The organism is Vibrio astriarenae (genome assembly GCF_010587385.1).
Classification (GTDB): domain Bacteria; phylum Pseudomonadota; class Gammaproteobacteria; order Enterobacterales; family Vibrionaceae; genus Vibrio; species Vibrio astriarenae.
This window is the reverse complement of the sequence record NZ_CP047476.1, coordinates 1095757-1557129: the sequence shown is the minus strand read 5'-3', so window position 1 is coordinate 1557129 and position 461373 is coordinate 1095757. Positions and strand designations below refer to the sequence as shown.

The following is a 461373-nucleotide window of genomic DNA, read 5'->3' as shown; positions in this document are numbered from 1 at the left end:
TTTACTTAGCCGTTTAAGCCAAGAGCGTGACGATGCCGGATTCAATGTTCTCGTTTGCATGCGAGTTATCTCCATCTTGATCACCTACGCCGCTTTTTTCGCGTGTTGCATTTTTCTGTCATAGCCACGCAAACCTTCAGAATCAAGAGCGATATAACGGACATCTCCACGCATGATTTTAAGCTCATTGCATTGGCGAACAGGCATGTCGACATAAATCAGTGGGTGTTGGCTTGCATCTTGTAGGCGACATTCAACGCGACAGAACGCCCCCAGGAACTCCACAGCAACCACTTTCACTGGGATTGCATTGTTGTAATCGGTGACAAACCGCAGTTGCTCCGGGCGTACCGCGATATCAAGATAGTCGCCGCTAACCAACTCACGATTCTCCAGTACTGGTTTATTAATCAAGCGTTCAGCAATGCGAACTTGTGAATCGCTCACCACCGACGTTTCGATAAAGTTCATGCTGCCAACGAACTCTGCAACAAAACGTGTGGCTGGCTGCTGATAAATCTCTTCTGGTGTCCCTACCTGCTCAATCACACCATGATTCATCACAACAATCCGGTCTGCCATGGTTAACGCTTCATCCTGATCGTGAGTCACCATAATGGTGGTGATACCCAGTTTGCGTTGCAACTGACAGATCTCATCACGTAAGTGAGTACGCACTTTGGCATCCAATGCCGATAGTGGCTCATCCAGTAACAATAAGCCGGGTGACAATGCGAGAGCACGAGCCAGTGCGACTCGCTGCTGCTGACCACCAGAAAGCTGAGCGGGGTATTTTTGCCCTGAAGTCGGTAGGCCAATCATCTCTAGCCAATAGTCGACTTTTTCCAGCGCTTCTTTGTTTGCAATGCCTTGGTTTTTAAGACCAATTGCAATGTTTTCTTGCACTGTCAGGTTTGGAAACAGGGCATAAGATTGAAATACAATACCAAAGTCACGCTTTTCAGGAGGAAAAAAGGTGGTATCGACACCATCTTGAGCGATACTGCCAGATGTGGGTAAGTCCAGACCGGCAATAGCACGTAGTAATGTGGTTTTACCACAGCCCGATGGCCCGAGAAAACATACGAACTCACCCTTCTCGATGGATAGAGAGATTTGCTTCAATGCAGTGAATTGACCAAACTGCTTCACGACATTTTCAATATTCAGATAAGGTTGGATGGTCATCTTTCGACACTCCTTTAATGGTATATACCAATATTAGAAGTGTAATATTGCATCTAGGTGACAGATTTTTATCAGCTTTGTGAATTGATTTGAACGCGCACGTAAAAGCACAAATTGAGAATACACAAAGGCCAGTGCTGGGCACTGACCTTATCTTATTGCTTGTTATAGCCTCGAATTACGAGCGTGGCTCTGACTTCGCGTCAAACTTAGCTGCCCACTTTTTCAGAACGTCTGCACGCTCGTTACCCATGCGAGCAAAGTCCATCTCTGCCATGTTAGTTTCAACATCTGGGAAGTGCGCTACTGTCGCTTCTACCTCTTTGTGACCAACAACTGGGTACATCTCTACGTAGAGTTCATTCGCTGCTTTAGAGATAGACCAGTCGACAACACGCTTAGCCGCCTCTGATTCTTTCACTAGGCCAACCGCCTCTGACTCCCAACCGATACCCGCTGGTGTAATCACTTCAAGTGGTGCGCCTTGTGTCTTCAATTTTGCGCCACGGCTCGCCATTGAAATACCAATTGCAACTTCACCCATACCCGCTTCAACACATGGCTTCGAGCCTGAGTGAGTGTAGTGCGCGATGTTGTCATCTAGCTTCTGCATGTAGCTCCAACCTTGGTCTTCACCCATGTTTTGTAGCCATGCGGATACTTGCATGTAACCCGTACCCGATGATGCCGGATTCGGCATTGAGATATGACCTTTGTAAACTGGGTTTGTTAGGTCTTCCCAGCTCTTCGGCATTGGCAGATTGTGCTGTTTCGCGACGATTTCATTGAAGCAAATCGCGTTGAAGAACGCATCATTACCAAACCAAGCTTGCTCACCTTCAGGGTCATTAAGGCTAGCACGTAGCTCATCGACACCGTTTGGCGTGTAAGTCGAAAGAATGCCTTCATTTTTTAGGAGCGCCATTGAAGAACCCGCTAAGCCCCATACGACTTCAGCTTGAGGATTGTTTTTTTCCGCAAGTAGTTTCGCAGTCATGATACCTGTTGAATCACGAACCCATTTGATCGAGATATCTGGGTTTTCTGCTTCAAATGCATTTTTGTATTTTGCAAGAATATCTGTCTCAAATGCTGTGTAAACCGTCACTTCTTGTGCGGCAAAAGCATTCGTTGCTAATAGTGAAACGAGTGCTGCGATTGAACCTTTAACAAAACGGGTGCTCATTTTCTTCTCCAATAAAGAAAGATTTAATTTATTCGTCCGCAAACTTGGTCTGTACCAGATTTCGCTATTCAATCTAAATATCTGAGATGACGATTTTGTGAACACAATATGGCAGTTTTAAAACACTTGATGACAGTTATGTTAATCAAAAATCACGATGATATTGGATTATCTTGTATGAAAGTTTTGTTAAGAAGCACTTTTGACTATTTACCCCTCATCAATAGCGCTGATAAAGTTCACTTAAATTGGTATAGTCCAAAGGGCAAGATTAATGAGAAATGAATACCTACTTCTAACACCAGGACCTCTGTCTACCACTGAATCCGTTCGTTCAGCGATGCTCAAAGATTGGTGTACATGGGATGATGATTACAACAAAGAGATCGTTGAGGTCATTCGCTCCAAGCTAACTAAGCTTGCCACTGAGCAAAGTGGCTACACCAGCGTTCTAATGCAAGGGAGCGGAACCGCTTCTGTTGAAGCGACCATTGGCTCGGCAATGAAATCTGATGACAAGCTCCTTGTTGTCGACAATGGCGCGTACGGTGCTCGAATCGCGCAGATCGCCGAATACCTCAATATTGAATGTTGTGTTGTTTCTCCAGGGGAAACAGCTCAACCATCGCTTGATGAGATACAAGATGCACTCATCAATGATAAAGCAATCACACACGTTGCCATCGTACATTGTGAGACGACGACGGGGATGCTAAACCCAATTCAAGATGTCATCAGTTTAGCCAAGTCACATGACAAAATCGTTATCTTAGATGCGATGTCGAGCTTTGGTGGTATTCCAATGGACATTGGTGAGCTGGGTATCGACTTTATGATCAGCTCTGCTAACAAGTGTATTCAGGGTGTACCTGGTTTTGGGTTTGTGATTGCCAAGCAAACTGAGCTAGAGAAGTGTCAAGGGCGCGCACACTCACTGAGTCTCGATCTCTATGACCAATGGCACTGCATGGAGGCGAATTATGGTAAATGGCGCTTTACCTCCCCTACTCATACCGTTCGAGCCTTTTATCAAGCCTTGCTTGAGCTGGAATTAGAGGGTGGTATCACCGCACGTCACCTGCGCTATACCACCAATCAAAAGGCGCTCGTTGCTGGGATGAAAAAGTTGGGCTTCACCCCACTTTTGGATGAATCTTTACACTCTCCGATCATTACCTCTTTCTACTCACCTACTCACAGTGACTATCAGTTCAAAGAGTTTTACTTACACCTGAAAGAACAGGGGTTTGTGATCTATCCAGGTAAGGTTTCCAATGCCGATTGCTTCCGTATTGGCAACATTGGTGATGTGAATCCTGACGATATTGAGCGCCTGATTATCGCGATAGAGAAGGCGATGTATTGGGAGATGGCAGCATGACTTTGATAACTCCTGACATGATGTCTACCGAGCAAAGTACCCATTTTCGTAGCGAAGGGGACATCAATACTACACCAGCACGCCAAGCTTGGAATCAATCACTGCAAGATGAGAGAACTCAAACTCTACTTAAGAGGGACGAAGAGGTCTTTCTCCATCAAGCGATGTCAACTCCTTGCCTGGATACGCTAGAGGGTGCAGAAGGCATCTATCTTCAAGACACGACCGGTAAGCGCTACATGGACTTTCATGGTAATAATGTCCATCAATTGGGCTACGGGCACCCACATGTTATTAAGCGTGTGACAGAGCAAATGGCTAGCCTACCCTTTTCCCCACGTCGTTTTACTAACGAAACGGCTGTTGCTTGCGCAGAAAAGCTGACACAGATCTGTGGCGGTGAGCTCAATAGAGTGTTGTTTGCCCCTGGCGGCACCTCTGTTGTCGGCATGGCCCTGAAATTGGCGCGTCATGTCACGAATAACTTTAAAGTGGTTTCGCTTTGGGACTCATTTCATGGAGCCTCACTGGACGCGATTTCTGTTGGCGGAGAGGCTTGCTTTCGTGAAGGTATGGGACCTTTGATGGCGGGCGTTGAGCGCATACCTCCAGCCGTTTCATACCGTGGGGCCTTTCCTCGTCCGGAAGCCAGCGATGAAGAGCGTGACGTCCATTACGCTGATTACCTTGAATACGTCATCGAAAAAGAAGGTGGCATCGGTGCCTTTATCGCTGAAGCAGTACGCAACACTGATGTGCAAGTACCAAGCAAAGCCTACTGGAAACGCGTGAGAGAGATTTGTGATAAACATAATGTCATGCTGATCATCGATGACATCCCTAACGGCATGGGACGCAGTGGTGAATGGTTTACCTATCAAGCCTACGATATCGAGCCAGATATTTTATGTATTGGCAAAGGACTAGGGGGTGGACTCGTCCCAATTGCTGCCATGGTAACGAAAGACAAATACAACACTGCGGCCCAAGTTTCGCTGGGCCACTACACTCATGAAAAAAGCCCAATAGGTTGTGCTGCGGCATTAGCGACGATGGAAGCAATCGAACAAGAGCAGCTTCTAGCGAAAGTTCAAAAAGATAGCCAGTTTATGCACGAGCAACTAGAGCGCATGAAAGACACCTACCCAATCATTGGTGATGTACGTGGTATTGGTCTGCTTTGGGGAATCGAATTAGTCACCGACAGATCCACCAAAGAGCGTGCCTTCGCTGAAGCAGAGGCGGTGCTTTACCAGTGCTTAAACGACGGTATCAGCTTCAAAGTATCACAAGGCAACGTGATTCAGTTGAGCCCACCTTTGATCATCGCACGTGATGATCTGCAAATCGCACTCAACATTTTTGAATCTGCAATTAAACAAGTAAGCCAAACTTTTGGTTATGCAATTAACGATTAAGTCACTATCTCAATCAAATCTGACAGGATAAACACATGAACAATGCACCTCAAATTCAAGCCGTTATTTTCGATTGGGCTGGTACCATCGTCGACTTTGGCTCTTTCGCCCCGACTTCTATTTTTGTGGAAGCTTTTAAACAAGGGTTTGATTTTTCCATCTCGCTTGAGGAAGCGCGCGTGCCGATGGGGCTAGGAAAGTGGGACCACATTAAAGCCGTCGGGAAACTCGACTCGGTTGATCAACGCTGGAATCAATGTTTTGGTCGTTCGATGAATGATGACGATGTCGACCGTATCTATGAGATGTTTATGCCACTTCAAAAGGCCAAAGTCTCTGACCATGCAGAACCGATTCTAAACGCGATTGACGTCGTCGACGCACTGAAAGATAAAGGCATAAAAATCGGCTCTTGTTCTGGTTATCCACGAGAAGTCATGGATGTTTTGATCCCTGTCGCGGCGGACTATGGCTACAAGCCTGATTGTATTGTGGCGACAGATGATCTGCCGCAAGGTGGACGTCCTGCGCCATTTATGGCGCTGAAAAACGTCATCGAACTTGGCGTCACCAACGTAGCAGCGTGTATCAAGGTAGATGATGCGGTCCCTGGCATTGATGAAGGTCATAATGCAGGTATGTGGACCGTTGGTCTGCTACTCTCAGGTAACGAGGCTGGCTTGACGTTTGAAGAGTATCAAGCAGCCGACGAAACCACATTGTCAGTCGCTCGTGAAAAAGCACGCAAAGTGATGCAGAAAGCCACACCACACTACCTAATCGACACCATCTCCGACCTTCCTCAAGTTATCGAAGATATTGAACGCCGCTTAGCGGCTGGTGAGCGCCCATAAACCAAAAAAGCGCTTAACATTACGTTAAGCGCTTTTCCTAAGATATATTTGGTAATCTAAGCCGTTGCGTAAATCACACTACCATCTTTAATTAGATCAATAATGTCTCGAGCCAACTCAGGAGGTAGTGCTGGACAACCCCAGCTTCGTCCAAGATAGCCATTTTGCCTAATAAAAGACTCCGTAGCATAATCGGCTCCGTGAACCACAATATAACGCTCACGCGCTTTGTCATTCTGCCCTTTGCTCAAACCATCTAGACGCAAAGAGTAGCCATTGCCACCGTAGTATGTATCATCGGTCAAAAAAGTGCCCAAAGAGGTTTTACGAGAATTTACTACGTTAGAGAACTTGGTTGCCGTCTTGCCACCACTGTTCACGCCATGTGAAACGTAGGTGTTATACAATAATTCTTGCTTATCGAGATCGATAACAAAGAAGCGTTTTTCTGTAGACGGTCTGCTGTAATCAATAATGGTTAATAGTGATTTTCGTCTGTCCTTAGCGCTATCGTATGCAATGTAAGCATCTCGATAGACTTCAAAATCCAACTGTCCTTTCAATCCAACCTTGTTGTAAGTTTCCTTAATCAAGCTTTCTGTTGTTGCTTGTTGTTCCGTTTGCTTGTTTGATGTACTGGCGAAGACAGCCAGTGGCATGGCAAGCACAGCCCATACCAAAATATGTACAAATTTTTTCATTGTCAGTAAAACTAATATGGCAATAAAAAGTGAATAAATTTATATACTTAATTAAATATATAATCCCTCAAGTTCCTTTTGATAGGATAACGTCAAGCAGACCTCACCAAACCTATTGGTAGGACACTCAACACATAATTAATTATCTACATAAATATGAGCTCAAATTTTAATTAATAATAAAAAATGAAACTCACAACCACTTAAGTAGGTTAATTAATTGATCGCTTTTTGTTAAAAGCAAATCGATACTCTCCGCTGTTTTACCAGCGCATGAATAGTATATTATTTGATCTATCAATAAAACCACAAGATCGTAATTTTACTCGCTCCTGACAGAGCGAAACCCTTACCAAGCAAGGGGTGAGTTAAACTTTAGTATTTACTATCAGATACCTACAACAAAAATCAATCGATCAATATTCATTCAAAATTTGTGACAAAAGTTGTCATTATACAACTGATTTCAATGTAAAAATCATGGCTTCCTGGCTAAATCTCGAGCAATAATTAACGCTAACCCAAAGATCTGAAGAAACAGGGCAATATTACGATAGTGGGCAACCTTGTCTTGAATAGAGGTTATTCGCTCAGCAATTTCAAGGTTATTTAAGTAATGATCATCTATCCGCTCTCTGTATCTAAACTGAGCTTTATCGACAGCATCAAGAACCGTTTCAAGGCTCCTTTGCGAAAGATCCGTGACTTCAACCGCCGTCCATAAGCGCAGCTGCTCCATTAGAGCGACCTCTACTTCACTTGGTACAGAAACCAATGTACTAAGATGCATGTGCTGTAAAAGTGCTTCACGCTTACGCTCCAGCGTTTCGACACTATTCCAATCCAACTGTATCGAATACTGATTTTGAGCCTCTCGGGCACTGAGGTTTGAGATTTTTTGGTTGTAAGAATCCACCACCAAACTCGATATTAGTATCGCTAAAATATTGAGAATTAGGCCAGCAAGAACAAGAACCCAAGGAGGGGGGATTGAGATATAACGTCTGCCCATCGAAACTCCATATTGACTCGCCACATGAACAGAGTCTAGACGAGTTACACCAAGCTAGCGACAGATAGCAAAAAGGAGAGCATTTCGCTCTCCTTCTTTAGTATTCAACATTGAGTATCAATTACTCTTGGTTGTCACGACGGCCATGGCCACGTTCGCCACGGTAGTTACCACGGTTGTCGCCACCACGGTTGCGGTCAAAACGACGCTCGCCATCACGACGGCCACGACCACCTTCACGGTTACCATCGCGATTGCCACGGTATCCGCCGCGGTTGCCATCACGACCACCTTCACGATTACCGTCGCGGTTGCCGCGGTATCCACCACGGTTACCATCACGACCGCCATCACGACGACCACGAGGTTCACGGAAGTCATTGAAGTCAACAACAACAGCACCCGCTTCTTTTTGACGAATGCGTAGCTTGCTTAGCTTACCTGCAACGTCAGAAGGCATTGCTTTTGGTAGCTGAACGTAAGTTTCGCCACGGTCTAGCTTGATTGCACCGATAGAACCTTTCGTTAGGCCAAGCTCGTTTGCTAGTGCGCCAACGATGTCTTTCACCTGAACGCCTTGCTCACGGCCAACTTGAAGCTGGTAAGTATCCCAATCTTGGTTGCTGAAGTCACGGCCACCGCGCTCACCACGGCCACCATCACGACCGCCATCACGGCGATCACGACGACGCTGTTTGTCGCGCTCGATTGCAGCGATCATTGGGTCTTCGCCAATGTAGAATAGAGGACGCTTACCTTGCTGACGCTTAAGAAGAATCGCAGCCAGTGTTGTTGCGTCGATCTCTAGAGACTCTTGCAGTTTCTCAACTAGCTCAGAGAACTTCTCTAGTGACTTGTGCTCTTTCTCAGCTTCAAGCTCAGCACCTAGTTTAACTAGACGTGCTTCTGCCACTTTGTCACGCATTGGAAGTTGAATCTCTTCCATTGAAGACTTAGTTACACGCTCGATAGTGCGAAGCATGCGCATTTGGTTAGTGCGAACTAGAAGAATCGCTTTACCTTTACGTCCAGCACGGCCAGTACGACCGATACGGTGGATGTATGATTCAACATCGAATGGGATGTCGTAGTTAAATACGTGTGTGATACGTGGAACGTCAAGACCACGAGCAACAACGTCAGTCGCAACAAGGATGTCGATAACGCCTTGTTTGATGTTGTCTACGGTACGCTCTCGTTGAGACTGAGGAATGTCACCGTGAAGTGCTGCTGAACGGAAACCGCGAGCAGTTAGCCAATCAGATAGACGTTCAGTATCTTGGCGAGTACGTACGAATACGATAGACGCGTCTGTTTCTTCAGTTTCGAGAAGACGAGACATTGCTTCATCTTTCTCTACACCTTTAACAACCCAGAACTGCTGCTCTACTTTATCAACTGTGTGGTTTTTACCCGCAACGTCAACAGTTTCAGGATCACGCAGGAAGCGCTCAACAATGTTTTTCAGCATTGGAGGCATAGTCGCAGAGAAGAGTACACGTTGTGCAGATTCAGGAGCGTGCTCCATGATTGCAGTTACATCGTCAACAAAACCCATGTTCAGCATCTCATCCGCTTCATCAAGAACGAATGTTGATACTTCATCTAGGTGCAGACGGTCACGGTTAATAAGGTCTTGAACACGACCAGGAGTACCTACAACAATGTGTGCGCCATTTTTAAGAGCACGCATTTGGTCAACGATAGATGTACCACCGTAGATCTCAAGTACTTTCAGACCAGAGATGTTGCGACCTAGGTTTTTCACTTCAGCAGCAACTTGGATAGCAAGTTCACGCGTCGGTGCAAGAACGATAGCTTGAGGCTTACGCTGTGCAAGGTCTAGTTTGTTTAGAAGTGGTAGAGAGAAAGCGGCTGTTTTACCAGTACCGGTTTGAGCTTTACCTAGCGCATCAGCACCTTTCATTAGGTGAGGAATTGCAGCTGCCTGGATAGGAGTCGGTGAAACAAAGCCCATTTCGTTAAGAGCAGAAAGGATAGAATCATTCAGCGACAGGTCGCTAAATTTGATTTCAGAATCTTGCATTGGGGATCCCATAAATTAATAAAACAAAAGGTCCCACGAGCTCTACCAAATCCAATACCAATCCAAATAAAGAGCTGATTCCGTTCAGATGCGGACAAGTTTTAAATCGCATCAAGCACTAGGGACGTCATCAAGGGGCGGGATTATTCCCTAAATGCACAAAAAAAGCTAGAAAAAATTGAGTTAGGTCACAAATTTTCTTTACATTTCTATGAATTGGGACGTCTATTCATCGGATTTATAGGTTGATCACATCAATGTGGCCTGCATAGAAGCACCAAATTGAATGATATTTCAATATCAATGACTTTCAGTGTTGAGGTTGACTAACACTCAAGATTAACGCGTTTAGTATAGATATTGTCACGTTCAATCATTATAGTGTGCCGAGATTTCGCAATTTATTGTAAAGAGACCATGTTCCAAGACAACCCATTACTGGCCCAGCTCAAGCAGCAGATTCAAGAAACACTTCCAAAAAAGGAAGGCACGATTAAAGCGACCGACCGTGGCTTTGGCTTCCTAGAAGTGGACAACAAAACCAGCTTCTTCATTCCGCCACCATACATGAAAAAATGTATGCATGGTGACAGAGTGAGTGCGATCATCCGCACTGAAAAAGAGAAAGAAGTGGCCGAGCCACAGGAGTTGCTGGAACAAGGTATCGAACGTTTCATCGGTCGCGTAAAACTGTTCAAAGGTAAGCTCAACGTTGTGCCAGATCACCCACAACTGAAAAAGCTGTCACTGAAGGCCAAAACTCGTAAAGGTCTTAAACAAGATGAGTTTGCCGAGGGCGACTGGGTTGTTGCGCACTTGATTCGTCACCCACTCAAGGGCGACAACGATTTCTTTGTTGAGATCTCAGAAAAAATCACTGATGCCAATGACAAAATTGCGCCATGGTGGGTAACACTGGCACAAAACGATCTTCCAAAGACTGAGCCTGCGGGCATTGAACATTGGGAAATCAAAGACGATGCGGATCTTGAGCGCATCGATATGACAGCAGTGCCTTTCGTGACTATCGACGGCGAATCAACCAAAGATATGGACGATGCCCTGTACGCGAAGAAAACTGCCAACGGTGACTTTGAACTCACGATTGCAATTGCAGATCCAACCGCTTACATCACGCCAGATGACGAGATGGATAAGGTAGCACGCGAGCGCGGCTATACCATCTACCTACCAGGCCGCAACATCCCTATGTTGCCACGCGACCTCGCTGATGAGCTTTGCTCTTTGATTGAAGGTGAACTTCGTCCAGCGCTTTGCTGTAGCGTGACTGTATCGAAAGACGGTGTGATTGGCGAAGATATCCAGTTCTTCGCTGCGAACATTCAATCGCATGCTCGTTTGGCCTATGACCACGTTTCTGATTGGCTAGAAACAGGCTCAAGTGATAAATGGTCACCAAGCGAAGAGATTGCACAGGTTGTACGTGACCTTTATGACTTTTCACTTGCACGTGCTGATTGGCGTGAGAAAAATGCGGTTGTTTTCCCCGACCGTCCAGACTACCGCTTTGAACTTAGCGAAGATAATGATGTTGTGGCTATTCATGCCGACATGCGCCGCAGCGCAAATCGTCTCGTTGAAGAAGCGATGATCACTGCGAATATCTGTGCTGGTAAGACGCTGCAAAACCACTTTAACGCTGGCGTATTCAACACTCATGCTGGCATCAAAACTGAAAAGCTTGAAGATGTGGTTAAGCTCGTTAACCCAGAACAAGCCCTGCCATTTACCGTAGAGTCTATTGCCACGCTAGAGGGCTTTGCAGAACTTCGTCGCTGGTTAGCAGGACAAGAGACTTCGTACTTAGATAACCGTATCCGCAAGATGCAAGCGTACAGCGAAGTGGGCAACGCGCCGCTTCCTCACTATGCGATGGGTCTTGATGTCTATGCGACTTGGACATCGCCGATTCGTAAATATGGCGACATGATTAACCACCGCATGTTGAAAGCGCATATCCTCAACAAAGAGCCAGTGCAGCGCCCTGATGAAACCGTAGGTGAAGAGCTAGCACTACACCGCAAGCATCACAATATTGCAGAACGCACGGTGGGTGATTGGCTCTATGCTCGTACACTCACTGAAGAGCCAACCAAGCAAACGGTATTCACAGCGGAGATCTTCGATATCAATCGCGCAGGCATGCGAGTGCGTCTCCTTGAAAACGGCGCAGGTGCCTTTATTCCTGGCTCCGTTGTCATGGATAACAAAGAACGTTTGGCTTGTGACAGTGAGCAAGGGCTACTGTCTATCGACAAAGAGGTGGTATACCGCCTTGGTGACCAGCTTAAAGTGACTCTGATTGAAGTGAATCAAGAGAATCGTAGCTTGGTGGCAAAACCTGCTGAAGTATTTGCTGACAAGCCAGCACCAGAAGCAACTGCTTCATAGATATCTCGCGAACATGCACCTTTCAAAGCCGGACATTCAAGTCTGGCTTTTTTTGTGGGCTCGAGTCGGTTGTTCGTTAGCTTTTGCACCAAGAGTGAACTTGGATGCAAAGATTGCTTTACACTCCTGTGGGACATCAATCTCTGTGCCTGAATAGACAATGAAAGCGCGATCACTATCCTATGAACAAACGGATTTGGAAACACTCAAAATGGATACTGAACATTCTTTAACGGAAAACCTCTTTGCTTTAGTGCTAGGCTGCGCGCTGGTGTCACTTGGCGTACACTTCTTTAATCAGGTTGGACTCTTAACCGGTGGCACTGCCGGATTGGCGCTGTTTATCACGAAAGTCTCTGACTTCACCTTTGGTCAAATATTCTTTGCCATCAACCTGCCCTTTTACTGGCTATCCATTACTCGAATGGGTTGGCGCTTTACGCTTAATACTTTTATTGCCGTCTCTCTAGTTTCATTCATGGTAGACAACCTACACCACGTATTAGACTTTGCCGTGGTGAATGAGATCTATGGTGCGGCGATTGGCGGCGGTTTAATTGGTGTCGGGATGCTGGTGATATTCCGCCATAAAATGAGCTTAGGTGGCTTCAATATTTTAGCGCTATTTCTGCAAGAGCGTTTCAACATTCGAGCAGGCAAGGTTCAAATGGCACTCGATTGTACTATCGTCGCCATGTCGTTTTTCATCATGAATCTATGGGTCATTGGTTTGTCCATCGGCGCAGCCATCATTACTAATCTCATCATAGCGATGAACCACAAACCGGGTAGATATCAGCCGTAGCACTCACAAAGACGTGCAATCATAGTGACCAAGGATAATGCTTACCAAAAGTAGTCCTTGGGGTCTTTCTCGACTTCTCGAATCAAGGCAGTGAGATCGCTACTGCTTGATAGATAGGGGTATAAAATCCACTTAAGTAGCTCTTGAGTAGATTGCTCATTGGGAACGCGCAACTCCCACAAACGCGTGTCATGGTTCCAGGTGATACGCGCAACACCAACAGAGTAGTCACTGTATTTTGAATCCAGCAAGTAGTGTTTCTTAATGAACTCGACACCATCTGGAATCGTTTCAAAACAAGACACACCTAAGTCTACAGGCAAGTTCCGGTTGCGGTTATGACAGGCCGAGCTTGCCCGCGTCTCTACTTGCCTCTGTAACAAGTTCACCAAACTCATATCGACTCCCTGCGATAACTTCTTTGACCATCCACCCTCTGGCGATGATTAATCTTTATCCAATTTTAGACTACGTAGTGACTATTGATATAACTTTCATCAAGTCCTGCAAACTAGCTTGCCACGTCTTCCTGAACAACGTTAAGGTCTAGGTCAATAAATGCCTCAAATTCAGACAGCTATCGTTTCTAGTTCACAAAAATGTCATAAGAAAGAAATATAGTAACCAACGCTTCCCTTATATGGATAAACAACGGAGTTAATTATGTTTCGAGTCTTAATGACTTTGATGCTATCAACCGGCTTGCTCGCAAGCCATACCATGGCAAATGAAGTAAACGTGTCGGGTTCTACTTCCGTTTCACGCATCATGGATGTGCTCGCTGAAGACTACAACCAAACCCACCCTGAATCCTATATAGCCGTACAAGGAATTGGCTCAACTGCAGGCTTAACCCTGGTGCAAAAAGGCGTGATTGATGTAGCGATGACTTCACGTTACCTCACTGAGAGAGAGCAAAGCGAAAACTATACTGTTGCTCAACTCGCATTTGATGGTTTGACCGTCGTGGTTAACCCAGCAAACCCAGTCGATGACCTCACCCGTGAACAACTGTACAAAATTTACAAGGGTCAAATTACCAACTGGAAAGAGCTAGGTGGACAAGACCAAACGATTGCGGTCGTCACTCGTGAAGCATCATCAGGCACACGCTATAGCTTTGAAAGCCTTATTGGTCTGACTAAAGTGATTAATGACCGCTCGGTTTCTGACATCAATCCAAACAATCTGGTGGTGAACAGCAACAGCATGGTTAAGACGTTAGTTAATCACAACAAGCAGGCGATCGGTTTTATTTCAACAGGCTCTGTTGACCGTTCAGTCAAAGCAGTGACGTTTGAAGGCGTGGTTGGTGACAATGACACCATTGCCAAAGGACAGTACGCTTTATCGCGTCCATTTTTGTTGGTTTACAACCCAGAAAAGCTGACCAATGATGCTAAGGCATTTCTTAAGTTTCTGACAAGCAACCAAGCACAAGTGCTGATCGAGGAGTATGGCTATACACCGCTCCCATCCGAGAAGTAAGGCTTCGTTCTAAAAAGCACAACGCCGAGCAAATGCTCGGCGTTGTTGTATCTGAATGGCGGCTGTTTAAAAGTGCAACTGGATAACCGAAGTCACTACCGCACCAGGGCGTCGTACCCCTTCGATTTGCACTTTGATTTCACGCTCAATCTCCAAACCTTTTTTGATTGGCGTAACTTTGGTCAAGGTACTCACCGCTCGAACTTGATTGCCCGATTTTACTGGGTATGGGAAGCGAACCGAGTTCAGCCCAATATTCACCACCATTTTTGCGGTGGGGAACAGGTTGCTTTCTGGGTCAACCGAATCGGTAAGACGAGGTAAAAGTGCGAGCGTCAGAAAGCCGTGTGCAATTGTCGTCTTAAATGGAGACTCTTGCTCTGCTCGCTCTGGATCGGTATGGATCCACTGTTCGTCCTCTGTCACTACACCAAATTGATTGATTCGTTGCTGATCAACCATAATCCAGTCACCCGTATGCATCACTTCACCAAGCTGTGCTTGTAGCTCATGATACAACTGTTCAGCTTCTGGCTTCATCTCGATAGCAGGAGCTGCAGGCTTAACCTCAACGGATTCTGTTTGTTCCTGTTCAGTTCTCTTTTCTATTGGCTCAATGGATGGCTCATTGACCACCTGATCATTCACCTCCTTCAACCAAGTAAAGAAGGCGCGATTATTTGCCTTGTGACGGATTCCTTGCCAATATTCACGAACACTCGGAGAAACCTTTTGCATCAGCTCCTCTTGGTATTTAGAGACCGCTTCACTGCGATGTTTAAAGATGTCTACAACTTTCATAAAAACCTCGAAAAAATCCATGCCAGAAAACTGGACAGACCACAATTTTACTCAGTTAACCGCCAGGTGCAAAAGGTTTGTTGCGAACACGTGTAAACCGAACGCCAATTAACCTTTAATTTTCAATGACTTACCAATAAAACACTATTTTATTGGTATACGCTAAACACCGACACCGGTAAGTATAGTCGTTTTCACTTGCTTGATATAAAGCCAAAGAATAGTTTCAAAGTATGAAAAGCCTTGAATTTGCTTAAAATTCCGGCTATTAAGTGCCGTATTCCAGTAAAAAACTGCGCGAAGGCACACTATGATCACGAAATGGGCACAACGCTTTTATCAGATGGCAGAGCTGGTCGGCTCTTGGAGTAAAGACCCGTCCACACAGGTTGGCGCTGTCATCACCAAAAATAACCGTATCGTATCGGTCGGCTTCAATGGTTACCCGCATGGTATCTCAGATAGTGCTGATACTGACGATCGAGACATGAAATACCTTAAAACGCTCCATGCAGAAGAGAACGCGATTCTTTTTGCCAAACGCGACTTAGACAGCTGTGAAATTTGGGTGACTCACTTCCCTTGCCCGAATTGTGCAGCGAAGATCATTCAGACAGGTATTTCCGCTGTACACTGCCCAGAACAGAGTGAAGATTTCCTCTCACGCTGGGGAGACAAAATCAAAGTTAGCCAAGATATGTTCTTGCAAGCAGGCGTTAAAGTGAACTGGTTACCTATCGACCAGTTATCACCTAAAGACTAACGTTAAGCCAAGTCTAGAATTCGATATTAGCCTAAGCTCTCGCTTGGGCTTTTTTACCCCTCAAATAGTCATACTTCCTCGCCGACACATTCACTCACGCAATAACTGTCATCTTTGTTTCATCTAACTCTGTTCTAATTCCTCAGATATTAAGATAAATCCGTTTGAACGGATGTAATGATGTATACGGAGTCACCGTTGGCGAATACAACTCTTAGCGAACAGACACTAAGCAACCTCCAATCTGTTGAGTATCAATGGGTGCGTACCATGTATGTTGAGGGGTATAACGAAACTGAAATTAACCACTATATTCAGACTTGCTTTGGGGGAGATGACCTGTTTGCAGACCTATTCAGGCGTGTCGCACTCAATCAAGAGAGTCTCTATATTCTGTTGCAGCACCTAGGCTGTGCACCATCAAACAAGGAGATGTAAGTCTCCTTTTTTTGTGCACTTTTCTTAGCTTGCAATAAAAACCACTTACCTTATCGCAATGCAACCTATCTACTTTTTACTAAGTAAAAACATCATCTTACAATCAAAAGCGCATTAGACTGCTGTTTGAAACAGGCATAAAAAAAGCCCGAATGTTCATCGGGCTTTCGTTACAAATTTACTGTCGTAGCACGCATATAGTAAGGAATACTTCGACAGCCAGCTATGCGTAACACCAAACTGTTGCATTTGACTAACATGTCGGCGGCCAAACCAAAGTTTCTTCTCATCCCTATTCCACATAAGCCGAGAAGAGTCAGTCAAAACAACTGGGCGACCTTGCGGTCGCCCTTATCGTTATTATCCTTTAACACCGCCGGCGGTTAGACCACCAACCAGCCAACGCTGTGCAAGTAAGAATACGATAGTAATCGGGAATGCTGACAATACTGCCGCCGCCGCAAAATCACCCCATAGGTAGTTTTGTGGGTGCAGGTACTGCTGCATACCAACTGCTAGTGTGTACGAGTTTACATCAGAAAGTAGTAGTGATGCTACCGGTACTTCACCCACCACCATGATGAACGACAGGATGAATACAACCGCTAGTATTGGCACTGACAGTGGCAGTAGAACCAAACGGAATGCTTGCCATGGTGTCGCGCCATCTAGTGCTGCCGCTTCTTCAAGCGAGCCATCAATCGTTTCGAAGTAACCTTTGATTGTCCATACGTGCAGTGCAATACCACCCAAGTAAGCGAAGATTAGACCACCGTGTGTGTTCAAACCTAGGAATGGGATGTATTGACCTAGCTTGTCAAACAATGCGTACAGTGCAACCAGAGCCAGTACCGCTGGGAACATTTGGAAGATCATCATCGCTTTTAGGATTGTATTCTTGCCTTTGAACTTCATACGAGCAAACGCGTACGCAGAAGTGGTAGACAGACATACAATCAGGATAGATGAAATACCCGCAACTTTGATCGAGTTCCATAACCAAGTTAGTACTGGGAATGGAGGCGGTACGATGGTGCCGTCTGCTTTCTCAACCGAGAAGCCCAGAGCTAATTTCCAGTGCTCCAATGATGGATTATCTGGGATTAGGCTACCCGTTGCGAAGTTACCCTCACGGAACGAGATAGCGATAATCATCAGTAGTGGGAAGATAATCAGCGATAGGAATGCCCACATTGCAATGTGAGTAGCCCAAACGCGGTATTTAAGTGATTTACCTTGAACCATTGCCATTTTGAGCCTCCTTAGTCCTGAGCTACTTTAGTTACGCGTAGGTTAAGCAACGCTAGAGCACCTACAAGTAGGAAGATAAGCGTAGCGATTGCACTTGCTAGACCGAAGTCTTGACCACCAGAACCCTCGAATGCGATACGGTACGTGTAGTTTACAAGTAGGTCAGTGTAGCCAGCAGGTTCCGACGTACCAATCATGTTTGGACCGCCACCTGTTAGAAGCTGAATTAGTACGAAGTTGTTGAAGTTAAACGCGAAACTTGCAATTAGCAGCGGAGTTAGCGGTTTAATCATCAATGGCAACGTAATGGTCGTAAAGTTCGAGATGAAGTTCGAGCCATCGATAGCCGATGCTTCATATAGGTCATCAGGAATCGCTTTTAGTAGACCCATACATAGAATCATCATGTAAGGGAAACCTAGCCACGTGTTCACGATAACAATCATCAGTTTGGCCATGAACGGGTCAGAGAACCAAGCTGGGCTAATACCGAAGATGTTCTCAAGCACCATGTTCACTTCACCAAAGCTTTGGTTGAAGAGACCTTTAAAGATTAGAATCGAGATAAAGGCGGGTACAGCGTATGGAAGAATCAGAAGTACGCGGTAGATTGCGCGACCTTTTAGCGCTTCCCACTGCACAACGCTTGCCAAGACAAGACCGATGATCATAGTCAAAGCAACACTTAACGCAGAGAAGAGCATTGTCCAGATAAAGATGCTGATGAAAGGTTGCTTGATACCATCGTCTTTCCACACACGCTCAAAGTTGTGTGTACCGATACCAACGATAAAGCCAGGTGCCACTGTGTTACCAATGAACTCACCGTTTTCGTCGACTGGTTGGAAGAAACCAAGTTCCATGTTTGGACGTAATAAATCGCCAGTACGGTTATCAAGTAGACTCTCACCGTCTGCTTGAACTGTGTATAGAGGTTCAACCGCAGCAAACTTACGCAAGCCACTCATGCGGACCGCGTCACCTGATGGGAAAATTAGGTCGATACCAGACAGCTTCGAACGCAGTGCAATGATATCTTTAATCGCTGCTTTTTCACCTTGCTCTGCCGATACAGGCGTTAGGTCAAAGTCTTGGTCAGCCAATTCAGATTCTGTAAAGACTGGAGAAGCGAGCAGCTCACCGTCTTTGTTAATAACGATCTGATGGCCATCATCAACGTGGTAAAGGTTAAACGAATAACTGTCACCACTTTGAAATGTTCTGTCGAGAAGTACGCTTTGCGCACGCTCAAAAGAGAGTTGGTTCTTTGCACTGTAGTTAGTGAAGGCAAGACCAACGGTGTAAGCAAGAGGGAATAGGATGAAAAGAATCATCCCCGCAATACCAGGGTAAATGTAGCGGTGTGCGTATGTTTTCTTACTACCAAACACGTAAAGGGCAAGCGCCGTTAAGATAACGGTCAGCAGTGCAAAAGCCAACTCACCACGCGAGTACATTAGAATCGTCGCGTAACCATTAACCAGACCAACGGAACCGAGTAATGCCCACTTAATAAAGACAGTTTTACTTGACGGCATGCTCGTTGCTGGAGATGTCATAGCATCTGTACTTTGAACTGACTGCATAGAGAAACCTGCTAGCGAAATAAAATAAAAAATAGAGAAAATGAAGGAGGGGTTACCCCCTCCTTAAAAAGGTAGAACTTACTTAGTCATTTGTGCTTCTGCATCTGCAAGTGCTGCATCTACAGATTGACGACCATCAACAACGTTGATGATTGCGCTCTTAGCGCTGCCCCAGAATGCGTTCATCTGAGGGATGTTTGGCATGATTTCACCGTTCATTGCGTTGTCCATTGTCGCAGCGATACGTGCATCTGCGTCAAGTTCACGTTGGAACGAGTTAAGAGCAACCGCACCTAGTGGCTTGTCGTCGTTAACCATGCGTAGACCATCGTTAGTTAGTAGGTAGTTCTCTAGGAACTCAACCGCTAGGTCTTTGTTAGGAGACGCAGTGCTGATACCCGCTGTTAGAACGCCAACGAATGGCTTAGAAGCTTGACCTTGGAACTTAGGAAGCGTAGTTACGCCGTAGTTAACACCAGCAGTTTCGATGTTACCCCAAGACCATGGGCCGTTGATTGTCATTGCTACGTTACCTTGGCTGAATTCAGCTTCAGATACTGAGTAGTCCATATCTGGAGAGATTACGCCTTTGTCTACAAGACCTTTAACGAAGTTCATAGAGTCTTTAACGCCTTGGTTTGCGATACCTGCGTCTTTAACATCGTAGCCAGCTGAAGTGTATTTGAATGCGTAACCGCCGTCAGCTGCCATTAGTGGCCATGTGAAGTACGGTTCTTTTAGGTTCCACATGATCGCTTTCTTGCCATCTTTTTGAAGTTCTTTGTCTAGAGCTTCAACTTCTTCCCAGTTCTTAGGTGGGTTTGGCACTAGGTCTTTGTTGTAGATTAGAGATAGAGATTCTACTGCTACTGGGTAACCGATGAATTTACCATCGAACGTTACTGCATCCCATGCGAAGTCAACGATGCCTTCTTTGATTTCTTTAGAAGGTTTGATTTCAGCTAGAAGACCTGCTTCAGCGTAACCACCAAAACGGTCGTGCGCCCAGAACACGATATCAGGACCATCACCAGTCGCTGCTACTTGTGGGAAACGGTTTTCTAGACCATCAGGGTGAGCAACAGAGACTTTAATACCAGTTTCTGCTTCAAACTTCTTACCAACTTCTGCTAGACCGTTGTAACCTTTGTCACCGTTGATCCAGATAGTAAGTTGTCCTTCTTCGATAGCAGCATTTGCGCCAAACGAGCCAAGAGCAACAAGAGTACTTAGTGCTACTGTGCTTAGGGCATTTTTCATGTTCATATCCTTTTTATACTTGTGTTGTAGGGCTCGACCACAGAGAGGTTTCGCCTAATCCTCAGCTATAATCTGGCAAAATGACAATAACCTCATCATCCTAGTTTCTACGCCCTTTGTAGTATGGCGTAAATCCGTGATCCACATCCTTAGACGTTGGCGACGGCGATCACAAAACTGCAATCAAATGTGATCGGATTCACCTGTATGGCAACAATTTTTTTGAACTCGATCTCTCTACGCCACCTCATCCCCCTCCTTGCTCATCCCCTCCTACTCCCCCTACAAAAAGTTTACCTAGGAGGATGTGACTCTTGACAGAAATCGGGAAACTACAGCTATCCAAGAGTGGATGGTAAGAACCCTTTCCAGTTGCTTGTAACTGGCTTGCATTGCCGAGTTAGTTTGCTGTTATAGCAAAGACGTTCGTGGTAATAGTTGTTACTTACGGGGGAGACGTCTTCGCTATACGGGGGAGGCAAACTAGCCCTTTGGCTTTGGTGGGTGATGGAACACAGGACTTCCCATATGTGTTCATCACCCTTTTTCTTTAAGTTCTTACGAAAAATTATACCCAAGTAACTTCATATCTATGGATACCTTAGTACAATCCAATATAGTGAAATGTAGAAAGGCGCACACTTTTCGAGGTTACTTAGGTATAACACCTTACTAAAATTCCTACTTTTACTGCCTGGTTGCTAAAACAGTTAAAGCAGTAACTATGATAAAAATATTGATCGAGGACGAGCTAAGATGGCGAGTGTCACGTTAAAAAACGTATGTAAAGCGTACGGCGACGTACTGATTTCTAAGAATGTTGACTTAGACATTAAAGAAGGCGAGTTTGTCGTCTTCGTTGGCCCATCAGGTTGTGGTAAATCAACGCTATTGCGTTGTATTGCAGGTCTTGAAGACATCACTTCAGGTGACCTATACATCGGCGAAGAGCGCATGAACGATGTTGAGCCATCAAAACGTGGTGTCGGCATGGTATTCCAATCCTACGCTCTATACCCTCACCTAAACCTTTACGACAACATGTCTTTTGGTCTAAAGCTTGCGAAAGCAGACAAAGCTGAAATCGATAAGCGTGTTGAGCATGCCGCTGAAATTCTACAACTTAGTCATCTACTTGAGCGTCAACCTAAGGCACTTTCAGGTGGTCAGCGTCAACGTGTTGCTATCGGTCGTACTCTGGTTTCTCAACCGAATCTTTTCTTACTCGATGAGCCTCTATCAAACCTTGATGCGGCGCTGCGTGTACAGATGCGTTCTGAAATCACGAAGCTTCAGCGTAAGCTTGGCTGTACGATGATTTACGTAACGCACGATCAGGTTGAAGCAATGACAATGGCTGACAAGATCGTCGTTCTTGACGGTGGTTACGTTTCGCAAGTTGGTCGTCCTCTAGAGCTTTACCACTACCCGCAAAACCGCTTCGTTGCTGGTTTCATCGGCTCTCCAAAAATGAACTTCATGAGTGTATTCATTGAAGAAGCTGAAAAAGAGCGCGTGAAAGTTCAACTTTCTAACGGCACTTCTTTCTGGATTCCTGTTGACGGTACGACTGTGACTCGCGGTGAGCGTATGTCTATGGGTGTTCGCCCAGAGCACTTGCTAAAAGCAGGTGAAGGCGATGCAACGATCGAAGGCGCAGTGATGATTGTAGAGAAGCTAGGTAACGAAACTCAAGCTTATCTAAACCTAAAAGGCTCTGATTCAGATGTTATCTTCCGCCAGCCAGACACTCTAGAAGTTGAAGTAGGCGATTCATTGAGCATCGGTATTCCTGCACACCGCTGTCACCTATTCCATAGCGATGGCCGTGCATGTCGCCGCCTTTACAAAGAGCGTGGCGTAAACTTTGAAGAGCTAGAAGTCGCTTAATCAAAGTTCAATAAATAGACAAACGACCAGCAAAAGCTGGTCGTTTTTGTTTCTAGGCTGCGGGGTTGATTAAAGCTGATATGACGTTTCAAGCGTGTAGTCATTGCCATCCTTGGCAGTAAACTCTTTATCTTCACTGCGCGCCGCAGGTTTGCCTTTACGATCACTCTTAATCAAACTAATCCAGTGGCGCATACCTACTTCACACGGTTGATTTTGTTGCGATAGGGTCGAGCAGCACTCTATTTGAATATCGTCAATACGGGTGAGCTCTACGCAACCTGTTCCACGATGGCATCCCATCATCACTTCAACATGGCTACCTTGCCCGTCACGCAACAATATTGAACACGGCGTCTCTTTCTCACCGTTATAGGCCACAAAGTGCTTTGGATGACGTAAACCTGAATGTGTGCCATCTTTGAAGTAAGCAACCAAGTGGCGATAATCAATCATATAAGCCGTCACGTCTTGATGTGAGCCAGACTCTAAAGGAAACAGCTCATCTAAGATTTGTTTACTCTGGCAGCTTTTTTGGTCTGTTGCTTCTGCAGCGAGCGTTTCGACCGCGACAACAGCTTCAGCGATAAATGGCTTTTTCTTGTTCTCAAATGTTGTTGTATTCATCGTTAGCATATTCATGGTCATTCCCTCACACAGCACTCGTCATTTTGTTGTACAGCGAATATTTCAAACACACGTTTAAGTTTCGGTTAAATTTGTGATGTCGCTTACTTGGTAGATTAGCCGAAAACTAACTACAATTTCACAACAAAAATTTTACAATGTGAATTTTACAAAATGAGCCTGTCAAAAAGTTTAGTCCGCCAGTCCCACTTTCTTGGGACCAAAATACGCAACCTTCGTAAGCGCAATCACCTTACGATGGAAGATTTGTCTGCTCGCTGCATACGTATCGACCCCGACTATGCCCCCTCTGTGTCTTATCTTTCCATGATAGAAAGAGGTAAACGAGTCCCTAGCGTGGATATGCTATCGGTGATTGCCCAAGTTTTTCAAAAAGACCCCGCCTGGTTCCTAGATGATGAGCCAGAACAAGAGGCAATAACCCCAGACAAAGGGCGTAGAGGGGGGATTAGTGGCATGGCTCTAGAGCCTAGCTTTCTGTTTTCTAATGACATTTTACAGATAGCCATCCCTGAAATGCTCTCTCAGGCAGGAATTACAGGTCGCCAGTTTGCTCATTTGTTGATTCGCGCCCATCAAGAAAGCAATCAAAACCATTTCCCTGACCTTGAGAGAGCCGCGGAAGAGGTCGGTTTAAAGCGACTCAACATGAGCGTTGAAGATTTAATCGATATTGCAAAATCGTTGGGAGTCACTATCCGATGGATACAGCGTACTCCCCAAGACGTGGTGGATGAGCTAGGGGTGAGCAGTAAACAGGTAATTAGCTCCTTCTTTGAGCCACCGAGTACGATATACCTTAATGAGGTCCTAAAGGACTACCCAACCCGATTGAAGTACGATTTAAGTGTCTATATCGGTCATTGCGTTCTACATAACCGAGACAGCCTAAAAAACGTTCTTCTCGTAGGCAGCGCGAACACATGGGAGGACAACATCCATCAGAGCGCTCACGTCGAGTTGAACTCACAAGATATCCTTCAAGCATGGCGCGATTTTGAGTCGAGTTTCTTCGCTGGAGCACTTTTGTGTCCGAAAGTACCCTACAGACAACTCCTTGATCGTAATGGGTATGAAATCAGTGTTCATCAAAAAGCCGGCGTTTCTCCCTCTGTTGCAATGCGTCGGATGACCGTGGTCTCTCCCTACCCCCACTGGCACTACTTCGACGCTTACGGGCAGAACAAGCTAAAAGCGGTATATAGAGGAAATGGTATTCCGCTTCCGTGGGGAAATATGCGTCAGGTTAACGACCCCTGTCAGCATTGGGCGGTCTTCAGACGCTTATCCGAACCCCAGTCTGGCAGTTCGGCTCAAATCTCTATTTTACATGTTGGTGATGAACCACGGATCTATTGCTGTGAGTCTGCAAACATGATGGATTTAGCAGGCAATAATCGGGTGCTTTGTGCCGGAATAGACCTTAATCCTGCTATAGAAGCACAAGGGGGCGATGCTGTGAGTATGGCAGAGCAGTTGAAAAAAGTGTGTGTCCAATCTGGAGGCAGCGCCCAGATTCCTTTGACAATCCGTAAAGACCTCACCACTATCGCAAAGATACTCAACATCAATTGGATTGAACGTGGTTTGAATGGCCCAGCTCGCGTTATTTGTGCGCGCGGTGCCGCATGTCCACGAGAACCAAGTTGTTATGGGGACCCAATATCAGTGGTAGAAAAGCCGTGATAGCGAATTTTAGGCAAAAAAAAAGCCAATCACAAAGTAAGAGTGATTGGCGCTATATTTTTTGTGAACAATAAAGGTTCACTAACAACGTCAGTTGGCTAGGTGACCCTCGGCTTAATAAGGGTCACTGTCATTAATGCATTCTGTGTGCCAACTTTTAAAAACGGTCGAAAACACCTTTTTTGGTGACTATTCGACCACTTTAAGACCAACTCTGTGCATAAGTGAACCTCACAAATTGCACGCATTTGCTTAATGCAAATATTTTCGATTGCATTTTGCAACAAAATTCACTTTCGCAATACCTAAGATGCAACCAATAACCTATCAATATGAGTTTTGACAATCTACTTACAAGGCTCAATCCGGTGATGCTATATTTGATCAACGGAAGCAACGTTTTGCTCGGTCATATTTTGTCCTTGTTTCCGGTATCCCTAACCGAAGCAAATAGGGTTCAATATAAAAAGGAAATTTCAATGCCTCTGCAAACGGCCACATTGACTCAGTTTGCGACTCGCACAAACTGGTTTCTCTCAATCCTACTCTCTACCTTACTTACCACACCCTTAGTGCTCGCAGACAGCGGCCTTAGTGAGGCAGATACTGCTGAGTTAATCAAACTGACTTACGAAACTCGCCTAGATGAACTGCCGCAATTTAAAAAGGGGCATTATGGTCTTCGCCTTTACCGCCAAACTCATGACCCAAGATACATTTCAGCGATCGAGAGTGACTTAACTAGGATTGCTACTCGACTAAACCTGTTCGCCAATACTATCGACACTGACGAGGAAATTGCCCAATACTCACTCAAACGGTTGCTCGGCTATTTAGATGATTACGATGAAAGAAGTCGCAGACGCTATCACGCAACACAGTGGACACCAGAGTATCTTTATCTTGGGGTTGACCTACTTGGGTCAATGGCAAGAGCAAACGAGTATGGACTTAAGCACAAGCAGGACGAAAAGCTAAGGAAAATCCTCAAACAATACGACTTTCGCTTTTTCGTCACGGATCGCGACATGATTGAAGCCTGGGCGGCGCAGTTGGCAAACCAAGTCTATTGGCTCAAACAACTTGGCGAAGAAGACTACACACAACTGTTTGTGCAACGCTTTAAAGAGGTCTATCCCGACAACAAAGACCAAGAACTGACGAAACAGCAGTTCATGAACAAACTCTACGGTATGACACACATCATTTTGGCTGATTCGGAGTATTATCAACGCCCAGTGGAAGAATCTGACCATCAATGGATATTTGACTATTTTCGCGACAACCAGGATCAAATCCTAAGCGCCACCAAAGAAGATGTGATTGCCGAAGTGGGCATCTGCTTTTTGCTTGCTGGTCTCGAAGAAGACCCTTTCGTTGCACAAGCAAGAGAAGCAATCAGGCAATCCGTCGACCTTCAGCAGGGAATGGTGCCCTCCGAAACAGGCAGTTTTGATTTCGCTTATGGAGAACACCGTAATGTACTAGCAATAATGCTGCTAGACTGGCAACCACCGAGGGTCGGGCCGACGATCGACCATCACCCAGAGGTATTTATCAATCTTCCCAATGGTCTGGTTGCAAAATAATGGTCAAATAGAGTGTAAGCCGATCTAGTTTCACCCAAGCATGTACATGACCCACAAGAAAAAGAGTCCGGCAACACTAATCCAGATGGCATAACGAATGTTTTCAGATTTGTGTTTTTTTGAACGAACGACAGACATGAGGGCGACTTCCTTTACAATGTCATCTTTGGCATGATTCGATTTTACTGTAAGGTCGTCGTCGAAAGATTGTGCCTGGGAGCGACTGTCATCTGCAGCATTGGCCACCCTAGTGAAGCGATGCCATTGTTCAAGGGTCATATCTCCACGATATTGATCTCGCACTGGCTTATTGCCTGTATGTCTTGGTACAACTGCCATAACACACCTCCACGCTTCCCTGACTACTTACTAATAGTTTAGTAAGTATATTAGTGTTCGTGGTGTGTTCACTTCACTCAATTGTTTCAATGTATTGCCGAAACAAATCAATTACAGACCAAGCATTGATAACACTGACGTTTGGGGATGAACTTCATATTCATGTAGTGGAGTGGACACCGGAGAGTATCCGATTCTATGTTGACGAGAAGCGACATCATGAATTCGACATCAATGTGGTTGACAAAGAACTCAATCCATTTCACAAACCACACTACCTAATTATGAACCTCGCGGTCGGCGGTGCATGGGCTGGAGAACCAGGCTAAGGCTCATTTCCAGCCACTTTCGCTATTGATTATGTACGCGTTTATCAAAAGCCATCTGAGTTGTAGGCGTTATAAATACTCACATAAATACGCTGTTGAAACTTCGACTTTAAGGTCAAACGAGGACTCAGCAGCCACTTCAAACGCTTCACCAGAGTTGAATGTGACCCACTCTTCATCGTTGAGGCGTTTGATGGTTAAAGCCCCCTTCACTACCGTCATACGTTCTGCCGCAACCGTACCAAAGGTATATTCACCCGGAGCCATCACACCAACACTGCTGTCCGCTCCTTGTTGAGAAAAACCTAGCGACTTTACGCCCCCGTCAAAATAGGTGTTTTCTTTAATCATCACTCTTTCCTTGTGTTTACTATCAAAATATTAAGATATTGCATAATTTCAGATGTTTAACGATTTGTAAACCAAGTTATAATCGAGAGAGATTCACAAAGAAAAAGAGCACGCATGTTAGAAGAAATCGTCACTGAAGCGACCGTTCTATTGGGGGATTGGCAACAGAGTGTCCTTGCCATCACTATCGGAAGTTTAATCATATGGGGGCTTTGGCGGGTTCTATACCAAAGACTTGAAACCATAACCCAGAGTACTCGATTTAGTTGGGATGACAGCCTACTCCTTGCTGCAAAGTCACCTGTCAGTTTGCTCATTTGGTTCTGGCCAGCAACGCTTTCAATGGGTGTGATTCTCGACTACTTCTCAGATACGCCTCATGAATGGTTAGCCACCATCAAACACATTTTGCTGATCCTTATCTTTATCTGGTTCTGTACTCGTTTGGTCGGCGAGGTTGAGCAACATACACTGAAGTCAGAAAAACATGATCCGTCCACGATTGAGGCTATCGGTAAAGTCGCTCGACTATTTTTCTTTGTTATCGGGCTACTCACCATCATCCAAAGCCTTGGAGTTAGCTTAACCGGTCTTCTCACCTTTGGTGGTGTCGGTGGTCTGGTTGTGGGTCTTGCAGCAAAAGATCTACTATCCAACTTCTTTGGCGGCATGATGATCTATTTCGATCGTCCGTTCAAAATCGGCGACTGGGTTCGCAGTCCAGATAGACAAATAGAAGGGACTGTCGAGCGCATTGGTTGGCGAATGACGGTAATCCGCACCTTTGACAAACGCCCACTCTACATTCCGAACTCGGTATTCAGTAATATCGTGGTTGAAAACCCATCACGTATGCATAATCGCCGTATCTCAGAAAACATCGGCGTTCGTTACCAAGATGCTGCGCAGCTTGAAAACATCGTCAACGCGGTGAAAGCCATGTTACAAAACCACCCTGAGATCGACACCACACAAACCCTAATCGTCAACTTTAATGGCTATGGCGCCTCATCACTTGATTTGATGGTGTATACCTTTACCAAGACCGTCAACTGGGTTTTCTTCCATGAGGTAAAGCAGGACGTGCTACTCAAAATTCTCAATATCATACATGAGCATGGCGCAGACATCGCTTACCCAACCCAAACACTCAATGTTATCAACGACCGACAAGAGTCACCCCATTAATAACGCAAAACGGCTTCCGTAGTGACACGGAAGCCGTTTCCAATCATCTTAAATAAATGACTTAAGCGTTGCGACGCGCTTCAACCGCTGCCGCTAACTGACGTAGTACTTTTTCTGTATCATCCCAACCAATGCACGCATCGGTAATCGACTGACCGTACGTTGGTGCGCAACCATCGACTAGGTCCTGGCGACCTTCGACAAGATGAGATTCAATCATCACACCGAAGATAGCTTGTTCACCACCTGCAATTTGACCACATACATCCTCAGCCACCAGCATTTGACGCTGATACTGCTTAGAGCTGTTCGCGTGGCTAAAATCAATCATGACTTTCTGTGGTAAGCCTGACGCCTCAAGCTCATTCTTGATCGTAGCAACATGCTCTGCGCTGTAGTTTGGCTCTTTGCCACCACGTAGGATCAGATGACAATCTTCGTTACCTGCTGTCTCAATGATCGCTGAATGACCGTATTTTGTCACTGACAAGAAGTGGTGAGAAGCACTCGCAGAGCGAATCGCATCTGATGCAATCTTAATGTTACCGTCTGTACCATTCTTAAAGCCAACAGGGCAAGAGATACCAGATGCAAGTTCACGGTGAACCTGAGACTCTGTTGTGCGCGCACCAATCGCGCCCCAACTGATCAAGTCACCCACATACTGTGGAGAGATCATATCTAGGAACTCACTCGCCGTTGGCATGCCCATGTCTGTCAACTCAAGCAGAAGTTTGCGTCCCATGCGCAGACCATCATTGATCTTAAACGTGTCATTGAGATACGGGTCATTGATCAAGCCTTTCCAGCCCACTGTGGTGCGTGGCTTTTCAAAATACACACGCATCACAACCTCAAGCTTGTCACCCAGTTCATCACGAAGCTCCTTTAAGCGCTTACCATACTCAAGCGCAGCTTCTGGATCGTGGATTGAACACGGACCAATAATCACCAACAAGCGATCGTCTTCACCTTTTAGCATGTTAGAGATACTTTGACGGCTATTGAACGTGGTTGCTGCGGAAACTTCCGTCGCAGGAAACTTCTCTAAAACAGCCACTGGTGGCAAAAGCTCTTTTACTTTGCTAATTCTTACATCATCGGTCTGGAACATCGCTTACCTCATCCTTAAATCTTTAAGCTTTTAAAAATTATACTCAGCTCAAATACTGAAACTTTTTTCAATTATGTTTTGATTTAGGGGTAAGTTAACCATTCAAAAAGCGAACTTCAATCACTTTTTTAAACAAAAGGCAATATTAAGGATATTTTTACAAAAATATTGAGCCGTAAAAATATCCTTACACACATTGATGATGCTAGACGTCGAGAGTGTTCACTCCAAGAGCTTGCGCCTTGCAATAAATAGCTTCTAACTCATGTAGCGGTTTAGGTTTACTGTAGGAGTAACCTTGCAAGATGTCGATTCCGGTGCTCTTTAGAGCCATTGAGTGCGCTTCAGTTTCAACACCTTCAGCAACGACTTGATAGCCTAGGCTTTTACCCATGAGAATCATGGTGGCCACAAAATCTAAGTTCGCTTGGCCATCAACGATGTCGCGAATAAACGATCGATCAATCTTTACTTCATTTAATGGCAATCGCTTGAGAAGTGATAACGAAGAGAAGCCAGTACCAAAATCATCGAGAGAGAGAGCAATGCCAGCTGAGTGAAGTTGCAACAGCACCTGGCTACACTGCTCATAGTCAGAGATAGCCGCTGTTTCTGTAATCTCAAAACAGAATAGGGACAGAGGCAGCTTATGGTTAAGAATGGTTTGTATTGCAGAGGATGCAAAGTGATGGTTAACCAGCTCCTTCGCACTCACGTTAATTGAAATACGGTTGAGCCCCCTCAACCATTCGGATGAAGATAAGTCACGGCAGACTTGATTTAAGATGTACTCACCAAAGGAGGTCATCAAACCGCTCTCTTCTGCCACTTGAATAAACTGATAAGGTGGGACATCGCCTAATACAGGCGAGCGCCAGCGCGCCAGCGCCTCAACCCCCACCACGGTGTTATCATCAGCCCTAACTTGAGGTTGATAATGGACACCTATTTCGTCTCGTTTAAGCGCGCCTTTAAGGTGATGCTCCATCGTGACCAAATTCTGAGTAGAAGAGTCCATCTCTGAAGAGTAGACAACTGCACGCCCACCACCCGCTTGCTTGGCTTTATACATTGCAACATCAGCCTTTTTAATCAGCTCATCCGCCGTGCTGCCGTCTAGAGGATAAAACGCGACGCCGATACTCCCCTGAGCTTCCAACTCAATATCATCGAACACCAAAGGTCGAGCAATCCGGCGTAATATCTGGCTGGTGAGTTCATTGACCTGATCGTGGTTTTGCACATCGCAGAAAAACAAAAATTCATCTCCGCCTAGACGGGCAATTTGTTGGCGATCACCCAGCAGTTCACACAGCTGCTTTGATACGTGTCGCAACAACGCATCCCCAGTATGGTGGCCAAAGGTATCATTCACCATTTTAAACCGATTCAGGTCCATCAACATCACAGCGCGTCGCTTTTCTTGATGAGCGCCAATGAACAAATTAATGTCCTGCATAATTTTACGACGGTTAGCGATGCCTGTTAGCGCATCAAAATACGCCATATGATGGATTTTTTCGGCGCTTTCTCTTTGTTGCGTGATGTCAGTCAGTGAGCCAATAAAACGGATAGGACGACCATGGCTATTTTGCACTGCAGCACCGTTGGCTTGAACCCACAAGTAATCACCCGATGCGGTGCGCATACGAAATTCGGTCTTAAAAGGAGCATCATTGATCAGATGCTCATGGATCTTGTCTTCAATCGACGAAATATCCTCATGATGGATATAAGAAAACAAATCACTACAGTCTATGGAGTCTCGGACAATATCGGTCACACCAAGCATATCAATGAGTCGGCTATTCCAAGTCAACTTATTGGTAATTAAATCCCAATCCCAGATGCCATCATTGGAGGTATTAGACACAACTTTAAGCTGCTGAAGGATCTGTTGCAGGCTCTTTTGCCTTGTGTTCGCCGTCTCAAGCAGAGCATCGCGCTCAATGAACAGCGCGAGCATATCAAGGTAGTTAGAGAACATTGAGTATGAGCCCACCCCCTGATCGATAGACTGAGAATCATTAATACAAAGCAGTTTCCAGTGACCATCGAAGCCTGTTTTTACCGGAACAACCGTGGACACATAGTGCTGACTCGGCATTGCGGTGGGAAATTGGTCGACGCTAAAGGCTATCTTGTTATCCGTCGATAGGGGCTTTGCTCTTGTGCCATTAGCATAAAGGGTTTGTTCTACTTGATAATGCTGAGATTGACAGTGAGCCAACACTGCCTCATCAAAATGGTAGCCAAAGCAGTTTTGCGCATCAAGGATAGAGTCGAAGCCATCTTTTGCTTGAGAATAGAAGCTTTCAAACAACTCGGCCGGTGATTGCGAATCTGCTGACATCATTTGCTGTCGAACACTTTTTCTCACCTCATGGCTCGGCTTCATGTCGCCGCTACCACATGAGTTTCGTACCACCAGACGCTGTGGGATCATTACCGTATCAGCACTATAAGCGGCACCGCGAATACGCTCAACTGCTCGCAGAAGTGAGCTACGCCCAAGCTCTTCGAGGTTTTGATCGATCGTAGTGAGCGATACTGAAGCTTTTTCGCCCAAAAAGATATTATCAATACCGACAACAGCAACATCATCAGGCAAAGACAGCCCTTGAGATTTTAGTTGCTGAATCATACCGATGGCATTTTGGTCGGCGGCACAAATCACCGCAGAGCATTCGCTTTGCTTCTCAACAAAAGCTTTACCCGCTTCGCGTCCTCCTGCAAAGGAGCAGTCACTGACCGAGAAGAAATCACCTGAGATAAACTCACCGTGATGCTGCCGCACTTTCTGTTGAAATGATTTAAATCGCAAGCGTATGTCGTTGACACTTAAGTCTCCGCAAAACCCAATCCGCTCGTGACCTAAATCACACAGCCAATCGTAGAGCAAGGCGACCCCTTGGTTCTGGTCACTATAAAACTGCTCGACAGGAAGAGGACGATAACTTGCCCCAAGCGAAATAACAGGAATGTTGCGATCAATCGCTTTAGCAATGAGTTTATGAGCCGCACTATGCAGCACCACAAGCAGCGCATCAAAGCTGTCAAAGCCGATGGGCAACTCGTAGTTGCGGCTCTCACCGGAACGAATAAAGACGAGGTTTATATCTTGCTGCTTTGCCACTTGGCGCAGTGCGATACATAACTCTCCCATGTAGAAGCCACTGAGCAGTGGCATAATCACCCCCACCGTGGGGCGATGTGTATTACAGTGATTTATAGTTTTCATGTGTTGTTTGCAAGCGATAAGAGTCACTGTATTTCACCCTACCTTCATTCCGTTATTATGATGTATTCGAATTTAAGGGGATGAAAACCTAGCCAACCGGTTGTGATTCTATTAGTGACATGAATACTGGAAGCCACATCACATTCTGTTTTTATATTGAAGTAATCTACTGCGATTTCCCAACCATGAAACAATTAATGCATAAATACTCTATTAAGCGCACATTTTGTACACCATTAATCTTACTCATTGATAGTTTAATCACATTACTAAATAGTGGTCGAGCAACAAGGCGATAAATAGTCCCATCAGGTGATAAATGGAGAACTTAAAGGTCTCAATCGCCGATTTATCATGGCTAAAATACTTAAGTTGCAATGCGTAATAGATAAACCCAGCACTCAGGACCGTCGATACTGCGAGGTAGAGCGAACCACTCATACCGACCAAAACGGGCATCAAGACAACCAAGGCTAATAAAACAGTGTAAAGAACAATAGAGGTTTTGGTGTATTCAACACCATGAGTCACTGGGAGCATCGGGATATCAGCATTGGCGTAATCCTCTTTCCTATGAATAGCCAGAGCCCAGAAATGAGGTGGGGTCCAGACAAAGATAATCATCACCAATAGCCAAGCATTAGCGCTTAACTCGCCAGTTACAGAGGTCCAGCCAAGTAACGGAGGCATCGCCCCAGCAATACCCGCTATCACTATGTTCTGTGGTGTTGCACGCTTTAAATACAGCGTATAAACAACGGCATAACCCAGCAGACTTAAGAAGGTTAACCAAGCAGTTAACGTATTCACGCCAAACCACAGCAAAGCAAAACCAACGACACCAACTAACGTCGCAAATAGGCCAACACGAAAAGCCGAAACATCCCCTTGCGGCAGAGGACGTTTATGAGTGCGAGCCATTATCGCATCAATGCGTCGATCGATAAGGTGATTGAAGGCTGCAGCAGAGCCTGCCATAAAGCCAATACCCATCAATCCAAGAACCGTTTCCTGTAAGGGCAGCGCCCCCTCAACAGCAAGGCACATACCCACAATCGCAGTCAGCAACATTAACAGAACCACTTTCGGCTTAGTCAGTGTCCAATACACCCGCCACTGAACGGCAGCTTTACTGCTTGGCTGTACAACTAGTGTTTTACTCATGTATGACTCCCTTATATGCCCTTACTGCCCAACTGATTTTAGATAATGAATGGATAGTTAATCTCGAACGGCTGTAGTCCAAATTCGATAATTGGTATAAAGCACAGCAACCAGCAAGCTCGCCGCGCCTAAGTTGTGGGCGACCGCTACCCACAGTGGTAGATGAAACACCACATTGGCAATACCCAAACACAACTGCAGTGTTAAAACCAAAGCCACCAGCATGGCCTCGGACTTCAAACTCGACCAGCGCCAACATTTGGCAATCAACAAAACTAAACATAGCGTTGTGACCATCGCGCCAATGCGATGAACAACATGAATCGTCATGCGCGACTCATAGCCCAGAACCCCAAATTCATAATTGTCATGTCCAGCTTGTAACCAATCAAAGGCGCCAGAGAAATCAAGCATCGTCCACCACTGTCCCTCGCAAATAGGTAAGCGAGTACAGACTAATGCAGCGTAGTTAGAGGATGTCCATCCACCTAACATGACCTGAAGAATAACGATCACCAAGGCGATGGCCGCAATGGATTTCAGTCCATGATTGCTCTCACCGGTCAACCTTTGGAGACCATGTGGCACAGGTGGGTGAGAGAGCTTCCAATAAAGTAGGAATAAACTGGCTAATAAGGTGAACCCACCCAATAGGTGAGCCATCACTATCACAGGCAACAGTTTGAGGGTCACTGTCCACATCCCAAGCAGAGCTTGAAAAATCACGAGTCCGGCAATAAAAGTCGGCAATACTCGACTCACGGTGCGCTCTTTCCAGCATCGTACCGTGATCCAAGCAATTAAAACCCCCAGAGACCCTGCAACATAGCGATGGATCATTTCAAGCCATGCCTTATACGGTTCAACCGCCCTCTCTGGATAGGCTTGATTCGCGACTGCTATATCCTCTTGTGATTGCGGCACTAGGATCTTTCCATAGCATCCGGGCCAGTCGGGACACCCCAATCCCGCATCAGACAGACGCGTATACGCCCCTAGCGCAATCACAACAACAGCGAGATAAAGAGTAAATCGAACCAAATTAGTGGTACTCATGAAGCCTCCTTGCCCTTGGGCTCTATCCAACACGCGATAGCTTCAACAGCTTTTTGAAATCGCGCAGCATACCCTTCATTAATTGCGGTTGTGCGGATGATGGAACAAGCTCAAAGGAATAACGCATTACCCACTGACCAAGAGGGTCGATAATGATCACGTCCTCACCATCGGCAACACTATCGGGCAACGATTTAACCGCTTGAATGGGAATATCAAAACGCTGAGTCATAGATGTGTCACTGTTGCTCTGCATGATGAGAATAGGTTCAACACGTTCTGTATATTTTCCTAAGGCCAAGTAACTTTGTCTGAGCAGCGTAACCCGCTCTTGGCAAGCAGCCTCGCAGTGCTTGGGCACGATAAACGCGAGCTGCCACATCGGTTTTTCTGGTTGATAATCAACACCAAGGTTCTGATAGGTGAGCCGGGGTTCAATCAAGGTTCCCTGATTGGTCACGCCGGGTTGATACCATTGATTGTAAAGAATCACGTAAGCGGCAATCGCTGGAATCGCAAAGAACAACACCAACGCGATCAGTGTTAAACGCCCCTTCCAAACTGGGTTGTGAGTCAATGCCGCCATTTTATACACCTCGCTGTTTGCGATGTTTATTGAACGCTTTCACCGTTACCCACAACATGAGTCCAAGAAAAACAGCGGCCAACATGAACCATTGAGTCGCATAGCCGAAATGCTTGGTTGAGGACAAGGGGACGGGGACCCACGGTTGCGGGTAGGGCCAATCTTGAACTTGGGGTTGAATCACCACAGGCTGAATCTCAATCCCATACAGCTGAGAGATTTGTTCGATGTTCAGGTTTTGAATCCGATAAGGGGCAATAAATTCTGGATCAATATCATTACTCAGTGGGTTCTCAGAGCGTTGATAAACGCGACCTCGATAGACAAAATCACCATGTACCCAATTTACTTTAGGTAAAACAGAGCGCGAAGCAGGGGCTGCAACAAACCCTCTTTCCAACAACCAATAACGCTCTTGCGACTCAATCAACTGATAAGCCAAGTATCCTACTTTTCCTTTGTGCACTTGATTGTCCAATAACAAGTAGCCCTCTGGAATCGCTCTTCCTGAAACGATCACGGATAAACCCGTAGGATCAGACGTCGTGAGTGTTTCAATTAACGGTACCGCAGGCAGCGTGGCACGCTCTACCAAGCTATGCTCAAGGCGCTCTTTTTGATAACCACGATCTAATTGCCATAAACCTAATTTGAACAAAATGGAAAAGACAACCACAGTAATAACACTGAGTGACAATATTTGAAGCGGACTGAGTCTAGGTCTCAGCAATGCAGGAGTCTTTGATATGGAATTTTTGTTTAAAACGGCTTTAGTCATACTACTGCTCTTCATCATCCTTAATTTGGCGTTTGCTTTGGTCCAGCTCGTTCGACAAAGTGAAGACACTGAACAACAAAAACCGATGAGCCACTATCTCGGACGCCGAGTCATGTACTCAGCGATGGTGGTCATACTGCTCATCCTTGCATTAACCAGTGGGCTGATCGAACCCAACCCCACACCTCATTAGCTCCTCTTTAAAGCCTAGTCTATTCAGTGAGATGCGCCCAACATTTGTCTATCTCACACATTTTGCTTTGGGTTGAGCAGCACTAGAGAACATAAACAAACACAAACAGGCACAACCAGACCACATCGACAAAATGCCAATACCAACTGCCTGCCTGAAAGGCAAAGTGATTCTTAGGCGTAAAGTGGTCTTTCGCTATCCGTGCCAGCAAAACAATCAAAAACAGAGTACCAAGACAGACATGCAGCCCGTGAAACCCTGTCAGCATAAAAAATGTGTTGCCATACACACCAGACTGAAGTGTCAAACCCATTTCCTGATAGGCATGGATGTACTCTTCTGCTTGGTAATAAAGGAAAAACACCGCTAAAACGATGGTTATCTCCAGCCAAACAATCAAAGCCGTACGTTGATTACGCTCCAAGCTAATGTGAGCCATATGCAACGTGATCGAAGAAAGCAGCAATATAATGGTATTTTTGAGTGGTAAGCCTTGCCACGGCATGGCCTGGGTGGTATCGCCCGCAGGTGTAGTAAGCAGTGGCCACAACGCCTCAAAGCTTGGCCACAGCAGCTCATGCGTCATTGCATTGTTGCTCGCCCCACCAAGCCAAGGCACTGAGATCATACGCGCGTAGAACAGAGCACCAAAGAACGCCCCAAAAAACATCAGTTCTGAGAAAATAAACCAGCTCATGCCTTGTCGAAATGATCGAGACATTTGCTCAGAGTAGAGCCCGGATAACGACTCGGTAATCACATTGCCAAACCAGCCAGCAAGCATATAGAGCAATACACCAAAACCGATAAATAACACCGCCTTGCCAAACACGCCGCCAGGCCCATCACTACCCATGTTTTGAATAGTAAGCCCTGCTCCTACTGCCACTAAGAACAACGACACGGCACCGACAATTGGCCAGTGGCTCTGTGCAGGCACGTAGTACGTGCTAACCTTGCTTTCAGTTTTTGAATAAGCGGATTTTGAGTCTACGTTTGGCGAATGAGGCTCTGTGTTCATAAGGTCACTCCTTGTGACGATTCGGCGTTAACCTGTGGTTGTACCGCAGCTGTCTCAGCATCAGCTTGATTGCTAGCGCGGTCAGAGATGTCATAAAGCGTATAAGACAAGGTGAGAGTGTGTATGGAGTCAGGTATATCAGGCTCGATATAGAAAATCAGCCCCATTTCAGTGGAAGCCTTGGCAGAGAGAGGCTGCTGATTAAAGCAAAAGCACTCCATCTTATTAAAATAACTTGCACCAAGCCCCGGAGATACCGATGGTACCGCTTGACCCACCATATCCGAGCTTGAGTGGTTCTCAGCATAATACGCCGTTTGAATCACTTCTCCGGGGTGAACTTCCATTGAGGTCACCTGCGGCGTAAATGCCCAAGGCATGTTGGGAGTAATATGCGACATAAATTCCACTTTAACCGTACGGGTAATGTCGACCTGCATCCCCACGGGTGCCGACACTGAACTGGCGTTGGTTTTCCCGTTGATGCCAAGCACGTCGCACATCACGTCATAAAGGGGCACAAGCGCAAAGCCAAAACCGAACATCGCCACGACCGCGCCCAGCAGCTTTATCGTCAGTTTGCGGTTTTTATCTCGGTTATCCATCGCAGAACCTCCCTCTAATCAACCTTAGGGGGCGTTTCGAATGTATGATGAGGGGCAGGGCTTGGCACCGTCCACTCAAGTCCCTCCGCGCGATCCCATGGTTTCGCCACGGCTTTCTCACCACCGCGAATACACTTAATCACAACCCACAAGAAAATCAGCTGAGATACTCCGAAGGCAAAACCGCCAATCGACACAATTTGATTCACATCGGCAAACTGAATCGCATAGTCAGGAATGCGTCTCGGCATCCCCGCTAAACCCAAGAAGTGCATAGGGAAGAACAAAATATTGACGGAGATAACCGAGCACCAGAAATGCCACAAACTCAACTTGTGGTCATACATATGCCCTGTCCATTTAGGAAGCCAGTAGTAAGCCGCGGCCATAATTGAGAATACCGCGCCCGATACTAGTACATAGTGGAAATGAGCCACCACAAAGTAGGTATCATGATATTGAAAATCCGCAGGCACAATCGCCAGCATCAAACCCGACAAGCCACCAATGGTGAACAGCACTATAAAGGCAATCGCAAACAGCATCGGCGTCTCAAAGGTCATCGCCCCTCGCCACATGGTTGCCACCCAGTTGAACACCTTCACGCCAGTGGGCACTGCGATCAACATCGTACAGTACATAAAGAAGAGCTCGGCAAAAACCGGCATACCGGTTGTGAACATGTGGTGTGCCCACACTAGGAAAGACAGCAGCGCGATTGAGCAAGTGGCGTATACCATTGAGTGATAGCCAAACAGTTTTTTGCCGCTAAACGCAGGGATAATCGCTGAGATAATGCCAAACGATGGCAATATCATGATGTACACCTCAGGGTGACCAAAGAACCAGAAAATGTGTTGGAACATCACCGGATCGCCCCCACCCGCAGCATCAAAGAAGCTCGTGCCAAAATACTTGTCGGTGAGTACCATCGTCACTGCACCCGCTAACACAGGCATAACTGCGATGAGCAAGAAAGCAGTAATCAGCCATGTCCATACAAACAGCGGCATCTTAAACCAAGTCATACCCGGTGCACGCATATTCACGATCGTGACAATAACGTTGATCGCTCCCATGATGGAGCTAATACCCATAATGTGTACAGAGAAGACAAACAGCGCGGTACTGTCAGGTCCGTAGGTTGTTGAGAGCGGTGCGTAGAACGTCCAGCCAAAATCAGGACCGCCTCCTGGCATGAATAGAGAAGCTAATAAAATCGCAAAGGCAAAAGGTAAAATCCAGAAACTGAGATTGTTCATTCGTGGCAGCGCCATATCCGGCGCACCTATCATCATTGGAATCATCCAGTTCGCAAGGCCCGTAAACGCAGGCATAACGGCACCAAACACCATGATTAAACCATGAACCGTGGTCATCTGATTGAAGAAATGAGGCTCTATTAACTGCAGACCCGGCTGGAACAGCTCAGCGCGGATCACCATGGCCATGGCACCGCCGGTTAGGAACATAATAAAACTGAACCACAAATAGAGCGTGCCAATGTCTTTATGGCTGGTTGAGTATATCCAACGCGCTATACCCTTAGCAGGCCCATGACTATCGTGATCATCGTGGATGTGCCCGCCACCCAGAACTTCCTCTGAGGCGGCATTTTTGGTTGGCTTATCGATAGGCTGGCTCATTGTGCGGCCTCCATGTCTGATGCCGACTGGGCATTTTCCTTAAACTGATTGATGTCAGATGCCTGTATTACATCACCCGTATCATTACCCCATGCGTTGCGTTGATAGGTAATGACGGCAGCAATCTCTTGTTCTGTTAGCTGATTAGCGAATGCCTGCATTGCAGTGCCAGAACGACCATTGACGATAATATCGATGTGCGGATCAATATCACCCAGCGCAATCGCACTCCCTTTGATGGCGGGAAAGGCACCGGTCACGCCCTCACCGTTGGCTTGGTGACAAACAGCGCAGCGCGCGACATACACAGATTCCCCCTGTGTCATCAGCTCATCCATTCCTAACTCACTGGTCAACGCAGCAGCCGCCTCTTGCTCAGCAAGTGCTATCTCCGCTTTTTTGTCTGCTAGCCATTGATCGTAGTCATCTTGCTCCATCGCTTGAACCACAATTGGCATAAAGCCATGGGCCTTACCACACAACTCTGCACATTGGCCGCGATAGACTCCGGGCTTATCGATTTTGGTCCATGCCTCATTGATAAAGCCTGGAATGGTGTCTTTTTTGACCGCAAAGTCTGGCACCCACCATGAGTGGATCACATCGTCGGAAGTCAGTAAGAAGCGAATCTTCTTGGCAATAGGGACCACTAACGCGTTATCGACTTCGAGAAGGTAATGGGCTCCCTTCTCTTCTAGACCATCAATTTGCTTTTGGTCTGTCGCGAGTAGGCTGAAGAACTGGACACCTTCATCAAGGTAATCGTAATGCCACTTCCACTGAGAGCCGGTGACCTTGATAGTAATATCAGATTGGGACGTGTCTTCCATCGCTAGTAACGTCGTGGTGGCAGGAATCGCCATACCAATCAAAATCAGAACGGGGATCACTGTCCAGATAATCTCTACTTTGGTGCTTTCGTGAAAGTGAGCAGCCACGGCACCTTTGGACTTTCTGTGCTTAATAATGGAGTAGAACATGATGCCAAAGACAATAAAGGCAATCGCGCAGCAGATATAGAAAATAAGCATGTGTAGCTCATACACCTGCCCACTGATCTCGGTCACGCCTTGTGTGAGGTTGTATTGACTTGAAGAGGGTGTTTCTTCGCTCGCCCTTGCACCGAAGGACAAGCCTCCCCCTAAAGCAAAAAGATTTAGTGCAGCCAGTCTATCCATTAAACCAGCGCCACGCATACGCAATCGCATCCATTTAGCTCCTTAGCATTCCCACCAATCATTCCGATCGGAAAAGGCCAATGAGGATTCAATGCTTACTCAATCTATCCCTACGTCCCTAACAGCATCGAAAGCAAAACCTCAATGACAGCAACATCATTGCCAAAACAAGATGTTATTTTTATGTTAATAAACGCTAGTTAAAGATACGGAATTGCGCAAGGGGATGGGTCAAAAATGGAGAAGAGGAATGACTCAGATGTCGAGGGAATCACGAAGTTCAAAATGACGATCCTACCCCCTTTCGCGTCATGCTGAATTTGTTTCAGCATCTAGACGAAGGGACCTGTACACGTTTTGAGTAGATTCTGAAACAAGTTTAGAATGACGATCCTACCCGCTTTCACGTCATGCTGAATTTATTTCAGCATCTAGCCGAAGCGGCTGATACACGTTTTGAGTAGATTCTGAATCAAGTTCAGAATGACGATGCTCCCCCTTTCGCGTCATGCTGAATTTATTTCAGCATCTAGCCGAAGGGACTAATACACGTTTTGAGTAGATTCTGAAACAAGTTCAGAATGACGATACTCCCCCTTCCGCGTCATGCTGAGTTTATTTCAGCATCTAGACGAAGGGACCAGTACACGTTTTGAGTAGATTCTGAAACAAGTTCAGAATGACGATGCTCCCCCTTTCGCGTCATGCTGAATTTATTTCAGCATCTAGCCGAGGGGACCGGTACACATTTGGAGTCAATTCTGAATCAAGTTCAGAATGACGATATTATCGGCCTGAGGCATCCTTTGACACACGACCAAGCACCTCAAACAGAATAACTACACAGCCACCCACTCTGTCTCGATCAAAGTCTTCTCCCCTTCCTTTAGCCTCAATAGAAATACATCACCCGAATGCACCACACCCACACCGCTCGGTGTACCTGTCATGATGATGTCGTTGTCTTGCAAGGTAGTATACGTCTGCAGCTCTGACAAAATAGTCAAAGGCGGATAGAGCATTTGGCTTACGTGACCACATTGCACTCGCACACAGTTGATGAAAAGCTCGATTTGTAGGTTATTTACATCCATCGAATCCAATGAGAGAAAACGACTAAAAACCGCAGAACCATCGAATGCTTTGGCACGCTCCCAAGGTAGGCCCTTCGATTTGAGCTCACTTTGTAGACCACGCTTAGTTAAGTCTAAACCGGTAGCGACAGCGGAAAGCCGATTGTTCTGTACTAAGAAGCAGATCTCAGCCTCATAGTGCAGCGGCTCTTGAGAAAAAGCGTTGAGTTGTGAAGCAATCGACGTACTTGGTTTATTAAACACGACCATTTCGTCAGGGATAGCATTTCCTAGCTCATGGATGTGTTCTACATAGTTACGTCCAACGCACACAACTTTGCTTGGGTACAACTGCTGCTCTCCATAGCGTACTGAAGTCATTTCCTTGGTTACCTTGAAGTGAGTTTAGGGTGGAATACTAGAATGTGTATTTTAATGAAAATTAGTGACGTTTCAGTGAAGTTGTGGGCAGAAATGGGAAATGTTTTAGGGGAATTTTATTTAAGGTTAAAGCACGTTTAGTCGTGGGCACGGCGCTTAAAAATGGAAAGTGGAAAGTGGAAAGTGGAAAGTGGAAAGTGGAAAGTGGAAAGTGGAAAGTGGAAAGTGGAAAGTGGAAAGTGGAAAGTGGAAAGTGGAAAGTGGAAAGTGGAAAGCTTTGGGTACATTGAACTCGATGTCAATACAATAAACAAGTCATCCTGAATTCATTTCAGGATCTACTAACCACGCACGTTAAACCCAAACCACACACTCAAACTAGATGCTGAAATAAATTCAGCATGACGCACTTTAATGTTACTTACTTCCAACACCAACAAAAACGGAGCAGGTTTCCCCACTCCGTTTTTTAGTGATCTTGCTAAATGCTACCTATTATAGGTAAACACGTGCACCGATCATGAAGCGATCGTCGTCGCCTTCAAGGTCAAACTGGTAGCCACCGAAACCAACTACGTTTGAAGTGAAGTTGTACTCAGCTTGTAGAGCCATCTCTTCACGATCCGTTTCTTTAGAAGCGTTCTTATCTTGAGACTCAACTGTTTCGTAGTTGATGCTTAGGTTCAAGCTGTTTGCAAGAGCGTATGCAGCGATCAATTCGTAAGCATCGATATCTGTAACATTCTCGTCTTCAGTCATTTGGTATAGAGCCGCTAGGTATAGACCGTTACCGTATGAACCGTATGCAGCAGATACCGCGTGGAAGTCTAGAGAACGCTTGTTGTTAGACTCAGTTACATCACCAGTGCTGTATGCGTAACCTACTTTAGCACCCATGATTGAGTAAGAAAGAGCAATTTGAACGCGGTCATTGTAGTCAGCGAAATCACCGTCGTTCTTACCTTGCCAGCCTAGACCAAAGTCAAGAGCACCAGCGTCACCGAAATCAAAACCATTGCGGTAAGAAATCATTTGGTCAGCACGAGTTTGACCACTTAGAGCAAAATCACCACCGTACATGCCATCGTATAGGAAGTCATTGGCAAACGCGATAGGCATATCTGTCAGGCTAGCAACATCGTAGAACGGTGCCCACTGTGTACCAATTACACCACGACCCATTTCTTCGTGAGTAAGACCAATGTAACCCAAACGAGTAGAGAAAGAGTTGCCGCCGTTCTCTAGGAAGTTAAGAGACCACTCACCACGTGCATCAATTGTGAAACCGTTGCCCATGTCTTGAGTAGCAGTTACGTTGATACGTGGAGAAACTGCTTCAACAGTTGTATCACGCTCTTCACCGCCAGCTAGAGCTGCAGTAACGTGACCGCCCATAGAGAAAGTAGTGCCGTCGTTGTTGTATAGTTCAACAGCAACAGCTTGTGTGCCGAATGTTGCAGCTGCGATTGCAATAGCAAGGATATTTTTGTTCATTTTAAAGTCCATATCTTAATACTTGGTCCCTGACAGTCCGCTACAAAAGGAGAGCAAAGCGCCTTCACTTCCTGTCAGTTCGCGAAATGATAAATACCTAACACATTGAATTACACAAGATTCCATCAAGTGACTAGCACAAAGTGTTGTTGGTATTTAACCAGTGAGCTCGACTCTACACAGTAACTTCATAAAAGTTCCATAAAACGATCAAAAAGAAGCAAAAAGAAAATATAAAAAATATAAACCCAACAAAGACAATGACTTAAATAAAGATAAAAACTTTGTTCTCTTGGATAATTTAGAAGTCAGTTGACCTGGCGCACAAAGTGCGCGGGACTAAGATCACACTTTTAGATTCATTCTCGAGCCTGATCTCTTTTCTTTCCAACAAATCCGACCACAGAAGAACCCGTCACTGCCTATTTAGCAGGCAGAAAGTGTTGATAAGTTATTCATTTAAAAAAATATAAGTGCCACCAAAGTGTCACAAACTAGCCATGAAACTGTCATGCGCCACCTCTAACTTATGCCCCAACAGCAGAAACAAGTTTGAACTAATCGTCATTATTGCGGTCGGGTCAAATTTCAAACACTTAAGTTAGTTCGAGCAAGCAAGCTCACATTTAAAAAAGGTAAATGACAATGAAAACTTCAGCAGTGGCAAGCGCACTACTACTAGCACTAGCTTCTACTTCTACAGTAGCGGCAACGGTATACAGCAACGATGGTACTGAGCTATCTATCGGAGGTCGTGCTGAATTCCGTGGTGACTTCACGGACGCAGTAGAGGGTTCGATGGAAGATAACTCTCGTGCTCGCCTAAATGTTAAAGGTTCAAGCGAAATCACTTCAGGTTTAACTGCATTCGCTTTCTACGAAGCTGAGCACAAAACTGGTGATAAGCAATTCTCAAACCGCTACCTATATGCTGGTCTTGACACTGAAGTCGGTGCTTTCTCAGCAGGTCGCCAAGATATGGCAGCAGTTATCGTATCTGACATGACAGATATCACTGAGTTCTCTGGCCTACAACAATACACAGACGCTTCTTCTGATAAAACTAACAGTGTATTTGCTTACCGTGGTTCATTCGATGCAGTACAAGTTGAAGCGACTTACTCTGCAGCCGAAGGTAAGGATGAAGATCTATACTCTATCGCAGGTATGTACTCTGCACCATTCGGTCTAGATGTAGCACTTTCTTACTCAGCAGACGCTGGTGACGAGACTCAATTCCTTGGTGGTCTTGGCTACACATTCGAAAACCTATACGTTGCTGGTACGTTCTCTGTAGGTGACGTTGACAACAACACTGAATTCACAGCATACGAACTTTCTGCTGCGTACAAGCTAACTTCTGAGTTCTCAGTTGCACTTAACTACGGCTACGCAGAAGAAGATGAGAAAGGCGCTGGTAAAACAGATACTGTTGACCAGTTCGAAGTAGCTGGCTACTACAAGTTCAACAGCAACTTCCGCACTTACGTATCATACCTAGCTCAACAACTTAAAGATGAAGACGATGTTGTTCGCCTAGGTGTACGTTACGACTTCTAATCAGTCCTAACACACAACATAACTAATTATCCCATTCAAAGGTCGAGCTCAACTCGACCTTTTTTCTTTACTCCCCTTTTACCTTTTTCTAAATATTTGAAAGAAAAACTCCCGCCCCTCTTTCCTATACTCTAACTAACTCATTCAAAAAGGGACGTCACCATGACACAGCCAATCAAAATCACTCTTTATCGCTGGGCAGGAAGCTGGGGACCATTCAAGGTCAATATCCCATGTGGTGAGTGCACTTTAACCAAAGACATTCTGCAAGATACTTTCGCAACAGAGCTAGAGGGTATCCCTGTCGAGCTAGAGACAAAAGATTGGTTATCTCATTGGTGGGAGCCGCTAAAAGCGGGTGGCTGGCATGCGCCAATTATCATGGTGGAAGGAAAAATTATCAGCCAAGGTGAAGCACTAAACCGTGGTGTGTTGGTGCAATCCGTGATAACAGAATGGACAAAACGTGATGAGATTAAAGGTAATGTGGTGTTCGGTAAAGCGACTTGCCCTTACTGTGTCAAAGCGAAAAAAGCGCTCGATGAGGCCGGAATTGACTACACCTATCACGATGTGGTGAAAGACAGTGCTGCCTTGTTCCGGATGATTCCTGAAGTAAAAGCAATTATCGGTGAGAAAACGCCCGTCACCGTCCCTCAAATTTGGCTGGATGGCCAATATGTAGGGGGATTTGATAATTTGGAAAAGTACTTAGAGTCACATCAAAGCCAAACGCCTCGAGATAACATTGTCAGCCTTGATTCAAGAGCCAGCTAATAATCAAAAGCCTGACATCCAAGATCACAATACCTGAGCAATCGGGTATTTTTTTTGCTGATTGTTGAGATAAATATCAAATTTGGTGTCCTATACTGAGCTTAAAGGGACTTATTGAGGCAAGGTATTGGTGAAAAATAATAACAAAAACCAATCCTTAGAGAGCCTATCTGTCTTGGTCGTGGATGACTGCAGCACAACACTATTGCTGTTCAAACAACAACTCAAACAGATCGGTGTCGCTAAGGTTAATGTAGTGACAAACTATCAAGACGCGCTGCAGTCAGTGGGCGCACATCGCTACGATGTCATCATTCTCGACTATCATCTCGATAGAACGGTTACGGGGAGCCAACTCGCAAGCCTATTTTATCGGCGTAAGTTGATTAGTCGTAGCACTGGCTTATTGTTGGTCTCTGGTGACACAAGTCAAGAAGCGGTATTAACGGGTCTTTCTGGTCATGTGCCGCACTTTATGAAGAAGCCATTTCAGGCAAGTGATTTAGCCAAACGTTTAGTACAAGTGTATTTGGACCAATCCGCATTGCGTAAACTCGAGGACAAACTCTCTTTAATCGAGAGCTTTGATGAACGAGGCTTAGTTCATATCGTCACAAAAGCACCGACAGCCATTCTCGCAGAATCCTACGTTTTGCAAACTCTCGTCAGACAAAAACGTTGGGACTGTCTTAAACAGTGGTTATCCCACTCTCCTACACCTGTCCATGTGCAAAAACTGATTGCACAAGCACACTTACAAGCACAACAGGGCGACAAAGATCGCGCATTGCATGCTGTAGAGGACTACATTCGGGATAACCCTTTAGCGATCCACGCAATGGATTTAGCCACACAGTTCTATATTGAAGCCGATAACAATCACGAGGCCTTTCATTACGCTCATCTCGCGTTTAGAAAAACGCCCAGTATCAGTGCAAGAGCCATCACTGCCGCCCGTTTGGCGACCGAACTGCATAAATGGGATAAGCTACTAGAAATTGGGCGCGCCTATGCGAGCTCGCTTTCTGTTGCTGATGTCACCTGGATCAGCTCTATGTTGGTTTATGGCAAGTGTTTGCAAAGAGCGCTTACGAAAATACTGGCCGCGTCAAAGCGCGATGGCTTTGTCCTCTCGATACAAGAAATCTTTGATATCACCTACCAACGTCTGTCAAGCAGCCAATGTCGCTCGATGGATCTCTATAAACAACTCTTTTTAATCGGAGTGAGAAAAGAGCAACAACGACACAGAGAAGCAAAACTCATCCTCATCAAGACAGTGCTGCCTTACATTGATGACGTCGCCACCATCCCTACTTGCCTCTTAATTGAATCTTTCTTTCACTTACACTTCTACCAAGAAGCTTGGTTTGCTGAAAAAGTGGCCGATGAAATAGCGAAACGCAACATGTTTGATGAAGAAACCGAGGAGTTGCTGGGCGAATACCATCGCTACCGAGGTTTAGAAACAGAGCCAACCCCACAAGAGAACCGATTGAGTTCAATTGTCATCAGCTAAAAAAAGAAAACCCCAAGCACCTTTCGGAGCTCGGGGTTAGAATCCTTTTCATTTTGAAAGAAAAGTCAGCGATACCGTCCGCTTTTCGTTACTTTCTTTCAATTTGCTATCAATTACTTAGCAACTTTTTTGATCATGCGCTTCAGAAATGATGCTTTCTTCGCTTTGACTTTACCCGTCATCGCGTCTTCCATCATCTGTTTTGCAACTAGTTGACCCAAGTATGCTGAACCTAAATCGTTGTGACCCATCATGGCAGTGCCCTCTCGCAAAAATGTAATTAACTTTCAAAACTGTGATTATAATAACCTACTCACGGACAAAAACAAGACTTAAATCACACTTTTATCGGCTTTATTTCATTCTCACTTCTGCATTTCACACATTGTGTAATTAATTTTCACAACCATCAACCGTAGAGAACAGGCATTCCAGCGTAAGCGTATGTTTTAGTTATAAAAAAGAAGGCAAACATGCCTTCTAATTTAAGTACAATAATTTGTATTATCGTTAGCTACGCTTCGGCTGACGGTAAGTTTTGCCGGCGAGCTGATAGATATCTTTGGTTTTTATATCGAAGTGGCTTTCAAAGAACCACGCAACGAAGCGAACGATATCCTCGCCTTCGTTCATCACATGCTCGACAAACTCTTCTTCATTGCCCTCTGCATTTTCTTGCATGGTCACATGGTAAATACGCTTCTCACCTTCCACTTCAGCCAGTGCAAATTGGCCAGTTAATGCCTGTGCAGCCGATGAAATATCGTCATCTTCTGTCTCTTTAAGCGCAGCGAGTGCAGCTGGAAGATCGGCTAGTGTGCAAAGATGTTTGATCAGTGCTTCAAATTCGTTGTGCTGCATAACTACTCCAGAATTTCCCACGAGTGGGTCATTTCGACGCCTTCCCCTAGCATCAAACAAACAGAGCAGTATTTCTCTAGCGAATCTGCTGCTACTTTTGCAACAATAGCGGGATCTAGGTTGTCGCCCTTTACCGCAAAGTGAATGTTTACTTTGGTGAAAATACGTGGCGCTGTTTCACGGCGCTCTGTGCTTAGGCTTGCGACACACTCAGTCACTGCTTGCTTTGCCGTTTTCAGGCCATCAACCACATCAACGGAGCTACATCCGCCTGCCGCCATCAATACCATTTCCATTGGGCTTGGTGCTGTCGCACCGCCATTGCCGTCCATCACAACTGAGTGACCAGACTGCGAATGACCAAGGAACTTGAACTCCTCGATCCACTTTACTTCTGCTTGCATCATTGTTTCTCTTTGCTATTCGACATCAGCAGGGAACACTATTCCCGTCTGCTGGCGAATTTCGGTAATTACTCTTGCCACTTCCAGTGAACGGGTTTGGCAGTGCTCGTCAATAAACTGCTCATTCACTTGCCTTGCAAACTGGATGGCTTCGTAAAGCATCGGATTTTTATCCTGCTCTACGGTTAAATCTTCACGCTTCCCATCACGATTGATTCTTGTCACGCTCTCGCCATACGAGATCATCTCCACTAGCACGCTACCCGCTTCGCCCTGAATCTCACTGGGCAGAGCACTGTTGCTGGTTTTTGAATGGGAAAGAGTCACGTTAAAGTCAGGATAGGACAAAATTACGTTTCCGCTACTATCGACGCCAGAGCCCAGCTTGTGTGCGCTGGCCTGAATACTAACAGGTGCGCCAAATAATTCCACTGCTGCGCCGACGCAGTAAAAACCAATATCCATGATTGAGCCGTTTGAAAAAGCCGGATTAAACGTGTTTGGCTGCTCGCCATCGAGATATTTTTGATAACGTGATGAGTATTGGCAATAGCTTATGTGGGCCAATCGAATCGCACCAATCTCCTTGATGGCCTGTTGTACCACTTTGAAGTTTGGTGTATGTGGCGACATAAAGGCTTCAAACAGCACAACACTGTTATCCTTTGCCACCTCATACATTTTCTTGGCGAGCGCATAGTTAGACGCCATTGGTTTTTCAACAATGACATGTTTTCCCGCTTGCATCATCTGAATCGCTTGTGGGCCATGCAGAGAGTTCGGACTGGCGATATACACCGCGTCCATAACATCACTCGTGGCTAGACTCGATAGATCATCAAAGTAGTGCTCGACTTGATACTTTTCGCCAAACGCTTGAGCATTTGAAAGATCGCGTGAGTATACTGCTGTAAGGGCATACTCTCCTGTCTTTAAAGCTGCCGCAACAAATTGATCTGTAATCCAGTTGGTCCCTATTACCGCTAAACGAATCATCTCTTGTCCTTTTTAGAGCGTCACTAATACTCGAACCGCCAATCCTATCAATACAATGCCCGTAAGGCGATCAATCAACAGAGCCCTAGCGCGAATTTTCTCAATAAAGAGCGGACTAGAAAGTAAAAGTGTAATCAAGCTGTACCATAAACCATCAACAATCAGAGGTGTAGTCACAATCACAACTTGATTAGACAGTGAATCTGCCATGGCAACAAATTGGCTAAACAGCGCGGTGAAGAACACCATAATCTTGGGACTGAGCAGCGAAATCATCAAACCTTCTTTCGCCGCTTGTTTCAGAGAGGCTTGCTCGCCCTTCTCTAACTTTTCAACCACACCTCCTTTTGAGCGTAAGGAGTTCCAACCCAAGTAGGCGAGGTACAAAGCACCCAGCAAAGTAATACCTTTAAACACGGCTGGTGCTTGGACAAGCAGAACACTCAAGCCTGTAATAGTGATAAAGGCATAAAAGCCAATACCTAAGGCATGTGCCCAAGCGGTCGCTAAGCCATTGGCTCGCCCTCCCGCTAAACTGTGCTTGGCCACCATGGCCAAGCTTGGCCCTGGTGACATCGCACCAAGCAAGCAAACTGTAAATAATGACAACCAAACTGAAAATGTCATCCTAACTATCCTTATTCGTCACTCAGCCCATCTGAAACTGTTCTCAAGGTACAACTTTTTTATTTAACTATGAATTGATAATTCACTGTATTAAATAACAATATTATCAGTTAACTGCAAAGCAATCGTTTTACTTCACATTTTTGCATTGACTCTGATTTATATTTGACCATAATACCGCCCGTTTATCTGTCTTTCAGGCGAACTTTTCATCAAGTAAACGAATCTATTTTGGAGTGTATTTTGGCTTCTGACAACAACTACAGTTTGGGTCCCGTTCCCTCATCCGCACGTAAAGGTGTCGCATCGCTCACCATGGTGATGTTGGGGTTGACGTTCTTCTCAGCAAGCATGTGGACGGGTGGTTCACTCGGTGCAGGACTTAGCTTCAACGATTTCTTCTTAGCCGTACTCATCGGTAACCTTCTTCTCGGTATCTACACTTCTTTTCTTGGCTACATCGGCGCTTCAACTGGCCTCTCAACTCACCTTCTTGCTCGCTTCTCTTTTGGTTCAAAAGGCTCTTGGCTTCCTTCTGCTTTGCTTGGTGGTACTCAAGTCGGCTGGTTTGGTGTGGGCGTTGCCATGTTTGCGATCCCAGTTCATCATGCGACAGGTATCGATACCAACATCTTAATCATCGTATCTGGATTGCTAATGACGGCAACCGTTTACTTCGGTATTGCCGCACTGATGATCCTATCGGCCATCGCCGTTCCTGCGATTGCCACATTGGGTGGCTTCTCTGTATTGCAAGCGGTAGATAGTGTAGGTGGCATTGACGCACTGAAAGCGATTGAGCCACAAGAGCCGCTCGACTTCTCAATTGCGTTAGCTATGGTTGTAGGTTCATTTGTATCAGCGGGTACATTAACCGCTGATTTTGTTCGATTTGGTAAAAAGCCGGCTTCTGCTGTAGCCGTCACCATGATTGCTTTCTTCGTTGGTAACTCTTTAATGTTCATCTTCGGTGCGGCTGGCGCAGCCGTGACGGGTGAATCTGATATTTCACAAGTGATGATTGCCCAAGGCCTTCTAATCCCAGCAATTATCGTGTTGGGCCTCAACATTTGGACGACCAACGACAACGCACTTTACGCTTCAGGTCTTGGCTTCTCCAATATCACAGGGCTACCTAGTAAATATCTGTCCATGGTTAATGGTTTAGTTGGCACACTTTGCGCCCTGTGGCTTTATAACAACTTTGTTGGCTGGCTGACGTTCCTTTCTCTCGCTATTCCGCCAATTGGTGGTGTGATCATCGCTGATTTCTTCATGAACCGAAAACGTTATGCGAATTTTGAAGCGGCACAATTTAAGACTGTTAACTGGGCTGCTATTATTGCGGTAGCACTTGGTGTAGCAGCAGGTCACTTCTTACCAGGCATCGTGCCTCTCAATGCAGTACTTGGCGGCGCTGTAGTTTACCTTGTGCTTAATCCACTACTAAATAAAAATGCGGCTGAAACTCAGACTGCGTAGTAAGGCAAATTAATGTCATCGATGATTATTCAAAACGCACGCCTTCAAGACCGTGAAGGCTTGCACCAAGTTGTGATAGAGCACGGTAAGTTCAGCCAAATTCGCGATAATGACCATGCCATTGACTCTCAAATCGAGGTTATTGATGCTGAAGGTGGCTTAGCTGTTGCACCGTTTTGTGAGCCTCATATTCACCTCGATACCACCCAAACTGCTGGCGAGCCGAACTGGAATATCTCTGGAACACTGTTCGAAGGTATTGAACGTTGGGCAGAACGCAAAGCATTGCTCTCTATCGAAGATGTTAAGCAACGGGCTAAGCAGACGCTAGAGTGGCAGATTGCAAATGGTATCCAGCACGTTCGTACTCATGTCGATGTTTCTGACCCCACTCTCACCGCACTCAAAGCAATGGTGGAAGTGCGTGAAGAGATGAAAGAGTGGGTGGATATTCAAATCGTGGCTTTCCCACAAGAAGGTATTCTCTCTTACCCAAATGGTAAAGCTCTATTGGAAGAAGCGGTGAAGCTTGGTGCTGATGTGGTCGGCGCTATTCCACACTTTGAATTTACACGCGAATATGGCGTTGAATCTTTGCATATTGCTTTCGATATCGCACGCAAGTATGACTGCTTGATCGACGTTCACTGTGATGAAATTGATGATGAACAATCACGCTTTGTTGAGACACTTGCCGCACTCGCGCATAAGTACGAGATGGGTGATAAAGTCACTGCGAGCCACACAACAGCAATGGGCTCTTACAACGGAGCATACGCCTCTCGTTTGTTCCGCTTGCTGAAAATGTCTGGTATCAGTTTTGTAGCTAACCCTTTGGTGAACACTCACTTGCAAGGCCGTTTCGATGACTACCCGAAACGTCGCGGCATCACACGAGTAAAAGAGATGCTAGCGGCCAACATTAACGTCTGCTTTGGTCACGATGATGTCTTTGATCCTTGGTATCCGCTAGGCACTGCGAATATGCTGCAAGTGTTGCATATGGGTCTGCACGTGACTCAAGTGATGGGCTATGACCAAATTAACCAAAGCCTTGCGCTCATCAGTGATAACTCTGCAAAAGCGATGAATCTGCAAGAAAAGCACGGTATCGACGTCGGTAAACCTGGCAACTTGTTGATTTTGCCTGCTGAAAATGGCTTTGATGCCATTCGTCGTCAAGTTCCCGTGCGCTATTCAATTCGTACCGGTAAGGTCATTGCACAGACACAGCCTGCAACAACTCAAATCCACTTAGACTCCGAGAAAACCATCGACTTTCGTCGTTAGTCCTATTTCAAAATAAACAAAGCCGCAGCCTGAGGATTCAAGCTGCGGCTTTTTTGTCGTTTAAGTGTGATGCCTTGAGAGCGTTATTGCAGTTAGAGCCCTATTTTATCGGTATCTCAAACTGCATGAAGAAGTCGCCTTGATGCTTTTCATGCCAACGATAATCAAAGCGCAAACGAGGCTCGCCTGCACTTTTGTCACCCACGCCAAAGCTGAACTGAAGCCCATGACTCAATAACCACTCATCGTAAGACATCTGGTCGACCTCATCTTCTAACTCAGAAGGCATCCAAACACCTAATCCAAAATAGTTATTCGCCAGTCGCTGGGTTAAAAAAGGCTCTGATTGGCCCTTAATGAGCCACTGATCCCAATACGCGGTATCCACCATGTCTAAATTGCTGCTGCTCTCTAATGACATGAGTTCAGCGAACGTCGTCGATACATAGTCGATACTGTCCTGCACAGAAAAACACAGGCCACTGTGATTAACGACCAAAGAGTCGAGGCTACCATTTGTTGACGAGTTATATTTAGGGCTTTCAAATAGATCACAAGCGCGCGCAGAAAGACCGAGCGAGCTAAAACCTAGCACTATCCAAAAAACAGCTTTTCCAGCTGACATACCAACCCCAAAATCAGGCCATCTATCTTGATGGCTCAAAAGACAGAAATTCCAGTCTAAATCAGACAGACGCTGATTAACTTAACAAATATCGCAAAATATTATTGATACTATAGTAATATATCGACTAAAAAGTGACATTCTTTAATAATTTTGTCACTTTTGGCGTAGTAAGATGGCTAACATCCAGATTTTTCTGGAGATTATTACGTATATCAGTGCTGCGAACTTTTACCTTCTCTGGACAAGCAAGCACCGACCAACGAGAAACAATCTCCTCGGCTTTATAGAACTTGGCAAAATTAAACAAGTTATCCGGGCCCAGCACAAAGGTAAATTCATAATCTGGAAAACGTTGAGAAAGTGCCTCCAATACGGCATAGGTAGTGACACTTTCACCTGGCTTATGCAGTTGCTCCTCAATTCGTGAGCGTATCACCTGTGCGTGCCCCAAATCCGCAATAAAAGCATCAACTAATGCACAACGTTGGTCATAAGCGAGCATCGACTTGCCCCAAGCATGTGCAATACTGGGTAGCAGCCAGACCTCATCAAAATGAGTCAGTGAGTCGATAACACTTTTGTGCCCCAGACTTGGCGGGTTAAATGCACTGCCGAAGATAGCCACTTTCTTATTCATTAGAGGATTGTTCACTTATTTAGTCCGTTCTCACCTTATGGACAGATTTTTGCATCTTATACGGCAACAATCCACTGATATGATGTTCACACGTAGGCGCTTGCCCCTATCGCTAGGTGACTTGCGATAGCAACATCGCTTATCATAGTGGCAATACTATTTACCCAGAGAAGACCCTCAACCGGGTGTTCAAGGGTTATCTGCTTGCAAGAATCAAGGGAAGAACCATGGAACAACAGATTCGCGATGAAATGCGTGTTTTGCCTGAAATTGATGTTGATTTTGAGATCACACGCCGCGTTAACTTTATTAAAAGCAAACTGACTGAGTCAGGCTGTAAAGCCGTTGTCTTGGGTATCAGTGGTGGCGTTGACTCAACGACATGTGGTCGTCTTGCTCAACTTGCTGTCAATGAGTTAAACCAAGAACAAGCAACGGATGCTTACCAATTCATTGCCGTACGCCTACCTTACGGTGAACAAAAAGACGAAGACGAAGCACAGCTTGCACTGAGCTTTATTCAGCCGACTCACTCAGTATCAGTCAACATCAAACAAGGTGTCGATGGCATTCACGCTGCAACCAACACAGCGCTAGAGGGAACAGGCCTTGTTCCTCAAGACCCTGCGAAAATTGACTTTGTAAAAGGCAATGTAAAGGCTCGTGCTCGCATGGTGGCGCAGTATGAAATCGCTGGCTACGTGGGTGGATTAGTTTTGGGTACTGATCACTCGGCGGAAAACATTACGGGTTTCTACACTAAGTTTGGTGATGGTGCCTGTGATCTTGCACCGCTATTTGGCCTGAGCAAACGTCAAGTGCGTCAACTTGCCGCCAAGCTGGGCGCACCAGAACTGCTCGTCAAGAAGACACCAACCGCTGACTTAGAAGAGCTAGCACCCCAAAAAGCGGATGAAGATGCACTGAACCTAAGCTACGACCAGATCGATGACTTCCTTGAAGGCAAGCCTGTTGATGAAGAGGCAAAAGCGGCATTGATTCGTATCTACCAAGTTACCCAGCATAAACGCCAGCCTATTCCGACGATCTACGACTAGGTCGCTAGATGCTATGCATTAATTTAACCATTTAATGCGTTCTTTAAGCCTGCTTCTAACTAGAAATCAGAAGCGGGCTTCATTACACCTGGGTCTCGCTAGACAACTTTTTTCACCCAATTCGCAACAAGCTTTAGCCATGCCTGATGAGCTTATAACCCTAAGCATGCTTGCGCTCCATAATCGTCATACCACCCATCTGTTTTAGTTCCTGTCTTTGGCTTGGGCCTAACGGTGATTTCGTTTAGACTTACCCTCACCAAAGCTCATCATTTTACTGTTATGTACTCCACAACCTCTTGCTTTCACGCCTTTAACCAGCCGGCGGACCACATCACTCTCCCTGAAAGGTTTACCTTTCCTTTTTTCTATCAGCCGCATGAAATTGCAGTGATGGCAGCAAAAGAAGTAATGAACCAGTTGGAGCATATCGGCGATTCTTTTCAAGTTAGCTATCCACCTCAGGTAAATTGTGCATCAAACACAAGCCAGCAACACGATCACACCTTTGAAGCTAAGCAAGGTAGCGGCAAAATGTTTGGAGTGCTCGTTGTTAAGGACGCCAGTGGTCAGCTTGGCTACTTGAAAGCCTTCTCTGGCAAGATTAATGACAGCAACCACCACCAAGGTTTCGTCCCGCCTGTTTTTGATATGTTGAAGAATGATGGCTACTTTCGCAGTGAAATGGAGCGAATTAACACCGTAAGCAGTGATCTCAAAGTAGCCCAAAGCGATATTGCGATACCCGAGCTGTCTCAGCAGCTTCAGCAGTTACAACAACACGCTCAGCAAGAAGTAGAAACACTGAGACTTGAGACGGTGAAACGAAGAGCCGACCGCAAATCTCGCCGAGAAGAAGCCAACCAGTTGCCCACGGTTGAGCGAGAGAAAGAGCTCGAGATACTCGGTACTGAGAGTGTGGCTGATAAAAACCAGCTCAAGCACTTAAAAAACCATTGGCAATCGCAAATAGAGTCAGTGCAGCAACTTTTAGACGCCAAACTCAATGAGGTTGAACGCTTAAAACAATTACGCGCCAACCTCTCCCATCAACTTCAACATAAGCTATTCAAAAGTTACCGCTTTCTAAATGCCAATCGCGAGTCGAAGGATCTGATCGAGATATTTGCAAACACGACCTCACCTGTCCCACCGGCAGGTTCAGGAGAGTGCGCAGCACCTAAGCTACTGCAATATGCCTATGCAAACCAATTACAGCCTATCGCATTAGCGGAGTTCTGGTGGGGGATATCTCCGAAGTCTGAAATACGTAAGCATAAGCAATACTATCCAGCGTGTCAGAGTAAGTGCCAACCGATCCTAGGCCACATGCTACAAGGCTTGAGCGTGGATGAAAATCCTCTACTCATCAACCCGGCACAAAATAAACCACTAGAGCTCTTATACCAAGATGATGCCATTGTTGTGGTCAACAAGCCGGCCAATTTCTTATCTGTGCCTGGACGCCATATCAAAGACTCAGCATTGACTCGCCTTGAAGCCGATTTTCCTGATTGCGAGGGGCCTTTTGTTATACATCGACTCGATATGGCGACCTCTGGCATCTTAGTGTTTGCTCTTACACGCAGAGCGAATAAGAGCCTACAAAAACAGTTTATTTCGCGAAGTGTCAAAAAGCGCTATGTAGCAAAACTGGCGCGCAAAGACATCGCAGCCACTGGTAAGATTGACCTACCAATGCGCGGAGATCCCTACGATCGCCCAAGACAGTTGGTGTGTCATGAGCACGGAAAAAGTGCACTTACAACTTGGCAGGTCAAAACACAAGATGAGTCTGGCACGACACTGTACTTACACCCGCACACTGGCAGAACACATCAACTGCGAGTGCATTGTGCTCATCACGAGGGTTTAGATAGCCCAATTATTGGAGACACTCTCTATGGTGAGCCTGAGAAGCGACTCTATCTGCATGCTGAAAGCTTGTGTTTCAAGCATCCATACACAAATGAAACGTTACAATTTCAAGTGGATGCCGAGTTTTAGTCCTTGGTGAGTCCAGCATGATTATGAGACAATCATCACGGTATTGACTTAGGTGATGATGATGAAGTTTAAAGCAGCCATTTTTGATATGGATGGGCTATTGCTCGATACAGAGCAGGTCTGTATGAAAATATTTGAGCAAGCCTGCGACACCGTAGGCGCACCATTCTTAAAAGACACGTATTTATCGATTATTGGCTGCAACGCCCAGCGTATAAACCAAATTCTAACCGACGGCTATGCGCCGTATATGGATTATCAGATCATTCATAACGAGTGGCGCAAACGCTACAATGCAGTTGTTTTGCATGAAGCCATTCCTGTTCGTCATGGTGTCATTGATATGCTGGATTGGTTGAAGTACCACAAAATTCCATGCGCTGTTGCCACTTCGACTCAAAAAGATGTGGCGCAAGTGAAGCTCAAACTGGCGGGGCTTGATCACTACTTTGACAACATCACAACGGGATGCGAAGTCACCAACAGTAAGCCAGCACCTGAAATCTATGAACTTGCTGCGCAACGTCTCGATATCCACCCACATGATTGCCTTGCGTTTGAAGACTCTAACAATGGGGTAAAAGCTGCTGTCGCTGCGGGTATGGAAACCTTTCAGATCCCTGACTTAGTTCAACCTTCGAGTGACGTCATCGAGTTAGGCCACGCCATATTACCGACAATGAATGACGTACTCATTCACCTACAAAAGAAAGTCGCTTGATAAAAAAGAGGTTGAACGCAGATGTCCTTCAACCTTTTCCTTTCAACCTTCTACTTAAACTCATAAGTGTAAGAAAAGCCGACAAAATCACGCTTACCAAAATCATCATCGCTATACACCCCAAAGGTATTCAATGATTGATTGTCTGAGATTTTGTAACTTACGCCACCACCTAACCAGTAGCCACTATAGTCGTCTGAGCCTTTGTTCGCTCCACCAAAACCCATCATTGACCATTTATCGCTTAATGGGCGAAGGCCAAACATGCCAAGATATCCACCATGAGACGTTTTTGGCGCTAGTACATAGTCCTCAAGAAGATCGTCACCGCTCTCTTGATACTCAAAAAACTCACCGTCATTGTAGCTGTAGCCCGCCATGGGAAAGAGCTGAATACCGAACGGTTCAATATCAAAGTGACTCAGTGGAACAAAGGTGCCGATGCTGTAATTGTTTCGATAAGCACCGTCATCATAGTCGTTGCGACTAAAGTTGAAGTTAACGATACCAAGAGGAAGTAGCCAAGAGCCACCAACACGCCACTCATCGCCATCAGTGCTTACTCGGCCGTTGATCATACGCGCATCATCGAGACCAATAGAGCCAGATACTCGCCAAGCATCATCCGAATAACTGACGCCAGCCTTAGTTACAATTTTGGTTGGGTCTTCATGGTGTTTCTCCTCTGAAAACACAGACGCTGGCGCCAGCAAGGAGATGAGAGAAATTAAGATGGTGCTTTTTTGTAAATTAAGTGTCATACGAAAACATTCTGTTATTTAGCCAATGAATCACTCCGCTCGACACGTTAGCTTATTGTGACAATTGAAAATAAAATCCATCTCGTAACCACATTTTCGCAACCCAAGCTTATCAAATTTGACTATTCCAGTTAGAATATTCGTTATTCCATATAGCAGATTAAAAGATCACCAGAACGATTTGACATATTCATTTCGTTACATGTTTGATAGGTATATATGCAAGATCTCAATGCTCTCCATGTGTTTGTCGCGCTATTCGACACAAAATCTACGCAAAAAGCAGCGAAAAAGCTTGGTCGCTCTCAGTCTTATGTATCAAAAACACTGGCCCAATTACGAGAAGAGCTTGCCGATCCACTGTTTATTCGCAGTAGAAATGGCCTTATCCCGACGAGTTATGCCTCATCCATCGAACGCAAACTACGAGGCGCTCTCGAACAGGTTTCGATTTCGCTTGAGCCGGAAGACTTCAACCCTCGCAATATCGAGCGCATATGCATCCATATGGTCGAGCCTTACATTGTTCACATTGGTAAGAAGCTCATCGATAGAATTCGCCAAGAAACAGATGCGATGATTATCCTTAGGCACTGGACAAGAAACAGTGAGCAGTTACTTCTTGACGAAGATGTCGACATCGGCCTGCATATCCTCAGTGACAAGCCACAAGACTTTTATCAGAAGAAATTGCACTCAAGTGCAGGCTATTTGAGAGGCAACAGTGACGGTGAATATGTAAAATTCATTGTTGCTGGGGTCAATGAGTATAAAAATTTCTACCACCACTTACTTCCAGATACAGAAGCAAATATCATTATTGATAATCACGCACTGATGGAGCAGTTAATGGATAACTACTGCACTCTCTCCTATTACCCCATGGAAGAGCCAGATCCTAGATTCAAGATCAACATTGATGCTGCGTTAATCACCAAATCGACTCGTCGCTATTCCCATAAAATTCAGTGGATTTCAAAGCTGATTACAGAGCTCGTTGATGATTTTCTGGAGTCGAAAAAGCCGCTTTATCCACCGGTTCCAGAAAACTAAAAAACCAGAACTAAAAAAGAGAAGCCTAGGCTTCTCTTTTTTATAAATCACACTGTTAAAGCGCTGATAGATATGCTTTGTAAGATTTCAATCGAACGGTTGCGCCACCGATAATATCCATAAAGCCCAGTGCTGGATGAGGTTTAGCGGCTGAAACCCAACCAGAGCCTGTTGCACCGATAGGTACGATATAGTCCTCTGGCTCTTCGAATTCGATGATCACAGTACGGCCGTGTGACCCCATGTTATTACCAACATGTTGACGCACATGCTGGGTACCATTCATCACAGAGACTCGAGCTTCACCAGTACCCGCTGTCACACTGTGAACGCGGCCACGGAAAATCTCCCCCGGGTATGCGTCAACATAAAACTCAGCAAATTGACCGACTTTGATGCCTTTGTAGCTTTGGTCAGCGATACGCATTTCAACAAACTTCTTGCTCGTATCATACAGATGCATGTTACCTACACGCGTTCCGTCTGTAATATTCGCAATCGACATCTGCCCATCAAATGGTGCGCGGATTTCACGGCGCTCGTTTTGCCAGTTTGCCGTTGCTATTTGTGCTTCAATGGATTTGATTTGCGCGTTAGCCGAAGCAATTTTAGCGATGTGTGAATCAATGCGAGTACGAATATCGTCACGCTCTTGCTCTTGCGCGTAATCGTTCAAACGCTCGAGACGACTCAGCGTCTTTTTGTCATTTGAGATTTGGTGGTTCACCGCTAAAATTTCGGCTTCCGCCGCAGCACGCTGCGCCTCTAAACCACGGATTTGCGAATCGGTGTCTACATCTTTCAGCGTGTAGATCAAGTCACCCTTTTTCACCTGTTGGTTATGAGTCACATAGACGCGGTCAACTTCTTGACCAAGTAAAGGACTCAGTACCGCGTGTGGCGCCTTGACTGTTGTGCTGTCGGTCAAATCAGCAGGAGACCAGAAACGGTGCGCCGTAAACAGCATAAAGGCAAGGAAGAAACCAGAACCAATCATAATTGTGGCGTTTTTTAACGTCCAACGAACAAGGCCTGACTTAACCAGTAACCAGCAAATTAGGATATATGGCAGCATAATCTCTTTCATGTGATTACTCCTCTGTTACTGTTTTTGTTGTCGACTTGGTATCATTACTCTCTGGGTTTACCCCCTTACGAATAATGTTGGAGATGCTATCTGCGAGCACATCCCAGCGTGCAAACGCAATGATGATAGCCAGAACCCACCACGCTTTATTGATAAACAAACCACACAAAGAGAGGGCGAAAACAATTTGAGTATGTGCAGATGACATTTCGTGAGCTTTGTGTACCGCGACTTCATGCAACTGCCAGAGTAGGTAAACAATATAAACCACAATGGCAACGGTGACGAAGAACACAAAACCCATAAAGATTTCTGAGTCTAAAAGACGAAGAATCGTTGGGTAACCATTTGAGAAATACTCTGCCGGTAGGTCTTTACCGTGAATCTTACCCAACTTCGCAAGCAGCAAAGATGAGCCAACCAATGTACCAATCACGACCACTGCTTTAACAATAAACAGAATGATTGACTTAATCATCCCTAGAAAACTGAACTTACCTTCATCCCCTGAAGATTCGCCTTTTCTATTTTCAGACATGATGCGTTTCACCTTATTAATTAATACTGAATAATATTACCCATATGGGTAAGTAAAAATGGAATAATAAATATTCCAAATACGCTTTCTCTTTATATTTATCCGCAATCGCATTCACGCCAAGAATATGCACCAGTCACACCAACACGTTGGCAATTGAGCTTTGACCTAATAATCATGCACTTATCAATTGTGATTTGAATTAGCCTTATAAGAAGCAGGCTTATTTTACTTGATGGGAATACCGCATATGGAATAATGAATATTCCATATGGAATAATAAGCTGCTCTAAAATTTCGCACCAATTTAAGTTTCGGCTTTCTATCACTCTACACGCTAAAACTGCGAAGACAGTAAGCACTCAAGCCGATGAACTAGTCAACAATACAGCCAATTGAGGTTCCATGAAGTTTCGTACCAAAGTCATCGCTGCTGCTTCCGTTGTTAGCGCGCTGTCGCTTACTCTGCTTTCATCCATCAGCTACAGCTCACTAAAAGAAGAAGTTGAGCAAGCGAACTCGACCATTATCGACGTGTCACTTGAGCAAGTTGCCGATACGTTGAGCACTAGTATGGAAGGTAAGTTTGCCATCTCGAATTACCTAACTGAACTCGCCGCAACATCCACTCGTGACGAAGCGTACAACATTTTTAACCAGGCCTCCCTACGTGATGTCTTCGTTACCGCAGGTATTGGCTATGAAGGAGATGGTGCGATTGTTCACAATGATTCGAGCTGGACACCACCAAGCTCTTGGGACTCAAGAACTCGTCCTTGGTATATCGATGCCAAAACACTCCGCCAACGTGCAATTACAGATCCTTATGTCGACGAAGGCACCGGCAATATCTTAGTTTCTATTTCTCAGCCAGTGTACCGCTCAGGCTCGATGTATGGTGTCACTTTTTATGATGTTGATCTATCAAGTTTGTCTGACATCGTAAATGAAGCGGATATCCCTCACAGCACGCTGTTTATTGTAGATGACAAAGGCACCATTATTGGCCACCCAAATGAGCGCCTAAAAGGACAACCTCTAAATAGCTATATTGCGAATGCAGAGATCAGCACAGAGCTCACCACCATCGATATGAATGGCAGCAGTTACTACCTAGATTTTGACGTTGTACCTAACACTAACTGGTACGTTGGTATGCTTATCGATTACGACAAAACCAACATGCCTTTAGTAGAGATGCGTAATAGCTCGATCATGACAGCAGTCATTCTGGTTACCCTCTCTTTAAGTATCTTTTTGTACGTGACCACCTTACTGCTTCGCCCAATTAACGAGTTGAGTGAAGCGATGAAAAGCGTGGCAAGTGGTGACGGCGATCTAACAAAACGCCTTGATACCAACACCGATGAAGAGTTCAGCTTACTTGCTAAGAACTTTAATAGCTTTGTAGCGGCAATTCAAAACCTGATCAAAGAGAGCCAAGAGACGGCGAAAAACGTTACCTCTGTATCAGAGGCAACTCATGTTGCTGCCAATGACTCTCGACAGCTACTAAACACCCAAGTACAAGAGGTTGAGCAACTGGCAACAGCGATGAATGAAATGTCGACGACCTGTTCACTGGTTGCGGAAAATGCGCAAAACGCAGCGCAAGCGGCCCAAGCGGCAGATGCTTCTTCAGAAGAAGGTACGAATATCGTTTCAACAACCTCTGATTCGATTCAAACGTTAGCGCATCAAATGGAACAAGCCTCGAATACCGTGCGCCAGCTAGAATCATCAACCGAGAACATCGAATCAATTGTTGGCGTCATCAATGGTATTGCTGATCAAACCAACTTATTGGCATTGAACGCGGCGATCGAAGCCGCTCGCGCAGGTGAGTCCGGGCGCGGATTTGCTGTTGTTGCTGATGAGGTTCGTACACTGGCGCAGCGTACAACAGAGTCGACCACTGAAATTCGCAACATGATTGAGCATGTGCAAGCCGGTGCGAATACAGCGGCGTCTGCGATGTCACAAAGCCACAACCTAGCAATCGAAACAGTGGAGCAAGCGCATGCGGCGAACCAGTCACTAGTGAGCATTAAAGAAGCGATTTCGCAAATCACGGAGATGAACATCCAGATCGCTTCAGCCGCTGAAGAGCAAAGTCTCGTTGCGGAAGAGATCAATGGCAACACTGTGAATATCAAAGACCTTTCTAGTCAGGTCTCTGAACGTTCACAAGAAACATCTAGCCTAGTTGATGAGCAAACACGCCTAGTGGAACAGCAATCTGCATCACTTAACAAGTTCGTTGTTTAAATCAGAACGAGCAACTTAAAAAGACCCACAAAAAGAGGACTCCAAATTTGGGGTCCTCTTTTTTACTTTAACAATGAGCAACTAGCCTTGATGTGATAAGCAGTTATAGTCACCAAAACAGCAACTGTGCGCAAACCATCAACACCTGCCCGATAATCTATCGGTTTTCCCTGCATGTTTATTCCCTATTCACTCTCTCAATACTTAAGCGATCTATAATCAACTTTTGAACTAAGCATATCCCTATATTTCTTTGACTATGGCCTGAATTTTGACTGAAAAGCTGAGGCTAAGGCTGAAATCAAAAAAAGAAATGTAATGCACATTTTAAATCCAGTGACCGGAGCGTGATAAAAGTTACATCACCTTTAATGACTCGTTTGTACGCCGTAAAATACCCACTTTTTTGCATGACTTAGGTCACATCTTTTTTTTTCGTAACCCTCTTTGAGATTAACTGCTGCTAACCTCGGGCGCACTTTGAATGAATCAAGGTGATAACTATAAGGAGTGTTCTCGATGAATACCAAGCAACCAATGTCGCTTACTGGCCGTGTAATCCTGGGGATGGTTACCGGTATTCTTACTGGATTTTTTATTCAATCTTTTCTGGCTGATGTCAGCTTCGTTCACGAATACTTAGTGAATGGCCTATTTGAAGTAGGTGGTCAAATCTTTATCTCCAGCTTACAAATGCTGGTTGTGCCACTGATTTTCGTTTCTCTTGTTTGCGGTACAAGCTCTCTACAAGATATTACTACCCTTGGCCGTATGGGTGGTAAAACGCTTGGCTTCTACTTAGTCACAACCGCAGTCGCCATTACTCTAGCTTTGACAATGGGAACCTTGTTCCAACCTGGAGCAGGTGCTGACCTAACAGCAGCAGCTAGCTTCCAATCAGCTGAAGCACCCTCTCTTGGCCAAGTGATCATCAATATGTTCCCTAAGAACCCGATCGCTTCAATGGCACAAGGCAATACTCTGCAAATTATTGTATTCGCCATTTTATTCGGTATTGCTATTAGTGCTGCTGGAGAAGCAGGTAAACGCATCGCGAACGTATTCTCTGACCTCAATGAAGTGATCATGAAGCTGGTTGCGCTATTGATGAACATCGCACCGTTCGGCGTGTTCTTCTTGATGGCGAAGCTGTTCTCAGGTCTAGGCCTAGGCGCTATTTGGAGCCTTGGTGGCTACTTCCTAGTGTTGACAGGTACATTGTTACTGCACGGTTTCGTCACCTATGGCGTACTATTGAAAGGTCTTACTGGTCTAAACCCAGTGATCTTCCTACGCAAGATGGAAGACGCGATCATGTTCGCATTCTCGACAGCATCTTCAAATGCGACGATTCCAGTCACACTAGAAACAGTGAAAAACCGCTTAGGTGTTAAAAACCGCGTCGCTTCATTCACTGTTCCTCTAGGTGCAACTGTGAACATGGATGGCACAGCTATCATGCAAGGTGTCGCGACGGCGTTTATCGCTCAAGCATTCAATATTGACCTAACGATGGGTGACTACCTTGCTGTTATCCTAACCGCTACCCTAGCATCGGTGGGTACTGCAGGTGTCCCAGGTGTTGGTCTAATCATGCTGGCAATGGTACTTAACCAAGTAGGTCTGCCTCTAGAAGGTATTGCCCTAATCATGGGTGTTGACCGTCTGCTGGATATGATCCGCACCGCTGTAAACATCACGGGTGATAGTGCAGCATCGGTTATTGTTGCTAACTCTGAAGGCGCGCTGGATAAAGAGCGCTTCAATGACCCGCTAGCGGGCGAAAAAGAAGAAGAGGTTCACTTTGTTCCTGCAGAAGAGAACAAGTAAGTAACCTAGCAATAAAAAGAGCCCTAAGGTCCCCAGCCTTAGGGCTTCTTATTAGAGTTCGGTCAATTATTGATTAACAAAAGCTTCAATCTCACCTAGAGCCATATTTCCCGCCTTATCTAACTCTAAGCGGATATACCGAACACCACTCTCAGGCATATCTCCGATGGCAAATTCAAATAACTGCGCTTCACCTAGTGACTCAAAATGAAGAGACTCTTGTGACCATGCAGTGTTTCTATCACTATCTAACAAGCTAATCGTTGCACCATTGATCGTATTTGAGTCATACTTATTTCGATTGGTCAGTAGTAGTTGATCGATTTTAACTGATTGCTCCAAATCGATTTCTAACCAATGGCTATACCCCCACTTGGTATGATAGTAAGTACCCACATCCCCATCATTGATCTTACTCATAGAGTGTTTGTCACTGTGTTCTGATGAGGCTGAAACAGGCTTACCCAAAGCAACATTCAATCCCTCTATTTTCATACCATTCCAACGTGTGGAGCCATCGATAGGCAGTGTTTCATGCATGAGTGAATCACAGTATTGATCATTCTCGTAGCGGTAGTACTGGTCAGAATCCGCTTGAGAAACACCAAACGTTGCGATTTGATTCTTGGCTGCCTCGGTGACCGTCAGGCCCCAGCTCTCCATTACAGGAGTAAAGTCCAAGCCCGATGCATACGCTATCATTATCGCTAACCAATCATTTTGACTCAGTGCTTTTGCTTCTTCTCTAGCGAAGCTGCTTAAACCAATCTTGTCACGATACTGCACCCAAATGTCATCGTTCTTAATCGCCTCTTCGTACTCACGAAGTAATATGTGTAGACGAGGGTATAGATGCCAACCATTTTGCAGCAGCCCCCGCTCTTCAACTTGCATCATCATCTGCAAATAAAGTGCAGGTCCTGTGCGCCAGTTGCTGCCTAAGTTTAAACTCGCCATATAAGCTGAAGGATCATCTTGATTGAATGCCTCTTGCAAATAAGCAAAGTAATCATCACTATTTAAATTTTGGCAACTAGTTGATTTTCCCGTGTTCGCACGGAACATAGACTTGCTGTAATAAGAGTAAAAGTTAGTCGCGCTGTGCCCGGTAAAGCCTGTAAAGCGCAGTCGACTCTTTTCTAACCCATGCCCTAACTCATGAATATCACCATGACCAACAGGATCAAACGACCAAAACGCATCATAAGGGTTTCCTGAACAGCCGGAGCCACACGTGGCTTGGTCAGCATTCATGTGTTTCGCGTAATGCTGCGTTCGGACGTCCAATTCTTTTGACTTCGCCCAGTCGATGATTTCTGGGACCTCAGCAATACCTGGACCTTGGAAACCTGCCAGCACGTGCGGATAATTGTGGGTATATGTTTCAATGGCATCAATCAGCTCATTGCCATTATCAAATGCCGGATTCGCCATGGTGATGCCCATCTTCATTGCTGTTGAATGCACTTCAAAATGATCGGTCGAAATCTCAGCCCAATCGAACTCATTTTTACTGAGTGCTTCCTCAAAATAACGACTATCTCCCCAACCCGGGTAATGTGCGTGCTCACCAACGTTAGAAAATAGCAACGCTATCGGAGCCTCTTTGGTTCCCGACATTTCGACTTGGATTGGACCACCATAAGGAGTCGTAAATTGGATCGTTTCACCAGGTTCAATTGCAATGGCTGTGGAGCGCAAGAATTTTGGACGCTTGTAACCGTTCTGGTCAAACTCTTTGGTTGAGCCGCTGCGTTGCGTATTGACAAAAATCTTCGCTTCGATATCACTCGACCTGTCTTGGCGTGTAACCGTAACCGTCTGGCCAGGAAGGGCATAGGCGCCCGTAGACTTAAAACCACCATGATTAACAAGTTCGACACCTTTGTTGTCTGGGAATATATGACTAAAGTCACTGCGACTAAAGTTGCCCAGATCAGGTTGCGCTGGTGTATTGGTTCGATAATTATGAATCACATGATCAGCAAAATAAGCCTGTAAGAATGCTAAAGTTTCGGTCGTGTCATAACTCATTGGGTAGACGATGCTTTGGCGATAATCATCGGCTAATTGAATGATTTCTCTTTGGTAAGCAGGTAGATCACTCTCAAAGATATTGACTTTATTACTATCCAATTGATTTACCCAGCTGCGGATGTCGTCAACTCCTTGCTTGAATTCCACCTGATAAGCATCACTGCTGCAAGAGCCTTGGCATTCTGCAATATCGAAGCTAAAACTATTGTCTCGTAGATGTGTCAGCAGCTGATAAGTGGGAGCAATACTTGTGTCGATAACGTCATAATCTGCACTAGGGTCGTAGCTATTTAGTCCCGTTTTTGCCCAATAATTTTTGCTTACTGAGCGAATAGCATAGTGTTCAAAAATAGGTATGCTTAGCTCATTTTTATCTCTGTAGTGATTCGTAAACAACAGTGGTATACCCAAAGCTTCGGCTCTTTCTACCTGCTCGTAAACCGCGTCTAAATCATCTTCACTGTTATAGTGACTCGACAGGATCAGCAAGTCTGTATCAGCATCAATACATGAACTCAGTGCTTGCCCATCACAACTAAATGCCCCCTCATTAAAAGTAACGCTTTCACCAAACTCCTCAACTAACCACTCTTTGAGTTTACTGTCTTCTTTAAACCAATAGCTTTCATCATGATGGGCAATAACAACATTTATTTTGTCTGCGAGAATTTCTTGTCTGCTTTTACCAATAAGCCAATCAAAGGCATTACTGTAGAACGACCAAAAATCGTCATTCACCTCAAAGTCGAATCTTGCTATATTTTGCGGACTCGTCGCTAGGAATAAGTAACGTTGGTTATTATTTTCACCAATGATACCGACACTGTTATTTACTTTACCGTTACCAAAAGAGTAGTTACCCGGCAATATGGAGTAATTGACGCCATAGGTTGCAGCAAAGTTGACTGAATCATGACTCGGGTTCCAGGTAATGTTATCTAGGCTGCTCCCATCCTCTTTAGCCAGACCACCTTCGGTTAAATTAAATAGATTTCGCTTAATTAATTGAAAATTATAGTGATGTTCTTCAATCCCTAGTATTGCATTGAGCAGATGAGTATTTTCTTTTGCACCAGAGGTGCTTTGTGCTGGTAAAGCAACAAGCGCACTAAGCGCGATCGTACTTAGCGACATGACGTTTAATGATTTCATGAGACACCCTTTATTTATTAGAATATAAACTTCCTTTTCACTTAGGAAGTACAAAAACCTTAGGATTAGTTATGTATATATTCCAGGAAAATTAATTCTAATTGAACTAAAGTATCAAATTACAGCAAAAACCATTACCGACATGAATATTTAAATCAAATTTAATACCCAGGGCAAATATAAATATAAGCATATTTAATGTTATATAAAGTGATTGATTTAAATTGCCACCCTCAATCTAACATTGCAGTTTAGAAACATCTTTTTGACTCATTCGTCACACTTGAGCAACCGCAAAATGATTAGACTAGAGAGGTTGTCCCTGTCTCGCCATGGAGGAATCAATGAAGGCAGCTGCACTTACTTTGCTATCTCTACTCGGTTTGATGTCTGCGCCTGCGTGGGCAGCAACGTCAAGCACCCCATTAGACTTAACTCACTCTACTGTGGGCTATCTCTGCCTCATTATCTTTGGTCTGGCCTACACACTGGTCATGCTTGAGGAGGTATTGCAGTTAAGAAAATCCAAGCCAGTCTTGCTTGCTGCGGGTTTAATATGGGCAATTCTTGGTTACGTCTACACCCAACATGGCATAGCTGAACAAGCGCATGCGGCATTGGAGCACAATCTTTTAGAGTATGCAGAGCTGATGCTCTTTCTGCTTGTTGCTATGACTTATATTAACGCGATGGAAGAGAGAAACCTGTTCGATGCTTTGCAAGCTTGGATGGTGGGTAAAGGGTTCAACTTCAAAACCCTGTTTTGGCTGACAGGTGTTCTTGCCTTCTTTATCTCTCCTATCGCAGACAACCTCACAACCGCACTCTTGATGTGTGCAGTCGTGATGAAAGTCGCAGGGGACAACAAACGCTTTGTAAACATAGCCTGCATCAATATTGTTGTTGCGGCCAATGCTGGGGGGGCATTTAGCCCGTTTGGTGATATCACTACCCTCATGGTATGGCAGGCTGGGCATGTTGCCTTCACCGAATTCATACCCCTGTTTATTCCTTCTGTAGTGAATTACGTCGTGCCTGCGGTCATCATGTCGTTTTTCATTCCTAACACCCAACCGAACACTGTCCACCAGCATATTGAATTGAAGCGTGGCGCAAGACGCATTGTGGGTCTGTTTATCTTAACCATCGCGACCGCGGTTGCTTTCCATGCTGTGCTTCACTTCCCGCCTGTCGTAGGCATGATGATGGGTCTGGCTTACCTACAGTTCTTCGGCTTCTATCTACGCAAAACTCTGCGTGCGTCACTTACCAAAAAAGCCGCGCTTGCGATAGCTAACCGTGATGACTATGCACTAAAACGTTTAGGTAGCGTTGTTCCCTTTGATGTATTTAGACGTGTCTCGCATGCCGAGTGGGACACACTCCTGTTCTTCTATGGCGTCGTGATGTGTGTCGGCGGTTTGAGTCTGCTTGGCTATCTGGGCTTAGCGTCAGAGATCATGTACACCCAGTGGGATCCGATCTGGGCTAACGTGATGGTGGGGATCTTGTCAGCCATCGTGGATAACATTCCAGTGATGTTCGCCGTGTTAACCATGGACCCTGCGTTATCAATGGGTAACTGGCTGCTTGTTACGCTCACTGCGGGTGTAGGTGGTAGCTTGCTATCCATAGGCTCGGCGGCAGGTGTCGCACTAATGGGAGCAGCCCATGGTCAATATACGTTCTTTGGTCACTTGAAATGGGCGCCAGTGATAGGGCTTGGGTATGTGGCGAGTATTTTGATTCATTTGTGGTTGAATGCGGGGTTATTCTAGGCAAAAAGATTGGAGTACAGAATACAGAGGCGTTCGAATTCCGCTCTTTCTGTACTCTGTATTCTTCTTTCCTTCCCTACTCCGGCTCAACCCGCCCTGCTTGCTGTAATGTATAAGCCGTCAGCGGATCAATATCCCTCACCAACTCACACACTTGATTGATCGCTTCAACCGAGGAGCTGCCCTTACGGTAGCTCAAATAAATCGGGCGATACCAGTCTTCACTATTATCGACTCGGTGAAGTTGACCAGTTTCTAGGAAGGGTTTTACCAGTGAGTACGGCAGGTAAGCACTTCCTTGCTTATCCAAAATGAAGTCAAGTGCAATACGCGCAGTTGAGGTTCTTAGTAGCGGCGGGGCGGCTTTGCCGTGACGCTCAACATGCTCAGAGCCAAATTTCGTACCCCAATCGACATAAACGTAACCATTGTTAAACACCGTTTCAACGCTCTGTGGCGAGGTCGAAACCAAGACCAAAACTAAGTCTGCCACTTTTATGCACTCAAGCTCGTCCGCCTTAATTTGATCAAAGGCAAACGCCATATCTAGCGTGCGCTCCAGCAAATGTCGGTTTAACGCTTCGCGGTTGAGCACTTCAGCCATGAAGCCATACCCAGAAAAGGATTCTGTCACCACACTTAAACAGTTTTGCAGGTAGGCATCCCATATGTTGGGAGTACCACCCATTGTCAATTGCAAGGCTTGACCACTTTCCAACGATAGCTCCAGCTTGGCCTGTTGTAGCGTAGAAACCATCACCTCAGCATAACTCACTAGCCTTTCGCCTGCCGAAGTCAGCTTGATGTTGTTGCGATCTCGAGTGAACAGCTGTGTATCAAAATAGCTCTCAAGCTGTTTGATACGCGCGCTAACGGCAGCTTGCGTGATATAGAGATTCTCTGATGCTTTACCAAAATGCTTGGTGCGAGCCACTTCAAGAAAGGTACGAAAGACTTTTACATCCATTTATGAATCCTGCAATACAAATGACATCTTATTCCAACAGATTATATACCCAGAGCAGAGGGAACAAGAGAGAAAAAATGACGCTAAACATCGGATTATTGCTAATCGTCACGACAAAAACAATTTAGTTCTCTTTTCCACGCTTTACGAATATGTTTGCGAGGCACCACGGCACAAATAACAAGAAGTCGGGTGCCGCAGTTTGTTGAGTCTAACTCCTAACCCTGAACCCTACATCGAGGTCATCATGTCTGAAACACACTTTCGCTACGGCAGAAAACGTTTTTATGACAACATCAAGTTCCCACGCGGCTTTGCAAAATCTGGCGATTTTACGCTAGCTGAAGAAGAACTGTTGATTCAATTTGGCGACACTATGCTTGCTCTAGAATTAGGTGAGCTGACACCCGACAATAGCGAAGAGAAACACTTCATGAAGGTGCTAGCAAATCCACTGAAAGCAAAATCGAAGTTGGAGCGTACTTGGCTTAAGTACACTCAATTGGCTCGCGGTCGCAAACGATTCCATACTCTAAACGGCTCACGACGTGGCAGTGTGGTTGATACGAGCGATGAGTTTGACGCGGTGTTAGAAGACGAATAACTACCTACAGCTTTGCGGCTCCGTCATACCATGATGACGGAGCTAGTTTCCAGCACTAACCTACTTAGAAAACCATGCTACTCAGAAAACAAGCTATTTAGAAAGCAGTGCGACTTTCTTCAAGAAGCTCTCTTTGAGGTGAGCCTGGTCATACGACATGTGGTAAGTATTGTGAAATCCAATACTGAGCTCCACGCCGTTCCCTCTTAAGTAGATGTTGTATCCATCGTAATCAGATATGGCTTCCACACCCTCGTAAATCATTCCATCTTCCGTTGGCGTACCATTCGCCATGATTCGCTCATACGCATGAAGAATTTTGGTTGAATCCAGTTCATTTTTCATCGTGCTACCTCCGAGTCAGACTCGGTTGTGAACCTTATTTAAGTATGGTCTAAATCAGAAGCAAAGGTGTGAATCCAAGCAGGTTTTGCGGCTCTTTTGCCCTCCACTTCCCTTTCTCTCTTTCTTACCTCAAACCACATCAACACGATCAATTTAAAATTCAAATAGAAACATTTGCTTACATTCACCATCGACAACTATAGTTATTACACAAATCCAAGGTCCTAACAATGAAGCCCCTTGGTTCAAACTAAAATTTGTGTCGTCAGACTTACAAGGTTGTCATGGATAAGAATCGTCTATTGGTGCTGTATGCCCACCCTGCTCAGCACCGCTCTGAAGCTAATCGCCCACTGTTTGAAGTAGCTCACAAAATGCCTGGTGTCACCACCGTGGATCTTTATGCCGAGTATCCAAAGTTCAACATCAATATTGATCTTGAGCAGCAACGGCTGCTGGATCACGATATGATCATCTTCCACTTCCCTCTCTATTGGTACTCCACACCCGCTATTTTGAAAGAGTGGCAAGATCTGGTACTAGAGTATGGCTTTGCTTACGGAAAAGATGGCACGGCATTAAAGGACAAAATTTTACTGTGTGCGCTCACTGCCGGCGGTAAAAAAGAGGCTTACCACGCTGATGGTTACAACCACTTCACGATCAGAGAACTACTTCAGCCTATCGAGCAAATGGCACGTTTAACACATATGCGCTACCTACCGCCCTTTGCCTTGTTCGGTTCCAGAACGGCGTTGGAAGAAAAGCGAGTCGAGAAACATACAGCGCTCTACGAACAACTTCTCGAACTACTATTAGACGACAAAATCCAACTAGAAGATGTCGAGCAACTAGAAACACTTAACGCCTTAGTGATGCAGCTTAGCGAGGAGAAACCAGTATGACCGGATTATTCTTACAGGCTTTCATCTACCTGATCGCCGCTGTTATCGCGGTACCGATTGCTAAACGCCTAGGTTTGGGTTCGGTACTGGGCTATCTCATTGCGGGTGTCGTCATCGGTCCTGTCATTGGCCTAGTCGGTGAAGAAACCACGACCATTCAACACTTTGCCGAGTTTGGCGTCGTGATGATGCTGTTTCTGGTCGGTCTTGAGCTAGAGCCAAAAATGCTTTGGGCGATGCGTAATCGCCTCATCGGCTTAGGCGGATTACAGGTCGGTGGTACAGCAGCTATCGTCACGGGTATCGCCATGGCGTTGGGTCAACCCTGGACAATCGCCCTCACCATAGGTCTGATTTTCGCCTTGTCATCGACCGCTATCGTGTTGCAGACCTTTAATGAAAAGGGGCTCACCAAAACCGAAGGCGGTAAAAACGCCTTTTCTGTTCTGCTGTTCCAAGATATCGCTGTGATACCGATGCTGGCGTTCATTCCTTTGCTTGCACTACCAGAACTCATTGAGGCAGCTCAATCGGCTGCCACCCATGCGGCGGAACATCACGATGAGCTATCACTGGTGGCTGATTTGCCCGGCTGGGCATACGGTCTGGTTATTATAGGCTCTATCGTTGGGGTCGTCGTCGGTGGACACTTCCTGAGTCGTCCACTGTTTCGCTTTGTTGCTGACTCGGGACTGCGCGAAATCTTCACCGCGACGGCTCTCATGCTCGTCATCGGTATCGCAGCTTTAATGAGCCTCGTCGGCCTCTCACCCGCCCTGGGTACCTTCCTTGCAGGCGTGGTATTAGCGAACAGTGAGTTTCGCCATGAACTCGAGTCCAATATTGAGCCGTTTAAAGGGTTGTTACTCGGCTTGTTCTTCATCACGGTAGGCGCAGGGATCGACTTCTCTATCCTGTTTGGTGAGTTTACTACCATCATGTCACTCACCCTTGGCGTGATGATTCTAAAAGCAGCAGTGTTGTTTGCATTGGCTTTGATTTTCCGTATCAAAGACAGCAACCGTTGGCTGTTTACATTGAGCCTCGCGCAAGCGGGTGAGTTTGGATTCGTATTACTGAGTTTCTCGCTCCAAAATCACGTGATCCCATTCGAGTTGGCGCAAACACTGTCTCTCGTTGTCGCGATATCGATGTTCCTCACTCCGGGGCTATTTATCCTGTTCGATAAAGTCATTCTTCCTCGGTTTGAGGAAGAGTCGAATGAACAAGAAGCCGATACGATTGATGAGCAGGGCACGGTGATCATTGCTGGTATTGGTCGATTTGGTCAGATCGTGAATCGACTGTTGATCTCCAACGGCGTCAATACAGTGGTCCTCGACCATGAAGCTGGTCAAGTGCAGAACATGCGTGATATTGGCACTAAGACCTTCTATGGTGATGCCACCCGCCCAGACCTTCTGCACACAGCTGGAATTGAGCATGCCAAGGCTCTGGTTGTCGCCATTGATGATCGTGAAAGAGCACTAGAGCTCGTGGAGTATGTTAAACATACCTACCCGAACGTCACCATAATTGCGCGCGCGTTCGACCGTGGGCATGGTTATGAGCTGAAACAGGCAGGCGCACACATCGTCGAATCAGAAACTTATCACTCTGCCCTTGAAGTTGGGGGCAAGGCACTCCATGTAGTAGGCTTTCATCCTTTTGGTGTGGAACGCAGAAAAGCCACCTACCAGCGTGTCGAGGACAAAAAGTTCGAGACTCTTTATCAAGCGTGGCAAGGCGGCTCTGAAGGTGAGCGCTATGACAACAACTATCGCGATCTGTTTATTCAAGCTGAAGAGCACTTGGTAAATGAAATGTCGAGATATTTGAGCGACAAACACTCTCACACCGAGCGCGGTTGGACACCGCCACCAAAAGGTTATGCAGACCAATTTGACGACGCCACTGATGACCAAAAGTAACCAAAAAAAACTCGCCAAACAGCTGTTCAAGATGACTTGGCCAATGCTGTTTGGCGTTTTGTCCTTAATGAGCTTTCAACTGATCGATAGCGCCTTTATCGGCCAATTGGGGGTTTTACCTCTCGCAGCACAAGGTTTCACTTTGCCAATACAGATGATCATTATTGGTCTGCAAGTGGGCTTGGGTATCGCGACGACCGCTGTGATCTCAACAGCGCTAGGTGCTCAGCAAACACGCTACGCTCAGCAACTGGGCGGGCTGATCATCGTGCTTGGCAGCGTCGGTGTTGCACTGTTTGGTGTGATTGCTTATCTACTTAGAGCGCCTATATTAGGTGCCCTGAGCGCACCTGATGACATCATGCCGATCATTGATAGCTACTGGATTTGGTGGCTAATCAGCTCTTGGACAGGGGCGGTACTCTACTTCCTTTACAGCCTTTGTCGAGCCAACGGCAACACATTGCTACCAGGAACCATGATGATGGTGACGAGCCTTTTGAACCTCATCCTCGACCCCATCTTCATCTTTACCCTAGATATGGGCATCAATGGAGCGGCGATCGCCACTATTATCGCATTTGGTATTGGCATCCTCATTGTCGCCCCAAAAGTGATCGCCAAGGAGTGGATGTGCTTTAACTGGAGTGACTTAGATATTGGTAAGAGTATTCGTTCACTCACCAATATTATGGGGCCAGCCATGATAAGCCAGCTATTACCGCCACTCTCTTCAATGCTCGCTACCAAACTGTTGGCGGGCTTTGGCACTGCCGCCGTTGCAGCATGGGCGCTGGGGTCTCGCTATGAGTTCTTTGCCATTGTCGTGGTGTTAGCACTCACTATGTCTATGCCGCCGATGATAGGGCGCATGCGCGGATCAAAAAACTATCAGGATATCCGTGAGCTGACAAAAATAGCCGCAATATTCATTATGGTTTTCCAGCTTATTATCGCCCTCATCACGTATATGATGGCAACCCCGCTCGCCCAACTGATGACCAGCGAAGAAGGTAATGTTGAGCAGATCCTAATTTGGCACCTCACCATCGTCCCGCTGAGTCTTGGTCCTCTTGGCATTTGTATGTTGATGGTCTCTAGCGCCAATGCCATCGGCAAATCCTATCGCGCGCTCACCATCTCTGCGCTTCGACTGTTTGCCTTCTTCCTGCCTAGTTTATGGATTGGAGCTCAGCTTGGAGGCATTCAAGGCCTGTTTTACGGCGCCTTTGTGGGGAATATATTCGCTGGAATTTGTGCTTGGTTTATGTATCAAAAGGCGCTCAATCAAATAGAAGCCAGCATGACTAAAATCTAACTTTCATTGATGTATATCGGCCTGTATCCGTACAGGCCTTTATCACATCTACTAACCCTATTTTGATATTTAACCGCCTCCACTCCGCCAATAAAACTGACCCACACAAAATGCCAACCTGTGCACACAGTGGTGACAAACTAGAGCTCTATCACGAAGGCAGTCGCTATAATTTCGCTGCATTCCAATTTGTAATTTCCAGGAGCTTCCATGTCTTTGCCTTTTCTCTATCATGGACAAACCACTCAGTGGGTCAGCCTTCATCACAGTAAAATCACACTCACCTTAGTCACTGACAAACATACCCCCTATCACCAAGTGCTGATTCGTCACGAACCAGACAATGAAGAACACTTTGCTGAGATGACACTCGTCGAAGAGACTGAGCATTTACGCTATTGGCAGGGAGAGTTTGAGCTGCGTCATGACCAGTCACTCAATACTTACACGTTCAAACTTATTCTCGACAAGCAGCAATATTGGTTGAGTGCCTATGGCATCACCACACGCATGCCTGGGCTAGAAAAACACTTCAAGATAAACCCAGACGAGCAGCCACCAAGCTGGGTAAAAGAGCAAGTTTTCTACCAAGTATTCCCGGACCGTTTTGCTAATGGGAAGCCGGAAATCAGCACTCAAAGCGATGAGTACAAAATTGCCGATGAGAGTAAAACCGTTGTTGCAAAAGAGTGGGGAGAACCCGTTGACGGCCATGGTGGCAATGGGGGATATGAGTTCTACGGCGGCGACCTTTATGGCGTTGAGAACAAACTCGATTATCTTCAAGAGCTTGGGATCACGACCCTGTACCTCAACCCGATTTTCGCGGCGCCAAGTAATCACCGTTATGACACGATGGATTATTACAATGTCGATTCTCACCTTGGCACCAATGAAGATTTCGCCACACTGTGTGATGGCATCCACCAGCGCGGGATGAAAGTCGTATTAGATGCCGTGTTTAACCACACCTCAACCGAACACCCTTGGTTCAATCGTTTAGGCTGGCACCAAGAAACAGGAGCCTATCAATCAAGCCAATCACGCTATCGCGACTACTACTTTTTTGAGGGTACTACCGACCAGTACATCGGTTGGAAAGGGGTAAGCAGTTTACCTGTACTCAATTTTGAAAACCAACATGTTCGCAACGCGATTTACCAATCTGAAGATTCGATCATCAAGCATTGGTTGAAACCACCCTATAGCATCGACGGCTGGCGATTTGATGTGATTCATATGCTTGGTGAGGGAGAAGGTGCGAAAAACAATGCTCACTATGTAAAAGCGTTTCGAGAATCCGCAAAAGCGGTGAACCCAGATAGCTACATCTTAGGTGAGCACTTCTTTGAAGCCACCTCATGGCTGCAGGGCGACCAAGAAGATGGTTCGATGAACTACTATGGCTTCGCACACCCACTACGGGCTTTACTCGCGAACAAAGACATCGCGCTAGATCCAATCAGCATTAACATGCTCGAGTTTCGAGACTGGCTTGCGGAAGCAAGAGCAAAAGTGCCTTGGGAAAACCAATTAGCACAACTGAATCAGTTAGATAGCCACGACACCCCACGTTTCTTTACATTGATTAATGAAAATGAGGCCCTGTTTAAGATTGCAGCCACCTTCCTATTTACTTATGTCGGAACACCTTGTCTTTACTACGGTACGGAAATTGGGATGGCGGGTGGTGCAGATCCCGATAATCGCCGCTGTATGGAGTGGGATAAGGTGGAAGAGTCAGAACTACTGTCTTTCTTTAAGGAATTGATTGAAATGCGCAAAGCTCGCCCTGCACTTCAACAGGGTAACTTCATGGAGATCTATTGTGATGAAGAGTGCTTGGTGTTTGCTAGAACTTGTAATGAGGACACTGTCATTGTTGGCATTAACCTTTCACTCAAGGATAAAGAAATCTCTCTATCTGTTGAACAGAAAGCGCTTTTAGCGCTACCTGATAACAAAATTACGCTCACAAGTATGCAGAGCCTAGTTCTATAGCCAAAAATCATCTTGGTAGGCTTGAATATTCAAGCCTACCCGGTTCAATACCTATTCAACGATCATAAAGCGCCCTTCAAAAGGCTCTAAACTAATAGTAAATCTGCCATTTTCACTTTGTATGACTTCGTCAGAGATTAAGTCCTTCAATGCCCCCGAGACACCCAGTTGACTCTCTGTGTAACTTAAAGATTGGAGTTCATTACCAATATTCAGAGCAAAAACAATCTGTTCATCGCCTGACTGTTTTACATCGACGTACTTATCATCTGCTGATTCAATGTTGTTTCTAGAGCCACTGGATAAAGCAGGGTATGCCTCTCGCAAATCCATCAGCGTAGCAACGTACTGTTTTAGATCCGCTTGGTTGCTATCTAATGTAACGGTCACACCTTCAATTTTCGCACTGCTTCGAGCGACGTGATCATCACAAACCCCGCGAATTGCGCAGGTATTGTTATCCTCTTTCTCAGCAAAGCCATCCACTTGATCGCCAATCTCATCGCCATAATAGAGTGTGATTGGACCGGTGTATGCTGCCTGGAATGCAAATGCGGCTTTATGACGTAACCAATATTCTTCATCACTTGGATCGGCAATGTTGCCACGCTGTAGCAGGTCACCAAAACGCACTAAGTCATGATTGCCGATCATCAAATTTGGCTGAGCGTGAGAAGGGTATGCCTGGTGAGTCGTAAAGCCATTATCTAGCCAATCAGCGTTCCTTCCGCCTACACTACTTTCATTAACCGCAAGCGTTTCGACGATCCGATAGCGCATGGGGAAATCAAAAGCGGAACATAGCGCTGGGGTGTCTTTTGAGCCATAACCTGTTTCCGCGATATCGTCCTCACCTTTCCATATTTCAGCCACCATGTAGCCTAGTGGATTGACCTCTTGACCTAAATTATTGGTGTAGGTGACGCTCTGCGAAGCTTCATCAATCGCCTTACGTATTTGTGCCCATGATTCAGTCGGAACTTGATAGGCTTGATCGAGTCGCCAGCCATCAATCTTGAGCTCCTTGATCCAGTATGTGGCGACCTCTTTATAGAAATCTAAACTCTCAGGATAACTGACTGGGTTACTCTCCCCTGTCGGTAGTCGACCCGATGGTGAAGGCTTAATTAAACCATTTTTGTGGTGTCCAAATACCCCATCGAAAAAGACATACAGACCACGAGCATGCGCTTCTTCTACAAGCTCTCTTGCGGTGTCTAGATCACCAAACCTTGGGTCTACTTTGAAATAATCCGTGGCAAAATAACCAGTTGCATCAAGACGGTCTGCCCAATGGTCTTGACCATCTAGCGCTTCAGAGTGAAATATTGGAGTAAGCCATATCGCATTAACACCCAAGGATTGAATATAGTCGAGAGAATCTATGATGCCTTGTAAATCACCATTGTGATGACTTGTTCCATAACCCGTGCCATGCCCTATAGAGTCATCACCGCTCACAAAGCTTTCCACCATGATTTGATATGTTCTGAGTTGATTACTGGTCTCTACCACCTCAGTAGAACAAGCATAAGCCTCAACGACCTCTTCGTTACCTCCACTACCAGAGGACCCTCCACAAGCTTGCAGAGCCCCAAAAATAGCCACTGCGAGTAATGATTGGGTTACTTTTTTATTCATGAAAACTCCTTTTTTGAACAAAAAAAGGGAAGCTCGCAGGCTTCCCAAATATCTCATAAAGTAAGACTTAAAAATGAATTACTTGCTGTTTACTGCTTTTACGAAGGCTTCTTGGGCGCCTTCTACATTGAGAGCTTTCGCTTCATCTAATAGAGCTAGAGCTTTATCTAACATGCCTGCGTTAACGGCACTCTCGATACTAGTGATGTAGAATTGCTGTTGTTCCACCGATAGTGTCGTTTCATTTGAGTCAACAACGGCAACTGTCGGAACACTGGTTTTACTATCTAACTCAGCTTGCTTCTCACGTTGTTCGAGTTCGCGCTTGAATTCCTGATGAGCAGTGTCTGAACTGCCAACAACCAGTGGCTCATCAACAATGACTGCATCATCGACAGAGGCCACTATTGTCATCTCACCATACGGGGAGTGCGGAATAATAGGGTTTGGCACATCGGGCGGGTAATTGCCGCGAGCAATAGCATCGAGTTTTACTGGATGTAAAACCTCAGAGTCACCTTCAATCAACTCTGGCGTTGTATAAATAAGCAGTTTTACTCGCTGCTTACCAACAGGTTGTACTGTAACTTCAGATACTAATCGATCCCCTTCCAAGCCGTAAGCATGCTTGTACTCAAAATCATCAGTACCAAAAGCCTTTAGAATTTGGTTTTGTTCGTTTAGAAGAAGCGCATTGGGGTAGAATACTGACTTTTTAAAATGACTAACGATTTGTAGGTCAAGTTCCTTACCTTGTGTGTCTATATCAAATGCGGCTATGTAGCTCTTTCCTTCCGGAAGAACAAACTTTTGATTTGATTCATCGATTGAGAAGTTAATACGCTTTGTTGGTTCAACTTCTAACCACTTAACTTGAGAGTAGTTTTCCGCAACTCGCTCAACGTTCGTTGAATCAAAAACAACCGTTTCTGTTGTCGTACAACCCAGCAAAGCCATGCTGATCGCGCAACCTAAGACTAATTGTTTCATTCGCACCTCATTCTCTGATGAAAAAAGCCGACTTAACATAAGTCGGCTTGATTTATGGACTTATTAAATTTAGGAGCTTAGCTTACCACCAAGCTTCTGCTTGAATACCTACACTGAACTCAGTGTCGTTACCAGTACCAAACGCGTTGTCATTTTCGTGATCCATGAAGTATGAACCGTAGATACGGATTTCAGGACGAGCCCAGAAGCTTGAACCAGCAGACCATGCTTGAGCAACCGTTAGCTTAGAGCCAGCTGAGTCTTCAGTTGTACCACTTTGCTTAACTTCATCAGCGAAGTAACCCGCTTCGAAGATTGTCTTCATGTGGTCATCCCACTTGTACACTGGACGAACAACTGCATTGTACGCTGTGATGTCGCCATCAGCAGTATCTGAAGCTTGTGAGTACATTACAGTGTGACCAACTTCCCAAGATTCGCCGAAGCCAGTTACACCCCAGTTGATGATACGGAAGCCGTCTGCATCATTGTTGTCTTCACCACGGTTGTACCAACCGCCGCCACCGTATGTAGCCATTTGCTTACCGTACGCTTTAGTACCGTACTGTAGAACTGTTTGGTTGAAGCCGTTTGATAGACCTTGACCAATAACTGCTGTCAATAACAAACCATCGTCAGCACCTAACTTTTGATCTTGCATTTCATTCGCAAAATCGTAAGCAAGAGCTAGTTCTAGGTTAGCACCATCCCATAGATCGATTCCTGCGTAACGAGCATCAAACGTGTAACCGTTAACTGCTCCACCTTCGAAATCCTCTGCATCATCATGCATAATTGCAAGAGACAGTTTACCAGGGCCTACTGATAGGTTTTCAATACCACCACCAGCACCACCTGATGTATCTAGGAAGTAGAAGTCAGTGATGTGGATATCTTTACGTTGGTAGTAACGCTGACCTGCCCATAGAACTGCATCTTTGTCACTAAATAGGCCTTTCGCTTGAATGTTCATCACACGTAGTGCATTCGCGTTGCCTTCCCAGTTGTTGTTACCGTCTTGCCCGTAAGCAACTAGAGACTCTAGTTTGAAGCTTACATCGCCTTGTTGGTAAAGCTCTGCATTCAAGCCAAGCTCTGCGTATAGATCTTTCTCGTTACCTAGACGACCAACTTTAGCTTTGTTGTATTCAACGTTTTCACCGTTATCACCACTTAGACCAACGCCAGCACGCATGTAACCGTGGAAATCAACAGCAGCAGCAGAAGCGCCAGCAGATAGCGTCATAGCAACAGCAGCAGCAATTACACTTACTTTTTTCATTATTAACTCCGTTTAGGTTTTTTATTCTTTTCCTCTCTCATCAACCTAAAAGGCAGAAATAGGTGTAACTGAAAAGAGAGGTAAGATGGGAGAGCACTCTTTGGTGCATTCCCCGTTTTGTTTCAACGGTGTCTAGATTAAGCGCGATAGCCTAGGTTGACTTCCTCCACCCCCATTTAATTTAGGGGGGATGAGAAGGGATGAGAAAATGGGGCGTACGCCTTTATTTTCGGTTAGATCACAAAACTAAGGGGGAGGAGCAGAGGCATTGATCACAAGTCGAAATAGAAAGTGTTAGACAGATCAATATTTCATAAAAAAGACAATGTCTGACTTAAGTAAAATAAAAGTCAATTTAAATCAGAAAGTGGCTCTTGCATTTATATGGACAAAGTTTTCTACTATTAGTTCACATGGATGCACAAAAAAACGACGATAAAATGACCAATAGACGACCTGTACCACTACAACTTGGTGCTAGCCTTGATGATTCTGGATGCCTTTTTGCTATCCACGCACCAAACCAACCCTATTTGAAGTTGGCGTTGTTCAATGAAAACAACACATTTAAAACCTATACACTCGAGTCCGATTGCTTGGGTATTCAATCTGCCTATATTGAAGGCGTAAAAGCAGGCCAACGTTACGGCTATATTGGCCGTGTCGATAGCAAACCACATTTTATATCTGACCCTTATGCCAAAGCCTTAGAGGGTCAAGCCATCTACCCTCGCCCATTTGATTCAGAAAACAGCTTCTATTTACCGAAATGTCTGGTTGTTGATGATAGCTTCGATTGGCAAGAGACAGACCACCCCTATATTCCTCGTGAAGAGACGATTCTGTTTGAAACGCATGTCAAAGGCCTCACTAAGCGCAATGCCTTTGTCGATGAAAAAGATCAAGGCACCTATCTCGGTCTCGTTAGCCCAACCATGCTGGAGTTTTACAAGCAGCAAAACATCAATACGATTCAGCTACTGCCGATTGCCGCCTGTCTGGATGAGCCACACCTAGAACCGCTAGAGAAGGTAAATTATTGGGGCTATAACCCGTATGTGTTTATGGCACCGGATCCGCGTTTTGCCCGAGAGGATGCAGTCACTGAGCTTAAAACCGCAGTACGTGAGCTGCACCGCAACGGTATTGAGGTCATTTTAGATGTGGTTTATAACCACACGGCAGAAGGGGGGGATGGCGGCGCTGTGCTCAACCTGAAAGCCCTCGATCCTCGCTATTACCTGATGCATGATCACCACTTTGTCAACTACACCGGTTGTGGCAACACGGTTGATCTTGATTACCAACCTTCTTTAAATCTTGTCATGGATACACTGCGTCACTGGGTGACAGAATACAAGATTGATGGTTTCCGCTTTGATCTTGCCGCGACATTGGGGCGCAACGGTGATCAATTTAATCGAAAAGCGGCATTTTTCCGCGCGGTGGCACAAGATCCTGTACTGAGTAAGATCAAGTTGATCGCCGAACCTTGGGATATCGGCCCGAATGGCTATCAAGTCGGTCAATTCCCGCTAGGTTGGAACGAATGTAATGACAAACTGCGTGATATTACCCGAAGCTTCTGGCGTGGTGATCACGGTTATTTAAAAGAGTTTGCGACACGACTCATGGGCTCTCGTGACCTCTATAGCGCAGCGAGCTGGCCATACAACCTGACCGTCAACTACATCACTTACCATGATGGCTTCACCATGCAAGACTTAGTGTCGTACAAGCACAAGCATAACCAAGCAAATGGTGAGGATAACCGCGACGGCCATGGCGATAATCGCTCAGAGAACTACGGTATTGAAGGACCAACGGCAAATCATACGATTAGTGAGATACGTGAAAAGCAAAAGCGCAACTTCATGACAAGTCTGTTATTTGCTTTTGGTATCCCACATATTCTGACGGCCGATGTCCTGTCCCATACCCAACAGGGCAACAATAACGCCTATTGCCAAGATAATGACATTAGCTGGCTTGATTGGACGATGGATGAACGCAAAACCGCTTTCAAGGAGTGGTTATCGAACATGCTGACGGCACGCCTGAAGTATATGGTGCCATTTGTCAAAGCATTCAGCGGGCCAACACGCAACCTCAATCGTGTTTACTGGCGTAAAGTCGGCGGTGAAGCGATGTCACATGATGATTGGAATCAGCTGAGCTCGGTGGCGATGCACATGGGCATTGGCAAACACGGGAATGAGTTGTTGTACTGTATCAACCAAACCAATGCACCTGCGCGCTTCTCTTTACCTACCGACAGAGACCAGACTTGGAAAATGATCTGTAACACTGATTCTCACGAACTACATCGCAGTATCGATGAGAGGCAGGTGCTCGTCGAGCCTTGCTCGATTGCGATCTTCCATTTCGAAGCAAAATGATCTTCACGATCTCACGCTAAGGGCAGCCATCGCTGCCCTTTCTTTTACCCTATCCTGTGCCATTTACCTATTGATAACAAAACCATCGCCTTATTTTGGGTTGCGCATAAAGTGTGATCCAGCTAACATTCTGATTACTATAAAACCTAAAAGCCTGTAACAAAGTTGAGACTCATTGGGTGTTCGAGGGTGACTGTACCCTCAGGATATTTTGTAACAGAGCGAAAACGTCAGTTAGAGCAAGGAATGGCTTTACCAAAATTACTTATTCGTTTCTTACCACCTGCAATTCTTCTGCTCAGTGGTGGGCTATTTTATTCCGCTTATCAACAAATTCAGTTAACTGAACGGCAAGCGTATCAAGAATCAAAACGCAACCTGCAAATAGCCGAAGAGATTGTTGATTCGCAACTCAATTCGGCAATAAGCAAACTCTACATGCTTGCCAACGTGCAAGGTCAGCAAGCGATCTACGAACTTGGCCAAGCCATTTTAGATAAGCATATTGCCTATACCGATATTATGCTGGTTGCTCGTGATGGCTCTGGTTATCTCTCGATCAACGATAGAAAACACCATCCTATGCCTAATGCGGATTTAAGTTGGTTAGCCGTCAATCAGCTCACTCAACCGTTTTGGCTCTCCTCTATCTATCAAACACACGCGGGTCGCTGGGCTTTTGCTCTCAAATATCAGAATGATCAACATAAGGACTCTGATATTTGGGTGCAGTTTGATCTACAGTTTACTGCATCTCGCTTAGAATCACTTAAAACACTGAGTAATGGCTATCTGTTTATCGTGGAAGAAAAGTCGGGGTTAGTGGTGATTCACCCCGACTCCACACGAATTGGGACACGCTCTGTCAGTTATCAATCGGGAGTCGCTGACCGAGTTGCAAAAGGCGAAAGCGCTGGCCAACATGAGTATTACTACAAAAGCCAATTCAAAGTAACCGAGTTTGACCTCAATGAACAAACGGGCTGGGTATATGTCTCAGGGACGGATCGACAAGAGATCTTGGCGGCATCCTATCAATTTACCTTAGCCGGAATTGTATTGCTGGTATTAGTCCTCTCTGGTACTGCCAGAAGCTATTTATTGAGCCAACTCAACCAAGAGCTGAAAATGCTCTCTACCCAGCGCGATCTCAATGGATTCAAGCAAGCACTGAAGTCTCTGTTTGATCGATTTGTTTATCACCAAGGGCTGGCGTTTTGCATCTACGATAGCCACCATCACCAGTTTCAGAGTTTGGATTATCACGGAAATTTGCTCAACGTTATCCAGGATAAAGGATTAGCAGCAAAATTACGGCGCCGACCAATCCGTTTTTTAACACCCAGTTCGGCTGACAAAGTGGCTCGCGCTCAGAAACTCACACGCAGGCATTATGTCATTCCACTCTCCGGGTCAGAGTCTTTGCTTGGCGTTATCTATTTGCAAACTACACTTCCTCTTCCTTACACGCTGCTGTGTACGATTCAACGCTATTGTGAGGTCTCTTTGTGCAATCTATTCCTTGAGCAGAAGCTCAAGAGTAAGGATGTGATGACGCAGCTTGATAATAAACTGACAATCAGAGAGAAGATCAACGAGCACCTGACTCTGCCTCACGCCTACTTTGCCCTGTTAGATATTGATCACTTCAAGCACATTAACGATGTTCATGGACATCAATGTGGCGATAAAGTCATCATCCAAACCGCGCAGCTTATGGAGCGCTGTTTTCCAAAGCCAGGCACAATTAGTCTTGCTCGTTACGGTGGAGAAGAGTTTTGTATCTTATTCACTGCAAACAACGAACACGATGCCTACGACCAATGTGAACTGCTAAGGCAACGGATTGAGCAGTCTCCTTTGCTAATTAAAGAGCAAAGCGTACCCTATACCGTCAGTATTGGTATCACACAGATTCGAGATAGCCAACACATCACCATCGGCCGTGCTGATAAAGCCCTCTATCAAGCAAAAGGGCTTGGCCGTAACCAGGTCGTCCTCAATACCTTCAAGTGACGCATATGAGCCACTTTGGTGGCTCGTCCCTCCAATTTGCCCCAAGCGGCGTAAATCTGTACAATTGCCGCTTTTTTCACAATTACCTAAGCAAGCAACACTTTAAAGTTATCGATAGTTAACGACATTTAGCCAACGATAACCCAAAAATAGCTATATTTAAGCGAACTTATTAAATGTATCCAAAATTTACAGCGATATACAAATCGTAACGCGATTCTCTCAATTAAAGTGTCGGCTTGCCTGGTTCCAAGGATGGTACCTTTTTTACCTAAGGATATTCACATCTCATTCATCAATTGAGTGAGCTAAACATCAGGAGACACTATGCCTCAGGGTTTAATGCTATCTGACTTAGCCATCGCCGGCGCTCTACTCGTAGTCGCCAAGCTGCTACGCGTCCACATTACATTACTACAAAAGATCTACATCCCCTCAGCCGTGTTGGCTGGGTTGATGGGGCTCGCATTTGGCCCTGCTGGGTTTGATGTGCTTCCATGGACCGATACGTTTACAGCCAATGCAGGTCTTTTGACTGCCGCACTTTTCTCTGCACTTGGCCTAGCAACGGATGTCCCATCACCAAAAACCGTTGCGCAGCGCGCTGGCTCGCTTTGGGCATTCAACCAGATAGCCTCTGTGTCTCAATGGCTCTTTGCCGCTATGCTTGGCTGGTTAGTCACTTCTCTATTTTGGCCAGAAATAAACGCAGGATTGGGCGTCACTATGTCGGCGGGCTTTATGGGCGGTCATGGCACCTCAGCGGTTGTCGGTGATATCTTTGGCTCACTAGGCTGGGAAGATGCGTTCTCAATCAGCTTAACCTTCGCCACAGTCGGCATTTTTCTCTCTATCGGAATTGGCATGCTTATCCTGCAAGTCGCCTTAAAGCTGGGTTGGATAAAGAGCTTCACCAGTTTCAATAATATGGACGACTACGAGCGAAAAGGTTTAGTTAAGCCTTCAGAACAGCAACCTGTTATGAAAGATACGATGTCGTCGCTATCGGTGGATGCCTTTGCGATTCATGCTGCTCTAGTGGTCATCGTAACCGCTTTCTCGTATGTCTCTGCGGACTACCTTTCTTCGTTCCACGATAAGGTTCAAATCCCAACCTTTGTCACTGGTTTTCTTGGCGGTATGCTGATTCGTATTATTGCTCAGCAAACCAAAGCTTCGAAGTATCTGTGTGATGGTGCGTTTAACCATGCTTCAGGCATGAGTACCGACTACTTGATTGTCTTTGGTATTTCGTCAATCAAGATCACGGTTCTCGCCAACTACCTGGCACCTATGATTGTACTGGCGTTGGGTGGCGTGCTATTCACATTATGGTTGGTGCTCTGGGTTGCTCCACGTATCCTCGGAGAGAACTGGTTTGAAAAAGGCATCTTCTCTTGGGGTTGGCTGACGGGCACTGTTGCTATGGGGATCGCACTGCTGCGTATTGTCGACCCGAATATGCGCAGTAAAGTGCTCGATGACTATGCCATTGCTTATGTTCCTGGCTCAATCACAGATATCTTTATCATCTCACTGATGCCTTTCGCTATGTATCATGGCATGCAGTGGCAGGCTTTAGGTGTTGGACTCACCTATATCGCACTCGTGCTCTTTATTTGGCGTTTTGTGTTTAATCGCACATCAAAAACTGCAACACAATAATACTCATGAGGGAGGCACTAAGCCTCCCTCACTACTTTGTATCGTCTACTCATCCTTCCTTTTTTCATGAACCTGCACCTTCATGAGACTTCGGTATATACTTACGTCATTACATAAGTCACTAATAAATTAAACGAAAACCCACATGCTTAATCGTACTTGGCTTAGTACCTTCAAAACGCTGGTTGAAGTCGGCCACTTCACTCAAACGGCAGAAAAACTTTTTATGACCCAACCCGGGGTTAGCCAACATGTCAGTAAACTTGAGCAAGCCTGTGGTCATCCGCTTCTCACCCGATATCAAAAGCGCTTCGATCTGACTGAACAAGGTCGTTTGATGTATCAGTATGCCTGCCAAATTGAGCAACAAGAAAGCGATCTTGCAGAAGCGATGCAACTCGACTCACCACATATTGGTGAATGTAAACTCGCCTGCTCCGGCGCTATTGCTTTGTATCTTTACCCTAAGTTGCTCGATCTACAAAGCCGCCATCCGCAGCTGCAACTTCCCGTGGAGGCAGCACCAAACACAAGCATTCTTTCTGGCGTGCACGAAGGGCGATTAGATTTTGGTATCGTGACCACGATTGATCACCCTGAGTTGTATACGATAGCGCCGCTTGGTGATGAAGAGTTGTGCCTCATCTTGCCCAAGTCTCTCGCAATGAGCGGCTTAAGCTTCGATGATCTCAACCGAGTTGGTTTGATTGCCCACCCCGATGCCGAGCGCTATCTGAACCTGTATTTCTCTCAATGCGGTGAATCAGAGTTAGAACAGCTCAATGCCGATGCGTTCTATCGCTCTGGTTATATGAACCAAATCCATCAAATTCTATTACCAGTGTCAAAAGGACTAGGTTTTACGATTTTGGCGCAAGCAGCCATTGAAAGCAGTGAGTTTAGAGAGGATCTCGTGGTTTATCAGCCAAGCAAGCCCGTCAAGCTGCCACTGTCACTGGTTCATAAAGCTCAAAGACAGCTGCCAGCTCGAAAACGTTTGGTGAGAGACTACATCATTGAGCAGTTTGTGTCGGAGTAATTGCAACGTTTACATTGTAAATTGCTAACGACGAAGGCAGGAAGTACAGCCACGACATGCCGAACGTGTGTGTGTATCAAGCTGACCACGATGAATTTTGCAGAACGCGCCACGTAATGCTCTTCTTGCCTCAAACCAATCTTGCGGTTTTTGCAGTAGCAGATAACCGTTAAAGCGTTTGATAATTTCGATTTGATGTTGAACGAGAAACTGACGGTTAACGTCTACCTCAAAATACTCAAACAAGGCTTCGATGTTGGGAATTGAAGCCAGTTTATTTTGAAGTTCGCTAAAGCTCATCGCATCTTACTCGTTAGTTAACGTGTGCCGATCTTACCCTAAATCACCCTATTTTGGTGTCGATTATGTAACGGTTACATAATTTGACTCATTATTGATACTTTCGCACCGTCTTTTTCATCGATTTGTTTGAAGCGGTTTGACTCTTTTCCAACCTCACATATACCTACCAATGTGACATAAATCACAAATACCCCTAATTTATATGAAGCCTTGCTTCAAAACAAAAGGACAATAAAAATGAAAATTCTGATCACAACTCTACTTTTTGCTGTTTCGACGCTCTCCTTCGCCTCTTCGATGTCCGGTAGCACATCTCGAACGCCACCACCTGCACCTTGTTATGTGTCAGGAGAATACGTCGGAACAATGCCGATAACTGACTGTCTGCGCCAAGATGGGTCGCCATACAAAGATAGATAACTATTTTCCGAGCCAACCTGCAGGTTGGCTCTCACCTAATCCGGACTGTATGGAAGAAACACTTCCGCGAGCATACATCGGACACTGCCCCCGCCAATGGTTTCAATGGTAGTGACATCAAAAGGTAACAACTTTCCATGGGCTTTTAGCTGGGATTTTTGAACAGGCGTCAAGGCATCAAACGCACTTTGTGACATAGCAATAAACTTGTCCCCTTGCTGACTCTCAAGCTGTAAAATGTTGCCACAAAACTGCCCCATTTGTGCCTCGGTAATCGAAATTACTTGTTTGGTTTTCGCCAATGTTTTCTGCACTAAGCGACGTTCAAACTCAGGAATAACCTCATCACAAATAACAGCAAACCCCTCCCCTACAGACATCATGACATTAGTGTGGTAAACCGATGCTCCGGAACTTAACTTAGTGGCAAATGCCACTACCTCGTATCCAATCGTCGTTGCGTATGCATCTAGTACGGCTCTGTCACACCTTAAAGATAAGGCTGCATAGATGCGCTTTCCGATATGATCCATCACCATCACGCCAGTACTTTCTAGATACTTACCCTTTTCTAACCATTGGGTGAAATCTTGAGTGTTTCTGACGGGTCGGTTCGATTTTGCAAGCAGGTCGCTTAAGGCGTCAACACGGACTTCTGCCTGTCGATTGCAACAGGCCATAGGAAATGTTGTGAGCGTGCCACCGGGTTGTGTATTGAACCAATTGTTGGGAAAAACTGCGTCAGGGGTTTTGCTCGCTCCTGGATGGTAATCGAACTCAATCACATCGATTCCTTGGCTACGCAGCCCCTCAACCATGGTGTTGAACTCGTCCATGACTCGTTGTGTGAGTTCTGCAGGTGTTAGCTGTAAGGATGTTTGAAATTCATTATCAGCAGCCGTTTCTTGATTAAACTGAAACTCTTTAGGTGGCACCATCACGACACAGTTAGCATTTTGCTGTGACAATATCGTCGATTTAACTCGCGGGTTTAGTTGCATAATCCATCTCACTAAGTAACGACTTTTGTCGCTTTTCCTTTTTATTCGCCAATTGTAATCAGCATGTTACGAATAAAGTTTCTGTTTTAATCTCAGATTAGCGTCGTACACAGTCATTTTTCCTTCAATATAATGAAAATACAGTAAACATTTTTAGAAAAGCCCGACTATGACAACATCAGTCATGACGCCTATCTACTTTGAATCTCGATTAGAAAGTTGGGGTTCAATCTGTAATCGGTATATGATGGATACAACTGTTTACACTTAAATAACCTTAGTGATGTCAACTCATTAAGTGTTCTTTGAGTATGACTGCTCTATGAACCAAAGGGACGATCAATCACCATCGAATCACCTTATCGTGCTTTCTCTTCCTTTGGGAATCTCTAGTTCGCGCTCTTTAAGCCAGGAATAATTATGTTTAATAGATTTGAAGGGTTTACCAAGCCCTTTCCTGATAAGTCTCCACAGCCGCCACCGAGCGGCATTTTTGCCTTTTGTCGTCATTACACGCGTGGTTTTGAAATTCCGCTATTAGTAATGTCTCTGATGTCCCTGATCGTGGCTGTGGTTGAAGTTTCTCTGTTTGGTGCAATGGGTAACTTGGTCGATTGGCTATCAAACAGCGACCCTGCGACTTTTTGGCAGGACAATCAGAGTCAGCTATTGGGCTATGCATTTTTGCTACTCATTGTGATGCCCATCTTGATGATCATTTACTCGTTGTTAGTACACCAAACTCTACTGGGTAACTACCCAATGTCGATCCGTTGGTTGGCACACCGCTACTTACTCAAGCAAAGCGTCACCTTCTACCAAGATGATTTTGCGGGTCGAGTCGCGACCAAGGTGATGCAAACCTCCCTTGCAGTTAGAGAAACGGTGATGAAGACCATGGACGTTTTTGTTTATGTCAGCGTCTATTTCACCTCGATTGTAGTGCTTCTCGCGCAGGCTGACATTAGACTGATGATCCCGATGCTGCTGTGGCTCGCATCCTATATTTCAATTCAGCTCTACTATGTGCCGAAACTGAAGCGAGTTGCCTCTGATCAAGCTGATGCACGCTCTACGATGACTGGGCGAATCGTGGATAGCTACACTAACATTGCCACAGTAAAGCTTTTCTCACACACAGATCGAGAAACTGAATACGCCAAACACGGCATGCAAGGTTTTCTAAAAACCGTCTATCGTCAAATGCGCTTGGTAACTCAGTTCGATGTGCTGGTGGAAATTACCAACTATCTACTGGTCTTCTCCATTGGTGCCATCTCCATTTACCTGTGGACGCATAATGCGATCAGTGTGGGTTCTATCGCGATCGCAATCGCTCTTGCGCTTCGAATTAACGGCATGTCCAAGTGGATCATGTGGGAGGTAAGCTCACTGTTTGAAAATATGGGCACAGTAGTGGATGGCATGAAAACCTTGTCTAAGCCGATCTCAATTCAAGACACGCCAAAGGCACTGCCACTTAACGTGGAAAAAGGAGCGATAAACTTTGAGAACGTCAGCTTTCATTATGGTGAGAATAAGGGCGTCATTAATCACCTTAATCTGAATATCAAGCCAGGAGAAAAAGTCGGGCTGGTGGGACGCTCTGGTGCGGGCAAGTCTACGCTGGTTAATCTATTACTACGCTTCCACGATGTCGAGGCTGGTCAAATCAAGATCGATGGCCAAGTCATCTCTGACGTAACACAGGATTCATTGCGAGCAAACATCGGTATGGTGACGCAGGATACCTCTCTTTTGCATCGCTCAATCAGAGACAACATTCTATACAGCAACCCAAATGCTACCGAAGAGGATCTTCTCAAAGCAACGACACAAGCGCATGCCGATGAATTTATTCAAACCCTGACAGACCCATTCGGCAACGTAGGCTACGATGCACAAGTCGGTGAACGGGGGGTAAAATTGTCTGGTGGTCAGCGTCAGCGTATCGCGATCTCGCGTGTGCTTTTAAAAAACGCCCCAATTTTGGTGCTTGATGAAGCGACATCGGCACTCGACTCTGAAGTCGAAGCGGCAATTCAAGAGAGTCTTGATGAGCTGATGATTGGAAAAACCGTGATTGCTATTGCTCACCGTCTCTCAACAATTGCAGCTATGGATCGTTTGATTGTTCTCGACAAAGGAGAGATTGTTGAGCAGGGTTCGCATCAGGAGCTGCTCGCGCATGGCGGTATTTATGCGCACCTCTGGGCTCACCAAACAGGTGGCTTCATTGGTACCGATGAGGAACTGGAAAAAAGTAACGACTAATTCAAATCAATGCAATGAGTGACTAAAAGTTAAAGGGCCTTTGCTAGGTTAAAACTTCTCGAAGTTTAATCATAGCAAGGGCCCTTTTTACAGTGTAAATAAGCATTATTGGTTTGAAGTATACGGCGCTTTAACGATCACTTTAAGCGCATCCCCTTCTGAAAGATCATTAGCGGATTCCAGCCCGTTTAATATTTCCACGCCTCGGTTTCTCATGGGGGAATTTGAACGCTCAAGCAATTTGGCCACATCCTCGCCTTTTTGTACGGTCACCACTTTCAGCTCTCGCTGGTAAATAGCATCGCGCTGCTGCTGAGAAATGGGTTTGAAGCTGAAAGCGCTCTCGCTAGCAAGAACAACCGTATCCGCTGATGTCACGCTCATAAGCTGATAAGTCGCATCTTCAACATCGAGCCAATACTGATCTAAATAAACAGGCTTCCCACCTTTACTGTCTCGTATCTGCGCATGATATGTGTCACTTCCCCACTCATTCTCATACTGTGAGATATCGACCTTGTAATCAAAGTGCTGCTGCATATAGCTCGAAAACTGTTGAGACATCTGTTCGGCATTGTAATCTGCACTCACACGCGTTAAAGCAATCATTCCTGTCTGGGACTCATTCCCTGCTGCTACCACATTTGGCAGATTGACCTTCTGCCACTCGCTAGGAAATTGCATGCTAAAACCAAGCAGAGGATGCAAGAAATCATCTCCGACAAATACACCTTTATCTGGATTGTTGCCAATGAGCAATCCATTAAGACGCCTAACAAATCTATCGTCAGTAGCAGGTGCGTATTGATTCGTAAATTGAGCAGCCCACAGATTGACATGCTCCACACGTTCTGGCGTGTATGGGTGGCTATCAAAATAACTTTTTTGTGTTTCTTGCTGAGTTGTAAATTCAACTGCCGTGTTGAGACGAGTTAATATTAGCCCCATCGAATACGGGTTATAGCCTGCTTTGACCGCCAGTTTTACGCCAAGCTCGTCAGATTGCGTTTCGTGTCCGCGACTGTAACTTGCCATAAACAAGCCGCTACTGATCGCGATTGGAGCGTTGATCAGAGCGCCAAGGTCCTCGCTAATCACACTGCCCACGATATTGCCTGGTACTTGGCTCAAACTTGGCAGGATGCTGCGCTTCATCTGTTGTACTGAATGACGCTCAGTAACATGGATGATTTCGTGGGCCAAGACACATGCCAGCTCATCCTCATTGTTCATCAGTGCGAGTAAGCCACGAGAGATGTAGATATAACCTCCGGGCAGAGCAAAAGCATTGGGGGTGGTATCATCAACGATATGAAATGAAAACGTAAATTCTGGTTCGTCTAAATGAGCGACAAGCTTCTGCCCTACGTTATCGACATACGAATCTAGCTGGTGTTTTTGATAAAGGCCCATTTGCGCAGCAACGACTTGAGAGTTTTGCTCTCCAATCGACTTGTCATATTCAAGGCTGACACTGCACCCTACAAGCGAGCCTGAAAAAGCAATAGCAACAACGGTTTTTGTGTTCATTCTATTTCCAACGAATATCATCAATACACGTTCCCTGATTCTTATCATAAGAATACAACAACGCCCCTAAGCCACACATACAACCAGCGACATCAGTCGATTACTGCCCGAGCAGGAACTAATCACAATATCGTTAGTCTATATAGAGAAGTCAGTCACTCATTAACAAGTCTCTGAGTTACCGCTGATATTGGCGCGGGTCGCGCGGCTTAATATAGGTTTCTCTAATCTGTCACATAAGCGTCAAAATGGCGAGCAATTATAGATAGCTAATGAAGGTGTAGAGTGTGTGCTTTAGCCAAGTAAACGAAGCATGCATGACAAAACCGTGAGCTAAATCGCGGACAATCCCTGTAATTACGATTAAATTCGAAGTGTAAATAAATTCGATGCTCAATAGAAAGTATGGGCATCACCCGTTTCAGGAGGAAGCAATGAAGAAAATGAGACGTGCTCAGCTACATCGCATTCGTATTCAATACTGGAAAGACTGCGCTAAAGGCGTCAGCAACAATAAGAATTAATTTTCTTTACGCAACAAAAAACGCCCATTAGGGCGTTTTTTAGTTTAGACCAAGGTCATCCATCAAATTTCATCGCTAAACAAAGAGCGACGCTTTATCTGGTACTGGTCAAAACTGAAAATGCTCGCTCCATGCTCTTTCGACGTTGTCACTCTTTCATCACCAAACTGTATTGTGACGTAAGGATAAACTTTAGATTTCACTTCTACGGTATTATTTTCAAGCTTATCTTCAAACTCCAAAACGTGTAGCTCCAGCGCATTTTTCGTTGCCACTAAGTTGTTATCCACTTCAAGCTTGAACTGCTCAAGTGCCTTACTTTCATCTTCTGTGCGCTCAGCTTTAGGTATCTTCTTGAAAGCCATCTCTTTGCGAATAACCTCCATTGTTTTTTCTTGCGCGCGTTTGTATTCCTCTTTAAGCGACTCGGTTCGCTCTTTTTGCTGATGGTAATTATTGAATGCTTTCACTAGAGTGGGTGTGTTGCCCTCTACACCCAAATTAACGCACACAAGTTTGTTCCCAATATCAAGAGCACCGCCCCCAACGGTACCCTGGCGCTCAGTTCTATCAACCACAACCAAATCGTTGCCTGTAACAATATCGCTGTTCAAACAATGAATCTGTAACCTGATATCTTGCTTGGCTGTGACATCGCTGAACTGTACGTAGTGAGCATGAATTGAACCACCACTGGTGATACTACAACTTTTCGCCTCACCCTCTGATACGTTGTGTCCAATGATTCCTTTGCCAATGGTGACATCGCCTCCAGCATCAATAATTGCCGACTCAACAAAGCCACCAACAATGAGGTTGCCTGTCACCTTTACTCGCATGTCCGACTCTATATTGCCTGAGACGATCACGCTGCCATTAAACTCAACGTGCCCAGACTCAACACCAATGGCTGCTAGCTTCATGACATCATCAACTTCGACAGAAGACTCTCTTACCAAGGGTAAGCCCGCCTGACTAGCCACCAGTATGTCTGGATGACTTTTACTAAGTTGAGAGCCTTTACTCGCTTTAAGCTCAGTATTCTTGCCTGGTTTTGGTTGAATGATTTCACCCAGTACAGTTATACCCGGCCTCCCAGGTGTTGCGGGCTCTCTCTTCATTAAAGGCTGGCCAACTTCAACGGTTAAGGTAGCTCCTCGGTCATGCATATCAATTTTGCCAAGAGCATCGTTTGCTGCTTTTTCTGTTTTGGCTGTGTTGAGTAAAGAAGTAAACTTGGCATCTTTACCATTGATAGGTAGCCTTCCTTGAGCAATGGGTTGGGTGACTACCTCTCCGGGTTTTAGTTGCGCGCTCTTTAACAGTAACTTTTTAAGTGCGATCTTGTTGATGCCCTTTTTGATACCGGCAGATTGAATCACCTCTATCATCTTTTGTGGGTTTAAAGGCTCACCACCAAAAGCGCCTGTACACACCAAGCTCGCAACCTGAGCATCTTGAGTGATTGAGACTTCCAACGCTGCATCTATACGGCGCGCAACAGTGATACCAGCTCGGGCCTCTTTCTTGTCTTCCTTAGCGAAATTTATGAAGCTTTGCACGCCTGTCTCGTCAACATACAGCGTGTTTGCGTTAATCCCACTAAGGGCATCGTCAAGCCCCTGCTGGCTGAAGCTAGCAGGCACTCCCATAGAGTCATCAGGGAGTTTAGCCACGACTTGAGATTTATCACTAGTCCAACTGAGATATTCTGTCCACATACATCCGAGCATAGTCCATATAATTAGTACTTAGATATTAATCATTTATTGATTTGATATACATATCACTAATTGAAAAGTCAGCACTACGTCACGCGATAGAAACACAGGGAGTATAGAACGATGTTCGGTCAGTCGTAAATTTACACTGTAAAAGCGATATACGAGACCACTCAAGAATTAAGTGGGAATGAAAGGATAAGCATGAATTTGAATTCATCGAGAGTTTACAGTGTAAACGCAACATTTACACTGTAAATAGAGGGGTAACTAAAGAGACTCTAATATCGTAGCGACATCAACTCGAAGCCTATTTTCAAGTTGCTTACGGCCCGTCAGCGCATAATGGTTGCAACACTGTTCGACAGACATTCGACATAAAACAAACGACAACAGGAAGTCAGAGCAAGACTTGAGTTGGCTTTGAGAAAGAGAAAAAATCAAATCGTGAATCAGGAACGACGTCGACTCAACATTTGAACCGCCGAGCGTAAACCGTTCGAGCAGATTGAGATCGGTTGTAGACAGAGAATCTGACGTACCAGGGAGTAATACTCGAACCAATTGCGGAGATAACAACTCACCTTTATCGATTAACCAATGTGGAAGATGTCGAGCGAAACTATTCGTGACGACTTCACAACCCACTAACTCTTTGACCATTATCAGAGAATAGCTGCCACTTGATGAGTCACGCTGCGAACCTAACTTAACGGGAGTGAAGCCATTCTGCAGCCAAAATGTGACTAACTCAGGCGTCATGCCAAAACTGGTAGAGATGAAACTCGCATCCGTTACCCTACTCAATTTATCAAGCATTACCCCTCCGAAACCATTTCCCTGCCAATCTGGATGAACCGCTATACGCATAATTCGCTCGCTGCGATGCGTCGCTGCATTTGAGACGCCCAAGTGATTAATGAGTGATGACACGACCAACTGCCCTTTTGGTCGTCGCTTGCCGAGGGCGATATCGCTGATCAAAGTTTCGGATAGCCTCCCCTCTTCGACGGTGAGCATACAACCTACAATTTGTTTTCCGGAAACGAGTGAATAGAGATGGGTATTGCTATCAGACAACAGACCAAACAGGTCATTGGGTGATGTCTGGTAATGAGCACTAACGAGCAGAGCAAAGGCTTCTTTCAATCGCTGACTGTCAGCAATCAAATCCGACTTATGGTGTTTAACCAGTCGCATATCTTGTCGATGGTTATCGAGCTCGACACGATCAAGCTCAGCATCCAACAAGAAACTATCAAACACCCACGCCTCGAGCGGGTCTTGCTTTGCCCAACGGATGGGCTGAGTTAGGTGTATCTCTCGCATGCCAGAGCGATACTCTCGAAGCCAAGCAAGAAACTTAAGCGTGAAGCCTCGGCCAGAACCTTCATAACCATGTACTGTGCTTGAAAACACGATTCGATGAAACTTAGAGGCCATCGTTTGTAGCAATGGAAGTGGAATCGCAGCAGCTTCATCAACTAAAACCAGATCAAATGACTCTTGCGTTCTAAGTAACTCATCAGGGGCAATAAACTTCAAACTCGAAGCTTCAAAATGCAGTTCGCCCTTTGCATGACAAGCTGCATTGAGAACTCTACCGAGAACTCTTTCGAGAACTCTTTCGGCATGTTGGAAAACGGGTTGTACTGACTTTTGCAAAGGCGCTGTCACCGCTATATTGATACAGCGTTTAGACATCAGTTCTGCTGCTGCAATACCTAACGCACTACTCTTTCCGCGCCCTCTATCTGCGGTGAGAACTAACGGACGCTTTCTGTGCCCCTCACTAACCTTCACAATTGCCTGCACTGCGCTTTGCTGCTCGTTGAAAGGTGCAGGCAAAGCCTTGGTCTGAGGCGTGTGCTCGCAAAACTCACTATCAAAATTAGAATGACTGACTAAAACAAGTTTATGAAGGCAGCGCTCTAACCAAACATCAGCAAAGTTATTAGGATCGGGTTTCCAAGGTTTCACGATGAGAACACCGCCCCCTACAATGGCACCTAGCGCTGCAGTAAAACTATTAGCATCAAAACCATCCACCATGTCTACCACTAAAACATCGAGCTCTTGTCCAAGCAGTTGCTCGCCTTTTTTATACGGAATACACGGTGCGTTCTGTGAAACTTTACCGCCTAAGTAGGCAACATTCGGGTCGTTGTACTGTGCAATACAAGATTGAACAAAAGCATCAACACCGACGTAATCCGCTTGCAAATAAAAGCCGCGACGATGATTAGTGCCTTGTAGCTGTGAGATGATGGCCTGAATCTGTGAGATAGACTGTGACATGTTTATGGGACTTTGAGTAAACCTAACTGAAGTTTACCTCAAGCCGAACACAAAAAAAGCCGCGAATGCGGCTTTATAACGAATGAATAGCGTTGAACTAAAATTTACTTTCGATGAATGCGAGAATTTCGTTCAGTGTCTCTTCGTCGACTTTCTTCATGTTCAAAGAAACGGCATTGCCTTTGCGCGAGTAGGATACCTTACCCTTCACTAAATCGACTTTCTTCGTGGCCGGTTTTTGTGTTGGATTTAGCTCAGAAATCCAGTTTTCGATGGTTTCTGACACCTCTTTTGTTAGGCGAGCAACCCCTTGCGCTTCGCTGCGCTGCCATACTTGTTGGCCATCAGAATGGCATTTTGCCAATAGTTGACTCTGCTGATCGCTGCCCATTTCATTGAACTGTTTATGCAGTTTAACAATGGTCGGGCGACCAAGCTCAGCAACGTTTGGATACGCCTGTAACAGCTCTAGTGGTAAATCAGCCGCCTTCAGTGCACCACTCACTAAAGCCTCGCTGCATTGAAAGATTTTGGCCAAAGCTTTCTGGTCTTCTGCTTCCCCACTATCAAGCTTCGCTTGCATCTCTTTACCTTTCTCATACAAAGAGAGCGGTTTGTGTGCGTTTGCTACGTCTGACAGAAACTTAGCATGCTGCTCATTAATGCCTTCAGCAACATAAACAAGGAACTCTTTTTCAGCCAAGATACACGACATGCGTCGACGGCTGCCATCAAGAACTTCAATCAGGCCTTGTGCATTTCGACGACCTACAGCAGGGTATTGCTGCCCGCGTTCACGCAGTGTCGTCAATACATCCGAAAGCGCATGCTCGTTTAAGAAAGATTGCTCACGTGCATTTTCAGAAAATACCACTGTTTGAGCCTCTACCTCTGTCGCTGGAATACGAATCAGCTCAAAGGAAATCAGCTCTTCTCCTGCAACCGAAAGCTCAATCACTTGAGCCTGCTCTTTAGCGGCAGCTTGTGCTTCTTGTGGCGTAGTTGCACGGCGTTTATTTGCTTTACCGAACAGCTTTGCGTTGAGATCTGAGGTTTTAATCGCCATGTTTCATTACCCTTTGTTCAGTGAAGACCAGTGACCATGTAGGACACGTTCTAATTCTAATGCGCTCTTTTGAACCGAATCTTGCGCGGTTGCAAGGGTCTTTTTGCCCCCTTCAAAATCGCCCGTAGTAAGGTCAAATACCGTACTGTAAGTATCTGCACATGTTTCGAATGCACGGCTGCGAGGAATAGTTGCCATCATCACCTGGTCACCCAGCAGATAGTTCATCTCTGTGAGCACTGATACCTGTTTTTTGTTGTCATCTTCAAACATGGTTGGCATCAAGCGCACGAACTCAAGACCATTCCAATCTTCTGGGAACATTTCGTAAACGGTGGGTAAGTGCTGGAAGAAATTAACTGTTGATGCCCAGTCCAAGCGCTTCGCGGCGCATGGAATTAATAGTGCGTTTGACGCGTACATCGCATTCCAAACTAATGGGTCTACGTGAGGGCCTGTATCAATCATGATCACATCAAAGTCGTCAGCTATCTTATCAATCAACTTCTCTTTAAGTAGTTTTACGATATCGAGCGACTGGTTTTGCGACAAGCTTTGCCACGCTTCAGCATTAAACATCGCATCTTCAGGGAAAGCTGAAACCGTCTTTAGGTTTGGATACTGTGTCGGTAATAACACTGATTTGCGTAAGAAATCTAAGTCAACTTCTGTTTCTTCCGGTACGTTATCCAACATGATATCAACGGCAGAATAGATGTTATCGTGTTCTGCCACACTGATTTCAGGATTCAAGAACAGGCGTAATGAGCCTTGCGGATCCAAATCGATAAGACAGATACGGTAACGTTTATCGAGGTTTAGCGCCATACAAGCAGCCAAATGAACGGCCGTCATGGATTTACCCGTACCACCTTTTTGGTTTTGGACGTTAATAATCCAAGGCTTGTTGTCTTGGTTTTTTTTACGCTCATGAAACTTAGGTACACCTGCCGCATCCATAAGCATATGCGCTTCTTGCAAAGAGATAGAATAATGGTTGGCATTGTTTTTGGTAAACTGGTGCCCTTCCGCTTCCAGTTTTGTGATCGCCTCATCTAATTTACGTCGAGTAAGACCAGAGCGTGTTTCCATTAATGCCTTTGACATTGGAGGAAAATGATCGTCATTACGCTCTTCTAAGATAATTTCAATGCGATCCGCTTGAACTTGTTGCGTCTGTTCCGCTAGTTCGTACAAGTTCTCAATTGTTTGTTCTCTTTTCATCGCCAAGCTTCCGTAACAATATACTCTTCCTATTGTACAGCGAATTAGATTATTTTCAATTAAAAGGTGTACGAAATCATTGTGGTAGAAATCACATTAATTTAATGTCGACTACGTTTAATTATGATCAAGTGTCAAATATCCGTCAAAAATGACTTTTATTTGTGCTCATAACACCTGATAAAGTAGTAAACTTTTAAAACGTTACAGTATCACTTATTTACAATGTAAAGGCATTTAATCCATATTTTCATCGGAACGATTCAAACCTGATGAGATATTACGGCCAATGTCATTTCAACGAAAACATCAGGATATAGCTCACCTCTCATGTTATAACTCAAGTCAATTATGGTCATAGGCAGAACGACAAAAAACTGTTTCGCTACCAAACGTGTTGTATAAATTTTATGCATAAGTGGGAAAGGGAGCTTCCAATTCGTTGCTGTATAACAGTTAGGAAACATGATCAAGGTATTTCCTTGATCATGCTTTCACATAAAACTCCGAGATTAGGAACAATGATCAAGAAAAACTTTCGATTAAAACTTGCTTGATTTGATGCTACATACCATCCATTTGAGATCCATTACAGATGATCTTTTTCGGATCGATGATCAAGTACATAACGTCATCGGAAGCATGTAAACTTTTGGCTAGATTACGGATGAATGCTGATGAACACTAGGGTTTCTTGCTTGTAGATGAATAAAACGGTGAAATTGAACGACAACCATTGATAATCCTATGAAACGCACCATTACTTGATCATGCTTTCGTCATTTTCAACACCAACACATTGGTGACGAGCCGACGCCTGTTAGCTCCAATCTCTGCCTACACAGCGCAATATTGAGATCAAATCATGCGACTTGATCATCGTTCCGCTGTAAAATGCATCTAATAAAAGGCTGAAAATGGTCAAATGGCACATAATCCATCAAAATTAAATGGGCTTGCCACGAGAGTACCCTTCTCTTCTGTGGATAACCTGTTAAACCGTGATGATCATGCTTTCAAACGGACGTTGATCATCTTTCGAGGATTAACATGATCATGCTTACAAAACATCGTGATCATTGTTACGAGACTCAGATGATCACGCTTTCGATATCTACTTGATCATACTTCCGAAGTATCCAAGGTTTTTTACTTTTATTTTCAATTGCTTACAGCAAGAAAAAATGCCAGATCATAAGATCATATTAATCAATATATATCATTAAAAACAAAAAGATCAGTTTTATAAAACAACAAGATTTTTCTTTATTTATGATCTCTTTTTCTTTATCCTTTCGGAACTATGGCAAACTTACGGATAAAGATAGTCTGATACTATGAGCACTGACGATAAAATATTGATCAAACTTCCACGTACACACAAAGGTGGCCACCTCTTTCAAGTATCAGAATCTTCTATCGAATGGATTGAACAATACCCTCATTTCAAAGGGGTAACGAAAAGTATTGTCGAACTACTTAATCTAATCGCACTTCAAGGACTGCGAAGTAAAGATGGCTATGTATCAACAACAGAATTGATTGATGCCACAGAGGGTGCTTTAACTCGCGCAGCAATTCAACAAAGGTTACGTGCCGCCGTTGGTATTGGTTTGTTCACCCAGCATCGTGTTAAGTTTGAAGAAGGCTTGGCTGGGAAAACCATGCTACATCGATTTGTTAATCCCAACCTGCTGATCTCCGCTTTGGGAAGCACAAGCCTAATCACTGAAAGTGCTAAGCAAAATGAAAAGCAGAAACGCTCCAAAGCGCTAGCACAAACTCAAGTTAACCGACGTCTTTTAACCGAGCACGGCTTGAATACCCCACCAGCAATGAAGGACGAGGCGGATCAATTTGTGGTGTCTCCGACGAACTGGGCTGGGATCATTGATCAAGCTCTTGCCCCACCACGAACTCGTAAAAACTATCAAAAGTCCATGGTCTCGATCTCAGGCACACGTGCAGTGATCGAGACTCGATCGTCTAAAAACATCATGACCGTCGACGATCTAATGACTTTGTTTGCGTTATTTACTCTTACTGTCCAGTATCATGATCATCATCGTGAGGCTTACCAGCTTCATGGTGTTGCTGCGCCAAATAAAACGCCACTTTACATCACGGATATCTTGTCACTTCGCGGAAAAAAGGATAGTGGGCCCGCAAGAGACTCGATTCGTGACAGTATTGATCGTATTGAATTTACGGATTTTCAACTTCATGAACTCACTGGGCGCTGGTTGAGTGAGAACATGCCTGAGGGTTTCAAAAGTGATCGTTTCCGCTTTCTTGCCCGCACCATTACAGCTTCTGAAGAAGCCCCAACAGAGAATGCGGATGGAGAAATCCGGATCAAGCCTAACCTATATATTCTTGTGTGGGAGCCCTCGTTTTATGAAGAGCTCATGACGCGAGACTATTTCTTCTTGTTCCCACCAGAGGTGCTTAAACAGCATACCTTGGTATTCCAGCTGTACTCTTACTTCCGCAGTCGCATGTCGCGTCGTCATACTGACACTATGCTGCTGTCACAGCTTAACCAAAAGTTAGCGCGCAATATAGAGTGGCGTCGGTTCTCAATGGATTTGATCCGCGAGCTTAAAAAGCTGTCGAAAGGCAAGGGTAGTGACGAGCTGTTTGTTGTTAATCTTTGGGGCTACCATCTGACGATCGAAACGATCACCGAGAAGGACAAAGTGATCGACTATCAAGTAGATATCAAATGCGATGTTGAGGAAGTCTTACGTTACTGTCGCGCTCGCACAACCAACGCCGGAAAGCGTAATATGGCCCCGACACTACCAAACCCGCTGCGTAATGAGATGGTCACTAAACAGCAGCTCGATGAGTTATCGAGTGTGATTGATGGCGAGTTTGAGCCGATTCAGCGTAAGCCGGGTGCGAACAAGGGGAAATTAGGTCGTCGAGTTAAGCAGCGTAAGCACTTAGTTGAGATCAATGCGGATGAGATAACCATCACCCTCACGAAATATACCTCCTCAGAGGCTCTAGAACGCAGTATCACCGCTTTATCTGCAATGACCGGACACTCCCCTTCATCGATCAAAGAAGAGTGTGACGCGCTGTTAGAGAAGCTTGATTGGCTGAAAGTCAAAGATGAGGTCGTTCCTTACGAAACTTTGAGCCAGATTGTGGAACTTTATAACAAGCAATCTGAAGTTAAGCACCTTACCATCGAAAGACTGATCGCTGGTTTAGCGGTTAGACGTAAAGTCTGTAAGCAGGTGTTCGATGGGCACCTGGATGAGAATGTCTTTAGAGCTCTGGATGAGATGTCTGCCTAGTGGTCAATGTTACACCACTAATGAGTTGAAATGCTTGGTTACACTTGATGGGGAAATAGACAGTTTTCGCGCATTTCTCTGACACTTCACTGACATAGGTGGCTAAGTTGACCTCTAATATGAATCTCGAATAGACAACCTTTTGTCCTTTCTGATGAATTAGATTGGCTCATATTGTTACATTCATTCTGAATATTTTGCGAGTTCTTTACGGACTCGCTTTTTTTTGCCTATTGGCTGGGTAAGGTCTGTCTCTTACTTGGTTAATCCTTGATCATGCTTTCAGCTGCGACAGGGTAGCCAACAGCTTAGATGGCCACCGGTTTCACTGCTCGTACTTAACGCTCAATAATCTGTACCACTTCCTCTTGAGCGATGCTCATCTCTTTACCATCAACATCCTCGTACTCGTACATTCCGGTTTCTTCATTCAGTTCAGGTTCACCGTAAGAGGTGATGATCTGACCATCGTTGGTGGACATCAAATACTGAGTACTGCCGCATGCTGTGATGAATAGAGAGATAAAAAGTAAAGTTAATGTGCGCATAGCTAGGTCCTAAGTTGCTGTGAGATTGTCACATTTCAACTATAGCAGGGTTTGATCAAAGCGAAGGTCGAGAGTCGTTACCTTGATCATTCTTCCGATAAGAGTGCATTTGATTTGAACGTCAATCGCTAAGGAAAAGTGTGACGTAGAATCTCTAAATCTACGCCGCTATTTGACGTAACGCAAAGCAAACAGACGTGAACTATAAATAGAAATGACAATAAGCTACCCCTATCACAGAAAGGCAGAAAAATACTTAACAGTAAAAGAGGCCTTTGCTAAAGATTAGTTATTCCAACATGGTTTTATCGGGAGGAAATTATGTCGATTAATTCTATTGACCATGATGAAATGTCAACCATCACTCATAAGTGGGATCATGACAACTTACCTGACGAGATTCAGCCAACCAAGCAGGTTAAATGTGCTGAAGCACGTCGTCGTATCGAGATGCTAAAAGAAATTCGAGAAAGCGGTCTGACTATGGAAGAGGCCAAAGAACTCGGCCTGATTCATTAGATTACTATCTTAATTTGGGGAAAGTTTGTGGTTAACCTTCCCCAATCAAGTTCAATTGCTTAAATGTATTTGCTGATAATGTCAGCAATTTTCCCTTCGGCTTTGAGCTGAGCAAGTTTCTGATTTATATATTTTTGTAGATCTGCGTCCATATCTGGTGATAGCGCCAAATAGATCGAGTAATCAGGAATGACTGATGAAAATGATGTGATCGCAAATTTCGACTTTGCTAACCCGAGCTGATTTATGTTGTAGATAACGCGCGATTCCATTTCGACAAACACCGTTTCTCCAGGCGTGCGCTCTATTACTCGGTATGCTGCTTGATAATCCTTGACTCGCATTTCGTGCACTAAACCATCTTTGAAAAATGGTGTGAGACTTGGGTAATCGAATCCTCTGAGCAGTACGACAGACGCCCCCTCAATGTCCTGCATTTTGCTAAACTGAACCGGTTGTTTGCCGCTAGAAACCAGTACGTGTTTTACGGTGTAAACGGGTTCCTCCGAGAGATTTTCAGACTGAACTCTTCCCCAATTTGGACTACCATAAGTTAACCAGTTACTTTCGCCACCACTTTCTAATGTGGTGATCATTCGATTAAACGGAAATGTGTGAAACTCGATTGAATGATCAGAGTCTGCAAAGATCTCTTCAACAATGTCGGTAATGATCCCTGAGTGATTCTGTCCTTGTTCTTCAATCTGAAACGGCCTTGCTTGCTCCGATATCACGTAATAGTTGACGGTAGTGGCCTGAGCGGTAGCTTGCACAAACATAAGTAGTGCCGCCAAAATGCTGATGAGTCTTTTCACTGTAACCTCGACGTTAGTTTGTTCTTGCCTATAGTTAGTGTAGAGGACAACTAAGGTAAATATTGCATATGAGCTCATTACAAAGAAGCAAACATCGATTGAGCATAGTCAACCAGCTTGTATTTGCGATTGTCTTGCTCAGCATAGTTCTGACACTCATTGTGTCATCTGTGGACTTATATCGTGAGCTCAACAACGAGTTGGCTCGCGTTGACACGAATTTGGAACTGGTAGCGAAGAGCCATTTGGAGAGCTTGTCAGCGACACTGTGGGTGGAAGATAGAGAGTTACTTGCGACCCAAGCTCAAGGTATCTTAGACCTACCTTCTGTCGATTACATACAGATTCAATCTCATTCTGAACAGATTATTCAATTGGGCCAGGAACTCGAAGGGGGAGCGCGGGAAAAAGATTGGATCATGACGTATCAACTTGGTGAGAAAAGTTACGATCTGGCTATTTTGACGGTGAAATCTGATCTAGACACGATCTATCAAGGTCTATGGTACAAGTTCATGTACCTAGTTTTTGTGGAAGCGATAAAGATTGGGCTCATCATGCTGGGCTTTATCGTTGTCGCTTTCCGTCTGTTGATAAAACCATTGCAGCTCTTGTCAGGGGCTGTCAGTGATTTTCGTGGTGGCTACGTTCCCCAACAAGCGGTGTTACCCAAGCGTTGGTTTTTTGATGAGATCGGTCTTCTTACCTATCGATATAATCAGAGTTTACAACGAATTAAACAACATCAGATGGAACTTGAGCTAGAGCGTGATCGAGCTGAAGTGGCAAATCGCAAAAAAAGCGAGTTTTTAGCCACAATGAGTCATGAAATCAGAACACCGATGAATGGTGTGATTGGGATCAGTTCATTACTCCATGAGACGAAACTCGACCCTCAACAGCGTGAATATGTGGAAATTATCAATACTTCATCTTCTTCGTTGATGCAAATCATCGATGATATCCTCGATTTCTCAAAGATAGAGGCAGGGAAGATTGTTTTGGAGCCCACAGAGTTTGAGCTTATCTCTTTGCTCGACGATCTTTGCCGTCTGTATACACTTCGGGCTCAGCAAAAAGGCTTGCAACTCATTTGTGAGCTTGATAGTTCGCTTCCACAAGGGGTATTCGCAGACAAAGGACGTCTTCAGCAAATATTGAACAACTTACTCAATAATGCGGTTAAATTCACAGAGTCTGGGCACGTCAGGTTGCAGGTGGATTTGCTCAAAATAGAGAACGCGATTGCTGTCGTGAGTTTTAAGGTTGTTGATACTGGCATTGGAATAGCAAGTGAGCATCAAGAAGACATATTCGAGAAGTTTCAACAGGCAGATGGGAGTACGACCCGTAAGTATGGTGGTACTGGTTTAGGATTGGCCATATGCAAAAGCTTAGTCACAACGATGCAAGGGCAATTGTCTCTCACAAGTAAACCGGGTCTCGGTAGTTGTTTTGAATTTTCTATACCAATTGCCGTTGCTCAAAGCGACAAAACAGCGCTAACCAAAACGAGAATATTAAACCTTGCTGAACGAACTGTGGAAGATCAGCCCATTGCTGCGATACAGGCCCCGCTTAAACATACTGTTTTGGTCGTTGAGGATATCGCAGTCAATCAAAAGGTGGTGTGTTTCATGCTAAAAAACCTCGGCATTGGGGCCAGGGTTGCAGGTAACGGTCAAGAGGCGGTATCTGAGTGTGAAGAGCACGATATCGATCTGATCTTAATGGATTTACAGATGCCAGTTATGGATGGGTACACTGCGACGGAGCTTATCCGTCAAATGGGCGTTTGGGGAAAACAAGTCCCTATTGTTGCGTTGAGTGCAAACGTCACAACTGAAGATAAACAGCGATGTATTGAGGTCGGGATGAATGAGTTTATCTCCAAGCCAGTCACAAAGGATAAAATTCAGTTTATATTGAACCAATACTTAGAGGCGGATGATTGGGGAGGTCCGGTAGAAGGAGATTGCGTCACTTAGGTTGTTTTCGGTGTCATAGCGTTCATTTGTGATATAATTGCCAGCTTGATTGATAATTTCTGAGGTTGCTATGTCATTCAACTTGTCCCTATTGCCTTCTGATGAAAAGAATACCATTGAACTCGATAAACAAGCCTCTTTCATTGTTTGGAAAGTCAAAAATGGCAAGGGCACATTTGAGGAAGTACAAACTCAGCTGGACAAATTAACCAACCCTGCTGAGAAAGAGGTTTTTCAGTCATCGGTGATGAAGTATCGCCAGATGATGGGGCTGTAGGGCTTGTTATTAGTCAAAGAACACCGTTCTAAACGGTTTAGCTAATTGAAAAGGGCAATGGTTTTGCTAAACTCTTTGCCGTTAAAAGTCGAACACTAGAGAGAACATCCCGATGGGAAGAAGTTTTGAAGTGCGCAAAGCCTCAATGGCGAAAACAGCAGGCGCAAAAATTAAAGTTTATTCTAAGTACGGTAAAGAGATTTACGTTTGTGCGAAAAATGGTGGTTCTGACCCTGATATGAACCTATCGCTGAAGCACCTGATTGCAAAAGCGAAAAAAGACCAAGTACCCGCTCACGTCATTGATAAAGCCCTAGACAAAGCAAATGGCGGTGGTGGTGAAGATTACCAACCAGCGCGTTATGAAGGTTTTGGCCCAGGTGGTACAAGCGTGATCGTTGACTGTCTGACAGATAACGGCAACCGTACATTCCAGGATGTTCGTCAGTGCTTTGTTAAAACAGGCGCTAAAATTGGTGTTGAAGGCTCTGTCTCTCACATGTTCGCTCACCAAGCTGTATTCCAGTTCAAGGGCGAAGATGACGAAGTCGTGCTAGAAGCGCTGATGATGGAAGACGTTGATGTTACCGACGTAGAGCTAGAAGATGGTGTTATCACTGTATTCGCTCCGACGACCGAGTTCTTTAAAACTAAGACCGCTCTAGCTGCGGCGTTTCCAGACTTGGTTCTGGATGTTGAAGAGATCACTTTTGTTCCTCAGACTCACACGCCAGTTGCGGGTGAAGATGCTGAGAAGTTCCAGAAGTTCTTGGACATGCTAGATGACTGTGATGACGTTCAGCAGGTTTACCACAACGCTGAACTGTAATCTAAAGCACTCGTTGTTGTTTAAAAGCCGGTAGAAGTTTCAACGATGAAACTTCTACCGGCTTTTTTGTTTTCTGCTGATTTATCAGTGACATCCCCCTCCTTTAACGATAACTTGTCACTTTAAGTGAAAAACAGACGATAAAAGGATCGGCGATGAAAGTGACTTTTCTAGGCTTAGGCGTCATGGGCTACCCAATGGCTGGGCATCTTACCAAAGCGGGTTTTGATGTCACCGTGTTTAACCGAACTCAACAAAAAGCACAGACGTGGGCAGAGCAATACTCTGGTCGTGCATCTGAAACAGTGGGCGATGCAGTCGCGGATGCCGATGTCGTATTATTGTGTGTTGGTAATGATGATGACGTGCGTAGCATGACCACCAGCGAGGGTGGGGCGCTTGAGTTTATGAAAGAAGGCGCAATCTTAGTGGACCATACCACCACCTCGGCAAGCCTCGCAGAGGAACTCTCAGAGGCGGCTCAAGCGCGTGGTATTCGCTTTATGGATGCTCCGGTATCGGGTGGTCAAGCTGGTGCCGAGAATGGTGTATTGACGATTATGTGTGGTGGCGAGCAGGCCCTGTTTGATGACTTGCAGCCAGTTTTCGAAGCGTATGGTAAGTCCTCGGTGCTTATGGGCAGTGTAGGGCAGGGACAACGCGCCAAAATGGTGAATCAGATCTGTATTGGTGGTGTGTTGTCGGGCTTGTCAGAAGGCTTATTGCTTGCAGAAAAGTCAGGTCTAGACATTGCTACAGTGGTGGATTGCTTGAAGCATGGTGCGGCTGGCTCATGGCAAATGGAAAACCGTGGCGTCACCATGTCTGAAGACAAGTTCGATTTTGGTTTTGCCATTGATTGGATGATCAAAGATCTCGGTTTCTGTCTGGATGAAGCGCAGCGACAAGGTCTTAAGTTGCCTCTGACTGAAAAAGTGATTGAGCAGTACCGTGACTTAAGCCAGCAAGGTGACAACCGCATGGATACCTCAGTTCTCATTCGAGCGTTGCGCAAAGAGCAAGGTTAACTTTTACACTGTAAATAACCCAGTGATAAAAATAAGAGCGCCAAGTGGCGCTCTTATTTCATAAATTTAGGCGATTGCTGCCGGGTAGTCGGTATAGCCTTTCTCATCACCACCATAAAACGTTGAGTGTGCATCATAACCGATAGGGGTCAATCCGATGTTGTTCTCAATGCGATAGACAAAATCTGGGTTAGTAATGAACGGTTGTCCAAATGCCGCTAAGTCAGCGTAGCCTTTCTCAATCAGTTCTTGAGCGGTTTCCTTTGTGAGCTTGCCAGCCACCATAATTGGATTTGGATAAATAGCGCGAGCCTGTTGACGAAATGCCTCAGTTGCTTCGGTGTAGTTTGAGATGTTTTCACTGAAATGAACGTACGCTAGGTTTATTGGCACCATTTTTTTAAGTGCAGCAAGAGTAAGGTCGATAATTTCATCATCAGCCTCGGCGTAACCCTCTGTCACAAAAGGAGAGAGACGAATTGCTGTTTTATCTCCGCCTATTTCATCGGCGACTGCCTGTGTCACTTCAAGCATAAAGCGCATACGATTGTCTTTATCACCACCGTAGTTGTCTTGACGTTGGTTGCTTGCTTTGCGCATGAACTGGTCCAACAGGTATCCATGTGCCCCATGAATTTCAACACCATCAAAGCCAGCTTCCATTGCATTTTTTGCCGCTTGTACAAAGTCATCGATAGTCTGTTGAATGTCCTCCTGCGACATTTCGCGCGGCATGCCTGTTTCAATCATGCCAAAACCACCGTCAGGTAGCGGCCCAAACACCTGGTCAGCTTCTTTAATCGCTGAGGCTGACACAATGGTTTCACCAGTAATTGACTCGTGGCTACGACGTCCGACGTGCCAAAGCTGAATGAATACCTTGCCGCCTTGCTGGTGAATGGCTTGCGTGGTCTTTTTCCATCCATCAATGTGCGCTTGAGTGTAAATCCCTGGTGTCATGGAGTAGCCTCGGCCCACACAAGAGATAGGTGCTCCCTCTGTTATGATTAGCCCTGCGGTTGCGCGTTGGCCATAGTAGGTGGCCATAAGATCGTTTGGTACATCACCCGGTTGTGAAGTGCGTGAACGCGTCATGGGTGCCATAACAACGCGATTAGTTAGGGAAGTATTACCAAGATTGATTGGTGAAAATAGTGTCGTGCTCATAACTAGGCTCCTATTCGAAATCTGCGCCTAGTTTAATGGATACGTTTGTTGCAATTAATCTCGGTTTCGACATATTACTTTTGTCAAAAATGAAATAATGCAGGTAAAAACGCCCAGTGTTTGAAAGCAATCACTGGGCGTTTTGTGGAGAACGTCGCTGACTAGTACCCCATCAACTGCAACAGGTTCTCAGCGGTACGTATTGCTTCCTTGCGGTTGGCAATATTGAGTTTTTGATACAAGTTACGAATGTGCGTTTTGATCGTCGTTCCCGCGACATCGAGTTCTTGTGCGATCTGTTCGTTGCTAAATCCAGAGTAGATCAACCCCAATACCTGCCACTCACGCTGCGTCAGTGGACTGGTACGAACCAGTTCCGGAATATTAGGGTGATTGACTAGCTTCTCAACAAACTCCTCGTCAAAGTGCACGGAGCGGCTGCGCTGTGTTGTTGAGATGTCTTTCATCAACTGCTGAGCTCGGTGACGCTCTAGATCACCCAGTTCGGTTTTATGGATGAGCTTCTCTAGTAGGTGGCCAATTTTGCTGCCATCCACCAAGAAGTTGCCCAAAATACCGGTCTGGTTAGTCATCTCTAACGCGTATTTGAGCTTGGCACGTGCCTCATCGTCTTGGCCTTTGCTCGCGAGCAAGATGGTTTCGACAATCAAGTTGCGGTTTGTATCGGTGATTAGTTGGTGCTTGTCAGCTTCTTGCTGCAAGAATGACAGCGTTTTTTCTGCCTTCTCGAATTCACCAAGACTAATATAAGCACGAACAATGTTACGCCACTGCAGTTGAGTGAAGTGGTTGCACGCTTGGTCTGGTCGAGTCGCAGTCTCAAGCCATTGCTCTACGGCGCTGCTGTCGCCTCGAGCTTGCCAAAACAGCAATAGAGATAGCGAAGCATTGGCTGTCCAATCAACATGGTAGGTTGATTGCTTCATCATATGCTCAATCTGTTTGATGAACTTCGCTGCTTTGTCTAGCTCTCCACGGCCAATCGCAATACGAGCGAGCATGGAGTAGGAGTGTAGGTGGCGGCTATCGTTCGAATTACTGAGCACTTCAATCGCTTGGTAAGCACACACCTCAGCTTCATCCAAGCGGTTCCAGCACCAAAGCAGTTGCGAGCGAATGCGAAGTAGAAATTCATTCATTGGTAACTGCTGAAGTTGATGCTCTTCAATCAGCTTAAAGGCATTATCTTGCACTTCATATGCTGCTTGCACGTAACCTTGTGCAATCAGTATTTCGCTTTGCTGCAGCATTGCCCAAAGCGCTTGATGATACACTTGATATTGGCGTGCGAGTTTCTCAGTTTGCTGCATCATCGGCAGTGCACGGCTGAGATGACCCAATACGTGGTTCACTTCACCTACAACAGAGGTGGCAACGATACGGCTACGGTAGACAGTATGATCTAATTGACTTAGCGCCAATTCAGCTAACTCTAGAGCTTGCTCTGGCTGGTTGAGGTTGATGGCGACCTGCGCCTTCAGTGCATTCAACTCACCCTGCTCTTTGGTGGAAAGGATGACGTCGTACGCCTCCATGTGCTCAATGGCTTTGGTCAGCATATCGCCAACGTTGTTGTAACCATTTAAGCTCTGCTCAACCCAGGCTTGCAGCATACACAGTTTTGGCACAGTGTAGAGCTGCTCTGGCGCTAAGCTATTGATAGCCTTCTCAAGTGACTCAAGCTCGCCTTGGTTGAACATCTTCCAACCATGTTCTCTAAGGATAGAGGCCATCAGCTCAGTGTCGTTAGACATCTGCGCATGACTCAGTGCACGGTGAGGCATGCCTTGCTCTAGCCAGGCTTGGGCAGCAGCTTGATGCAGTTCCCCCTCTTTTTGCGGAATACGTGATTGACGCTCATGCGCCAAAAATTCTGCAAATAGATTGTGGAAGCGGTACCAGTTGTGCTCACCTTCGAGTGGGTAAACAAACAAGCCATAACGATTGAGAGACTCAAGCATGCTAAGCGCATCTTCACGCTTCGTGAGCGTGGATACGAGTGAGTCATTGAAGTGATCTAATACCGAGCACTCTAGGAGGAACTGGCGTGTTTCCTGATCTAAAAGGTCAAACACCTCTTCAATTAGATAGTCCCATAAGTGCGCGTGATTAAATTGTGACACTGACTCTGCAGATTGCACGAGTGTACGCTGGTGATGCTGCGCTTGCAGGGCGATCAACTGAAGAGCAGAAGGCCAGCCTTCGACATAGGTACGCAGGCTGTTTGCCGTTTGGTCATCGATACCATCATCCACACGTTGATTGAAAAAGCGCGTCGTTTCTTCAGTATCAAACGCAAGCAGTTCATTGCCGATCTCTATCATTAGATCACGCACGCGCAGATTTGCAGTGCCAAGCGGTGGGGCTGAACGACTGGTGACCACCAGCGTGAGGTTGTCAGGCATGTGCTTTAAGAAGAAGCGCATTGCCTCGTGAATTTCATCATCATTGATGAGGTGATAGTCGTCGATAACGATATAGCTCTCTTGATAAAAATCAGAAAGCTCAGTGAAGACTTCACCAAAAAGCGAATGCAATGATGAGAACTGACGTTTTTCGGCCAACTTTTGCGCTTTTGGGCAACTGTCGTCGGTCGCTTTGTTTAGCGCTTGCAGGAAGTAGTTGATAAAGCGGAATGGGTCATTATCACTCTCATCTACGCTGTACCAACCTACATGGCTTTTGTCTGCTAACCATTGTGCAGCCATGGTGGTTTTTCCGTAACCCGCGGGTGAACGGAATAACACCAACTTGTAGCAGTTAGCCTCTTGCAGCAAGTCTAAAACTCTTGGGCGTAGAATTGCGTTATGCAATCGGCCTGGTCGAGTTAGTTTTGATGGTATCCACATCTTATTCTTACCCTAATTTATCCTATGCACCGTTATACGGTGTCTCTATTTTATCAGTCATACCTTACTAAGACGGCAAGGATGACTTGGGTATGGTCATGTTACTGAAAGAGAAACAGGAATGGCATTGATCCAACCCTCTTTTTCACTCCCATTTCGCAATGTTGGGGTGACTACGCCCTAACTTTGTGGTTTGCGTCACATAAAGTGTTGATTTGATCTCTATGATTAAATCTCATTGCACTGGTTGTTGGCCCCAATATGCGGTTCGGAAAAATATTTGTGACCGAGATTAAAAAAATCTCGATAACTCAATAAAGGTTCATTTTTCTGTCATTGGGTCAAGTTGTATATAAAACGAGCATGAGTGTGATCCGGTTCAACTCAAAATGGCTCAAAACAGGCATGAGTGAGAGTTAGATCACCTTCTTTGCAGAGTAATAGGCTCTACGCCCTGTGCTCTCCTCCTATCCTCCACCCCTACCGGGAGGATGTTTTGCAATAGGGGAAAATGCACGATATGTCGTAGATGGATTAAAACCAATAAGTGAGATTTCGGTAATGAAACCTACTCAACAACAAAACTTCGATAAAGCTGCATTCCAAGCAGACGTGAAGAAACACCTTTCAGCGACTTACGCTACAACTGTAGAAACAGCATCACCACGCGCTTGGTACCTAGCAATGGGTCGCGCACTGGCTGAACTGACAACGTTTGACTTGCTAGAAACAGAGCAAGATCCAAAAATCAAGAACGCGAAAAGTGTTAACTACCTATCTTTGGAATTCCTTATCGGTCGTTTGACTGGTAACAACCTTATCAGCATGGGTCTGTACGAGCAGATCACTGAAGCAATGGAAGAGCTAGGTCAAAACCTAACAGACCTTCTAGAAGAAGAGCGTGATCCTTCTCTAGGTAACGGTGGTCTAGGTCGTCTAGCAGCTTGTTTCATGGACTCTTGTGCAGCGCAAGAATACCCAACGGTAGGTTACGGTCTACACTACGAGTACGGTCTATTTAAGCAATCTTTCGAAGATGGTCGTCAAAAAGAAGCACCAGACGCATGGCGTGGAGTTGAAGGCTACCCTTGGGAAGTTGCTCGTCCTGAGCTTGCTCAAGAAATCGGTTTCTTTGGTCACGTTGAAGTGATTAACCAAGGCGGTAAAGAAGTACGCAAATGGGTTCCAGGCATGTCTGTAAAAGCAATGCCATGGGATCTTCCAATCGTGGGTTACGAGTCAAACACGGTGTACCCGCTGCGTCTTTGGGAATGTCAGGCAATCGCTCCTTTCTCTCTAGAAAGCTTCAACAACGGTGACTACTTCGAAGCTCAGCACGCGCTGATCGACGCAGGTAACATCACAAAAGTTCTTTACCCGAACGACAACCACGAGAAAGGTAAGACTCTGCGTCTAATGCAGCAGTACTTCCACTCAGCAGCATCTGTACGCGACATCCTACGTCGTCACGAAGCAGCAGGTTACACGCTAGCGGATCTTCCTAAGCAAGAGACTATCCAGCTTAACGATACACACCCAACTATCGCTATCCCAGAATTGATGCGCATCCTTCTTGATGAGAAAGGCCTATCTTGGGAAGAGGCATGGGAAATCAGCTCGCACACATTTGCGTACACAAACCACACTCTACTGCCAGAAGCACTAGAAACTTGGTCTGAGTCGTTGATCCAGCGTCTACTTCCTCGTCACATGGAAATCATCTTCGAAATCAACCACCGCTTCCTACAAGAAGTTCGTGCAATGTGGCCTGGTGATGGTGAGAAGCAAGCTAAGCTTTCTATCATCCAAGAAGGTTTCCACCGCATGGTTCGTATGGCTAACCTATGTGTTATCGGTTCATACGCAGTGAACGGTGTAGCAGCACTTCACTCTGAATTGGTGAAAGCAGACCTATTCCCAGAGTTCCACGAGATGTACCCAACTCGTCTACACAACGTAACGAACGGTGTTACACCACGTCGTTGGTTGAAATTCTGTAACCCAGGCCTATCGGCTCTTATCACTGAGAAGATTGGTTCTGAGTGGCCAGCTAAGCTTGAGCAACTTGAAGGCATCGCGAAATACGCTGATGACGCTAAGTTCCAAAAAGAGTACATGGCAGTTAAGAAACAGAACAAACAGCGCCTAGCGGATTGGGTTAAAGAGAACATGGGTATCGAGCTAGATACGAATGCTATCTTTGATGTGATGATTAAGCGTCTGCACGAGTACAAGCGTCAGCAGCTTGATTTGCTACACGTGTTGTCTCTATACCACCGCCTACTGAATGACCCAACGTTTGATATGACGCCACGCGTTGTATTCTTCGGCTCTAAAGCGGCACCAGGTTACCACCTAGCGAAAGAGATCATCTTTGCAATTAACAAGGTTGCAGAGAAAGTAAACAACGACCCACGCCTAGGCGGTAAGCTGAAAGTGGTATTCATCCCTGACTACCGCGTAAGCATGGCTGAAATGTTGATCCCAGCCGCTGACGTTTCTCAGCAAATCTCTATGGCAGGTAAAGAAGCATCAGGTACGGGTAACATGAAGATGGCGCTTAACGGTGCTCTAACTATCGGTACGATGGACGGTGCAAACGTTGAGATCCGTGAAGAAGTTGGTGATGAGAACATCTACATCTTCGGTCTAGAAGTTGATGGTGTGAAACGCACGCAAGCGGCAGGTTACAACCCATACAACTACTACAACGCTGACCCACTATTGAAAGCATCTCTAGACCTACTGCTAGGTGATGAATTCACTCCAGGTCAACCAGGTCTGCTACGTGCGACGTACGATAGCTTGCTAGACGGCGGTGACCCATACCTATGTCTTGCTGACTTCGCATCTTACGTGAAGGCACATGAAGACATGGACGCGCAATACCGTGACCAAGCGGGTTGGGCGAAGAAAGCGATTCTTAACACGGCGCTAGTTGGCAAGTTCAGCTCAGACCGTTCGATTCGCGACTACGTGAACAACATTTGGAAACTAGAAGCGGTTAACCGTTAATTTCCAAATCGTTAAGACAAGCCAAGGCAACCGCCTTGGCTCTGTCACTTATGAAGATATTTTTAGACTAACATTTTGTTAGTCAAACCCTACAGGATGAAGGTTTGCAGTCCTTCGGAGAGAGCGATGAAAGAACAAAGTGCACTAAAACAAGTCGCTGAAATGGCGCGATTGGCTGATAGTTACGTCAGTGCTTGGGGAGACGAGGCGAAGGTTGAAGAAGATACCTTACGTCGTCTGCTTGCTTCCCTAGGTTACGACACGACAAATGATGAGACTTTGCTAAAGTCTGCAGAGAAAAAACATAAAAAAGACGTACTTGACCCAGTTCTAGTGCTACGCAGCGGAGAGCCAGTAGAAGTACCGTTATACCTAGGTACTAGCGCTCGTGAAAGCGAGTTTAGCTGGTCATTAACAACGGAAGAGGGTGAGGTTCTTGAAGGTTACCTACAGTCTCAAGTTGTTCGTGATGAGCGCGCTGAAGGCGGTCCTCTAGTATTTGCTCTACCAAGCAACCTACCTTGGGGTTACCACAAGCTAGAGATTTCGCGCAAACGCCGTAAATCTCCTTACTGCATGACACTGATTATCACACCTAAAGCATGTTATAAGCAGCCAGCAATGGATTCGGGCAAAAAAATGTGGGGCCCAAGTGTCCAGCTTTACACACTGCGCACACAGCACAACTGGGGTATCGGTGACTTCGGTGACCTAAAACAACTTGTTGCTGACATCGCTTCACGCGGTGGTGATTTTGTTGGCCTGAACCCAATCCACTCTCTATTCCCAGCGAACCCTGAAGGTGCGAGCCCATACAGCCCATCCTCTCGTCGTTGGTTGAACATCATGTACATCGACGTAAGCTCAGTGCCAGAGTTCTCTCTAAGTGCAGAAGCACAACAGAAAGTAGGCAGTGCAGAGTTCCAAAAACGTCTGCAAGAAGCGCGTGATGCACACTGGGTAAACTACTCAGAAGTATCAGTAATGAAGATGAGCGTTCTGCCACTTCTATTTGCTGAATTTAAGGCTCGTCACCTTGAGAAAGGCACAGACAGAGCGAAAGAATTTGAAGCGTTCGTTGCTGAGGGTGGCGATAGCCTTGTTCACCAGGCAGCGTTTGACGCACTGCACGCAGATTTGCACGCAGAAGACAGCAACGTTTGGGGCTGGCCAGTATTCCCAGAGAAATACCGCCGCTTTGAAAACAGCGCTGTTCAGAAATACATCAAAGAGAACCAAGATCAAGTTACTCTCTACATGTACCTACAGTGGGTTGCGGATACTCAAATCAATGAGGCGCAAACTCTGGCTGAAGAGAAGGGCATGTCAGTGGGCCTATACCGCGACCTAGCGGTAGGTGTTGCGGACTCAGGTTCTGAAACATGGGCAGACGATGGCAACCTCATTCTGGATGCAAGCATCGGTGCTCCACCAGATATTCTTGGTCCTCTTGGCCAAAACTGGGGTCTACCACCACTCAACCCTCAAGTGCTACAAGCAACAAGCTATGATGCCTACATCAAGCTGCTGCGCGCGAACATGAAGCACTGTGGTTCACTGCGTATTGACCACGTATTAGGCCTTCTACGCCTTTGGTGGATTCCTAAGGGTGAGAACGCGACGAACGGCGCTTACATCTACTACCCAGTAGAGGACATGCTAGCAATCCTAGCTCTAGAGTCGCACCGTCATGAGTGTTCAGTGATTGGTGAAGACTTGGGTACAGTACCTGATGAAATCGTTGGTATCTTGCGTGACGCTGGTGTTCACTCATACAAGGTGTTCTTCTTCGAAACATCGGAAGATGATGGCGGTTACATCTCACCAGCGCACTACGCTGATCAATCCATGTCTGCACTGTGTACGCACGATATGCCAACGCTACGTGGCTTCTGGCACTGTGATGACCTGAAAATGGGTCGTGAGTTAGGTCTATACCCGAACGAGCAGCAGCTAGAGGGCTTGTTCGCTGATCGCTTGAAGAGCAAACAGGGCATCCTGGATTCTGTTGCATGGCATGGTTACCTACCTGAAGGTGTCGGTCGTGATGCGCAGTACGTGCCAATGGATACGAGCCTTGCAGAGGCGCTTCAACTGCACGTTGCAGCGGGCTCTTCAACGCTATTGAGTGTACAGCTTGAAGATTGGCTCGAGATGGACAAGCCAGTGAATATTCCTGGTACTGTCGATGAGTACCCGAACTGGCGTCGTAAGCTGTCGATGAACCTTGATCAGATCTTTGGTCGCGACAACGTAAACCGTCTGGCTAAACGCCTAACGGAAGTACGTGCAGAGGCAAGCAAATAGGCTTTGTTGAACAGAAATTTCGGTTAGGTCACTCTAATGGTAGTATTAATTAGGTACACTGACTGAACGCTAATTTTAGACCCGCTTTTAGCGGGTCTTTTTTTTGTCCAAATTTGAATAAATACTCGAGTTTGCGGCACATTATAACAACGTAAAAAAGAACAAGGGCTTGCCACTACCATCGTAAACACTCTTTTGGGAAAAGTATTTACGTAGACCAAGGTAGAGCAGTATTAGGTCCTGTTCGACAGGTCTAGGAGAGAAAAAATTGAAGAGCGAAGGGCTTAAGGACATTGCGCTTGCATATAGTCAGTTAGAAGACGCATCGTATGCGGATCCATTTGCATTTATTGGACCGTTTCTAAGCGCAGAAGAGGGGAGTTTGCGCGTTTGGATGCCAGGGGCTAAAAGTGTAGAGGTTATCCTTGATGATGGCTCACGCTTGCCTATGGTGCGAGAAGAAGCGTCAGGCTTTATATTGCAGCAACCATTTGATCTTCACCTGCATCACTATCAATTAGCGGTTGATTGGGACGGCAACGAGCAAGTACTCGATGACCCATACCAATACCATTCACTGTATGCAGAGTTTGAAGAACTACACACACCAAAATCTATGTATCACCACCTAGGTGCTCAGTTTATTACGCTCGAGCGCGGTGGTGAGCAAATTTCAGGAACCCGTTTCCTCGTTTATGCACCGCATGCATCTGCATGTAGCGTCGTAGGTAACTTCAACCAGTGGGACGGCCGCCGCAACCCGATGCAGCGTCTTGACTACGGTATTTGGGGTATCTTCATCCCAGACCTTCCTGAAGGCTCCCAATATAAGTTTGAGATGAAAGGCCCTGATGGCAAAGGCTTACCGCACAAAGCGGATCCATGGGGTTTCCACTCAGAACAATATCCATCGTTTGCATCACTGACTTACGATCACAATCGTTACCAGTGGCAAGATAGCGATTGGCAGTCTCGCCCGATCACTGAAAAACGCAAAGAAGCGCTCTCATTCTATGAGTTGCACGCTGGTTCTTGGCGTCGTGATGAAAACGGAGACTTCCTCAATTATCGCGATCTTGCGGATCAACTGGTGCCATATTTGGTGGACCTGGGTTATACCCACGTCGAACTTATGCCAGTATCAGAGCACCCATTCTATGGGTCTTGGGGCTATCAACCGGTAGGCATGTTTGCACCAACCAGCCGTTTTGGCTCGCCAGACGACTTCAAATACTTCGTCGATGAGTGTCACAAAGCAGGTCTTGGTGTTGTACTGGACTGGGTACCGGCTCACTTCCCATCGGATGATCACGGATTAGCAAACTTCGACGGCACGCCTCTGTTCCATGATCCAGACCCTCGTCGTGGTTGGCACCAAGATTGGAACTCGTATATCTACGATCTTGGCCGTGAGCATGTGCGTCGATTTTTAGTTTCCAATGCACTTTACTGGTTCGAGCAGTTCCATATCGATGGTATTCGTGTTGATGCGGTAGCGTCGATGTTGTATCTCGACTATTCGCGCAGCCATGACCAATGGATTCCAAACATTGATGGTGGCCGTGAGAACTACGATGCGATTGCAACATTGAAGTGGATGAACGAAGAGGTGTACAAACACTTCCCGAATGCGATGACCATCGCAGAAGAATCAACGGCATTCCCAGGTGTTTCTGCACCAACGTTTGCTGGTGGTTTGGGCTTTGGCTTTAAGTGGAACATGGGTTGGATGCACGACAGTCTTTCTTACATTAAAGAAGACCCTGTTCATCGTAAATATCACCACAACACACTCACGTTCCCGCTCGTGTATGCGCACAGTGAGAACTATGTATTGTCGCTTTCTCACGACGAAGTGGTATACGGCAAAGGTTCGATCATTGACAAAATGCCAGGGGATGAGTGGCAGCAAACGGCAAACTGTCGTGCTTACTATGGCTACATGTATGGCCAGCCAGGTAAGAAGCTTAACTTCATGGGTGCAGAGCTTGGTCAAACGGCAGAGTGGAATCACGACGATCAACTGCAGTGGTTCTTGCTTGAGTTTGCTCGCCATAAAGGGATTCAAGACCTAACTCGTGATTTGAACTTACTGTACCGCAGTGAAAAAGCGCTTCACGAACTGGATGCTGACCCTAAAGGCTTTGAGTGGCGTTTACAAGACGAAGCAGACTTGAGCGTGATTGCTCACGAGCGCATCAGTGAAAACGGTGAACGTGTCTTAGTCATCAGCAACTTCACTCCGGTACCACATGCGACTTTCCGCTTGGGGATGCCAGTAGAAGGCACCTATGAGCTTGTGCTGAACACGGATGATACCAAGTATGATGGCAGTGGTTTCGATGTCGTGGCCAGTGCGGAGATAGAGCCTGTGAAATCCCAAGGTTTGAGTCAATCGATTGAGATTGCGCTTCCACCGCTATCGACACTGTTCTACAAGCTAAAGACTAAATAGTCAGTTAAATTAATAGACATCGCCCTTACTCGTTTGAGTAGGGGCGATTTTGTTTTTTTTGATAGGATGATTAATGACCAACAACCAACCGATCGAGTGCGTAATTTTTGATTGCGATGGGACACTGATTGATAGTGAAAAGCTCTGCCTTCAAGCGATATGTCAAACCATGGAAGAGCTCGATATTCACGTTGACTACCAATGGTTAAAAGAAAAGTTTCAAGGAATCAAAATCCACATCGTGTTTGATTATCTTCTAGAAAAAAATGGCAAGCGAGATGTGCAAGACCTTGAAGCGCTAATCACACGTTATCGCGAGCACTGTAATGCGCTATTTATACAACACCTCCAGCCCTTAGATGGCGTGCGTGACGTTATTGCAGAGCTCAATTCACGCGGGCTTGCTATGTGCATTGCCTCAAATGCCCCAATGGAAAAAATGGATGTGACACTGGCGATTACAGACCTAAGAAAAGAGTTTGAAGACCGAATTTATAGTGCCTTTGATGCTAAAGCATGGAAGCCTGACCCAAAGATGTTGCACTACGTTTTGGACAATATGGGCTTTGAGCCTCAGCAGTGTTTATTCATTGATGACTCAATGGCGGGTGTTGAAGCTGGGGTTAGAGCTCAAATCAAGACACTGTATTTTGCCCATGATGCTTCAGTGGATACAGAAAACCCGTTTGATGTGGATACAATTACCCATATTAGCGAGTGCTTAGACTACTTAGCTTAGAAAAATACCGCGCTTAGTCGGCGCGGTATTGCGATTTTTGCCAACGGATTAACTCGATTTACATTGTAAACAACTAGATGAGACCTAAGTTGGTGAGGATAAAAATACCGAGTGTGCAGGTAATGATAGAGGCGACGGTTGTCAATGCAATGACGTTGGCAGCGAGTGTCGAGTTACCTCCCATAGAGCGCGCCATCACATAGCTTGCTGCTGCTGTTGGTGCTGCGCTCATCATAAACAGTAGGCCCAGCTCAATATCACGATATCCGAAGAAGTAGCCCACGATAGTGACGACCAGCGGCGCAAGAATCAGCTTAATGGTTGCCGAGAACCAAGTCGGCTTTTGGTCGTGTTTAAGCGCACTGAGATTCAAAGACCCTCCGGTGCATAGTAGCGCCAAAGGCAGCGTCATATTGGCAAAGTAGCCGCCAGTATCCAACACCATGTTAGGGACAGGTATTTGTGCCACTTTGGCAAATACCCCACACATGATTCCAATAATGAGTGGGTTTTTGGTGATGTTCTTGAGCATGTCAGTTATCGTCGCCAAGCCACCTTTTCCACTGCCTTTTGGCGTCAGGATGAACACCGCTTGGATATTGTAGAGAATCGTCATGGTCGCGACGTAAAGTGCCGAAATTGCGATGCCTTCATCCCCATACAGTTTCGCCATGTAAGCCAGTGCGATAATCGCAGTATTCGCACGAAACCCTCCTTGTACGATGACGCCATGATCCGGATGTTTCGGTAACACCAGTTTGGTGAGAAAAATGGATGCGATAAAAACTATCGTATTGATGAACAGGCCAAAGAGGATCAGCATGCCACTGTCGGTCAGATCGAAATCGCCATTGACGATGCTAAGGAATAACATCGTTGGAAGGGTGATCTGAAACACCAGTTTTGAGGCACTCTCTATAAAGGCATCGTGAATCATACCAATACGCTTTAGGAAAACACCAAGTACCAACATTAAGCAGATGGGACCTGTGACAGAGGCGGAGAAGAGTAGCTGTTCGAGCATAGTTTATAGCAACCGAGTGATGATAACTTACGCTATTCTGGCATAGGTTTTTGTTAAAGAGTATGTATTTGTCATACAATTAAGCTTTGCTTGATCTAAATTAAAGCGATTTGCTTTATCAAAATAGATGTGTCGTAATTCACGCAATAAAAATGACAGCTCAACAGGCAAAAGGAAAATCGTCCATGAGCGACAAAATCTATTTCAATACCGGTAAGCAGTTTAATCTACGTCGTAGCATGGTGAATGTCACGACACGCTTACACCATACGCTTGCCCCAAATCATGCCAAAAAGACAGCGCAGAAGCTGTTTCTGACTCCCGCTCGCTCTGAGCCAAAGAATGCTGAGCCACAAGGCTTGATCAAGGCAAGTGTTGATTGCAACGAGGGTAGGCTAACGACTTACCAGTTAGGTACTGGGCCCCTATGGGTGTTGTCACACGGTTGGTCCGGTAGTGCCAGTCAGTTCTTTCCTCTCATGGAGTATATTGCGTCAAAAGGCTTTACAGCGCTAGCATACGACCATCCAGCCCACGGTAAGAGTGAAGGTGTCTTCGGCCATATCCCGGCATTTGTACGTGGCTTAGAGGCGATTTTAGATAGTGTTGATGAGGTCGCTGGTGTTATTGCTCATAGTATGGGTACGGCTTCCACTTTGGAGTGCCACCACGCGAAACTACAAAGTGTTCCACTGATCTTGATTGCTCCAGTGCTGAACTATGTAGAAAACTTGTTTGGTAGTGTTGCCCGTTCAGGCTACTCGATGCGCCTGTTTAACTCTGTCATCTCTGATCTTGAAGAGCAGTATCGCTACCCGTTGCAATCGGTTGACCCGTACCAAAAGCTTGCGGTTCGCTCTCCACAAACGATCATTGTGCATGATGAAAATGACAAGTTCGCCTCGTTTGAAGTGTCGCAAAAAGCGGCGAATGAGATGCCTAAAGTGAGCTTGGTGGCAACCCAAGGGCAAGGGCATGGCCGCGTAATGAATAGCAAGCAGGTTTTTGAGGCGTTTGATCAGGTCTCATAAGCTCGCCAAAAAATAAAGGGGTTCCCAAAAAGGAACCCCTTTTTGTATCTCTAAATCAACACTTTATTGAGCGTTGATGTAAGCCTTAAAGCGCGCTTGTGCGTCGGCATCGGCTTTGCTGTACCAGAAGTAGAGCATCTCTTCCGCTGTGCTAACGCCGTTCTCTGGCAGTTGTGCTGGCACTGGCTCTGGAAGTTGAGCTGGAACTGCACCAGTTTCAGGCAGTTGCGTTGGAATTGCAGCGGCTACACCAACAGCAGCAATGCCGCCAGCACGGTTGTAATCTTCAATTTCACGGATATAGTCGCGACCAATCTGCATGCCGTCTTTGATCAGCTGATCTTGAGTGACAGCGACGGCTTGGCCTGACTTATCAACGAGTTTCCACTCGAAGCTATCGATTTTCGATTTCGCATCACGCTCGTGACGGTAAGTTGGAAGATCAAACTTCAGCTCTTTGTTTGACGAGTCAAACTTAGCAATGGTTGCTTTGCTATCGATAATGATGCGCTCGTCACCTTTATCAAAATATGGGGAGTAGCGGAAAACCACTTGGTTTTCACCATCTGGCAGTGTCAACGTCTTAGTTGATGAAAAAAGGCTGCCGGATAGGTCCGCTTTTTCTTGGTTTACTGCCAGTACAGAAATAGTTTCTGGAACTTCGATTGTCACAGCCGCCATGCTGTGTGCGCTCACTGATAGGGCGATGATTGTCGCTAGAGAGTGAATACGTTTCATTACAATTATCCTAATTGAATGGTTTGACGAGCCAGCAAGGTTGCTGATTTGCAGTTAGATTGCCTAGCTATGTGTGAGATTGCAATAGGCGGATAGTCAGTAAGCACGAGTTTTTCCACTAAATTGACGCAATTTTATTTTTTACGGACTCAAGATTGCGCTTTGATTGAAACACGTACATTCCCCGAAGTGGTTTATTTAAAGTCTCTCGCAAAGGGCTTTAATTTTTTGCGTTAAAAATAAAGTCTCAGCAAATACTCTCCTCGATGCCAGCCCATGAGGCGCTGGGCAGTGAAATGAGTTTTTATTCAAGGAACACAAGGAATGAGAGATAACGCAATGAATCGTTTTACTTTCAAGATGGCTGCAATCGCAGCCGCTATCGTAGCAGGGAATGCGAGTGCTGCGCCCAGTGCGCCAAGCATTGATGTCTATGGTTCAAACAACTTACAGTTTTCAAAAATTGAGTTAGCGATGGAAACGACGTCGGGCTATCTCGATATGGTGAAGTATCATGAGCAAGCTGAGATAACGTTGAAGTTTAATCAGTGGAGTGGTGAGAGAGGAGAGACTTACAATATCTATTTTGATGGTAAGCAGGTAGCGACTGGCCCTATTACCAGCAGTCAAACCACAGCGAGTTTTCAATATGGTCAAGGGGGACGCTATCAACTCGAGATTGAAGCGTGTGATGCGACAGGGTGCAGCCGAAGTCGCCCTGCTGAGATTGTGGTCGCAGATACTGATGGTGCGCATCTAGCGCCACTGACGATGAACATTGACCCGAATAATGGTTCGTTCAACACCGACTCGAGTACCGTAGTGGGTACATACTTTGTCGAGTGGGGGATCTACGGACGAGACTATACGGTTGATAATCTACCCGCTGATAACCTCACTCACATTCTCTATGGTTTCATTCCCATTTGTGGGCCGAACGAGTCGGTGAAATCCGTCGGAGGTAATAGCTTTAATGCTCTGCAAACAGCCTGTCGAGGCGTACCTGATTACGAGGTTGTGATTCATGATCCGTGGGCTGCTTTTCAAAAAAGCTTCCCGCAAGCAGGGCATGAATATAGCACACCGATTAAAGGGAACTATGCCATGCTGATGGCTTTAAAGCAGCGCAATCCCGAGCTTAAGATCATCCCTTCGATTGGTGGGTGGACACTTTCTGACCCCTTCTTTGACTTTACCACTAAAGCGAATAGAGACACCTTTGTCGCTTCCGTGAAGCGCTTCTTAACCACTTGGAAGTTCTATGATGGTGTCGATATTGATTGGGAGTTCCCGGGCGGGGATGGCGCAGCTGCAGACTTGGGAGATCCAATCAATGATGGCCCAGCCTACATTGCTTTGATGCAAGAGCTGCGAGCGATGCTTGATGAGTTAGCACTAGAGACAGGCCGAGAGTACGAACTGACCTCTGCCATTGGGGTTGGCTACGACAAGATTGAAGATGTCGACTATGCCGACGCTGTGCAATACATGGATTACATCTTTGCTATGACTTACGACTTCTATGGTGGGTGGAATAATGTCGTAGGGCATCAAACGGCACTCTACTGTGGTTCATTCATGCGCCCAGGGCAGTGTGATGGTTCGGGCATTGATGAAAACGGTGAAGCGTATAAAGGCCCAGCATACACCACAGACAATGGTATCCAATTGCTTTTAGCGCAAGGCGTCCCGCCTGAAAAGCTGGTGGTTGGCACAGCAATGTATGGTCGAGGCTGGACGGGTGTCACACCTGAATCATTGAGTGATCCTAGCGAGCCGATGACCGGTGTTGGTGCTGGAAAACTCAAAGGCAGTACAGCTCAAGGAGTATGGGAAGACGGTGTGATTGATTACAAGGGCATAAAATCATTCATGCTAGGGGCTTCAAATACCGGAATTAATGGCTTTGAGTATGGCTATGATGAGCAAGCACAAGCACCATGGGTTTGGAATCGTACCACAGGCGATCTCATCACCTTTGACGATGAGCGTTCAGTAAAAGCAAAAGGGGCGTACGTTCGCAGCCTAGGACTTGCAGGGCTATTCTCATGGGAGATTGATGCGGATAATGGCGATATCCTTAATGCGATGCATGAGGGGTTAGCTGGCGGCACGACACCTTCTCTCAATCGAGCGCCAGTCGCTGACGCTGGTGGCATTCAAACAATTGAAGGAGCAGGGGTGGTAACACTTGATGGTAGTGCCTCTCGCGACAGTGATGGTCAGATAGTCAGTTATCAGTGGCACCAAGTCTTTGGTGCCTCTGTCATCCTGAGCAATGCAAGTTCAGCGGCGGCAAGTTTTGAGGTTAGTGCTGTTGAGCAGGAGAGTCAATTGGTGTTTGAGCTGACAGTAGTGGATGATCAAGGCGCAAGTGACACTGATAGTGTTGTCGTGATCTTGGCCCCTATCACCACAGAACCGACGAATACTCCTCCTGTTGCTCAGTTAACTGCACCGACCCTGGTTGAGGCTGGTACTAGCGTCGTCGTCGATGCTTCTGGTTCAACGGATGTCGATGGCGATGCATTAGCCTATTCGTGGCTGCTACCAGCAGGCATAAGTACGAGTGTGAACGGAGCATTAGTGACGTTCATCGCACCAGAATATACTCAAGACACAACCTTAACGATTGGTGTTGAGGTGAGTGATGGTCAGGCAGTAAGCTCTCGCACTGTCGATATTACCGTTAAAGCGGCTAGCACTGGTGGAGCACCCTGCGATAACTTGTGGGATACAGATAAAGTCTACACTGGCGGCGATCAAGTCACCTGGGCAAACCAAGTATGGCAAGCGAAATGGTGGACTCTCGGTGAAGATCCAAGTCAGTCAGGCCAATGGGGCGTGTGGAAGTTGGTGAGCGATGCGAGTTGTGTGACTCAATAAGTTGAACAGTGAGTGAATCGAAGGGCTGTTATCTGTGAAGGTGACAGCTCTTTTTTACGGAGCTGGGTGGTCAATAGACTGCAAGCACTTTAAGTCCTTGAACGTTTTGGTAATCGTGTACATATCTAGCATCACAGTTACCGACACCGAGTATGCTAGACCACTATATTTATCATGCTGAGTTTATCTTAGTATCTAGCCAAGAGGTCGATACACTACAGCCGTGTCATAAATAGATTCTGCGCCAAGTTTTGAATGGTCGTATCTTTGAAGGTGATAAACAAGGTTTTGCCCCTTTTCTGTTCTTCCCATGGCCGTGACATACTTCACCGAAAGTTCAGAGGCTGAGTGTCACCACCGAACGTCTGCTGCATCTCCCCAAACGGTTTTCCGCTCAGTTCAATCCTCCATTCCCAAATGATGGCACTTGTCTCCGCCGCACTATTTCTTTAAGCAAATCAGGCCTGCCAACCTAAGCTGAGCAGACCTGATGTTTGATTGAAGGACTATTTGTTGTCTAAGCGAACAAACATCATGGTCAGGACAAATGACAGAGCAAACACGCCAATCACACCCATCACAGCTTGAACAAAGTTCTGTGTGCCGCTCGCTAGGTACGCAGGAAGACTGAATACTGACGATAGAATGTAACTTGTTAGGTGCGTATCGATAGTTACTGAGATTGCGCCCATAATACCGGTTGCCAAGCTCGCCATGAACAGCGCTTTGGTGTATTTAGTCAGCGTACCGAACAGTGCTGGCTCAGTAATACCTAGAATCGCTGTTACGCCAGAACCTACCGTCATCGAAGACTGTTCTTTAGACACACTGTTGCGCTGCTTGTACCAAATCGCCATCGTCGCACCAGCAATTGCGAGATTACCCAGGCACATGATTGGCATTAACAGGTCTTTTCCGTAAAGCGCAAAGTTATTTAGGCTGATTGGAGTCATGCTGTGGTGAATACCAAACACAATCGTAATTGGACGAGTTAAGCCGAACACAAAACCAGTCAAAGTTGGGGAGATTTCTAGTAGGGAGCTAACCACCCAGCCAGCACCATTACTTACCCACATGCCAGCAGGCGCAACCAGAGAAAGGACAAGAGTTGATGTGACGGTAAAGGCTAGCAGTGGCGTAAATACCGGTTTAGCTGAGCTCGGAACCAGCTTATCCACGATCGGAGTGATCTTAGATAGCACCCAGATCGCAAGGATCGCTGGCACAATCGCACCACCGTAGTTCATTAGCTCAATCGGCACCACTCCAAATACATTAAGCTCAGCTTTGCTGCCTGCATCAGACAGTAAGGCAGCCTTTTCTACTAGCTTTGGAGACATCATTGCCGCCGCCACCGCCAATGCAATGTACTCATTCACTTTGAACACTTTGGCTGCTGAGAACGAAACCAGCATAGGCAAAAAGAAGAACACAGCCACAGAGATAGAGCGATAGAAGAACACAGTATCGGAAGATTCCGAAATCACATTGGTCGCAATAAGCCCTGATAATAGACCCATCAACATACCTGCACCGGCAATTGCAGGAACGACCGGACCAAAGATACCTGCGACGATGCGCATTGCGTTTTGGAACAGTTTACCTTTCTCCTGTTCCATCTCCGCGTCTTCTGGCTCTGCACCTGCACCGGATAGCGCTAGGTACCATTTCTCGACTTCAACGCCGATGATCACCTGAGTTTGACCTTGTGCGAGAACCACCCCCTTTACGCCCTGAATGGCTTCGAGTTTTTCTTTATTTGCTTTTGACTCATCGACCAATTTAAAACGCAGTCGAGTCATACAGTGAGTGATGCTTGCGATGTTTTCGTTACCGCCAAGGGCAGCAACCAGTTCTTGTAATTTCATGCTAAAGCTGTCTGCTTTCCCTGGCGAATTATCGCCGATAGCCATGTTAGTTTCTGTCAATTGCATCATACATTCCTATGTGCTGGTCTGCTCATTTACTGAGATAATCTTAGCGACTGAGCGTTTTTATCCAATCGACAAAACAGTGATGAAACTCACATTAAGACAGCTAAAAAATTAATTTTAGCCGTTTTTTAGCAACTGGTTCGTTTTTTTATCCTAATTCGAAACAGGAACGAACCAGTTCATTTTTAATATGATTTACCGCTTGAAATCTACATCCTTTCACGCTTATATAAAATAAATACTGTTGACCGAGCTAGTTTTAAAGTGAATGAAAATATTATTTCAAATATTGAGTGTGTGATAACCAAGCCTGACCGACACAATCTGATTGCCGTTATTGTGGAAACGGAATCAGGAATGAAAGGTTTTGGTTGTGCGACTTTCCAGCAGCGACCATTGGCGGTAAAAACAATGGTTGATGAATATCTCAAACCGTTATTAATGGGTAAAGACGCCAATAATATTGAAGATCTGTGGCAAATGATGATGGTTAACGCTTATTGGCGTAATGGTCCAGTAATCAATAATGCTATTTCAGGCGTTGATATGGCGCTGTGGGATATTAAAGCGAAATTAGCCAACATGCCGCTACATCAATTATTTGGTGGTAAAGCTCGAGATGCTATTCAGGTCTATACCCATGCAACAAGCGATACAATGGAAGGGCTGTATGAGCAGGTCGAAGAATACCTCGCGCAGGGTTACAAACATATTCGCTGCCAGTTAGGTTTTTATGGTGGTGTACCAGAAAACATCCACACGGCAAATAACCCAACTGAAGGATCTTACTACGACCAAGACCAGTATATGGAAAACACGGTTGGGATGTTCAAATGCTTGCGTGAAAAGTATGGCAATCAATTCCACATTCTTCACGATGTTCATGAACGCCTGTTCCCAAATCAAGCAATTCAATTTGCCAAACGAGTAGAACAGTACACGCCATACTTTATTGAAGATATATTGCCGCCAAACCAAACTGAGTGGCTGGATAATCTTCGCAGTCAAACCAGTGTTTCACTAGCGTTAGGGGAGTTATTTAACAACCCTGAAGAGTGGAAACAGCTGATCATTAATCACCGTATCGACTTCATTCGATGTCATGTCTCTCAGATTGGGGGGATTACTCCGGCATTGAAACTGGGTCACCTATGCCAAAGCTTTGGAGTGCGCATTGCGTGGCACTGCCCACCAGATATGACACCAATCGGCGCAGCAGTGAATACTCACTTAAACGTGCACCTACATAACGCTGCGATTCAAGAGCACGTCGAATATAATGCTAATACACAAGTGGTATTCCCTAATGCTGCCGAGCCTGTCAATGGTTATTTGTACGCATCAGAGCTGCCGGGGATCGGGGTTGAAATGAATCAAGAGGCTGCACAAGACTTCCCTGTCACTTATCGCCCACACGAGTGGACTCAGAGCCGACTGCCTGATGGTACTATTCATACACCATAACGTTCGACCTACTCTATCTAAAGAGAAAAACGACCGCTAATCGCGGTCGTTTTGATCTCGGTAATTCAAACTCTCAGGATTAAACTTGGTGTGGTAGGTACACTGGTAGTTGATATCAATAATGTCACTGATGACAAACACTTCACCAGACGTGAGGAAACCACGGTTGGTGATGTTCATTGCTGAACTCGAACGTTTACATCCCAACAAGTCTGCGTCGTCCTTTGAAACACTGATTGCTTGGTAGGTCGTGAGGTAGCTATCGATTTCCAACCCTAACGAAAGTGCATGCTTCTGAAGAGAGCTTTCGATAATAGTATCGTTTACCACTGGGAATAATTTCACGGGTAACCTCGCGTCTTCAATTTGGGTGACTTTGCCTTGAATTAACCTTAAGCGTTTCACATTCCAAATATATTCATCTTCTTCAATCGAGAATACTTGCACTTCATGTATGGTCGGTAATCTCTTATTCAATTTTATTTTCTTATAAGAAATTTCACCAAATTTATTCTCAGTTACCGAGTTGTATATTAATGGTGAATCTACACTCGACGTATTTACATAATACCCCGATCCTGCTTTAGATTTAACCATACCAATTGCTTCAAGTTTAGACATTGCCTTTCTCACCGAGAAGCGGGAAATATCGTATTTTTCAGCTAATTCCCTTTCTGAGGGTAGTTTGACATCAATAATATTTTGGCAGATCTTACTGATTATGTCTTGAACAAGTTCTTGGTACTTTTTCATGGAGCGCTTAGTGTTTGGCGATTCATTATAATCTAACGTATCTCTACCACTTTCTCCATGAACCAAGCAAAAATATCGGCTTAGTTCAGATGACCAACCCATGATGAGCTGCCCATTTAATTGATGGTTTGCTTGCACTTTTGCTAGAGAATCGCTGGCACAACTAAGAACGTAACCCCCATAACTACCATAGTGGATAGGGAAACTTGGCTAGTTACACGTAGGCTGGCCACAGACTTACAGCACTTGAAGTAACTCGAAAAGTTAGAGTGTCCCAATAGTCTTAACTCAGTTTTGTCCAAAAAAGTTCTAGGTGAAGTCGATATGTGGGTAAGCAAAAATGGTAGATAGTGTTCAGCCTACTCAAAATGAGGAGCTGAGTAGCTAGGTTGTCTATCGCATCCTCCATGATTTCGGCAAAGTCATTGTTTGTAACGTTGTTGAATTCAGAGAAACCGAATCGATTTGCCAAGCCCATGTTACGGCTCATTGATGGGATTGTTGGCATTTCCTTTTGGGCATCGCGCAACTCTATGGGAGATCAAACACAAAAAAGGCAGGTAAATCACTCTACCTGCCTTCCATCATCCTAAATTTTCGCGTTCACCCAGCAGCGTGAACGCCAGCGATAAGCCATGATAATTCCGCGTACCCACTCATCGAGTGCGGTTGCCATCCATGCGCCGATAACGCCGTAGCCCCAGTGAATGCCCAAGATGTAGCTCATTGTTACGCTTAAGCCCCACATGCTGAGCACGCCCATTTGCACTGGGAATTTCACATCGCCCGCGCCTTTCAGAGCTGAGATATAAATCAGGTTAAATACACGACCACCTTCCAAGATGATTGAACCTAAAAGCAGCGATGATGCAAGCATCAAAATATCTGGCTGATCGGTGAAAATTGGCAAGATAAGGTCGCGATTAAAGTAGAAAATCATCGTCATCGAGACGGACACAGCAAAACCAACAAAGAAGTATTGGTGCACTTTCTTATAAATCGAGTCAACCCAGCCACGGCCAATGTAATAACCCGCTTGAATTTGCGATGCTTGGCCTACCGCCAGTGCAAAGGCGAAAGAGAAGCGCGCGATATTCTGAGCATAGGTGAATGCGGCAAGCGATGAAGTGCCCATCTGCACAACGAAGTAGACGATGCAGATTTGTGCCATGTTATAAGACAGCACTTCACCACCGTTCATCCCACCGATCTTAAGAATACTCTTGTAGATCGACTTTGGTACCTCTTTGCCCTTACGCAGTGGCAGTTCAATCGAGCTGCGCATCACAATCACTATCAATAGCAGTGTACCAATGACCTGGCTCACCACCGTTGCCACAGCAACCCCTTCAACGCCATAAACCGGCAAGCCGAATGGTTGATAGAGAGCCACATAGTTACCCGCAACGTTGAGCACACCGCTGATTAGATTCACGACCATCGGCGAGCGAGAAAAGCCGTGGCTACGCAGAATGGTTGTCAATACGATGCCGATAGTGACGTTAAACGTCATCACGCCACTGATGAGTAGATACTCTTCCGCGTACTGTTCTACTTGCGCTTCTAGTCCATACAGAGGTAGGAAATAGAGCGCGACAATAAGCGCTAGCACACTCAAAAAAGCACCCACAGCAAAGGATAGCCAAACACTCGCTACTCCAACATGGGTTGAGTCTGCTGTTCGTCCCTCACCGTTGTAGCGTGCGATTAAGATCCCGGTACCGCTGCTGACAAATGTGGAGACGATGATTAAGAAAAACGTTATCTGAGTAATCACCCCAACCGCAGATACGGCTTTATCGGAGTAGCCACTCAGCATGAATACATCGCTGGTCCCTAGCGCAGTACGTAATAGAATTTCGATAAGAATCGGCCATGCCAAGGCGACAATGGACATTCTTTTATCGAGGTTTTGACCTTTTGACATCAATTTCTACTCGAAGCACTAATAATTGAAAAAACGCGGCAATATACTCGATCTCATTGAGTGATGCTATGACTATTTTATACACAATTAACAATAGTGATTGGCCGAGGTGATCAACGTTTACACTAGAAGCACAAGTAGTGATTGGTATAAGGGGTTTTGATAGTTTTTAACTATTGAATTGAGAGTGTATACCCATTTCTCTCGTGTCATTGATAGGCATAGACTATACACAACGAAACGAATTTGCCTGACAAAACATAAGGGGCTTGATATGACTAAGAACTTTATCGGACTTGACCAACAACAATCTGAGCAACTAGCCCATGAGCTAAATTCACTGTTGGCTCACTACCAAGTGCTTTACATGAATGCACGTGGCTATCATTGGAATATTAAAGGTGAAGCTTTCTTTGAATTGCACGTCAAGTTCGAAGAAATCTACACAGATTTACAAACGAAAATCGACGAAATCGCTGAGCGTATTTTGACCCTAGGTCATACGCCCGATCATGCTTTCACGCGCTATCTAGAGGTGAGCTCAATTGCTGAGCATCAAAATGCGACGCAAGGGAAAGATTGCGTCACTGGCCTGGTTAACGGCTTTACTCAACTTCTTGTGAAACAGCGTGACATCTTGGAGCAAGCAGGAGAAGCGGCAGATGAGGGTACGGCAGCGCTGATGGGGGACTATATCCGCGAGCAAGAGAAGCTGATGTGGATGTTGAACGCTTACTTGCAGTAACAGAGCTAAGTTAGATTGAATCTAAGGTTAGAAGGGGCTTGAAGCCCCTTTTTTGCTCCCTACTTTTATTATGGCTCACGTTGAGAAAGGTACTCGTGACGATATTGCTTGGGCGTCATCTTCATTTGGCGCTTAAATGCTCGGGTAAAATGTGCAGAATCGGAGTAACCCATTTTGCTGGCGATCGTTGTGATGGTGAACTCGGGATTGTGTAGCAGCTTTAACGTCTCTTCTAGCACCATGTCTTCAATCAGCTTTTTATAGGTGACGCCTTCGGCATCGAGTCGACGCTGAATCGTTCTAACATGTAAGTTGAGTATTTCTGAGGCCCATTTTATCGATAGCTTTCCCATCGAGAGGTAGGGTTTTATAACCAGCTTAAACACAGAAAGGAAGGTGCTTTCTTGCTCTAGTAGCGCGTTGTCACTCGCGGTTTTTTCTAATGGAGGCAGTTTGACTGTCGCTTGCATAAATTTGTCTGGTATAGAAAATGCCGTCACCGGACGTTGTGCATAGAACTGAGCATTACCCATCTCGGGAAGAGCCTTGAAGTCATCGATACTCTTAGCTTGAACCCCAACTTCTTCCGCTTTCCACTCTTTGCCCACAAGCGCAAGCAGTAGCTCATTCATAAAAATAACAGAGAATATCTCACTATAGTGGAACCAGAAGTCGTGACTAAACGCTTTTTCCCTGATTAGCCACCAACGTCCTCCTGCCTGTTGAATAGAGACTTTGGCGGCGGATGAGACACCCGGCAGATATTCGCAGAACTGACTTAGTGCATTATGGACGGTGGTGGGCGCATCCAATTTGGCAAGAAAACGCGGTACATACGTTTTCTTACACGCTAGCCAGATATTGATGGCAAAATCTTGTTGTGAAACTTCGTTACCCAGTATGGTGATCAAGTTCTTGATGGTGGATTCTGGCAGGTATTGATAGTTCGCATCGTCGTGTTTGATGGTGTTGGGTATGCGTGCCTCACGAAGGAGTTGATAGAGGTCTTTATTAATGTCCTTGAATAGGTCAATAAAGAACTCAACGTCTTCTTTTTTGACAATCGCAATGTCTTCGCTCACTTTGCTCATGCTAAACCACCGCTCCCTATGAGGTGAGTTATATAACCCTATGTTTTATATAGTAGAGCTTTCTAGAGTTGAGCGAAAGGAAAGCGGCAGAAACAGAGGCGCTAGTAACTCACTTTCTTGCGCAGTGATTTGGTAGTACCAGCGCGCTTTTTGGAGTCTAGACGTTTACGTTGTGAACTTTTGGTTGGTTTGGTTGGTCTGCGTTTTTTCTGTACTACCATAGCTGCCCAAATCAGCTCTTTGAGTCGGTTCAGCGCATCTTCCTTGTTCTGTTCCTGAGTTCGAAACTGCTGCGCCTTGATAATGATGACCCCTTCCTTGTTGATGCGCGAGTCAGAGAGCGCTAATAGACGCTGTTTGTACACATCGGGCAGGGCTGAGCGTTTGATGTCAAAGCGTAAATGGATCGCGCTCGATACTTTATTTACATTTTGCCCGCCAGCCCCCATCGCTCTGATGGCAGAGAGTTCAATTTCCCATTCATTGATAGTGACAGTGTTGGAAAGCTTTATCATGATTCGTCTTATTTACTTGAGTTGGGTTGAGTTTAGAGTAGATGTAAGGCCTTGGCTATGGTCAGGTTTGTTTGTTGAGCCTGTTTTATCTATACAAAGTGCGCTGCACATCATCTTTTACACTGTAAATAAGATTAGAAAATGTGGGCAGGAATTTGTCGCTTTGATGAGTTGATTTGCATCAACATAATGAAGCCTTTACCCAATAGGGTGATGTGAAAATGACATCAGGTTGCTAGCATGGTGGTAGTTTGACTCTACTAGCAACCCTCATGACCAAAAACCTCAACAAAGTCCTTCTTGATATTGCTTTAAACCTAAGTTCTAGCCTCGATAGCGACGCACAATACCAATACCTCATCGATGGTATTAACCAAGTCTTTCCTTGTGATGCCAGTGCACTTTTCATTCTCGACCAAGACGGTTTCCTTATGCCTGTGGCGGTGCAGGGCTTGAGTAGTAGTGTGTTGGGGCGACGCTTTTTCCCTAAAGCTCATCCGAGATTAGAAACCATTATGCAAAGTGACCTGCCTGTGCGTTTTGGTGCGGATTGTGATTTGCCTGACCCGTTCAGTGGTTTGTTGCTAAGTGAAGAGGTTGAGCTTGATGTCCATGATTGCTTGGGTTGCAGCTTGTATGTTGAAGGGCAACTTGTGGGCGTCTTGACGCTCGACTCATTAACTGTTGGAGCTTTTGATGCCATTGAATCAGTGACTATTGAGACATTTGCGGCGTTAGCGGCCGCCACACTGCGTAACATTGGTCAAGTTAAGGCGTTGAAAGCCCAGAATAACAAGCAGAAAAGTGTCACTCAAACCTTGATTCAGCAGGCGCGTTCTATGCAAGGTGAGTTGATTGGTTTGAGCCCTCAAATTCAACAGCTAAGGCATAACATTGTGACTGTTGCTAACTCGGACTATGCCGTGTTGATAACGGGCGAGACGGGCACTGGTAAAGAGCTGGTGGCACACCGTTTACATGCCCAATCGAGTCGTAGTGATAAGCCGATGATTTATGTCAATTGCGCGGCCTTGCCGGAGGGGGTGGCAGAAAGTGAGCTGTTCGGTCATGTTAAAGGGGCGTTTACCGGTGCGAATAGTTCACGAGCAGGTAAGTTTGAGCTGGCCGATGGTGGCACTATTTTCCTTGATGAGCTCGGTGAGCTCCCCCTCATCTTACAAGCCAAGTTATTGCGGGTTATTCAACAGGGCGAACTACAGCGTGTAGGTAGTGATAAGCACTTGTTGGTTAATGTACGGATTATTGCCGCCACTAACCGTAGGTTAGATAAAGAGGTCGAAGAGGGCCGATTTAGAGCCGATCTCTATCACCGACTGAACGTCTTTCCTATTTCGGTGCCGCCATTGCGTTGTCGAGAAGGGGACATTCCTGTGTTAGCGGGTTATCTGTTGGAAAAAGTGAGAAATCAGTTCCATGTGCCGAATCTCCACATTCACCCGAAAGCGCTTTCTTCATTAGAGTCGCAGCAGTGGCCGGGTAATGTCCGAGAGTTAGAGCATACATTGACGCGAGCGGCACTGCGTGCGATTCAGGCGGGAGAAACGATGATCCGTCACCAGTATCTTGGTGGGGTTGAGCTGGTTGATGTTAAAAACACAACGGACTATTTACCTAATGAAAGCCAACCAATGCGCGGGCTGGTTGAGCAGTATCAGAAAGACCTCATTGCACATGCTCTTGAAAAATCGGATGGAACTTGGTCAAAAGCGGCTGAATTTCTACAAATGGACCGAGGTAACCTATATCGAATGGGTAAGAAGCTTGGTGTGAGTTAGAAGAGTATGTTGTCAATTGTACATCGAAAGCGTTGTTTTTTTTACATCTTCGGCATTTGCGAATTGATGTTTTCTTCAATAAAAGCAGTTACTTAGATTTTGGCACGGCACGTGCAATACCAGTATTAACAAAAATAGCGGACCACCCCGCAAAATTGCTTAGACTGGAGAAGCGCAATGTTCTGTATTCAATGTGAACAGACTATTCAAACCCCAACGGTTAAAGGGTGTTCTTTCGCACAAGGTATGTGCGGCAAGACCTCGGAAGTATCTGACCTACAAGATGTTCTTGTGTATACCCTTCAAGGGGTTTCTTACTGGGCACAGCAGGCGGCTCAATTTGATATTGTCGATGACGAAATCAATCAATGGGCGCCTAAAGCCTTCTTCTCGACACTGACTAACGTTAACTTTGACCCTGAACGTATTTTAGATTTCACAGCGAAAGCAGCTGCATTTAAGTCTCGTCTAAAAGAGCAAACTCTGGCAGCGGCTAAGTTGGCGGATCAAGCCTTGGCGGATACCCCAGCGGTTGCTGAATTCCAACTGCCAGAGAGCGCTGAGGCGATCTTGGCTTTTGCTCCTCAAGTGGCGGTTAACCGCGGTTACGAGACAATCAGTGAAGATGTTATTGGCCTTCGCTTGTTGTGCTTGTATGGCCTAAAAGGTGCAGCAGCCTATATGGAGCATGCGCGCGTACTAGAGCAGACCAGCAATGATATTTACGCTGAGTATCACCAAATCATGGCTTGGTTGGGCACTGACCCTCAAGATCTCAATGCGCTGCTAGAGTGCTCGATGCAAATTGGTCTAATGAACTACAAGGTCATGGAGATGCTGGATCACGGTGAAACTAAGACTTTTGGTCACCCAGAGCCAACACAGGTCAATGTGAAGCCAGTGAAAGGGAAATGTATCTTGGTTTCAGGTCACGACTTGCACGATCTAGAGAAAATCCTCCAGCAAACTGAAGGTAAGGGCATCAACGTCTATACCAACGGTGAAATGCTGCCAGCACACGGCTACCCAGAATTGAACAAATATCCGCACTTAGTGGGCAACTATGGCAGCGCATGGCAAAACCAGCAAAAAGAGTTTGCTAACTTCCCCGGTGCAATAGTGATGACTTCAAACTGTCTATTGAACCCGAATATCGGCCAATACGCTGACAGACTGTTTACTCGTAGCATCGTAGGTTGGCCAGGTGTAGCGCATATTGAAGGAGACGACTTCAGTCAAGTGATCGAATGTGCTCAAGCGCTAGCAGGTTTCCAGCACAATGAAATCGAGCACATGATTACGGTTGGCTTTGGTCGTAACGCGCTAATGAACGCAGCACCAGCGGTTGTTGAGCAAGTGAAAGCGGGCAATATTAAGCATTTCTTCTTAGTGGGTGGCTGTGATGGCGATAAGGCTGAGCGTAGCTACTACACTGATTTCACAGCAAGCACACCTGAAGATTCACTTATCCTGACCTTGGCATGTGGTAAGTTCCGTTTTAATAAAAATGAGTTTGGTGATATTAACGGTATCCCTCGCCTGCTTGATGTTGGTCAGTGTAACGATGCTTACTCGGCTATCCAGTTAGCTATCGCCTTATCGCAAGAGTTCGATTGTGATATCAATGAGCTGCCATTAACTTTGGTACTGTCTTGGTTTGAACAAAAAGCAATTGTTATCCTACTGACACTGTTTGCCTTGGGTGTGAAGGGCATTTATACCGGTCCGACGGCCCCTGCGTTCTTGACAGACAACCTCATCAAGATCATTCAAGATAAGTTTGACATGCGCAGCATTACTAACGTCGAAGACGATCTAAAAACGATTCTTGCCGCCTAACCATTGATAGCCCAATCTTCGTGAGATTGGGCTTTTACCGAGTCCTTACCATGTTCAGTGAATGGAATAATAACCAGCCCCTGTTGTTGCAATGCGTCGATAAGTGGCAGGAAACAGCAGATACGGTCAGCATTAAGCTGGTCTACCCTCAATCTCCCGATACCCCTTTTAACTTCAAGCCAGGGCAGTTCATCTCTCTCGGTTTAGAGTTAAATGGAAAAATGGAGTATCGCGCCTATTCAATCAGCTCAATGCCTGGGGAGTGCTTTCTTAAGCTCACTATCAAGCTCGTGCCTGATGGTTTGGTTTCTACTTATTTTGTTGAGCAGTTAGTCACAGGTGAACGACTTTCAGCACTAGCGCCGACAGGGCCATTTAATCATGTCGACTGTGTAGCAAAGCCTAAAGTGTTAATGTTAAGTGCGGGTTGTGGTATCACTCCAGTGATGTCAATGGCTAAAACTTGGCTACGTGACAAAGCGCAAGTGGATATGACATTTATCCACATGGCGAAAACGCCGGAACAGACGATTTATTTAGAGGAGTTAGAGCTCCTCGACAATCAGCACTCTAACTTTAACCTGCAACTATTGTTGAAAGACAATCGTGGTACTCGTCATGCGCAAGGGCGTCTTGATAAGGACTGGCTGAAGTCTCTGTGCCCAGATATTGCTGAACGAACGGTGTATTTGTGCGGCCCAGCGCAATTTATGCAAGATATGGCTCAGTTTGCCGAAGAATTGGGTGTTGCTGCGGATGACTTTTTCCAAGAAAGTTTTACGCCAACACAAGCAGAAGCTTTGCCTGATGCCAGTGGTGTTGTGCAGTTTGACGTGCCGGCGTTTGGTGTGGCTAAAAAAGTGGCACAAGGTGCGATATTGGCTGATGTGCTAGAAGAGAGCGGTGTGCCGATCATCATTGCTTGTCGAAGCGGTATGTGTGGTTCGTGCAAATGCCAAGTCACTAAAGGTGAAGTCATTCGCACCAGCACCGAAACTCTGACAGAAGAAGAGATCGCACAAGGTTATACATTGGCTTGCTCTTCTCAAATTCAGAGCGACGTAGAAGTTGCCCTTTAGTTAAGTAATAGGCAGAACTAAAAACTCTGCCTACCCTTTTCTCGTCGATCCATCGCCAAGTCTAACTCGTACCTTACAAACTCCTGCTATCTTTAAATAACTCATTCGAGCAGCAAAAGGGATCACTATGAATAGATTTATCGTGGCGTTTGGGATGGTATTCGCTCTTTCCGCTTGTGAAGATTCAGCGAAAGCGATTGATGAGGCAAAAGAGTCTGCCACTCAGCTTGTGGGTGATATGCAAGAGAAGGTGGAGTCTTTTGATATGGAGAGTCTCAATCTAGATCAGTTCGGAAGTGCAGGGGAGCAGGTTGAGGCCCTTACCGCCTCTGTACAAGAGGTGCTTAACACCGATTTTAGTGACATGGAAGCGGTGGCAGCCGTCAAAGATAAGCTAGCGAATGCGTACAGCTGTCTGGTGGCTTCAACATCGGATGTCACTGCACAGGGTGTGATTGATAAGCTGCTGGCGTCAATTCAAAACGAGCAGGCCGCAGATGTGATTGAAGAGGGTGTCGAGCAGGGTGAAGAGTCGACAGAGTGCTCTATGTAAATTGAATGTTTAGCAATAATCGTAAAAGTGCTGGCGAAGGTCGGCACTTTTTTTATGCCAAAAATCCGATTGCTTATCGGATGCGTATAGATTCGGTAAGTTTATTCGCAAGGAGATAAGCATGAGCATTGATGCGGCGGAGACCTCAAGAATTATTGAGATGGCATGGGAAGATCGGACGCCCTTTGAGGCGATAGAGGCTCAGTTTGGTATGGACGAGCGCAGTGTAATTCAGTTTATGCGACTGAATCTCAAACCGAGAAGTTTTAAGCTTTGGCGCAGCCGAGTATCAGGTAGAAGAACGAAACACAACAAAATGCGCTTGTCTGATGTGGTAAGAGGCTACTGTCCGACACAATATAAACATCGCTAAATGAGGTCAGCATGAACAGAATCAACCCAAAGAAGTTACTTCATAGCAAATGGACGGCAGTGGAGCCGCAAAACAGGGAAAAACACTTTATGGTGACGGAGGTTGACTATGATGAGGAAGGGAAAGTGGTGCTGTGTATCTTGGAAGCAGTGCTGTCTGATCGTGAATATTCGATTGACTGGACGCAACTAAAGAGCCGAGATAACTGGCTACAGGGTTGGAAATAGGGACGCGCACCTTGTCTAAAGTGACGGGCGTCCCTTTAGACTTTCTTATACTTTGGCGGTACTCACTTCATCGACCAAGTAGAGAATGGATTGGTAAGGCACACCACTATGGTGGGATAGGCCTATTTCACACGTACGACTGTTGCTAAATCCGCGCGTCACCTCTTTAGGTACTTGCTCCCTGAGAGGGGTAAGCGCGTTGTTGTTGAGTTCCGGTGTGGTGAATCCCTTATCTCCCGCCCAGCCACAACACTCTATGTGCTCTGGAACGATCACATGGCTTACACAGCGGTTGGCGAGGCTAAGCATGTCATTGACGAGCCCCATCTTTCGAGCGCTGCAGGTTATGTGTAGCAGTACGCTCTCATTTTTTGGGGTAATCTCCAGCTCAGAGAGCAAGAATTGATTCACAAACCCCACCGGCTCGAATATGTTCAATGGGCGCGTAAACTGCTCTTTTGAGCGCTTGGAGCAGGGGCTGGTATCCATCAATATTGGGTATCTTCCTTGATCGCTTGCCTGCCACAATTGCGCTTCGAGTTGCTGCGATTTCGATTGTGCGATGTCGATCATTCCTTTGCTGTCATAAGGCATACCACAACACAATTCACTGAGCTGCTGTGGGATGATGATGTGATAGCCAGCTTTCTCTAGAAGCGATAAGGTCACTTGGGTAAGTGGACGTTGGTCTTGGGCATCCGTTTGCTGCCCCATGCTACGACTGGCACAGGAGGGCATATAGACAACCCTCTTCTCAGTGTCTTCCTGATGCTGATTAACGAGATGATTAGTGATGATGTGATGATTGGCCTGTGGCGTCTCTTTTAGCCAGCCCGGCGTGCGGTTACCCGTCCATTTCCTTAATCCATTGATCGTGCTGTCCATGCGTTTATCGCCTATCAGGCGTGTCAATACTCTGTTGATTTTCAGTCCAGTGGTGACCAGCTTTGTTGTCGCAGAGAAGTGCTGTGCTGTCCATCGGGCAATCGGTTGAAACTTTTGGTATTGGTCTTGACGCAACTGCTTCATGAGATCGCCGGTATTGATCCCAACTGGGCAGCGCTCGGCACACAACCCAGTGGCTGCACAGGTGTCTACTCCCTGATATTGAAAGGTCTTTTCCAGTTGAGTAGTTTCGTCGTTTTTCCGCTTACGCTCAGAGAGCTCTCGATAGAGGACGATACGCTGACGCGGTGTTAGCGTCAGGCCTTTCGATGGGCATACAGGCTCACAGAAACCGCATTCGATACAGCGATCAACAATGTCATCTGCTTGAGGCATAGGTTTGAGGTTTTTTAGGTGTGCTTGATCATCTGAGTTGATAATGACACCAGGATTAAGCAGCCCGTTGGGGTCGAAAATGCGTTTGATTTGCTGCATAAGCTGATAACCGTCTTGACCCCACTCCAGTTCGACATAGGGAGACATGTTGCGTCCCGTGCCGTGTTCCGCTTTTAACGAACCCTGGTATTTACCGGCGACGAGTGCAGCAATATCATCCATGAAGCGGCCATAGCGAGCGATTTCGCTCTCGCTCTCAAAGCCTTGTGTGAACACAAAGTGTAAGTTTCCCTCCAGAGCATGGCCAAAGATGATCGCTTCGTCATAGTGGTACTTTTCAAATAGTCGCTGAAGATCTCTCACCCCCTCGGCGAGGTGCTCAACGGGGAAGGCGACATCCTCAATCACCACGGTTGTTCCCACCTCGCGCACGGCTCCAACCGCAGGGAACATACCTTTGCGGATACCCCATAACGTAGCGACCGTGGTTGGATCTTGAGTGAAAGTGACCGACTCAATAATGCGGAAAGACTCAAGCTGAGCCGCCACCTGCTGGCGCTTATAAGCAAGCTCTTGTTCATCGCTTGCGTGAATTTCAATCAGCAGTGCCGACGCATCGATTGATAGGGTTGGCATAAAGTCAGGCATGCCCGGCTTATCAGCGACAGAGCGCAGCGCACGGCCATCCATCATTTCAACGGCAGCTACTGAGCTGTTTGCGAGCACACTGACGGCCTTCGAGGCGGTTTCAATGTCGCTAAACACCAAAAAAGTACTGGCTTTGTGACTATGTTCAATGACGGTGTTGTAGGTGACTTCGGCGATAAACCCCAGTGTTCCTTCAGACCCAATCATGAGGTGGGTTAATATCTCGATTGGGTCATGATAGTCCACAAGCGCATTGAGCGCATAGCCTGTGGTATTTTTGAGTCGGTATTTGTGTTCTATGCGCTGCTTAAGCTCTGGATTGTGGGCAACTTTGTGATGCAGTCCAGAGAGCGCAGCAAGGAGTTGCGCATGACTCACTCTGAAGTCAGCGATACTCTGCTCGTCGCCAGTATCGAGAAACGTCCCATCATGTAGAACCAACTTCATAGCCGCTATGGTGTGGTAGGAGTTTTGTGCGGTACCACAACACATTCCACTGGCATTGTTTGCTGCGATACCGCCCACTTTGCAAGTGTTGATGGAAGCGGGGTCTGGGCCGATTTTGCGCTGATAAGGTGCTAAATACTTGTTGGCGTCTGCGCCAATGACGCCCGGCTGAAGCCGAATCTGGCGTCCGGCATCAATGATTTCGTGATTGCGCCAATCATCGGTGAGGGTGATAAGTACCGAATCAGAGACTGCCTGACCCGATAGGCTTGTCCCTGCTGCACGAAAAGTATAGGCCACGCCAACGTGGGCACACATCTGGATGGTAAAAATAACCTCGTCGATGCTCGCCAAGCGAACAATCAGCTGTGGGATCAAACGATAGAAGCTTGCATCGGTGCCATAGGCCATACGCAGATTCGGGTCAGTGATGATCTGCTCTTTAGAAAGCTTCTGGCTTAGTAGGTCGGCTAAGTTTTGATAGATAGCGTTGCTCATAGAACGTCCTTTATATGCGTTATCAATCAACGAGTCATTAGTGCATCGGTGATGCCAATACCATAGATCACAGCAACACCAATTAATCCTGTCATTACAAGGTAGTAGATTGTTGGCAGAACTGTTTTGCGCAGCGTCGCACCTTCTTGACCAAGCAGCCCAACAGTCGCTGAAGCCGCCACCACATTGTGAATGGCAATCATATTGCCAGCCGCAGCACCAACAGCTTGTAGTGCGACAACGATAGCCGTTGATATTGATAAGGTCTGCGCGACCTCAAATTGAAATTGGCTGAACATCATGTTGGAGACGGTGTTTGACCCAGCAATGAATGCGCCAAGCGCGCCGATGGTGGCACTGAGCATAGGAAAAGCTTCACCCACTAAACCTGCAGCGAAATTTGCCGTCGTGACGGGCATGCTCGCTAAGTCGGCTCCATTGATGCCTGAGTTAATGAAAATACGGACCATTGGAATAGTAAATAACAGCACAAACCCCGCGCCGATGAGTGTCTTGCTTGATTCCGTGAAGGCCGATTTAAGATGTTGGAAGCGGCCTTTTTGAATCAGTATGGCGACCAATGCGACGAGTACCAATATGCCACCTGGTAGATACATAGGTTGAAGTGTGGTTGAGATGCCTGTCTCACCTAAAATGTTGCTAAAGGAGAGGCTGATTTGCTTGAGTAGGTCTTTAAATTCTGGGCTGACTCGGCTAGCGACTAATACGAGGGCAAGCAATAGATATGGTGCCCATGCAAGAGCCATGTTCATGGGTTTACGTTGGCTATCGTTCAAGTCTATTTTCAAAGAGCCGAGCCACTCTTTTGGCCATTTATCCTTTGATTCGAAGTCCCAAGCTTTTTCAGGGACGAGAAAGCCGGCTCTTGCGGCAGTAATGACGACCGCAAGCCCGGTCAGACCGCCAATCAGGGATGGAAATTCTGGGCCCAGCAGCACACCAGTGAAGGCATATGGAAGAGTAAAAGCAACGCCCGAAAATAAGGCGAACGGTAGAATGTCTAATCCTTCGGTCCAACTGCGGTTTTTACCAAAGAAGCGGGTCAGCATCATCGCCATCAACACCGGAATGAGAGTGCCGACAAGGGCATGAATGATGGCCACACTAGAGGTGATTTGCTGCAGGTAGACGTCCCAGTTGGAGCCATTTTGCGTCAACGTTGCGCTAATTCCATGGGTATCCAATCCTTTGTTCACACCAACGATGATAGGTGTACCAACGGCACCAAACGAAACGGGTGTAGATTGAATCATCATCCCCATTAGCACCGCTGCAAGTGCCGGAAAACCGATAGCCACCAGTAAAGGAGCGGCGATAGCAGCTGGGGTGCCGAACCCTGACGCCCCTTCAATAAATGAGCCGAAGCACCAAGCGATGATGATGGCTTGAACACGTCTGTCGGGAGATATGTTAATGAAACCGCTGCGTATGGTTGAGATCGCACCAGTCTGTTTGAGTGTATTAAGCAAAAAGATAGCGCCAAACACGATCCACAGCACTGCCGATGTAATTCCAAGCCCTTGTAGTGTCGAGGCAATCACTCGGGTGGCAGACATATCCCAAAAGAACAGTGCAATGATGACGGTTAATGTAAAAGCGACAGGCATCGCTCGCTTGGCTGGCCAGTTTAGACCGACTAATAATATGGCCGCGACGACGATTGGTGAAAACGCAATCAGCGCGAGTAGGGTGTCATTCATGAGTACTTCCTCGTACAAGCAAACGTCCATGGTTGTTATTATTGAACGCTATTGGTATGGGTGGTTTTTGTTAATGGTTTGTGACGGTACTCCTTTCTATTTTTGGAATATATGGAAATAATGAAAAAGATTAATTCCAAAATTGGACAAATAAATGCGCGCTGATGATTTGATTTTGTTTACCCAAGTCGTTGATCTTGGGAGTTTCACTCGTGTTGCTGAGCAAAATAACCTGACAAATTCAGTAGTTAGTAAACGAATCGGTAAGTTAGAGGATGAGCTTGGTATACAGCTTTTGTATCGAACAACCCGCAAGTTGAGTTTAACTGAGGCTGGCGAAACGCTTTATCAAGGTGCGAAGAATGTGAAGTTAGCCACGGAGGCGGTTCAAGAGGCGGTGTTAGACTTGGGACAGTCTATGACAGGGCATATTAAGATGTCTGTACCCACTATCTCTGGCGATTTGGTGTTAGCCGATGCTGTGGCGGAGTTTTGCAGCATGCATCCAGGACTGACCGTAGACATGTCTCTCAACAATCGCTTTGTTGATTTGATAGAAGATGGTTATGACCTGGTGGTTCGTACCGGGCATTTAGAGGACTCAACGCTGATTGCACGTCATCTTATTGACTCTCAGTGGGTGGTGTGCGCTTCACCGAAATATATCGCACAGCATGGACGCCCCTTATTGCCACAAGACTTGCTGGAACACAATTGTCTGCTCTACGCCTATCAAGCCACAGGTGCAGCAGATTGGCAGTTCAAGGACGGGGATAGGCACTACATTTTACGAATCTCGGGTAATTTTTCGACGGATACCGCGGGGGCATTGAGAAAAGCGGCGCTTGGGGGGTATGGCGTTGCGTATGTTCCACGGTGCTTGGTGTACCACGATATTCAAAAAGGTGATCTCGTCGATCTGCTGCCAGACCAAGTAGGTAAACGACTTGGGATCTATGCCGTCTACCCCTATAGTCGACATCCGCTAAAAAAAGTCACCAAGCTGATTGAACATATCAAACATCGATATTCACAGATTGGCGACTATTTTTAGCGTGAAAGCCTTCACCTTCTTAGTTCACTGCTCTGACTTTGCCGTTTTTCAGATCGTTGAGCACCTGTGATTTCGGACCATCCGCAATGATTAATCCTTTTTCCATCACAATAACCCGATCGACGATATCGAGCATCGACATCTTATGCGTAATCAAAATCAGCGTTTCGTGTGACTTGAGCTGCGATAATTGATGCTTGATCTGCATCTCAGAGCGGTTATCCATTGCGCTGGTGGGTTCATCCATCAGTAAAACAGGTGGACGGCCTAGAAGGGCACGAGCAATGGTCACAGCCTGGCGTTGACCTCCAGATAACAATGCGCCACCTTCACCGACTTGGCGCTCAAGACCGGCGGGGTCTTGTTGAGTAAACTGCGTCACGCCAGCGCGGTTTGCTGCATCCATTACGTCTCGGTCGTCAGAAAGAGGACGACCTAAGGTGATGTTGTCGCGGATTGAACCAAAAAAGAGCTGGCTATCTTGTGGAACACAACCAATATTGCGACGAATATCAATATGGTGAAGCTGCTCAATATCGGTATCATCGATACGAACACTGCCTTCTTTAGGTTTATATAGCCCCATGATCAATCGTTCTAATGTGGTTTTTCCTGAGCCTATTCGTCCGATAATCGCAACCTTTTCACCTGGTTCAATGATGAGGCTTACATCACGAATCGAGGCGACTTGTGCTTCAGGGTAGCTAAACGAGACTTTATCCAGCTCAATGCGGCCTTGAATAATCGGGCGGTGCACATAGCGTTTGCCCTCTTCTTGCTCATCTGGCATCTCCATGACCTGCTCGATAATGGTCATTGATGATTTGGCTTGATTGTAACGTGTAGAGAGAAGCGATAGTTGCACCATGGGTCCAATCGCACGACTACTTAACATGGTGGCTGCAATCAGTCCGCCCATCGTGAGGTCACCTCGGGCGATAAGATAAACACCCACAATGATCATACCTACACTACAGGCTTGCTGGACAAACCCAGCCGCGTTTTGAATGCCATCTGTGATACGGCGGCTTTTGATGTTCCAGTTCGCCATGTGGGCAACCGCTTCTTCCCAGCGATATTGATACTGACTTTGTGCGCCAAACAACTTGAGTGTTTCTAGCCCCGCGAGACTCTCGATCAAATTAGCGTATTTTTGTGAGGCGAGGCGCGATCCCTCTTCGATCGCACGCTTGAGTGGGCCTTGGATCAGCAGTGAATAGATCATCAAAATGATCACGCCAGCCAAAGGAACATAAACGAGATCGCCCGCCATTAGCCAAATCAAGATCAAGAAAAGGATCGCGAAAGGAAGATCGATTAATGAAGAGATGGTGGCAGAAGTAAAAAATTCACGAATAGATTCAAACTCTTGTAGATGACGAGCAAAAGCACCCACAGAGGCGGGCTTCGCTTCCATACGTATTCCCAGCACTTTGCTGAAGAGTTTGGAAGATATCAAAATATCCGATTTTTTCCCTGCAACATCAATAAAGTAACTTCTGAGTAGCTTTAAGAACAGGTCAAAGAAGAAGATAACAAACACACCACTGGCGAGTACCCACAAAGTTTCAAAAGCGAGGTTTGGGACCACTTTGTCGTACACGATACGGGTGAACATCGGAGCGGCAATGGCAAAAAGGTTAATAAATATCGATGCAATCAGCACGTCGCGATAGATTTTTTTTGATTGCCACAAAGTGCTCCAGAACCAGTGACCCTCTTTGGTGTTTAGTACCTCGGGTGAGCGCTCATCATAGCGAAACTGCTTTTTGACTAAAAAATATCGGCCGCTGTATTGCTCTTGTAAGTCTTCTAACGGAATAGAAATCGGCGCCAACCCAGACTCACTATTGATCACTTCCGCTTCGTTCTTCTCATTGTTAATAGAGTTAAGAACACACGCATCGCCTCCTTTGAGGAGCAGCACAACAGGCAGGACTAAGGCCGATATCTCTTGCAGAGAGCTGCGGTTTTCTCTTGCCACCAATCCGGCTCTTTCTGCCGAGCGAGGGAATAAGAAGGGAGTTAGACGGCCATCGGTAAGTGGCAGTCCATTGATCAGCGCTTCTGGTGAGTTGGCGAGCCCATAATATCGACTGACATAAATGAGCGAATTTAGTAGTGGGTCTTGCATGGTTAGCTTACCTTTTAATTTTGCTCATAACTTACTGACTATCCACAATAAAACCTTGGAAAACATCAACAAAGTGCTCTGATAAGAAGTCCAGCTGTGTTTGTGTTTCCACCCGAGAGGCAATCGTTTTTATGCCAAGGTTGTGTGCGGTTCTAGAGATAGAGGTTAGTGTGTATTTTTGCTGTTCATCATCAAGGTTATGGGTAAACAGGTAATCTAACTTGACATAGGACGGTGAGAACTCACTTAAATACTCTAAAGCTTTAAAGTTGCGCCCATAATTATCTACGCCAAAGTGAGCACCGGCTGCTTTCACAGCATTACAGAACAAAGCGGCAAAGTGAGGGGTTTGAACGAAACAGCGCTCTGGCAGTTCAAAGTGAAGTCGTGCTGCGACTTTTCTGTGCTTGCTGAGTTTGTGACTTATCCAGCGTAGGAAGCTTGCTTCTTCGACACTGGCTGGGGAGATATTAATGGCAATAGGCTCTTCATATTCACCAAGCTCAAGCTTTTCGACGACGGTCTCAATCACGTATTGATCGAATTTGCTCGTGGATTTAAGCTGCTCCAGCGCAAATAGGTATTGATTTGCTGTGTAGCGCTCTTCACCTTTGACAATGGCAGTGAACACTTCTCGGTGAAAAGTGTTACCCCAACTGTCATTGGCGGCTTGGAACCTAAAGTCAAACCACTCATTGTTAATGGCTTCCTCAACCAGAGTCTTCCACTGCAGCTTACCCATCGCACTGCCAGCCGTTTCTTGCTCAATTATATGGTAAGGCTGATCAGGGTGACTCTTGGCATTGGCTACGGCATTATCCAGTTGAGAGAGCACTTGAGTCGCGGAACGTTTGCTATTGCTTACAACAACCCCCAATGATAATGGCAGTGCTGCCGTTGCGGTAGGGTCGGGATTGACACTTTGTACGTAGTTAATGATGCTGTCGGCAAATAGGCGCAGTTCTGACTCGTCAGCGCTTGGGAAGATAAAGGCGAGTTCAACAGTGGAGAGGCGTGCAATCGTGCCATCATTGGTGGAGATAGAGTTGGATAATTGGTTGGCGACGGCGCGAATCATCTCGTCGCCTTCTTGGTAGCCCTTTTGATCGTAGATATCTTGGATAAACGTTGCTTCAAGCAGAGCAACGCCACCCACCCCACCTTCTTCTTGCCAACTATTGAGTTGGGTCATGAACATTTTGCGATTGCCAAGTTGTGATACAGGATCAACATATGCTTGCTCTCGCAGGCGCTGGGCCTCACGAACTTGCGATTTAAAAGACTCTTCCAGTTGAACCGACATCTTGTTGATGCCTTGGACGACATACTGTAGGTCTCTGGTATTAGGTTGTGGGAGCGGAGAACCAAAGTGGTTGTTCGCCACCTGCTCCATCTTCACTACGATCTGTTTGAGCGGTTTGAGTGCTCGTTTCAAAATCACGGCGATGGCAATTAGTCCGATGGCTAAAACAATAAAGAATGCAATCAAAATACGCTGAAACGCTTGCCAAAGCTGCTGATACGCTTCGCCTGGGTGACTGACGATCTCAACTTCGGCGAGCTGCATCCAGCCACTTGTGATGACACGTTGCTCGTGAATTTTTTCAAACAGTTCAAGGTTGATAAACCAGCTTGGGACAGAGGTGGGTTTGATTGGGTAAGAGCGCAGGACTTCCTCACCACTTTCGAGAAAGATAAGTCGCACTACGGAGTAGGTACTGCCATCAAAGAGCGCATTGATCACCGACTCTACAGCAACCGTATCCTCATTTTCTAAATAGGGTGCAAGAGCGAGGCCTACCGTATTGATAGTGTTGTAAACCTCGGAGCGTTGCTGCTGATCTAGATTGTTGCGCGTGGTTCTCAGCTCGATGATAGCCACTGAAACCAACAACAACATAAACACTGAAACCATCCCTGCTACTAGCTGTTTATAAAGTGTCATATTCCCTACTCATCATAGTTAATGATCGGTTTGTTTAACTTGTCTGCTCGTTCACGAGCACGTAAATCGTTCCATAACTTGAGGCGAGAGGCGTCTCCCGCCAACTGACTCTGCCGTGCCTTGACTAGCCACAGATTTTTACCGTTAAAACTATAAACGGGGAGTAAATCCGTCCGTTTAGAGGCGCGACGTATTGTTGGGTCTAAATTGTCTAATATTAATGGTTCAGCACTGGGCTTAGAGTAATAGGCAAGCACCATATGGAACTGGTCTAACTCAATCGCCTTGACATAAATGAGCCGCAGTTTCTTGTCGGGTACGCCTAGTTCCAACAACGAGAAATATTTCGCGATCGTAAAATCTTCGCAGTCCCCGCCGCTGCTACCAAGAAACTCAAGTGGGGTGGCCCAGTAATCTTTCTTACCCCATAAACGAATATCATCGACAAAATTCATTTGATTGAAAAAATGGTTAATTTCACTCAATTGAACCTGCTCGGGCTCTTGCTTGAGTTCTGCCATCAATGAGCGCCATGTCTCCACCCGTTTTCCAGCTCGCGGACCATAATGTGTTGATACGAGATCTACCCAATGCTGTTCCTCACGGTTAAGGGCTTCACTTGCCAGTGGTAGCAGGGTAAGTAGGCTACTAATGGCTAACCCTGATATCAGCTTGTGAGTGTATTGCTTCATTGCGTGCTCAATACTCTTGCCAACTACTCTTTGAGTGCATTTTGTTGTGCGCTCAAGATAGGCTTGAGTAGATAGTCCAGTACGGTTCTTTTACCTGTAATGATATCGACGCTCGCTGTCATACCGGGGATGATAGGAAGCTCGTTATCGTCACCTAATCCTGTGCTTTCGGTTCTTATTCTCACCAAATAGAAGCTGTTGCCTTCTTCATCTTGAGTCGTATCTGCACTGATGTGCTCGAGATGCCCGACTAAGCCTCCGTATTTAGTGAAGTCATAAGCACTAAATTTAACGGTAGCCGCTAAGTCTGGTCTTAAGAAGGCGATGTCTTGCGGGGCGATTTTTGCTTCCACAAGCAAGGTATCTTCGGTTGGAACAATCTCTACAATATCCATTCCGGGTTGAATTACCCCACCGACCGTATTCACGTTGATGGTTTTCACTGTTCCGGTCACCGGAGAGACAACAGTGGTTCGAGTGACGCGATCCTCAAGGCCGACCGCAGATTCTGTCATAGCCGACAAACGGTCTTGTGCTTCGTTGAGAGACTCTTGGTGCTCGACAATGAATTTTTGCGCCGCGTCGATTCGGCTCAACATGACCTCACGTGCCTCCGAGCGGATGACAGGGATTTTTAGCTCTGTAGACGTCATATCTCTGCGGGTATCATTGACCTGACGCTGAAGCTTTAACAGCTCTACGCGCGGCACGACACCTTCATCCGCTAAGGGTTTGGTGATTTCGAGCTCTTTTCTTGCGAAGTTGTAGCTCTGTCTGAGGTTGCTCACCCTTGCTTGCGCTTCAATAATATCTTGTTGCTTCTGTTTTACTTTTTGGTCGATTAAAGAAAGTTGGCTGCGTAGCTCATTTAATCCTTGGATATACTCGGCACGCTGGCGAGCGACTAGGTTGGGAGATTCAGTGACAAGTGCTTCTGGGTAATTGAGCTTGTTGGTGAAGATTTTCACATTGTCTCGCCAGTTCCTATCGTCAAACTCGCCGTTGATCTCAACGCTGGAAATAGAGGCAGAGAGTTGTTGGACCGTTGCACTGAGGTTCAATACTTGCTGCTCGCGCTCTTTAAAGTCAGAGCGAAAGCGAGTGTCATCAAGCAACAGCAATTGCTGCCCTTGCTGCACTTGTTGGCCCTCTGCAACGAGAATTTCTTTGATTAGACCACCTTCTAAGTTCGATACGACTTGTATTTGCGAGGAGGGGACGACTTTTCCTTGACCGACGGTCACTTTGTCTATTTCGGCCCAGCTAGCCCATGCCGCAGCAGCAATAAAAAACAGCACAATGACCCACAACAACACACGCGCGCTACTCGGCGTATTGAGCAGTAGAGCAGCGGTTTTGTCGTCGACATAATCGAGTTCCGTATTGGAGAGCTTATCAAAGCGGTCATTACTCATTAATCTTCAGTCCTTGAAATGAGCCTGTTTATTAGTGTAGTTGTTTGGCTAAGCCATGTTAAATATTTGATGAATATAATGTAAACCAGATGGTTAATTTTTGTAATCTACCACTAGTTAAGGACAATCTTTAAGGCTTTCCAAGGCGTATTGGTCAATGCCACTTGCAGTGGAACGATGATCAACGCACAATCAAAAAAAATTGTTAGAGAGTAAGCTCATGGATATAGCTGATATTCGTCGTGAGTACAGTCGTGATGGACTAAGACGAAATGATTTGAAAGATGACCCTATTGATCAATTTAACCTGTGGTTGCAACAGGCGATTGACGCAGGAATGACTGATCCAACGGCGATGACGGTTGCTACTGTGGATGAGCGCGGACAGCCATTTCAACGCATCGTGCTATTAAAGAATCTAGATCAGCAAGGTTTTGTTTTTTATACCAATTTAGGCAGTCGTAAAGCACAGCATATTGCTCATAATAACCGCGTCAGCCTGCACTTCCCTTGGCATCCACTCGAGCGTCAAGTTCATGTGACAGGTGTGGCAGAAAAGCTCTCATCGGTTGAAAACATGAAGTACTTTTTGTCGCGTCCGAAAGAGAGTCAGATTGCTGCGATTGCGAGTAAACAGAGCAGCCGTATTTCTGCTAGAGGCGTGCTTGAGGCGAAATACTTGGAGTTAAAGCAGAAATTTGAGAAAGGTGATGTTCCTGTGCCTTCTTTCTGGGGGGGATACCGCATCAAGCCAGAGTCGATCGAGTTTTGGCAGGGTGGGGAGCACCGTCTGCATGATCGGTTCTTATACTCATCTATTGAAAATCAATGGGGTATAGAGCGTCTTGCACCTTAAGCTCAAGTGTTATCCTCTGAAGAAGGTCACGATTGCAGTGACCTTTTTTATGCGAACTTCAAACATATCAAACTAAATTGGTGAAGCATTAACCGTAAATTGTGTGCTCTTGATCATCGTTCCGGGAGGTTTTGATCACATTTTTATTCAATTGATCTTTTTGTGTTGCGGCCGTTTACACGTGGCACAAGTGCTTACATGATCGACTATCCAATCCATCAGCCCTGATATACACTGCCAACGTTGTATATTTGCTCGTTAGGTTCATCGTGTCTAAGTCCATTCCTTCTACATATACCCCAAAGATACACATGCCTGTTCCGGCAGAAGTGGTGACCTTGCCATCTTTCATGGACTGCCATGATCATAGTTACACTCAGATTGTGATTGGATTGAATGGTGATTCCGAATTTGAAGTTTCTGGCGTCGGCAATATTGTCGGGCCTGGGCAGGGGTGCATCGTTAACTCCGGCGAGGGGCACGCGTTTGGTAGTGTGCTTAATCCCTCCGATATTTTGGTGTTGAACTTACCCGCCGCTCAAGACAATGACCCACTGTTATTGCAAAAACTCAATCAGGTTGCAAAAACCGAGCTTTATTTCCAGATCGATAGCTCTGTGCAGCAGTTGATTCAACTAATGACAAAAGAGATGCGTGCGCATCCTGACGATGTTCTTTTGCGCCGAGCCTGTAATGATACGGTGATCGCACTTCTTCACCGTCACAGCCATCAGTTTCAACTCACTGATAAATCAGCACGTTTCGATATAGAGTTGCTCAATCGTTATATTGATCAGCACATCAGTCACAAGATCTCAGTGGCGCAGCTTGCGGGTAGTGTCTTCTTGAGTGAGAGCCAGTTTCATCATCTATTTAAGGAACAATTTAAGATTACCCCACATCAATATGTGCTGAGTCGACGTGTTGATAAAGCGAAACGCTTGATGGAGCTTGGTCAATTTAATCTTGGTCAAGTTGCTGAACTAACGGGATTTTCCAGCCAAAGTGCGTTTGCTCATGCCTTCAGTCGTCTGGTGGGTCAAACACCTTCTGCTTATCGTAAGCGGTTTAAGAGCTAACAAAGACTCCGTTTTGCTGTAATACATAACATTCTGTGGCACATTGTTTGTGATATTGTTTGAAAATCGTTATTGATAGGAGTTTTTGAATAAAAAACCAGAGTTTTTGACAAGTTTTTACTTCCCCCTCAAAATAGACTGCTAGCCATTGTTAAATTCTCGATTTTCAATCGAGGCAGTCATAAATAGAGGGAAGTTATGTTTGCTGCATCAGATGTATTGACCCCTGCATTCAACGAGCAGTCGCTCGAGGTGCTTTGGTCACATATCTCTCCACTTTACATGGTGGATGAAACGCAATGGCTACAACAATTGATTCTATTAGCCACCCCTTCGGATCAAGAAAAACAGCAGATCCAATCCCAAACACATTCACTGATTGAGTCTATCCGCGCTGACAAGCAGTCAATCCAGATGATTGACGCTCTATTGTTGGAGTACAGTCTTGATACGCAAGAGGGCATTTTGTTGATGTGCTTGGCTGAAGCACTGATGCGCATACCCGACAGCGCGACAGCGGATGCCTTGATCAAAGATAAGCTCACGGTTGCGGATTGGAAGTCTCATTTAAAAAATTCTGACTCGGTTTTTGTCAATGCATCTACTTGGGGCTTGATGTTGACGGGTAAAGTGATTGGCTTGGATGAGGGTGAGAAACAGAGCCCGTCGGGTGCGATGAATCGCTTGGTGAACAAGATGTCAGAGCCTGTGATTCGTCGTGCGATGCATCAAGCCATGAAGATCATGGGGCATCAATTTGTTCTCGGGCGAACCATCAAAGAGGCACAAAAAAACAGCGTTAGCCTGCAAAAGCAGGGCTTTACTCACTCTTATGACATGCTAGGTGAGGCTGCACTGACCACGGCGGATGCACAGAAGTATTTCAAAGATTATCTGATGGCTATTGAAGCGGTTGGACGACAAGAAAAAGTGCCAGGCTGTCCACTTCCTTCAGTGTCTATCAAGCTTTCTGCGTTGCATCCACGCTATGAGGTGGCGCAAAGTGAGCGGGTGATGACTGAGCTCTATCAGACCGTTCTAGAGTTACTGACTCGCGCTGTTGAGCTTGACGTTCCCATCACGATTGATGCGGAAGAGGCTGATAGGCTTGAGTTGTCGCTGACCCTGTTTGCCAAACTGTATCAGAATGACACAGTCAAAGGTTGGGGGCGCTTTGGTTTAGTGGTGCAAGCTTACTCTAAACGTGCCCTCGCGGTACTGGCTTGGTTAAACCGATTGGCTCAAATACAAGGTGACACCATTCCCCTTCGTCTGGTTAAAGGGGCTTATTGGGATAGTGAAATCAAGTGGTCTCAGCAGTCTGGCTATACGGGTTATCCTGTTTTCACCCGCAAAGAAGCCACCGATGTTTCGTACCTTGCCTGTGCTCGATTCCTACTCAGTGATGCAGTGAGAGGCAATGTCTTCCCACAGTTTGCGAGTCACAATGCACAAACTGTCACTGCGATTGCAGCAATGGCGACTCACAGTGATTATGAATTTCAGCGATTGCACGGCATGGGTGAGGCCTTATATCAGCATGTTATGGCTCGTTATCGCCAGCCTGTGCGTATCTATGCTCCTGTTGGAAGTCACAAAGATTTACTCCCATACCTGGTTCGACGTCTGTTGGAAAACGGTGCCAACAGCTCGTTTGTTCATCGTCTAGTGGACAGTCGCTGCCCAATCGAAAGCTTAACCCACCACCCAGTAGACACCTTGCTGAGCAACGAACATCTTGCGAATCCACAGATACCGTTGCCGCCACAAATCTTTGGCGAGCGCATTAACTCACTGGGTATAAACATTGATATTGAAAGTGAATCTGCGCCGTTTGAAGAACAAGTCGCAAGCTATATGCACAAGCATTGGGTTGGTGCGCCAATCATTGAAGGCAAGATAATTTCCGAGAGCATGATCAAGGCTGATCCTCACGCTTTCCCCGTGACTGCACCTTATGATCGCGACAAACAGGTAGGAAGCATGTGTTTTGCTTCCCTTGATCATGTTTCCGAAGCGATTGCTTTTGCTAAGGCAGGCAGAGCAACATGGGAAGCGTTATCGCCTTCGCTGAGAGGGGCTCACCTAGAGCGGTTTGCGGACCTCATGGAAAAGAACATGGCGGAGTTGGTGGCACTGTGTCATCACGAGGCCGGTAAAACCATTCACGATAGTATCGATGAAGTGCGCGAGGCTGTTGATTTTTGTCGTTATTACGCCAAATTTGCTCCGATGTTTGAGGTGGAGAGTCGACAGGGCTTTGATGGTCAATCACGAAATTGGCAACGCAAAGGGCGTGGCGTGTTTGTTTGTATTAGTCCTTGGAACTTCCCATTAGCCATTTTCGTCGGACAAATCAGTGCAGCGCTGATGGCCGGTAACACCGTTATTGCCAAGCCCGCTGAACAGACGAGTTTAATGGCGTGTAAAGCGGTGGAGCTGATGCTAGAAGCTGGTATTCCTGGTTCCGCTATTCAGCTATTACCAGGGTCGGGGGCAGAGCTAGGCGCAGCATTGACGCAGCATCCCGATATTGCAGGGGTCGCATTTACAGGGTCGACACCAACGGCACAGCGCATCAATGAATCGCTAGCGCAAAGGGCAACGTTGCCGGTGCCATTCATCGCTGAAACCGGTGGGCAGAATGCGATGATTGTTGATAGTACGGCCTTGCCTGAACAAGTGGTGCGAGATGTTATTCGCTCGGCTTTTGCCTCGGCAGGTCAGCGCTGTTCGGCCTTGCGAGTACTATTCGTTCAACAAGACATTGCCGACCGCGTTATTCACTTGATTCAAGGAGCGATGGACGAACTTCAAGTAGGAAGTCCATATCTGCACAGCACTGACGTTGGCCCAGTCATCGATATAACCGCCAAGGCCAAACTGCAACAACATATTGAGACGATGCAGAAACAACACCAAATGGTCGCGCAGACAGCGTTATCTGATGAATGTGAGGTAGGGGACTATATTGCTCCAACCGCATTTGAGATTGATAGCGTGAATCGTTTAGCAGAAGAGCAGTTCGGTCCTATTTTGCACATTGTGCGCTATGAGGCGCAGGAATTAGCCGACGTCATTGAGCAGATTAACCGCAGTGGTTACGGCCTAACAATGGGCGTCCATAGTCGCAATGAGACCACTTATCGCTGGATAGAGAAACACGCACAAGTGGGTAACTGCTACGTGAATCGCGATCAAGTAGGTGCTGTTGTGGGTGTCCAGCCGTTTGGTGGACAAGGCCTATCGGGAACAGGCCCTAAGGCGGGCGGTCCGCATTATCTCTATCGCTTTTCTCAGTTCTCTTTGTTGGAGGCACAAGCATGATTCAGCACATTACCCAGTTTAAAGAAGCCTGTCTCGCTTTGGAGCAGTGGCGATTTATTGAGAACGAGAAGCGAAGTGAGTATTTACTGACTTTTCAGGCGCAGCTCGCTCAAAAAGTGCCGGCACTTGCCCCTGTCGCTGCCATGCAAATCGGTTATGGCCTAAATTTAGTTGGCAACCCGCATCTCCTTAGCGGCCCAACGGGCGAGACTAATGAGCTCTATCTTGCACCAAGAGGTGTCGCGCTGCTTGTGCAGCAAGAGGAGTGTCTTTCGGCTCGTATCGCACTTGTGGCGCAACTCGTTGCTGCAGTCGTAGCAGGCAACAGTGTCGTTGTGTGTAGTTGTGATCGTGAGCTTACCGATATTATCGATTCAGCATGGAGTTTGACGCAAGCAAGTACTCACTTAATTCAGACTAGCTCTTTGGAAAGCTACGCTGAATTCATTGATCTGGACATACGTACGGCGGGCTATGTTGGCAGTGAAAGTGGGGCCATTGAGTTTAATCGCAATGTGGCGAAGCGTGAAGGAATCATTGTACCTGTCGTTGCGGAGACTGATTTGACAGCTCTGCCAATGGCACAAGACCCGATGCTCGTTCTGCGTTTTTGCACTGAGCGTACACGAACCATCAATATTACAGCAGTGGGAGGCAATGCCACACTCTTAGAGTTAGGTAATCCGACCCACTAACTTTGATCACCGAAGCGGTGATGGGACGCTCGGCTTATCAAACCATGATTTGATAAGCCGAGCACAACAATAAAAAGGAAAATGCAATGTTCAATAGCTTTGCTATTACAACAACGTTTATCGCCTATTTGCTGCTGATGCTTGGCATAGGTGTCGTTGCTTACATGAGAACCAAAAATTCGACAGACTACTTTCTGGGTGGTCGTTCCCTAGGGCCTTGGCCAGCAGCGTTATCCGCTGGTGCCTCTGATATGAGTGGCTGGTTGTTAATGGGTCTACCCGGGTATGCATATGCGGCAGGTTTTGAAGCGATATGGTTGGCAGGCGGGCTATTGGTGGGTACTTGGGCCAACTGGCTGATTTCGGCTAAGCGATTGAGAACTTACAGTATTACAACCGATTCATTGACGATTCCAGAGTATCTAGCTCGTCGCTTCCAAGACAATAGTAAGTTGATTCAAACCATCTCAGCGTTCTTCATTTTACTCTTCTTCTTGTTCTATACGAGTTCAGGTTTGGTTGCGGGTGGCAAACTGTTTGAGACGGTATTCGGCCTTGATTACACGACGGCGGTGGTGATCGGCACAGTATGTGTGGTTTCTTATACCCTATTTGGCGGCTTCTTAGCGGTCTCGTGGACGGACCTGGTGCAGGGCTTATTAATGTCAGCGGCTCTGTTGATTGTGCCTATTGCTGCGCTAGAGGGTGGCTTTACCAAGCTAGGTAGCGAATTGACGGCGATTAACCCGGAATTATTGACGATTTGGAATGGTATTGATGGTCAGCCACTATCAGCGATCGCCATTATTTCCCTTGCTGCTTGGGGGCTTGGGTATTTTGGTCAGCCCCACATTTTGGCTCGATTTAAAGCGTCACGCAGCAATAAAGACCTAACGACAGCGCGTCGTATCGCTGTGACTTGGACTGGCCTATCTATGGCTGGCGCGATGCTGGTGGGTTTTGTTGGCTTGATTTATGTCACCAACACACCTGCCGTGACGTTAGATGATAGCGAGAAGATCTTCATGTTGTTGGTGAATGCGATCTTCCATCCAGTCATTGCCGGCATCTTACTGGCAGCGATTCTTGCTGCGATTATGAGTACGGCAGATTCGCAACTGTTGGTCTCTTCTTCAGCGCTAGCGGAAGACTTTTATAAACAGTGGTTCAATACGTCAGCGACCTCTGAACAAATTGTGAAAATGGGCCGCTTCGCGGTTATCGCGATCTCAATTTTTGCACTCGTGCTTGCTATGAATCCAAATAGTTCAGTGCTTGGGTTAGTGTCTTATGCATGGGCTGGCTTTGGTGCGGCGTTTGGTCCTGTGATCGTACTCAGTCTTTACTGGAGCCGAATGAATCGCCAGGGCGCGTTAGCAGGTATTGTGGTCGGTGGTGTGACTGTGGTCGTGTGGAAACAATTGAGTGGTGGCTGGTTTGATGTGTATGAAATTGTCCCTGGAATGGTGCTGGCATCAATAGCGGTGGTTTTTGTGAGCTTAATCACTGCGGAGCCAAGCACTGGCGTGGCTGAGCAACACGACAAATTCGAAAAATCTCTTAAAGAAATCGACTAGTTTCATGTCGCTAGTAGATATAAATCGAACTTTGGGATTATTTTCTGAACCTATATCACGAAAATGAATATGTTTGGTTATTGAGTGGAACTTTTTTAAGCAGAATGGCGTCTACATCGTAAACCCAGTCATTGTTTTGAGGATGAAAACCATGCCAACTGCTTACTGTTCTTGCTGCCGAAAAGAAACTGCTCACAAAGTTGTGATGCGAAGGTCAGAGGAAGAGTTGCCGACGATGTCGCATTGTCTGCGTGTGGTTAAAGCAGTGTTCACTGGCGATCATTACATGAAGATGGAAAAAGTCGTTTCATGTCGAGTGTGTGCGACAGAGTTTAAACCAGCTGTTGTTGTGGACTCTGGTTTATCACCCGCTTAACACTATTCGTTATTTATCGTGATTGATTAAAAGCGACGCTTTCATAAGCGTCGCTTTTTGCATTTTTGTTGATGAGAATGTTTAGATAGATTTGCTATTATGCGAGACAATTGATGAAGAACAGAAGATTAAGAGATGGAACTCGATCGCACTGATAAAGAGATTTTGCGGCTCTTGCACCTGAAGGGGCGCCTACCGGTTGTTGAGCTTGCCAAGCGAGTCAATCTGACGACGTCACCTTGTTCGGAACGTGTAAAACGTTTAGAAAAAGAGGGCTTCATTACTGGCTATCATGCTGAGCTGAGCCCAGAAAAGTTGGGTGTGGATGTTCAGGTGTTTATTCATATCCGATTAGATCAGAGCAGTTTTTCAATTTTTGAAAAGTTTGCCAAAGCGGTTGAGGATATGCCTGAAGTAGAGGAGTGTTATTCACTTTCTGGTGACTTCGATACGATGATCAAGATCAGAGTGAAAGACATGAAGGCGTATCAGGCGTTTATGTCGCGTAAGTTGGGTACGTTACCCGGTGTGATTCAAACGCGAAGTGAAGTGGTGATAGAAGAGCATAAAACGGGGTTTGGTGTGAACCCCGAATTACTCACATTGCTTTAAAGGAATGTGGCAGAGATAACACCGATCAGGCCGCCAAATACGCCACCCCATACAACCAACCAACCGAGGTGCTGCTTGATCATTTGTTGAACCAGTTCCTTCACTAGCTGTGGTGTTAGCTCGTTGAGGCGCTGAGTGATGATCTGCTCAATATTCGATTTAATGTCATCCATCATATCTTTCGATTCAAACTGCTCTTTAAGCGCATTTTTGACTGTGTCGCTTTGACCAATTTCGGCGACGGACTCACGCATCTTTTCAACAAATGGCTGTTTAAGTGGCTCTAATGCTTCAACGCCACCAAACATAGCAATCATTCCACCGAAAGAAGATTGGCTAATTACATCGACAAGCTTGTCGAATGTCGGATTAAAGTCAATCTTCTCAATCACCGGGACAAGATCGATTGCTGTAGAGCTATTCATCTCTTCATTTAAAAAGCGGTCAATATTCTCTTCGGTGAAGAACTGCTCCATCATCATGGTTCGAATAGCCGCTTTGAACTCCTCAAAGCGAGCAGGAATTACACCTGAGCCATATAAGCCTGGTACTTTTTCAAACAACATGTGAATGGCGAGAGAGTTGGTTATTGCCCCTGAAAAGGCAAATATCCCGGCAATAAATAGGAGTTGGATTTGGCCAAAATAGCCGACTGCAATCAAGCCAATGGCGATGCCATTAGTGAGAAAATTTTTGTTCATGGTGTCGTTTCATAGTCAATCGTTTCGCAGCGAATTTTAAAAGATAACCAAGAGAGATAAAAGACGAGATTGAGAGGTTCAGGTACAATGACTCGCTACAGTCGGGTTATTAGAGCTAAAGAAATTGGCTTTTTGGTCGTTAATTAGAGTTGGTACTGTATCACCTGCGTTGCTTTTTGATGATTGGGTGGGCAACTCTAGAGTTTAAATTTTACTGAGAAAAGTGATGAGTTTTATTGGCATTGCGGTAGGGCTAGCAGGCGTGTCGTTGATATCGATGTTTCTGTGGATGTTATCTTTGTCCCTACGCAAAAAAAGAATGGAGCAAGAGAAGAAGGAGCGTGATCGTCAGTATCGCCTTACCCTTGCTCGTGCCAAAGAACAAGAGCATCAAGAACGAATAATGAAGGCAGAGTATGGCCACATTCCAACCATACTCTACTTAGCGAAAGAGGCTGAACGCAAAAATACCAGAGAAGCACTCTACTGGTATGAGAAAGCCGCCGACCTGGATAATGTGCATGGCATGCAAGGAGTCATCAAGATTAGCCAGTTACATGCTGAGGATCTGGTTTTGAAAGAGAAAGCCAAGTTCTGGAAAAAGTGTGTGAAGGCATTTAATGGTGATTTGACATCAAAATATGAAACTGGTGTAGCGCTGATTTACGGCCAAGGTATCGCAAAAGACCCAGAGCGGGGCTTAGAGCACGTGATTTCGGCGGCAGAATTGGATCATATCGATTCAGTCCTCTTTCTAGGGCAATGGTTCCAAGCAAAAGATAACCCACTTTCAGAGCCGGAAAAGTCGTTACATTGGAATAAGGTTGCAGCCAAATTAGGTGACAAGCGCGGCATGTTGAGTTTGGGCAAGAATTACCTTAAAGGTGTGGGGACAGAAGTTAACTTTTTTCAAGGCTGTTACTGGTTAGAGCGTGCCGCGGAGAAAGGTAGTCCAGAAGCCATGTGCTTGGCGGGTGAGATTTGGATTGACAAGAAACCCAATGGCAATGCGATCGCTTATACTTGGTTGTTTATGGCTGCACACTACGGTTGGCAACCAGCAAGACAACTGCGCGATAAAGTGGGCAATAGTATTGGTGTAGACTCAGTCGTAGGGCTGCAGTCTCTGACCAAACCTCTTATTCGAAAAATTTCGGATGGTAAGGTGCCGAAACATAGTTTAATTCGAGCGTTTAACAAGCTGTATAAACGTAAGGTGCCGATTCCCAAGAAAGTGGCTATACCTGCAGATGATCTGGCTGTTGACGTTTTAGCAGCTGAAATGAGTCAACATCAACATTCACAAGATCAAGCTAACCCATCTAATTTGAATCAAGTACCGTCAATGTCTAGTGAAGACCTCGAACCTTCAAAGGCCAATACAGATCTAGACCAGCATCAGGCTCAACCTCTTGATTTCAGCCAAACTCCTATGGATAGCTCATTCAAACAATAATTATCAACAACAAGGGCGAGTCACAGACTCGCCCTTGTTGTAATTAAATGGTAACGTTTAGTGATGGTGATGCTTCATACCTTGCATCACTTTCTTCACTGGGGCGTCAAAGTTAATCTTTTCTCCAGTCAATAGGGTCAACTCTACCGAGAGTTGCTCACCCATTTTTAATGGTGCATCAAGGTTAAACAGCATGATGTGCTCGGCACCGGGCTTGAGCGCGAATGTCGCTTCGCTCGCGATAGTAAAGCTCTCTACTTGACGCATCTTCATGACGTCCCCTTGTTGCTCCACCGTATGCAATTCTACTGCCCCCGCTCTTTCTGTTTTGGCTGAAGCCACAACAACCTCTTTATCAGTAGTGTTGTGCAATTTGGCAAACACGGCACTGGTCGTCACATTGGGTGGCGTCGCGCGCGCGTAGGCGTCACTGATAGATAAAGATGGGGCTGCGAAGGCATGGCTAGCATAAAGTGTCATTAAGGCAATAGAGCTGACAAGAGTGCGCATATTGGTTCCTTAGGGTGTTGTCATTGTTTTAATGGCTGCGAGCACAGGTGCAGGAGACAAAGCGTGAGGGACCTTCGTCACCAATTGCCCTTGTGCATCAATGAAATAGAAATAGGAGTTGTGATCAAGCGTGTAATCTAGCTCTGAACCCTCTAGCTCAGTTTTTTGGAAAATGACGCCATAACGTTGAGCAAGTTGCTGTGTCACCTCTAAACTGCCACTCATTCCTTCAATCGCAGGGTGAAAATACTGGGCGTATTGATGAGCAAGGGCGGCGTCATCTCTGTCCGGGTCTAATGAGATAAATATTGGGCGAATCTGAGCCAGTTCTTGTGGCTCAAGTTGCTTGAGTGCCCCAGACAGCATGGCCAGAGAGGTAGGACACACATCAGGACAGCGAGTAAAACCGAAGTAGATAATCCTAACGCGGCTATCATTGGGGTCAAACAGCTCAATATTGTCGTTATTCGCGCTTGCGAGTGTGGCGCTAACGCTGTCTTTTTCTGAAGAGTCATGGAGCCAATACTGAGCTCCCAACCCAATGGCAAACGCCAATGGGAGTAACCAAATCCATTTCTTCATCGTTGCATCCTTATTCCAGCATAAACCCTGTGACTGCCATCTGACACTTCCCCATACCAAGTCATCTTCTCCAAGGTACAAACCGGTAAGATAACCTCTCCGGTAAAGATGTTATCGCCACGTGATTGTAGTAATAATCGTATCTCTCCCATTTCCATCTCGTGCCCTTGAAGGCGAACCGACAGAGTTTCAGCTTGAGTTGGCCAGTTCACTGTAAGCGTCGCAGGGGTTAATGGTGTAACGGAATCAACACTAAGTGTTACCGTCGTATCGTCAATTGAACATGGTGATGTCGTGGCAAAGCAGGTAGGGGGGGAAATGGAAAGCTTAGATTGTTGATATGCTTTGATGGCTGGCATCGTGAAGAAACCAGCCATCATGGTCAGTGCAATGACAATGAGCGAAATCCCTGCTCTCATGCATCATCCTTATATTGTGATCAGTGTTGTTGGCGGTCAGCCACCTTCTCTAAACCCAGTACCAGACCTATTGCTAATGCCGCAGCGACAATGGCATAGAGCAAGTGAGCGGGCTCGTTATAAAGTGCTTCAAAACTAAATGGACTTAGATTAATTTGCTCGAGGGGTACTTGCTCGCCACTAGAGTTTGTACGCCAGCTAACCGTCTCTTTCCATGGCCATATTTTAGGTAATGTCCCTATCATTAAACCAGTCAAGAAGGTTAAAGTGAGGTCTCGGTAACGGTTTAGTAACCAAGAAAGCAGGTGTGAGAAACAAAGCAAGCCCGTGATGCATCCGGTTAAAAATAGCGCAAGGACACCAAACTCTGCCCCTTTCACTGCAGCCAGTACAGGCGTATACATGCCAAGTAGCAGGAGAATGAAGCTGCCAGAGATACCGGGTAAAATCATCGCACAAATAGCAATCGCACCACAGATCAGAAAGTTGATGGAGGTAGGTTCAAGATCCAGTGGTTTTAATACTGTAATCACAAATGCAAATCCAACGCCAAGCAGTAGGAACAATCCGGTCTTGATATCGCGCTGTTTCACTTGCTGCATGACGTGGTAGACCGATACAAGAATCAGCCCGAAAAAGAATGACCACAGAGGGATTGGGTGTGTCTCCATCAACCAAGAGATCAGCTTGGCTAATGTCGCAATACTGGTGAGTACACCGCCGAATAGTGTCACGAGGAAGGTGCCGTTAATTGATTGCCACGCACCTTTCATTCCCTCTTGTTTGAGGGTTTTGATCAAGCTTGGGTTAATGCTACGAATACTGTTAAGTAGTTTGTCGTAAATACCAGTGATAAACGCGATAGTGCCGCCAGAGACACCGGGAACAACATCGGCTGCCCCCATAGCGATTCCTTTAAGAAACGTTGTTAAGTAATTCATATTGAGTTTGTTAAATCTTTTGATGCAGCAAGTATACCCAAGTGGTGGTACTCGGGTATAGGTAAAGTTTTTGCAAATGTGTATGTGAGAAGCTTGGCTTAACGTAATGTCAGCTTGCTGCCATTAAACTTAAGGTTGGCGAGCAGGAACTTGGCATTTTCTCGTCCTTTTTCATCAAACTGAACACCGTAGCGCGCATGAAAGCTGGAGCGCTGCAGGTTACATACCCGACCATAGAGAGGCGCGAAATTTTTCTGCTGTCCTTGAGGCATTAAAAAGGAAATTTCAACCATATCACCGACTTGGTACGGTCGTGCAAGCGGTGTGGTGATAAAGCGGCATCCGCCTTTCGATAGATCGCGCACCTCACATTCCGCTTGTTGGTCCTCAGAGCGCACTCGTCCAATAAGATTGACATCATAGCGCGGCTCTTTGCGCAGTTGCTGTACCTTCATTGTTCGAGGAACGGAGAGTGCGATGTAGGGTAGAGGGTCGCTGACGACATGCTCAATTTGTGCTCTAAAATGAATGACGGCACCTTCACCCCTGGGTGAAATTGCTCTGACGTTGACCCAGAAACCTTCTTGAAAATAGTTGGCTAAATCATCCTCAGACATCATCGGTGGCTCGATCATGACCATAGTGTCAGAGTGGGTACCGATAAAGTTGGCTGCGATTCTAAAGGTTGTTCCTACTGGTGTGGTAATGTTGATGGTCATCTCACTGCTGTGTTCTACCATCGCCAGCGCGTCGATACTGTTTAGTGTAGATACCTCATTTGCAGGTTTTCTCACTGATGTTGTAAGCCCCATTAAGCCTTCCCCGCTTATCGAGATATTTTTATATTTATATGTGTGCCTGTGTGATTCCACCAAGCCGTTATATGTGCGATACCCCTAGCCGAGTATGCAACTTGTAATAATGCCGTCATTCTATGTGGGATCTTTGTTCCAGAAAACAGCTTATTGAGCAATCAATGGTTAGATTTATTACATTTTGTAACATAGATCACGTGAATGCATGTTAATACAAAAAGCCTGACGAGAAAATAGCCAGGCTTTTGAGTGGGATGGTCTGTAGAAAGAGATTAGTGGTCTAAGTAGAGATAGTTTTGCCAACTCTTCATACGAATAAGCACTTTACGCATGATAGAAACATGTGAGAATTTATCTGAGTAAACAGCCACCTCAACCGCGGTACCCATCGGCAGGTCGAACTCGGTTAGATCTTCAGTCAGTTTTAGTGTCACGAACACGCGTCCATTGGTTTTGAGGGCATCGGTACCAAGCAGTTGCCCTCTCGCCTGAATCTGACTCTCGCCTATCGCAGGCAACACTTCTTTGACTTCACCTTTGAAGACACGTCCTGGTATTGCTCTAAATAGAAACTCTGCCTCATAGCCAGTCTTTAAGCGTTGCAGTGAGTTTTGACGAAACGCGCCAGTGTAGAGTACCTCTTCAGTGTGAATGAAGGTCATCACTGGTGCGAGTGGTAATGGGACAGCCATCACACCGGGACGCAAGGCAATCTGTGTCGCATAGCCATCGGTAGGCGCCGTTACGACGGTCTGCTCTAGGTTAAATTCTGCTTGTCTGAGTTCGGCAAGTAATGACGCGACTTGTGTGTTTTCTCCACCAATTTCAGAATCAAGCGCGATTTCGGCTTGTTCTTGGTTGGCATAGGCGACCTCAAGTGCCGCTTGTGATGCTTTGTAAGCTTGTCGACGAGTATCAAGTTGTTGCTCGGTAAACGCACCTTTATCGAAGCCACGTTGATAACGTTGGAACTCGCGTAGTGCTTTATCGCGCTCAGCTAGTGCTTGCTCAACAGCGGCTTTGGTTTCTACTAGATTCGACTCGAGCCCAAGCGCTCCTTGACTTGCCTCTTTAATTTTTGCCTTAACTTTTGCAACTTCAGCGGCAAATGGCTCAGGGTCAATTTTGAATAGAACATCCCCTTTCTTAAGTGGTTGATTCGGCTCAACTGGCACCTCGATAACACGACCACGTACGCCTGAGACAATAGGGGTTGTCGTAAACACCTGGTTACCAATTTGAGTGAATGGATGGTTGTAGTTCATCAAAAGGATGAGCGTACCCACTAAAACAACTCCGCCTAATACTGCCGTCGGGACTGTCCACTTATTAAGGGGAATATTAAAAATCTTGAATATGGCGATGCACAGCGCCGCGTAGGTCATAACGAGTAGTAAATCCATTACTGCTCCTCCTCGGTGTTTTTCTGTATAGACACGTCGGTGGTTCGACTTTTCTTAAGTTGCTCCACTTCTTTTTGCAGCGCGTCAACTTTATCAATGAGCGTGTCTACACGGTGGTGCATATCATGTTGCTCGGCCTCAAGTTTCTTAAAACCCCAACCTCGCTCTTTTCTCCACAGCGTCGCCCATATCCACAAAAATGGCCATATTGCATGCAGGGTAAAAAGGCTAACCCACCCTGCATAGTGAATCGCATCTTGATGTGGGTGTTCGCGATCTTTGGCGATTTCGTAGGGAATATCGTGAATGACGATGATGCCGTAGAAGATCACTAGTGCGACAAAAACCAGCAACCCTAACGCGAAGTAATCTAGAAACATGTGACTTCCTTGTTAATTGTCCTCAATGTTTAGTATTTGGTAAAAGGATTGTTAAAGCAATGACTTGTTGAACTTTTATTTCTGTTTCTGTTGCTTTGTGCACATAGGAAAGTCAGAGGCTTCTTACACAAAGAGAAAACAACCATGTTGTACAAAAAAAAATATTGTACAAATATGGTTTTTCCTACAATACTTATACAAAAATATAACTTGTACATGGAGTGCAGTATGGAAGCGGAAAAAGTCAGAATTGGTATTAGTTCGTGTGTATTAGGGGAGAAGGTGCGCTTCGACTCGGGTCATAAAATCAGTAATTTTGTCACGAAAGAGCTGTCCCCTTACCTTGATTTTGTTTCAGTGTGTCCAGAAGTCGGTATTGGTCTATCCGTCCCCCGACCGACTATCCGCTTAATATCCAACGAGGAACGCATTGCACTTGTGGAGACCAAGGATGAGACCAAGGACTACACGGAGAGCATGTTGTCTTTCTCACACAATACAGTCGATCAGTTAAGCCAAGACAAGCTTTGTGGGTACATCGTGTGTGCGAAGTCACCAACGTGCGGCATGGAACGCGTCAAAGTCTATAAGCACAAGCGTGCCGATAAAGAGGGCATTGGTATGTACACCGAAGTGCTGATGACGAAAATGCCCTGGCTGCCTGTTGAAGAAGATGGTCGATTAAACGACCCGGTTTTAAAGGAAAACTTTATTACGCGTGTCTATAGCCTTCAAGACTTTTACGATTCAATGGGGGATGAGGTCACCGCTGGTAAAGTGGTTGCCTTTCACTCACGTTACAAGCTCTCTCTTATGGCGCATGACCCTTCGTCATACAAAGAGCTTGGTCGTTTGGTGGCCAACGTGAAAGAGTATGACACGGAAGAGTTTTATCAGAAATACCGCCTCGGGTTCATGTTGGCGATGAAAAAGAGAGCCAGCCGCAAGAATAACACCAACGTACTGATGCATATTCAAGGGTACTTCAAGAAGTATTTGGATAAGCAGCAAAAAGCGGAGTTGGCCAAAGTGATTGACGAGTATCGCACTGGTATTTTGCCGCTACTCGCACCGCTCACGTTAATCAAACACTACATCAGTACTTACCCTGATGAGTATTTAGCTAACCAAAAGTATCTGGAACCTTACCCGCAGGAGTTACGTTTACGCTATGGGCTGTGAGAGTAAAAAATACGCGATTAGAGAGATATCAGAACTTACCGGAGTCAAGCCTGTCACGCTGAGAGCTTGGCAGCGTCGGTATAGTCTTATTCAGCCAGAGAGAACCGACAAGGGGCACCGTCTATATACAGAAGCACACCTAGATATCATAAAAGAGATTCAAGGTTGGCTGGCAAGAGGTGTAGCAATTGGCAAGGTGAAAGACCTTCTCGGCAACCCTGATATCGCCCCTAATATTGATGAGCCACCGCAAGCGCTTGAGCATGTGGAGCCTATATTGACGGCGCTTGCGGAAATTAAGGCAGCGAAGGTGGACTCTTTGGTGTCATCTGCTTTCAAAGATTATCCTTTGCAGCAGGTGGAAGATCTTTTAATTGCGCCAGTCATGGAAGCACTGATTAGAGTGAAAGGCAGCAGTCGGTCGGTACAAAAGGCGCTGTTTCAAAGCGTCATGCTTGGTCGTCTCTCCTCGATTATTGAGTCGGAGAACAAGGCTGCCCACAAAGGGCATACCTTAGTGGTTAATCTCGATATGGTGGGTAGCGTTTACGCTTGGTTGTGGTGCATGAAAATCGCTGAGACCGGCCAAAGGGTGACGATGCTCGATGGTGTTGATGATCCGGCGGGTTTGCTTGATATCGGTGTTAATTTCAGTCAATTGTCTTTGTTTTCTAACCGAGCATTGCCGGAGGCCACAAAAGAAACGATTGCTCAGCTCAAGCTTAATTGGGAGAATAAACTAGTCTGCTCTCCTATGATTGAGCATCTTATGTAAGGAGTTCACCATGGAGTTAGTTTGGTTTCGCCGCGATCTGCGGGTGGATGACAATCCAGCACTATTGCAGGCGATTCGTTCAGGTAACCCGGTGCTGGCACTCTACGTTGCGACTCCCTTACAGTGGCAACAGCATAAAATGGCACCGCGGCAAGCAGACTTAATATTTCGCCGTCTTGGCGAGCTACAAAATGATCTCAAAGATTTGGGTGTCCCACTTCTTTATGAAGAAGTCGATGACTATCAACAAGCCGTTGAGCAGATACAACGGATATGTCAGACACACTCAATAACCTCGGTGCATGTGAATAATGAATATGAACTCAATGAGGTGATTAGGGATGAACGGCTACGTGAGGCGTTAGCTGATGCGAATATGGTATTGCATCAATACCATGCTCGATGTTTGACTATTCCTGGTAGCGCGTTGAACAAGCAAGGACACTACTTCAAGGTTTTTACCCCGTTTAAGAAAGCGCTGTTGGCTCAATGGCAACCTAGCGCTATTGAGAAAATAGAGCCGTGTCAGGCTAACTCTGCGTTAGATATTGTTACTCAAGAGTGGGGCAACGCTCAGCACTCTTTTCGATACCCAAGAGAAAACAGTCAAGCTTGGCCCGTCGCGACTCGAGATATACGCCAGCAGCTACGAGACTTTTGCTCTGATACTGTGCAGATTTACCAACAAGAACGCGACTTCCCCGCTCGCTCCTCCACCAGTAAACTGTCCGCATACCTAGCGATTGGCGCTTTGTCTCCAAAGCAATGTGTGGCACGTCTATACGCCAATGGCGAGCATCTTTCTGAGGGAGGGAGCACATGGCTTAGTGAGTTAATTTGGCGCGATTTTTATCAGCATCTCATCTACTTTGAGCCCAAACTGTGCAAACACAAAGATTTTGTAGAATGGGCGCCGCGAATTCAATGGCTCTATTCACCAGAGTATTTACTGAGCTGGCAAGAAGGTCGAACAGGTTACCCTATCGTCGACGCAGCGATGCGTCAGTTGAATCAAACTGGATGGATGCATAATCGATTAAGAATGGTGGTGGCGAGCTTTTTGACGAAAGATCTACATTTGGATTGGCGTCTGGGCGAGGCGTACTTTATGTCTAAGTTGATTGATGGTGATTTTGCTGCCAATAATGGCGGTTGGCAATGGTGCGCATCAACGGGATGTGATGGGCAGCCGTACTTCCGGATTTTTAACCCGATAAGTCAAGGGGAAAGATTTGATGCTCAAGGAGAGTTTGTCCGACAGTGGATACCAGAGTTGAAGGAGGTGCCCAATAAGTTCATCCATGCACCATGGAAGTATTCAGAGTTTGACAATGTTGATTATCCACCGCCAATAGTTGATCACAAAGCCGAAAGAGAGATAACCTTAGCACTATATAAAGAAGCGAAGGATCTCTAATGAAGTTGCGTAAGTACTTGTCACTGTGCTGGTTATTGAGTGCATCAGCGTGGTCGACGACGTATAGCTTGCCCCCAGAGGGCAGTAACATTGTTGGCCGTACTCAATATCATGTTATTGAGCAAGGGGAAACGTTAGCAAATATTGCGAAGCAGTATGACGTTGGCTTTTTGTCTTTAATGGCGGCCAACAAAGGGGTCGACCCGTTCCTTCCTCAAGCTGATCATGTGCTGACGATACCGAGCCAAATTATATTACCCCAAGCGGAGCGAAAAGGTATCGTGATTAACCTGGCAGAGCTTCGATTGTACTACTTTGACCCTGACGAAGAAGTGGTCCACATCTTCCCGGTAGGTATCGGTCGAGTTGGGCGTGATACACCAGAGATGAAGACTCGTATCAGCCAGATGCGTGAAGCGCCGACATGGACACCCCCACAGTCGGTGAGACGCGATTACCTCGCGAAGGGTATCGAGTTACCTGCTGTTGTGCCGGCTGGCCCTGACAATCCGCTGGGAGAATACGCAATGCGCTTGGCCTATGGGCATGGCGAGTATCTGATTCATGGTACTAACAAAGATTTTGGAATCGGCTTGCGCGTCAGCGCTGGGTGTATTCGCATGGAGCCTAAAGACATTGAGTGGTTGTTTTACCAAGTGGATAAAGGCACCAATGTGCGCATTATCGATGAGCCGGTAAAAATGACTTTGGAACCCGATCGCAGTGTGTTTGTTGAAGCGCATGAGCCGCTGACTCGCAGCGATGGCACTAAGAAGGACTTAGAGATCCCATTGGAGTTGCGCTGGTGGTTAGATGAATATGGTTTGTCTGATAGCAAAACCAGAGCTGTACTAATGGCACAAAACGGTGTCCCAGTTGAGGTGGTGGAGTCTCAGCTTTAAAGTTTGTATCAATATTGATACCAAATGTTCAGATAAAAAAAGAGCCTGCAACTGCAGGCTCTTTTTATGGAATCTTGCTGTCTAACAAATTACTTAGTGTAAGACTGTGCAATGTTGTCGATACGCTCGTTAGCGCGTGCCGCTTCTTCTTGTGCAGACATAGCTGCGTCGTTTGCTTTCTGAACGTCAGCAGCGTACATAGACTTCAGTGAAGAAACGTCTTGGCTAAGTTGGTTTACTTGCGCGTTTAGCTCGTTCAGTTGAGCAGTTGTCTCTTCATCTGGACCTGACGCACAGCCAGCTAGTAGAAGTACAGAAGACGCTGCAGCTGCGATTAACATTTTGTTCATCATGAACTCCTTGCATATAGATTTAGGTATCAATTAACGCCCTATACATTCTTTTTATATAGTGACACAAGCAATTGTAGACATAATCTTGCTTAACACAAAGCATAGAAAAGCTAAAAAAACCAAGAATTTAATTAAAACGCAAATAAGTTGATCTTGATCTCAAAAATGATTAAAAAAATTAGCATACGAGTCGATCTTTTAACCTTTACTTGCTAAGGGTCGTTAAAACTATCGAAAATTCAGTAGCTAACGGATGTTGCGAGATTGTTTGAATTGTCAACAGGCAAATTTAGTCACCTTTTAGTGCGAGAGCGACTAAAATCGAACTAGATTTGGGTAGTTCACGCTTTTGTTGTACTATTACGCGCTTTTTTAAAATTCGTTGGAGACAGCTTTTGCAGTTTAAAGATTTGGGCCTAGACAACCGCCTACTAAAGACACTTAACCACTACGATTTCCGTAAGCCTACGGACATCCAAAAACAGGCTGTGCCTGTGGCGATTGCAGGTAAGGATTTGTTGGCTTCGTCGAAAACAGGCTCAGGCAAGACACTGGCATTTGTTTTGCCAATGCTGCATAAAGCGCTTAAGTCAAAAGCGTTCTCCGCGAAAGACCCTCGAGCTGTGATTCTTGCCCCTACGCGAGAGTTGGCTAAGCAAGTATATGGTGAGCTGCGCTCTATGCTGGCTGGCTTGTCATACGAAGCGACGTTGATTCTTGGCGGTGAAAACTTTAATGACCAAGTAAAAGCGCTGCGTAAATACCCGAAGTTTATCGTTGCAACACCGGGACGCTTGGCTGACCATCTAGAACACCGTTCTCTATTCCTTGATGGCTTAGATACATTAGTCCTTGATGAAGCTGACCGTATGCTTGATCTTGGCTTCGCACCAGAGTTGCGTCGTATTCATAAAGCGGCAAAGCATCGTCGTCGCCAAACACTAATGTTCTCTGCAACGCTCGATCATGCAGAGGTCAACGATATTGCTTCTGAGATGCTTAATGCCCCCAAGCGCATCGCGATTGGCGTGTCGAATGAAGAGCACAAAGACATCAATCAACGCTTCTACTTATGTGACCACCTTGATCACAAAGAAGCGATATTGAATCGTGTACTCGAAGAAGCGGAATATAAGCAGCTGATTATCTTTACCGCAACACGTGATGATACTGAGCGTTTGTGCGCTAAGTTGAATGAGAAGAAGCTCAAAGCGGTAGCACTGAGTGGTAACTTGAATCAAACGCAGCGCAATACGATCATGAGTCAGTTTGAGCGTGCAGTATTCAAGATTTTGGTGACTACCGATGTCGCATCACGCGGTTTGGACATTGCGAATGTCACGCACGTGATCAACTTTGATATGCCAAAACACACCGAAGAGTATGTACACCGTGTTGGTCGTACGGGTCGTGCGGGCAACAAAGGGGATGCGATTTCATTGGTCGGTCCGAAAGATTGGGCTAGCTTTAAACGTATTGAAACCTACCTGCAACAAGACCTCGCTTTCTCTGAGTTAGAGGGTTTGAAAGGTAAGTTTAAAGGCATTAAACCACGTAAGCCTGATTTCCGCGGAAAGAAGGTGGATAACACCAAAGCAAAAGCGAGCAAGAAACCAGCGCAGAAGAAGAAACCTGTTAAGCGCGACAAAAGCTTTTATAAGCATGTTGCGGTGGGTGACGCAGTGTTCGTACCTAAAAAGAAAATTGCACCGAAAGTGGATGATGAGTAGGTAGCACGCACGACTTATAAAAAGGTGACCATTGGTCACCTTTTTTTGTTCATCGATCTCTGTTCAATCGATATGTATTGGTGAGTTCTGATTTCGTTCGGACTGCCATTATCTAAATATTCGGACAACGCACTTAAGTTTGAGCAGATAAATGGAACAAAATGTTACACAGCAATCCTGCTCTATCGCATCACAAAGGCGCTTTTTGTGTTAGTGATATGTTTTAGTTTTGCTCATAGTCACTCGTGTTTACTGTCTGAACAAATAATGACGAATGATTGACAGTTAGTGGCTTTGCACCTGTTAAATCAAGCCTTCCTTCAAAGGAAAAGCAAATGAACAAACTTATTCTTAGTCATTTTTACGTTTATGTTACGACCAATGTTAATAGATACTTAAGAAACGTGACTCTAGTTCTATTATTGCAGGGTATTCTTGGGTGAGTCTCTCAAAAGAGGCGTCGGTAATTTTTGTGTCACATGTCATTGATGCTTCAATTAAGTGAAATATAACTGTCACATTAGCAGCCTAAAGTGGGCACCGTTCATGAAAACAACGGCAATGGTGCCAACAAAGGAAATTTGTGATGAAAAAGACAGTTATCGGTGCAATGGCACTTCTAGGCGCAATGGCAGTGACTACAGTTTCTGCTAAAGAAACAATCTCTGCTGTAGGTTCTAGCAGCGTAACTCCACTGATGGAAGTTTTCTCTGAAACATACATGAAGACTAACGACAACGTATTCATCGAAGTACAAGGTCCTGGTTCTTCTGCAGGTGTTCGTGCTGCTAAAGCAGGTACAGCTGACCTAGGTATGTCTTCACGTGCTCTTAAGGAAGATGAAAAAGAGCCATCTCTAGTTGAACTGACTGTTGCACTTGACGGTATCGCAGTTGTTGTTAACCCAAACAACAACATCGAAGGCCTAACTGCTGACCAGGTTACTGCTATCTACAAAGGTGAAGTATCTAACTGGAAAGAAGTCGGTGGCGAAGACAAGCCAATCGTTGCTGTAACTCGTGATACTGCATCTGGTACTCGTGGTGCTTTCGAAGACATCATGGATCTTAAGCAAAAAATCTCTGGCCAAACAGTAACGGCTATCTCTCAGCGTGCTCAAGTTGCTAACGGTAACGGTGCTCTGAAAACGATGGTTGCTTCTAACCCATACGCTATCGGCTACATCTCTCTAGGTACTGTTGACGCAACAGTTAACGCTCTACCAATTGACGGTGTTGAAGCATCTGTAGACAACGTTAAGAACGGTTCTTACAAAGTTGCTCGTCCTTTCCTAGTTCTTTACAAAGAAGGCAAGCCATCTGCTGAAGCTCAAAAATTCCTAGACTGGATGATTGATGCTGAAGCTCAAACTCTAGCTGAAGCTAAAGGCTACATCTCAGCTCAGTAATTAGATATACAAATTATTAGTTGCTCAGCCCCCATTTTGGGCTGAGCCTTTTCTGTCTCATCCGTTTTTACTTCGGAAATCGAGAATTCAATATGACCATCGCAACAAATAGTGAAAAGCTTATGAACACTGAAGCTAATGCTATCAATAACTCAGGTCTACGCGAGAAAAAGCGTGTAGATTGGAGAGAACGTATTTTCCACGGTCTGTTCTTGACCAGTGCTGTTATCGGTATTGTATCTCTAGCAATCATTGCTTATTTCATCGTTCGTGAAAGTATTCCTGCTTTCCAACAAGTAGGTGTAACTGGCATTGTATTAGGTCAAAACTGGCTTCCACCTGCACTATACGGTGTTGCAACCATGATTGTTGCTTCACTGGTGTCGACGCTAGGTGCGGTTGTCGTAGGCGTCCCAATCGGTGTCCTAACGGCGATCTTTATTGCTGAAATCGCGCCAAAGCGCGTTGCAAACATCATTCGCCCAGCGGTAGAGCTACTAGCCGGGATCCCATCGGTCGTCTACGGCTTCTTCGGCCTGGTTATTATCGTTCCACTCATTCAACAAGTATTTAATGTACCAGCAGGTAACACGATTCTTGCAGGTATCATTGTATTGGGTGTCATGATTCTTCCTACGGTTATCACAGTCTCTGAAACATCGATTCGTGCTGTGCCGCGCACATATAAAGAGGGCTCGCTTGCTCTGGGTGCATCGAAAATCTACACCATCTTTAAGCTCCTAGTTCCTGCTGCTCGTTCGGGCATCATGACCGGTGTGATTCTGGGTATCGGTCGCGCACTGGGTGAGACGATGGCAATCATTATGGTGATGGGTAACGCACCAGCAATGCCTGAGGGCATCCTTGATTCAGCTCGTACACTGACTGCAAACATTGCGATTGAAATGTCATACGCAAGTGGCGTTCACGCCAATGCTCTGTACGCAACTGGTGTGGTTCTTCTAGCGTTTATCATGATTTTGAACGCAGCACTGCTTTACCTAAACCGTGAGAAGGCGAAATAAGACTATGGATCGCGTTAAATTAAAGAAATCACGAGATTTTAAAGACCAAGTTCTCAATGCTTTTGTATGGACAGCCGCAGCGGCAACAGTCGGCTTCCTGTTCTGGATTATTTGGTACATCCTGTCTAACGGCTTACAGCACGTTAACTGGGAATTTATTTCAAGCGACTACACACGTACAGGTGCAACACAGGGTATCTTCCCTATGATTGTGTCAACTATCTACATGGTGATTGCATCGATTGCCGTGGCGGCTCCGCTAGGTATTATGACGGCAATTTACTTAACAGAGTACGCAAAGGTAGGTAGCAAGTTGGTGAAAGTGATTCGTTTCTGTACTGAATCACTGGCGGGTATCCCGTCTATCATCTTCGGTCTGTTTGGTATGACCTTCTTCGTGACTATCATGGGCTTTGGTTTCTCGATTTTGTCGGGTGCATTAACGCTAAGCATCTTGATTCTTCCGGTTATCATTCGTACCACGGAAGAAGCACTAATGGCAGTACCACAAACCTACCGTGAAGGCTCTTACGGCCTTGGTGCTTCAAAAATTTACACTATCTGGCGTTTGATCTTGCCAAGCGCAATGCCAGGTATCTTAACCTCGGTCATTCTAAGTATTGGTCGTGTCATCGGTGAATCTGCTCCAGTCTTCTTGACTGCGGGTATGGTTGCTCGTATCCCTGATTCATTAATGGATTCAGGTCGTACGTTAACCGTTCACCTATTTAAGCTAACCACAGAGCTATTCACTATCGAAGAGTGGAATCAAGCTTACGGTACAGCAACGGTTCTGATTGTCGTGGTGTTGGTCATCAACATGATCACCAAGCTCATCGCGAGCCGATTCAATACAGCAACTTACTAAAATGCACTCATAGCGCAATTGACACGAATTTAAGATTTAAGAGATTAAGAAAATGAACAAGTTTGATATTGAAAACCTAGACCTATTCTACGGCGATAACCAAGCACTTAAAGCAATCAACCTACCGATCCCGACTAAGCAAGTGACGGCACTTATTGGTCCGTCTGGCTGTGGTAAGTCGACGCTGCTTCGCTGTCTGAACCGCATGAACGATCTCATTGAAGGCGTAAAGATCACAGGTAAGCTAGACATGGATGGTACTGATATCTACGGTAACATCGACGTCGCTGACCTACGTATCAAAGTCGGTATGGTTTTTCAAAAGCCAAACCCATTCCCGATGAGTATCTATGAGAACGTTGCATACGGTCTGCGTGCTCAAGGTATCAAAGACAAAAAGCACATTGATGAAGTGGTAGAAAACTCTCTTCGTGGTGCAGCACTTTGGGATGAAGTGAAAGATCGTTTGAAGTCGCACGCATTTGGCCTATCTGGTGGTCAGCAACAACGTCTGTGTATTGCTCGTACAATCGCAATGGCACCAGATGTTATCTTGATGGATGAACCAACATCAGCACTTGACCCAATTGCAACGCACAAGATTGAAGAGTTGATGGAAGAGCTTAAGAAAGACTACACCATTGTGATCGTGACTCACTCAATGCAACAGGCTCGTCGTATTTCAGACCGTACAGCCTTCTTCTTGATGGGTGAGCTGGTTGAGCATAATGATACAGATGTGATCTTTAGTAACCCGAAAGACGACCGTACACAAGGTTATGTAAACGGCGACTTTGGTTAATCGAATTTACTGGCATATAACACTATAACTATAAGCGATGGTACTCTTGCCCTTCTTTATGAAGGGCTTTTTTACGTTCAAGGCTAGTGAAATGATCTGATTCTAGGCTAGCTTTTACGAGTACGAGCCAGTTGCTCGAAAGGCTTTGGGTCGAGCAAACTTCATTTCATACATATTCTGGTCGGCGAGGGTAAGTAGCTGCTCGATGTCATCGGAGTCTAGTGGGTAGCGAGCGATACCGATGCTAGTGCCAACCTTTACCTGTGTACCTTCTTCCAACCATACCGGTTGATTAAAGCAGTGATCGATGTGGCTGAGTAGTGGATTGATCTCGTAGTGGTGGCAGCTCGCGATTAGGATAGAAAACTCATCCCCTCCCATCCGATACACTTTAGCGTCATAGGGCTGAATAGTCTCTAGCAAGCGTGTTGCTATTTGCACCAGTGTTTCATCACCTGCCTGATGGCCATGGCTATCATTAATTTCTTTAAAACCGTTTAAGTCGAGGATAAGAAGGGTAAATTCACTGTTTTTCTGCATGTTTTTTAGCGCTTCAACAAACGCCAATCGATTCGGTATGCCGGTGAGTGAATCAGTCCGAGAAAGTTTACGATGATGACTTGCTTCTCGATAGAAGATATAGCTAATCAGCCCAGTGCAAATCAACATAGCAGCGAGTAAGAGTAACTGAACAATAGTTAATGTATTCACTTGTTCTACTCGAGCTAAATGCTTGGGGCTGTTTAGACGGTAGTTATGTGAGATAAATTCGGTAACCGCGGCATAGATGGCGTTAAGTCGGGTAGAAAGCTGCTCTGCTTCGTACTGAGTACTCACTTTTGCAAGATACGGTTCTATCTGTTTGAAGTTAGCAAATTGACGACTGAAGAAGTCTTTATAGCCGTGTTCAGTGACAAAAGTACGTGATTCACGACTGCTAAGAAGGATGTCAAAACGGCTCCATGTGAGCTCATAGTGGAGAATGACGTCTTCCTTCTTGTTGCCGGGCAGGTAGGAGTATGAACTTATTGCTGTGAGTTCGGTGAACTCCTTGACCAGTTGATAGAGAAACCACTGGGCTTCGTTTTGATGGTTGGTATAGCTTTTGGCGAGCTCTTTAGTGGTAACGAGCAGATAGATGTTCGCCGCAATTAATGTGATAGATAACACCATGAGGACAGATTTCGTTTTGAACAAGAACCCCTGCAACATTACTTTAGACCACTCAGCTTGTTGTGAAAGCGTATATCACTGATTTGCCACACCATCTTTTCGTAGTAAATGTGGTTATCTAGGGCAGGATAACGTTTTAAGTCAAATACAAACCAATAGGGGCCTTTTTCCCTCACTCTCATCTCACGCCCGTTCCTTTTATAGGCGATGATTGGATTAAAATGAGTGATGTCACTCCAATCAACATCTGCACGATAGTCGTTAAGGGCACTGAGCGTGATGTATGCCGGTGTGGCAATTTGATATTGCTGGATTAAATCCTGCAAACGAAAACCAACAAAGCTTTGCTCGTCTGCATACCAAGGCAGAGAAGTAGAGAAGCTGTATATAGGCAGGCGATTTTCTATCTCTGAATATGGCAGTTGCAGAGACTTTCCCTCAGCAAGATGCAGCGTTAAGGGCTTGGTGAGGGCGGGGGTTGAGATAATGAGGCATAAAATGAATAGCCTAATAGTCATGGCAGTCTTCCCTGATTACCTGCTAATTCAAAATAGGAGGTAGGAATTCTATCACTAAAGGTTACTTAAATGTTAACATTTGTTGTCTTCAGAATATCTATCTTTGATAGTCGTGCATTTCCACAATAAAAAAGCTCGAGCAGGACTCGAGCTTTCGAAGAACAGATAATATCGCTTTATCAGAATATTAGGTGAGCCACACCAGCAATAACAGGCAGTGTCACTAATGTACGTAAGATAAAGATTAGGAACAGTTCACCGATGTTTACCGGGATTTTGCTACCTAGTAACAGTGCACCCACTTCTGACATGTAAATTAACTGGGTGACAGACATTGCAGCGATGACGAAGCGTGTCATCTCACTATCAATTGAAGCTGCAAGAATCGCAGGAATAAACATGTCCGCGAAGCCAACCACAATAGTTTGTGACGCTTGTGCAGCCTCTGGAATACCCAGTAACTCTAAGAATGGGATAAATGGCTGACCTAAGAAGGCGAATACGGAAGTGTATTCAGCAATTACTAAAGCAATAGTCCCCAGTCCCATGACAACTGGAAGCACACCGAACACCATATCAATAGCATTTTTCACGCCTTCACTGGTCACAGATATCGGTGATTTTACTTGGCTTGCCTTAAACATGGCGAGCTTTAAACCCCAAGAGAAAGTGGTATGGCCTTCCGGTAGTAGGTTGTCATCTTTGTTTGGCGCTGTACCGTCGATAAACAGGTCTTTTTTACGACTTAACGGAGGCAGGCGTGGAACAATGACTGCTGCGACGAAACCCGCTAAACAAACCGCACCGTAAAACGGTAGGAAGAGGTACTCTAATTCTACCTGGGCAATAACCACTAAGCTGAACGTGATTGATACCGCAGAGAACGTTGTGCCAACAATAGCGGCTTCACGTTGGGTATAGAACTGCTGCTCGTACTGCTTACTTGTCATAAGAATACCCACGCTACCATCGCCTAACCACGATGCAATACAGTCGATTGCACTACGACCAGGCAAATTGAAGATAGGGCGCATGATCTTACTTAACATAGTGCCAAACAGCTCTAGAAGGCCAAAGTTGAGCAGCAGTGGTAGTAACAAGCCTGCAAAAATAAACACTGAAAACAGCGTTGGTAGCAGGCCTTCAAGCACAAGCCCACCGGTGTTCTCTTCCCAAATGGCTTCGGGGCCAAACTGGAAGTAGGTCATCACAACAGCAAGACCACCAATCACTCGCACCGCTAACCAAAGTGGTGAAGGGGACAGCAAATCATTGAGAAATTCGTTTCTAGCTATAAAAGCCGGCTTTACCACTCGGTAAAGTAAAGAAGCTATCGCCATAAATGCGATGATCGCGGTGACAAGTGGAACAATGATACCTTCCATTGCACCTTGAAGAGATTTTGCCAATATCGCCACAGGGATAGTCAGGTCACCGTTAAAGCTAACCGGAGCCATGAATAGAAACAGGCCGATAAGTGATGGGATTAAGAATACCCAAAATGTTGATTTAGTGTGTTTTTTATTAAGTATTGATGCTTGGTCTTGCATGGCGTGACTCATATAACTGCAAATTATTGTTGTTATCTGACGACGGAATATTTATGCACAAATGATTCGCTTTTAGTCATTGGCGCAGATAATATACGGAAATAGGGTTTTCTGGCAATAGATATTCACATCAATTTGCTAAATATGCAGTGATATATGTTGCAAAAAAGTAAATGTCTCACCTTTCTATTTTTCTTTGGCTAATGTAACGTACGGATTACTAAACCTTTATGAGGAAATGGCCATGGGGCGCCGTATTTTTAATATCCCGGTATTATTGTTCATTCCACTTGTGTTGCTTTTTATAGTGATTGTAGCGGGTGTCTATCGTTTTACATTAAAAGACCAAGAAATAATGGATAAGTTTGCTGCCGCCCAGGTAAGTGATCCGGTTGTTGAACAGTTGTTTGATCTAAGGTTGCCAGTTGCTTTGGTGATGCCGTTGCCCGAGACTCTAGCAAATGCGGTGTTTACCCAGTTTCACCAAGAGCACCAACTGGCGAGTGCCACCTATGATTCTGGGCAGGAGCGAGGCATCGTGACAATAAGCAAACACCCACAGTTGCCAGTGCCACTAAAGCTCGGCCAGGGTGTGTTGGCGATTGCCACGGTGAGCAATCAGGGCTCTGGTCTATTCTCTTACCTCGTCTCATTTGGCCTTGACCGTCAGCGTACCCGCTTGGTTACCCTTGATAGTCACTTTTTAGGTGACAGAATCAATGTCACGGACCTGCTCAATGAAGCTGATCACATTTCTATCATTTATTTTGAGCATGCCCCACAGCAAGCGATGGCAGATGAACCGACACAAAAAGTAGAAAAACAACTGATTGTCAATGATTTGGGCAAAATTACACAAAAATAACTTCTGTCAATAAGTGTAAAGAGTTCAAACAAGTGTTCTATGGTCATGACTTTTTGTTAAAAAAACGCTATTCTGGCGAGGTTTTTCATCCTGCGATTTTTATGTTTTTGCTATCAGGATAGCGGGTCATACCAAACCTTGAGACGGTATAATTGTGTTTTTTAGAAATCTAACAAAGAATTTTTCGAGCATGAGCTACAAAAAGAAGTTTGCTCTGTGCTCCTCTCCGATATTGCTGGCGGGCTTATTAGGCTTGATACCTGACTCCAGCAATCAGCAAACCGTGGCGATCAACATTGATACTAAGCCACTGTCACAACAACCTCAGCCAGAGATCATTGAAGAAGTCGATTTTCCTAGCTATGAATACGTTATCCAAAAAGGCGATAACTTAAGCTCCATCTTTACTAAACTTGGCTTCGGCTATCAAGAGATGATGCAAGTCATGGAAACCGACTTGAGTTACCTCTCTTTGGATACCTTGCGTCCTGGTAATACTTTGCGTTTTTGGAGTGAAGAAGATCACCGCTTGAGCAAAATGATGCTTGAGTTTAGTCCAGTCGATAAGGTTGTGTATACCAGGCTCGACGATACGAGTTTTGAATATCAGCGTATTGAAGAAGAGGGCGTGTGGGAAAATCGCGCCTTTATCGGCGAGGTGCATGGCACGTTTTCTCAATCAGTTAACGGTTCGGGCTTAGGTAATACGGATGTCGAGAACGTCGTGAGCTTACTAAAAGATAAGCTTAACTTTTCTCGTGATCTACGTGCAGGTGATCGTTTTGAGATTGTGCAGTCACGTCAGTCTTATGAAGGCAAGTTAACGGGGAATACAGAGATTCAAGCGATCCGCATTTTTAATCGTGGCCGTGAGGTGAGCGCTTACTTGCACAGTGACGGTCAATATTACGATAAAGATGGCGAAAGTCTGCAGCGTGCTTTTCGTCGTAAACCGATGGATGGGAACTACCGCTTAAGCTCTCATTTTAATCCAAACCGCAAACACCCTGTGACAGGCCGTGTTTCCCCGCACAATGGCACAGATTGGGCAACGCCAACGGGCACGCCTATTGTGTCTACGGGTGATGGCGTTGTTGCGATGACGCGTAATCACCCTTATGCGGGTAAGTATGTAGTAATTGAGCATGGTAATACATATAAGACGCGTTACTTGCACCTGAGTAAGATTCTCGTTAAGCAGGGACAAAAAGTGTCTCGTGGACAGCGGATTGGTCTTGCTGGTGCAACGGGTCGAGTCACGGGAGCTCATATCCATTATGAGTTGATGATTCGTGGTCGCCCTGTGAATCCAGTAACCGCAAATATCCCAATGGCGAGCTCAGTACCAAAAGAGGAAATGGCTAAGTTTGTGGCTAAGCGTGATGAGCTTAATGGCTGGTTGAAAGATCAAGAGCTACAACTCGCAAATCAAATTCCTGATGAGAACAATGCGAGCTAAGCAAAGCTGTGAATAGATGAGGAAAATGGCGCTGAAATTATCAGCGCCATTTTTGTTGTCGACGTTCACTCAGCTATTTTTATTCCAGAGTGATAGGGCTGATTGGGAAGTTCAATGCTCCATCTTGAATAAAGTCCACCATGTGAGTCGTCATTGCCGCGTGCGCCGCTTGGTCTGCCAGTGCAGGGTCTTGAGGGAACACAAATGTGCTGTGAGAGCTGATATCGGAGAAGCGAATGAAGTTACTTTGTGCCGGGCTTGTACTTGCGCTATCAATGACATTTAATCCTAGCTTGCTCGCCAACGGCTCCGTGCCTGCAAATCCACGGTTGGGCACGTTGTTTGGCACTGTATCGTCACCAGAGACTTGAGAGAAGTACAATGGAATTGGGTTTTCTAGCAAGTAGGACGCATTCGTAAACGGGTCAATGGAGTCCAGTATCGTTTGAGTCGCATAGGCGAATTGATTGAAACCCGCTTCAAGCGCAGGCACAGCCTCTGGCGCTGCCTGTACAAACGCCGCGTAACAGTCAGATTCACTTAAACTTGCACAAAACGAGGCACTAAACCCTTGATAATCGCTACTCGCCGCGAGGGCGACATTATGTTTGATTAAGTTGCCGTAGCTATCTGAGCCTAAGAGCAGTTCGACGATATGTCCCCCCGAGTTTTTAGCCGCCAAACCGCTAAAGTTAAATAGTGCATCTGCGCTTGGAGCACCTAAGCTGCGGTTGGCATTCGCAACGGTACTGATTGCCACCATCCCGCCAAGAGAGTGACCCACCATGGTTGGCGGCGTTGAGATCAAATCAACATTAGCGAGAGGAGACGAGCCAAGCAACATAGCTTGTTGCGAATAGCTCAAAGCGGCACGTAAACCGAGAATATCCAGCACGCTCTGGCGGAAGTTATCCCTTGCCACAGGAATATTACTGAGGTTTAAGTAAGCGGTGACATCAGCATTTGCCGAGCGCTCTGCATCGAGACTACGTGAGCCATGCAACGGCATATCTATAGTGATAACGGCAATGCCCTGTTGCGCGATATTGGCCGCCATAAAGTAGGCATTTTCTTTGGCCGAGGTGATACCGTGTTGATAGATAGCGACTGGCCAATCTTGGGGAGCCCCTGTCGGTGTAAACAGCAGGAACTCGACGGGTTGCAACGACTTTATTTTGGGGACTGGCGCATAACGCGTGATCAGTCGATCAGCATCTAACGCGGTACCATCCGATTTTGTGAGCTCAAGACCGATGAGCTTAGCTTGTTCCGTCAATTCTGTAGCAAGCATCGTCGTATCAACACCCGCTTCGATCAGCTGCGCGCCAATGGTCGCTTGCTCTTGAGGATCTGCCAGCGCATTACTCACGATAGCCAGGCTCGGCATAGCGGATACGAAAGGTTGACTAGACCAGTCCTCTCCCTGCTCTAGATAGTGCGGTAGCATGACGACGCCCTTAGACACGGTCACCTGATTGCCCGATTGCTGATACAACCCTTGTAACGTCTGTTTAAGGTCGAGGGGGGAGTGACTATCAAAGAAGGTAGTAAAATTGGTATCGGCGGCTAAAGCGGTGGCGTAATCCTCTGAAGAAGTGAATTGTAACGTGTAAGCTGTTGCGAGATTGACGTCATTCGGGTTGGCTGCATCCTTCCAAATAGCACCAAGGTTGCCTTGTGATAGCCCTAATGCGGTCGCTCCTTTAGTGGCGAAGAAGGTTTCACCCACCGATTGAGTTGAGAACCACGTAGAGTAGATGATGGTGTCAGCATCTACGCCAACCGCCGAAAAGAGGGCTTCGGTACCCTGGGTGACGGCTTGCAAGGTCTTCAGTGGCTCATCAGAATACGCAGTTCTTGTCGATTTGAGTGCAGCATAACTGCTGGATGTGCCAATAGGTTCTCCACCTTCATCATCAATGTCGGATGTGACAGCTAAAATGTACTCACTGGCTGGGTTGAGCTCCTTGCCTTGCAATACGATGGATAACGAGTCACTTGCTGAGTTACCAACAACGATATAGTCGGTGCCCTGTTGTAAGATTGTTTTAGGTTGGGGTGAGCCAGTTAATCCCTCTGTTAACTCAACAAGGTGAACGCCAGAGGTTAGGACACCATCAGGCAGACCAGCGCCAGAAAACGATAGCGTAATGGGCATTGAGGTTGACCAGCCGTCCATAGTGCTCATAGCGGCTGCGGGGTTGGATAGACTGTCATCACCTTTGGTTGGCAGGTCGAGTGTCCCGTCAACGGTATTCATTAGTGTATAGCTTGGAAGGGGAACGCTCGCGTCACTGCCTTGCAGTGTAAAAATGATGCTCGTATCTCTATCTAATGCCGCCTGTATGTGAGCTTCATATTGGCCAGAGCTCGAAAGCTCACTTGAAGAATCGTCTCCACAACCGGCTATGACAAGTAAGGCAGTAGATAGGGCTGTAAGCTTAAATAACGGTTTCATAATGCAATCCTTGCCTTTTAGAATTTATAGTTTGCTTGAATAGCGGTGATGTAGGCTAAACCTTCAGATTCGAAATTAAAGGTTTCACCCACGGAGTTCGTCTCAGTGAAGGAGCCGTCATCACTGACCACAAGGGCAAACCCAGCGTCGAAAGACCAATGGTTGTTGTGTAAATAAGTTGCCCCTATGCTGTACCAATACCTGTCACTATCAGGAATGCTAAGTGTTGCCTTTCCGGCTTGTTCATCGAAAGCAAACCCTAGTCGCCCGATCCATTGCTCATTGAAGTTGATTGTGGTGCCGATTGAGTAGCGGCTGCTGTCATCGTATTCTTCGGGTTTGAAAAAACAGATTCTGTTATCACACTCTGGAGAGGTCGCTTTCAGCTCTTTGAATGCACTCCACTCTGTTCTGAGATAGCTGTAGTGAATTGCAAAGGTATCGTTGAGTTGATGAAAACCAGATAGCTCCCAAATAGCGGGTAAGTCGACAACGAGCTGTGCCTTTTTCTTAGAGCCATCTGTATCAGTGAAGTCACCATCATCGAAATCAATTTCGACCTCTGAACGATAGCCAAAGCCAAAGCGATGGTTCTCATTGATTTCGTACATGGCTCCAATGTTCCAACCCCAGCCAAACGTATCGCCTTCCATGCTGATGAGTAAGTCTGAGCGATTCCTTCCGAACAGTTGGCTCAGGTCCCGACCAAAATGACGATTCAATTCTGCGTGGGCGTATACTAGGTTTAAACCTGCCCCGATGCTGAAGTTATCGTTTACTCTATAAGCAACAGAAGGGTTGATGTTGACTGAGACCAATGATGTGTCGCCAGCCATGTCTCCCGCAGCGATGTCATCGGGATAGTCCGTTGCCACACCATACGTGGTGAACATACCAATGCCCCACGCCCACTTTTCGTTGATTGGGCTCAGATAATATCCGGCAGGGACTACTTGCAGTGGCGCGACATCATTGGATCTCTCCATGTTGGTTGTGTCGTATATGTCCACTTCTGGGTCAATAATTGATATTGCTCCCGAAAACATAGCGCGATCAAATCTTGTCATCGCTGCAGGGTTGCGAGCAATCACGGATGCGTCTTGTGCTACCGCGGCCTCTCCAGAGAAGGCGCGGCCAAGGCCGGAGGCGGAATGCTCTGCAACTTGAAAGCCAGCAGCATGGGCTTGAAAGCTAGCAAATATTGCTAGCGAGAGCGTAGAGTAGTGTCTTATCTTCATTAATCAGATCTCCAAGGATCGGGTATTATTATTCCATTGCGCCTTAAAGTTAATGATATGTTAATAATTTGTCAAAGTTCATCTTGCTTTTATTTTACTTTCGAAGCTTTGATTTAATTTCCTTATCTATTAGTTAGATAGGAAGGGCTTGTACTCTTAAAGAGGTAGGATGAGTAGGTAATTGAGAGCCTTGTATGAGTGTGGATTCAAACGCCGCATTAATGTCTAAAGCTAAGTGCCATTAGGCTCAATTAGATGTATTTAAACGTTATGGGTTTAATTCGCTCTGATATGATTTATAAGGAATTTATTTAAGTTTTTTCAAAAAAACTCATTTTCTTGCTGGCTGAGCGAGTTGTGTGGAAAGGAGGGTATGTTCTTGACGTCGTTATACAAAAGTTTGAAGGTGCGAGGAGTGGTCTGTGCTTTCACTCTATTTTCGGTATGGTTTTCTACTGCTTCCTGGGCCAACCATGCACTGTTTTTTCCGTTTGTGGATACTCAACAATCTTTGGGTGTGATAAGCGATGTGTTTGAAGATGAGTACACATTTGAGTGCTCAGAAACAGACGAACAGTGGCGATATTGTGCAGAGTTTGTTTACTACCAGACTCCCGTGTTTGCCTACTTCTATGAAAGTGGGGGTGTTATCAATCGGGCAGAGCTAGAGGTAGAACCAAGCATCAACCATTTGGCGCAAGTTCAATACAACTTACGTCGGGATGGATTTGAAATCTCATCAGTCTCCCACAGTGGTGAAGTCTTTGACGTGAAGAAGCAACTAAAAGTGCTTAGTCCCTCTGATGTCGACAAGGCATTAATCGAGTTCATTAACTCTCACTCTCCTTCGGAACCTATCAAATTGGTTTGGAACAAATACGATAATCAATCAAATGCAAAGGCGGTAGTGGCATATGATGTATTGATGTTGCAACTTACCTTCACCAGAGAATAGGGAATGAGTTCAACCCCTAAAGTGCAAAACTATGACGCAGTTAGTGTTGCCCAACAACAGTCATCACTGAAAGTATTTAAGTTAGATATAATTTAACGAGATATCACTATGGAGAGAGTCATGTTGAATAGAGTTCAGATAGCCCCTCAGGGCCCAGAATTTTCTGAAATGGTTCAGGGATACTGGCGATTGGCTGAGTGGGGTATGAGCCCCAAGCAACGTCTTGATTTTTTGAAGCAACATATTGCGTTGGGTGTAACAACGGTTGACCATGCTGACATTTATGGCAACTACGAGTGTGAAAAGCTGTTCGGCGAGGCACTCGCCTTAGACAAAAGCGTTCGTAATGACATTGAGATTGTGACCAAGTGCGATATTAATCTGTGTGGTGATAAAACCCCAGAGCGTAAAGTTAATCACTACGACACGAGTGCAGCCCACATCTATCAGTCAGTGAATAACTCGTTGCAGCGTTTGAATGTTGATGAGATAGATGTTCTTCTGATTCACCGCCCTGACGTGCTGATGAATGCCGATGAAGTGGCAGAAGCGTTCCAGGAGTTGCATAAAGTGGGCAAAGTGAAGCATTTTGGTGTTTCTAATTTTTCCACTCATCAATTTGATTTGTTGCAATCTCGTTTGAGTAAACCTCTCGTGACCAACCAGGTGGAGATAAATCCGCTTAACTTTGAGGTTGCCCATGATGGTACGTTAGACCAAATGCAAAGATTGCGTACCAACCCGATGGCATGGTCATGTCTCGCTGGTGGTGCATTGTTTAACCCACAAAGCGAGCAAGCAAAGCGTGTCATGTCTGTGCTAGAAGAGATTCGCATTGAGATTGGAGCCGGCTCGGTTGATCAAGTCATTTACGCTTGGGTAAGACGCTTACCAGCCAACCCACTAGCCATTATTGGGTCTGGAAAAATTCAACGAGTGCAGGCCGCGGTAGAGTCAATTCAGTTTGAACTAACCCGTGAACAATGGTATCGCGTTTGGATTGCTTCGAAGGGCCATGGGGTGCCTTAAATCTTCAGTAGTTAACTACCCATTCATAGACCAGCACATAGTGCTGGTTTTTTTATTCCTACTGCAGGCCGAGCTTGTACGTTTCATATCTAGGACAAGGGCAATGGTTATTTGAGTTCCGACTAATGCCTCCTACCCTTAATACGGCACTTCAGTCTATACTTTGTTCACGGAATTAGAACAAAAATATAACAATGACTATTTTGCCTAGAGTTTAGGCAATAAATTGCTAGGAAATCAAGTAGTTTAGCATTCAACCGTAAGTAGAGCGGTTTTGAGGGGCAAAAAATGGACGTACAAGTAAACAGTCAAAGAGTAGTGGTAGTAGAAGTCGAAGGTAATGTTGTCGCACTATCCGCAACCGGTCAAGCAAGAGTCATTTCTGAAGGAGACGTTATAAATGTAGGGGAGTTAATAGTCACTCCTGCAGGCGCGTCTTTGCTTTTGTCCCAAGGAGAGCAGGTTAACGAGATTGATCCAAACTCTGTGGCTTCAGTCACAGATAGCGCGGTAAATGCTGTAGCGGTTGGCGGTCAAATATCGATTGACCCAACTCAGCAAACAGGGTTTAGTGCAGGCGATGTTGTTGCTCTACAGCAGGCAATTCTTGAAGGGGCGGACCCGACCGAGATTTTAGAGGAAACAGCGGCGGGTGATGCTGACGTTGCTGCCAATGCGGGTTTCATTACTATTGATTACGCTTATGCGGAAGCCCTGGCCCAGACATTTTTTGAAACAGAAGGTCCTGCAAGAGAACAAGAAATAGAAGAGGATTTTCTAGGACGAGATATAGACCTGATACCACAGGCTATTTCAGCTGCGCTCGGTGGAGGATCTGTGAATGTCGAAGTTACCGAAGGTTCAATTAACCGAGATAGCTATCCGGAGAGTACAACCGTTTCAACGGTAATCCAATCCGGAGATTTACCTTTAGACCCCTCTAGTTTTGTGCCCGAACCGGCCACTCTCCAATCCTTGATAGATGAGCTAAATTCAGACATCACATCGTCTGGAGAACCTGTGGTTTTCCGCTACGACGAAGGCTCCAACATGATCATTGGCGAAGCAAGCGATGGAGAAGTTTTGCGAATAGAGATTGAGGCAGAATCATCTGCTGGAGGGGATATTACTCTATCCATCACAACAACAGTTCTGCAGCCTATTGACCATAACCCCAGCATTGGGGGAGGGATGGTCTCCATTTCCGACGACACAATTTCTATCAACTTACCTGTAATTGGCCAAGACACGTCGGGTAATGAGATCGGTGACCCAATTGATATTACAGTGAATGTTCGAGACGGTGATGCCCCTACCGCCACTCCGGCAGTTATCAATAATGTAGAATCTAATTCGGCCACGATATCAGGTGATTTGTTCGAAATAGGTAGTGATGAGTTACAAACCTTGGTTTTCGGGCCATCGGCTTTAGATGCGTTCGAAGGCATACTTAGCAATAATCAGCTAACAGTTGCGACGCTCTCTGAGGATGGTACAACCCTCACTCTTACTGCTGATGGAGCAGATTCACCACTGCTGCAAATCATATTGAATACAGACGGCTCCTTCACTTTCAACCAATTCGGTCCGATAGAACACCCCCAGAATGAAGGAGACACTAAATCCTTCGTGTTACCTGTCTCTGCCACCGACTTCGATGGAGATTCTGTTGATACAACCCTGACTTTGAATGTCTTGGATGGTCAAGACCCTACTATAGAATCGACGGTACCACTTCAATTAAGTGAAGCAAATCTTGAAGACGGAACTAATCCAGATAGCGAACTGGTTTCAGCTACTGGCGCAGTTTCATCAGTGGTGGGAAGCGACAATATTGATCACTATGAAGTTGACGTAAATGCGTTTAACAGCAATGGAGAGATTCGAGCAATGGGGCAGCCAGTTGTACTAGGCGCTCCTATTGAGGTGACTGACCCGATTACGGGCGATGTGTCATATATTTATACAGCATCGATTACTGTAGACAATATGACAACAGTAGATATTTTTGAGTTCTCAATCGATCAAAACGGTAATTACGAGTTTATTTTGTTCGAAGCGCTAGATCATATCGCGAGCGAAGGTGAAGACACCACGTTAGACTTCAACATACCGGTTTATGCAGTTGACACTGACAATGATCCATCTGACACCGTTAATGTAATGGTCACAGTTGCTGATGATACCCCATTAGTTGCTGATGACGTTATTTTGCCAGTCACAGAGCCTGTGAATCCAGGAGATAGTGCGACCATTACGCACGATTTCCTCGAACAAGAAGGTGCAGATGGTGCTTCGGTTATCAGCTTCGTATATGAAGGTGACGAAGTAAGCATGCCTTTTGTCCTTGACCCAAATGTCACAGACTTCCAAGAATTTGAGGTCGAAGACGGTACAGTTTACATCAAGACTTCGGGTGAAGTTTACTTTGAGCCAGATCGTAACTTAGGCAACTCAGAGAACGAGACATTAAACACCTCGATAACCGCAACAATTGTTGATGGTGATGGCGACACATATACCCCGAAGGCAAATATTCAAATTACAGACGGTCGAGAACCAGTCATTACAGAAATTGACGATGGGGAAGACGATGGTAATGACAACATCTTAACGCTGTTTGAGTCGGGTTTGGCGGATGGTACCAATGCGGGAGAAGCGGCTTATCCTATTAGTGGTACCGGTGGTTTTACTGTCACGGTAGGCAGTGATGACATTGCGCACTTCGAGCTTGATAGAGATCTGTTCAACAATGGTGATGTGGATAATGGTATTGCTGCCAATGCGGTGGAAGCGTTTGGCGAGGTGATCCAACTGTCCGAGCCTGCCATCACTAACGATGGTGAGACGTACACCTACACAGGTCAAGTCACGGTAGGTAACAGCACCATTGATGTGTTCACGTTAGTGTTGGATTTAGGTGAAGATGGTCAGGGTAGTTACACCTTTACGCTACTTGAAGAACTTGACCATATTGATGTGAATGCGACGGATTTAGATGAGTCGTTGAGTCACCTGTTTAACTTCCAAGTGATGGCTGTGGATAGTGATGGTGATAAATCAGCGCCGGCGGACTTGGTTGTCGAGGTAGTAGATGATCAGCCAATAGCGGCGGCCGATGTGACGCTGGGTGTGGAGGAGCCGGTGGAGTCTGGCGCGAACAGCACTGTGTCGCACAACTTCATTACCAGCCCTGATGGTGAGCCAGGGGCGGATACGGCCACTTTAACGAAAGTGGATTACAACTTTAGCTACCAAGGTAATACCTATGACGGTACGTACACTCTAACGGATGCAGCAGGTAACCAGACCTTCGATATTGTCGATGCGGGTGTGGATGGTGCGAACCTAGGCACCGTGACGGTCAATGCCGATGGCACGATGACGTTTGCGCCTAATCGTAACCTTGACCACAGCAGTGATACTGAGGAGTTCGGTGATTTCATCGACCCAATCACAGGCACACTGACGGCGACCATTACCGACGGTGACGGTGATACAGCGACCTCGACCGCTACCATTAAGGTGGGTGATGGTCAGTTGCCGGTGATTACAGAGATTAATGGTGCGGGTACTGATGACGATGTTGTCACGGTATTTGAGTCGGGTCTGGACGCTGGCACTGAGGCGGGTGAGTCGGGCTTCCCAGTCAGTGGCTCAGGCACTTTCACGGTGCAAGTGGGCAGTGACGATGTGGTGCACTTTGAGGTTGATGAAGAGACCTTCAACAGTACCAATACCGTGACGGCGTTCGGTGAGGTAATTCAGTTGTCAGAGCCGGCGGTGAGTGGTGATGACAATGAGATTTATACGTACACCGGCTTTATCGGTGAGGGCGATGACACGACTGACATCTTCACTCTCGTGTTGGACTTGAGTGAGGCCGAGGGTGACCATAATGGCCAATACACCTTCACCTTGCTGGAGCCGGTTGACCATGTTGAAGGTGACGCAGAGAAGGATGATGCACAGCTGTTCAATTTTGCCGTGACGGCGGTGGACAGTGATGGTGACGCCTCTGCACCCGCCACCTTAACGGTTGAGGTGGTGGATGATGAGCCAATAGTGGCAGCCGATGTGACGCTGGGTGTGGAGGAGCCGGTGGAGTCTGGCGCGAACAGCACTGTGTCGCACAACTTCATTACCAGCCCTGATGGTGAGCCAGGGGCGGATACCGCCACTTTGACGAAAGTGGACTACAACTTTAGCTACCAAGGTAATACCTATGACGGCACGTACACCTTAACCGATGCGGCAGGTAACCAGACCTTCGATATCGTCGATGCGGGTGTGGATGGTGCGAACCTAGGCACCGTGACGGTCAATGCCGATGGCACGATGACGTTTGCGCCTAATCGTAACCTTGACCACAGCAGTGATACTGAGGAGTTCGGTGATTTCATCGACCCAATCACAGGCACACTGACGGCGACCATTACCGACGGTGACGGTGATACAGCGACCTCGACCGCTACCATTAAGGTGGGTGATGGTCAGTTGCCGGTGATTACAGAGGTTAATGGTGCGGGTATTGATGACGATGTTGTCACGGTATTTGAGTCGGGTCTGGACGCTGGCACTGAGGCGGGTGAGTCGGGCTTCCCAGTCAGTGGCTCAGGCACTTTCACGGTGCAAGTGGGCAGTGACGATGTGGTGCACTTTGAGGTTGATGAAGAGACCTTCAACAGTACCAATACCGTGACGGCGTTCGGTGAGGTGATCCAGCTGTCAGAGCCGGCGGTGAGTGGTGATGATAATGAGATTTATACGTACACCGGCTTTATCGGTGAGGGCGATGACACGACTGACATCTTCACTCTCGTGTTGGACTTGAGTGAGGCCGAGGGTGACCATAATGGCCAATACACCTTCACCTTGCTGGAGCCGGTTGACCATGTTGAAGGTGACGCAGAGAAGGATGATGCACAGCTGTTCAATTTTGCCGTGACGGCGGTGGACAGTGATGGTGACGCCTCTGCACCCGCCACCTTAACGGTTGAGGTGGTGGATGATGAGCCAATTGCGGCAGCCGATGTGACGCTGGGTGTGGAGGAGCCGGTGGAGTCTGGCGCGAACAGCACTGTGTCGCACAACTTCATTACCAGCCCTGATGGTGAGCCAGGGGCGGATACCGCCACTTTAACGAAAGTGGATTACAACTTTAGCTACCAAGGTAATACCTATGACGGTACGTACACCTTAACCGATGCGGCAGGTAACCAGACCTTCGATATCGTCGATGCGGGTGTGGATGGTGCGAACCTAGGCACCGTGACGGTCAATGCCGATGGCACGATGACGTTTGCGCCTAATCGTAACCTTGACCACAGCAGTGATACTGAGGAGTTCGGTGATCTCATCGACCCAATCACAGGCACACTGACGGCGACCATTACCGACGGTGACGGTGATACAGCGACCTCGACCGCCACCATTAAGGTGGGTGATGGTCAGTTGCCGGTGATTACAGAGATTAATGGTGCGGGTACTGATGACGATGTTGTCACGGTATTTGAGTCGGGTCTGGACGCTGGCACTGAGGCGGGTGAGTCGGGCTTCCCAGTCAGTGGCTCAGGCACTTTCACGGTGCAAGTGGGCAGTGACGATGTGGTGCACTTTGAGGTTGATGAAGAGACCTTCAACAGTACCAATACCGTGACGGCGTTCGGTGAGGTAATTCAGTTGTCAGAGCCGGCGGTGAGTGGTGATGATAATGAGATTTATACGTACACCGGCTTTATCGGTGAGGGTGATGACACGACTGACATCTTCACTCTCGTGTTGGACTTGAGTGAGGCCGAGGGTGACCATAATGGCCAATACACCTTCACCTTGCTGGAGCCGGTTGACCATGTTGAAGGTGATGCAGAGAAGGATGATGCACAGCTGTTCAATTTTGCCGTGACGGCGGTGGACAGTGATGGTGACGCTTCTGCACCCGCCACCTTAACGGTTGAGGTGGTGGATGATGAGCCAATTGCGGCAGCCGATGTGACGCTGGGTGTGGAGGAGCCGGTGGAGTCTGGCGCGAACAGCACTGTGTCGCACAACTTCATTACCAGCCCTGATGGTGAGCCAGGGGCGGATACCGCCACTTTAACGAAAGTGGATTACAACTTTAGCTACCAAGGTAATACCTATGACGGTACGTACACCTTAACCGATGCGGCAGGTAACCAGACCTTCGATATCGTCGATGCGGGTGTGGATGGTGCGAACCTAGGCACCGTGACGGTCAATGCCGATGGCACGATGACGTTTGCGCCTAATCGTAACCTTGACCACAGCAGTGATACTGAGGAGTTCGGTGATTTCATCGACCCAATCACAGGCACACTGACGGCGACCATTACCGACGGTGACGGTGACACAGCGACCTCGACTGCCACCATTAAGGTGGGGGATGGCGCCTTGCCTACGATTACCCTGATTGATGATGGTGATGATCTGGATGCGGATAACATCGTGACGGTCTTTGAGTCGGGTCTGGACGCTGGCACTGAGGCGGGTGAGTCGGGCTTCCCAGTCAGTGGCTCAGGCACTTTCACGGTGCAAGTGGGCAGTGACGATGTGGTGCACTTTGAGGTTGATGAAGAGACCTTCAACAGTACCAATACCGTGACGGCGTTCGGTGAGGTAATTCAGTTGTCAGAGCCGGCGGTGAGTGGTGATGATAATGAGATTTACACGTACACCGGCTTTATCGGTGAGGGTGATGACACGACTGACATCTTCACTCTCGTGTTGGACTTGAGTGATGCAGAGGGTGACCATAATGGCCAATACACCTTCACCTTGCTGGAGCCAGTTGACCATGTTGAAGGTGATGCAGAGAAGGATGATGCACAGCTGTTCAATTTTGCCGTGACGGCGGTGGACAGTGATGGTGACGCCTCTGCACCCGCCACCTTAACGGTTGAGGTGGTGGATGATGAGCCAATTGCGGCAGCCGATGTGACGCTGGGTGTGGAGGAGCCGGTGGAGTCTGGCGCGAACAGCACTGTGTCGCACAACTTCATTACCAGCCCTGATGGTGAGCCAGGGGCGGATACCGCTACGTTGACGAAAGTGGATTACAACTTTAGCTACCAAGGTAATACCTATGACGGTACGTACACCTTAACCGATGCGGCAGGTAACCAGACCTTCGATATCGTCGATGCGGGTGTGGATGGTGCGAACCTAGGCACCGTGACGGTCAATGCCGATGGCACGATGACGTTTGCGCCTAATCGTAACCTTGACCACAGCAGTGATACTGAGGAGTTCGGTGATTTCATCGACCCAATCACAGGCACACTGACGGCGACCATTACCGACGGTGACGGTGATACAGCGACCTCGACCGCCACCATTAAGGTGGGGGATGGCGCCTTGCCTACGATTACCCTGATTGATGATGGTGACGATCTGGATGCGGATAACATCGTGACGGTCTTTGAGTCAGGTCTGGACGCTGGCACTGAGGCGGGTGAGTCGGGCTTCCCAGTCAGTGGCTCAGGCACTTTCACGGTGCAAGTGGGCAGTGACGATGTGGTGCACTTTGAGGTTGATGAAGAGACCTTCAACAGTACCAATACCGTGACGGCGTTCGGTGAGGTAATTCAGTTGTCAGAGCCGGCGGTGAGTGGTGATGATAATGAGATTTACACGTACACCGGCTTTATCGGTGAGGGTGATGACACGACTGACATCTTCACTCTCGTGTTGGACTTGAGTGATGCAGAGGGTGACCATAATGGCCAATACACCTTCACCTTGCTGGAGCCAGTTGACCATGTTGAAGGTGATGCAGAGAAGGATGATGCACAGCTGTTCAATTTTGCCGTGACGGCGGTGGACAGTGATGGTGACGCCTCTGCACCCGCCACCTTAACGGTTGAGGTGGTGGATGATGAGCCAATTGCGGCAGCCGATGTGACGCTGGGTGTGGAGGAGCCGGTGGAGTCTGGCGCGAACAGCACTGTGTCGCACAACTTCATTACCAGCCCTGATGGTGAGCCAGGGGCGGATACCGCCACTTTAACGAAAGTGGATTACAACTTTAGCTACCAAGGTAATACCTATGACGGTACGTACACCTTAACCGATGCGGCAGGTAACCAGACCTTCGATATCGTCGATGCGGGTGTGGATGGTGCGAACCTAGGCACCGTGACGGTCAATGCCAATGGCACGATGACGTTTGCGCCTAATCGTAACCTTGACCACAGCAGTGATACCGAGGAGTTCGGTGATTTCATCGACCCAATCACAGGCACACTGACGGCGACCATTACCGACGGTGACGGTGACACAGCGACCTCGACTGCCACCATTAAGGTGGGGGATGGCGCCTTGCCTACGATTACCCTGATTGATGATGGTGATGATCTGGATGCGGATAACATCGTGACGGTCTTTGAGTCGGGTCTGGACGCTGGCACTGAGGCGGGTGAGTCGGGCTTCCCAGTCAGTGGCTCAGGCACTTTCACGGTGCAAGTAGGCAGTGACGATGTGGTGCACTTTGAGGTTGATGAAGAGACCTTCAACAGTACCAATACCGTGACGGCGTTCGGTGAGGTAATTCAGTTGTCAGAGCCGGCGGTGAGTGGTGATGATAATGAGATTTACACGTACACCGGCTTTATCGGTGAGGGTGATGACACGACTGACATCTTCACTCTCGTGTTGGACTTGAGTGATGCAGAGGGTGACCATAATGGCCAATACACCTTCACCTTGCTGGAGCCAGTTGACCATGTTGAAGGTGATGCAGAGAAGGATGATGCACAGCTGTTCAATTTTGTCGTGACGGCGGTGGACAGTGATGGTGACGCCTCTGCACCCGCCACCTTAACGGTTGAGGTGGTGGATGATGAGCCAATTGCGGCAGCCGATGTGACGCTGGGTGTGGAGGAGCCGGTGGAGTCTGGCGCGAACAGCACTGTGTCGCACAACTTCATTACCAGCCCTGATGGTGAGCCAGGGGCGGATACCGCCACTTTAACGAAAGTGGATTACAACTTTAGCTACCAAGGTAATACCTATGACGGTACGTACACCTTAACCGATGCGGCAGGTAACCAGACCTTCGATATCGTCGATGCGGGTGTGGATGGTGCGAACCTAGGCACCGTGACGGTCAATGCCGATGGCACGATGACGTTTGCGCCTAATCGTAACCTTGACCACAGCAGTGATACTGAGGAGTTCGGTGATTTCATCGACCCAATCACAGGCACACTGACGGCGACCATTACCGACGGTGACGGTGACACAGCGACCTCGACTGCCACCATTAAGGTGGGGGATGGCGCCTTGCCTACGATTACCCTGATTGATGATGGTGATGATCTGGATGCGGATAACATCGTGACGGTCTTTGAGTCGGGTCTGGACGCTGGCACTGAGGCGGGTGAGTCGGGCTTCCCAGTCAGTGGCTCAGGCACTTTCACGGTGCAAGTGGGCAGTGACGATGTGGTGCACTTTGAGGTTGATGAAGAGACCTTCAACAGTACCAATACCGTGACGGCGTTCGGTGAGGTAATTCAGTTGTCAGAGCCGGCGGTGAGTGGTGATGATAATGAGATTTACACGTACACCGGCTTTATCGGTGAGGGTGATGACACGACTGACATCTTCACTCTCGTGTTGGACTTGAGTGATGCAGAGGGTGACCATAATGGCCAATACACCTTCACCTTGCTGGAGCCAGTTGACCATGTTGAAGGTGATGCAGAGAAGGATGATGCACAGCTGTTCAATTTTGCCGTGACGGCGGTGGACAGTGATGGTGACGCCTCTGCACCCGCCACCTTAACGGTTGAGGTGGTGGATGATGAGCCAATTGCGGCAGCCGATGTGACGCTGGGTGTGGAGGAGCCGGTGGAGTCTGGCGCGAACAGCACTGTGTCGCACAACTTCATTACCAGCCCTGATGGTGAGCCAGGGGCGGATACCGCTACGTTGACGAAAGTGGATTACAACTTTAGCTACCAAGGTAATACCTATGACGGTACGTACACCTTAACCGATGCGGCAGGTAACCAGACCTTCGATATCGTCGATGCGGGTGTGGATGGTGCGAACCTAGGCACCGTGACGGTCAATGCCGATGGCACGATGACGTTTGCGCCTAATCGTAACCTTGACCACAGCAGTGATACTGAGGAGTTCGGTGATTTCATCGACCCAATCACAGGCACACTGACGGCGACCATTACCGACGGTGACGGTGACACAGCGACCTCGACCGCCACCATTAAGGTGGGTGATGGTCAGTTGCCGGTGATTACAGAGATTAATGGTGCGGGTACTGATGACGATGTTGTCACGGTATTTGAGTCGGGTCTGGACGCTGGCACTGAGGCGGGTGAGTCGGGCTTCCCAGTCAGTGGCTCAGGCACTTTCACGGTGCAAGTGGGCAGTGACGATGTGGTGCACTTTGAGGTTGATGAAGAGACCTTCAACAGTACCAATACCGTGACGGCGTTCGGTGAGGTAATTCAGCTGTCAGAGCCGGCGGTGAGTGGTGATGATAATGAGATTTACACGTACACCGGCTTTATCGGTGAGGGTGATGACACGACTGACATCTTCACTCTCGTGTTGGACTTGAGTGAGGCCGAGGGTGACCATAATGGCCAATACACCTTCACCTTGCTGGAGCCAGTTGACCATGTTGAAGGTGATGCAGAGAAGGATGATGCACAGCTGTTCAATTTTGCCGTGACGGCGGTGGACAGTGATGGTGACGCTTCTGCACCCGCCACCTTAACGGTTGAGGTGGTGGATGATGAGCCAATTTTGTTCGATAAGAACATCTCAAGAACCGAAGGTCAGAATGGCAAGACTGTCTGGATGTTTGATGATCCAAATATTGACGGGGATCGAGTTGAAACTCAAGGTGCAGATAATGGGGTCGTCACTTCGATAGAAGCTCAAGATGAAGACGGTAGAGATATTCAATTTAGGCTCGAAAGCGGAGACATTGTCGACTCAGTAGATCTTGAGGGGGAAACAATTACCGTTACTGTCATCGAGGTAGTCGGTAATCAATCTCAGGATTTAGGTCAACTAGAGATTAGCCCTAATGGTCGAGCGCGTTTCACTCCTGAGGATTTTGTCGATCACAGTGCGGGAGACAAGCTTCAGTTCACGGTCAATGTAACAGCTACAGATGCTGATTTAGATACAGTGACTGAGCAGCTCAACATTACTATCAAAGATAAAAAAGGAGAGATCTCGGATAAAGGTATTATCGGAATAGAAGATGCGGGCCGAGATGATACTAATGAGTTCGACAATTTAACGGGATTAGATAGTGAAGACCTAGATCCAATCAAAGTAACGTTGAAGGTAGAGCTTTTTGATATTGATAGAGGTGAGTCAATTAGTGAGATCCGATTGCAGAATCTCGATGACCATAACGGCACCTTCTACTACCTTGATGGCTCAGTGCTTGTCCCATTAGATACCAATAGCTCTAGTGCTATTTTGAATTCCGAGGATGACAGTATTGTCACGTCTTTGGATGGCTCAGAGTTAACGGTTGAAAACTTATTCTTTGTACCAGACAGACATTTTGCTACAGATGAAGATGGGATAGATATTCAAGTTCGTGTCACCATAAAAGATGATTCTGACTCAACGTATAACATCAACAGCAGCTTAAATATTAATATTCAAAGCATCGCCGACAAGCCCGAATGGTCGCAGGACAGTATTTTCGACTATACCGAAGCTGAGGAGCGAGCGGTTATCGAAGATGGAGAGAACCTAGAGCTGTCAATATCGGCTAACTCTCAAGATACGAATGAACCTCAACCAGAGACCATTACTTATCGTTTTGAATTTATCGAAGGCGAAGGTAATGCTGTACTGGTTTACAGCGATGGAACGACCTTAGATACAATAGTGGTTGATGAGGGCACGCCAGATGAAGTGGTCTATTACATTGTTGACGACGCTACGCGAATAGGCGATGTAGAGGTAGATCCAGTTGATAACTTTTCGGGAACTATCAAACTTCGCGTTGTTGCGATATCAGAAGAAACAGTCAACCCGTTGTCCACAAAAGAAACCAAAGAGTCTGATCCAAGAGACATTGTTATAGAGGTTACTCCTGAAGCCGACAAAACGAAGTTTGGTGTAAAACGCGTTAAAATCTTCGAGGATGGTCAGACTGATTTCGATTACGACGCTTCGGATAAGTTGTTCCTTAGCAATGTCATTACAGGGCTCGATAGTACACAAGATACCGACTCCTCCGAAGCCTTGTTCGTTCGTATTAGTGATATTTCTGATCCTACCGTTGTGTTAGTTGATACGGATCCAAGTTCAATCACAGTGGTTGAGTCGTCACCTGGGATCATTGATTACTACGAGATCCCAGTGTCAGCGTTAGGTGACATAGAGGTGAAACCTCTACTCCATAGCAACGTAGATTTTACCTTCAACGTTCAAGGTATTGTAAAAGACTCAGCGACCTTGTCAGATGGGACTGTTGTTACTGATGTAAGAGAGCTCAGTGAAAATGGTAAGACGGTTTATGTCGACATCAAAGGCGTAGCAGACGAGCCGGTCTTCAAGATTAAACCTAACCCAGATGGTGATGACACAATATGGATGACGTTCGAAGAGGGTGAGGGAGAGGACCTCGTTAAAGGTGTTGAAACAACTATTCTCGAAAATACTCACGCAGAGATTAACTTCACAGCGATTTCGGGAGAGAGACTTGATAACGAAAGTGATACTTCAGAATCTATCTCACTTATTCTTACGGGAGTTCCGGAAGGCGTCACCATCGCAGATGAAGAGGGAAGTCCGTACGACTTAATCTACATTGGAGATGACGACAACACTGGCCTTGCCATGTATGAAATCAATATTCCTGACTTGCGTTCTGACTTTATATACAGCAAAGGAGTAACGATTACGCCGCCAGAGTCTTCAACGGAGAACATTGTTATTTCAGCGACTATTGTTGTAACTGAAAATGACGGTCACTATCGTGAATTTGAACAAGAAATCCGTGTTAATGTTGCGCCGGTTATTGATACAGCGGGCACCTATGAACGTGACGTATCTGGCCTAGAGGATCAACTCATCGATATCGCATGGCAACCTGTAGGCGTTGATTATCCAGATGATGATGAGATATTTACTCGAGTTGAAATTGGTAACATTCCTGATGACGTGCAAGTGTTTGTCGATGGCGAACTCGTGGTGGTGGTTGATGGCACGATTGTGTTTGAACCTAGTGATGGTCAAACGGAGCAAGAATTTGCTGCAGAGTTTTTAAATACATCGCTACAGCTATTGCCAGGAAGTGACTCTACTGATGACTTCCAGTTAACCACGCTGTTGACAGTGAAAGAGTACGATGCGGAATACATCGATGATTTATCCCCGGGAGAGGGGGTTGCTGAAGGCGACACGGTAAGTGGCGTGATTAATGTCAGCATTTCACCAGTCGTTGAGTCTGAGGGCGACCTGTATATCGTGAATCAAAATCGACAGGAAATAGGCGATGTTACAGATGCTCAAAGTGATTTGATCTTTAACTTCGTAGTCAATCGTTTCGGTGATGCTGATCCAGATGATATTGGTATTGATGATAACAATGATGACAACGATACCGACTCTCAAGTTGATTTCATCGTATTTGGTACAGAAGGACAAGCGAACAAGATTGTCCCTGTCGAGGTTGACCCTGACTGGGATGACCAAGAAACGCCAGAGGAGCGGGCTGAACGTGAGTACATTGAATCTATTATTATCGACCTCAAGCCGGAAGTTTATTTAGGCCTTGAAAGTAAGGATGATCTCAATGATCTCACGGATGAACAGCAAGATAGATTGAATGATTTCCTAGACCAATTTAAATTTGATGGTGCTATCAATTTGGGGCTGGGTATTTGGATGGTCGTGGATACGACAGATGATGCTTCAAACCAATTTGGCTTCTCACTCAGTATCCCAGACGGTCTGCAGCATGGTGAAGAGGAAAGAACATCGGGTAATAACCGCTGGACATTTGGTGTCACAGGTCTAGCTGTTGATGATGGTGAACTAGATGAAGGTGAACGAGGAGAAGATATCCGAGAAATAGACGTGACTATTGTTGCGTCAGCTAGCCCAGCCGGTGGCTCAGGTGGAGGTACAGTGCCAGATACGGTCGCTGCTGAGATTATCGTTGAGGACGATGGCGTCGTTGTCGGCCAAGAAGATACATCAATCGATATAGCGGCAGCACTGATGGGGCAAGGTAGTAATGTGCTATCAGTATCAGGGGATGACAGCAGTGGGGATGACATTACGGTTATCCTCGATCCAAGCTCAGTCCCAGGAGGCTTCAATGTTCCAGAGGATAGTGGTCTCCTTTATAACTATGTCGAAGATGTCTATTTCTTTACGGCCTCTATTGATGACATGGGTAATATCATTAATGTGCCTGAAGCTACTCTGGCTTTTGCCGAGGACTTAGCCGGTGACTTCTTACTGCCTATCAAAGTGATTACTACAGACTCTCAGTCCGGGGATACCTCGATTGCGCAACTTGAAGTGCCAGTTGCACTAGCACCTTTGGTTGACGTAGAGAGTTCAGACCAACCTGAAGACAATAATCTTACACCTCAATTAGGTATCGTCGTTAAAGCGACCTATGGTTTGGATAGTGATAAACAGCCAACAGATAATGAACTTGAACAAGTCGTATTGACTGATGGAAATGCGTATGAGGATGGTTTAGTTGAGCTAGATCTATCACTTTCATTTGCTGACAGTAGTACCTCTACCGATGAGGGGCTTGAAACGGTGAATACAGTCACGCTCACCTTAGCTTCAGCAGACGTTGGTACATTTGCAAACGCGGATGGAGAGTCGCTAGGCACCAGTTTAGTACTGCCAAATGCGGATTACCCCGACGCAAATGCAGCTTTGAGCAGTATATTCTTCAAGCCTGCTGCCGACTATCCAGCTCTCGATAATCAAGTACAGATAGATATCTCTGGCACGATACAAGACTTAGCTAAGTTTGATCAAACAGACGCAGAAGCTCTGTTTGGCGATACAAATTTAGTTGAGATTGACGGGGTACAGTATATCGCTGTCGAGCAGCCATTTAATGGCTCAGTGAGCTTTGAAGTCACTCCAGTGGTCGATCCGGTTGTTATATCTGGCTCAGAGGTTTCTGGTGACGAAGACACGTGGATTTCATTGGGTCAAGATGGTAGTGGCTTATCGATCACATTAGGTGATCTTGATGCCCTCAACGATGATAGTGATAATTCAGAAGAGTTTATTTCCGTTAAAATTACCAACGTTCCGGACGACTTCTTAGTTCAGTCAATTTCGAGTGATTACGTTGTTAAAAATAACGGCGGCGGGGAGTGGAGTATCCGCCTAAACGACCCAACTGTAGGGGATTTGGATCTCGACAAAATACAGATTAAACCCGCTGAGCAATTTAGTGGCGATGTCAATCTTGGTGTGTCTGTTTTCGTTAGAGAGAAGATCACTCAAGAGCCAGAAGAGTTCAGCTCTAGTATTACGCTTAAAGTCAACCCGATTGGCGACGTCATAGATGCGGATATCGAGACAAGTACTCTCGAGGTCAATGAGGGGGAGGATGTGGTTGTCGAGCTCAATGCGTCTGTTGTTGATAATGTGGAATCATTGGGAGATAACTTACCGAGTTACGAAGAAAATGCACCTGAGCAGATCCGATTGACAGTCTCTGGGGTGCCGTTGGGTGCATCAATTACCGTCGGCTCGCAAACGATGATTCAAGATAGTGACTTAGAACCATTTGTGTTTGATGTTGAATCTACCTCCCTAGCATCTTTGGTATTTAATTCAGGTGATAATGACAATACCAATTGGTCTGGTGAACTAACCGTGTCACTGCAGACTGTAGATACAGGGTTGGATGATACAGTGAGCTTTGGGGATGCCATTACTGAAGTGGTTACTATTAACGTTATCCCAGTAAATGACACACCGACGACCAGTAATGTAGTTCTCGATGATATAGAGGAAGATAGTGGTTCATTTGAGATCACAGCAGCTCAACTATTGTCCACCACAAGTGATATTGAAACAGAAAGCGCGAATCTGACGGTAAGCAGTCTTGTACTGGTTGATGATTCTGTTGGTGTATTGAATGACTTAGGAGGAGGGGTATGGACCTTTGCTCCAGCTGAGAACTATTATGGCTCAGTTGAGCTTGCTTATAGTATTTCTGACGATGGAGCAACAAATGCCAATGATGACGTGATAACTATTGATGGCGCTGCAACATTCAATGTGATCGCAATAAATGATGCGCCAACTATTGATACTGATTCGGTTACATCGACGATCGATGATGCAGTAGCTCAAAAAATTGAAGGTATATCTATAGCAGATGTCGACTATGCAGCCGCTTACATTGATGATGATATTACTGTTACATTAACGGTCAATGATGGGGTGTTAAGTATCAACCCTGCGAGCCCTGAGGGGGTGACAGTATCGCCTATCGTTGATGGCATTGAGCTGGTAGGTTCTCCTTCTGACATAAATGCAATTTTGTCAGACGTGAGCAACAGCAATGGTATCTTCGTTGATGCGAGTAGTGTTGATGCGTCGAATATTGAACTTACCATCAATGTTAATGATGGTGGAGTTTACTATGAAAACGCTGCTGGTATGGCTCTTAGTTCCGAACAAAAACTAGATATCGCGGTGAATCAAGTTAACGATGCGCCGACTCTAACGCTGGACCCTGCATCGAGCTATGCGCGTAATATCTATGCGAGTCGTAATGTAGCGACTCAGGGGATTGCTCTCATTGGCTTAGTCGCGATGCTGGTTGACAGCAATGAAGTTCTTTCTCTAGAGATAAGCGTTAACGATGATTCTGGTCAACCTGACTCAACAAGTGTTATTTCAACTGATAATACTGATGTTTCACTGAGTCAGAATGGTAACGTTTGGACCGTAACTGCTAATGATCCAGCAGTCTTTGATGGCTTGAATGACTTACAAATTTCAGGTCTTGGAGATGGTGACAACACGGTATCTGTTGTTGCAGTATCAAAAGAGTCTGATGGTTCTGAAGCCCGCTCAACTGCGGAAATCATTTCCATCGGTGTTGGGCCTGGTAATTTCAACCAACAAGGTGAAACGGATGACGTTTGGATTCTTGGACCAAATGATGGTGAGACTTTGGTTGGTGGTTCCGGTGACGATGTTATCGAAGGTAGTGATGGTGATGACGTTCTCATTGGTGGATTAGGTAGTGACATTTTAACGGGTGGCGATGGTGCTGATACGTTTAAATGGGATACCGTATCCAACGATAGTGTGGATGTTATCAAGGACTTTAGTGTTGCGGATAGTGATGTTATCGACTTAACGGATGTGGTTGATTTCCAAGATGGAGAGACGATAGATGATGTCTTATCTCACATTACGGCAAGTGTTGATAATGGAAATATCACGCTGGAGATAAACTCAGGAGGACCAGAGTCGCAAACGATTGTTGTTGAGAATGTCGAAAGTCAAGTGGATTTGTCTGCAATCGATTTAAATGGCCCCACTGCCTCTGACGAAATAGTCACTAAGTTGATATCGGATAACATTATTCAATACAACATGTAGAGTGATAGTGTGCTCGATAATTAAAAGAGGCGCCAACTGGCGCCTCTTTTAATTGCGATAAAGAAACTAGACTCGATTCTTCTTCACATAAAACGGATTGTCATAGCGCTTCTGTGGCCCAAATTCTGAAATCACCAGCTTGTTCCACAAAGCCACATCAAACTCTCCGGCAGGAATTGATGGGTACATTGTCTCCACTTCTTCACGCGCAAAGTTTAGAAAATGCTTTTTCTTTATCTGGTTGTACTTTTTAGCAACACGGTTGTGCTTGTGAATCCACTCACGTTTAAAATGCTCAAGTTTCTTATGCGCATCTTCAGGATGCGTTGCAAAATACAAACGCTTATACATGATCTTACGGTCAATCATGCTGCGCATGGACGTTTGAATGTAACGGCCATGCTCGGTAATAGAGATGTCGTTGCTGTCAAATAGCTGTACATGCCATCGCGGTGCAAAGAAGCCATGCTCTTTGTATTTTTTATTTCTAACTTCTATCGCTGTATGAAGCACGAGATCAGATGTGCCTCTAAACGTCTGCTGCCATTTGCCAATTCGGATTTGAATTGATGTAGGCAAGCGATAGATATGGGTAAATTTATCTTCGCTCATTAGCTGCTCGCAACCTATTAGAATATGTTTTGGGAATGGCCTTAGGGCAAACATAAGCTTTGATGGTGCATCAAAGCCGATTGAACTCCATGTAATGCCGAGATTTTAGTGAGACAACGAATAAATCTCAAGCCTTAATCTAAGATTAAGCGCTCAGATGATGCGATGCAAATAAACGGTGCAAATCGGTTAACTGCGGCACACAAACGGTGGCTAAGTGTTGATAATCAGTGGGTTGATGGTGCGTGATGAGACAAGAGGGCATATTAGCGTTGTTGGCGGCTTGGATATCGTAAATATAGTCCCCGACATACAAAATATGACTTGGGTTTAACGACCACAGATCAGCTAACGCGAGTAGGGAATCCGGTGCTGGTTTCGGCGGGAAGTGCTCGCGGCAGATCAACTCATTCACACTTAGCTTTAGTCGGTGGATTTTTAGTGTGGCGGCCTCTATGCAATTGCGTGTGACGATGCCCGTATAAAGGTTGTGTTGTGCTAAATGGGTGAGCAGTTCGTGACACCCTTCCATGACTTCAGCGTTTTGTGCATCCGACATTTCATGTGCAACGATGGTTTGGTGTACTGACGATTTCTGTTTATCGCAACTTAAGTTATCAGCAAATTCCAATAAATCATGGTCTTGAGGGCAGCCAATATCGTGGCGGATAGAGGTGAAGTTGAGGCTTGATGAAACAAGCGTGTTGTCCAAATCGAAAACAACGGCTTTTATCGATGAGTAATCTAGAGTCATCCGTGCTCCTAGCGTAATTAATCTTCCTCATATAAAAATAGCCAACAAATGTTGGCTATTTCAAAAATTCGAATAAAACGCGCTAGATTAGATAGCAACGATTTCTTCAGCTTGTGGACCTTTTTGGCCTTGAGTTACTTTGAACTCTACCTTTTGGCCTTCAGTTAGAGTGCGGAAACCGTCACCCTTGATCGCGCTGAAGTGAGCAAATACGTCTGGGCCATTCTCTTGTTGAATGAAGCCAAAACCTTTAGTTTCGTTGAACCACTTTACAGTGCCAGTTACTGTGTTAGACATTGTGTCAATTCCTATTAACAAATTTTAGAGCCGAATTCGGCGCGGATAGCGTGGAAAAGGAGATTGCTATTGCGTACGACACCGACGGGAGTACTGGGTATTCCAACGAAGCATTGCCTGTAAACAAAGAACCGCTTTCTAGCCGAGATCCAGTCTATGTTAATGGGTTGGTAAGTCAATTAAGAAACTATGACATTGGGTGATTACGGTAATTTTTCTTTAAAAACATGAGCGTGGTTACATCTTAAAATGAGCTTATTGTTAATTATCTTAGTTTCATGGGTTTCATGTTGCTCTAAATGAGAGCAAAAAAAGGTGTGTTTTCGGTGTTTAGAAGCCTCTTCATATTGCACGCTTTTTGGTCAGAAGCGCAAAACCTGTGTAAAGACTTGTTAGAACGAGGCTTGGCAATTGTTATTCGCTGAATTGCGTTGTAGGCTATAGCGAACTTGGAATGCTTAATTATGGTTGAACCTGACACGATTGGTTACAGAGTTATGCGGAACGTAATGAAACTCTGCGACTCTAATGGTTTTAGTCGTTCTATACTTGTTTCTTCGAGTGGATGTAGAGAAACATAACGACCATGATTTATATAATTTTAAATGGAGCTAGCTCGTAGTGAAACTCATTAAGATTGCCTCAGCGATCGGTTTATGCTTTACCTCATTGGCTTTTGCCGCCCCAACGGTTGTTCCTAACCCGCCTGCACTCGGTGCAAAAGGCTATGTGTTGATGGACTTCAAATCAGGAGAGGTATTGGTTGAGAAGAATGCCAACACACCACTAAACCCTGCAAGTTTAACCAAACTGATGACCGCCTACGTTGCCGGTCAAGAAATGAATGCAGGCAATATCAGCGCTGAAGATAGTGTTTTGATCAGTGAAAATGCGTGGGCAAAGAAATTCCCTGACTCTTCAAAGATGTTCATTGAGGTGGGTACACGAGTAAACATGATGGACCTATACCGAGGCCTGATTGTTCAATCTGGTAATGATGCCAGTGTGGCTATTGCTGAACATGTTGCAGGTTCTGCTGATGCATTTGTTATGCTGATGAACTCTTGGGCTGCGCGCTTGGGGCTCGATAATACCTCGTTTAGCAACCCACATGGCTTAGATAGCGAGCAGCTGTACTCAACGCCATACGATATTGCCAAGCTAGGCCAAGCTATCATCCGTGACTTGCCAGAGATCTACCCGCTATATAGTGAGCGCAGTTTCCAATACAACGGGATCACACAGTACAACCGTAATGGTCTGCTTCGTGATCGCAGCATCAATGTTGATGGCATGAAAACGGGCTTCACCTCAGGTGCAGGCTACAGTTTGGCAAGTTCAGCCACGCAAGGTGACATGCGTCTGATTGCGGTTGTAATGGGTTCGACCAGCCCGAAAGCACGTGAATCTGAGAGTAAGCAACTACTAAGCTATGGTTTCCGCTTCTTTGATACTATTGAGCCGAATAAAGTGGGCGAGCCAATCGCACAACCACGAGTGTGGATGGGTGACAAAGACAACGTGAATGTTGGCTTAGCTGAACCACTGTACCTGACGCTACCGAAAGGTGACATCCCGAAACTGAGCGCGGTTGTGGAGATGCAACAAGATTTGTCTGCGCCAATAGAGCAAGGCGCTGTTGTTGGCCAGGTGATGTACAAACTTGAAGATCAAGTGATTGCAGAAGCAAGCTTGGTTGCTCAAGAGCCTGTAGAGCAGGGCAGTATCTTTAAGCGTTTGCTTGACTGGGTGAAGAAGTTGTTTGCTTCTTTGTTCTAAGTGAATGAATATCTGACTCCTAAAAGACGACCCAATGGTCGTCTTTTTTATTGGCAGGCGTTTACTTAGCAGGTTTTCTTGACGGTTTATTACTCTTAAATTGCTTAACGCTGCTTTTCTTATTGGTACGTCTATTCGCTTGTTTATCTCGAGGCGCTCGCTTACTTTCGCCAGACGCTGGCTTATCCGTCACTGGAAAGCCTTCTAGCTCCCTCAATTGCAACGAGCGGCCAGTATGCTCGCGAATCGCCTCTAGATAAGCCTGTTCTCCATGACAAACCAGTGATACTACTATTCCATTTTTTCCAGCTCGGGCTGTGCGCCCAATACGATGCACGTAAGTTTTCGCATCGCTCGGCAGTTCCATATTAATCACGAGCGGTAAGTCATCTATATGCACACCACGCGCAAGCAGGTCGGTGGCAACCAGTGTATGAATCTCCCCGGACTTAAATTGTGCTAGCGTCTCTTGTCGTGCCGTTTGATCTTTATCGCCGTGCAATGCCGCTGAAACGATACCCGCTTTATTCAGCTTCTTACACACGGCATCAGCGTTGTCTTTAGCCCCGACAAAGACTAGGGCTTGTTTTGCTTGAAGTTGTGTCAGCCGACTGATTAAAGCCTTAGTTTTACTGCCCTTATTCACTAAATAGAGTGTTTCATTGATTCGCTCAGTGACATTATCTTGCTTAGCCTTAGCCTTTGCCTTTATGCGCTTAGGTTGGAATAGCATTGCTGTTGCTTTTTGCTTTAATTCATTAGAGAACGTCGCTGAAAACATCATGGTTTGACGTTTTTTCGGTAGCAAGCCCACGATGGTATTCACATCAGGCCAGAACCCCATGTCGAGGAGTCGGTCAGCTTCGTCTAACACTAGGCTCTTGATGGTATTAGTCTCTAACGCCTTCTCAGAGATAAGCTCTAAAAGGCGTCCGGGTGTCGCAACAATAATGTTGGGCGTCTGCTGTTTTAGCTGCTTAACCTGCAGGGTCTTATCCACCCCACCCATTAGCGTTAATGTGTTGACCTCTAGCAAACTGGCAATAGATTCAATGGATTTCCCCACCTGACTTGCCAGTTCACGAGTGGGTGTCAGCACAATAGAAGAGAGCGTTGAGTTATCCTTCATCGCTTGATCAATGAGCGCCAACCCAAAAGCAAGGGTTTTCCCACTGCCTGTCTGAGCCATGGCAAAAATGTCACGATTTTTAACTGCTTCAGGCAGGCTCAGCGTTTGAATCTCAGTGGGTGTGGAGAAAGCTTGCTCTAGCACTGATACGAGCTTTGCATTCAGATTAAGGCTTGAAAAAGTCATGAGACTACTCACTTGGGAAGGGGACTTGGCGCGAACAGTAGCACAGCTAAACAGTCGCCTCTATCAAAATCGACCTGTGTTATTATTCCATCATTGATAATCTCGCCAGTAGCTGATAACGACCATGCTAGATAAAGAAAACCTCCTCAAATTAGCCCGTGTGCAAATGCCTTATGGCAAATTTTCAGGGCGTGTACTGATAGACCTACCAGAAGAGTACTTACTGTGGTTTGCTAAGTGTGGTTGGCCGAGCGGAGAGTTAGGTGATTTAATGAAGCTTTGCTTAGCGTTGAAGATAGAAGGTTTAGATGGCGTGGTCAAGCCTCTAAAAAGAGGGTGATAAAACGTAGGTACAACTAGTTATAAGCTGGCCTTAATGACCAGCTTCATAACACAAATTAATTAGTAGTTCGGAATGTTCATGTTATTAACATCACTTCCAATGTCATGAGCAAACAATTGCTTCAAAACTTCTTTTGCTTGGTGTCCGAAAACATGAGAACCATATACTGGTCGTGGATCTGACGGGCGATCTTCACCGCCAAAGCCAGCAAAGTGGTATCTAAAACCTAAGGCATGGGTAAGTTCATGTGCGACCAGTTCTGGTGAATGAGTACATGTAGCATCTTCACTAGCAATTCTTATCCATTGCCAACCAAGATTAACAACTGTGCTATCGGCGGCAATAATTGTTGAACCACTTGAATCCCATGGCCCTTTACCAGCAGCACCACATAGCCCTGTATGCCCGGCCTGTTCGTAATTGAACTCAAAGATGAATCCACCTTCGGTTGGTAGACTCGAATAGTCGACTTCATGAGACCAAACCATGCTTCCGTCATCATGTAGTATTTCAATTTGAACCACTGGGATTTCACCATCTGCGTCTGAAAGGTCGAAAACTTTTCGACCAACAGCATCTTCAATTAGCTTGATTCCATCATAAATATTTTTGTGCACCTCAAACTCAGGTAGTCCATTGGCATTGTTTACGTACACAGGGATAAGGTTTTGATCGATGTCATGCCTGCGTATCATCCCGTCCATAGGTGGTGTATTGTTATCTACAGCACAAGCAAAAGCATTGCAGAACCATCGGTTATTTTTTAGTGCTAAGTCGCTTCCAGCTTCATGTGGGAGATCTACATCTTGATAGAGATTAGAGTATTCGTTCTCACCTAAAAGGCTAAACACTTTTGTTACACTCTGCTTTGTTGGCATTGGGTTTCGGAAATCACCCTGATCATTACCACCATCACCATCGCTGCCCCCACATCCTGACAACACTCCCAGAATAACTCCGGCTAACACTGCTTTTCTCATAATACTTCCATTGTTTATTTTATAAAAATCAACGAATTATTATGGATGTCAGCAAGTGTGACTAGCTTGTGTTTGTTGCAAAATGTGTCACTACAAAGAAGCTGTTCAGGGTCTTAGCTGTTTTTCGAATAGTCTAGATTTTGACTCTAATACAAACCCATAGTGACTTACTCCACAGTTTCCCGAAGAAAACTAAAATTTATTGGCTTGATAAGAAGGGGTGGCCCAGCGGAGAGCTCGGCGACTTACTGAAACTCTGTCTTGCCCTTAAAATTGAGGGTTAGATAGTGTTGTGAAGCCTCTAAAGCGGATGTGATAGTCTGCGTGCCCAAGCAACTAAAATCAAAACGGTTGTGATTTTATCTCGATTCTTTAAAATATGCGTTTGGACAAAATTTGATGTGCATTAGTGTTTGTACACCGTTTTGTCTTTAGTGCGAGATGTTGCTCTCAACATTCGCTTCACTCATTGCTGTAAAAAGCAAAACAAATACTGCACGTGTTGCTTGGTATGCAACACCACTGTAAAGGATATTTCATGCCTATTATTACTCTTCCTGACGGTAGTCAACGTCAATTTGATAACCCAGTCACTACTTTAGAAGTCGCAGCTGATATCGGTCCTGGTCTTGCGAAAGCAACCATCGCGGGTCGTGTTAATGGCGAGCGTGTCGACGCTTGTGACCCGATTGAAACCGATGCGGCTCTAGAAATCATCACAAATAAAGATGATGTTGATGGCCTCGAGATTGTTCGTCACTCTTGTGCTCACCTTCTTGGTCACGCGATCAAGCAGCTATTCCCAGAAGCAAAGATGGCAATCGGTCCTACAATCGACAATGGTTTCTACTACGATATCGATCTAGAGCACTCATTGACGCAAGAAGATCTTGAAAAGATTGAAAAGCGCATGAAAGAGCTAGCGAAAACGAAGTACCAAGTTATCAAGAAGAAAGTAAGTTGGCAGGAAGCGCGTGACACGTTTGAAGCACGCGGTGAAACTTACAAGATGGAAATCTTGGACGAGAATGTTGCTCGTGACGACCGTCCAGGCCTTTACCACCACGAAGAATACATTGATATGTGTCGTGGCCCTCACGTACCGAACATGAGTTTCTGTCAACACTTCACGTTGCTGAACGTTGCGGGTGCATACTGGCGTGGTAACAGCGACAACAAGATGTTGCAACGTATCTACGGTACGGCGTTCCACGATAAAAAAGCACTTAAGGCACACCTTGTGCGCCTTGAAGAAGCGGCGAAGCGTGACCACCGTAAGATCGGTAAGCAACTCGATCTATTCCACATGCAGCAAGAAGCACCAGGTATGGTGTTCTGGCACCACAATGGTTGGTCTATCTTCCGTGATCTAGAAGTATTCGTGCGTGAAAAACTGACAGAATACGATTACCAAGAAGTAAAAGGCCCACTAATGATGGACCGCGTTCTTTGGGAGCGCTCTGGTCACTGGGACAAATACGCAGATGCGATGTTTACGACGTCTTCAGAGAACCGTGAATACGCAATCAAGCCAATGAACTGTCCTGGTCACGTTCAGATCTTCAATCAAGGTCTAAAATCTTACCGTGATCTGCCACTTCGTATGGCTGAATTTGGTTCTTGTCACCGTAATGAGCCATCTGGTGCGCTACACGGCATCATGCGTGTGCGTGGCTTTACGCAAGATGATGCACACATCTTCTGTACAGAGAGTCAAATCCAAGAGGAAGTGACTGGCTGTATCAAGATGGTTTACGATACATACCAAACATTCGGTTTTGACAACATCGTTGTGAAACTGTCTACACGTCCTGAAAAACGTGTGGGTTCGGATGAGATCTGGGATCAATCAGAAGAAGCACTGAAATTGTCACTAGAGTCGATGGACATTCCTTACGAAATCCAAGAAGGCGAAGGTGCATTCTACGGTCCTAAGATTGAGTTCACTCTATATGATTGTCTCGATCGTGCATGGCAATGTGGTACAGTTCAGCTAGACTTCAACTTACCAGGTCGTCTTGGTGCGACTTACGTGGATGAAAACAACGAGCGTCAAGTGCCGGTAATGATTCACCGTGCAATTCTTGGCTCACTTGAGCGTTTCATCGGTATTCTTATTGAAGAGTACTACGGCTTCTTCCCAACATGGCTTTCTCCTGAGCAAGCCGTGATCATGAATATCACTGACAAACAGTCAGACTATGTTCAAGAAGTTGCACAAAAACTACAAAAATGTGGAATTAGAGCAAAAGCGGACTTGAGAAATGAGAAGATTGGCTTTAAAATCCGCGAACACACTTTGAAGCGTGTCCCGTACATGTTGGTTTGTGGTGACCAAGAAATGGAAGCCGGCGAAATCGCAGTACGTACACGTAAAGGTAAAGACCTCGGTAAATTTAAAGTGGATGACTTTATTGAATACATCCGCACCGAAGTTTCTACCCGTAGGCTCAATCTGGAGGAATAAGCTATTAAAGGCGGAAGACGTGGCCAACAACCGGCCAAACAAAACCAGCACCGTATGAACGGTGAAATTCGCGGCGTTCGTGAAGTTCGTTTAACAGGCGCTGATGGTGAACCTGTAGGTATCGTATCGATCCAAGAAGCACTTGCTGCTGCTGATGAAGCTGGTATGGATCTCGTAGAGATCAGCCCTAACGCCGAGCCACCTGTTTGTCGTGTGATGGACTATGGTAAGTTCCTCTTCGAGAAGAGCAAAGCTGCTAAAGAGCAGAAGAAGAAGCAAAAGCAGATCCAGATTAAGGAAGTTAAATTCCGTCCTGGAACTGACATTGGAGACTATCAGGTAAAACTACGCAACCTGACGCGTTTCCTTGAAGACGGCAACAAAGTGAAGGTAACAATTCGCTTCCGTGGCCGCGAAATGGCTCACCAAGAGATCGGTGTTGACGTTCTAAATCGTTTGAAAGAGGACACAGTAGATTTAGCTGTTGTTGAATCTTTCCCAACGAGAATTGAAGGTCGTCAGATGATCATGGTGTTGGCCCCTAAAAAGAAGTAATTAACGGCTTTGCAAGTAATTGAACCCTGCCGTTGCGAAGCGGCAGGGTTTTATTCGCCCTAATTACTATTGTTTAATCAACTCAACAATGCGGAGTTATTCATCATGCCTAAGATGAAAACCAACAAAGGTGCTGCTAAGCGTTTTAAGAAAACTGCTGGTGGTATTAAGTACAAGCACGCTACAAAACGTCACATTCTGACTAAGCGTACTACTAAGAACAAGCGTCAGCTTCGTCCAAATGCAATCCTTCCTAAGTGTGAAGTGGCTGCAGTTGTTCGTATGATGCCATACGCTTAATTCTTTTTAGTTTATCAATCGTTTAGTTTAGGAGAGACATAATGCCTCGCGTAAAACGTGGTGTACAAGCTCGTGCACGTCATAAGAAAGTTCTAAAACAAGCTAAAGGTTACTACGGTGCACGTTCACGTGTTTACCGCGTAGCTTTCCAAGCAGTTACTAAAGCTGGTCAATACGCTTACCGTGACCGTCGCAACAAGAAACGTCAATTCCGTCAACTGTGGATTGCACGTATCAACGCTGCATCTCGTCAAAATGGTCTATCTTACAGCCGTTTCATCAACGGTCTTAAGAAAGCATCTATCGAGATCGACCGTAAGATCCTTGCTGACATCGCGGTATTCGACAAAGCTGCATTCGCAGTTCTAGTTGAAAAAGCGAAAGCTGCTCTTTAATTAGAGTCAGTTATTCAGGTTTAAGAAGAAGGAGGGCTTAGGCTCTCCTTTTTTATTGCCTAACACTTCTTTTTGCTTCGCACCCCCACCCTCCAACCAAGCTAGCACGGCACAAATGTTATTTTTGTGACGATGAATGTTATTTTGCTCTGGTGATAGTCATTACGTATATTTTGACTAGCTGTAAGCCTGGGATATTTACTTCTTCCCAATTTACAGTGAGTTATCTCCTCATCATCCAATCACCTACGTATAAGTACGTAACCCTTAAGGCTAGTCAGTCGCTTTGACACTATGCGCCTGCGTGTTCACGCCCATTTCATATTTGCCAAATGTTACGCATCTTTGTAGAGACGAATTCGCACTGTATTTCAGTGTAATCACAATGGAAGAACATAAAGGACGAGATCATGAGTTTTATCCATCAATCTGTAAAACGCGTTGTGACCAGTGTGGTTGTAACCGCAGTTTGCGCTTTAGGCTCTGCATCCGCATTTGCTGATGATAAGGTATACCGCTTAAAGCTTGCTGAAACTTGGGGGCCTAACTTCCCCGTGTTTGGTGATACCACCAAGAATATGGCGAAAATGGCGGAAGAGATGTCAGGTGGTCGCCTGCAGATCCGTATCGATTCATCGAACAAGCATAAAGCACCGTTTGGCGTGTTTGATATGGTGAAATCGGGTCAGTACGATATGGGACACTCAGCTTCTTACTACTGGAAAGGTAAGGTGCCAAATACGCTTTACTTCACTTCCATGCCGTTCGGCATGTTGCCAGTGGAGCAATACGCATGGTTTTACTATGGCGGTGGTATGGAGCTTATGGAGCAGGTGTACTCACCACACAATCTAATGTCATTCCCAGGCGGGAATACTGATGTGCAAATGGGTGGATGGTTCCAGAAAGAGATTAACTCAGTCGAAGACCTGCAAGGTTTGAAAATGCGTATCCCGGGTTTTGCGGGTGAAGTATTGGCAGAGCTTGGGGCCAAACCAACAAATATTGCCCCGGGAGAACTGTATACCTCTTTAGAGCGTCGCACCATTGATGCACTAGAGTGGGTAGGTCCTTCACTTGATTTACGTATGGGTTTCCACAAAATTGCGCCGTACTACTACACAGGTTGGCACGAGCCAGCGACAGAGCTTCAATTCTTAGTGAACAAACGGACTTGGGAGAAGCTTCCGGATGATCTCAAGGCGATTTTGCAAGTGGCAATGAAAACCGCCGCATACGACATGTACACTCAATCGAAGCATGAGAGTGGTAAGAACTGGGCAACGATTAAAACTGAGTATCCAAATGTTCAGGTGAAAAACTTCCCACCCGCAGTCATGTCTGCATTGCGTGAGGCGAATGACCGTTTGTTGAAAGAGCATGCTGAAAAAGATGCTTTAGCGAAAGAGATTCAAGAGTCACAAGCATCGTATCTTGAGCAAGTGCGCCCTTGGTCGAATATCTCCCATCGCGCTTACCTCAATGGTCAAGCTGAAGCTGAGAAATAGTTTAGCTATCTTCCCATTCAGCGGTGAGAGACCGCTGGAAGCCCAAGAAATTGATTTATACGTTTCTAGAAAGTGACAAAAATAAGCTCCACCAACCTAGGTTGAGTGGAGCAACCTCAAAATTCCATGGAGCCTGGAATGAGAAGTCTAATTTATATCGAGAGAGCCTTTAATCGCTTCGGTGATTTCTTAGGCTGGCTCGCGAGTATTCTGTTTATCATCCTACTTGCCAATGTCACCTATGATGTGGTGATGAGGTATGTCTTCAATGATGTGTCCATTGCTTTTCAAGAGATGGAATGGCATTTGTTCTCATCGGTCTTTTTGCTCGGTGTCCCTTTTGCCATTAAAGCCGGTGGGCACGTAAGAGTGGACGTATTTTATGAGCGACTTTCCAACAAGGCACAAGCCGTGATTGATATTGTGGGTACGCTCGTCTTCTTATTTCCCTTTTGCTTGTTGGTCGCTTGGTATGGCGTTGATTTTGCCAAAGAGAGCTATACCTTAGGAGAAACATCAGGTGACCCTGGTGGTCTGCCCTATCGTTGGGTGATCAAAGCCATGATACCTCTATCATTCTTCTTTATGGCTATAAGCGGCATTGGTCTTATTCTTCACTCGCTGAACAAGATCGTGAATCCTCATCTTATCTACGACACCCCTAACTCAGACAAACAGTAAGGACACATAAAATGATTGGTATCGTAATGTTTTTTGTCGCTCTGTTCGCGCTGCTTTTAGGTTTTCCGGTGGCCTTTACCTTTGGTGGTATTGCACTAATCTTTGGTGTTTGGGCCGAAGGTATGGATATGTTTGCGTTCATGCCGTATCGCATTCAGTCGATAATGGAGAACACCGTGTTGATGGCTGTGCCTCTGTTTGTCTTTATGGGGTTGGTGTTACAAAAGACAAAGCTAGCGGAGCAGTTACTGGAATCGATGGGGCGCTTATTCGGTGGTGTGCGCGGTGGTATTGCCGTTTCGACGGTGTTGGTTGGCGCGTTGCTAGCTGCGTCGACGGGGGTGGTCGGAGCCTCTGTTGTCGCAATGGGGCTTATTTCACTGCCCGTCATGCTCAAATATAACTATGACAAAGGGCTTGCTTGCGGCACTATTTGCGCTTCGGGCACGCTGGGTCAAATCATTCCACCCTCCATTGTGTTGATCTTATTAGGTGATGTGCTCGGTGTTCCTGTTGGTGACCTTTTCCAAGCAGCGGTTTGGCCTGGGCTGGCGCTGGTGGCTGCTTATGTCATCTATATTCTTATCTACGCTAAGTTGCACCCAGAATCAGCACAAGCGATAGAGCGTGATGACTCAATCAGTCGTAAACAAGAGATCTACAATGCGCTTAAGGCGGTGATACCGCCCCTTGTGCTTATCGTTTTGGTACTGGGCTCTATTTTTGCAGGTATCGCGACCCCAACCGAGTCGGCTGCGCTTGGCGGAGCCGGAGCACTGGTTTTAGCGTTACTATATCGCCAATTTAGTTGGCGTATGGTGTACGAGTCCGCGAAAGAGACCGTCAAAGTCACCGCAATGGTATTTGCTATTTTACTCGGTGCAACCGCCTTCTCGATGGCATTTACCTATACCGGTGGTGACTACCTAGTCGAAGAGTGGATGCTGCAACTGCCGGGTGAAAAATGGGGCTTCCTAATCATCACCATGTTGGTGATACTGATTCTGGGTTTCTTCATCGACTTTGTTGAAATCTGTTTTATTATCGTGCCGATTATCTCGCCAGTTGCGGAGTTGCTTGGCCTTAATATGACATGGTTCGCGATACTGATTGCCATGAATCTGCAAACCTCATTTCTAACCCCACCGTTTGGTTTCAGTCTCTTTTATCTAAAAGGTGTCGCGCCTAATGGGGTCACAACCCAAGACATCTATCGCGGTGTTATGCCGTTTATTCTGATTCAAATCGTGGTGCTTGCTTCACTGTTGGCTTTTCCTGAGATGTATGGAATGGCGAATTAGTATTGAGTTAGAGGAGCTAGAGGCGCAATTGTTCAAATTATGACCTGCGTAACCTCATGATTTAATAATCATTGCTAACGTTAAACTGCCCTTTCGAATTAGGGGCAGTTTTTTGTTTTAGGAGCAAGTATGCCATTAAAAGCGAAGTTGATTCTGTTGACCTTACTCCCTTTGGTTCTTGTGACACTGAGTATCAGTTGGATCTCGATCCATCAAGCCAAGAGTTTAGGTGAGAAAGAGGTGGAGATATTTCGCGACAGTTTAATCAAATCACGCGAGAGTGCATTAAAAGACAGTGTCGATTTGGCTTTTGATGCGATTCGCCATGTCTATATGGATGACGAGTTAAACGAGGTGGAAGCTAAGCTCGAGGTGAAAGATATATTGACTAAGCTTAGGTACGGCTCAGATGGTTATTTCTTTGCTTATGATGAGCAAGGCGTAAATTTGGTTCACCCAATCATGCCGGAACTGGTAGGCCAGAACTTACTCGACCTAAAAGATAGCAATGGGGATTACTTAATTGAGGCATTACTGTTTCAAGCCAAAGCGGGAGGAGGGTTTCATCAATATTTGTGGCAGAAACCCTCAACGGGAGATATTGTACCAAAATTAAGTTATGCCGCCTGGTTGGATAAATGGGATTGGATGATTGGCACCGGGTTGTATATCGAAGATGTGCGACAAGAAGTGGACAACATGCATGCGGCCATCAACCAGAACATTGAGACAACTTTTTTCTCAGTGATGGTGATTCTTATTGTGACTGTCGCCGTGATTATTGTACTTACCTTAGCGATAAACCTTCACGAACATCGCCTCGCAGATAAGAATCTTAAAGAGTTGGCACACAAAACCGTGATGTTTCAGGAAGATGAGAAGAAACATCTTGCGCGTGAACTGCACGATGGTATCAATCAATTACTGGTTTCCAGTAAATGTCATTTGGAGCTGCTCAAGGATAAGGTGGATGATGAGCGACTAAGGTCTCACCTTGATAAGTCACAGCACTCACTCATGATGGCAATAAATGAAGTCAGGCATATATCGCATCAACTTCGCCCAAGCGCATTGGACGATATCGGCCTAGAAGCTGCGCTCACGACACTGTTGCACGACTTTAAGTCACACTCCGGGCTCGAAATTGATGTTCACTTTGATACCAACGCGGTCAAGCTATCTTCAGATATCAGCACGACTTTATATCGAGTGGTACAGGAGTCTCTTAATAATGTAGAGAAACACTCTGGCGCAGGAAAAGTGACGGTGATGCTGCAGCAAGTCGGCGCTCATCTACAATTAATGGTGCGTGATGACGGTGTGGGGTTCAATGTGAATGCAGCACTGGCTCGTGGTGGGATTGGCCTTAGAAACATGCGTGAGCGAGTCGAGTTCATCGGGGGGGACTTCGAATTAATGAGTGAAGTAGGCCTAGGGACTGAAATTGCAGTGTTGATCAGAATGGATGGATAAAATGAGTGACAAAATATCGGTAGTGATGGTGGATGATCATCAGGTTGTTCTCGATGGATTTATGGCACGCTTAGTCCAAGAGCCAGAGATCGAAGTGGTAGGCACGGCGAGTAATGGTTTAGAGGCGGTTGAGATTGTGGGTCAGTTGCTCCCTGATGTGGTATTGATGGACGTCAGTATGCCAATTATGAATGGGATTGATGCAACGCGCCTTATCTGTGAAGAGCATCCAGGCGTGAAAGTGTTAATGCTCACAATGCATGATAATCGCGAGTACATCATGAAGGTGATGCAGGCAGGTGCCGTTGGCTATATGCTCAAAGAAATTTGCGCCAATAAGATGGTTCAGGCGATAAAAACTGTCAATCAAGGCTCTACCTATTTTTGTGAATCAGTGACACAGACTTTGTTTACCCAGGAGGTCGTCCCCTCCGCCCAAAAGCCTAATCCATTGAGTCGCCGAGAGGAGTCAGTATTGAAGCTTGTTGCAGAGGGGCACAGCAGTAAAAAAGTGGCGGCACTTCTTGGAATCAGTTATCGGACAGTGGAAACTCATCGACAGAATATTAAGCACAAATTGGATTTGCACTCGACGGCAGAACTCGCCAAATATGCCATTGATAAAGGTATTATCCACTAGCTAAACGACATCAAGCGAGGAGCTGAATGTTGTTACGCACTAAACCTCGTCGCACGTTATTGCAAAGCTTACCAAAGCGACGAATCTCATCAAACTGAGGTGTAACGCCACGTTCAATCGCACTCTCCCAGTAAGACACCTCAGTTTCCACTAACTCCATGAGCTTTTTAGGGCAGCCAATACAGGAATTGTCGGGGCCGCAGACAAAAGTGTCCTCCTCATAGAGGGGGAGCGTGTTTTTTACCTCTTCTATGAGTGATGTCATTGCAGTCAGGCGGTCGGGTTTAGGGCGCATAGATGATGGCATAAAAGGCTGATAAGAGGGCTAATGTAGAGGTAAAGCTCTCAATCAACCATGCCCCGAAAGGGGTGTTTGATTCAGGCACAACGAAGTACTAAGCGTTTCTCATCGAACTTTTAATTAAATCTATCACCTGCGTTTGATTTCGACCGCCATCTTTTGAGCGGTAAAGTGCGGCATCTACGCTATTTAACCAGGCTATATGATTTTGAAAGCTCGGGTGATACTGGCAAACGCCTAAGCTGATGGTGAATTTGATTTGCTGACCCGCATGCTCAATTTTTGCTTGTTCGATACTGGCGCGCAGGCGCTCGGCAAACAGTCGCGCTTGTTCGGTGCAGGTATTTGGTAGAATAACGGTAAATTCTTCACCACCATAGCGACCACAGACATCGCCTTTGCGTACTGACTTTCGCAGTAGCTTTGCGGTTGCTCTAATCACTTCGTCGCCAACATGGTGCCCATAGGTATCATTGATCGCCTTGAAGTGGTCTATGTCAAACATCACCAGTGAACTTGGTTCAGAGGCATAAACCATTCGCTCGAACTCTTTCTCTAGGTTTTGCTCCCATGAGATTCGATTGTATAGGTTGGTTAGGCCATCTTTGCGGCTCAACTCTGAAAGCTGTTGGTTTGTGGTGTTCAGGTATATCTTGTGGTGTGCAGTCTCCGACACATCGGTGATTTGAATGGCAATATGGCTCACCCCGCCACACAGAGATTTTAAAGGTGTAAAAACGACATCTTGGTACATAAACTGACTGCCGTGAGAAACGGGAGAAAAGTTCTTGAATGCAAATAGATATGGTCGATTTTCCCAACTAGAGAAACAGCGGGTTTCTAGTACGGTTGCATTTGATATCTTGGCTTCAAGCCAACTGCGTGGTAGCCCATCGTAGCTGTCAAAAAGGTTACGACCAAGAATGTTTTGCGATGATATTCCACTGTAGGACTGCATAAAGTTATTCCAGACGACGACGTTATTATCTAAGTCTAGAACCACTAATCCTGAGTCCATCGTATCGAGGATTTGAGTCATCCAGTGAAACTCATTGATGTCTAGCGTAATTCCTGACATTACACATTCTCCATAACGTCAAGAATCACTCTGACGGAAGGTTTATCAACCAAGAACAGAACTTCACATTCAAAGTCCATCGCTTCGGTGTAACAAGTATATTCAACGGCAAATAGCTGCTGATTCTCTTTTGATTGAATTTGCTTGAGTGCTGATCCTGATAGCAGGGCTGGTTGGCGTAGTGAAAAACTCTTGTCGAGCATTTCTCCCAACGATAATAAGAAAGATGAGACAAGTAGGTTGGCGATGTTCTGATAGATTTCGTTGGTGCTGGTAAATGCAGTCTGATATCCAAGCTTTGCGCCTAGTTCTAGAACCTCTTTTCCCCTCAGAGACACAAAGGCTTCCCCATGAATTTGTCCGCCGACAAAGCGTTGAGTAATCGCGGTTGTGTTGGGCTGGTGGAGGGCATCTGACATTGTCATGGCAAGCTCAGAGTATGTGAGATATCCAACATGGGGAATCGGTAGCTCAATAAAATGATTGAGATGATTCGCCATGATGGCTGCCCCTTTGCCAAGCGCAATATTGGCGACTTCCCTAAACTTTTGCTCTGGCGTGTGATCGAAGTGGTCACGCTTTGATGGCTGGTTAAATTTTAAGCCTAGCTTGCTGAATATGGTTTGTACTTCAGTGTCTAGAAATGGTTTTGAGATGAAATAGTTTGCACCAAGCTCTAAGCATCGGTTTTTGGCTTGTTCTTGAACATCTGCCGAAAAGACCACGATTTGAGTTGAGTGAATGCCTTTTGGCAGTGCTTCAAGCACCTCGAAACCATCCATCACAGGCATGGTTAGATCGAGAAAAAGTACATCGATGGGATGTGCTTCCATGAGTTGCAATGCTGCTTGTCCGTGCTCTGCTTCAAATATTGAAAGCGAGGGTTGGTGATCTATTGAACGAACAATAGATTTTCTTGCCACCGCAGAGTCATCACAAACAAGAATATTCATATAACTTGGAACCAACGTCAAAAAAATGATCTTAATGGTTGTTAGGTTAATGCACTAGTAGCCGAATACAAAAAATGTTACCAACTTGTCGATTTGTTTCACAAATTGATTAATTTTATTTATGTGGCTAATTATATTGATAGATTTATCAACCCATTAACTTGGATGTGGCTCTTTTTTTGACGTCAAAGTGCCTTTTTAATTCTCATTAATTGGACAAGTATTTGCAGTCGTGACATGCAAAACAAGACTCACGCTTTATTTTTAATGAAACTCCACTAGTTGCATACGGGCTTGAGTGGATCTGAATCAAAACTGTCCTAAGTTACTGTTAGGTATTCAAAAGTATCGTGATGGTTATTTGTCACATTTTGAAGAGGTTCGATGAACACAAACTTAGTTAACAGTTTAAAAACATCCTTGTTAGGGAGAATGCTCAAAGTATTCGTTCCCGCAGTTAGCGTTTTCTATCTTTGTATCGGTGTCTTTGTCTACTTCAGTTTTGTAAATCAATATCAGGATACACTTCTCGAATTCTGGGCGGAGAAGGTAGAGGATGTATTGGCGCAACTTCCGAATGAGGTTAATCAAATTGATACTCATATTGACATCGCTCTAGAGAGAGAGCGTTACCTCTCTTTTTCTAACCTTAACCAAGATAAACCAAGAACTTTTCGCTCGCTTTACCAACATTTAAATCGACTCCATCAAAGCGAGCGCATTAAACCGTATTCAGACATTACACTGTTGCTTATTGATTCTCTGGGGAATGTGATTGAGAGGAATCAACATATAAGAGCGAGCCTTTTATCTGTGTTGCTGGCAGAAGCGAAGGTGAACTTAACTGGTGACACACAGCGTTTTCATAAAATCGTCGTGGTCGAAAATCAACTCTTGGTAGTCACTGCAGTCAGAACCCCACAACAATACGTACTGCTCTCAGTCCATCCTTCAACCGTATTCGGTGAATTGATTGGAGAGCTAAATGATTCATTGAGTGAACACTATAATTATCGACTTCAAGTGACCTCTGATGCTGAATTGGAAGCTGGGGGAATGGTCACTGTGTCTAGTGCCCTCTTCGGCGCCTCTATTCCTCATACTCACCCAGAGTGGTTTACTGAGCCGAGTTATGCTGACGCGGTTGAGTATGCTTATTTGAGGGAGGATACTAGTCTAGCATTATCAGTGCGTGCTCCGATTGTTGAGTTTTCAATGAGTATTGACCAAGCGTTTATCGCAGATGAGTTATGGGTGTTGAAGCTCAAAGTTGCTTTTGGAGTGGTCGTAGCCACTCTGGTGACCATGCTTTTATTTCACCTAGTTATATCACGCTACGTAGTCAACCCACTTGAACACTATACTCGTCAGGTGACTCGAAGTAGAGCAATCGAATCTGCGGAAGATATAGAGATAGAACAATTAAGGGATGCCTATACAGCCGTTAGGCTAGAGATGCGCACTACTTTAGAGGTGGATGAACTGACTGGTATTGGAAGCCGAAAGCTATTCTTCAAAGAACTAAAGCGTTTAGTCGTAGACCAGCAAGGCACGATTCCTGGTTACTTGATTTATCTTGATATTGATAATTTTAAGCGGGTGAATGAGCATTATGGGCATGACTATGCGGATAGGTTTCTTGTCGATTTTGCTGACAAAACAAGAGATTTAATCGCGGGATATATCGATTCTTCACCCGGTGTTACTTTCTGTCGTCTGGCGGTCGATCAGTTTGGTGTGTATATCCAGCAAACTCATGGCTTTTCTCAAACCTTGCAGTTGATACACGCTATTCAAGACCTATTTCATCCTCATTACCGTTTTGAGGGTAATGAACTGCCCATCTCGGTGAGTATCGGCGTTGTAGAAGTCGACCACTATAGCCAAGCATTAGGGTTAGAGTCGCTACAGAGTTATGGAGAGAGAGCACTACAGGCAGCGAAAGCACAAGATGGAAACCACTATCAATTTTATAATGTTGATATTGACCACCAGGTGAGAAAAGGCGAAACAATGGAGCGAGAGCTCATCAATTCGTTGATTCATGATAGCTTCAAGCTGGTGTTTATGCCTATTGTGACGGCAAAAGGAAAACACGTGCGGGGGTACGAAATATTGACTCGCTGTCCGTCGTTGGAAAAAATGAATTTTTGTGCGGATGAGTATATTACACAAGCGGAAAAGCTTGGTTTAATCGAAGAGATTGATCTCTGGGTTTTAAGAAACAGCTTCAACCTGATTAGTAAGTTGGTAAAGAATACAAGTCGAAGTCTGATCTTTTCCATCAATATTTCAGCCTTAGAGCTGAGTAATAGTCGTTTTCCTAGCCAGGTAGCCACATTACTGGAACAGTACTATGTTGATCCTTCGTGTATAGAGCTAGAGGTAACGGAAACGGCTTTCGTTCCAAATGACAAAATAGGTTTAGAGGTCTTGAATGCGCTTAAAGATTTAGGTTTTCGTTTGGTATTAGACGATTTTGGTGCGGGCTACACCTCGTTTCATCAGTTGGTTCACTATCCGTTTGATGTGCTGAAAATTGATAAAAGCTTTGTTGAAATCCTTAACGAGGAGAGCACCAACGAGCGATCTATGGTCGAGGTTATCTACTCACTAGCCAAAACACATAACCTTGAATTAGTCGCAGAAGGTGTCGAGACACAGTTTCAAGCGGACTATCTAACTGAGCTTGGGTGTGAATGGTTACAGGGATACTACTTCTCTAAACCTATTTCAGAAGATTTGATGCGTTTTGAAGTTTTGCAGCGACCACATTTAGAGTTAGTCGTAAAAGGGGCACTTTAGCTCTATTCTGTTTTGGTGAGCTTCCTTAGGTGTGTTAGGTTATCCAGTAACTTGTTACACATGGAAGCATTATGAGCAGCATATTAGAGTGTATTCGAACCGTTGGGCGAGGAGAGAGAGGGCGCAAACCTCTTTCATTTGAGCAAGCATATAAAGTGATGGATGAGTATCTAGATGGTCAGGTGGGTGATGACCAAATGGCAATGTTGATGATGCTGATCCGCGTGCAGAACGAAACGAAACAAGAGATAGCCGGATTTGTCAGTGCCTTTCAATCGCGTATGCCAGATATTGGTGCTGATATTGATTGGCCTTGTTATGCGGGGAAGCGTTACTCTGCGGGGCCTCCTTGGCAATTACTGGCAGCGAAAATTCTTGCTGATAATGGATATAAAGTTCTGCTGCATGGCTATAAGGATCCGACAATGGATCGACTCCATGTTGAAGATTTTCTTGAAAAAGTAGGGATTGAAACAGCCAAAGATGCCAAGCAGGCTAAATCAATATTGAAAAAACACAATATCGCCTACTTACCTCTTGCCCATTTTGCACCGCAAGCAGAAACGATGATTGGCTGGAAGCAGCGCTATGGCCTTCGAACTCCTATTAATACCGTAGTGAGAGCATTGAATCCGAGTAAGGCGCGTTTAGGCTTACGTGGAAGTTTCCATCCAGGGTTTCAACAACTGCATGCCGAAGTAGAGCATGAAATTGGCAAGACGTCTCATGCGGTTATTTCGTTTAAAGGCCAATCGGGTGAATCTGAATATAACCCTAAGGTCAGTCAGACGGTGTGGATGAGCTCAACTGAAGGTGTAGAATCCTACTACTGGCAGGAGCGCCAACTGGATGAAATTGATAATAGCTACAAGTGTCCGCTAGGAACGTCAGTAGAGCAGAGGCATCTGATGGTCAACACGATAATAGAGACGATGGCGGCAGTTTTGTTTACCGAATTGCAGGATCGCGACAGGGCGATCGCGGTGGCTGATCGTTACTGGCATCAGTTCATCGGCGCGGAGTCACGTTAAAGCGATAGATGTTTTAAAAATACCTTGCCAAGAACAACAAAGGTCAGCAATTGCTGACCTTTCTCATCACAGACTTTGTTTCAAAGCTTACTTCTTGCCTTGAACGGTTGCTTTATCTTCTTCAGTTAGTTCACGGATGCGACGGCTGATGTCACGGCGAGCTTTCGAGATTTCAGCACTCTTGATGATGTGGTCATCTACACGGTCTTCGTAGTCGGCTTTCATGTTCTTGATGATCACGATGATTTCATCTGTCGACATGTCTGGACGAATGTAGTCCATTAGGTTGTCTAGAAGGTCAACACGCTTACGGTTGTCACGGATTTTTTTCTCGTTGTCTAGTAGCTCACGCTTCAGTTTATTCTTACGACGTGCTTGGCTAACGATTTCAAAAACGCTACTCATAACTTTCCCCAAAAATTAAAACTCAAAATGGACACTAACAACACGTTAGCATCACGTACCTGCACTCGATTAAAGCACAGTTTTGTTCGTTTTCTCAAGGTGTTCTGAGTGCGCCTACTCACAGAGTTCACATCACCGAGCAGTGAGGCGGCATGTAGGGATTTATTTTGGTCATGAATGACACGCTAGGTTATTTGACTTTAGATCAAATAATGGCTGAATTTTTAGCTTAACCCGACGCTCTAAGTTGACTTTTTATTCTGAATATATGACATTTCATGCTCTTTAAAACACAACTATCATCACACACTAAAAACAGACTATGTCGCAAACACACGTTGAGTCACAATCGGTGACGACTGAAAACAAAACATGGCAAATGCCAGACACATTAATTCTAATTTTTGTTGTCGGTATCCTAGCTAGCATCCTTACTTATTTTGTACCAGCTGGTCACTTTGATACCCAGCAAGTCTCTTATATTGCTGACGGCGTAGAGAAAACGCGTACCGTTATTGACCCGATGTCATTTAGTTACGCAACAGATGAGAACGGTGATCTGCAATACAACAAAGTAGGTTTATTCGCGTCAGGTGGTGGCATTGGATTAATGAACTTCCCATTTGAGGGGTTAGTTTCTGGCTCTAAATGGGGCAGCGCGATTGGCGTCATCATGTTCATGTTAGTGATCGGTGGTGCGTTTGGTGTGGTGATGCGCACAGGTACCATTGATAACGGTATTTTGCGCCTAATTGATAAGACCAAGGGCAGTGAGTCTTTATTTATTCCAGTTCTGTTCTTCTTGTTTTCGCTGGGCGGTGCCGTTTTCGGTATGGGCGAAGAGGCGGTTGCGTTTGCAATTATTATCGCTCCATTAATGGTTCGCCTTGGTTATGATGGTATCACCACTGTGATGGTGACTTACGTTGCGACACAAATTGGTTTCGCCACATCATGGATGAACCCATTCTCAGTGGCGATTGCTCAAGGTATTGCTGGTGTGCCGGTTTTATCAGGCATGCAGATGCGTATGGTGATGTGGGTAGCTTTCACTTTGATTGGTATTGCCTTTACCATGATGTACGCCTCGCGTATTAAAGCGAACCCAGAGCTTTCACACAGTTATGGCAGTGATGCACACTTCCGCCAACAAGACATTGGTAATCAAGACTCTCGTTGGAACCTTGGCGATACGCTCGTTATCCTAACCGTGTTTGCAACCACAGTATGGGTCGTTTGGGGTGTAGTAGCTCACGCTTGGTATATTCCTGAGATCGCGTCTCAGTTCTTCACAATGGGCTTTGTCGCCGGTATCATTGGCGTTGTTTTCCGCCTAAATGGTATGACAGTCAACGACATCGCAGCGTCATTTAAAGAAGGTGCAGGTGTTATGTTGGCTCCTGCATTACTAGTAGGTTGTGCCAAGGGTGTACTACTGATTCTTGGCGGCGGGTCTACCGATGAAGTCAGTGTGTTGAACTCGATTCTTAACAGTGCTGGTGGCGTCATTAGTGGCTTACCTGAAGCAGGTGCGGCTTGGTTAATGTATGTTTTCCAGTCCATCTTCAACTTCTTCGTGACGTCAGGCTCTGGCCAGGCTGCACTAACGATGCCTCTACTTGCGCCGCTTGCTGATATCGCTGGTGTGACGCGTCAAGTTGCGGTTCTTGCTTTCCAATTGGGTGATGGTTTCACTAACATCATCGTACCGACTTCTGCTTCTCTAATGGCGACCCTGGGTGTGTGCCGTATTGATTGGGGTAATTGGGCAAAATTCTGTTGGCGCTTTATCTTACTGCTGTTCACTCTATCGAGCATCGTGGTAGTATCAGCACATCTGTTAGGCTTCTCGTAAGCCTTTCAAACCACATTCATTTTAGGGCGAGTTATCTCGCCCTTTTTATTGGAGAAATACAACTATGGCGACGGTTCGCTCAGGCGATATTGTTCAAGGTAAATCGGTTATTGAGCAGTTGAATGTTCTTGACCTTCCAATCGGCTCTCATCAATTTTGGTTCCAGGCGGGCTCTAATGCTATCGCACAACCTTACCTGCTGCCTGTTACTGTATTTAAAGGCGCTCAAGAGGGACCAAGAGTCATGGTGACCGCGGGGGTACATGGCGACGAGCTCAATGGTGTACTTTCTGCTCAACAGCTTATCCGTTCGTTGGGTAACGTTGAAGTTAAAGGTACCATTACCATTGTATCAATGATAAACCTGCCGGGTATGCTCAATCATAGTCGTGATTTTCATAGTTCTGACCCTGATGCCTCTCCAAGTAACCTAAACCGTTTTTTCCCAGGCAATGCGAATGGCGATGCGGCTAATCGCTTTATTGATGCGGTTTGGTGCAAGCTGCTGAAGCCCAATGCTGACTGTGCTATCGATCTGCACACTCAAACCAGCGGTGCGGTTTACCCACTTTATGTCTTTGCAGATTATCGTTTACCTGAAGCCCTGCAAATGGCTCGTCTGATGAACCCAGATTGTATTCTTGATGATCCCGGCGATGATGGTGTTTTGGAAACTCTATGGAATCGAAGCCTAGTGCCAAGTATCACAGTGGAAGTCGGTATGGGTAAAGTCACTCAGCAAGCCCTCATAGACCGTTCAGTAGAAGGAATGGAGAACATCCTCAAATACATCGGTTTACTGGATGGAGAACCGACACAGCCTCCGTTTGAATGTCGCGAAGGTAAAACCATTACCAGTATTCGCGCTAAACAGGGTGGCTTTGTATTGCCGCAAGTGGAGCTATTGAGTGATGTCAGCTCAGGCGATATCGTTGCGTTACAATACGATGCATTTGGTCAACTGGTTGAAACCTATTGTGCGCCAAATGACGGTAAAGTGCTGAGTTTCAATGTGGACTCAATGCGCGAACCCGGTGCGCTGGTGGTTAGGTTGCTCTCTGACTAGCAAAAACTCGATAAACGCATGCTCAGGCATGCGTTTTTTCGTTTTGAGTGCCGATAAAATGTCCAACTACAATTACGCAACATTGTTCCTCTCCCTATCTATAGCTATGATGGAGGAAATGAAACGGCACTATGTCTATAACAAATGAATTCTATCAAACAGCTTAACCAAGAAATTGGCTATGTTGCTCATCAATCAGAGCCTGTTAAACCGCAAACCCCACCAGAAGCTTTGAAGTTGCGAAAGTCTTATCAGGGCGCTCGAAAGTGGGTTGAAGCGACAGAGGTAGAACTGCAGCGCTCTCGTATCATGATGGTTGATGAAAAGGGTAACATGCGCCCACTCAATCTCTACCCAGAACATTAGAAAAGGATAACTACAATGACAATCGTTCTCTCGCCTATTGAAGCCCGTATTATTGGCTGTCTGATTGAAAAAGAAGTCACGACACCAGACTATTATCCTCTAACGCTCAACAGCCTTACGTCAGCCTGTAATCAGAAAAGTAATCGCGAGCCTGTTATGTCTTTGACATCGGATGAAATCAAGATCGCAGTCGAGGGCTTGATTGCAAAGCGACTGGTTAGCGATGAAAGTGGATTCAATAGTCGTGCGAATAAGTTCCAGCATCGTTTTTGCAACACAGAATTTGGCGATTTTCACTTAACAAAGCAGGAAAAAGGCATCGCTTGCTGCATGTTACTTCGCGGCGCTCAGACTCCAGGAGAGCTACGCACTCGCACCAGTCGTCTGTGTGAGTTCTCTGATGTAAAAGAAGTTGAACAAGTTCTAACGAATATGGCAGAGCGCGAAGGTGGTCCTCTCGTGGTTAAGCTTCCAAGAGAAGCGGGTAAGCGTGAGTCTCGCTATCAGCATTTGTTCTGTGGTGAAGTTGATATTTCGGAGTTAGAGACGGCTGTGCCAACCAACGCTAAAGATGCTCGAATTGCGGAGTTGGAGCAGGAAGTGGCAGAGCTAAAAGCTAAGATCGTAGATTTGGAATCTCAGCTTGGTTAGTTCTCAACAAGCAAACCAAGGGAAGTCCCCTTGGTTTGTTTATCTGATTCGGACAAAAAATAATACTCTATACTGTGGAGTAACCACAGACATCTCACGACGCTTTGCACAGCACTGCAGCGGCAAAGGAGCGAAAGCCTTGAAAGGAAAAGCCCCTTTATTACTAGAGTGGTCGGTGCAGGTTGGCTATTCACGTAGCGAAGCTCAAAAGTGGGAATACAAAATCAAGCAGCTGTCTAAGTCGCGCAAAGAAGCTTTAATCTTGGGGGAATGGCAACTCAACAATCTAGAGTAAGATATTGGGTTTTCACTCCGCTCTCTGCGATTGAAGTCGAACGAAATATAAGAAGAAAATTTGATGAGAAAGTACCTAACTTCAGCGGCGTTATCGATATTGGCATTTGGTGCAAATGCTGACCACCATACACTGCAAGTCCTGAGTGAATACTGGCAGTATGATGAATTTTTAGATCAGTTTCCTGCCCAACGCGCTTTGACTGAAAAACTCAATAAAACAGTACAAGCTGACGCATCACCTTTGAAAACTGAACAAAAAAAGCCGATTTCAATTTCGGTGGTTTATCCTGGCCAACAAGTATCAGATTATTGGGTGCGCAACATAAGCGCCTTTGAGCAGCGTATGGACGAGCTTGGGATCGAGTATCAGATAAATCAGGTATTTACTCGTCCTAATGTTGATCTAAGGCAGCAGAGTGTTTCTTTGATGGAGGCTCTTAAAAATAAGTCTGATTATCTCATTTTTACGTTAGATACCACTCGTCATCGTAAATTCATTGAGCATGTATTAAGCTCCGGAGAAACTAAGCTTATTCTTCAAAACATCACTACTCCTTTAAGGGAGTGGGATGAACTTCAGCCATTTATGTATGTTGGCTTCGACCATATCAAAGGAACACAGCTTTTGGTTGAACACTTCAAAAATGTCTTCCCTGAAGGAAATAGTAACTATTCGGTGATTTATCGCTCAGAGGGTTATGTTAGTGAAGCAAGGGGCTCTACTTTCATCAACCAAATGTCACATAGCGGTCACTATAACCTAGCGTCCTCTTATTACACGGATGCAAGCCGAGAATCGGGCTATCAAACTACACTCACCATACTGGAGCAAAATAGGGATATCGATTTTATTTATGCAAGCGCAACAGATGTGGCTTTGGGAGCGGTAGATGCTTTGAAAGAAATGGGGCGCACTGATGTTTACATTAATGGTTGGGGGGGAGGCACAGCGGAGCTTCAAGCCCTAGCGAATGATGACCTCGATGTAACAGTTATGCGAATGAATGACGATACAGGTATCGCAATGGCTGAGGCTATTAAATGGGACATACAAGGAGAGTCTGTTCCAACGGTTTACTCTGGTGACTTTAAACTTATTACGTCGGAAGCGGACGACAATGAAATACGGTATTTGAAGCAAAAAGCTTTTCGTTATTCTAACCGTGATTAAGTGAGGCGACGCTCGAATGAGTATGTTTAATCCGCGTAAGCGACGTCGACCCTTTACCACACTGATCACTCAGTCGGTCTTTGTGTTGATCTCGGTATTTGCATGTTTGATCCTGTTTCAAAATTACTATGTTTCAAATGAGGTCATTAGTCGTGAAGCATCCAGGGCTCACATGCAGACGTCGACACTCATTCAGGGGCTGTTTAATTTTCGCCTGGATGCACTTGAAATTCAGCAAGATACCATTGGCCGTAGTGATTCTCTGGTGAAAGCAATACGAGATGATCAGCGTACCGACATCGACCGCCTTTTCGCAGGCCTCGATAATATAGATTCGAACTTGATTCCCGATATCAGGGTCATCACTCGTGGGAACGATGTTTATTGGGATGATACCAACCACGGCTTTTACGGTATCTCTGACCGCTCATTGCTTAATTTGACTCAACGCCTCGGACAGACCAAGCATTGGTATTTGGCACAGACGCCCTCTCAACTTGGTACTCGCTATATCTTGATGCGCCGCTCTCCAATCGTGGATACACGATCTGGAGAGCTTGTCGCCATGTTGAACATTGGCTTGGTGCTTAACAACAACCTCTCTTTAATGGTCATGTTGCGTGATGGCAGCAACTCACAGGATGTGATGTTAGCAGTGGGCTCAACGGTTATCGCGTCAAGTTTCAACAAAAAGCCGGAGTATGATCAGCTCGATATTTTGCTTAGTCATGCTGATGCTCAAAATCAATACAGCCTCAATGGCAGTATATCGGTCAATAAAACCGATCTTGTCTTGAATGATACGCCAACTTTTTTGAGTGTCTTCACTATCCGAAACTCCCCTGCGGCAACGCTATTAGTTCGAAGCCATTTTATTACCGCTATAGCCCTGTTCGGCATTTTGCTTGGCATACTCTTTTGGGGACGCTACTGGTTGAAGAAGAAAGTGGCAAGAGAACTTGACCTGTTGATGAACTACACCAGTGATATTGTCGAGCATCGTGTGGTCAAGCGCTATGAGGGCTCTGCCATTATTGAGTTCGATCGTCTTGGTAACGTCATAGAAAATGCCTTTGCGCGCTTGAATGAGCAAGAAAAGTTGTTTGAAGACCTATTTAACTTTTCATTGTCACCAAGTATCGTTTGGAACGCGAATGGTCAGGTAGTGAGTATGAACCCTGTCGCCAAGCACCAGTTTGGTAGTGATATCGAAGGCACGGCATCTTATGCTCAACTGATCGAGGTTCTACTGCCTCATGTGTTGCAGGTCGTAGAAGGCGAAACGGTGATTGGCGTTAACACGTCTATTGGCAAAGATACCTATCGTTGGAATATCTCGTCGATCTTTATTGAAAACGGCCAGCAACAGATTATCGCTCAAGCTCAGAATATATCGTCACTCATTGAAGCCGAGCGACAAACCCAGCTCGCAAAAGAAGCGGCGGAAGAGAGTGCTCGGGTACGGGCTGACTTCCTTGCGAAAATGAGCCACGAGCTAAGAACGCCACTCAACGGTATTATTGGCGTCTCCCAACTGCTTCAATATGGCTTGTCAAAAGAACAGCATCAAAAGTATGTCGATATCTTATGCCAAAGTGGTGAGCACTTGCTAGCGGTACTGAACGACATTCTCGATTTTTCAAAAATCGAGCAAGGTCAATTTAGTATCCAGCCGACACTATTTAAATTACTCGAGAGTTGTAGAGCGGTTGAACAGATTTATACCCCACTGTGTGAGGAAAAAGGGATTCAGCTCAGAGTGCGCATGAATGCCGCGCCAGATTTGATGATAGTGACAGACCAAGTCCGTCTAAATCAGATTCTCTTTAACCTTGTGAGTAACGCGGTGAAGTTTACCGACAAAGGTGGAGTGAATGTTCTTGTTCAGGTCCTTAGCACAGATAAGATGACGATTGAGGTTACTGATACGGGGATTGGTGTTGATGACGGTGAGCTAGGCAAAATTTTTGAACCTTTTGTGCAGTTGGAATCCTCTCTAAAACGGCAGCATGGCGGCAGTGGTTTAGGGCTAGCGATTGTTAATAGTCTAGTTGAACTTCTTGGCGGGAAAATGCGTGTTGAGAGCGAAGTCGGTAAGGGTACAACCTTTACGTTAACACTGCCGATCAAAGCACAAAGCCGCGCTGAGAATACGATGGCACTGCCTCATCTACCCCACTCACAGATCTTCTTTGATGGAAAAGTTCGCGTGTTATTGGTGGAGGACAACAACACCAATGCGTTTATCGCACAAGCTTTTTGTGAAAAGTTTGGCATGAAGGTAGAGTGGGTCGTTGATGGGATTAAAGCGATTGATGCGATGAGATCACAGTCATTTGACCTGGTATTGATGGATAATCAACTGCCCGAGATGAATGGTATCGAGGCAACACGCTATATTCGCCAAGAGCTGAACAACGAAACGCCAATCTTTGCTTGTACCGCAGATGGATTAGATGAGACGCGCAATGCGTTTATGGTCGCTGGCGCAAACTATGTATTGCTAAAACCATTGAAAGAGAGAGCCCTGATTGATGCGCTGAAGTTATTTAAACAGAACTTTCATCAACAAAAGGAGTAAGCTCGAAACCATAGAGCTTACTCTGTGTAACGGTTAGTTCAATGGCTGATCTGTTTTATTAATGGGCTCAAGCCTGGCTGAAAACTTGCTGGCTAAAGACTGCATCTCAGGCATCATGCGATAAATCAAATGCAGTTGCTGCAGTATCATTTTCACCGAGTTCTCATCTTCTTCTCGCCACTCAGAAAGTCGCTTTTCAATCGCGCTATCGTAAGATGGCTGCTCGTGAGTATCCGTATTACTGCCACTTAGCTTCAAGTACAGGCTCTCTAGCTGCTGATGGATAAAGCGGTGTGCTTCCAAGATCAGTTGATGGGTTGACTCGTCATCTATTCTGCTGCGATGGGCTCCCATCGCTGAGATATAGCTCAGTAGCGCATGGTTTAATGTGAGAAAACGAAAACTCTCCTCAACGGCCCCTCTATAACGTCCTGGTTCAACCAGCATCGCGTTAATTGCAGCGTTAAGCGCCGCATCGTGGTTATGGGCTTGTCGACGAGCAATACGGTAGTTGAGGCTATCTTTCTTCCCGATACGATACTGACCAATGACTTGCGCAAGATAGCTGTTGTTGCTTTTTAGGGCATCAGCCATCACTCGGTGCAGACGCTTCGATTGCCAGTCTGGCAAGATGAGACTGACTGCGCCGACGGCCAACGCACAGCCTATGAGTGTATCCGCCAGACGCGGTAAAACTACGGCATAGCCTTCACCAAGTTGGTTGAAACAGAACAGCACCAGTAGTGTGATGAATCCGGTGGCATAACTGTAATTGTTGATTCTGAAGGCAAAGAAGAGTAACCCGCTCAACACGATAAACACGAGCTGACTCTCTTGTGAAGGGAATACGGTGAGTAACGGTACACCTACGAGTAGGCCCGCAATCGTGCCTATAACTCGTGAAGTGAGCTTTTGGCGAGTTGCGCTGTAATTGGGCTGGCAGACAAACAAGGTGGTCAGCAAGATCCAGTATCCACGCTCCAAGCCTAACGATTGAATGATACCGTAGCCTAGGCTCAGAGCGAGTGAAAGGCGGATAGCGTGGCGAAACAGGATAGAATCTTTATTAAAGTTTGCTTTGATGCGTAGCCACATTGCTTTCAATGTATGCGGGTCAGTATCGTCAAGTTGATCATCTTCTTGAGCCACGCTATCGTTCTGATTAATCGAGCTAAATAGTTTCTCAACCATCGTTAGATTGTTAAATAGATAGCCGAGTTGAGCCAACGAAATACGAGAAGAGTCGCCAGTGACGTTGCGGATATCGGTATCACGCAAATATTGAATAGAACTTTGTAGCTCATCAAGCGCGACAATTGAATCACCCGAGTGCTGGTACTCTTCATTTAACTGAATAGACTGTGCTAATTCGCGGCAAGCTTTAGCTTGAGTTTCAAGTAGGTACTTAAAACGAAACATCACATCAGAGCGTTGAAAATCTTGTGCGAGCTCTTGATATCGATAATGGCTCGAGCTGACACGCTCATGAATATCTTGAGCGAGAAAGTAGATGGTTAAGAAACGGCGATGACTACTGTGTATATGCCCGCGCTTTGAGCGCGATAACAGAGTGTTTTTACATTGGTTCAACGCATCGACGGTGGCTGAATTATATTTGGCTTCAGCAAGGCGGTGTGGCTGCGGTGTAAGATTAGAAAGAGGGTGAAATAACTGGCTCTTTGCATCAAGGTAATCAGCCAAGCGAAAGAAAACATTGGCGGCACTTTGCTGAATCGGCTGTGACGGTGCCATTCCTTGCCAAAGCATCGACATGACGAAATACCAGGCTGCGCCACACAGCAGCCAAGTAGGTTGAAACCAAAGGTTCGGACTCTCTTGTGCACCTAGCATCGTGTAGATAGCAATGAGTATTGAACCAAAGGCGATGCTCGCGTACCTCGGGCCTATGGCGCCCAGCATAATAAAGCCAAAGCTTGAGAGTGCTAGCCCCAACACAAAAAACAGAGGGTAGGGAAATAAAAGCTCGACGGACAGAGATGCGATAGCAAAACAAAATAGGGTTAGGAGAATGGCTTTAAGCCTGCCAGTAAAACTGTCATCACTTTCTGACAACGCCGCTGCAATCACGCCAAGAATAAGGGGAATAATCAGTGTTTTTAGATTGAAATACCAACAAGGGATCACCACACCAAGCAAGGTAATCAGTATTAGAATACTGTAGTTAAACGTTTTATTTGCCCAGTAGAGTTGAAATTGTTGTGACAGAGAGCGGATTGTTAACGGCACAAGTTATCCATATTTATGCATCAAATTGAGAGTATTGTACCGACTCTCCTTGCCAGCTCAAGGTGTTAGTGACTGAATCAACGAGTCATTAAGCCTTTGAACTTGAACAGTAGACCTTAATTAAAGTGGAGGAATCACACAGCTCTGACGTTGATGTTTTGTTTGTGTAATTAGTCCGTTATATACTCGGACTATTATTTGTACCATTCAGTCAGTATTTTCATTGTCATGCAGTTAAGTGCTAGTTCCACCGCTCGTTTCTTTGCTCAGAATGAATACCAACATGTCGCGATCGACGGCACAGAGTTGGTGATTTCATCCCCCCTGCTCGAAGAGCGTATCCCTTTTCATGTTTGGAATGGAAATGTCGAGGTAAAGCGAGGCTTTGTCTGGGGTTCACTGGTGTTCTATGCTCACCCAGAAGATGAGCAGCAGACGGCGTGGTGTGTGCAAGGGCTACCTTGGGAGCGCTGTCGTAAGTTCGCTCAACAGGCGGTGCTGTGTTATCAAGAGTGGCACAATAAACAGTGCGAGCAATTGAATATCTGTCTTCCCCAGTGGGAAGCAGAGTTGCATCGACTTAAACATCTGCCTGAATTTCTTCCGCATTCACTGGTAAAAAAATGGAGTGAGCAGGTGGTTAGCGACTTGACTGAGATGAATATGTCTCTGGAAGAAGCTGAACACCACAAAGCCCAGCGCATTGAACATCTCTCTTCATGGTTACTAGAAGCACATCAACAAGTGATCGAACGTAATGACGCGTGGATCGCCAAAGAGCGCCCAAATTGGGAAGTGCTCTTTAAACAAATTGAATCCTCACCACTGAATGAAACTCAGCAGCATGCGGTACTGCTTAACGATAATCACAATTTAGTTCTGGCTGGGGCAGGCTCTGGTAAGACGAGTGTTTTGACTGCGCGCGTTGCTTATTTGCTGCAAAGCCATCTTGCCAATGCAGAAGATATTTTATTGCTCGCCTTTGGTCGAGATGCGGTGGATGAGATGTCATCTAGGTTGGCAGACAAAGTGGGTTTAGCGGCGGACGCAGTGACAGTGAACACCTTTCATCAACTGGGGATGCGTATTTTACGCGAAGTCGATGGCGAAATGCCCAAACTCAGCCCACTAGCGACTGACGACAAGCTACGCCAAGCGTGGTGTATCGACTGGCTAAAGAAACACTGGATGACACCAGCCAACTTCAAACGCTGGCAGAAACACCTATCTAACTGGCCAATTGCCTACCTAGCGGGTGATGACGAGCTTGGGAGTAATGTTGAAAACCCGAAGTTGATTGCTTGGTTGGATACGCAACTTTCTCAGTTAGGCGCGATGGCAAAAAATAAGAAAGATATTCAAGAGCTGCTGGTGTCACACCCAGAATACTCTCGCTTAAACAGTGAATTAGCCTTGGTTTGGCCGTGTTATCAAGCTTGGAAACAAACCCTTAAGGAGACGGGCGAGATTGACTTTAATGTGATGATAAGCCGCGCCACGCAGTATGTCAGCAGAGGGCGATTTAAATCGCAATGGCGTCATATTATGGTGGATGAATATCAAGACATTTCACCCCAGCGCTTGGCATTGATCGAAGCGCTATGTCATTCCAAACATGTCGATGCAGTCCGTCTGTTTGCCGTTGGTGACGATTGGCAATCCATCTATCAGTTTACTGGCTCAGACGTTAACTTGACGACGGGTTTCGCTGAGCGTTTTACCCATTCAACGATACATCATCTTGATACCACCTACCGTTTTAACCAGAAAATCGGCGAAGTGGCGAATCGTTTTATTCAGGCCAACCCAATCCAACTGAAGAAAACCTTAAACAGCGCCAAAGAAACCAAACAGGCGAGTGTGTTTGTCGCTCCTCAGAGTCGAATTGAGCACGCTTTGGATGAACTTAATCGCCATACGAACAAGAAAAAGTCTGTGTTGATTCTGGGACGCAATCACTACCATCAACCAGAGCACTTATCTACGTGGCAAAAGTCGTTTGCTCATCTGGACATTCGTTACATGACTTGTCATGCCAGTAAAGGCAAAGAAGCCGATTATGTGTTTGTGGTTAATGTGGATGAGGGGCAGCTACCCGCGAAAGTCAAAACACTTCATTTAGACAGTGCTGTTGTGCAAAGCGATGATGATTTTGCGCATGCAGAAGAGCGTCGATTGTTCTACGTTGCGTTGACTCGAGCAAAAGAGAAAGTGTGGGTAATGTATAAAACCTCACCATCTGTGTTTGTGAAAGAACTTATCGAAGACGATTACGAGGTTGAGGTAATAGAAAGCCGAGCATAAGGCTCGGCTCATTGTCGTATCTTTATCAGTTGCGCGTGTTAGGTACGATCGGCTAAGTACTTCTCGTAATCTGGGATCTCGATAACGACTTCAGATTTGAGCAGGTTTGAGGACACCATGAAGTTTGCTGATGCGCGGTTGGTGGCTACTGGAATGTTCCATACACTCGCAATACGCAGTAGCGCTTTCACATCAGGGTCATGAGGTACGGCATTAAGTGGGTCCCAGAAGAAGATTAGCATGTCAATTTTGCCTTCTGAAATCAATGCACCGAGCTGTTGGTCACCTCCCATTGGACCGCTGATAAAGCTCTTGATCGCCAGTCCTGTTTCTTTACTTAGCATGTGGCCTGTTGTGCCGGTCGCATAAAGAAAGTGCCCTTGCAGCTTCTCTTTTTGCTCTTGTACCCAACGTAATAGTTCCGGTTTGTAGTTGTCATGTGCCACAAGTGCGATGTGTTTGTGAGCAGGCATGGTGCGAGTCGTTTTTTCCATGTAGCAATGTATCCTAAATGATTTCTATCTATTTTCGATTATGCGCAAAGCGAGTGACATTTTCATTAGCTATATTTCGTTATCCACGTACGAAGATCAAGGAGTTGAGAAAAAAGTCGGTCGATACTCTGATGGAGAAAGAGACTCCTCCTGCTGAAAACTACTCAGTTTATGAGGTGTAAGCCCCTGAATACTGATAGGAATTGAGTGATCAATACTGCCATCATTCAGATACGAAATCGCTTGGCGTATAGAAGCTCGACCTTGCCGCACCATGTGATCGGTTGGAGCAAATTCAACCTTGTTTCTAACTAGTCCTCGATAGACCCCATGACTTAAATAGGTAGCGATTAATCCTATGTCGCTATATTGCTTGCCTCGAAGCTCGCTAATGGCGGCTTCAATAGCAACGGCACTACCGTAGATGTAGTCGATCTCGTCGTACTTCTCTAGCAGTTTCTGGATCAGGTTACGCTGGAGTTCTTTGTCATTATCCCCCCAGTAAGTGGCAATAATCTCAACATCTTGGTGCTGTATCGCGTCATAAAAGCCCTGAAGTACAGGCTTGGTACCACCACTCGATTTGGGCCCAGGCAGCAGAGCAACTTTGATTGGCTGAGGCTGCTTTTCTGCCTGCTGCGCTAAAAACTGGCCGGAGAGAAAGCCCATGCCATGCCAATCAACCCCGATGGTCGATTTGAGTATTGGTTGGTTGTCACTATCTAATTCTAGGTAGTTGACGACGGCAAACACGGGAATATCGTACGTTAGTTGCTGCAGATCATGTTGGTAAGCGGTAGGAGATACGGAACCGAGTAATATCGCATCTGCCCCCCACTCGCGGCAGGCGATAAGTTGTTCTTGTTGTTTTTCGATATTGTCATAACTGCCAGATTCGAACACGCGCAAGGTAACTTGTTGTTTCCGAGCTTCATCCACCATGCCGTAATTGACCGATAACCAATAGGAGTCCTTGAGGTGCGGATATACCGCGCACAGTTTTGTCGACTGCCCCCAGACATTAGCACTCACTCCTAAAATGGAGACGAGTAACCCTAGTTTTGTTGTCAGGTTGGATGAGAGCAAACTTGTCAGCATAAACGTGTTACATTAATCAACAGTGAATAACCATAGTAAAAGCATACCAATTCCTTCTCTTAATGATAGTGATTCGAGGCGAAACCGATAAGGATTATCCTTTAGAGGGATAAGGTTACTGTGAAATAGGGTTTTATAGAGGCTATTTTGTTGATTTTTCGACCATTAGGTAAACGATTGATATGAGCATGTTCAATACCCACAGCATCGGTGGTCGGCTGTTGATGGCGTTTGCTGCGATGGCACTGCTCGTACTCGCTTCTGCTTCGATCGGGGTTGTTGGTTTTAGTTTAGTGTCAAAAACAGAGCGCAATGTCGTGACGAAAGCGATTCCTTCAATGATTGAAGCGCGACAAGTTGCCGAGCTAAGTGCAAGAATGGTTTCTTCAGTCCAGTTATTGGCCAACGCACAAACTGAACTGGAGCGTCAACAAGCTGGGCAGCAGCTCTTTACCAAGTTGGAATCTCTTCTAAACCATATCCGTGCGCTGGGAGCGGACTCTTTTGATACCGAACTTCTTAATCAGCTTGAGGTTAATGTCGAGAGCATCATTGATACACTGGCTAATTTGGGAATAGCAGTTGAAAAACGACTATTACTGTCTGAAGACATTCATCAGCGTCTACTGTTGATGAGAGAAGTGGGCCGAGAGCTAGAGGGGCTAACGAGAACCCAAGTATTGAATACCAGTACGGTTGCTGTTGCCAATGTGACGCAAATATACGGTTTGGTGAACTCGAGTGACCAAGAAGAGGTGTACAACGCACTGGATAACCTAGTTGAAGTCGATCTAGATCTTAGCGACCGATTACATGAGCTGCACCTGCTCGCCTTTCAAATACTCAATCAAATAGAAGAACTGCGTTCAGCCACTGATGCTCAGCGGATTGCAGATATTCGTCACTCATATAATGATAATCTCACGATAATGCAGCGACGTGTTTCTGCCGTTGAAGATCCGACGAGACATCAACAAATGGTGAGTATTATTGATGACTTGCAAGCGAAACAGATCGTATTCGAACTGATCGCTCAAAGAGAGTCAAACAGCGCACAATCGCAGACATTCTTGTCTAACGCGCTTGAACAATTTGCCGCTCTGAACCAGACGGTCAGCCAGCTGGTGGATGAGTCGAATCAAGTGACCACAGATTCTGTTGTCGATTTAAAGCAGACTCTAGAGCAAGCACGTTTGACTCTGGCCGTTCTCGGTATTTTGGGCCTAATCATTGTCGGCTTTATTATCTGGAAGCTGGTCTATGTGTCGGTAATTCAACGTCTTGACCGTTACTCCAGCTCTCTAGCTGCCATATCAGATGGACAATACCCCGATGATGTCCCAACTTCGGGGAGTGATGAGCTATCACAAATGGGTAAGGCGATCAACAAAGCGCGCGACACGTCTAAAGCTTTGTCTGTTTTGGTAGAGAAAGAAGCGGCGGCGCGAGGTGCATTAGAGCAGCACAAATCGCAGCTAGAAGACTTAGTGTTTGAGCGAACTCATCAGTTGCAACAGAGTAATGAGCGCTTGAACAGTGAGGTCGTGAATCACGCCCGAGCACGTCAAGAGGCCGAATCGGCCAACAAAGCGAAATCTGCTTTCCTCGCAACCATGAGTCATGAAATACGCACGCCTTTGAATGGTGTATTGGGGACAACTCAGTTGCTACGCGAGGGAGAGTTATCACCCCAGCAAGCGCAGTATGTAGAGGTGATTAACCGAAGTGGTAGCAGTTTGCTGACAGTACTCAACGACGTATTGGATTACTCCAAAATAGAGGCGGGACACTTCTCTCTGCAATCTCGCGCTTTTGATTTGAAGCAGCTTGTCGAGGATGTCATTGGGTTGTTTCAAGCGCAGGCTGAGCATAAAGGTCTACAGCTTAGTGCGCAGATTGAATCTGATGTAGGGCGTTATTGGCAAGGAGATTCAGTACGCCTACACCAAGTGCTCAGCAACTTGATTAGCAATGCCGTTAAGTTTACTGAGCATGGGTATATTGACTTGTATATCAGCTTGGATGTAGAAGACGAAACGTCCCTTCGCTTCGAGGTTTCAGACTCTGGAGTAGGGATCAGAGCTGATGAACAAGCGCACCTTTTTGATCCGTTTAGCCAGTCTAAGTCAGGGCAGTCCAAGATAGGTGGAACAGGCCTCGGCTTAGCGATATGTCAAAAACTCGTTCAAGCGATGGGAAGCCAAATTGAACTGGCTTCTGAAGAGGGACAAGGAGCACAGTTCGCTTTTGCCTTGTCTTTGCCTAAGGCTTCTCAACAAGCGTTGCAGCAGTGTCAAAGCTACCCAAGTACCAGTTCGGAATCAGAGAGTTATCACATATTGTTGGTTGAAGATAACCCAGTCAACCAGCTGGTGGCTCAAGGCTTTTTGGTCAAACTTGGTCATAGCTATCAAATGGCAAAAGATAGCCATCAAGCGCGAGCGCTTCTGGCGTCGTCACGGTTTGACCTAGCCCTATTTGATATCAACCTACCTGATGGTACTGGTGTTGAGTTGCTTCAGTGGGCAAAAGAGCAAAAACTCAAAACAATGCCGATTCTGGCGGTATCAGCACATGTCTTTGAAGAGGAAGTGACTGAATACCTAGCTGCTGGTTTTGATGGGTTTGTTGGCAAGCCGATAGAGAAACGGAAACTGCATAACGCAATAGCATCTGTAATGGGGGAGGAAGTGTTTGTCACCTCGAAACCCGCAATCTCTGAGCCTGAATCGACAGCGGTAGCAGATACGAGTAGCAAATTGGATATCGAGACCCTAGCCAAAGACTATGAGGTATTAGGCAGAGCAAAGGTGCAGCAACTGATCGAGCTATTTGCTTCCACTAGTCAAGAGACCCTGCATGAGATGGACGCTTTAGCGGATGGAAAGGATAGAGAGACAGCTAGCCTAGCGCACAGACTCAAAGGGTCGGCGGCGAGTTTAGGTTTAACACGATTGGTTCAGCTATGTCTTGCTATTGAAAAGTCCCCTTTAGCATCAGCTGAATATCGCGCGAGCAGTGCAACGCTCTATAAAGCTCGCCAAGATGCGGTTGAATCACTGCAAATGTGGATTGATGGGCAACCATAAAATACAAAGGGGCCGTCAGGCCCCTTTGTATGTAATCGATCAATCGTCGTTACATCTCTTTTTCTTCTTTATGGTTTTCGCGGAAATATTCCCACTGCTCCACCATCTCATCATCAGAGAGTTTGCAATACGTTACGCGCTTGCCTGCCTCTGTAACCATAACCAACTCGCCCTCTTGTTCAACACAGTAAACAGAAGCAGGATTGGACACAGCGGTGTATTCACCAACATCGTATTTCTCTTGGACATCAGCACAACCACTGACGAGCGCACTTAGACCAATTCCCATCAATATCATTTTTACGTTCATTAACCTATGTCCTCTTAACTGACTGTTTTTCTTGGCTTGATATAAGTGTAGAAGATGTTTCTGAAAACGAGGGGCTGTTAATCAATCTTAACTTGGATTAATTCGTCAACAATACAAGCCGCATCACAAAGTCATTGAATGGCATCGTTGCTACCCGCCAAATTTGCACTCATCTTCTAAGATTAAATTGCAAAATCAACTCAGTCTGCAAGGTTATGGAAGAAACATCAAAAAAACGAGTGGTGGCGTTTCCGTGTTAGCTAAGTCCTGTAACGGGGTTGACGTTTAATATTTGGGAGAAAGGGCTCGGTTTTGCTACAATTCGCGCCCTTTGTGCTTTTTGAGATGTGTTGAGATGAAATTTACCGAGCTAGGCTTAAATCCCATTTTGGTTAAACAGTTGGAGTCATTGAACTTCACGGTACCAACCGAGGTTCAACAGCAAGCGATTCCGGAGGTTTTAGCTGGTAAAGATGTTTTAGCAGCCGCTCAGACGGGAACAGGTAAAACAGCAGCGTTTGCTTTGCCCATTCTTAACAAGCTACTTGAGTGTCAAGGCGTTCTTGAAGAGGCTAGACAGCCAAGAGCGTTGGTATTGGTGCCAACTCGAGAGCTCGCACAGCAAGTGCTCGAGAGCATTCAAGCGCTTTCCCAAACCACATCGCTTGTCACAGTTTCGCTGTATGGTGGCACGAGTATTAATGTCCAGACGAATAAACTGCGTAAAGGATGCGACATTGTTGTCGCGACACCAGGTCGTCTTTTAGACCATCTCTACTGCAAAAATTTGAATCTAAAATCGATCAGTCACTTTGTTCTCGATGAAGCTGACCGAATGCTCGACATGGGCTTTAAACCAGATATTCAAAGAGTCCTGCGCACGTTAGGTGATCAGCCTCGTCAAACACTACTGTTTTCTGCCACTTTCCACAAAGGTATTAAGAATTTTGCTTACCGTCTGCTTGATGCACCGATTGAAGTTGAAGTGTCCCCAGCGAATACCACTACTGATTTAGTGGAGCAGATCGTTTATCCCGTGGATAAATCGCGTAAACATGAGTTGCTCTCTTTCTTAATTGGGTCAAGAAATTGGCAGCAGGTTTTGGTGTTTACCAAAACGAAACAAGGCAGTGATGCGTTGGCCAAAGAGCTCAAATTAGATGGTATTGAGGCAGTATCGATCAATGGTGACAAAAGCCAAGGGGCGCGCCAACGTGCGTTAGACGACTTTAAAGTAGGCAAGGTGCGTGCGCTGATTGCTACTGATGTCGCAGCGAGAGGCCTTGATATCCCGCAATTAGAGCAAGTTGTCAACTTTGATATGCCGTTTAAGGCAGAAGACTACGTACACCGAATTGGTCGCACGGGGCGTGCTGGGCAAAAAGGACTCGCAGTGTCTTTGATGAGTCATGACGAGCAACGCCTTGTGGATGCTATTGAGAGACTGCTAGACACTCGCTTACCGCAAGAATGGCTGGCGGGTTATGAGCCTCAACCTCAATCCGAGGTCAATCCAGAGCGACCAAACAAGAGGTTGAGTAAGTCTGCTCAAAAGAAAGCGCTTAAAGCGCGCTTAGGTATTCAGTCAAAGCGTCGATAAATGCATTTTACATTTATTTACGAAAAATAACTTTTTGCTATTTTCCATTCGGGGGCGTGATGTACGCCCCCTTTTTGTGATCTCTGTAGCATCTTTGTGTTTTCTTGTGGAATTCCATTTCTTTGATTGCACGCACTAATTCACTCCTCACTATTGATAACCTTACAAAACTAGTGGAGTAATAACTCTACAGTAAGTGATTGCGATCAAACAAATTAGCAACATTAAATGATTTAACTATCACCAGTTGTTTTTTTGTTGTTATTTTTCTTTTAAAAAAAACAAAGTAATATTTTTGCATCGTCAAACTTTTGTCAGTAGCATATTTCGCTGAGGTCGCCATACGACCAAAGTTTTAAAAATACTTTTCCCAAAATTGAAATTTTTTATTTTAGATGGAGCTAAAAATGCTTACGAAGATGTTTGTTAAGGCACAAGTTGCGCTACAAGACCTAAAGAATGACGAGCGTGGTGTTACTGCGATTGAATATGCGATTATTGGTGTTGCTATTTCTGCGATTGTTTTGGCGATGTTCAATGATGGTGGAATTAGCGAAGCACTTACAGGTGCGGTGGACCAAATATCAACCAATATAACTTCTGCTGAAACACCGGTAAGTGGCGCATAGTATTGAGTTTAGAACCATTTCAAGGCTGGTTAATACTGGCCTTTTTGGGTGTTTCCATATGTATGATGGATATTAAATGGCGCTATATTTCCAACAAATTAGTTCTATTGGTTTTCCTGATTTCATGGTCTTTATTTGATTCCTCTAGTGAGATTTCATATTACATTGCATCTGGTGTGTTTTTCTCCTTTTTGTATGCTGCCAATATAATAGCAGGTGGAGATCTTAAGTTAATTCTTGCATTTCTCCCAGGAGTAAATACTGAATACATGCTATCGACAATATGCTTGATGGGAATTTTAGGCGGTTGCGTAGCTTTGCTCTGTTTTCTTTATGGATTTAGTAAAAAAGACTGGCTGGAAACTCACGGGTTGCCCTATGGCGTTGCAATTGTTTCGGGCTTTTTAGTTGGATCTGCAGCATCACTATAAGGATTTATGATGCGTACGAAATTGTTAATGATTTTTGCTTTCTTAGCGATATCTGTTGGTCTTTATGGTGTACTAAACCCTACCAAAAAAGAACATCTTTCAAAAATACAACACATAGTTGAAGACAAGCCGATATTTTATCATGTTTACTTTTTTATTAATGATGTTAAATCGGGTGATTACGTCTCAAGAAGAGACTTTGAGCTGCGCCGACTGTCTAGTGATGAAGCCGAAAAGCTTGGAATTTTTGGCGATTTAAGTATCGCAACTCCTGCTGGTTCTGTTTATCGCACTGCTAACAAAGCCGATAGCATTCTATTACAGGATGCGATTTTGTCTCCAGAACAGCCGGGCTACATTGATGCAATAATTTCTTCTAACCATGTTCCTTATGCTATCAAGGTAAATCCAGAAACAGTCGTTGGTGGGTTGATCGACTATGGTACGAAAATAGATGTGTTGGCAATTACTCAACCTTCTGAAGGTTATAGCAACACTCAAATATCTATCGAACCAATCCTAACAGGGATTAAAGTTCTACAAGTAAAGAAAGAACAATCTTCCAATAGTGGGTCAAGTAACACCACCCAGAGTATCAATAATCACCTGATTTTAGAGCTTACTCGAAAACAAGTCGCACAATTGACAATAGCTAAAAAGATCGCACAAATAGAAGTCCATAAGTCGATAGGTAATTACTCTTTGAATGATCTTAGCTCAAATGCCGGTGATGTCTTACCAAATTTCAAAGCTATAAAAGAATTCCGCGCCAATAAAGTAACAGTGAAATAAGGATGACACTATGAGTCGTTGGTTTACGGCATTTTGTGTTGGGGTTTTATCTATCGTATTGACGATACCTGCCTCTGCACAACGTTTGCTTAATATCATGGAAGGAGAGGCAAAAAGCTTATTTACCTCTCAGGATATCGGTTCAGTCTTTATTGCAAACCCTGCAATAGCGGATTATCAGGTAATGGATAAGAATCGAGTCATTGTTTTTGGTAAGGCGACAGGTTCAACTTCACTTTTGGTCTTCGATGAAAACAACAAGACTATATTAAGTAGAAAAGTTATAACGAATAAGAGTTATGACCATATTCTACAAACGGTAAAACTACATTATCCTCAATCAGATGTTGCAATGTATAACCTTGGGGATCAAATTGTATTATCAGGGACAGTAGCTACTGAGGCTGAAAAAGATGGAATACATAGCCTCGTTGGTGAGTTACTTGCTAGAGAGGCAAAGGAGCGAAAAACAGTCTGGATAAGTGCTGATGGGAATTCAGATCATGACCGAGATATTGACTTTATGGTTAGAAAGGAATTTTCTGGCGTGATCAACCGTATTGAAGTTGCTGTTACTAAGCAGGTTAACGTTAAGCTTTCTATTGCTGAAGTATCACATTCTTTCCTGGAAAATTTTGGTATTCAATACGGAGATGCCGCACTAGGTGCAGGTATGTTCGTGAACCCTATTTTAGATTTTAGTGCCGACAATATTTTGGCAGTAATAACCGCCATGGGTGATGACTCTGTCGGGCAAGTATTAGCCGAGCCGAATATGTCGGTTATTTCCGGTGAAAGTGCCTCTTTCCTTGTTGGTGGTGAAATCCCTGTCGTGACGGTGGTTGATGGTGGAACGAACATCGAATACAAAGAGTTTGGTGTGCGCCTTGATCTTGTTGCAAAAGTGTTGCGTGATGACAAGATTATGCTTTCGTTAGCCCCAGAGGTGAGTTCTCTCGATTCACAATATACTAATGGTCAATATAGTCTTCCGGCGCTAAAAACACGCCGCGCTCAAACAACAGTGGAACTGGGTGATGGTCAAAGCTTTGTTTTGGGTGGTCTATTGAGTTCAGAAGACATGGAATCTTTGCGTAAAGTCCCTTACGCAGGTGATGTCCCTGTCTTAGGCTCCATGTTCCGTCACACGGAGACCTCACGTAGTAAGACTGAACTGATTATCGTTGCTACGGTTAACCTGGTGAAGCCGATTCATAGCTCTCAGATTCAACTGCCAACCATCCGTAAGACCACCAACCTACAGCGCTTCTTTGTGCTTGATAGTCAATACTCCACAGCGACTCAGCAATGGGCGCAAGAGATTTTGTCATCAGGAGGGTTTAAAAAATGAGAACAGTGTTAACAACCGCCCTTTTATCCAGTTTTCTTATCTCGGGGTGTTCTCACCAAGTCGCTGATAATAAGGGTATTGCCGTAGATCTTTATCCAGTTACCTATGCCCTTGATTTATCTTTGGAGAAATCCACAGAACTGAGTGTTGAGCGTGAATGGAACCAGTTTTACCGTACTCACAAACAAGAGATGTTACTGAAATCTGTGGAGCTAAAATACTACTCCAAACAAGGAAAAAGTGTGGCTGATCGCTGGCAGCAAGAGCTTAAACGGGCAGGTGCTGCTGATGTTGCGCTGGTGAATGCAAGCGGTATCAGCCGTGAATATGATGTCAGTGTTGAAGTTCACAGCTATCGCGTAGTGACGCCAGTGTGTGAGTACGATCAAGTGGATCAATATGGCTCGCAAAACTTAGGTTGCGCGCTAGAAAGCGCCCGCTGGCAGTCGATGGTTCATCCAGAAAATGTGCTTATTAAGGCCAAGGGGGAGTAATGGGAACTAAAGAGCCAATGTTCGACATCCTAGAGTCCTTCAACAACATCGATGCTAATAAGGCTAAAGCAAATTTCAAGATGCCTTGCGTTGTGTTCACGCAAACCGATGAATGCCACACCTTAATTGAAGAAGCGTTCCGATTCGAAGGGATTGAACAGCCGACTTTTGTTAAAAATCGTGATGAAGACATGCGTCGTTATGTACGCGAGTCTTCGGTTGAAATTGCCATTGTTGAGCTGAATGAATCACAAGATGTCACCAAAGACATGGAACGAATTAGTCACTTGTTGCCTAACGAGGCATCAGTGGTAGTGGTTGGCAAAGAAGATGCGATCTCAACCATTCGTAACTTAAAGTCGATGGGCTTTTACTATCTGTTTTGGCCAGTGACAAAACAAGAACTCATTGAGTTCTTAAAAAACGTACACGATAACCGCTTACGTGAGCATGGTCTGGGTAAGAAGCGCCAGGCAAAAAAGGTTGCTTTTTGGGGAAGTAAAGGCGGCGTTGGCACATCAATGCTGGCGACAGAAGTATCTTATGAGCTATCAGAAAAACGTAAATCAAAGTGTGTGCTGGTGGATCATAACTACCTCGGTGGAAACCTAGACATCTTCTTGAACCTCGATAACTTCAATAAAAAAGGTGTATCGTCGGTAAGTTCTGCCTCAGACCTAGACGTTACTTATGCCGTGAGCATGACTCGCAAGGTTAATGACATGCTGTCATTCCTTTCTGTCGAGTCTGATCAACACCATGAACATGAGCTAAAAGAGTACTCGCGTTCTCTAAGTGATCTGTTAGCCGAATACAACAACTTTATTGTCGAAGACCTATCGGGTTCGGGTCAAAGTCGTCAAGACATTCAGTATATTGCAGGTAACTGCGATGCCGTGGTCATAGTCGTCGCCCCGATGGTGTCTTGTGTTCGTGAAGCGAAAAAAATCCTTGATCTGCTAAACAAAGAACCGGGTAATCTGCGTCGCATCATTGTTCTCAACCACAACTTGCCAGCCAGTGCGACAGTTATGACTAAGCGTGACGTTCAACACTATCTAGGACAAGAGATTGCTGTTGAAGTGCCGTTTGAGCAAACGCTGGTTAAAAACGTGCTCAATGGTAAACGTTTGTACAACTCGCGTCTCAAATCTGCTAAATCGATTCGTAAATTGACATCAGAAATCTTGGGTGAAACAGACAAGCAATCAGCGTTCTCGCTCGGTAGCTTATTTAGGTAGGTAGTATGGTCGATCAAACCAAAGCCATTTTTGTCTCATTGCGCGAAAAGATCTATGCAGCTTTAGAGGCCGATGTTGTTAATACGCTTAGTCGCGAGCAATTGACCGAACAGTTGTCGGAAGCCATTGATGTGCTCATCGATCGTGAGCAGCACTCAGTGGCGACGGTTGTTCGCCGAGAGTATGTCAAAAGTTTAGTTGACGAAATTGTTGGCCTTGGGCCTCTGCAGCCTCTAATGGATGATGAGTCAATCAGTGACATCATGATCAACGGTCACGATAACGTCTTTATTGAGCGTAATGGCTTGGTAGAAAAGTCTTCAGTGACTTTCATTGATGAGACTCAGCTGCAGCAAATCGCGAAACGTATAGCCGCGCGAGTCGGTCGACGTGTTGATGACTCAGCGCCTACCTGTGATGCACGTTTGGCTGATGGTAGTCGTGTTAACATTGTTATCCCACCTATTGCGATTGATGGCACTTCTGTCTCTATCCGTAAGTTTAAAAAGCAAAGTATTGGGCTAGAAGAACTGGTTGGCTACGGAGCAATGAGCCCGGAAATGGCTAAAGTACTAATGATTGCCTCGCGTTGTCGCCTGAATATCCTTATTTCAGGTGGTACGGGTTCGGGTAAGACAACCATGCTCAATGCGCTCTCTCAGTATATTTCTGAAAAAGAGCGAATCGTGACCATCGAGGATGCCGCGGAGCTGAAACTACAGCAACCCCACGTTGTTCGCCTTGAGACGAGGACATCCGGTATCGAGGGTAACGGTGCAATCCATCAGCGCGATCTCGTTATCAACTCACTGCGTATGCGCCCAGACAGAATCATTGTTGGTGAGTGTCGTGGTGGTGAAGCCTTTGAGATGCTTCAAGCAATGAACACCGGTCACGATGGCTCAATGTCGACATTGCACGCGAATACACCTCGTGATGCTCTAGCGCGTTGTGAAGCGATGGTGATGATGGCAACCAATAACTTACCGTTAGATGCAATTCGTAGAACGATCGTGAGCGCGGTGGATATTATTATTCAGATCAGCCGTCTGCATGACGGTAGTCGTAAGGTCATGAGTATCTCAGAGGTCGTTGGCCTTGAAGGTTCGAATGTTGTTTTGGAGGAGATCTTCCGCTTCGAGCCGCTACCTGCACAAGCGGGGAGTGATAAGGTTAACGGTCAGTTTATTACGTCTGGTTTGATGAAGCGTTCTGTGCTGTTTGAAAAAGCGCGTTTTTATGGTTTGGAAGATAAACTCTCTTCAGCGTTTACCATCACGGGGGCGGCAGCATGATGGCGTGGTTGTGTTTGATCGCGGGTGGTGTGTTTCTGCTGCTTCTATTAAAAGAAGATAAGCAGGTTCATAAACGCTATTTGGAGTCAGATAATCAAACGGTGACCACGAAGTCAATGGTGCATGGCGCAAGTGCCATCAACCTAGAGGCGTTATCAGATGAAACGTTTCGTCAAAAAGTGGATCGTATTAGTCGTAATATCAGTCGCCAATTGGGCAAAGGCGCGCCAATCAAAATCTTCGGCTTTATGATTGCACTGGTATTTGCCGCGATTTATTTGAATAACAATTTTGCTCGTATTCATCCTGCACTCATGGTGGTAATCGTAGAAATTGTCGGCTTGTATGCAGGATATGCTTGGTTACAAAAACGAGAGAAAAAACACTTCGAAGAGGCGTTCCCTGATGCACTCAACATGTTGACCAGTGCAGTCAGCGCGGGTGAGAGTCTGATGCATGCTATTATGTTCGTTGGCCGTTCCCTTGAGGGAGAAGTTGGGTCTGAGTTTAAACTGATGGGTGAGCGCCTGCAGATGGGCGAATCCCCCGATACGGTATTTCGCAAAGCGTGTAAACGCTTCCCTTATTCAGAATTTCATTTCTTCGTCATCACACTACGTGCCAACATGCAGCGCGGTGGTCAGTTAAAAGACATCATTACCCGATTAAACCGTTTGATGTTTGATGCTCGCTCAGTAGAGAAAAAGAAATTCTCGCTAACTGCTGAAGCACGTATGTCAGCAAAAATCGTCGCATCTATCCCTTTTATTTTCTTGTTTATGCTGCAGTACCTCTCTCCAGAGAATTATGAGTATGTGATGTTTGATCCTGACGGCCGTTACATCCTCTACTACGTGCTGATCAGCGAGTTTATTGGGATCAGTATTGTCTGGTCACTCATGAAGGGGGTGAGGTGATGGAACATGTTGAGTTCTTTACCCTACTTCTTATTGTTGGGGGTGTCTTGTTGCTGCTATTGAGTATGCGAAGTGATCAGGAAGCCAAACAAGTTAGTCGCTTTCTTGATGACAACGCGAGGCAACAAACTCACGAGACAAAATTTAGTTTGATGGGGTGGCTTGAAACGGCCGTTCCTAAGTCGCTGGCGAGTAATCAAGACGAAATCAACGAGAAGTTCAGCGCGGCAGGGCTCTATTCCACGACGTATACCCACTTATATATGCCAGCAAAGTATGCGGCTTTGATTGTAGGCAGTGCGCTTATCTATTTCGCTTTAGGTAGTGACGACCTGACATCAATGGCAGCAGTGTTGGCTGTTTGGGTTATCGCAGCTCTAATCTTGCCTGACATTTTGTTGGATAGTCGGATTAAAGCTTATCGTGCTGATGTGTCGGGGAAATTACCTTATCTGATTGACCTATTGGCCGTCTGTGTGCAAACAGGGATGACACTGGAGTCATCGTTTGCTTATCTGGCTCAGGAAATGAAAGGTTTTGACCCAAGAATGGCCAAGCTGGTTGGCAAAGCCAATGACAGAGCGCATATCGTCGGGCTCGACCGATCGCTTGATGAACTCTATTTACATATTCCTACTTCGGAAATGAGAAGTTTCGTAATGACTCTAAAACAGAGTCTTCAATACGGCTCCTCGATCTACAGCGTTTTAACCACGTTGTCAGCGGATATTCGAGAAGTGAATATGCTGACCCTGGAAGAAAAAATCGGCAAGCTGGCAGCCAAAATGTCGGTTCCACTAATTTTATTCATAATGGTGCCAATCGTTATCTTGATTGCCGCACCTGGTGTAATGAGGATGATGTCCGGTGCTTAAAAAATGGATGATTGGGCTACTAACCGTAGTCGTATTGCAAGGGTGTGCTTCGAGTGGCGGCACAGCAAGAAAGTATGATGCGTTTAAAGGTGACGATATCTTGTCGTCAAAACAAGAACACATCATGAAAATGTCAGGCAACTGGAAAGGTCTTATTCCTCTTTATAAACAACAGCTTCAGCGTTATGAGACGGATGATGTGCGTGAAAAGCTTGGACGTGCCTATTTAATGTCGGGCGATCCGGAATCAGCCATCTTTACTATTGAGCCTATCTTAGAGAACGCTTATCCAACGGTTGTCTCTCGTGTCATACACGCTTCTGCGTTGTTTGACTTAGGAGATTCAGCGCAAGCGAAAAAGATACTGATCGAGACCTATCGCACCGAGGCACCACGTAACGGTGAAATAGAGAATTTGTTGGGTATTATCCACGCGCAAGAGCATGAGTTTGATGTGGCTCGCGACTACTTTAACTTAGCTCGTCGTCACTACTACAACGATAACACCGTTAGAAATAATCTCGCGGTCGTGGATATTTTAGAGAGTAACTATGAAACGGCTGTTCGCCGTCTGGCAAGCATCGATATGAAGGGTAAGCGCGACCAACAGCTAGAAGCGAACCTTGCTATTGCAATGGCAAAGCGTGGTGAAATGCACTATGTGCGCGGTATGTTGGATAGTTCATTATCTAGAGAGCAAGCGAATGCCGTCTATGAGGCGATTCGTGATGCTGACTTAACGGCCTACTAAGCGGTTTTGTGATGTTGATAAAATTAGCCCGTTTCAGCCTGTGTAAAACCAAAGGTATGGGAACCATCGAGTTTGTCATGGGTTTTATGCTGTTTTGGTGGATGTGTATGGCGTGGGTTGAAGCGAGCTTTATGTCCTATGTATCGGCATTGGGTGACTTGGCGGTGAGCGAGGCGGCTCGAGCGACGAAAGTTCGTGAAGATGAAGACTATTCGACCGTATTTAGCTCAGTGATCAACGATAGTGGCTCCTTGTGGGCGGGAATTGTTAGCTCAAACAACTTCAAAATGGATGTGGATTTTGTGTCATCAGTGTCAGAGTTACACAGCTATGACGCCACGATGTGCGGTTGGATGATACCCGCTGATGCAGATGACCCATGTTACAACATTAAATCACCTGATGATAAGGCAATTGCGATCTACCGTGTTAACTATGAATACACGCCGATGTTTAATTATTTTTTGGACAGTAAGAAACTGTTTTTGCGTGAAGCTATCGTGATACAGGAGTACGAACGTGATCAGTTCTATTTCAACTAAGCGCGGCAATTTCACGGTTGAATTCGCAATTGTGGGTGTTTTTTTTAGTTTGCTGTTTGCCTTCAGTGGTGATGTCATCATCAAACTCTCATACAAGGGTAAGCTAGATCGACTCTCTTTTTCTGCGGCCAGTATCTTAAAAGAGAAAACGCAGCTATATGACACGCGAGTGTTTGATCCTAGTATGCCAGTACCCACGTTTAGCGATGACGCTAAAGAGGTGGTTGATATCGTAACCTCCTCTTTAGAACGCAGTATCAGTGCGTTTGACATAAACCAATTTAATTACACTATTGAGGCATTGACCTATAGCGGCACTGATGTTGTGGAATCTTTTCTTACCGAGGCAAGTGGCGGGTGCTCACCAAGCCAAAATCTTGAGATGTTGGATAACGGTGGCAACTTGTCTGTCGTTTCATCGTGGGGGCGTAGAACACCCATTTATCGCGTGACTTTGTGTTATGACACCAACAATTGGATCGGCTCATTACTTGGAACCGACTTTACTCGAGTCTCCTCGAGCTCAGTGATTATAGGGAGATAACATGCAGTGTTCGTTACAAAAGCAAAATGGTCATGCGGCGATTTTGTTTGCCATGATGATTCCAGTTTTTTTTGGATTGTTTACTTTAGGATCTGATGGCGCACGCATAATGCAAAGCAAGGCTCGATTGGGGGATGCTATGGAGGCTGCGTCTTTGGCCGTCACCGCTCATGCCTCTACGGATAATAGTGCTGACGGTGTTAATCAAACCATTGCGAGGAACTATATAGAGTATTACGCCACTGACTTGAAAGAGATAGAGAGCGTTACTGTGTCTAGAAGGGACTGCGACACCGCTTCTGAGTGTGTTCCTGGAGAAGACATGAAGTTTTTTCAATATGATGTGTCTGCAAGTGTTCAGTTTGATACTTGGTTCCCAGGGAATGATGCGATAGTTGGATTTGGTGATAACTTTAATGTGGGAGCTGCAGGCAGAGCGAGGAAGTACCAAAGTCATGCGATTGATGTTGTGTTAGCAGCGGATTTTTCCGGGTCTATGCGAAACAATTGGAATGGCTCTGTTCGATACCTTGGTTTGATTGATGTGGTCAATTCAGTTGCAGATGAACTCGCACACTTTAACCAACTTTTTGACCCGGGAGTTGGCGTGAATACCATCGGAATATCACCCTATGATCACTACAATCGTGTTGTTATTGGATCAGACAAAATAGAAAACCCATTTGATGCCACTCTTCACTGTGATACGACTATGGTAAAAGGCTCTCATCAAGTGAATAGTCACTCTCCTCCAACTACCTCGAAAATGCTTCGGATCCCAGGAACCGACAATACGGGTAATAAAGCCGCTGATGTTTACGACGAGGATCGTATTGTTTTAGGTCGAGTAGATAATTTGGTCTATTCCGGTACGAATCTGCAATATGGAAAAACGCTCGATCAAATGAAAGCGGGTGGAGTCGACGTAAGTACGGAGTACTGCAATCGTGATAATACCGAGCTAGCCCGCTTTTACGATATACCTTTGACAAATGACTTTGAGAGCTTTAAGAGCCAACTCAATACGTTTAGACCCGACCATGCTTCGGGAAGAGGGTATACGGCTTCATTCCAGGGATTTTTAGGTGGAACAAGGCTGCTGAAGCGAGGAATAAACTCTCGTAAGTTACTAATTTTACTATCGGATGGTCAAGACACAGGCAGTTACTCAAGCATCGGTAATGGTTCAAATACCCCGAACACAGGCTTTAAAACGATTGCTACTAATTTGACCAATAGTCATAAAATGTGTGATGAAATTCGTAGCTATCTATCGACTTACACAGCGGCAGATGGTTCTACACAGCAAGCTCAAGTGGAACTCGCCGTTATAGGGTTTACCTACAACCCAAGTGACCATCCTGCTTTGGAGACATGTGTCGGTAAAGACAATGTATTTAAAGCAGAAAACAAAGAAGAAATTCTAGCCCAAATTCTCTCACTCATCGCCGAAGAAATTGGCCGTTTAAAATAATTAAGGACACCCAATGAAAAGGAAAGCACTTACCTATTCAATTGCACTATCTGCAATGATATCTGGTCAGGTTTTAGCGCAAATGAGTGGCGAGGAGTTGCTCTCTTTCTGTGCTAAGTCAGACATTGAAGTGAACCAAAGAACGTCGATTGGTTCAGGAAAGAGCATCATGTTGCTGCAAGGTGCGATGGTGACGGTTGAAACCGATGCACCAGCGCCCACGAAAGAGTTGATCGCCAGTGAGTTGGCGACCTTGCATGTCCATACTGATTGCATCGAGTATTTGATGGACAAAGGTATTGCAGACGAAACATTAGGTCGCGTCTATTTTGACTTTGATAAGTCGTCGCTCACTCCCGCTTCGAAGCAGGTTTTACAGGGGCTGATGGACAAGGTAAATCGAGTCGAGTCTAATCTGCTGCTATCTGGTCACACTGACTCTATCGGCACAAAAGAGTACAACTACGCGCTCGGTTTAAGACGGGCAGAATCAGTGCAAGGCTACCTGATGGACAAAGGCGTGGATAGAACGGCAATGATTCTTGAGACTCAAGGTGAGGATCAGCCTATAGCAGATAATAAGACCACGAAAGGACGTGAAAAAAATCGACGCGTTGAGTTAGTTGCTACACCGGAAGTACAACAGTGATGTATTGTCGAATACGAGAGCAGTGTTCGATAGCTTGGAGTGACCAGCGCGGTGTCACTACTATTGAATATGCGATTATCGGTGTGGTGATGTCGATTATCGTTCTGGCGGTCTTTAATCAAAACAGTGAAATAATTAACGCGCTTGAAAGTGCGTTTCAGGCAATTACCAACAATATTCAATCTGCCTAATTATCGATGACATAACGGTTATTGAAGGGACTGAAATTCTCCACCTCAGTCCCTTCTTTTTTATTCGACTCTAAACTCGTCCCTGCAGCGGAATCACCGTCACCATCTCACCCACTTTCACCGTATCAACCGCTGGTGAAATCTCAATCAAACAGTTGGCCTCACTCATCGAGCGCAAAATGCCAGAGCCTTGCTTTCCGGTGGTTCGAACCTCCAATTGGCCTTGCGTATTCATCGTATAAACGCCGCGGCTAAACTCAGTACGGCCCTGTCTTGAGCGTAGTGACTCTGCAGCAATCGCATTGACTTTAAGTGGTTGCCAATCCATTTGCCCCTGCATTTTACGAATCGCAGGCTCGACAAAGTTAATAAACGACACCATGACCGCAACCGGGTTGCCCGGCAGGCCAAAGAAAGGCTTATCGTTGATTTTACCAAACGCGAGTGGACGACCCGGGCGCATATTGATGCGCCAAAAATCAATCTGACCTAAGCGGTCTAGAGCAAGCTTGATGTAATCCGCATCCCCGACCGATACACCGCCGGAGGTCATGACTAGGTCTGCTTGCGTTGCCGCGCTCTCTAAAGCGGACACCATCTTATCTTCATCGTCTTCTATAATACCCAAGTCAATGATTTCACAGCCTAGCTTTTGCAATAACCCCCTCAAAGTAAAGCGGTTAGAGTCGTAGATAGTGTTTGGTTTTTGCTCGGCTCCTGGGTTTTGCACCTCGTCACCGGTGGAGAAGATAGCGACTTTGAGTTTTCTCACGACGTCACACTGGCCAAAGCCTAGAGAAGCTAACATGCCCATTTCTGGGGACTCGATGCGAGTACCTTGAGTAAATACGGGAGCACCTAAAGCGAGGTCTTCGCCCGCTTGACGGACATTCTGCCCCGCTTTAATACTCGCATCGAATGTCACGGAGTCGCCTTCCTGCGTCGCTTGTTCTCGCATGATGACAGTATCGGCCTGCGCTGGCATAGGTGCCCCTGTCATGATCTTAACTGCTTGACCGGGTTCAACGGGCTTTTCGTAGTGATAGCCAGCCAGCACTTCAGCGACAACGTGGTAGTTGTCTTGGTCAAGATCATCGCCTCTAATGGCGTAACCATCCATTGCTGAGTTAGTGTATTGCGGAACATTAACGGGTGAAATGATATCACCGCCAAGAACACGACCATAACTGTTGGTGATTGCCACTGCTTCGGTTTCCTGCAAACGGCTCACAGCCTCAAGGATTTTCTCGCGGCCTTGCGTGACAGAGACAAAAGCAGGAGACAAAGTATCGCAACAGGCTGCCACTGGTTGGTTGGATTTATTGGAAGCATAGGTTGTGACGTAATCTAAAATGAAATCTCGAATCGCATTGAGGTCATTGATGTCCATTTGAGGTAACGGTGACGAAACTTTGCTATCTGCTGCAATAGCAATGATGTTGTCGTCATTGGGGTAAAGCCATGGTTTACCTACTTCTTCGCGATGCAATTCAATTTTAGGAAAAGCGATGTTCTTGCAGCCCTCTACCAAGATGACATCAAGCTGCTCGCTATCAAATCGAGTCAATAGGTACTCAAAATCCGCTTCGCTATCAGGTGTTTCTGCCATCATTGCATGGCGGTAGCGTGAAGAGATGAGCATCTGACTTGCGCCCGCTTTTCTTAGGCGATAGCTGTCTTTTCCTGGTTTATCGACATCAAAATTGTGGTGTGCATGCTTCAATACCCCAATACGTAAACCGGTTTCGGTCAACTTAGGCAGTAGTGCTTCTAGTAATGTCGTTTTACCTGTGCCGGAATAGGCAGCAAAACCGAGCAGTGGCAGGTTAGGCTTTTGAATTGTCATTATTTTAATGTTCCAAATTGAGCCAGCTCTTGTGGCGTATTGAGGTTTACAAAGCAGTTCGGCGAGTCGCTGAAATCCACATATTTTGTCTCGCACTCTTTGTAGAGCAGAATGATCTTACGATCACCGCGTTCTAAAAACGCGGTCAATTTTGGTAGCACGCGTTTGTGGAATAGGGTAAATACAGGCTGTTGAAATTCACCATCGTGAGCCACCAAAATATCGGTTGTCGCCTCTACTTGTTGGCAGAAACGTTCGACAAGGTCAGAGTTAATATCTGGGCTATCACAAGGTACAAAGCCAACCCAATCCGTCTCACTATTCGCAAGGCCTGCATGGATGCCACCTAGCGGTCCTGGGTAATCAGGGAAGTGGTCACTCACCACAGGGGCAAGCGCTCGGTAGGTGTCTTGATTGCGGTTTGCGTTGATGGTGATGTGCTCTGTTTGTGGCTGCAAGCGGGCAATCACATAATGAATAAGCGGCTTACCATTGAGCTCTACAAGTCCTTTATCAGTACCACCCATCCGACTGGCTTGCCCACCGGCCAAGATGACCCAACTAGTTTCCTTCGGCAGAAGCATAAGATTGATCTCGTTTCGATTTTGTCACGACTTTTAATAGCGGTGACTCTATCAAAGTGGTGTCTTTTATCCACCATTGTTTGCTACAAAGCGCGGTGAGTGCATTGGTTTGGTGGCTAGTGATCACCAAACTAGACCCTCTGTTGAGTAAGTCTTGCGCCAGTACCACCAGTCTTTGAATTGATTCTTGGTCTAACGAAGCACTGGGTTCATCCATGAGTAAGATGGATGGCTTAAGAATCCATGCCCGAGCCATAGCGACACGCTGTTTTTCACCGCCGGATAGCACGGATATGTGTTCATCGGCGAGCGTCTCCAAACCCACCATTCGGAGTGCATTAATCACTTGTGAACGCTTCTCTTGTTGAGGTTGAGACTGGAAACGAATGCCATACACCACATTTTGATACACGGTACCGTCAAATAAATAGGGAGACTGGTGCAGGTAGATGACGTCACTAAATGCCGAACGCTGGAATAATCGCTGGTACCAACCATTTTGCCCGCAGTTGATGTCGCCAGTCGTTGGCTTTTGTAGCCCGGACAAAATCTTCAGCAGGGTGGTTTTGCCGACACCGTTAGCACCTTTGAGATAGACGGCTTCATTCGGCCCGATCGACAGTTCAGGAATATGGAATAAGACTCGCTCTTTAAAGCGCATCTCTAGTTGCTGTGCAGTTATTTTTATCGTCATACAGCGCCTTTAAGTACGGAGGTAGCCCCGACCACTCATGCTCGATAGCATAAAGTTTAGGATCAGAGCGAGAGAGAGTAAAACAATACCGAGGGCGACACCTTGAGCAAACGCGCCTTTATGGCTCTCCATGGCAATCGCAGTGGGGATGTTGCGCGTAGCACCCATAATGTTGCCCCCGACCATCATTGAGCAGCCCACCTCAGTCACGATACGTGAAAAAGCAGCAATGGTTGCGGCAATGAGCGGAAATCGATGCTCCCAAATCATCGTATTGGCAATACGCAGCGGCGAGGCACCGAGTGTTCTCGCAGTCTCAATGGCGCGTCGATCGCTTGATTGCAGCGCACCATACATCATGGAGACGAGAACAGGAAAGCAGATAAGCATCTGTCCGAGGATCATCGCCTTTTGCGTAAACAGCATTTGCCAATCTCCTAGGGGGCCGGAGCGAGACAGCATCATGTAGAGCAAAAGACCGATAACCACCGTCGGAATCGACTGCATCGTATTCACCACAGAAAGAAGAAACCACTTCCCACGAAAGTTGGTGTACGCCAAGATAAACGACAGCAACGTTGCAGGGAGAAGAACCAATAAAATAGCGGATAACGATACGCTAAAAGAGACCGCAACGATCTCCCACAAATCGGTATCAAAGCTAATCAGTAGTGCAAGTGCATCTAAGGTGGTTTGCCACAAATCCATAGGTGTTCTTTTCTTCGATTATTCTGCTTGCGCGTTAGCCACAAAGAGTTGTTGGCCATTGAGTCTGAATGAGTTTATCAGCTCTTGACCGCGCGAGTTGACCAACCAGTCGCTGAATGCTTTAGCGCCTTTCTCATTTAGCCCGGTGTATCGCTCAGGGTTAACCAGAATCACTTGATATGGATTAAATAGGCGCTCATCACCTTCAAGTATAACGATTAGATCCAAGTTATTTTGATAGGCAAGCCAAGTGCCGCGGTCCGTTAGTGTGTACGCTTGCATTTCAGAAGACATGTTTAAGGTCGGCCCCATCCCCTGACCAACCGAGCGATACCCTGCAAATTCAGGCTCGAGATGACTGCTTTTCCAAAGGTTTAACTCTTTCTTATGGGTACCAGAGTCATCGCCACGAGAGATAAATACGGCATTTTGGTCTGCGATTTGAGCGAAAGCTTGTGCTACATCTGTGAGACTGTGCACCTTAGCAGGATCAGATTCTGGTCCGACTAAAATGAAGTCGTTGTACATAAGAGGTTTAGGCTCAATACCAAACCCGGCATCGACAAAGTCTTGCTCGGCTTGCGGAGCGTGAGTCATGAGAATATCGACATCTCCATTTTCACCCATTTTTAATGCCTTACCCGTGCCTGCGGCAATGACATCGACTTGATAGCCCGTATCCTTTTCAAACTCTGGCAACAGGTGGTCAAGTAAGCCTGAATGGTAGGTGCTAGTCGTAGTAGCTAGGCGCACACTTGGCAGTTCGTCTGCGGCAGCGGTTGTACAGTTGATCAATGCGAATGAGGCAAATAGTAAGGAGATGATGGGCTTTTTCATGGGGGTCCTTGTGTATTTATATGTCCGAGGTATTGGCAGCCTAATGAGACGTTGTTGTGACTGGTAAGCTCACTAAGCTGCTTGATATAGCAATCTCAGTGCCATGAGCTCAAAGTGACTCAATATTTCAATTAACCATATGTTTTATGGGTACTTTATCTTTATTGGTGAGCCAAGTACATCATTGAAAAGGGATAAGGTGTTGATACCAATAGTTTGAAGTGAGACAAAATGTCGCACATTAATGCTGGGTTATCGTCAAATCGTTGGTACACTCTGTCTCATAGAGATAAAAAAGTACGAAGTAAATTATGCCAACTCCCCCTGAAGTAAACTTAGCTAAACCCCACAAATTTGAAGCGTTTTCGGTTTTGGTCGTTGATGATGAGCTCGGAATGCAGGCGATATTACGCAAAGCACTTGGCAAGTGGTTTTCTAAGGTGGATACCACATCCAGTGTCGAGGAAGCGGAGCAACTGCGTTGCGATAATCACTATGATTTGATCATTTTGGATATTAACCTGCCAGGGCGTTCGGGGATTGAGTGGGAAGAGGCGTTTCAAGATGACGGTAAACGTTCAGACGTCATTTTCATGACTGGCTACGCTGATCTCGAAATTGCCATTTCTGCACTTAAACTCGGAGCCAGTGACTTTATCCTCAAGCCCTTCAACTTGGAGCAAATGCTGCAGGCGGTACAACGTTGTATGGATAAGCGTTTAGTTGAACGTTCTCAATATGCCCTCAAGCGTGACTTTGAACGTCGAGTGACGACAGAGATTATTGGTCAGTCGCAACCGACACAAAATCTCAAGCAGTTAATCAGCCAGTTTGCTCCGTCCCGTGCCTCTGTACTGATTGAGGGGGAATCGGGTGTGGGTAAAGAGCTGGTGGCGCGAGGCATTCACACCTCTAGTAAACGTAACGGACCGTTCGTACCGGTAAATTGTGGTGCGATTGCGCCCGAGCTGCTAGAAAGTGAGCTATTTGGTCACACCTCCGGTGCGTTTACCGGCGCGAAGAAGAGCCGAGAGGGGCTGTTTCGAGTCGCAAATAACGGAACCTTGTTCCTTGATGAAATCGGTGAAATGCCCCTTAATATGCAGACAGCTCTATTGCGCGTTTTGGAACAACGCTCAATACGCCCTGTTGGCGGGGAGAAAGAGATTCCGGTCGATGTTCGTGTCGTTGCCGCGACGAATCGAGACCTAAAGCAACGGGTTGATGAAGGTCAGTTTCGAGCTGATCTCTATTACCGTTTAAATGTTCTAAAAATAGAGGTCGCGCCATTACGCTGCCGAAAGCAAGATCTTCATGAGTTAGTGCCTTATTTTGTAAAGCAGCTTTCGCAAGAACTTGCAATACCTGACCCTAACTGGGCGCATGAAGATATGTTAGCGCTTGAGGCACATGACTGGCCGGGTAATGTCCGTGAATTGAAGAACTTTATTGAACGCAGTCTACTCTTGGCGACCCCGCCTGCCCACTATTGGAAGCCTATAAATGAGGATATTGGAGAAGCCTCTCAATCATCGTCACAGGTAAACGCGGCGCAGTCGAGTCCAGAGCAGGAAGATCCCCATACAATGGCGTTCGGTTACCCCAATGAATGGACACTGAAAGCAGTAGAAAGGGCGCATATCGAGCAGCTGGTTTATTTTCATGAGGGCAATAAGTCTGCTGCAGCGCGTGATTTGGGCGTGGCAAGGAAAACGCTGGAGCGCAAATATAAAGAGTGGGACTCAGAGTAATATGACCACGAAGCTACCTGAACCAAAACACAAAGCACCGATTCTCAACTGGCTGGCAAAATGGCGCTTTCAGTTCCAAACCATGGTGCGTTATCGACTGTTGGTTCTGACGTCAGCGCCGATTATATTAACCCTAATGGCGCTGATTGGTATCACTATCTATTGGTCTATTCACTACACTTGGAACAGTGCGCTGATCGATGTCTCTGAGCGATTAGGGGCGGCAAGGCAGAGTGTTGAGCTGATACAGAAAGGGCAAAACCAAAGTGTAAAATCTTTCGTTAGTTCTTATGAGTTTCAGAAACGATTGAGAGAGCAGGGGAACACGGAAGCATTAGTCAAATGGGTGGCGACTCAGTCGCAAAACACTCAGTTAGACTATCTGCGATACATTCCTGCCGACACACCTAAAAGACAACTCGCACATCTCGATGTCGTGCGAGAAGACGCTTTTTTTGATGTGTTGTCGCTTCAGCAACTGCATGACATAGATCCTGCACTGGCACAAAAAGCCGCCATTGCCGAGCTGGATTCCGATAATATTGAGCGAAGAGGTTTGGTTATCCGCTCAGTGATTCGGGTGAGAGCAATCTCAGGCGAAGTTGTCGGCTTTATTGATGGCGGGTTGCTACTCAACAACAGCACGGCCTTAGTCGATGAACTACGCGATATTCTCTATTCACCACAATACGATCCAGTTCGTCCGACGGGGACGATGACCATTTTCTTAGATGACCTGCGTGTGAGTACCAACGTTCCTCTCGATAGCAGTGAAAAGGTGGGGCGAGCGATTGGTTCCCGTGTATCAGATTCTGTCAAAGAGACCGTGCTTCAAGGCGGTGAGCAATGGGTTGATGAAGCTTATGTGCATGACGCGTGGTATATCAGTGCTTACCAACCTATTAGAGATCGCAACGACCAAGTCATTGGTATGTTTTATACCGGATATTTGTTGTGGCCTTTTGTTAAAACCTATTTCACCACGTTGGTGGAAATTGGTGTGGTTACTCTTGGGTTGCTACTGATTTCAGGTTTGATGGTATATCGAGGCTCGCGCGATCTCTTTCGTCCGATTGAACGCATTCACCGTGTGGTTAAGCTGATTCAGTTGGGTAAGCAAAAACGGATTGGTGAGCTGGGTCTTGACCCACACCATGAGCTCGCACAGTTAGCTAAGCAGTTTGATGCCATGCTTGATCTTCTTGATAAACGTCAGTCTGAGATTGAAGAAGCGGCTGTGGTGCTTGAAGACAAGGTACAGCAACGCACGGCTAGCTTAAAAGAGAAAACGCAGCAACTAGAGTTTCACATCTCTCTACTCAATCAAACTCGCGATAAGTTGGTAACCAGCGAAAAGCTCGCAGCGTTAGGCGGATTAACGGCTGGAATCGCGCATGAAATCAACAATCCAACGGCAGTGATACTTGGCAATGTTGAGTTGTTAAAATTTGAGCTGGGGGAAGATGCAAGCAAAGTGGAAGAAGAGGTCGATGCGATCTTAGCTCAGATTGACCGAATCCGAAATATTACCAAAAGCTTGCTGCAATACAGTCGTCAGGGAGGGATTCAAGATGAAATCACGTGGCAATACGTCAATCCGATAATCGATGAAAGTATTACCCTGGTAAAAGCAGGTGCCAAGAGAAAAGAAATTGTTTTCGTTCGAGACTTTCAAGCTCATACCTCTGTCGAAGTTAATCGTCATCAGTTGTTGCAGATACTCGTGAACCTTCAAGTTAATGCGATTCACGCTATGCAAGGTAAAGGCGAATTAATCATTCGCAGCCGTGATTGGAATGAGGGTGGAGAAATACTGGGTGCCGTCATCGAGATTCAGGATCAAGGCAGTGGTATTAAACCAGAGCAGCTAAAACGTATCTTTGACCCTTTCTATACCACTAAACGTGAGGGAACCGGGCTCGGTTTATCGGTATCACAAAGTCTAATTAGTCAAACCGGCGGCGAGATTCGAGTGGAGTCTGAATGGGGTAAGGGAAGCTGCTTCAGTGTGTTCTTACCGAAAAAGAGTGGAGCAACATTAGAAGTGAATACTCTAGAGTTATGATTTTAAAACGAGACCACTGAATACTGAATATAGTGCCACTGTTTTCAAGTCATCAAGTCTACTTATTTCAGCAAATTAATCGTGTGTTACTGATTAAATTTATTGCTGGCGCAAAATGGTAATTATTGTTTGAGCAAATCGTCATAATACCTCTCAAGCCATTCATGGAATCTCAGGTGATGGTCATGAATCATCTAATGACATGCAGATTGGTTAGGTAATTTAAGCAACTAGAAAGTGCTTTTGGTATTACATGACGAGCAGACAATTGAGTCCCATTTGAGCAAGCGCGTGAGAACGCCAAGTTTGCCTTGTCTTAATACGACCCGCTTAATCAGCGGGTTTTCTTTTATCTACTTCCGTTACCGAGATTCTCTTTAGCGTGAAGTGGTCAGTATTTTCTGCCAACTTGTTTTCAGATTATATGACGAGGAATGATTATGATTGTTTTATTTCGTATCCAAGATGTAGGGGTGCTAGAGCATCACATTGATCTAGCTGCAATGATGCAAAAAAACTCCCTTTGGTAGAGCCTAGCCATCTAATGCCGCGCTGAATCTGGTGAGTTTTTACGCCTATGAGACCAAAGGAGAGCGATTCGTTACGAGTATCTTTTCAATAATCGCCAATTCAAACATTTGAGCGTGTAAAGGAGCTCAATGAACTGCACGACTTGAAAGTGAAATTCAGTGGTGGCGTGAGTGAAATAAAGCACAGTGCACAACAGTGTTATCACAATGCAGATTCTATGCTCTATCGGGCAAAACATTCTGGTCGTGATCAGATTCTCATGTGGTGTAAATCACAAAATGAAGCCCTGGTTGTAGAAGGAAGGGAAAGTTAACTGGCTGTGTTTGATTTGTATCTATGTGTTTAATTTTAATTAAAAAATAGAGCGTAAATTCTTGACGAATGGGTAATCAATATTATTCTTTTTAATAGATAAATAAGACTTCAATAAAAGGATTTATATGTCAGACGAACAGTTGGCGGCTGAAGTTGCAGAAAAAGAGTCGGTTGAGAAGAATAATAGAGTAAAGAAGATAACTAATTACCTTCTTGCTGCCATCGTTATTTTGCTGCTCTTTAGCATAGTGAGTGATCGGATCATTCCCATCACAGATCAAGGCCGCGTTAAAGCCTATGTCGTGCCAATTAAGCCTCAAGTCTCTGGGCAGGTCATTGATATCAAGGTCAAACCAAATCAACTCGTCAAAGAAGGCGAGGTACTTGCTGTACTCAATCAATCAGATTACAAAATTGCAGTAGCACAAGCTGAGCAAAACCTTGAAATAGCAGGGCAAAATGTGGGTGCGCAGACCGCGAATATCGCGTCGGCTCAAGCTAGGCTCACTTCTGCGCTCGTTGAACGTCAAAACGTGCAAGTTCAAGCGGCTCGTGTGCTGGCAATGGCTGAGAAAGGTGTTGTGTCGAAGTCTGATGCTGATAAAGCCCGCGCCTCGCTAGCAACGGCAAAAGCCAATGTTTTGAATGCTGAAGCCGATCTAGACAAAGCGAAGCAACAGTTAGGTGAAGACGGTGAGGAAAACTCACAAATCAAAGCTGCGTTACTTGCTTTAGAGCAAGCTCAGATCAATTTGGAACGCACGGAAATCAAAGCACCAACACAAGGCGGTGTAACGAATTTCAGTTTGTCTGAAGGCTTTTATGCTTCTGCTGGGCAACCGATGATGACCTTCGTGTCCACCGATGATATCTGGATTGAGGCGTACTTTCGTGAAAATAGTTTAGGTAACGTCCAGGCTGGAGATCCAGTTGAAGTGGCGTTGGACTTCTTACCGGGTAAAGTGATTAAGGGGAGAGTAACGAGTGTGGACTGGGGCGTTGATTGGGGCCAGAACAATCAAGCCGGTCAATTAGCTCAAGCAACGACTCAACAAGGGTGGTTGCGCCAGACCCAAATGCTACCGATTACAGTTGAGTTTGATCGCTCAGAGGCAAAAGGTTTACTGCGTGTTGGCGGGCAAGCGGATGTCATCGTCTACACCAATGATGGTTTCTTTTTCAATGCCATTGGCAAGCTATGGATTCGTCTAAAGGCACTGTTGTCTTATGCAAGATAACTTAGCTGCTCAATCTGAGGCCCAAAGACGAACAATACGCTTTATACTAGGGGTAGCTATCTCAGTGTTTTTGGCTGCCTATTTCAATTGGGATTTAGCGTTTGTTGCGCCTGTTTTTACCGCTAAGTTTCTACTGGATAAGCCTACCTTAAATAGTGAAACTGTTTATGAGTTGGTGATTGCGCTGATCGTCACTATGCTGCTTGGCATGATGCTAACGGGTGGGATCGTACAGTATCCAATTATTTTGATGATCTTGGTTGGATTGATGATGCTGTGGGGCTATTACTTATTCACTGACCCCAAGTGGAACTTATTTGCAACCATACTGCTTATCGGTGTGCTTCTTCTACCGTTTATGGCGATCACTAATGCAGGCATTTCGTTTGTGTTGGCAAAAGGCTTGTCATTTTCAGGTGTAGTGGCGATCACCGTCTTTGCTCTAGTGCATATTTTCATCCCAGAAAAAGACAGAGACTTCAAAGGGTATGCAAAGCCTCAAATGTCAGATCAACAGCGTTGGCACGCCGCGTTCAGAGCCATGATACTGGCATTCCCTGTGGTATGTTTCTTCTTCGTATTTCAGGTGACCTCTGCGTTATTGACGATGATATTTATCGCCATCTTGTCCTTACAGATCACAGGTGAAAAATCGATCAAGCTCTCAGCATTTCTTGTCATTAGCAACGCGATAGGTGGTGTGCTTGCGACCGTTATGTTCTCTTTATTAACGGTTGTGCCGAACTTGATCTTTTACACCCTTGTCACCTGCTATATGGCAGCGGTAATGAGTAATAAAATCTACACCATTCCGGCAAAAGCCCCTGTCTACGCGACTGCCTTCAGTACCTTTCTTGTGTTGGTGGGGAACACGGTAAGTAGCAGCGGGGGCGACATTGACAGCAACACTTGGATCAGAATTTTGCAGCTCATCATGGTTGGTTTGTACATGATCGCAGCGTCTTTTTATCTTGAAACCAGAGATTGGAAGTTCTTACGCAATCAACATGCTTAGGCATAAATTAACGTGAGTTGGACATAATATGGATATAAAAAGTGATTTTTCAAAACAGGCCATCGATGCAGCGATAAAAATTGCTGCCATTGTCATTTTAGTCAGTTGGTGCTTCTCTATTTTGAGGCCATTTTTCATGCTGGTGGTGTGGGGAGGCATTATCGCCACGGCGCTATATCCATTAGTGCTCAGCCTTCACAATAAAACTGGGATGTCAGAGTCTAAAGTGAGTTGGTTGATTGCTTTGGTTGGTGTCTTACTACTTATTATCCCACTGGTTGTATTGTCCACCGGGATTTACACCAATACTTCAGATGTTGTGGCAGGGATTCAAGATGGGTCATTTGTGATTCCGCGCCCACCAGAGTCAATGCAGGAATGGCCTGTTATCGGTGAAAAGCTCTACGCGTTTAACACACTTGCCGCCACTAACCTAGAGGCAGTATTCGCCAAATATGGAGAGCAAATTCGAGAGCTCATGGCGACGTTGGCTGGATTGGTTGGCTCAATTGGTGGTGGTTTCGTTCAATTTATCATCTCAACCATTATCGCAGGCGTGTTCATGTCGAATGCCAAAAGCTGTGAGTTAGCCTTTGTCCGTGTCGCAGAAAGACTCACGGGTGAGCACGGTAAAGAGCTGGTGGCTCTATCTAAATCGACCGTAAGAAGCGTCGTGCTTGGTGTGATAGGCGTTGCTGTTATTCAATCGATATTATCAGGCATAGGTATGGCGGTGGCGGGCGTACCAGCACTCGGGCTTTGGATGTTGGCGGTATTACTGATCGCCATCATGCAGCTACCGCCAATCATTGCTCTGTTGCCAGTGATCTTTTATGTCTTCTCTACGAGCAGTTCGACCGTGGCGATTATCTTTTTGGTCTGGTGCCTACTTGTGAGTGCGAGTGATGGTGTACTCAAGCCTATGCTACTAAGCCGAGGTTCGGATATTCCCATGCTGGTGATTTTATTAGGGGCATTAGGGGGCATGGCAATGTCAGGTATGGTTGGTTTGTTTGTGGGTGCAGTGATTTTAGGCCTAACTTATCAGTTGTTTACCGTTTGGCTAGGAATGAGTGAAGTTGCGGATGAGAAAGAAGAAAATAACCAGTCAGGATAATTTTTATTTCCTGTTTTTGGCTCTAATCACGCTGTTCTTCGCTAGCGCGGCCGCTCAGCAATTCAACCCGGAAGGGCAAGAGTCTGTGCTATTTATGATGATAGTATGCCTCGCCTTTTCTGTGGCCGGAGTGAACAAAGATAACAAGCTATATCGCAGCTGGTATGGCTCATTGCTGGTTTTAGCCGCGATATCGGGCGTGTTTGAGTATTTTCAAGAAGCGAGGCTCGCTGTTGTCACTTTGCTTGTATTACTGGCTTTCGTTGTCTCTCAGATATTCTCTGCGCTCAAACAAGTTTTTGCGCGCAAAGAAGTCGAGTTGAACCAGATAATCGGATCTATTTGTGTGTATATGTTGATGGGGCTCGCTTGGGCGATTATCTACCTGATACAGATGGAGCTGTTTGCTGGTTCATTCAATGGTTTAGAAGATAAAGTGTGGACTCACAACCTATTTGAAGCCCTGTACTTTAGTTTTATCACCTTAACGACGGTGGGCTATGGTGATATTTCCCCAGCTCTGCCTGTTCCCAAATTCTTTGTCTTTATGGAGTCGATCATTGGCAGCTTCTATGTTGCGATTTTAGTTGCAAGCCTAGTCAGTAGCCGTTTGAGTCAGTCGGAGAAAAAACAGAGAGTTAAAGGATAGCATCTCCAGTAGTAGAATGTCATTTAGTCAGGTAGTAGAAGCCTTTAAGCGCTATCCATGCGATGGCTTTAACTACAAAACTTAGGGCTTTATAAGTGGTTCGAGCAGTGATGCTCAATAGTTGATAGGTGCCGCGCATCACAACGTAGAGATCAGAGTGGCGAAAGTCAGAAAGAGTGGTTTTAAACATGGGAATCTCGCTTGGGTTGTATTTCATTGGGCGAGATAGTAGAGGTTAATATGAGCTAGAGCTTATCATTTTGCGCCAACACGAAAAGCGAGTTTCTATTAACCAAATACAAGTGTATTCAGCATTCTGCCCGGCATGAAAGCAAAAAAACCTGCGATCAGAAAACCACCCAGGTAAACATTGACCATAGTGATTTTGTGCATCAGTACATTGCCTTGTTTTATCGCAAAGTAAGCTTTTGGCACACTGAAGATCACGATAAGGGATAGCAAGTGAATTAAACCAAAATGCTCATAAAAGGTAGGTCCGACTCTCGCAGGCATAGCAAGAGAGATACAAGCAGAGATGAGCAATAGGAACGCCGTGAATCGTCCAACGGTCTTATGTGTTTCGCTGCCTTTCTTAATAAACATAATGACGGTAGCAAACAGGAAAGCTGGAAGAATGGTTGCCAAATGCAAAAACGCCAGTGTTTCGTATTCCATGAAATCCCCCCCCTATGCAATCAATTACTTAATAACTAGGCTATTTTTTGCTCGTTTTCTAATCGTTAGATATAAAAATCACACTTGTATCATAAATGAGAATGGATCGGTGGATTTCAATCGTGATTAATTTTCGGCGCAGATTTGATTCAGAGTCTATTCTAAAAAGAGAATAAAATTCATGATATTAGCTTCTGAATGAAGCTGTCAACACGTCATGCACACAAGGCTTGTTGAGGGGCTCTCCCAAGCAGGTATTACAGCCTTATCGAAGCAATATGCGTTCAAGGATTGAGAATGAGTTGGATTAGAGTGAAACGGTTTACCTTTTTTGTCTTCGCGTGGCTTTTTATCGCAGTTGCATCAGCAAAAACGATCGACTTAACAGATGCGGAGAAGAAAATTCTTCACCAGCATTCGATTGTTACCGTTGCCGTTTTTCCTAGTAATTATCCTTATTCTTTCATTAATGATTCGGGGACGTTTAAAGGCATCATACGCTCTTATTTTGACGAAGTGGAATCCCTGCTCGATATAAAGGTGCGCTTTCGTTTTGTGAGCAATTTGGAACAAGCTAAAGTTGCACTGGCACGACAAGAAGTGGATATCATTCCCTTCCCAATTCCCAAAGATCCCGAGCGGTACGTGAATACACTGCCTTTTTGGGTATTTGAACGAACGCTTGTTGGCTCAACTGAAACGGACACAGTGGTGACACTTCGACAACTCAAGGGCAAGCGAATTGCTGTGGCGATTGGGGCGCCTCTACCGGATTGGTTTCGTGATGTTGGCGAAGGTATCAAAACCGCGGTATATGATGATCTCCCAAGTATGGTGGAATCCTTGATTGATGGGGAGGTTGACTTACTGTTCGGTGAGCCAATTTCATTGATTGAGTTTGGTAAACAGCTTGGGCGTGACAACCTCAAGGTAGTGAGTTTAGGTCAGCAAGGGATTCGATATCGCACGGGGATGACGTTGCGTCTAGATGATGCTCCTCTAGCAGCTGTGATCGATAAAGCCTTGATGCAAATTTCCGATAATACGCGCAACCAAATTGCCTCTGCTTGGCTTGCTGATGTGAGCAATAAAATCAAAGTCCCGGGAGCAATGGGCTTTGGGCTACCCCCATATCTTTACCCACAAAGTTCCGGGCTGGGCTTAGAGTACGGCTTGCTGCAGGAAGTGTTTTCCCGAATGGGTTACCAAGTTGGAGAAGTCACGCGCCTAACGCCTGCAAATTTGGATATGGCTTTAAACAGCATTAGTGACCTTGAATTTGCTTCGAGTATTGTTGAGAGAAAGCCAGGGCGTTTTTATAGTGAGCCGATTACCGAGATTGAGTATGTAGTTGTCAGTTTAAAGTCGCAAAATATCACTCTGAATGATTCAGACAAACTGACGGTAGGAGGAGTGATCTACGAAGGGCACTCTCCAAGTCAGCTTGCATTTAAACAACTGCGTGAACAATTCCGGTTTGCTGGCTATCAGGATGTGGCGGGAATAGAGCAGGGGTTTAGGCTCCTTCAAGATCGTACCTTGGATCTGTTGATGATCGAAAGGCGCGTGTTGAATTGGCACGCTCACAATACAAGTTTGGACATTGATTCGGTGCAGCTTCATCGATCTTTTTCAGCGTCCTTCCCGATTTATGTTGAGTTTGCAAAAGCGTCAATGAGAGATCGTTTCAACGTGGCATTGGATAACTTTGAAAATGATGATCTTGAATACAATCATTTCTTTACTTCTCATATGAGGCGCAATTTAAGCAACCAAATACGTCGAGCTGAACTGCTCGCCGATATCTATGCCTATGAGTTGTTCAATGGTGAGTTACACAAGTTTGACGCAGTGTTAAATACCTTTGATGCCTCTTTTGATATTGCTGCCATTGAGGGTTTTGAAGAGGGGCGAATAGACCCTACCGTAACATGGCTAGCTGATGGAGATACGATGGAGCGCGTAGCGCAAATCGATAGCTCTCACTGGTCGTTCATTGACATTGACGCGGTGTTTAGTGGCAGCTCTGGTGAAACTAAGTTGGGGAGGTTAAAGGTTTACTTTGACATGTCACAACTAAAAACCAATCACGCTTATATTCCTGATCTATCGCTGTTTTCCGATACAGATCCGCGATTCTATGAATACATCAAGACGCTTTACGCTCAATTCAAGCTCTCTGGTCAGATATTAAACCTCACCCCACAGGAAGTGGATTGGATAAAAGAGAATCCGGTGATCACTCTTGGTGTTGACCCGCAAGCTTTACCTTATGAAGCATTTAGTGAAACTGAGCAATATATCGGAGTGATCAACGATTATCGTCAGCTAGTTGAGACCAAGACGGGCTTAACCATCGAGCCAGTTCTAGTTAATAGCTGGGAAGAAACGACTGAGATGGCAAAGCGCGGAGAGCTTAACCTAATCTCTGCTGCCGTTGAGAATGACAATTTTCGTGTCAACTACCTACCGTCCAGAGGGATGTTCTCAAGTCGTTTGGCGATTGCATCGAACAAGGATGATGCCCGTAGTTTAAGTCTCAGCACCCTTGATGGTTGGCGTATTGGTGTTGTAGAAGGCGCATCCAATACTGAGTATCTCATCGAAGGCTATCCAGCGGTTGATTGGGTAGAGTTTAATAGCACCCAAGAAGCATTGAAATCTCTAGACAGTGGCGATCTCGATGCTGCTGTCGATACGATTCATGTGTTGAATTACCTTATCAATACGAATGGGTATACCGACATCAATATCGTCGGTCGCTTAGATTATGAAGTGACCCCCACGTTCCATGTGCTCAAATCGAATGTCGAACTTATAACGATTATCGATAAAGTGTTTGGCCACATAAGTAGTGTTGAACACAATCAAATCCTATCAAAATGGGCAACCCCTAAAACCATTGAGAAAATTGACTATCAGTTGGTTTACATTATTTCGGCATTTTCAGTTTTGATTGTTGGGATTGTGGTTTTCTCTAATCGTAGGCTGCAAGCGCAAATATCAATCGCAGAGGATGCCAAACGTCAGGCTGAGAGAGCACAGAACATGGTGTATGAAATGCTAGATACCTCTCCGGTTGCGGCGGGCTTAATTAGGAACCAACAGGCCATTTATACCAATGAAAGGGCGAGAGTACTATTTGAGCTTTGTAATATTCCCATTCATGAGTTTGATATTACTTCTATCTACAGTGATATAAGTGATCGTGAGGAGATGTACCGTCGAATTGCCTCAGAGGGGTATGTATTCAACCAGCAACTAGACCTTCTGACCTATACCGGCAAGTCCTTTACCGCGCTGACCAGTTATTACCTACTCCCAGATCATGATGGAAGGCGTGATCTCATTTTTTGGGCTTATGATATCTCAGAGTTAAAACAGCTGACTAACGACCTAGAGCATGCGCGCGAAACCGCAGATAGAGCGAATACAGCGAAATCAGAGTTCTTGGCTAACATGAGCCATGAAATACGTACACCAATGAATGCCATTCTTGGTATGTCTCACCTTGCTCTGACGGAAGTACAAAGCCCAACAGCTAAAAGCTATATCGAAAAAGTTCACCGCTCTGCTCAGTCTCTACTACGCATTATCAATGACATATTAGATCTGTCTAAGATTGAAGCTGGGAGCATGGGACTTGAGGCAATTCCATATTCCTTGAGTGAAACAGTGCATGATGTACACGACATGCTGACGGTTAAAGCCGTCGAGAAAGGTTTAGAATTCACGGTTACTTTGGATGAAAAGCTGCCTAAGGGATTGGTCGGTGATCCATTGCGTTTGTCTCAAGTCGTGCTCAATCTTGCTGGGAATGCCATTAAGTTTACCGATAAGGGTCGAGTTGAGATCGAAGTTGAAGTGAATGAGCTTACAGAGAGTGAGTGTCAGTTTTGGGTCACGGTGAAAGACTCGGGTATTGGGATGACCGAACAGCAGATGCAAAGGCTTTTTGATGCCTTTACTCAAGCTGATAGCTCGACAACGAGACGTTTTGGCGGGACCGGTTTGGGCCTCAACATTAGCCAAAAACTGGTGAATGCTATGGGGGGAGAAATTGAGGCTAAGAGTGTCTATGGAGAAGGAAGCCAATTTTATTTCACCCTGACTCAACCTATCACCGATGCGGCTATTGAATCCACTCACAGAGAAGAACAAATGAGCTTCTCTGGTCAAAGTGTACTGTTGGTGGAAGACAACGACCTCAATCAAGACCTAGCGGTGGCGCTGCTTGAAAAAGCTAATCTGCATATTACGGTTTTAGACAATGGCCAAAAAGCGGTGGAGCGACTCGCAGAACAAAGCTTTGATGTGGTTTTGATGGATTTGCAAATGCCCGTAATGGGAGGGTTTGAAGCCACGAAACTGATTCGTGAAAATGGTTATGAGAAACCGATATTGGCCATGACCGCCAACATTATGCAAGAGAGTAAACAACAAGCATCTGATGCAGGGATGAACGGGTTTATAGAAAAGCCCATTGTTGTAGAGCAACTCATGGGCGAACTCAGCCGACATATCACCCCGATAGCATCAACGTCAACCTCTAGAACGATGTTACCTTTGAAGGATTTCGAGCATGAGTTGTTTAGCGCCTATAAACTAAAGCAGTCCACATCTGGCGATGCAGGCTTAGCCACCGGGCTCGTTACGCGTTTTATCACTCGCCTTAAACAGTACGAAGCGGATTTTCGTAATGCCATTATCAGTGAGGATGACGGCGCTCTAGAGCGATTTGCTCATACGCTTAAGGGCAACAGCGCAACGATAGGAGCCGCTAAGCTGTCGCAAGAGTTTTCTCAACTAGAATATGCCGCGGCTCACAATAATAGTGAACAGATAGAAGTGCTCTTCACTATACTAAAAGACAAGATAGAAAGACTAATACCTGTTTTAGAACAGTACGTTGGTGAAAGTGAGTCATTACAACAGGGCACAGCTCTGCTCACAAATCAGCAGGTAGATAAGCTTAGAGAGAGCATTGAAGACTACGATATTGAGGCCCTCACTCTGCTCAAACAATGGCAAAAAGAGTATCAACTGGATAGTAATGAATTGAAGCACTTAGTGAACGCGCTTGAGAGTTACAATTTTGACAAAGCCCTCGAATGCTTAGCGAAAGTCAAAGTTCGGTAAGGGGACGGTCAATGTCGCGAAGTGGTAAGTTTTTTTGAGTTTTGCGCGTTAGAGTAGGGCAACTTTTCGCCAAATGAGACCCAATATGAAACCTCTTCGTTCACGCGCTCCTCGTACTATCCAGTATGGCTTGACCTTGTTTGTACTATTCAGTGCTGTCTGTGTTTACGGCGTAAAAGCGTACGCAGATGAAGGTGTTGATATCGCTGTGACGGATAGTGAAGCGATGGTGCAACTCGAGCCTACTCAACCTAATGATGCTGAGATTATTTTGCATGGCGCCCAAGCGGGTATCGCAGAAGCTCAGGTCAAAATGGCGCTGCTCTATGAGCAGGGGGATAAAGTTGAGCAGAATGAAGAAGAGGCTCTATTTTGGTATCAAATGGCCGCCAATCAAGAGCACCCGGAAGCACAGTTTAATTTGGGGTTGATGCTACTGGATGGGAGAGGTGCCGACAAAGATGGTGTTGGCGCAAACTATTGGATAGAAAGAGCGGCTCAGCAGGAGTATCTGCCTGCGATTTTGCACTTGGCACGGCATGCCAATATTCACTTGACCTTGCCTGCGGAAGATCTCCGTTGGCTAGAAAAAGCGGCGGAAAAAGGCGACGCAGTATCGCAGTTGCAGCTAGGTTATTACTATCTTGGTCAATATTCATTGGGGCACAACCTGTCTAAGGCTGAGTTCTGGCTTAACAATGCTGCGAAGCATGGCCTTTATGATGCCCAAGCTGCGCTGGTAGAACTGTATACGCTATCAATCTATCAACTGGAGAATGACAAGCTAGCGCACTATTGGCGAGAGGTTGCCGCACAGAGTTCAGCAGGCTTTGAGTCTAAGAATTTACCGGAGTAAAAGGAAGTTACGATGAAAATGTTAAAACAGTGGTTATTCGCACTCATGTTGATGTGCTTTTCCTTTACCACGTTGGCATCGATTGATCGCATTGTTGAAGCACAAGGGAAGTTGTCGCAAGACTTTGTCGCCCTGCAGCAAGCATCAGAGTTTGATAAATCATTTCTTGAAGATGTATTACGTCGTAAAAATCAAGCATTGAGAGAGCGAATTGCTCAATATGCTAGTGGTGCGGACGTTGACAGCGAGAAGCTTACCCCAGTTCTACAGTCGCAGATAGACCTTGTGGATGGGTTAATTGAGTTCAGTAATTCAGACTTTGCTGCAGTGGCAGAAGAGAGCCGTAAGGTAGAGGGTGAAGACAAGCGCAAGCTTGAGCTGCAACTGCAGCGCAGGACGAGCATCCTAGATACCTATTTTTCTCAAATGTCCTCATCGATTCAGTTGGCGAAAAAACAAGGCATCGATGTTAGTCAGATAGAGCAAGAGACAAAGCAAGCCTTAATTCAAAGAGCAGGCTTTCTCGCCAATGTGATCTTATATATTGATACTGAGCGTCAGCTTGATGAGGGGCGTTTAAAGTATGTGAATCCAACAGAGAAAGAAGAGCTCAATAATCAAATTATTCGCTACAACGAATACACATCAATGATGGTGATCAGCTTACAAGTGACCACTGGATTGATGGAAACCTTTGGGATCAATGTTGATGAATATAAACAGCTTCTGCTGACAACGACAGGCGATATCAACGCGGATGTGCTCGATGTTCGCGTGGCGTACGGTCTGTTTGAGGAGTGGATGGCTTCATTCAAAGAGTGGGCGTTTGACAATACACCCTCAATTGTTGTGAAGGTGGCTCTCTTCTGTATTATTTTGTATCTCACCCGCGCCATTTCAAAGGTCGTCAGCAAAGCAGTACGTAAAAGTGTTAAACACTCAAAGATGGACTTTAGTGTGTTGATGCAAGACTTCTTTGTCTCAATGGCATCAAAAGCGGTGGTTTTTGTCGGCTTATTGATTGCCCTGTCTCAGATCGGCATTGAACTTGGCCCACTGTTAACCGGTTTCGGGGTGGCAGGTGTGATCATTGGTTTTGCACTGCAAGATACGCTGTCTAACTTCGCTTCTGGCTTGATGATATTGATCTATCGCCCATACGATGTCGGCGACATGGTTAAAGTTGCGGGCATTCAAGGCACCGTCAACAACATGAGCCTGGTATCGACCACGGTTCAAACGATTGATAACCAGAGACTCGTGATTCCAAACAACAAAATTTGGGGGGATGTCATCAATAACATCACCGCAGAGCGGGTGCGTCGAGTGGATATGGTCTTTGGTATCGGTTATGGCGATGATATAGACAAAGCCAAGGGCATATTCAGCGAGATACTCTTGAGCGATGAACGTGTACTCAAGAGCCCTGAGCCAGTGGTTAAGCTGCATACGTTAAATGAGTCTTCGGTCGATTTCGTGGTTCGCCCTTGGGTTAAGACCGATGACTACTGGGATGTGTATTGGGATGTCACCGAGAAGGTTAAGAAGCGTCTCGATGCTGAAGGTGTGACGATTCCATTCCCTCAGCGCGATGTCCACATTTATCAACACGCGGTTGATAGCAAAGAGGGCGAGTCTTGATTGTGCCGTCCCACTGTTTGAGTAGATGATGTTAAAGACATTGAAGTGTGTAACTTCAGTGTCTTTTTTCTTTCATGATTATGAAATCATGAGGCTTTAAGGTGACTGCTTCAATTTATGGAGAGTCAAAAGATGCTTAAAGCTATTTCATTCGCATTATCTGCTAGCGCCTTACTCGCAATGCCAAACGCGTTTGCCGCAGAGGTTGCACAAGGTGATGTGATTCAAATTCAACTCAATCAAGTTATCCCTACTCAGCCTTCGGTTGGTTACGATCAAGTCTTCTATAAGCTGGGCCGTTTTGAGCATGACAAGAAAAAGTTGTTTGATGAAATATGTGAAGCGAATGGTCAGCGTGGCCTAGAGAGTTTTGATAAACAGTCTTCGAACGCACATGATGCCGCGACATTTGAATGTAAAGAGGCCGTCGGTGAACGTCAAAAAGACATGAAAACGATCGTGATTGCACCTAATGGCGATTACTACTTAACTGACGGACATCATACATTCAATGTATTTTGGACTATGCCTGAAGGTGGCGCAGATTTTCCCGTTCATGTTGTCGTGGATAAGGACTATCGCAACCTAGATTCGATGGACTCTTTCTGGGACGCAATGATTGCCGACGGGAACACCTGGCTGTTTGATAGTGAAGGTAAGCAAATCTTACCAACGGGACTTCCTGAGTCTCTAGGGCTTGATAACTTTGAGAATGATAGTTACCGCTCTCTAATGTATTTCTCTCGCGATGTCGGTTGGGATAAGCCGAAACAGCCAGTGCCGTTCTTGGAGTTTTACTGGTCGAAAGAGGTGCGTCAAAAAGTCGATCTTAATGAGTATGATTTGGACACCAAAGCAGGTTATACCCAAGCGATCACGGACGTGAGTAACTTCTTATTATCACTTGATACCAACAATGTCGGTGGTTCGAACAAGTCTGCGAAAGAGATGGGACAGTTCGATTCGTTTCAGCAGAAAGGCCTAGATAAGCTCCTGCGTGAAGAGAAAGGCAAAGTGACGTACATGATCAACTACAAAACTGCGCAAAACTAGCCGTTAAATTTGTATATGGGTACACCATTATGAGGCCAGCTGACTAAGCTGGCCTTTTTCTATCTGCTCAATGCGCTAGCAAAATCAGCCCTTTATATTAGACTTTCTTTGAGAGCACGGTCGGAAGTCTCAGCGTCAAACAAAAAAAGGGTTGGTATTAATCATGATGTGTACACTTCGAAAAGCAGTATTGGTTACGATTTTCGCTCTACTTAGCGGTTGTGCTAGTTACAGCATTACCGAGCAGGAGATGACAAACTATTTAAAGGATAATGTGCGTATCGAGCAATCCATTGGCATTCAAAGTGTGATGCATGCTGAGGTCTCGGTGGACGATCTGGAAGTGAAAATTGGGCGAGCTGATAAAGATCGCATCTCGATCTTTGCCAACACTTCTGCGAATGTGCAAATGATGACTCTAAAAGATATCGGACTTGATCTAGATTTGGAGTTCAGTGCTATACCGGAATACGACCAAGAGACTGGTGAGATTTTCGTTAAATCACTGCGTCTTGAAACATTTGAAGAGCATGGAAAGCGATTGTCTCCCGATATTAAACAGTTCATCGAGCCAGCGGTTGCACTGATAGGAACAGCCCTCTCCAACCAACCGATTTATAAACTCAATAGCGCTGATGCCAAACAAGCGCTTCTCAAGTCGACCGATCCGCAGTTGGTGATCAAAGACAACAAACTCGTGATTGAACTGTTTAACTAATCTGGTTTAACGCGTTGATTTTCTCTTGGTGGTTAGAGCCTTGGGGTTAAATCCTGTCACCATCATAGTGCCTGCCAGAATTAGCCCGGTGCCTGCCACCGTGTTGAGGCCAATCGGTTCGTCCAAGAACAGATAGCCCCACAAGATACCAAACATGGGTATAAGGAAAGTGACCGAAAGTGCGGATGCCGCTCCCTCATCAGTCACTAGTCGGAAGAAAAGCAGGTATGCATAACCTGTGCAGACGACACCAAGCAGAATCACTGACGTCCACTCTATCGGTGTTGGTTCGCCTCTCATTGGCATAAAGAACAGCAAAGGGAGCATCCAAAGCGTCGCTGCCCACATGCTGCCATGCGCGTTATCAAACGATTGGATATTCGGCGCAGTTTTGGTGTAGTTGGTTGCCAAACCGTAGCAAAAGGCAGCCATAATGCCTGCAAAAATTGCGGGAATAGAATGACTCCCGATCCGTGCTCCATCAACACCCACCAATATACCCACACCAATAATACCGACGACTAAACCGGTCATTCCCTTAGGAGTCAGTTGGGTTCTATGCCAGAAAAACGCGATAATCGCGCCCCAAATGGCCGCAGTTGAGTTTAGGATTGATAAGGTAGAGGCATTAAGAGTTTGGGCCGCGTAAGCGAACAGAGTAAATGGGAGAGCCGTGTTGAGCAGCCCCAAAATAAAGAAATGTTGATAGTGCCGTTTGAACGCTAGACGTCTTTTCAGATAAACCGCGACCAAAAGAAGGCTCAACAGAGCAAACCCTACGCGAAACTCAATAAGAAAGGCTGGGCCAAAAGTGTTGGCTGCGATACGAGTGAAGAGAAAAGACCCACCCCAAATGGATGCCAGTAGCACTAAACGAAAGAAGCTTGATGCGGACACGACACCCCCTGTGTCTGATGAACCAACGAATTAACTTGGATAAGATAACAAAAAGCACGCTCGAGAGCGTGCTTTTAAGTGAATCAATGAAAAGGTTAGCTTACAGTTTCTTAGAGAACAGTGCAGCTAGACCAATAATCACTAGACCCATGACCATGATAGCGCCTTTACCGCTGTCAAAGCCGCTCATGATGCCAGCAATAGCAACGATAGCGATTAGACCAGGGATAACGAACTTAACTAGGTTGTACCATAGACCAAACAGTGGGAAAGAAACTTCACCATCGTTCGTGATCTCTTTCTCTAGTTCGTCACGCTTCAGTCTCCAGCCAGCGAAGATACAGATGAACATACCGCCTACCGCTAGGAATATCTTGTCAGTTAGTAGGTCGAAGATATCGAATGCGCCAGTGTCGAATAGTGTTGGACCAACACCACCAAGTGAAAGTGACGCTAGAACACACAGAGAAGCCATTACTACAGAAGATGAGATTACTGCTGTAGGACGCTTCATGCCTTTTTCATCGATTAGGTATGAAACTACAACTTCTAATAGAGATACTGAAGACGTTAGTGCTGCTACGCTCAAACCGATGAAGAACAGTAGGGCAAGTAGAAGACCAATCATGCCGCCCATTTCAGCAAATAGCTGAGGAACAACAACGAACACTAGACCAGGGCCTGCCGCAGGTTCCATACCAAATGCGAACATTGCAGGGAACATAGCAATACCAGCAAGAATCGCAACACCAGTGTCCATCGCCGTAACCATTGCTGTGTTTTGAACTAGGTTCTCTTTCTTCTTGAGGTATGAACCGTAAGTGATCATCGCACCCATACCAAGGCTCAATGAGAAAAACGCTTGACCAAGAGCCGCTAGAACAACGTTGCTGTCAACGACAGAGAAATCTGGGCTAAATAGGAATTTCAGACCTTCGCTCGAACCAGGAAGTGTTAGACCTTTCACTGATACGATGATTAGGATAACGAAAAGCAGTGGCATTAGTATCTTACCCGCTTTCTCGATACCACCAGAAATACCACGGATAACGATCAGAATGTTTAGGAATAGGTATAGTGCCATCCACATTAGTGGTTGCACTGGGTTTGAGATGAACCCACCAAAGCTATCACCAATCGCTTCAGGAGTGCTTAGAAGACCAGAAGCAATTTTGTAGATGTAAGCAATCGACCAGCCACCAACAACAGGGTAGAAGCCCATGATCAATAGACCACTGAGTACACCCATGATGCCGACGAAACTCCAACGACGGTCAGTAGATTTGAAAGCACCTACTGCAGAAAGGCCTGTTTTGCGACCGATAGCAAATTCAGTCAGCATCACGCTGAAACCGATAAAGATTACAAAGAATAGATAGATGGCAACAAATGCACCACCACCACTTTCGCCGGCGGTGTAAGGAAACTTCCAGATGTTACCAAGACCAACAGCTGATCCCGCTGCCGCCATAATAAAGCCTAAACGTGAGCCCCAGGCATCACGTGGCTTTGCGTTTGTATTGTTCACCACTACTTCTCCAAAATTTAGTGTTTGCAATCATAAAGCGCCGCAAAGTTGGTGTGTAATTTTTTTTACACAGCAATAAAAAGAGTTATTGACGCTTAATATTGACTTAGTAAACCAGTTTGTGACTTGTCGATAAACCCTTTTTTGATCTTTTTCGCATTTTTCTTTGGTTTTTGTAGCCAAGTGCTGATTTTTTGTACGCAAAGTGCCCAAAAACCTCAAAATAGGATGCGTTAATTAAAAAGATGACAACGGTTTGACGATTTTCTGATTAAAAAATTGCGCTCAATTTACTAAGTAACGCTTGGTTACAATCTAGGCCGCGAATGCGATAAAGATATTACGTTCCTTGTTTCATTGAGGTGCGTTATTTGAACAGTCAAGCACCACCGTTGTGCAAGCTGCATCTGCCGTTACAGGATATCGAATGCCAAACAACGGGTCTAGACAGTGGTTTCTGAATACCCTCTAGATTTAAGTTCTGCATAATTGATAAAACTTAGTGATTCAAGCTGCATAGGCAGTGGAGGGTAAACCCTTTCTCTATATATAGACGAACCGTAGTAGATGATACCTAAGACCGTTGATTAAAAAAATGTCACAAGCAAACTGTCCACTATTGTTTACGATTTTAATTATCAGACCCTCTACGATGTCGACATTCACTGGAATAACGCCTTGTGCTTTTTCATCCCCATTCTAAACATAGAAGCTAAAGTGTTGTTTTTGCATGTTTAGACAGTTTCCTTGCATCTATAGCGCATTTGATAATCGATAGCTCTATGTTCCCAACTTGATTTATTAATGCAGTGTAAACACATTTGCTTATAAATGTATCATTATTGATTTGTATTACTTGATACCCAAGAGGGCGTTTAAGTGATTAAAATTAGAATAAAGTTTGATATTTAAAAAATATGTACTAGAGCTATTTGTTGACTAATTACTCTATATAATCAGCACTTTAGGTTTGTCTTTTAAAGTGTGATCTTTAGCTAGTTATTGGGTTTTTGTAATTTTGAATTGTACTTAAAACTGTATTCTAATTGTAACACTTTATGGTTACTTTTGATTTGAGGAAATTATCGATTGTTTAAAACTTGGTCTAATTAATGCATTGGTTGTTACATTAGGTTGATAGTGACTATTTATACGTGGCGGTGGTTTAGCTAGGTATAACATTCTGCGGAGAAAGGGAGTTCGTTTATGAAGAAAATCGCTTTGATCACGGGATCAAAAGGGGGCATAGGCTCAGCTATCTCAGCCAAGCTGGTTGCTGAAGGGTATCGAATTATTGCGACGTATTTCACCGGAAACTACGAATGTGCGCTCGAATGGTTTGAAGAACAGGGCTTTACGGAAGAGCAAGTTCGTCTGTTCGAACTCGATGTGACAAACACCGGAGAGTGTGCAGAGCGTTTGGCACTGCTTTTAGAAGAAGAAGGCACAATCGATGTCGTGGTGAACAACGCTGGTATTACTCGTGATGGTGTGTTTAAAAAGATGTCGGCTGATGCATGGTTTGACGTGATTAATACCAACCTTAATAGCGTTTTTAACGTAACACAGCCTCTATTTGCTGCCATGTGCGAGAAAGGTGGCGGTCGCGTCATCAATATCTCTTCAGTCAACGGTATAAAAGGTCAATTTGGCCAAACGAATTACTCCGCTGCCAAAGCTGGCATGATCGGTTTTACTAAAGCTCTGGCTTATGAAGGTGCCCGAGCAGGCGTGACGGCTAACGTCGTTGCTCCAGGCTACACGGGAACACCGATGGTAGAGCAGATGAAAACGGAAGTTCTTGATTCCATTCGTTCAACTATTCCAATGCAACGTCTAGCGACACCAGAAGAAATTGCAGAATCAGTTTGGTTTTTAGCCAGTGATGCTGGTGCCTATATCACAGGGGAAACACTCTCTGTGAACGGCGGTTTGTACATGAATTAAGGGATAAACGATGGAAAAAGTATTTGTAGTAGCAGCAAAACGTACCCCTCTCGGTAGCTTCTGTGGTGCACTAAAAGACATCAATGCGGGCAAACTTGGTGCAATTGCGATTAAAGGCGCACTCGAAGCTTCAGGTTTATCGGGTGATGACGTTGATGAAGTGATTGTCGGGAATGTGGTCGGAGCAGGACAAGGTATGGGTGTTGGCCGTCAGGCTTCGTTGTTTGCTGGTATTCCAGAGTCTGTTCCTGCGTACGCCCTGAATATGGTGTGTGGTAGTGGAATGAAGACAGTGATGGACGCAGTATCTCACATTCGTTCTGGCGACGCGCAAGTGGTTGTAGCGGCCGGCGTAGAAGTGATGTCTCAAATTCCTTTTGCTCTGCCAGCAAGTGTCCGCAATGGCAATAAGATGGGCGACCTATCCGCGAAAGATTTGCTGGTAAGCGATGGTTTGACTGATGTCTATAACCAGTACCACATGGGTGTCACTGCTGAAAATATTGCTAAGCAATTGGGCTTAACACGCGAGCAGCAAGATAGCTACGCATTGGCGAGCCAGCAAAAAGCCGTCTCAGCAATTGAAGCAGGGCGCTTTGCTGATGAGATTGTGCCAGTGGAAGTGAAACAGCGTCGAGAAACGGTAATATTTGACACTGACGAATACCCTAAAGCTAATGCAACTATGGAAGGTTTAGCTAAGTTGAGACCAGCGTTTGACCGTGAAGGTACGGTTACCGCAGGCAACGCATCTGGCATCAATGATGGTGCGAGTGCGATTATATTAGCCTCTGAAAGCGCAGTGAATGAACTCAACCTGACACCTATCGCTGAGATCGCAAGCTATGCTCAGTCAGGTTTGGATCCAAAGATTATGGGATTGGGCCCAGTCGAGTCAGTGACCAAGGCATTGGCGAAAGCACAATTGTCGATTGAAGATGTTGATGTGTTTGAACTCAATGAAGCGTTTGCCGCACAAGCGCTGGGCGTGATTCATCAGTTGGCAGATGTACATGAAGTTCCTGTCAACAGTATTCAAGACAAAGCCAATTTCAATGGTGGTGCAATTGCACTCGGGCATCCGTTAGGTGCGTCAGGAAACCGCATCTTGGTTACTCTGATTCATGAACTTAATAAACAAGATGGTCAATATGGCGTGGCGTCCCTCTGCGTAGGCGGTGGTATGGGCACGGCGGTGATTGTAAAAGCAGTGAAGTAAATCTAGGGCTGCTCATCTGTCTGTTGGCAAAAACGAAAACGTTGCCAATGAAGACATGGTAAGCAGCACCTTATGGAAATATCGAAACCTCATCAAGGAGAATTACCATGTACACAGATCTATTTAAATCATTCACAGATCAGTCTCAAAAATCAATGGAACCATATTTCAAGTTTAATCAGCTAATGACGAAAAACGTTGAGGTATTAACTGAGCTTCAATTGAATGCCATTCGTGCTTACAGCGATATGGGTCTAGAGCAGATGAAAGCAGCAGCTAGCATAAAAGATGTGACTTCATTGACTGCATATAGCAGCCAGCAACTCAGCGCGCTAACTAAGCTATCTCAACAAATGATGGACGACAGCAATAAACTGCAAGGTATTGCTAAAGAGTTCAAAGAAGACGTAGAGAAGCTAACCACTGAAAACCTTAAAACAGTGACTCCAGCATAAACTGACTACACCGTTGCCGCCTTTTGTTGGCGTGCAGGTTGTCCTGACCGTTTAAGGTAATTTTGGTTGTGCCAATGCTCAATCAACGTAGCCGAGTGGGAGTGTTCTCCCACTCTCATTTGTTTTCTACTATCGAAACTGAAATGAGGTCATACAATCTTCTCGCATCCAACTGACTAGAGGCGGGCGTCTTTCCGAACTTAGGAGTAACACTATGTTTCCACATCTCCTATCGGACTACCTTGTAAAGCTTCATGAGTCTAACCAACAGTGGTGGGACGATTTTGAAGCCAATAAGGCAGCCGTGCAGTCACCTCTAAACAAAGCACTACAAGAAGTGAACTTTGAAGATACAACTAAACTGTTTGAACAAGCCGTTAACCAACCAGCCGCGCTATTAGAACTGCAATCTAATTGGTGGGAGCAGCAGCTCCAGATCTGGCAAAATGTGGTTCTGGGTAATTCAGAGCAGGTGGTTGAAGCTGAGAGAGGTGACAAGCGTTTTTCTGACCAGTCATGGCAGAATGAAGCGATGTTTAGCTTTATAAAGCAATCATATTTACTGTTCAGTAAAACCTATCTTGATACCATCGATTCGATTGAAGGCTTGGATGAAAAGTCTAAAGAACGAATCACCTTCTTTTCTCGTCAGGCGATCAACGCCTTATCACCATCTAACTTTATCGCGACCAACCCTGAGCTTCTTAAGCTGACTTTAGAGCAAAATGGTCAGAATCTGATTTCAGGTATGGAGCAGCTGAAAGAAGATATCGATTCAAGTGCCGATATCTTGAAGGTGCGCATGACCAACAACAATGCGTTCCGTTTAGGTGATGATATTGCGACGACTGCTGGTGATGTGGTGTTTAAGAATGAGCTTTTCGAGCTGATTCAATACCGCCCCCTCACAGAGCAGGTAAACTCGACCCCTCTACTTATTGTTCCCCCATTCATTAATAAATATTACATCCTTGATCTCACTGAGCGTAATTCACTCGTTAAGTGGTTGCTAGAGCAGGGTCACAGTGTGTTTATGATGTCATGGCGTAACCCGGGTGTAGAGCAATCTAAAGTTGAGTTTGGCGATTACGTGACAGAGGGCGTAGCGAAAGCGGTTACCGCAATTGAAGACATTACTGGCCAAGAGCAGATCAATGCGGCCGGGTATTGTATCGGCGGCACCGTTTTGGCTTCGACCATCGCTTACTATGCGGCTAAACGTATGAAAAAGCGCATTAAGTCAGCGACGTTCTTTACAACGCTTCTCGACTTCTCGCAGCCAGGAGAAGTGGGCGCTTACATCAACGACACTGTGATTGGCGCGATTGAAGCGCAAAATAACGTGAAAGGTTATATGGATGGACGCTCACTGAGTGTGACATTCAGCCTGTTGCGCGAAAACAGCCTCTACTGGAACTACTACGTAGACAATTATCTAAAAGGTGGCAGTCCAGTTGATTTTGACTTGTTGTATTGGAACAGTGATAGCACCAATGTCTCTGCAGCGTGCCATAACTTTTTGCTGCGTGAGCTCTACTTGGAGAACAAGTTGGTTCGAGACAAAGGGGTTAAAATAGGTGGTGTATGGATTGACCTTAATAAGATCAAAATCCCTAGCTACTTTATTTCAACCAAAGAAGACCATATTGCACTGTGGCAAGGCACTTATCGTGGCGCCTTAAACACTGGCGGTAATAAAACCTTTGTCCTTGGCGAATCCGGTCATATCGCAGGTATTGTTAATCACCCTGCTAAGAAGAAATACGGTTATTGGCTCAACGACAACCTCGATGACTCGGCAGATGAGTGGTTTAATAATGCCGAACACAAAGAGGGATCTTGGTGGACACACTGGGATCAATGGTTAGGGCAGTACAATGCGGATGAGAAAGTAGAACCGTTTAGAGTAGGTTCTGAAAATTATCCGGTACTTACTGATGCCCCAGGCGATTATGTGAAACAAGTTTTACCGATCGCAGAGTCGTAATCACCTTCTTCACACTACTAACAAAGGTCTAGCCGAGCTGCTAGGCCTTTTCTATTCTGTGAGCGCAGAACGACCTCCTTTTGCATTTCCACTATCAAATGATCAGTTGATTTGCTTTATGCCACTAACCATGGCTCAATAGCTGATTAGCACTTAAGCCCCCAACTGAAAAAAAGAGTGACTATGAATCTAGATATCAACGCACTGCAACACCACCAACTCGTCGAAGACGGTCAACTTGAGGGCTGTTACATCCATCAGCCTGCAAAAGGCAGTCATCAAGACGATAAAGCAGTGGTAGCTGAGCGACAAGCACTTGAGAATATGGGTTACAAGGTTGTGCAGGTCAAGCCTAAGGGCAGCACCACAACATTCGCTGAAGCGATGCAAGAGCTGGCGAAGAAGACGGGCATTCACCCAAAGAATAACCCCAACTTTATTGGTTGAGTGACATGTCTACATCGATTTTTGATACAAAAATAGAGTGAAATTGGTTAAAGAAGCTCACCTAAAAACGATACACTATCCGCGCCACGACCCCTCATGATGGATGGTCATTTTTTAGAGATTTTTCAAGTATCCACATATGCCTAAAGATTTTGATTTCACAACAGAGTACACCCTCGATAAAGCCTTCTTCGCTGAATGTTACGATCAAACAAGTCAACCAAGGACATTTCCTAAGTCCTATCTTAAAGCCATTATCTTCCTACTGTTTGGTATGGCTTTATTAGAGTTTGAACTGTTACCTAACGGCTACGTGGGCTGGTTCTTTGTTGTTTTGAGCGTAGTAGAGGCCGCGAGTGTTTACTTTGCAAGAGGTTGGTGGTTATGGCGACGAACCATCAGTTCTAGCTGCGGTAGTAAAGTGCAACTTCAAGTCAACTCAGAAGGTGTTTGTTATACCAGTGGTAAGAACAGTAATGTCATCAAATGGAGTAAGATTAGCCAAGTTGAACAGACTAACCTAGGCTTGATCCTTCATATAGGCAAACAGCGCCAGTATGTCAGTAAATCTTGTTTGAACGATGAGGCTATCGACTACATCGTGGCTCAGCATGTGGAATCAAAAGACGGATAATTCGAGTGTGGGTGTGTGTAGTGGAATACTTTCACAATTGAAAACAGGTTTTGTTGCTTTAAATCAGTTCAGCAAACAAGTCTTTACCCATTAACGTGCTAAAACACTTCTGCTATTGAGTATTAATACTCCAAAAAAGAACCCCACCAAAAGGCGGGGTTCATCATCAATTCAAAGCACCCTCAGGTAACTTCATTTGACTCTACAGGTATCAAACCTCTTTATCTTTGCCTAACGATAGCAACCATAAAGAGATAGCGGCGACGCCGGCGAATCCACCTAGGATAATGACTGGCATAGCGCTATAGCCAAGTACGTGCCAGATAACCGATTCTAATGTACTCAATGTCTATCTCCTTATTGCCAGCCTTCAACGCCTTCCATATCAGGAAGTTTGTGAGCGATACCTTTGTGACAGTCTACACAGGTTTTTTCGCCAGAAGCCAGAGCCGTTGAGTGCTGTGCTGCACCTCGGCTGCCTTGCTCTGAGAAGTCCATGTAATCAAACTCGTGACAGTTACGACACTCTAAAGAGTCGTTCTTTTGCAAACGAGACCACTCACGCTCGGCAAGATGGCCACGGCGAGCTTGGAATTTCTCGGGTGTGTCGATGGTGCCAATGAAGTGGGCGAACAGCTCTTTTGATGCCTGTACTTTACGTACAATTTTATCTGTCCACTCATGAGGAACGTGACAGTCAGAACAGATAGCACGAACACCCGAACGGTTAGAGTAGTGAATCGTCTCTTGAATTTCTGCAACAATCGGTGCGTGACATCCAGAACAGAACTCTTCGGTGTTGGTTGCTTCCATACCTGTGTTGAATGCGCCCCAGAATAGAAGACCACCAGCAAAACCTAAGAATAAGACAACGCCTGCCGCTGCCTTACTCGGTGTTGTTAGCCTCTTCCAAAACGCTTTAAGTATTTTCATAATTTGCCTCTCTCGTTGTCGCTAAACGACTAACGTAGTGATTCCACTCGCTCGAAATTGTTCTCAACTAGCGGTTTCGCTTCGACTTGAGGAACGTGACACTGCAAACAGAAATAGCGACGAGGGGACACGTCAGACAGAACCGCGTCTTGGCGGTTGACGTAGTGTGTCACACTAATCTTTGTGGCTCCCATATCTGGCGCGTTTTTCCAGCTATGGCAAGCCAAACATTTGTTTGCGTTGAGCGATACTTCGTAACTGCGAATGCTATGAGGTACCAATGGTGGTTGGAAGACATAATCACTCGCTACAGCGTGCTCTTTCGGGTAGTCTTTGAAGCTATCCGATGGACGAGTATCTTCCAATTCAGCAGCACCTCGTAGAGATTCGAGGCCACCAATGCCACCTGGGTTATCCAGCTCAGCATGGGCAATCCCAGCGGCTGCAGCACATACAGACAACAGTGCAATGAGTAGTTTTTTCATTATTCAATCTCCGCCCTTGTGGGCTAAATCTTTAATCAGGCCACAGCGTTGGCTGTGACCTTACGTTCAATGTTCTCGAGTTAAGCGACCTTGGTGATCTTCACTGGACACTTCTTAAAGTCTGTCTGTTTAGACAATGGGTCAGTGGCATCAAGAATCAACTTGTTAATCAAAATACGAGCGTCAAAGAACGGTACGAACACCAAGCCTTGAGGTGGGCGGTTACGACCACGTGTTTCCACGCGAACTCGAACTTCACCACGCTTGTTAGAGATTAAAACTTCTTCTCCGCGACGTACGTTATGTGCTTTCGCATCATCTGGGTGCATGTAACACACCGCATCAGGGACTGCTTTGTACAGCTCTGGTACACGACGAGTCATGGTACCGGTATGCCAGTGCTCAAGAACACGGCCTGTACATAGCCACATATCGTATTCGCTATCCGGTTCTTCTGGTGGCGCTTCATATGGTGCTGAAATGATCAATGCTTTGCCGTCTGGTTTACCATAGAAGTCCCAACCTGAACCTTCTTTCGCATAAGGGTCAGAACCCTCTTTGTAGCGCCATAGGGTTTCTTTACCATCAACCACTGGCCAGCGCAGGCCGCGAACTTGGTGGTAAACATCGTATGGTGCTAAGTCGTGACCGTGGTCGCGACCAAACTCTGCATACTCCTCAAAAATACCTTTTTGGATGTAATATCCGAAGTGATGTGCGTCGTCGTTCAGTTCGCGAGCTTCTTCGATAGGGAACTTATCAATTTGGCCGTTGCGGAACAGCATGTCGTACATCGTTTTACCACGATATTGTGGTGCTTTTGCTAGCAACTCTTCGTCCCAAACCTCTTCCATCTTGAAGCGTTTAGAGAACTCCATTAGCTGCCACAAATCAGATTTCGATTCGCCTTTGGTTTCAACTTGTTGGTACCAAGCTTGTGTACGGCGCTCTGCGTTACCGTATGCACCCTCTTTTTCGATCCACATTGCGGTTGGAAGAATCAAGTCAGCCGCTTGCGCTGTTGCTGTTGGGTAAGCATCAGACACAACGATAAAGTTCTCAGGGTTTCGGTAACCCGGTAGACGCTCGTTGTTAATGTTAGGGCCAGCCTGCATGTTGTTGTTACATTGAACCCAGTAAGCATTGAGCTTACCGTCTTTCAACATGCGGTCTTGTTGCACGGCATGGAAGCCAGGCTTAGGTGGAATCGTCCCTTCAGGCAACTGCCAGATTTTCTCTGCAATCGCACGGTGTTTCGGGTTGGCAACCACCATGTCTGCAGGTAGACGGTGTGCAAATGTACCCACTTCACGAGCCGTACCACACGCTGATGGTTGGCCTGTTAGGGAGAATGGGCTGTTACCCGGAGTTGAGATTTTACCCGTCAACAAGTGAATGTTGTAAATCAGGCTGTTCATCCATACACCACGTGTATGTTGGTTCACACCCATTGTCCATAGAGACATCACTTTGGTGTCTGGGTCAGCATATTGTTTCGCAAGCTCAACCAGTTTCTCTTTTTCTACGCCTGAGATTTCGTGTGCACGTTCTAGTGTGTAAGGTGCAACAGACTTCTTGTACTCTTCAAAAGAGATCTTCGACATGTCGCCAGAGTTCGGGTTTGCCGCGGCTAGCTGCAGAGGGTCGTCATCACGCAAGCCGTAACCGATATCAGTCGCCGCTTGAGTGAAGTTAGTGTGTTTGTTGACGAAATCCCAGTTTACTGCATCGTTTTCGATGATGTAATTGGCAATGTAGTTTGCAATCGCAAGGTCAGACTGTGGTTTAAAAATATAACCGTGGTCAGCAAGCTCAAATGAACGGTGGGTGTAGGTTGAAAGTACGTTTACCTTCACATGAGGATAGCTCAGACGACGGTCAGTGATGCGCGTCCATAATACTGGGTGCATCTCAGCCATGTTTGAGCCCCACAGTACAAATGAATCAGCGTGTTCAAAGTCATCATAACAGCCCATTGGCTCATCGATACCAAAAGAGCGCATGAAGCCAACTACGGCAGACGCCATACAGTGACGAGCATTTGGGTCAATGTTGTTTGAACGGAAGCCTGCTTTCATCATTTTCGCAGCAGCATAGCCTTCCATGACTGTCCATTGGCCAGAGCCAAACATACCGACACTTGTTGGGCCTTTCGCTTTTAGTGCTGTTTTCCACTTCTCAGCCATGGTATCGAAGGCGACATCCCAAGACACTGGTGTGAACTCACCGTTTTTGTCGTATTTACCATCGGTCATACGAAGAAGAGGTTGAGTTAAGCGGTCAGAGCCATACATGATTTTCGACAAGAAGTAGCCTTTGATACAGTTAAGGCCCTTGTTTACTGGAGATTCTGGGTCACCCTGGGTTGCAACGACTTTTCCGTTTTGTGTTCCGACGAGTACTGAACAGCCAGTACCACAAAAACGACATGGCGCTTTGTCCCACGTTATTTTGGTTTGGTCTGAGCTCGCAATCAGGTTGGTCGCTTTCGCCGGTAGTGTTATACCAGCAACAGCTGCAGCTGATGCGGCCGCGTTTGCTTTCACAAACGCACGTCTTGTCATTTTCATGCTTCACCCTCGATTTGGGAATGTTGTATTCCAGCGTCTTTGTATTGAAGTTCCGTCTCTTCAGAGCTCGATTCAATTTGGTGGTAAACCAAAACCGTGCTCAGAACGTTCGGTAAATTGTTGATGGCATCGATCGTATCGGTGATAAATCCTTGGTTTTCTGTTTCTAAAACCACAACGATTTTGCCTTCTGGGCTATCACCGTAAATCTCGGTGCCATCGTATTCCGTAATCTGTTTCTTGATGATCTCTAGATGGAGTGGATCACAATGAACGACTAGGCTCGAAATATGCACTTCGTTTAGTGCCATGGGTATTTTCCCTGTAATTATCTATTTGCTCACATTGATTGCGTTGCTTGGGCAGGCTGACACGCAGGCTCCGCATCCGTTACATTCATCGAGGTTTAACTTCGGCTGTGCAACTTTACCCAGCTCAAGTTTGAAACCTATTGCCATCGTCTCGCAGAAATCTCCACAGCTCCGGCATTCGACATTCTGTTTTGCTAAACAACCCTCCCCAATGGTTGCCTTAATATCCCAAGGTGATTCGTCTTGGGTTTTAAACAGACTTTCAGGACAAGCCTCGGCACAGCGGTAGCAAAATGTGCACTCATCAATGTTGAAATCGACGGTTGGAAAGCCGCCGTCTCCTTTAACAATAATGTTCGTTTCACATGCTGTAACACATTGGCCACATTGGGTACAATCATGGGTTAGGGTTTGTGGAGATTGAAGCCAAGGCAGTTGATGGTTGAGCTTTATTTCGCTTTTTCTCGTCAAAAATCTTCGCTTGTTGAGATCGACCACTTCTTACTATCCCTCAAGTTGTTACGTCGATGTTAAAAGTATAGTAAAGAAAGCCGTTAACAACCTGACATAATTAAACACATAAATTGTAGGTTTGATCATATTTCTATAAATACCCCCTAAGGGGTAATTGGTGTATGCGGTTGTTTTAGATCAATAATTACAAAGTGTAGAGATCACATATTGATGGGTTGACGAGTCAGTCAGTTAGGTAGGTTATTCAAAGGTCACTATTTTGCCGTTATCGAAAAGAAAAAAATCGGTCACCAAGAACATCGTTTTTGCTATGTCGTTGATCGTCTTGTTATCCGTCGCGACGACGAGTTTTGCTATCTACACACTCACCTCGAGTCTGAATGATGCAGAGGCGGTTAACGTGTCGGGTTCAATGCGTATGCAGAGCTACCGACTAGCGCATGATATTCAGATAAAGTCGTCGGATTTTGAGTTTCATATTAATCAATTTGAGCAATCAATTTATTCTGAATCGATGCAATCTTTGGATGATTGGCGTGTGCCGAAACACATCGCCAATGATTATCTTTTGCTCACAAAGCGCTGGCAGGAGCTCAAAACTGTACTAGAAGGCGAGCAACCTCAGCGGTATCTTCCTTTAGTCGCGAGTTTTGTTGAGCAAATTGATGACTTTGTTTTAAAACTACAGATCTTTTCTGAACAGAAAATCACCAAGTTAACCGTAGTGGGTGGCTTAGGGTTGGGTGGCATCTTGCTGGCCAGTATCTATGTTGTACTTTATGTTCGCCGTGAGATTGTGCATCCCCTTCATGAGCTAGCTGTTGCCAGTGAGCAAGTTCAAAACCGTTCATTTGATGTTGCCTTTAATCATGACAGTCAAACTGAAATGGGAGTACTCATGAGTACTTTCTCAAACATGGCTAAGGACTTAGGTAAGCTGTATCGAGGGCTAGAACAAGCCGTTGGAGAGAAAACGCAAGAGTTACAAAAAGCCAATACCTCTTTGCAGGTGCTCTATCGCTCTTCTCAAGAGCTGGCAGATGCTCGTATTAATATTGATAACTTTCAGGCGATATTACGTCACATCGTAAGCATTGAAGCGATTGGTAAGGTAAAGCTTGATATTGAAGACGAAGATGATAAATCGATTTCTCTATATGAAGGGGAAGTGGAGAAAGCAGAAGTCATCAAACGAGAGTTATATCTCGATGGTGAACATTTGGGCGCGTTACACTTTTTCTGTGTAGATAAAGCACCTGATAGTACGTTGCTGGATAACTTCTCTCAGATTCTGGCGCGAGCGATTTTTTATAACCAAGCACAGAGGCAGGCAGAGCAGCTGCTATTGGCAGAAGAGCGCGCGACGATTGCACGCGAGCTACATGACTCGTTAGCTCAATCTCTGTCTTACTTAAAGATTCAAGTTTCACTGCTGAAGAAACAGATGAATAAGTTCGAACACCCTCAGGGAGCAGCGGCGACCGTTTCAGAGTTGGATACTGGCCTTTCAGAGGCTTACACTCAACTAAGAGAGCTTTTAACCACATTTAGGCTTACAATTAAAGAGGGTAATTTTGGTGTCGCATTGAAAGAGATGTTGAGTCAACTTGATGATCAAACGCAGTCGAGTATTGTTCTCGAAAATGGGTTGTCATCTGTTGAACTGGACGCTCATCAACAAGTACACCTGCTGCAATTAATCCGCGAAGCGTCTCTTAACGCGATGAAGCATGCTAAAGCGGACACGATCAGTGTGACGTGCTCTGAAGAGCAGGGTGAAATTGTCATCAGTGTTAAAGATGATGGAACAGGGTTCAGTGACGAGCAAGCAAAAGTGAATCACTACGGTATGAGTATTATGCGTGAGCGTGCTGAACGACTTAACGGCCAGCTTACGGTAAACTCAGGACAAAGTAGTGGCACAGAAGTTCGCCTCGTTTTTTCGTTGGGTACCAGCTAGATAAAAGTAAAGTAGCTGGCATGAATTAACAATGATAAGAGGTCTTAAGACCCGCAGACCTAATGTAATAGGAAGACTAAATTGACAGTAAATAGAGTGATGTTGGTCGATGACCATCCTTTGATGCGTCGAGGTATCAATCAATTACTTAGCTTTGAAGATGACTTTGAAGTTGTTGCAGAAGCAAGTAACGGCACAGACGCTGTCGCGCAAGCGAACCATTCGAACCCAGATTTGATCTTGCTTGATCTGAATATGAAGGGTATGTCTGGGCTAGATACGTTAAAAGCGCTACGTACCGATGGTATTGATGCTAAGGTTGTTATTCTGACCGTTTCAGATAGCCCCTCGGATATAGACATGCTTGTTAAGGCCGGTGCTGATGGATATCTACTTAAAGACACAGAGCCAGATGAAATGGTTCGCTTAGTGAGAGAGTCACTGGGTGGCCAGCCCGCATACAGCGGTATTGTGGCGGAGTATCTGGCAAACCGCGGTCAAATGAAAGACAACTTTGATGACTTGACCGATCGTGAAATGCAGATTTTGAAAGAAGTTGCACAAGGTTTCCGCAACAAGCAAATTGCTGATCGCCTGTTTATCTCAGAATCGACTGTGAAAGTGCATATGAAAAGCTTGCTTAAGAAACTTCAGGTGGCTTCGCGCACTGCTGCAACCATTCTTTACCTTGAGCGTTTTGGCGACATCAAAGGCTAGCCATTGCACTCAATGACGGCGTAGAGCTGGACATATTTTCGTACCAGCTCCTCGTCGGCGACTCTTTTCAGTGGATGAGCAATTTTGAGGTAGTAGGGGCTCATGGAAAAGTGCTGCTCTACTGTTTGACTCAATTGTGAATCACTCTCATATAAACTGATCCCCTGCGATTGATATTTGACCATTTCATCGGGCATGACGCCTGTCCACCAATGAATCAGTTCACGGCTGCTTTGACTGCGAGTTAACCAGTGGTCAGCGAGCACGAGTAGCAGATCATTCGGTTGTATCGCGAAGCCAAACTCACTCTTCCATTGAGCAATATCTTTCATTAACTTACGGCGATACGTTTTACTCGCATTCATCATATGTTGCGTCACAATCCATACGCTGCCAAGTTCACAACTGACACGGAAGTGATGGGGCAGGTCTCTCTTGGGCAACATGTCTAATGGTGCTGTGGTACTCGTGTGACTGTATTCACTCAAGGTACGGCTCAAACGTCGGGTGAAGGCGAGTGCCATATGATGTTCAGTCATGCCACGGTTGTGGATGGCAGGGTAGTTCCGTTCACATAACTTCGAGCAGTCTTGCTGAAACTGACCAATACTTTGAATCAAAATGTCCGATAACAAAGCGAAGCGCTCCTCAAATCCTTCTGTTCTTCACCCGTTTCTTTGGCTCAGAATCACGCTAGTTGAACTGATCACCATAGCATAAAGACTGATGTAAATAGATGACAGCAAAACACTTTTGCTCGTTCGTTCAAATATTTTGAATGATTTCATCAAATAAGCCTACTTTTAACCGGACTTCAAATAAAAAATACTAAGCTCACGTTAAACGCAAAATGTTCCTCAATCAGTTTATTTGACCTTTTTTGTTGTTGAGGACACCAACATTTATGGATGCATTATGGCTCAACTAAAGCAGTACAACATGGTTTCTCGACTCCTGCACTGGTTCAGTGCGGTTGTGATTATTGGTATGTTTGCCGCGGGCTTGTGGATGGTTGATTTGAGTTATTACAGTGAGTGGTATCGCACTGCACCTCATTGGCACAAGTCTGTAGGGATCCTGCTGATATCGGCAACAGTGTTGCGTTTTGTATGGAACAAATTGGTGAAAACACCAGAAATTGATGGCACACCAATGATAAAGGCAGCAGCCCATTTGGGTCACCTTGCTCTTTACGCGCTGATCGTCGTGATTGGCGTATCAGGCTATCTCATTTCAACCGAGGATGGCCGCGGTATAGACGTGTTTAACTGGTTCACCGTACCTGCGTTAGGACAATTGTTCGAGGGGCAGGCTGATATTGCGGGAGAGATACATTTCTACGCCGCATGGACACTCATTATATTGGCTGCGGGTCATGCACTAGCAGCCATCAAACACCACGTAGTCGACAAAGACGACACGTTACGAAAAATGATAGGAGCATCAAAATGAAGAAATTAGGACTAGTAGCAGCATTAGTGGCAGCCATGTCTTTGCCGATGAGTGTGAATGCGGCTGACTATATGATTGATACCAAGGGCGCACACGCGTCGATCAACTTCAAAGTTAGCCACTTGGGTTATAGCTTTATCAAAGGTCGCTTTAATAAGTTTGAAGGTGACTTCTCTTATGACCCAGCGGATATCGCGGCGTCTAAAGTGAATGTCACTGTAGATACTCGCAGCTTAGACTCGAATCATGCAGAACGTGACAAGCATATTCGCAGTGGTGATTTTATTGATGCATCAAAATTCTCAACGGCAACGTTCGCTAGCACTGGTGTGATGGACAAGGGTGATGGTCAACTTGATATTGCTGGTGATTTAACGTTGCATGGCGTGACGAAACCTATTGTGATCAGCGCAGAGTTCATCGGTGCAGGGACAGACCCGTGGGGTGGTGAGCGCGCAGGTTTCTTGGGTACAACCCGCCTTGAATTAGCTGACTTCAATATTCCAGTGATGGGCACATCAAGCTATGTTGACATGGAGCTGCATGTTGAAGGTATTAAAAAGTAAACGGTAAATGACAGCACTGCTTGCTTGGACTTTTAGAAAGAAATAAAGCAAAAAAAGAGGCGACTTATTAAGTCACCTCTTTTTCTATTTGTCGATGTTGTGGTATCACGTCATTTGCTCGTGCCGCTATTTCCAATCAGCACGTTCAAACTTGGTTCAACCCAAGTCTGGCTATAAGTTAAAGCTTAGCTAGACCTTGTTGTTACGCTATTTCTAATCGAGACACCGCGTTTGCACTGTTCTCTTCATAGATTTTTCGAAGCTCAATCATCACACTTTCGCGAGATATTGTACCGATAAAGCGACCGTCTTCGAGCACTGGAAGTAAACTTGGCTTGCTTACTTTCATTGCTTTTACTCGCTCCTCAATTGGCTGTTGAGGGGCATTGGCCGTTGCAATTCCCATTGCAGAAACAGGATATAGCTGTTCCTTATCGATGCACATATACTCGACGATATCCACCAAGCGATCTGTTGCATCTACCGCTACTACATCACGACTCATCAAGTCGACGACTTTTGCCCCCTTACTTGGCAGGTAATTCTGGGACCAAAGTGCCACCATCACATCATGCACTGATAGGAATCCAACGAGGCGACCATTAACATCACAAACTGGAGCGCCAGAGACGTTTTCTTCCAACATCAAATCTATCGCTTTTGGCACAAGCATATCTGCACTGAGCGAGAGTGGTTGAGTATTGGTTATCTGCTTAATTGTTGTGTTTGAGAGTCTATCTGTCTGTTTGACAGAGACAATCTCAAGACTTTGAGTTATCGAACTCACTTTCGCTGCTTTTAGCTGAGGGCGGCGGTAGATACACCAGTTGGTGAGGCCTACAAGCACCGCTCCGCCAAAAATATTGCCCAACGTCACTGGTATCAGGTTGGCCATCAGAAAAGTCGATACAGTAAGGTCACTGTATTGAGATGGCTCTGCTGATACATATTGCCAGAACTGTTCGGGTGCAAAGTTTGAGATTACGATACCCAGAGGGACCATAAACATGTTTGCAACCGAGTGCTCAAATCCGCTCGAAACGAACATTGAAACTGGCAAAATCATCAATAAAGCTTTGGTTAGGGCGTTGGCAGCGCTAAATGTCATCCAAATGGCTAAACAAACCAGTAGGTTACATAGCACACCCAAAGCAAAGGCTTGTATTGGTGTGTGGTGGATCTTGTGTTGAGCAATGTTCAGCGCGTTCAACCCCCATTGACCATGATTTAGCATAAATAGGCCCGCGGAGGTGATCATGAGTAGCATAAACATCGCACCGATGAAGTTTCCGATGTATACCTTGGCCCATAGAGACAGCATCTTTCTCATACTTATCTGGCCATTCGCCCAAGAGATACTTGAGAGAACCGAGCTAGTAAACAGCTCACCGCCACACAGCACGATTAAGATAAGCCCTAAGCTGAAAGCAATACCGCCAGTTAAGCGGCTGAGTCCCCATCCAACAGCATTACCACCTGTCGTAACAGTGATATAAAAAACAAAAGCTAAGCCAATGAATGCCCCTGCCATGACAGCTAATCCCAACGTCATACTGCTGGTCTTTTTTGCCTTGTTAAGTGCAAACTTTTCGGCTTCCGCCATCATTTCCATAGGTGAAAATAGGTGGTTATTACTGGAATCTACGTTACTCATGCTTCCCCCAATGTGTACACATCTCTGTTCCCCTCGATGTTTTGACTCAGGCTTTCTACCCAAGCGTCGTGCTTAAATCTATCAAGCGCGGCCATAATAAGTAAAATTGATAATATTGAAAAGCTAAATCACATTTTCTGATATGAAAAATATGATTACTTTTTGTATGGATATTAATCGGTAAGAAAATAGAGCTTAAAAAGCCAAGACTATAAGGCGATAAAGTGGGGTGGTAGACAAGAAAGTTTTTGATTCTATTTGTTTAATACTCTGTTTTTATTGGGCTTTTATTGCGGTGGCTGTGTGTTTTTGTATTTATGTAAGACAAATCGATCGAAACTACCATCAGTCAAAGTTATTGTTCTAGTGTCACTGATAGCTATGATGTTTAGTATCAGATTATCTGATGCCAATCTAAACTTCGGTTATGTCTTACAAAATTTGAAGCTTGCGTCTGTTAAGCTTGGACCAATATTTTACGCTTCAAATGTCACTTCAAAAAAACTGATAGTGAGAGCAAGGTTATCTAGAGTCACACTTGTTCTCATTTTACTAGGTATTTCCGTTAGCCATGGTGACCACCCGTTTTAGAGTCCAACGCAGGAGAAGGGGTATACACTCTGCGCCTTCGCTCTCACAGTGACCAACGATGGCTAACGCCAGATCTGGCTTCGCTTTTTTCTTTAGTACTTTGTGAACGACTTTCTTGGCCGCAATGGGATGCTCGGGAGGTATTTTCACCATTTGGCGGAAGAACTGCTCAAAGCCATTTTGATAGAGGAAGTGTTCAATGTCTCTGTCTGGTAACTCCGTGAGTCGATGACGCTCTTTTTCATCACCCAGCATGGCAAGTACCGTTGCAGCGTACTTTTTACCTGCTTGATCGCCGTCAGTGACAACATGCCAATCAATATCAAACGCTTTGGCGACTTTAATCAGTGATTTTAACCCCGACTGAGCAAACTCTATGATCTGGACGCCCTCAGCGGCAAGGTTATAGCCGCAGATGTTAGCGATTTCATTAAATAGCCAAACTTCGGTCTCTCCCTCTACTAACAGCCAGCAGCGAGCAAAGAGCGCACCTGAGCGATGAAAACGGATATGAAAACCAATCCGCCTTAGTTCATCTTGGGTTAGGCGTGTGTCTTTGAGGTAGCGAGCGACAGTACGATCAGATTGACGCACCAAACGCCTGATGGAGTGAATAGGCACTTGCCCAAGTAGCTCGGAACTATTGGTGGTGAGGATTTTTTGCATCGGTAGGAGTTGCAACAAACTCCATGCACGAGCGAGATGAGTTGGGTGTAAACGACCTTCGGGGTCTTCGATGAGAAGCAAAGGGCGAGCACAGCGGCGAAGGTTAGTGGGTCCTTTAGCCTGTAGGTAAGCGTTGAGTAAACCTAGCATTAACAATCGGGTTTGCTTACTGTTGGACTCTAAAATGGTTTGAGAGAGCGTCTTATCACTGGGACTACTGTGGAATAATCCGTCGCGCGGCTTCCTAGGGTTACGATTGCCATTGTGTTTAAAAGAGAAGTAGTGCTCAACCAAGTCATTCATGGTATTGAGACTACTTTTTATCTCACCTTTATTGACATGACCGGGGACCGCAAGCAGTCGACGATAGGTATTGTGTATGCGCTTCTCTGCTCTCGTATTCGTATCGTTGCCATTATTGACTCGGCTATACCGCCGCGCATCTCTTAACCGTATGACTGGATGCAGGGACATCAGCTCCTGCGCTAGTTTTTCGCTGTGATGAAGGGGCAGAGCCTCCCCTTGCGCGTCTAAAAAGGCGTAACGTGTCGTAATGTCGTAGCCGTCTCGACTTGCGCTTATGCGATAGTAAATTCGGTTTTTGTCGTCACTGTCTTTCACCCACACAGGTTTGATTTTACGATAGCGACCTGCCCGTGTTTCAACATCATCGTTGGCGATAAAAGAGAGTACGATTTGCAGGTGCTGGGTTTGAGGGTGTGCAATGGCGTAATCAACGTGAAAATCCACCATTTCAAATTGGTATAACTCGCCAGAGGCGGGCAATGCGATAGAGAGCGCATCAAGGAGTGAAGACTTACCCCAAGTATTCTCACCAATCAGAGTGGTGAGCTCATCGAACTGCAGTGATAGGCGTTTGATACCACGAAACCCTGACACCTCTATTCGGTCTAGCTGCATATCGCCTCCTTAGTGATAAACAGCATTACTAAACTGAGTATAGCTTAGTGGTTATTTATGTCTCACGTATCTCTCACAAAAACAGAGGCTTATAATTGTTCGATTAAATTAGTGAAAACAGTTAATGAATTTGTCATCTGGAATGCGATAGGATAGCGCCGAGTATAAAGAAGAGAAACGTCTATGAGCGAAAAACGCCATAAGCCCGTTAGAATGACGGTTGCACATATTAACGACACCCATTCCTATTTTGAACCGACCTCGCTACAGCTTCACCTAAATCATATTGAGCCACCTATCGAGCCCTATGTTAGCGCAGGAGGTTTTGCTCGCATTGCAACGAGAACAGAGCAACTGAGAGAGCAGGCAAAACAAGATGAGCGTGGCTTTTTATTTTTGCATGCAGGTGACTGCTTTCAAGGCACTCTGTATTTTTCGTTGTTTAAAGGTCGAGCGAATGCCGACATGCTTAATGCGATAAAGCTAGATGCTATGACTTTGGGTAATCATGAACTGGATCTTGGTAATGATCCGGTTTCAGATTTTATTAATCGCATTCATTTTCCTTTGCTTTGCGGCAACTGGGACTTGTCACAAGAGAGAAAGACCAAACCGAAACGCATTGGCAGCAAGTCTGGGGTATATAGCTATGACCCTATGGAAAACTGTGCGTCATGGATTACCAAAATAATCGACGGGAAACCCGTTGCGATCTTTGGCTTGTCCATAGATAAGATGGCTGACATAGCTAACCCTGATCCTGATACACCATTTTTACCTGCTCTAGAAGTAGCGAAAAACACCGTCAAAGCAATCCAACGAGCTGGCATCAATAAGATCATTCTGCTGAGTCACCTAGGCTATGAACAAGACAAATGGTTGGCGGAAGAAGTTGAAGGCATTGGCTTGATTATTGGTGGGCACAGCCATCGACTACAGGGAGACTTCTCTGCGCTCGGATTTGAAAAAGACGAAGCGTATGGTCAGTACATATCAGGTACCTACGTCGTTCAAGCCGGCTATCACTCATTGTCCATGGGCCACTGCCATATTGAGTTTGACGAGCAAGGAAAGGTCGTTAAGTTTGAAGGTCAGAATGAGCTGCTGTTTGGTCGTCGTGTTTTTCTAGACGCCAGTTTGAGTGAGCCGAAAAATGATCTGCAGTATCAACAAGCGTGTGACTGGATTAAGTCACAGAGCAACGTTGTTATCTGTAAAAAGGACCCGAAAGTTCAGGCTGTGCTGCGTGAAAAATATATGCCACGGGTCAAGGCACTTTCTGAGCAGGTGGTGGCGGTTTTGAACCAGCCTCTACGCCATGTTCGTTTGCCTGATGAAGAAGGAGGAAGTGAGCTTGCGCCCATGGTGGCCGAGTCGTTTCTGTTTATGATGCGCCGCCTAGGTCATGATGTTCAATTTGCGATGCACAATGCCGGTGGTGTACGTAGCTCACTGCATGCGGGAAGTGTTTCCGTTGCCGACATTTCCGGAAAACTTTTGCCTTTTGCCGTTCCCATTGGCGTGTATCGTATTAATGGTCTTGCGCTTGCCGCCTGTATTGAGGGGGCAATAGACAATGCGACCAATAATGGTGTTGAAGGCACGGGCTCGGGTTCTTACCCTTACACGAGCCGACTGCGCTTTGAATACACGGCCACAGCAGAGAAGGGCCAACGAGTCACCCATCTGGAGATAAGAGATGATCATGGTGTTTGGCAACCTGTTGAAGAGAATAGGATTTATACTGGGACTTCTTCGGCATATACCATGAAAGGCAAAGAGGGTTACGATGCAATTTTAGAGCAAGAACCGGGCTCTATTGTGACTACTGTATCGATGGCTGAGTGTTTTGCAGAGTATTTGCAAGAAGGGTACTCAGCTGACTTATCAGTACGTTGTCAGCCTTGATTTGAGATACTGCTAAATTAAAAAAATCTGGCACACACATTGCTTATTCACTGTTTGAAGCAAACGATAGACGTTTCTTTCAACAATTTATCCGTTTTATAAGGGGATAAGCTATGTGGCGCAAGGATTGGATTGATGCTGCGATGGTAATGGTGTGGATCGGCGTATGGGCTGCCCTGGTTTACTTGATGCCATTTACCCTATAAGTTTTGAGCCTAAGAGAGCCGCGGTAAGCCATTACCGCGGCTTTTTCTTTATGGGGTCTTTTTGACAACCATTGCTGCACTTTTCGCCATTTAATTGGGGTTTGTGTGGTGAACACAATCAGTTGCAGTATGATGGTGTTAGTTGGCTTAATTATCGAAAAATCATCATGAAATTTATCCATACCTCAGATTGGCACCTTGGTCGCCAGTTTCACAATGTGTCGTTGCTCGATGACCAAAAAGCGGTATTGAGTGACTTTATACAGTACCTAAAAGCAAACCCAGTTGATGCAGTAGTTATTGCTGGTGATATCTATGACCGCTCGGTTCCCCCGACTTCAGCAATCACCTTGATGACCCAAACGCTCGACAAAATATGTCACGATCTAGCGACTCCTGTGATTGTGATTCCGGGTAATCATGATGGTGCTCAGCGCCTAGGGTTTGCGGCTCAACAAATGAAAGAGTCTGGCCTGCACATCATTAGTGATTTTGATGTCATGATGAAACCTGTGATTATCCACACAGAAACTGCTGGAGAGGTGGCTTTCTACGGTATGCCATACAATGATCCCGAACAGGTGCGTCACCACTATCAGCAGCCGATATCAAGCCATGATGAGGCGCATCAATGGCTGTGTGAGCAGATTCTTTCAGCTGCGAATACCACACAGAAAAATGTGCTCATAAGCCACTGCTTTGTTGATGGCGCAATGGAGTCAGATTCCGAGAGACCACTCTCTATTGGTGGTTCTGATAGAGTGAATAGCGAGCACTTTAAGGCGTTTGATTATGTTGCGTTGGGGCATCTGCATCAGCCGCAGAAAAAGGGCGCAGAGCATATTCGTTATAGTGGCTCTTTGATGAAATACAGCTTCTCAGAGCAACACCAGAAGAAAGGCATGACGCTGGTGGAGTTAGATGAGCAGGGCTTTAAAAGTGCGACGCATATCGACTTTACCGCGCCCCATCAAATGCGCATTATCGAGGGAGAGCTTGAGCAATTGCTTGAAGTAGGGAAAACAGATCCACATGCTGACGATTACCTTCTTGTTCGCTTGATGGACCAACACGCCATTCTAGATCCAATGGATAAGCTTCGAGCGGTATACCCGAATGTTCTTCATTTGGAAAAGCCGGGGATGCTGATGGGTATCGAACAAGAAGTTGGTCGAGCAAAGCTTGCACGAGGTGAGTTGGATATGTTTAAAGATTTCTTCAATGAAGTGCAGAAAACAGGGTTAACTGAAGCACAAGATCAAGCCATTCAGTCCGTTATCGAACAAATCAACAAATCAAAAGGGCAAGTAGAATGAAGCCCATAAAACTGACGTTTCAGGCGTTTGGCCCGTTTGCCGACAAGCAAGAGGTTGACTTTGATAAGTTGGGACATGCTCCTCTGTTTTTGATAAACGGCCCAACGGGCGCAGGTAAAAGCACGCTGTTGGATGCGATCTGTTTCGCGCTTTATGGTGAGACCACCGGCAGTGAGCGTACAGGCGACCAGATGCGCTGTGACCAAGCTGATGCCAAGCAACTGACCTTTGTCGATTTTACTTTTTCTTTGGGTGGTCATGTTTATCGTATTGAACGCAGCCCAGAGCAGCAGGTGCCTAAGCAACGTGGTGAAGGTACAACGAAAAAAACACATAGTGCAGTTTTTTACCAACTAGAAGGCGAAACAGAGTCGCTGATAGCTAATCGTCCTAATCCTGTAGCGAAAGAGGTCGTTGAGCGTATCGGCCTTGATGTTAAGCAGTTTCGACAAGTGATGGTGATTCCACAGGGTCGATTCAGAGAGTTACTCACCGCCAATTCAAAAGAGCGTGAACAGATCTTTGGCCAGTTATTTTCAACACACATCTATCGAGATATTGAACGTGTTCTGTTTGAACAAGCCGCTGATATCAGGAAACAGAAAGATCAGTTCGATAACCAAATCAAAGGCGTTCTAGAGCTGGCAGAAGTGGAGACGGAAGCTGACTTGGCTTCGGTAATTGAGCAAAAAGAGTCTCAAGTCACTGAAGCAGCAAAAAGGCTTGAGAGTGCTAAGCTGGCCCAGAATGTTGTGACGCAAAAATGGCAGCAAGCCAATGAGCTAGTCGATAAGTTCAAAGCGCTTGAGGCACTTAGACATGAACAACAGCAGCTTGGTGCGCAGCAACAAGACGTTGACAATAAACGAACTCAGTTGAAGCGAGCACGACTTGCTACCGCTCTGTCTGCCACTTATCAAGCCAAGAATACCAGTCAACAAACGCTGACTCACTCTGTTGAGAGGTGCGCGCAAGCAGAGCAAGCACTGAATACCGCAGCTCAAGAACAGTCGCGCTGCTTAACACAACTTCAGCAAGCGAAGCGGGAATCGGAGCTGCTTCCTGAGTTGGACAAACGTGTCTATCAATTGCAGGCACAAATTGAGCGGCTCAAGCAGTATCAAACTCTCCACACCACCTGGATGGCAGCGGATAAAACTCTGACAACGGTTGAACAAATAACGCAAGCGCTGATGAATCAACAGTTGCTGGCTCAGGATGCGTTAAAGCAAGCGCAACTCAATCAAGACAGGGCAAAGCAAGCTCATCTTGAGTTGCCTCTAAAAGAGCAAACAGAGAAGGCGATTGCCAAGCAGTTAAGTGTGTTGCAAGAGGTAGAAACAACGTGTAGAGCGAGTGAGCAAGGACAGCAGTTACTCGCGAGTGCCAATGAGCAACTAAGTCAACATCAAGCGCGGTTTAATCAAGCGAAGACCTTTGCCGACCAACAGGAATTTCAATGGCACAGTACGCAAGCAGCACAGTTGGCTCAGTTGTTAAATGAGGGGGAGGCGTGCCCGGTATGCGGTAGTGAGTCACATCCAGCGCCAGCAATGCATCAAGGTCATCTTGTCAGTAAAACCGATGTTGACCATGCCCGCGTTGCTCAGCAACAAGCATTTAGCCAAGTAGAGCAGCAGCAAGCTCAGGTTCAGAACCACAAGGTTGAGCAGGGCAAAATAGAGAAAGCCTTAGAGGGGTGGCGTCGATTACTGAACGAAGCTCTAAGCTATGATCCGCAGAGTTTGCTTCAGGAACAAGCCCAGCTTCGTGCAGAGATAAAGGCACTACGTGCTTTCAATGTAGACGAAGCGAATCAACAATTCATGAAGGTTGAAAAGCAGTTGACCGAACTTGAGGGACAAGTAAAACAGCAAGAGAGCCAGAGGCAACAAGCCCAGCAGGAAAAAAGCAATCTTGATGGTCAACTGGCTTCGCTGAAAGAAAGTCTAGGAGAGGCGAATGATTTGGCCCACACTCGCCAATCTCTAAAGCAAACCACTCAGCGTATCCAAGTTCTCAAACAAGGTTTAGAGTCTGCGCAACAACAGCAAACCACGGCAGAGCAGAAGTTCACCATAGCCACCACCACATTGAGCGCAGAAACGAAAGCCAAGCAAGAAGCAGAGATTGCTGCCAGTAAGCAGAAGCAGCAGTGGCGAGAGGAGTTAGATAATAGCGACTTTGAGAATGAAGACACATTCTTACACGCCAACTTAAGCCGCGATCTCGTTGAACAGATTGAACAGCACATCGAATCGTTTGACAAAGCCTGCGCTAAAACCGCAGGTGCATTACAGCAGATAGACTCAGAGTTGAAAGATGTTGCTCAGCCAGATCTGTCTTTAATGACTCAAGAGAGAGAGCAAGCAAACCTGGTCTACCAGCAAGCGTTAGCGGAGCATACTCAAATCCAGAGTGTTGTGGCTAATCTTAATAAGGTCAAAGTACGGTTGGCTGAGCTGTATCTTGAGAACGAAAAGCTCGATAAAGCTTATCAAGTGTTTGGCACTTTAAGCGATGTGGCGAATGGTAAGACGGGCTCTAAAGTCAGTCTGCACCGTTTTGTGCTTGGCGTGTTGTTGGATGATGTTTTGATTCAAGCAACCCAACGTTTGCGCTTGATGAGTAAGGGGCGTTACGAGCTATTACGTAAAGAGCAGCGCGCAAAAGGCAATGTAGGCTCAGGGCTCGATCTTCTGGTTGAAGATGCCTACAGCGGTAAAACCCGAGATGTAGCCACCCTCTCTGGCGGTGAGTCGTTTATGGCAGCCCTTGCTCTAGCGTTAGGCTTATCCGATGTCGTTCAGTCTTACAGTGGAGGTATTCGTTTGGATACACTCTTCATAGACGAAGGGTTTGGTAGTTTGGACCCAGAATCACTGGATCTTGCCATTCAAACCTTGATGGAGTTGCAACAAACTGGGCGCACAATCGGTATCATCTCACACGTCTCAGAGCTCAAAGAGCAGATGAATTTGAGAATTGATGTGACACCATCAAGAACGGGAAGCCAGCTGTCGATTAGTCAATAATCGCTTAAGCAAGGTTTACTACTACAAAAAATGAGGCGCGTAATGCGCATCATTTTTTTGTTTATATTGGGAGCGGGGCGTTAATTACCACTCATTCTCTCATTCACAAATTGTGACACCTTCAATTCAGGCCAATACATAGTGAAGTAGCGAAAAATCACCCACACCACCATACAAGTGGCTATCACCAATTCCACGAAACCGAACTTATGTAGCCAGTGCCAATGAGGGTGGAAGTTGTCGAAAAAATCGGTGAGACGATACATGGCAACGGCACTGATCACAGAAGGAAAGGTGACGGCCGCGATTGAAGGCTGGAATCGCAAGCGCATTAGACGGAAATAACACAAATAGATAAACATGGTCATGGTGATGGCGATACCCGCGAGTGCACCTGTGAGAATAGGGTCAGGGTCATCAAAATTCACCAAATATGCTGCTAGCGTAAGATTGATCGGCGCAGCCATGATCGCAAGTGTCGGGCGAGCGCGTTTTGGCAGCATGCCTTCGAACATCAAACGATAAAGCACTAACGGCAACATGAAGAAGTAGATGGTGATGCAGATTTCAACTAGCGTGACCGAAAATACGTTGTAGCCGAACTGTGTGCCAGCGAGCGAGCTGCTGATCATACCGACGGGATATAAGAACCAGCTCGGCACAATGTTGGACATTTTGAAGTTGCGTAGCTGCAGCGCAAAAAACACCAACATGTTGGTCAAGTGTATTGAAATAGCAACCATCCAAATGGGGTAGGCTATCCATGGTGAGATGAGCGCCAGATAGTCACATAAGATAAGCAGTGCCATACTCATTGGTGCCATCAAACTACCGCTGATTGGATGGCGAATATCGTTAAAATATAAATGACGATGCATCACATATTTGATCAGCACTGGGCCTAGCAAAAATGCACCTAAGGCGGCGAGATACGGTTGTAGTTCCAACCCAATACTTGGTACGTAAAGCGCCCAAGCTTGACCTAGGCCGATGACCCCCAGTGCCAGTGAGGCTTGTGATGTGGGCACATTCTGAAATTGGGTGAGTCGTCTCCAGTTCAATGTCGTATCTCTAACGCGTAAGTGGGTAATAGCGCGGGAACTCAGCAAATCAGTGAGTTTGCTACACTATTATCATTAATTCGAATTTGCCGCGTATTTTAGCAAACAATGAGTTATGAGTGGAGGTGTGATCGAGTATACAGTTTGAGCTAAATCACTAAACTAAGTTTGCATTTTCGCGATTATCGACCATATTTAAAGTGTAAGGCAAATCAATCAACTTCGCATGGAGGACACGAAAGCCTTACCTACAATTTGGATGGATTCAAACATCATTTCTGCATCCTCGTTTAAAATCATGTCGCAGCTAAGTCGACACGATCCGCAAGCTCACGAATTGAGTCACGAGGGATAAGGCGCACCTAGATCGTGCGCCTTTTGTCATTCATACCTCAGTAAAATGTGCATTCAGGCGACAATTGGTCACGGATCAGACATTGTTTAAATTTTAATGATATTTTAATCACTAATGCGTGATTTTGTCGTATGTGGTGCGTTAAGCATCTGTTACACTTCGCGCGTTTAAGGACGAAAATTAGGTGATGAATGTCTTGTCGTATTTTAATCTGTGACGACTCCGCATTAGCTCGAAAACAAATGGCTCGTTCATTGCCAGCGGCATTGAACCCTGACATTATCTTCGCAGTTCATGGATTTGATGCGTTGGAGAAACTTAGTAAGCAAAACTTTGATCTCATGTTTCTTGACCTCACCATGCCTGAGTTGGATGGCTTCGGAACGCTAGCTGCGATTAAAGAGAAAGGCATAGACGTGCCTGTTGTTGTTGTTTCTGGTGATATTCAACCCAAAGCAAAGCAGCGCGTAGATGAGTTAGGCGCGAAAGCATTCATTCAAAAGCCGATTGATAAAACGCTGCTAAACGATGTACTAAAGCAAACCGTCAGTCGCCCAGCACAACCGCAATTTGTGCAGCCTAGCCCTATTGATCTGCCTATTTTGCGCCGTCGCGATATCTACATGGAAGTGGCGAACGTAGCAATTGGTCGAGCAGCTGATGCACTTGCCCGTCATTTTGATGTATTTGTTGAGCTACCACTGCCGAATGTGAATATCTTTGAGGTAAGTGAGCTACACATGGCGCTGCGTGATCTGGCCAGTAATCACCAAGTTTCGGGTGTTTGTCAGGGTTTCAGTGGCGAGGGTATCGCAGGTGAAGCCCTTGTGCTGCTAAGTGACTCAAGCGTCAGTGATCTGAAAAAACTGATGAAAGTGCCAGCAGAAAGTGAAGACCTAGAAGAGTTAGAGCTACTGATGGATGTTTCTAATATTCTTGTCGGTTCATTCCTCAATGGCCTTGGTGAGCAATCCGAAGTGCGTTTCTTCCAAAGCTCACCGGTACTGCTCGGGCAACATATCTCCATCGACTCGGTGGTTGAATCTACGTCTGGACGTTTCAACAAAACGATGACATTCGAGGTGAGTTACGGCATCGAAGGCACTTCAATCCGCTGTGATTTGCTATTTATGTTCGTCGATGAATCACTTCCATTAATTGATGCCAAGCTCGCTTACTTAATGGAGGATTTCTAATGTTGCATCTACCGGCTGAATTTGAGCAGTTTCACTGGATGGTCGATATAGTCCAAAACGTTGATATGGGGCTTATCGTGATAGATCGCGATTATAAGGTGCAAGTGTGGAATGGCTTTATGACACACCACAGTGGCCTTCAGTCGCACGACGCTATTGGCAAGTCTCTGTTTGAGTTGTTTCCAGAAATACCGGAAGAGTGGTTCAAGATTAAAACCAAACCGGTTTATGATCTCGGTTGTCGTAGCTTTATTACCTGGCAACAAAGACCTTATCTATTCCGATGCAGAAATGTGCGTCCGGTAACTCAAAGGGCAGATTTCATGTATCAGAACGTCACCTTGAACCCAATGCGAACTCCAACAGGAGAGATAAAATCTCTGTTTTTGTCGATCCAAGACGCAACAGCAGAGGCGCTGATCTCTTAAACTAATGCCATGTGAGTGCAAAAAGAGGCCTGCACATGGACAACTTCAAATACCTGTATGCGAGTCGTCAGATTAAGCTAGCAGAACAATCGATTGCTAAAGATCACGGCTTTCTGCTGTTTGACCTTATGGTTAAAGCAGGGAAGGCCGTTTTTGATCTGGCTTGTTTCCACTATCCTGATTCACATCACTGGCTGATCGTTTGCGGGAAAGGTAATAATGGTGGGGATGGCTATATTGTGGCGACTTTGGCGATAGAAGCGGGCATTAAGGTTACCCTTTTAGAAGTCGAAGGAGCAGCAGAGAGTCGGGGAGATGCCTCATTAGCAAGGCAAGGCTTTTTGTCTGTAGGTGGGGCGCCAAAGCGTCTTGATGTTGATGAGCTTTTGAGCCGAGGAACAGACTTGGAGTATGACCTGGTTATTGATGCGCTCCTGGGTACTGGCTTGCAGGGAAATTTGCGTCCATCCACTTTGGATATCATTGAGGCAGTTAACGGACTCAAGCTCCCGACTATCTGTGTTGACGTGCCGTCAGGCTTGAACAGTGATACCGGTCAGCCGATGAGTAGCGCGATGACAGCGGATCATACCGTGTGCTTTATCGGAATGAAACAAGGCTTAGTGACTGGGCGAGCGAGAGACTATGTTGGTCAGCTGCATTTAGCAAATCTATCCATTAGCGAGGAGTTACTTAAACAATATCAGATGCCAGTTGCTCGGGTTGACCTATGTGCAATGACAGCACAAATACTAGCGCCTAGAAAACCAACTGCGCATAAAGGTACAAGCGGTAGGCTTGCCGTGGTCGGTGGTGCGCAGGGAATGCTGGGCGCGGCTAGACTCGCCTCATTAGCGGGATTAAGAGTTGGCTCAGGACTGGTTCGAGCTTATGTAGAGAAGAAGTCGTTGGTTGCAATGCAATCAGCGGAACCTGAAGTCATGGCAATGCCGTGGAAAAATTTAAAACACCAGGACTGGAGCGCTAATGCACTAGTAATTGGCCCGGGGTTAGGGCAATCAAAGCAAGCGCATGAAGTCTTTCACTCTATAATAGATAGTTCAATCGATAACCTCAAAAAAACCTCAGCTTATCGTTTAGTTATTGATGCGGACGGCCTCAATATACTCGCGCAAAGTCCTATGAGAAATGATAAATGGGTACTCACACCACACCCTGGAGAGGCGGCAAGGCTGCTGGGTGTAACAGTCGCTGAAATAGAAGAGGACCGCTTTGCAGCCGTTAAATCCATACAAGTTCAATATGGTGGCGTAGTGGTATTAAAAGGTGCAGGAACGATTATTTTTGACGGTAGCGATTATTTCCTCTGTACCAGAGGAAATGCAGGAATGGCAACGGGAGGAATGGGAGATGTCCTGGCTGGCATGATCGGAAGCTACTTAGCTCAGGGATACTCAACCGTACAAGCGACGATGATCGGTGTTTTGATTCATAGCATGAGTGCAGACAACTGCGTTAAGGAGCAAGGCCAATTAGGTTTGATTGCCTCGGATCTGCTTCCTGAGATACGCAGATTAACAAATTATTTTGCAAATTCATGCATGACTTCGAGCTAAACGCGGCAATTTTGGTCGATAGAGAGTGATGGTTATGCGTAAGTTTTGGGAATATTGAGACCTTAAACATGGGGAACGTTTGCGGAAATCGTTTAGTTATCTTTTGGAAGAGTCATGTGTATAGGTTTTAACGTATTGATTTTTATAAGGTAAGAGGATTTTTGTGGGAGGGAGGTATGCAACTAAACCAAATGGTATCACAAAAAAAATGCAATTATCAGTCTTGCCGGAAATAAATCACGACCTATAATGCTGAAAACCGGAGCGTCTGCCAACGCTCCGGTTTTTTTGTGTCCGAAGAACAGTGAACTCGTCTGCCAACGAATTTACTACGCACTCTGAAAGACACATCAGTAGATGAATCAAGGAAAACACAATGCGTATCGAACAAGAACTTAAGCTCGGTTTTAAAGACGTCCTATTTCGCCCAAAGCGTTCAACGCTTAAAAGTCGCTCTCAAGTAAATTTAACCCGCGAGTTTACATTCAAGCACAGTGGTCGTCAATGGTCTGGTGTACCTGTAATTGCAGCTAACATGGATTCTGTTGGTAGTTTTGAAATGGCGACAGCGCTAGCAGAGCACGGCGTGATGACAGCAATGCACAAACACTACACTGTTGAACAGTGGGCAGAGTTTGTGAAGGGTGCGAGCAAAGAGACGCTTAACAAGGTATTCGTTTCTACTGGTACTTCAGAGCGTGATTTCGAGAAAACGAAAGACATCTTAGCGCTGAGTGAAGACTTAGAGTTTATCTGTATCGATATCGCTAATGGCTACTCAGAGCATCTCGTTGAGTTCGTACAAAAAGTACGTTCAGAGTTCCCAAACAAAACCATCTCAGCGGGTAACGTTGTGACAGGCGATATGTGTGAAGAGCTAATCCTAGCGGGTGCAGACATCGTTAAAGTAGGTATCGGCCCAGGCTCTGTGTGTACAACTCGCGTGAAAACGGGTGTTGGCTACCCACAGCTTTCTGCCATCATCGAGTGTGCAGATGCCGCTCACGGCCTAGGCGGTATGATCATTGGTGACGGTGGTTGTGCATGTGCTGGCGACGTGGCAAAAGCGTTTGGTGGCGGTGCTGATTTCGTGATGCTAGGCGGTATGCTTGCAGGTCACGAAGAGTCAGGCGGTGAAGTGATTGAGCAAGACGGTAAAATGTTCATGAAGTTCTACGGTATGTCTTCTCAATCGGCGATGGATAAGCACTCTGGTGGTGTTGCACAGTACCGCGCTGCGGAAGGTAAGACAGTACTCCTACCATACCGTGGCAGCGTTCATAACACGATTTCAGACATCCTTGGTGGTGTTCGTTCAACATGTACTTATGTTGGTGCTGCAAAGCTTAAAGAACTCACTAAGCGCACGACGTTTATCCGTGTGCAAGAGCAAGAGAACAACGTATTTGGTAAAGAGTAAGTTGCTATACAGTTTGAGATAGCTTGAACTTGAAATACGAATACTAAAAACCCCTCATTCAGTAATCTGAATGAGGGGTTTTTGTTTGGTCTTATAGTGCTTTCAAATAAGACTTCGCCGCTGTTAAGCGCAAAGTCGCACCGCCAATGATATCGATAAAGCCCAGTAGTGAGTGCGGTTTCTCGGCACTGATCCAGGCAGAGCCTGTTGCGCCAATAGGCATCATTTCCATGGTCTTTTTATCCATTTCTAAAATAACCGTTCTTCCTATTGGTGCTGCGCCTCGTTGAATGTGGCTAGAGACAGCTTGTTCACGAGGAAGTAAACCACCTTGCGCTTCGCCAGTCGCTTTTACGATGCTGTGAACGCGAGAGCGGAAGATTTGCCCCGGGTATGCATCGACATAAAACTCGCTAAACTGACCAGGCTGGATGTTATCAAAGGTTTGATCCGGTATGCGCATTTCTACAAACTTCTTAGAGGTATCCCAAAGGTGCAAGGAACCAACACGAGAGCCATCAGCAATGTAAACGTGCGTGATCATACCGTCAAACGGAGCGGTGACGGTTAAGCGAGATAGATCGAATTCTAAACTCGCATTTCGAGCTATCAAACCATCGCGTTTAGCAATGAGCACTCGCATCTCGGCTTCTAACAACTCTACCGTGTCCTGTGCTTCTTCCAGCTCCTTTACGCTGACATGCTGATCCATGCTTTCGTTACGTTTTAAGTGACGGAATGCTTGGGCAAGTTTGACTTTCTGAGCTTCGATTGTCGTGTCGATTTCGTTGAGTGCTGATTCGACTTCTGACATTGCAGCAGCAACTTTATCGTCACGCAGTGTATAGAGTACTTCTCCTTTCTCAACCTCTGCATTATGTTCCACAAACACGGTATCAATGTGTTGACCAAGAGCAGGAGAGAGTACCGCATGAGGCGCCTTGATCGTTGTCGAATTAGTCATATCAACAGGCGAAAAGAAGCGATGGCCAAAGAATAGAGCCAGCAAAAGTAATAGGCCTATAACGGTTGTAATGAAGTAGTTTTTTGCGGTTTTCTTCAATACGTTGAATTTAAAGAGTAACCAAACAATTAAGATATACGGCAGCATGACTTCTTTCATGATACTGCTCCTTTAAACCATTGTTGAACTTTGTCCCAATCGGTGACAATCGCTAATACAGCGAGTACCCAAAGGGGTTTGTAAAATAAACCTAAAATACATAGCCAAAAAATCAGTTTGGCTTGTGCTAGTCCTTTCTCTTTGGCCAAGTGTTTAGGAATAGAGTGGATATACCAAAGTTTGTTGAGAACCCAGACTGCGATTGCAATAGTGATTACCACTACAAACCACATGAAACCAGTCGATTCTAGTAGCTTATAAATGGAGGGGAGTTGGTCATAGACCAAATCAGTAGGATGAATTTTCATGTGTGTACCTCAATTAGTAAATTTCATCTGATATTTGCCACGTTGTCGTAGCTTGTTATTCACGTTAGTGGCACACCTCGCACATTAGTATTCGTATAATTAGACGAGGCGTGGTGTATAAAATTAGGCGACTCTTTGTATAGTGTCGGGGAGAAAATACCCCTCTGAGCTTTTGGCGATGACACCTTGTTGGATAAAGCTTTTTAGCTCTTTGCCAACGGTGTTGCGCGATATGCCAAGTAGCGATGCCAGGGATTGAATATTCAAAGGAACATAGCCGTTGTCGACAATGCCACTAATCAGTTTGATCACACGAAGGATCTTCATTGGGGCCGATCTCTCCATGCGAAGTAAGAACAACTCATTAAATAAACGTTGTTTCTTTGCGAGAGAATGGCTAATCACCTGAGAGAAGCTAACACTCTGTTGCAGCAATGCGCGCGCAGACTTGAAAGACATCAAAAGAACTCGGCAGTCACTTGCTGCTCTGATCTCTGTGGCCATTTCGCCACCAAGCATGAGCTGAGTGTCATTGATAATGGTGCCTGGAGTGATGAGGTTATAATAGACTCCCGCTCCGTCTTCACTGGTTGAGTGAAAACCGAGTACACCGTCGATGGGTAGAGCAATGTAATCAGCCGTATCATCCTGATAGTAAAGAAAACTTCCCTTTTTAATTACGCTGACTCTGCCATGTTGCAGAATCAATTGGGCCAGTTCATTGTCTATCCCAAGCTTCATAGATAAAGTTTGCTGGATAGTCATTACGCACTGTTCATGTAGTTGTCCGAGGAGTTGGATACTATCCACAGCGATAGGTTTGAGATAGAGGTTTGGTTTATTTGTGGTATAAGCCTTGTTTATAAAAGCCCAGAAACATAGAGCTGCCGGGCTTTTGTAGCATTGTTAGTAAGCGTAGCTTAAGCTAAGAATGTGAAGTCGGTTTTCTTTAATCGAGCCGGAGAAATTTGGTAGAACAGGAACGCCATTATCATAAGCAACGTCAGCTGTGCCCATATCACGGTACTGATATGCAAGGCCGATACGGTGGCCGTTTGAGCGCGTCATTTCTGCCCCAAGACCTAGAGACCAGTTTTGGCCAACAGCAAGTTCAGGTTGCATGTTCTCAGCTTTCATCATCTTCGAGTCAAAGCGTACGCCAGCTTGGTATGTCCAGGCATTAGCTTGATAGGCGAGTGCTGTACCAATAGTGTAGACATCTTCCATCTTGTAGCCTTCACTAAAGTCTGACCAAAACTCTGCACCCAACATTCCTTTTAATGTCATTGCATCATCAATTTTGTGTTGAATACCAAAGCTAAACTGACTTGGCCAGTAGACACTAATGTCCTCGCGTAGGCGTGCACTCGAATTACCAATAGACGCATCTAAATCTAGGAAAGTATTTGAGTGATCGACACGATGCTTGTAGTTGGCAGAGATAAACGTGCGTTCGTTGATGTCGTACATAGTTGATAGCATAAAGCTAACTTCAGTATTTCCATCTTCACCTTCAGCTTTAAGCTTTGCACCGCCAATCAGTGAACGGTCAATATCTATGGTTGTCATCATATGCTGGATAACAAAGGCACCGCCAATAGACCATTGGTCATTCAATGCATATCCAGCAGCGAGATTGATGTTGACGAATTCTTGAGATTGGCTGTCGATGAAGCCGTAGCCAGATGGACCGTTGTCATATTCCATGCCTAGGCCACCGTCTGCGTGGAGCGAGATGCCGATGACAAGGTCGTCGTGTACACGTTTGGCATATGCGAGGCTTGGAGCAAGGGCTGTCGTCGTACCTTTAGAATTTAGCTCGCCAACTAAGTTAGCGTGACCTTGATGGATGGTTTTTGCATCAACGACTTGCAAACCAAATGACCAACTAGAATCTTCTATACTGGTTAAGCCAGCCGGGTTTGTTATTACAGCGCTTGCATCTTTTCGATTTGTTGTATTACCGACCCCAGCAGATGATACGCTATCAAAGGTTGCGACTTCGTGAAGTATGATGCCACCGGCAAAAGTGTTTGTAGAGAGGAGAGCAGAGATTGCAAGAAATAAGGTGTTCTTTTTCATGATTTGTATATTGTTAGGTTAAAATCAAGCAACTTTATAGAAGTGGGAGAAAAGTGTTGCACACTGGGTGCAGAATTTTAACTAAATTAAAATTAATTAAGAGAAGCATAGAGTTAGCTTCTCTTAATTATGGTTTGACTACAGTTGGTAATTAAATTCAATACGGTGTTCACCATCATTGAATTCAGTGTTTTCTGTCCAGTTTGCGAAGTAGCGTACGTTAAAGCGAGGGGTAAATTGGTAAGAGGCTGCGAATTCGTGAGCTAAGATTGAAGACGAACCTTGGCCGAACGCGTTATTCTTGTATGTCTCTGAACCAGATAGGCTCGTCATCCACATTGGGTTGTAGTTTAGCCAAATTCTATCTGTAATATCTAGCTTACCGTAAGTACCCACAAGGGCAAAAGTGCCTGGAACAGAGTAACCACTAACGTAATCATCGGTGTTTGGGTAAACGTCATTGCCGAACGCCACGCCAGCACCAGCGAGAGGGTATAACTGAAGTGGGCCGAGTGCCGGCAGAGCTTGAATCAAACTGTAAGAAGCGCTACCAGACTCTGAGTTGAAGTCATAACTTAGGTCAAGTTGATTACCACGACCATTAGTGAGGTCAACGCCAAAACGACGGAAACGAATGCTATCCACACTGTCGTTCGCGTGGTCACGCCAACCGATGCTTTCGCCAAATACGCCCTTCAGTTCAAGGACATTCATACCCATGGTTGTTTCTTTACCGGTATCAAATGTTTGGCCAACTTTGATGTTCATACCACGGTCAGTGTAACCAGCCCCCAATTGAGTATAAACAGCCAATGGGTCCGACATGTCTTGTACTTCTTCTGATTGCTCTAAAGCAGAGGCATTAAACGCAACTAGGGATAATAGGGTTGTAGAAGCGATTAGCTTTTTCATATTTCGCCTTATTAATATCGTAAATATAGGATGGGGCGAAAGTTAGCATAAGGAAAAAGCTAAAATTGCACGACGAGTGCGAAAATTAAATCTTCAATATGCATTCCAGTAATTAAAATTTAGTTTTGAGTTGTTTTCCTTTCCTTTGCACTGTCTGTGCAAAACAAAATGAACCGTGATGTATTTTTTGCGCTCTAGATTATTTCAGTGGTTTTGATATATGAATCGGTTGATATTAGCGACGTTGCTTATACTTTCTCCTTGGGTACATTCCGAAGAAAAGCACCATGAGGACCCGACCAGAATTGTTACTAAAGTGGGCTTTGGCGTTAGCGATACGCTCACGCTGTTTGGCTCATTGGGTCTTGATGACGCGCGTATGCTTTCAGCAAGGATCAATGATGATTCCGAATGGCGTGTCGGTGGTTCATGGTTGTTCGACATCGGTATTGTCAACTTCAACTTTAGTAAGACAGATTATGACCATGGTAGTTATAAAAATAACTACAGTATTGGAACCTATGTTCCGCTTACCTATTTCAATATCGAACCCGCGGGTTGGTTACTGTTTCCGATGGCCGGCTATACATACAATGATGGTAAGCAAGCCACTGAATCCGATGATATCGACGAAGACTACGTACTGATGCGTACATCTAGTCATGGTGCTTACCTAGGTATGTTTGGTGTCCGACCAATTGAGAATAGCAGTTGGAGCATTATGTCTTTTGCGGGAGCGAGTACGGGTTCAAATAGTTACTCAAGTCACTGGTTTGGTGCCGGGGTGAGTTATAAATTTAATGATAATGCGTCGATTAATAGTTTTGCTTATCACTCGAATGATGATTTTGGAAGCGTCAACAAGGTTGGTGGTTCCTTTACCTATCAGTTTTAATCTCCGAAAGTTTTAACTGAGTCCGATAGTCCTGTTTCTCAACCTATGCGTATTGTCTCTCCACAGCATACAAGTTATTGAGTTTTTTTGGACGAAGCGCATGCCATGATGGTGTGCGCTTTTTTTTGCTTTTGTCGGCACTTATGAAACGAATAGCAATAAATTGATGACACAGGTGTTATGTTTAAATGATAACGAATAAGAAGCATGAGGGGGCAAAATGGATATGAATTTGGTTCGTACTTTTGTGACTGTATATCAGCAAAACTCTTTTACTCGAGCAGCAGATTTACTCAATATTTCACAGCCAGCGGTTAGTATGTCGATACGTCGATTAGAGTCTGAGTTAGGGGTAACTCTGTTTGTGAAAGAGGGGAGGGGCATTGCGCCAACGGCTAAAGCTGTTGAGCTTGCTGAAAAGATGCAGCAAGGCATTCAAATCATCGATAGTGCACTCAACGGAAATAGAAAGCACACTGTTTGTTGTGTCGAGGGTGTGAGTCATCTTGCCCCCCAAAGAGATGACATCATCTATAAAACGCCCCCTTTTGAGCAGCATGTTATTTTTGAACAATTGCGTTCCCAGCAAATTGATTTAGCGCTCGATACAACTACAAGGAAAGATAGTGCGTTTGCGATCGTACCCCTCAGGAAAGAGGAAATTGTTGTTATTGCGCGTGAGGGGCACCCTAGAATATCTGCTGATTTTCTAACCAGTGATGCATTTTTTGCAGAGAACCACATCGTCTACAGGGCAACGAGAGAGGGTCGACGATTTCTTGATCTATTCGCTTTAGAACCGCTAAAACCGAGGCAAGAAAGGGTTGAGGTCTACAATCAGGCATCGATGGTGTTGAATGTCTGTGATTCAGACTCGATTGGCGTTGTCTTTAAATCAATTGCACAAAAGTGGGCAAAGAGACTTGGACTAAATGTTTATGAGACGCCTTTTGCATGCAGCCCTGTACCTATACAGATGATTTATCATAAGCGGATGGAAAATGATGAGGCCCACAAGAGACTTCGAGAGCTGATAAGAGCAGAGATGTCTGATAAGGCATAACTCTGATTTATGTTTCCAATAAGGTGGTGAGATTGTTCCCACTGACATTCTGGTTTCAAATAGCGCCATCCTGTTTCAAGTCTGAATGAGAATTGGAAAATATGAAAAACTTAATCAAAAAAGCAACGGTAACGGCAATGATTGCGGGAAGCGCTCTTACAGCTCTCCCTACACTCGCTGCTGCCAAAACACCAGCTCCAGAGTACACTGCTCGTGAACAGATCGAATACAACTACGCCTATGCATTAGGTGTGCAAGCGACGGTTTATGGCTGGGCTCCAGTAATGATGGATGTAGCTCTTGATCTACAAACCAACGTCGCTGCTCCAACAGATAACGGTCAAGCACCTCTGAACCAACTAGGCCCAATTACACGCCTTTGGGACTACCGTGACCGCTCTTACACAACACCAAATAACGACACACTGTACCTACAAATGTGGGGTGACCTTGAAGATCAGCCGATCGTTCTAACAGTCCCTGAAGTCGCTGACAACCGCTACTGGATGGCACAAATTGTCGACATGTATACTGAATCAGTTGTGGACCTAAGTAACGCGACAGTTGGTAATGATGGTGGCGACTTTATCCTAGCGAAAAAAGGTTATGAGGGTGAACTGCCTGAAGGTTTACCAGTGTTCTACTCAAACACTCGTTATATTTGGATGGCTGGTCGCCTAGGGGTTAAGAACTCTGATGATGAAGTCATTGCGCGTGAACTACAGAGCCAGTTCCGCCTGACAATGCTTGAGGATTACCCAAATACTCAGCCGCAACCACAACCTCTAACAGCGGAAGGTGCTCCAACCGTTAACTTCCCACAAGGTCTAGCGTGGTTTGATAAGCTAGATAAAGTGTTAGCTGAAAACCCACTAGCATCAGACAAAGAGTTGGTTGATTCATTCGCGTTTATCGGTATCAATAATGGTGGTACTGAGGGTTTGAGTGACGTGCGTAAAGCTGCACTTAATAAGGCGTTTGGCGACGGCTTTGCTATCGTACGTGATGCGGCAATACACACAGGTGTACCAGTTAATGGCTGGAACTGGGAGTATGATGCTGGCCGCTATGGTACCGATTACCTTCTGCGCGCTGCAGTAAACATGAACTCTATCGGCCTTAACTCTCCAGAACGTGCAATGTACCCGAAACGTTACGTTGATAATCAAGGTGAAATGCTAACGGGTGAACATAGCTACGAAGTGACGTTCCCAGCAGACATGGCGATCAATGAAGATCTTGGTGGTTTCTGGACAGTGACCATGTATGACGCAGAAGATCGCTTCATGGTAGAAAACGAGATTGACCGTTTTAAGGTAGGCTCTTTGAGCGAGCATGCAATCTACAACGAAGATGGTTCACTGACGGTTTATATCTCAAGTGAGAAGCCAGCAGAAGAAAAGCGTTTAGCTAACTGGCTACCTGCACCTAAAGATGGTTTCATGCTGCAGGTACGTATGTACGAACCGAAGCCAGAAGTCTATCAAGGTGACTTCGAGCTGCCAGAGATGTACAAAGTCTCAAAATAAGCATTCGCACTAATTGATTTATGCCCCACAAGGAGTCCGTCCTGTGGGGCTTTTTTATTTGTCCTAAAACGTGCCCCTGCATAGTTGGCTAACTTAGGTATATAATGTCATTTTTGGTCAATCAGATAGTTTTATGTCAGATGAAAAACTTGCACTTGAATGGATGCGACAGCAAGCGCAAAAAATCGATCCTTATGTTGTAGACCCGACCTTTGATGAGTGTGTTGAGTTGCTCACTCCCGCGTTTAAAAAGGGGAAGAGTGTCGCTCAGTTGAGGTCGATGTTGGCGGATGCTGACCGCCGTGCTGGTGCCGCTGAACGCAAACACGCTGCACTGAAATATGCCAAAGAAAAGAGCCCGCAAGCGGGGCAGGTCATGCGCTTGCAAGGAACACTTAAGCGAGTGGAGCTGGCGTTAAAATTAGCGACAGGCGATACCAACATGTCGATTTCGCAGTTCTGCGCTGAATATGATGTGAGTAAGCGAGATGGGAATACGGCATGGCACGACATTCTTGTTCAACAAGGGAAGAAAAAATAGAGTTGTCGAATTTGACACTTCTACCTCCAAGCACGGAAGTCAATCGGAGACACATACAATAAAGCCGCAGTGGGAAAACTGCGGCTTTATGACATCGGTTAGATAAAATTAGCTTTTGAGTATACGACGATTCTTGAGCATTCGATGTGCTTCTCGCTTGATACACTCAAGCAGAGGGTGGTCACCCATTTCCGCTCGCCATATAAACGAGATAGCGCGATCCATCTTTAACTCAGGCACGTTCAGTGCGACCAATTCACCTCGTTCGATGCTTGGTGCTACATCAAGATATGGCAAGCACGTTAAGTACTTTCCGTTTGCCACCAAAGAGCGAATGGCAGGAACGTGGGAGTATTCGCGCCACACATCCAGGTCAGGAATGAGAGGCACCATCGCACTTTCAAAAATTTCTCGAGTACCAGCACCACCTTCACGGAGTACCCATTGAGCATGCTCTAACTGAGCTAGACTCACACGATCATTCTTTGCGTAGGGGTGATGTGAGGCACTCACCACGACGAGATGGTCTCTGCACCACTCTTCTTGATGGGTGCGGTTGTCATCACAACGGCCTTCAATAATACCCAAATCGTATTTGTAGTTAAGAACACCTTCAATCACGCCTTTACTGCTGCGCACGTCTAAACCCATGCGGATCTCTGGAAAGTCATTATCAATAATACTGATAAGCTCTGGAACCAGGTGTTCTGCTGGTGTTTGACTCGCACCTATCTTGATATTGCCACTAAACAGATGCTGGTCGTAAAATCCGATCTCAATCTGCTCGGCATCTTGTAAGAGACGCTTAGCCCTTGGGCGCAACCAGTTTCCCCAGTGGCTCAGGCGCATGTCTTTACCTTGACGAATGAACAGATCTCTTCCTAGAAGCTTTTCTAATTGACTCAGCGACATGCTTGCTGCCGATTGAGTCACTGCTAAACGCTCAGCAGCCTGGCTGACACTACCCAGCTCAGCAACTGCATCAAATACCGCTAATTGTTTTAACGAGTAACGCACTTGTGCTCCTTCTAATACTCAATGGCGAAATGCCAATGAGTCGCCGAATTTCAGCGAGTTGGTCTGACTATGTATTGCGCGGCATTATATCAATTCTTTTGTGCCGGGTAACGTAATGATTCGCCCTGAATCCAGTGAAAATTGAAACTCTTCTAAAGCCTTAATACTTTGGTATTAGTGAATCATGTAACAACTGGTTACACTTTTTTGCATGAGTATGCGAAACCTAGCTTGAGTAAACACAATACACCTTGCCCATCAGCTGCATTAAAGAGTGTGACATAAGTCAAATTATCCGCTCCATTGCTGAAACCCTTGTATTACAAGGGTTATCAAAGTTTTTGATTGCAACCTCTCACCTGAAAAGCGCGGCGAGCCACCCGATAGGATCCAAGATATTTCATCACATGTTTAATGTGCCACTAGCGGCGTCTATTTAGCCCGGGATTTTCTGTATCAGAAAAATTGAATAATCATTTAAATAAAATCAATTTTACTAATATAATGCCGCTGGGTAACATTCTCATCGGCAGCACAAGTTAGCTGCTTTCATTTAGTTCGAAACGAATTACTACAACGGCGTTGGTTAAACTTTAGGAGATTGCTATGAGTGCTGTGCTTACCGTAAGAGATATCGTGAATCTACAAGCCCCTACATTTAGTGTGGATACTTCATTGTCATCGGCGATTGATACGCTGATTCAAAACCAAGCAAATGGTGCGCCTGTGCTAAATACACAAGGTGAACTAGTGGGCTTTTTATCTGCTCACGATGTGATGATTGAACTTTGGTGCCAAGACTACATTCCGGACAACACCGTCACGGTAGGTAGCTTGATGAAAACTGACGTCATTACTATGGATATCGAAGATCGTTTGACTGATGCGTTGGAATACCTTGCGATTGATAAAGAGCAGCTATTCCCAACGAGTGGTATGGGTTATGCGACTCAGATGACAACGCTATCTCTAGAAGAACGCGCAAAATCAATGAAGGTGAATAAGCCACAAATTCTGCCAGTACTCAATAAAGGGCAATATGTTGGTGTTGTTTCTCGCCAAGAAGTATTGAAAGCACTTCGTACGCTGTTCACTGATTCAGTGAGTCCAGTTGTAGAGACTATCGTGCCTGCAAATGTTGCGTAGTTACCCATCGAATAAGTAAACCCCTCGCAGTTGGCCCGTGATGCTTTTGTTATTAGCAAGAGGGGCTTCTGTGAGCTTAAAAACATAACTTTTTGGAGTTGTAATGGAACAAGTTTCCCATTTATTTGCATTCAATCACTTTGTGATTGCGTTAGTTGCATTGACTATTATGGTGCTGTTAGCACGTGTTATTGTTGCGGGTACTAAGTACTCATCACTGCTAGTGATCGTAGTTGCGGGTCTAGGTCTAGGTGCGCTACTAGTGAAAACGGGTATGGCTCAGCCAGGTTTAGGTGAGTTTCCAGTTATCGTCATTGTTGGCCAAACAACGGTTATCGCTCTGATCGCTTCTTTCTTTGTTGGCGGTCAAGAGATCAAGCGTCTACTTTCTAAGCAGAACCCAGATGACACAGATGCTAACTATTTTGTTCCTTCAACTAAAGAAGCGTTGATGGGTACCACAAGTACGCAAATGACTTACATCATCCGTGGTTTCTTCCTTTTGGTTGGTATTCAAGCGGCAGACGTTCTGATTTCTGGTCGTGCAGATAGCGCGCTACTGGGTGAATCTTACCTACTGTTTGCATACGTTTGTTTGGCAATCGGCTTCATGCTCATTGATAGCAAAGCGAAACTATCAAACAAAGCACAATACATTCGTAAGGGTGTAGCAGAAGTACTCGCTATCATTGTGGTACTAAACCTATCACTAATGATTTCAAAGGCGGTTGCACCATTTATTGGTCTGCCACAAATCTTCTTTGCGATGATTCTATCTTCTGGTCTAGGTATGCTACTTCCTAAGTGGAAACTGGGTCCAACAATGAACGCGCTCCTATTTGCTGGTATTCCATTAGTTCTTGCTGGTGGCTTCCTGGTGGGTGGTTCACACATGATCGAAGCGTTTGGTATTCCAGGTCTTCAGAGCGTTATCGTGTACGGCTTCTCTGGTCAGATCTTCTGGATGTTCGGTGGTCTAGCACTATTGATCTTTGCTGGTAAAGCAAACCACGTACGTAACCTAGCACCAGGTCTTGCTGGTGGTCTGTCTCACTCGGGTCTAACAGGTGCATGTACAGCGGGTGATTTTGGTAAGACAGCAGCATCTCGCGCTCCAATCATGATCAACGTACCATTTGCAGGTCACATCTTTGTCTTCACCATTCTTGCGGCAAGCGCTGAAGCGGGTTACCTAATGGTTCAATACACGCTTCCTCTGATTGCAGCAGGTGCAGCGTGTGTGTTTATTTCACTGAAAAATCTTAGTCGTGCAAACGGCTGTGAAGCAACAGAAGTAAAAGGTCTAATGCAGTTCTCTCTAGGCTGGCAGATCATGGCGGTATTCGGTAGCTTCACAATGCTATCTCTAGCAGGTATGTCGCTAGAGCACGCTTCAATGTCAGCGTCATCTGGTCTATCGCACTTCGGTCTATACGCGGCAGTACAAGAGGGTATGTTCGGTGCTGAAGCTGCAAGCCTAATTACGTTTACATTCGCAATGACGTTCCTAGTACACCCTCTAGTATTTGGTATGTTTGGTAAAGCGGCTGAAAACGGTGGCGTTATGGCTCAAAAAGGCGTAGCACTGCTGGCTTCTCTTGGTGCAATGGGCGTACTTTACTCAATGTTCACTATCTAACACCTAGCGCTAAATCGTTAAGACTTAGATAACTAATAAAAGCAGCTGTGGATTACCCCAGCTGCTTTTGTCTATTTAGGAGCAGGGTATTGACGCAAAGAGTGTTCACGAAGTGTTCGCGAAGTATCCGAAGTATCTGAATCAAAATCGATGTGAGTTTAGTGCGTGTCATAAAGTTTGATCAAAGTCTCTTTTCATGGTTTTTGCTAAAAAAATGCACTTAGAGCCTTGAAAAGCGATTGAAAGTCCCCATTTTTGACGTGTGTTCACTGTTTTTCTCAATCTAAAATGAAAATTGGTTGAAAACGGAGCAGTTGAATTGAAATTGTGAATATTGAGTGTTCGATACAAGGGATCGGCTCGACAGGCTAAGCTCAGGTCGTTAGAATGCTTCGTCTAATTTTATACCCTGAGACTAATCAGAGATACCTTTGGTGTTCATTCACGTGAAGATATCACTCATTAGTCCGGTACGCGGTTGATTCAACCGAGTATCGATACTCAATTTAAAGAAGCGCTCTAAGAGTGCTAAACAAGGATGCAGTCACGCTCGCTTTCAGAGTTGGTGTGGCTCATATGCTCAAACATATTTGAGCCATTTTTGAGGTTTATAAACAATGCAAGTTACTGTTGAAACTCTAGAAGGCCTACAGCGCCGTCTTAACATTACTGTTCCTGCGTCTAACATTGAAGATGCGGTAACAGCTGAACTACGCAACATCGCGAAAAACCGTCGCTTTGATGGTTTCCGTAAAGGTAAAGTACCAATGAAGATGGTTGCTAAGATGTACGGTAAAGCGGTACGTCAAGACGTTCTAGGCGAAGTAATGCAGCGTCACTTCATCGAAGCGATCGTTAAAGAGAAGATCAACCCAGCTGGCGCTCCAACTTTTGAACCAGTTGAAAATGCTGAAGGTCAAGACCTAGTATTCAACGCAACGTTCGAAGTTTACCCAGAAATCGAACTTGCTGGTCTAGATGCAATCGCTGTTGAGAAGCCAGTTGCTGAAGTTAAAGACGCAGATGTTGAAGAGATGATCGAAACTCTACGTAAGCAACAAGCGACTTGGGCTGAAGTTGAAGGCGTTGCTGAAGAAGGCACTCGTGCAACTATCGACTTCGTTGGTTCAATCGACGGTGAAGAGTTCGAAGGCGGAAAAGCTGAGAACTTCCCACTAGAGATGGGTGCTGGTCGCATGATCCCTGGTTTTGAAGACGGCATTACTGGCAAGACTGCTGGTATGGAATTCGAAATCGACGTGACTTTCCCAGAAGATTACCACGCAGAGAACCTAAAAGGTAAAGCAGCTAAGTTCGCGATCAAGCTAAACAAAGTTGAAGCGCGTGAGCTTCCAGAAATCAACGACGAGTTCGTATCTAAGTTCGGTGTTGCTGAAGGCGGTGTTGACGCACTTAAAGCTGAAGTACGCAAGAACATGGAGCGTGAGCTTAAGCAAGCGGTTAAGAACCGTATCAAAGAGCAAGCTATCGATGGTCTAGTTAACGCTAACGACATCGACGTTCCTGCTGCACTTATCGATCAAGAAATCGGTACTCTACGTCAGCAAGCGGCTCAACGTTTCGGCGGTAACCCAGAAGCTGCAGAACAGCTTCCACGTGAACTTTTCGAAGAGCAAGCTAAGCGTCGTGTAGCCGTTGGCCTACTACTTGGTGAAGTGATCAAGTCTGAAGAGCTAAAAGCGGATGACGAGAAAGTGAAAGCGCTAATCGAAGAGATGGCAACTGCTTACGAAGATCCATCAGAAGTGATTGCTTACTACGAGCAAAACGAGCAAATGATGAATAACATGCGTAACGTTGCTCTAGAAGAGCAAGCTATCGACGCGATCATCGCTAAAGCGCAAGTAACTGAGAAAGAAGTTGGCTTCAACGAGCTAATGAACCAGCAACCTGCTGCTTAATAGGCAGAAACGAAGCTAATTGGTTGACTAACCATTAACTCACTGCTAACAATGGTCCGTGTGATAATTTATCATCCGGGCCATTTATTTTAGGGATATAAGACTATGAGCTACCAAGAAAAAAATGCAATGTCGCCAATTCTTGACGCGCTAGTACCAATGGTAGTAGAGCAGACATCTCGCGGCGAACGTTCTTATGACATCTACTCACGTTTGTTGAAAGAGCGTATAATTTTCTTAACGGGTCAAGTGGAAGACCAAATGGCGAACCTCGTCGTGGCTCAACTGCTTTTCCTTGAGTCTGAAAACCCAGATAAGGATATTTTCCTTTACATCAACTCACCCGGTGGCAGCGTAACAGCAGGCATGTCTATTTATGACACGATGCAGTTTATCAAGCCTAATGTGAGTACTGTATGTATGGGGCAAGCGTGCTCAATGGGTGCGTTCCTACTGGCTGGTGGTGCACCGGGTAAACGCCATGTACTGCCAAATTCTCGTGTGATGATTCACCAACCACTGGGTGGTTTCCAAGGTCAGGCATCTGACATCCAGATTCATGCACAAGAAATTTTGACTATCAAGCAAAAGCTCAACAAGCTACTTGCTGAGCATACAGGTCAGCCACTTGAAATTATTGAGCGTGATACTGATCGCGATAACTTCATGTCAGCAGAGCAAGCGGTTGAATACGGACTTGTTGATGCAGTGTTGACACACCGCGGTGAATAATCGTAAATAACGGGTGTATCCATGCATTCACTCGGTGTTGCTGCGAGCAATGTCGGGTGATATGTAGTAAACTCGTTACGAAAGGAATAAAGGCTAAGAGGTTAGCGAATGACAGATAAAAGCAAAGATTCAGGTAACAGCAAGTTACTTTACTGCTCTTTCTGTGGCAAAAGCCAACACGAAGTTCGCAAGCTAATCGCAGGCCCTTCGGTTTATATTTGTGACGAATGTGTCGACCTATGTAACGACATCATTCGCGAAGAAATCAAAGATGTTCTTCCAAAGCAAGAGTCAGAAGCGTTACCGACGCCGAAAGCGATTCGTGATCACTTGGATGATTACGTGATCGGTCAAGACTATGCGAAAAAAGTATTGGCGGTAGCGGTATACAACCACTACAAACGTCTACGTAATGGCGACACAACCAAAGAGGGTGTCGAACTTGGTAAGAGTAATATCTTGCTGATTGGTCCAACAGGTAGTGGTAAAACGCTACTAGCAGAGACGCTAGCGCGCTTCTTGGATGTTCCATTTACTATGGCGGATGCGACAACACTTACCGAAGCGGGCTACGTTGGTGAAGATGTAGAAAATATCATTCAAAAGCTACTGCAAAAATGTGACTATGACGTTGCTAAAGCAGAGCGTGGTATTGTTTACATTGACGAAATTGACAAGATTTCTCGCAAGGCTGAGAACCCATCGATCACTCGTGATGTTTCGGGTGAGGGTGTTCAGCAGGCACTATTGAAACTGATTGAAGGTACTGTTGCTTCAGTTCCACCTCAAGGTGGTCGTAAGCATCCACAACAAGAGTTCTTGCAAGTTGATACTTCTAAGATCTTATTCATTTGTGGTGGTGCATTCGCTGGTCTTGATAAAGTGATTGAGCAGCGTGTAGCGACAGGCACAGGCATCGGTTTTGGTGCAGAGGTTCGTTCTAAGGACGAATCTAAGTCTCTGAGCGACTTGTTTATGCAAGTAGAGCCAGAAGACTTGGTGAAGTATGGTTTGATCCCTGAGTTCATCGGTCGTCTACCAGTGACGACAACGTTGACAGAGCTTGACCAAGACGCATTGATTCAAATTCTTTGTGAACCAAAGAATGCTCTAACTAAGCAGTACGCCGCGTTGTTTGAGCTGGAAGATGCTGAGCTTGAGTTCCGTGAAGATGCATTACGTGCAATTGCGAAAAAAGCAATGGAGCGCAAAACAGGTGCTCGTGGCCTGCGTTCAATCTTGGAAGGTGTCCTTCTAGAGACAATGTACGAGCTACCGTCAGCAACGGACGTCAGCAAAGTTGTTATCGATGAGTCGGTAATTAACGGTGAATCAGAACCATTGTTAATTTACAGCAACAACGATAACCAAGCGGCTGTTGCAGAGTAATTAATGTCCATTTGTGACAAACACGAAAGAGGAAGCAATTATTGCTTCCTTTTTTTTATTCTGTCATTGAAACCAAGCGATTAGCCCCCATATACTCGAGATAAAGTAAAGCGGAAGAGAGAACTCTATGAACTTGGAACGTTCCGAGCGTATTGAAATCCCGGTATTGCCTCTGCGTGATGTGGTTGTCTATCCACACATGGTGATTCCATTGTTTGTTGGCCGAGAAAAATCGATCCAGTGCCTTGAAGCGGCAATGGACAATAACAAACAAGTATTGCTTGTGGCCCAAAAGCAGGCAGACAAAGATGAGCCAGGTATTGAAGACCTCTATGAGGTAGGTACCGTAGCGACCATCCTTCAATTGCTGAAGCTACCTGATGGTACCGTTAAGGTCCTTGTTGAAGGTCAGCAACGTGCAGAAATCGAACAGTTCAAAGAGAGCGAGTTCTTTCTTGCCGATGCACAGTTCCTATCAACGCCTGTATTGGATGAGCGCGAGCAAGAAGTGATTGTTCGCAGTGCGATCAATCAATTTGAAGGCTTTATTAAGCTGAACAAAAAGATCCCACCAGAGGTTTTAACCTCTCTGTCGGGTATTGATGAGGCAGCACGTCTAGCTGATACCATTGCTGCGCATATGCCGCTTAAGCTGGCAGACAAGCAAGAGGTTTTAGAACTTCTTGACGTCACAGAGCGCTTAGAATTTCTAATGAGCCAGATGGAGTCAGAAATTGACATCCTTCAGGTAGAGAAGCGCATCCGTGGCCGTGTCAAAAAGCAGATGGAAAAATCTCAGCGCGAGTACTACCTGAATGAGCAAATGAAGGCGATTCAGAAAGAGCTGGGTGAAACTGAAGACGGTGTTGATGAGTTTGAAGCGCTAAAGCAGAAGATTGAAGAATCTAAAATGCCTCAAGAGGCAAAAGAGAAGACGGAACAAGAGCTACAGAAGCTTAAAATGATGTCTCCTATGTCTGCGGAAGCAACGGTCGTTCGCAGTTACATCGACTGGATGGTCGGTGTGCCTTGGGCGAAACGCTCTAAGGTGAAAAAGAACCTAGCAAAAGCGGAAGAGATTCTAAACGAGGATCACTACGGTCTAGAACGTGTGAAAGAGCGCATTCTCGAGTATTTAGCAGTACAGAACCGTATCAACAAGCTAAAAGGTCCAATCCTGTGTTTGGTCGGGCCTCCTGGTGTTGGTAAAACTTCGCTGGGTCGCTCAATTGCAGCTGCAACTGGACGTAAATACACACGTATGGCTCTTGGTGGGGTTCGTGACGAAGCGGAAATCCGTGGTCACCGCCGTACTTATATCGGCTCATTGCCGGGCAAGCTGATCCAAAAAATGTCGAAAGTAGGGGTTAAAAATCCACTGTTCCTTTTGGATGAGATCGACAAGATGTCTTCTGATATGCGTGGTGATCCGTCATCAGCATTACTGGAGGTTCTAGATCCAGAGCAGAACAATGCGTTTAACGACCACTACTTAGAAGTCGATTATGATCTCTCTGACGTAATGTTTGTCGCGACGTCCAACTCGATGGATATTCCTGGGCCCCTACTTGACCGTATGGAAGTCATTCGCCTTTCAGGCTACACGGAAGATGAAAAGCTGAACATCGCGAAACGTCACCTTGTTGAAAAGCAAGTTAAGCGTAACGGTCTGAAGCCAAACGAAATCACGATTGAAGACTCTGCGATCATCGGCATTATTCGTTACTACACGCGTGAAGCTGGCGTACGTAGCCTAGAGCGTGAGATTTCGAAGATCTGTCGTAAAGCAGTGAAGAATATCCTGCTTGATGCAAGCCTGAAATCAGTGACGGTGACAATGGATAACTTGAAAGAGTATCTAGGTGTGCAGCGTCATGACTTTGGTAAAGCGGATGACAGCAACCGTATTGGTCAAGTGACGGGTCTTGCATGGACTCAAGTTGGTGGTGATCTACTGACAATTGAGACTGAAGCAATGCCTGGCAAAGGCAAGCTAACGCAAACCGGTTCGCTTGGTGATGTGATGAAGGAGTCTATCCAAGCGGCAATGACGGTAGTGCGTTCACGTGCAGAGAAACTGGGTATCAACTCTGATTTCTATGAAAAACGTGATATTCACGTTCACGTACCAGAAGGCGCAACACCGAAGGATGGTCCAAGTGCGGGTATCGCAATGTGTACAGCCCTGGTATCGAGCTTAACTGGCAACCCTGTTAAAGCGGAAGTCGGTATGACGGGTGAAATTACGCTTCGCGGTGAGGTACTTCCTATCGGCGGTTTGAAAGAGAAACTGCTTGCGGCTCACCGGGGTGGTATCAAAACAGTCCTGATTCCGAAGGATAATGAGCGTGACTTGGAAGAGATTCCAGATAACGTGATTGCTGATTTGAAGGTGATCCCGGTTCAGTGGATTGATGAAGTTTTGAACGTCGCACTAGAAAACTCACCAAGTGGTGTCGAATTTGTCGCTAAAAAATAGTGATATACAGCAAAAATAAGTAAAAGATTGCGCTGATAGGTCGAAAAAGGCTTGTCAGCGTTTTTTTTGGGCGCTAACGTTACCAACTATGGCTGAGCCTTTGTGCTGCAAGGGGTTGGCTAATTTTTAACAATAATTATTGGAACGAAAACCTACCTCACGGATTGTCAGGGTAGACCAAAGGGGAAACACAGTGAATAAAACACAACTAGTAGAAAAAATTGCAGATAACGCAGACATTTCAAAAGCATCAGCTGGTCGCGCACTAGACGCATTTATCGAAGCTGTAGGCGATACACTTCAGTCTGGTGACCAAGTAGCACTTGTTGGCTTCGGTACTTTCAGCGTGCGCACTCGTGCAGCTCGTACAGGCCGTAACCCAAAAACGGGTGAAGAGATTCAAATCGCAGAAGCTAAAGTACCAGCTTTCAAAGCAGGTAAAGCGCTTAAAGACGCTTGTAACTAATTTTAGCTAGACACCGGTCTAAGCTAGATTTGTTGCGATAAATCTTGTTGCTTTGTGAAACCAAACGTCACATCTTTTTTGCCGCAACAAGTGAACGATTCTAAATAATGCGCATCATACTGATGCGCATTTCTTTTTCTGTTATCATCGCGCACAAGATTATATTTTTTGAAGTGAGACTTCGGAGCTTTTCAACATGATGGATCGATTACGCGAAGGCGTGAACAGCCTAGCGGTTAAAATTATCCTCGGGATGATTATCCTTTCTTTTATTTTCGCAGGTGTCGGTAGCTACCTTGTCGGTGGTGGTGTGAACACAGCAGCGACAGTGGGTAACGCTGAAATCAGCCGTGGTGAGTTTGAACAAGCTTATCAAAATGAGCGTAACCGCATGCAATCTCAATTGGGCGATTACTTCTCTGCAATGCTGGGTGACCCAGCTTACGTTGCTTCTTTCCGTCAATCCGTGCTAGACCGCATGGTGAATGATGTTCTCCTTGAACAGCATGCTGAAAAGATTGGCCTACGTGTAAGTGATGATCAGGTTCGTCAGCTAATTCTTGAGATGCCTCAGTTCCAAAGCAATGGTCAGTTTGATTCGGAAATCTATCAAGCGGCACTGCGTCGCGCAGGTTTCAGCCCAGATAGCTTTGCTGAATATCTGCGACGTGATTTAGTTCGCAATCAACTTCTTTCTGCCGTTCAAGGCAGTGAGTTCTCTTTAGAAGGTGAAGTCGAACTGCAAACAACGCTTGTTGGCCAAACGCGCGAAATCCGTAAAGTTACCCTTTCGCTAGAGGATTTTGCTCAAAATGTTGCGCTAACTGAAGAAGAAATTACAGACTACTACCAGCAAAATGCTGAGCGCTACACGCGTCCAGAGCAGGTAGTGGTGTCTTACCTTGAGCTAGATGCGCAAGCCATGCGTGATTCTATCGAAGTGACAGAGCAAGATATTGCAGATTACTACGAGCAGAACATCGACAAGTACTCTTCAGAGGAGCAGCGCAGCATCAGCCATATCTTGGTGCAAGATGAAGCTGCAGCAGAAGAGATCCTTTCAGAGTTGAACGCAGGCGCTGATTTTGCTGCTCTAGCAGAAGAAAAATCAGAAGACTTTGGTAGTTCAGAAGATGGCGGCTCTCTAGGCTGGATTGAGCGTGGCGTGATGGACCCTGCATTTGAAGATGCAGCATTCGCGCTTGCATCGGTCGGTGATATGACTGAGGTTGTTCAGTCGGACTTCGGTTTCCATATCATCAAGCTTGATGAACTGAAAGATTCTGAAGCTAAACCGCTTACAGAAGTGTCTGATGAAATCAAACTAGAGCTTGTTGATCAGCAAGCGATTGATGAGTTTTACAATCTTCAAAGTGATCTTGAGCGTATCTCGTTTGAATTCCCTGATTCACTGGATGATGCTGCACAAGCGGTTGGCGTTGATGTTGTCACGACGGATTTCATTTCTCAAGCTGATGCACCTCAAGTGTTGCTGACTCCAGCTGTAATGCAAGCTATCTTGAGCCCTGAAGTGAAAGAAGATGGCCTAAACTCTGAAGTGATTGAAGTGGCGCCAGAGCACGTGATCGTGGTTCGTGTTGATGATATGCGCGATGAGATGGTGCTACCAATTGAAGAAGTGAAAGAGCAAGTTGAAGTTCAATTAGCGCGAGTTAAAGGTGAGCAAAAGGCGATTGAAGTCGCTGATTCGGTTCTTACTGCACTGGAAGCTGGTGATACATCTCTCCTTGAAGAAAATGACCTAGCGTTCGGTGAGTTAGAAACGGTTAACCGTGGTGCTCCAATTGCGAATACGGTTTTCGCAATGACTAAGCCAGAATCAGGTCAAAAGACTTATGCAAAAGCGTCTGAAATGAATGGTGATATTGCTATTGTTGAGTTATCTGAAATCAACGTCGATATGAACGCTCAAATGAGCGAGCAAGTGGCATATCAACTGGTGCAAACGAATGCTCAGCAAGACCTTCAAGGGTTGATTGAGATTCTTCGTGATGAAATCAGCATTGAGTACTTTATCAACGAGTAAACTCTGATGTGATGTGTTCCACGATGTATCGTGTAACGACTGTTTAGAAAGAATGAACTGCTTTGTAGTTCGTTCTTTTTTTATGCTTCCAATCTGGTTGGTTGGCTAGGGTGTGGCTTAGCCTGTGCTTTCTTATCACCGGAAAGGAAACAATCATGAAACGTCTATTATCAACTATAATTTGTTCACTCATTTTGATGTTAGGAGTGTCGTCTACCGCGTATGCAAAAACGGAAGCGAAGGAGTACGAAGGGATAGAAATTACCGTCAACATTAATACCGCATCGGCTGAAGAACTCGCTACTTTGCTTGATGGCGTGGGTTTGAAAAAAGCACAAGCGATTATCGACTATCGTGACGAATATGGAGTCTTTAAATCGGCAGATGAACTCACTCAAGTTAAAGGAATTGGCCCGTCGCTACTTAAGAAAAATCAAGAGCGTATTCGACTCTAACAAGTTGACCGTTTTCTTAAATTACTCTTAAAAACGACGCAATTGGATGAGCATCTGCGTCTGTTTTTGTATATAATCAGCGCCGCATTTGGGTAAGACCTTCGCTGTTAGTCTTTGATGTCACTGTTTCGAAGCGTGTGAGTGGTCACAAGAAAAAATACAATGGAGTAGACGATGTCTTCACACACACCCATAGTCACTGTTGATGGCCCAAGCGGCGCTGGTAAAGGTACATTGTGCATGCTTATCGCTGATAAGCTCGGGTACAAACTGCTTGATTCAGGCGCGATTTATCGAGTGCTTGCACTGGCTGCGATTCATCACGGTGTTGATTTAACGTCAGAAGAGGCATTGGTGCCAATTGCTACGCACCTAGATGTCCAATTTATTGCTGAAGGTGACCTGGTTAAAGTGATTCTCGAGGGCGAAAATGTCTCTGGAGAACTACGTAAAGAAGAGACAGGTATGGCAGCGTCGAAAGTCGCAGCATTGCCGAGAGTTCGTGAGGCGTTGTTACGTCGGCAGCGAGCTTTTGCGCAAGAGCCGGGTTTAGTTGCCGATGGTCGTGATATGGGAACCGTTGTTTTCCCAGAAGCCCCAGTCAAAATCTTCCTAGATGCAAGTGCCGAAGAGCGCGCGCATCGCCGCATGAAACAGTTGCAACTGAAGGGCTTAGATGTTAGATTTGACGACCTTTTGAGCGAAATCCAAGAGCGTGACGATAGAGATCGTAACCGTGCGGTTGCGCCATTGCGCCCTGCTGAGGATGCGCTAGTGCTTGATTCAACGTCGATGTCAATTGACCAAGTCGTTGGTAAAGCAATGAATTACATAGAATCTAAACTGGCTTAGTAATTTTACTGGGTCAGAATGGAGCGTTGGTTGCAAGGATGATAACCGGCGAAGTTAATAACCCCATGCGGTAGGATGCCCGTGGACGTTTAAATTATTGAAGATTGAATAATGACTGAATCTTTTGCTCAACTCTTTGAAGAGTTTCTAAACGAGACTGAATTCCAACAAGGTACTATCGTTAAAGGTACTGTAGTAGCTATCGAGAACGGTTTCGTTCTTGTAGACGCTGGTCTTAAGTCTGAGTCTGCTATCCCTGCTGAACAGTTCAAGAACGCTGCTGGCGAACTTGAAGTTGAAGTTGGTTCTGAAGTAGACGTAGCACTTGACGCTGTTGAAGACGGTTTCGGTGAGACGCAACTTTCTCGTGAGAAAGCTAAGCGTCACGAAGCTTGGATCGTTCTTGAGAAAGCTTACGAAGAAGCTGAAACTGTTGTTGGTATCATCAACGGTAAAGTTAAAGGCGGTTTCACTGTTGAACTAAACGGTATCCGTGCTTTCCTTCCTGGTTCTCTAGTAGACGTACGTCCTATCCGTGACACTGCTCACCTAGAAAACAAAGAGCTAGAGTTCAAAGTTATCAAACTTGACCAGAAGCGTAACAACGTAGTTGTTTCTCGCCGTGCAGTTATCGAGTCTGAGAACAGCGTTGAGCGTGACGAACTTCTAGAAACTCTACAAGAAGGTTCTGAAGTTAAAGGTATCGTTAAGAACCTTACTGACTACGGTGCGTTCGTAGACCTAGGTGGTGTTGACGGTCTTCTACACATCACTGACATGGCGTGGAAGCGCGTTAAGCACCCTTCTGAGATCGTTAACGTTGGTGACGAGATCCAAGTTAAAGTTCTTAAGTTCGACCGTGAGCGTACTCGCGTATCACTAGGTCTTAAGCAACTAGGCGAAGATCCATGGGTAGCAATCGCTAAGCGTTACCCAGAAGGTCACAAGCTAACTGGTCGCGTAACTAACCTAACTGACTACGGCTGCTTCGTTGAAATCGAAGAAGGTGTTGAAGGTCTAGTACACGTTTCTGAAATGGATTGGACTAACAAGAACATCCACCCATCTAAAGTTGTTAATGTTGGCGATGAAGTTGAGGTTATGGTTCTTGAGATTGACGAAGAACGTCGTCGTATCTCTCTAGGTCTGAAACAGTGTAAAGCTAACCCATGGCAGTCATTCGCTGAAGCGCAAGCTAAAGGCGACAAAGTTACTGGTAAGATCAAGTCTATCACTGACTTCGGTATCTTCATCGGTCTTGAAGGCGGCATCGACGGTCTAGTTCACCTATCTGACATTTCTTGGAATGTTGCTGGTGAAGAAGCAGTACGCGAATACAAGAAAGGCGACGAAATCTCTGCAGTAGTTCTTGCAGTAGACGCTGAGCGTGAGCGTATTTCTCTAGGCGTTAAGCAAATGGAAAATGACCCATTCAATGCTTACGTTGCTGACAACAAGAAAGGTACTCTAGTTAACGCTACAGTAACTGCAGTTGACGCTAAAGGCGCGACAGTTGAGATCATCGAAGGCGTTGAAGGTTACATCCGCGCTTCTGAAGTTTCTCGCGACCGCGTAGAAGATGCTTCTCTAATCCTAAGCGCTGGTGATGTTGTTGAAGCGAAGTTCACAGGTGTAGACCGTAAGAACCGCGTAATCAACCTATCTATCAAAGCTAAAGATGAAGCTGAAGAGCAAGAAGCAATGGCTTCACTGAACAAGCAAGAAGAAGGCGCGTTCGGTAATGCTATGGCAGACGCATTTAAAGCAGCTAAAGGTGAGTAATTCTCCCTCTGCTTAATAAAAGGAGCCCTTTGGGCTCCTTTTTTGTTGCCCGTAACTTTTATCTCGACAGCATGACTAACCTTTGAACAAAACCGCTAAAACTCTGTTATTAGTCAAATAATTATGCAGAATCTTATCAATAAGCCGTTAAAAATTAGCCAAGTGGCTATTAATCAACTAAATTCAATTTAGAGTTCAAAGCGCAAGCGTTTTGTACAAAAAGTAATGAGACATATTCGTGCAGGTGCTACGCAACGGGATTGAGAATATTTGTAATCAAAATGATGCAAGTATTTGTTGAATCTAAGAATGTTGTCTATAATCGCTGATAAAAGAACAAGACGAGGACGAACATGACTAAGTCTGAATTAATCGAACGTATCTGTACAGAGCAACCCCACCTGTCAGCTAAAGAAGTTGAAGATGCGGTGAAAGATATTTTGGAACAAATGGCAACGACGCTCGAGAGCGGTGACCGCATCGAGATTAGAGGCTTTGGCAGCTTTTCTCTACATTATCGCGAACCTCGAGTTGGCCGTAACCCTAAAACGGGTGAAAAGGTTGAGTTGGAAGGCAAGCACGTTCCACACTTTAAACCTGGTAAGGAACTCCGTGAGCGCGTGAATAGCGGAAGCTGAGTTAATAGGATTGATGAAGGCGGTATACCTCTGGTGTACCGCTTTTTTATTTGGGGTAATTTGTGCAGAAACATGGTTTATCACAAGCTTTTGCTGCATAATCGCTACAGTGTACAGAATGGAGACCGTAGATGATGAAAATAATTAAGGTACTAGCGGTAATAGTACTTTTCTTAACTGCTTTGGCGTTAGGATCTCAAAATCAGGCCGTTGTCACATTTAACTATCTTCTAGCACAGGGTGATTTTCATCTCTCTACCTTACTCGGTGGTGTGTTTGTCTCTGGTTTTGTACTTGCTTGGCTTCTTTTTGGTACATTACACCTCCGTTCGAAATTGCAAATTAATAAGTTAAAAAAGCAACTCAAGAAACATGAAGCGACAAAGCCTTCTTCGACAGCTACACCGGCTACAACAAATAAGTAGAATATCGAACGAATGCTAGAGTTATTGTTTTTACTACTGCCTATCGCCGCCGCTTACGGTTGGTATATGGGTAGTAGAAGCGCGAATCAAGAGCGACAAAAACAGTCCAACCAACTATCAAGGCAGTATGTCACGGGCCTTAACCTCTTACTGTCTGATCAGTCTGACAAGGCAGTCGATCACTTCATTGAACTGCTTCAGGTTGATGATGATACGATAGATACTCATCTTGCTCTCGGTAACCTATTTCGCTCTCGTGGCGAGGTCGACAGAGCGATTAAAATTCACCAAAATCTCATATCACGCCCAAGCCTGACAATTGACCAAAAGAATATCGCTTTGCAGCAATTGGCAAAAGACTACATGGTTTCAGGCTTTCTTGATCGTGCAGAACGTATCTTTGAACAGCTATCGGATGAGCCAGACCACAAAGAAGCAGCGCTCACTCAGCTTGTCGTGATCTATCAACAAACCCGCGAGTGGAACAAAGCGATTGACTGTGGTAGTCACCTCATCAAACTTGGTAAAAAGCGGATGAAAGGTGCCGTCTCACACTTTTGGTGTGAGTTGGCGCAAGAGCAGTTCGCTGATGGAAGGCAAGATAAAGCGGTTCAATTGCTGGAAAAGGCCCTCAAAGTTTATCCTAAGTGCGTCCGGGCAAGTATTGTCCTTGGCAAGTTGTGTTTAGAAAACGAAGATTATGAAGCCGCTGTAGCGCACTTTAAACGCGTTTTAGAGCAAGATCGTGATTTTGTTGGAGAAGTGCTGCCGCTGATTGCTGATTGTTACTATCACTTGTCGCAAGAAGAGTTGTTAGTGGCGTTCTTACGCGAATGTATTGGTAATAAAGCGGGCGTATCAGCAGAGCTCATGCTGGCACAATTAGTCGCGAAGCACGATGGCGTGGGTGCAGCTCAAGAAGTGCTGACACGTCAGTTGGTCAAAAACCCAACCATGAAGGGCTTCTACCGCCTAATCGACTACCATATTCAAGAAGCCGAAGAGGGGCGTGGCAAAGACAGCTTAACCACGCTACAGAAACTGGTGGGTGAACAGTTGAAAGTGAAACCACATTATCGTTGTCGAAAGTGTGGTTTTGCAACTCACTCGATATATTGGCACTGTCCATCATGTAAAGGATGGGGCTCGATCAAGCCAATTAGAGGCTTAGATGGCGAATAGCCACTAATTTTTATATAAGTAAAGTAATTAGGAGATGAAATGAACGACCCAAAAGTTATCGTTGCACTAGATTATGATAACCAAGCTGATGCGCTGGCATTTGTAGATAGAATTGATCCAGCAAGCTGCAGACTGAAAGTGGGTAAGGAAATGTTCACTCTGTTTGGTCCACAATACGTGAAGGCATTACACGATCGTGGATTTTCTGTTTTCTTAGATCTGAAGTTTCACGATATTCCTAATACTTGCTCTAAGGCGGTTCGCGCTGCGGCAGAAATGGGTGTGTGGATGGTGAATGTTCATGCTAGCGGTGGCGAGCGTATGATGACCGCTTCACGCGAGATTCTTGAGCCATACGGTAAAGATCGCCCAATGCTGATTGGTGTGACTGTGTTAACCAGCATGGAGCAGTCTGATCTCGCAGGTATCGGTCTGGATATCGCACCACAGGAACAAGTTATTCGTCTTGCTCAGTTGACGAAAAACTCAGGTCTAGATGGTGTTGTTTGTTCAGCACAAGAAGCGAATATGCTGAAAACGCAACTTGGCCAAGAGTTCAAGCTCGTCACACCGGGCATAAGACCAGCAGGCGCTGCAGTAGGTGACCAGAAGCGCATCATGACGCCTGTAGATGCAATTTCAGCAGGCTCTGATTACTTAGTTATTGGTCGCCCTATTACTCAAGCGGCAGACCCTGCTACGGTCTTAGCAGAGATCAATCAGTCTCTTGCCTAAAATATAACGCTATAGAAGTTTTGTAAGCCAAGCATTTATGCTTGGCTTTTATTTTACTGGTTTTCCACTGTGAAACTTAAAGTCGTCGTCTAGCGATTGAATGAGCTCAGCTTCAATTCCAGCAAGATACTGAACTCGCGCTTCTACACCTTCTCCTGCCACCTGTTCTGCAAGTACCAGATAGTCCTGGTAGTGACGTGCCTCAGAGCGCAATAATGAGATATAGAACTTGTTAAGGTCTTCATCTAAATAGGGGGCAAGCTTAGCAAAACGCTCGCATGAACGTGCTTCTATCAGGGCTCCGATGATTAGCTTATCAACGAGGGTTTGTGGCTCATAAGTCGCCATATTAGATATAAGGCCTTTGGCGTATCGGCCAGCAAATACAGGTTCGAACTCAATGCCACGCGATTCCATGATTTCAAGTACTTGATAAAAATGATGTAGCTCTTCTTTTATCAATAATACCATTTTGTCGATCAGCTCTTGACTATAGGTGTTGTTACTCCGAGGAATAATCGCTTTAGATATTTGACTCTTTCCTTTTAACGTCTCTAATGAGCCAGTTTTTCTGTATGCAAAATCCTCGTAAGGTTTAAACCATTCGAGTAAGGCTTGACTACTTGCATCATCAATCGCGTATTTGCGAATCAACAACATGGCGGATTGAGCTGCTTTGAGTTCACACATCAGGTGATCGATAAGTAGGACTTTTAGACGCACAGGCTTTTTAGCCTCATCGATCCACTCTTGTGGTGTCTCACAGTGTAAAAATTGGTGGATGGGCTCTAAAAGAGCATTAATCTGATTTTGTTGCATACGAATTCTATCGTTATTTAGTTATAAAAAAAGCTGCTTACTAGCAGCTTTCTATGATAGCAATGTTCGTTAGACGAAGTGAACTACCACTTCTTCTTCTCACCGAACAGTGCTTCCATGTCACTCTCTTTCTGGCGTTCTTCAAGCGCTTGAAGTTCTTCCGCGCTGCGAGATTGACGACGCTGCTCTAGATTATCGTGTATTTTTTGCAGCTTTTCTCTTGCCTGAATTGAGTAATTGTCATTTTTAGTACTCAGAACATCAAGGCCCTTTTTCAGGAGCTGAAGCGCGGTGCCTGGTTGGCCACGAGTGATGGCATCATTCGAACGTTTGATGACATTTTCGATATTGATTCGCAATTGGATCGTATCAAGTCGAGCACTTTCAACAACATACGTTTGAGTATCCATACGGCCTTTATTGTGCTCACTACGCACCGTGTCTCGCAGCCGTTTGACGAGTTTCAACATCATAATGGCGTGTTTATCACTGTTTGGCACCTTAAAAGTAGAGCTTTCAGGTGACTGATAAGAATCAGTGATTTGATTGATTTGGCTTTTCATTTGCTCAATACGTTGAGCAACATTTTTGTTTTTTGGATCAAGCTCTTTCATACTCTCCAAGCAATCGAGAATACGGTTGTTTAAACACAACAACAGCTCTTTACTGAAGGGAATATGGTGGGCGTTACCGATGAGGTCTTCTGTCGCATCAATCAGTGCAACGTAACGAGCAGACTCCTGCCTCTTTGTGGCCTCTACCTTGACCTTATATTGCAGCATGATGTTATAGCCAAGTACGAGTACAAGCAAAACAGCAACAAGAACAATAATTAATCCAATGTTCATAAACAACTAATCTAATGAGTTACAGCTATATCAAGGATACAGGAATCACTCCTATATCGGTATCGTTAATTTGTTGTGGGTAAGCGGTTTAGCCAAGTAGCAAAAGGGCTAAACTTACTCTTCACATCGAATACAATTCTTCACAAGTTATGAGCTAGGTGAATAGAAGTGTTCGAAACCAACATTTATACACTCATGCCGACCTTATATCTATCACCCCCATCGCAAAACCTTTAGCCACGTCAATAAACTGTGAAGTGATTGTTATTTTGAACGGGGACGTCTAATTGAAGTCCTTGATGCTGAACCACTTGCTTTGGCTAAAAAAAAGAATATTCTTATAACAATTAATTATATCGTTCGATGCCCTTTATTGAGGCGCAATGGCAGTAATAACGGATTAAGGGATTAACCATGAAGTTGCAGCAGCTTAAGTACATTGTTGAAGTGGTCAACCATAACTTAAATGTCTCAGCAACCGCTGAAAGTTTATACACGTCTCAGCCTGGCATTAGTAAGCAAGTACGTTTGCTTGAAGATGAGTTAGGTATTCAAATTTTTGAGCGGAGTGGTAAGCACCTGACGAAAGTTACGGATGCGGGGGAAGACATTGTTAAGATCTCGCAGGAGATCCTCGCTCGCGTCGAGAGCATTAAAGCTGTAGCTGGGGAGCATACTCATCCAGAAATGGGGACGCTGAATATCTCAACCACACATACCCAAGCCCGCTACGCACTACCAGAAGTGATTAAAGGCTTTACCGCTCGATACCCGAATGTCTCACTTAATATGCATCAGGGCACGCCGAGCCAGATGTCAGAAGCGATTGCCAAGGGGACGGCAAACTTCGCAATTGCGACAGAAGCACTGCACCTTTATCAAGATGCGATTATGTTGCCGTGTTATCACTGGAACCGTTCAATCGTTGTACCTAAAGATCACCCATTGGCGAAGAAAGGCGATATCTCTATCCACGATCTGGCAGCATACCCAATCGTAACCTATGTATTTGGCTTTACCGGGCGTTCTGAACTGGACACTGCATTTGATCGAGAGGGGTTAAGTCCGAAGGTCGTGTTTACTGCGACAGACGCTGACGTTATCAAAACTTACGTACGCATGGGGATTGGCGTTGGTGTGATCGCCAGTATGGCGGTTGATGAGCAGCTAGACTCTGACTTAGTTGCGATTGATGCAAGTCACTTGTTTAGTGCCAGCACTACCAGCATTGGCTTCCGTCGTGGCACTTTCCTGAGAACTTATATGTTTGATTTTATGGAGCGATTCGCGCCTCATTTGACTCGTCCTTTAGTAGAACAAGCGATCTCTCTCAAGTCTAATGCAGAGATAGAGGAGATGTTTAAAGGCATTAAGCTGCCCGTTCGTTAATTGTTTCATCTACATCTTGGTTACCTACAACGTTAGTCAAGCCGATCGAGTCGCTATTTGCCTTGGCGACTCTGTCTCTTACTACTACAATGACCTCCCATACTGGAGGAAACGATGCAGCAACAGTTCACTCATATTGATCGATGGTTAGTTAAACACCAAAAATATTGGCGAATCGAGCCTTTTCTGTTCGTGTGTAATCAACACGATGCTTTGCCAAATTTGCCTAGTCAAATCCTTGAGTGGCTTGATTCTCTGCAGCCAAGCGATATTACGGACTTTAAGCAAAATCCCGAATCACTTCAAAACACACTGTTTGAACTCGTTCCTTCGTTATTTGACGCGTCAATTATTGAGCCAGAATATCAATACGCTGCTGTCCCCCCCAGTTTAGACTCCCACTTATATGCCGGTATCCCCGGGAGAAAACTCACTCAAATCAACGCCATGAGTGCAGTATGCCTTGATGGGGAGCATGGCCTTCCTTGGCTGGAATGGTGTTCAGGCAAAGGATATTTGGGGCGCATTTTAGCGACCGTCAGCAACAGAGCGGTTACGAGTTTGGAGTATCAAGAGCAGTTATGTGTTGATGGTCAATCATTGGCCGATAAGCTTAATTTGCCGATGAACTTTGTCCATGGTGATGCGCTGAGTGCTCAAGCACAGTCGCTTTGTTACTCTGAGCAACATGCCGTCGCTCTTCATGCGTGCGGGGACTTACATGTCACCCTGATAAAGAATGCTGCTTTAGCGGGAACCAAAGCACTGACGATTGCGCCCTGTTGTTATCATTTGATTGGCGACGATCACTATCAGCCGCTATCAACGGCCGCGAAAGCCAGTGAACTCAAACTATCTAAATCAGATCTGCGCATTCCACTGCAAGAGACGGTCACAGGTGGAGAGAGAGTCCATCGCCATCGTCAATTAGAGATGACCTATCGATTAGCCTTTCAACACTTGATTGGGCAGGAGCTCGGTTTAACGGACTACCTACCTATACCGAGCATAAAAAAATCTTTGTTAGCAGAAGGGTTCGAAGCCTTCTGTTTTTGGGCGGCAGAAAAGAAAGCATTATCCTTGCCTGCTGTGGATTTTGGTTATTACCAATCAATGGGCGAAATGAGCTTTTGGCGAATGGAAGCGTTGAGTTTACTGCCGCAGATCTTTCGTCGACCTCTGGAACGTTGGTTAGTTTTAGATCGCGCGCTGTATTTGACTGAAAAGGGCTATGAGGTGACAGTCGGTACGTTTTGTGAGCGACAAGCTACGCCAAGGAACCTAATCATTCGCGCTGATCTAAGAAAACAAACTGGAGTGCCTTTGAAAGGTTAGCTCCCAAATTTGTGGTTTTACTCTATTATTATTTTTATCACTTGTTACCATGAAGACCTTATTAGTGACGACGTTGTCTAAGGAAAGATAGGACTAAGACGTCAGTTGGGTACTGAAATCAGGGAGTAAGGATGAAGGTACAAAGAGCCATCAAATGGCTACTAATAACTTGTTGTTTGGGCTTTAGTGCTCACTTAGCAGCGGATGAAGCACGAGTCTATATATCGCAAATCATTGACCATCCGGCATTAAACTCAGTGAAAAAGGGCTTGGTTGAAGGGCTAGCCGAAGCAGGGTATCAGTCAGGGAAGAACTTGACGATAGAGTACCAAGTGGCCAATGGCTCGACCTCAGAAGCGGTGCAGATCGCGCGCCAGTTTGTCGGGGAAAACCCAGATGTCATGGTCGGTATTGCAACGCCTACGGCGCAAGCTTTAGTGGCTTCATCACGTTCAATCCCTATCGTTTTTACAGCGGTGACGGACCCTGTAGGGGCGCATCTCGTTAAGCGATTAGATGAGCCTGGTCGCAATGTCACGGGCTTGTCCGATCTGTCTCCCATCTCTCAACATCTCGATCTACTCAAAGAGCTTTTGCCAGAAACAAAAAGAGTCGGGGTACTGTTTAACCCTGGAGAAGCAAACTCGGTTGCCTTGCTTGAACGAATTGAAGCGCAAGCGAGTCAAAGAGGTTTAACCATCATACAGTCCGAGGTGCTGAGAAATAGCGATGTAAAACATTTGTCCAAGCGCTTGTCAAAGCAAGTGGATGTTATCTATGCCATGACAGATAATACGATAGCCAGTGCCATAGACGACCTTATTGCTCCAGCGACTGAGCAGAATGTTCCTGTATTTTCGGGTGCGGTTGATTACGTTGAAATGGGCGCAATCGCAGGTTTGGGCTTTGACTATTACCAAATTGGTAAAGAAACAGCAGAATATGTTGTACGAGTGCTAGAAGGCGAGGAACCAGGCTCAATCCCAGTGAGAGTCGCCAAAGGGAGCGATTTAGCGGTGAATATCCAAGCTGCGCAAAGGCTGGGGATAGAGATTCCCCAGTCGGTCAAAGCGCGCGTTACACAACTGTATTAATTGGTTAATCTACTAACTGGCTAATTTCATTTGGTATTGTTCGATAACTCGAACGATATCATCGGCCTTCTTAAAGGTGCGGATCTCTCTAAATAACGCATCCGCTTCTGGGTATTGCTGGCGAAGATAAGAGAACCATTGCTTGACTCGGTTCGAGTAGTAAAGCCCTTTGTCCCCTTTCATCTCATAGTGAGAATAAACGATCAGCAACTCCACCACTTCATCCCAAGGCATAGGTTTAGCATTATGCTTTACGACATTACCTAGGTTTGGAACGTTAAACGCGCCACGACACACCATCAGTGAATCAATGCCAGTGGTTTCAATACAGCGTTGACCGTCTTCAAAGTTCCAAATTTCACCATTAGCAATTAATGGCATAGAGGTGCGTTGACGGATTTTATCGATGTACTCCCAGCGAATCTCACTGGCCTTATAACCACCCGTTTTGGTACGTGCATGAATAGTAAGCTCATTGGCACCCGCCTGTTCAATGGCGTCCACCACATCAAAGCAGTCTTCAGGGTTGTCCCAGCCCAAACGTATTTTTGCTGTCACAGGGATATGACTTGGTACCGCTTCACGACAGGCCTTAACCACCTCATGAATGGTATTGGGCTCTTTGAGTAGTGCAGCGCCGCCCCCGTGTTTGTTGACCAACCTTGCAGGACAGCCGAAGTTAATGTCGATGCCTTTGGCACCGAGTTCAGCGGCTTTGATCGCATTTTCTGCCATCCATTTCGCGTGTTGACCCAACAGTTGTAAATGAACGGGCACACCGGATTTGGTTTGAGAACCTTGCTTGAGTTCAGGGCACAGACGATGGAACACGTGATCGGGCAGCACTTGATCACTGACACGAACGAACTCAGTGACACACAGGTCATAGTCGTTGATGTTCGTGAGGATTTCTCGCATCAGGTGGTCGAGAACACCCTCCATAGGGCCTAAAACTACTCGCATGCTGGATGGTTACTCCGGTGTGAAAATTTGGAGCGCGATTGTAGGCTGAATTATGTGCAAAGTCACGCCACTTTCTCGCTGAAAGGGCGAGTTGACGGTATACTCGCAAGATAACGCAATACAGAGAAAACCAACATCATGTCTTATTCACTACTCAATACTGCCGATTTTCCGACTCAAGAATCATCATGGTTCATTGAGGGGGCGGTTCTGGCTGCTAATTTCACAGTGAAACCTCTAGACCCCGTTTCTTGGATTGGGCAAGTCTTAGGAGAGAGTACACTAGAGCAAAAAGCAGCGATTGAGCAACACATTACGGCGCAGTATGCCGCGTTAAAGACGCAGAGTTACTCTCTGTTGGCGCTGTTGCAAGGTGTGGATAATCACAAAGAGCATTTTTCTGACTTTGCTGAAGGCTTTATGAACCTGTGGCCGATTGTTGAGGAGCAGTGGCAGGAGAAGGTGCCATCAGACGGCACCATGCGTATGCTACAAGCGTACTTAACGACAATGATGTTGGCGATTGATGAGCCAGCGACTCATGAGCAGATGAGGCTAGCGGGCATTGAAGATTTACCAGGCCTTGATAATTTCTATGATCAACTTGATATTATGATTAATGAGATTGCAATGGCAGCAGATGCAGAAATGGTGGGGGATAAAGCTCAGAGCTTTAATCCGTATAAAGACATTGGCAGAAACTCTGAATGCCCTTGTGGTAGCGGTAAGAAATTTAAACAGTGTTGTGGTCGTTAAACGGACGATCATCGACAGGAGAGAATAATGAAAAAATTACTCGCATTACTCCTTGTGAGTTCAACTGCGTTTGCAGGCGCACAGCAAGAGCTTAGTGAGCGTTTGTCTATCAGTGATGGCTTCAGTGCGGATTTCACGCAAGTTGTGACCAGCCCTGAAGGGGATGTCGTGATGGAAGGAGAGGGTACAGTTGAAATTGCACGTCCGAGTCTCTTCCGTTGGACGACAACCTTACCTGACGAAAATGTGCTGGTTTCTGATGGTCAATCTATTTGGTATTACAGCCCTTTCATTGAACAGGTGAGTATCTTTTGGCAAGAGCAAGCAGCGGCGCAAACGCCTTTTATCTTACTCACTCGTGACCAAGAGAGTGATTGGGACAACTACCAAGTGTCACAGCAGCAAGATGTGTTCACTTTAGTGCCAACGTCACAAGACGTAAACCAAGGTACTTTCCAAATTGTTATCAACGATGCAGGCGAGGTGTCAGGTTTTAAAGTGATTGAACAAGATGGCCAGAAAGGGGACTACACCTTCAGTAACTTGAGCACCAAAGCACCCAATCGCGACAGATTCACATTCGTTGTTCCAGACGGTGTTGAAGTGGATGATCAAAGGAACTAATGGGTGAGTAACTACAGCCTCGACTTTAGCTCTGAAGAAGACTTTCGTCCTCTTGCTGCCAAGATGAGACCGACAACGATAGAGCAGTATATCGGTCAGACGCATATCCTTGGTGAGGGTAAACCGTTAAGAAAGGCACTTAAGGCAGGGCAAATCCACTCTATGATTTTGTGGGGCCCTCCCGGCACGGGCAAAACGACACTGGCAGAAGTCGCCGCTAACTACGCAAACGCAGAGGTTGAACGTGTGTCAGCCGTGACATCAGGTGTGAAAGATATTCGCGCTGCGATTGATCGTGCTCGTGAGAATAAACTTGCCGGTCGACGGACCATTTTGTTTGTAGATGAGGTGCATCGTTTTAACAAGTCACAGCAAGACGCTTTCTTACCGCACATTGAAGATGGAACGGTGACCTTTATCGGTGCAACGACCGAAAACCCTTCTTTTGAACTCAACAACGCTCTGCTATCGCGAGCGCGAGTCTACAAGTTGACATCACTTTCAACACAAGAAGTGATGAACGCGCTCAATGAAGCGATGACCGATCCTTTGCGTGGGTTAGGCAAAATCACAGCAAGGTTCCATGAAAACGTGATTGAGCGTTTGGCTGAGTTGGTGAATGGCGATGCTCGGATGTCTCTCAACTACCTTGAACTGCTGTATGATATGGCAGAAGAAGATGAGCAAGGCGTTAAGCAGATTACCTTGCCACTGCTCGCTGAAGTGGCTGGCGAAAAGGTTTCTCGTTTCGATAACAAAGGGGATATTTGGTATGACCTTATCTCTGCCGTTCATAAGTCGATTCGTGGTTCAAATCCGGATGGCGCATTGTATTGGTCAGCTCGTATGATTACCGCAGGGTGTGACCCTCTTTATATTGCTCGTCGACTGTTAGCGATTGCTTCAGAAGACATCGGTAACGCTGATCCTCGAGCGATGCAAGTCGCGATGGATGCGTGGGACTGTTTTACACGAATTGGCCCCGCCGAGGGCGAGCGCGCGATTGCACAAGCTGTGGTATATCTTGCATGCGCACCAAAGAGTAATGCCGTGTACACTGCGTGGAAGCAGGCATTGGATGATGCGCGAAACCTACCAGAGTATGAAGTGCCTCATCATTTGCGTAATGCGCCAACGAGCTTGATGAAAGACATGGGGTATGGTGCGGAGTATCGCTACGCACACGACGAGCCAGGTGCGTATGCTGCAGGCGAGCGTTACCTACCGCCAGAGATGAGTCAGACTCGTTACTATATGCCAACAAATCGCGGTTTAGAGACCAAGATTGGTGAAAAACTGGATTATCTCGCTTCATTAGATGCAAAAAGCCTACAAAAGCGCTATGAAAAGTAGTGGCTTTTGGGTATCTTCTACACTTATATATTTTGACAAACGCGTGAATAGTTTTACGCGTTTTTTTAATCAATAAAAGCATAGGATTAACAATGCTGGATTCTAAATTACTTCGTACAGAGCTGGATGAAACAGCTGCTAAACTGGCGCGTCGAGGCTTTGCCCTAGACGTTGAGACAATTCGTCAACTTGAAGAGCAACGTAAGTCGATTCAAGTAGAAGTAGAAAATTTACAATCCACTCGTAACTCCATCTCTAAGCAGATTGGCCAGAAAATGGCAGCTGGCGACAAAGAGGGTGCTGAAGAGATTAAAAAGCAAATCGGTACTTTAGGTAGCGACCTTGAAGCGAAGAAGGTTGAGCTTGCAGAAATCCAAGTAAAACTTGAAGACATCACGCTTTCTGTTCCTAACTTGCCTGATGACGAAGTGCCAGATGGTAAAGATGAAGACGACAACGTCGAAATCTCTCGTTGGGGTGAGCCAAAAACTTACGACTTTGAAGTGAAAGATCACGTTGACCTTGGCGAAATGGGCGGTGGCCTTGATTTTGCCAGCGCAACGAAAATCACGGGCGCACGTTTCATCGTAATGAAAGGCCAATTTGCACGCCTACACCGCGCAATCGCGCAATTCATGCTTGATCTTCATACAGAAGAGCATGGCTACACAGAGATGTATGTTCCTTATCTAGTGAATGCAGACAGCCTGTATGGCACTGGTCAGCTTCCTAAGTTCGGTAAAGATCTGTTCCACACTGAGCCTCTAGAAGAGAAAGCAAGTGATGAAGAGCCTCGTCGTCTTTCACTGATCCCAACAGCAGAAGTACCGGTTACTAACATGGTTCGCGACACTATTTCTGATGAAGCGGATCTGCCATTGAAGATGACAGCGCACACGCCATGTTTCCGTTCCGAAGCGGGCTCATACGGCCGTGATACTCGTGGTCTGATTCGTATGCACCAGTTCGACAAAGTTGAACTTGTTCAAATCACTAAACCAGAAGATTCTATGAATGCGCTAGAAGAGCTAACAGGTCACGCTGAGAAAGTTCTACAACTTCTAGAGCTTCCTTACCGTAAAGTTGTGCTTTGTACAGGTGATATGGGCTTCGGTGCTCGTAAAACTTACGACCTTGAAGTGTGGGTTCCTGCGCAAGAGACATACCGCGAAATCTCTTCGTGTTCAAACATGTGGGACTTCCAAGCACGTCGCATGCAAGCGCGTTTCCGCCGCAAAGGTGAGAAGAAGCCAGAACTTGTGCACACATTGAACGGTTCTGGTTTAGCTGTGGGTCGTACTATGGTCGCGATTCTTGAGAACAATCAAGAAGCCGATGGTCGCATCGCGATCCCAACGGCACTGCAGAAGTACATGGGCGGTGCAACACATATCGGCTAATTATTGATTAGCGCGACATGAATTAGAGAGAGGTCTGACGTTAAATCAGGCCTCTTTTTTTATTTCTGTTAGATTTTTTCGTCTTTTATCTATGAGCGACGTCTTAAGGGTATTGAAACTAGAATGACCTTTGAGGAATCAGCATGATTAAGATCGTTAGCTTTACTATTTGCCCATTTGTTCAACGTGTTACCGCGGCGCTGGAAGCACGCAATTTGCCGTATGAGATTGAGTACATTAGCTTAAAAGACAAACCGCAGTGGTTTTTAGACATTTCACCGAATGGTCAGGTGCCGGTGATGGTCACAGAAAGTGGCGTATCACTGTTTGAGTCAGATGCGATCATCGAATACATCGAAGATGAGTATGGACCTCTCGAGCATGACGTTACTAATGAGCAACGCGCTCTTGATCGTGCTTGGAGTTACTTAGGTGCAAAAAGTTATCTGCCACAGTGTGGGATGATGAGCAGTAAAGACAAGACAACACTGCTTGAGCGAGAAGAAAAGTTGCGTCAAGCTTTCCAGAAAGTTGAAAGTCAGCTATCGGGACAGTCCACTTACTTTAAATCAGATGTATTGAGCAATGTGGATATTGCTTGGTTACCCCTTTTGCATCGTGCTGCGATTATCGAAGCGGAAACTTGTCATGATTTGTTGCGCGATCTGCCAAAAGCAAAGGCTTGGCAAGCTGGTATTCTTGATACTGGACTGGCGGAAAAATCAGTCGCTTCGGATTTTGTCGAGAAGTTCAAAGGCTTCTATCTTAAAGGGACCTACTTAGGTGAAGGGAAAGACCTTACACCATCGTCTTGTCAATCGAGTTCTTGTTGTGGGTAATCAATAGTATTATGAGTGTGTCGCGAGAAATGAATGTCGAAACCATATGGAAAGAGTATCAACAGAGCCTGAAAGCTTTTCTACATAAAAAAATCGCTAATCCCGATGATGTAGAGGATCTGCTGCAAGAGGTATTGATCAAGACATACCATAATCTAGCGACGGTTCATGATACCAAGAAGATCAAATCATGGCTGTTTCAGATCGCCAACCATACGATCATTGATTTTTATCGCAAGCGCGGTCGTAATCTTGAGTTGCACTCAGAGGATCTTTGGTTTGAAGAGCAGGAAATCTCTCTAACCAGTGAGCTTGCACAGTGTGTCACGCCGTTTATCGAGGGCTTGCCAGAGCAAGACGCTAGGCTTCTTAAAGCGATTGAAATTGAGGGATTATCACAGAAAGAGTTTGCCGAAAGAGAGGGCATCAAATATTCGACGTTAAAATCTCGGGTGCAAAAAAGCCGACAAAAGCTGTATGGTGTCTTTAATAAATGCTGCGAGTTTTCGATTGATAGTCAGGGTAACGTGATGGATTATCAAAAACGCGAAAGCGGCTGTGGTTGCTCATAAAAAAAGCCAGCCTTTAGGGAGGGCTGGCTAAAAATGCCTAAGCAGGCATTATGGAGAATAGGTAACGTTAAAACAGGTAGGGTTAGCTCAAATAAATCAAGCTAACCTTTTGTCCTGATTAGCGTTGGAACGTACCCACCAAGCGGTAATCAGGACCTGCCACCTCTGCAGTGATGATGCTAAGCTCGTTCACGTCAGCACCCGCACCTTCGTAGCTGTTGAAGCCACCATGCTTCACTGACTTAGGCAGTGTCGCAGAGTACTCGCCTAGCTGCTCACCTTCAGTAATGTTGCCGGCGTAGAACTCGTTTGAGTAAGTTGCGTTAACTAGTGGGTGATCAGAGGTCGCACGTACACTCACGAATTGTGGGTTTTGAGTGTTATCAATCACGTTCGAATCGAAGTTAACATTCACACCCGTGAATATCGTTTCAACGACATCGTTGTTGAATAGGCTGACACGGTGAGTCTGGTTGCCGTAAACAAAACCCCACTCAGTATCAACCAACGTGTTGTTGCTGACAGTGATGTTCTTTGGCGTCCACTGCTTGTTTAGCTCTTTGCCCTTCACTGATTGGTCTAGGGTTTCGTTGTTTTCAACATCAATGATACCCGTGTTGATCACGACGCCACCACGCAAATCGGCATTACCTTCGATCAGACCATCACGGCCACGCGTACCAGAAATGTAGTTATTTTTAATCACATGATCTTCATCGTAGATACGGATACCACCCGTCAGCAGCTTCTCGTTACCGATGATCACGTTGCTATCAACCACGTTCGCTTTACCGTGACGTAGAGAAATCAATGCAGCACTTTCAAAGATCGTGTTACCGCCGATCACATTGCCACCCGATTTTATAGAGATAAGCTCACGCTCACCATCCATGTTAATCATCAGGTTATCAACGAATTGAGAGTTTGATGGCCATTGTGACGCCTTGGAATCACCAATACGAATGGCTTCCCAGCTGTTGCCGTTGTAACGAATGGCCTCTTTGATATCGAGTTCGTTGAACTGGTTCTGCTGCTGGTCAAGAAAGATGTTGTGGGCGATATAGTGATTATCAGGTGTTTCGTTCTTTTGGACACCAATCAAGGTACCGCGTTTCTGTTTACCTTCAAACTGGTTGTTGATCACTTTGCCTTCTTTACCCCATAGCGATAGCCATAGGTACTTCGGGTACTCAGAGCGGCGCTCGTCTGGCTCATACTCGTAGTCATGGTTGAAGTAGTAGAAGGTTGAGTTTTGTAGCGTGTTGCGATCACCCATCATACGAATAGCGCCGAAACGCTCAGCAGGACCACCTTCAGTGAAAACCACACCATCAACGGTAATGTCATCGCCTTCCAGAACAAGCTGTACAAGGCCAGTTAGCCAAGTCGCGCCAGCTTGTTCTGCCTTAATGGTAATGTTGTTTGCCGTCACGGTTACGACACCAAGGTGAGGATATTTTCCTGCTGGAATGGTGATGGTTGAGCCTGCTTCTGCATTCTCGATTTGTGCTTTTAGTGCTGCAACATCGGCTTCGCTTGCTTGATTAAGCTCTGCACCGTCGACGGTCGCTAGGCGATCTGTCGATAGTAAGTAATCGCGCGTAATGTCAGTTACTGAAATATCGGAGGTTGCTGGCATTGGGGGAGTTTGGTTTTCAGCCGTATTATCTGACGTGCAAGCGGCTAAGCCGACGATAGAAGCTGACGCAATTAAACCGGCAAGGATCGTTTTTTTCATGGTGTGTTCTCTTATATGTTGATTGGAACAGGAATTGATGGTGAAACTAAAAAAGCGGCCCAGGAGGGCCGCCTAGCTATAACTAAAATTAACCGGGGATTAGTTCTGCTCAGCAGTCTCTGCTTGTGCGTCTTCTACTTTCTGGTCAACTGCTTTAACAAGAAGTAGACCGACCGCCATTACAATCGCGCCACACAGTACGAAGATGAAGCGACCCCATAGTGGGTTAGGTAGTAGGAACATTAGCATGACACCAACACCCGCTACTGCGATGAGTGAACCAAGCATACGACGCTGTTTGTTGTCTAGTTTCTTCTGCTCTGTAGACTCAGCTACTAGAGGTGTTGATAGGTTCTCGAAGAACTTGTCCACGTTCTTTTGACGCTCTTCTGAAAGCGGCTTGTAGAACAGTGTTGTTAGGCAGAAGAAGCCTGCTGTGAACACTAGGTGGCCGATTAGACCGATAGCAACTTTAAGGTCTGACCATTCACGGCCAGTTAGAGGCTCTAGATTGAACCAACCCTGTACCATCTCTGGAGTGATAACGAAACCTACGAAGTAAGATACGACACCACCAACCACTAGCGTACCCCAACCAGCCCAGTCTGGCGTCTTCTTGATGAAGAAACCACAGAATGCAGGGATTGTCATTGGGAAGCCGATCAGTGCACCTACATACATCATCGTATCGAATAGGCTTAGGCCTTTCAGTGAGTTGATGAATAGGGCAACGAGGATAATAGAAATACCAAAGAACGTTGATGTTAGCTTAGAAACCAGTACCAGCTCTTTTTCGTTCGCATTTGGACGAAGGATTGGCTCGTAGAAGTTTTTAACAAAGATACCAGAGTTACGGTTTAGACCAGAGTCCATCGAAGACATGGTTGCTGCGAACATCGCTGCGATTAGAAGACCCACCATACCTGCTGGCATGTATTCTTGTACGAAGTATAGGTAAGCAAAGTCACCTGCTTTTGAGCCAGCATCTGGGTATTGTGCTGCTAGGTCAACACCTTGACCTGCAATAAACCAAGAAGGCATGAACCAGATTAGTGGACCCATTGTCATCAGGATACAAGCAAGAAGTGCTGCTTTCTTCGCGTTCTTAGAGTCTTTAGCCGCGAGGTAACGGTATGAGTTGAGCATGTTGTTGGTGATGCTGAACTGCTTGAAGAAGATGAAGAATGCCCATAGGCCGAAGATGCTTAGGTAGTTCAGGTCGTTACCAGAAACGAACGATGCACCTTCATCAACAGGGAAGTTGTTAATGATTTCACCAACACCGCCACCTTGGATGATTGCAACAACCGCACACGTCACAGTTACCGCCATGATGATAACCATCTGCATGAAGTCAGAAGCGATAACCGCCCAAGAACCGCCCGTTACAGACATTACCAGTACCACTAGACCTGTTAGGATAATGGTTGTTGTCATGTCGAAACCGAAGATACCTGATGCGATGATAGCTAGACCGTTTAGCCAGATACCCGCAGAGATAACGCTGTTTGGCATGCCAGACCAAGTGAATACTTGTTCATTGAACTTACCAAAACGCATACGAATCGCTTCAATTACCGTCACAACACGCAGTTGACGGAATTTAGGAGCGAAGTATAGGTAGTTCATTAGGTAACCGAATGCGTTTGCTAGGAAGATAAACGCGACCGCGAAACCATCCTGGTATGCTTTACCTGCAGCACCGGTGAATGTCCAAGCTGAGAACTGGGTCATAAACGCAGTTGCACCAACCATCCACCAAAGCATGCTACCGCCCCCACGGAAGTAGTCACTTGTGGTGCTAGTAAATGTTCTAAACATCCAACCTATTGCGATAAGGAATAGGAAGTAGATGCCTACAATCAGAGTATTGAGATCCATCTTGAAACCTTCTGTAATTATTAATGGCTTGTGACAATACTAGCTTTGGGTATTTATATTTGTACTACAATATTTCAAGATCGTGACAAAGTTGGCGTTTGTAGCCCATTCATTACTCATACAAGTGATCTGGATCTTAGTTCAATAGCATTTTGTTACAAGCGTCACAAATGACCCTATATAAGGGCTTTCTCATACTTATAACGGAAATTGCGCTTGCTTTTCGGTAATGAAAATGAAATTGCGTTTCTAATTTTTGAGGTGACTAATACTACAAATAATCAAGGGCGCAGCTCATCAGAAAGGGAAGTCTTCGTGCTTGGTAGGTCTAAAGTGCAAGGGAAACGAACGGCCCGAAGACCGCTCACTTGAAGGTTATGAACAGTGCGCCGCGATTTTTGCTCCAGTTGTTTCTGATGAGTTACTGCATTCATCGCTACGATTTTCCTTGTTATGAGAGACACCGTTGCTTTGCATGTAACGATCAACATCACCATCTTGTTCAAGTTGAGTCATGGCTTGTTGGTGCTGCTCAGCATAGAGAGTGGAATCTTGTGTGCTCTCTACAATAACGCTATGAGCTTGGCTTCTTACCGTATCTGTTGATACTGCTGCACTGTTTTCTTGCGCAATCGTTGCTGTGCTCATGAATACCAAAGAAAAAAGCGCGATAGTGGTGAGCGTCGCTTCAATCGATTGATTTCGTGTTTCATGTTTCATATTGAGTTCTCCAATTGTTTGGACATTAAGCAGGAAGTGCTTCGATTTGATTAGAGAATAACCAACCGAGCCAAGAGCCAGTTAATCGCATATGTAGGAGGCGATCATGCAAGTGCGGCTATATGAAACTTAAAAGGGTAATCAGTGATGAAGTTGGAACGCGAGCCAGAGCTCAGAATAAAAAAAAGCGCTCACACGGCCTGTATCGTGTGAGCGCAGCAGGTATGGGTGCTGATTTGGGGGAAAGTCAGCGAATTTTATCGTTGTAATTAATCTGTTTAAGCTTATTTAAAAAGAAGAGGGAGAGTCTTCTTTGTGCTTTTCAAAAGAAAAGCCAAGCAAAAATGTTCGTCAAACCGACATATCAGTTCAACAGATCGACCCAACATAGAGTGGATGTGTGTCAATCGAATAGGTGAGGCAAGGGAACGACAGCACCACTTACCTCGTAACAGTGTAGGTATGATAATGTATGACAAATAAAAATAAAGTAATATTTCAAATTTTTTTGACGAATGTACGGTTATTGAACGATATCTTTATGTTCTCATGATGTGGATCGCATTTAAGTATTTGATTATTATCGCTTTTAATTGGTTGTTCGCTAACGGGAAAAGAAGCTCAAACTCTAGACGTTTCTTAAACTTAGATTAAGTTCACAGAACGATTTCTGCACTCATTTATCATTTTTGTACGACTATTGGTGGTTGCCACTAGGAGTGCTTACTCTATAAAGAGGATGGAATTGTCGATAGTTCGGGTAGGAGATAATCGCTATATGGGATAAATGAGCACAGAATAAATCACAGGAGGTGCTCCCTGAAGGTTGTGCCAACCTATCGATCAAAACATTCCTCTTTATACAAACTGGCTGAAGTGTATAGCAGTAACCAAAGGCTCGGTCTGATATCTATAGTCAATGTTGCTATCAATGAACTTTGAGTGTTCACAAATGGACGCTAGTGTATTTCGGTTGAATTGATACATACATATAAGAGGCAGTGTGAGTTGTAGAGTTCAGAACGATCTCGATGGATCTGCGAGAGCGTTTAAGAGCAGAGGTACATTGCTGAGTAACTGGGTAAACAATAAATACTAAAGTCAGAAGCATATGAAACCAAATGACAATTGAGAATAAGGTAGGTCGATGTTATATCGAGTTTCCTCACTTATTATCATACAAGAGCCCAATGCGTTGAAACATGGATGGGCATTTTTATCAGGTAAAGAGAGTTAGCGTAGAGTAGTCAATCAACAATTTTTGATAGATTAAAATAAAATAGGATGATTTTGTGACACGTATGTCATGCATTTCATTAACGCTTTGATCTGGTATTATTTGATTCATGTTAATAAATAATACTAAAAGGTAATTTCGAAGAGTAGCTCTCCAAAATTTCTTGCACTGGCTCACAAATCTCGTGTTACTTTTGAGTCGAAAAGCTAACTTGTTTATTGAAAATATCCATTATTAACAATGTTTTATGTTGTTATTAATAATTATTTGCATTTGCTTGGCGTAAATGTGTGTAAGTAATGTTGACCGCAATCACAGTTATAAACCGATATTTCATTAATATATTTGTCATACATTACTACATCATTACTAAATTGAAGGTTTGAACATGAACAAACTAACTAAAGTGTCAATTGCAGTGGCATCTCTTCTTTCTACTACTGTAGTTACAGCAGCGTCACTTGACGTTCGTCACGAGTACAAAAGCCATACAGAACAACATGCAACTCGCGTTAAGCTTGCAGACAGCATTGGCAATTTCCTTGTGGACATTGAAGCTAAGTTTAAAGGTGAAGATGGTAAATTCCTTAAAGATCTACAAAACAACGGTTGGGAACTAGGTCTAAACTACCGTCACAAACTAAATGACAGCTGGACTATAACTTACGGTATGCCAATCGAAGCTCGTACTTCTGGTATGACATACAAACCACAAGTTCGTGCAACTTATGCTCTTGAAAATATTGAAGGTATGAGCCTAAGTGCTCGTTACCGTCACGACATTCGTCAGAATAATGGTGAAGCTAATCAGAACCGCCACCGTATCACAGGTAATGTAAACTACTCAGTAGACCAGTGGCGTTTTGGTTTCGAAGCTAACTGGTATAAAGCAGATGGCTACGACATCTTCGACAATGGTGATACTAACTACGAGCTAAATACGTCAGTTCGTTACGTTATGGGTCAATGGGCTCCATACGTAGAGTTTGGTGACGTAAACACTTCATCAGAGAAGTCAACTCGTGAATTACGTAGCCGTGTAGGTCTAACTTACAGCTTCTAATTTAGACCAACAGTCCATATTTTTTCGAACTCCCACTTTGGTGGGAGTTTTTTGTTTTGAGCTCATAGTTTTAACTGTTCATTGAACGCATATTAATCATCCTACTAGCACATTCACAACACTCTCCCAAAGTATTCAAATTAGGCTTATTCAAACATACTCCAAAAAAGCCATCGAGGTCTTCTGGGAACAAAGTCGTGCTGACTAAGAAAATCGGTTTGCTAATCAGTGACATGGGCATCTTCACAGAAAGTAGACATTGAAATATGCCCACTTTCTTTTGTGTTTTCTGCCCCATCGGTATTTAAGGAGCCCAAACTAGATTAGTGGGTTACGTCCAGTTTATAGAATGTAGCCTGCACATAATCATCAGCATCACCAGTGCGGTTCTGGTTGTAAACGCCTGCTTTGAAATACATCCATTGGTCTTCTTCTTCATAACCAGAATTCTGCATATCAACTTTTTGTACCACATCTGGTTTACCATCGCGGCTCACCGTTACAGTCATATCAGAGCCCTCGATTTGAATCTTGTACGAGAACTTCTCACCGAGAGCGATACCGTCATCAAAAGACGCTGGAATATCTTTGTCACTTTGACGCCAGTAGTTTGGCTTGCTTGGCCCAATCATCGGGAAAATGATGTCATCACCTCGGTTCGGTTCGTGTGAGATCCAAAGAGATCCAGTCGAGTGGTTTGGAAGTTTTCTATAGTAAATTTTCACTGGTTCATCTTTTGGCGCATGGATTTGACCGATAATGACACGGCCTTGTTGCCATATTTCACCAGTTGTTGTGACGTGATCAACGGATAGCGTTGCCTCAAGTGTACCGTCCACACCTGCTGCCATTTTCTGTGAGTCTTCTGATACGTTATTACTAAATACCCAGTTATTGCCGTTTACTCCACGAGTGCTAATCGTTTCGTCACCGCATCGCATCATTTCACGCAGCTCTGAACGGATGTATTTTGTATTCTCTGATGTTCTTACTCCAGCGATAGGCGAACGGAACACAACACCATCTCCCGCTTCGTTCACAAAGAAGTAATCTTCGTGGTTAGCACCATTCACTATTTCTGTTTCCGAAAACTCTGTTGGTTTATCTCCACCGGTCAGTGAAACAGGAAGAGTTACTTTCCAGCAGGATAAATCGAGAATGTCAGCAGGGATTTTATCTGCAGCATGTGTACCAAAAGAGAGAGTAGAGATAATCGCGGTGGCAAGTAATTTAGTTTTCATTATGTGAACCAATATTTCAATTTAGTTGTAGTACAATAGGATTTGTTGGTAGGAGGTTGCAAGGGTATTAAAGAAAAAAACTAGCAGTTGATCTAACTTTAGCAAATAAAGCGTGATCTGAGTCTCATATAGAACGAGATTAGGTTTTTATATGGAACTTATCACGCACATAAAGTCATATTAAATTATTATACTAGATAATTTTGTTGCGCATGGTCACATTTCTGAAACAATGTGAATTTGACTAAATTAATAAAACTATATGTAAATCATATAGATAAGACTTAGTGTGATCAGTGTCTAATTATCATAAGACTTTGTTTAGTGATTTTAATCACAGATGAGTGCTGTTCAAAACCTTAATATATTTGTCATACATTAACACAACGGACGTTAAACATAAGGTTTGAATATGAACAAACTATCTAAAGCCTCTATTGCAGTGGCATCCCTACTTGCTACCACTCTTGTTTCAGCAGCCTCTCTGGATTTTCGTGAAGAATATAAACATGGCGGTGAAGAACGCGCTGGGCGAATCAAAATTTCTGGCGGTGTAGGCAATCACTATTTTGGTGTTGAGGCAAAGCACTCTGGTGAGTTAAATGACCTTGAGCGTGGAGACAATGAATTTGAATATGGTTACAATTGGAATATTGACAAGCAATTGCGTATTCAAACAGCAATGCCAATTACTTTTGGTAATGGTAATGTAACATACAAACCACAGGTTCGAGTTCAATATAAGTTTGAAAATGGTTTAGTGACAAAGCTTCGTTACCGTCATGAGTTTAGAGAATACTCTGGCGATAACACTACAACTGGACGTGATGGCGAGAAGCATAGCTCAGTAAACAAAAGTAAAATTACTGGTAACTTAGATTACAACTGGAACAACTTCCAGCTTGGTTTCGAAGCTAACTACTCTGAAGATTTCTTCAGCGAAAAATGGAAAGTGGGCAATGGTGACGGAACCTACGAGTGGGATTACAACTTCAAAATTGGTTACAAGGAAAAAGATTGGAGCTGGCGTCCATACATTGAATTAGGTAATGTTCAATGTAATAGTGCTTGCGCTGCGGAAGGTGACGATAGCAAGCGTCAATTACGTAGCCGTATAGGCATTACTTACAGCTTCTAAAGTTAAATCATCCTTTCGATAAAAAGCTCTCACTTTTGAGAGCTTTTTTTTGTATTTGTAATCTACTTATTAGTGAATAAATTTGTATTTAAATAGCATGGATGTGATAAGCATCATATTTTAATCCAATATACAAAATACGAACCATATAAATAAAAAATTTCATAGTTTTTACTGATTAATCGATCTAAATCCCGAAATTTAACCAATATTTCTACTTGATGTGATCAGTAGCGAAATCTATCTATAATGCGTTTGAGTCATCCCTTGTCGTACAATATGTTTTGTTTGTGCGAACAAACAAGGAAACGTTATGAAAGACATACGTAGCATTGCTATTGATGCTGTCGAATTGGTGAAGCCATCAATCGAACGCTTATTTGAGCGAACCAACCGTCAAGAGCTGCATATCGTAGTGATGAATCCACACCTGAAACCTTGGGAATCGTCTTTTGAGGAGGCGGTCCTTTACGAAACTTCATTAGGAACACCTGAGTCTTGGACTATTCCTTTTGACCACCTAGCTCAGAAGAAAGCTGCACAGGCCTGGCGAGAGTCAACTAGCAATGTGCAGCTGCAACAAATTCACCCTAGTTCACTAAGAGAAGAGGACGTACTTTTTTATGGCTCTTTTGTTTACGGCAATATCGTTGTCGCTTGCAGCGGAGTTCAACAATGGTATGACATGCTGATCAGTAGTTGGGTTGCGCTCGCTATCGAACAGTTGATGATGCACGAATATCAAACACAAAAAATAGAAAACCCTACACAAACATACCGATAATTATTTAAATCAAAAGGTCTGAATTATGAGTAAATTACTAAAATCCCTCATGGTCGCTGCGGGTATTCTCGCTTCTGCAACAACTTTTGCCGCAGACTATCCGACAAAAAATATTCGTCTCGTCGTTCCGTTCGGCGCAGGTGGTGGTACTGATGCAGTTGGTCGTACTCTTGCCAACAGCGCGAAAGATGTATTGGGTCAGAATATCGCTATCATGAACCGAACGGGTGGGGCAGGCGCCGTAGGTATGAGCTTTGGTGCGCAGCAACGTGCAGATGGTTACACATTGACAGTTGTGACAAGAGAAATCGCTTCGCTTCCGCAAATGGGTCTGATGCGTCATACAGCCGATGATTTTAAGCTGATTCGGTTAGTTAATTTAGATCCAGCCGTTGTATTGGTGTCAAAAGACAGCCCATACAACACGATCAATGATTTGGTCAAGGACGCAAAAGAGAACCCTGGAAGTGTCAAGTTTGCTTCAACGGCTGCGCCGAACTTCTATTTGATGTCTCTTGAAAAAGATCAAGACATCAAAATGAATGCGATTCCATACAATGGTGCATCAGAAGCTATTCCAGCGGTACTTGGTAAGCATACTGACGTGACGATGGTGACTCCGGGTGAGGCTATCGCTCAGTTGCGTTCTGGTCAGTTGAAAGCGTTGGGTGTGATGTCAGAAGAGCGAATTGAGTACATCCCAGATGTTCCAACCCTTAAAGAGCAAGGCATTGATGTAGTCACTGGCACATGGCGTGGTATTGGTGCACCTAAAGACACGCCGGATGAAATCGTAGAGATCCTTGGAAATGCGTTCGACGAAGCTATGGCGTCAGCTGAGTTCAAAGAATTCATGCAAAAAGGTGCTATGACAATCCATAACCTCAATGCTGAAGAGTTCACTCAGTTTGTTGAACAAGATACCCAAGCGCTGGGTACTCTAATCAACTAATCATTTAAATCGCGGCACCTTAGGGTGCCGCACTGCTTTTCTATTTGTACCATTTTGTATTTTTTGAGGTAAGTTTATGGTCAATCGAAATGTCGTGTTCCCCTCCATTGTTATTCTTTTCGCCGGCATCGCGTTATGGCTGATTTCTCAGTTTGAAAGTCCAATGTATCAAGACGCTAGTGTTGATGCGAGCTTCTTCCCTACGCTGATAGTCGTGATGCAAATCGTTATCTGTGCGGCTCTATTGATACAACAAAAGCTAAAAGGCATGGAAGAGATAGATGGCCCACTAATGACGAAGATGTCAGTGTTTGGCATTGGTTATCTGATCGCTTATGCCGTGGCTATTAACTATCTTGGTTACCTAGTGGCTAGCTTAATCGCGTTTGTCGCATACCTAATTTTCTTTAAAGTGAAGAAGCCTGTTTATTACGCCATTGGGTTAGGCTTTGTCTTCACCGTTTACTATCTCTTTGGTCAGGTATTCTACATTGCATTGCCTGAAGCTAACTGGATGTAGGAGGCTATCATGTTTGAATATCTAATAGATGGTTTGGGCACAGCCATGAGCCCAGCAGTGCTGCCTGTTTTGGTATTTGGTGTTTTGGGAGGCATTATTCTTGGTGCCTTACCAGGACTAACCGCCACCATGGGGGTTGCGATTCTTCTCCCCTTTACATTTGGTATGGAGCCAACATCGGCATTGGTGATGTTGATTGGCGTCTATATCGGCGGCATCTATGGTGGTTCGATAGCGGCTATTTTACTCAAAACTCCAGGCACTCCAGCCTCTGCTGCGACCGTACTCGATGGGCATACAATGGCGGCGAAAGGACAAGCTGCGCGAGCCCTGAGTATTTCGGCTGTTGCGTCCTTTATTGGCGGTTTAATTAGTACTATTGTTTTAATCGCGATTGCACCAAAACTTGCCACCTTTGCTTTGCGTTTTAACGCCCCTGAGTATTTCGCTCTAGCTCTATTTGGCCTAACGATTATTGCGAGTGTTTCCTCTAAAAATATTTTAAAGGGCCTGTTAGCGGGCAGTATCGGATTGCTCGTTGCTACAGTCGGTTTAGACCCGATCAGCAGCGTACCAAGATTCACCTTTGGTATTATGGATCTGTACAGCGGGATTAATGTCATTCCAGTATTGATTGGCTTGTTTGCTCTTTCTGAGGCGTTAAACCAACTTGAAAAACTACACAAGGAGAAGCAGGTCAAAACGCAAAAATTTGATCACAAGTTACTGAGCAAAACTGACATCAAAGAGATGCTACCAACGGCAGTAAAAAGTGGTGCCATGGGCACTGCAATAGGTTCAGTACCTGGTGCTGGCGCTGATATCTCTGCATTTGTTTGCTACAACGAAGCAAAGCGCTCTTCTAAGAACCCTGAAGAGTTCGGTAAAGGTTCGGTACGAGGTTTGGCTGCTGCGGAAGCGGGAAACAATGGAGTAACAGGTGGTTCGCTTGTACCTTTGTTGACACTCGGTGTTCCTGGTGATGCAACGGCGGCGGTTTTATTAGGTGCGTTGATCGTGCAGGGCTTAACTCCAGGGCCTTTGTTGTTCACCCAAAATCCAGATGTAGTCTATGGAGTGTTTAGCTCTATGCTGGTGGCTAACCTTCTAATGCTCGTCGTGGGGTTAATAGGTATTCGATTCTTCTGTCGAATTATCGAAGTGCCAAAACTCATCATGATCCCTGTGATCATCTTCTTGTCGGTGGTCGGTGCCTATGCAATCAACAACTCGATCTTCGATGTGGGTGTAGCGATTAGCTTTGGCTTATTAGGGTTCTTCTTAACCAAGATGGAGATTCCATCCTCGCCAATTCTTTTAGCGATCATTTTAGGTCCAATGGCGGAAACCAACCTACGTAAATCACTGTTGATGTATGACGGTAGTTGGTCGTTCCTATACGAGCGACCAATCGCTCTCGCTTTTGTTCTGTTAGCCATCTTCTCTGTTTACTCTACTCTTCGAATGAAAAAGAAGCAGAGCTTAAAGGAAAAGCACGGTTAAGGACACAACACAGAAAGCAAAAAGCTCGAGGGTGAAAGCTCTCGAGCTTTTTTTGTTCGTATAGATGGATTAAGACAATTAAAGGTTAGTGACTCATTTTATAAAGTGTCCCAACGTTTAAAGAGTTGTCTGGTTGGATACGTTTTACGATCGCCAACAGTAGCTCTGCGGTAGAAACAGCATCGGCCAGAGCATTATGCGTTTGATACTCTGGTAAGCCGTAACGTGCTCGTGCCCCCGATAACGTTACGTCTAAGTCAGAGTCCTGATTAATGGCTTTAGCCAGTGCTTTTTCCAAATGCATAGTGTCTAGCCACATCAATGGGAACTCGCTAATCTTATATTGGGCAGCGAGATAATGATTCATAAAGCTTTCTTCAACGACACAACCGTGGGCGACGACAATTTTGCCAACTGCCGCGTCAAAAAAGCTCATCATCGCATCGTGAATGGAGACACCTGCAGACAGCATTTGTGGTGTGATGTGATTAATGATCGCCGTTTCAGGTTTGATCTGTGAGTCACTGTTGATATACAAGTGCTGGCTAGTAGCAAGATCGATCTTGTTGTTGTGCATCTCTACCCAACCCATTGATAGAATGAGGTCCTCCTCACTATCAAGGCCTGTCGTTTCAAAATCTAATATGATGAACGGTTGATCTTTAATTAAGTCTTCAACTTGAGGAATCGAGGCTTTAATGTTGTCCATGAACGTTGCGGGTATATGTCCAGCATCTAAGAACGCTTCTCTTTTCCGTCTTAGTTGTTCAAGTGGATGAAAGTAACGCAATATCGATTTCATTAGCGTACTCCAAAGCGCACTTTTGCAGCCTCTTGCAGTTCAGCAATAATGCGGAATGCATCTTTCAAGTGACCGCGTTCAAAGCTACCAAAACTATCTGGGTTGATGTTGTTATCGGCTTGCCCGCCTGATTTTAAGGCTTCCAATTGGTGATTGAAGCGAATCGATAGGATGAACTGATACGCGCCAATGATATTACGGTAAGAGTCTTCACTTAGTGAGCCATTTTCAAAGGCATGCTTAAACCGTTCATCGGTCGCGGATACTTCGCACTCTGATGCTAGACCGTAGATGCGAGCTAAGTCGATAATTAGGTTGATCGCGTAGCGTTTTACATTCAGTGTTTTCTTGTTCTCACCGGATTTCTCGAGAACCAGCTTGTTGAAAATACCCAGCGGAGGGCTGGTTTTCACCGAGTCGTTTACCAACATACCAAGGAACTCGCGATTTTCGCGAATATTTTGGTGTAGTTCATCACGCAAAATCGTTTCAAACTCACTATTACCATAGATAGAGCGTATCTCCAAAAATACACTAATGTTCAGTAGGCGCTCGTATTCAGGATTCGCCACCCATTTTTTGTAGTAGTGCTTCCAGACACTCAGTGGTTGACACCACTTTGGTGTTGCAGCCATATATTTACCAGGGCAAAGTGGATAACCACAGCTTGCCAAGCCGTTTGAAACCATCATTGCCAAGTGGTTAAAGTAGATTCGGTCGCTCTCGGTTGCATCGTCAGCGAGCACAATAGCACTATCCTGATCTGATAGCATATGAACTTCATTTCGAGCATGAGATCCGGCGACCAGCCATGCAAAATCACACGGTGGGGGGCCGAGTTTATCGATGGCGATTTGAATTAAGCGGCGGGTGTAGGCATCCATGATCATTGTCATGACTTTACCGATTACTTCTGGAGCAACGCGTCCTTCTACTAGGGCCTCGAATATCGCTTGTCGTTCAGACGAGAAGGAAGCCAGTGACTTCACGCTACCACAATACTTGATCTTCTCGATTAGGAATATCGCCTGCACTCGGTGGTTTTGCACTAAGTGACTTGTGGTTAATAGACCAACGACTTTGTTGTCTTTTACGACTGGTAGGTTACGAATGTTGAACTGCATCATCATTGATGCAGCATGCATGACCAAGTCATCAGGCTTCACAGTTAATGGAGAGTGGGTCATGACATCGGTGATTGGGTTATCAATGCTCGTGCGCTGAGCAATCACACGTTTTGTCATATCACGATCCGTGATTAGACCCACGATGTCATCACCTTCGTAGATAACCGCACATGGTGAGCGCTCCATCAACATCTCGTTAGCCACGGATTGAATCGATTGTTCTGAAGTCACTACCGCGACTCGGCCGCTGGCGACTTCTTCAACGCGGCGTATGAATAGGCCCTTTTCTTTATTTGACCATACAACATCCAGTGCCGACTTGAGGCGGACTTGCGCCTGAGATGCAAAGTGTTCAGCACATTCTGGATGCGTCTTGAAGAGCTTTTGCAAAGCAGAGTGGGGCACAATGTAAACTAAAGAGTTTTCTATAGCAGTGGCGTGATACTCTTCGTTGTTGTCTCGCTCTTGCGCCAAGAACGTAAAACCAAACAGATCTTCAGGGCCTAGTCTGGCACGCAACACACCATCTGCTTTTCTTTGCTCCATAGAGCCAGTGCGAATGACATAGAGAGACTTCTTTTTGCCTTCATTACCCAGTTCGATGGTTTCACCTTTGGCTAAGTAGGTGATCTCGATATCTGAAGAGAGGTCACGCAACGCGCTTTTTGGTACTTTGTCAAAAGGGTCAATTTGACTTATGAACTGAATAATATTGGGAAGAAGCGAATCATTCATATTTTGAGCTCTATTTTGATATTTGTAATATTATATATCTTATCTATCGGTGCTTTTTATGTACATGAAAAGTTATTAAAATAATGACCTTGCTTTTTTAGTTTTAGCTTAGCCAAAAAACAAAAAGCACGCTGAAAAGCGTGCTTTGGCATAATTTAATAAGCAACGTTGCGCTTAACTTGCTTCAGGTAAACGATGCTTGTGTGCGATCAAGTGCTGTGCAGATGCACTGCGTGCCTTGTCTGAGTTACCTGCCATGATGGCATCGTAAATCTGGCGGTGCTCATTGATACACGTGCTACCTTCTTCGGAAGAGTGCGCGATAAAGTTAACAAACATCGTGGTTAGGATGTTACCAAAGGGTAGGTAGAAATCATTGCCAGTCGCGTTGAAGATAAGGCTGTGGAACTGAGTATCGACTTCCATCCAGCGCTCTTGATCGAATGTATCTGCCTCTGAAATCTCAACCATACGTTGGAAGGTCTCAGAAAGCTCAATACGTTGTTCAGCCGTTGCATGCTTCGCTGCCAATGCGCACGCCTCTGGTTCAATGGCGCGACGTAGGCCAAGGAACTGAAAGCAGAACTGATCAGGATCAGCCAATCCATCCATCCATTCGATAAGTTGTGGATCCAAGAAGTTCCAGTAGGCACGGTGAATAACTCGTGTGCCCACTTTAGGACGGGACTCAAGAAGACCTTTAGAGGTCAGTAGTTTAACTGCTTCACGCAGTGCAGTGCGGCTAATGCCAAACTGCTCACAAAGAGCCATCTCACCAGGGAGAATAGAGCCTTCTGCTAGCTCACCAGACAAAATACCGCGAGCAATTTCTCGGGCTACTTGTACATGGAGGCTGCGTTTAGAACCAGCAATAGAGTTAAATGCGCTTGCCATAGTATATTCTTACTTCGATTTAATAATGATTTATGTCTTATTTAATGAAAGTATAACACTAGCTTTGTAGCCCACCAATAAATATAAGGGGCAAGTCGCTTGTAAACTAATTTTGTGTGACCAATCTTGTATATTGAGTAGTACTTTTGAGGCAGAAATCATCAATTTAATCAACATCTAATTGATAATAAATGTCATTACTATTGTGTGTTGTGACTTTTCCTAGCCAATTGACGCTCAAAAGCCCTACAGTCCCCGTGGTCAAAGATGATCAAGGTCACACAATCAGACGGATTCTTACCGCGAATAGTGAATTTCATCCACTTATGCGTTTATCTAGCTTGCATAACATAGATCATATTGTATTATTTATATGGTTAGTGATACTCATAGCGAATAATTATCGTTGATGAATGTCTAGGGCGTTCGGTCAATATATCGATAATAGTAGTTCGCCCTAGGCCAGCATTGTCTGGCTTTTTTTGATCTTTCCTATTTTAAAACAATGGGATAGAAGTTAGTTAAATTTAATATCAATTTGAGTCGTGGTTCAAATTCCATCCTAGATTCTCGAGTCAAATTGATATTATCCAGGAGCATTGTTATGGCGATTTTTTCTCTCGTAGAAAATTCCAGTCGCAAGATTCATGTTCAGGTTGCTAGACAAATTGCTCGTCAAATCTTGTCTGGTAAGTTGAGCGAAGGCGAGAAACTTCCTAATGAAGTTGAATTGTGTGATGCCTTTGGTGTTAGTCGTACGGCACTACGTGAGTCGACAAAACTGCTTTCAGCAAAAGGCTTAATTGAGTCTCGCCCTAAAGTGGGTACTACTGTACGCCCGCGTGCTCAGTGGCACTTTTTGGATCCACAACTGCTAGAGTGGATTCTTGATCTAGAAGATACCGAACCGTTTTTGGCTCAGTTTCTTGGTCTGCGCAAAGCGATTGAACCAGAAGCGTGTGCTTTAGCCGCGATGGGCGCAACGGCAGAACAACGTAAAGAGCTGTCGATTATTTTCCAAAAAATGACGATTGCAGCAAACACGTTTGATTATGACGAGTGGACGATTAACGATCACTTGTTCCATCAGACCATCTTTATGTCGACAGGAAATCAGTTCTATCTTCCTTTTGGTAACATTCTAGAGACGATTTTCAAGCAGTTCATTGATGAGTCAGTAGAAGGTGGTCGTTTCTGTTTGGAAGAGCACCGAGCGATTTATGATGCCATTATGGCAGGACGCAGTGATGATGCCCGAATGGCTTCTCACGCGCTACTTAACGATGACAACCAGATACTATCGCGTGTTGTAAATGGTTAAGTAGGGAGCTTCTTGCTCCCATGAATAAGTAAAGTACGACAACTGCTCCTGATGGGGCAGTTGTCGTTTGTGCAATTAATGATAAGGTGTGGCATGTCAACAACCAAGTCTTATGTAAAAAAGAACCTCTCTCTAGCATGGCCATTAGCATTGAACGCATTGCTTATGCAGTCGATGTTGATGATCGATACGCTGCTGGTTTCTCCATTAGGTGAGATTTCATTGGCGGCTCTTGGTATTGCCACGACGATCGTTGCATTCGTTATGGGTATTCAGATGGCGCTAGCCAATGGTACTCAGTTGGTGATTAGTCGTGCGGTTGGTGCAGCCAACTCAGCGTCAGTTAATCGTGGTTTTTGGGCCGGTATGGCAATCAACTTTGTGGTAGCCCTGCTATTTTGGACCTTGATTCAGGTGTTTGATGTCGCTCTTATCAGTGCTCTGACTGATAATGAGAGTCTAATTGCAACGACGCAGCATTATCTGTCGGTCGCGATTCACATCGTACTGCTGAACGCAGTGACCCAAGTTATCATCGCGTTGTTCAATGCGGTTGGGCGCACTAAAGTGCCTTTCAAAGGCTATTTGATAGAGATGCCCCTCAATGGTGTGATTTCTTACTTCTTAATCTACGGCTTTGCAGGTTTTGAAGGCTTTGGCGTTACTGGTGCCGCTTTAGGTAGTCTATTTGCAATTGTGGTTCGTCTTATCTTCTTGTGCTGGTGTATGAAGCTTGACCCGAACATCAATGTATCGATGAAAGAGCTCGATGCTTCGATGAAGAGCAATATTGCGAATCACTTTAAAGAGATATTTCCTGTCGCTGCTAACATCACCATGTTGGCGGTGGGGGCGACCATCTATCAGCTATTGTATTCACAACTTAACATTAACGCTTACGTTGCGATCACGATTATGATGCCGTGGATCAAAGCGGGCACACAGTTCATCACAGCTTGGGCTCACTCTTCAGCGATCTCCTTGAGTCAGGCGATCGGCTCTCGCGACCTTAAAGATCTCGATAAGAAGTTGAACGTGAGTATCGATATGGCGGTGGGTATTTCAGTCGTGTCTTCACTATTTTTCCTGATCCTCAGCCTGTTTATTTCGGACATTTATCCAGACCTTGATGAATCGACTTATACTGCACTCGCGGTTATCGCGCCACTGTATATCTTCTTGCCTCTAGTCAGAGGTTATAACACCGTACATGGGCATGCATTGCGTGCTTTGGGTAAGACGACTGAGGTGTTTAAGGTCAACTTTACTGGTCAGTGGATTGTATCAATTCCGCTGTGTGCTGCGATTATCTTGGTGTTTGATGGCTCGATATTCTGGGCATTTGCCGTGATGCCATTTGAAGAGATCGTTAAGATGCTGCCATTCCGTCATCTGGCGCGCAAAGCGGTGAAAGAGTTCGATCAGCAAAAAGCGGATAAGCTATTGTACGATTGATAAAAGCCATGCGATAAAAGTAACGCCGAGCAGTTTGCTCGGCGTTATTGTTCTGGGTCACTACACTGTCATTGCTACATAATTTTGCGGCGAATCATACCTGACACGCGCTCGACGGCAATTACAACCACTAAGATGGACATGATTACGGTTAGTGCTTGGTCGTAGCGGAATAGGTTCATCGAAGCGGATAGTTCAACACCAATGCCCCCTGCACCTACGAGTCCAAGTACGACTGCACTTCGCACTGCTTTCTCCACTGAGAATAAACTCGTTGCGACGAACGATGGTAGACACTCCGGGATCACTGCGCCCATGACAACACTGCTGCGTTTGGCTCCGATCGCATTGAGTGCGCGGCTCGGACCTGGATCGATCTCTTCAATACGTTCAGCAAAAAATCGTGCACAGAAACCGATGGTATCCATCACAATGGCAAGAATGCCGGCTAAAGGCCCTAAACCGACTGCAATAACAAACACCAGTGCCCAGACGAGATCAGGAATCGTTCGGAATGTGGATACGAGGTTGACGGCGATAAAACGGACGATAGGGTGAGGTGTGGTGTTACGAGCACACAACAGCGCCATCGGCAAACTCAAAATAACACCGAATACCACGCCAACAATCGCCATTTGAAATGTCTCAAGCATTGCTTTTGCAATGACATCGACACGGCTAAAGTTTGGCGGGAAGGCATCACCGAGGAAGATCCCCAAGTTCGACACACCATTGGTGAGCCTGCCAGTAGTGATGTTGGCTGAGCTAAAACCGTTAATAAAAAACGCGATCAATACCAGAGCAACCACCCAAGTAAAGATCGACGGCGCCTCAAATCTAGGCGGGAGAGAATTGAGCTTGGCTGATTGACTGTTCATGTTGACTCGATACGACGTGGTTTTTGATTTGGTAAAGTTGTTCAATGTCTTGATCAGAAATGTTTGCTGATGCAGCATCAAACATGAGCTGACCTGAATTAAGTCCGACAAAACGCTCACCGAACTCGCGCGCAAACTCAATTTGGTGTAGGACACAGATGACCGACATATTGCGCTCTTTGATGACTGACCAAAGCAGCTCCATCACTTCATGACCTGCTTTTGGGTCAAGACTTGCGACGGGCTCATCGGCAAACACCACCTCGGCGTCTTGCATTAGCATTCGAGCGATGGCGACACGTTGTTGTTGCCCGCCAGAGAGTGTGTCTGTGCGTTTACCTGCAAGGTGAGCAAGCCCAACACGATCCAGTGCATCCATCGCCAAGTGACGATCCGCCTTTGAAGCGGTTAGGGTATTGCAAGACCAGTAGCCTTTTTTTCCCATCATGCCAAAGAGCACGTTTTGCAAAACGCTGAGATTGCCGACCATATTGAACTTTTGGAACACGCAACCAATTCTTTGTCTCAGTGCGCGTAGCTCTCGATTAGGAGCGTTAGTTAGGTCTGTACCGTCCAATACAATCTTGCCCGAGGTAATCGGTTCGATACCGGTCAGACATTTCATTAGTGTGGATTTACCACACCCGTTATGGCCGAGAATGATCACGCCTTCACCGGGCTCAACACTGAAGCTGAGCCCATTAAGTGCTTGCGTGCCATCGCTGTAGGTTTTCTTTAGATCAACGACGTCAAGACGCATAGTAAGCCTTATAGTAGAGAGTAAGATTCACGAACGATGTCGTAGACTTCATCGTTAACGGTAATCATCTGCGCACCCACGTATTTTTTACGCTTACCTGGGGCTAGAATCGCTTGAAGTAGGCCGTCTGCATCATCCATGAACTTCTCTTGGATGAAGTCAGCGCATTGTTGAGAAATATGTGGGCCAGCAATGAATGGGTCGCCTGGCATTGTTTCGCTTTGCGCTACGATTTTGTATTTGCCTTCGCCTTGTTGTTCAACAAAAGGGGCAAAGTCACGTACACCAGTACCTACCGCATCCACTTCTCCAGAAGCGAGTGCCTGCATACGAGCACCATCTAATAGACTAATGCGAACATCACGGTCTAAGTCGATACCTTCTTTGTGAAGCATGTACATTGGCATGATGTGACCCGTTGTTGAACCGTGGTCTTTCATTGCAATGTGTTTGCCTTTTAGATCATCAAGTGAGTTGATATCACTATCGGTTGGAGCGATAAACACTGAGTAGTATTCAGGGCGAACAACGGCACTGATCGGTTTGATATTTTCAACATGCTCTGTCATGAGCACATATTCTGATGGCCCAGCGAGCACAATATCCACCTGGTTAAAACGAAGCGCGTTGATAGCCGTAGTGCGGTTACCCACAGGGAAGAACTCGACTTTTACGCCTAGGCGGTTTTGTACTTCATCGACAAACTGTTGGTATGTCAGTTGAAGCTCTTCAGTGCCTTCTATGCCTGTATCAGCAAAGCGCAGAGTATCTGGGCAGGCAGCAAAAGCAGACGTAGCACTGAGTGCAGCAGTCAGAGCGGTAAGTTTCATAAGTGTACGTTTCATCATCGAGTCCTTGAGAGTTGATTTGCGATCAAACTAACTTTGAAAGATGACGAAAACGTATTAATTTTATTTCAAATCAATGACATGAGTAGTGTATATGTAACCAAACATCTTTAAATATGTCATTTTTCAATCATTTGTATGTGTTGATAAAGTCGCCAGTTATAAACGTAGTAGTGGGAAATCAGAGAGTTAGCCGCTATTCTTTAAACCAAATTTAAAACAAATGCCGTTAACGAAAGAATGAACGTCGAACATTTAAAGCTGTTTGTAAGAATTGCCGCGACCCACAATATCAGTGCGGCAGGGGCAGAGCTTGGTTTGTCTGCTGCGGTTTCAAGTGCCCATATCAATAAACTTGAAGATGCTTTGGGTGTGCGCTTGATTCACCGTACGACGAGGAAAGTATCCTTGACGGAAGAGGGGCTTGCCTTCCTTCCTCATGCAGAGGAGGTGTTGGAGTCGGTAGAAGCAGCGAGAGCCGCAGTAGGGGCAGGAAGTGCACTCCCAACTGGCACCCTTCGAGTCTCAGCACCCGCTTCATTTGGCCGTATGCACTTGATTCCAGCGTTTCAACAGTTTATGAGCGAGAACATGGGCCTAACCGTTGACTTTAGGCTTTCAGACTCGATTGTTGACCTTGTTGAAGGTGGTTTTGATATCGCTATTCGTAACGCAGAGTTGAAAGATTCGACGCTGGTGGCGAGAAAGTTAGCCAGTGATAGACGCATTGTTTGTGCGTCCCCAGATTACCTTGCCAAGTTTGGTAAGCCAGTCGACCCCGACGATTTACTGAATCACCAGTTTCTCCAACTCGCGGGTCTAGAGAGCTTTACCTTTGTAACCGACAAAGGGGAGGTGACGATTAAGCCGCGTGGGGCATTTAAAGCCGACAATGGCGAAGCAGTAAGGGATGCCTGTGTTCACGGTTTGGGTATCACAGTGAGTTCGACATGGTGTGTCTATGAGCACTTAAAGCGAGGCGAGTTGGTGGAAATATTGTCTGACTATCCTTTGAAATCTCAGTCCGCCGTTTGGGCTGTTTACCCTAGCTCAAGGCTACTTGCACCTAAGGTTCGCGCTTTTATTGACTTCTTTTCAAATTATTTTGGCACCCCTCCTTATTGGGATTCAAACACTTAGTAAATTCTGACAAAATTAGCCTAAAAACACCCTGGTAATGCGAATTGTTATTGTTTATATTTGATTTGTATCCAGCAGTTTTACTAGGTTTTGATTATGTACGTTTGTTTGTGTCATGGAATTTCTGATAAGAAAATTAGAAAGCTCGCCATTGAAGAGGGCGTGCAGGACATGCGTACCATAAGAAAATGCACCTCATTGGGCAGCCAGTGCGGTAAGTGCGTAAAACAAGCGAAAGAAATTTTAAGTGAGACGCAGCAAGCCCTCTTTAAAGAAGCTTGTTAGTCCCAACCTCTCGACATTAACCGGGTGATTAATTCGCTCGGCTTCTCTCGTGCTTTTTTGACAGACCTCAATCAGCTTCTACGCTTAATAGAGCCAAAGAGGAGGGCACGTCATGAAAGGCGATCCAATTATTATTCAACATCTCAACAAAATCCTTGGTAATGAGCTTATTGCTATTAACCAGTACTTTCTTCACGCACGCATGTACAAAGACTGGGGGCTCAAACACTTAGCAGACAAGGAGTATCATGAATCCATTGATGAGATGAAGCATGCCGATAAGCTGATTGAGCGTATTTTATTTCTGGAAGGGCTGCCGAATCTGCAAGACCTTGGCAAGTTGATGATCGGTGAAGACACCAAAGAGATGATCGAGTGTGATTTAAAACTGGAGTTGATCGCAATCCCTGATCTTCGTGATGCCATTGCTTATGCTGAAGATGCCAGAGACTATGTGTCACGTGATCTGTTCCAAGAGATCCTCGAAGATGAAGAGGAACATGTCGATTGGCTTGAAACGCAATTGGGTCTGATAGAAATGTCCGGTATTGAAAACTATCTCCAAGCTCAATATGTTGACGAGGAATAGCGTCTAACTCATAGATCGAATCAAGCAAAGCCTCTCTTGGCCTCAAGAGAGGCTTTTCCGTTTCTGCAATCTGATAAGCTTATCTAACTTTACCTATCCCATTTTTGGGATGGAGGCTTGCAAAAAGTGCTCTACCGAGACGCAGTGGATTCACCTAATATTGGTTCTGTCAGCAGGGAGCCGACCTAATCCAAGAATGACTAATGAGGTGAACTTATGAAAACTCTAGCGACGGTATTAATGACTACTCTGTTGATTACTCCTGCAGCATTTGCAGCAAGCACACAAGTGACTGATGCTATGGGAACTGCAATGTCAGGCTCTGCAGAGCAAGGCTTTACTTATAATGAAGACGATCAACGCACGGGTGAGCGATACTTCGAAGACAGTATGCGTACCGGTGAGCGTTTTACTTACCTAGATCTAAGTGAGAAAACTGGTGGTGGTTACTTCGAAGATAATATGCGTACAGGTGAGCGTTTTGCTTACCTAGACCCAAGTGAGAAAACCGGTGGTGGCTACTTTGAAGATAACATGCGTACAGGCGAGCGTTTTGCTTACCTAGACCCAAGTGAGAAAACTGGTGGTGGCTACTTTGAAGATAGCATGCGTACAGGTGAGCGTTTTGATTATCAAGACCCAAGTGAAAAGACTGGCGGTGGTTACTTTGAAGATGACATGAGTACAGGCGAACGTTTCTCATAGGTATAACCTTCACAGCTTTAAAATAACTTGCAGATTCCTCACAAAATTTAGGGAATAGCCGAGAGGCTATTCCCAAACTGCGTTCTTGCTCTTATGCTTATCCTAGATACAGCAAGTAGGTAGTTTATGCGCTTTCTCGATGATTTTTATATCTTTTGCCAGGTCGTTGAACACGGCAGTATGAAAAAGGCCAGTGAGCAACTGGATGTTCCTCTTTCCACGATAAGTCGTAGAGTGAACAGCCTTGAAGAGTTGGTTGGGACACAGCTTTTTATTCGCTCTAAAACCAGCTTGACGCCGAGCAATGAAGGCAAGCGCTATTACCAACGACTATCTCCACACTATCAAAGCCTTGCTGAAGAGATAGATAATCTTCGTAAAGATGAGCAAGACGTCTCCGGAAAAGTCAGCATTGATTGTACGCCCTTTGTTTATGATTATTTCCTCAAGCACAAAATCGTCGAGTTAGTTCATCAGTATCCACGGCTTAAACTCAAGTTCATTCCCGCCTCTGACACTTCAGTTATCGACCCAGATGCAGACATTGCCATCCTCACTGGCGATCTACCAGACAGTAATCTCGTGGCGAAAAAGTTGTATGAGTTCGGGGTTAAAGTGGTTGTTTCAAAGCAATATGCACAGCAGCATGGTGTGGTTACAGACATCAATGAGCTAAAAAACCACCCTTTCGTGGGACATTTAAAAAATTACCAACTAGCAGGCTACAATCAGCAGCGTCAGCAGCTTGAAACCGTCCATTTGTTCCCGAAGGTTGTACTGACAGAGGCTCAGGCGGTCCTAGAAATGGTCTCGCATGGTGTAGGGTTCTGTTTTACTTCAGAGTATTTTGTCGAGAGACAGTTGAAAGACGGCAGTTTGGTCGAGTGGCTTCCCGGTTATGATTTTGGAAAGCGAGCGGTGAGTGTGGCTTATCGTCATCGCACATTAAAATCCAATGCGCAACAAGTAGTATTAGATGCCATTAGTGAGGCCTTTCAATCACATCGTGTTTGATAAGTCGTGAGGTGAGTGGTTGGGCATAGGCCATAAAAAGCGGGCTAAGTCTCGATGACTTAGCCCGTTCCACTTACTTATTGAACATTTCGTTCAGGTCAACAGTGACCCAATTTTCTCCAAGGGCAGGAAGCTTGATAGAGAAGTTCATCTCTTTCAGATCAGTGACCACTTGGTAGTTCGTCAAATCAACATCTTGGTTCGTTGGTTTGGTTACACCACCATTTTCTTTAAAGGTGCCATCTTCGTTGTAAAGAGGGAGGTCGAAGATATAACGCATTTTTTCTGCATCCATCTTTCCATCTAGCTCTTGATGGCGATCGGTCAAGTTTTCCAGACGACGCAGTGATTGACTCATTGTATCGCGAACACCAAGCCCCCAATCAGGGTTTAAGAAAGAGTTCACAGTCACAAACGAGTTCTGCTCTTTTTCTGGTGAGCGTTTGCGATTCTCTTGCAGTGTATTCTTAAATTACCTACACAGGTGGTTTCAGCAATAAATCTGGAAAGGTTTGCGTGATAAGGCTTACGAGCCTTTTCCAGAAAAACAGTAATTTTTAGCTGCTTTTCCTAAATCTTGAACTTTGATGCTACCAGTTTCCAGAAAATTAGTCACTTCTTAAAGGCGCACTTTTGAGGCGTTGAGGGGTGATGCTTTGCGGGAATAAACTCATTTTTGCCCCGAAGTGAGTTTGGACAAGCAAACCAGAACCATAAACGTCAGCATCATTGCTTATTTTTTAGTTAGACCAATGATAGAAAAGGTCGTTTGGTTAGCAGATATGAGCTTTCATGCCTATTCTATTGTTAGTCACTCAAAGAAAAGGATGAGCGGTGATGAACGAAAAATTAATCTTGGTCTTAATGTGCATTAGTTTGACGTCTTGTGGAATAGTTCAGAGAACTTGGAACAATCAACAGTTGCCTTCAACACAAGCGGAAGTGACAAACAGTTATACATACGTGCCTCTCGAACCAATAAATGTCACATACATTGTGAACGAATCAACAAACACTAACCAAAAAGAAAAAAATGAAAAACTTCTAAAGCTCTTGCCCGATAATTCTGTGAGGATATCTACTAGGCAAACGTCACAATCACTGGATGGTAGTATACCGACGATTGGACTTGGAGTTGGTGTTGAAGGTAATTCTTATGAAGTTGTAATTGACTACATAAACTCAATGACTTATCCAGTAAATTTATACGGTAAGTGGTTTGTAGATGTACCTCCTCAGACAGTAATGAGAAACAGGTGCTACCCCTATGAGAGAGAAATTGGCGACATAATTGCGAAAGATAAAAACGAAATTTGGTCGTTAAAAGCCGTTAACGAAGGAGATGCAGCGGACTTTCAGGCAAACGCTAGCAGAATCGTAAAAGAGGACCTAAATTGTGGGATAGTTTCTGATGGTACATTTAAAACAGTTTTTCGTTCACCTTCAGTCTCAGAAATTAAACGAGCAAATGTGGAACCTAGTGTTTTCTCGATTCCTGTGTATATAGGTATTGGTATTCGGCTCAAAGCAAACATTAATGTACTAAAAGGAAGCGTAGAGCTTGGAAACTTAAGTGCGCTCTCACTAGCTGCTCAGAATGGTGAGGTGTCAGGAAGCATGTCTGTACAAACATTAGGCATTAATGGTTCAAGTATTCGCTCAAGTCTTCTTTTTCTATCGAAACTTGATGAAACAACGATACAAAACGCAATTCAGGCTATGTCATCTATAAAAGCAGATATAGCTAAGGAAGACACGAGCCTAACTCCACGTTTGATTGGCTATCAGAATCTACTGGGAGCAGATTCACACGGAATAAGAACAGTGTCTTCACTGCTTACTCAATCCAATATCAACTTGCCTATTAAGCAATAGTTATGGCAGGTTTTCTGTAAAAGCTCGGCAATTAGTGAGACAAATAAATAGTGAAAAATCGTAGAGAAAGCGCTTTGTCTATCATTACCGAGGCTAACCTGGAGTTTTCGTGTGTACGATCTGTTCGAGTTACATCGCCAAAGTCGTCAAATTCGTGTATGACTCAGTATAACTGATTCATACGAGAGTTTAATGGTATTAACAATACTTAATCTTTTCTAGAATATAAGTTTTAGAGTGGCCTTTCTAACGCACTTTTGTCCAGATGTTTGCTGGTGAGCAGCTGCCATGTAAAACGGGTACAATGAGCTTAAAACAAGGCCTACTGGCCTTGCACCGCCTTACTGTTCGCGTGCCGTAAATGCCGCGATAACTCTTTGCTTGAATGAGCCAAGCCTTATTTCATCTAGAGTATAATCTAGCACTTGCGTTGAGCCATCTTTAGTCTTGGGATCCCACATCACTCTCTGGTCTGCGAAGTCTTCAGTTTGTTGGGTTATTTTGGTTTCTGCTATTTTAACTGCAGTAATTAAATCCTGCGCTATTGGCATTTTTACGCTAGCGAACATGCAGGACGTTGGGATATCTTGTTCAATTTGCTCAGAGAACTCTATCAAGCTTTGCTCTGCAAAAGTAAACAGCCATGCATACTGAGGGGCAATTCCATTTGCTCTAAGGATACGACCAAGTACTTGCCTAAAATACAGCTCAGTTTTAACCGCACTCATGTGGCAACAAACTTGTAGGCGAGGTATATCAGTCCCCTCGCTAATCATCCCCACACTAACGATCCATTCCGTATCACTACTCCGAAATCGTTCTATTTCTGCCAGTGGCTCTTCGTGGCGATACGTTACAATAGAAACTGTTTGAGCGTATTTTTTTGCAAGTATCCTTTTAATCTTGTGTGCGTGTGCGACGGAAGAGGCAACGACTAAGCCCCCTGCATCACTTTTAATACGACGTAGCTCTTCGAGCTTTTTGCAACCTAGGCCAAGTAAATGCTCCATCGCCTCTTGGTTGTGAAGAATACTTTGGTAAGAGGTTTTGGTTTGTTCAAGCATTTCCAGAATCGACGAAAAAGACTGTTTTTCATCATCGTTGGTTACTGTCAAATGTTCGTTATCGACTAGAACAATCTTTGGACTTCGACAAACTTTGTCGGCAATGGCTTGCTTTAAAGTGTATTGGTAGTCAACCACTAACTCTCCATCTGGGTCGCTATATTCAGCCAAAACAATTGGCAATGAATCCGAGCGCCAAGGAGTCCCTGACATTGCGAGTGTGTATGTGGCCAAACCTTGAATTTTAGTCAGTATTTGTTGTCCCCAGACATTCGCTGAACCAACTTCAGAACCAGAGCAATGATGAATCTCATCAAAAACGACAAACACACGATACTTACTCAGCGTTTCCCAAAAGCCCTCATCGAGAAACTGAATCGATTGATAAGTGAGCGATCGTCCAATAGAGCCTAATTCGCCGCTAAAAGAACATTTAAGAGTATTCGAAAAGGTCTTCTTTATCCCTTCTGCAACAGCTAATGAAGGTGAAAAACACAACACAAGGTCTATCATGTTACTTTCAAGTAATCTCGAAGCTATGTTCGCGGCCAACACAGTTTTGCCTGCACCAGGCGTTGCTTGGCAAAAGAAATGATTCTGCCTATTTGAGTATTTTTCGAATGCGTCGTCTGAGCACTCTGCCTGCCAAAACCTTAACATGGCTTTACTTGTTCAGAAATCGTGTTGAGAGTGTTCGTGAGTACGTTCACTTTGCCAAGCAATTTCGCTGACCTCTCTTTCGCTTGTTCGAGTAAGGGTTTCAATTTTGTTTCAAGCTCTCCAAAGCGATGAATAACTGATTGATATTCATCAATTTCACTAAGCACAATTTCAAGCTCCGCTCTATATTGACTGCACTCAGATATCAATACTGAATAATCAGGGCTTGCAGGTAAACTCAACCGCGTTGTTTCGTCTTTTGACGAAACCTCTAGGGTTTTAAACTGCTTAGTTTGAAAATACCGTTTCTCGCGTCCCTTACCCTCTATTCTTAGCCATTCGTTGTCAGTGAAGCGTCTGATCTGGCGATACACCATTCTTCTAGCTTCGTCAGGATCAGTTCCACTATTGTCAGTAGAAACAAAGGCATCTCTTAACTCAACAACTGAAAAGCCATCCATTTCCCTTTCAATCAATAACTTGTGCATCATTGCACTGATTTTAGTAGAACGTTTCATTTAAAACTTACACCAAGAAAAAACTAAGGATTGCTTAGTATACAGAAATTAGTAAAACTAAGAAAATCTTAGTTACCTTGTGATCATACATATGAATAAAAAGTGTCCTTCATTAGCCCAATCCCAGAGCGTCTTAAAGAAGCAAGAAAAAAAGCAAAACTCTCTCAGAAAGCCTTGGGGGTGCGCATAGGTATGGATGAAAGCTCTGCAAGCCCTCGAATGAACCAATATGAGAAGGGAAAACACACGCCTGACATCAGTACGCTTAAATCACTGGCGGATGAGCTTGGAGTCCCTTTAAACTATTTTTTCTGTGAAGATGAGGTTTCTGCTGAGTTGGCTATTAACCTATCTAAATTGTCAAAAGGCGAGAGAGAAAAGGTACTAAGCATTACTTCCGAAATGCTCGCAAGCACGAGAAACTCTGAACAGTCCGAAGAGGATTAGATTTACATCAAGTAAAGTATCGTCTAGGGACCTTATGCGAGAATGGCGTTATACAACTCGATTATCTTGACAGCCAAAAACGATTAGAGATAATTACTGTATATAAAAACAGTAATTATCGGAGCGCCTATGTCACTACTCAATGCTAGTGCAGGGATTAGTCAATTTGAATCACCGGCTGCAGAATATAAAGCGCTAAGATCATTGAGCTTAGATGATCTCATTATTGGTGAGCGTAAATCTTCTACTTACTTCGTTCGCGCTCAAGGTGACAGTATGATAGGTGTTGGGATTTATGACGGTGATTTACTTGTGATAGACCGAGCCTCTATACCTCGCCACGGTGATGTGTTGTAGCAACTCATGAAGGGCTTTTCGTAGTCAAGCTTTTAGACTTAAACCAAAAGTGCTTAATTAGTGCCAATGAAGAATATGCTCCGGTTGCTATAAATTCCGCTTCACTAATTGAGGGTGTGGTTGTCCAATCTATCCGTTGCCATCGCCCTTTGAACCCATGATTTTCCTTTGTGATGTTCATGCCATGTACTGCTCAGTTGAAGCGGTATTTCGGCCCGACCTACGAGATAAACCCATCGTTGTACTCAGTAATGGCGATGGGATGATTGTAGCAGCGAATAAGAAAGCTAAAGCCGTTGGGGTCAAAAAGTTTGCGCCATATTTCCAGCAAAAATCCCTATTAGAGGCTGCGGATGTTGCCGTGTTTAGCTCCAATTACACTCTCTATGCGGATATGTCTAATAGGCTTCATAGTACGCTGGAAGACTCACAACTTTTCACACACTACCACCGTTACAGCATCGACGAAGCTTTTGCTGCCATTGATAACGTCTCGCTCACTGATAACGAATGGATAGCGACAGCAAGGCAGATTCGTCGACTAGCATGGACAAATACCCGATTACCAATCGGTTGTGGCCTTGGAAGAACATTTACTTTAGCAAAAGTAGCTAGTCACGTTGGGAAAACTTTTGATGGCTACCGTGGTATCGCGCTGTTAACACCTCAAAACGAAGGCCAGATATTACAGCAAGTCCCTGTTGGGGAGATCTGGGGTGTAGGCCGTCGAACAGCATCAATGCTTAATTCTAAGGGAATATCTACAGCCGCAGAGCTAGCCAGAATGCCTTTAAAACTCGCCAAACAAGCCGGCTCTATCAATTTAGAGCGAGTGGTACGTGAACTCAATGGTGAGTTAGTTTACAACTTTCGAAGTTTCCCGGATGTTCAAAGCAAGCAAGAGATAGGGGCAAGTTTAAGCCTTACGGTTCGAGCTGAAACGTTTGATGAGCTTCATCAAGCATTAAGTGGACGAGTAGCAGTAGCAGCGGCTAAGCTTCGTAAAGCTGGGCTTGGTACCCGATGTGTACAGTTCCATGTATCTTCAGGTCAACATGCAGCAGATCCTTTTTCTCGTAGTGAAACAGTGCGATTTGCAACGGCTCTTGATGATACTCGCTCCTTAACTAAGGCAATGACGGCGGCTTTGAACAATGGCCTATATCAGGATGGGCAGCGCTACTACAAAATAGGTTGTCGCTGCCTTGAGTTGTGCGACATGCAGCAGACTCAGGGGGATATGTTTGCTCCACAGCAAGACACACGGCTAATGAAGACGATGGACATCATAAATACTCACGCAGGTAAACGTGTTTTACGTTTAGGTGCAGAGGGTTTTGACGCCAAAGCAAAGATGACTCAAGACCGACTTTCACCAGCTTACCTAACTAGCTGGGCTGATTTGCCGACCGCTCACTGTCAGTAGAAGTAAAAATAGTTTGCCCTGTTTAATGATCAAGTACACGTCCAACCCCCCAGGTCAATTACCTACGATAGAACACAATAACCCCAGCTAGTTTCCTAGTCTGGTGTCACTCGGTCATCAACACGTGATGCGGCACCAGCGCAGCAAGCGAAGCTGTCGGTGTTTCCTGTACGCCAAATAATCATACAGTGGCACGTGGTTCACAACTACCCATCGACAAACGTTAACGTTTGAACCGTCTCGCAAATAAAAGTGATTAATAGCTAAGCCCCCTGGTGCTCCTTTGTCCATAGCTTTACAGTTCGTCTTCCTTAACTTGGAAATGCCCCAATACGCTTTAGTTAATACTATCAATAGCAAATGGCAATCATCCGTGATGACATACTTTTTCTAATCTTCGGATGTCGTTTCACTCTAAGCCTTATCATCTATTAAGTCTATCTACTGAGCAAGTATAAAGTCAGGATAGATTACAAAATGCTTTTGCCCCAGATTTGCCACAGAAGAGTAGTCATATAAGTCATTGATTTTAAGGGTCGTTATATTTAAAGTTAATCTCATCACTGGTTATATAGCCGGAAAGTAGCGCAGGATAGACGGTTACTTACCGTATATAAAACTAGCTGTTCAAACATCCAAAAATTAGAGGACGGAAAATGATAAACAAGGTTGTGTTTGTTGAAGCAAAATTTAAACCTGTAGGAAAGATAAATACGATTATGGTTCCTTCAGGCGAGAAGAAGAAAGGCTTATTTGGCGGCGAAAAAGATATAATGACTGAGGAGCGAAGCTGGGAGCAAACAGGCTGGTCTGATTGTGAGATCGATGGGGGGAAGCTGTCAGAAGACTTGCAAAATGCAATCATGAGCCTTAACAAGGAAGGCTATGAGGTCATATCTGTAACACCTGTTACATCTGCCAAATATAAGTATGATTGGGATCAGCAAAAAGGTAGGAGAGACTATGGAGGTTCCGGCTATGGTTATGGTTACGGATATAGTTATACAGAAGGCCTTACAATTGTGGCAAAAAAAATCAGCTGAATGCTAATTTAACAAAAGCTAAAACTCAATTTTCTCCAAAGTATTTCTTGCGGGGCATGAAACAGGAAATGCCCCATTCCTTGCCAGTAGCATTCAACCTCACAAATCACTGTGAGGTGGTTTGACCTACATTTTCTTATCTGTGTAATGTCGAGTAAGCTGGGATCTTACCAAAGCGCTCTAAACGAAAATGAGAGACACGAATGGAAATCGTTGAGATATCAAGAGATAGTATTTCGGAAATCGAACACTTGTGGTGCGAACTTAATGAGCTGCACTTTATTAAATCAGACAACTTCAAAGATCATTATGCTTCTTTCTCTTTCTCAGATCGCATTGAAAAACTATTGCAAGCGGAGCTATTGGCAGTCTATGCCGCCAAAATTGGCTCTGAACTCGTTGGTTATTGTATCGCTTCGGTTACCAATGACTCGGGAGAAGTTGATTAACTATATGTAAAACCTCAATACCAAGGTTCTTCTATAGGCAAGCAACTTATTCAATCGGCGATATCATGGCTAAGTGACCACAATTGCAATCAAGTGAATATCTCGGTTGCAGTTGGCAATGAAGAAGTCATCCCATTCTATGAGAAGCTTGGCTTTAGAAAGAGAAGTTACATGCTCCAAATCAGAACGTTATGACAGACCTATCGCGTTCTTCAGGGAGGGGGCGATATCTCAACAAAAACGATGTCTTTACAAATTGCAGTTTGCCGTATTCCACCAAATTCGTACTTTGCCAAATTAACTATTTTTCCAATAAAGTTAGGTCCTAAGCTGCTCTGGTTTGGGAGCGTAGCTCGAATTTGCCCCATTCCTTGCCAGTAACGTTCAATCTCACAAATAACAGTGTGTTGGTTTGATCTACTTTCTATTTCGAAACCGTCCCATATATTTAATAATAAGAGCTTCAGGTCAGTTGACATCAATTACTTCAGGAACATAACAATGAAGAAACTAGCGATGGCTATTACGGCAGTCTTGGTCACAGGCTCTATTGGGGCGTACACTTACGTCAATCATCAGCTAGGGAAAGTACACCCTAAAATGTCGTTGAAGATGAATGGTCAGATTGAGTTGTGTGGAAACCAATATCCTTTCTCAACTGATGGAGGTGAAGTGTTAGATATCGCGAAAGCAAAATTCAACATTGAGGTAATTGATAAGCAATCAATGGACTTCTGGGAGAATGAAATAGAGGAGGCTATGGCCGAAACTGTGAAGTTACCAAAAGAACTCGATGGGTACTTTAGATATCCAAGCCTTGGCTCTAAGCACGTCAAGAATAATGATAAATTAAAGTCATCTATGAGGCTATCAAGTGAAAGTGCAGCAAGATACGCAAAGGCAAGTGAGAATAGAGAGTTTTGGAATGACCAGCACTCTAAAGGTGTTGAAATCCTAAAGGTTCGTGAAAACTCTGACTTTACGTTTGAGCAAGCTGTAGTGGCATTAGATGAATGGAAGTCAGTGAATAAAGGTATACGCGATAAGAATAGCTTACTGGCTGATGAGATGGCATTAGATAATCATTTTGCTCAGAAAGAAGTTTGGGAAACAGCTGCATGCGTTCAACAAAATGAATCGTATAACGAGTTGTGGACATACTGGTCAACAAACCAGAAGGAAAAGGGGGCTGTTCTTCATGATATTGCAATTGAAAAGACTGAGAGTAATGTAAAGCAGCTAATCAACGAAGTCCGCTTATTTCTTGCAGATCATGGAATGACTGCGGGTGAAATAGAGTTCAAATATGGTAGCTTCTCTATTGAAAAAGATGGTAAAGACTTCGGGTCTGCGTATGTGTTTTACTCGCCTGTTGAAGGTGTATTCGACCATAGCATTTTTATCGAGTTCGACGATAGTGATGAGCTTCTAGCTAAATACTTCTATTAATTAGGGAATGTGAGTCATGGCTAAGATTAGTGCGGCTAAACTCTATGAGAACAAAGAATTATCAGCAGTAACGAGACTGGGCACTTCACGAAGCGACTTTGTGATACTAAAAGTCGTCGGCATTTTCCTAATTTAAGTTGGTTACTCTAAGAAGCTCTTGTCCAGCCCCTTACTAGCGGGGTAGATCAGCGTAAATAAGAGCTGCCCCTTTCCTTGCCAGCAGCGCTCAACCTCACAAATCATAGAGAGGTGATTTGACCTATTTTTTCTTATCTGTGTAATGTGAGTAAGTTGGGGCTTACCATCTCTAATCAGGGGCAAACTCAATATGCCACTACACTATGCGTAGGGTTTAGTGATTAAGGTCGTATGACACACCTTAACAGAGTTAAATATATTTGGAGGAACATGGTTGACAACAGGTTAAGTCAATATCAAGTAAATTCGCTTAGAGAACTACTACAACTCAGTGAGGATGACTTGAGTTTTTTGGTTAAAAATATCGAGTATCAATTGAACGGTCTTGGTGGGCTTCCTATAGACGATAGCGGTTCAATTGACTTGACTCAAGAAACTTCTAATCACCCAAAAGAAATGCGCGAAATTCTTGACGAAATTGCCAAATCAGCGAAAAAGCTCTGTAATTTAGTCACTCGATACGACGCTAAAACTGATCGTACTTTGGACATCGGTTCACATTACTTCAGACTACCTCCGAGCAAAGTTGAACCTAATGGGGTCAAGCACTTTGAGTGCATACGAGTGCACGATTTCTTGCAAGAACTTGTCTCAAAAGCAGAACTGGAGTCTGACTATCACGCAACCTTTGTAAAAGCCAAATCCCAAAATGTGGTAGCTAAAATCTATCAAGCGTGGAACTGGGCATATCCAAGTGCCGCTGATAATATGATTAAATTTTCAAGTAATAACCAATTTATAAATATGGTTGCAATTGTCACTGGTTGGGACGCTGAGCTGGCAAGGAAAAACGTTGGAAACTTTTTGACACGTAATTAAGGAAAGTTGATAGATGAAATCTTGTATAACTTTCCTTACGAGTAACTTTAAAAGTCTTTAGCATTGAACTAACACTTATAGAGGTTACAAATGCTTATTGAAACTATTCAGTTACTATCATCTACTTCAATCACACATCTGGTTTTGATTTTGGCTATTCTTGTCTTGGTAACCATAAATAGACTAATGTGATTATTTGATTTGAACCGGCAAAACGGGACACTTCACTAAGTGACTTAGCCCGGTTGAGCTACTACATGGGAGAGCGCAAGTTCAACTCTGTATCGAACATCCTGATCACTTATGCCAAATTCGTGAATTTCCTTTAGTGCTGGGTACGCCATTTCCGTTGCTAGATTGGAGATGCTTTTTTTGTCGGCCTCAGCTCCAGTCAAATTAGTTACAGTAGCCATAAGAAACTCGAAGTGCTTTTTCACGATGTCTTGAGCCATCAATTTTTTCGTCGATATGTGAGGGTGGAATTGCACTATTTTATCCGAGTACGCGATGTATTGCTCGCTACCCCTCCGCCCACTTAACGGGCGCAATTTAGGCGGGGCTGAGAGACGTTTTTGGATTTGATTACTTGAAAGCTTTATATCAGCATGATAAGTGTGGTTGATATATGCGAACTCGCAAAAGTTCGGCTTTCTTAACCGCTCATCGACATCCCTTGCAAGACCCTCCGACACCTTCGCACATGCCTTTTCATTTACCTCTAGCAAATGACGGCTGCACGCTTTAACTGCATCGCTGAGCGCGCTTTCTTCTGTTTCTCCTCGGCCTGATATTGGCACAAGGTGAAATTTACCGTGATTTTGATGCCACTCTTTAACTGTGGCTAGTGGTTCAGATCCTCTCGGAGCCTTCTCATCAAAGACGTAAACGTGCAGGTCTACAACATGTCTAGGTCTTTCTTCACCTGAATATAAAAACATGATTCTACTTCCTTGTCTTTTTTCTTACGTTCAATCACAGCAGTTCCAGTAAAAGTTCCTTGTCCCTGCATAAATTCGATTATCTCGTCCACGTGTACAACGTCGGCGTGACTCCTCCAGAATTCTGGCTAGGCCAACAGTCCTAATCAAAGTCCGCGAACTGGACATCTCTAGAAGCTTTGATAGAAAAGCTTTGCCCAGAGGCATACTTGCAGCGCGCTCGTCTTTAGCCCGTTTGTTGCCCCTAACCTTGTTAGTACTGGTACTACTTTGTTCTCAATTACAGTGACTTACGTAGTTACTACTTGTCATACAACTATATCTTCATAGTATTGCTCTAGGGAAGATTAAATATGAGATAATATCAACGGCTTGAAGTTTATACTCAGTGATTGATGATTGAAATTTTGGTGTTAAACAGGGTGACTTCTATTCCGTTAATTAGTCCGATTCCCGTTTACACGCCACCCAAGGCGAACAGCCATCTATCAACAAAATAACCTAACCATGATTCAATCAATCTCATCGAAATAGTTGACTTAGATGCCAAACATGTTTCGCATGTCAACCGGGTCAGTTTGGGCAGTGAAAACACTGATGCCCCTTTCCTTCTCAGAATCACCAAACTCTATCATTGAAAGTTTTCGGCTCAGACCAAATTAATCTAATCCAAGTACTGAGGGAGAAACTACGGAAAATTTCCATAGTTTCTCCTGAAATGCGCTTTCAATTCAAATACAAGCTTGATAGTAGTTGAGTTTCATAACAAATGGCCGCAACATAGACGGAGTGCAAATGCGGAAAAAATCCGTCTTTAAAGCGTTATAACTACATGGAATTATCGTGGATATTTTAAAGAAAATTTTATTATTTGATGTGTTTCCCTTCCTATGTCGTTTAATAGGTTGCGGACTGCTAATGCTTGGGTTGTACGGAATTGGATTTCCTCCTAAAAATGAAATAGGGAGCACATCTGCGTTTCTATTAGTTCTATCGCTGTTTTTTGTTCTCCTGCCATTAGCAAAAAAGATCAGTCTCGGAAAACTCCTAACTTTTGAGAAAGAAATTGAAAAAGTAAAAACGGATGTTACAGAGTTTAAAGGAGAGACCAGAGAAATATTGAACGTATACAGCAATACGATAACTGCAATCTCAAATACTATGAATCAAACTGTAAATGTTCACCTACCAGGAAGAGAGCAGGTACAAGAGGCAAAAGAAGAACTGAAATCAACAATTCAATCTGACGATACAGAGTCAAACCTAGATGATGAGTTGAGTGATTACATTGGTGTTTCAGGTAACGACTTGAACTTTGCACTAGCTCGTTTGCGAATGGACTTAGAAAAGTCTATGCGCACTATACTTGGGAAACGGACGTCTACAGCAGATCCTACAGCCATGAAGTCAAAGTTCATGTCTGCTAGGCAGCTATTTAAAGAACTGACAAATCAGTACCCTCACTATCAAGGGATGCATAGCTCGTACGACTATGTATTGAAAATCTGCAATGCTGCTATTCATGGACAACAGGTTTCAAATGGTCATGCAGAGGAAGCATTATACATGGGGCTACAAATGCTCAAAGAATTAGAGCGTGTGCAAAAGTAGGCTATATACAAAGCATTTTAGTGTGACTCTCAACGCTTGGCATTTTTCAGTCCAAGGTTGGGTTTTGTGTTTACGGTGCAATGTCTTAGGTTAGGTGGCAGCGTTGCTCACCTTAATGCGGCTAAATTACAGGAGAATTATATGTCTGCGAAAGATATTAAAATGTCTGAGATTGAAAGGTTAACACTGGTAAACCAGTTTTTGATTTTAGAAAAGTTATACCCAGAAGAAGCTGATTACTATGAAAAAAATAGAATCGCTCTACAACAAGGATATCAAGCTCATTATCGCACAATCTTTGAACATCTATGGGATGAGATGCCAGAAGAACAAACCAAAGAAGTCCTAGATATCCTTGAAATGTACAGAGCTATTACATGGTCTAATGCTGATTTCAAAAAGGATAAATCAATTGATCCTAAATACAGATTTCCTGGCTTTGATGGAAACGAAGAGCCTGACCAATTGTCTTATTGCCACTACTTCATCGTTAACTTGGATAGATACCAAGAGTTAGTAAGTGATCGAGAATATCCTGACTTCAATAGCCACTGTCCTATGCTTCCAACATATAGGCGTATGCTATCTGTATGGAAAAGCCTAAGAGAGCAATATTCATTGACGTTAACGCCAAATCAAATAGAACAGATTTTGGAGGCGTGATGGATCTGATTTCAGTACTAGGTTCGGTTGCTTCATTATGGGGTGCTTGGTTTGCTTGGATGCAAGCTAAAGAGTCTAAACTTGCTGCAAGTGTAGCTGAGAGAATAAAAAATCAACTGACGCACCATCGAGATATTGAAAATATATCCAAGCTAGAACCTCTTTCCAAAGTCGCGATTAGCAAAATGAGAAAGTACTCTGTAAGCCGAGGAGAAGACTCGGCAGGTTTCTCCCCCCATTTCGATGCAGATCATGTTCAAGAGTATATCAATGAGGTTTATGCTTTTGCTGATTATTTTCCTGATAGTAAGGCTCATGATCTTTACTCAAGAGTTAATTCGTTAATTCAAACCTTTGTTAATAGTCAAAGTGATGTCGATAGAAAGAAACTTGGTAATGACATTCACAACGAGTTGGTGGTTTTTTCTCTTGTATTCAATCAAATAAAAAAGAAATACCAATCGCATACCGATGAACTGTAATTTAACAAATTGCTCAAGTCGACAACTAACGTTCGGCACTTTTGGTTTGGTTGAGTTTACTGATTATGATGGCTTTGCTTGAGTGTAGTGGCAGTTAGCTGCAACCTAGCAAGGCGTTATACGCTAAATGGAGAATAATAATGTACGTCTATAGATATCGCTCTCCAGGGCTTCTCTCACAAAAGGGGCTCATTTATGACGAATGGTATTTTGCATCCCGAGAAGAGTTAAATGATCCAATCGATATGCAGTCAAAATTTGAGTTTCCTGCGAATAGTAAATGCACTTGGGTTCGTGCAATTCAATCGATATGGAAAAACGAAGCGTGGGCAGAAATAGCTGCAAGTTACTTCAACAGCATATGTCCGATCTCTGTGGAGCAACTGCTTGAAGAATATGAACACCACTCAGTAAAGGTGTTTGAAAACATATTTAAAAGTTGCGAAATCAACCTAGTTGATTTGCAGCAACTAGGAGATTTACAAAAGCAATTTAAGGCTATGCTATCGCTTTACGCACCTAGTGCTGGATACTCGGTTTCACTATCTACCTGTAACAATGAAATGCTCATGTGGTCTCACTATGCGGCAAGTCATTCTGGTTACTGTTTGATCTATCGACCAATTGATGGCTATTTATATCAGTGCTCTAGTCGAACGAAAGATAGCTTATCAGTAAGTAAGGGACATAAGATTTTAATTGGTAACAAATTCAAGGTAAAGGCAATTGAGTACGAAAATCAACTTGAAGCCATAGATGCTTTTTGTTTATTACCTGCTGACAACACAGGATATAAGTTTAAAACAGAGGAAGATCGTTTAGGCTTCCATGCGAAAATTCAAAACCAATTATTAACAAAAAATGAGTGCTGGGCATATGAGCAAGAAGCTCGCTTGCTTCTCCCTCAACCTAGTAAGTTTATTTCTGGTGAATCCTCGCTTACTAACTTTCAGCGGCTATTCAACTATGACTTTAATCAAGTCGTGGGAATCATTTTTGGTGCTCGCATGAAAGAACACGAAAAGTTGGCGATTAAAGAAATCATTAATGCAAAGCTTGAGAAACGATTCCGAGATTTAGGCGGTAGCTCAACAAAAACACATGTTTTTGATTTTCTGTACCAACAGGCTGAAATTTGTTCATCATCTAGGGTTGTCAAAATTACAGACCAAGAACTGATATCAATGGGAACACAACTAGAGGTTGGTACTGAATATTACGAAAGACAACTTATAGCTTGGAAAGAGTTTAAAGGGATAACTGTTGAGTCAGGTAGATACAGCTATGATGCGATCCCTTAAGGCGCGTATACATTTAACAAACGACTATGGCGTCAATAACTAACTTTTAGCTATGTTTTCGTCCCAAATGGTGTCATCTCTTAACATCGAATTGTGTATCACAACTATTGTACGAACTTTTAAGGTTTCAGGATACTTTTTCTAATCTGGTTGGAACAATTTAGAGCAATGCATCTAAATCGTTTTTGTCCAAAAACGTGTTTCAGCGGATGGTCAAGAAAAATCATAAATGCCTAGCGAGTAGAGAGCTGCGCGAGCGTCAGGAGTGGCTTTATTATTTTACTTTACCATCATTTCCCTTAAATACCCTTTTGGCAGGGTGATGGTTTCACGCAGTGAGGCCATCGCCTTGCTAAGCCTTCAGGGATAAAAAAGCGTACACACCAATATACATAGTATGTACGCTTTATATAGCCATAAGAAGCATTGCCAGTAAAGAGTTGTCACTCACTCACACGCGAATAGACATGGTTTTTACTGTATACTCTTGATGCGGGGCTTTTTTGCTTTTTCATGCCTATGTGGATAGCATCCTACATACTCGATTAACTGCTTTTTAAGCCATCACTTAAAGTAGGTCACTCTCAATAATGTAGGTGGTTTGCGTGGTTAATTTACATCGTTGGTTAAGTGTGATTGTTACAAGCGCACTGCTGTGCTCCACCCCTAGTTTTTCTAAAGCATTTTCAATTGAAGGGGTTCCCAGCAACCTACAGAAAAACGTTGAGGACTATCTCAATGGTATTGATGAGGAATCACTCCAAAATTTGTCGCGTCACCATCTCGACAAACTGATTAAGCAGGCGTTAAACCCCTATGGCTATTATCAGCCGAGCTTTTCTTTACAAACGTTAAGTGATGGTTCAAGCGCGCTAGTGATTGAAAAGGGGGAGCCCGTTCGCCTCAAAGTGGTCGATATCTCGATTAATGGTGAAGGCAAAGAGGATCCCGACTTTGTCTTAGCTTTGTCGGAAGCTCAGTTGAGGTTAAATGATGTATTAAACCATGAGCGATATGACCATCTGAAAAATCGCCTGCGCTCTTTGTCTTTAAGTAAGGGGTATTTTGACGCTCAGTTTGAGAAAGCAAGGCTCGAGGTGATTCCAAGTCAGCTTAGTGCCCATGCTATTTTGCATTTTAACACCGGCCCTCGCTATCGTTTTGGTGAGACGGTTATTAAGGGCTCTCAAATTCGTCGTGATAGGGTTGATAACTTGAGGTCTTTTGAAGTGGGTAACTACTTCAATGCACAACTACTCAATGAGTACCAAGTTCAACTTTCAGAGGCAGGGTGGTTTAATCATTTAGCTGTGAAAGCAGATATTGATCATGCTAATCAAGACTTAGAGCTGCCAATAGAGGTGGACGTTGCGCCTCGCTCGAAGAATGTGGTTCAGGTTGGTGGCGGGTACTCCAGTGATGTTGGTGTAAAGGGGTCATTAAGATGGGCGCAACCTTGGTACAACGATAAAGGGCATAGTTTTGATAGTGAAGTGAGTTTGTCTCAGCCAGAGCAGCTCGTAAACTTGGGCTATAAGATTCCCAACCATGATGTGTTGACGGATTACTATGGTATTCAATTTGGCGTCAACCATGTCGATTATCTTGATACCAAACGCTTTACTTCCGACCTGACCTTTGAGAAACACTGGAAGCTTGACCAGGATTGGCAAACCACAGCGTATGTGAAGTACTTGTATGAGGACTACACACAGGCATCAGATGCCGCAACCATGCAGTTACTACTACCAGGCATCTCATTTAGTTATCTAGAGCAGAAACCGGATAGCCAAGAGATCTTGCACCGTCATATGCTGTCTTTGGAGTATTCAGACCCTAATTTGATGTCTGACAGCCGAGTGCTACGCTTGATGGGAGAGTCCGTTCTCTCTTGGACGATTACCCCAAAGCAGAAATTTCATTTACGAGTGAATGTTGGTGCTAACTTTACCGATGATCTTTCCGATATCCCCTCTTCGTTGCGTTTTTTTGTAGGTGGAGACGGAAGCTTGAGAGGGTATGATTACGAGTCTATTTCCCCATCAGATAAGAATGGCGAACTGACAGGCGCGCTCTACATGGCAAACATGGGCTTAGAGTATCAATACAATGTCTTCAATGACTATTGGCTCGGTGCCTTTTTCGATGTGGGTGATGCATTTGATAAACAACCAGAGCTCCATCGAGGCACAGGGCTAAGCCTGATTTGGGACACCAAGTTTGTGCCGATAAAGCTCGACTTTGCCTATGGCTTGGACGCAAAAGAGGGGGATGAGTTTCGAGTTCACTTCTCTTTGGGGACACAGTTTTAGCGTTGTTCAACGCGCAGGATGTCGATCCGTTTGGTATACTGTTTCTATTCGTTAATAAAATCAACAACTAGAAACAGTGAACAGCTAAAGGATGATAGCTGAACGACTAAGGAACCCAACTCGATGCCTGCGCTTCAACGCACTCTTTTCTCTCTTTTATTACTTTTCACTACGGTGGGTTGCTCGTCTCTTCCCGAGCAAATCGACCATCCCCAAGAATCTGTGGCTGCGACGACCGATACCGCGCTTTCTCAGATTAGCCAACAGTACATAGATAGCCAACTTGCTCTGGGGAAAAGTGCAGTGGCTTTGCAAGATACTGGCTGGGATGCACTAGCGCAGCGTTTGGCTCTCGTAGAGCTAGCACAACAAAGTATTGATATTCAATACTATATCTGGAACTCAGACCATTCAGGTCAATACCTTGGCAGCCGCTTGCTTGCCGCCGCTGACCGAGGCGTTAAAGTTCGTTTAATGTTAGATGATATCAATCTCAACGAACGAGAAGACATGCTGACCACGTTGGATGCCCACCCAAATATAGAAATTCGAATCTATAACCCCATCCCAACTCGAAAAGGTATGGCGAAGTTTGTGCGTGTTCTGGGTGATTTCACTCGTTTGAATCGACGTATGCACAATAAAACCTTCACCGTTGATGGCGTATTTTCTGTCGTCGGCGGCCGCAATATCGGTGATGAGTATTTTGACTTAGCTGACGATATTAACTTTCGAGATCGTGACGCATTAATCACTGGGGAAGTGGTTCCAGAGATACAAACCAGCTTCTTAACTTACTGGGATAGCGGTTGGTCTTACCCGATTGATTTATTGGGCGGTGAGGACAAAGGGTTTCTTTCTGATGTTGAACCGATTGAAGCGCCGCAATACCTAAATTATCCGGCACTGCCTCAAGATAACGAACAGGCACTGACTCTTCTCACTGAACTGGTGAGTTCAATGCGTGTTGTGGATGCCGATTTTGTTTACGATCAACCTGTACCGGAAGATGCTGGCAACACTGATGAGCCGAAACTAACGGCAAGAGTGCTGTATGAATTGGTTCAAGCGGCAGAGAGTGAGGTTTTGCTTGAGTCTGCTTATCTTGTGATTGACGACCGACAGCTTGAGGAGCTCAAGAAGATCACAGCAAGCGGTGTTGATGTGAAAGCACTGACCAACTCCATGGCATCAAATGATCTAGTAACAAATCACTCTGCTTATGCAGGGCGTCGCCTTGACATGCTTGAGCATGGCATGCACTTATTTGAACTTAAACCCGAAGCCGAGTTGTGTTTTGAATCTACCCAAGATTTAGCTAAATGTGCGCCAGCCGCCGCTTATGGTCTTCATACTAAATCGGCGGTGTTTGACCGACAAATCGCAGCTATAGGTTCATTTAACTTCAACTTGCGTTCTACGTATTTGAACACGGAATCTTTATTGGTCATTCGCGATGAAGCACTGGCTGCTGAACTTGCAGGCGAGATGTTGCACGCAATGGAAGAAGAGAACAGTTGGCGACTGGGTTTAGAAGACGGTGCCGTGCGTTGGTATTCTGAGGACCAATCGTGGGATACAGAACCCGATACAGGCCAGTGGGAGCGATTTAAATCAGGGTTCTTACAACTGCTGCCGATTGAAAAGTACCTTTAAATGAATAAAAGAGTCACTGATTTGCACTCTCTACGCAAATAACAGTGACTCTTTTCACATTGAACTTTACAGCTCAAACTCTCCATCCATTTTCTTGAAGATCCAATCTGGGATCTTGTGCCAACCGCTGTAATTAGGGTCTCTTACATGGTGCTCTTCACCTGACTGCCAGACCGTATTACCGCTATCATCTCGTGTGACTTGCCAGTAGATGCTCTCTTTTTGTTTTGCTAAGTAGTGATGGACATCTTGTGCGAACGTAGGACTGCGAATGAACACACCAAACTCAACGTTGAGGAAGTCTGATCTTGGGTCAAAGTTTGAGGACCCAATGTAAGTCACTTCATCATCGATGATCAGAGTTTTGTTGTGATAGTAAGTATCCACATGGAAAAAGTGATCCTCGTTCACTGCCTGGTCGCGGTATTCATGAATCTCTACCCCCAAATCTAACAATGTTTGACGATGCTCTTTGTAGTACGCTGGGATAAACAGAGAATCGTTAGATGCCGACGAGTTGGTATAGAGAGAGACTTGTGTGCCTTGGCTCGTTAGGCGTTCAATCACGTCAAATTTGCTCTGTGAGGGAACAATATACGGGGTTGAAATCGTGACTTGCTGAGCGTTAGCTAACTCTTCTTCAACGGCCACTTCGGCACGCGCCCTAAAGTATGGCTTCTGGTCTTTGAGTTTCTCTAGCGAGTCAAAGACAGGCGTGGCGACTACATCAATATACTTCATCTCTTTTAAACGCTTGATGTTATTTTCAATGTCGAGAATGACCCCCGAATGCTTACGATTTACCTTGTTTAGTGCCTTATTAAGCGCTTTATATTCTGCATTTGCCTTAACCGTGATTTGGCTTTCAATTGGCATGACGTGTTCACTCGTCCATAGGACTTCGTAGTTTGATGCAAATGGCTTGAGGATCTCGCCTTTAAATAGGGTATCCATATCGAAAAAATTGGCGCTTTGGCTATATCCGAAATAGGCATCACCAATGTTTCTTCCACCGAGGATCATGGTGTGATGATCGACGTTGAAGTACTTCTCGTGCAAGCGATGATCAAGATCTTGCTGGTGGCGCATGAAATCACCTGAGCGACCCAGCCAACCACTTTTACGCGAGTGGAAAGGGTTAAAAAGCTTAATCTCGATGTTGGCGTGCTGATTGGCCTCGGCAAGCCACTTTTCATTGAATACCAATAAATCGTCTAGCACTAGTCGAACTTTTACCCCTCTGTCAGCCGCGAGCTTTAGCTCATTGACTAATAGCAGGCCAACGGTGTCTTTGTCCCAAGAAAAGTAAGTCAGATCAATACTCTTCGTCGCATTTCGAACCAAATCGATGCGTCGTGCAAGGGCTTCAGGGGCGCTAGGTAAAAGATGCACTTGAGCGTTGTACTCTTGGCTCTGCCAATTCGTTTGAAAATCTTCCTCTACGTGAGGGTAAGGGCTGGCACATCCTGTCACCAGTATTGAGAATGCAAGCGCCATCAGCGCGTGAAAACGTGAGAAATACATAGTGAAGTTCCGTAGGTAAAGTCGATAAGAAAGTGGCCAGATAACTGGCCACCTTTGATTGTTGTTGTGTTTGGATTATTGCAGCGGGATTTCGTAGTCTGTCATGTACTGCAGCATTAAACCTGACTCATTGAGACCCTGCAATCGACCAGAGCCAAAGCCTGGTGTCGTTGTCTTGTTGTGCGTTGAGTCCCAATCAAGTTCTTCTGAAATTTCACCGTCTGCATCAATAGAAAGTACGTTGTCTAGCTGTGCGGAGTAGTTATGGTCTGTAAACAGCTCATTGCTGAACCACAAGCGAGACATGTCATTCATCAATGCTTGGTCTTTCTTCGTTGGACTTACTTCTGTGCCATCTAGCTTAAATGGCTTGTTAAAGATGAACGGCAGCTCAGAACCACTACATGCACCAGACAAGCAAGCAACTGACTTTAATAGGTCGCCGACATCTAGGTCTCCCTCTTGACCGTCAGTGTTGTGTGTCCAGACGTTAAAGCTTGGTTTGAAGGCAAAGTGATACAGTGTTGCTGGTGCATCGAAGTTACCTTCTGCCTTAATTGCTTGATTGCGAGCAGGGCCTTGGAACAGCATATCGTTCATTAGCATTTTGAACGATGCCATGTTGTCAGTCGCTCCGCCGAGCTCGTTCTCAGATTTTGGAGCATACTCCGTGAGTTGGAGTAACTCGTTGTTCATTTCCGAGTTACCAAGACCAAAGAACAGTTTGGTTACAGCCTCATAAGCTGATGATGGTAAAAGGTCTAATACATCACCCAACTCGAGTTGTGCACTCACCTCATTGGCAGACAAGCTTGATACCATATCGACAACACGTTGCTGGTTATCTTCCTGTTGTAGCCAGATAACTAAGTTGATGGCTGAGTTATCGTCATCGATTGGCTCAAACGTGCCATTATCAATATCTTCCTGCAGCAACTCTAAGATCGTTGGGATCAAGAAGGTTAATGTTGGCAACATGCTCATTGTGTTTGAGTCTTTTGCGTTGTTGCCTATTATTGTTGGCACGGCAATGCCCGAGAGTACTGGTTGAGAGTTTAAATGCTGTCCTTTGTGTTGAGTACAACCAAATAGTCCACACGTCTCATAGCTATCGATATAAGGTAAGAAAGGCATAAAATTTGCCATCGGCGTGGCATTTTCTTTTGATATAACACCAATAATGTTCTCTGATAGCCAACTAATCGTTTTGGTCACTGGATTAGCAATCTCGTATTTTTGTGTATCTAGAACGATATCTAAATCTATGTTCTGTAGTTGAGAGACATAGTCGTCAGCACATACCGTGTTTTTTGATAAAGTAGGCATATCGTCAACAATAGGCTTTAGTTTTTCACTTACTTCATCAGGTAAAATATTAAGTGCAAGCAGTGCATTTAACGCTTGTTTTATAACATTTAGAGAAGTTTTGGTCTCGGTAGTACCAAAAGCTTTGCATATCTCCGTAGTGTTTCCTTGCGCAGTTTCATATGTTTGATAGTCAAGACCATAGGGCGTACTTTGCATAATTGAACGCTGGATGTAGTTATTCGCAACAGGACTATTATCGCTGCTATCACTCATCTGAAGGATGCTCACAGATGACGCACCAGAACCCTGTCCAATAAGTGTTACCTTTTGTGGATCGCCACCAAACACCGCGATATTTTCATTGACCCACTGCAGGGCACGCTTTTGGTCACCAATACCAAAGTTACCGCCTTTTTCGTCATCAACCCACATTGAACCAAGTAGGCCTAAACGATAGTTGAAACTCACGTAGATAAACGGACTACCTTCACTTGCACCTTGAGCAACAACGGTATCGCCTTGAACAAGCGCATTTGAACCAGCGCCATACTCAAAATCACCACCGTGAATGAACACATAGACTGGTAGTTCGGCATCATCAGCGACACCAACAGGACGCCAAATATTGAGGTTTAAACAATCCTCAGATTGACCAAGCTCAGTCTTTTTCGTTTGTGGGCAAACAAAGCCAAACTCTGTTGCATCGGCCAAACCCTCTTCGCTCTCAAGGTCAGACAGTTCAACAATCTTACTATGCGCAAAACGCTCAGCCTCAGCAAACTTAATCCCCTTAAACGCCTCAACATAACCAATTTTGTCATCTTCAGTGTTTGAGGTGATCACAAGCGACTCTTTCATCGCTTTAACAGCAGTATCACCAATTTGAACGGTAATTTCTTCAGCCGGAGCAGGAACTAACGGCTCAGGAACTTCAGGAAAAGGAACGGTTGGCTCACTGTCTTTACCACAGCCAGCTAGCGCAGCGGCAAGGGTGATAGCAATTAGAGAGCGGTGTGCAATAGTCATAAATGTGTCCACAATAGTAATGTTCGGTAAAGTAACGAGATTCGCATCTGTACCGTCAAACCTGCAGATCCATCGGGGTAAGTCTCCATCAGTGGAGCATTTGACGAGCTGTTTGATTTCGGGTGCCATAATACGGCGATTAATTTAAATCGCGTAATCTCGTTTGAAGGATGTCGCCCTACAATATTTGTAGGGCATTCGGTGTTAGCAGTTAGAATCGGTAGCCAAGGTTGACTGTGAATGAATCACGAGTTTCGCCTTTGTTATAAAGAACCGATAGGTTGTAGTTCTTACCGATCTGCTTGTTGAAACCAGTCAGAAATGCCCAGTTGTTTAGCTCAACACCTACATCGTAATCGAACTCAATATCACCTGTTTTCACTGTGCCCTGCATGCGAGAGTCAAGGCCTTGGTATTCAGCACCGAAGAAGATCTGAGCGCGGTAATCGACTAGCTGGTAGCCCAGCATAGGTTGCACAGTCACAATGCCATCACCCCAATCTGTTAAGCCTTTTAGGCGAGTTTGTGAGTAGGTACCTGTTACCGAAGCGAAGAACTCACGATAGCCGACAGAAAGGGTGGTACCCACACCTCGCAAATCGTACTCAAGGTGCAGTGGTACATTCAAACGACCGGTATTACATAGCACAGATAGACCGTCACAGAATGCATCACCCAGACCGTTTAGCTTGTCGTTAAGCTTATCTTTAATCGCTTGTCCCGCTTCACCGGTATAGGCTGCATCAACGTTTGCATCAACATTAATTTTGCCCACGTAACCAAACACATTCCAAAATGGAAGAATGTTTACGTCACCACGCAGCGAGATACTTTCCGCGTTTACGGTTGCAATGCTGTCACTTGGGTCAAAAAGATCGTTGAGTCGCACTCCACCGATAACATAGTCGCTCATCGGAATGTTCATGTCCTGATTACGATACGCCACAGAGATACCATATGGCAGTGGTAGGTCGATACCTTGACGACGAACCATGTCACCCATTAGTGGGAAAACTCGGTCTAGTTTCACGTTTTCGACTTGCATGCGTGGGTCAGAAACTTCTTCTAGACGTTGCTTGTCCATCACCTTAACGCCCTCTTTGTCATCAAAGAAAGCGACTGGGTAGGTTTCTGACTCATAACGAGCGACCTTTTTGCCGCGCCTTCCATCAATCGTCACTTTCTTACTCGCAATGTAGATTGCGCCATTGTCGTGTTGTGCTAAGTCGATCTCTTGGTGATATTTTTCCGCTAGGTAACCATCAAACTTGAATGGTTTGCTGTTGGAGATCACCATACGTTGCGGTACACCGTCTTTGACTTCAATGTTGACTTCAAGGAATCGGAAGTAGGCGATGTCCTGAGGAAGTGCATATTTAGAGTACTTGAAACTGATATCGACAATACCATCGCCGCGTTCAACGGCTTTTACCGAAGATGGGTCGTAGCTCTGTGCGTAGTTTCTTAAACGATATTCAGTACGTGTCGATTTTTCGATATCAGAAATGATGTCCTCATTTTCATCGAGTTCTTCTTTGTTGTATTTGATTCTAAGGTCAATATTGCCTTTGTTGTCTGTATTTTTGACAAGGTATGCGGTTGATTCGGTTACCTTATCACCCACGACAAAGCGACGATGAACATGTTCTACCAAATGCTCGCCTTGTGCGAGGGAACTCATACCAAACTTTGGTAGATCTTCATCAACACCGTACTTTTCAAATATTTCTTTACCATGTTTAATTACGGCAATTTCTTCTGGTGTTTGTTTTTTTGCATTGGCGTTCGGTGCAATCGCAAAAGCTACTGAAGCGGCTAAAAGAGAAACTAGAATTTTTGATTTATTATGTTTAGTTTTAGTTGAAACGGTCATATCGCTACTCATCCAATAAGAGGCCAAGGCTATGGCGTCTTACTTGGTAAAGAATCAGTGAACACACCTTGTTCGCTGGTTGGTTACCTCTTTTTTCGGTAATTCGAAAAGAAGAATTGCGCTACGACGTTCGTCAGTAGCTGTTGAGATGGGGGTATCTTAAAGATGGTGCGAGAATGGTGTTAATCCCTTATGTAGGACGATATCCACACAAGGGATTAAAATGAGACAAATCCACGTAAAATCAGAGCATTAAATTGTTTTGTTCGCGATTATTTTAGTAGTGGTTTGTACAAATCAGTGAAGAAACGTGCCACCAACAGAGCCAACATGACACACACCAGCATAGAAATAGAAGTGTCGACACTGTAAACCGGCGTCAAGTGCAGCGCTCCCATCGTCATAATCATCATGAGGTTGCCACCCAAAACGCGATAGACACCATATTTAGGAGAAGAAAAGATTTTCCACAAGAAGAACGTATTAATGAAATACAATCCACAGAGCTGCCAAAGCTCAGTAAAAGTAGGCATTAATAGTACGTATTGGGCACTAAACACAAAGCCAAAGACGATCACTCCATAGAATGCGTGTTTCATCATTTCATCAGGCAAAGACGGCAGCATGCAGGAAAAGATACCCATCACCATAGGAAACATCGGCCCAATAGGTACGGGTAAATAGATCCATATCATCAATCCTGTGACGAACATACTCATCCCTTTTAACGCTCGGATAAAGTTGTTCTTACTCAATGTCTGTTGACGATAGTTCTCTTTCACATGTTGCTCGATAGAGTGAAAGCGTGATTCGACAATCGAGAAATAGCGTTCACTGGATGCGTTGAGATCTCGAAGCTCTTCTGAGCTTATGATTTTGTTCAAGTTTAATGTTGGGGTATCACAATCATGACTGGCATTGAGACACTGCAAACGATAGTCAATGAATACCACTAGCACCATCACCCGTTTATACCAAAGCTCATATTGGTTCTGCAGGGTATGACTGTGAGTGAGAGGAACCAGCAATATCTCGTGCAATTTTTCAGCTTGCAGTTTTGCCGCCTCAAGCTCTGAACGCAATTTATGCACGCTTATGCTTGACCCTTGTTCATCAATATTGATGAGTTTTGCTTTCAGTTGGTCGAAAAGCGAAAAGAACACCTCTTCAGTGTTGTGTGGCCAGACAAATCGGTAGATAAATGAAAATACCGTCACGCCTAAGAGTGTTTCTTGAATGCGAAGCACCACTAAATCAAAGGTAGTGACACTGTCAAACCCACCAATGCTCGCGATGATAAAGCAGACGGGAACACTGATTTTAAACGCGTAGCCATAGAAAACGTGGTTATAGAGCACCATGCAAGTGCCTAAATACAGCGTTAGTAGGCTGAGAAACAGAAATCGGTCTTGCGAGAAAAAGCTGACTAAAGTGATGCCTACACTAATACCCAAAAGTGTACCCAATATACGGTTGCGTCCCTTGAGCATGGAATGCCCAAATGTCTCATTGAGTGCCAGTACAATAACGGTGATACCCGCCCAATAGGGTTTCTCCCATTGGAAAAAGATCGCTAGTGCTATTGAAATACTGATTGCAAGTCCGACTTTGATCGCTTCTTGTGTAGACCGACTAAACATGTTCCACCTTACTCTTTGATGATTTTAACCGATGCTGTTGTGCCAACGCGTAGTTGAACGCCTTCAGGCACGTTATCTAGCTTGATTTTGATTGGGATACGCTGAGCGAGGCGAATCCACTGGAAGTTCGGATTGACATTCGGAAGTAATGCGTTGCCTGTGCTGCCATCTGATTTCGAAATGCCGTAACCAATGCTTTTGATCTCTCCTTCAATCACAACTTCATCGTGCATTAGCAGGGTGACGAGAGCTTCATCACCAGGATCAACACCTTGCAAGTCAGTTTCTTTGAAGAAACCCTCGATCCAGAAACTGTCTTCATCGATCAAGGCGACAACAGGGCTGTTAGCGATGACATGCGAGCCTTCACGCAGGTTAAAGTTAGTGATAAAGCCATCGGTGGGTGCATACACCTTGGTGTATTGCAGGTTCAGCTTGGCTTCCTCAACGAGCGCAGTGGCGGCCTCAAGGTTGGCTTGTGCAGTCTCCACGGCGTTAGCCAGGTTGTTTAACGTCAACACTGGTACTGAACCTGGCGTTCTTTTCTCTAATCGAATTGAGCGCTGTTCTTCATTTTTTGCTTTAGCAACGAGAGCTCTGGCTTGCTTCTCTGCGGCGACCGTTTTTGAAACATTGGCTTTGTACATTCTTGAGTCGATCTCGAACAACAAATCGCCTTTCTCTACACGAGAGTTATCTGATATAGCGATATGCGTGACTTGTCCAGTAACACGTGGAGTCACCTCAATGACATAGGCGCGTACTTGGCCATCTCGTGTCCATGGGTTGTGCGTATAAGTTTCATACTGTGTAAAAACGACAACTATCGCAATCAACGCCAGTACAGAAGTGATGATGGAACGTTTAAACATGTTGTTTCCTTAGAATACGGGAATAAACTTGCTAACAGCACCACAACAGATAATAAAGAGGCTGAGCTCTGCTATTGCGGGTGAAGCGATATATTTGTGCGCGCCTAGACGAATCGCTACTGAAAATAATAATGAGCAAATAACGTAGGAAATCGCGACAACAATTAGTAGAGGGGGAGTGTAAATTTCCCCCCAAGCAATCTCATGAGGCATAGTTGCATCCTCTTCATTTTAGTTGCCGATATTTTAACTATATATAGAGAGAGTAAGTAATCGCATTGGATGGACTAGATCCATCACATGAACGCTTTATTAAAAGGCAGCGTCTCCCGTGTACCTCTTTAGGGGTGTTATTTCACTAATTTCAAAAAATACTGAGATTTTTCAAATAGAATAAAAGTTAATTAAATTAGATGTTTAGTCATTGTTTGGTGCAGTATTTGGTTCTGGTGTGGATCTTGTCCATCAAACTGAATTGTGGGTTTATCGCCGACCTGAATATTATGGCCTCACTCGCTAAGCAGTGAGACGGAAAATTAAGTTTAACTTTAAATCTTATCCAATCCTTTGGTTAAGTTAATTTATGAATATAGAGTGATTGAGTTATGAATATTATTTCAGATTTGTTTAACTTGTCGCCATTTATTGCTTTGTTTATTACCCTTTCTCTGGGTTACCTTGTAGGTAAAATCACTATCGGTCGTTTTGTACTTGGTGGTGTTGCAGGTACTCTATTAATGGGCGTAGTTATTGGGCAATTTGGTGTACATATTGACCCAGGCGTTAAAAGTATTTTCTTTGCGCTATTTATCTACGCAGTAGGTTACCAAGGCGGCGCGCAGTTCTTTAAAGCACTGAACTTTAAAACCATCAATATTCTGCTTTCCGCAGTCGTTATGACGGTATCAGGTTTATTGTGTGTACTCGCTGCTGCTTGGATCTTTGATCTTGATAGAGGTACCGCAGCAGGTCTAGCCGCTGGTGGTCTAACTCAATCAGCAATTATTGGTACTGCGGGTGATGCAATCGGTCGTCTAGGTGGCTTGACTGAAGAAGCGAAACACCTAATGCAAACGAACGTAGCGGTTGGCTACGCGGTGACTTACATCTTTGGTTCTTTAGGTCCAATCCTAATGGTGACTTGGGTATTCCCAACCATTATGAAGTGGGACATCCGTGCTGAAGCAATCAAAATGGCTGAAGCAAACTCAGATGGCAAAGCTGAACTTGGCGCAGGTCAGTTCAATGCAATGACTAAGTTAGAGACTCGTGCATTTGAAGTAAATGCAGAGAGCAAGATTAACGGCTTAACGCTGACACAGATTAATCAAGATTCTGTTAATGCGTGTATTGAAGTGATTGAGCGCAACGGCAAAGCAATCGAAGCGGACAAATTCACCAAACTTCAACAAGGTGATGTACTTGTCATCACAGGAACACGCCGTGCGATTGGTCAAATCCAAGGTGAGTCTATCGGTTCAGAGGTTGTACTTCCTGAAGATTACGAAGTGATTGAAGAGAACCGCCAGCTGATTGCAGATAACAAAAAACTGATTGGCCGTACGCTTGGTCAAGTTAAGTCTGAGGCAAACAAAGGCACTTACCGTGGCGTTTATGTGACTGATTACATCCGTGAAGGCGCATCGATTCCAGTGACTTCAGACCTTGTTATCAAGAAAAACGATGTTATCCAATTAACGGGTTCTCCAAGCGACATCAACCGTGTTCAAGGCACGATCGGTAAGCCAATGAACTCGGCAACCATGACAGACTTCATTGTCCTTGGCTTGGGTATGGTACTGGGTCTATTGATTGGTCTTATCAGCTTCAAAATTGCAGGTATCCCAGTAACGATTGGTTCTGGTGCGGGCTGCCTAGTCTCTGGCTTGATTGTTGGTTGGTTGAGAAGCCGTAACCCACATGTGGCACAGTTCCCAGAGTCTGCTGCAGGGTTTATCAGAGACTTCGGTCTAGCAGCATTCGTCGGCATCGTAGGTCTAGAGGCTGGCCCTCAGGCAGTGGACACTATCAAAGAACACGGTATGACACTTCTGTTCTTGGGTGCAGGTGTCACGATTATTCCACAGATTATTTCGTTCTTCTTCTCATACTTTATTTTGGGAATTAAGAACCCAGTCGAAGCACTTGGTTGTGTGACTGGTGGTCGAAGTGCAAACCCAGCGTTTGCCGCACTGATGGAGAAAACAGGTAATGCAACACCAGTATTCTCATTCACAGTGACTTACGCAGTAGCGAACGTACTGCTTACCCTTTGGGGGCCAATTATCGTCGGCATTATCACTGTTAACGCTGGCATGTAATTCAAAAACAAATATCAGACAGATCCCTAACCACCACATATAGGGAGGGGATCGTCTTACCTAAATTTCGAAAAATAGAGGCATTTATTATGACTACTCAAACTTCAACTATCGATTTCTCAAAATTCGCAGACCTAAGCCCATTCGAGCTAAAAGACAAACTGATTGAAGTGGCTCAAACTGTTCCAGACCGTGCACTACTTGACGCGGGTCGTGGTAACCCTAACTTCCTAGCAACACTGCCACGTAAAGCGTTTATCCGTCTTGGAGAGTTCGCCGTTGCTGAAGCAGAGCGTAACTACGCATACCTTGGTGGTGACTTCGGTGGTATCCCTGATGGTGTTGGCATCGTTGAGCGTTTCGATACGTTTGCAAAAGAGTTCTCTGGTGACAAAGGTGTAGATTTCATCCAGCGTGCAGTCAGCTACGCAAAAGATCGTCTAGGCATCGAGAAACAAGCATTCTTAAACGAACTTGTATTGGCTTACCTAGCGTGTAACTACCCAGTACCACCACGCATGCTAGTAAACATTGAGAAAGTCGTTAAGCAATACATCGCAGAAGAGATGTACGGCCCAATGCCAATGACGACTGACTTTGACCTGTTCGCTACTGAAGGCGGTACGGCATCTATGACGTACACATTCCAAACCATGTTCAACAACGGTCTATTGAAAAAAGGTGACAAAGTTGCGCTAATCACGCCAATCTTTACGCCTTACCTAGAGATCCCAGAGTTGTCAGAGTACGAACTAGAAATCGTAGAGCTACGTCTTGATGAGACAACATGGCAGCTACCAATGTCAGAAATCGAAAAACTGGCTGACAAAGAGATCAAACTACTGTGTGTGGTTAACCCTGCAAACCCTGCATCAGTGAAGTTCTCTGATGAGACGATGGATAACCTAGCAAACTTCGTTAATGAGCAGCGCAGCGACCTCTTCATCATCACTGATGATGTATACGGTACCTTTGCCGATGACTTCGTGTCTCTATTTGCAACACTGCCATACAACACACTATGTGTTTACTCGTTCTCAAAATACTTCGGTGCAACAGGCTGGCGTCTAGGCACTATCGGTATTCAACACAAAAACGTGTTTGACGATACACTTCGTTCATTCAGCGAAGAGAAACAGTGCCAACTAGATGACCGCTACAAAACACTGACTCCAGAGCCACGTGAAATCAAGTTCATCGACCGCATCGTAGCAGACAGCCGCAGCGTAGCGCTTAACCACACTGCAGGTTTATCTCTACCTCAACAAGTACAGATGGCAATGTTTGCTCTAACTTGTCTAATGGACTCAGAAGGTAGCTATAAAGCAGCATGTAAACGCATCATTCGTGAACGTTACACTACGCTATACAAAAACATGGGTGTAGAGATCGAAGAGAACAAAGATCGTGTGGATTACTACACACTACTAGAGCTAGACACTCTAGGTGGCAAACTTTACGGTGAAGAGTTCGTTGAATGGTTCAAAGCAAACGAGAAAGGCAAAGACTTCCTATTCCGCCTTGCTCACGAAACCGGCGTAATTCTACTACCTGGTAAAGGCTTCGACACTGTTCACGCTTCAGTACGTGTTTCACTAGCGAACCTAACTCACCACGAGTATGAGTTGATTGGCCGTGCAACTCGCACTGTACTTGATGAGTACTTTCAAGAGTTTTCAGCTTAATCGATACTAAAGCACATTGAATATAGCCCTGCTAATGCGGGGCTTTTTTCGTTTTGAACATTGTTTCAAGTGGTATATACAAGGTGGAAGTGGATTCCCACGATGCGGGATGTCTGGTGGTTTACATAACAGTGGCGTTTTGACAAGAACTGTTAGAATGTGACCTATTTGCAAAAGTAGACAAACGATATTCACGCCCTTCATTTATGTGTTCTAAATTACCTTGCATTTATATCCTATCTTTTTGATCTTGCTTCCAGATAGCTCACTAGAGAAAACAGTTTCAAGTCACGTTTGTAGGCGATAGGTTGATTTATGTTTATATATTGTTCCTATATTGTTTGATTTAAAATAATTAAGTCCATTTTGCGACTTTTTTTTAGCGCTACCACTTCTCCATTTCTCGTCGTTAATATTTAGCAGCTCAACAGCGAGCCCTAATATAATTCAACGACTGTCACGCTAGATGGTCTATTTCAGTGGAGTATTTTTAAAATGTGGAAGTTAAACAGCCTACTTACGGCAAGTGTCATTTCAGCGCTTAGTGTTTCAGCAGTCGCTGAAGAGCGTGAAGTTCTTGAGGTTTTCGTCGCCCCTTACAGTGTCACTATTGACTCTGGTGTGACAAGACCAATGTCAGCACGCGTGTTTTACAGTGATGGCTATGAAATGCAACCGGAAGGTGTTATTTGGACAAGTACAAACCCTGAAGTCGCACCTATCTCTGAAAATGGCGTTGTATTTGGCGCGAAAACTGGCCTGAGCTTAATTTCAGCGACTTACAAAGGTGTGGAAGCAGCTAGCCCAGCGACGGTAAAGGTTGGCGAAGCTGTTATTGAGGCGATTTCAGTAGAGTTCCCAATTCGAAATATGGTTGTGGGTGATTCTTTACAAGCAGAAGCATACGCGACATTCTCAGATGGCTCTGAAGAGAACGTGACGACATCGGTTCAATGGCAAACAGTAAACTCTTCTCAAGAATTAAGTGTCGATGACAAAGGTCTTGTTACCGCACATGAAGAAGGTTATGGACTCCTAATCGCAAGAGCTGAAGGTGTTCGCTCTGAAGAGATTCGTATTGATGTTACTGAAGGTGAGTCTGAATTCCAGTGGATAATGCCTTTCCCAAGCAGTACGACGATGTCACCTGGCTCACAGTTTACTCCTTCTATCCGTGGCCTACATAATAGTGGCAGCATGAAAGACATCGACCATATTGATGGTTGGGTGATAGACAACCCGAACATTGTTCGCGCTACTTCAGATAATCAAGCGATCGTTGCGCTAGCGCCTGGCTCAGCTGTCGTTTATCCAATCGCTGCTGGACTGCAATCGATCGAGCCAGTGGTAGTGACCGTCGAGTAACTAAATCGTTAGTTAATTCGCTAAGACTATAAGCCAATAGATAATTTCTATTGGCTTTGTCTATAAATGTATAGTGATTTTTAAGATCATTTGAAGGGTTTCATCCTCTACTCTAGATTATTTAATTTTCTATTATTCAAATAGGATAACCGTAGTTATTAAGTCACATCTTAGTATTGGTTACTTTAAATGAATATTATCCCCATCAATGCAGTTCTTTCGGCACTGCTTGCACTTCTGACGCTGTTTTTCGGTGAATTAATTAAGAAAAACACCCCATTATTGCTCAAATATCATATACCTGGCCCGGTTATTGGCGGTGTCTTAGCGGCACTCGTCACTGCTTGCTTGCATCGACTGGGCATAGAACTGGCGTTCGAGCTACCGCTTAAAGACACGTTAATGCTGATGTTCTTTGCAGGCATTGGTCTCAATGCCAATATTCGTCAACTAATGAAAGGTGGAAAACTGTTCGTTGTATTTCTTGCGACCGCAGTGGTTTACATTATCTTTCAAGATCTTATTGGCGTCTCTGCCGCTTCTTTCCTCGGTTTAGAACCGAAGCTAGGGTTGATGACAGGCTCAATCACGTTATCTGGTGGCCATGGGACGGGAGCCGCTTGGGCGACGATGTTTCATGATGAGTTTGGAGTCAGTAACGCGCTTGAAATCGCAATGGCTTGTGCAACGTTTGGCTTAGTGATAGGCGGTATTATTGGCGCGCCTTTAGGCACGTACCTTGTCGAGAAAAAGGGGCTAATTACACCCAAGAAAACCCATTCGCATGCTCAAAATCAACGAGCGGAAGCAGAAACACATCGTGTCGCAGATTATATGGCAAGTATCGTGTTATTAGCTTGCTGTGTAGAGCTCAGTCAGATGATTCATCAATTAGTTTTAACTTTGGATTACCACTGGCTCAATATGATCCCGAACTTTGTCTATGCATTATTGCTTGGCGCTAGTTTCTCAACCCTGTTTCACGATAGCAAACCGATTCAAGTAGCGATGCGACAAGTCGAACGAACAAGCTCGCTGTCACTAAGTATCTTTCTCTCGATGGCCTTACTAGAGGTTAAGTTGTGGCAGTTATTTGACATGGCTGCTCCTCTGATGGTGATTCTAACCCTACAGACATTGTTCACGCTGTTTTTCGTTACTTGTGTGACATACAAGGTTTTAGGTCAAAATTATGATGCGGCGGTGATGGCAAGTGGACACGCTGGTTTTGGCTTGGGAGCAACTCCAACCGCAATGCTGAATATGAACAGTATGACTTCATTCTATGGCGCCTCGCCAAAAGCCTACTTTATTGTGCCTTTGGTGGGAGCGTTCTTTATCGATTTGTCCAATTTGCTAGTGATAGAGATTTTTCTCCACTTTCTGAACTAATGACATCAGCTTTTGATGGATCTTACCCATCAAGAACGATTAACTGGTTTCAAAATTTGACAGTAAGATGGTCTGGTAATTAGCTATCAATTAAAGAATTAAGGAGTGAACCATGGGCAGTGTTATCTCTATCCAATCTCATGTTGTTTACGGTCATGCTGGCAATAGCAGCGCAGTTTTCCCAATGCAACGCATGGGGTTGGATGTATGGCCCATCCATACAGTCCAGTTTTCTAATCACACTCAATATAGTGAAGGTTGGACAGGACGCAGTTTTGAAGCGTCTGATATATCAGACCTCGTGCATGGGATCGACAATATTGGCAAGCTAAAGAATTGTTCTGCGTTGATCTCTGGCTACCTGGGGAGTGCGGAGCAGTGTAAGGCTGTGGCTGACTCTGTAGCGACGATGAAAAAGAAAAATCCAGAGGCTCTTTATGTGTGTGACCCTGTAATGGGGGACCCAGATAAAGGTTGTATCGTCGCAGATGGCGTGCAGGAGTCGCTGATCGACAAGTTGATGCCAATGGCTGATGTTATCGTACCGAACCAGTTTGAATTGACGCAATTCACTGGTATTGAGATTAACTCGGTTGAGGATGCGGCTCATGCTTGTGAAAAGGCACTGTCGATGGGCCCCAAAGCGGTATTGGTAAAACACCTCCATTCGCTCTCACGTGAGTCATTTACCATGATGTTAGCTACCTCAAGAACGTGCTACGTCGTGCAAAGACCAATACTCGAATTTGATAAGCAACCCGTCGGTGTCGGTGATCTTATCACGGGGGTGTTTTGTGCCAGCGTTGTAAACGGAGTTTCTCCAAGTTCTGCATTCAAACACGCGAACGATGCCGTTTATGGTGTTTTAAAACTCACGGAAGAATTAGGTGAATGGGAGATTCAAACGATTTTGGCGCAACATGAGTTTGTTGAACCGACATACGACTTCCCACTATTAAAAGTGCGCTAATCAGTCGTCTAAGCGAGATTTTGGATTCGGCATCGTATTGAAATGTCTCGATGCGATGCCCCAGCGGATGGTCAAATTGTTGCCTTGATTTGTGATTACGTGAATCAGTGTTAACTTTTATGTATAAATAATTTAAATCAAAGTGTGTGTATGAATTTTAGTATTGAGCAATTATTAGCCTTCGTTACTGTCTATGATCAACTCTCTTTTAGTAAGGCCGCCGTCAAACTTAACAAGCACAGAACGACAATAGGGCAGGTGATTGGCAACCTGGAAGACCAACTGGCGGTGACTTTATTTGAGCGTATCGGTCGTTCAGTCGAGCCGACAGAAGATGGGCATCTATTATACCACTATGCAAAACAGACACTTGAGCAGGCTAGAGTATTTGATAAAGTCGCATTGAGCTTGTCGTATGGAGGATTAGAGAGTATCACCATTGCTTGTTCCCCTTTGATACCCGTCGGGGCGATGGCTGCGTTGAGACAAAAACTCATCACTGATTTTCCGTCCATGCGGGTAAATTGCATTTTGAAAGATAAATCTGAAATTAAAAAGGGGATTGAAAGTGGTGAAATTCACTTTGGTTTAGTGAACATTCATGAAAGCCGCGCAATTCATAGCTTTGACGCGACATTTTTAGGCCACATAGAACTGATTCCTTTTGTGCAAAAGGGCTCGGACATTCTCGATATGGAATACACTGATGCGGTTAACCAACTAAAACAGGATCGCCAGTTTCTACTTAAGTCTCTAGTTGATGAGGGCCTTAAGGAAAAGCTCTTATTTTCAGCAAATTACGAGGAAGTAGAGACCGTTTCGTTAATCGTAAAGTTTATCAAAGAGGGGATGGGATGGGCTTGGTTGCCAAAAATCCTCGAATTATCTGAATCTTCGAGAGAATTTATCCAGCCAGTCGGTGGAAAAGAATCGGGTTTGAGGCAGGGTTTTAAATTCCCGATAGCACTGTGGTGCCCGCACTCCAAGCAAATCTCTGACATCAAGAAGTCTCTTATTGCCGCGATTCATGATTATGTCGACAATGTTTATTAAATAGAAAATAACTGACGGATCTGATACGTCAAAGCTGATTTAGCCGACTTGGGCCTTTAATTTATTCTGAGGATCAATACATGATCTTCAGAGTCCAAGATGGAAAACCTCAACTTTTTACACTTCGCGACTATGGTGATGCTCACCGTAACAGCCTGTATCGCACTCTCTTCTTTTCTTAAACTTGGAACCATCATTGGTTTCATTGCCGCGGGCGTTGCCCTCGGTCCTCACACCCCTGGGCTTGTCGCCACAACAGACATTGACCTTCTGCAGCAAATTGCTGATTTCGGTGTAGTACTGTTTCTCTTCACGATTGGTTTAGAGGTAAAGCCTCAAGACCTATGGAAAATGAAAAAGAGCTTGGTCGTGCAAGGGGTCGGTCAAGTATTAATCACCGCTTCTGTCATCTGTACGATTCTCTATTGTTTAGGTTTTAGTTGGCAACTCGGGCTCGTATTCGGCCTGATATTCGCCCAGTCGTCTACAGCAGTGGTGATGACTTTGCTTGAGGAGCGGGGAGAGGTAAACGCCGCTCACGGTAAGAATATTTTTACGAACTTGATGGCCCAGGATCTGAGTATTGTGCCCGTGATGGCAATTATCCCTATGTTGGCTCACCAACAAGGCACTCATCAAACTGGGATTATTCTTCCTCTGCTTACCGGTATTTCAGTTGTCGCCGCTGTCATTGTCATCGGTCGCTATCTATTGCCGAGAAGCCTCGATTGGGCGGCTCGAGAGCGTAATAAAGAAGGCTTTGTACTGTGTTTGTTCGTCGCTTTGATAGCAACGCTGTGGCTCGTGGACGAAGTGGGCTTATCCTCAACGCTGGGCGCTTTCCTTTTAGGCATGTGTCTGTCTAATTCACAGTTTCGATTTACTCTTGAGAGCATTGTGAACCCTTTCAAAGGGCTGCTGATGGGCCTGTTTTTCATCTCTGTCGGTATGTCAGTAGATCCGGTTGCAGCGGGCACACACATCGATCAGGTTTTAATCTTGTTGGTGGTGATTGTTTTAGTCAAAGTCGTCGTGTTTACTTTACTCGCGAAACTGGACCAAAAAAGTACCGGAGTTGCCGTCAAGACCGCGTTTGCGCTGAGTCAGGTTGGTGAATTCGCCTTTGTATTACTGGGTGTCGCGACAAGTATCGGACTCATTTCAGCACAGCAAGGTGCCGTTGGTATTGTGGTGGTGAGTGTCAGTATGGTCCTCACACCTTGTTTATATGGCATCGGCGATCGTTTAGAGAAGCGATTAATCTACAAACATGCTCCCGAGATTTCATTGGCTCCCGAGAACAAAGCGCCTTTGGTCATTGTTGGTCTTGACGAGGTTGGGCGACTCATTGCGATTTTGGCCAAGCGTGCCCAGATTCCCTATATCGGGGTAGATATCAATTATGACTCGATTAAGAAAGCGAAAGAGCTTGGGCTAAACGCACACTTTGGAGACATTATGTTTCCAAGCATACGCAGGAAAGTCGGGTTATCCGATGCCAATGCTGCTTTTGTTTCTTTAACTCACTCAGAGTCATTGCGCAAAGTCTGTTTGATGATGAATCAGTATCCACAGCTTGATGTTTATGCGAGAACAAACTCACGTGCAGACGAGTTTTTCTTACGAGAGCACGGTGTTGAATTTGTTGGGGCGACGTATATCGAGAGTACCTTGCTTCGAGGTCGCCAACTGTTGAAAAACTTTGGATTGCCAGAAGACGAAGTCATGAATCTTATTGATGAGTTGAAATCTGACTTGTTTGAAGAGGAGTACTTGAGCTTTAAACAAAGTCGATAATTTGCAAGTTTAATATATTCAATGCCTTAAGGTTTGTTTTACTCAATTAGTCCAGCCCACTTCGGCTGGATTTTTCGTTTATGGGTCATGAAAAGTAGGTGGTGAGGATACAGTCCTACATACCGGATTGTTGGATTTGAAAAAGGGTTGTTAGCATACCTCCCATCAGCACAGAGCTGCAGAGCGTGCGACCTAACTGAATAACTTCTGAGACTCAACAATATGCAAATGAAAAATTACACGGGCAAGGCAACCATCGTTTTGATTTCCTTATTCCTTGTGGCTTGTAGTTCTTCTCACTCCTTGGATATTCGTGTTTCAAAAGACAACTATAAGGATGTAACACTTGTCTCTGAACCGATTGCCGAACAAGAGCCTTTGCGCTTTTGGGGGAATGAGCAGCCTGAATTTTTATACTCTGAACATGACAACAGCACACCACTAACAGCTGAGGGCGATAGGCTCAATATTCTCGCCCTCTCTGGTGGTGGTGCCAATGGCGCTTACGGCGCAGGTGCCATCATTGGTCTTTCTGATTCAGGTCAGCTACCAGACTACACCGTGATTACGGGTATCAGTGCGGGTGCTTTGATCGCTCCGTTTGTCTTCGCCGGTGAGGATGAGCTAGAGAACCTGAAGACAGTGATGCTGGGTATTAGCGATAAGGAAGTACTGGGTAAGAAGAACTTCCTAAATACTCTGTTTAAGGATGCGTTTACCAATGGTAATCACATGTTTGAATTTATCGAGAATGCTTACCCTGATGAAATGATTGTGAAAATCGCGCAGCGACATCAGGCTGGTAAGCGCCTGTTTATCGGCACGACTCATTTTGATTCAGGTGAGCTCATGGTGTGGAACGTCGGCGCAATTGCAGGCAGTGATATGCCAGACAAAACTCGACTGATTCATCAAATATTGGCAGCGAGTGCTTCTATACCGGGCGTTTTCCCTCCGCAGTTTATTCAAGTGGAGCATGAGAACCAACAGCTAGAAGAGCTGCATGTTGATGGCGGTTTGGCGGCGCAGGTATTTTTTAATCCGTCGAACTTTGATTACAACAAAATCTCACAGGCGTTGGGTCTGACAGAAAGACCACGTGTTGACGTTATAAGAAATGGTTCACTATCAACACCTTATACACCGTTAAAAGACAAAGGTATGCCGCTTTTGACTAAGTCTGTTAGCTCGTTAACGGTGCTTCAGGCAAAAGGCGACATATACCGCATTAAATACCTCTGTGAGGTGAATGATTTTGATTTTGGGATGACTTATCTCGAACAAAGTTATCGCCCTGCAAAGGCAACAAAAGATATGTTCGATAAGACATATATGGAAGCGATTTATCGCTACGGCTACGGAAAAGCGACTCGAAACCAACTTTGGACAAATGACATTCCATAAAATTGAGAAGGTAAATGACATGAAAAAAACACTATTAACTCTATCGCTTGCTCTTGTAGCTACTGGTGCCATGGCACACTCAAAAGTTGACCCAGAGATCCAAGACGTATACAACGATCTTGCTCAACTTGCTACCGTTCAAGAGCAGGGTGAAGCAGTGATGACGGTAGACCAAGACTTTAACCTTGAAAAAGTAGACTATGTTGGCTTCCTAACAGAGAAAGAAGTTTTCATCACTAAGAAAGAAGCGAAAGAGAACGGTTTAGGTAAAGTAAAACATCACTATATCACGACGACTCCAGGTGAAGATCTAGGTGACCTCGAAGTGAAACTGATGACTTACATCGAGACAGATCAACCAAACTACTTCTCAGTAGATATCTTCCGTAACTACCACGGTGACTCAGGTAACTTCAACTACATCGCAAAAGTGGTTGAATACAGTTAATTCGATTCATTGTCTAACGACAATGGATGAATGGCTGGACTTTGATGGATTGAGTCCAGCATATGCGATTTAGTCGCAAATGTTATTGGGCATACAATTTCTGCGTGGGTAACACCTACAAGCTAGTTTATATAAAGTCCATTGCAGGGATGCATACACAAATACCGGGCGGTAACGCCCGGTATTTTTTTAATTTAGGTATGCACATGTTGATGAAAAATAGACCACTGTTATTAACACTTCTTAGTTCACTTATCTCGCCTTTCGTCGCAGCTTCTACTTTTACTGACTCAGAAGATGGCCGCTTCGATATGGGCCACTACATCGCCGAGAACGCGACAGGGTTTCTGCCTGTACCCATAATTATAACCGAGCCCGCTGTTGGCTACGGTGGTGGTCTCGTCGGTCTTTTTCTTCATGAAAGTGAAGAAGAGAAAAAAGCGCGTCAGCAAGCCGCGTTGATGTCGGTTGATGGAGGTGCGCGCTTGGTTCCGGCTGCGATGACGGTCGTTGGGGCTGCAGGCACAGAAAATGGCTCTTGGTTTGCGTTTGCAGGGCATCGTCACTCTTGGTTTAAAGATGCCCTTCGTTACACTGGTGGTGCTGGTTTAGGTCAGGTCAATCTCGATGTTTACCGTGAGCTTCCTATCGCAGACTTAGGGCTGAAAATCGGTACCGAAAACAGTGGTATTGCGGCGCTGCAACACTTGCAATTTAGAGTGGCAAGCACGCCGTTGATGCTGGGTGTTAAACAGGTTTGGACCAAGACGGATGTGTCTTTGGATGTAGGTAATGATCGAGTTAATGATGTTCTAGAGTGGCTCGGTGATTCTGGTAAAGTCCCAGGCTTGGGAGAGACAACGAACTCAGCGTTGGGCTTAACCGTTGAGTACGATACGCGCGATAATATTTTCTACCCAACAGAGGGCTATATCTTAAACGCTGAGTATATGGTTTATGACCGTAAATTGGGTGGCGATTATGACTATCAGGTGTTTGGCTTTGATGGGCAAGGTTATATTCCGTTAGCCAATAAATGGAACTTAGCCTTAGCGGGTAACTATCAGCAATTTGAATCCGATGATCTGTTGGTGCCACTAACCTCAAAGCCTTATGTGGATATGCGTGGTGTGCCTTCGTTTCGATATCAGGGCGATAAGATTCAAACGTTACAATCTCAAGTAACTTATGACATTGATAATCGTTGGAACGTGTCTGCGTTTTATGGTTATGGACAAGCGCTGAATAGCAGTAGTGACGATCAGTCTGTTCAAGCGTATGGCGCGGGTTTTCGTTATAAAATTGCAAGACGTTATGGACTGAGAATGGGTGTGGATTTGGCATTTAGTGAAGGGAAAGTCACCAGTTACATTAATGTCGGTACTGGTTTTTAAATCAACCTCCATGGGTGATCGTCAATAAGCTGTCTCAACATGTGCTCAATTTCACGTTATAGTGGGGGCAAATGATCTTCTAGGGAAATGACAATGAAGAAACTGATATTAGTACTATCTACCTTAGCGCTGCTTAACGGCTGTGAGGATGAGGTAGGCACACAAGGCTGGTGTGAAACCATGGATGCGACGCCAAAAAGCGAATGGACAGCACAGGGAACACTCGACTACGCTAAGCACTGTTTTTTAAGTGATGCGGTGGGCAGCCCAGGATGGTGTGAGAGTCTAGAAGCGAAGCCAAAAGGTGATTGGAGTGCGAATGAGGCAACGAGTTACGCCAAGCACTGTGTTTTTTAGGTAGGCCTTTCATTATCCTCCTAGCGCTGTCATATCGAACTCGTTGAAATATCCCTCAGTACCGTCATCTAGCGTCGTCATATTGAACTTGTTTCAATATCTACTGAAAGATGTTGATGAGGTTTCAACGATCACGTGAGTAGATCCTGAAATGAATTCAGGGTGACGGAGTGGGCAGTGTTTCAGGTAATAAAACTTCGTCAACTTAAATACTAAAAAGCCAGGTATCACAATGATATCTGGCTTTTGTCACTCTTTACTTGTTAACGAATTAAACGTCGTAAGTCGTAGAAGCAGTATCGCCGCCTGTACCTGTCCAGTTCGTGTGGAAGAACTCACCACGTGGACGGTCAGTACGCTCGTAAGTGTGAGCACCGAAGTAGTCACGTTGAGCTTGAAGCAGGTTCGCTGGTAGACGTGCAGTAGTGTAACCGTCTAAGAAAGATAGCGCAGAAATCGTACATGGCATTGGGATGCCTGACTCTAATGATTTCGCTGCTACTTTACGCCATGCTGCTAGGCTGCCTTGAAGGATGTTTTTGAAGTACTCGTCAGAACCAAGGAATGCGATATCTGGGTTCGCTTCGTATGCATCACGAATGTTGCCTAGGAACGCAGAGCGGATGATACAACCACCACGCCACATTAGAGCTACGTTACCGTAGTTTAGGTCCCAACCGTTCTCGTTCGATGCTTCGCGCATTAGCATGAAGCCTTGAGCGTAAGAGATGATCTTAGAAGCGAGTAGCGCTTGACGCAGTGCATCAACCCACTCTTGCTTGTCGCCTTCGACTGGTGTGATTGTCTTACCGAATAGAGATTCTGCTTCAACACGTTGGTCTTTCAGTGCAGATAGACAACGAGAGAATACAGACTCAGAGATAAGCGTTAGTGGAATACCTAGGTCTAGTGCGTTGATACCTGTCCATTTACCCGTACCTTTTTGGCCTGCAGTGTCTAGGATCTTCTCAACTAAAGGCTCACCGTCTTCATCTTTGTAGCCAAGGATATCAGCAGTGATTTCAACAAGGTAGCTGTCTAGTTCCGTCTTGTTCCAGTCAGCGAATACGGCTTGCATTTCGTCTGCAGACATACCAAGGCCATCTTTCATGAATTGGTAAGCTTCAGTGATTAGCTGCATGTCACCGTATTCGATACCGTTGTGTACCATCTTAACGAAGTGACCCGCACCATCGTTACCAACCCAGTCACAACAAGGTTCGCCTGCGTCAGTTTTTGCAGAGATACCTTGGAAGATTGGCTTAACCGCTTCCCAAGCTTCAGCTGCGCCGCCTGGCATGATTGAAGGACCAAAACGTGCGCCTTCTTCACCACCAGATACACCCGTACCGATGAAGTGAATACCTTTCTCACGGCAGTGTGCCACGCGACGGTTTGTGTCTGGGTAGTTAGTGTTACCGCCATCAATGATGATGTCGCCTTCGTCTAGAAGAGGGATTAGGTTGTCGATGAACGTATCTACAACAGCACCTGCACGCACCATCAGCATCACTTTACGTGGCGTTTCTAGCTTCTCAACAAGCTCTTCTAGAGAGTAAGCACCAACGATGTTTGTGCCCTTCGCTGGACCTTCTAGGAATTCGTCTACCTTCGCAGCAGTACGGTTGTGAGCAACAACTTTAAAGCCATTGTCGTTCATGTTTAGGATAAGGTTTTGACCCATTACTGCTAGGCCAATTACACCGATATCACCTTTCATTGTGTCTCTCCAATTAATGTCTTTGGACGACCAACCGCTTATGCGATTTTCGCCGCTGCGTCTGAATCTAAGTACCACTCTGTCTCACCAGCTTTTGACTGGATTTTCGCTGCAGGGTAAGGCAGCGCTTCGGCAGGTGTGTTTTGAATTTCGTTTACGATATCGACTTTGCCAGCGCCAAGTACTAGGTAGCTAATGCGCTTAGCGGCTTCAAGTACTTTTGCTGTTTTCGATACGCGGATCTGGCCTGACTCTGGATGAGGGGCAGTGACCGCTAGATTTTCATCTGCGTAGTTCGTTTGACCAGGGAATAGAGATGCAGTGTGACCATCAGCACCCACACCTAATAAGATCCAATCAAAAACAGGTGTGCCGTTTTCTGTTGGGATAACCTCGGCCATCTCTTTTGCGAAACGCTCTGCTTCGAATTGTGGCTCGTTTTCGCCACGAATACGATGGATGTTTTCAGCAGGTAGGTTTACCTTGCTGAAAAGCAGTGCATTAGCTTCACCGTAGTTGCTTTCTGCATCATCAGGTGCAACACAACGCTCGTCACCCCACCAGAAGTGCAGGTTTTGCCACTGAATGCTGGTCGCATAAGCGTCAGTGGCTAGCAGTTTAAAGAGCATCTTAGGTGTGCTGCCACCAGAAAGAGAGATATGAACAGGGCGGCCCAGTTCGCTGAACGACTTCATGTCGTTTGCTAGGCTCTCTACAACCTGCTCTGCAGTTTGAAAGATCTTATGGTTGATCATAGTTCGCAGTAGTCCGTGTCTGTTAGGTTTTTGCATGGGAATCGCCAAGCGCGGTCATCACGATTAAGTAAATCGTCGGCTTCTTTTGGTCCCCACGTACCACAAGCATACCCAAATAGGGCTTGCGGGTCTTGTTTGAAATCGAGGATAGGTTGAACGTATTTCCAACATGCCTCAACCGCATCAGTACGTGCGAATAGCGTCGCATCGCCATTTAGTGCATCGAGTAGCAGGCGCTCGTAGGCAGTCAGCATGTGTGACTCATGTAAAGAGGCGTAATGGAAGTTCATTTTCACTTCTTTGGCTTTAAAGCCCGCCCCTGGTTCTTTCAAGCCAAAGCTCATCTGGATACCTTCATCTGGCTGAATGCGGATGATCAGCTTATTCTCAGGCGCGTTTTGACCAAAGACAGGGTGTGGTGTGTTCTTGAAGTGAATAACGACTTCAGTGACACGTGTTGGCAGGCGTTTACCTGTGCGCACATAAAACGGTACGCCGTTCCAACGCCAGTTGTTGATGTAGGCTTTAAGGCCAACATACGTCTCTGTGCGAGAGTCTTCGGCTACGCCGTGCTCTTCACGGTAGCCTGGAAGCGACTCACCACGAACATCTGAGGCGGTGTACTGGCCAAGCACCAAGTTGTTGCGTAGATCATGCTCTTCAAGTGGTTTTAGACATTGAAGCACTTTAACCACTTCGTCACGCATTGAATCTGCATTAATTTGAGCTGGTGGCTCCATACCAACCATTGCCAGCACTTGCAGCAGGTGGTTTTGGAACATATCGCGAACGGCACCAGAGCCATCGTAATAGCCACCGCGCTCTTCAACACCCAAGAACTCAGCACCCGTGATCTCAACGTAAGAGATGTAGTTACGGTTCCAAAGTGGCTCAAACATCGCGTTTGAGAAGCGGAAAACTAATAGGTTTTGTACCGTCTCTTTACCAAGATAGTGGTCGATACGGTAGATTTGATGCTCTTGGAAGTGCTCGTGAATGTCTTTATCTAACTGACGTGCAGAAGCGAGATCATAGCCAAAAGGTTTTTCAACAATAAGACGCTTCCAACCATCCTCTTCATTATTTAAGTCGTGCGCTGCTAGGCTCGCAGGAATCACACTATAAAGGCTTGGAGGCGTGGCCAGATAGAATAGAGTATTTGCGGATTCAAACTGGTATTGATTACGCAGTTCAGAAAGGCGATCTTTGAGTTTTACATAATCTGCGCTGTCAGCTGTGTTAACCGCTTGGTAATGCAGATGGTTCATGAATGCATCGAGCGTTTCTGGCTCAGTATCTTCCATCTCTTGTAGAGATTTCTTGAGCTTTTCACGGTAAGAGTCATCACTGTAGTCAGTGCGGCTGACACCTAAGATGGCAAATGATTGGGGAAGCTGCTTATCTGCGTAAAGGTGATAAAGCGCAGGGATCAGTTTGCGGTAAGTTAAGTCACCGGAAGCACCAAAAATAACGATGCAGCTGTTTTCAGGTATTACCATCATCTTTCCTTAGTCAGGGAGGCGAAGAACACTTTATTTTTCTCTTCGTCAGTGTAGGTGATTGCTCAAAATCTGCGCGTTTAAAACGCCTAAGGCATCACACAACTTTTCATACCCGTAACCTATCAAGGCGCATGGGAATGTGACATATGGAATTAGCTATTGATTTGATAGCCATTTCCTATCATGCCATTACTGACGTGCTACTTAATAGTGGGCTATTGTCTATGAGAATTTGACATACATCAACCTTTCAAACGCATTTGTCGCGAGATCACAGTTTTCTAGTTAAACGATTGCGTACCGAATGGGTGATTTTTGTTCATTTAAAACCGATTCTTCATTTTCCTTATCCGCGAGAGGTGTACACTAGGGACAAATTAATAAGAACGAAAAAAGCAAAAGGAAGCAAAATGGAGTTAGTTGTCGATACTCATACCCACACATACGCGAGTGGCCACGCCTACAGTACGCTAAACGAAAACGCCGCCAGCGCGCGCGAAAATGGGCTTAAGCTACTTTGTACTACCGATCACGCAGAGTCGATGCCGGGTGCCCCTCACTATTGGTTCTTCTCCAATCAACGCGTGTTGCCTCGTGTGATTAACGGGGTTGGTATTGTTCGAGGCGTTGAAGCTAACTTAATGAATGTTGAAGGCCAGATAGATTTACACCCAAGTGTTGATCGAAACCTAGATTGGGTGATAGCCAGCTTTCATGAGCCAGTTTTCCATCCTGCTAACGTAAGTACTCACACACAGGCGCTTATCAATGCCATCAAATCAGGTCGTGTCGATGCACTAGGGCATCTTGGTAACCCTAATTTTGATTTTGACTATGAGTCGGTGATTCATTGTGCTGCAGAGCATAACGTCGCGATCGAAATTAATAACACAACGCTGCTCGGTAACAGCCGAGTTGGCAGTGTAGAACGCTGTTATGATATCGCTGAGGTGGCTAAAAAAGCAGGCGCGTTTATCACTACCGGCAGTGATGCTCACTACTGTAACGATGTAGGCAACTTAAATCTGGTCAAAAGTCTGTTAAATCAGGTGGGCGTTGCGCCGGAGCAAGTCATTACCTCAAGCGTTCAGCGTTTTACCTCTTTCCTTGAGCTGCGCGGTCGTGACCGTATTGAAGTGTTTAATACGCTGTAACTTGGAAGTCTAGTCATAGTTCGATTTACATTGTAAATCGAGTGTTAAAAAGGAAGTGATTATCATGAAGAACACCGTTGTTGCCGCGCTACTTGTAGCGAGCTTTAGTCTTTCGGCAGGTGAATTCGATCTGAAGGCAAATATGCAAGAGATGCGTTTGTCATTTAAACAGGCGGCAGAAGCGACCACGCTTGAGGAGATGCAAGCGCCAGTTACAGAGCTTAGTGTCCTTATTCGCGAGTCAAAATCAGCGAGTTATCCGCAAGAGAAAACCGAACTGTATCAAGAGGGTTTTCAGCGCCTAGCGGTATCAATCGATGAAGTGAAACAGCACCTTGATGCCGGTGATTTTGAGCAGGCGCAAACGAGTTTACGCCAAATTGATGACCTGCGTGTTGAGTATCACAAGCAGCGTAATCCTTCGATTTGGCAGCGACTATTTGGTTAGGTTTAGCTGCTCATTGATATAGTCGATAAACACACGAAGTCTGGCTGGCATATATTTAGTTTGGGCATATTGCATCGCAATAGCACCGTAATAATTACTTCTTATCTGCCAGTCACTTAACACCCGAACGACCTCATTGCTTTCTAGAGCCTCGTTGATAACGAAGTCATGAAATAGCCCCACGCCTAAACCCTGCTTGACACCGCTCAGACGCATTTGAGAGTGGTTTACCGCATAGCGTCCATGCACCTCAACGGTTTGGATCTCTTCACCATGCATAAAGCTCCAGATGTTGTCTGTGTTGGTTTCAGCAAGATACAGACAGTCATGTTGTTTAAGATCGTCAGGATGAACAGGGGTGCCTTTTTTAGCCAAGTACTCTGGACTTGCACAGAGTACTAAATCTGTTTTACCAAGCTCTTTAAGTACAAGAGCCTCATCGGGTGTATCAGTAAGTTTAAATGCGACATCAATGCCGTATTTAAATAGGTCGATTTCACCGTCTACTGCGCGTAAATGAAGGTTGATTTCTGGGTATTGCTCGAGAAAGGGAACCACAAAGGGCTGCAAAACCGAATTAAGAAATGCTTCGGGGGCGGCAACGGTGATGGTGCCTGCGGGCTCTGCATGGTCGATCGTTGAGACTTCTACCGCTTGCTGAGCGGCATTTAACATCACCATCGCTTGTTCATAAACCTTTTGCCCAGAGTCGGTGACGATAAGCTTACGTGTCGTGCGTTGTATGAGCTTAACATTGAGCGCTTTTTCTAATCTGGTCATCAATTTGCTTAGCGCCGACGGAGAGACATCCAGCTTTTTGGCCGCCGCAGTAAAACTGCCTTCTTTTACAATAAGAATGTATGAAGCTAAGTCTGGAAGTAGCGCGATGAGTTTAGCATTAACCATGATTCGTTCGATGTATTGCAGATCGGAGCGTTAGGATAGCACATTTGAGCAATAGGAAATCGAGCGATGATGAACTAGCTTATTAAATATATGCGCAATGAGAGTGGAGGTTGTGATGAAGGTCTTAACCTTAACAGTAGGCTTACTTTCCCAGTCGCTGGTAGGCACCTTTGCTACAACCTTTCCGCCATCGGTGATAGAGGCTGTGGGTTGGTTAGAAGCCGAAAATAAACAGTGTACTGCCACACTTGTTAGCTCTCATCAGGTTCTCACTGCAGCTCACTGTTTGTATGACACCAAGAAAAGGCGCTACTTTCACCCAAATAAAATTCAGTTCTTTGCAGGGTTTGAAGCGGGTGAATATCGCCTCTCCTCGTTTGCGAAGGACTATACGGTCGGGGTAAAAAAGTTTCCCAAAGGCCAATTTGATGAAAAGCTGGTCTATAACGATTGGGCGCTTATCACACTCAGCACTGGCATTGGCTGCAGTATTGAACCTATCGTACTCGACAAAAAAGCATTTAAAAATCAGAGTCTTTCGACCTTAGGTTATGGTAATAGCGACCAAGGATTTTTGTCTGAACGGCATGACTGTCAGTATGCGCTGCCTCCAAGAGAGAAAACCGCCCTACGACTCAAAAACTGTGATATTGAATCAGGGTACTCAGGTGGCCCTTTACTGCGCAAGCAAGCAAATAAATGGTATCTCGTTGGAGTGATATCAGCGGAAACCGAAGATTCTAAAGGGCGAAAAAGACAGATTGCTGTGCCGAAAATAGCCTTTGAAAACAAGATCAAGAGGCCTGTGTGTCGGCGCTGACAAAATCAAATGATTATCTTGTGAGAGTTTTATGAGAATTCATTGAGAGGCTAGTGAGACTTGAGGTTCATTCTAAAAGTGTTCTCAACACAAATGGATGGATTCAACATGTTAAAACTCTCTCAAATCGGCTTACTTGTCTCTACCTCGGCAGTGGCAATGTCGGCATCATTCGTTAACGCAGCAGAATTAGAAATCACAGTCACCAATTCTACCAAAGGCATCTACTTTACTCCGTTAATCGTTGCGGCTCACAATAGTGATTTATTTATGTTCCGTACTGGCGAGACGGCATCAAGTGAGCTGGAATCGATGGCTGAAGGTGGCGATATCTCAGGACTCTCTAGCGTGATTGGTAATGCAGGTGGTGTCGTCGTAGAAAACCCAGCAGATGGCATTTTAGATCCTGGCATGAGTACCACTTTTTATCTTGATAGTGGCACAATGGGCTACCTATCTTTAAGCGCTATGTTGTTGCCGACAAACGATGGTTTCGTAGGGCTGGATAGTTGGGCGATTCCTTCTGAAGCTGGAACGTATAGCGCCGCGTTGTACGGCTATGATGCGGGTACTGAAGCAAATGATGAGCTTGCTGGTAGTATGCCAAACCCTCCCTTTATTACCTTTGGTAGCGGTGGCACAGGGGTAGAGTCGACAGTAACTAATGACAAGGTGCATATTCACCCAGGTAACATTGGCGATAGCGATTCTTCTGGTGGTATCAGCGATCTTGATAATGCTTCGCACCGCTGGCTGAACCCAGTTGCAACAATCACGATTGTTGTGAAGTAAGGGGGATGTATGAAAGGTCGAATTTTATTTCTAGCGGGTACCATAGCTGTCTTGGCTGGTTGTGGTAACGATAGTGATGGTAGTAGTGCAACGGCAGTCGCTGCAGATGAGTCAACGATGCGATACAGCGTCAGTGTCGCTAACCTCACAGTCAATCAGCCAATGTCACCTCTTGCTATCTTAGCTCACAATAGCGATTTCAAACTGTTCGAGATCGGTAGTATGGCTTCTGTTGAACTTGAATACTTAGCAGAGGGAGGGAGCAACGCAGAACTGATTGCCTTAATGGACTCTAATTCCTCTGTGGGCCAAGGGTTATCGGGTAATGGGCTCTTGCTTCCAGGCGCTGCTGACAGTGTCGACGTAACACTGGATTCTAGTTATCCCTATTTGTCGGTCGCTTCAATGCTGGTCAATACCAATGATGCATTCGTTGGTGAAACAGGCATTAATGTTGCGGGGTTAGCTGTCGGCGAGAAGTACACCATGAACATGAGTGTTTGGGATTCTGGTACGGAAGGCAACGATGAACTGGCGAGCACGATTCCTGGTCCTGCTGGAGGGGGCGAAGGGTTCAATGCAGATCGCAATGACGATGACCGCGTGGCTTTCCACTCTGGTGTGATCTCGCAAGACGATGGCTTGTCGAGCTCAGCACTGAATGCGACTCATCGCTTCCTCAACCCTGGTGCTCAATTGGTGATTACAAGGATTGAATAAAACATGAAAGAAATTCCTCTCTACCTCGGTCATGTCACGAGTAGGCAGTCTCTAGGGTAGGGAGGAGTCATGGAACAACAGGCACAAACTCAAATCGCACACATTTTGCTGGTGGAAGATGATGATGATCTCGCAGAGCTGATTCAGATGCATATACGGTTCCAAGGGCATCAAACCACCAGGATTAATAACTGTGCTGATGCTATCAGGCTCTATCGCGAACAACATTTCGATTTGCTCGTGCTTGATAGGGGGCTTCCTGATGGAGACGGTCTAGATATTTGCTACCAACTAAGACATGAAAACGATTGGATTCCGGTGTTAGTGCTGACAGCTCGTGGCAGTGAGATGGAAAAAATCGAGGGCTTGGAAGCAGGGGTGGATGATTACATCCCTAAACCATTTAGCGTTTTAGAGTTTCAAGCGCGAGTAAGGAACTTATTGAGACGAACCTCTTCAAAACCAGTATCTGAGTTGCAGCAGGCTTCTAGTACAAGCTCGATTGATTTTGGCATATTGAAGATCACCCCCGCTCTCCATCAAGTTTCCCTAAATGACGTCGACGTTCCTTTGACTGCTACAGAGTTTTCTCTACTTGAGTTTTTGGCCAATCGCCCCGGACGTGTTTTTAGTAAAGATGAGCTGTTGCAGCATGTTTGGAATACTGATCATGCAGGCTACCACCATACGGTGTGTTCTACGATTAATCGCTTGAGAACCAAACTGGCTCAGCCAGAAGAAGCAACGCAATTTATCCAAACGGTGTGGGGAGTAGGGTACAAATTCCAGCCAAGAATATAGAGGGGATGAAGATGAGCTTTAAATCGAGATTAGTAATCTTCACCAGTATTTGGTTTTGCTTGGCCATGCTCGCGATCGTCACCACTTACAACTGGCAGAGGCAAACCACGGAGCAAGTGACCAAACAAAGCCTGCACAAAGATCTCGCCAGCCATATGCGTGATGACAACCCTCTAATGATCGGCACGGATTATAACCCTAAAGCGCTTAAATCGATCTTCCATACCTTGATGTTGATAGGCCCAGACTTTGAAATCTACTTTCTGGATAGCCAGGGAAATATCACCACTCATGCCGCCCCTGAAGGGGCTGAGCTAATGGGTACGATTGACTTAAAACCTATCAAACGTTTTCTTGCCAATGAAGCTTTCCCAATTTTGGGGGAAGACCCCCGCAATCCAGAAGAGCCCACCGTTTTCTCAGTTGCTGCGATAGAGGAGCTCGGGTCTACAGTCGGTTATCTGTATGTGGTCATTGGCAGTACACAGCACAGTGTCATCGCCGCCTCTATTGTGAATACACCATACACAGCATTAACGGGACTCGTACTTATTTCGATACTTGGGTTTGCCATCGGCGCTTATTGGCTCGTTAAGCGCAGCCTACTGTGCCCAATTCAAAACGTTACCGAGCAACTTCAACAACAGTCGGAGCATGATTTTCGCCTTAACCCCAACTTTACTCACCAAGTGCCGGAGCTCATCCCAATTGCTGAATCCTATCAACTGATGGCTAAACATATTCAGCAGCAGTTTCTGTTATTGGAATACCAAGCTTCTGAACGTAAGCAAAGTCTGTTTCAATTGAGTCATGATTTGAAAACCCCTCTGTCTAGTGTTCTTGGTTATCTTGAAACGTGGCGAATGCAGCATGGTGAAAACGACCCACTTATTGAGGTGGCTTATCGCAATTGCAACAAGCTCTCGAGTCAGTTGGAATCGCTACTCGATACGGCGCGCAAAGACGCTGTGGTTCCCAGTTATGAATACCAGCCGGTCGCATTGGAGCCGTTACTGAGAGATTGTCATGAAATGCTTCGAAGCCAAATGCAACGTAAGAACATAACGCTATCTCTTTCAGTTGATTCTGAACTTGAGGTGATAGGGGACAAAGGGCTTCTAGAGCGGCTGTTTCTCAATTTGCTCGATAACGCATTGCGTCACAGCCCTGCAGGAGAACAAGTGATATGTGAAGTCACCGCGAGTAAACAGCAAGGTAAGATCCATTTCTTGTGTCGTAATACGATAGATGAGCAAGCGCCATCAGGAACGTTAGGGATCGGCACACGCATTGTTAAGTCGATCTTGATGCTGCATTACAGTGTGTTGGAGACTGAGGTGACAGAGAGTAGCTATCAGCAGTCGTTTTATCTGAACATGGCAGTGTGAGCTTCGCTTTATTGAACTAGAGCTCTGCGGTTTGTTTAGAAACTAATGCTCATCTTTGGTACTGTGTTTATCACGTTGTTCATCATTGAGAAGAGAAGCAAAGCCACGGTTAGTGGCTTTGTACGGCCAGTAATGATGCCCAAATCTAACCACCAACGTAGCCAATGCCAATATTAGTGCTGCTAGTGATAACCAAACGACAAACACGCCATCTAACTCTTTCATACCAAGGGTGATGTAGCGTGCTATCGCCATAATGGCAATGTAAATTGGATATCGAACCGGTATTTTCCCATGAACGACGAATTGATGGATCATCGATAGCACTTCGAGATAGATGAACATCAGTAGTATATCGGTTAACAGCACCATCTTTGTGGTAAACACATGATGAAACTCATGCACTATGGCAAAGACTGTAGCGAGTGTAATTGCCACGAGCAAGATTGCTTCAATCGTATGATAAATCCTGAGAAAAATACGCGTAAAGCGCTTAGGTAAAGAAGATCCCATATACTAGCCGTCCATGAGCCATAAATATTAACGATTCTATAAACGTAGCAAATCTACAGGCATGCGCATTACAAAGTTATTCAGAGGTTAAAATAGTATGAATGACACTATTTGTGCCTACCATTCACTAATGATTTTCCATCCAGAGGGATAATCGTTCTTTACCTGATGATTTAAACTAGACTTATTAATAGCAAACAGCCTGTGACCCCTGTCACACAAAGGTTTAAGTCACTTTGTTCTTGAGTGAAAACTCAAGGCGTAATTGGGAAGGAACAACAATGTCTTCTGCATTTTACCAGCAAATTCAGCAGCAAATCGAAGAAGTAAAAGGCGAAGGTCTTTACAAATCTGAGCGTGTCATCACTTCACAGCAGCAAGCTGAAGTAAAGATCTCTACAGGTCAAGAAGTATTGAACTTCTGTGCAAACAACTACCTAGGCCTAGCTAACCACCCAGAGCTTATCGAAGCAGGTAAAGCGGGTATGGATGAGAATGGCTTTGGTATGGCATCCGTTCGTTTCATCTGTGGTACACAAGACATCCACAAAGAGTTGGAGCAGAAGCTGTCTACTTTCCTAGGCAAAGAAGACACGATTCTTTACACGTCTTGTTTTGATGCAAACGCCGGTCTGTTTGAGACCATTCTTGGTAAAGAAGACGCGATTATCTCTGATGCGCTTAACCACGCGTCTATCATCGACGGTGTTCGTCTATGTAAAGCGATGCGCTTCCGTTACGCAAACAACGACATGGCAGAGCTTGAGCAGCAACTGATTGCTGCAAAAGAAGCAGGTGCTCGTCACATTCTTATCGTTACAGACGGCGTTTTCTCAATGGACGGCGTTGTTGCTAACCTGCCAGCAATCTGTGACCTTGCAGACAAGTACGGCGCATTAACGATGGTTGATGACTCTCACGCTGTTGGCTTCATGGGCAAAACAGGTGCTGGTACACACGAATTCCACAACGTTGTTGACCGCATCGATATCATCACGGGTACGCTTGGTAAAGCAATGGGCGGCGCTTCAGGCGGTTACACTTCTGGTAAGAAAGAAGTGATTGACTGGCTACGTCAACGCTCTCGTCCATACCTATTCTCAAACTCAGTGGCTCCAGCAATCGTAAATGCTTCTCTACGTGTTCTTGAGCTTCTTGCAGAAAGCGGCGATCTACGTGACCGTCTATGGGCAAACTCAGCACACTTCCGTACTCGCATGGAAGCTGCAGGCTTCACTATGGGTGGTGCTGACCACGCGATTATCCCAATCATGCTAGGTGATGCGAAAGTAGCCGCTGAATTTGCCGAGCGTGCACTTGAGAAAGGCATCTATGTTGTGGGTTTCTCTTTCCCTGTCGTGCCAAAAGGTCAAGCACGTATCCGTACACAGATGTCTGCGGCTCACTCTCCTGAGCAACTAGACCGCGCTATCGATGCATTCATCGAAGTGGGTAAAGAGATGGGCATCATCTAATCGTCGATTTTATCGACGTTAGATAATCCGCAATTTTGATTCTCGCCCTGATTAACTTGGGCGAGATGAATTAGGTAACATTATGAAAATCAAAGCACTTTCAAAGCTAAAGCCTGAAGAAGGCATCTGGATGACTGAGGTTGAGAAACCAGAAGTTGGCCATAACGATCTTCTTATTAAGATCAAGAAAACCGCTATCTGTGGTACAGACGTACACATTTACAACTGGGACGAATGGTCACAGAAAACCATTCCAGTACCTATGGTTGTAGGTCACGAATACGTGGGTGAAGTGGTTGGCATGGGGCAAGAAGTTCGTGGATTTGAAATTGGCGATCGCGTCTCTGGCGAAGGTCACATCACATGTGGTCACTGTCGTAACTGTCGTGGCGGCCGTACTCACCTATGTCGTAACACAACAGGTGTTGGTGTAAACCGCACTGGTGCGTTCTCTGAGTACTTAGTCATCCCAGCATTCAACGCATTCAAAATCCCAGCAGAAATCTCTGATGATCTCGCATCAATCTTTGACCCGTTTGGTAACGCAGTGCACACAGCGCTATCTTTCGACCTAGTTGGTGAAGATGTTCTAATAACAGGCGCTGGCCCAATCGGCATTATGGCGGCTGCAGTGGCTAAACACGTTGGCGCACGTCACGTTGTTATCACAGACGTAAACGAATACCGTCTAGAGCTTGCGAAGAAGATGGGTGTTACACGTGCAGTAAACGTAATGGAAGAGAAGCTAGAAGATGTTATGTCTGAGCTAGGCATGACAGAAGGCTTCGACGTAGGTCTTGAAATGTCCGGCGTACCATCTGCGTTCAACAGCATGCTGACTAACATGAACCACGGCGGTAAGATCTCGCTACTCGGTATTCCACCATCAGACATGGCGGTAGACTGGAACCAAGTGATCTTCAAAGGCTTGGTGATCAAAGGCATCTACGGCCGTGAGATGTTTGAAACTTGGTACAAGATGGCGTCACTGATCCAATCGGGTCTTGATCTATCGCCAATCATCACTCACCACTTCAAGGTTGATGACTTCCAAAAAGGCTTCGACACCATGCGTGGCGGTCAGTCTGGTAAGGTGATTCTTGATTGGGAATAAGGTGAAACTAGGGTAAGAGGGCTTTTTCCTCTTGCCGAGAACTGGGTTGCTCGAATCTACATATGATCAACCTAGTCTCTGCTTTTTCAACCTTCCTTTAAATGCCCCGTAGCCTTATGGGGCATTGTTGTATTTGAAGCTTGTCGCTCTCCGTAGTGCCTCTCAATCCTCTTTTTGTGCGTGTGATAAATTGTGGTTTGATATTACATTATCAGGGTGTGGGATAGTTTTTAATCACAAGTTTGAGGTTGTTCATCCGGGCTATGCTTGGCGTCTAATGTATTATATTTCTGAATATAATTTCAATTAATCAATCGCTTACATATAGTCTCGTGAGAACCAATCCTATTGAAAACATCAGATGCCTCCGAATTAATAAACTAGTGAACTTTAGGTTTTCAAAGATCCCAAGCTCATTTGTATTATTAAATTATATGAACTTAACCACAATTTTGCCAAAAAGAGAGTGTTCAGTAGACACTTTTGAGTCCATCAGATTCCTAACCATTAGGCTTATTGATAATGTCCGTCCTAAGTTAAACACGCATACTTTACTAAGGGACGTTTATGAAAAAGTCACCACTTTTACTTTTAGCAAGCTCAATGATGTTAGCGGGTTGTATGGCCAACCCATCACTGACTGAGCAAGTCAATCAGCCGACACTTATTATGGTGGATCAGGGTGTTGCAATCGCATCAATGCAAGAGGTTCAAGACCTGCGTGACAGCATTATTAATGCGCAAGACGGTGATGTGATCAGTATCAAAGCAGGTCGCTATCAAGATCTAGGTCGTGTGACGCTAACGGCGAACAATGTGACGATCAAAGCTGAAGAACCAGGAAGTGTTATCTTCAATGGTTCAACCCAGTTCTTGATTCAAGGTAATGACAACCTCATTGAGAGCCTAGTGTTCACCGAGGGTGGTGCGACGCTAAGCACAGAGAGCCATGATGCGAACATCATGGGTGTATTCGGTATCTTCGGTAAGAACAACACGCTTAACAACTCGGTTATCTACAAGTTCAATGATTATGAGTATGTGCCTGATGCAAAAGGTAAGTACCCAAATATTCGTTGGGTAACGGTAGGTGGTGAAAACAACAAGATCACGAATAACACGTTTGAAGGTAAGTACAAGCGTGGTGCGATGATTGTTGTGGCGACCTCAGACAAGCTAGAGAAAACACTGATTGAAGGTAACGTGTTCAAAGACCTAACGGCGTTGGATATGGAGCTAATCGAAAACTCAAACCCTAAGATGGTGAGAACAAACCGTAACGACCGCCAAGCAATCCGTGTAGGTGACAGCCACAATTCACTTTTCGACTCTCAAAGTATCATCAGAAACAACTACTTCGACAACATTAGTGGTTATGTAGGCAAAAATGGCTCAGGTGAGATTGAGCTGATTTCTGTAAAAGCGAGCGGTATTACGTTTGATGGCAACACGATCAAAAACAGTACTTCAATGATCTCGCTACGACACGGCCACAACAACGTGGTAACCAACAACGTGATCCTTCCAGATGGCACTGCAAACTCTGGCGGTATCCGAATCTATGATGAGAACCACATCATCGAGAATAACTACATTGAGGGTACGTTAGGTAAAGGCACATACCGCGGCGCGCTTGTACTAAACACGGGTATCATCGATGTCACCAACGGTGAAGTGCTAAGCAAAGACTCAACAGACGGTAAGACTCTGCAGAAGCAGTGGACACCAAAAGATGTCGTTGTGAAGAACAACACGCTGGTGAACAACACTCAAGGTATCTTCGGTAGCAACGCGATTCACCGTGTAAGCCTGACGAATGACGAGCGCGTAGAGACCATTTACCCAGCAGTAGACACATTGTTTGAAAACAACCTATCTATCGCAACGGAAGATGGCACGAACGCATTCAGACAGTTCGATGGCGACAAGTTCCAAATGGTGGGTTCTAAGTTCGTTAACAATATTTTCTACGGACAAATCCAAGGCCTAGATACGCTGCCAGAAGGCATCTCAACAGAGACGCCTGCAATGGAGCGAGACGAGCAAGGCTTAGTTAAAGCAGTAGGCTCGGTTGGCGCAACGAACCTAACTGTGCTGACTGAAGACATGGTGGGCTCTTCAATCGTAATTAACTAATGAGTTGATTCAACAGTCCATAAAAAAAGGGTGACTCACAGTGTGGGTCACCCGTTTTCGTTTCTGAATTTTATTAAACTCTCTTAGGGGTTATTAGCTAGACACACTAAGAGTGACATTCGCCCAGTTGTACTTGTACAAGATCTCCGGCACGTTCAAGTCGCGCTTGGCACTCTTTAGTTAACCCTACCAATACAAGGTTTTTGTCCACTGCAGCAAAATTCCCGCTGAGTTTATGAATGGCCTCAAGTGCTGAGTGGTCAGCAAGTCTTGCTTGGCTTAAATCCAGCGTAACCTGACTTGGAGCAGTTTTAATGTCAAATAGGTTGTGGAAATGTGTTACAGAAGCAAAGAACAACACGCCTTCAAGTTGATAGTGAGCTGTAGAGTCGTTTTCCTTTGAGCTCAGCGTTAGTCGAGTGGCCTGATCCCAAGCGAAGCGGATTGCTGATACTAGTACGCCTACCAAAACCGCAAGCGCAAGATCGGTAAATACCGTCACAATGGTCACGAGTACTATCACGATCACATCGGCTCTCGGCACTTTACGGATCATTTTAAGGCTGGCCCATTCAAATGTGCCTAACACCACCATAAACATCACGCCGACAAGAGCTGCAAGTGGGATCATCTCAATTAAGTGAGCGCCGAAGAGAATAAAACCGAGGATAGACAGGGCACAGGTAGCGCCTGAAAGGCGAGAGCGACCACCCGAGTTAAGGTTAATAATACTTTGCCCAATCATGGCACAGCCACCCATACCACCAAAGCAGCCCGATACGATGTTTGCTGCGCCTTGCGCTACACACTCACGGTTCGGCTGGCCTTGAGTTTCTGTGATTTCATCCACCAGATTGAGAGTCAGCAAGGATTCTAACAAGCCAACGGCAGCCAGGATCAGAGCGTATGGGAAGATGATGGTAAACGTCTCCCAAGTGAAAGGCACCATAGGAATATTGAAGCTCGGCAAGGTACCATCGAGAGTCGCTTCTGCATTGCCTGACATATTTCGCACAAAATCTATAACGGTGGCGGTCGGCAAATCGAAACCATGAACAAGCGCAGTGACCACAAGGATAGCAACCAATGACGCAGGGATGGTGCGGCTAAAGCGAGGCAGGAAATGAATGATCGCCATCGCAAAGGCGACTAAGCCAAGCATGAGGAGTAAAGGTGTGCCTGATAGCCAGTGCCACTGCCCATCTTCAAGGGTTTGAAACTGCTGAAGCTGGGCGAGAAAGATAACGATAGCCAGACCGTTCACAAACCCCAACATGACCGGATAAGGGACAAGAGCAATAAAGCGTCCCATACGCAGTAACCCAAAGAGCAGTTGCATGAGTCCCATGAGAACTACTGCGGCAAATAAGTACTCAACACCATGCTGAACGACAAGCGCTGTGACCACAACAGCAAGCGCACCAGCACCACCAGACACCATGCCTGGGCGACCACCAAAGATCGCTGCGATGAAACCGACAATAAACGCGGCGTATAATCCGACCATAGGATCGACGGCGGCAACAAAAGTAAAGGCGACAACTTCCGGTACCATTGCAAGGGATACCGTCAGGCCAGCAAAGAGATCGGCACGCACCGATGCATTGGGCTTACTGCGAAGTTCAAACATGGTTGAAAAAGGGCTCTAGAACAAAAAAGTGCAGCAATCTATCAGTATAAAACCGTGTTGTCGAATACTAGATTGTTAGCAAACTTTAGCATCCTAGGATATCGGTATGCTGAGTCAGACATACAACTGCGCTTAGAGTGGCATTATTGCGTAATAACAGATACATATAGCCAAGGTGATTTCGGTATAGATGAAGCTTTCGATTCGCTTTACCCTAAGCCTGTTTTTAATGACAGAAGTAAAAAGGAACAATAATGGATTCGATTACACAGGCAGCACTGGGTGCCACCGTGGCTGGGGCGATAGCGGGGAAACGCTGTACACCGAAAGTGCTGTTAGTCGGCGCGGCGTTAGGTACGTTGCCTGATCTCGATGTGATCTTGGATTACGGTGATGCGGTCAGTAATACGATCAAACATCGAGGTTTTACTCACTCTCTGCTATTACTTCCTCCATTTGCTTTGCTTATCTCTTGGTTGTATTGCTATTTTCGACCAGACTGCTTTTGGCACTTCAAGCGCGTGTCTTTTTTAACGATAAGCGTGTTGGTGACACACACACTCCTAGATGCAATGACGACTTACGGCACCCAACTATTGTGGCCAATCGAGGGGTACTTTGAGGTCAGGAACATCTTTATTATTGATCCTCTCTATACGGTCCCACTGCTCATCGCAATAGTAGCAGCGATGCTGCCCAAGATTAACGGAGGCCGATGGTGTCAGTTGGCAGTCTTCCTCTCGACGCTTTACCTTGGTTGGGGTTATTTAGCACAGCAGAACATTGGACAGCGGGTGGAAGACAACTTAGCGTTGCAAAACCTACCCAACCAAAATGTGATTGTCATGCCGACGCCGTTTAATACGGTGCTTTGGCGGGTTCTTGTTCTGGAAGAGGACAAATATTGGGAAGGTCTAGCGTCACTGCTTGATGCCGATAAGCGTATCGACTTTGTATCTAGACCGCTTGGCGACTGGCCGTTAGAAGATAAACCTCAAACGCTACAAGGGCTAAAAGCATTCTCACACAACTATCTTAACTATCGAGAAGAAAACGGGACTTTAATCGTTTCTGACCTGAGGTTAGGGATGGCAAATAACCTCTCTTTCCAGTTTGCTTATGCGGAGAAGGATGAAGAAGGGCAGTGGCAACTGCTTGATGCGCCTTTGCGTTATCCAAGTGAGCGCGGCTTACAGCATATCTCAACGCTGTGGCAGCGCTTGAAAGGCGATCAAAGTATCAGTGCGAATTTAAGATAGGTTGCGGACAACAAGGGATTAAAGCACTCAATTAGAGTGCTCTATTGCGTTTTATATGTTGGTTACTTTTCACCAATCAGAAATATGTTAAGTAGCACTTTGTTTGCGCTTGCAAAGTCGTTGTCTATGCTACCAATCGATAGAAGAGCCATCGAATACTCTAAAGCTTCCTGATTCTTCAACCGTCAAATGCTCTGCTACGTTGATAATCCCCGCAACACTTTGCTGTGGAGTAAAGGTTGCATCTTTACCGCCCATATCGGTCTGCACCCAGCCCGGGTGAACGGCGAGTGTTTTTACTTCTTGTTCTCTCAGGTTTTGCGCAGCGGATACCAGAATCTGATTGAGCGCTGCTTTCGATGTGCGATAGCTATACATATTACCTGAGCTGTTGTCACTGAGGCTTGCTACTCGGCTTGAAATGCCGATGATGGTTTTCAGCTCGCTCAAAGCCACATTATCACGCAAAGCTTGAATCAGTAGTGCTGGAGCGACCGTGTTAACATTTAAGACTTCTAACCAACGAGATTGAGTCATCTCCTAAAACTCCGGCATTGAGAATTAAGTGATCGATAGCTTGGTTGTTGATTCGGTTGTTTAGTGAGTTAATGTCGGCTTCATTGGTGACATCCAGACTGACCAAAGAAACATGGTTATTGCTTTAGCAAAGCTGGTTTAGCTCTGTAGCTGACTCTGGTGCACGGCAAGCGGCGAACACATTCCAACCTTTGGCTGAATATTGGCGGGTGAACTCTAAACCGAGACCACGGTTGGCTCCTGTGATAAGTACAGTTGGCATCGAATTACTCTCTTGTGTTGTCAAAGATACACATAGCTCACGTGACAAGTAGAAAACTCGACGACGTGTGCATAACAAAATCAGTATTATTCGACAATGTCGAACGTTTAGGTAGTCAAAGAAAAGGCACTCTGTTGAGTGCCTTTATCGTGTTATGGAGAGGTTTGGTTAATCCCAAATAGGTGCTAAGCCTTTCGGGTCGACTTCACGGCCGTTGCACTCTAGTGCGTCGATACGAGCCATCTCTTCGTCCGTTAACGTTAAGGTGATTGCCGCGAGGTTACTCTCAAGGTTCTCACGTTTAGTGGAAGAAGGAATTACTGCGATGTCATGTTGCATTGCCCAAGCAAGGGTAACTTGCGCTGCCGTTGCACCGCGCTCTGTGGCAATTGCATTGATGAGAGGATCTTTGAGGACCTTACCGTAGGCTAATGTCATGTATGAAGTGACTTTGATGCCTTTTTTCTTCATGAAATCGACCGATTTTCGGTTCTGTAAATATGGGCTCAGTTCGATTTGGTTCGTCGCGATTTGATCGAAACCTACAACAGCAGCAGCTTCTTCTAACAGAGCAATGTTAAAGTTCGACACACCAATCTCTTTAGTCAAACCTAACTGTTTTGCCTTTAGAAGCTCGGCCATATACTCATTGACATCGTTACCTTCACCAGGCCAGTGAACCAGAGTCAGATCAACGTAGTCAGTCCCAAGTTTTTCTAAGCTCTCTTTTAGACTAGGGATGAGGTTTTCACTATTGAGTTTGTCGACCCAGATTTTGGTCGTCAAGTAGATGTCATTACGGTCGACGCCACTCTCTTTAATTGCTTGACCGACTTCTTTCTCATTGTCATAGATTTGCGCTGTGTCGACAGCACGGTAGCCAACGTCTAGCGCGTTCTTTACTGAATCAATTACAACAGAGTCTTTGAGGCGGAATGTGCCGACACCAAAACTAGGAACTGTCATTGTTGTCTCCTAAATAGATTTGCTTCTTGTGGTTATTTGAGTTTAGTTTGTACCAATAACTGTCTGTTATAAAGTGACATAAGTTGGAAATACTTTTGCGTTTTAGTCGTGTATTGGCTGAATCAATAGTCTATACAAACTGTAGAGGGAGAGTAGATATACATATGGCAAGGGTTGAAGCAAAGACTGTTTCGAGCACATTTACTCAAGTGTTTATAAAAATGACATAGCACCACAGGTTGACCGTCTCTATCTAGCCCACTAACATGAATTTTCTCACTACAATTAGGTTGTTGAAACAGTGGACGTTATTCTTCAAATCGTAGAGTTCTTTTCTACACACAAATTTATTTTCACACTCGTTGTTTTGGTGTTTATCTACGGGTTGCGCCGTTTAATACTGTCGCAGATTCGCGGTGATGATGTGTTCGTGACGCAAGAGCAGCGAAAATGGATGGCGACAACGAAGAACATTAATTTGCTCGTCATCGTAGTGGTTCTATTCTATCTGTGGCAATCGGAGATTAATGAGTTCGCCTTGTCAGTCACGGCGATTGCCGTTGCGATTGTGGTGGCTTCTAAAGAGATCATTCTTTGCTTCACGGGATCTTTTCAGCGAGCCAGTTCTCGTTCATTTCAGATTGGTGATTGGATTGAAGTCGGTAAGTACAGTGGTGAGGTGATCGACCATAGTTTGATGGCAACGGTTATTCAAGAAATCGATCTCCATCATGGGCAATATGATTACACCGGTAAAACCATCACCTTGCCAAACAGTTTGTTCTTTACTCATCCGGTTAAGAACCTCAACTTTATGAAGCGTTATGTCTTCCATAACTTCGGCATCATCGTACCTAACTTCGTCAACTTGTACCCGTTGTTGGGGGAGCTTGAAAAACGAATTGAAGCACATTGCGAGTATTTTATTGAAGTTGCACGCCGCTATAACATCATGATTGAAAAGCACGCCGGTGTCGATTTGCCAAGTGCAGAGCCTCACATCCATATATCCAGCATGCCAAACGGGGAGCAAAATGTTCACGTTGTTCTGTTTTGTCCAACAGACAAAGCCGTGCATTTAGAGCAAGAGATTCGAAAGGATTTTATGGAGTTGTATGAAGCGGCATTTTCCAAGGTTGATTGATTAGAAAGAGCCCTTGAACAGAGTTCAAGGGCAAAACTAAAGGAGTTAGTCATAGAAAGGGGCGACACAGTCGGTATAGGCACCAGGTGAAACTGGAAGCATATCGTTGTTATTGAAGTTATCTAAAATCGTTTTAAAACTCACGATAGCGTCGCTGTCGTTTGAGCTCCAAAGCATGATAGCCATCTCAATAATCTCACTGACACTCATCCAAACACCGTTGACCTCAATGGTAGCACCGTCTGATAATCCACCGCTCGATGGTCTATGGCGCGTATTGAAAATAAAGGCAAGGAGTTGTTGAGCCAACTGCTCTTTGTGCAGGTGAACATCGGCATTGCCATTATTATCTACGAGGAAGTGAGAGACTTCTGACTGCCAAGTCCCGGCGGCCCAGATCACACTATCACCAGAGAACGCAGCGGTAACTTGAGCCCCGCCGCTATATTGTCCATCGAATGGCTCGTCACCCATATCAAAGTAATCAGATGCCATACTATATGGAAGCAGGCTATTCACATAGTCTCTATCCGCTTCGGTCAGTTCAGATAGTCCGTTCTTGTTGTGCCAATAGCCCTTAGTATCAAAGTTGACGATGACGTCACAGTAGTTATGGAAGTCGAAATGGTGACCAGTAAGGTTATCATCTCTGTTGTAGACTTCACCTTGAACAATTGGGAGGTCATTTTCATAACTGAGTACGGATTGAACATCAAATGTCACGCTGGCACTTGATGAGTAGCCCCATCCTTGTTGCTGGCTTACCATTTCTTCAATCATGTAAGGGCTCAAATCGCCACGAACGTTAGGTACTAAAGCACGGAACGTAACACAACCATCATCACCAGTATATTTGGTGATCTGTCGATTATGTATTTCGCCAATATCACTCCCGAAAATTTCAACAAGTTTGGGCCAAAGATTGGGAGTAGCCACTTCGCTGATATCATCCGGTAGAGGCACGCTCAAAGGAATAGTTAATACCATTGGCCAGTTTGAAATTGTGCCTTCACCATCGTCTTTCTTGCCATTACGATTTTTGTCGAACACTTTACAAACATTGATCTCAGCAATACCAACACTACCAAAGCTCACTGCAAGAACTGGGTCGGGGTCAACGCCTTTTTTCCCTTGGGCGGCTTGAGCGTATAGGCTAGGGATAAAGCCGTCATCCGTCTCTTCACCGGAGTCTCTTGTAATGAGGTCAACAGGCTGATCACAGGCTAGAGGTGATTGGAAATTGATCAGTGATAAGCCGTCGTTATGCTGCGCAGCGAACTCGCGCAAATCAGCAAATGTTGTGAAGTGAGTGAATGGAGTGTTTAAAGGGTTTACCTGATTGAGTGCAGCAAACCACATTAAATGGTCGACTGACCATGATTGTGTTTCTTGCTCTAATACACTGAAGGTAATCGGCAATGCTTCAATGGCCGTTGTGCGATAAATATTGCGCATATCAATAGGATCAGTCACACCAAAATCCCAGTTGGCAATGTGCTCATCACCTAGATCAGGATCATATTGGCAGTTGAGGTTTTTATCGTGGAATGAACGTAGCGCGATGTCATAGGTTTCAGGTACCTCACGATCTCCGAGTTTAACTTTAAAATTATCGGTTTTTGAGTAACGAGGAATGAAGCCGAACACGCCTTGGCAGTTTTCACCAGTTTCACCACCATGAACGCCATTGGGTGCGTTAGAGCAAGCATCGATAACACTCATCTCTGTGGCAACCCAGGCTTTATATACACCACCCGAGTTAGGAGTGTTCGCAAAAGGATAGAGTTGAATCGTATCCCCTTCAGCAAGGTCATCGGGTGAGTCTAGGTATTCGCTACCAAGTATATGAGTACACGGTAGTGATTCTGTTACCATCTGGCCTTTTACTTTGTGAGTGACAGAATACGTTGCATTGATAGGGAAGACACCATCTTCGCCATCAAAGTAGAAAAGGCGACATTCGAGAGGCTCGGCGTTAAAGACTACAGCGTTTTTTGGTCCGCCTTTTCCTTTTACGGTTTCATAGCAACTGCCACCATTAACTCCAGCATCATCTTCAATACTAGAGAGCAAACAACGTCCGGAAGGGTTAGTTACCTGAAAGTAGTAGTTTCCCGCAGGTAAGGCGGCTGCGCTTCCGGGCGCGTTAGGTCCAGGGCCTCCATCTAGGAAAACCTCTTGCTTAGACTCATATCGGACATTTTCATTGACGATTTCACCCGCAGGTGTCGTGGTGAAAATGGCGCCATCCAATCGCGCATATGCTTGGGGAATACTGAGTACTCCAACGGCGCTAATGGCTAAAATTAATCGGGTTCGTGAAGAGCCCGATGGTTCAGTGTGAATACTCATGATAGTACTCCTGACGTGTTTAGACATGCAGGTAGGAGCAACTCTTGTGCCTGTTCTTGATGGGAGTACTATCAACGGCTTACAAGCCAAAATTACAGACTATTGGAGTAAGTGTTTGATTCTCGGTTGTAGGGCTTTACGAAGCGTAACGAACACTGTGTAAACCTCAGCTAGGGTCGAGAACGATATTATGCTTTTTAATCAAGCGATATAAGGTGGGGCGTGAAATGTTGAGCGCTCTCGCGGTTGCCGCGAGGTTGTATCTGTTTGCTCGAATGCATCGCTCGATGCTCTGTGCCGATTCAGTGTTTTTTGAGCAAGCGCCGAGCGAGGCCGCATTTGCTAGCATCAAATGCTCTGGCTCAATAATGTCATTGGTGGCAAGGATAGTGGCCCGACATACGACGTTTTTTAACTCTCTGATATTGCCTGGCCACTGATGTTTCGTTAGTTGCTCTTTAGAGGCCTCAGAAAATTGCATGTGTTGTCCTCCCAGCTCAGCAAGAAAGTCCATTGCTAGGGGTAAGATCTCTTTCTCTCGCTCTCGCAGTGGGGGGATCGATAGAGGTAGCACATTGAGCCGATAGTAAAGGTCGGCACGAAAAAGCTTCTGCTTGATCAGCGTTTCTAAACATTGATTTGTGGCGGCAATAATACGGCAATCGATAGAGTCATCTGAGTCTGAGCCAACGCTATGTATTGATTTTGATTCTAAAAAGTGCAGTAAATGTCCTTGTACTTCTATCGGCAGATCATTGACCTCATCGAGAAAAAGAGTGCCGCTATTAGCACGTTTGATATAACCCGCGTGTTTACGAACCGCACCAGTAAATGCGCCTTTTTCATGTCCAAACAATTCAGATTCGACCAACCCTGGAGGGATAGAGCTACAGTTAATTTCAATAAAAGGAGCAACGGAACGACTGGAACGTTTATGGATCAGTTTTGCGCAGTGACTTTTTCCCACACCTGTCTCTCCCCATATGAGGATCTCATTATTACATGAGGCATATCGGTTAATCTTACTGTAGATATCCGACGAAGGGTCATCGACAAGCCTAAGGTTTGGCATTCTAAGTTCCCCGAGAGGAAGTAAAACTCACTCTTAAGTTTAGTTTTCACTGTCTCATTGTGTAAGTTGAGCTGTCTTAATGTTGAGACTGCAGGCGACCTGATGCGCTGAAGTTGACACTACGGTATGGAGTCAGCCTTAGTTCAAATCTTTCTAGCTTTCCCCAAGGGAAGAGGTAGTCGGGATTGTACTTTATGTAGCAATCAATCAGGGCTTGTGCATTGTTAACAATCGTATGCTTTGAAAGTGAACCGTGTGCAATGAGTTCAATAAAGTCTCGACGCCTGAGTGATTCCCAACTCTCGCGGCTGACGACTTCGGTCAAATCCACAGATAAATATCGATGAATAACGATATAGGGATAAGCAACTTGATTGTGTTTAATTGCCTCTAGTAGCGCTTTCATGAGATCCGAGTTTAGTGTATGCGGAGGAGTTCATTAACATACACAATCGCCGCGTACCTTTGGAGTTGACGTTGCTTTGTGATTGTAAGCATTTGTGTCAATTGATGATGACTAAGAATCTAGTGATTGATTCGCTGTGGCTTTGCGACGAAACGCCGAAGGCGTCGTCCCCGTCCAAGCCTTGAATGCTCGATTGAAGTTACTTAGGTCGCTATAGCCACTTTCCCATGCGATATCACTGGTTGAAAGATCCGTTTCGGTGAGTAGTTTCATTGCATGATCTTTGCGTGTTTGCTCCTTCAATTGCTTGAAAGATAGGCTTTGGGTCCGCAACTGACGCTGAAGCGTTCTGGGGGTGGTGCACAAAATGTTAGCGAACCAATCAATCGTAAACCAAGGCAAAATAGCGTAGCTTTGGATAAGTTGGACCAACCCTTTGTTTATATCCCCAGAGGTAATCTCTCCTTTTACGTGTCGACCCTCTTTCGGCATTTCAATCGCAACAGCGCCAAAGTTGTAGTCAAACTCAATTTCAGTGTTGGCAAAGTACTTTTTTGTGATACTCGGATTGTACTTGCCCATCATCTTTAGCTTTCTTGGCTTCCAGCGTTTGCCAAAAAACACTCTGCAAAATGTAATGAACTGGCACGTTCGATACCATTCCGCTTGAGTCGAACCAGGAATGGTAGGCTTGTGCCCATGGCGATGACAGAACCACCATTGTCCTTCGAAATATTCTGTCCAGATGATGACATGGTTGTTCATCGAATTCATGAATACTGCGAGCTTGTTCAATGCCTCACTAATGTCTTGGCTCTCATTGATCATTTGCTCAAGCTCGGGCAGTGAATCCAGAGTAAATCTTTGTCCAACTTCTACTCCGATGTGAGGACTGACATCTCGCTCTAAGACGGCAACGAATCGAAGTAAACTCTGAGACAGTAACCACTCACTATTACGTATGACATCAGAAGGCATAGAACACTCGTTTGCAATCGCAACCCAATCAATCTCTAATTCATCACAGTAATCAATGAAGGGAGCTAGGTTGCGACTAGAACTTAAACGAAGTTGTTTGTTTGGTGATTGGTTTGGCATGGAGCAAGGATCAAAACTATTGGTGGATACGCTCTAGATTATAGAGCTTAAAAATAGCCGTGTAGCAATAACAAAGAATATGTCGTCAAATGACCTACTTTTCAAACAAGTGCTCTGCCTATAATGCCCGCGTTGTTGAGCTATTGCGACAACCGAGTTTGCTGGGCATGCTAGATTAACTAACAACGTCATGTCTGCAGACGGTTTCTATACTTAATCTTGTTGGCTAGCGGCTTCTCCATGTATCACCAGCCGTTATCCCCTAGCAATCTCGTCTTTTTGGGAACTTGCGTTTCATGGATGAAACGTCCCCACCATTTTTACGTCCCTAGCATCTTTCTTGCTCCTCTATTTAACCTTGACCTGTCTATCGGTATCGGGTTTACTTTGCGACCCACAAATTTCGGTAGAGGTATCACATGGCAATTGGTTTTGATTACGGAACGGCGAACTGTTCTGTCGCTCAGTTTATAAACGGTCAAGTGAACCCCATTCCTCTCGTCGGCGAAGACCGCTACGTTCCTTCGACTTTGTGCGCACCGAACTCAGAAACCGTTTCGGAATATCTGTTTCGTTGTAAAGAGATAAAGCCTGTCGATACCGTAGGTGAAGCTTTGCTGCGCCGCGCGATCAAAGTAAACAGAGAAGAAGGATTAGAAGTCAGGGCGGATGACGTCAAGTTTGGGCATGAAGCGCTCGATCTCTATTTGGATGACCCTAAAGACGTCTATTACGTTAAATCACCGAAGTCATTTCTCGGCGCGATGGGACTGAGAGATATGCAGTTGTCATTCTTTGAAGACTTGGTGTGCGCGATGATGAGTAATATTAAGTCTCGCTCGGAGCAGCATTTAGGTCATGAAGTGAAGCAAGCAGTGATTGGGAGGCCAGTGAACTTTCTCGGTCGCGGTGGCGATAAATCAAATATTCAAGCCGAAGGTATCTTACGAAGCGCAGCCAATCGTGCTGGATTTAAGGATGTTGAATTCCAGTTTGAACCCGTTGCCGCGGGTTTAGAGTTTGAGGCGAGCCTCAAAGAAGATAAGAATGTTCTCATCGTCGATATTGGTGGTGGTACGACAGACTGCTCAATGATTCAGATGGGGCCGACTTGGGCTTCACAAATTGACAGAACCTCTTCGCTGCTTGCGCACTCCGGTCAAATGGTGGGAGGGAATGACCTAGATATCTACACTGCATTTAAATGTTTCATGTCAGAGTTTGGCATGGGCTCTAAGCGTCAATCTGGTTTAGATATTCCTTTAATCCAGTTTTGGAACCCCATTGCGATCAGTGATGTGCAGGCGCAACGTAGCTTCTACGCACATGATAACTTTTCTGTATTGAGACAAATTCACCGAGAAGCGAAAGAGCCAGAGAAGGTCAATCGATTATTGACGCTGCATAGAGAGACATTAGGTTACAGCGTCATACGTGAAGCTGAGAAAACCAAAATTGCACTGGGTGAGCATGAGCAATACACAGCGAACTTAAATCTACTTTCGGAAGTTTTTGAGGTTGATGTCACTCGAGAGCGATTAGAAGCGGCAATAGAGCCGCCAACCAACAAGATTAAAGCACTCGTAGAGGAAGCTGTCGTTCAAAGTGGTATCAAGCCAGACATGGTATTCATGACAGGGGGATCTGCACGTTCTCCCATTTTGACCAATGCCGTGAAATCAGTGCTTGGAGATACACCAGTGGTACGTGGTGACTTCTTCGGCTCAGTGACCTCTGGCTTGGCTCGTCGTGCAAATTTGATTTTTAAGTAGTACTCAAAGAAAAAGCGCTTTGACCGACAAAGCGCTTTTGAGACGATTTAGTCACTTCGATTAGTGCTTTCGGCTTTTAGTGCTTGCGACTGGGGCCGTTGCGCACCAAATCTTTACCATTTTCATAAACATCGGCAGAAACCCAGCGACCTAATAGCAGTTGGTGCTTGCTGTCTAGCACCGCAACAAAAGGGCGGCCATCGGTATTGGTTGTCGCCAGTGCAATACCAGCGACGTCTGATAGGCCAAGTGCGCCACTTTCTACAATGATAAGGAAGCTTTCTAGCTCTTCTAGGGTGTCGATGACTTTAGGATCATTAATCATAATTCTACTCTGTGTCTTTCCAGTAGGTCTCAATGGGCTCACTATACGCTTTATTCTAGATTAAGGCACTTGCTAAGACATTAAATGGTCAAACAGCGCTCAGTCTCTAGCTCTCTTGTGATTGCCCTTTGACATCAAACTCAATGCGGTCTGCACCGTGGAAAGCCTGGAAGCGTAATCCTTTTGCTCGTGCAATGGTGATGATGCCAAATTGTTTCGCGAGATCGAGACCCATCTGGGTTACACCAGAACGAGAGAGCAAGACGGGGATACCCATCTGAGCCACTTTGATCACCATCTCAGAAGTTAAGCGCCCAGTGGTGTAAAAGATTTTGTCATCTCCAGTTTCTTGATTGAGCCACATTTCACCGGCTAGGGTATCTACAGCGTTGTGTCGACCCACATCTTCAACAAACGATAACACCTCATCTCCCTTGCACACGGCGCAGCCATGGACTGCCCCAGCCTTTTTGTAGGTATCGTTATAGTGAGTTAGGGCTTCTAATGATGCGTAGATTTCGGATTGCTTGAGAGAGACTTGGGGAACCTGATAGTTTTCAAGCTGTTTCATAACATTACCGTACATCGTGCCTTGACCACAGCCTGAGGTGACGGTTTTTTTCTTAAGGGCACTGTCGACTTGTTCAGTGTTCTCTTTGGTGATGACTGCGGCGCTACTGGTTTCCCAGTCAATGATCACAGATTCAATCGCATCAGGATCACTGATGAAGCTTTGGTTTTTCAAATAGCCTAGAACGAGGGATTCTGGGCGTGAACCAAGTGTCATGAGGGTGACCACTTCTTTCCAGTTAAGCATTACGGTGAGAGGGCGTTCACACGCAATCTGTTTAGTGATGACTTCGCCGTACTCATCATAAACATCGACTTCAATCGTTTGTAGGGGATTTTCACTGGTTCTTATTATGTTTGGTTTTGCCACATTACCGTCCTAGTTACTGGGGTGCGCAGAGTATTCTACTGTTATTTTGCGATAGCTTGTAATAGCAATAGTTGTTCCAAGTATATACCGAAGCATGTACTACGCTAGCGGTATGGCGTGTTTATTGCTTTAATTGAGGCATTAGAAGAACAATACGAGACAAAATGTCAGTGAATCAAGAGATCACCCAAGATTACGAAAAGACCGACGCCACTTGGTATATTGGTGTTCATCGAGTTGAGCACGAGATAAAAAACGGCATGTGGACGACGACTCAGTGGACACTTGATGGGTTTAACCTGTCACCAGAGCTGAACGAGCAAGACGTTTGCTTGCTACAGCTACACAAAGATGAGCGTACTGACTATCGTTTTAACTTAAGTTCTCAGCAGCCTAAGTTATTCTTAATCATGGATAATGTGGATTCTGGTGAGCGTCCCGTTATTCAGCTTCTAACGGCTTCACAAACCGTAGCAGGCCAGTATATGGATGGCGACAATCAGGTGCTATCTTGCGATATGCCGTTACCGGTTCAGGCATGGATGGAGGCCTTTATCGGTCGTCATGGCGAGTTGCTTGAAGTCAGAAAGAAGAAGCGTAAAGGAGTAGGGCGCGCAAATGGCAACTAGTTTTATCAGCCGCTGGTCAAAGAGAAAGATCGAAGAGTCTCAACATGACGAGGATAGCGCTACAACCGGGCTCGAAACCAGTGAAGGCGACACTGTAGAGCTAGAGCAGAGCCCTCTAATTGATGACGAACCTCAGCCCGCTTTTGAGGCGGTCAAAGAGGATGAAAGCAATCTAAAAGAAGAGTCTGATGAGCCAGTAGAAGAAATGTCAGTGGCGAATCTCTTGGTCTCTGAGGCATCTGAAAGCATTAAGAAGGCGGCATTAAGAAAACTATTCCTATCTGAAGAGTTTAATGTACGCGATGGGTTGGATGATTATGACGATGATTATAGTAATCTCCAGACACTATCAGAGGGTGTCGCCGAAAAGCTTAGAGATTGGGTCAATGATACTGACGATGAATTAGAGCAAGAGACGCAAGATAGCCAAGATCCAACCGATGAGTCGAGCTCTGAAGTTGAAAGTATCGAGCGAATCGAATCAGCCCAAGAAGACGCATCAAACACGTTAGAATCAGACTCAGAGTGTGGTTTAGACGCTGAAGATATCGAGGTGCGACAAAATATACCACACGAAAAATAGGTACATTTTGACGCCATTGAGAAAAAGCCGCCTGGGACAATTTGTCCTAGGTGGCTTTTTTGTTGCTGATGGGTTTATAAATAACGAGATAAAGATCTGATTTTTATCCTAATTTCTATTGGCACGTTGGTTGCAGGGTCTTTCCGAAATAATGATTAGATATCAGAAAGTAAAGTGAGCACACAGGCTCAATCTCATAGTGCTGTAAGGTTTGACGATTTATCTAAGCCTCAAAAAGCCAACTAAAATGAAGATTGGGTAGACTGCTTCAACCACAACGAACTGAACCCTCATGAAAGAAACGTTGAAAGAACTATTACAACAAGCAACATCGACAAATGGTCAGGCGAGACAGTATGCGTTTGAAAATACTGTTGAGTTGACCAATCTTATTCCACCCACAGTCAGTTATGAGAGTGGTGGTCACACCTTGATTATTGGCCCGACGGCAATCATTGAAAGCGCGGCGGCTCAACTTCCTCAGCTGACGAGCTTAACCTTGCTCTCTACCGATGGAGAGAAAGGCTCTGGATCGGATATTTACTACACCAATTCTGTTCAGGTAGCTGGCTTTCTCGGCACGTTTGAGGTGTATGTAGAGAGCAATGGCCTTAGAAGCAACCTTGCTAGTGTTGCTATCAACCATGACTGCTTTGATGTGGTACTTGATTTGTGCCTCGACAGTTGCATGACTGAAGAAGTCCCTGTGCCTGGTTATTATCCCGTTGGACGTGG

At 45.3% G+C, this 461373-nt stretch carries 381 protein-coding genes and 6 pseudogenes (2 of these 387 cut by a window edge); 232 read left to right on the top strand and 155 right to left on the bottom strand.

From position 1 onward, the window contains the following. The 3 genes from GT360_RS21165 to GT360_RS21155 all read right to left on the bottom strand — a co-directional run. Positions 1-75: the 5' portion of a putative 2-aminoethylphosphonate ABC transporter permease subunit gene (locus tag GT360_RS21165; RefSeq protein WP_164650941.1), read on the bottom strand. It extends 1647 nt beyond the left edge of the window; 75 of the gene's 1722 nt are visible here — the first part of the coding sequence; it begins with the start codon at positions 73-75; its stop codon lies beyond the left edge, outside the window. 9 nt (positions 76-84) lie between these two features. Continuing rightward, entirely contained in the window at positions 85-1188 is a 1104-nt protein-coding gene (locus tag GT360_RS21160; RefSeq protein ID WP_164650939.1) for a putative 2-aminoethylphosphonate ABC transporter ATP-binding protein, read from the bottom strand. A gap of 178 nt (positions 1189-1366) precedes the next feature. Continuing rightward, on the bottom strand, positions 1367-2374 hold the full coding sequence (locus GT360_RS21155; protein ID WP_164650937.1) for a putative 2-aminoethylphosphonate ABC transporter substrate-binding protein: 1008 nt from the start codon (positions 2372-2374) through the stop codon (positions 1367-1369). A gap of 274 nt (positions 2375-2648) precedes the next feature. Here GT360_RS21155 and phnW point away from each other — a divergent pair, with 274 nt between their 5' ends. From phnW to phnX, 3 genes are read left to right on the top strand one after another with little or no spacing between them, the layout of a single operon-like run. After that, positions 2649-3755: a 2-aminoethylphosphonate--pyruvate transaminase gene (gene phnW / locus GT360_RS21150; protein WP_164650935.1), complete on the top strand. Its 1107-nt coding sequence runs from the start codon at positions 2649-2651 to the stop codon at positions 3753-3755. Positions 3756-3772: 17 nt separating this feature from the next. Next, on the top strand, positions 3773-5173 hold the full coding sequence (locus GT360_RS21145) for an aspartate aminotransferase family protein (protein ID WP_164651201.1): 1401 nt from the start codon (positions 3773-3775) through the stop codon (positions 5171-5173). A gap of 35 nt (positions 5174-5208) precedes the next feature. Next, positions 5209-6027, top strand: a complete 819-nt coding sequence (gene phnX / locus GT360_RS21140) for a phosphonoacetaldehyde hydrolase (protein ID WP_164650933.1) — start codon at positions 5209-5211, stop codon at positions 6025-6027. A 56-nt stretch (positions 6028-6083) separates the two neighbouring features. On the opposite strand, the gene GT360_RS21135 is transcribed toward phnX, so the two are convergent. The 3 genes from GT360_RS21135 to GT360_RS21125 all read right to left on the bottom strand — a co-directional run bounded on the left by GT360_RS21135 (position 6084) and on the right by GT360_RS21125 (position 9787). Then, on the bottom strand, positions 6084-6728 hold the full coding sequence (locus tag GT360_RS21135) for a murein L,D-transpeptidase catalytic domain family protein (protein WP_164650931.1): 645 nt from the start codon (positions 6726-6728) through the stop codon (positions 6084-6086). 478 nt (positions 6729-7206) lie between these two features. Then, a complete protein-coding gene (locus GT360_RS21130; RefSeq protein ID WP_164650929.1) occupies positions 7207-7740 on the bottom strand; it encodes a DNA mismatch repair protein in 534 nt (177 codons plus the stop codon). A 121-nt stretch (positions 7741-7861) separates the two neighbouring features. Then, a complete protein-coding gene (locus GT360_RS21125) occupies positions 7862-9787 on the bottom strand; it encodes a DEAD/DEAH box helicase (protein ID WP_164650927.1) in 1926 nt (641 codons plus the stop codon). A gap of 417 nt (positions 9788-10204) precedes the next feature. Here GT360_RS21125 and rnb point away from each other — a divergent pair, with 417 nt between their 5' ends. Continuing rightward, complete coding sequence (rnb, locus tag GT360_RS21120; protein WP_164650925.1) at positions 10205-12199, top strand: exoribonuclease II; 1995 nt, start codon at positions 10205-10207, stop codon at positions 12197-12199. A gap of 211 nt (positions 12200-12410) precedes the next feature. Further along, positions 12411-13004 carry a DUF6198 family protein gene (locus tag GT360_RS21115; RefSeq protein ID WP_164650923.1) on the top strand — a complete coding sequence of 198 codons (594 nt, stop codon included), beginning with the start codon at positions 12411-12413 and terminating at the stop codon, positions 13002-13004. Positions 13005-13045: 41 nt separating this feature from the next. On the opposite strand, the gene GT360_RS21110 is transcribed toward GT360_RS21115, so the two are convergent. Continuing rightward, the gene (locus GT360_RS21110) at positions 13046-13402 is read right to left on the bottom strand and encodes a DUF3024 domain-containing protein (RefSeq protein ID WP_164650921.1); all 357 of its coding nucleotides are present in this window, start codon (positions 13400-13402) and stop codon (positions 13046-13048) included. 265 nt (positions 13403-13667) lie between these two features. On the opposite strand from GT360_RS21110, the gene GT360_RS21105 reads away from it, so the two are divergent. Continuing rightward, positions 13668-14492 (top strand): phosphate ABC transporter substrate-binding protein, encoded by an 825-nt coding sequence (locus GT360_RS21105; RefSeq protein WP_164650919.1) that lies wholly within the window; start codon positions 13668-13670, stop codon positions 14490-14492. Positions 14493-14558: 66 nt separating this feature from the next. Here GT360_RS21105 and GT360_RS21100 read toward each other — a convergent pair whose 3' ends face one another. Next, positions 14559-15293 (bottom strand): MaoC family dehydratase, encoded by a 735-nt coding sequence (locus tag GT360_RS21100; protein ID WP_164650918.1) that lies wholly within the window; start codon positions 15291-15293, stop codon positions 14559-14561. Between the two features lie 310 nt (positions 15294-15603). Between GT360_RS21100 and GT360_RS21095 the strand changes: the two genes are divergently transcribed. Together GT360_RS21095 and GT360_RS21090 are read left to right on the top strand one after the other, a co-directional pair. Next, entirely contained in the window at positions 15604-16056 is a 453-nt protein-coding gene (locus GT360_RS21095; RefSeq protein WP_164650917.1) for a dCMP deaminase family protein, read from the top strand. A gap of 198 nt (positions 16057-16254) precedes the next feature. Then, entirely contained in the window at positions 16255-16494 is a 240-nt protein-coding gene (locus tag GT360_RS21090; RefSeq protein ID WP_394244464.1) for a hypothetical protein, read from the top strand. Positions 16495-16854: 360 nt separating this feature from the next. On the opposite strand, the gene malG is transcribed toward GT360_RS21090, so the two are convergent. The 3 genes from malG to malE form a co-directional block, all read right to left on the bottom strand. After that, the gene (gene malG / locus GT360_RS21085) at positions 16855-17745 is read right to left on the bottom strand and encodes a maltose ABC transporter permease MalG (protein ID WP_164650915.1); all 891 of its coding nucleotides are present in this window, start codon (positions 17743-17745) and stop codon (positions 16855-16857) included. 11 nt (positions 17746-17756) lie between these two features. Next, positions 17757-19331, bottom strand: coding sequence for a maltose ABC transporter permease MalF (malF, locus tag GT360_RS21080; RefSeq protein WP_164650913.1), 1575 nt, complete (start codon positions 19329-19331; stop codon positions 17757-17759). 78 nt (positions 19332-19409) lie between these two features. Then, positions 19410-20591, bottom strand: coding sequence for a maltose/maltodextrin ABC transporter substrate-binding protein MalE (gene malE, locus GT360_RS21075; protein ID WP_164650911.1), 1182 nt, complete (start codon positions 20589-20591; stop codon positions 19410-19412). A gap of 756 nt (positions 20592-21347) precedes the next feature. Between malE and malK the strand changes: the two genes are divergently transcribed. Continuing rightward, entirely contained in the window at positions 21348-22481 is a 1134-nt protein-coding gene (malK, locus tag GT360_RS21070; RefSeq protein WP_164650909.1) for a maltose/maltodextrin ABC transporter ATP-binding protein MalK, read from the top strand. A gap of 69 nt (positions 22482-22550) precedes the next feature. On the opposite strand, the gene GT360_RS21065 is transcribed toward malK, so the two are convergent. Then, entirely contained in the window at positions 22551-23123 is a 573-nt protein-coding gene (locus tag GT360_RS21065) for an aldolase/citrate lyase/malate synthase family protein (protein WP_164650908.1), read from the bottom strand. 159 nt (positions 23124-23282) lie between these two features. Here GT360_RS21065 and GT360_RS21060 point away from each other — a divergent pair, with 159 nt between their 5' ends. Then, entirely contained in the window at positions 23283-24815 is a 1533-nt protein-coding gene (locus tag GT360_RS21060; protein ID WP_164650906.1) for a DUF3612 domain-containing protein, read from the top strand. Between the two features lie 479 nt (positions 24816-25294). Then, a complete protein-coding gene (locus GT360_RS21055; RefSeq protein ID WP_164650904.1) occupies positions 25295-26404 on the top strand; it encodes a DUF3541 domain-containing protein in 1110 nt (369 codons plus the stop codon). 30 nt (positions 26405-26434) lie between these two features. Here GT360_RS21055 and GT360_RS21050 read toward each other — a convergent pair whose 3' ends face one another. Continuing rightward, positions 26435-26743, bottom strand: coding sequence for a hypothetical protein (locus tag GT360_RS21050; protein ID WP_164650902.1), 309 nt, complete (start codon positions 26741-26743; stop codon positions 26435-26437). 125 nt (positions 26744-26868) lie between these two features. Between GT360_RS21050 and GT360_RS21045 the strand changes: the two genes are divergently transcribed. Further along, complete coding sequence (locus GT360_RS21045; RefSeq protein WP_164650900.1) at positions 26869-27072, top strand: glycoside hydrolase family 16 protein; 204 nt, start codon at positions 26869-26871, stop codon at positions 27070-27072. A gap of 69 nt (positions 27073-27141) precedes the next feature. On the opposite strand, the gene ppnP is transcribed toward GT360_RS21045, so the two are convergent. Next, positions 27142-27423: a pyrimidine/purine nucleoside phosphorylase gene (gene ppnP / locus GT360_RS21040; RefSeq protein ID WP_164650898.1), complete on the bottom strand. Its 282-nt coding sequence runs from the start codon at positions 27421-27423 to the stop codon at positions 27142-27144. 114 nt (positions 27424-27537) lie between these two features. Here ppnP and GT360_RS21035 point away from each other — a divergent pair, with 114 nt between their 5' ends. Continuing rightward, on the top strand, positions 27538-28611 hold the full coding sequence (locus tag GT360_RS21035) for a mechanosensitive ion channel family protein (RefSeq protein ID WP_164650896.1): 1074 nt from the start codon (positions 27538-27540) through the stop codon (positions 28609-28611). A gap of 61 nt (positions 28612-28672) precedes the next feature. Here GT360_RS21035 and aroG read toward each other — a convergent pair whose 3' ends face one another. The 6 genes from aroG to GT360_RS21005 form a co-directional block, all read right to left on the bottom strand. Further along, positions 28673-29725: a 3-deoxy-7-phosphoheptulonate synthase AroG gene (gene aroG / locus GT360_RS21030; protein ID WP_164650894.1), complete on the bottom strand. Its 1053-nt coding sequence runs from the start codon at positions 29723-29725 to the stop codon at positions 28673-28675. 205 nt (positions 29726-29930) lie between these two features. Next, on the bottom strand, positions 29931-32966 hold the full coding sequence (locus GT360_RS21025) for an EAL domain-containing protein (protein WP_164650892.1): 3036 nt from the start codon (positions 32964-32966) through the stop codon (positions 29931-29933). Between the two features lie 261 nt (positions 32967-33227). Further along, positions 33228-34130, bottom strand: a complete 903-nt coding sequence (gene cyoE / locus GT360_RS21020; RefSeq protein WP_164650891.1) for a heme o synthase — start codon at positions 34128-34130, stop codon at positions 33228-33230. Positions 34131-34187: 57 nt separating this feature from the next. After that, complete coding sequence (locus tag GT360_RS21015) at positions 34188-35186, bottom strand: COX15/CtaA family protein (RefSeq protein ID WP_164650889.1); 999 nt, start codon at positions 35184-35186, stop codon at positions 34188-34190. A 22-nt stretch (positions 35187-35208) separates the two neighbouring features. Beyond that, entirely contained in the window at positions 35209-35772 is a 564-nt protein-coding gene (locus tag GT360_RS21010; protein ID WP_164650887.1) for a hypothetical protein, read from the bottom strand. 1 nt (position 35773) lies between these two features. Further along, positions 35774-36502 carry an SURF1 family protein gene (locus tag GT360_RS21005; protein ID WP_164650885.1) on the bottom strand — a complete coding sequence of 243 codons (729 nt, stop codon included), beginning with the start codon at positions 36500-36502 and terminating at the stop codon, positions 35774-35776. Between the two features lie 16 nt (positions 36503-36518). Here GT360_RS21005 and GT360_RS21000 point away from each other — a divergent pair, with 16 nt between their 5' ends. Beyond that, positions 36519-36743, top strand: a complete 225-nt coding sequence (locus GT360_RS21000; protein ID WP_164650883.1) for a DUF2909 domain-containing protein — start codon at positions 36519-36521, stop codon at positions 36741-36743. 82 nt (positions 36744-36825) lie between these two features. Here GT360_RS21000 and GT360_RS20995 read toward each other — a convergent pair whose 3' ends face one another. The 5 genes from GT360_RS20995 to GT360_RS20975 all read right to left on the bottom strand — a co-directional run bounded on the left by GT360_RS20995 (position 36826) and on the right by GT360_RS20975 (position 42647). Continuing rightward, complete coding sequence (locus GT360_RS20995) at positions 36826-37764, bottom strand: cytochrome c oxidase subunit 3 (RefSeq protein ID WP_164650881.1); 939 nt, start codon at positions 37762-37764, stop codon at positions 36826-36828. After that, the gene (locus tag GT360_RS20990) at positions 37761-38369 is read right to left on the bottom strand and encodes a cytochrome c oxidase assembly protein (protein ID WP_164650879.1); all 609 of its coding nucleotides are present in this window, start codon (positions 38367-38369) and stop codon (positions 37761-37763) included. The genes GT360_RS20995 and GT360_RS20990 overlap by 4 nt, the downstream gene beginning before the upstream one ends. Before the next feature lie 14 nt (positions 38370-38383). Continuing rightward, positions 38384-40015, bottom strand: a complete 1632-nt coding sequence (gene ctaD / locus GT360_RS20985; RefSeq protein ID WP_164650877.1) for a cytochrome c oxidase subunit I — start codon at positions 40013-40015, stop codon at positions 38384-38386. Continuing rightward, entirely contained in the window at positions 40012-41193 is a 1182-nt protein-coding gene (coxB, locus tag GT360_RS20980) for a cytochrome c oxidase subunit II (RefSeq protein ID WP_164651199.1), read from the bottom strand. The genes ctaD and coxB overlap by 4 nt, the downstream gene beginning before the upstream one ends. A gap of 839 nt (positions 41194-42032) precedes the next feature. Then, on the bottom strand, positions 42033-42647 hold the full coding sequence (locus tag GT360_RS20975) for a fumarylacetoacetate hydrolase family protein (protein WP_164650875.1): 615 nt from the start codon (positions 42645-42647) through the stop codon (positions 42033-42035). 162 nt (positions 42648-42809) lie between these two features. On the opposite strand from GT360_RS20975, the gene GT360_RS20970 reads away from it, so the two are divergent. After that, positions 42810-42971, top strand: a complete 162-nt coding sequence (locus tag GT360_RS20970) for a phosphotransferase (protein ID WP_164650873.1) — start codon at positions 42810-42812, stop codon at positions 42969-42971. A gap of 171 nt (positions 42972-43142) precedes the next feature. Here the strand turns inward: GT360_RS20970 and GT360_RS20965 are convergent, their stop codons facing one another. Continuing rightward, a complete protein-coding gene (locus tag GT360_RS20965; RefSeq protein ID WP_164650871.1) occupies positions 43143-44141 on the bottom strand; it encodes a porin in 999 nt (332 codons plus the stop codon). A gap of 645 nt (positions 44142-44786) precedes the next feature. On the opposite strand from GT360_RS20965, the gene GT360_RS20960 reads away from it, so the two are divergent. The 3 genes from GT360_RS20960 (at position 44787) to GT360_RS20950 (ending at position 47997) form a co-directional block, all read left to right on the top strand. Beyond that, positions 44787-45701: a porin gene (locus tag GT360_RS20960; RefSeq protein WP_164650869.1), complete on the top strand. Its 915-nt coding sequence runs from the start codon at positions 44787-44789 to the stop codon at positions 45699-45701. A 162-nt stretch (positions 45702-45863) separates the two neighbouring features. Then, complete coding sequence (locus GT360_RS20955) at positions 45864-46478, top strand: glutaredoxin family protein (RefSeq protein WP_164650867.1); 615 nt, start codon at positions 45864-45866, stop codon at positions 46476-46478. Positions 46479-46608: 130 nt separating this feature from the next. Further along, a complete protein-coding gene (locus GT360_RS20950; RefSeq protein WP_164650865.1) occupies positions 46609-47997 on the top strand; it encodes a response regulator in 1389 nt (462 codons plus the stop codon). 113 nt (positions 47998-48110) lie between these two features. Here GT360_RS20950 and GT360_RS20945 read toward each other — a convergent pair whose 3' ends face one another. The 5 genes from GT360_RS20945 to GT360_RS20925 all read right to left on the bottom strand — a co-directional run bounded on the left by GT360_RS20945 (position 48111) and on the right by GT360_RS20925 (position 50885). After that, the gene (locus tag GT360_RS20945) at positions 48111-48251 is read right to left on the bottom strand and encodes a hypothetical protein (RefSeq protein ID WP_164649681.1); all 141 of its coding nucleotides are present in this window, start codon (positions 48249-48251) and stop codon (positions 48111-48113) included. Positions 48252-48507: 256 nt separating this feature from the next. Further along, entirely contained in the window at positions 48508-48858 is a 351-nt protein-coding gene (locus tag GT360_RS20940) for a hypothetical protein (protein ID WP_164650864.1), read from the bottom strand. Positions 48859-48860: 2 nt separating this feature from the next. Continuing rightward, positions 48861-49262 carry an OsmC family protein gene (locus tag GT360_RS20935; RefSeq protein WP_164651198.1) on the bottom strand — a complete coding sequence of 134 codons (402 nt, stop codon included), beginning with the start codon at positions 49260-49262 and terminating at the stop codon, positions 48861-48863. A 15-nt stretch (positions 49263-49277) separates the two neighbouring features. Next, positions 49278-50258 (bottom strand): Gfo/Idh/MocA family protein, encoded by a 981-nt coding sequence (locus GT360_RS20930; protein ID WP_164650863.1) that lies wholly within the window; start codon positions 50256-50258, stop codon positions 49278-49280. 12 nt (positions 50259-50270) lie between these two features. Continuing rightward, positions 50271-50885, bottom strand: a complete 615-nt coding sequence (locus GT360_RS20925; RefSeq protein WP_164650862.1) for a LysE family translocator — start codon at positions 50883-50885, stop codon at positions 50271-50273. 243 nt (positions 50886-51128) lie between these two features. Here GT360_RS20925 and codB point away from each other — a divergent pair, with 243 nt between their 5' ends. Next, complete coding sequence (codB, locus tag GT360_RS20920; RefSeq protein WP_164650861.1) at positions 51129-52367, top strand: cytosine permease; 1239 nt, start codon at positions 51129-51131, stop codon at positions 52365-52367. Between the two features lie 12 nt (positions 52368-52379). After that, entirely contained in the window at positions 52380-53657 is a 1278-nt protein-coding gene (locus GT360_RS20915) for a cytosine deaminase (protein ID WP_164650860.1), read from the top strand. Positions 53658-53757: 100 nt separating this feature from the next. Here the strand turns inward: GT360_RS20915 and GT360_RS20910 are convergent, their stop codons facing one another. Beyond that, entirely contained in the window at positions 53758-54282 is a 525-nt protein-coding gene (locus tag GT360_RS20910; protein WP_164650859.1) for a hypothetical protein, read from the bottom strand. A gap of 127 nt (positions 54283-54409) precedes the next feature. Then, complete coding sequence (locus GT360_RS20905; RefSeq protein WP_164651197.1) at positions 54410-54922, bottom strand: nicotinate-nicotinamide nucleotide adenylyltransferase; 513 nt, start codon at positions 54920-54922, stop codon at positions 54410-54412. 227 nt (positions 54923-55149) lie between these two features. On the opposite strand from GT360_RS20905, the gene nadE reads away from it, so the two are divergent. The 3 genes from nadE (at position 55150) to GT360_RS20890 (ending at position 58708) form a co-directional block, all read left to right on the top strand. Continuing rightward, positions 55150-55980 (top strand): ammonia-dependent NAD(+) synthetase, encoded by an 831-nt coding sequence (gene nadE / locus GT360_RS20900; protein WP_164650858.1) that lies wholly within the window; start codon positions 55150-55152, stop codon positions 55978-55980. Positions 55981-56262: 282 nt separating this feature from the next. Beyond that, a complete protein-coding gene (locus GT360_RS20895) occupies positions 56263-57987 on the top strand; it encodes an RluA family pseudouridine synthase (RefSeq protein ID WP_164651196.1) in 1725 nt (574 codons plus the stop codon). 61 nt (positions 57988-58048) lie between these two features. Next, on the top strand, positions 58049-58708 hold the full coding sequence (locus GT360_RS20890; RefSeq protein WP_164651195.1) for an HAD family hydrolase: 660 nt from the start codon (positions 58049-58051) through the stop codon (positions 58706-58708). A gap of 50 nt (positions 58709-58758) precedes the next feature. On the opposite strand, the gene GT360_RS20885 is transcribed toward GT360_RS20890, so the two are convergent. Further along, positions 58759-59469, bottom strand: coding sequence for a hypothetical protein (locus GT360_RS20885; protein ID WP_239502661.1), 711 nt, complete (start codon positions 59467-59469; stop codon positions 58759-58761). Positions 59470-59688: 219 nt separating this feature from the next. Here GT360_RS20885 and GT360_RS20880 point away from each other — a divergent pair, with 219 nt between their 5' ends. Further along, a complete protein-coding gene (locus GT360_RS20880) occupies positions 59689-60522 on the top strand; it encodes a LysR family transcriptional regulator (protein ID WP_164650857.1) in 834 nt (277 codons plus the stop codon). Between the two features lie 55 nt (positions 60523-60577). On the opposite strand, the gene GT360_RS20875 is transcribed toward GT360_RS20880, so the two are convergent. Both GT360_RS20875 and GT360_RS20870 read right to left on the bottom strand, forming a co-directional pair. Further along, positions 60578-61609, bottom strand: a complete 1032-nt coding sequence (locus GT360_RS20875; protein WP_164650856.1) for an HlyD family secretion protein — start codon at positions 61607-61609, stop codon at positions 60578-60580. Positions 61610-61613: 4 nt separating this feature from the next. Then, positions 61614-62087, bottom strand: coding sequence for a magnesium transporter (locus tag GT360_RS20870; protein ID WP_239502703.1), 474 nt, complete (start codon positions 62085-62087; stop codon positions 61614-61616). Positions 62088-62552: 465 nt separating this feature from the next. Between GT360_RS20870 and GT360_RS20865 the strand changes: the two genes are divergently transcribed. Further along, on the top strand, positions 62553-64415 hold the full coding sequence (locus GT360_RS20865; RefSeq protein WP_164650855.1) for a methyl-accepting chemotaxis protein: 1863 nt from the start codon (positions 62553-62555) through the stop codon (positions 64413-64415). Between the two features lie 519 nt (positions 64416-64934). Continuing rightward, the gene (locus GT360_RS20860) at positions 64935-66245 is read left to right on the top strand and encodes a dicarboxylate/amino acid:cation symporter (protein WP_164650854.1); all 1311 of its coding nucleotides are present in this window, start codon (positions 64935-64937) and stop codon (positions 66243-66245) included. A 66-nt stretch (positions 66246-66311) separates the two neighbouring features. Here the strand turns inward: GT360_RS20860 and GT360_RS20855 are convergent, their stop codons facing one another. Beyond that, entirely contained in the window at positions 66312-69434 is a 3123-nt protein-coding gene (locus GT360_RS20855) for an ImpA family metalloprotease (protein ID WP_164650853.1), read from the bottom strand. A gap of 386 nt (positions 69435-69820) precedes the next feature. Here GT360_RS20855 and nhaD point away from each other — a divergent pair, with 386 nt between their 5' ends. Further along, complete coding sequence (gene nhaD / locus GT360_RS20850; protein ID WP_420825469.1) at positions 69821-71212, top strand: sodium:proton antiporter NhaD; 1392 nt, start codon at positions 69821-69823, stop codon at positions 71210-71212. A gap of 76 nt (positions 71213-71288) precedes the next feature. On the opposite strand, the gene GT360_RS20845 is transcribed toward nhaD, so the two are convergent. Next, positions 71289-72179: a LysR family transcriptional regulator gene (locus GT360_RS20845; RefSeq protein WP_164650851.1), complete on the bottom strand. Its 891-nt coding sequence runs from the start codon at positions 72177-72179 to the stop codon at positions 71289-71291. Between the two features lie 247 nt (positions 72180-72426). Between GT360_RS20845 and GT360_RS20840 the strand changes: the two genes are divergently transcribed. Continuing rightward, on the top strand, positions 72427-72783 hold the full coding sequence (locus tag GT360_RS20840; protein WP_164650850.1) for a MaoP family protein: 357 nt from the start codon (positions 72427-72429) through the stop codon (positions 72781-72783). Positions 72784-72876: 93 nt separating this feature from the next. Here GT360_RS20840 and GT360_RS20835 read toward each other — a convergent pair whose 3' ends face one another. Beyond that, entirely contained in the window at positions 72877-73128 is a 252-nt protein-coding gene (locus GT360_RS20835) for a DUF3081 domain-containing protein (RefSeq protein ID WP_164650849.1), read from the bottom strand. 284 nt (positions 73129-73412) lie between these two features. On the opposite strand from GT360_RS20835, the gene GT360_RS20830 reads away from it, so the two are divergent. The 4 genes from GT360_RS20830 (at position 73413) to malZ (ending at position 79283) form a co-directional block, all read left to right on the top strand. Then, positions 73413-74033, top strand: coding sequence for an NAD(P)H-dependent oxidoreductase (locus GT360_RS20830; protein ID WP_164650848.1), 621 nt, complete (start codon positions 73413-73415; stop codon positions 74031-74033). Continuing rightward, positions 74030-75964 (top strand): monovalent cation:proton antiporter-2 (CPA2) family protein, encoded by a 1935-nt coding sequence (locus GT360_RS20825; RefSeq protein WP_164650847.1) that lies wholly within the window; start codon positions 74030-74032, stop codon positions 75962-75964. Before GT360_RS20830 ends, GT360_RS20825 begins: the two co-directional genes overlap by 4 nt. After that, positions 75951-77282, top strand: a complete 1332-nt coding sequence (locus GT360_RS20820; RefSeq protein ID WP_164650846.1) for an MATE family efflux transporter — start codon at positions 75951-75953, stop codon at positions 77280-77282. The genes GT360_RS20825 and GT360_RS20820 overlap by 14 nt, the downstream gene beginning before the upstream one ends. 210 nt (positions 77283-77492) lie before the next feature. Continuing rightward, positions 77493-79283, top strand: a complete 1791-nt coding sequence (gene malZ / locus GT360_RS20815; RefSeq protein WP_164650845.1) for a maltodextrin glucosidase — start codon at positions 77493-77495, stop codon at positions 79281-79283. A 51-nt stretch (positions 79284-79334) separates the two neighbouring features. On the opposite strand, the gene GT360_RS20810 is transcribed toward malZ, so the two are convergent. The 3 genes from GT360_RS20810 to lamB form a co-directional block, all read right to left on the bottom strand. Then, on the bottom strand, positions 79335-80924 hold the full coding sequence (locus GT360_RS20810) for an alpha-amylase family glycosyl hydrolase (protein WP_164650844.1): 1590 nt from the start codon (positions 80922-80924) through the stop codon (positions 79335-79337). 78 nt (positions 80925-81002) lie between these two features. After that, on the bottom strand, positions 81003-81914 hold the full coding sequence (locus tag GT360_RS20805; RefSeq protein WP_164650843.1) for a MalM family protein: 912 nt from the start codon (positions 81912-81914) through the stop codon (positions 81003-81005). 82 nt (positions 81915-81996) lie between these two features. Then, a complete protein-coding gene (gene lamB, locus GT360_RS20800; protein ID WP_164650842.1) occupies positions 81997-83196 on the bottom strand; it encodes a maltoporin LamB in 1200 nt (399 codons plus the stop codon). A gap of 440 nt (positions 83197-83636) precedes the next feature. Here lamB and glgX point away from each other — a divergent pair, with 440 nt between their 5' ends. From glgX to GT360_RS20780, 4 genes are all read left to right on the top strand, one after another. Next, positions 83637-85595, top strand: a complete 1959-nt coding sequence (gene glgX / locus GT360_RS20795) for a glycogen debranching protein GlgX (protein ID WP_164650841.1) — start codon at positions 83637-83639, stop codon at positions 85593-85595. Between the two features lie 246 nt (positions 85596-85841). Further along, positions 85842-87611 (top strand): sensor domain-containing diguanylate cyclase, encoded by a 1770-nt coding sequence (locus GT360_RS20790; protein ID WP_164650840.1) that lies wholly within the window; start codon positions 85842-85844, stop codon positions 87609-87611. A gap of 327 nt (positions 87612-87938) precedes the next feature. Continuing rightward, entirely contained in the window at positions 87939-89276 is a 1338-nt protein-coding gene (locus tag GT360_RS20785; protein WP_164650839.1) for a sodium/glutamate symporter, read from the top strand. Between the two features lie 145 nt (positions 89277-89421). Beyond that, positions 89422-90315: a LysR family transcriptional regulator gene (locus GT360_RS20780; protein ID WP_164650838.1), complete on the top strand. Its 894-nt coding sequence runs from the start codon at positions 89422-89424 to the stop codon at positions 90313-90315. Between the two features lie 24 nt (positions 90316-90339). Here GT360_RS20780 and GT360_RS20775 read toward each other — a convergent pair whose 3' ends face one another. After that, positions 90340-90615 (bottom strand): nitrogenase-stabilizing/protective protein NifW, encoded by a 276-nt coding sequence (locus tag GT360_RS20775; RefSeq protein WP_164650837.1) that lies wholly within the window; start codon positions 90613-90615, stop codon positions 90340-90342. A gap of 240 nt (positions 90616-90855) precedes the next feature. On the opposite strand from GT360_RS20775, the gene GT360_RS20770 reads away from it, so the two are divergent. Next, the gene (locus GT360_RS20770; protein ID WP_164649680.1) at positions 90856-91038 is read left to right on the top strand and encodes a hypothetical protein; all 183 of its coding nucleotides are present in this window, start codon (positions 90856-90858) and stop codon (positions 91036-91038) included. A gap of 35 nt (positions 91039-91073) precedes the next feature. Here GT360_RS20770 and GT360_RS20765 read toward each other — a convergent pair whose 3' ends face one another. Further along, the gene (locus GT360_RS20765) at positions 91074-92039 is read right to left on the bottom strand and encodes an arginine deiminase-related protein (protein ID WP_164650836.1); all 966 of its coding nucleotides are present in this window, start codon (positions 92037-92039) and stop codon (positions 91074-91076) included. A 420-nt stretch (positions 92040-92459) separates the two neighbouring features. Between GT360_RS20765 and GT360_RS20760 the strand changes: the two genes are divergently transcribed. Further along, complete coding sequence (locus GT360_RS20760) at positions 92460-94313, top strand: ABC transporter ATP-binding protein (protein WP_164650835.1); 1854 nt, start codon at positions 92460-92462, stop codon at positions 94311-94313. A gap of 105 nt (positions 94314-94418) precedes the next feature. On the opposite strand, the gene GT360_RS20755 is transcribed toward GT360_RS20760, so the two are convergent. The 5 genes from GT360_RS20755 to GT360_RS20735 form a co-directional block, all read right to left on the bottom strand. Beyond that, positions 94419-95843, bottom strand: coding sequence for a M48 family metalloprotease (locus GT360_RS20755; RefSeq protein WP_164650834.1), 1425 nt, complete (start codon positions 95841-95843; stop codon positions 94419-94421). A 586-nt stretch (positions 95844-96429) separates the two neighbouring features. Beyond that, a complete protein-coding gene (locus GT360_RS20750) occupies positions 96430-98088 on the bottom strand; it encodes a DUF342 domain-containing protein (RefSeq protein WP_164650833.1) in 1659 nt (552 codons plus the stop codon). Positions 98089-98358: 270 nt separating this feature from the next. After that, complete coding sequence (locus GT360_RS20745) at positions 98359-100386, bottom strand: tRNA(Met) cytidine acetyltransferase TmcA (RefSeq protein WP_164650832.1); 2028 nt, start codon at positions 100384-100386, stop codon at positions 98359-98361. A gap of 97 nt (positions 100387-100483) precedes the next feature. After that, positions 100484-101452, bottom strand: coding sequence for a ParB/RepB/Spo0J family partition protein (locus tag GT360_RS20740; RefSeq protein WP_164650831.1), 969 nt, complete (start codon positions 101450-101452; stop codon positions 100484-100486). A 6-nt stretch (positions 101453-101458) separates the two neighbouring features. Beyond that, positions 101459-102676, bottom strand: coding sequence for a ParA family protein (locus GT360_RS20735; protein WP_164650830.1), 1218 nt, complete (start codon positions 102674-102676; stop codon positions 101459-101461). Between the two features lie 1337 nt (positions 102677-104013). Here GT360_RS20735 and GT360_RS20730 point away from each other — a divergent pair. After that, positions 104014-105984: a replication initiator protein RctB domain-containing protein gene (locus tag GT360_RS20730; RefSeq protein WP_164650829.1), complete on the top strand. Its 1971-nt coding sequence runs from the start codon at positions 104014-104016 to the stop codon at positions 105982-105984. Positions 105985-106322: 338 nt separating this feature from the next. Here GT360_RS20730 and GT360_RS20725 read toward each other — a convergent pair whose 3' ends face one another. Then, entirely contained in the window at positions 106323-106532 is a 210-nt protein-coding gene (locus GT360_RS20725; RefSeq protein ID WP_164650828.1) for a YgdI/YgdR family lipoprotein, read from the bottom strand. 321 nt (positions 106533-106853) lie between these two features. Here GT360_RS20725 and GT360_RS20720 point away from each other — a divergent pair, with 321 nt between their 5' ends. Beyond that, positions 106854-107051: a hypothetical protein gene (locus GT360_RS20720; protein ID WP_164650827.1), complete on the top strand. Its 198-nt coding sequence runs from the start codon at positions 106854-106856 to the stop codon at positions 107049-107051. Between the two features lie 59 nt (positions 107052-107110). Here GT360_RS20720 and GT360_RS20715 read toward each other — a convergent pair whose 3' ends face one another. Further along, complete coding sequence (locus GT360_RS20715) at positions 107111-107866, bottom strand: substrate-binding periplasmic protein (protein WP_420825457.1); 756 nt, start codon at positions 107864-107866, stop codon at positions 107111-107113. Positions 107867-107934: 68 nt separating this feature from the next. Here GT360_RS20715 and GT360_RS20710 point away from each other — a divergent pair, with 68 nt between their 5' ends. The 4 genes from GT360_RS20710 to GT360_RS20695 all read left to right on the top strand — a co-directional run bounded on the left by GT360_RS20710 (position 107935) and on the right by GT360_RS20695 (position 111988). Then, positions 107935-109854: an ATP-binding protein gene (locus tag GT360_RS20710; protein ID WP_164650826.1), complete on the top strand. Its 1920-nt coding sequence runs from the start codon at positions 107935-107937 to the stop codon at positions 109852-109854. A gap of 70 nt (positions 109855-109924) precedes the next feature. Continuing rightward, positions 109925-110131 (top strand): DUF3283 family protein, encoded by a 207-nt coding sequence (locus tag GT360_RS20705; RefSeq protein ID WP_164650825.1) that lies wholly within the window; start codon positions 109925-109927, stop codon positions 110129-110131. A 112-nt stretch (positions 110132-110243) separates the two neighbouring features. Further along, positions 110244-110960, top strand: coding sequence for a YebC/PmpR family DNA-binding transcriptional regulator (locus tag GT360_RS20700; protein ID WP_164650824.1), 717 nt, complete (start codon positions 110244-110246; stop codon positions 110958-110960). Positions 110961-111100: 140 nt separating this feature from the next. Next, positions 111101-111988 carry an NAD(P)-dependent oxidoreductase gene (locus GT360_RS20695; protein ID WP_275426981.1) on the top strand — a complete coding sequence of 296 codons (888 nt, stop codon included), beginning with the start codon at positions 111101-111103 and terminating at the stop codon, positions 111986-111988. 66 nt (positions 111989-112054) lie between these two features. On the opposite strand, the gene GT360_RS20690 is transcribed toward GT360_RS20695, so the two are convergent. After that, on the bottom strand, positions 112055-113155 hold the full coding sequence (locus GT360_RS20690; RefSeq protein WP_164650822.1) for an alkene reductase: 1101 nt from the start codon (positions 113153-113155) through the stop codon (positions 112055-112057). Positions 113156-113316: 161 nt separating this feature from the next. Further along, positions 113317-116025, bottom strand: a complete 2709-nt coding sequence (malT, locus tag GT360_RS20685; protein WP_164650821.1) for an HTH-type transcriptional regulator MalT — start codon at positions 116023-116025, stop codon at positions 113317-113319. Between the two features lie 561 nt (positions 116026-116586). On the opposite strand from malT, the gene GT360_RS20680 reads away from it, so the two are divergent. From GT360_RS20680 to GT360_RS20665, 4 genes are all read left to right on the top strand, one after another. Then, positions 116587-119040 (top strand): glycogen/starch/alpha-glucan phosphorylase, encoded by a 2454-nt coding sequence (locus tag GT360_RS20680; RefSeq protein WP_164650820.1) that lies wholly within the window; start codon positions 116587-116589, stop codon positions 119038-119040. Between the two features lie 126 nt (positions 119041-119166). Further along, positions 119167-121347: a 4-alpha-glucanotransferase gene (gene malQ / locus GT360_RS20675; RefSeq protein ID WP_164650819.1), complete on the top strand. Its 2181-nt coding sequence runs from the start codon at positions 119167-119169 to the stop codon at positions 121345-121347. 268 nt (positions 121348-121615) lie between these two features. After that, the gene (gene glgB, locus GT360_RS20670; RefSeq protein ID WP_164650818.1) at positions 121616-123802 is read left to right on the top strand and encodes a 1,4-alpha-glucan branching protein GlgB; all 2187 of its coding nucleotides are present in this window, start codon (positions 121616-121618) and stop codon (positions 123800-123802) included. A 73-nt stretch (positions 123803-123875) separates the two neighbouring features. Next, a complete protein-coding gene (locus GT360_RS20665) occupies positions 123876-124541 on the top strand; it encodes an HAD family hydrolase (RefSeq protein WP_164650817.1) in 666 nt (221 codons plus the stop codon). Positions 124542-124614: 73 nt separating this feature from the next. Here GT360_RS20665 and GT360_RS20660 read toward each other — a convergent pair whose 3' ends face one another. Then, positions 124615-125565: an AEC family transporter gene (locus tag GT360_RS20660; protein WP_164650816.1), complete on the bottom strand. Its 951-nt coding sequence runs from the start codon at positions 125563-125565 to the stop codon at positions 124615-124617. Between the two features lie 185 nt (positions 125566-125750). Between GT360_RS20660 and GT360_RS20655 the strand changes: the two genes are divergently transcribed. After that, positions 125751-126596 carry an alpha/beta hydrolase gene (locus GT360_RS20655; protein ID WP_164650815.1) on the top strand — a complete coding sequence of 282 codons (846 nt, stop codon included), beginning with the start codon at positions 125751-125753 and terminating at the stop codon, positions 126594-126596. A gap of 63 nt (positions 126597-126659) precedes the next feature. Here GT360_RS20655 and GT360_RS20650 read toward each other — a convergent pair whose 3' ends face one another. After that, positions 126660-127334 carry a DUF2057 family protein gene (locus GT360_RS20650; protein ID WP_164650814.1) on the bottom strand — a complete coding sequence of 225 codons (675 nt, stop codon included), beginning with the start codon at positions 127332-127334 and terminating at the stop codon, positions 126660-126662. Between the two features lie 339 nt (positions 127335-127673). Here GT360_RS20650 and GT360_RS20645 point away from each other — a divergent pair, with 339 nt between their 5' ends. After that, a complete protein-coding gene (locus GT360_RS20645; RefSeq protein WP_164651191.1) occupies positions 127674-130220 on the top strand; it encodes a glycosyl hydrolase family 18 protein in 2547 nt (848 codons plus the stop codon). Positions 130221-130726: 506 nt separating this feature from the next. On the opposite strand, the gene GT360_RS20640 is transcribed toward GT360_RS20645, so the two are convergent. Continuing rightward, entirely contained in the window at positions 130727-132154 is a 1428-nt protein-coding gene (locus GT360_RS20640) for a PTS transporter subunit EIIC (protein ID WP_164651190.1), read from the bottom strand. 264 nt (positions 132155-132418) lie between these two features. Between GT360_RS20640 and GT360_RS20635 the strand changes: the two genes are divergently transcribed. Continuing rightward, positions 132419-133618: an enolase C-terminal domain-like protein gene (locus GT360_RS20635; RefSeq protein WP_164650813.1), complete on the top strand. Its 1200-nt coding sequence runs from the start codon at positions 132419-132421 to the stop codon at positions 133616-133618. A 36-nt stretch (positions 133619-133654) separates the two neighbouring features. Here GT360_RS20635 and GT360_RS20630 read toward each other — a convergent pair whose 3' ends face one another. Together GT360_RS20630 and GT360_RS20625 are read right to left on the bottom strand one after the other, a co-directional pair. Beyond that, positions 133655-134371 carry a GntR family transcriptional regulator gene (locus tag GT360_RS20630; protein ID WP_164651189.1) on the bottom strand — a complete coding sequence of 239 codons (717 nt, stop codon included), beginning with the start codon at positions 134369-134371 and terminating at the stop codon, positions 133655-133657. Positions 134372-134960: 589 nt separating this feature from the next. Beyond that, a complete protein-coding gene (locus tag GT360_RS20625) occupies positions 134961-136298 on the bottom strand; it encodes an MATE family efflux transporter (protein WP_164650812.1) in 1338 nt (445 codons plus the stop codon). 274 nt (positions 136299-136572) lie between these two features. On the opposite strand from GT360_RS20625, the gene GT360_RS20620 reads away from it, so the two are divergent. Then, positions 136573-137043, top strand: coding sequence for a Dps family protein (locus tag GT360_RS20620; RefSeq protein ID WP_164650811.1), 471 nt, complete (start codon positions 136573-136575; stop codon positions 137041-137043). 68 nt (positions 137044-137111) lie between these two features. Here the strand turns inward: GT360_RS20620 and GT360_RS20615 are convergent, their stop codons facing one another. Both GT360_RS20615 and arfB read right to left on the bottom strand, forming a co-directional pair. Next, positions 137112-138134, bottom strand: coding sequence for a helix-turn-helix domain-containing protein (locus GT360_RS20615; protein ID WP_239502660.1), 1023 nt, complete (start codon positions 138132-138134; stop codon positions 137112-137114). Positions 138135-138235: 101 nt separating this feature from the next. Beyond that, positions 138236-138649 (bottom strand): alternative ribosome rescue aminoacyl-tRNA hydrolase ArfB, encoded by a 414-nt coding sequence (gene arfB, locus GT360_RS20610; RefSeq protein WP_164650810.1) that lies wholly within the window; start codon positions 138647-138649, stop codon positions 138236-138238. Between the two features lie 272 nt (positions 138650-138921). On the opposite strand from arfB, the gene norR reads away from it, so the two are divergent. The 6 genes from norR (at position 138922) to GT360_RS20580 (ending at position 144516) form a co-directional block, all read left to right on the top strand. Further along, positions 138922-140445 carry a nitric oxide reductase transcriptional regulator NorR gene (gene norR, locus GT360_RS20605; RefSeq protein WP_164650809.1) on the top strand — a complete coding sequence of 508 codons (1524 nt, stop codon included), beginning with the start codon at positions 138922-138924 and terminating at the stop codon, positions 140443-140445. A gap of 177 nt (positions 140446-140622) precedes the next feature. Further along, the gene (hcp, locus tag GT360_RS20600; RefSeq protein ID WP_164650808.1) at positions 140623-142284 is read left to right on the top strand and encodes a hydroxylamine reductase; all 1662 of its coding nucleotides are present in this window, start codon (positions 140623-140625) and stop codon (positions 142282-142284) included. Between the two features lie 50 nt (positions 142285-142334). Continuing rightward, entirely contained in the window at positions 142335-143363 is a 1029-nt protein-coding gene (locus GT360_RS20595; protein WP_164650807.1) for an FAD-binding oxidoreductase, read from the top strand. A gap of 127 nt (positions 143364-143490) precedes the next feature. Beyond that, positions 143491-143916 carry a hypothetical protein gene (locus GT360_RS20590; RefSeq protein WP_164650806.1) on the top strand — a complete coding sequence of 142 codons (426 nt, stop codon included), beginning with the start codon at positions 143491-143493 and terminating at the stop codon, positions 143914-143916. A gap of 121 nt (positions 143917-144037) precedes the next feature. Then, positions 144038-144289, top strand: a complete 252-nt coding sequence (locus GT360_RS20585; protein WP_164650805.1) for a TIGR03643 family protein — start codon at positions 144038-144040, stop codon at positions 144287-144289. Between the two features lie 11 nt (positions 144290-144300). Beyond that, positions 144301-144516 carry a TIGR02450 family Trp-rich protein gene (locus GT360_RS20580; RefSeq protein ID WP_164650804.1) on the top strand — a complete coding sequence of 72 codons (216 nt, stop codon included), beginning with the start codon at positions 144301-144303 and terminating at the stop codon, positions 144514-144516. 45 nt (positions 144517-144561) lie between these two features. On the opposite strand, the gene GT360_RS20575 is transcribed toward GT360_RS20580, so the two are convergent. Both GT360_RS20575 and GT360_RS20570 read right to left on the bottom strand, forming a co-directional pair. Continuing rightward, positions 144562-147390 (bottom strand): FAD-binding and (Fe-S)-binding domain-containing protein, encoded by a 2829-nt coding sequence (locus tag GT360_RS20575; RefSeq protein ID WP_164650803.1) that lies wholly within the window; start codon positions 147388-147390, stop codon positions 144562-144564. Positions 147391-147416: 26 nt separating this feature from the next. Then, on the bottom strand, positions 147417-149111 hold the full coding sequence (locus tag GT360_RS20570) for an L-lactate permease (RefSeq protein WP_164650802.1): 1695 nt from the start codon (positions 149109-149111) through the stop codon (positions 147417-147419). A gap of 154 nt (positions 149112-149265) precedes the next feature. On the opposite strand from GT360_RS20570, the gene GT360_RS20565 reads away from it, so the two are divergent. Continuing rightward, positions 149266-150165 carry a LysR family transcriptional regulator gene (locus GT360_RS20565; RefSeq protein ID WP_164650801.1) on the top strand — a complete coding sequence of 300 codons (900 nt, stop codon included), beginning with the start codon at positions 149266-149268 and terminating at the stop codon, positions 150163-150165. A 19-nt stretch (positions 150166-150184) separates the two neighbouring features. Here the strand turns inward: GT360_RS20565 and GT360_RS20560 are convergent, their stop codons facing one another. The 4 genes from GT360_RS20560 to GT360_RS20545 are packed head-to-tail and all read right to left on the bottom strand — an operon-like array spanning position 150185 to position 156351. Next, positions 150185-152299, bottom strand: a complete 2115-nt coding sequence (locus GT360_RS20560) for a type I secretion system permease/ATPase (protein WP_164650800.1) — start codon at positions 152297-152299, stop codon at positions 150185-150187. A 31-nt stretch (positions 152300-152330) separates the two neighbouring features. Then, entirely contained in the window at positions 152331-154244 is a 1914-nt protein-coding gene (locus GT360_RS20555) for a bifunctional diguanylate cyclase/phosphodiesterase (RefSeq protein WP_164650799.1), read from the bottom strand. A gap of 5 nt (positions 154245-154249) precedes the next feature. Next, complete coding sequence (locus GT360_RS20550) at positions 154250-154936, bottom strand: transglutaminase-like cysteine peptidase (RefSeq protein ID WP_164650798.1); 687 nt, start codon at positions 154934-154936, stop codon at positions 154250-154252. A 23-nt stretch (positions 154937-154959) separates the two neighbouring features. Continuing rightward, on the bottom strand, positions 154960-156351 hold the full coding sequence (locus GT360_RS20545; protein WP_164650797.1) for an HlyD family type I secretion periplasmic adaptor subunit: 1392 nt from the start codon (positions 156349-156351) through the stop codon (positions 154960-154962). Positions 156352-156571: 220 nt separating this feature from the next. Here GT360_RS20545 and pdxH point away from each other — a divergent pair, with 220 nt between their 5' ends. From pdxH to GT360_RS20510, 7 genes are all read left to right on the top strand, one after another. Then, positions 156572-157207 carry a pyridoxamine 5'-phosphate oxidase gene (pdxH, locus tag GT360_RS20540; protein ID WP_164650796.1) on the top strand — a complete coding sequence of 212 codons (636 nt, stop codon included), beginning with the start codon at positions 156572-156574 and terminating at the stop codon, positions 157205-157207. Positions 157208-157518: 311 nt separating this feature from the next. After that, positions 157519-158286, top strand: coding sequence for an AraC family transcriptional regulator (locus tag GT360_RS20535; RefSeq protein WP_164650795.1), 768 nt, complete (start codon positions 157519-157521; stop codon positions 158284-158286). Between the two features lie 198 nt (positions 158287-158484). After that, a complete protein-coding gene (putA, locus tag GT360_RS20530) occupies positions 158485-161613 on the top strand; it encodes a bifunctional proline dehydrogenase/L-glutamate gamma-semialdehyde dehydrogenase PutA (RefSeq protein ID WP_164650794.1) in 3129 nt (1042 codons plus the stop codon). Next, positions 161610-162308, top strand: a complete 699-nt coding sequence (locus tag GT360_RS20525) for a 1-pyrroline-5-carboxylate dehydrogenase (protein ID WP_164650793.1) — start codon at positions 161610-161612, stop codon at positions 162306-162308. Before putA ends, GT360_RS20525 begins: the two co-directional genes overlap by 4 nt. Before the next feature lie 86 nt (positions 162309-162394). Next, positions 162395-163885, top strand: coding sequence for a sodium/proline symporter PutP (gene putP / locus GT360_RS20520; protein ID WP_164650792.1), 1491 nt, complete (start codon positions 162395-162397; stop codon positions 163883-163885). A 151-nt stretch (positions 163886-164036) separates the two neighbouring features. Further along, positions 164037-164261: a hypothetical protein gene (locus GT360_RS20515; RefSeq protein ID WP_164650791.1), complete on the top strand. Its 225-nt coding sequence runs from the start codon at positions 164037-164039 to the stop codon at positions 164259-164261. A gap of 135 nt (positions 164262-164396) precedes the next feature. Beyond that, a complete protein-coding gene (locus tag GT360_RS20510; protein ID WP_164650790.1) occupies positions 164397-164873 on the top strand; it encodes an Lrp/AsnC family transcriptional regulator in 477 nt (158 codons plus the stop codon). Here the strand turns inward: GT360_RS20510 and GT360_RS20505 are convergent. Next, a complete protein-coding gene (locus GT360_RS20505) occupies positions 164870-165574 on the bottom strand; it encodes a DUF445 domain-containing protein (protein WP_164650789.1) in 705 nt (234 codons plus the stop codon). The two genes, GT360_RS20510 and GT360_RS20505, sit on opposite strands and share 4 nt — an antisense overlap. A 226-nt stretch (positions 165575-165800) precedes the next feature. Between GT360_RS20505 and GT360_RS20500 the strand changes: the two genes are divergently transcribed. Beyond that, positions 165801-167030 (top strand): tetratricopeptide repeat protein, encoded by a 1230-nt coding sequence (locus GT360_RS20500; RefSeq protein WP_164650788.1) that lies wholly within the window; start codon positions 165801-165803, stop codon positions 167028-167030. Between the two features lie 57 nt (positions 167031-167087). On the opposite strand, the gene GT360_RS20495 is transcribed toward GT360_RS20500, so the two are convergent. The 7 genes from GT360_RS20495 to GT360_RS20465 form a co-directional block, all read right to left on the bottom strand. Continuing rightward, positions 167088-167540, bottom strand: a complete 453-nt coding sequence (locus GT360_RS20495; RefSeq protein ID WP_164650787.1) for a copper chaperone PCu(A)C — start codon at positions 167538-167540, stop codon at positions 167088-167090. Between the two features lie 9 nt (positions 167541-167549). After that, the gene (locus GT360_RS20490; protein WP_164650786.1) at positions 167550-168122 is read right to left on the bottom strand and encodes an SCO family protein; all 573 of its coding nucleotides are present in this window, start codon (positions 168120-168122) and stop codon (positions 167550-167552) included. Continuing rightward, positions 168119-168541, bottom strand: coding sequence for a hypothetical protein (locus GT360_RS20485; protein ID WP_164650785.1), 423 nt, complete (start codon positions 168539-168541; stop codon positions 168119-168121). The genes GT360_RS20490 and GT360_RS20485 overlap by 4 nt, the downstream gene beginning before the upstream one ends. A gap of 20 nt (positions 168542-168561) precedes the next feature. Further along, a complete protein-coding gene (locus GT360_RS20480) occupies positions 168562-169482 on the bottom strand; it encodes a polyprenyl-phosphate transporter (RefSeq protein WP_164650784.1) in 921 nt (306 codons plus the stop codon). A 98-nt stretch (positions 169483-169580) separates the two neighbouring features. Next, positions 169581-170294 (bottom strand): flagellar brake protein, encoded by a 714-nt coding sequence (locus GT360_RS20475; protein WP_164650783.1) that lies wholly within the window; start codon positions 170292-170294, stop codon positions 169581-169583. A gap of 275 nt (positions 170295-170569) precedes the next feature. Then, entirely contained in the window at positions 170570-171700 is a 1131-nt protein-coding gene (locus GT360_RS20470) for an HlyD family secretion protein (RefSeq protein ID WP_164650782.1), read from the bottom strand. Beyond that, positions 171700-172080 (bottom strand): DUF3302 domain-containing protein, encoded by a 381-nt coding sequence (locus GT360_RS20465; protein ID WP_164650781.1) that lies wholly within the window; start codon positions 172078-172080, stop codon positions 171700-171702. The genes GT360_RS20470 and GT360_RS20465 overlap by 1 nt, the downstream gene beginning before the upstream one ends. A 228-nt stretch (positions 172081-172308) precedes the next feature. On the opposite strand from GT360_RS20465, the gene GT360_RS20460 reads away from it, so the two are divergent. The 4 genes from GT360_RS20460 to GT360_RS20445 are packed head-to-tail and all read left to right on the top strand — an operon-like array spanning position 172309 to position 176356. Beyond that, positions 172309-173262: a YbgA family protein gene (locus tag GT360_RS20460; RefSeq protein ID WP_164650780.1), complete on the top strand. Its 954-nt coding sequence runs from the start codon at positions 172309-172311 to the stop codon at positions 173260-173262. Further along, the gene (locus GT360_RS20455; RefSeq protein WP_164650779.1) at positions 173252-174037 is read left to right on the top strand and encodes a MerR family transcriptional regulator; all 786 of its coding nucleotides are present in this window, start codon (positions 173252-173254) and stop codon (positions 174035-174037) included. Before GT360_RS20460 ends, GT360_RS20455 begins: the two co-directional genes overlap by 11 nt. A 10-nt stretch (positions 174038-174047) precedes the next feature. Next, the gene (phrB, locus tag GT360_RS20450) at positions 174048-175454 is read left to right on the top strand and encodes a deoxyribodipyrimidine photo-lyase (protein ID WP_164650778.1); all 1407 of its coding nucleotides are present in this window, start codon (positions 174048-174050) and stop codon (positions 175452-175454) included. Next, entirely contained in the window at positions 175454-176356 is a 903-nt protein-coding gene (locus tag GT360_RS20445; RefSeq protein WP_164650777.1) for a L,D-transpeptidase family protein, read from the top strand. Before phrB ends, GT360_RS20445 begins: the two co-directional genes overlap by 1 nt. A gap of 89 nt (positions 176357-176445) precedes the next feature. Here the strand turns inward: GT360_RS20445 and GT360_RS20440 are convergent, their stop codons facing one another. Next, a complete protein-coding gene (locus GT360_RS20440) occupies positions 176446-176706 on the bottom strand; it encodes an Lpp/OprI family alanine-zipper lipoprotein (protein WP_164651187.1) in 261 nt (86 codons plus the stop codon). Positions 176707-177104: 398 nt separating this feature from the next. Between GT360_RS20440 and GT360_RS20435 the strand changes: the two genes are divergently transcribed. The 5 genes from GT360_RS20435 to pstB all read left to right on the top strand — a co-directional run bounded on the left by GT360_RS20435 (position 177105) and on the right by pstB (position 182542). Beyond that, the gene (locus GT360_RS20435) at positions 177105-178439 is read left to right on the top strand and encodes a DEAD/DEAH box helicase (RefSeq protein WP_164650776.1); all 1335 of its coding nucleotides are present in this window, start codon (positions 177105-177107) and stop codon (positions 178437-178439) included. Positions 178440-179025: 586 nt separating this feature from the next. Next, on the top strand, positions 179026-179847 hold the full coding sequence (locus tag GT360_RS20430; protein WP_164650775.1) for a phosphate ABC transporter substrate-binding protein: 822 nt from the start codon (positions 179026-179028) through the stop codon (positions 179845-179847). A gap of 92 nt (positions 179848-179939) precedes the next feature. Continuing rightward, positions 179940-180872, top strand: coding sequence for a phosphate ABC transporter permease subunit PstC (gene pstC, locus GT360_RS20425; RefSeq protein WP_164650774.1), 933 nt, complete (start codon positions 179940-179942; stop codon positions 180870-180872). A 4-nt stretch (positions 180873-180876) separates the two neighbouring features. Beyond that, positions 180877-181740, top strand: a complete 864-nt coding sequence (gene pstA / locus GT360_RS20420; protein ID WP_164650773.1) for a phosphate ABC transporter permease PstA — start codon at positions 180877-180879, stop codon at positions 181738-181740. A gap of 52 nt (positions 181741-181792) precedes the next feature. Next, the gene (gene pstB, locus GT360_RS20415; RefSeq protein WP_164650772.1) at positions 181793-182542 is read left to right on the top strand and encodes a phosphate ABC transporter ATP-binding protein PstB; all 750 of its coding nucleotides are present in this window, start codon (positions 181793-181795) and stop codon (positions 182540-182542) included. 114 nt (positions 182543-182656) lie between these two features. Here the strand turns inward: pstB and GT360_RS20410 are convergent, their stop codons facing one another. From GT360_RS20410 to GT360_RS20400, 3 genes are all read right to left on the bottom strand, one after another. Further along, positions 182657-183715: a GGDEF domain-containing protein gene (locus GT360_RS20410; protein ID WP_164650771.1), complete on the bottom strand. Its 1059-nt coding sequence runs from the start codon at positions 183713-183715 to the stop codon at positions 182657-182659. 38 nt (positions 183716-183753) lie between these two features. Continuing rightward, entirely contained in the window at positions 183754-184233 is a 480-nt protein-coding gene (locus tag GT360_RS20405) for a putative pterin-binding protein (RefSeq protein WP_164650770.1), read from the bottom strand. A 179-nt stretch (positions 184234-184412) separates the two neighbouring features. Further along, a complete protein-coding gene (locus tag GT360_RS20400; protein WP_164650769.1) occupies positions 184413-185783 on the bottom strand; it encodes a YjiH family protein in 1371 nt (456 codons plus the stop codon). A 244-nt stretch (positions 185784-186027) separates the two neighbouring features. On the opposite strand from GT360_RS20400, the gene GT360_RS20395 reads away from it, so the two are divergent. Together GT360_RS20395 and GT360_RS20390 are read left to right on the top strand one after the other, a co-directional pair. After that, the gene (locus GT360_RS20395; RefSeq protein ID WP_164650768.1) at positions 186028-186648 is read left to right on the top strand and encodes a hypothetical protein; all 621 of its coding nucleotides are present in this window, start codon (positions 186028-186030) and stop codon (positions 186646-186648) included. Between the two features lie 190 nt (positions 186649-186838). Further along, entirely contained in the window at positions 186839-188107 is a 1269-nt protein-coding gene (locus GT360_RS20390; protein WP_164650767.1) for a peptidoglycan DD-metalloendopeptidase family protein, read from the top strand. A 79-nt stretch (positions 188108-188186) separates the two neighbouring features. Here the strand turns inward: GT360_RS20390 and GT360_RS20385 are convergent, their stop codons facing one another. Both GT360_RS20385 and GT360_RS20380 read right to left on the bottom strand, forming a co-directional pair. Beyond that, positions 188187-190565 carry a VolA/Pla-1 family phospholipase gene (locus GT360_RS20385; RefSeq protein WP_204274585.1) on the bottom strand — a complete coding sequence of 793 codons (2379 nt, stop codon included), beginning with the start codon at positions 190563-190565 and terminating at the stop codon, positions 188187-188189. 17 nt (positions 190566-190582) lie between these two features. After that, positions 190583-191803 (bottom strand): outer membrane protein transport protein, encoded by a 1221-nt coding sequence (locus GT360_RS20380; RefSeq protein WP_164650766.1) that lies wholly within the window; start codon positions 191801-191803, stop codon positions 190583-190585. A 415-nt stretch (positions 191804-192218) separates the two neighbouring features. Between GT360_RS20380 and GT360_RS20375 the strand changes: the two genes are divergently transcribed. The 3 genes from GT360_RS20375 to GT360_RS20365 all read left to right on the top strand — a co-directional run bounded on the left by GT360_RS20375 (position 192219) and on the right by GT360_RS20365 (position 211415). Then, positions 192219-192758 carry a hypothetical protein gene (locus GT360_RS20375; RefSeq protein ID WP_164650765.1) on the top strand — a complete coding sequence of 180 codons (540 nt, stop codon included), beginning with the start codon at positions 192219-192221 and terminating at the stop codon, positions 192756-192758. Positions 192759-192878: 120 nt separating this feature from the next. Further along, positions 192879-193787, top strand: coding sequence for an aldo/keto reductase (locus GT360_RS20370; RefSeq protein ID WP_164650764.1), 909 nt, complete (start codon positions 192879-192881; stop codon positions 193785-193787). 288 nt (positions 193788-194075) lie between these two features. Further along, complete coding sequence (locus tag GT360_RS20365; protein WP_164650763.1) at positions 194076-211415, top strand: retention module-containing protein; 17340 nt, start codon at positions 194076-194078, stop codon at positions 211413-211415. A 66-nt stretch (positions 211416-211481) separates the two neighbouring features. On the opposite strand, the gene GT360_RS20360 is transcribed toward GT360_RS20365, so the two are convergent. From GT360_RS20360 to GT360_RS20350, 3 genes are all read right to left on the bottom strand, one after another. Beyond that, positions 211482-212027 (bottom strand): MSHA operon transcriptional regulator, encoded by a 546-nt coding sequence (locus tag GT360_RS20360; protein WP_164650762.1) that lies wholly within the window; start codon positions 212025-212027, stop codon positions 211482-211484. A gap of 145 nt (positions 212028-212172) precedes the next feature. Further along, positions 212173-212781: an HAD family hydrolase gene (locus tag GT360_RS20355; protein WP_164650761.1), complete on the bottom strand. Its 609-nt coding sequence runs from the start codon at positions 212779-212781 to the stop codon at positions 212173-212175. A gap of 87 nt (positions 212782-212868) precedes the next feature. Continuing rightward, a complete protein-coding gene (locus tag GT360_RS20350) occupies positions 212869-213078 on the bottom strand; it encodes a cold-shock protein (protein WP_164650760.1) in 210 nt (69 codons plus the stop codon). Positions 213079-213699: 621 nt separating this feature from the next. Between GT360_RS20350 and GT360_RS20345 the strand changes: the two genes are divergently transcribed. After that, a complete protein-coding gene (locus tag GT360_RS20345; protein ID WP_164650759.1) occupies positions 213700-214857 on the top strand; it encodes a D-alanyl-D-alanine carboxypeptidase family protein in 1158 nt (385 codons plus the stop codon). A gap of 61 nt (positions 214858-214918) precedes the next feature. Here the strand turns inward: GT360_RS20345 and GT360_RS20340 are convergent, their stop codons facing one another. Then, positions 214919-216172, bottom strand: coding sequence for a DEAD/DEAH box helicase (locus GT360_RS20340; RefSeq protein WP_164650758.1), 1254 nt, complete (start codon positions 216170-216172; stop codon positions 214919-214921). Positions 216173-216296: 124 nt separating this feature from the next. On the opposite strand from GT360_RS20340, the gene GT360_RS20335 reads away from it, so the two are divergent. After that, positions 216297-216512, top strand: a complete 216-nt coding sequence (locus GT360_RS20335) for a DUF3820 family protein (protein WP_164650757.1) — start codon at positions 216297-216299, stop codon at positions 216510-216512. Between the two features lie 62 nt (positions 216513-216574). Here the strand turns inward: GT360_RS20335 and GT360_RS20330 are convergent, their stop codons facing one another. Further along, on the bottom strand, positions 216575-217495 hold the full coding sequence (locus GT360_RS20330; RefSeq protein WP_164650756.1) for a hypothetical protein: 921 nt from the start codon (positions 217493-217495) through the stop codon (positions 216575-216577). Positions 217496-217692: 197 nt separating this feature from the next. Here GT360_RS20330 and GT360_RS20325 point away from each other — a divergent pair. The 10 genes and pseudogenes from GT360_RS20325 to GT360_RS20280 form a co-directional block, all read left to right on the top strand. Beyond that, positions 217693-217811: pseudogene (locus GT360_RS20325) on the top strand (putative quorum-sensing-regulated virulence factor); the annotation flags it as partial. 222 nt (positions 217812-218033) lie between these two features. Next, complete coding sequence (thrS, locus tag GT360_RS20320) at positions 218034-219962, top strand: threonine--tRNA ligase (RefSeq protein WP_164650755.1); 1929 nt, start codon at positions 218034-218036, stop codon at positions 219960-219962. Between the two features lie 3 nt (positions 219963-219965). Then, complete coding sequence (gene infC, locus GT360_RS20315) at positions 219966-220517, top strand: translation initiation factor IF-3 (RefSeq protein ID WP_164651185.1); 552 nt, start codon at positions 219966-219968, stop codon at positions 220515-220517. Between the two features lie 105 nt (positions 220518-220622). Next, positions 220623-220817 (top strand): 50S ribosomal protein L35, encoded by a 195-nt coding sequence (gene rpmI / locus GT360_RS20310; protein WP_004401085.1) that lies wholly within the window; start codon positions 220623-220625, stop codon positions 220815-220817. A 41-nt stretch (positions 220818-220858) separates the two neighbouring features. Continuing rightward, positions 220859-221212 carry a 50S ribosomal protein L20 gene (gene rplT / locus GT360_RS20305; RefSeq protein WP_004401084.1) on the top strand — a complete coding sequence of 118 codons (354 nt, stop codon included), beginning with the start codon at positions 220859-220861 and terminating at the stop codon, positions 221210-221212. 410 nt (positions 221213-221622) lie between these two features. After that, the gene (locus GT360_RS20300; RefSeq protein ID WP_164650754.1) at positions 221623-222720 is read left to right on the top strand and encodes a TRAP transporter substrate-binding protein; all 1098 of its coding nucleotides are present in this window, start codon (positions 221623-221625) and stop codon (positions 222718-222720) included. A 138-nt stretch (positions 222721-222858) separates the two neighbouring features. Beyond that, positions 222859-223401, top strand: coding sequence for a TRAP transporter small permease subunit (locus tag GT360_RS20295; RefSeq protein WP_164650753.1), 543 nt, complete (start codon positions 222859-222861; stop codon positions 223399-223401). 11 nt (positions 223402-223412) lie between these two features. Beyond that, positions 223413-224702 (top strand): TRAP transporter large permease, encoded by a 1290-nt coding sequence (locus tag GT360_RS20290; RefSeq protein ID WP_164650752.1) that lies wholly within the window; start codon positions 223413-223415, stop codon positions 224700-224702. Between the two features lie 129 nt (positions 224703-224831). Then, positions 224832-226175 (top strand): cache domain-containing protein, encoded by a 1344-nt coding sequence (locus tag GT360_RS20285; protein ID WP_164650751.1) that lies wholly within the window; start codon positions 224832-224834, stop codon positions 226173-226175. 1 nt (position 226176) lies between these two features. Beyond that, positions 226177-226815, top strand: coding sequence for a response regulator (locus GT360_RS20280; protein WP_164650750.1), 639 nt, complete (start codon positions 226177-226179; stop codon positions 226813-226815). Between the two features lie 10 nt (positions 226816-226825). Here GT360_RS20280 and GT360_RS20275 read toward each other — a convergent pair whose 3' ends face one another. The 3 genes from GT360_RS20275 to GT360_RS20265 all read right to left on the bottom strand — a co-directional run bounded on the left by GT360_RS20275 (position 226826) and on the right by GT360_RS20265 (position 229147). After that, a complete protein-coding gene (locus tag GT360_RS20275; protein ID WP_164651184.1) occupies positions 226826-227110 on the bottom strand; it encodes a hypothetical protein in 285 nt (94 codons plus the stop codon). A gap of 100 nt (positions 227111-227210) precedes the next feature. Continuing rightward, positions 227211-228194: a sensor domain-containing diguanylate cyclase gene (locus GT360_RS20270; protein WP_164650749.1), complete on the bottom strand. Its 984-nt coding sequence runs from the start codon at positions 228192-228194 to the stop codon at positions 227211-227213. Beyond that, entirely contained in the window at positions 228194-229147 is a 954-nt protein-coding gene (locus tag GT360_RS20265) for a response regulator (RefSeq protein ID WP_164650748.1), read from the bottom strand. Before GT360_RS20265 ends, GT360_RS20270 begins: the two co-directional genes overlap by 1 nt. 384 nt (positions 229148-229531) lie before the next feature. Here GT360_RS20265 and GT360_RS20260 point away from each other — a divergent pair, with 384 nt between their 5' ends. Beyond that, positions 229532-231952 carry a putative bifunctional diguanylate cyclase/phosphodiesterase gene (locus GT360_RS20260; protein WP_164650747.1) on the top strand — a complete coding sequence of 807 codons (2421 nt, stop codon included), beginning with the start codon at positions 229532-229534 and terminating at the stop codon, positions 231950-231952. Between the two features lie 71 nt (positions 231953-232023). Further along, the gene (locus tag GT360_RS20255) at positions 232024-232983 is read left to right on the top strand and encodes a glycosyl transferase family protein (protein ID WP_164650746.1); all 960 of its coding nucleotides are present in this window, start codon (positions 232024-232026) and stop codon (positions 232981-232983) included. Between the two features lie 87 nt (positions 232984-233070). Here the strand turns inward: GT360_RS20255 and GT360_RS20250 are convergent, their stop codons facing one another. Further along, positions 233071-233388, bottom strand: coding sequence for a DUF496 family protein (locus tag GT360_RS20250; protein ID WP_164650745.1), 318 nt, complete (start codon positions 233386-233388; stop codon positions 233071-233073). Between the two features lie 379 nt (positions 233389-233767). Here GT360_RS20250 and yfcC point away from each other — a divergent pair, with 379 nt between their 5' ends. From yfcC to GT360_RS20215, 7 genes are all read left to right on the top strand, one after another. Then, positions 233768-235243 (top strand): putative basic amino acid antiporter YfcC, encoded by a 1476-nt coding sequence (gene yfcC / locus GT360_RS20245; protein WP_239502702.1) that lies wholly within the window; start codon positions 233768-233770, stop codon positions 235241-235243. Between the two features lie 64 nt (positions 235244-235307). Further along, positions 235308-236309, top strand: coding sequence for a succinylglutamate desuccinylase/aspartoacylase family protein (locus GT360_RS20240; RefSeq protein WP_164650743.1), 1002 nt, complete (start codon positions 235308-235310; stop codon positions 236307-236309). 144 nt (positions 236310-236453) lie between these two features. Next, complete coding sequence (locus tag GT360_RS20235) at positions 236454-236675, top strand: hypothetical protein (RefSeq protein WP_239502658.1); 222 nt, start codon at positions 236454-236456, stop codon at positions 236673-236675. 15 nt (positions 236676-236690) lie between these two features. Next, the gene (locus GT360_RS20230) at positions 236691-237326 is read left to right on the top strand and encodes a YceH family protein (protein WP_164650742.1); all 636 of its coding nucleotides are present in this window, start codon (positions 236691-236693) and stop codon (positions 237324-237326) included. Then, entirely contained in the window at positions 237319-237621 is a 303-nt protein-coding gene (locus GT360_RS20225; RefSeq protein ID WP_164650741.1) for a GIY-YIG nuclease family protein, read from the top strand. The genes GT360_RS20230 and GT360_RS20225 overlap by 8 nt, the downstream gene beginning before the upstream one ends. Positions 237622-237684: 63 nt before the next feature. Continuing rightward, on the top strand, positions 237685-238794 hold the full coding sequence (locus GT360_RS20220) for a substrate-binding domain-containing protein (protein ID WP_164650740.1): 1110 nt from the start codon (positions 237685-237687) through the stop codon (positions 238792-238794). A 16-nt stretch (positions 238795-238810) separates the two neighbouring features. Next, positions 238811-241375, top strand: coding sequence for a LuxQ periplasmic sensor domain-containing protein (locus tag GT360_RS20215; RefSeq protein WP_164650739.1), 2565 nt, complete (start codon positions 238811-238813; stop codon positions 241373-241375). Between the two features lie 33 nt (positions 241376-241408). On the opposite strand, the gene yccS is transcribed toward GT360_RS20215, so the two are convergent. Further along, the gene (gene yccS, locus GT360_RS20210; protein ID WP_239502657.1) at positions 241409-243622 is read right to left on the bottom strand and encodes a YccS family putative transporter; all 2214 of its coding nucleotides are present in this window, start codon (positions 243620-243622) and stop codon (positions 241409-241411) included. A 228-nt stretch (positions 243623-243850) separates the two neighbouring features. Between yccS and helD the strand changes: the two genes are divergently transcribed. Then, positions 243851-245926: a DNA helicase IV gene (helD, locus tag GT360_RS20205; protein WP_164651181.1), complete on the top strand. Its 2076-nt coding sequence runs from the start codon at positions 243851-243853 to the stop codon at positions 245924-245926. Positions 245927-245964: 38 nt separating this feature from the next. Here helD and GT360_RS20200 read toward each other — a convergent pair whose 3' ends face one another. Beyond that, entirely contained in the window at positions 245965-246420 is a 456-nt protein-coding gene (locus GT360_RS20200) for a methylglyoxal synthase (protein WP_164650738.1), read from the bottom strand. A 96-nt stretch (positions 246421-246516) separates the two neighbouring features. Continuing rightward, positions 246517-247518 (bottom strand): TMAO reductase system periplasmic protein TorT, encoded by a 1002-nt coding sequence (gene torT / locus GT360_RS20195; protein ID WP_164650737.1) that lies wholly within the window; start codon positions 247516-247518, stop codon positions 246517-246519. 182 nt (positions 247519-247700) lie between these two features. On the opposite strand from torT, the gene torS reads away from it, so the two are divergent. Beyond that, on the top strand, positions 247701-250607 hold the full coding sequence (torS, locus tag GT360_RS20190) for a TMAO reductase system sensor histidine kinase/response regulator TorS (protein WP_239502656.1): 2907 nt from the start codon (positions 247701-247703) through the stop codon (positions 250605-250607). Positions 250608-250656: 49 nt separating this feature from the next. Here the strand turns inward: torS and GT360_RS20185 are convergent, their stop codons facing one another. Beyond that, positions 250657-250917 carry a putative hemolysin gene (locus GT360_RS20185; RefSeq protein ID WP_164650736.1) on the bottom strand — a complete coding sequence of 87 codons (261 nt, stop codon included), beginning with the start codon at positions 250915-250917 and terminating at the stop codon, positions 250657-250659. A gap of 355 nt (positions 250918-251272) precedes the next feature. On the opposite strand from GT360_RS20185, the gene GT360_RS20180 reads away from it, so the two are divergent. The 16 genes from GT360_RS20180 to GT360_RS20105 all read left to right on the top strand — a co-directional run bounded on the left by GT360_RS20180 (position 251273) and on the right by GT360_RS20105 (position 264693). Further along, positions 251273-252517 (top strand): DEAD/DEAH box helicase, encoded by a 1245-nt coding sequence (locus GT360_RS20180; protein ID WP_164650735.1) that lies wholly within the window; start codon positions 251273-251275, stop codon positions 252515-252517. Between the two features lie 407 nt (positions 252518-252924). Continuing rightward, positions 252925-253146, top strand: coding sequence for a Flp family type IVb pilin (locus tag GT360_RS20175; protein WP_164650734.1), 222 nt, complete (start codon positions 252925-252927; stop codon positions 253144-253146). A 62-nt stretch (positions 253147-253208) separates the two neighbouring features. Beyond that, positions 253209-253577, top strand: coding sequence for an A24 family peptidase (locus tag GT360_RS20170; protein WP_164650733.1), 369 nt, complete (start codon positions 253209-253211; stop codon positions 253575-253577). A gap of 6 nt (positions 253578-253583) precedes the next feature. Then, positions 253584-254369 carry a Flp pilus assembly protein CpaB gene (gene cpaB, locus GT360_RS20165; RefSeq protein WP_164650732.1) on the top strand — a complete coding sequence of 262 codons (786 nt, stop codon included), beginning with the start codon at positions 253584-253586 and terminating at the stop codon, positions 254367-254369. A gap of 10 nt (positions 254370-254379) precedes the next feature. After that, on the top strand, positions 254380-255720 hold the full coding sequence (locus GT360_RS20160; RefSeq protein ID WP_164650731.1) for a type II and III secretion system protein family protein: 1341 nt from the start codon (positions 254380-254382) through the stop codon (positions 255718-255720). Then, a complete protein-coding gene (locus GT360_RS20155) occupies positions 255717-256214 on the top strand; it encodes a hypothetical protein (RefSeq protein ID WP_164650730.1) in 498 nt (165 codons plus the stop codon). The genes GT360_RS20160 and GT360_RS20155 overlap by 4 nt, the downstream gene beginning before the upstream one ends. Then, a complete protein-coding gene (locus GT360_RS20150; protein WP_239502655.1) occupies positions 256214-257455 on the top strand; it encodes a CpaE/TadZ family protein in 1242 nt (413 codons plus the stop codon). The genes GT360_RS20155 and GT360_RS20150 overlap by 1 nt, the downstream gene beginning before the upstream one ends. A gap of 5 nt (positions 257456-257460) precedes the next feature. Then, positions 257461-258750, top strand: coding sequence for a TadA family conjugal transfer-associated ATPase (locus GT360_RS20145; RefSeq protein ID WP_164650729.1), 1290 nt, complete (start codon positions 257461-257463; stop codon positions 258748-258750). Then, positions 258747-259667 carry a type II secretion system F family protein gene (locus GT360_RS20140; RefSeq protein WP_204274584.1) on the top strand — a complete coding sequence of 307 codons (921 nt, stop codon included), beginning with the start codon at positions 258747-258749 and terminating at the stop codon, positions 259665-259667. Before GT360_RS20145 ends, GT360_RS20140 begins: the two co-directional genes overlap by 4 nt. Further along, complete coding sequence (locus tag GT360_RS20135; RefSeq protein ID WP_164650728.1) at positions 259667-260542, top strand: type II secretion system F family protein; 876 nt, start codon at positions 259667-259669, stop codon at positions 260540-260542. The genes GT360_RS20140 and GT360_RS20135 overlap by 1 nt, the downstream gene beginning before the upstream one ends. Further along, the gene (locus GT360_RS20130; RefSeq protein WP_164650727.1) at positions 260535-261293 is read left to right on the top strand and encodes a hypothetical protein; all 759 of its coding nucleotides are present in this window, start codon (positions 260535-260537) and stop codon (positions 261291-261293) included. Before GT360_RS20135 ends, GT360_RS20130 begins: the two co-directional genes overlap by 8 nt. 11 nt (positions 261294-261304) lie before the next feature. After that, on the top strand, positions 261305-261835 hold the full coding sequence (locus GT360_RS20125) for a TadE/TadG family type IV pilus assembly protein (RefSeq protein ID WP_164650726.1): 531 nt from the start codon (positions 261305-261307) through the stop codon (positions 261833-261835). Then, positions 261813-262379, top strand: a complete 567-nt coding sequence (tadF, locus tag GT360_RS20120) for a tight adherence pilus pseudopilin TadF (RefSeq protein ID WP_239502654.1) — start codon at positions 261813-261815, stop codon at positions 262377-262379. Before GT360_RS20125 ends, tadF begins: the two co-directional genes overlap by 23 nt. Before the next feature lies 1 nt (position 262380). Continuing rightward, on the top strand, positions 262381-263853 hold the full coding sequence (locus GT360_RS20115; protein ID WP_164650725.1) for a TadE/TadG family type IV pilus assembly protein: 1473 nt from the start codon (positions 262381-262383) through the stop codon (positions 263851-263853). Positions 263854-263866: 13 nt separating this feature from the next. Further along, the gene (locus tag GT360_RS20110) at positions 263867-264502 is read left to right on the top strand and encodes an OmpA family protein (protein ID WP_164650724.1); all 636 of its coding nucleotides are present in this window, start codon (positions 263867-263869) and stop codon (positions 264500-264502) included. Next, complete coding sequence (locus GT360_RS20105; RefSeq protein ID WP_164650723.1) at positions 264502-264693, top strand: Flp family type IVb pilin; 192 nt, start codon at positions 264502-264504, stop codon at positions 264691-264693. Before GT360_RS20110 ends, GT360_RS20105 begins: the two co-directional genes overlap by 1 nt. Positions 264694-264763: 70 nt before the next feature. Here GT360_RS20105 and GT360_RS20100 read toward each other — a convergent pair whose 3' ends face one another. Genes GT360_RS20100 through GT360_RS20080 form a run of 5 tightly spaced genes read right to left on the bottom strand, consistent with a single transcriptional unit; the run spans position 264764 to position 269362 of the window. Further along, positions 264764-266539: a bifunctional molybdopterin-guanine dinucleotide biosynthesis adaptor protein MobB/molybdopterin molybdotransferase MoeA gene (locus tag GT360_RS20100; protein ID WP_164650722.1), complete on the bottom strand. Its 1776-nt coding sequence runs from the start codon at positions 266537-266539 to the stop codon at positions 264764-264766. After that, positions 266539-267123, bottom strand: coding sequence for a molybdenum cofactor guanylyltransferase MobA (gene mobA, locus GT360_RS20095; protein ID WP_164650721.1), 585 nt, complete (start codon positions 267121-267123; stop codon positions 266539-266541). The genes GT360_RS20100 and mobA overlap by 1 nt, the downstream gene beginning before the upstream one ends. Beyond that, the gene (locus GT360_RS20090; RefSeq protein WP_164650720.1) at positions 267101-267817 is read right to left on the bottom strand and encodes an energy-coupling factor ABC transporter ATP-binding protein; all 717 of its coding nucleotides are present in this window, start codon (positions 267815-267817) and stop codon (positions 267101-267103) included. Before GT360_RS20090 ends, mobA begins: the two co-directional genes overlap by 23 nt. Positions 267818-267826: 9 nt before the next feature. Next, positions 267827-268525, bottom strand: coding sequence for an ABC transporter permease (locus GT360_RS20085; RefSeq protein ID WP_164650719.1), 699 nt, complete (start codon positions 268523-268525; stop codon positions 267827-267829). A gap of 18 nt (positions 268526-268543) precedes the next feature. Further along, positions 268544-269362 carry an ABC transporter substrate-binding protein gene (locus GT360_RS20080; protein ID WP_164650718.1) on the bottom strand — a complete coding sequence of 273 codons (819 nt, stop codon included), beginning with the start codon at positions 269360-269362 and terminating at the stop codon, positions 268544-268546. 311 nt (positions 269363-269673) lie between these two features. Here GT360_RS20080 and GT360_RS20075 point away from each other — a divergent pair, with 311 nt between their 5' ends. The 6 genes from GT360_RS20075 (at position 269674) to GT360_RS20050 (ending at position 278043) form a co-directional block, all read left to right on the top strand. Next, complete coding sequence (locus GT360_RS20075) at positions 269674-271113, top strand: sigma-54-dependent transcriptional regulator (protein ID WP_164650717.1); 1440 nt, start codon at positions 269674-269676, stop codon at positions 271111-271113. 1 nt (position 271114) lies between these two features. After that, entirely contained in the window at positions 271115-273178 is a 2064-nt protein-coding gene (locus tag GT360_RS20070; protein WP_164650716.1) for a sensor histidine kinase, read from the top strand. A 971-nt stretch (positions 273179-274149) separates the two neighbouring features. Then, complete coding sequence (locus GT360_RS20065; protein ID WP_164650715.1) at positions 274150-275262, top strand: HlyD family secretion protein; 1113 nt, start codon at positions 274150-274152, stop codon at positions 275260-275262. Further along, positions 275252-276277 (top strand): DUF2955 domain-containing protein, encoded by a 1026-nt coding sequence (locus GT360_RS20060; protein WP_164650714.1) that lies wholly within the window; start codon positions 275252-275254, stop codon positions 276275-276277. The genes GT360_RS20065 and GT360_RS20060 overlap by 11 nt, the downstream gene beginning before the upstream one ends. Before the next feature lie 28 nt (positions 276278-276305). Beyond that, entirely contained in the window at positions 276306-277394 is a 1089-nt protein-coding gene (locus GT360_RS20055; protein ID WP_164650713.1) for an AI-2E family transporter, read from the top strand. Beyond that, on the top strand, positions 277363-278043 hold the full coding sequence (locus GT360_RS20050) for a potassium channel family protein (protein WP_164650712.1): 681 nt from the start codon (positions 277363-277365) through the stop codon (positions 278041-278043). Before GT360_RS20055 ends, GT360_RS20050 begins: the two co-directional genes overlap by 32 nt. Before the next feature lie 19 nt (positions 278044-278062). On the opposite strand, the gene GT360_RS20045 is transcribed toward GT360_RS20050, so the two are convergent. Together GT360_RS20045 and GT360_RS20040 are read right to left on the bottom strand one after the other, a co-directional pair. Beyond that, the gene (locus tag GT360_RS20045) at positions 278063-278233 is read right to left on the bottom strand and encodes a hypothetical protein (RefSeq protein WP_164650711.1); all 171 of its coding nucleotides are present in this window, start codon (positions 278231-278233) and stop codon (positions 278063-278065) included. A gap of 98 nt (positions 278234-278331) precedes the next feature. Continuing rightward, complete coding sequence (locus GT360_RS20040) at positions 278332-278718, bottom strand: DUF2306 domain-containing protein (protein ID WP_164650710.1); 387 nt, start codon at positions 278716-278718, stop codon at positions 278332-278334. 297 nt (positions 278719-279015) lie between these two features. On the opposite strand from GT360_RS20040, the gene GT360_RS20035 reads away from it, so the two are divergent. From GT360_RS20035 to GT360_RS20015, 5 genes are all read left to right on the top strand, one after another. Further along, positions 279016-283857 (top strand): ATP-binding protein, encoded by a 4842-nt coding sequence (locus GT360_RS20035; protein WP_164650709.1) that lies wholly within the window; start codon positions 279016-279018, stop codon positions 283855-283857. An 85-nt stretch (positions 283858-283942) separates the two neighbouring features. Further along, the gene (locus GT360_RS20030; RefSeq protein WP_164650708.1) at positions 283943-284713 is read left to right on the top strand and encodes a tetratricopeptide repeat protein; all 771 of its coding nucleotides are present in this window, start codon (positions 283943-283945) and stop codon (positions 284711-284713) included. Between the two features lie 18 nt (positions 284714-284731). Further along, on the top strand, positions 284732-286354 hold the full coding sequence (locus tag GT360_RS20025; RefSeq protein WP_164651176.1) for a mechanosensitive ion channel family protein: 1623 nt from the start codon (positions 284732-284734) through the stop codon (positions 286352-286354). A 132-nt stretch (positions 286355-286486) separates the two neighbouring features. Further along, a complete protein-coding gene (locus GT360_RS20020; RefSeq protein ID WP_164650707.1) occupies positions 286487-287407 on the top strand; it encodes a ParB/Srx family N-terminal domain-containing protein in 921 nt (306 codons plus the stop codon). 163 nt (positions 287408-287570) lie between these two features. Beyond that, entirely contained in the window at positions 287571-288125 is a 555-nt protein-coding gene (locus GT360_RS20015; protein ID WP_420825456.1) for a YceB family lipoprotein, read from the top strand. 6 nt (positions 288126-288131) lie between these two features. Here GT360_RS20015 and GT360_RS20010 read toward each other — a convergent pair whose 3' ends face one another. Then, positions 288132-289022 (bottom strand): DMT family transporter, encoded by an 891-nt coding sequence (locus GT360_RS20010; RefSeq protein WP_164650706.1) that lies wholly within the window; start codon positions 289020-289022, stop codon positions 288132-288134. Positions 289023-289122: 100 nt separating this feature from the next. Continuing rightward, entirely contained in the window at positions 289123-290550 is a 1428-nt protein-coding gene (locus GT360_RS20005; RefSeq protein WP_420825455.1) for a sodium-dependent transporter, read from the bottom strand. Between the two features lie 1206 nt (positions 290551-291756). On the opposite strand from GT360_RS20005, the gene GT360_RS20000 reads away from it, so the two are divergent. The 6 genes from GT360_RS20000 to GT360_RS19975 all read left to right on the top strand — a co-directional run bounded on the left by GT360_RS20000 (position 291757) and on the right by GT360_RS19975 (position 297239). Further along, the gene (locus GT360_RS20000) at positions 291757-292497 is read left to right on the top strand and encodes an SDR family oxidoreductase (RefSeq protein WP_164650704.1); all 741 of its coding nucleotides are present in this window, start codon (positions 291757-291759) and stop codon (positions 292495-292497) included. Between the two features lie 10 nt (positions 292498-292507). Beyond that, positions 292508-293716, top strand: coding sequence for an acetyl-CoA C-acetyltransferase (locus GT360_RS19995; RefSeq protein ID WP_164650703.1), 1209 nt, complete (start codon positions 292508-292510; stop codon positions 293714-293716). A gap of 107 nt (positions 293717-293823) precedes the next feature. Further along, positions 293824-294171, top strand: coding sequence for a phasin family protein (locus GT360_RS19990; protein WP_164650702.1), 348 nt, complete (start codon positions 293824-293826; stop codon positions 294169-294171). Between the two features lie 214 nt (positions 294172-294385). Next, positions 294386-296158: a class I poly(R)-hydroxyalkanoic acid synthase gene (gene phaC, locus GT360_RS19985; protein WP_164650701.1), complete on the top strand. Its 1773-nt coding sequence runs from the start codon at positions 294386-294388 to the stop codon at positions 296156-296158. 183 nt (positions 296159-296341) lie between these two features. Beyond that, positions 296342-296605: a hypothetical protein gene (locus tag GT360_RS19980; protein ID WP_164650700.1), complete on the top strand. Its 264-nt coding sequence runs from the start codon at positions 296342-296344 to the stop codon at positions 296603-296605. Between the two features lie 139 nt (positions 296606-296744). Then, positions 296745-297239 carry a YcxB family protein gene (locus tag GT360_RS19975; RefSeq protein ID WP_164650699.1) on the top strand — a complete coding sequence of 165 codons (495 nt, stop codon included), beginning with the start codon at positions 296745-296747 and terminating at the stop codon, positions 297237-297239. A 211-nt stretch (positions 297240-297450) separates the two neighbouring features. Here GT360_RS19975 and GT360_RS19970 read toward each other — a convergent pair whose 3' ends face one another. The 6 genes from GT360_RS19970 to napF all read right to left on the bottom strand — a co-directional run bounded on the left by GT360_RS19970 (position 297451) and on the right by napF (position 302036). After that, positions 297451-297585, bottom strand: coding sequence for a TIGR02808 family protein (locus tag GT360_RS19970; protein ID WP_164650698.1), 135 nt, complete (start codon positions 297583-297585; stop codon positions 297451-297453). A gap of 11 nt (positions 297586-297596) precedes the next feature. Beyond that, entirely contained in the window at positions 297597-298172 is a 576-nt protein-coding gene (locus tag GT360_RS19965) for a NapC/NirT family cytochrome c (protein WP_164650697.1), read from the bottom strand. Positions 298173-298201: 29 nt separating this feature from the next. Beyond that, a complete protein-coding gene (locus GT360_RS19960; RefSeq protein WP_164650696.1) occupies positions 298202-298657 on the bottom strand; it encodes a nitrate reductase cytochrome c-type subunit in 456 nt (151 codons plus the stop codon). An 80-nt stretch (positions 298658-298737) separates the two neighbouring features. Beyond that, positions 298738-301227 carry a periplasmic nitrate reductase subunit alpha gene (napA, locus tag GT360_RS19955; protein WP_164650695.1) on the bottom strand — a complete coding sequence of 830 codons (2490 nt, stop codon included), beginning with the start codon at positions 301225-301227 and terminating at the stop codon, positions 298738-298740. Then, entirely contained in the window at positions 301224-301538 is a 315-nt protein-coding gene (locus GT360_RS19950) for a chaperone NapD (protein ID WP_164650694.1), read from the bottom strand. The genes napA and GT360_RS19950 overlap by 4 nt, the downstream gene beginning before the upstream one ends. A 21-nt stretch (positions 301539-301559) precedes the next feature. After that, positions 301560-302036 (bottom strand): ferredoxin-type protein NapF, encoded by a 477-nt coding sequence (gene napF / locus GT360_RS19945; RefSeq protein WP_164650693.1) that lies wholly within the window; start codon positions 302034-302036, stop codon positions 301560-301562. Between the two features lie 235 nt (positions 302037-302271). Here napF and narQ point away from each other — a divergent pair, with 235 nt between their 5' ends. Both narQ and GT360_RS19935 read left to right on the top strand, forming a co-directional pair. Then, a complete protein-coding gene (gene narQ, locus GT360_RS19940) occupies positions 302272-303972 on the top strand; it encodes a nitrate/nitrite two-component system sensor histidine kinase NarQ (RefSeq protein ID WP_275426977.1) in 1701 nt (566 codons plus the stop codon). 81 nt (positions 303973-304053) lie between these two features. Then, entirely contained in the window at positions 304054-304689 is a 636-nt protein-coding gene (locus tag GT360_RS19935) for a response regulator (protein WP_164650691.1), read from the top strand. On the opposite strand, the gene GT360_RS19930 is transcribed toward GT360_RS19935, so the two are convergent. Beyond that, on the bottom strand, positions 304686-305324 hold the full coding sequence (locus GT360_RS19930; RefSeq protein WP_164650690.1) for a hypothetical protein: 639 nt from the start codon (positions 305322-305324) through the stop codon (positions 304686-304688). The genes GT360_RS19935 and GT360_RS19930 overlap by 4 nt on opposite strands. A 280-nt stretch (positions 305325-305604) precedes the next feature. On the opposite strand from GT360_RS19930, the gene GT360_RS19925 reads away from it, so the two are divergent. Together GT360_RS19925 and GT360_RS19920 are read left to right on the top strand one after the other, a co-directional pair. Further along, positions 305605-306141, top strand: coding sequence for a cytochrome b (locus tag GT360_RS19925; protein WP_420825454.1), 537 nt, complete (start codon positions 305605-305607; stop codon positions 306139-306141). Then, positions 306138-306707 (top strand): YceI family protein, encoded by a 570-nt coding sequence (locus tag GT360_RS19920; protein WP_239502653.1) that lies wholly within the window; start codon positions 306138-306140, stop codon positions 306705-306707. Before GT360_RS19925 ends, GT360_RS19920 begins: the two co-directional genes overlap by 4 nt. 202 nt (positions 306708-306909) lie before the next feature. Here GT360_RS19920 and focA read toward each other — a convergent pair whose 3' ends face one another. Continuing rightward, positions 306910-308361 (bottom strand): formate transporter FocA, encoded by a 1452-nt coding sequence (focA, locus tag GT360_RS19915; protein WP_164650688.1) that lies wholly within the window; start codon positions 308359-308361, stop codon positions 306910-306912. Between the two features lie 552 nt (positions 308362-308913). Continuing rightward, entirely contained in the window at positions 308914-310539 is a 1626-nt protein-coding gene (locus GT360_RS19910) for an ATP-dependent endonuclease (RefSeq protein WP_164650687.1), read from the bottom strand. Positions 310540-310722: 183 nt separating this feature from the next. Between GT360_RS19910 and GT360_RS19905 the strand changes: the two genes are divergently transcribed. The 4 genes and pseudogenes from GT360_RS19905 to GT360_RS22135 all read left to right on the top strand — a co-directional run. Then, positions 310723-312447, top strand: coding sequence for a bifunctional metallophosphatase/5'-nucleotidase (locus GT360_RS19905; protein ID WP_164650686.1), 1725 nt, complete (start codon positions 310723-310725; stop codon positions 312445-312447). A gap of 373 nt (positions 312448-312820) precedes the next feature. Further along, entirely contained in the window at positions 312821-313969 is a 1149-nt protein-coding gene (locus GT360_RS19900; protein WP_164650685.1) for an exonuclease SbcCD subunit D, read from the top strand. Next, positions 313966-314829 (top strand): annotated as a pseudogene (locus GT360_RS22140) (AAA family ATPase); the annotation flags it as partial. The gene GT360_RS19900 and the pseudogene GT360_RS22140, both read left to right, overlap by 4 nt. Positions 314830-316359: 1530 nt before the next feature. After that, positions 316360-317004: pseudogene (locus tag GT360_RS22135) on the top strand (SbcC/MukB-like Walker B domain-containing protein); the annotation flags it as partial. Between the two features lie 80 nt (positions 317005-317084). Here GT360_RS22135 and GT360_RS19890 read toward each other — a convergent pair. After that, positions 317085-318065 carry a TDT family transporter gene (locus GT360_RS19890; RefSeq protein ID WP_164650683.1) on the bottom strand — a complete coding sequence of 327 codons (981 nt, stop codon included), beginning with the start codon at positions 318063-318065 and terminating at the stop codon, positions 317085-317087. 546 nt (positions 318066-318611) lie between these two features. On the opposite strand from GT360_RS19890, the gene GT360_RS19885 reads away from it, so the two are divergent. From GT360_RS19885 to GT360_RS19870, 4 genes are all read left to right on the top strand, one after another. Beyond that, the gene (locus tag GT360_RS19885; RefSeq protein ID WP_164650682.1) at positions 318612-319616 is read left to right on the top strand and encodes a response regulator; all 1005 of its coding nucleotides are present in this window, start codon (positions 318612-318614) and stop codon (positions 319614-319616) included. Continuing rightward, positions 319616-320044: a PAS domain-containing protein gene (locus GT360_RS19880; protein ID WP_164650681.1), complete on the top strand. Its 429-nt coding sequence runs from the start codon at positions 319616-319618 to the stop codon at positions 320042-320044. The genes GT360_RS19885 and GT360_RS19880 overlap by 1 nt, the downstream gene beginning before the upstream one ends. 35 nt (positions 320045-320079) lie before the next feature. Further along, complete coding sequence (locus GT360_RS19875) at positions 320080-321621, top strand: NAD(P)H-hydrate dehydratase (RefSeq protein ID WP_164650680.1); 1542 nt, start codon at positions 320080-320082, stop codon at positions 321619-321621. Positions 321622-321997: 376 nt separating this feature from the next. Next, complete coding sequence (locus tag GT360_RS19870; protein WP_164650679.1) at positions 321998-323041, top strand: GMP reductase; 1044 nt, start codon at positions 321998-322000, stop codon at positions 323039-323041. A gap of 91 nt (positions 323042-323132) precedes the next feature. Here GT360_RS19870 and GT360_RS19865 read toward each other — a convergent pair whose 3' ends face one another. From GT360_RS19865 to GT360_RS19845, 5 genes are all read right to left on the bottom strand, one after another. After that, positions 323133-324164 (bottom strand): HlyD family secretion protein, encoded by a 1032-nt coding sequence (locus GT360_RS19865; protein ID WP_164650678.1) that lies wholly within the window; start codon positions 324162-324164, stop codon positions 323133-323135. Beyond that, entirely contained in the window at positions 324161-324472 is a 312-nt protein-coding gene (locus GT360_RS19860) for an Mg2+ and Co2+ transporter (protein WP_164650677.1), read from the bottom strand. Before GT360_RS19860 ends, GT360_RS19865 begins: the two co-directional genes overlap by 4 nt. A 123-nt stretch (positions 324473-324595) precedes the next feature. Further along, the gene (locus GT360_RS19855) at positions 324596-325237 is read right to left on the bottom strand and encodes a Crp/Fnr family transcriptional regulator (RefSeq protein WP_164650676.1); all 642 of its coding nucleotides are present in this window, start codon (positions 325235-325237) and stop codon (positions 324596-324598) included. Between the two features lie 141 nt (positions 325238-325378). Further along, positions 325379-326554 (bottom strand): OmpP1/FadL family transporter, encoded by a 1176-nt coding sequence (locus tag GT360_RS19850; RefSeq protein WP_164650675.1) that lies wholly within the window; start codon positions 326552-326554, stop codon positions 325379-325381. 138 nt (positions 326555-326692) lie between these two features. Continuing rightward, the gene (locus GT360_RS19845; RefSeq protein WP_164650674.1) at positions 326693-327466 is read right to left on the bottom strand and encodes a hypothetical protein; all 774 of its coding nucleotides are present in this window, start codon (positions 327464-327466) and stop codon (positions 326693-326695) included. Positions 327467-327686: 220 nt separating this feature from the next. Between GT360_RS19845 and GT360_RS19840 the strand changes: the two genes are divergently transcribed. From GT360_RS19840 to GT360_RS19825, 4 genes are all read left to right on the top strand, one after another. Next, positions 327687-328361 carry a hypothetical protein gene (locus tag GT360_RS19840; protein WP_164650673.1) on the top strand — a complete coding sequence of 225 codons (675 nt, stop codon included), beginning with the start codon at positions 327687-327689 and terminating at the stop codon, positions 328359-328361. 220 nt (positions 328362-328581) lie between these two features. Then, a complete protein-coding gene (locus GT360_RS19835; protein WP_164650672.1) occupies positions 328582-329424 on the top strand; it encodes a LysR family transcriptional regulator in 843 nt (280 codons plus the stop codon). A gap of 101 nt (positions 329425-329525) precedes the next feature. Beyond that, complete coding sequence (locus GT360_RS19830) at positions 329526-330953, top strand: DUF1254 domain-containing protein (RefSeq protein ID WP_164650671.1); 1428 nt, start codon at positions 329526-329528, stop codon at positions 330951-330953. A 133-nt stretch (positions 330954-331086) separates the two neighbouring features. Beyond that, positions 331087-331494, top strand: a complete 408-nt coding sequence (locus tag GT360_RS19825; RefSeq protein WP_164650670.1) for a hypothetical protein — start codon at positions 331087-331089, stop codon at positions 331492-331494. A 108-nt stretch (positions 331495-331602) separates the two neighbouring features. Here GT360_RS19825 and GT360_RS19820 read toward each other — a convergent pair whose 3' ends face one another. Further along, on the bottom strand, positions 331603-332511 hold the full coding sequence (locus GT360_RS19820; RefSeq protein WP_164650669.1) for a LysR substrate-binding domain-containing protein: 909 nt from the start codon (positions 332509-332511) through the stop codon (positions 331603-331605). Positions 332512-333117: 606 nt separating this feature from the next. Between GT360_RS19820 and GT360_RS19815 the strand changes: the two genes are divergently transcribed. The 15 genes from GT360_RS19815 (at position 333118) to pyrF (ending at position 350400) form a co-directional block, all read left to right on the top strand. Further along, positions 333118-333657 carry a CBS domain-containing protein gene (locus tag GT360_RS19815; RefSeq protein ID WP_164650668.1) on the top strand — a complete coding sequence of 180 codons (540 nt, stop codon included), beginning with the start codon at positions 333118-333120 and terminating at the stop codon, positions 333655-333657. A 103-nt stretch (positions 333658-333760) separates the two neighbouring features. Next, a complete protein-coding gene (locus tag GT360_RS19810; RefSeq protein ID WP_164650667.1) occupies positions 333761-335296 on the top strand; it encodes a hypothetical protein in 1536 nt (511 codons plus the stop codon). Between the two features lie 617 nt (positions 335297-335913). Further along, positions 335914-337218: a trigger factor gene (gene tig / locus GT360_RS19805; protein WP_164650666.1), complete on the top strand. Its 1305-nt coding sequence runs from the start codon at positions 335914-335916 to the stop codon at positions 337216-337218. 105 nt (positions 337219-337323) lie between these two features. Continuing rightward, on the top strand, positions 337324-337950 hold the full coding sequence (clpP, locus tag GT360_RS19800) for an ATP-dependent Clp endopeptidase proteolytic subunit ClpP (protein WP_164650665.1): 627 nt from the start codon (positions 337324-337326) through the stop codon (positions 337948-337950). Positions 337951-338058: 108 nt separating this feature from the next. Continuing rightward, a complete protein-coding gene (gene clpX, locus GT360_RS19795; RefSeq protein ID WP_164650664.1) occupies positions 338059-339339 on the top strand; it encodes an ATP-dependent protease ATP-binding subunit ClpX in 1281 nt (426 codons plus the stop codon). Between the two features lie 127 nt (positions 339340-339466). Continuing rightward, on the top strand, positions 339467-341818 hold the full coding sequence (gene lon / locus GT360_RS19790) for an endopeptidase La (protein ID WP_164650663.1): 2352 nt from the start codon (positions 339467-339469) through the stop codon (positions 341816-341818). Positions 341819-341981: 163 nt separating this feature from the next. Next, the gene (locus GT360_RS19785; RefSeq protein ID WP_164651173.1) at positions 341982-342284 is read left to right on the top strand and encodes an HU family DNA-binding protein; all 303 of its coding nucleotides are present in this window, start codon (positions 341982-341984) and stop codon (positions 342282-342284) included. Positions 342285-342480: 196 nt separating this feature from the next. Continuing rightward, positions 342481-344331 (top strand): peptidylprolyl isomerase, encoded by a 1851-nt coding sequence (gene ppiD / locus GT360_RS19780; RefSeq protein WP_164650662.1) that lies wholly within the window; start codon positions 342481-342483, stop codon positions 344329-344331. Between the two features lie 155 nt (positions 344332-344486). Further along, on the top strand, positions 344487-344786 hold the full coding sequence (locus GT360_RS19775) for a ComEA family DNA-binding protein (RefSeq protein WP_164650661.1): 300 nt from the start codon (positions 344487-344489) through the stop codon (positions 344784-344786). Between the two features lie 174 nt (positions 344787-344960). After that, on the top strand, positions 344961-345638 hold the full coding sequence (gene cmk, locus GT360_RS19770; protein ID WP_164650660.1) for a (d)CMP kinase: 678 nt from the start codon (positions 344961-344963) through the stop codon (positions 345636-345638). 111 nt (positions 345639-345749) lie between these two features. Then, complete coding sequence (rpsA, locus tag GT360_RS19765; RefSeq protein ID WP_164650659.1) at positions 345750-347420, top strand: 30S ribosomal protein S1; 1671 nt, start codon at positions 345750-345752, stop codon at positions 347418-347420. Between the two features lie 353 nt (positions 347421-347773). After that, positions 347774-348058, top strand: a complete 285-nt coding sequence (ihfB, locus tag GT360_RS19760; RefSeq protein WP_164650658.1) for an integration host factor subunit beta — start codon at positions 347774-347776, stop codon at positions 348056-348058. 134 nt (positions 348059-348192) lie between these two features. Then, positions 348193-348483, top strand: a complete 291-nt coding sequence (locus GT360_RS19755) for a LapA family protein (RefSeq protein WP_164651172.1) — start codon at positions 348193-348195, stop codon at positions 348481-348483. A 12-nt stretch (positions 348484-348495) separates the two neighbouring features. Continuing rightward, complete coding sequence (gene lapB, locus GT360_RS19750) at positions 348496-349665, top strand: lipopolysaccharide assembly protein LapB (protein ID WP_164650657.1); 1170 nt, start codon at positions 348496-348498, stop codon at positions 349663-349665. A gap of 39 nt (positions 349666-349704) precedes the next feature. Further along, entirely contained in the window at positions 349705-350400 is a 696-nt protein-coding gene (gene pyrF / locus GT360_RS19745) for an orotidine-5'-phosphate decarboxylase (RefSeq protein ID WP_164650656.1), read from the top strand. Positions 350401-350448: 48 nt separating this feature from the next. Here pyrF and miaE read toward each other — a convergent pair whose 3' ends face one another. Together miaE and GT360_RS19735 are read right to left on the bottom strand one after the other, a co-directional pair. Beyond that, positions 350449-351219: a tRNA isopentenyl-2-thiomethyl-A-37 hydroxylase MiaE gene (miaE, locus tag GT360_RS19740; RefSeq protein WP_164650655.1), complete on the bottom strand. Its 771-nt coding sequence runs from the start codon at positions 351217-351219 to the stop codon at positions 350449-350451. A gap of 83 nt (positions 351220-351302) precedes the next feature. Next, positions 351303-352067 (bottom strand): DNA repair protein, encoded by a 765-nt coding sequence (locus tag GT360_RS19735; RefSeq protein WP_164650654.1) that lies wholly within the window; start codon positions 352065-352067, stop codon positions 351303-351305. A 414-nt stretch (positions 352068-352481) separates the two neighbouring features. Between GT360_RS19735 and cysB the strand changes: the two genes are divergently transcribed. The 3 genes from cysB to GT360_RS19720 all read left to right on the top strand — a co-directional run bounded on the left by cysB (position 352482) and on the right by GT360_RS19720 (position 355885). Next, positions 352482-353456: an HTH-type transcriptional regulator CysB gene (gene cysB, locus GT360_RS19730; RefSeq protein WP_164650653.1), complete on the top strand. Its 975-nt coding sequence runs from the start codon at positions 352482-352484 to the stop codon at positions 353454-353456. Positions 353457-353570: 114 nt separating this feature from the next. Further along, positions 353571-354791 carry a methyltransferase gene (locus tag GT360_RS19725; RefSeq protein ID WP_164650652.1) on the top strand — a complete coding sequence of 407 codons (1221 nt, stop codon included), beginning with the start codon at positions 353571-353573 and terminating at the stop codon, positions 354789-354791. Between the two features lie 131 nt (positions 354792-354922). Beyond that, entirely contained in the window at positions 354923-355885 is a 963-nt protein-coding gene (locus GT360_RS19720) for an ABC transporter substrate-binding protein (RefSeq protein WP_164650651.1), read from the top strand. Between the two features lie 12 nt (positions 355886-355897). Here the strand turns inward: GT360_RS19720 and dusC are convergent, their stop codons facing one another. Then, entirely contained in the window at positions 355898-356848 is a 951-nt protein-coding gene (dusC, locus tag GT360_RS19715; protein ID WP_164650650.1) for a tRNA dihydrouridine(16) synthase DusC, read from the bottom strand. 138 nt (positions 356849-356986) lie between these two features. Between dusC and GT360_RS19710 the strand changes: the two genes are divergently transcribed. The 6 genes from GT360_RS19710 to sigZ all read left to right on the top strand — a co-directional run bounded on the left by GT360_RS19710 (position 356987) and on the right by sigZ (position 362392). Beyond that, positions 356987-357604: a YecA family protein gene (locus GT360_RS19710; protein WP_164650649.1), complete on the top strand. Its 618-nt coding sequence runs from the start codon at positions 356987-356989 to the stop codon at positions 357602-357604. Between the two features lie 27 nt (positions 357605-357631). Then, positions 357632-358228, top strand: a complete 597-nt coding sequence (gene lolA / locus GT360_RS19705; RefSeq protein WP_164650648.1) for an outer membrane lipoprotein periplasmic chaperone LolA — start codon at positions 357632-357634, stop codon at positions 358226-358228. A 63-nt stretch (positions 358229-358291) separates the two neighbouring features. Then, positions 358292-359581, top strand: coding sequence for a replication-associated recombination protein A (locus GT360_RS19700; RefSeq protein ID WP_275426980.1), 1290 nt, complete (start codon positions 358292-358294; stop codon positions 359579-359581). A 92-nt stretch (positions 359582-359673) separates the two neighbouring features. After that, the gene (gene serS, locus GT360_RS19695) at positions 359674-360981 is read left to right on the top strand and encodes a serine--tRNA ligase (protein ID WP_164650646.1); all 1308 of its coding nucleotides are present in this window, start codon (positions 359674-359676) and stop codon (positions 360979-360981) included. Between the two features lie 143 nt (positions 360982-361124). After that, positions 361125-361820 (top strand): glutathione S-transferase family protein, encoded by a 696-nt coding sequence (locus GT360_RS19690; RefSeq protein WP_164650645.1) that lies wholly within the window; start codon positions 361125-361127, stop codon positions 361818-361820. A 29-nt stretch (positions 361821-361849) separates the two neighbouring features. Next, positions 361850-362392 (top strand): RNA polymerase sigma factor SigZ, encoded by a 543-nt coding sequence (gene sigZ / locus GT360_RS19685; RefSeq protein WP_164651171.1) that lies wholly within the window; start codon positions 361850-361852, stop codon positions 362390-362392. Positions 362393-362510: 118 nt separating this feature from the next. On the opposite strand, the gene GT360_RS19680 is transcribed toward sigZ, so the two are convergent. The 3 genes from GT360_RS19680 to GT360_RS19670 all read right to left on the bottom strand — a co-directional run bounded on the left by GT360_RS19680 (position 362511) and on the right by GT360_RS19670 (position 366731). Further along, positions 362511-364130: a polysaccharide lyase 6 family protein gene (locus GT360_RS19680; protein ID WP_164650644.1), complete on the bottom strand. Its 1620-nt coding sequence runs from the start codon at positions 364128-364130 to the stop codon at positions 362511-362513. Positions 364131-364229: 99 nt separating this feature from the next. Continuing rightward, positions 364230-366011 carry a sodium:solute symporter family protein gene (locus tag GT360_RS19675; RefSeq protein ID WP_164650643.1) on the bottom strand — a complete coding sequence of 594 codons (1782 nt, stop codon included), beginning with the start codon at positions 366009-366011 and terminating at the stop codon, positions 364230-364232. A gap of 375 nt (positions 366012-366386) precedes the next feature. Further along, on the bottom strand, positions 366387-366731 hold the full coding sequence (locus GT360_RS19670) for a hypothetical protein (RefSeq protein WP_164650642.1): 345 nt from the start codon (positions 366729-366731) through the stop codon (positions 366387-366389). A 1625-nt stretch (positions 366732-368356) separates the two neighbouring features. Here GT360_RS19670 and GT360_RS19665 point away from each other — a divergent pair. After that, positions 368357-369031 carry an oligogalacturonate-specific porin KdgM family protein gene (locus tag GT360_RS19665; RefSeq protein WP_164650641.1) on the top strand — a complete coding sequence of 225 codons (675 nt, stop codon included), beginning with the start codon at positions 368357-368359 and terminating at the stop codon, positions 369029-369031. A 323-nt stretch (positions 369032-369354) separates the two neighbouring features. Here GT360_RS19665 and GT360_RS19660 read toward each other — a convergent pair whose 3' ends face one another. Continuing rightward, a complete protein-coding gene (locus GT360_RS19660) occupies positions 369355-370272 on the bottom strand; it encodes a polysaccharide lyase family 7 protein (protein ID WP_164650640.1) in 918 nt (305 codons plus the stop codon). A 412-nt stretch (positions 370273-370684) separates the two neighbouring features. Here GT360_RS19660 and GT360_RS19655 point away from each other — a divergent pair, with 412 nt between their 5' ends. From GT360_RS19655 to GT360_RS19635, 5 genes are all read left to right on the top strand, one after another. After that, positions 370685-371410, top strand: coding sequence for an oligogalacturonate-specific porin KdgM family protein (locus GT360_RS19655; protein WP_164650639.1), 726 nt, complete (start codon positions 370685-370687; stop codon positions 371408-371410). Between the two features lie 313 nt (positions 371411-371723). After that, the gene (locus tag GT360_RS19650; RefSeq protein ID WP_164650638.1) at positions 371724-372194 is read left to right on the top strand and encodes a hypothetical protein; all 471 of its coding nucleotides are present in this window, start codon (positions 371724-371726) and stop codon (positions 372192-372194) included. Positions 372195-372219: 25 nt separating this feature from the next. Then, positions 372220-373146: a tripartite tricarboxylate transporter substrate binding protein gene (locus GT360_RS19645; RefSeq protein WP_164650637.1), complete on the top strand. Its 927-nt coding sequence runs from the start codon at positions 372220-372222 to the stop codon at positions 373144-373146. Positions 373147-373222: 76 nt separating this feature from the next. Beyond that, on the top strand, positions 373223-373666 hold the full coding sequence (locus tag GT360_RS19640) for a tripartite tricarboxylate transporter TctB family protein (protein ID WP_164650636.1): 444 nt from the start codon (positions 373223-373225) through the stop codon (positions 373664-373666). A 9-nt stretch (positions 373667-373675) separates the two neighbouring features. Further along, on the top strand, positions 373676-375169 hold the full coding sequence (locus tag GT360_RS19635) for a tripartite tricarboxylate transporter permease (RefSeq protein WP_164650635.1): 1494 nt from the start codon (positions 373676-373678) through the stop codon (positions 375167-375169). An 85-nt stretch (positions 375170-375254) separates the two neighbouring features. Here GT360_RS19635 and GT360_RS19630 read toward each other — a convergent pair whose 3' ends face one another. From GT360_RS19630 to GT360_RS19620, 3 genes are all read right to left on the bottom strand, one after another. Then, positions 375255-375971 (bottom strand): 3'-5' exonuclease, encoded by a 717-nt coding sequence (locus GT360_RS19630; RefSeq protein WP_164650634.1) that lies wholly within the window; start codon positions 375969-375971, stop codon positions 375255-375257. Beyond that, positions 375971-377833 (bottom strand): DUF294 nucleotidyltransferase-like domain-containing protein, encoded by a 1863-nt coding sequence (locus GT360_RS19625; RefSeq protein ID WP_164650633.1) that lies wholly within the window; start codon positions 377831-377833, stop codon positions 375971-375973. Before GT360_RS19625 ends, GT360_RS19630 begins: the two co-directional genes overlap by 1 nt. 174 nt (positions 377834-378007) lie before the next feature. Next, positions 378008-378727 (bottom strand): FadR/GntR family transcriptional regulator, encoded by a 720-nt coding sequence (locus GT360_RS19620; RefSeq protein WP_164650632.1) that lies wholly within the window; start codon positions 378725-378727, stop codon positions 378008-378010. A 604-nt stretch (positions 378728-379331) separates the two neighbouring features. Here GT360_RS19620 and GT360_RS19615 point away from each other — a divergent pair. After that, entirely contained in the window at positions 379332-380048 is a 717-nt protein-coding gene (locus GT360_RS19615; protein ID WP_164650631.1) for a FadR/GntR family transcriptional regulator, read from the top strand. Positions 380049-380141: 93 nt separating this feature from the next. Continuing rightward, a complete protein-coding gene (locus GT360_RS19610; protein ID WP_164650630.1) occupies positions 380142-381503 on the top strand; it encodes an MATE family efflux transporter in 1362 nt (453 codons plus the stop codon). Between the two features lie 74 nt (positions 381504-381577). Here the strand turns inward: GT360_RS19610 and phnE are convergent, their stop codons facing one another. From phnE to phnD, 3 genes are read right to left on the bottom strand one after another with little or no spacing between them, the layout of a single operon-like run. Beyond that, entirely contained in the window at positions 381578-382381 is an 804-nt protein-coding gene (gene phnE / locus GT360_RS19605; protein WP_164650629.1) for a phosphonate ABC transporter, permease protein PhnE, read from the bottom strand. Further along, positions 382341-383141 carry a phosphonate ABC transporter ATP-binding protein gene (gene phnC / locus GT360_RS19600; RefSeq protein ID WP_164650628.1) on the bottom strand — a complete coding sequence of 267 codons (801 nt, stop codon included), beginning with the start codon at positions 383139-383141 and terminating at the stop codon, positions 382341-382343. Before phnC ends, phnE begins: the two co-directional genes overlap by 41 nt. Positions 383142-383149: 8 nt before the next feature. After that, positions 383150-383989, bottom strand: coding sequence for a phosphate/phosphite/phosphonate ABC transporter substrate-binding protein (gene phnD, locus GT360_RS19595; RefSeq protein ID WP_164650627.1), 840 nt, complete (start codon positions 383987-383989; stop codon positions 383150-383152). Positions 383990-384229: 240 nt separating this feature from the next. Between phnD and GT360_RS19590 the strand changes: the two genes are divergently transcribed. The 5 genes from GT360_RS19590 to GT360_RS19570 all read left to right on the top strand — a co-directional run bounded on the left by GT360_RS19590 (position 384230) and on the right by GT360_RS19570 (position 387722). Beyond that, entirely contained in the window at positions 384230-385129 is a 900-nt protein-coding gene (locus GT360_RS19590; RefSeq protein ID WP_164650626.1) for a LysR family transcriptional regulator, read from the top strand. A 96-nt stretch (positions 385130-385225) separates the two neighbouring features. Beyond that, a complete protein-coding gene (locus tag GT360_RS19585) occupies positions 385226-385414 on the top strand; it encodes a (2Fe-2S)-binding protein (protein WP_164650625.1) in 189 nt (62 codons plus the stop codon). 112 nt (positions 385415-385526) lie between these two features. Further along, positions 385527-386003: a bacterioferritin gene (gene bfr / locus GT360_RS19580; RefSeq protein ID WP_164650624.1), complete on the top strand. Its 477-nt coding sequence runs from the start codon at positions 385527-385529 to the stop codon at positions 386001-386003. Positions 386004-386219: 216 nt separating this feature from the next. Then, positions 386220-386708, top strand: a complete 489-nt coding sequence (locus GT360_RS19575; RefSeq protein WP_164650623.1) for a hypothetical protein — start codon at positions 386220-386222, stop codon at positions 386706-386708. A 126-nt stretch (positions 386709-386834) separates the two neighbouring features. After that, positions 386835-387722, top strand: a complete 888-nt coding sequence (locus GT360_RS19570; protein ID WP_164650622.1) for a LysR family transcriptional regulator — start codon at positions 386835-386837, stop codon at positions 387720-387722. Between the two features lie 73 nt (positions 387723-387795). On the opposite strand, the gene GT360_RS19565 is transcribed toward GT360_RS19570, so the two are convergent. After that, positions 387796-388134, bottom strand: coding sequence for a hypothetical protein (locus GT360_RS19565; RefSeq protein ID WP_164650621.1), 339 nt, complete (start codon positions 388132-388134; stop codon positions 387796-387798). Between the two features lie 425 nt (positions 388135-388559). Here GT360_RS19565 and GT360_RS19560 point away from each other — a divergent pair, with 425 nt between their 5' ends. Next, the gene (locus GT360_RS19560; protein WP_164650620.1) at positions 388560-389597 is read left to right on the top strand and encodes a hypothetical protein; all 1038 of its coding nucleotides are present in this window, start codon (positions 388560-388562) and stop codon (positions 389595-389597) included. Between the two features lie 341 nt (positions 389598-389938). Here GT360_RS19560 and GT360_RS19555 read toward each other — a convergent pair whose 3' ends face one another. Together GT360_RS19555 and GT360_RS19550 are read right to left on the bottom strand one after the other, a co-directional pair. Continuing rightward, a complete protein-coding gene (locus GT360_RS19555) occupies positions 389939-391321 on the bottom strand; it encodes a DEAD/DEAH box helicase (RefSeq protein ID WP_164650619.1) in 1383 nt (460 codons plus the stop codon). After that, positions 391315-391839, bottom strand: a complete 525-nt coding sequence (locus GT360_RS19550; RefSeq protein WP_164650618.1) for a hypothetical protein — start codon at positions 391837-391839, stop codon at positions 391315-391317. The genes GT360_RS19555 and GT360_RS19550 overlap by 7 nt, the downstream gene beginning before the upstream one ends. A 102-nt stretch (positions 391840-391941) precedes the next feature. On the opposite strand from GT360_RS19550, the gene GT360_RS19545 reads away from it, so the two are divergent. The 8 genes and pseudogenes from GT360_RS19545 to GT360_RS19510 all read left to right on the top strand — a co-directional run bounded on the left by GT360_RS19545 (position 391942) and on the right by GT360_RS19510 (position 398027). Next, a complete protein-coding gene (locus GT360_RS19545) occupies positions 391942-392286 on the top strand; it encodes a helix-turn-helix domain-containing protein (RefSeq protein WP_164650617.1) in 345 nt (114 codons plus the stop codon). Positions 392287-392415: 129 nt separating this feature from the next. Beyond that, positions 392416-392804, top strand: a pseudogene (locus GT360_RS19540) (LexA family protein). Beyond that, positions 392801-394069, top strand: coding sequence for a Y-family DNA polymerase (locus GT360_RS19535; protein ID WP_338062539.1), 1269 nt, complete (start codon positions 392801-392803; stop codon positions 394067-394069). Before GT360_RS19540 ends, GT360_RS19535 begins: the two are co-directional and overlap by 4 nt. A 656-nt stretch (positions 394070-394725) precedes the next feature. Further along, complete coding sequence (locus GT360_RS19530) at positions 394726-395112, top strand: hypothetical protein (protein ID WP_164650615.1); 387 nt, start codon at positions 394726-394728, stop codon at positions 395110-395112. 203 nt (positions 395113-395315) lie between these two features. Then, positions 395316-395561, top strand: a complete 246-nt coding sequence (locus GT360_RS19525; RefSeq protein WP_164650614.1) for a hypothetical protein — start codon at positions 395316-395318, stop codon at positions 395559-395561. Positions 395562-395573: 12 nt separating this feature from the next. Continuing rightward, positions 395574-395756 (top strand): annotated as a pseudogene (locus GT360_RS22125) (GNAT family N-acetyltransferase); the annotation flags it as partial. Positions 395757-396062: 306 nt separating this feature from the next. Then, positions 396063-397010: a hypothetical protein gene (locus tag GT360_RS19515; RefSeq protein WP_164650613.1), complete on the top strand. Its 948-nt coding sequence runs from the start codon at positions 396063-396065 to the stop codon at positions 397008-397010. Positions 397011-397418: 408 nt separating this feature from the next. Next, entirely contained in the window at positions 397419-398027 is a 609-nt protein-coding gene (locus GT360_RS19510; protein WP_164650612.1) for a hypothetical protein, read from the top strand. A gap of 236 nt (positions 398028-398263) precedes the next feature. On the opposite strand, the gene GT360_RS19505 is transcribed toward GT360_RS19510, so the two are convergent. Beyond that, entirely contained in the window at positions 398264-398965 is a 702-nt protein-coding gene (locus GT360_RS19505) for a hypothetical protein (protein ID WP_164650611.1), read from the bottom strand. A gap of 843 nt (positions 398966-399808) precedes the next feature. On the opposite strand from GT360_RS19505, the gene GT360_RS19500 reads away from it, so the two are divergent. From GT360_RS19500 to GT360_RS19475, 6 genes are all read left to right on the top strand, one after another. Next, the gene (locus GT360_RS19500; protein WP_164650610.1) at positions 399809-400576 is read left to right on the top strand and encodes a hypothetical protein; all 768 of its coding nucleotides are present in this window, start codon (positions 399809-399811) and stop codon (positions 400574-400576) included. Between the two features lie 141 nt (positions 400577-400717). Beyond that, positions 400718-401239, top strand: a complete 522-nt coding sequence (locus GT360_RS19495) for a YfbU family protein (protein ID WP_164650609.1) — start codon at positions 400718-400720, stop codon at positions 401237-401239. Continuing rightward, positions 401239-401721: a hypothetical protein gene (locus GT360_RS19490; RefSeq protein ID WP_164650608.1), complete on the top strand. Its 483-nt coding sequence runs from the start codon at positions 401239-401241 to the stop codon at positions 401719-401721. Before GT360_RS19495 ends, GT360_RS19490 begins: the two co-directional genes overlap by 1 nt. A 140-nt stretch (positions 401722-401861) precedes the next feature. After that, complete coding sequence (locus tag GT360_RS19485) at positions 401862-403022, top strand: DUF2971 domain-containing protein (protein ID WP_164650607.1); 1161 nt, start codon at positions 401862-401864, stop codon at positions 403020-403022. A 605-nt stretch (positions 403023-403627) separates the two neighbouring features. Then, positions 403628-405334, top strand: coding sequence for an autotransporter assembly complex protein TamA (locus GT360_RS19480; RefSeq protein WP_239502651.1), 1707 nt, complete (start codon positions 403628-403630; stop codon positions 405332-405334). Between the two features lie 123 nt (positions 405335-405457). Then, entirely contained in the window at positions 405458-406990 is a 1533-nt protein-coding gene (locus GT360_RS19475) for a phospholipase D family protein (RefSeq protein ID WP_164650606.1), read from the top strand. 66 nt (positions 406991-407056) lie between these two features. On the opposite strand, the gene GT360_RS19470 is transcribed toward GT360_RS19475, so the two are convergent. From GT360_RS19470 to GT360_RS19445, 6 genes are all read right to left on the bottom strand, one after another. Next, a complete protein-coding gene (locus GT360_RS19470) occupies positions 407057-408514 on the bottom strand; it encodes a phospholipase D family protein (protein WP_164650605.1) in 1458 nt (485 codons plus the stop codon). A 75-nt stretch (positions 408515-408589) separates the two neighbouring features. Then, positions 408590-410848 carry a carboxylesterase family protein gene (locus GT360_RS19465; protein ID WP_164650604.1) on the bottom strand — a complete coding sequence of 753 codons (2259 nt, stop codon included), beginning with the start codon at positions 410846-410848 and terminating at the stop codon, positions 408590-408592. Between the two features lie 211 nt (positions 410849-411059). After that, positions 411060-412721, bottom strand: a complete 1662-nt coding sequence (locus GT360_RS19460) for a hypothetical protein (protein WP_164650603.1) — start codon at positions 412719-412721, stop codon at positions 411060-411062. A gap of 272 nt (positions 412722-412993) precedes the next feature. Beyond that, positions 412994-414361, bottom strand: coding sequence for an FUSC family protein (locus GT360_RS19455; RefSeq protein WP_164650602.1), 1368 nt, complete (start codon positions 414359-414361; stop codon positions 412994-412996). An 8-nt stretch (positions 414362-414369) separates the two neighbouring features. Further along, positions 414370-415233, bottom strand: a complete 864-nt coding sequence (locus GT360_RS19450; RefSeq protein WP_164650601.1) for an efflux RND transporter periplasmic adaptor subunit — start codon at positions 415231-415233, stop codon at positions 414370-414372. Positions 415234-415242: 9 nt separating this feature from the next. Further along, complete coding sequence (locus GT360_RS19445; RefSeq protein WP_164650600.1) at positions 415243-415446, bottom strand: DUF1656 domain-containing protein; 204 nt, start codon at positions 415444-415446, stop codon at positions 415243-415245. Between the two features lie 392 nt (positions 415447-415838). On the opposite strand from GT360_RS19445, the gene aspT reads away from it, so the two are divergent. From aspT to GT360_RS19390, 11 genes are all read left to right on the top strand, one after another. Beyond that, complete coding sequence (gene aspT / locus GT360_RS19440) at positions 415839-417554, top strand: aspartate-alanine antiporter (protein ID WP_164650599.1); 1716 nt, start codon at positions 415839-415841, stop codon at positions 417552-417554. Between the two features lie 89 nt (positions 417555-417643). Beyond that, complete coding sequence (locus GT360_RS19435; protein WP_164650598.1) at positions 417644-419239, top strand: bifunctional aspartate transaminase/aspartate 4-decarboxylase; 1596 nt, start codon at positions 417644-417646, stop codon at positions 419237-419239. Positions 419240-419734: 495 nt separating this feature from the next. Beyond that, a complete protein-coding gene (locus tag GT360_RS19430; protein ID WP_164650597.1) occupies positions 419735-420604 on the top strand; it encodes an Ig-like domain-containing protein in 870 nt (289 codons plus the stop codon). Positions 420605-420793: 189 nt separating this feature from the next. After that, a complete protein-coding gene (gltS, locus tag GT360_RS19425) occupies positions 420794-421996 on the top strand; it encodes a sodium/glutamate symporter (protein WP_164650596.1) in 1203 nt (400 codons plus the stop codon). Between the two features lie 112 nt (positions 421997-422108). After that, positions 422109-422966 carry a pyridoxal kinase PdxY gene (pdxY, locus tag GT360_RS19420; RefSeq protein WP_164650595.1) on the top strand — a complete coding sequence of 286 codons (858 nt, stop codon included), beginning with the start codon at positions 422109-422111 and terminating at the stop codon, positions 422964-422966. A gap of 150 nt (positions 422967-423116) precedes the next feature. After that, positions 423117-424019, top strand: a complete 903-nt coding sequence (locus tag GT360_RS19415) for a LysR family transcriptional regulator (protein ID WP_164650594.1) — start codon at positions 423117-423119, stop codon at positions 424017-424019. 99 nt (positions 424020-424118) lie between these two features. Beyond that, positions 424119-425816 (top strand): cation:proton antiporter domain-containing protein, encoded by a 1698-nt coding sequence (locus GT360_RS19410; protein ID WP_164650593.1) that lies wholly within the window; start codon positions 424119-424121, stop codon positions 425814-425816. Between the two features lie 228 nt (positions 425817-426044). Further along, entirely contained in the window at positions 426045-427220 is a 1176-nt protein-coding gene (locus GT360_RS19405; RefSeq protein ID WP_164651168.1) for a patatin-like phospholipase family protein, read from the top strand. Between the two features lie 19 nt (positions 427221-427239). Next, complete coding sequence (locus tag GT360_RS19400; protein WP_164650592.1) at positions 427240-427668, top strand: hypothetical protein; 429 nt, start codon at positions 427240-427242, stop codon at positions 427666-427668. A 212-nt stretch (positions 427669-427880) separates the two neighbouring features. Then, a complete protein-coding gene (locus GT360_RS19395) occupies positions 427881-429062 on the top strand; it encodes a BamA/TamA family outer membrane protein (RefSeq protein ID WP_239502650.1) in 1182 nt (393 codons plus the stop codon). 93 nt (positions 429063-429155) lie between these two features. Further along, positions 429156-429419: a DUF3012 domain-containing protein gene (locus tag GT360_RS19390; RefSeq protein ID WP_164650591.1), complete on the top strand. Its 264-nt coding sequence runs from the start codon at positions 429156-429158 to the stop codon at positions 429417-429419. 271 nt (positions 429420-429690) lie between these two features. Here the strand turns inward: GT360_RS19390 and gnd are convergent, their stop codons facing one another. Genes gnd through zwf form a run of 3 tightly spaced genes read right to left on the bottom strand, consistent with a single transcriptional unit; the run spans position 429691 to position 433393 of the window. Further along, complete coding sequence (gene gnd / locus GT360_RS19385; protein WP_164650590.1) at positions 429691-431139, bottom strand: decarboxylating NADP(+)-dependent phosphogluconate dehydrogenase; 1449 nt, start codon at positions 431137-431139, stop codon at positions 429691-429693. 38 nt (positions 431140-431177) lie between these two features. Continuing rightward, positions 431178-431894, bottom strand: a complete 717-nt coding sequence (gene pgl, locus GT360_RS19380; protein WP_164650589.1) for a 6-phosphogluconolactonase — start codon at positions 431892-431894, stop codon at positions 431178-431180. Then, complete coding sequence (gene zwf, locus GT360_RS19375) at positions 431891-433393, bottom strand: glucose-6-phosphate dehydrogenase (protein ID WP_164651166.1); 1503 nt, start codon at positions 433391-433393, stop codon at positions 431891-431893. Before zwf ends, pgl begins: the two co-directional genes overlap by 4 nt. A 413-nt stretch (positions 433394-433806) precedes the next feature. On the opposite strand from zwf, the gene GT360_RS19370 reads away from it, so the two are divergent. Both GT360_RS19370 and GT360_RS19365 read left to right on the top strand, forming a co-directional pair. Further along, complete coding sequence (locus GT360_RS19370) at positions 433807-434550, top strand: phosphatase (protein ID WP_164650588.1); 744 nt, start codon at positions 433807-433809, stop codon at positions 434548-434550. A gap of 64 nt (positions 434551-434614) precedes the next feature. Next, positions 434615-434998 (top strand): cytochrome b562, encoded by a 384-nt coding sequence (locus tag GT360_RS19365; protein ID WP_420825453.1) that lies wholly within the window; start codon positions 434615-434617, stop codon positions 434996-434998. Here GT360_RS19365 and GT360_RS19360 read toward each other — a convergent pair. Then, positions 434987-435904 (bottom strand): LysR family transcriptional regulator, encoded by a 918-nt coding sequence (locus GT360_RS19360; protein WP_164650587.1) that lies wholly within the window; start codon positions 435902-435904, stop codon positions 434987-434989. The genes GT360_RS19365 and GT360_RS19360 overlap by 12 nt on opposite strands. A gap of 115 nt (positions 435905-436019) precedes the next feature. On the opposite strand from GT360_RS19360, the gene GT360_RS19355 reads away from it, so the two are divergent. The 5 genes from GT360_RS19355 to GT360_RS19335 all read left to right on the top strand — a co-directional run bounded on the left by GT360_RS19355 (position 436020) and on the right by GT360_RS19335 (position 440425). Further along, complete coding sequence (locus GT360_RS19355) at positions 436020-436724, top strand: trypsin-like serine peptidase (protein ID WP_164650586.1); 705 nt, start codon at positions 436020-436022, stop codon at positions 436722-436724. Positions 436725-436832: 108 nt separating this feature from the next. Then, on the top strand, positions 436833-437516 hold the full coding sequence (locus GT360_RS19350) for a spondin domain-containing protein (protein ID WP_164650585.1): 684 nt from the start codon (positions 436833-436835) through the stop codon (positions 437514-437516). A gap of 9 nt (positions 437517-437525) precedes the next feature. Further along, positions 437526-438236, top strand: coding sequence for a spondin domain-containing protein (locus GT360_RS19345; protein ID WP_164650584.1), 711 nt, complete (start codon positions 437526-437528; stop codon positions 438234-438236). Between the two features lie 69 nt (positions 438237-438305). Next, on the top strand, positions 438306-439037 hold the full coding sequence (locus GT360_RS19340; protein ID WP_164650583.1) for a response regulator transcription factor: 732 nt from the start codon (positions 438306-438308) through the stop codon (positions 439035-439037). An 11-nt stretch (positions 439038-439048) separates the two neighbouring features. Then, entirely contained in the window at positions 439049-440425 is a 1377-nt protein-coding gene (locus tag GT360_RS19335) for a sensor histidine kinase (RefSeq protein ID WP_164650582.1), read from the top strand. A 42-nt stretch (positions 440426-440467) separates the two neighbouring features. Here the strand turns inward: GT360_RS19335 and GT360_RS19330 are convergent, their stop codons facing one another. Further along, positions 440468-440938, bottom strand: coding sequence for a phosphate-starvation-inducible protein PsiE (locus GT360_RS19330; RefSeq protein WP_164650581.1), 471 nt, complete (start codon positions 440936-440938; stop codon positions 440468-440470). Positions 440939-441219: 281 nt separating this feature from the next. Here GT360_RS19330 and GT360_RS19325 point away from each other — a divergent pair, with 281 nt between their 5' ends. The 3 genes from GT360_RS19325 to GT360_RS19315 all read left to right on the top strand — a co-directional run bounded on the left by GT360_RS19325 (position 441220) and on the right by GT360_RS19315 (position 445663). Continuing rightward, on the top strand, positions 441220-442413 hold the full coding sequence (locus GT360_RS19325) for a glycine C-acetyltransferase (RefSeq protein WP_164650580.1): 1194 nt from the start codon (positions 441220-441222) through the stop codon (positions 442411-442413). A gap of 82 nt (positions 442414-442495) precedes the next feature. Next, entirely contained in the window at positions 442496-443527 is a 1032-nt protein-coding gene (tdh, locus tag GT360_RS19320; RefSeq protein WP_164650579.1) for an L-threonine 3-dehydrogenase, read from the top strand. A 567-nt stretch (positions 443528-444094) separates the two neighbouring features. Continuing rightward, positions 444095-445663, top strand: a complete 1569-nt coding sequence (locus tag GT360_RS19315; RefSeq protein ID WP_164650578.1) for a polysaccharide lyase 6 family protein — start codon at positions 444095-444097, stop codon at positions 445661-445663. A gap of 106 nt (positions 445664-445769) precedes the next feature. Here the strand turns inward: GT360_RS19315 and GT360_RS19310 are convergent, their stop codons facing one another. Then, entirely contained in the window at positions 445770-447293 is a 1524-nt protein-coding gene (locus tag GT360_RS19310; protein ID WP_164650577.1) for a SulP family inorganic anion transporter, read from the bottom strand. Positions 447294-447547: 254 nt separating this feature from the next. Between GT360_RS19310 and GT360_RS19305 the strand changes: the two genes are divergently transcribed. Then, positions 447548-448552 carry a metal-dependent hydrolase gene (locus tag GT360_RS19305; protein ID WP_164650576.1) on the top strand — a complete coding sequence of 335 codons (1005 nt, stop codon included), beginning with the start codon at positions 447548-447550 and terminating at the stop codon, positions 448550-448552. A 129-nt stretch (positions 448553-448681) separates the two neighbouring features. On the opposite strand, the pseudogene GT360_RS19300 reads toward GT360_RS19305, so the two are convergent. Both GT360_RS19300 and dkgB read right to left on the bottom strand, forming a co-directional pair. Further along, positions 448682-449351: pseudogene (locus GT360_RS19300) on the bottom strand (SDR family oxidoreductase). Positions 449352-449519: 168 nt separating this feature from the next. Further along, positions 449520-450317: a 2,5-didehydrogluconate reductase DkgB gene (gene dkgB / locus GT360_RS19295; protein WP_164650575.1), complete on the bottom strand. Its 798-nt coding sequence runs from the start codon at positions 450315-450317 to the stop codon at positions 449520-449522. A 301-nt stretch (positions 450318-450618) separates the two neighbouring features. On the opposite strand from dkgB, the gene GT360_RS19290 reads away from it, so the two are divergent. Beyond that, positions 450619-451461, top strand: a complete 843-nt coding sequence (locus GT360_RS19290; protein WP_164650574.1) for a mechanosensitive ion channel family protein — start codon at positions 450619-450621, stop codon at positions 451459-451461. A gap of 45 nt (positions 451462-451506) precedes the next feature. On the opposite strand, the gene GT360_RS19285 is transcribed toward GT360_RS19290, so the two are convergent. From GT360_RS19285 to GT360_RS19270, 4 genes are all read right to left on the bottom strand, one after another. Beyond that, positions 451507-453813 (bottom strand): hypothetical protein, encoded by a 2307-nt coding sequence (locus tag GT360_RS19285; RefSeq protein ID WP_164650573.1) that lies wholly within the window; start codon positions 453811-453813, stop codon positions 451507-451509. Between the two features lie 166 nt (positions 453814-453979). Next, positions 453980-454885: a sigma 54-interacting transcriptional regulator gene (locus tag GT360_RS19280; protein WP_164650572.1), complete on the bottom strand. Its 906-nt coding sequence runs from the start codon at positions 454883-454885 to the stop codon at positions 453980-453982. A 76-nt stretch (positions 454886-454961) separates the two neighbouring features. Further along, entirely contained in the window at positions 454962-455291 is a 330-nt protein-coding gene (locus GT360_RS19275; protein WP_164650571.1) for a hypothetical protein, read from the bottom strand. Positions 455292-455402: 111 nt separating this feature from the next. Then, positions 455403-456389: a helix-turn-helix domain-containing protein gene (locus GT360_RS19270; protein WP_164650570.1), complete on the bottom strand. Its 987-nt coding sequence runs from the start codon at positions 456387-456389 to the stop codon at positions 455403-455405. Between the two features lie 419 nt (positions 456390-456808). Between GT360_RS19270 and yegD the strand changes: the two genes are divergently transcribed. Further along, a complete protein-coding gene (gene yegD / locus GT360_RS19265) occupies positions 456809-458161 on the top strand; it encodes a molecular chaperone (protein ID WP_164650569.1) in 1353 nt (450 codons plus the stop codon). A 76-nt stretch (positions 458162-458237) separates the two neighbouring features. On the opposite strand, the gene GT360_RS19260 is transcribed toward yegD, so the two are convergent. Both GT360_RS19260 and GT360_RS19255 read right to left on the bottom strand, forming a co-directional pair. Continuing rightward, a complete protein-coding gene (locus GT360_RS19260; protein WP_164650568.1) occupies positions 458238-458486 on the bottom strand; it encodes a hypothetical protein in 249 nt (82 codons plus the stop codon). Between the two features lie 106 nt (positions 458487-458592). Further along, positions 458593-459426, bottom strand: a complete 834-nt coding sequence (locus tag GT360_RS19255; RefSeq protein ID WP_164650567.1) for a formate dehydrogenase accessory sulfurtransferase FdhD — start codon at positions 459424-459426, stop codon at positions 458593-458595. 164 nt (positions 459427-459590) lie between these two features. Here GT360_RS19255 and GT360_RS19250 point away from each other — a divergent pair, with 164 nt between their 5' ends. From GT360_RS19250 to GT360_RS19240, 3 genes are all read left to right on the top strand, one after another. After that, positions 459591-460055, top strand: a complete 465-nt coding sequence (locus GT360_RS19250; protein ID WP_164650566.1) for a DUF3305 domain-containing protein — start codon at positions 459591-459593, stop codon at positions 460053-460055. Continuing rightward, the gene (locus tag GT360_RS19245; RefSeq protein WP_164650565.1) at positions 460045-460638 is read left to right on the top strand and encodes a DUF3306 domain-containing protein; all 594 of its coding nucleotides are present in this window, start codon (positions 460045-460047) and stop codon (positions 460636-460638) included. The genes GT360_RS19250 and GT360_RS19245 overlap by 11 nt, the downstream gene beginning before the upstream one ends. A 292-nt stretch (positions 460639-460930) precedes the next feature. Continuing rightward, on the top strand, positions 460931-461373 hold the 5' portion of the coding sequence (locus GT360_RS19240; RefSeq protein ID WP_164650564.1) for a 4Fe-4S dicluster domain-containing protein. The gene runs 1228 nt beyond the window's last position; the window shows 443 of its 1671 coding nt (coding positions 1-443); its start codon is at positions 460931-460933; its stop codon lies off the right edge, out of view.

What these genes read in the sequence shown, in the direction of transcription:
- GT360_RS19250 (WP_164650566.1), top strand. Translation starts at nt 459,591, where the DNA reads ATGTCAGTGAATCAAGAGATCACCCAAGATTACGAAAAGACCGACGCC.
- GT360_RS20260 (WP_164650747.1), top strand. Translation starts at nt 229,532, where the DNA reads ATGAACACAAACTTAGTTAACAGTTTAAAAACATCCTTGTTAGGGAGA.
- GT360_RS20810 (WP_164650844.1), bottom strand. Translation starts at nt 80,924, where the DNA reads ATGAATAAAAAAGTAACCCAATCATTACTCGCAGTGGCTATTTTTGGG.
- GT360_RS20380 (WP_164650766.1), bottom strand. Translation starts at nt 191,803, where the DNA reads ATGAAGATAAGACACTACTCTACGCTCTCGCTAGCAATATTTGCTAGC.
- GT360_RS19490 (WP_164650608.1), top strand. Translation starts at nt 401,239, where the DNA reads ATGGATCTGATTTCAGTACTAGGTTCGGTTGCTTCATTATGGGGTGCT.
- GT360_RS20860 (WP_164650854.1), top strand. Translation starts at nt 64,935, where the DNA reads ATGAATACCAAGCAACCAATGTCGCTTACTGGCCGTGTAATCCTGGGG.
- GT360_RS20615 (WP_239502660.1), bottom strand. Translation starts at nt 138,134, where the DNA reads ATGAGCAAAGTGAGCGAAGACATTGCGATTGTCAAAAAAGAAGACGTT.
- dusC (WP_164650650.1), bottom strand. Translation starts at nt 356,848, where the DNA reads ATGCGAGTAGTTTTAGGCCCTATGGAGGGTGTTCTCGACCACCTGATG.
- GT360_RS20050 (WP_164650712.1), top strand. Translation starts at nt 277,363, where the DNA reads ATGAGAAAGAAGAAAATAACCAGTCAGGATAATTTTTATTTCCTGTTT.
- GT360_RS20470 (WP_164650782.1), bottom strand. Translation starts at nt 171,700, where the DNA reads ATGGATTTACTACTCGTTATGACCTACGCGGCGCTGTGCATCGCCATA.
- GT360_RS20720 (WP_164650827.1), top strand. Translation starts at nt 106,854, where the DNA reads ATGTCGATTAATTCTATTGACCATGATGAAATGTCAACCATCACTCAT.
- GT360_RS19515 (WP_164650613.1), top strand. Translation starts at nt 396,063, where the DNA reads ATGAAGAAACTAGCGATGGCTATTACGGCAGTCTTGGTCACAGGCTCT.
- miaE (WP_164650655.1), bottom strand. Translation starts at nt 351,219, where the DNA reads ATGCAACAAAATCAGATTAATGCTCTTTTAGAGCCCATCCACCAATTT.
- GT360_RS19455 (WP_164650602.1), bottom strand. Translation starts at nt 414,361, where the DNA reads ATGTTTAGTCGGTCTACACAAGAAGCGATCAAAGTCGGACTTGCAATC.
- GT360_RS20485 (WP_164650785.1), bottom strand. Translation starts at nt 168,541, where the DNA reads ATGAGAGCAGGGATTTCGCTCATTGTCATTGCACTGACCATGATGGCT.
- GT360_RS19245 (WP_164650565.1), top strand. Translation starts at nt 460,045, where the DNA reads ATGGCAACTAGTTTTATCAGCCGCTGGTCAAAGAGAAAGATCGAAGAG.
- GT360_RS20395 (WP_164650768.1), top strand. Translation starts at nt 186,028, where the DNA reads ATGGGGCGCCGTATTTTTAATATCCCGGTATTATTGTTCATTCCACTT.
- GT360_RS20835 (WP_164650849.1), bottom strand. Translation starts at nt 73,128, where the DNA reads ATGAAAAATGAACTGGATTCAACCAAAATTCTTCATGCGTATGAGCGA.
- GT360_RS19585 (WP_164650625.1), top strand. Translation starts at nt 385,226, where the DNA reads ATGTACGTTTGTTTGTGTCATGGAATTTCTGATAAGAAAATTAGAAAG.
- napA (WP_164650695.1), bottom strand. Translation starts at nt 301,227, where the DNA reads ATGAAAATGACAAGACGTGCGTTTGTGAAAGCAAACGCGGCCGCATCA.
- GT360_RS20085 (WP_164650719.1), bottom strand. Translation starts at nt 268,525, where the DNA reads ATGGATTTGTGGCAAACCACCTTAGATGCACTTGCACTACTGATTAGC.
- GT360_RS20780 (WP_164650838.1), top strand. Translation starts at nt 89,422, where the DNA reads ATGCTTAATCGTACTTGGCTTAGTACCTTCAAAACGCTGGTTGAAGTC.
- GT360_RS19875 (WP_164650680.1), top strand. Translation starts at nt 320,080, where the DNA reads ATGGACAACTTCAAATACCTGTATGCGAGTCGTCAGATTAAGCTAGCA.
- GT360_RS19665 (WP_164650641.1), top strand. Translation starts at nt 368,357, where the DNA reads ATGAACAAACTAACTAAAGTGTCAATTGCAGTGGCATCTCTTCTTTCT.
- GT360_RS21100 (WP_164650918.1), bottom strand. Translation starts at nt 15,293, where the DNA reads ATGAAAGTTGTAGACATCTTTAAACATCGCAGTGAAGCGGTCTCTAAA.
- phnW (WP_164650935.1), top strand. Translation starts at nt 2,649, where the DNA reads ATGAGAAATGAATACCTACTTCTAACACCAGGACCTCTGTCTACCACT.
- GT360_RS20895 (WP_164651196.1), top strand. Translation starts at nt 56,263, where the DNA reads ATGTACTCCACAACCTCTTGCTTTCACGCCTTTAACCAGCCGGCGGAC.
- lolA (WP_164650648.1), top strand. Translation starts at nt 357,632, where the DNA reads ATGAAAAAATTACTCGCATTACTCCTTGTGAGTTCAACTGCGTTTGCA.
- GT360_RS19700 (WP_275426980.1), top strand. Translation starts at nt 358,292, where the DNA reads ATGAGACCGACAACGATAGAGCAGTATATCGGTCAGACGCATATCCTT.
- GT360_RS19725 (WP_164650652.1), top strand. Translation starts at nt 353,571, where the DNA reads ATGCAGCAACAGTTCACTCATATTGATCGATGGTTAGTTAAACACCAA.
- GT360_RS20885 (WP_239502661.1), bottom strand. Translation starts at nt 59,469, where the DNA reads ATGACACTTAATTTACAAAAAAGCACCATCTTAATTTCTCTCATCTCC.
- pstA (WP_164650773.1), top strand. Translation starts at nt 180,877, where the DNA reads ATGGATCGCGTTAAATTAAAGAAATCACGAGATTTTAAAGACCAAGTT.
- GT360_RS20905 (WP_164651197.1), bottom strand. Translation starts at nt 54,922, where the DNA reads ATGAATAAGAAAGTGGCTATCTTCGGCAGTGCATTTAACCCGCCAAGT.
- GT360_RS20865 (WP_164650855.1), top strand. Translation starts at nt 62,553, where the DNA reads ATGAAGTTTCGTACCAAAGTCATCGCTGCTGCTTCCGTTGTTAGCGCG.
- GT360_RS20290 (WP_164650752.1), top strand. Translation starts at nt 223,413, where the DNA reads ATGATTGGTATCGTAATGTTTTTTGTCGCTCTGTTCGCGCTGCTTTTA.
- pstB (WP_164650772.1), top strand. Translation starts at nt 181,793, where the DNA reads ATGAACAAGTTTGATATTGAAAACCTAGACCTATTCTACGGCGATAAC.
- GT360_RS20785 (WP_164650839.1), top strand. Translation starts at nt 87,939, where the DNA reads ATGCCTCAGGGTTTAATGCTATCTGACTTAGCCATCGCCGGCGCTCTA.
- GT360_RS20625 (WP_164650812.1), bottom strand. Translation starts at nt 136,298, where the DNA reads ATGTCAAAAGGTCAAAACCTCGATAAAAGAATGTCCATTGTCGCCTTG.
- GT360_RS19625 (WP_164650633.1), bottom strand. Translation starts at nt 377,833, where the DNA reads ATGAATGATTCGCTTCTTCCCAATATTATTCAGTTCATAAGTCAAATT.
- GT360_RS19330 (WP_164650581.1), bottom strand. Translation starts at nt 440,938, where the DNA reads ATGGGATCTTCTTTACCTAAGCGCTTTACGCGTATTTTTCTCAGGATT.
- GT360_RS20665 (WP_164650817.1), top strand. Translation starts at nt 123,876, where the DNA reads ATGACCAACAACCAACCGATCGAGTGCGTAATTTTTGATTGCGATGGG.
- GT360_RS19630 (WP_164650634.1), bottom strand. Translation starts at nt 375,971, where the DNA reads ATGAAATCGATATTGCGTTACTTTCATCCACTTGAACAACTAAGACGG.
- GT360_RS20910 (WP_164650859.1), bottom strand. Translation starts at nt 54,282, where the DNA reads ATGTCAGCTGGAAAAGCTGTTTTTTGGATAGTGCTAGGTTTTAGCTCG.
- GT360_RS20180 (WP_164650735.1), top strand. Translation starts at nt 251,273, where the DNA reads ATGAAATTTACCGAGCTAGGCTTAAATCCCATTTTGGTTAAACAGTTG.
- GT360_RS20825 (WP_164650847.1), top strand. Translation starts at nt 74,030, where the DNA reads ATGACCGGATTATTCTTACAGGCTTTCATCTACCTGATCGCCGCTGTT.
- GT360_RS20160 (WP_164650731.1), top strand. Translation starts at nt 254,380, where the DNA reads ATGAGTCGTTGGTTTACGGCATTTTGTGTTGGGGTTTTATCTATCGTA.
- GT360_RS19950 (WP_164650694.1), bottom strand. Translation starts at nt 301,538, where the DNA reads ATGGCACTAAACGAAGTGCATATTTCGAGCCTAGTCGTTCATTGTGAT.
- GT360_RS20430 (WP_164650775.1), top strand. Translation starts at nt 179,026, where the DNA reads ATGAAAAAGACAGTTATCGGTGCAATGGCACTTCTAGGCGCAATGGCA.
- GT360_RS19530 (WP_164650615.1), top strand. Translation starts at nt 394,726, where the DNA reads ATGATAAACAAGGTTGTGTTTGTTGAAGCAAAATTTAAACCTGTAGGA.
- GT360_RS19655 (WP_164650639.1), top strand. Translation starts at nt 370,685, where the DNA reads ATGAACAAACTATCTAAAGCCTCTATTGCAGTGGCATCCCTACTTGCT.
- GT360_RS20355 (WP_164650761.1), bottom strand. Translation starts at nt 212,781, where the DNA reads ATGACTCTAGATTACTCATCGATAAAAGCCGTTGTTTTCGATTTGGAC.
- nadE (WP_164650858.1), top strand. Translation starts at nt 55,150, where the DNA reads ATGGAACAACAGATTCGCGATGAAATGCGTGTTTTGCCTGAAATTGAT.
- GT360_RS21105 (WP_164650919.1), top strand. Translation starts at nt 13,668, where the DNA reads ATGTTTCGAGTCTTAATGACTTTGATGCTATCAACCGGCTTGCTCGCA.
- torS (WP_239502656.1), top strand. Translation starts at nt 247,701, where the DNA reads ATGAGCATGTTCAATACCCACAGCATCGGTGGTCGGCTGTTGATGGCG.
- GT360_RS20555 (WP_164650799.1), bottom strand. Translation starts at nt 154,244, where the DNA reads ATGACACTTTATAAACAGCTAGTAGCAGGGATGGTTTCAGTGTTTATG.
- GT360_RS19880 (WP_164650681.1), top strand. Translation starts at nt 319,616, where the DNA reads ATGTTGCATCTACCGGCTGAATTTGAGCAGTTTCACTGGATGGTCGAT.
- GT360_RS19855 (WP_164650676.1), bottom strand. Translation starts at nt 325,237, where the DNA reads ATGACTATCCAGCAAACTTTATCTATGAAGCTTGGGATAGACAATGAA.
- GT360_RS19505 (WP_164650611.1), bottom strand. Translation starts at nt 398,965, where the DNA reads ATGTTTTTATATTCAGGTGAAGAAAGACCTAGACATGTTGTAGACCTG.
- putA (WP_164650794.1), top strand. Translation starts at nt 158,485, where the DNA reads ATGTTTGCTGCATCAGATGTATTGACCCCTGCATTCAACGAGCAGTCG.
- GT360_RS19355 (WP_164650586.1), top strand. Translation starts at nt 436,020, where the DNA reads ATGAAGGTCTTAACCTTAACAGTAGGCTTACTTTCCCAGTCGCTGGTA.
- GT360_RS19980 (WP_164650700.1), top strand. Translation starts at nt 296,342, where the DNA reads ATGAATCTAGATATCAACGCACTGCAACACCACCAACTCGTCGAAGAC.
- GT360_RS19270 (WP_164650570.1), bottom strand. Translation starts at nt 456,389, where the DNA reads ATGCCAAACCAATCACCAAACAAACAACTTCGTTTAAGTTCTAGTCGC.
- GT360_RS20790 (WP_164650840.1), top strand. Translation starts at nt 85,842, where the DNA reads ATGGCTTTACCAAAATTACTTATTCGTTTCTTACCACCTGCAATTCTT.
- nhaD (WP_420825469.1), top strand. Translation starts at nt 69,821, where the DNA reads ATGTCTGCGCCTGCGTGGGCAGCAACGTCAAGCACCCCATTAGACTTA.
- GT360_RS20595 (WP_164650807.1), top strand. Translation starts at nt 142,335, where the DNA reads ATGTTCAGTGAATGGAATAATAACCAGCCCCTGTTGTTGCAATGCGTC.
- GT360_RS20030 (WP_164650708.1), top strand. Translation starts at nt 283,943, where the DNA reads ATGAAACCTCTTCGTTCACGCGCTCCTCGTACTATCCAGTATGGCTTG.
- GT360_RS19900 (WP_164650685.1), top strand. Translation starts at nt 312,821, where the DNA reads ATGAAATTTATCCATACCTCAGATTGGCACCTTGGTCGCCAGTTTCAC.
- GT360_RS19310 (WP_164650577.1), bottom strand. Translation starts at nt 447,293, where the DNA reads ATGTTTGAACTTCGCAGTAAGCCCAATGCATCGGTGCGTGCCGATCTC.
- GT360_RS20650 (WP_164650814.1), bottom strand. Translation starts at nt 127,334, where the DNA reads ATGAAACGTATTCACTCTCTAGCGACAATCATCGCCCTATCAGTGAGC.
- GT360_RS20760 (WP_164650835.1), top strand. Translation starts at nt 92,460, where the DNA reads ATGTTTAATAGATTTGAAGGGTTTACCAAGCCCTTTCCTGATAAGTCT.
- GT360_RS20655 (WP_164650815.1), top strand. Translation starts at nt 125,751, where the DNA reads ATGAGCGACAAAATCTATTTCAATACCGGTAAGCAGTTTAATCTACGT.
- GT360_RS20150 (WP_239502655.1), top strand. Translation starts at nt 256,214, where the DNA reads ATGGGAACTAAAGAGCCAATGTTCGACATCCTAGAGTCCTTCAACAAC.
- GT360_RS20230 (WP_164650742.1), top strand. Translation starts at nt 236,691, where the DNA reads ATGACAATCGTTCTCTCGCCTATTGAAGCCCGTATTATTGGCTGTCTG.
- lapB (WP_164650657.1), top strand. Translation starts at nt 348,496, where the DNA reads ATGCTAGAGTTATTGTTTTTACTACTGCCTATCGCCGCCGCTTACGGT.
- GT360_RS19755 (WP_164651172.1), top strand. Translation starts at nt 348,193, where the DNA reads ATGAAAATAATTAAGGTACTAGCGGTAATAGTACTTTTCTTAACTGCT.
- yfcC (WP_239502702.1), top strand. Translation starts at nt 233,768, where the DNA reads ATGCCAGACACATTAATTCTAATTTTTGTTGTCGGTATCCTAGCTAGC.
- GT360_RS20330 (WP_164650756.1), bottom strand. Translation starts at nt 217,495, where the DNA reads ATGAGAAAAGCAGTGTTAGCCGGAGTTATTCTGGGAGTGTTGTCAGGA.
- GT360_RS19990 (WP_164650702.1), top strand. Translation starts at nt 293,824, where the DNA reads ATGTACACAGATCTATTTAAATCATTCACAGATCAGTCTCAAAAATCA.
- hcp (WP_164650808.1), top strand. Translation starts at nt 140,623, where the DNA reads ATGTTCTGTATTCAATGTGAACAGACTATTCAAACCCCAACGGTTAAA.
- cysB (WP_164650653.1), top strand. Translation starts at nt 352,482, where the DNA reads ATGAAGTTGCAGCAGCTTAAGTACATTGTTGAAGTGGTCAACCATAAC.
- GT360_RS20535 (WP_164650795.1), top strand. Translation starts at nt 157,519, where the DNA reads ATGCCTGTTCCGGCAGAAGTGGTGACCTTGCCATCTTTCATGGACTGC.
- GT360_RS20000 (WP_164650704.1), top strand. Translation starts at nt 291,757, where the DNA reads ATGAAGAAAATCGCTTTGATCACGGGATCAAAAGGGGGCATAGGCTCA.
- dkgB (WP_164650575.1), bottom strand. Translation starts at nt 450,317, where the DNA reads ATGACAGTTCCTAGTTTTGGTGTCGGCACATTCCGCCTCAAAGACTCT.
- GT360_RS20575 (WP_164650803.1), bottom strand. Translation starts at nt 147,390, where the DNA reads ATGAGCAACGCTATCTATCAAAACTTAGCCGACCTACTAAGCCAGAAG.
- rpsA (WP_164650659.1), top strand. Translation starts at nt 345,750, where the DNA reads ATGACTGAATCTTTTGCTCAACTCTTTGAAGAGTTTCTAAACGAGACT.
- GT360_RS19260 (WP_164650568.1), bottom strand. Translation starts at nt 458,486, where the DNA reads ATGATTAATGATCCTAAAGTCATCGACACCCTAGAAGAGCTAGAAAGC.
- GT360_RS20735 (WP_164650830.1), bottom strand. Translation starts at nt 102,676, where the DNA reads ATGAAAAGAGAACAAACAATTGAGAACTTGTACGAACTAGCGGAACAG.
- GT360_RS20175 (WP_164650734.1), top strand. Translation starts at nt 252,925, where the DNA reads ATGCTTACGAAGATGTTTGTTAAGGCACAAGTTGCGCTACAAGACCTA.
- GT360_RS19910 (WP_164650687.1), bottom strand. Translation starts at nt 310,539, where the DNA reads ATGCAGCTAGACCGAATAGAGGTGTCAGGGTTTCGTGGTATCAAACGC.
- GT360_RS19620 (WP_164650632.1), bottom strand. Translation starts at nt 378,727, where the DNA reads ATGGCAAGCGCATTTAACTCTATTGCTGGTTCTAAACGCAGCCTCCAT.
- serS (WP_164650646.1), top strand. Translation starts at nt 359,674, where the DNA reads ATGCTGGATTCTAAATTACTTCGTACAGAGCTGGATGAAACAGCTGCT.
- GT360_RS20770 (WP_164649680.1), top strand. Translation starts at nt 90,856, where the DNA reads ATGAAAATTCTGATCACAACTCTACTTTTTGCTGTTTCGACGCTCTCC.
- GT360_RS19870 (WP_164650679.1), top strand. Translation starts at nt 321,998, where the DNA reads ATGCGTATCGAACAAGAACTTAAGCTCGGTTTTAAAGACGTCCTATTT.
- GT360_RS20700 (WP_164650824.1), top strand. Translation starts at nt 110,244, where the DNA reads ATGGGAAGAAGTTTTGAAGTGCGCAAAGCCTCAATGGCGAAAACAGCA.
- GT360_RS20385 (WP_204274585.1), bottom strand. Translation starts at nt 190,565, where the DNA reads ATGAAACCGTTATTTAAGCTTACAGCCCTATCTACTGCCTTACTTGTC.
- GT360_RS19525 (WP_164650614.1), top strand. Translation starts at nt 395,316, where the DNA reads ATGGAAATCGTTGAGATATCAAGAGATAGTATTTCGGAAATCGAACAC.
- GT360_RS20340 (WP_164650758.1), bottom strand. Translation starts at nt 216,172, where the DNA reads ATGACTTTTTCAAGCCTTAATCTGAATGCAAAGCTCGTATCAGTGCTA.
- GT360_RS19835 (WP_164650672.1), top strand. Translation starts at nt 328,582, where the DNA reads ATGGATATGAATTTGGTTCGTACTTTTGTGACTGTATATCAGCAAAAC.
- tig (WP_164650666.1), top strand. Translation starts at nt 335,914, where the DNA reads ATGCAAGTTACTGTTGAAACTCTAGAAGGCCTACAGCGCCGTCTTAAC.
- GT360_RS20945 (WP_164649681.1), bottom strand. Translation starts at nt 48,251, where the DNA reads ATGATGGGTCACAACGATTTAGGTTCAGCATACTTGGGTCAACTAGTT.
- GT360_RS20995 (WP_164650881.1), bottom strand. Translation starts at nt 37,764, where the DNA reads ATGAACACAGAGCCTCATTCGCCAAACGTAGACTCAAAATCCGCTTAT.
- GT360_RS19670 (WP_164650642.1), bottom strand. Translation starts at nt 366,731, where the DNA reads ATGAAACATGAAACACGAAATCAATCGATTGAAGCGACGCTCACCACT.
- GT360_RS20105 (WP_164650723.1), top strand. Translation starts at nt 264,502, where the DNA reads ATGTATTGTCGAATACGAGAGCAGTGTTCGATAGCTTGGAGTGACCAG.
- GT360_RS20680 (WP_164650820.1), top strand. Translation starts at nt 116,587, where the DNA reads ATGAAACCTACTCAACAACAAAACTTCGATAAAGCTGCATTCCAAGCA.
- GT360_RS19975 (WP_164650699.1), top strand. Translation starts at nt 296,745, where the DNA reads ATGCCTAAAGATTTTGATTTCACAACAGAGTACACCCTCGATAAAGCC.
- GT360_RS19865 (WP_164650678.1), bottom strand. Translation starts at nt 324,164, where the DNA reads ATGAAAGAAGTCATGCTGCCGTATATCTTAATTGTTTGGTTACTCTTT.
- GT360_RS20490 (WP_164650786.1), bottom strand. Translation starts at nt 168,122, where the DNA reads ATGAAGAAATGGATTTGGTTACTCCCATTGGCGTTTGCCATTGGGTTG.
- GT360_RS20065 (WP_164650715.1), top strand. Translation starts at nt 274,150, where the DNA reads ATGTCAGACGAACAGTTGGCGGCTGAAGTTGCAGAAAAAGAGTCGGTT.
- GT360_RS20020 (WP_164650707.1), top strand. Translation starts at nt 286,487, where the DNA reads ATGCTTAAAGCTATTTCATTCGCATTATCTGCTAGCGCCTTACTCGCA.
- GT360_RS20465 (WP_164650781.1), bottom strand. Translation starts at nt 172,080, where the DNA reads ATGTTTCTAGATTACTTCGCGTTAGGGTTGCTGGTTTTTGTCGCACTA.
- GT360_RS20300 (WP_164650754.1), top strand. Translation starts at nt 221,623, where the DNA reads ATGAGTTTTATCCATCAATCTGTAAAACGCGTTGTGACCAGTGTGGTT.
- GT360_RS20645 (WP_164651191.1), top strand. Translation starts at nt 127,674, where the DNA reads ATGAATCGTTTTACTTTCAAGATGGCTGCAATCGCAGCCGCTATCGTA.
- GT360_RS19675 (WP_164650643.1), bottom strand. Translation starts at nt 366,011, where the DNA reads ATGGATCTCAATACTCTGATTGTAGGCATCTACTTCCTATTCCTTATC.
- focA (WP_164650688.1), bottom strand. Translation starts at nt 308,361, where the DNA reads ATGAGTAACGTAGATTCCAGTAATAACCACCTATTTTCACCTATGGAA.
- GT360_RS19690 (WP_164650645.1), top strand. Translation starts at nt 361,125, where the DNA reads ATGATTAAGATCGTTAGCTTTACTATTTGCCCATTTGTTCAACGTGTT.
- malF (WP_164650913.1), bottom strand. Translation starts at nt 19,331, where the DNA reads ATGCAGTCAGTTCAAAGTACAGATGCTATGACATCTCCAGCAACGAGC.
- GT360_RS20270 (WP_164650749.1), bottom strand. Translation starts at nt 228,194, where the DNA reads ATGTCAGGAATTACGCTAGACATCAATGAGTTTCACTGGATGACTCAA.
- GT360_RS20125 (WP_164650726.1), top strand. Translation starts at nt 261,305, where the DNA reads ATGTTGATAAAATTAGCCCGTTTCAGCCTGTGTAAAACCAAAGGTATG.
- GT360_RS19575 (WP_164650623.1), top strand. Translation starts at nt 386,220, where the DNA reads ATGAAAACTCTAGCGACGGTATTAATGACTACTCTGTTGATTACTCCT.
- GT360_RS19720 (WP_164650651.1), top strand. Translation starts at nt 354,923, where the DNA reads ATGAAGGTACAAAGAGCCATCAAATGGCTACTAATAACTTGTTGTTTG.
- GT360_RS21125 (WP_164650927.1), bottom strand. Translation starts at nt 9,787, where the DNA reads ATGCAAGATTCTGAAATCAAATTTAGCGACCTGTCGCTGAATGATTCT.
- malE (WP_164650911.1), bottom strand. Translation starts at nt 20,591, where the DNA reads ATGAAAAATGCCCTAAGCACAGTAGCACTAAGTACTCTTGTTGCTCTT.
- GT360_RS21000 (WP_164650883.1), top strand. Translation starts at nt 36,519, where the DNA reads ATGGAATTTTTGTTTAAAACGGCTTTAGTCATACTACTGCTCTTCATC.
- bfr (WP_164650624.1), top strand. Translation starts at nt 385,527, where the DNA reads ATGAAAGGCGATCCAATTATTATTCAACATCTCAACAAAATCCTTGGT.
- GT360_RS19735 (WP_164650654.1), bottom strand. Translation starts at nt 352,067, where the DNA reads ATGAACATTGGATTAATTATTGTTCTTGTTGCTGTTTTGCTTGTACTC.
- GT360_RS20220 (WP_164650740.1), top strand. Translation starts at nt 237,685, where the DNA reads ATGAGAAAGTACCTAACTTCAGCGGCGTTATCGATATTGGCATTTGGT.
- GT360_RS19590 (WP_164650626.1), top strand. Translation starts at nt 384,230, where the DNA reads ATGAACGTCGAACATTTAAAGCTGTTTGTAAGAATTGCCGCGACCCAC.
- GT360_RS20750 (WP_164650833.1), bottom strand. Translation starts at nt 98,088, where the DNA reads ATGTGGACAGAATATCTCAGTTGGACTAGTGATAAATCTCAAGTCGTG.
- GT360_RS19335 (WP_164650582.1), top strand. Translation starts at nt 439,049, where the DNA reads ATGAGCTTTAAATCGAGATTAGTAATCTTCACCAGTATTTGGTTTTGC.
- GT360_RS19345 (WP_164650584.1), top strand. Translation starts at nt 437,526, where the DNA reads ATGAAAGGTCGAATTTTATTTCTAGCGGGTACCATAGCTGTCTTGGCT.
- GT360_RS20295 (WP_164650753.1), top strand. Translation starts at nt 222,859, where the DNA reads ATGAGAAGTCTAATTTATATCGAGAGAGCCTTTAATCGCTTCGGTGAT.
- malT (WP_164650821.1), bottom strand. Translation starts at nt 116,025, where the DNA reads ATGTGGATACCATCAAAACTAACTCGACCAGGCCGATTGCATAACGCA.
- GT360_RS20510 (WP_164650790.1), top strand. Translation starts at nt 164,397, where the DNA reads ATGGAACTCGATCGCACTGATAAAGAGATTTTGCGGCTCTTGCACCTG.
- pyrF (WP_164650656.1), top strand. Translation starts at nt 349,705, where the DNA reads ATGAACGACCCAAAAGTTATCGTTGCACTAGATTATGATAACCAAGCT.
- GT360_RS19510 (WP_164650612.1), top strand. Translation starts at nt 397,419, where the DNA reads ATGGTTGACAACAGGTTAAGTCAATATCAAGTAAATTCGCTTAGAGAA.
- pdxY (WP_164650595.1), top strand. Translation starts at nt 422,109, where the DNA reads ATGGGCAGTGTTATCTCTATCCAATCTCATGTTGTTTACGGTCATGCT.
- GT360_RS20925 (WP_164650862.1), bottom strand. Translation starts at nt 50,885, where the DNA reads ATGACATTTTCAGTTTGGTTGTCATTATTTACAGTTTGCTTGCTTGGT.
- GT360_RS19550 (WP_164650618.1), bottom strand. Translation starts at nt 391,839, where the DNA reads ATGAAACGTTCTACTAAAATCAGTGCAATGATGCACAAGTTATTGATT.
- GT360_RS20280 (WP_164650750.1), top strand. Translation starts at nt 226,177, where the DNA reads ATGAGTGACAAAATATCGGTAGTGATGGTGGATGATCATCAGGTTGTT.
- clpP (WP_164650665.1), top strand. Translation starts at nt 337,324, where the DNA reads ATGAGCTACCAAGAAAAAAATGCAATGTCGCCAATTCTTGACGCGCTA.
- GT360_RS19495 (WP_164650609.1), top strand. Translation starts at nt 400,718, where the DNA reads ATGTCTGCGAAAGATATTAAAATGTCTGAGATTGAAAGGTTAACACTG.
- GT360_RS20040 (WP_164650710.1), bottom strand. Translation starts at nt 278,718, where the DNA reads ATGGAATACGAAACACTGGCGTTTTTGCATTTGGCAACCATTCTTCCA.
- GT360_RS19570 (WP_164650622.1), top strand. Translation starts at nt 386,835, where the DNA reads ATGCGCTTTCTCGATGATTTTTATATCTTTTGCCAGGTCGTTGAACAC.
- GT360_RS19315 (WP_164650578.1), top strand. Translation starts at nt 444,095, where the DNA reads ATGAAAAAGTCACCACTTTTACTTTTAGCAAGCTCAATGATGTTAGCG.
- helD (WP_164651181.1), top strand. Translation starts at nt 243,851, where the DNA reads ATGCAGTTAAGTGCTAGTTCCACCGCTCGTTTCTTTGCTCAGAATGAA.
- GT360_RS20940 (WP_164650864.1), bottom strand. Translation starts at nt 48,858, where the DNA reads ATGCAGCACAACGAATTTGAAGCACTGATCAAACATCTTTGCACACTA.
- GT360_RS20970 (WP_164650873.1), top strand. Translation starts at nt 42,810, where the DNA reads ATGGAAAGTGGAAAGTGGAAAGTGGAAAGTGGAAAGTGGAAAGTGGAA.
- GT360_RS19830 (WP_164650671.1), top strand. Translation starts at nt 329,526, where the DNA reads ATGAAAAACTTAATCAAAAAAGCAACGGTAACGGCAATGATTGCGGGA.
- GT360_RS20565 (WP_164650801.1), top strand. Translation starts at nt 149,266, where the DNA reads ATGCGCGCTGATGATTTGATTTTGTTTACCCAAGTCGTTGATCTTGGG.
- GT360_RS20830 (WP_164650848.1), top strand. Translation starts at nt 73,413, where the DNA reads ATGGATAAGAATCGTCTATTGGTGCTGTATGCCCACCCTGCTCAGCAC.
- GT360_RS21025 (WP_164650892.1), bottom strand. Translation starts at nt 32,966, where the DNA reads ATGAAAACTATAAATCACTGTAATACACATCGCCCCACGGTGGGGGTG.
- norR (WP_164650809.1), top strand. Translation starts at nt 138,922, where the DNA reads ATGACCAAAAACCTCAACAAAGTCCTTCTTGATATTGCTTTAAACCTA.
- GT360_RS19390 (WP_164650591.1), top strand. Translation starts at nt 429,156, where the DNA reads ATGAAGAAACTGATATTAGTACTATCTACCTTAGCGCTGCTTAACGGC.
- mobA (WP_164650721.1), bottom strand. Translation starts at nt 267,123, where the DNA reads ATGCTTCTGCCGAAGGAAACTAGTTGGGTCATCTTGGCCGGTGGGCAA.
- GT360_RS20730 (WP_164650829.1), top strand. Translation starts at nt 104,014, where the DNA reads ATGAGCACTGACGATAAAATATTGATCAAACTTCCACGTACACACAAA.
- GT360_RS19340 (WP_164650583.1), top strand. Translation starts at nt 438,306, where the DNA reads ATGGAACAACAGGCACAAACTCAAATCGCACACATTTTGCTGGTGGAA.
- GT360_RS20140 (WP_204274584.1), top strand. Translation starts at nt 258,747, where the DNA reads ATGATGGCGTGGTTGTGTTTGATCGCGGGTGGTGTGTTTCTGCTGCTT.
- GT360_RS20015 (WP_420825456.1), top strand. Translation starts at nt 287,571, where the DNA reads ATGATGTGTACACTTCGAAAAGCAGTATTGGTTACGATTTTCGCTCTA.
- GT360_RS21015 (WP_164650889.1), bottom strand. Translation starts at nt 35,186, where the DNA reads ATGAGTACCACTAATTTGGTTCGATTTACTCTTTATCTCGCTGTTGTT.
- GT360_RS21115 (WP_164650923.1), top strand. Translation starts at nt 12,411, where the DNA reads ATGGATACTGAACATTCTTTAACGGAAAACCTCTTTGCTTTAGTGCTA.
- GT360_RS19410 (WP_164650593.1), top strand. Translation starts at nt 424,119, where the DNA reads ATGGAAAACCTCAACTTTTTACACTTCGCGACTATGGTGATGCTCACC.
- GT360_RS20915 (WP_164650860.1), top strand. Translation starts at nt 52,380, where the DNA reads ATGTCATCGATGATTATTCAAAACGCACGCCTTCAAGACCGTGAAGGC.
- GT360_RS19885 (WP_164650682.1), top strand. Translation starts at nt 318,612, where the DNA reads ATGTCTTGTCGTATTTTAATCTGTGACGACTCCGCATTAGCTCGAAAA.
- GT360_RS20135 (WP_164650728.1), top strand. Translation starts at nt 259,667, where the DNA reads ATGGAACATGTTGAGTTCTTTACCCTACTTCTTATTGTTGGGGGTGTC.
- malZ (WP_164650845.1), top strand. Translation starts at nt 77,493, where the DNA reads ATGTCTTTGCCTTTTCTCTATCATGGACAAACCACTCAGTGGGTCAGC.
- lon (WP_164650663.1), top strand. Translation starts at nt 339,467, where the DNA reads ATGAACTTGGAACGTTCCGAGCGTATTGAAATCCCGGTATTGCCTCTG.
- phnC (WP_164650628.1), bottom strand. Translation starts at nt 383,141, where the DNA reads ATGCGTCTTGACGTCGTTGATCTAAAGAAAACCTACAGCGATGGCACG.
- thrS (WP_164650755.1), top strand. Translation starts at nt 218,034, where the DNA reads ATGCCTATTATTACTCTTCCTGACGGTAGTCAACGTCAATTTGATAAC.
- GT360_RS20250 (WP_164650745.1), bottom strand. Translation starts at nt 233,388, where the DNA reads ATGAGTAGCGTTTTTGAAATCGTTAGCCAAGCACGTCGTAAGAATAAA.
- GT360_RS20240 (WP_164650743.1), top strand. Translation starts at nt 235,308, where the DNA reads ATGGCGACGGTTCGCTCAGGCGATATTGTTCAAGGTAAATCGGTTATT.
- GT360_RS20930 (WP_164650863.1), bottom strand. Translation starts at nt 50,258, where the DNA reads ATGATTCGTTTAGCGGTAATAGGGACCAACTGGATTACAGATCAATTT.
- gnd (WP_164650590.1), bottom strand. Translation starts at nt 431,139, where the DNA reads ATGAAAGGTGATATCGGTGTAATTGGCCTAGCAGTAATGGGTCAAAAC.
- cyoE (WP_164650891.1), bottom strand. Translation starts at nt 34,130, where the DNA reads ATGAGTAAAACACTAGTTGTACAGCCAAGCAGTAAAGCTGCCGTTCAG.
- GT360_RS20870 (WP_239502703.1), bottom strand. Translation starts at nt 62,087, where the DNA reads ATGATTAAGTCAATCATTCTGTTTATTGTTAAAGCAGTGGTCGTGATT.
- GT360_RS20200 (WP_164650738.1), bottom strand. Translation starts at nt 246,420, where the DNA reads ATGGAAAAAACGACTCGCACCATGCCTGCTCACAAACACATCGCACTT.
- GT360_RS19815 (WP_164650668.1), top strand. Translation starts at nt 333,118, where the DNA reads ATGAGTGCTGTGCTTACCGTAAGAGATATCGTGAATCTACAAGCCCCT.
- GT360_RS20765 (WP_164650836.1), bottom strand. Translation starts at nt 92,039, where the DNA reads ATGCAACTAAACCCGCGAGTTAAATCGACGATATTGTCACAGCAAAAT.
- yegD (WP_164650569.1), top strand. Translation starts at nt 456,809, where the DNA reads ATGGCAATTGGTTTTGATTACGGAACGGCGAACTGTTCTGTCGCTCAG.
- cpaB (WP_164650732.1), top strand. Translation starts at nt 253,584, where the DNA reads ATGATGCGTACGAAATTGTTAATGATTTTTGCTTTCTTAGCGATATCT.
- GT360_RS20090 (WP_164650720.1), bottom strand. Translation starts at nt 267,817, where the DNA reads ATGACGATAAAAATAACTGCACAGCAACTAGAGATGCGCTTTAAAGAG.
- GT360_RS19430 (WP_164650597.1), top strand. Translation starts at nt 419,735, where the DNA reads ATGTGGAAGTTAAACAGCCTACTTACGGCAAGTGTCATTTCAGCGCTT.
- GT360_RS20740 (WP_164650831.1), bottom strand. Translation starts at nt 101,452, where the DNA reads ATGGCGATTAAAACCTCAGATCTCAACGCAAAGCTGTTCGGTAAAGCA.
- GT360_RS20500 (WP_164650788.1), top strand. Translation starts at nt 165,801, where the DNA reads ATGAGTTTTATTGGCATTGCGGTAGGGCTAGCAGGCGTGTCGTTGATA.
- GT360_RS20350 (WP_164650760.1), bottom strand. Translation starts at nt 213,078, where the DNA reads ATGTCTAACACAGTAACTGGCACTGTAAAGTGGTTCAACGAAACTAAA.
- GT360_RS20060 (WP_164650714.1), top strand. Translation starts at nt 275,252, where the DNA reads ATGCAAGATAACTTAGCTGCTCAATCTGAGGCCCAAAGACGAACAATA.
- phrB (WP_164650778.1), top strand. Translation starts at nt 174,048, where the DNA reads ATGGAGTTAGTTTGGTTTCGCCGCGATCTGCGGGTGGATGACAATCCA.
- GT360_RS19435 (WP_164650598.1), top strand. Translation starts at nt 417,644, where the DNA reads ATGACTACTCAAACTTCAACTATCGATTTCTCAAAATTCGCAGACCTA.
- torT (WP_164650737.1), bottom strand. Translation starts at nt 247,518, where the DNA reads ATGCTGACAAGTTTGCTCTCATCCAACCTGACAACAAAACTAGGGTTA.
- GT360_RS19285 (WP_164650573.1), bottom strand. Translation starts at nt 453,813, where the DNA reads ATGAGTATTCACACTGAACCATCGGGCTCTTCACGAACCCGATTAATT.
- GT360_RS20965 (WP_164650871.1), bottom strand. Translation starts at nt 44,141, where the DNA reads ATGAACAAAAATATCCTTGCTATTGCAATCGCAGCTGCAACATTCGGC.
- GT360_RS20480 (WP_164650784.1), bottom strand. Translation starts at nt 169,482, where the DNA reads ATGAATTACTTAACAACGTTTCTTAAAGGAATCGCTATGGGGGCAGCC.
- GT360_RS19965 (WP_164650697.1), bottom strand. Translation starts at nt 298,172, where the DNA reads ATGAAAATACTTAAAGCGTTTTGGAAGAGGCTAACAACACCGAGTAAG.
- GT360_RS19610 (WP_164650630.1), top strand. Translation starts at nt 380,142, where the DNA reads ATGTCAACAACCAAGTCTTATGTAAAAAAGAACCTCTCTCTAGCATGG.
- GT360_RS20745 (WP_164650832.1), bottom strand. Translation starts at nt 100,386, where the DNA reads ATGTCACAGTCTATCTCACAGATTCAGGCCATCATCTCACAGCTACAA.
- GT360_RS20170 (WP_164650733.1), top strand. Translation starts at nt 253,209, where the DNA reads ATGATGGATATTAAATGGCGCTATATTTCCAACAAATTAGTTCTATTG.
- GT360_RS19360 (WP_164650587.1), bottom strand. Translation starts at nt 435,904, where the DNA reads ATGGTTAATGCTAAACTCATCGCGCTACTTCCAGACTTAGCTTCATAC.
- GT360_RS20725 (WP_164650828.1), bottom strand. Translation starts at nt 106,532, where the DNA reads ATGCGCACATTAACTTTACTTTTTATCTCTCTATTCATCACAGCATGC.
- GT360_RS20935 (WP_164651198.1), bottom strand. Translation starts at nt 49,262, where the DNA reads ATGCAAGCAGAAGTAAAGTGGATCGAGGAGTTCAAGTTCCTTGGTCAT.
- GT360_RS20115 (WP_164650725.1), top strand. Translation starts at nt 262,381, where the DNA reads ATGCAGTGTTCGTTACAAAAGCAAAATGGTCATGCGGCGATTTTGTTT.
- GT360_RS21095 (WP_164650917.1), top strand. Translation starts at nt 15,604, where the DNA reads ATGATCACGAAATGGGCACAACGCTTTTATCAGATGGCAGAGCTGGTC.
- GT360_RS20880 (WP_164650857.1), top strand. Translation starts at nt 59,689, where the DNA reads ATGCAAGATCTCAATGCTCTCCATGTGTTTGTCGCGCTATTCGACACA.
- GT360_RS21110 (WP_164650921.1), bottom strand. Translation starts at nt 13,402, where the DNA reads ATGAGTTTGGTGAACTTGTTACAGAGGCAAGTAGAGACGCGGGCAAGC.
- GT360_RS20640 (WP_164651190.1), bottom strand. Translation starts at nt 132,154, where the DNA reads ATGCAATTGACAGAAACTAACATGGCTATCGGCGATAATTCGCCAGGG.
- GT360_RS19845 (WP_164650674.1), bottom strand. Translation starts at nt 327,466, where the DNA reads ATGAAAAAGCTAATCGCTTCTACAACCCTATTATCCCTAGTTGCGTTT.
- GT360_RS19640 (WP_164650636.1), top strand. Translation starts at nt 373,223, where the DNA reads ATGGTCAATCGAAATGTCGTGTTCCCCTCCATTGTTATTCTTTTCGCC.
- GT360_RS20360 (WP_164650762.1), bottom strand. Translation starts at nt 212,027, where the DNA reads ATGAGCGAAGATAAATTTACCCATATCTATCGCTTGCCTACATCAATT.
- GT360_RS20525 (WP_164650793.1), top strand. Translation starts at nt 161,610, where the DNA reads ATGATTCAGCACATTACCCAGTTTAAAGAAGCCTGTCTCGCTTTGGAG.
- GT360_RS20235 (WP_239502658.1), top strand. Translation starts at nt 236,454, where the DNA reads ATGAATTCTATCAAACAGCTTAACCAAGAAATTGGCTATGTTGCTCAT.
- GT360_RS20440 (WP_164651187.1), bottom strand. Translation starts at nt 176,706, where the DNA reads ATGAACAAAATGTTAATCGCAGCTGCAGCGTCTTCTGTACTTCTACTA.
- GT360_RS20390 (WP_164650767.1), top strand. Translation starts at nt 186,839, where the DNA reads ATGAGCTACAAAAAGAAGTTTGCTCTGTGCTCCTCTCCGATATTGCTG.
- GT360_RS19305 (WP_164650576.1), top strand. Translation starts at nt 447,548, where the DNA reads ATGGATTCGATTACACAGGCAGCACTGGGTGCCACCGTGGCTGGGGCG.
- GT360_RS20185 (WP_164650736.1), bottom strand. Translation starts at nt 250,917, where the DNA reads ATGAACGTAAAAATGATATTGATGGGAATTGGTCTAAGTGCGCTCGTC.
- ppnP (WP_164650898.1), bottom strand. Translation starts at nt 27,423, where the DNA reads ATGATTAAAGAAAACACCTATTTTGACGGGGGCGTAAAGTCGCTAGGT.
- putP (WP_164650792.1), top strand. Translation starts at nt 162,395, where the DNA reads ATGTTCAATAGCTTTGCTATTACAACAACGTTTATCGCCTATTTGCTG.
- aspT (WP_164650599.1), top strand. Translation starts at nt 415,839, where the DNA reads ATGAATATTATTTCAGATTTGTTTAACTTGTCGCCATTTATTGCTTTG.
- GT360_RS20045 (WP_164650711.1), bottom strand. Translation starts at nt 278,233, where the DNA reads ATGTTTAAAACCACTCTTTCTGACTTTCGCCACTCTGATCTCTACGTT.
- lamB (WP_164650842.1), bottom strand. Translation starts at nt 83,196, where the DNA reads ATGAAAAAAGTAAGTGTAATTGCTGCTGCTGTTGCTATGACGCTATCT.
- GT360_RS19325 (WP_164650580.1), top strand. Translation starts at nt 441,220, where the DNA reads ATGTCTTCTGCATTTTACCAGCAAATTCAGCAGCAAATCGAAGAAGTA.
- GT360_RS19555 (WP_164650619.1), bottom strand. Translation starts at nt 391,321, where the DNA reads ATGTTAAGGTTTTGGCAGGCAGAGTGCTCAGACGACGCATTCGAAAAA.
- GT360_RS20550 (WP_164650798.1), bottom strand. Translation starts at nt 154,936, where the DNA reads ATGAAGCAATACACTCACAAGCTGATATCAGGGTTAGCCATTAGTAGC.
- GT360_RS19465 (WP_164650604.1), bottom strand. Translation starts at nt 410,848, where the DNA reads ATGACTATTGCACACCGCTCTCTAATTGCTATCACCCTTGCCGCTGCG.
- gltS (WP_164650596.1), top strand. Translation starts at nt 420,794, where the DNA reads ATGAATATTATCCCCATCAATGCAGTTCTTTCGGCACTGCTTGCACTT.
- pgl (WP_164650589.1), bottom strand. Translation starts at nt 431,894, where the DNA reads ATGATCAACCATAAGATCTTTCAAACTGCAGAGCAGGTTGTAGAGAGC.
- GT360_RS19995 (WP_164650703.1), top strand. Translation starts at nt 292,508, where the DNA reads ATGGAAAAAGTATTTGTAGTAGCAGCAAAACGTACCCCTCTCGGTAGC.
- GT360_RS20475 (WP_164650783.1), bottom strand. Translation starts at nt 170,294, where the DNA reads ATGGGGCTTACAACATCAGTGAGAAAACCTGCAAATGAGGTATCTACA.
- GT360_RS19860 (WP_164650677.1), bottom strand. Translation starts at nt 324,472, where the DNA reads ATGAAAATTCATCCTACTGATTTGGTCTATGACCAACTCCCCTCCATT.
- GT360_RS19395 (WP_239502650.1), top strand. Translation starts at nt 427,881, where the DNA reads ATGAAAAATAGACCACTGTTATTAACACTTCTTAGTTCACTTATCTCG.
- arfB (WP_164650810.1), bottom strand. Translation starts at nt 138,649, where the DNA reads ATGATAAAGCTTTCCAACACTGTCACTATCAATGAATGGGAAATTGAA.
- GT360_RS19680 (WP_164650644.1), bottom strand. Translation starts at nt 364,130, where the DNA reads ATGAAAAAAACGATCCTTGCCGGTTTAATTGCGTCAGCTTCTATCGTC.
- GT360_RS19365 (WP_420825453.1), top strand. Translation starts at nt 434,615, where the DNA reads ATGAAGAACACCGTTGTTGCCGCGCTACTTGTAGCGAGCTTTAGTCTT.
- GT360_RS19840 (WP_164650673.1), top strand. Translation starts at nt 327,687, where the DNA reads ATGAATCGGTTGATATTAGCGACGTTGCTTATACTTTCTCCTTGGGTA.
- GT360_RS19905 (WP_164650686.1), top strand. Translation starts at nt 310,723, where the DNA reads ATGAGCGAAAAACGCCATAAGCCCGTTAGAATGACGGTTGCACATATT.
- GT360_RS20405 (WP_164650770.1), bottom strand. Translation starts at nt 184,233, where the DNA reads ATGACTATTAGGCTATTCATTTTATGCCTCATTATCTCAACCCCCGCC.
- sigZ (WP_164651171.1), top strand. Translation starts at nt 361,850, where the DNA reads ATGAATGTCGAAACCATATGGAAAGAGTATCAACAGAGCCTGAAAGCT.
- GT360_RS19710 (WP_164650649.1), top strand. Translation starts at nt 356,987, where the DNA reads ATGTCTTATTCACTACTCAATACTGCCGATTTTCCGACTCAAGAATCA.
- GT360_RS20075 (WP_164650717.1), top strand. Translation starts at nt 269,674, where the DNA reads ATGCCAACTCCCCCTGAAGTAAACTTAGCTAAACCCCACAAATTTGAA.
- GT360_RS20755 (WP_164650834.1), bottom strand. Translation starts at nt 95,843, where the DNA reads ATGAACACAAAAACCGTTGTTGCTATTGCTTTTTCAGGCTCGCTTGTA.
- GT360_RS19450 (WP_164650601.1), bottom strand. Translation starts at nt 415,233, where the DNA reads ATGTTTAAACGTTCCATCATCACTTCTGTACTGGCGTTGATTGCGATA.
- GT360_RS20265 (WP_164650748.1), bottom strand. Translation starts at nt 229,147, where the DNA reads ATGAATATTCTTGTTTGTGATGACTCTGCGGTGGCAAGAAAATCTATT.
- GT360_RS19560 (WP_164650620.1), top strand. Translation starts at nt 388,560, where the DNA reads ATGAACGAAAAATTAATCTTGGTCTTAATGTGCATTAGTTTGACGTCT.
- GT360_RS19850 (WP_164650675.1), bottom strand. Translation starts at nt 326,554, where the DNA reads ATGAAAAAGAACACCTTATTTCTTGCAATCTCTGCTCTCCTCTCTACA.
- cmk (WP_164650660.1), top strand. Translation starts at nt 344,961, where the DNA reads ATGTCTTCACACACACCCATAGTCACTGTTGATGGCCCAAGCGGCGCT.
- GT360_RS20400 (WP_164650769.1), bottom strand. Translation starts at nt 185,783, where the DNA reads ATGCAAGACCAAGCATCAATACTTAATAAAAAACACACTAAATCAACA.
- GT360_RS20070 (WP_164650716.1), top strand. Translation starts at nt 271,115, where the DNA reads ATGACCACGAAGCTACCTGAACCAAAACACAAAGCACCGATTCTCAAC.
- GT360_RS20495 (WP_164650787.1), bottom strand. Translation starts at nt 167,540, where the DNA reads ATGCGCACTCTTGTCAGCTCTATTGCCTTAATGACACTTTATGCTAGC.
- coxB (WP_164651199.1), bottom strand. Translation starts at nt 41,193, where the DNA reads ATGGATAGACTGGCTGCACTAAATCTTTTTGCTTTAGGGGGAGGCTTG.
- GT360_RS20710 (WP_164650826.1), top strand. Translation starts at nt 107,935, where the DNA reads ATGAGCTCATTACAAAGAAGCAAACATCGATTGAGCATAGTCAACCAG.
- GT360_RS19645 (WP_164650637.1), top strand. Translation starts at nt 372,220, where the DNA reads ATGAGTAAATTACTAAAATCCCTCATGGTCGCTGCGGGTATTCTCGCT.
- GT360_RS20955 (WP_164650867.1), top strand. Translation starts at nt 45,864, where the DNA reads ATGACACAGCCAATCAAAATCACTCTTTATCGCTGGGCAGGAAGCTGG.
- GT360_RS19280 (WP_164650572.1), bottom strand. Translation starts at nt 454,885, where the DNA reads ATGCCAAACCTTAGGCTTGTCGATGACCCTTCGTCGGATATCTACAGT.
- GT360_RS20660 (WP_164650816.1), bottom strand. Translation starts at nt 125,565, where the DNA reads ATGCTCGAACAGCTACTCTTCTCCGCCTCTGTCACAGGTCCCATCTGC.
- GT360_RS20855 (WP_164650853.1), bottom strand. Translation starts at nt 69,434, where the DNA reads ATGAAATCATTAAACGTCATGTCGCTAAGTACGATCGCGCTTAGTGCG.
- GT360_RS20460 (WP_164650780.1), top strand. Translation starts at nt 172,309, where the DNA reads ATGGAAGCGGAAAAAGTCAGAATTGGTATTAGTTCGTGTGTATTAGGG.
- GT360_RS19370 (WP_164650588.1), top strand. Translation starts at nt 433,807, where the DNA reads ATGGAGTTAGTTGTCGATACTCATACCCACACATACGCGAGTGGCCAC.
- zwf (WP_164651166.1), bottom strand. Translation starts at nt 433,393, where the DNA reads ATGGTAATACCTGAAAACAGCTGCATCGTTATTTTTGGTGCTTCCGGT.
- GT360_RS19460 (WP_164650603.1), bottom strand. Translation starts at nt 412,721, where the DNA reads ATGACCGTTTCAACTAAAACTAAACATAATAAATCAAAAATTCTAGTT.
- glgX (WP_164650841.1), top strand. Translation starts at nt 83,637, where the DNA reads ATGACCAATAGACGACCTGTACCACTACAACTTGGTGCTAGCCTTGAT.
- GT360_RS20630 (WP_164651189.1), bottom strand. Translation starts at nt 134,371, where the DNA reads ATGAAAAAGTACCAAGAACTTGTTCAAGACATAATCAGTAAGATCTGC.
- GT360_RS20875 (WP_164650856.1), bottom strand. Translation starts at nt 61,609, where the DNA reads ATGAAAGAGATTATGCTGCCATATATCCTAATTTGCTGGTTACTGGTT.
- GT360_RS20080 (WP_164650718.1), bottom strand. Translation starts at nt 269,362, where the DNA reads ATGAAAAAGCCCATCATCTCCTTACTATTTGCCTCATTCGCATTGATC.
- GT360_RS20820 (WP_164650846.1), top strand. Translation starts at nt 75,951, where the DNA reads ATGACCAAAAGTAACCAAAAAAAACTCGCCAAACAGCTGTTCAAGATG.
- GT360_RS20255 (WP_164650746.1), top strand. Translation starts at nt 232,024, where the DNA reads ATGAGCAGCATATTAGAGTGTATTCGAACCGTTGGGCGAGGAGAGAGA.
- GT360_RS20370 (WP_164650764.1), top strand. Translation starts at nt 192,879, where the DNA reads ATGTTGAATAGAGTTCAGATAGCCCCTCAGGGCCCAGAATTTTCTGAA.
- rnb (WP_164650925.1), top strand. Translation starts at nt 10,205, where the DNA reads ATGTTCCAAGACAACCCATTACTGGCCCAGCTCAAGCAGCAGATTCAA.
- GT360_RS19350 (WP_164650585.1), top strand. Translation starts at nt 436,833, where the DNA reads ATGTTAAAACTCTCTCAAATCGGCTTACTTGTCTCTACCTCGGCAGTG.
- GT360_RS20990 (WP_164650879.1), bottom strand. Translation starts at nt 38,369, where the DNA reads ATGGATAACCGAGATAAAAACCGCAAACTGACGATAAAGCTGCTGGGC.
- GT360_RS20035 (WP_164650709.1), top strand. Translation starts at nt 279,016, where the DNA reads ATGAGTTGGATTAGAGTGAAACGGTTTACCTTTTTTGTCTTCGCGTGG.
- GT360_RS19660 (WP_164650640.1), bottom strand. Translation starts at nt 370,272, where the DNA reads ATGAAAACTAAATTACTTGCCACCGCGATTATCTCTACTCTCTCTTTT.
- GT360_RS20805 (WP_164650843.1), bottom strand. Translation starts at nt 81,914, where the DNA reads ATGAAACAATTAGTCTTAGGTTGCGCGATCAGCATGGCTTTGCTGGGT.
- GT360_RS20545 (WP_164650797.1), bottom strand. Translation starts at nt 156,351, where the DNA reads ATGAGTAATGACCGCTTTGATAAGCTCTCCAATACGGAACTCGATTAT.
- phaC (WP_164650701.1), top strand. Translation starts at nt 294,386, where the DNA reads ATGTTTCCACATCTCCTATCGGACTACCTTGTAAAGCTTCATGAGTCT.
- GT360_RS21035 (WP_164650896.1), top strand. Translation starts at nt 27,538, where the DNA reads ATGTTAGAAGAAATCGTCACTGAAGCGACCGTTCTATTGGGGGATTGG.
- GT360_RS20890 (WP_164651195.1), top strand. Translation starts at nt 58,049, where the DNA reads ATGAAGTTTAAAGCAGCCATTTTTGATATGGATGGGCTATTGCTCGAT.
- GT360_RS20275 (WP_164651184.1), bottom strand. Translation starts at nt 227,110, where the DNA reads ATGCGCCCTAAACCCGACCGCCTGACTGCAATGACATCACTCATAGAA.
- GT360_RS20100 (WP_164650722.1), bottom strand. Translation starts at nt 266,539, where the DNA reads ATGACAATTCAAAAGCCTAACCTGCCACTGCTCGGTTTTGCTGCCTAT.
- GT360_RS20365 (WP_164650763.1), top strand. Translation starts at nt 194,076, where the DNA reads ATGGACGTACAAGTAAACAGTCAAAGAGTAGTGGTAGTAGAAGTCGAA.
- GT360_RS20505 (WP_164650789.1), bottom strand. Translation starts at nt 165,574, where the DNA reads ATGAACAAAAATTTTCTCACTAATGGCATCGCCATTGGCTTGATTGCA.
- malG (WP_164650915.1), bottom strand. Translation starts at nt 17,745, where the DNA reads ATGGCAATGGTTCAAGGTAAATCACTTAAATACCGCGTTTGGGCTACT.
- GT360_RS21050 (WP_164650902.1), bottom strand. Translation starts at nt 26,743, where the DNA reads ATGGCAGTTGTACCAAGACATACAGGCAATAAGCCAGTGCGAGATCAA.
- GT360_RS20285 (WP_164650751.1), top strand. Translation starts at nt 224,832, where the DNA reads ATGCCATTAAAAGCGAAGTTGATTCTGTTGACCTTACTCCCTTTGGTT.
- GT360_RS20025 (WP_164651176.1), top strand. Translation starts at nt 284,732, where the DNA reads ATGTTAAAACAGTGGTTATTCGCACTCATGTTGATGTGCTTTTCCTTT.
- GT360_RS20215 (WP_164650739.1), top strand. Translation starts at nt 238,811, where the DNA reads ATGAGTATGTTTAATCCGCGTAAGCGACGTCGACCCTTTACCACACTG.
- GT360_RS20845 (WP_164650851.1), bottom strand. Translation starts at nt 72,179, where the DNA reads ATGGATGTAAAAGTCTTTCGTACCTTTCTTGAAGTGGCTCGCACCAAG.
- GT360_RS20145 (WP_164650729.1), top strand. Translation starts at nt 257,461, where the DNA reads ATGGTCGATCAAACCAAAGCCATTTTTGTCTCATTGCGCGAAAAGATC.
- malK (WP_164650909.1), top strand. Translation starts at nt 21,348, where the DNA reads ATGGCGAGTGTCACGTTAAAAAACGTATGTAAAGCGTACGGCGACGTA.
- GT360_RS19445 (WP_164650600.1), bottom strand. Translation starts at nt 415,446, where the DNA reads ATGCCTCATGAGATTGCTTGGGGGGAAATTTACACTCCCCCTCTACTA.
- GT360_RS19485 (WP_164650607.1), top strand. Translation starts at nt 401,862, where the DNA reads ATGTACGTCTATAGATATCGCTCTCCAGGGCTTCTCTCACAAAAGGGG.
- GT360_RS19470 (WP_164650605.1), bottom strand. Translation starts at nt 408,514, where the DNA reads ATGTATTTCTCACGTTTTCACGCGCTGATGGCGCTTGCATTCTCAATA.
- clpX (WP_164650664.1), top strand. Translation starts at nt 338,059, where the DNA reads ATGACAGATAAAAGCAAAGATTCAGGTAACAGCAAGTTACTTTACTGC.
- GT360_RS19960 (WP_164650696.1), bottom strand. Translation starts at nt 298,657, where the DNA reads ATGAAAAAACTACTCATTGCACTGTTGTCTGTATGTGCTGCAGCCGCT.
- GT360_RS19415 (WP_164650594.1), top strand. Translation starts at nt 423,117, where the DNA reads ATGAATTTTAGTATTGAGCAATTATTAGCCTTCGTTACTGTCTATGAT.
- aroG (WP_164650894.1), bottom strand. Translation starts at nt 29,725, where the DNA reads ATGTTCCAGACCGATGATGTAAGAATTAGCAAAGTAAAAGAGCTTTTG.
- GT360_RS20515 (WP_164650791.1), top strand. Translation starts at nt 164,037, where the DNA reads ATGCCAACTGCTTACTGTTCTTGCTGCCGAAAAGAAACTGCTCACAAA.
- ctaD (WP_164650877.1), bottom strand. Translation starts at nt 40,015, where the DNA reads ATGAGCCAGCCTATCGATAAGCCAACCAAAAATGCCGCCTCAGAGGAA.
- GT360_RS20335 (WP_164650757.1), top strand. Translation starts at nt 216,297, where the DNA reads ATGCTAGATAAAGAAAACCTCCTCAAATTAGCCCGTGTGCAAATGCCT.
- GT360_RS20445 (WP_164650777.1), top strand. Translation starts at nt 175,454, where the DNA reads ATGAAGTTGCGTAAGTACTTGTCACTGTGCTGGTTATTGAGTGCATCA.
- GT360_RS20155 (WP_164650730.1), top strand. Translation starts at nt 255,717, where the DNA reads ATGAGAACAGTGTTAACAACCGCCCTTTTATCCAGTTTTCTTATCTCG.
- GT360_RS20055 (WP_164650713.1), top strand. Translation starts at nt 276,306, where the DNA reads ATGGATATAAAAAGTGATTTTTCAAAACAGGCCATCGATGCAGCGATA.
- phnX (WP_164650933.1), top strand. Translation starts at nt 5,209, where the DNA reads ATGAACAATGCACCTCAAATTCAAGCCGTTATTTTCGATTGGGCTGGT.
- GT360_RS21055 (WP_164650904.1), top strand. Translation starts at nt 25,295, where the DNA reads ATGCCTCTGCAAACGGCCACATTGACTCAGTTTGCGACTCGCACAAAC.
- pdxH (WP_164650796.1), top strand. Translation starts at nt 156,572, where the DNA reads ATGGATATAGCTGATATTCGTCGTGAGTACAGTCGTGATGGACTAAGA.
- GT360_RS20960 (WP_164650869.1), top strand. Translation starts at nt 44,787, where the DNA reads ATGAAAACTTCAGCAGTGGCAAGCGCACTACTACTAGCACTAGCTTCT.
- GT360_RS20585 (WP_164650805.1), top strand. Translation starts at nt 144,038, where the DNA reads ATGAGCATTGATGCGGCGGAGACCTCAAGAATTATTGAGATGGCATGG.
- GT360_RS21145 (WP_164651201.1), top strand. Translation starts at nt 3,773, where the DNA reads ATGATGTCTACCGAGCAAAGTACCCATTTTCGTAGCGAAGGGGACATC.
- GT360_RS21135 (WP_164650931.1), bottom strand. Translation starts at nt 6,728, where the DNA reads ATGAAAAAATTTGTACATATTTTGGTATGGGCTGTGCTTGCCATGCCA.
- GT360_RS21065 (WP_164650908.1), bottom strand. Translation starts at nt 23,123, where the DNA reads ATGAATATGCTAACGATGAATACAACAACATTTGAGAACAAGAAAAAG.
- phnE (WP_164650629.1), bottom strand. Translation starts at nt 382,381, where the DNA reads ATGAACAGTCAATCAGCCAAGCTCAATTCTCTCCCGCCTAGATTTGAG.
- tdh (WP_164650579.1), top strand. Translation starts at nt 442,496, where the DNA reads ATGAAAATCAAAGCACTTTCAAAGCTAAAGCCTGAAGAAGGCATCTGG.
- GT360_RS20410 (WP_164650771.1), bottom strand. Translation starts at nt 183,715, where the DNA reads ATGGTGTTATCTATCACATTAATTGCGGCGAACATCTATCTGCTCGTT.
- GT360_RS19810 (WP_164650667.1), top strand. Translation starts at nt 333,761, where the DNA reads ATGGAACAAGTTTCCCATTTATTTGCATTCAATCACTTTGTGATTGCG.
- rpmI (WP_004401085.1), top strand. Translation starts at nt 220,623, where the DNA reads ATGCCTAAGATGAAAACCAACAAAGGTGCTGCTAAGCGTTTTAAGAAA.
- GT360_RS19275 (WP_164650571.1), bottom strand. Translation starts at nt 455,291, where the DNA reads ATGAAAGCGCTACTAGAGGCAATTAAACACAATCAAGTTGCTTATCCC.
- GT360_RS20570 (WP_164650802.1), bottom strand. Translation starts at nt 149,111, where the DNA reads ATGAATGACACCCTACTCGCGCTGATTGCGTTTTCACCAATCGTCGTC.
- GT360_RS20110 (WP_164650724.1), top strand. Translation starts at nt 263,867, where the DNA reads ATGAAAAGGAAAGCACTTACCTATTCAATTGCACTATCTGCAATGATA.
- GT360_RS20975 (WP_164650875.1), bottom strand. Translation starts at nt 42,647, where the DNA reads ATGACTTCAGTACGCTATGGAGAGCAGCAGTTGTACCCAAGCAAAGTT.
- GT360_RS21130 (WP_164650929.1), bottom strand. Translation starts at nt 7,740, where the DNA reads ATGGGCAGACGTTATATCTCAATCCCCCCTCCTTGGGTTCTTGTTCTT.
- GT360_RS20590 (WP_164650806.1), top strand. Translation starts at nt 143,491, where the DNA reads ATGAATAGATTTATCGTGGCGTTTGGGATGGTATTCGCTCTTTCCGCT.
- GT360_RS19400 (WP_164650592.1), top strand. Translation starts at nt 427,240, where the DNA reads ATGAAAAAAACACTATTAACTCTATCGCTTGCTCTTGTAGCTACTGGT.
- GT360_RS20560 (WP_164650800.1), bottom strand. Translation starts at nt 152,299, where the DNA reads ATGCAAGACCCACTACTAAATTCGCTCATTTATGTCAGTCGATATTAT.
- GT360_RS19920 (WP_239502653.1), top strand. Translation starts at nt 306,138, where the DNA reads ATGAAGAAATTAGGACTAGTAGCAGCATTAGTGGCAGCCATGTCTTTG.
- GT360_RS20690 (WP_164650822.1), bottom strand. Translation starts at nt 113,155, where the DNA reads ATGAGCACGACACTATTTTCACCAATCAATCTTGGTAATACTTCCCTA.
- GT360_RS19635 (WP_164650635.1), top strand. Translation starts at nt 373,676, where the DNA reads ATGTTTGAATATCTAATAGATGGTTTGGGCACAGCCATGAGCCCAGCA.
- GT360_RS21010 (WP_164650887.1), bottom strand. Translation starts at nt 35,772, where the DNA reads ATGGCGGCATTGACTCACAACCCAGTTTGGAAGGGGCGTTTAACACTG.
- GT360_RS19650 (WP_164650638.1), top strand. Translation starts at nt 371,724, where the DNA reads ATGAAAGACATACGTAGCATTGCTATTGATGCTGTCGAATTGGTGAAG.
- GT360_RS21060 (WP_164650906.1), top strand. Translation starts at nt 23,283, where the DNA reads ATGAGCCTGTCAAAAAGTTTAGTCCGCCAGTCCCACTTTCTTGGGACC.
- GT360_RS19825 (WP_164650670.1), top strand. Translation starts at nt 331,087, where the DNA reads ATGTCAGATGAAAAACTTGCACTTGAATGGATGCGACAGCAAGCGCAA.
- GT360_RS19775 (WP_164650661.1), top strand. Translation starts at nt 344,487, where the DNA reads ATGAAACGTCTATTATCAACTATAATTTGTTCACTCATTTTGATGTTA.
- GT360_RS19475 (WP_164650606.1), top strand. Translation starts at nt 405,458, where the DNA reads ATGCCTGCGCTTCAACGCACTCTTTTCTCTCTTTTATTACTTTTCACT.
- GT360_RS21160 (WP_164650939.1), bottom strand. Translation starts at nt 1,188, where the DNA reads ATGACCATCCAACCTTATCTGAATATTGAAAATGTCGTGAAGCAGTTT.
- ihfB (WP_164650658.1), top strand. Translation starts at nt 347,774, where the DNA reads ATGACTAAGTCTGAATTAATCGAACGTATCTGTACAGAGCAACCCCAC.
- malQ (WP_164650819.1), top strand. Translation starts at nt 119,167, where the DNA reads ATGAAAGAACAAAGTGCACTAAAACAAGTCGCTGAAATGGCGCGATTG.
- GT360_RS20620 (WP_164650811.1), top strand. Translation starts at nt 136,573, where the DNA reads ATGACTAAGAACTTTATCGGACTTGACCAACAACAATCTGAGCAACTA.
- GT360_RS20455 (WP_164650779.1), top strand. Translation starts at nt 173,252, where the DNA reads ATGGGCTGTGAGAGTAAAAAATACGCGATTAGAGAGATATCAGAACTT.
- pstC (WP_164650774.1), top strand. Translation starts at nt 179,940, where the DNA reads ATGACCATCGCAACAAATAGTGAAAAGCTTATGAACACTGAAGCTAAT.
- GT360_RS20775 (WP_164650837.1), bottom strand. Translation starts at nt 90,615, where the DNA reads ATGAGCTTTAGCGAACTTCAAAATAAACTGGCTTCAATTCCCAACATC.
- phnD (WP_164650627.1), bottom strand. Translation starts at nt 383,989, where the DNA reads ATGATGAAACGTACACTTATGAAACTTACCGCTCTGACTGCTGCACTC.
- GT360_RS21155 (WP_164650937.1), bottom strand. Translation starts at nt 2,374, where the DNA reads ATGAGCACCCGTTTTGTTAAAGGTTCAATCGCAGCACTCGTTTCACTA.
- GT360_RS20580 (WP_164650804.1), top strand. Translation starts at nt 144,301, where the DNA reads ATGAACAGAATCAACCCAAAGAAGTTACTTCATAGCAAATGGACGGCA.
- GT360_RS20705 (WP_164650825.1), top strand. Translation starts at nt 109,925, where the DNA reads ATGTCATTCAACTTGTCCCTATTGCCTTCTGATGAAAAGAATACCATT.
- rplT (WP_004401084.1), top strand. Translation starts at nt 220,859, where the DNA reads ATGCCTCGCGTAAAACGTGGTGTACAAGCTCGTGCACGTCATAAGAAA.
- ppiD (WP_164650662.1), top strand. Translation starts at nt 342,481, where the DNA reads ATGATGGATCGATTACGCGAAGGCGTGAACAGCCTAGCGGTTAAAATT.
- GT360_RS19615 (WP_164650631.1), top strand. Translation starts at nt 379,332, where the DNA reads ATGGCGATTTTTTCTCTCGTAGAAAATTCCAGTCGCAAGATTCATGTT.
- GT360_RS19405 (WP_164651168.1), top strand. Translation starts at nt 426,045, where the DNA reads ATGAAAAATTACACGGGCAAGGCAACCATCGTTTTGATTTCCTTATTC.
- GT360_RS19535 (WP_338062539.1), top strand. Translation starts at nt 392,801, where the DNA reads ATGATTTTCCTTTGTGATGTTCATGCCATGTACTGCTCAGTTGAAGCG.
- GT360_RS19925 (WP_420825454.1), top strand. Translation starts at nt 305,605, where the DNA reads ATGGCTCAACTAAAGCAGTACAACATGGTTTCTCGACTCCTGCACTGG.
- GT360_RS20840 (WP_164650850.1), top strand. Translation starts at nt 72,427, where the DNA reads ATGTCTGAAACACACTTTCGCTACGGCAGAAAACGTTTTTATGACAAC.